This window comes from Variovorax sp. YR566 (assembly GCF_051992195.1).
Lineage (GTDB): Bacteria > Pseudomonadota > Gammaproteobacteria > Burkholderiales > Burkholderiaceae_C > Variovorax.
Genome location: NZ_CP197092.1, coordinates 4,236,060 through 4,680,606, shown reverse-complemented (window position 1 = coordinate 4,680,606; position 444,547 = coordinate 4,236,060). Strand labels below are relative to the sequence as shown.

At 65.7% G+C, this 444,547-nt stretch carries 416 protein-coding genes, 6 tRNA genes, 5 pseudogenes and 3 riboswitches (2 of these 430 only partly in view); of the genes and pseudogenes, 220 read left to right on the top strand and 207 right to left on the bottom strand.

The features are described from left to right. Both ACTG4X_RS22025 and ACTG4X_RS22020 read left to right on the top strand, forming a co-directional pair. Nucleotides 1-388, top strand: partial view of an MFS transporter gene (locus ACTG4X_RS22025; protein WP_440531925.1) — the end only. The gene continues 809 nt to the left of window position 1, outside the view; the window shows 388 of its 1,197 coding nt (coding positions 810-1,197); the start codon falls outside the window, past its left edge; it ends in the stop codon at nt 386-388. Nucleotides 389-481: 93 nt separating this feature from the next. After that, the gene (locus tag ACTG4X_RS22020) at nt 482-2,656 is read left to right on the top strand and encodes a LamG-like jellyroll fold domain-containing protein (RefSeq protein ID WP_440531924.1); all 2,175 of its coding nucleotides are present in this window, start codon (nt 482-484) and stop codon (nt 2,654-2,656) included. Nucleotides 2,657-2,681: 25 nt separating this feature from the next. Here the strand turns inward: ACTG4X_RS22020 and ACTG4X_RS22015 are convergent, their stop codons facing one another. The 3 genes from ACTG4X_RS22015 to aspT (ACTG4X_RS22005) are packed head-to-tail and all read right to left on the bottom strand — an operon-like array spanning nt 2,682 to nt 7,741. Then, nucleotides 2,682-4,319 (bottom strand): bifunctional aspartate transaminase/aspartate 4-decarboxylase, encoded by a 1,638-nt coding sequence (locus tag ACTG4X_RS22015; protein ID WP_440531923.1) that lies wholly within the window; start codon nt 4,317-4,319, stop codon nt 2,682-2,684. Between the two features lie 57 nt (nt 4,320-4,376). Next, on the bottom strand, nt 4,377-6,065 hold the full coding sequence (gene aspT / locus ACTG4X_RS22010) for an aspartate-alanine antiporter (protein ID WP_440531922.1): 1,689 nt from the start codon (nt 6,063-6,065) through the stop codon (nt 4,377-4,379). Between the two features lie 38 nt (nt 6,066-6,103). Continuing rightward, entirely contained in the window at nt 6,104-7,741 is a 1,638-nt protein-coding gene (gene aspT, locus ACTG4X_RS22005) for an aspartate-alanine antiporter (protein ID WP_440531921.1), read from the bottom strand. Between the two features lie 334 nt (nt 7,742-8,075). Here aspT (ACTG4X_RS22005) and ACTG4X_RS22000 point away from each other — a divergent pair, with 334 nt between their 5' ends. The 19 genes from ACTG4X_RS22000 (at nt 8,076) to ACTG4X_RS21910 (ending at nt 31,434) form a co-directional block, all read left to right on the top strand. Beyond that, nucleotides 8,076-11,072: a type VI secretion system Vgr family protein gene (locus tag ACTG4X_RS22000; RefSeq protein WP_440531920.1), complete on the top strand. Its 2,997-nt coding sequence runs from the start codon at nt 8,076-8,078 to the stop codon at nt 11,070-11,072. A gap of 61 nt (nt 11,073-11,133) precedes the next feature. Next, nucleotides 11,134-15,966: an RHS repeat-associated core domain-containing protein gene (locus tag ACTG4X_RS21995; RefSeq protein ID WP_440531919.1), complete on the top strand. Its 4,833-nt coding sequence runs from the start codon at nt 11,134-11,136 to the stop codon at nt 15,964-15,966. A 28-nt stretch (nt 15,967-15,994) separates the two neighbouring features. Beyond that, nucleotides 15,995-16,327, top strand: a complete 333-nt coding sequence (locus ACTG4X_RS21990) for a hypothetical protein (RefSeq protein ID WP_440531918.1) — start codon at nt 15,995-15,997, stop codon at nt 16,325-16,327. A gap of 87 nt (nt 16,328-16,414) precedes the next feature. Continuing rightward, nucleotides 16,415-16,669: a hypothetical protein gene (locus tag ACTG4X_RS21985; protein ID WP_440531917.1), complete on the top strand. Its 255-nt coding sequence runs from the start codon at nt 16,415-16,417 to the stop codon at nt 16,667-16,669. Nucleotides 16,670-16,696: 27 nt separating this feature from the next. Then, nucleotides 16,697-17,191: a pentapeptide repeat-containing protein gene (locus ACTG4X_RS21980; protein WP_440531916.1), complete on the top strand. Its 495-nt coding sequence runs from the start codon at nt 16,697-16,699 to the stop codon at nt 17,189-17,191. Nucleotides 17,192-17,232: 41 nt separating this feature from the next. Continuing rightward, nucleotides 17,233-17,628: a hypothetical protein gene (locus ACTG4X_RS21975; protein WP_143042546.1), complete on the top strand. Its 396-nt coding sequence runs from the start codon at nt 17,233-17,235 to the stop codon at nt 17,626-17,628. Nucleotides 17,629-17,679: 51 nt separating this feature from the next. Continuing rightward, nucleotides 17,680-22,347, top strand: coding sequence for an RHS repeat-associated core domain-containing protein (locus ACTG4X_RS21970; RefSeq protein ID WP_440531915.1), 4,668 nt, complete (start codon nt 17,680-17,682; stop codon nt 22,345-22,347). Next, complete coding sequence (locus tag ACTG4X_RS21965; protein WP_093081525.1) at nt 22,344-22,622, top strand: DUF7710 domain-containing protein; 279 nt, start codon at nt 22,344-22,346, stop codon at nt 22,620-22,622. The genes ACTG4X_RS21970 and ACTG4X_RS21965 overlap by 4 nt, the downstream gene beginning before the upstream one ends. A 218-nt stretch (nt 22,623-22,840) precedes the next feature. Next, a complete protein-coding gene (locus tag ACTG4X_RS21960) occupies nt 22,841-23,152 on the top strand; it encodes a hypothetical protein (RefSeq protein WP_440531914.1) in 312 nt (103 codons plus the stop codon). Nucleotides 23,153-23,266: 114 nt separating this feature from the next. Further along, on the top strand, nt 23,267-24,346 hold the full coding sequence (locus tag ACTG4X_RS21955; RefSeq protein WP_440531913.1) for an RHS domain-containing protein: 1,080 nt from the start codon (nt 23,267-23,269) through the stop codon (nt 24,344-24,346). Further along, nucleotides 24,241-24,789, top strand: coding sequence for an RHS repeat-associated core domain-containing protein (locus ACTG4X_RS21950; protein WP_440534414.1), 549 nt, complete (start codon nt 24,241-24,243; stop codon nt 24,787-24,789). Before ACTG4X_RS21955 ends, ACTG4X_RS21950 begins: the two co-directional genes overlap by 106 nt. Beyond that, nucleotides 24,777-25,256 (top strand): hypothetical protein, encoded by a 480-nt coding sequence (locus ACTG4X_RS21945; protein ID WP_440531912.1) that lies wholly within the window; start codon nt 24,777-24,779, stop codon nt 25,254-25,256. The genes ACTG4X_RS21950 and ACTG4X_RS21945 overlap by 13 nt, the downstream gene beginning before the upstream one ends. A gap of 15 nt (nt 25,257-25,271) precedes the next feature. Beyond that, nucleotides 25,272-26,018, top strand: a complete 747-nt coding sequence (locus tag ACTG4X_RS21940) for an RHS repeat protein (protein ID WP_440531911.1) — start codon at nt 25,272-25,274, stop codon at nt 26,016-26,018. Between the two features lie 81 nt (nt 26,019-26,099). Continuing rightward, entirely contained in the window at nt 26,100-26,717 is a 618-nt protein-coding gene (locus ACTG4X_RS21935) for a hypothetical protein (protein WP_440531910.1), read from the top strand. Between the two features lie 6 nt (nt 26,718-26,723). Continuing rightward, nucleotides 26,724-27,131, top strand: coding sequence for a hypothetical protein (locus ACTG4X_RS21930; RefSeq protein ID WP_440531909.1), 408 nt, complete (start codon nt 26,724-26,726; stop codon nt 27,129-27,131). 281 nt (nt 27,132-27,412) lie between these two features. Then, nucleotides 27,413-28,432, top strand: coding sequence for a sugar ABC transporter substrate-binding protein (locus ACTG4X_RS21925; protein WP_258354131.1), 1,020 nt, complete (start codon nt 27,413-27,415; stop codon nt 28,430-28,432). 29 nt (nt 28,433-28,461) lie between these two features. Continuing rightward, nucleotides 28,462-29,421: an ABC transporter permease gene (locus ACTG4X_RS21920; RefSeq protein ID WP_093050562.1), complete on the top strand. Its 960-nt coding sequence runs from the start codon at nt 28,462-28,464 to the stop codon at nt 29,419-29,421. Further along, nucleotides 29,421-30,218, top strand: coding sequence for an ATP-binding cassette domain-containing protein (locus tag ACTG4X_RS21915; protein ID WP_093050559.1), 798 nt, complete (start codon nt 29,421-29,423; stop codon nt 30,216-30,218). The genes ACTG4X_RS21920 and ACTG4X_RS21915 overlap by 1 nt, the downstream gene beginning before the upstream one ends. After that, entirely contained in the window at nt 30,211-31,434 is a 1,224-nt protein-coding gene (locus tag ACTG4X_RS21910; protein ID WP_440531908.1) for an ROK family protein, read from the top strand. The genes ACTG4X_RS21915 and ACTG4X_RS21910 overlap by 8 nt, the downstream gene beginning before the upstream one ends. Here ACTG4X_RS21910 and ACTG4X_RS21905 read toward each other — a convergent pair. The 7 genes from ACTG4X_RS21905 to ACTG4X_RS21875 all read right to left on the bottom strand — a co-directional run bounded on the left by ACTG4X_RS21905 (nt 31,431) and on the right by ACTG4X_RS21875 (nt 37,534). Beyond that, a complete protein-coding gene (locus tag ACTG4X_RS21905; protein ID WP_440531907.1) occupies nt 31,431-31,853 on the bottom strand; it encodes a DUF6194 family protein in 423 nt (140 codons plus the stop codon). The genes ACTG4X_RS21910 and ACTG4X_RS21905 overlap by 4 nt on opposite strands. Then, nucleotides 31,853-32,866, bottom strand: coding sequence for a Bug family tripartite tricarboxylate transporter substrate binding protein (locus ACTG4X_RS21900; RefSeq protein WP_440531906.1), 1,014 nt, complete (start codon nt 32,864-32,866; stop codon nt 31,853-31,855). The genes ACTG4X_RS21905 and ACTG4X_RS21900 overlap by 1 nt, the downstream gene beginning before the upstream one ends. A 13-nt stretch (nt 32,867-32,879) precedes the next feature. Then, the gene (locus ACTG4X_RS21895) at nt 32,880-34,289 is read right to left on the bottom strand and encodes a sensor histidine kinase (RefSeq protein ID WP_440531905.1); all 1,410 of its coding nucleotides are present in this window, start codon (nt 34,287-34,289) and stop codon (nt 32,880-32,882) included. After that, nucleotides 34,290-34,955 (bottom strand): response regulator, encoded by a 666-nt coding sequence (locus ACTG4X_RS21890; RefSeq protein WP_093050550.1) that lies wholly within the window; start codon nt 34,953-34,955, stop codon nt 34,290-34,292. Between the two features lie 26 nt (nt 34,956-34,981). Beyond that, a complete protein-coding gene (locus ACTG4X_RS21885) occupies nt 34,982-35,995 on the bottom strand; it encodes a Bug family tripartite tricarboxylate transporter substrate binding protein (RefSeq protein ID WP_440531904.1) in 1,014 nt (337 codons plus the stop codon). Between the two features lie 70 nt (nt 35,996-36,065). Next, the gene (locus ACTG4X_RS21880) at nt 36,066-36,731 is read right to left on the bottom strand and encodes a hypothetical protein (protein WP_143042544.1); all 666 of its coding nucleotides are present in this window, start codon (nt 36,729-36,731) and stop codon (nt 36,066-36,068) included. A gap of 8 nt (nt 36,732-36,739) precedes the next feature. Then, nucleotides 36,740-37,534, bottom strand: coding sequence for an IclR family transcriptional regulator domain-containing protein (locus ACTG4X_RS21875; protein WP_440531903.1), 795 nt, complete (start codon nt 37,532-37,534; stop codon nt 36,740-36,742). A gap of 199 nt (nt 37,535-37,733) precedes the next feature. Between ACTG4X_RS21875 and ACTG4X_RS21870 the strand changes: the two genes are divergently transcribed. The 12 genes from ACTG4X_RS21870 (at nt 37,734) to ACTG4X_RS21815 (ending at nt 50,767) form a co-directional block, all read left to right on the top strand. After that, nucleotides 37,734-38,657, top strand: coding sequence for a shikimate dehydrogenase family protein (locus ACTG4X_RS21870; protein WP_440531902.1), 924 nt, complete (start codon nt 37,734-37,736; stop codon nt 38,655-38,657). Between the two features lie 28 nt (nt 38,658-38,685). Next, nucleotides 38,686-39,519 carry a shikimate dehydrogenase family protein gene (locus tag ACTG4X_RS21865; protein ID WP_440531901.1) on the top strand — a complete coding sequence of 278 codons (834 nt, stop codon included), beginning with the start codon at nt 38,686-38,688 and terminating at the stop codon, nt 39,517-39,519. A gap of 16 nt (nt 39,520-39,535) precedes the next feature. Beyond that, nucleotides 39,536-40,747, top strand: coding sequence for a 3-carboxy-cis,cis-muconate cycloisomerase (pcaB, locus tag ACTG4X_RS21860; RefSeq protein ID WP_440531900.1), 1,212 nt, complete (start codon nt 39,536-39,538; stop codon nt 40,745-40,747). After that, nucleotides 40,744-41,166 carry a carboxymuconolactone decarboxylase family protein gene (locus tag ACTG4X_RS21855; RefSeq protein ID WP_093050534.1) on the top strand — a complete coding sequence of 141 codons (423 nt, stop codon included), beginning with the start codon at nt 40,744-40,746 and terminating at the stop codon, nt 41,164-41,166. The genes pcaB and ACTG4X_RS21855 overlap by 4 nt, the downstream gene beginning before the upstream one ends. Beyond that, the gene (locus ACTG4X_RS21850) at nt 41,163-42,389 is read left to right on the top strand and encodes a multidrug effflux MFS transporter (RefSeq protein WP_440531899.1); all 1,227 of its coding nucleotides are present in this window, start codon (nt 41,163-41,165) and stop codon (nt 42,387-42,389) included. Before ACTG4X_RS21855 ends, ACTG4X_RS21850 begins: the two co-directional genes overlap by 4 nt. Beyond that, a complete protein-coding gene (locus ACTG4X_RS21845; protein WP_440531898.1) occupies nt 42,386-43,150 on the top strand; it encodes an alpha/beta fold hydrolase in 765 nt (254 codons plus the stop codon). Before ACTG4X_RS21850 ends, ACTG4X_RS21845 begins: the two co-directional genes overlap by 4 nt. 134 nt (nt 43,151-43,284) lie before the next feature. Then, a complete protein-coding gene (locus tag ACTG4X_RS21840) occupies nt 43,285-45,153 on the top strand; it encodes a bifunctional sugar phosphate isomerase/epimerase/4-hydroxyphenylpyruvate dioxygenase family protein (RefSeq protein WP_440531897.1) in 1,869 nt (622 codons plus the stop codon). 45 nt (nt 45,154-45,198) lie between these two features. Beyond that, on the top strand, nt 45,199-46,608 hold the full coding sequence (locus ACTG4X_RS21835; RefSeq protein WP_093050522.1) for an MFS transporter: 1,410 nt from the start codon (nt 45,199-45,201) through the stop codon (nt 46,606-46,608). Between the two features lie 46 nt (nt 46,609-46,654). Further along, nucleotides 46,655-47,341: a DsbA family oxidoreductase gene (locus tag ACTG4X_RS21830; RefSeq protein ID WP_440531896.1), complete on the top strand. Its 687-nt coding sequence runs from the start codon at nt 46,655-46,657 to the stop codon at nt 47,339-47,341. Nucleotides 47,342-47,464: 123 nt separating this feature from the next. Continuing rightward, the gene (locus tag ACTG4X_RS21825; RefSeq protein ID WP_097198862.1) at nt 47,465-47,935 is read left to right on the top strand and encodes a hypothetical protein; all 471 of its coding nucleotides are present in this window, start codon (nt 47,465-47,467) and stop codon (nt 47,933-47,935) included. Next, entirely contained in the window at nt 47,935-49,533 is a 1,599-nt protein-coding gene (locus ACTG4X_RS21820; protein WP_440531895.1) for a DUF1800 domain-containing protein, read from the top strand. The genes ACTG4X_RS21825 and ACTG4X_RS21820 overlap by 1 nt, the downstream gene beginning before the upstream one ends. Nucleotides 49,534-49,555: 22 nt before the next feature. Then, nucleotides 49,556-50,767 carry a DUF1501 domain-containing protein gene (locus tag ACTG4X_RS21815; protein ID WP_093179482.1) on the top strand — a complete coding sequence of 404 codons (1,212 nt, stop codon included), beginning with the start codon at nt 49,556-49,558 and terminating at the stop codon, nt 50,765-50,767. 30 nt (nt 50,768-50,797) lie between these two features. Here the strand turns inward: ACTG4X_RS21815 and ACTG4X_RS21810 are convergent, their stop codons facing one another. Beyond that, entirely contained in the window at nt 50,798-51,625 is an 828-nt protein-coding gene (locus ACTG4X_RS21810) for an HDOD domain-containing protein (protein ID WP_093179481.1), read from the bottom strand. Nucleotides 51,626-51,746: 121 nt separating this feature from the next. Between ACTG4X_RS21810 and ACTG4X_RS21805 the strand changes: the two genes are divergently transcribed. From ACTG4X_RS21805 to ACTG4X_RS21795, 3 genes are all read left to right on the top strand, one after another. Beyond that, nucleotides 51,747-52,490, top strand: a complete 744-nt coding sequence (locus ACTG4X_RS21805) for a tRNA-uridine aminocarboxypropyltransferase (RefSeq protein WP_440531894.1) — start codon at nt 51,747-51,749, stop codon at nt 52,488-52,490. A 185-nt stretch (nt 52,491-52,675) separates the two neighbouring features. After that, entirely contained in the window at nt 52,676-54,061 is a 1,386-nt protein-coding gene (locus ACTG4X_RS21800) for an NHL repeat-containing protein (protein ID WP_440531893.1), read from the top strand. A 51-nt stretch (nt 54,062-54,112) separates the two neighbouring features. Further along, nucleotides 54,113-55,324 (top strand): hypothetical protein, encoded by a 1,212-nt coding sequence (locus ACTG4X_RS21795; RefSeq protein ID WP_435458627.1) that lies wholly within the window; start codon nt 54,113-54,115, stop codon nt 55,322-55,324. A gap of 41 nt (nt 55,325-55,365) precedes the next feature. Here ACTG4X_RS21795 and ACTG4X_RS21790 read toward each other — a convergent pair whose 3' ends face one another. After that, complete coding sequence (locus tag ACTG4X_RS21790) at nt 55,366-56,298, bottom strand: LysR substrate-binding domain-containing protein (RefSeq protein WP_440531892.1); 933 nt, start codon at nt 56,296-56,298, stop codon at nt 55,366-55,368. Between the two features lie 133 nt (nt 56,299-56,431). On the opposite strand from ACTG4X_RS21790, the gene ACTG4X_RS21785 reads away from it, so the two are divergent. The 4 genes and pseudogenes from ACTG4X_RS21785 to ACTG4X_RS21770 all read left to right on the top strand — a co-directional run. Beyond that, nucleotides 56,432-56,836 carry a RidA family protein gene (locus ACTG4X_RS21785; RefSeq protein ID WP_440531891.1) on the top strand — a complete coding sequence of 135 codons (405 nt, stop codon included), beginning with the start codon at nt 56,432-56,434 and terminating at the stop codon, nt 56,834-56,836. A 65-nt stretch (nt 56,837-56,901) separates the two neighbouring features. Further along, a complete protein-coding gene (locus ACTG4X_RS21780) occupies nt 56,902-57,204 on the top strand; it encodes a hypothetical protein (protein WP_440531890.1) in 303 nt (100 codons plus the stop codon). Nucleotides 57,205-57,230: 26 nt separating this feature from the next. Further along, nucleotides 57,231-59,345 (top strand): hypothetical protein, encoded by a 2,115-nt coding sequence (locus ACTG4X_RS21775; protein ID WP_440531889.1) that lies wholly within the window; start codon nt 57,231-57,233, stop codon nt 59,343-59,345. A gap of 122 nt (nt 59,346-59,467) precedes the next feature. Beyond that, nucleotides 59,468-59,563, top strand: a pseudogene (locus ACTG4X_RS21770) (RidA family protein); the annotation flags it as partial. A gap of 13 nt (nt 59,564-59,576) precedes the next feature. Here the strand turns inward: ACTG4X_RS21770 and ACTG4X_RS21765 are convergent. Genes ACTG4X_RS21765 through ACTG4X_RS21755 form a run of 3 tightly spaced genes read right to left on the bottom strand, consistent with a single transcriptional unit; the run spans nt 59,577 to nt 63,462 of the window. Then, a complete protein-coding gene (locus tag ACTG4X_RS21765; RefSeq protein WP_440531888.1) occupies nt 59,577-61,031 on the bottom strand; it encodes an MFS transporter in 1,455 nt (484 codons plus the stop codon). Then, nucleotides 61,024-61,992, bottom strand: coding sequence for a tripartite tricarboxylate transporter substrate-binding protein (locus ACTG4X_RS21760; RefSeq protein WP_093050489.1), 969 nt, complete (start codon nt 61,990-61,992; stop codon nt 61,024-61,026). Before ACTG4X_RS21760 ends, ACTG4X_RS21765 begins: the two co-directional genes overlap by 8 nt. Before the next feature lie 60 nt (nt 61,993-62,052). Then, nucleotides 62,053-63,462: an amidase gene (locus ACTG4X_RS21755; protein WP_440531887.1), complete on the bottom strand. Its 1,410-nt coding sequence runs from the start codon at nt 63,460-63,462 to the stop codon at nt 62,053-62,055. Nucleotides 63,463-63,505: 43 nt separating this feature from the next. On the opposite strand from ACTG4X_RS21755, the gene ACTG4X_RS21750 reads away from it, so the two are divergent. Continuing rightward, nucleotides 63,506-64,477, top strand: a complete 972-nt coding sequence (locus tag ACTG4X_RS21750) for a LysR family transcriptional regulator (RefSeq protein ID WP_440531886.1) — start codon at nt 63,506-63,508, stop codon at nt 64,475-64,477. A 161-nt stretch (nt 64,478-64,638) separates the two neighbouring features. Here ACTG4X_RS21750 and ACTG4X_RS21745 read toward each other — a convergent pair whose 3' ends face one another. Beyond that, nucleotides 64,639-66,204, bottom strand: a complete 1,566-nt coding sequence (locus tag ACTG4X_RS21745) for a hypothetical protein (protein WP_440531885.1) — start codon at nt 66,202-66,204, stop codon at nt 64,639-64,641. A 415-nt stretch (nt 66,205-66,619) separates the two neighbouring features. On the opposite strand from ACTG4X_RS21745, the gene ACTG4X_RS21740 reads away from it, so the two are divergent. Beyond that, a complete protein-coding gene (locus ACTG4X_RS21740) occupies nt 66,620-66,973 on the top strand; it encodes a hypothetical protein (protein ID WP_440531884.1) in 354 nt (117 codons plus the stop codon). A 15-nt stretch (nt 66,974-66,988) separates the two neighbouring features. Here ACTG4X_RS21740 and ACTG4X_RS21735 read toward each other — a convergent pair whose 3' ends face one another. Next, on the bottom strand, nt 66,989-68,410 hold the full coding sequence (locus tag ACTG4X_RS21735) for an aldehyde dehydrogenase family protein (RefSeq protein WP_440531883.1): 1,422 nt from the start codon (nt 68,408-68,410) through the stop codon (nt 66,989-66,991). 121 nt (nt 68,411-68,531) lie between these two features. Here ACTG4X_RS21735 and ACTG4X_RS21730 point away from each other — a divergent pair, with 121 nt between their 5' ends. From ACTG4X_RS21730 to ACTG4X_RS21720, 3 genes are read left to right on the top strand one after another with little or no spacing between them, the layout of a single operon-like run. After that, on the top strand, nt 68,532-69,437 hold the full coding sequence (locus ACTG4X_RS21730) for a LysR family transcriptional regulator (protein WP_440531882.1): 906 nt from the start codon (nt 68,532-68,534) through the stop codon (nt 69,435-69,437). Nucleotides 69,438-69,497: 60 nt separating this feature from the next. After that, nucleotides 69,498-69,770: a helix-turn-helix domain-containing protein gene (locus ACTG4X_RS21725; protein ID WP_256216607.1), complete on the top strand. Its 273-nt coding sequence runs from the start codon at nt 69,498-69,500 to the stop codon at nt 69,768-69,770. Continuing rightward, nucleotides 69,760-70,980 (top strand): type II toxin-antitoxin system HipA family toxin, encoded by a 1,221-nt coding sequence (locus tag ACTG4X_RS21720; protein WP_093055531.1) that lies wholly within the window; start codon nt 69,760-69,762, stop codon nt 70,978-70,980. Before ACTG4X_RS21725 ends, ACTG4X_RS21720 begins: the two co-directional genes overlap by 11 nt. A 28-nt stretch (nt 70,981-71,008) precedes the next feature. Here ACTG4X_RS21720 and ACTG4X_RS21715 read toward each other — a convergent pair whose 3' ends face one another. Then, nucleotides 71,009-71,422, bottom strand: a complete 414-nt coding sequence (locus tag ACTG4X_RS21715) for a GFA family protein (RefSeq protein ID WP_093073234.1) — start codon at nt 71,420-71,422, stop codon at nt 71,009-71,011. 118 nt (nt 71,423-71,540) lie between these two features. Continuing rightward, nucleotides 71,541-72,407 carry an AraC family transcriptional regulator gene (locus ACTG4X_RS21710; protein WP_440531881.1) on the bottom strand — a complete coding sequence of 289 codons (867 nt, stop codon included), beginning with the start codon at nt 72,405-72,407 and terminating at the stop codon, nt 71,541-71,543. Between the two features lie 235 nt (nt 72,408-72,642). On the opposite strand from ACTG4X_RS21710, the gene ACTG4X_RS21705 reads away from it, so the two are divergent. Further along, nucleotides 72,643-73,944: a UDP-N-acetylglucosamine 1-carboxyvinyltransferase gene (locus tag ACTG4X_RS21705; protein ID WP_440531880.1), complete on the top strand. Its 1,302-nt coding sequence runs from the start codon at nt 72,643-72,645 to the stop codon at nt 73,942-73,944. A 31-nt stretch (nt 73,945-73,975) separates the two neighbouring features. Here the strand turns inward: ACTG4X_RS21705 and ACTG4X_RS21700 are convergent, their stop codons facing one another. Next, nucleotides 73,976-75,010 carry a hypothetical protein gene (locus ACTG4X_RS21700; protein ID WP_440531879.1) on the bottom strand — a complete coding sequence of 345 codons (1,035 nt, stop codon included), beginning with the start codon at nt 75,008-75,010 and terminating at the stop codon, nt 73,976-73,978. 113 nt (nt 75,011-75,123) lie between these two features. Here ACTG4X_RS21700 and ACTG4X_RS21695 point away from each other — a divergent pair, with 113 nt between their 5' ends. Together ACTG4X_RS21695 and ACTG4X_RS21690 are read left to right on the top strand one after the other, a co-directional pair. Next, on the top strand, nt 75,124-76,167 hold the full coding sequence (locus tag ACTG4X_RS21695) for an NAD(P)H-dependent flavin oxidoreductase (RefSeq protein ID WP_440531878.1): 1,044 nt from the start codon (nt 75,124-75,126) through the stop codon (nt 76,165-76,167). A 10-nt stretch (nt 76,168-76,177) separates the two neighbouring features. Beyond that, nucleotides 76,178-76,852: an alpha/beta hydrolase gene (locus tag ACTG4X_RS21690; protein WP_440531877.1), complete on the top strand. Its 675-nt coding sequence runs from the start codon at nt 76,178-76,180 to the stop codon at nt 76,850-76,852. Here the strand turns inward: ACTG4X_RS21690 and ACTG4X_RS21685 are convergent. Then, a complete protein-coding gene (locus ACTG4X_RS21685) occupies nt 76,830-77,459 on the bottom strand; it encodes a TetR/AcrR family transcriptional regulator (RefSeq protein ID WP_440531876.1) in 630 nt (209 codons plus the stop codon). The genes ACTG4X_RS21690 and ACTG4X_RS21685 overlap by 23 nt on opposite strands. A 49-nt stretch (nt 77,460-77,508) precedes the next feature. Between ACTG4X_RS21685 and ACTG4X_RS21680 the strand changes: the two genes are divergently transcribed. The 3 genes from ACTG4X_RS21680 to ACTG4X_RS21670 all read left to right on the top strand — a co-directional run bounded on the left by ACTG4X_RS21680 (nt 77,509) and on the right by ACTG4X_RS21670 (nt 80,056). Further along, nucleotides 77,509-78,624, top strand: coding sequence for a DUF2855 family protein (locus ACTG4X_RS21680; protein ID WP_440531875.1), 1,116 nt, complete (start codon nt 77,509-77,511; stop codon nt 78,622-78,624). Nucleotides 78,625-78,749: 125 nt separating this feature from the next. Beyond that, nucleotides 78,750-79,667 carry a DUF3014 domain-containing protein gene (locus ACTG4X_RS21675; protein ID WP_307615423.1) on the top strand — a complete coding sequence of 306 codons (918 nt, stop codon included), beginning with the start codon at nt 78,750-78,752 and terminating at the stop codon, nt 79,665-79,667. Between the two features lie 134 nt (nt 79,668-79,801). Then, the gene (locus ACTG4X_RS21670; RefSeq protein WP_093055551.1) at nt 79,802-80,056 is read left to right on the top strand and encodes a hypothetical protein; all 255 of its coding nucleotides are present in this window, start codon (nt 79,802-79,804) and stop codon (nt 80,054-80,056) included. Nucleotides 80,057-80,094: 38 nt separating this feature from the next. Here the strand turns inward: ACTG4X_RS21670 and gcvP are convergent. From gcvP to ACTG4X_RS21615, 11 genes and pseudogenes are all read right to left on the bottom strand, one after another. Next, nucleotides 80,095-83,005: pseudogene (gene gcvP / locus ACTG4X_RS21665) on the bottom strand (aminomethyl-transferring glycine dehydrogenase). A 51-nt stretch (nt 83,006-83,056) separates the two neighbouring features. Continuing rightward, on the bottom strand, nt 83,057-83,428 hold the full coding sequence (gcvH, locus tag ACTG4X_RS21660; protein WP_093055555.1) for a glycine cleavage system protein GcvH: 372 nt from the start codon (nt 83,426-83,428) through the stop codon (nt 83,057-83,059). Nucleotides 83,429-83,487: 59 nt separating this feature from the next. Next, complete coding sequence (gene gcvT, locus ACTG4X_RS21655) at nt 83,488-84,660, bottom strand: glycine cleavage system aminomethyltransferase GcvT (protein ID WP_307615425.1); 1,173 nt, start codon at nt 84,658-84,660, stop codon at nt 83,488-83,490. A 45-nt stretch (nt 84,661-84,705) separates the two neighbouring features. Then, nucleotides 84,706-84,818: riboswitch (glycine riboswitch) on the bottom strand. A gap of 12 nt (nt 84,819-84,830) precedes the next feature. Further along, a riboswitch (glycine riboswitch) is annotated at nt 84,831-84,921 on the bottom strand. A gap of 33 nt (nt 84,922-84,954) precedes the next feature. Then, nucleotides 84,955-85,515, bottom strand: coding sequence for a hypothetical protein (locus ACTG4X_RS21650; RefSeq protein WP_093073254.1), 561 nt, complete (start codon nt 85,513-85,515; stop codon nt 84,955-84,957). A 98-nt stretch (nt 85,516-85,613) separates the two neighbouring features. Then, on the bottom strand, nt 85,614-86,078 hold the full coding sequence (locus ACTG4X_RS21645; protein WP_440531874.1) for a L,D-transpeptidase Cds6 family protein: 465 nt from the start codon (nt 86,076-86,078) through the stop codon (nt 85,614-85,616). A 106-nt stretch (nt 86,079-86,184) separates the two neighbouring features. After that, nucleotides 86,185-87,477, bottom strand: coding sequence for a TRAP transporter large permease (locus ACTG4X_RS21640; RefSeq protein ID WP_093055563.1), 1,293 nt, complete (start codon nt 87,475-87,477; stop codon nt 86,185-86,187). Between the two features lie 11 nt (nt 87,478-87,488). Next, entirely contained in the window at nt 87,489-88,001 is a 513-nt protein-coding gene (locus tag ACTG4X_RS21635; RefSeq protein WP_093055565.1) for a TRAP transporter small permease, read from the bottom strand. 97 nt (nt 88,002-88,098) lie between these two features. Further along, nucleotides 88,099-89,073: a TRAP transporter substrate-binding protein gene (locus ACTG4X_RS21630; protein ID WP_093055567.1), complete on the bottom strand. Its 975-nt coding sequence runs from the start codon at nt 89,071-89,073 to the stop codon at nt 88,099-88,101. 45 nt (nt 89,074-89,118) lie between these two features. Continuing rightward, the gene (gene denD / locus ACTG4X_RS21625; protein ID WP_440531873.1) at nt 89,119-90,138 is read right to left on the bottom strand and encodes a D-erythronate dehydrogenase; all 1,020 of its coding nucleotides are present in this window, start codon (nt 90,136-90,138) and stop codon (nt 89,119-89,121) included. Between the two features lie 38 nt (nt 90,139-90,176). Then, a complete protein-coding gene (locus ACTG4X_RS21620; protein ID WP_440531872.1) occupies nt 90,177-90,920 on the bottom strand; it encodes an anti-sigma factor in 744 nt (247 codons plus the stop codon). Next, nucleotides 90,917-91,639, bottom strand: coding sequence for an RNA polymerase sigma factor (locus ACTG4X_RS21615; RefSeq protein WP_440531871.1), 723 nt, complete (start codon nt 91,637-91,639; stop codon nt 90,917-90,919). Before ACTG4X_RS21615 ends, ACTG4X_RS21620 begins: the two co-directional genes overlap by 4 nt. Between ACTG4X_RS21615 and ACTG4X_RS21610 the strand changes: the two genes are divergently transcribed. Continuing rightward, complete coding sequence (locus ACTG4X_RS21610; RefSeq protein ID WP_440531870.1) at nt 91,638-92,174, top strand: DUF3455 domain-containing protein; 537 nt, start codon at nt 91,638-91,640, stop codon at nt 92,172-92,174. The genes ACTG4X_RS21615 and ACTG4X_RS21610 overlap by 2 nt on opposite strands. Nucleotides 92,175-92,202: 28 nt before the next feature. Here the strand turns inward: ACTG4X_RS21610 and ACTG4X_RS21605 are convergent, their stop codons facing one another. After that, the gene (locus ACTG4X_RS21605) at nt 92,203-92,694 is read right to left on the bottom strand and encodes a tetratricopeptide repeat protein (RefSeq protein ID WP_440531869.1); all 492 of its coding nucleotides are present in this window, start codon (nt 92,692-92,694) and stop codon (nt 92,203-92,205) included. Nucleotides 92,695-92,884: 190 nt separating this feature from the next. Here ACTG4X_RS21605 and ACTG4X_RS21600 point away from each other — a divergent pair, with 190 nt between their 5' ends. Continuing rightward, a complete protein-coding gene (locus ACTG4X_RS21600) occupies nt 92,885-93,472 on the top strand; it encodes a hypothetical protein (RefSeq protein WP_143062536.1) in 588 nt (195 codons plus the stop codon). A 195-nt stretch (nt 93,473-93,667) separates the two neighbouring features. Here the strand turns inward: ACTG4X_RS21600 and ACTG4X_RS21595 are convergent, their stop codons facing one another. Continuing rightward, nucleotides 93,668-95,365 (bottom strand): electron transfer flavoprotein-ubiquinone oxidoreductase, encoded by a 1,698-nt coding sequence (locus ACTG4X_RS21595; RefSeq protein ID WP_093055579.1) that lies wholly within the window; start codon nt 95,363-95,365, stop codon nt 93,668-93,670. Nucleotides 95,366-95,506: 141 nt separating this feature from the next. Between ACTG4X_RS21595 and ACTG4X_RS21590 the strand changes: the two genes are divergently transcribed. The 4 genes from ACTG4X_RS21590 to ACTG4X_RS21575 all read left to right on the top strand — a co-directional run bounded on the left by ACTG4X_RS21590 (nt 95,507) and on the right by ACTG4X_RS21575 (nt 98,326). After that, nucleotides 95,507-96,289: an SDR family oxidoreductase gene (locus tag ACTG4X_RS21590; RefSeq protein WP_093055581.1), complete on the top strand. Its 783-nt coding sequence runs from the start codon at nt 95,507-95,509 to the stop codon at nt 96,287-96,289. A 77-nt stretch (nt 96,290-96,366) separates the two neighbouring features. Further along, complete coding sequence (locus ACTG4X_RS21585) at nt 96,367-97,197, top strand: DMT family transporter (protein WP_440534413.1); 831 nt, start codon at nt 96,367-96,369, stop codon at nt 97,195-97,197. Beyond that, nucleotides 97,194-97,616 (top strand): acyl-CoA thioesterase, encoded by a 423-nt coding sequence (locus ACTG4X_RS21580; protein ID WP_093073272.1) that lies wholly within the window; start codon nt 97,194-97,196, stop codon nt 97,614-97,616. Before ACTG4X_RS21585 ends, ACTG4X_RS21580 begins: the two co-directional genes overlap by 4 nt. Before the next feature lie 11 nt (nt 97,617-97,627). Continuing rightward, nucleotides 97,628-98,326 (top strand): M949_RS01915 family surface polysaccharide biosynthesis protein, encoded by a 699-nt coding sequence (locus tag ACTG4X_RS21575; protein ID WP_440531868.1) that lies wholly within the window; start codon nt 97,628-97,630, stop codon nt 98,324-98,326. Between the two features lie 6 nt (nt 98,327-98,332). Here the strand turns inward: ACTG4X_RS21575 and ACTG4X_RS21570 are convergent, their stop codons facing one another. Then, nucleotides 98,333-99,688, bottom strand: coding sequence for a sensor histidine kinase (locus tag ACTG4X_RS21570; RefSeq protein ID WP_440531867.1), 1,356 nt, complete (start codon nt 99,686-99,688; stop codon nt 98,333-98,335). Continuing rightward, the gene (locus tag ACTG4X_RS21565; protein WP_093073278.1) at nt 99,685-100,359 is read right to left on the bottom strand and encodes a response regulator transcription factor; all 675 of its coding nucleotides are present in this window, start codon (nt 100,357-100,359) and stop codon (nt 99,685-99,687) included. Before ACTG4X_RS21565 ends, ACTG4X_RS21570 begins: the two co-directional genes overlap by 4 nt. A 141-nt stretch (nt 100,360-100,500) precedes the next feature. On the opposite strand from ACTG4X_RS21565, the gene ACTG4X_RS21560 reads away from it, so the two are divergent. From ACTG4X_RS21560 to ACTG4X_RS21550, 3 genes are read left to right on the top strand one after another with little or no spacing between them, the layout of a single operon-like run. Beyond that, nucleotides 100,501-101,205: a phosphatase PAP2 family protein gene (locus ACTG4X_RS21560; protein ID WP_440531866.1), complete on the top strand. Its 705-nt coding sequence runs from the start codon at nt 100,501-100,503 to the stop codon at nt 101,203-101,205. Then, nucleotides 101,192-101,794, top strand: coding sequence for a phosphatase PAP2 family protein (locus tag ACTG4X_RS21555; RefSeq protein WP_440531865.1), 603 nt, complete (start codon nt 101,192-101,194; stop codon nt 101,792-101,794). Before ACTG4X_RS21560 ends, ACTG4X_RS21555 begins: the two co-directional genes overlap by 14 nt. Before the next feature lie 46 nt (nt 101,795-101,840). After that, nucleotides 101,841-103,592: a phosphoethanolamine transferase gene (locus ACTG4X_RS21550; RefSeq protein ID WP_093055595.1), complete on the top strand. Its 1,752-nt coding sequence runs from the start codon at nt 101,841-101,843 to the stop codon at nt 103,590-103,592. Nucleotides 103,593-103,602: 10 nt separating this feature from the next. Here ACTG4X_RS21550 and ACTG4X_RS21545 read toward each other — a convergent pair whose 3' ends face one another. The 5 genes from ACTG4X_RS21545 to eat form a co-directional block, all read right to left on the bottom strand. Further along, nucleotides 103,603-104,184: a peroxidase-related enzyme gene (locus tag ACTG4X_RS21545; protein WP_093055598.1), complete on the bottom strand. Its 582-nt coding sequence runs from the start codon at nt 104,182-104,184 to the stop codon at nt 103,603-103,605. A 57-nt stretch (nt 104,185-104,241) separates the two neighbouring features. Then, nucleotides 104,242-105,510, bottom strand: coding sequence for a haloacid dehalogenase-like hydrolase (locus ACTG4X_RS21540; RefSeq protein ID WP_440531864.1), 1,269 nt, complete (start codon nt 105,508-105,510; stop codon nt 104,242-104,244). 101 nt (nt 105,511-105,611) lie between these two features. After that, nucleotides 105,612-106,394: an ethanolamine ammonia-lyase subunit EutC gene (eutC, locus tag ACTG4X_RS21535; RefSeq protein ID WP_093055602.1), complete on the bottom strand. Its 783-nt coding sequence runs from the start codon at nt 106,392-106,394 to the stop codon at nt 105,612-105,614. Further along, on the bottom strand, nt 106,391-107,785 hold the full coding sequence (locus ACTG4X_RS21530) for an ethanolamine ammonia-lyase subunit EutB (RefSeq protein ID WP_440531863.1): 1,395 nt from the start codon (nt 107,783-107,785) through the stop codon (nt 106,391-106,393). Before ACTG4X_RS21530 ends, eutC begins: the two co-directional genes overlap by 4 nt. 13 nt (nt 107,786-107,798) lie before the next feature. Beyond that, nucleotides 107,799-109,226, bottom strand: a complete 1,428-nt coding sequence (gene eat / locus ACTG4X_RS21525) for an ethanolamine permease (protein ID WP_093055605.1) — start codon at nt 109,224-109,226, stop codon at nt 107,799-107,801. Between the two features lie 170 nt (nt 109,227-109,396). On the opposite strand from eat, the gene ACTG4X_RS21520 reads away from it, so the two are divergent. Further along, nucleotides 109,397-109,765 carry an FKBP-type peptidyl-prolyl cis-trans isomerase gene (locus ACTG4X_RS21520; RefSeq protein ID WP_176928807.1) on the top strand — a complete coding sequence of 123 codons (369 nt, stop codon included), beginning with the start codon at nt 109,397-109,399 and terminating at the stop codon, nt 109,763-109,765. 3 nt (nt 109,766-109,768) lie between these two features. On the opposite strand, the gene ACTG4X_RS21515 is transcribed toward ACTG4X_RS21520, so the two are convergent. Continuing rightward, nucleotides 109,769-110,521 (bottom strand): glucose 1-dehydrogenase, encoded by a 753-nt coding sequence (locus tag ACTG4X_RS21515; RefSeq protein WP_093073290.1) that lies wholly within the window; start codon nt 110,519-110,521, stop codon nt 109,769-109,771. A 124-nt stretch (nt 110,522-110,645) separates the two neighbouring features. Between ACTG4X_RS21515 and ACTG4X_RS21510 the strand changes: the two genes are divergently transcribed. Continuing rightward, nucleotides 110,646-111,563: a LysR family transcriptional regulator gene (locus ACTG4X_RS21510; protein WP_093055611.1), complete on the top strand. Its 918-nt coding sequence runs from the start codon at nt 110,646-110,648 to the stop codon at nt 111,561-111,563. 13 nt (nt 111,564-111,576) lie between these two features. Here the strand turns inward: ACTG4X_RS21510 and ACTG4X_RS21505 are convergent, their stop codons facing one another. From ACTG4X_RS21505 to ACTG4X_RS21495, 3 genes are all read right to left on the bottom strand, one after another. Continuing rightward, a complete protein-coding gene (locus tag ACTG4X_RS21505) occupies nt 111,577-113,175 on the bottom strand; it encodes a glucan biosynthesis protein (RefSeq protein WP_093073292.1) in 1,599 nt (532 codons plus the stop codon). Between the two features lie 174 nt (nt 113,176-113,349). Beyond that, on the bottom strand, nt 113,350-114,192 hold the full coding sequence (locus tag ACTG4X_RS21500; RefSeq protein ID WP_093055615.1) for a class I SAM-dependent methyltransferase: 843 nt from the start codon (nt 114,190-114,192) through the stop codon (nt 113,350-113,352). A 132-nt stretch (nt 114,193-114,324) separates the two neighbouring features. Further along, complete coding sequence (locus tag ACTG4X_RS21495) at nt 114,325-116,208, bottom strand: sigma-54-dependent Fis family transcriptional regulator (protein ID WP_440531862.1); 1,884 nt, start codon at nt 116,206-116,208, stop codon at nt 114,325-114,327. Nucleotides 116,209-116,423: 215 nt separating this feature from the next. Between ACTG4X_RS21495 and adh the strand changes: the two genes are divergently transcribed. The 3 genes from adh (at nt 116,424) to ACTG4X_RS21480 (ending at nt 119,105) form a co-directional block, all read left to right on the top strand. Further along, complete coding sequence (gene adh, locus ACTG4X_RS21490; protein ID WP_440531861.1) at nt 116,424-117,944, top strand: aldehyde dehydrogenase; 1,521 nt, start codon at nt 116,424-116,426, stop codon at nt 117,942-117,944. Beyond that, nucleotides 117,944-118,321, top strand: a complete 378-nt coding sequence (locus tag ACTG4X_RS21485) for a DUF779 domain-containing protein (protein ID WP_093055621.1) — start codon at nt 117,944-117,946, stop codon at nt 118,319-118,321. The genes adh and ACTG4X_RS21485 overlap by 1 nt, the downstream gene beginning before the upstream one ends. Nucleotides 118,322-118,538: 217 nt before the next feature. Further along, nucleotides 118,539-119,105, top strand: coding sequence for an NADPH-dependent FMN reductase (locus ACTG4X_RS21480; RefSeq protein WP_093055623.1), 567 nt, complete (start codon nt 118,539-118,541; stop codon nt 119,103-119,105). Between the two features lie 11 nt (nt 119,106-119,116). Here ACTG4X_RS21480 and ACTG4X_RS21475 read toward each other — a convergent pair whose 3' ends face one another. Further along, on the bottom strand, nt 119,117-120,034 hold the full coding sequence (locus ACTG4X_RS21475) for a LysR substrate-binding domain-containing protein (protein ID WP_093055624.1): 918 nt from the start codon (nt 120,032-120,034) through the stop codon (nt 119,117-119,119). Nucleotides 120,035-120,162: 128 nt separating this feature from the next. Here ACTG4X_RS21475 and ACTG4X_RS21470 point away from each other — a divergent pair, with 128 nt between their 5' ends. Genes ACTG4X_RS21470 through ACTG4X_RS21455 form a run of 4 tightly spaced genes read left to right on the top strand, consistent with a single transcriptional unit; the run spans nt 120,163 to nt 123,712 of the window. Next, complete coding sequence (locus ACTG4X_RS21470) at nt 120,163-121,338, top strand: CaiB/BaiF CoA transferase family protein (RefSeq protein WP_354338246.1); 1,176 nt, start codon at nt 120,163-120,165, stop codon at nt 121,336-121,338. After that, entirely contained in the window at nt 121,335-122,318 is a 984-nt protein-coding gene (locus ACTG4X_RS21465) for a hydroxymethylglutaryl-CoA lyase (RefSeq protein WP_440531860.1), read from the top strand. The genes ACTG4X_RS21470 and ACTG4X_RS21465 overlap by 4 nt, the downstream gene beginning before the upstream one ends. Continuing rightward, on the top strand, nt 122,315-122,695 hold the full coding sequence (locus ACTG4X_RS21460) for a VOC family protein (protein ID WP_093055629.1): 381 nt from the start codon (nt 122,315-122,317) through the stop codon (nt 122,693-122,695). Before ACTG4X_RS21465 ends, ACTG4X_RS21460 begins: the two co-directional genes overlap by 4 nt. 51 nt (nt 122,696-122,746) lie before the next feature. Next, the gene (locus ACTG4X_RS21455) at nt 122,747-123,712 is read left to right on the top strand and encodes a Bug family tripartite tricarboxylate transporter substrate binding protein (protein WP_435458578.1); all 966 of its coding nucleotides are present in this window, start codon (nt 122,747-122,749) and stop codon (nt 123,710-123,712) included. Nucleotides 123,713-123,726: 14 nt separating this feature from the next. Here the strand turns inward: ACTG4X_RS21455 and ACTG4X_RS21450 are convergent, their stop codons facing one another. From ACTG4X_RS21450 to ACTG4X_RS21440, 3 genes are all read right to left on the bottom strand, one after another. Next, nucleotides 123,727-124,197, bottom strand: coding sequence for an ASCH domain-containing protein (locus tag ACTG4X_RS21450; protein WP_440531859.1), 471 nt, complete (start codon nt 124,195-124,197; stop codon nt 123,727-123,729). Nucleotides 124,198-124,244: 47 nt separating this feature from the next. Next, nucleotides 124,245-124,391 (bottom strand): hypothetical protein, encoded by a 147-nt coding sequence (locus tag ACTG4X_RS21445; RefSeq protein ID WP_176928800.1) that lies wholly within the window; start codon nt 124,389-124,391, stop codon nt 124,245-124,247. Between the two features lie 164 nt (nt 124,392-124,555). Further along, nucleotides 124,556-125,122, bottom strand: a complete 567-nt coding sequence (locus tag ACTG4X_RS21440; RefSeq protein WP_093055635.1) for a LuxR C-terminal-related transcriptional regulator — start codon at nt 125,120-125,122, stop codon at nt 124,556-124,558. Between the two features lie 94 nt (nt 125,123-125,216). Between ACTG4X_RS21440 and ACTG4X_RS21435 the strand changes: the two genes are divergently transcribed. From ACTG4X_RS21435 to ACTG4X_RS21420, 4 genes are all read left to right on the top strand, one after another. After that, nucleotides 125,217-126,023, top strand: a complete 807-nt coding sequence (locus ACTG4X_RS21435) for a CoA transferase subunit A (RefSeq protein ID WP_307615446.1) — start codon at nt 125,217-125,219, stop codon at nt 126,021-126,023. A 1-nt stretch (nt 126,024) separates the two neighbouring features. Beyond that, on the top strand, nt 126,025-126,663 hold the full coding sequence (locus tag ACTG4X_RS21430; RefSeq protein ID WP_093055639.1) for a 3-oxoacid CoA-transferase subunit B: 639 nt from the start codon (nt 126,025-126,027) through the stop codon (nt 126,661-126,663). Between the two features lie 77 nt (nt 126,664-126,740). Further along, nucleotides 126,741-128,135, top strand: a complete 1,395-nt coding sequence (locus ACTG4X_RS21425) for a CoA transferase (protein WP_440531858.1) — start codon at nt 126,741-126,743, stop codon at nt 128,133-128,135. Nucleotides 128,136-128,147: 12 nt separating this feature from the next. Beyond that, a complete protein-coding gene (locus ACTG4X_RS21420; RefSeq protein ID WP_440531857.1) occupies nt 128,148-129,203 on the top strand; it encodes a DUF4241 domain-containing protein in 1,056 nt (351 codons plus the stop codon). 15 nt (nt 129,204-129,218) lie between these two features. Here ACTG4X_RS21420 and ACTG4X_RS21415 read toward each other — a convergent pair whose 3' ends face one another. Then, the gene (locus ACTG4X_RS21415) at nt 129,219-130,388 is read right to left on the bottom strand and encodes a pyridoxal phosphate-dependent aminotransferase (RefSeq protein ID WP_440531856.1); all 1,170 of its coding nucleotides are present in this window, start codon (nt 130,386-130,388) and stop codon (nt 129,219-129,221) included. Nucleotides 130,389-130,419: 31 nt separating this feature from the next. After that, a complete protein-coding gene (locus ACTG4X_RS21410) occupies nt 130,420-131,379 on the bottom strand; it encodes a LysR family transcriptional regulator (protein ID WP_440531855.1) in 960 nt (319 codons plus the stop codon). 153 nt (nt 131,380-131,532) lie between these two features. On the opposite strand from ACTG4X_RS21410, the gene ACTG4X_RS21405 reads away from it, so the two are divergent. From ACTG4X_RS21405 to mmsB, 4 genes are read left to right on the top strand one after another with little or no spacing between them, the layout of a single operon-like run. Next, the gene (locus ACTG4X_RS21405; RefSeq protein WP_093073314.1) at nt 131,533-133,056 is read left to right on the top strand and encodes a CoA-acylating methylmalonate-semialdehyde dehydrogenase; all 1,524 of its coding nucleotides are present in this window, start codon (nt 131,533-131,535) and stop codon (nt 133,054-133,056) included. A gap of 12 nt (nt 133,057-133,068) precedes the next feature. Then, entirely contained in the window at nt 133,069-134,223 is a 1,155-nt protein-coding gene (locus ACTG4X_RS21400) for an acyl-CoA dehydrogenase family protein (RefSeq protein ID WP_093055649.1), read from the top strand. Between the two features lie 28 nt (nt 134,224-134,251). After that, the gene (locus tag ACTG4X_RS21395; RefSeq protein WP_440531854.1) at nt 134,252-135,367 is read left to right on the top strand and encodes an enoyl-CoA hydratase/isomerase family protein; all 1,116 of its coding nucleotides are present in this window, start codon (nt 134,252-134,254) and stop codon (nt 135,365-135,367) included. Between the two features lie 40 nt (nt 135,368-135,407). Then, nucleotides 135,408-136,304: a 3-hydroxyisobutyrate dehydrogenase gene (gene mmsB, locus ACTG4X_RS21390; protein WP_440531853.1), complete on the top strand. Its 897-nt coding sequence runs from the start codon at nt 135,408-135,410 to the stop codon at nt 136,302-136,304. Between the two features lie 18 nt (nt 136,305-136,322). Here mmsB and ACTG4X_RS21385 read toward each other — a convergent pair whose 3' ends face one another. Continuing rightward, nucleotides 136,323-136,484, bottom strand: a complete 162-nt coding sequence (locus ACTG4X_RS21385) for a hypothetical protein (protein WP_177192697.1) — start codon at nt 136,482-136,484, stop codon at nt 136,323-136,325. Then, nucleotides 136,456-137,766, bottom strand: a complete 1,311-nt coding sequence (locus ACTG4X_RS21380; protein WP_440531852.1) for an MFS transporter — start codon at nt 137,764-137,766, stop codon at nt 136,456-136,458. The genes ACTG4X_RS21385 and ACTG4X_RS21380 overlap by 29 nt, the downstream gene beginning before the upstream one ends. A gap of 118 nt (nt 137,767-137,884) precedes the next feature. Here ACTG4X_RS21380 and gcvA point away from each other — a divergent pair, with 118 nt between their 5' ends. Genes gcvA through ACTG4X_RS21365 form a run of 3 tightly spaced genes read left to right on the top strand, consistent with a single transcriptional unit; the run spans nt 137,885 to nt 140,276 of the window. Then, entirely contained in the window at nt 137,885-138,865 is a 981-nt protein-coding gene (gene gcvA / locus ACTG4X_RS21375; protein ID WP_440531851.1) for a transcriptional regulator GcvA, read from the top strand. Between the two features lie 32 nt (nt 138,866-138,897). Then, nucleotides 138,898-139,536 carry a DUF1345 domain-containing protein gene (locus tag ACTG4X_RS21370; RefSeq protein ID WP_093176211.1) on the top strand — a complete coding sequence of 213 codons (639 nt, stop codon included), beginning with the start codon at nt 138,898-138,900 and terminating at the stop codon, nt 139,534-139,536. After that, complete coding sequence (locus ACTG4X_RS21365) at nt 139,533-140,276, top strand: hypothetical protein (protein ID WP_440531850.1); 744 nt, start codon at nt 139,533-139,535, stop codon at nt 140,274-140,276. Before ACTG4X_RS21370 ends, ACTG4X_RS21365 begins: the two co-directional genes overlap by 4 nt. Nucleotides 140,277-140,289: 13 nt before the next feature. On the opposite strand, the gene ACTG4X_RS21360 is transcribed toward ACTG4X_RS21365, so the two are convergent. Next, complete coding sequence (locus tag ACTG4X_RS21360) at nt 140,290-141,216, bottom strand: LysR family transcriptional regulator (RefSeq protein WP_440531849.1); 927 nt, start codon at nt 141,214-141,216, stop codon at nt 140,290-140,292. A 183-nt stretch (nt 141,217-141,399) separates the two neighbouring features. Between ACTG4X_RS21360 and ACTG4X_RS21355 the strand changes: the two genes are divergently transcribed. After that, entirely contained in the window at nt 141,400-142,254 is an 855-nt protein-coding gene (locus tag ACTG4X_RS21355) for a hypothetical protein (RefSeq protein ID WP_093176204.1), read from the top strand. Here the strand turns inward: ACTG4X_RS21355 and ACTG4X_RS21350 are convergent. After that, the gene (locus ACTG4X_RS21350) at nt 142,196-143,698 is read right to left on the bottom strand and encodes a short-chain fatty acyl-CoA regulator family protein (protein WP_440531848.1); all 1,503 of its coding nucleotides are present in this window, start codon (nt 143,696-143,698) and stop codon (nt 142,196-142,198) included. The two genes, ACTG4X_RS21355 and ACTG4X_RS21350, sit on opposite strands and share 59 nt — an antisense overlap. Before the next feature lie 406 nt (nt 143,699-144,104). Between ACTG4X_RS21350 and ACTG4X_RS21345 the strand changes: the two genes are divergently transcribed. Continuing rightward, entirely contained in the window at nt 144,105-144,458 is a 354-nt protein-coding gene (locus ACTG4X_RS21345) for an alpha/beta hydrolase (RefSeq protein WP_093073331.1), read from the top strand. A 73-nt stretch (nt 144,459-144,531) separates the two neighbouring features. Here the strand turns inward: ACTG4X_RS21345 and ACTG4X_RS21340 are convergent, their stop codons facing one another. Further along, a complete protein-coding gene (locus tag ACTG4X_RS21340) occupies nt 144,532-145,116 on the bottom strand; it encodes a DNA-3-methyladenine glycosylase I (RefSeq protein WP_307615457.1) in 585 nt (194 codons plus the stop codon). 64 nt (nt 145,117-145,180) lie between these two features. Here ACTG4X_RS21340 and ACTG4X_RS21335 point away from each other — a divergent pair, with 64 nt between their 5' ends. Continuing rightward, the gene (locus ACTG4X_RS21335; protein ID WP_440531847.1) at nt 145,181-146,920 is read left to right on the top strand and encodes a dipeptidase; all 1,740 of its coding nucleotides are present in this window, start codon (nt 145,181-145,183) and stop codon (nt 146,918-146,920) included. 137 nt (nt 146,921-147,057) lie between these two features. Beyond that, the gene (locus ACTG4X_RS21330; protein ID WP_440531846.1) at nt 147,058-148,797 is read left to right on the top strand and encodes a dipeptidase; all 1,740 of its coding nucleotides are present in this window, start codon (nt 147,058-147,060) and stop codon (nt 148,795-148,797) included. A gap of 1 nt (nt 148,798) precedes the next feature. On the opposite strand, the gene ACTG4X_RS21325 is transcribed toward ACTG4X_RS21330, so the two are convergent. The 7 genes from ACTG4X_RS21325 to ACTG4X_RS21295 all read right to left on the bottom strand — a co-directional run bounded on the left by ACTG4X_RS21325 (nt 148,799) and on the right by ACTG4X_RS21295 (nt 155,357). Further along, nucleotides 148,799-149,116 (bottom strand): chaperone modulator CbpM, encoded by a 318-nt coding sequence (locus ACTG4X_RS21325; RefSeq protein WP_093055675.1) that lies wholly within the window; start codon nt 149,114-149,116, stop codon nt 148,799-148,801. A 2-nt stretch (nt 149,117-149,118) separates the two neighbouring features. Further along, entirely contained in the window at nt 149,119-150,081 is a 963-nt protein-coding gene (locus ACTG4X_RS21320) for a DnaJ C-terminal domain-containing protein (protein ID WP_093055677.1), read from the bottom strand. Between the two features lie 55 nt (nt 150,082-150,136). After that, a complete protein-coding gene (locus tag ACTG4X_RS21315) occupies nt 150,137-150,781 on the bottom strand; it encodes a histidine phosphatase family protein (protein ID WP_440531845.1) in 645 nt (214 codons plus the stop codon). Nucleotides 150,782-150,793: 12 nt separating this feature from the next. After that, the gene (locus ACTG4X_RS21310) at nt 150,794-153,196 is read right to left on the bottom strand and encodes a penicillin acylase family protein (protein ID WP_440531844.1); all 2,403 of its coding nucleotides are present in this window, start codon (nt 153,194-153,196) and stop codon (nt 150,794-150,796) included. Between the two features lie 93 nt (nt 153,197-153,289). Then, nucleotides 153,290-153,871 (bottom strand): glutathione S-transferase family protein, encoded by a 582-nt coding sequence (locus tag ACTG4X_RS21305; protein WP_440531843.1) that lies wholly within the window; start codon nt 153,869-153,871, stop codon nt 153,290-153,292. Nucleotides 153,872-153,901: 30 nt separating this feature from the next. Next, entirely contained in the window at nt 153,902-154,540 is a 639-nt protein-coding gene (locus ACTG4X_RS21300; RefSeq protein ID WP_093055684.1) for a CDP-alcohol phosphatidyltransferase family protein, read from the bottom strand. A 76-nt stretch (nt 154,541-154,616) separates the two neighbouring features. Beyond that, entirely contained in the window at nt 154,617-155,357 is a 741-nt protein-coding gene (locus tag ACTG4X_RS21295) for a glutamine amidotransferase (RefSeq protein ID WP_440531842.1), read from the bottom strand. Nucleotides 155,358-155,467: 110 nt separating this feature from the next. Here ACTG4X_RS21295 and ACTG4X_RS21290 point away from each other — a divergent pair, with 110 nt between their 5' ends. Genes ACTG4X_RS21290 through ACTG4X_RS21280 form a run of 3 tightly spaced genes read left to right on the top strand, consistent with a single transcriptional unit; the run spans nt 155,468 to nt 156,682 of the window. Then, a complete protein-coding gene (locus ACTG4X_RS21290; protein ID WP_093055685.1) occupies nt 155,468-155,929 on the top strand; it encodes a hypothetical protein in 462 nt (153 codons plus the stop codon). After that, nucleotides 155,930-156,394, top strand: coding sequence for a ribonuclease HI family protein (locus ACTG4X_RS21285; protein ID WP_426389073.1), 465 nt, complete (start codon nt 155,930-155,932; stop codon nt 156,392-156,394). Nucleotides 156,395-156,427: 33 nt separating this feature from the next. Continuing rightward, complete coding sequence (locus ACTG4X_RS21280) at nt 156,428-156,682, top strand: DUF3297 family protein (RefSeq protein ID WP_093055689.1); 255 nt, start codon at nt 156,428-156,430, stop codon at nt 156,680-156,682. 6 nt (nt 156,683-156,688) lie between these two features. On the opposite strand, the gene ACTG4X_RS21275 is transcribed toward ACTG4X_RS21280, so the two are convergent. The 8 genes from ACTG4X_RS21275 to ACTG4X_RS21240 form a co-directional block, all read right to left on the bottom strand. Then, a complete protein-coding gene (locus tag ACTG4X_RS21275; RefSeq protein ID WP_440531841.1) occupies nt 156,689-157,330 on the bottom strand; it encodes a DUF2272 domain-containing protein in 642 nt (213 codons plus the stop codon). Then, nucleotides 157,260-157,589 carry a hypothetical protein gene (locus ACTG4X_RS21270; protein WP_440531840.1) on the bottom strand — a complete coding sequence of 110 codons (330 nt, stop codon included), beginning with the start codon at nt 157,587-157,589 and terminating at the stop codon, nt 157,260-157,262. The genes ACTG4X_RS21275 and ACTG4X_RS21270 overlap by 71 nt, the downstream gene beginning before the upstream one ends. Nucleotides 157,590-157,722: 133 nt before the next feature. After that, complete coding sequence (locus tag ACTG4X_RS21265) at nt 157,723-158,499, bottom strand: DeoR/GlpR family DNA-binding transcription regulator (RefSeq protein ID WP_093055693.1); 777 nt, start codon at nt 158,497-158,499, stop codon at nt 157,723-157,725. Nucleotides 158,500-158,632: 133 nt separating this feature from the next. Continuing rightward, on the bottom strand, nt 158,633-160,822 hold the full coding sequence (locus ACTG4X_RS21260) for a phosphocholine-specific phospholipase C (RefSeq protein WP_440531839.1): 2,190 nt from the start codon (nt 160,820-160,822) through the stop codon (nt 158,633-158,635). A 37-nt stretch (nt 160,823-160,859) separates the two neighbouring features. After that, nucleotides 160,860-161,039, bottom strand: a complete 180-nt coding sequence (locus ACTG4X_RS21255; protein WP_093055695.1) for a hypothetical protein — start codon at nt 161,037-161,039, stop codon at nt 160,860-160,862. Nucleotides 161,040-161,090: 51 nt separating this feature from the next. Then, the gene (locus ACTG4X_RS21250; protein WP_440531838.1) at nt 161,091-163,127 is read right to left on the bottom strand and encodes a LamG-like jellyroll fold domain-containing protein; all 2,037 of its coding nucleotides are present in this window, start codon (nt 163,125-163,127) and stop codon (nt 161,091-161,093) included. 285 nt (nt 163,128-163,412) lie between these two features. Then, entirely contained in the window at nt 163,413-163,946 is a 534-nt protein-coding gene (locus tag ACTG4X_RS21245) for an SRPBCC family protein (RefSeq protein WP_097198925.1), read from the bottom strand. 35 nt (nt 163,947-163,981) lie between these two features. Then, nucleotides 163,982-164,329, bottom strand: coding sequence for an ArsR/SmtB family transcription factor (locus tag ACTG4X_RS21240; RefSeq protein ID WP_440531837.1), 348 nt, complete (start codon nt 164,327-164,329; stop codon nt 163,982-163,984). Between the two features lie 174 nt (nt 164,330-164,503). On the opposite strand from ACTG4X_RS21240, the gene bla reads away from it, so the two are divergent. After that, nucleotides 164,504-165,391, top strand: a complete 888-nt coding sequence (gene bla / locus ACTG4X_RS21235) for a class A beta-lactamase (protein WP_440531836.1) — start codon at nt 164,504-164,506, stop codon at nt 165,389-165,391. Here the strand turns inward: bla and ACTG4X_RS21230 are convergent, their stop codons facing one another. The 6 genes from ACTG4X_RS21230 to ACTG4X_RS21205 form a co-directional block, all read right to left on the bottom strand. Next, the gene (locus ACTG4X_RS21230) at nt 165,392-166,288 is read right to left on the bottom strand and encodes an amidohydrolase family protein (protein WP_440531835.1); all 897 of its coding nucleotides are present in this window, start codon (nt 166,286-166,288) and stop codon (nt 165,392-165,394) included. It abuts the gene before it with no gap. 18 nt (nt 166,289-166,306) lie between these two features. Next, nucleotides 166,307-166,741: a DUF3806 domain-containing protein gene (locus ACTG4X_RS21225; RefSeq protein WP_256216612.1), complete on the bottom strand. Its 435-nt coding sequence runs from the start codon at nt 166,739-166,741 to the stop codon at nt 166,307-166,309. A 17-nt stretch (nt 166,742-166,758) separates the two neighbouring features. Next, entirely contained in the window at nt 166,759-167,673 is a 915-nt protein-coding gene (locus ACTG4X_RS21220; protein WP_440531834.1) for a bestrophin family protein, read from the bottom strand. A gap of 39 nt (nt 167,674-167,712) precedes the next feature. Continuing rightward, nucleotides 167,713-168,336: a PAQR family membrane homeostasis protein TrhA gene (gene trhA / locus ACTG4X_RS21215; protein ID WP_440531833.1), complete on the bottom strand. Its 624-nt coding sequence runs from the start codon at nt 168,334-168,336 to the stop codon at nt 167,713-167,715. Between the two features lie 28 nt (nt 168,337-168,364). After that, complete coding sequence (locus ACTG4X_RS21210) at nt 168,365-169,798, bottom strand: glycerophosphodiester phosphodiesterase family protein (protein WP_440531832.1); 1,434 nt, start codon at nt 169,796-169,798, stop codon at nt 168,365-168,367. Between the two features lie 106 nt (nt 169,799-169,904). Continuing rightward, entirely contained in the window at nt 169,905-170,852 is a 948-nt protein-coding gene (locus ACTG4X_RS21205) for an AraC family transcriptional regulator (RefSeq protein ID WP_440531831.1), read from the bottom strand. Between the two features lie 76 nt (nt 170,853-170,928). On the opposite strand from ACTG4X_RS21205, the gene ACTG4X_RS21200 reads away from it, so the two are divergent. Beyond that, nucleotides 170,929-171,747, top strand: coding sequence for an SDR family oxidoreductase (locus ACTG4X_RS21200; protein ID WP_440531830.1), 819 nt, complete (start codon nt 170,929-170,931; stop codon nt 171,745-171,747). Between the two features lie 10 nt (nt 171,748-171,757). On the opposite strand, the gene ACTG4X_RS21195 is transcribed toward ACTG4X_RS21200, so the two are convergent. The 3 genes from ACTG4X_RS21195 to ACTG4X_RS21185 form a co-directional block, all read right to left on the bottom strand. Then, nucleotides 171,758-172,528, bottom strand: coding sequence for a class I SAM-dependent methyltransferase (locus tag ACTG4X_RS21195; RefSeq protein ID WP_440531829.1), 771 nt, complete (start codon nt 172,526-172,528; stop codon nt 171,758-171,760). A gap of 5 nt (nt 172,529-172,533) precedes the next feature. Next, nucleotides 172,534-174,288 carry an IlvD/Edd family dehydratase gene (locus ACTG4X_RS21190; RefSeq protein WP_440531828.1) on the bottom strand — a complete coding sequence of 585 codons (1,755 nt, stop codon included), beginning with the start codon at nt 174,286-174,288 and terminating at the stop codon, nt 172,534-172,536. Between the two features lie 66 nt (nt 174,289-174,354). After that, nucleotides 174,355-174,873 carry an O-acetyl-ADP-ribose deacetylase gene (locus ACTG4X_RS21185; protein WP_440531827.1) on the bottom strand — a complete coding sequence of 173 codons (519 nt, stop codon included), beginning with the start codon at nt 174,871-174,873 and terminating at the stop codon, nt 174,355-174,357. Nucleotides 174,874-175,053: 180 nt separating this feature from the next. Between ACTG4X_RS21185 and ACTG4X_RS21180 the strand changes: the two genes are divergently transcribed. Continuing rightward, entirely contained in the window at nt 175,054-176,043 is a 990-nt protein-coding gene (locus ACTG4X_RS21180; protein ID WP_440531826.1) for a sialic acid TRAP transporter substrate-binding protein SiaP, read from the top strand. Here ACTG4X_RS21180 and ACTG4X_RS21175 read toward each other — a convergent pair. The 3 genes from ACTG4X_RS21175 to ACTG4X_RS21165 form a co-directional block, all read right to left on the bottom strand. Continuing rightward, on the bottom strand, nt 176,040-177,452 hold the full coding sequence (locus ACTG4X_RS21175) for a GTPase/DUF3482 domain-containing protein (RefSeq protein ID WP_093073379.1): 1,413 nt from the start codon (nt 177,450-177,452) through the stop codon (nt 176,040-176,042). The genes ACTG4X_RS21180 and ACTG4X_RS21175 overlap by 4 nt on opposite strands. After that, complete coding sequence (locus ACTG4X_RS21170; protein WP_440531825.1) at nt 177,449-178,846, bottom strand: DUF2868 domain-containing protein; 1,398 nt, start codon at nt 178,844-178,846, stop codon at nt 177,449-177,451. Before ACTG4X_RS21170 ends, ACTG4X_RS21175 begins: the two co-directional genes overlap by 4 nt. 350 nt (nt 178,847-179,196) lie before the next feature. Next, a complete protein-coding gene (locus tag ACTG4X_RS21165) occupies nt 179,197-179,799 on the bottom strand; it encodes a TetR/AcrR family transcriptional regulator (protein ID WP_440531824.1) in 603 nt (200 codons plus the stop codon). A gap of 71 nt (nt 179,800-179,870) precedes the next feature. Here ACTG4X_RS21165 and ACTG4X_RS21160 point away from each other — a divergent pair, with 71 nt between their 5' ends. After that, nucleotides 179,871-180,299, top strand: a complete 429-nt coding sequence (locus ACTG4X_RS21160; RefSeq protein WP_440531823.1) for a VOC family protein — start codon at nt 179,871-179,873, stop codon at nt 180,297-180,299. 6 nt (nt 180,300-180,305) lie between these two features. Here the strand turns inward: ACTG4X_RS21160 and ACTG4X_RS21155 are convergent, their stop codons facing one another. From ACTG4X_RS21155 to ACTG4X_RS21145, 3 genes and pseudogenes are all read right to left on the bottom strand, one after another. Further along, nucleotides 180,306-182,162: an ABC transporter ATP-binding protein gene (locus ACTG4X_RS21155; RefSeq protein WP_093055732.1), complete on the bottom strand. Its 1,857-nt coding sequence runs from the start codon at nt 182,160-182,162 to the stop codon at nt 180,306-180,308. A gap of 158 nt (nt 182,163-182,320) precedes the next feature. Continuing rightward, nucleotides 182,321-182,524: pseudogene (locus tag ACTG4X_RS21150) on the bottom strand (LysR substrate-binding domain-containing protein); the annotation flags it as partial. Nucleotides 182,525-182,633: 109 nt separating this feature from the next. Then, nucleotides 182,634-182,729 (bottom strand): annotated as a pseudogene (locus ACTG4X_RS21145) (helix-turn-helix domain-containing protein); the annotation flags it as partial. Between the two features lie 120 nt (nt 182,730-182,849). Between ACTG4X_RS21145 and ACTG4X_RS21140 the strand changes: the two are divergent. Further along, nucleotides 182,850-183,683: a DODA-type extradiol aromatic ring-opening family dioxygenase gene (locus ACTG4X_RS21140; protein ID WP_093055736.1), complete on the top strand. Its 834-nt coding sequence runs from the start codon at nt 182,850-182,852 to the stop codon at nt 183,681-183,683. A gap of 2 nt (nt 183,684-183,685) precedes the next feature. Here the strand turns inward: ACTG4X_RS21140 and ACTG4X_RS21135 are convergent, their stop codons facing one another. Next, nucleotides 183,686-185,143, bottom strand: coding sequence for a glycosyltransferase family 2 protein (locus tag ACTG4X_RS21135; RefSeq protein WP_440531822.1), 1,458 nt, complete (start codon nt 185,141-185,143; stop codon nt 183,686-183,688). 143 nt (nt 185,144-185,286) lie between these two features. Between ACTG4X_RS21135 and ACTG4X_RS21130 the strand changes: the two genes are divergently transcribed. Then, entirely contained in the window at nt 185,287-185,847 is a 561-nt protein-coding gene (locus ACTG4X_RS21130) for a cytochrome b (RefSeq protein WP_093073394.1), read from the top strand. Beyond that, complete coding sequence (locus ACTG4X_RS21125; RefSeq protein ID WP_093073396.1) at nt 185,844-186,704, top strand: alpha/beta fold hydrolase; 861 nt, start codon at nt 185,844-185,846, stop codon at nt 186,702-186,704. The genes ACTG4X_RS21130 and ACTG4X_RS21125 overlap by 4 nt, the downstream gene beginning before the upstream one ends. Nucleotides 186,705-186,707: 3 nt before the next feature. On the opposite strand, the gene ACTG4X_RS21120 is transcribed toward ACTG4X_RS21125, so the two are convergent. Next, nucleotides 186,708-187,715, bottom strand: coding sequence for a Bug family tripartite tricarboxylate transporter substrate binding protein (locus ACTG4X_RS21120; RefSeq protein ID WP_440531821.1), 1,008 nt, complete (start codon nt 187,713-187,715; stop codon nt 186,708-186,710). After that, nucleotides 187,712-188,707, bottom strand: a complete 996-nt coding sequence (locus tag ACTG4X_RS21115; protein ID WP_093073400.1) for a Bug family tripartite tricarboxylate transporter substrate binding protein — start codon at nt 188,705-188,707, stop codon at nt 187,712-187,714. The genes ACTG4X_RS21120 and ACTG4X_RS21115 overlap by 4 nt, the downstream gene beginning before the upstream one ends. 155 nt (nt 188,708-188,862) lie before the next feature. Here ACTG4X_RS21115 and ACTG4X_RS21110 point away from each other — a divergent pair, with 155 nt between their 5' ends. From ACTG4X_RS21110 to ACTG4X_RS21080, 7 genes are all read left to right on the top strand, one after another. Next, nucleotides 188,863-190,323 carry an FAD-dependent oxidoreductase gene (locus tag ACTG4X_RS21110; protein WP_440531820.1) on the top strand — a complete coding sequence of 487 codons (1,461 nt, stop codon included), beginning with the start codon at nt 188,863-188,865 and terminating at the stop codon, nt 190,321-190,323. 85 nt (nt 190,324-190,408) lie between these two features. Further along, nucleotides 190,409-191,251, top strand: coding sequence for an IclR family transcriptional regulator (locus tag ACTG4X_RS21105; RefSeq protein WP_093073402.1), 843 nt, complete (start codon nt 190,409-190,411; stop codon nt 191,249-191,251). 52 nt (nt 191,252-191,303) lie between these two features. Beyond that, entirely contained in the window at nt 191,304-192,599 is a 1,296-nt protein-coding gene (locus tag ACTG4X_RS21100; RefSeq protein WP_440531819.1) for an aconitase X, read from the top strand. Next, nucleotides 192,596-193,054, top strand: coding sequence for an aconitase X swivel domain-containing protein (locus tag ACTG4X_RS21095; protein WP_093176124.1), 459 nt, complete (start codon nt 192,596-192,598; stop codon nt 193,052-193,054). The genes ACTG4X_RS21100 and ACTG4X_RS21095 overlap by 4 nt, the downstream gene beginning before the upstream one ends. Further along, nucleotides 193,051-194,751: a dihydroxy-acid dehydratase gene (gene ilvD, locus ACTG4X_RS21090; protein ID WP_093055757.1), complete on the top strand. Its 1,701-nt coding sequence runs from the start codon at nt 193,051-193,053 to the stop codon at nt 194,749-194,751. The genes ACTG4X_RS21095 and ilvD (ACTG4X_RS21090) overlap by 4 nt, the downstream gene beginning before the upstream one ends. 119 nt (nt 194,752-194,870) lie before the next feature. Further along, nucleotides 194,871-195,998, top strand: coding sequence for a porin (locus ACTG4X_RS21085; RefSeq protein ID WP_097198947.1), 1,128 nt, complete (start codon nt 194,871-194,873; stop codon nt 195,996-195,998). Nucleotides 195,999-196,013: 15 nt separating this feature from the next. Continuing rightward, nucleotides 196,014-196,985, top strand: coding sequence for a Bug family tripartite tricarboxylate transporter substrate binding protein (locus ACTG4X_RS21080; RefSeq protein WP_097198948.1), 972 nt, complete (start codon nt 196,014-196,016; stop codon nt 196,983-196,985). Here ACTG4X_RS21080 and ACTG4X_RS21075 read toward each other — a convergent pair. Then, nucleotides 196,972-197,907, bottom strand: a complete 936-nt coding sequence (locus ACTG4X_RS21075; protein WP_307615494.1) for an aldo/keto reductase — start codon at nt 197,905-197,907, stop codon at nt 196,972-196,974. The two genes, ACTG4X_RS21080 and ACTG4X_RS21075, sit on opposite strands and share 14 nt — an antisense overlap. A 98-nt stretch (nt 197,908-198,005) precedes the next feature. Between ACTG4X_RS21075 and imuA the strand changes: the two genes are divergently transcribed. The 4 genes from imuA (at nt 198,006) to ACTG4X_RS21055 (ending at nt 204,489) form a co-directional block, all read left to right on the top strand. Beyond that, nucleotides 198,006-198,812 carry a translesion DNA synthesis-associated protein ImuA gene (gene imuA, locus ACTG4X_RS21070; protein WP_440531818.1) on the top strand — a complete coding sequence of 269 codons (807 nt, stop codon included), beginning with the start codon at nt 198,006-198,008 and terminating at the stop codon, nt 198,810-198,812. Continuing rightward, complete coding sequence (locus tag ACTG4X_RS21065; RefSeq protein ID WP_440531817.1) at nt 198,781-200,145, top strand: Y-family DNA polymerase; 1,365 nt, start codon at nt 198,781-198,783, stop codon at nt 200,143-200,145. Before imuA ends, ACTG4X_RS21065 begins: the two co-directional genes overlap by 32 nt. Then, on the top strand, nt 200,138-203,491 hold the full coding sequence (locus ACTG4X_RS21060; RefSeq protein WP_440531816.1) for an error-prone DNA polymerase: 3,354 nt from the start codon (nt 200,138-200,140) through the stop codon (nt 203,489-203,491). Before ACTG4X_RS21065 ends, ACTG4X_RS21060 begins: the two co-directional genes overlap by 8 nt. 80 nt (nt 203,492-203,571) lie before the next feature. Beyond that, nucleotides 203,572-204,489 (top strand): hypothetical protein, encoded by a 918-nt coding sequence (locus ACTG4X_RS21055; protein WP_440531815.1) that lies wholly within the window; start codon nt 203,572-203,574, stop codon nt 204,487-204,489. A gap of 15 nt (nt 204,490-204,504) precedes the next feature. Here ACTG4X_RS21055 and ACTG4X_RS21050 read toward each other — a convergent pair whose 3' ends face one another. From ACTG4X_RS21050 to ACTG4X_RS21035, 4 genes are all read right to left on the bottom strand, one after another. Next, nucleotides 204,505-205,518, bottom strand: a complete 1,014-nt coding sequence (locus tag ACTG4X_RS21050) for a phosphotransferase enzyme family protein (protein ID WP_440531814.1) — start codon at nt 205,516-205,518, stop codon at nt 204,505-204,507. A 33-nt stretch (nt 205,519-205,551) separates the two neighbouring features. Further along, complete coding sequence (locus tag ACTG4X_RS21045) at nt 205,552-206,103, bottom strand: 2'-5' RNA ligase family protein (RefSeq protein ID WP_440531813.1); 552 nt, start codon at nt 206,101-206,103, stop codon at nt 205,552-205,554. Next, nucleotides 206,085-206,282, bottom strand: a complete 198-nt coding sequence (locus ACTG4X_RS21040; RefSeq protein ID WP_093055774.1) for a hypothetical protein — start codon at nt 206,280-206,282, stop codon at nt 206,085-206,087. The genes ACTG4X_RS21045 and ACTG4X_RS21040 overlap by 19 nt, the downstream gene beginning before the upstream one ends. A 70-nt stretch (nt 206,283-206,352) precedes the next feature. Further along, nucleotides 206,353-207,627, bottom strand: coding sequence for an SGNH/GDSL hydrolase family protein (locus ACTG4X_RS21035; protein ID WP_440531812.1), 1,275 nt, complete (start codon nt 207,625-207,627; stop codon nt 206,353-206,355). Between the two features lie 111 nt (nt 207,628-207,738). On the opposite strand from ACTG4X_RS21035, the gene ACTG4X_RS21030 reads away from it, so the two are divergent. Continuing rightward, a complete protein-coding gene (locus ACTG4X_RS21030) occupies nt 207,739-208,647 on the top strand; it encodes a LysR family transcriptional regulator (RefSeq protein ID WP_093055778.1) in 909 nt (302 codons plus the stop codon). On the opposite strand, the gene ACTG4X_RS21025 is transcribed toward ACTG4X_RS21030, so the two are convergent. Next, nucleotides 208,644-210,890, bottom strand: a complete 2,247-nt coding sequence (locus ACTG4X_RS21025; protein ID WP_440531811.1) for a DUF6351 family protein — start codon at nt 210,888-210,890, stop codon at nt 208,644-208,646. The two genes, ACTG4X_RS21030 and ACTG4X_RS21025, sit on opposite strands and share 4 nt — an antisense overlap. A 72-nt stretch (nt 210,891-210,962) precedes the next feature. Here ACTG4X_RS21025 and ACTG4X_RS21020 point away from each other — a divergent pair, with 72 nt between their 5' ends. After that, on the top strand, nt 210,963-211,739 hold the full coding sequence (locus ACTG4X_RS21020) for a Crp/Fnr family transcriptional regulator (RefSeq protein WP_440531810.1): 777 nt from the start codon (nt 210,963-210,965) through the stop codon (nt 211,737-211,739). On the opposite strand, the gene ACTG4X_RS21015 is transcribed toward ACTG4X_RS21020, so the two are convergent. Next, nucleotides 211,725-212,345, bottom strand: a complete 621-nt coding sequence (locus ACTG4X_RS21015) for a hypothetical protein (RefSeq protein WP_093055784.1) — start codon at nt 212,343-212,345, stop codon at nt 211,725-211,727. The genes ACTG4X_RS21020 and ACTG4X_RS21015 overlap by 15 nt on opposite strands. Nucleotides 212,346-212,382: 37 nt before the next feature. Beyond that, the gene (locus ACTG4X_RS21010) at nt 212,383-212,667 is read right to left on the bottom strand and encodes a hypothetical protein (RefSeq protein ID WP_093055786.1); all 285 of its coding nucleotides are present in this window, start codon (nt 212,665-212,667) and stop codon (nt 212,383-212,385) included. A gap of 391 nt (nt 212,668-213,058) precedes the next feature. Here ACTG4X_RS21010 and ACTG4X_RS21005 point away from each other — a divergent pair, with 391 nt between their 5' ends. The 3 genes from ACTG4X_RS21005 to ACTG4X_RS20995 all read left to right on the top strand — a co-directional run bounded on the left by ACTG4X_RS21005 (nt 213,059) and on the right by ACTG4X_RS20995 (nt 215,196). Next, on the top strand, nt 213,059-213,637 hold the full coding sequence (locus tag ACTG4X_RS21005) for a hypothetical protein (RefSeq protein ID WP_440531809.1): 579 nt from the start codon (nt 213,059-213,061) through the stop codon (nt 213,635-213,637). 9 nt (nt 213,638-213,646) lie between these two features. Beyond that, a complete protein-coding gene (locus ACTG4X_RS21000; RefSeq protein ID WP_440531808.1) occupies nt 213,647-214,408 on the top strand; it encodes a hypothetical protein in 762 nt (253 codons plus the stop codon). A 179-nt stretch (nt 214,409-214,587) separates the two neighbouring features. Continuing rightward, entirely contained in the window at nt 214,588-215,196 is a 609-nt protein-coding gene (locus tag ACTG4X_RS20995; protein WP_440531807.1) for a hypothetical protein, read from the top strand. 35 nt (nt 215,197-215,231) lie between these two features. On the opposite strand, the gene ACTG4X_RS20990 is transcribed toward ACTG4X_RS20995, so the two are convergent. Together ACTG4X_RS20990 and ACTG4X_RS20985 are read right to left on the bottom strand one after the other, a co-directional pair. Beyond that, the gene (locus ACTG4X_RS20990) at nt 215,232-215,831 is read right to left on the bottom strand and encodes a hypothetical protein (protein ID WP_440531806.1); all 600 of its coding nucleotides are present in this window, start codon (nt 215,829-215,831) and stop codon (nt 215,232-215,234) included. Nucleotides 215,832-216,076: 245 nt separating this feature from the next. Next, on the bottom strand, nt 216,077-216,661 hold the full coding sequence (locus tag ACTG4X_RS20985) for a recombinase family protein (protein ID WP_440531805.1): 585 nt from the start codon (nt 216,659-216,661) through the stop codon (nt 216,077-216,079). A 161-nt stretch (nt 216,662-216,822) separates the two neighbouring features. Here ACTG4X_RS20985 and ACTG4X_RS20980 point away from each other — a divergent pair, with 161 nt between their 5' ends. Further along, entirely contained in the window at nt 216,823-217,005 is a 183-nt protein-coding gene (locus tag ACTG4X_RS20980; RefSeq protein ID WP_440531804.1) for a hypothetical protein, read from the top strand. Nucleotides 217,006-217,181: 176 nt separating this feature from the next. On the opposite strand, the gene ACTG4X_RS20975 is transcribed toward ACTG4X_RS20980, so the two are convergent. The 9 genes and pseudogenes from ACTG4X_RS20975 to ACTG4X_RS20935 form a co-directional block, all read right to left on the bottom strand. Beyond that, the gene (locus tag ACTG4X_RS20975; RefSeq protein WP_440531803.1) at nt 217,182-217,622 is read right to left on the bottom strand and encodes a hypothetical protein; all 441 of its coding nucleotides are present in this window, start codon (nt 217,620-217,622) and stop codon (nt 217,182-217,184) included. Nucleotides 217,623-217,758: 136 nt separating this feature from the next. Continuing rightward, nucleotides 217,759-218,139, bottom strand: a complete 381-nt coding sequence (locus tag ACTG4X_RS20970) for a hypothetical protein (protein ID WP_440531802.1) — start codon at nt 218,137-218,139, stop codon at nt 217,759-217,761. Nucleotides 218,140-218,231: 92 nt separating this feature from the next. Continuing rightward, a complete protein-coding gene (locus ACTG4X_RS20965) occupies nt 218,232-218,609 on the bottom strand; it encodes a hypothetical protein (protein ID WP_440531801.1) in 378 nt (125 codons plus the stop codon). Between the two features lie 22 nt (nt 218,610-218,631). Next, the gene (locus ACTG4X_RS20960) at nt 218,632-221,592 is read right to left on the bottom strand and encodes an RHS repeat-associated core domain-containing protein (RefSeq protein WP_440534412.1); all 2,961 of its coding nucleotides are present in this window, start codon (nt 221,590-221,592) and stop codon (nt 218,632-218,634) included. Nucleotides 221,593-222,471: 879 nt separating this feature from the next. Beyond that, nucleotides 222,472-223,173: pseudogene (locus tag ACTG4X_RS20955) on the bottom strand (DUF6531 domain-containing protein); the annotation flags it as partial. A 628-nt stretch (nt 223,174-223,801) separates the two neighbouring features. Next, complete coding sequence (locus ACTG4X_RS20950; RefSeq protein WP_440531800.1) at nt 223,802-224,965, bottom strand: hypothetical protein; 1,164 nt, start codon at nt 224,963-224,965, stop codon at nt 223,802-223,804. Nucleotides 224,966-225,769: 804 nt separating this feature from the next. Further along, on the bottom strand, nt 225,770-226,348 hold the full coding sequence (locus tag ACTG4X_RS20945; protein WP_440531799.1) for a virion core protein, T7 gp14 family: 579 nt from the start codon (nt 226,346-226,348) through the stop codon (nt 225,770-225,772). Between the two features lie 9 nt (nt 226,349-226,357). Continuing rightward, the gene (locus tag ACTG4X_RS20940; RefSeq protein WP_440531798.1) at nt 226,358-226,657 is read right to left on the bottom strand and encodes a hypothetical protein; all 300 of its coding nucleotides are present in this window, start codon (nt 226,655-226,657) and stop codon (nt 226,358-226,360) included. Next, the gene (locus ACTG4X_RS20935) at nt 226,654-229,257 is read right to left on the bottom strand and encodes a hypothetical protein (protein ID WP_440531797.1); all 2,604 of its coding nucleotides are present in this window, start codon (nt 229,255-229,257) and stop codon (nt 226,654-226,656) included. The genes ACTG4X_RS20940 and ACTG4X_RS20935 overlap by 4 nt, the downstream gene beginning before the upstream one ends. Nucleotides 229,258-229,979: 722 nt before the next feature. Here ACTG4X_RS20935 and ACTG4X_RS20930 point away from each other — a divergent pair. Both ACTG4X_RS20930 and ACTG4X_RS20925 read left to right on the top strand, forming a co-directional pair. After that, nucleotides 229,980-230,225, top strand: coding sequence for a hypothetical protein (locus ACTG4X_RS20930; protein WP_440531796.1), 246 nt, complete (start codon nt 229,980-229,982; stop codon nt 230,223-230,225). Then, the gene (locus ACTG4X_RS20925; RefSeq protein WP_440531795.1) at nt 230,222-230,434 is read left to right on the top strand and encodes a hypothetical protein; all 213 of its coding nucleotides are present in this window, start codon (nt 230,222-230,224) and stop codon (nt 230,432-230,434) included. Before ACTG4X_RS20930 ends, ACTG4X_RS20925 begins: the two co-directional genes overlap by 4 nt. A gap of 26 nt (nt 230,435-230,460) precedes the next feature. Here ACTG4X_RS20925 and ACTG4X_RS20920 read toward each other — a convergent pair whose 3' ends face one another. The 5 genes from ACTG4X_RS20920 to ACTG4X_RS20900 all read right to left on the bottom strand — a co-directional run bounded on the left by ACTG4X_RS20920 (nt 230,461) and on the right by ACTG4X_RS20900 (nt 235,188). Beyond that, nucleotides 230,461-231,363, bottom strand: a complete 903-nt coding sequence (locus ACTG4X_RS20920; RefSeq protein ID WP_440531794.1) for a hypothetical protein — start codon at nt 231,361-231,363, stop codon at nt 230,461-230,463. Nucleotides 231,364-231,585: 222 nt separating this feature from the next. Beyond that, nucleotides 231,586-231,933 carry a hypothetical protein gene (locus ACTG4X_RS20915; RefSeq protein WP_440531793.1) on the bottom strand — a complete coding sequence of 116 codons (348 nt, stop codon included), beginning with the start codon at nt 231,931-231,933 and terminating at the stop codon, nt 231,586-231,588. A 401-nt stretch (nt 231,934-232,334) separates the two neighbouring features. Continuing rightward, the gene (locus tag ACTG4X_RS20910; RefSeq protein WP_440531792.1) at nt 232,335-233,240 is read right to left on the bottom strand and encodes a DUF2971 domain-containing protein; all 906 of its coding nucleotides are present in this window, start codon (nt 233,238-233,240) and stop codon (nt 232,335-232,337) included. 89 nt (nt 233,241-233,329) lie between these two features. Beyond that, the gene (locus ACTG4X_RS20905) at nt 233,330-235,039 is read right to left on the bottom strand and encodes a DUF6538 domain-containing protein (RefSeq protein ID WP_440531791.1); all 1,710 of its coding nucleotides are present in this window, start codon (nt 235,037-235,039) and stop codon (nt 233,330-233,332) included. A 75-nt stretch (nt 235,040-235,114) separates the two neighbouring features. Then, nucleotides 235,115-235,188: transfer RNA gene (locus tag ACTG4X_RS20900), tRNA-Gly, on the bottom strand. An 88-nt stretch (nt 235,189-235,276) separates the two neighbouring features. Here ACTG4X_RS20900 and ACTG4X_RS20895 point away from each other — a divergent pair. After that, nucleotides 235,277-235,714: a hypothetical protein gene (locus ACTG4X_RS20895; protein WP_440531790.1), complete on the top strand. Its 438-nt coding sequence runs from the start codon at nt 235,277-235,279 to the stop codon at nt 235,712-235,714. Nucleotides 235,715-235,988: 274 nt separating this feature from the next. After that, nucleotides 235,989-236,504 carry a hypothetical protein gene (locus tag ACTG4X_RS20890; RefSeq protein WP_440531789.1) on the top strand — a complete coding sequence of 172 codons (516 nt, stop codon included), beginning with the start codon at nt 235,989-235,991 and terminating at the stop codon, nt 236,502-236,504. A 239-nt stretch (nt 236,505-236,743) separates the two neighbouring features. Here the strand turns inward: ACTG4X_RS20890 and ACTG4X_RS20885 are convergent, their stop codons facing one another. Continuing rightward, nucleotides 236,744-237,568, bottom strand: a complete 825-nt coding sequence (locus ACTG4X_RS20885) for a ferritin-like domain-containing protein (protein WP_093073549.1) — start codon at nt 237,566-237,568, stop codon at nt 236,744-236,746. A 262-nt stretch (nt 237,569-237,830) separates the two neighbouring features. On the opposite strand from ACTG4X_RS20885, the gene alaS reads away from it, so the two are divergent. From alaS to ACTG4X_RS20775, 22 genes are all read left to right on the top strand, one after another. Then, nucleotides 237,831-240,455: an alanine--tRNA ligase gene (gene alaS, locus ACTG4X_RS20880; RefSeq protein WP_440531788.1), complete on the top strand. Its 2,625-nt coding sequence runs from the start codon at nt 237,831-237,833 to the stop codon at nt 240,453-240,455. A 27-nt stretch (nt 240,456-240,482) separates the two neighbouring features. Beyond that, nucleotides 240,483-241,499, top strand: coding sequence for a 2-dehydropantoate 2-reductase (locus ACTG4X_RS20875; RefSeq protein ID WP_097198963.1), 1,017 nt, complete (start codon nt 240,483-240,485; stop codon nt 241,497-241,499). 53 nt (nt 241,500-241,552) lie between these two features. Continuing rightward, nucleotides 241,553-242,812, top strand: coding sequence for a D-amino acid dehydrogenase (locus ACTG4X_RS20870; protein ID WP_440531787.1), 1,260 nt, complete (start codon nt 241,553-241,555; stop codon nt 242,810-242,812). A 177-nt stretch (nt 242,813-242,989) separates the two neighbouring features. Next, nucleotides 242,990-243,973 (top strand): Bug family tripartite tricarboxylate transporter substrate binding protein, encoded by a 984-nt coding sequence (locus ACTG4X_RS20865; RefSeq protein ID WP_093073557.1) that lies wholly within the window; start codon nt 242,990-242,992, stop codon nt 243,971-243,973. A 22-nt stretch (nt 243,974-243,995) separates the two neighbouring features. Beyond that, nucleotides 243,996-244,811, top strand: coding sequence for an SDR family oxidoreductase (locus ACTG4X_RS20860; RefSeq protein WP_093073559.1), 816 nt, complete (start codon nt 243,996-243,998; stop codon nt 244,809-244,811). A gap of 25 nt (nt 244,812-244,836) precedes the next feature. After that, a complete protein-coding gene (locus ACTG4X_RS20855; RefSeq protein WP_093073561.1) occupies nt 244,837-245,385 on the top strand; it encodes a cupin domain-containing protein in 549 nt (182 codons plus the stop codon). 11 nt (nt 245,386-245,396) lie between these two features. Then, complete coding sequence (locus ACTG4X_RS20850; RefSeq protein WP_440531786.1) at nt 245,397-246,257, top strand: alpha/beta fold hydrolase; 861 nt, start codon at nt 245,397-245,399, stop codon at nt 246,255-246,257. Nucleotides 246,258-246,299: 42 nt separating this feature from the next. Next, the gene (locus tag ACTG4X_RS20845) at nt 246,300-247,136 is read left to right on the top strand and encodes an IclR family transcriptional regulator (RefSeq protein WP_093055816.1); all 837 of its coding nucleotides are present in this window, start codon (nt 246,300-246,302) and stop codon (nt 247,134-247,136) included. Nucleotides 247,137-247,141: 5 nt separating this feature from the next. Further along, nucleotides 247,142-247,975 (top strand): SDR family oxidoreductase, encoded by an 834-nt coding sequence (locus tag ACTG4X_RS20840; RefSeq protein WP_440531785.1) that lies wholly within the window; start codon nt 247,142-247,144, stop codon nt 247,973-247,975. After that, entirely contained in the window at nt 247,968-249,686 is a 1,719-nt protein-coding gene (locus ACTG4X_RS20835) for a thiamine pyrophosphate-binding protein (protein ID WP_440531784.1), read from the top strand. The genes ACTG4X_RS20840 and ACTG4X_RS20835 overlap by 8 nt, the downstream gene beginning before the upstream one ends. Nucleotides 249,687-249,700: 14 nt before the next feature. After that, nucleotides 249,701-250,495: an aspartate dehydrogenase gene (locus ACTG4X_RS20830; protein WP_093075107.1), complete on the top strand. Its 795-nt coding sequence runs from the start codon at nt 249,701-249,703 to the stop codon at nt 250,493-250,495. An 8-nt stretch (nt 250,496-250,503) separates the two neighbouring features. After that, entirely contained in the window at nt 250,504-251,979 is a 1,476-nt protein-coding gene (locus tag ACTG4X_RS20825; RefSeq protein ID WP_440531783.1) for an aldehyde dehydrogenase, read from the top strand. Nucleotides 251,980-251,992: 13 nt separating this feature from the next. Then, nucleotides 251,993-252,964: a VOC family protein gene (locus ACTG4X_RS20820; protein ID WP_440531782.1), complete on the top strand. Its 972-nt coding sequence runs from the start codon at nt 251,993-251,995 to the stop codon at nt 252,962-252,964. Between the two features lie 23 nt (nt 252,965-252,987). Continuing rightward, nucleotides 252,988-253,983, top strand: coding sequence for a Bug family tripartite tricarboxylate transporter substrate binding protein (locus ACTG4X_RS20815; RefSeq protein WP_093055992.1), 996 nt, complete (start codon nt 252,988-252,990; stop codon nt 253,981-253,983). 26 nt (nt 253,984-254,009) lie between these two features. Continuing rightward, nucleotides 254,010-255,167 carry an FAD-dependent monooxygenase gene (locus ACTG4X_RS20810; protein WP_093073573.1) on the top strand — a complete coding sequence of 386 codons (1,158 nt, stop codon included), beginning with the start codon at nt 254,010-254,012 and terminating at the stop codon, nt 255,165-255,167. Between the two features lie 35 nt (nt 255,168-255,202). Then, the gene (locus ACTG4X_RS20805) at nt 255,203-255,427 is read left to right on the top strand and encodes a recombinase-like helix-turn-helix domain-containing protein (protein WP_093055826.1); all 225 of its coding nucleotides are present in this window, start codon (nt 255,203-255,205) and stop codon (nt 255,425-255,427) included. A 12-nt stretch (nt 255,428-255,439) separates the two neighbouring features. Next, nucleotides 255,440-256,477: an aromatic ring-hydroxylating oxygenase subunit alpha gene (locus tag ACTG4X_RS20800; protein ID WP_093176068.1), complete on the top strand. Its 1,038-nt coding sequence runs from the start codon at nt 255,440-255,442 to the stop codon at nt 256,475-256,477. Between the two features lie 19 nt (nt 256,478-256,496). After that, entirely contained in the window at nt 256,497-257,465 is a 969-nt protein-coding gene (locus ACTG4X_RS20795) for a PDR/VanB family oxidoreductase (RefSeq protein WP_440531781.1), read from the top strand. 37 nt (nt 257,466-257,502) lie between these two features. Further along, nucleotides 257,503-258,609: a porin gene (locus ACTG4X_RS20790; RefSeq protein ID WP_440531780.1), complete on the top strand. Its 1,107-nt coding sequence runs from the start codon at nt 257,503-257,505 to the stop codon at nt 258,607-258,609. A 42-nt stretch (nt 258,610-258,651) separates the two neighbouring features. Then, complete coding sequence (locus ACTG4X_RS20785; protein ID WP_440531779.1) at nt 258,652-259,986, top strand: MFS transporter; 1,335 nt, start codon at nt 258,652-258,654, stop codon at nt 259,984-259,986. 653 nt (nt 259,987-260,639) lie between these two features. Then, complete coding sequence (locus ACTG4X_RS20780) at nt 260,640-262,877, top strand: M1 family metallopeptidase (RefSeq protein ID WP_093055834.1); 2,238 nt, start codon at nt 260,640-260,642, stop codon at nt 262,875-262,877. 69 nt (nt 262,878-262,946) lie between these two features. Further along, nucleotides 262,947-263,360: a hypothetical protein gene (locus tag ACTG4X_RS20775; protein WP_093055835.1), complete on the top strand. Its 414-nt coding sequence runs from the start codon at nt 262,947-262,949 to the stop codon at nt 263,358-263,360. A 19-nt stretch (nt 263,361-263,379) separates the two neighbouring features. On the opposite strand, the gene ACTG4X_RS20770 is transcribed toward ACTG4X_RS20775, so the two are convergent. The 4 genes from ACTG4X_RS20770 to ACTG4X_RS20755 all read right to left on the bottom strand — a co-directional run bounded on the left by ACTG4X_RS20770 (nt 263,380) and on the right by ACTG4X_RS20755 (nt 266,202). Then, nucleotides 263,380-264,114: a transporter substrate-binding domain-containing protein gene (locus ACTG4X_RS20770; RefSeq protein ID WP_440531778.1), complete on the bottom strand. Its 735-nt coding sequence runs from the start codon at nt 264,112-264,114 to the stop codon at nt 263,380-263,382. A 39-nt stretch (nt 264,115-264,153) separates the two neighbouring features. Further along, the gene (locus ACTG4X_RS20765) at nt 264,154-264,981 is read right to left on the bottom strand and encodes a substrate-binding domain-containing protein (protein ID WP_440531777.1); all 828 of its coding nucleotides are present in this window, start codon (nt 264,979-264,981) and stop codon (nt 264,154-264,156) included. A gap of 99 nt (nt 264,982-265,080) precedes the next feature. Beyond that, a complete protein-coding gene (locus tag ACTG4X_RS20760) occupies nt 265,081-265,281 on the bottom strand; it encodes a hypothetical protein (RefSeq protein WP_093073590.1) in 201 nt (66 codons plus the stop codon). A 24-nt stretch (nt 265,282-265,305) separates the two neighbouring features. Beyond that, the gene (locus ACTG4X_RS20755) at nt 265,306-266,202 is read right to left on the bottom strand and encodes an SPFH domain-containing protein (RefSeq protein ID WP_093055841.1); all 897 of its coding nucleotides are present in this window, start codon (nt 266,200-266,202) and stop codon (nt 265,306-265,308) included. A 206-nt stretch (nt 266,203-266,408) separates the two neighbouring features. On the opposite strand from ACTG4X_RS20755, the gene ACTG4X_RS20750 reads away from it, so the two are divergent. Then, complete coding sequence (locus ACTG4X_RS20750; protein ID WP_179830431.1) at nt 266,409-266,891, top strand: Spy/CpxP family protein refolding chaperone; 483 nt, start codon at nt 266,409-266,411, stop codon at nt 266,889-266,891. A gap of 24 nt (nt 266,892-266,915) precedes the next feature. Here ACTG4X_RS20750 and ACTG4X_RS20745 read toward each other — a convergent pair whose 3' ends face one another. From ACTG4X_RS20745 to ACTG4X_RS20735, 3 genes are all read right to left on the bottom strand, one after another. Beyond that, the gene (locus ACTG4X_RS20745) at nt 266,916-267,686 is read right to left on the bottom strand and encodes a TIGR04325 family methyltransferase (RefSeq protein ID WP_440531776.1); all 771 of its coding nucleotides are present in this window, start codon (nt 267,684-267,686) and stop codon (nt 266,916-266,918) included. 90 nt (nt 267,687-267,776) lie between these two features. After that, nucleotides 267,777-268,676 (bottom strand): response regulator transcription factor, encoded by a 900-nt coding sequence (locus tag ACTG4X_RS20740; RefSeq protein ID WP_093055847.1) that lies wholly within the window; start codon nt 268,674-268,676, stop codon nt 267,777-267,779. Next, entirely contained in the window at nt 268,654-272,049 is a 3,396-nt protein-coding gene (locus ACTG4X_RS20735; protein WP_256329119.1) for a hybrid sensor histidine kinase/response regulator, read from the bottom strand. Before ACTG4X_RS20735 ends, ACTG4X_RS20740 begins: the two co-directional genes overlap by 23 nt. A gap of 257 nt (nt 272,050-272,306) precedes the next feature. Here ACTG4X_RS20735 and urtA point away from each other — a divergent pair, with 257 nt between their 5' ends. The 9 genes from urtA (at nt 272,307) to ACTG4X_RS20690 (ending at nt 281,030) form a co-directional block, all read left to right on the top strand. Further along, nucleotides 272,307-273,572: an urea ABC transporter substrate-binding protein gene (gene urtA / locus ACTG4X_RS20730; RefSeq protein WP_093055851.1), complete on the top strand. Its 1,266-nt coding sequence runs from the start codon at nt 272,307-272,309 to the stop codon at nt 273,570-273,572. A gap of 85 nt (nt 273,573-273,657) precedes the next feature. Then, nucleotides 273,658-274,572 carry an urea ABC transporter permease subunit UrtB gene (gene urtB / locus ACTG4X_RS20725; protein WP_093055853.1) on the top strand — a complete coding sequence of 305 codons (915 nt, stop codon included), beginning with the start codon at nt 273,658-273,660 and terminating at the stop codon, nt 274,570-274,572. A 32-nt stretch (nt 274,573-274,604) separates the two neighbouring features. Beyond that, nucleotides 274,605-275,804 carry an urea ABC transporter permease subunit UrtC gene (gene urtC, locus ACTG4X_RS20720; RefSeq protein ID WP_093176050.1) on the top strand — a complete coding sequence of 400 codons (1,200 nt, stop codon included), beginning with the start codon at nt 274,605-274,607 and terminating at the stop codon, nt 275,802-275,804. 25 nt (nt 275,805-275,829) lie between these two features. Then, complete coding sequence (gene urtD / locus ACTG4X_RS20715; RefSeq protein ID WP_093055857.1) at nt 275,830-276,573, top strand: urea ABC transporter ATP-binding protein UrtD; 744 nt, start codon at nt 275,830-275,832, stop codon at nt 276,571-276,573. A gap of 212 nt (nt 276,574-276,785) precedes the next feature. Then, nucleotides 276,786-277,475 carry an urea ABC transporter ATP-binding subunit UrtE gene (gene urtE, locus ACTG4X_RS20710; RefSeq protein WP_093075114.1) on the top strand — a complete coding sequence of 230 codons (690 nt, stop codon included), beginning with the start codon at nt 276,786-276,788 and terminating at the stop codon, nt 277,473-277,475. 38 nt (nt 277,476-277,513) lie between these two features. After that, a complete protein-coding gene (gene fmdA, locus ACTG4X_RS20705) occupies nt 277,514-278,746 on the top strand; it encodes a formamidase (protein ID WP_093055859.1) in 1,233 nt (410 codons plus the stop codon). Between the two features lie 14 nt (nt 278,747-278,760). Continuing rightward, nucleotides 278,761-279,102, top strand: a complete 342-nt coding sequence (locus ACTG4X_RS20700; protein WP_440531775.1) for a zinc ribbon domain-containing protein — start codon at nt 278,761-278,763, stop codon at nt 279,100-279,102. A 157-nt stretch (nt 279,103-279,259) separates the two neighbouring features. Beyond that, nucleotides 279,260-279,610, top strand: a complete 351-nt coding sequence (locus ACTG4X_RS20695; protein WP_093055861.1) for an alpha/beta hydrolase — start codon at nt 279,260-279,262, stop codon at nt 279,608-279,610. Between the two features lie 124 nt (nt 279,611-279,734). Continuing rightward, the gene (locus ACTG4X_RS20690) at nt 279,735-281,030 is read left to right on the top strand and encodes an aspartate carbamoyltransferase (protein ID WP_093073604.1); all 1,296 of its coding nucleotides are present in this window, start codon (nt 279,735-279,737) and stop codon (nt 281,028-281,030) included. A 22-nt stretch (nt 281,031-281,052) separates the two neighbouring features. Here ACTG4X_RS20690 and ACTG4X_RS20685 read toward each other — a convergent pair whose 3' ends face one another. From ACTG4X_RS20685 to ACTG4X_RS20670, 4 genes are read right to left on the bottom strand one after another with little or no spacing between them, the layout of a single operon-like run. Next, nucleotides 281,053-281,403, bottom strand: coding sequence for a VOC family protein (locus ACTG4X_RS20685; RefSeq protein WP_440531774.1), 351 nt, complete (start codon nt 281,401-281,403; stop codon nt 281,053-281,055). Beyond that, on the bottom strand, nt 281,400-281,702 hold the full coding sequence (locus tag ACTG4X_RS20680) for a hypothetical protein (RefSeq protein ID WP_440531773.1): 303 nt from the start codon (nt 281,700-281,702) through the stop codon (nt 281,400-281,402). The genes ACTG4X_RS20685 and ACTG4X_RS20680 overlap by 4 nt, the downstream gene beginning before the upstream one ends. Then, nucleotides 281,699-282,175, bottom strand: a complete 477-nt coding sequence (locus ACTG4X_RS20675) for a GNAT family N-acetyltransferase (RefSeq protein ID WP_440531772.1) — start codon at nt 282,173-282,175, stop codon at nt 281,699-281,701. Before ACTG4X_RS20675 ends, ACTG4X_RS20680 begins: the two co-directional genes overlap by 4 nt. Before the next feature lie 40 nt (nt 282,176-282,215). Next, the gene (locus ACTG4X_RS20670; protein WP_440531771.1) at nt 282,216-282,899 is read right to left on the bottom strand and encodes a class I SAM-dependent methyltransferase; all 684 of its coding nucleotides are present in this window, start codon (nt 282,897-282,899) and stop codon (nt 282,216-282,218) included. A gap of 187 nt (nt 282,900-283,086) precedes the next feature. On the opposite strand from ACTG4X_RS20670, the gene ACTG4X_RS20665 reads away from it, so the two are divergent. Next, nucleotides 283,087-283,464 (top strand): hypothetical protein, encoded by a 378-nt coding sequence (locus tag ACTG4X_RS20665; protein WP_440531770.1) that lies wholly within the window; start codon nt 283,087-283,089, stop codon nt 283,462-283,464. A 28-nt stretch (nt 283,465-283,492) separates the two neighbouring features. On the opposite strand, the gene ACTG4X_RS20660 is transcribed toward ACTG4X_RS20665, so the two are convergent. The 11 genes from ACTG4X_RS20660 to ACTG4X_RS20610 form a co-directional block, all read right to left on the bottom strand. Further along, nucleotides 283,493-285,778, bottom strand: a complete 2,286-nt coding sequence (locus ACTG4X_RS20660; RefSeq protein WP_440531769.1) for a glycoside hydrolase family 3 N-terminal domain-containing protein — start codon at nt 285,776-285,778, stop codon at nt 283,493-283,495. Between the two features lie 88 nt (nt 285,779-285,866). Then, nucleotides 285,867-286,856, bottom strand: coding sequence for a tripartite tricarboxylate transporter substrate binding protein (locus ACTG4X_RS20655; RefSeq protein ID WP_426388971.1), 990 nt, complete (start codon nt 286,854-286,856; stop codon nt 285,867-285,869). A gap of 52 nt (nt 286,857-286,908) precedes the next feature. After that, nucleotides 286,909-287,886, bottom strand: a complete 978-nt coding sequence (locus tag ACTG4X_RS20650; RefSeq protein WP_440531768.1) for a D-2-hydroxyacid dehydrogenase — start codon at nt 287,884-287,886, stop codon at nt 286,909-286,911. Next, nucleotides 287,883-288,866, bottom strand: a complete 984-nt coding sequence (locus tag ACTG4X_RS20645) for a Bug family tripartite tricarboxylate transporter substrate binding protein (RefSeq protein WP_440531767.1) — start codon at nt 288,864-288,866, stop codon at nt 287,883-287,885. Before ACTG4X_RS20645 ends, ACTG4X_RS20650 begins: the two co-directional genes overlap by 4 nt. Before the next feature lie 32 nt (nt 288,867-288,898). Beyond that, a complete protein-coding gene (locus ACTG4X_RS20640) occupies nt 288,899-289,687 on the bottom strand; it encodes a class II aldolase/adducin family protein (RefSeq protein WP_093055881.1) in 789 nt (262 codons plus the stop codon). Between the two features lie 29 nt (nt 289,688-289,716). After that, nucleotides 289,717-290,946: a tricarballylate utilization 4Fe-4S protein TcuB gene (gene tcuB, locus ACTG4X_RS20635; protein WP_440531766.1), complete on the bottom strand. Its 1,230-nt coding sequence runs from the start codon at nt 290,944-290,946 to the stop codon at nt 289,717-289,719. Next, nucleotides 290,930-292,357 (bottom strand): FAD-dependent tricarballylate dehydrogenase TcuA, encoded by a 1,428-nt coding sequence (tcuA, locus tag ACTG4X_RS20630; protein WP_440531765.1) that lies wholly within the window; start codon nt 292,355-292,357, stop codon nt 290,930-290,932. Before tcuA ends, tcuB begins: the two co-directional genes overlap by 17 nt. Before the next feature lie 77 nt (nt 292,358-292,434). Further along, entirely contained in the window at nt 292,435-293,361 is a 927-nt protein-coding gene (locus tag ACTG4X_RS20625) for a LysR family transcriptional regulator (protein ID WP_093055887.1), read from the bottom strand. 7 nt (nt 293,362-293,368) lie between these two features. Further along, on the bottom strand, nt 293,369-294,247 hold the full coding sequence (locus ACTG4X_RS20620) for a bile acid:sodium symporter family protein (protein WP_440531764.1): 879 nt from the start codon (nt 294,245-294,247) through the stop codon (nt 293,369-293,371). Between the two features lie 107 nt (nt 294,248-294,354). After that, nucleotides 294,355-295,122: a class II aldolase/adducin family protein gene (locus ACTG4X_RS20615; protein ID WP_440531763.1), complete on the bottom strand. Its 768-nt coding sequence runs from the start codon at nt 295,120-295,122 to the stop codon at nt 294,355-294,357. A gap of 18 nt (nt 295,123-295,140) precedes the next feature. Further along, on the bottom strand, nt 295,141-295,731 hold the full coding sequence (locus ACTG4X_RS20610; RefSeq protein ID WP_093176018.1) for an HD domain-containing protein: 591 nt from the start codon (nt 295,729-295,731) through the stop codon (nt 295,141-295,143). A 119-nt stretch (nt 295,732-295,850) separates the two neighbouring features. Here ACTG4X_RS20610 and ACTG4X_RS20605 point away from each other — a divergent pair, with 119 nt between their 5' ends. Continuing rightward, nucleotides 295,851-296,573: a Crp/Fnr family transcriptional regulator gene (locus ACTG4X_RS20605; protein WP_097198991.1), complete on the top strand. Its 723-nt coding sequence runs from the start codon at nt 295,851-295,853 to the stop codon at nt 296,571-296,573. Nucleotides 296,574-296,588: 15 nt separating this feature from the next. Here ACTG4X_RS20605 and ACTG4X_RS20600 read toward each other — a convergent pair whose 3' ends face one another. From ACTG4X_RS20600 to ACTG4X_RS20580, 5 genes are all read right to left on the bottom strand, one after another. Further along, a complete protein-coding gene (locus ACTG4X_RS20600; RefSeq protein WP_093055897.1) occupies nt 296,589-297,755 on the bottom strand; it encodes an ABC transporter substrate-binding protein in 1,167 nt (388 codons plus the stop codon). A 113-nt stretch (nt 297,756-297,868) separates the two neighbouring features. Further along, nucleotides 297,869-298,639 (bottom strand): tRNA (guanosine(46)-N7)-methyltransferase TrmB, encoded by a 771-nt coding sequence (gene trmB / locus ACTG4X_RS20595; RefSeq protein ID WP_440531762.1) that lies wholly within the window; start codon nt 298,637-298,639, stop codon nt 297,869-297,871. Beyond that, entirely contained in the window at nt 298,636-299,598 is a 963-nt protein-coding gene (gene gluQRS / locus ACTG4X_RS20590) for a tRNA glutamyl-Q(34) synthetase GluQRS (protein ID WP_440531761.1), read from the bottom strand. Before gluQRS ends, trmB begins: the two co-directional genes overlap by 4 nt. A gap of 7 nt (nt 299,599-299,605) precedes the next feature. Continuing rightward, entirely contained in the window at nt 299,606-300,709 is a 1,104-nt protein-coding gene (locus ACTG4X_RS20585; RefSeq protein ID WP_093073629.1) for an NAD(P)/FAD-dependent oxidoreductase, read from the bottom strand. A gap of 130 nt (nt 300,710-300,839) precedes the next feature. Further along, a complete protein-coding gene (locus tag ACTG4X_RS20580; protein WP_093073631.1) occupies nt 300,840-301,793 on the bottom strand; it encodes a LysR family transcriptional regulator in 954 nt (317 codons plus the stop codon). Between the two features lie 160 nt (nt 301,794-301,953). On the opposite strand from ACTG4X_RS20580, the gene ACTG4X_RS20575 reads away from it, so the two are divergent. The 4 genes from ACTG4X_RS20575 (at nt 301,954) to ACTG4X_RS20560 (ending at nt 304,699) form a co-directional block, all read left to right on the top strand. Further along, the gene (locus tag ACTG4X_RS20575; RefSeq protein ID WP_093055906.1) at nt 301,954-302,655 is read left to right on the top strand and encodes a pirin family protein; all 702 of its coding nucleotides are present in this window, start codon (nt 301,954-301,956) and stop codon (nt 302,653-302,655) included. 84 nt (nt 302,656-302,739) lie between these two features. Further along, nucleotides 302,740-303,159, top strand: a complete 420-nt coding sequence (locus ACTG4X_RS20570; protein WP_093055908.1) for a DoxX family protein — start codon at nt 302,740-302,742, stop codon at nt 303,157-303,159. A 34-nt stretch (nt 303,160-303,193) separates the two neighbouring features. Continuing rightward, nucleotides 303,194-303,745, top strand: a complete 552-nt coding sequence (locus ACTG4X_RS20565; RefSeq protein ID WP_093055910.1) for a flavodoxin family protein — start codon at nt 303,194-303,196, stop codon at nt 303,743-303,745. A gap of 30 nt (nt 303,746-303,775) precedes the next feature. After that, nucleotides 303,776-304,699 (top strand): pirin family protein, encoded by a 924-nt coding sequence (locus tag ACTG4X_RS20560; protein ID WP_093055912.1) that lies wholly within the window; start codon nt 303,776-303,778, stop codon nt 304,697-304,699. 62 nt (nt 304,700-304,761) lie between these two features. On the opposite strand, the gene ACTG4X_RS20555 is transcribed toward ACTG4X_RS20560, so the two are convergent. The 5 genes from ACTG4X_RS20555 to ACTG4X_RS20535 form a co-directional block, all read right to left on the bottom strand. Further along, nucleotides 304,762-306,330 (bottom strand): tripartite tricarboxylate transporter permease, encoded by a 1,569-nt coding sequence (locus tag ACTG4X_RS20555; protein WP_093055914.1) that lies wholly within the window; start codon nt 306,328-306,330, stop codon nt 304,762-304,764. A 4-nt stretch (nt 306,331-306,334) separates the two neighbouring features. Next, on the bottom strand, nt 306,335-306,865 hold the full coding sequence (locus ACTG4X_RS20550) for a tripartite tricarboxylate transporter TctB family protein (protein ID WP_176928806.1): 531 nt from the start codon (nt 306,863-306,865) through the stop codon (nt 306,335-306,337). Nucleotides 306,866-307,010: 145 nt separating this feature from the next. Next, nucleotides 307,011-308,618, bottom strand: a complete 1,608-nt coding sequence (locus tag ACTG4X_RS20545; RefSeq protein ID WP_097198996.1) for a sensor histidine kinase — start codon at nt 308,616-308,618, stop codon at nt 307,011-307,013. Continuing rightward, on the bottom strand, nt 308,569-309,285 hold the full coding sequence (locus ACTG4X_RS20540) for a response regulator (RefSeq protein ID WP_093073641.1): 717 nt from the start codon (nt 309,283-309,285) through the stop codon (nt 308,569-308,571). Before ACTG4X_RS20540 ends, ACTG4X_RS20545 begins: the two co-directional genes overlap by 50 nt. Nucleotides 309,286-309,316: 31 nt before the next feature. Beyond that, complete coding sequence (locus ACTG4X_RS20535) at nt 309,317-310,102, bottom strand: sulfurtransferase (RefSeq protein WP_440531760.1); 786 nt, start codon at nt 310,100-310,102, stop codon at nt 309,317-309,319. A gap of 61 nt (nt 310,103-310,163) precedes the next feature. On the opposite strand from ACTG4X_RS20535, the gene dnaE reads away from it, so the two are divergent. Next, nucleotides 310,164-313,682, top strand: coding sequence for a DNA polymerase III subunit alpha (gene dnaE / locus ACTG4X_RS20530; protein ID WP_093055922.1), 3,519 nt, complete (start codon nt 310,164-310,166; stop codon nt 313,680-313,682). Between the two features lie 113 nt (nt 313,683-313,795). Next, nucleotides 313,796-314,149, top strand: coding sequence for a YgiW/YdeI family stress tolerance OB fold protein (locus tag ACTG4X_RS20525; RefSeq protein WP_093055924.1), 354 nt, complete (start codon nt 313,796-313,798; stop codon nt 314,147-314,149). A 15-nt stretch (nt 314,150-314,164) separates the two neighbouring features. On the opposite strand, the gene ACTG4X_RS20520 is transcribed toward ACTG4X_RS20525, so the two are convergent. The 11 genes from ACTG4X_RS20520 to ribD all read right to left on the bottom strand — a co-directional run bounded on the left by ACTG4X_RS20520 (nt 314,165) and on the right by ribD (nt 323,746). Then, entirely contained in the window at nt 314,165-315,895 is a 1,731-nt protein-coding gene (locus tag ACTG4X_RS20520; protein ID WP_093055926.1) for a peptidoglycan D,D-transpeptidase FtsI family protein, read from the bottom strand. A 118-nt stretch (nt 315,896-316,013) separates the two neighbouring features. Further along, nucleotides 316,014-316,931, bottom strand: coding sequence for a cell envelope integrity protein TolA (gene tolA, locus ACTG4X_RS20515; protein ID WP_440531759.1), 918 nt, complete (start codon nt 316,929-316,931; stop codon nt 316,014-316,016). A 3-nt stretch (nt 316,932-316,934) separates the two neighbouring features. Next, nucleotides 316,935-317,372 carry an ExbD/TolR family protein gene (locus ACTG4X_RS20510; RefSeq protein ID WP_093055930.1) on the bottom strand — a complete coding sequence of 146 codons (438 nt, stop codon included), beginning with the start codon at nt 317,370-317,372 and terminating at the stop codon, nt 316,935-316,937. Nucleotides 317,373-317,387: 15 nt separating this feature from the next. Beyond that, entirely contained in the window at nt 317,388-318,110 is a 723-nt protein-coding gene (gene tolQ, locus ACTG4X_RS20505; protein WP_093055932.1) for a protein TolQ, read from the bottom strand. Continuing rightward, a complete protein-coding gene (ybgC, locus tag ACTG4X_RS20500; RefSeq protein WP_440531758.1) occupies nt 318,107-318,565 on the bottom strand; it encodes a tol-pal system-associated acyl-CoA thioesterase in 459 nt (152 codons plus the stop codon). The genes tolQ and ybgC overlap by 4 nt, the downstream gene beginning before the upstream one ends. Beyond that, on the bottom strand, nt 318,562-319,758 hold the full coding sequence (locus ACTG4X_RS20495) for a pyridoxal phosphate-dependent aminotransferase (RefSeq protein ID WP_440531757.1): 1,197 nt from the start codon (nt 319,756-319,758) through the stop codon (nt 318,562-318,564). Before ACTG4X_RS20495 ends, ybgC begins: the two co-directional genes overlap by 4 nt. Then, nucleotides 319,755-320,300: a transcription antitermination factor NusB gene (gene nusB, locus ACTG4X_RS20490; protein WP_007837974.1), complete on the bottom strand. Its 546-nt coding sequence runs from the start codon at nt 320,298-320,300 to the stop codon at nt 319,755-319,757. The genes ACTG4X_RS20495 and nusB overlap by 4 nt, the downstream gene beginning before the upstream one ends. Continuing rightward, a complete protein-coding gene (gene ribH / locus ACTG4X_RS20485) occupies nt 320,297-320,758 on the bottom strand; it encodes a 6,7-dimethyl-8-ribityllumazine synthase (protein WP_093055938.1) in 462 nt (153 codons plus the stop codon). The genes nusB and ribH overlap by 4 nt, the downstream gene beginning before the upstream one ends. A gap of 6 nt (nt 320,759-320,764) precedes the next feature. After that, a complete protein-coding gene (ribBA, locus tag ACTG4X_RS20480; RefSeq protein ID WP_093073649.1) occupies nt 320,765-321,919 on the bottom strand; it encodes a bifunctional 3,4-dihydroxy-2-butanone-4-phosphate synthase/GTP cyclohydrolase II in 1,155 nt (384 codons plus the stop codon). Further along, a complete protein-coding gene (locus ACTG4X_RS20475; RefSeq protein ID WP_093073651.1) occupies nt 321,916-322,581 on the bottom strand; it encodes a riboflavin synthase in 666 nt (221 codons plus the stop codon). The genes ribBA and ACTG4X_RS20475 overlap by 4 nt, the downstream gene beginning before the upstream one ends. A gap of 43 nt (nt 322,582-322,624) precedes the next feature. Further along, on the bottom strand, nt 322,625-323,746 hold the full coding sequence (ribD, locus tag ACTG4X_RS20470; RefSeq protein ID WP_440531756.1) for a bifunctional diaminohydroxyphosphoribosylaminopyrimidine deaminase/5-amino-6-(5-phosphoribosylamino)uracil reductase RibD: 1,122 nt from the start codon (nt 323,744-323,746) through the stop codon (nt 322,625-322,627). 207 nt (nt 323,747-323,953) lie between these two features. Between ribD and ACTG4X_RS20465 the strand changes: the two genes are divergently transcribed. The 6 genes from ACTG4X_RS20465 to ACTG4X_RS20440 are packed head-to-tail and all read left to right on the top strand — an operon-like array spanning nt 323,954 to nt 330,179. Further along, nucleotides 323,954-324,454, top strand: a complete 501-nt coding sequence (locus ACTG4X_RS20465) for a GspH/FimT family pseudopilin (protein WP_440531755.1) — start codon at nt 323,954-323,956, stop codon at nt 324,452-324,454. Continuing rightward, nucleotides 324,454-324,996, top strand: coding sequence for a type IV pilus modification protein PilV (gene pilV / locus ACTG4X_RS20460; protein ID WP_440531754.1), 543 nt, complete (start codon nt 324,454-324,456; stop codon nt 324,994-324,996). The genes ACTG4X_RS20465 and pilV overlap by 1 nt, the downstream gene beginning before the upstream one ends. Beyond that, complete coding sequence (locus tag ACTG4X_RS20455; protein WP_440531753.1) at nt 324,993-325,802, top strand: PilW family protein; 810 nt, start codon at nt 324,993-324,995, stop codon at nt 325,800-325,802. The genes pilV and ACTG4X_RS20455 overlap by 4 nt, the downstream gene beginning before the upstream one ends. Continuing rightward, the gene (locus ACTG4X_RS20450; RefSeq protein ID WP_093055950.1) at nt 325,799-326,506 is read left to right on the top strand and encodes a pilus assembly PilX family protein; all 708 of its coding nucleotides are present in this window, start codon (nt 325,799-325,801) and stop codon (nt 326,504-326,506) included. Before ACTG4X_RS20455 ends, ACTG4X_RS20450 begins: the two co-directional genes overlap by 4 nt. Nucleotides 326,507-326,524: 18 nt before the next feature. After that, on the top strand, nt 326,525-329,704 hold the full coding sequence (locus ACTG4X_RS20445) for a PilC/PilY family type IV pilus protein (RefSeq protein WP_440531752.1): 3,180 nt from the start codon (nt 326,525-326,527) through the stop codon (nt 329,702-329,704). Between the two features lie 13 nt (nt 329,705-329,717). After that, a complete protein-coding gene (locus tag ACTG4X_RS20440; RefSeq protein WP_093175970.1) occupies nt 329,718-330,179 on the top strand; it encodes a type IV pilin protein in 462 nt (153 codons plus the stop codon). A gap of 35 nt (nt 330,180-330,214) precedes the next feature. On the opposite strand, the gene nrdR is transcribed toward ACTG4X_RS20440, so the two are convergent. The 3 genes from nrdR to ACTG4X_RS20425 all read right to left on the bottom strand — a co-directional run bounded on the left by nrdR (nt 330,215) and on the right by ACTG4X_RS20425 (nt 332,964). After that, a complete protein-coding gene (gene nrdR / locus ACTG4X_RS20435) occupies nt 330,215-330,658 on the bottom strand; it encodes a transcriptional regulator NrdR (protein WP_093175968.1) in 444 nt (147 codons plus the stop codon). A gap of 24 nt (nt 330,659-330,682) precedes the next feature. Next, the gene (glyA, locus tag ACTG4X_RS20430) at nt 330,683-331,927 is read right to left on the bottom strand and encodes a serine hydroxymethyltransferase (RefSeq protein ID WP_093073667.1); all 1,245 of its coding nucleotides are present in this window, start codon (nt 331,925-331,927) and stop codon (nt 330,683-330,685) included. 41 nt (nt 331,928-331,968) lie between these two features. Continuing rightward, nucleotides 331,969-332,094: riboswitch (ZMP/ZTP riboswitch) on the bottom strand. A 30-nt stretch (nt 332,095-332,124) separates the two neighbouring features. Further along, a complete protein-coding gene (locus tag ACTG4X_RS20425) occupies nt 332,125-332,964 on the bottom strand; it encodes a lytic transglycosylase domain-containing protein (protein WP_093055958.1) in 840 nt (279 codons plus the stop codon). A 736-nt stretch (nt 332,965-333,700) separates the two neighbouring features. Here ACTG4X_RS20425 and ACTG4X_RS20420 point away from each other — a divergent pair. Next, entirely contained in the window at nt 333,701-337,516 is a 3,816-nt protein-coding gene (locus ACTG4X_RS20420; RefSeq protein WP_440531751.1) for a DUF748 domain-containing protein, read from the top strand. Nucleotides 337,517-337,730: 214 nt separating this feature from the next. After that, nucleotides 337,731-340,601, top strand: coding sequence for a DUF349 domain-containing protein (locus tag ACTG4X_RS20415; protein WP_440531750.1), 2,871 nt, complete (start codon nt 337,731-337,733; stop codon nt 340,599-340,601). A gap of 113 nt (nt 340,602-340,714) precedes the next feature. Here ACTG4X_RS20415 and ACTG4X_RS20410 read toward each other — a convergent pair whose 3' ends face one another. The 5 genes from ACTG4X_RS20410 to ACTG4X_RS20390 all read right to left on the bottom strand — a co-directional run bounded on the left by ACTG4X_RS20410 (nt 340,715) and on the right by ACTG4X_RS20390 (nt 344,125). Further along, nucleotides 340,715-341,506 carry a zinc-dependent peptidase gene (locus ACTG4X_RS20410; RefSeq protein WP_093056401.1) on the bottom strand — a complete coding sequence of 264 codons (792 nt, stop codon included), beginning with the start codon at nt 341,504-341,506 and terminating at the stop codon, nt 340,715-340,717. Nucleotides 341,507-341,523: 17 nt separating this feature from the next. Then, nucleotides 341,524-342,300 carry a UDP-2,3-diacylglucosamine diphosphatase gene (locus ACTG4X_RS20405; protein ID WP_426388940.1) on the bottom strand — a complete coding sequence of 259 codons (777 nt, stop codon included), beginning with the start codon at nt 342,298-342,300 and terminating at the stop codon, nt 341,524-341,526. Nucleotides 342,301-342,319: 19 nt separating this feature from the next. Further along, nucleotides 342,320-342,832, bottom strand: coding sequence for a peptidylprolyl isomerase (locus tag ACTG4X_RS20400; RefSeq protein WP_093056403.1), 513 nt, complete (start codon nt 342,830-342,832; stop codon nt 342,320-342,322). 32 nt (nt 342,833-342,864) lie between these two features. Next, on the bottom strand, nt 342,865-343,473 hold the full coding sequence (locus ACTG4X_RS20395) for a peptidylprolyl isomerase (protein WP_440531749.1): 609 nt from the start codon (nt 343,471-343,473) through the stop codon (nt 342,865-342,867). 61 nt (nt 343,474-343,534) lie between these two features. Continuing rightward, nucleotides 343,535-344,125 carry a tetratricopeptide repeat protein gene (locus tag ACTG4X_RS20390; protein WP_093056405.1) on the bottom strand — a complete coding sequence of 197 codons (591 nt, stop codon included), beginning with the start codon at nt 344,123-344,125 and terminating at the stop codon, nt 343,535-343,537. A 204-nt stretch (nt 344,126-344,329) separates the two neighbouring features. On the opposite strand from ACTG4X_RS20390, the gene cysS reads away from it, so the two are divergent. From cysS to ACTG4X_RS20360, 6 genes are all read left to right on the top strand, one after another. Further along, nucleotides 344,330-345,706: a cysteine--tRNA ligase gene (gene cysS, locus ACTG4X_RS20385; RefSeq protein ID WP_440531748.1), complete on the top strand. Its 1,377-nt coding sequence runs from the start codon at nt 344,330-344,332 to the stop codon at nt 345,704-345,706. A gap of 17 nt (nt 345,707-345,723) precedes the next feature. Then, the gene (locus ACTG4X_RS20380; protein WP_093056579.1) at nt 345,724-346,374 is read left to right on the top strand and encodes a DNA-3-methyladenine glycosylase family protein; all 651 of its coding nucleotides are present in this window, start codon (nt 345,724-345,726) and stop codon (nt 346,372-346,374) included. 16 nt (nt 346,375-346,390) lie between these two features. Next, entirely contained in the window at nt 346,391-347,371 is a 981-nt protein-coding gene (locus ACTG4X_RS20375; RefSeq protein WP_093056407.1) for an acetyl-CoA carboxylase carboxyltransferase subunit alpha, read from the top strand. A gap of 15 nt (nt 347,372-347,386) precedes the next feature. Further along, entirely contained in the window at nt 347,387-348,364 is a 978-nt protein-coding gene (gene tilS / locus ACTG4X_RS20370; protein WP_440531747.1) for a tRNA lysidine(34) synthetase TilS, read from the top strand. A gap of 55 nt (nt 348,365-348,419) precedes the next feature. Next, entirely contained in the window at nt 348,420-349,688 is a 1,269-nt protein-coding gene (locus ACTG4X_RS20365; RefSeq protein ID WP_093056409.1) for an aspartate kinase, read from the top strand. Between the two features lie 27 nt (nt 349,689-349,715). Continuing rightward, nucleotides 349,716-349,808 (top strand) — tRNA-Ser (locus ACTG4X_RS20360). Here the strand turns inward: ACTG4X_RS20360 and ACTG4X_RS20355 are convergent. Beyond that, complete coding sequence (locus tag ACTG4X_RS20355) at nt 349,776-350,156, bottom strand: hypothetical protein (protein WP_440531746.1); 381 nt, start codon at nt 350,154-350,156, stop codon at nt 349,776-349,778. The genes ACTG4X_RS20360 and ACTG4X_RS20355 overlap by 33 nt on opposite strands. A gap of 65 nt (nt 350,157-350,221) precedes the next feature. On the opposite strand from ACTG4X_RS20355, the gene ACTG4X_RS20350 reads away from it, so the two are divergent. The 10 genes from ACTG4X_RS20350 to ACTG4X_RS20305 all read left to right on the top strand — a co-directional run bounded on the left by ACTG4X_RS20350 (nt 350,222) and on the right by ACTG4X_RS20305 (nt 357,253). Further along, nucleotides 350,222-350,560, top strand: a complete 339-nt coding sequence (locus ACTG4X_RS20350; RefSeq protein WP_440531745.1) for a hypothetical protein — start codon at nt 350,222-350,224, stop codon at nt 350,558-350,560. Between the two features lie 153 nt (nt 350,561-350,713). Then, nucleotides 350,714-351,034, top strand: coding sequence for a hypothetical protein (locus ACTG4X_RS20345; protein WP_440531744.1), 321 nt, complete (start codon nt 350,714-350,716; stop codon nt 351,032-351,034). Continuing rightward, nucleotides 351,034-351,222 (top strand): hypothetical protein, encoded by a 189-nt coding sequence (locus ACTG4X_RS20340; protein WP_440531743.1) that lies wholly within the window; start codon nt 351,034-351,036, stop codon nt 351,220-351,222. The genes ACTG4X_RS20345 and ACTG4X_RS20340 overlap by 1 nt, the downstream gene beginning before the upstream one ends. Before the next feature lie 200 nt (nt 351,223-351,422). Continuing rightward, a complete protein-coding gene (locus ACTG4X_RS20335) occupies nt 351,423-351,623 on the top strand; it encodes a major capsid protein (RefSeq protein ID WP_440531742.1) in 201 nt (66 codons plus the stop codon). Nucleotides 351,624-351,678: 55 nt separating this feature from the next. Further along, nucleotides 351,679-352,026: a hypothetical protein gene (locus ACTG4X_RS20330; protein ID WP_440531741.1), complete on the top strand. Its 348-nt coding sequence runs from the start codon at nt 351,679-351,681 to the stop codon at nt 352,024-352,026. Nucleotides 352,027-352,062: 36 nt separating this feature from the next. Then, the gene (locus ACTG4X_RS20325; protein WP_440531740.1) at nt 352,063-353,388 is read left to right on the top strand and encodes a virulence factor TspB C-terminal domain-related protein; all 1,326 of its coding nucleotides are present in this window, start codon (nt 352,063-352,065) and stop codon (nt 353,386-353,388) included. 82 nt (nt 353,389-353,470) lie between these two features. After that, complete coding sequence (locus tag ACTG4X_RS20320) at nt 353,471-353,755, top strand: DUF2523 domain-containing protein (protein WP_440531739.1); 285 nt, start codon at nt 353,471-353,473, stop codon at nt 353,753-353,755. Beyond that, a complete protein-coding gene (locus tag ACTG4X_RS20315; protein WP_440531738.1) occupies nt 353,752-354,849 on the top strand; it encodes a zonular occludens toxin domain-containing protein in 1,098 nt (365 codons plus the stop codon). Before ACTG4X_RS20320 ends, ACTG4X_RS20315 begins: the two co-directional genes overlap by 4 nt. A 598-nt stretch (nt 354,850-355,447) precedes the next feature. Continuing rightward, nucleotides 355,448-356,323: a rolling circle replication-associated protein gene (locus ACTG4X_RS20310; protein ID WP_440531737.1), complete on the top strand. Its 876-nt coding sequence runs from the start codon at nt 355,448-355,450 to the stop codon at nt 356,321-356,323. A gap of 339 nt (nt 356,324-356,662) precedes the next feature. Next, a complete protein-coding gene (locus tag ACTG4X_RS20305; protein ID WP_440531736.1) occupies nt 356,663-357,253 on the top strand; it encodes a recombinase family protein in 591 nt (196 codons plus the stop codon). A gap of 100 nt (nt 357,254-357,353) precedes the next feature. Here ACTG4X_RS20305 and ACTG4X_RS20300 read toward each other — a convergent pair whose 3' ends face one another. From ACTG4X_RS20300 to ACTG4X_RS20255, 10 genes are all read right to left on the bottom strand, one after another. Beyond that, nucleotides 357,354-358,685 (bottom strand): MFS transporter, encoded by a 1,332-nt coding sequence (locus ACTG4X_RS20300; protein WP_440531735.1) that lies wholly within the window; start codon nt 358,683-358,685, stop codon nt 357,354-357,356. Beyond that, entirely contained in the window at nt 358,682-359,821 is a 1,140-nt protein-coding gene (gene argE / locus ACTG4X_RS20295; protein WP_440531734.1) for an acetylornithine deacetylase, read from the bottom strand. Before argE ends, ACTG4X_RS20300 begins: the two co-directional genes overlap by 4 nt. Beyond that, complete coding sequence (locus ACTG4X_RS20290) at nt 359,818-360,921, bottom strand: Leu/Phe/Val dehydrogenase (protein WP_440531733.1); 1,104 nt, start codon at nt 360,919-360,921, stop codon at nt 359,818-359,820. The genes argE and ACTG4X_RS20290 overlap by 4 nt, the downstream gene beginning before the upstream one ends. 280 nt (nt 360,922-361,201) lie before the next feature. Continuing rightward, nucleotides 361,202-361,879 (bottom strand): Rieske 2Fe-2S domain-containing protein, encoded by a 678-nt coding sequence (locus tag ACTG4X_RS20285; protein WP_440531732.1) that lies wholly within the window; start codon nt 361,877-361,879, stop codon nt 361,202-361,204. A gap of 12 nt (nt 361,880-361,891) precedes the next feature. Continuing rightward, nucleotides 361,892-362,617 carry an alanyl-tRNA editing protein gene (locus tag ACTG4X_RS20280; RefSeq protein ID WP_093073687.1) on the bottom strand — a complete coding sequence of 242 codons (726 nt, stop codon included), beginning with the start codon at nt 362,615-362,617 and terminating at the stop codon, nt 361,892-361,894. A gap of 23 nt (nt 362,618-362,640) precedes the next feature. Next, nucleotides 362,641-363,555: a DMT family transporter gene (locus tag ACTG4X_RS20275; RefSeq protein WP_093073689.1), complete on the bottom strand. Its 915-nt coding sequence runs from the start codon at nt 363,553-363,555 to the stop codon at nt 362,641-362,643. An 88-nt stretch (nt 363,556-363,643) separates the two neighbouring features. Continuing rightward, nucleotides 363,644-363,937 (bottom strand): DUF1330 domain-containing protein, encoded by a 294-nt coding sequence (locus ACTG4X_RS20270; protein WP_093056416.1) that lies wholly within the window; start codon nt 363,935-363,937, stop codon nt 363,644-363,646. A gap of 25 nt (nt 363,938-363,962) precedes the next feature. Then, nucleotides 363,963-364,781 carry a hypothetical protein gene (locus ACTG4X_RS20265; protein WP_093056417.1) on the bottom strand — a complete coding sequence of 273 codons (819 nt, stop codon included), beginning with the start codon at nt 364,779-364,781 and terminating at the stop codon, nt 363,963-363,965. A 47-nt stretch (nt 364,782-364,828) separates the two neighbouring features. Next, nucleotides 364,829-365,821, bottom strand: a complete 993-nt coding sequence (locus tag ACTG4X_RS20260; RefSeq protein WP_093175927.1) for a class I SAM-dependent methyltransferase — start codon at nt 365,819-365,821, stop codon at nt 364,829-364,831. Between the two features lie 229 nt (nt 365,822-366,050). After that, complete coding sequence (locus ACTG4X_RS20255; protein WP_093073695.1) at nt 366,051-366,890, bottom strand: AraC family transcriptional regulator; 840 nt, start codon at nt 366,888-366,890, stop codon at nt 366,051-366,053. Between the two features lie 279 nt (nt 366,891-367,169). Between ACTG4X_RS20255 and ACTG4X_RS20250 the strand changes: the two genes are divergently transcribed. Further along, nucleotides 367,170-368,882 carry an acyl-CoA dehydrogenase family protein gene (locus tag ACTG4X_RS20250; RefSeq protein WP_440534411.1) on the top strand — a complete coding sequence of 571 codons (1,713 nt, stop codon included), beginning with the start codon at nt 367,170-367,172 and terminating at the stop codon, nt 368,880-368,882. A 9-nt stretch (nt 368,883-368,891) separates the two neighbouring features. Here the strand turns inward: ACTG4X_RS20250 and ACTG4X_RS20245 are convergent, their stop codons facing one another. Continuing rightward, nucleotides 368,892-370,835 (bottom strand): sensor histidine kinase, encoded by a 1,944-nt coding sequence (locus ACTG4X_RS20245; protein ID WP_177192709.1) that lies wholly within the window; start codon nt 370,833-370,835, stop codon nt 368,892-368,894. Nucleotides 370,836-371,055: 220 nt separating this feature from the next. On the opposite strand from ACTG4X_RS20245, the gene ACTG4X_RS20240 reads away from it, so the two are divergent. Further along, nucleotides 371,056-371,724, top strand: a complete 669-nt coding sequence (locus tag ACTG4X_RS20240) for a hypothetical protein (RefSeq protein WP_093073697.1) — start codon at nt 371,056-371,058, stop codon at nt 371,722-371,724. A gap of 44 nt (nt 371,725-371,768) precedes the next feature. On the opposite strand, the gene ACTG4X_RS20235 is transcribed toward ACTG4X_RS20240, so the two are convergent. The 4 genes from ACTG4X_RS20235 to ACTG4X_RS20220 all read right to left on the bottom strand — a co-directional run bounded on the left by ACTG4X_RS20235 (nt 371,769) and on the right by ACTG4X_RS20220 (nt 375,222). Then, complete coding sequence (locus ACTG4X_RS20235) at nt 371,769-372,575, bottom strand: PPK2 family polyphosphate kinase (protein ID WP_440531731.1); 807 nt, start codon at nt 372,573-372,575, stop codon at nt 371,769-371,771. Between the two features lie 64 nt (nt 372,576-372,639). Next, nucleotides 372,640-373,077, bottom strand: a complete 438-nt coding sequence (locus ACTG4X_RS20230; protein WP_093056422.1) for an RNA-binding S4 domain-containing protein — start codon at nt 373,075-373,077, stop codon at nt 372,640-372,642. A gap of 19 nt (nt 373,078-373,096) precedes the next feature. After that, complete coding sequence (locus ACTG4X_RS20225) at nt 373,097-374,542, bottom strand: sensor histidine kinase (protein ID WP_440531730.1); 1,446 nt, start codon at nt 374,540-374,542, stop codon at nt 373,097-373,099. Then, nucleotides 374,539-375,222: a response regulator transcription factor gene (locus ACTG4X_RS20220; RefSeq protein ID WP_093056424.1), complete on the bottom strand. Its 684-nt coding sequence runs from the start codon at nt 375,220-375,222 to the stop codon at nt 374,539-374,541. The genes ACTG4X_RS20225 and ACTG4X_RS20220 overlap by 4 nt, the downstream gene beginning before the upstream one ends. 136 nt (nt 375,223-375,358) lie before the next feature. On the opposite strand from ACTG4X_RS20220, the gene ACTG4X_RS20215 reads away from it, so the two are divergent. The 3 genes from ACTG4X_RS20215 to ACTG4X_RS20205 all read left to right on the top strand — a co-directional run bounded on the left by ACTG4X_RS20215 (nt 375,359) and on the right by ACTG4X_RS20205 (nt 378,519). Then, nucleotides 375,359-376,318, top strand: coding sequence for a tripartite tricarboxylate transporter substrate binding protein (locus ACTG4X_RS20215; RefSeq protein ID WP_093073703.1), 960 nt, complete (start codon nt 375,359-375,361; stop codon nt 376,316-376,318). Nucleotides 376,319-376,457: 139 nt separating this feature from the next. Further along, nucleotides 376,458-376,994: a tripartite tricarboxylate transporter TctB family protein gene (locus ACTG4X_RS20210; RefSeq protein ID WP_440531729.1), complete on the top strand. Its 537-nt coding sequence runs from the start codon at nt 376,458-376,460 to the stop codon at nt 376,992-376,994. A 1-nt stretch (nt 376,995) separates the two neighbouring features. Then, nucleotides 376,996-378,519, top strand: a complete 1,524-nt coding sequence (locus ACTG4X_RS20205; RefSeq protein WP_093056426.1) for a tripartite tricarboxylate transporter permease — start codon at nt 376,996-376,998, stop codon at nt 378,517-378,519. 74 nt (nt 378,520-378,593) lie between these two features. Here ACTG4X_RS20205 and ACTG4X_RS20200 read toward each other — a convergent pair whose 3' ends face one another. The 4 genes from ACTG4X_RS20200 to ACTG4X_RS20185 are packed head-to-tail and all read right to left on the bottom strand — an operon-like array spanning nt 378,594 to nt 385,131. Further along, on the bottom strand, nt 378,594-381,710 hold the full coding sequence (locus ACTG4X_RS20200) for an efflux RND transporter permease subunit (RefSeq protein WP_440531728.1): 3,117 nt from the start codon (nt 381,708-381,710) through the stop codon (nt 378,594-378,596). A gap of 21 nt (nt 381,711-381,731) precedes the next feature. Next, nucleotides 381,732-382,934: an efflux RND transporter periplasmic adaptor subunit gene (locus tag ACTG4X_RS20195; RefSeq protein ID WP_440531727.1), complete on the bottom strand. Its 1,203-nt coding sequence runs from the start codon at nt 382,932-382,934 to the stop codon at nt 381,732-381,734. Beyond that, nucleotides 382,931-384,427, bottom strand: coding sequence for an efflux transporter outer membrane subunit (locus tag ACTG4X_RS20190; RefSeq protein WP_440534410.1), 1,497 nt, complete (start codon nt 384,425-384,427; stop codon nt 382,931-382,933). Before ACTG4X_RS20190 ends, ACTG4X_RS20195 begins: the two co-directional genes overlap by 4 nt. Further along, nucleotides 384,427-385,131: a TetR/AcrR family transcriptional regulator gene (locus ACTG4X_RS20185; protein WP_093175908.1), complete on the bottom strand. Its 705-nt coding sequence runs from the start codon at nt 385,129-385,131 to the stop codon at nt 384,427-384,429. Before ACTG4X_RS20185 ends, ACTG4X_RS20190 begins: the two co-directional genes overlap by 1 nt. Nucleotides 385,132-385,269: 138 nt before the next feature. Here ACTG4X_RS20185 and ACTG4X_RS20180 point away from each other — a divergent pair, with 138 nt between their 5' ends. The 12 genes from ACTG4X_RS20180 to ACTG4X_RS20125 all read left to right on the top strand — a co-directional run bounded on the left by ACTG4X_RS20180 (nt 385,270) and on the right by ACTG4X_RS20125 (nt 396,903). Then, complete coding sequence (locus ACTG4X_RS20180; protein ID WP_440531726.1) at nt 385,270-386,796, top strand: sigma-54 interaction domain-containing protein; 1,527 nt, start codon at nt 385,270-385,272, stop codon at nt 386,794-386,796. Between the two features lie 118 nt (nt 386,797-386,914). Continuing rightward, complete coding sequence (locus ACTG4X_RS20175; protein ID WP_440531725.1) at nt 386,915-387,859, top strand: dioxygenase family protein; 945 nt, start codon at nt 386,915-386,917, stop codon at nt 387,857-387,859. Nucleotides 387,860-387,975: 116 nt separating this feature from the next. After that, a complete protein-coding gene (locus ACTG4X_RS20170) occupies nt 387,976-388,179 on the top strand; it encodes a hypothetical protein (protein ID WP_256330778.1) in 204 nt (67 codons plus the stop codon). A 156-nt stretch (nt 388,180-388,335) separates the two neighbouring features. After that, nucleotides 388,336-389,523 (top strand): substrate-binding domain-containing protein, encoded by a 1,188-nt coding sequence (locus ACTG4X_RS20165; protein ID WP_440531724.1) that lies wholly within the window; start codon nt 388,336-388,338, stop codon nt 389,521-389,523. A gap of 179 nt (nt 389,524-389,702) precedes the next feature. Beyond that, the gene (locus ACTG4X_RS20160) at nt 389,703-391,154 is read left to right on the top strand and encodes an extracellular catalytic domain type 2 short-chain-length polyhydroxyalkanoate depolymerase (RefSeq protein ID WP_440531723.1); all 1,452 of its coding nucleotides are present in this window, start codon (nt 389,703-389,705) and stop codon (nt 391,152-391,154) included. 48 nt (nt 391,155-391,202) lie between these two features. Next, nucleotides 391,203-391,967 carry an ABC transporter ATP-binding protein gene (locus ACTG4X_RS20155; RefSeq protein ID WP_093056434.1) on the top strand — a complete coding sequence of 255 codons (765 nt, stop codon included), beginning with the start codon at nt 391,203-391,205 and terminating at the stop codon, nt 391,965-391,967. Continuing rightward, entirely contained in the window at nt 391,964-392,692 is a 729-nt protein-coding gene (locus tag ACTG4X_RS20150; protein ID WP_097199026.1) for an ABC transporter ATP-binding protein, read from the top strand. Before ACTG4X_RS20155 ends, ACTG4X_RS20150 begins: the two co-directional genes overlap by 4 nt. Continuing rightward, a complete protein-coding gene (locus ACTG4X_RS20145) occupies nt 392,689-393,672 on the top strand; it encodes a branched-chain amino acid ABC transporter permease (RefSeq protein ID WP_093056436.1) in 984 nt (327 codons plus the stop codon). The genes ACTG4X_RS20150 and ACTG4X_RS20145 overlap by 4 nt, the downstream gene beginning before the upstream one ends. Nucleotides 393,673-393,685: 13 nt before the next feature. After that, nucleotides 393,686-394,753 (top strand): branched-chain amino acid ABC transporter permease, encoded by a 1,068-nt coding sequence (locus ACTG4X_RS20140; RefSeq protein WP_093056437.1) that lies wholly within the window; start codon nt 393,686-393,688, stop codon nt 394,751-394,753. After that, on the top strand, nt 394,750-395,634 hold the full coding sequence (locus ACTG4X_RS20135; protein ID WP_093175891.1) for an alpha/beta fold hydrolase: 885 nt from the start codon (nt 394,750-394,752) through the stop codon (nt 395,632-395,634). The genes ACTG4X_RS20140 and ACTG4X_RS20135 overlap by 4 nt, the downstream gene beginning before the upstream one ends. Nucleotides 395,635-395,691: 57 nt before the next feature. Further along, complete coding sequence (locus ACTG4X_RS20130; protein WP_093056584.1) at nt 395,692-396,198, top strand: DUF1993 domain-containing protein; 507 nt, start codon at nt 395,692-395,694, stop codon at nt 396,196-396,198. A gap of 141 nt (nt 396,199-396,339) precedes the next feature. After that, nucleotides 396,340-396,903, top strand: coding sequence for a thioredoxin family protein (locus tag ACTG4X_RS20125; RefSeq protein WP_426393182.1), 564 nt, complete (start codon nt 396,340-396,342; stop codon nt 396,901-396,903). 15 nt (nt 396,904-396,918) lie between these two features. On the opposite strand, the gene ACTG4X_RS20120 is transcribed toward ACTG4X_RS20125, so the two are convergent. The 3 genes from ACTG4X_RS20120 to hemH are packed head-to-tail and all read right to left on the bottom strand — an operon-like array spanning nt 396,919 to nt 399,907. Beyond that, nucleotides 396,919-398,019, bottom strand: coding sequence for a hypothetical protein (locus ACTG4X_RS20120; protein ID WP_440531722.1), 1,101 nt, complete (start codon nt 398,017-398,019; stop codon nt 396,919-396,921). Further along, nucleotides 398,016-398,864, bottom strand: coding sequence for a class I SAM-dependent methyltransferase (locus tag ACTG4X_RS20115; RefSeq protein ID WP_093056440.1), 849 nt, complete (start codon nt 398,862-398,864; stop codon nt 398,016-398,018). The genes ACTG4X_RS20120 and ACTG4X_RS20115 overlap by 4 nt, the downstream gene beginning before the upstream one ends. Then, nucleotides 398,861-399,907: a ferrochelatase gene (hemH, locus tag ACTG4X_RS20110; RefSeq protein ID WP_440531721.1), complete on the bottom strand. Its 1,047-nt coding sequence runs from the start codon at nt 399,905-399,907 to the stop codon at nt 398,861-398,863. The genes ACTG4X_RS20115 and hemH overlap by 4 nt, the downstream gene beginning before the upstream one ends. A 15-nt stretch (nt 399,908-399,922) precedes the next feature. Here hemH and ACTG4X_RS20105 point away from each other — a divergent pair, with 15 nt between their 5' ends. Further along, a complete protein-coding gene (locus ACTG4X_RS20105; protein ID WP_440531720.1) occupies nt 399,923-400,654 on the top strand; it encodes an HAD family hydrolase in 732 nt (243 codons plus the stop codon). 4 nt (nt 400,655-400,658) lie between these two features. On the opposite strand, the gene ACTG4X_RS20100 is transcribed toward ACTG4X_RS20105, so the two are convergent. After that, the gene (locus ACTG4X_RS20100) at nt 400,659-400,964 is read right to left on the bottom strand and encodes an NIPSNAP family protein (protein ID WP_093056443.1); all 306 of its coding nucleotides are present in this window, start codon (nt 400,962-400,964) and stop codon (nt 400,659-400,661) included. Between the two features lie 128 nt (nt 400,965-401,092). Here ACTG4X_RS20100 and ACTG4X_RS20095 point away from each other — a divergent pair, with 128 nt between their 5' ends. Continuing rightward, entirely contained in the window at nt 401,093-401,734 is a 642-nt protein-coding gene (locus ACTG4X_RS20095) for a LysE family translocator (RefSeq protein ID WP_093175879.1), read from the top strand. 15 nt (nt 401,735-401,749) lie between these two features. Here the strand turns inward: ACTG4X_RS20095 and ACTG4X_RS20090 are convergent, their stop codons facing one another. Genes ACTG4X_RS20090 through hpnC form a run of 5 tightly spaced genes read right to left on the bottom strand, consistent with a single transcriptional unit; the run spans nt 401,750 to nt 405,891 of the window. After that, nucleotides 401,750-402,058, bottom strand: coding sequence for a hypothetical protein (locus tag ACTG4X_RS20090; RefSeq protein WP_258354395.1), 309 nt, complete (start codon nt 402,056-402,058; stop codon nt 401,750-401,752). Continuing rightward, a complete protein-coding gene (gene hpnE / locus ACTG4X_RS20085) occupies nt 402,055-403,317 on the bottom strand; it encodes a hydroxysqualene dehydroxylase HpnE (protein WP_440531719.1) in 1,263 nt (420 codons plus the stop codon). The genes ACTG4X_RS20090 and hpnE overlap by 4 nt, the downstream gene beginning before the upstream one ends. Beyond that, nucleotides 403,314-404,129: a hypothetical protein gene (locus tag ACTG4X_RS20080; RefSeq protein WP_426388901.1), complete on the bottom strand. Its 816-nt coding sequence runs from the start codon at nt 404,127-404,129 to the stop codon at nt 403,314-403,316. Before ACTG4X_RS20080 ends, hpnE begins: the two co-directional genes overlap by 4 nt. Nucleotides 404,130-404,140: 11 nt before the next feature. After that, the gene (hpnD, locus tag ACTG4X_RS20075; protein WP_440531718.1) at nt 404,141-404,980 is read right to left on the bottom strand and encodes a presqualene diphosphate synthase HpnD; all 840 of its coding nucleotides are present in this window, start codon (nt 404,978-404,980) and stop codon (nt 404,141-404,143) included. Beyond that, a complete protein-coding gene (hpnC, locus tag ACTG4X_RS20070; RefSeq protein WP_440531717.1) occupies nt 404,977-405,891 on the bottom strand; it encodes a squalene synthase HpnC in 915 nt (304 codons plus the stop codon). The genes hpnD and hpnC overlap by 4 nt, the downstream gene beginning before the upstream one ends. A gap of 150 nt (nt 405,892-406,041) precedes the next feature. On the opposite strand from hpnC, the gene ACTG4X_RS20065 reads away from it, so the two are divergent. The 4 genes from ACTG4X_RS20065 (at nt 406,042) to ACTG4X_RS20050 (ending at nt 412,522) form a co-directional block, all read left to right on the top strand. Next, a complete protein-coding gene (locus ACTG4X_RS20065; RefSeq protein ID WP_093073747.1) occupies nt 406,042-407,886 on the top strand; it encodes a potassium transporter Kup in 1,845 nt (614 codons plus the stop codon). A 93-nt stretch (nt 407,887-407,979) separates the two neighbouring features. Further along, on the top strand, nt 407,980-409,179 hold the full coding sequence (locus ACTG4X_RS20060) for an efflux RND transporter periplasmic adaptor subunit (RefSeq protein WP_093073749.1): 1,200 nt from the start codon (nt 407,980-407,982) through the stop codon (nt 409,177-409,179). Then, nucleotides 409,176-412,334: an efflux RND transporter permease subunit gene (locus ACTG4X_RS20055; RefSeq protein ID WP_093073751.1), complete on the top strand. Its 3,159-nt coding sequence runs from the start codon at nt 409,176-409,178 to the stop codon at nt 412,332-412,334. Before ACTG4X_RS20060 ends, ACTG4X_RS20055 begins: the two co-directional genes overlap by 4 nt. A gap of 101 nt (nt 412,335-412,435) precedes the next feature. Beyond that, nucleotides 412,436-412,522: transfer RNA gene (locus tag ACTG4X_RS20050), tRNA-Leu, on the top strand. Nucleotides 412,523-412,600: 78 nt separating this feature from the next. Here ACTG4X_RS20050 and ACTG4X_RS20045 read toward each other — a convergent pair. Next, on the bottom strand, nt 412,601-413,620 hold the full coding sequence (locus ACTG4X_RS20045) for a tetratricopeptide repeat protein (RefSeq protein WP_440531716.1): 1,020 nt from the start codon (nt 413,618-413,620) through the stop codon (nt 412,601-412,603). 245 nt (nt 413,621-413,865) lie between these two features. On the opposite strand from ACTG4X_RS20045, the gene tig reads away from it, so the two are divergent. The 9 genes from tig (at nt 413,866) to ACTG4X_RS20000 (ending at nt 422,206) form a co-directional block, all read left to right on the top strand. Further along, a complete protein-coding gene (tig, locus tag ACTG4X_RS20040; RefSeq protein WP_093056453.1) occupies nt 413,866-415,182 on the top strand; it encodes a trigger factor in 1,317 nt (438 codons plus the stop codon). A 116-nt stretch (nt 415,183-415,298) separates the two neighbouring features. Then, nucleotides 415,299-415,907: an ATP-dependent Clp endopeptidase proteolytic subunit ClpP gene (gene clpP / locus ACTG4X_RS20035; RefSeq protein ID WP_093056454.1), complete on the top strand. Its 609-nt coding sequence runs from the start codon at nt 415,299-415,301 to the stop codon at nt 415,905-415,907. 110 nt (nt 415,908-416,017) lie between these two features. Next, a complete protein-coding gene (clpX, locus tag ACTG4X_RS20030; protein WP_007829783.1) occupies nt 416,018-417,283 on the top strand; it encodes an ATP-dependent Clp protease ATP-binding subunit ClpX in 1,266 nt (421 codons plus the stop codon). Between the two features lie 23 nt (nt 417,284-417,306). Continuing rightward, nucleotides 417,307-419,748, top strand: a complete 2,442-nt coding sequence (gene lon, locus ACTG4X_RS20025) for an endopeptidase La (RefSeq protein WP_093056455.1) — start codon at nt 417,307-417,309, stop codon at nt 419,746-419,748. Nucleotides 419,749-419,809: 61 nt separating this feature from the next. Continuing rightward, a tRNA-Gly gene (locus ACTG4X_RS20020) sits at nt 419,810-419,885 on the top strand. 63 nt (nt 419,886-419,948) lie between these two features. Beyond that, nucleotides 419,949-420,022 (top strand) — tRNA-Cys (locus ACTG4X_RS20015). A gap of 100 nt (nt 420,023-420,122) precedes the next feature. Beyond that, nucleotides 420,123-420,214 (top strand) — tRNA-Leu (locus ACTG4X_RS20010). 20 nt (nt 420,215-420,234) lie between these two features. Further along, complete coding sequence (locus ACTG4X_RS20005) at nt 420,235-420,876, top strand: DUF6806 family protein (RefSeq protein WP_093056456.1); 642 nt, start codon at nt 420,235-420,237, stop codon at nt 420,874-420,876. 28 nt (nt 420,877-420,904) lie between these two features. Then, nucleotides 420,905-422,206, top strand: coding sequence for an MFS transporter (locus ACTG4X_RS20000; protein WP_440531715.1), 1,302 nt, complete (start codon nt 420,905-420,907; stop codon nt 422,204-422,206). Between the two features lie 7 nt (nt 422,207-422,213). Here ACTG4X_RS20000 and ACTG4X_RS19995 read toward each other — a convergent pair whose 3' ends face one another. From ACTG4X_RS19995 to proV, 7 genes are all read right to left on the bottom strand, one after another. Continuing rightward, nucleotides 422,214-424,409: an Ig-like domain-containing protein gene (locus ACTG4X_RS19995; protein WP_440531714.1), complete on the bottom strand. Its 2,196-nt coding sequence runs from the start codon at nt 424,407-424,409 to the stop codon at nt 422,214-422,216. An 89-nt stretch (nt 424,410-424,498) separates the two neighbouring features. After that, nucleotides 424,499-425,278 carry a hypothetical protein gene (locus ACTG4X_RS19990; RefSeq protein WP_093056459.1) on the bottom strand — a complete coding sequence of 260 codons (780 nt, stop codon included), beginning with the start codon at nt 425,276-425,278 and terminating at the stop codon, nt 424,499-424,501. Nucleotides 425,279-425,291: 13 nt separating this feature from the next. Then, the gene (murI, locus tag ACTG4X_RS19985) at nt 425,292-426,083 is read right to left on the bottom strand and encodes a glutamate racemase (RefSeq protein WP_093073760.1); all 792 of its coding nucleotides are present in this window, start codon (nt 426,081-426,083) and stop codon (nt 425,292-425,294) included. Further along, on the bottom strand, nt 426,080-427,633 hold the full coding sequence (locus tag ACTG4X_RS19980; protein ID WP_093056461.1) for a fumarate hydratase: 1,554 nt from the start codon (nt 427,631-427,633) through the stop codon (nt 426,080-426,082). The genes murI and ACTG4X_RS19980 overlap by 4 nt, the downstream gene beginning before the upstream one ends. A 57-nt stretch (nt 427,634-427,690) precedes the next feature. Beyond that, nucleotides 427,691-428,707: a glycine betaine/L-proline ABC transporter substrate-binding protein ProX gene (gene proX, locus ACTG4X_RS19975; RefSeq protein WP_440531713.1), complete on the bottom strand. Its 1,017-nt coding sequence runs from the start codon at nt 428,705-428,707 to the stop codon at nt 427,691-427,693. 22 nt (nt 428,708-428,729) lie between these two features. Further along, a complete protein-coding gene (gene proW, locus ACTG4X_RS19970) occupies nt 428,730-429,875 on the bottom strand; it encodes a glycine betaine/L-proline ABC transporter permease ProW (RefSeq protein ID WP_440531712.1) in 1,146 nt (381 codons plus the stop codon). 20 nt (nt 429,876-429,895) lie between these two features. Continuing rightward, nucleotides 429,896-431,149, bottom strand: coding sequence for a glycine betaine/L-proline ABC transporter ATP-binding protein ProV (gene proV / locus ACTG4X_RS19965; protein ID WP_093073766.1), 1,254 nt, complete (start codon nt 431,147-431,149; stop codon nt 429,896-429,898). Between the two features lie 524 nt (nt 431,150-431,673). Here proV and fumC point away from each other — a divergent pair. Then, nucleotides 431,674-433,071, top strand: a complete 1,398-nt coding sequence (fumC, locus tag ACTG4X_RS19960; RefSeq protein ID WP_093056465.1) for a class II fumarate hydratase — start codon at nt 431,674-431,676, stop codon at nt 433,069-433,071. Between the two features lie 47 nt (nt 433,072-433,118). Here the strand turns inward: fumC and ACTG4X_RS19955 are convergent, their stop codons facing one another. Continuing rightward, nucleotides 433,119-433,736: an NAD(P)-dependent oxidoreductase gene (locus tag ACTG4X_RS19955; RefSeq protein WP_440531711.1), complete on the bottom strand. Its 618-nt coding sequence runs from the start codon at nt 433,734-433,736 to the stop codon at nt 433,119-433,121. Between the two features lie 105 nt (nt 433,737-433,841). Here ACTG4X_RS19955 and ACTG4X_RS19950 point away from each other — a divergent pair, with 105 nt between their 5' ends. Further along, nucleotides 433,842-434,759 carry a LysR family transcriptional regulator gene (locus tag ACTG4X_RS19950; RefSeq protein ID WP_093056467.1) on the top strand — a complete coding sequence of 306 codons (918 nt, stop codon included), beginning with the start codon at nt 433,842-433,844 and terminating at the stop codon, nt 434,757-434,759. Between the two features lie 10 nt (nt 434,760-434,769). Here ACTG4X_RS19950 and ACTG4X_RS19945 read toward each other — a convergent pair whose 3' ends face one another. Beyond that, nucleotides 434,770-435,405, bottom strand: coding sequence for a YqhA family protein (locus ACTG4X_RS19945; RefSeq protein ID WP_093056468.1), 636 nt, complete (start codon nt 435,403-435,405; stop codon nt 434,770-434,772). 157 nt (nt 435,406-435,562) lie between these two features. Here ACTG4X_RS19945 and acs point away from each other — a divergent pair, with 157 nt between their 5' ends. After that, nucleotides 435,563-437,560: an acetate--CoA ligase gene (acs, locus tag ACTG4X_RS19940; protein WP_440531710.1), complete on the top strand. Its 1,998-nt coding sequence runs from the start codon at nt 435,563-435,565 to the stop codon at nt 437,558-437,560. Between the two features lie 139 nt (nt 437,561-437,699). After that, entirely contained in the window at nt 437,700-438,200 is a 501-nt protein-coding gene (locus tag ACTG4X_RS19935; RefSeq protein WP_093073774.1) for a Signal transduction histidine kinase, read from the top strand. Between the two features lie 12 nt (nt 438,201-438,212). Here the strand turns inward: ACTG4X_RS19935 and ACTG4X_RS19930 are convergent, their stop codons facing one another. Beyond that, entirely contained in the window at nt 438,213-438,527 is a 315-nt protein-coding gene (locus ACTG4X_RS19930) for a c-type cytochrome (protein WP_093056471.1), read from the bottom strand. 108 nt (nt 438,528-438,635) lie between these two features. On the opposite strand from ACTG4X_RS19930, the gene ACTG4X_RS19925 reads away from it, so the two are divergent. Next, nucleotides 438,636-438,890 carry a TIGR04438 family Trp-rich protein gene (locus tag ACTG4X_RS19925; RefSeq protein WP_093056472.1) on the top strand — a complete coding sequence of 85 codons (255 nt, stop codon included), beginning with the start codon at nt 438,636-438,638 and terminating at the stop codon, nt 438,888-438,890. Nucleotides 438,891-438,942: 52 nt separating this feature from the next. Beyond that, the gene (locus ACTG4X_RS19920) at nt 438,943-439,776 is read left to right on the top strand and encodes a DUF3592 domain-containing protein (RefSeq protein ID WP_093056473.1); all 834 of its coding nucleotides are present in this window, start codon (nt 438,943-438,945) and stop codon (nt 439,774-439,776) included. A gap of 10 nt (nt 439,777-439,786) precedes the next feature. Here ACTG4X_RS19920 and ilvD (ACTG4X_RS19915) read toward each other — a convergent pair whose 3' ends face one another. Then, entirely contained in the window at nt 439,787-441,481 is a 1,695-nt protein-coding gene (ilvD, locus tag ACTG4X_RS19915) for a dihydroxy-acid dehydratase (RefSeq protein ID WP_093056474.1), read from the bottom strand. Nucleotides 441,482-441,582: 101 nt separating this feature from the next. On the opposite strand from ilvD (ACTG4X_RS19915), the gene ACTG4X_RS19910 reads away from it, so the two are divergent. Further along, the gene (locus ACTG4X_RS19910) at nt 441,583-442,527 is read left to right on the top strand and encodes a LysR family transcriptional regulator (protein WP_440531709.1); all 945 of its coding nucleotides are present in this window, start codon (nt 441,583-441,585) and stop codon (nt 442,525-442,527) included. 24 nt (nt 442,528-442,551) lie between these two features. Here the strand turns inward: ACTG4X_RS19910 and ACTG4X_RS19905 are convergent, their stop codons facing one another. Then, complete coding sequence (locus ACTG4X_RS19905; protein ID WP_097199098.1) at nt 442,552-443,496, bottom strand: LysR family transcriptional regulator; 945 nt, start codon at nt 443,494-443,496, stop codon at nt 442,552-442,554. Nucleotides 443,497-443,621: 125 nt separating this feature from the next. Between ACTG4X_RS19905 and ACTG4X_RS19900 the strand changes: the two genes are divergently transcribed. Together ACTG4X_RS19900 and ACTG4X_RS19895 are read left to right on the top strand one after the other, a co-directional pair. Next, nucleotides 443,622-444,395 (top strand): SDR family oxidoreductase, encoded by a 774-nt coding sequence (locus ACTG4X_RS19900; protein WP_093175827.1) that lies wholly within the window; start codon nt 443,622-443,624, stop codon nt 444,393-444,395. Nucleotides 444,396-444,427: 32 nt separating this feature from the next. Next, nucleotides 444,428-444,547, top strand: the 5' end (the start) of a protein-coding gene (locus tag ACTG4X_RS19895) for a hypothetical protein (protein WP_440531708.1). It continues 150 nt past the right edge of the window; only the first 120 of its 270 coding nucleotides appear in the window; the start codon lies at nt 444,428-444,430; its stop codon lies off the right edge, out of view.

Genomic DNA, 444,547 nt, shown 5'->3' with positions numbered 1-444,547 from the left:
GATGCCGATGCCGCGCTGGATGCTGGTGTGCGGCATCGCGGCCGTCGCGCGGCTGGGGCTGACCGCAGGGCTGGGCGGCTGGATTGCGGCGCTCATCGTGGCGCAGTGGTTGCATGCGCTGAGCTTCGCGGCGCATCACACGACCTGCATCGCGGTGGTGTCGCGCCGCTTCCCCGGCCACCTGCGCGGGCGAGGGCAGGCGCTGTTCACGGTGATCGGCTATGGCTTCGGCGGCGTGCTGGGCGTGTTGCTTGGCGGTGCGGTCGCGCAGGCTTTCGGCTATCGCACGATGTTCACGGCGGCGGCGCTGCTGGCTGTGCTTGGCAGCCTTTGTGCGTGGCGTGTGGTGAGGCTGGATCGGATGGAGCGCGCGGCCAGTAAGAAGTAGGGCCTGACGGGGAAACAATGTGTCATGGGCCTTGCATGCGCATGTCACCGCAGCTTTCTACGCTGCGAGCTTCGCAATTTCTCCTCCTTTTCCATGTCCGTTTCCGACGACCCGCGCGGCGCCCGCACGCCGCGCATTGCTTCGCCTGCCGAATCGAATGATTCCGAACAGAACAACAACACGCCGCCGCGCCGCCAGGTGCTCAAGCTCGGCGCATCGCTGCTGACCGTTGGCGGCAGCAGCGCCTTGCTCGCGGCCTGCGGCGGTGGTAGCGGCGGTTCACCCGCCTTGGGCCCGCTGCCGGCGCCTGCACCCGCCCCGGCATCGGCGCCGCCGCCCGCTCCTCCGGCCGTCGCAGCCAAGATCTCCAGCTTCGCGCTCGCCGTGATGCCCGACACGCAGTTCTATGCACGCTATGCCACTGCCGCCGAGAGCGACCAATATGACAAGCGCTTCGGCAGCGCACCCTTCGCTGCCCAGACGAAGTGGATCGCCGCCAATGCCAAGGCGCTGAACATTCCCTTCACCATCCACCTTGGCGACGTGGTCGACCAGGTCGGCAAGCCCGATCAGTGGAAGGTGGCCGATGCCGCGATGAAGGTGCTCGAAGACGCGAAGCTGCCCTACAGCGTGCTCGCCGGCAACCATGACGTGCTGAAAGACATCGACTACAGCATCGACCCCGTCGGCGGCACCGATGCCAGCCGTACTCCCGCCAACGAGCCCTACATCCAGTGGTTCGGCACTGAGCGCGCGAAGAAGCAGGCCACCTTCGGCGCGCGCGACCCCAGCGGCTTCCACGAGTACCACGTGTTCGAGGCGCAGGGCCAGAAGTTCATGGTGCTGTCGCTGTCATGGCGCATTTCTGACGCAGGCATCGCCTGGGCCCGCCAGGTGATTGCGAAGAACCCGACGTTGCCCGTCATCCTGGTGAACCACCAGTTGCTCAACATCGCGCCCGACGGCACCAGCCCGCTCGAGACCGACTACGGCAAGATGCTCTGGGAGAAGCTGATCCGCGACAACGACCAGATCTTCATGACGCTCAACGGCCATCACCATGGCGCCGCGCATCTCACGAAGACCAACGACTTCGGCCGCAAGGTCGAGGAGATGGTGGTCGACTACCAGATGGCCTACCAGGGCGGCAACGGCCTGATGCGCCTGTACGAGTTCGACCTGACCAACAAGAAGATCAAGGTGCTGTCGTTCTCGCCGTGGGTGCCGCAGAAGCCGGCCGCCACGCTAAACAGCTTCGACCAGGCCGTGCTCACCACGCCCAACGAGGCCTTTGTCATCGACATGGATTTCGCGCAGCGCTTTGCGGGCTTCAACAAGAGCTTCGGCACCGGCAGCGCCACCATCGAGAGCTCGCTGGTGGACAAGGCCCGCGCGATGATCCTGGCCAACTACAAGGACCCGGCCACGATCGAGCAGCGGCCTGCGGCGAACTCGGACGACTACCCCAAGGTCGCGAACACGCTGGCGCACTGGCGCTTCTTCGGCGGCGCGGTCAACCAGCCGGTGCTGCCGGGCACTGTGGTAGCTGACGTCACGGGCAACAACCCGCTGCACCGTGATGCGCTGAATCAGAGCGGCGTGGTAGGTGCTGCCGACGGCGACATCGTGTGGACGGATGACCGCCACTACCTTTCCGCCGCACCGGGCTCGGTGCGTTTCCTGAACACCAACAAGAACACGCCGCGCCTGAGCTACTTCCTCACCGACACGGCTGCGCCGATCAACGCGCAGACGCTGGAAAGCGGCTACACCATCGAGGCTTTCATCAAGATCGACAAGAGCTGGACCAGCGGCAACCAAGCGTGGATGAACATCATGACGCGCGACGACCGCCGCGGCGATCTGGCGGGCTATTCGGGCGGCGACCCGGAATCCCCACCCATGCTGTTCGCCATTTCGAGCCTGCGCGAAGTGCAGTGGGAAGTGGTGCCGAGCCCGGCTGGTACTCGCGAGCCCAAGGCCAACTGGTCGGGCGAGGTCATCGCCGATCGCTGGGTGCACGTCGCGATCGTGAACGACCCGGTGTCGCACGACACCACGATGTACGTCGAAGGCGCGCCTGTGCTGCGCAACGCGGCGGCCATCACTGGGTTGGCCACGCTCTCGGCCACGTCGCCCTGGGTGGTGGGCGGTGGCTCGTGGGACGGTGCGCGCGCTGACGGCTTCTTCGGCAACATCGGCGAGGTACGCGTGGTGGCGGCGGCATTGACGCCGGCGCAGTGGCTCACGGCACGCAAGCCGGCCTGAGCCCCTGTGGCGCGGAAAAGCCGGCCTACTTCTTCTTGCCGGCCTTTCCCGCCTTCGCTGCAGTCTTCACGGCGCCCTTGCCGTTCTCCTTCTCGAACACCGCAAAGTATTCCGAAGCCAGCTTGCGCAACGACCGCCCGATGTTCGCGTAGTCGTATTCGTTGAGGTTGGCCAGCGACACGCGCCCCGACGCGTGCTTGCCGCCGAAGCCGCGGCCTGGCAGCAGCACGATGCTGGTCTCCTCGGCGATTCGGAAGAGGGCTTCGTTCGGCTGCAGCTTCGTCACGATCCACTTTCCGAAGCGCTCGCCGTGCATCTGCGTGGCGATGTCCTGCAGGTCGAGCAGGTGGTAGTAGCTCACCGAGTTCGGGTCTGCCTGCAGCGGCAAGCCCAGTTCGCGGTACAGGGCCTCCTTGCGGCGCGAGACGATGTGCTTCATCGATTTCTTGTACACCTCGGGCTCGTCCATCAGGCAGAACAGCGAGAACATCACCATCTGCGCCTGCACGGGCGTCGAGAGGCCGGCCGTGTGGTTCAGCGCCACGGTGCGGCTGTCGGCCACCAGGCGGTCGATGAACTTCAGCTTGCGCGGCTCGGTGGTGATGGAGCTGTAGCGCGCGTCGAGCTCTTTCAGCTTCGCCTCGGGCAGTTGAGCGATCTTGCGGTCGAGGATGTTGTCTTCGTGCGTGGCCACCACGCCCATGCGCCAGCCGGTCGCGCCGAAATACTTGGAGAACGAATACACCAGGATCGTGTTGCGCGGGCAGATCGCAAACAGCGAGCGGAAGTTGTCCGCGAAGGTGCCGTACACGTCGTCCGTGAGGATGATGAGGTCGGGCCGCTGCTTCACGATGTCGGCGATGTAGCCCAGCACCTCGTCGCTCATCTTCACCGACGGCGGGTTGCTGGGGTTGCAAAGGAAGAAGGCCTTGACCTTCGGATCGAGCAGCTTCTGCAGCTCCTTCTTCGTGAACTGCCAGTTGTTCTCGGACGGTGCATCGATCAGCGCCTCGATCAGCTGGTAGTCGTTGAGGTGAGGAATCTCGATGTAGGGCGTGAAGATCGGCATGCCCAGCGCGATGGTGTCGCCGGGCGACAGCACGTGGTTTTCGCGCAGGCTGTTGAAGAGGTAGGTCATGGCGGCAGTGCCGCCTTCCACCGCGTACATGTCGAAGGTGCCCACGAAGGGGTGCGTGCCGATCATCTCCTTGTGGATGTACTTGCCCACGATGATCTCGCTCAGCCGCAGCATGCGGTCGGGCACGGGGTAGTTGCAGCCGAGGATGGCCTCGCACATCTCGTAGATGAAGTCGCCCGCCGACAGGCCCAGCTGGTCGCGCACGTACGACACGGCTGCCTCGATGAAGCGCACGCCGGGTTCGCCCGCATGGGCCTTGGCAAAGATTTCGAAGCGCGCCTCGATGCCTTCGCGCTGCGGGAAGCCGCCCACGTGGTCCATGTAGATGTAGGAGCGCTCGCTCTCGGTCATCGCGAACAGGCCGAACTGGAAGAAGCCGTGCCGCGGCGTGGTGGCCAGGAAGTTCGGGTTGCCGCGCCCCGCGTTCAGCATGAGGCGGTCGCTCTGCTTGGCGACCTGGATCAGCGCATCCTTGAGTTCGAAGGGGCTCAGGCCGGCCAGTTTTTTCACGTCTCCTAGATCCATTGGATGCTCCTTGGTTGAGAGAAAAAAGAAAAGAAGAGAGAAGGAAGAAACCTGTGCTCAGACGAGCGCGACGATCAGCGGGCCGAGCAGCGTGAGGAACACGTTCGCCAGCGCATAGGTGATGGCGAAGGGCACGGTGGGAATGGAGTTCTCGGCCTTCGTGAGTACTTCGCCGAAAGCCGGATTGGCGCTGCGCGAACCGCTCAGTGCACCCGCGAAGACGGCCGTGTTGCCGTAGCGCAGCACGTAGCGGCCGAACAGCATCGTCAGCAGCATCGGCACGATGGTGACGACCACGCCCACGCCGAAGATGGTCAGGCCGAGCTGCTTGATGGTCTGCACCGCCTGCAGGCCCGACGACAGCCCCACCACCACCACGAAGCCCGCCAGGCCCAGGTCTTTGAGCAGCTGCACCGCGCTCGGCGGCAACGCGCCGAAGGTCTGGCGCTTGGCTCGGTACCAGCCGAAGAGCAGGCCCGAGAGCAGCGCGCCGCCGCCGGAGCCGAGCGTCAGCGGGATGTTGCCGAGCTTCACGCTCAACAGGCCCACCAGCAGCCCGACCACGAGGCCGGCGCCCAGGTAGACGAAGTCGGTCTTCGCGCTCGGCACGATCACGTCGCCGATGATGGTCGCCACGCGCTTCACGTCTTGTTCGGCACCGAAGATCGACACCAGGTCGCCGGTCTGCACCACGGTGTCGGGCTTCATCGGCAGCACCTTGCCCATGCGGCTCAGCTGCACCACGAAGATGCCGTGGCGCACGCCACCGGCCGTGAGCTTGCGGATCTCGTCCACCGTCTTGCAGTCGAACTCCTTGTTGGTGAGCACGATCTCGCGCTTTTGCATGGTGAGCTCCATGCCGTCGACCCCGTAGACCTCCTTGCCCAGCAGCGGCGCGCTGGCCACCACCGCGTCGCGCCGGCCGACGGCCAGAACGATGTCGCCCTGGCGCAGCACGAGCTCGGGGCTCACCTCGACGAACTTGCCGTCGCGCTTCACGCGCTCGATGGTGATGGTGGTGGCTGGGTTCGCGTTCTCGATGTCGGCAACGGTGCGCTTCGGGTCGGCCACGAATTCGTAGATGCGGCCGACCAGCGAAGGCGCCGCTTCTTCCTGGTCGGGGCCGAGCACTTTCACGCCGGCCTGCATGGCGGTCTCGGCCGCGATGGCGTCGTCACGGATGGTGCGGCCCATGAACTTGGGCAGGATGTTGACGCACACGATGATCGCGCCGAAGGAACCGAACACGTAGGTCACCGCATAGCCGATGGCCACGTTGGCCTGCAGCCGCGCAGTTTCGGCTGCCTCGAGGCCGAGCTTGCCGATGGCATCGCCCGCCGTGCCGATGATGGCCGACTGAGTGAGGCCGCCCGCCGCCACACCTGCGGCCAGGCCTTTGTCGAGCCCGCACAGCTTGGCCATGACCACCACCGTCGCGAGGCCGGTGGCCGCCATCACCGCGGCCAGGATGATTTCCTTCACCGACTGCTTGCCGAGCGAGCTGAAGAACTGCGGCCCGCTCTCGAAGCCCACTGCGTAGATGAAGAGGGCGAACAGCACCGCCTTCACGCCGGCGTCGACCTGCACGCCCACCTGGCTCACGATCACCGCCACCAGCAGCGAGCCGGCCACGCCACCGAGCTGGAACTTGCCGAACTTGATCTTGCCGATCCAGTAGCCGACCGCCAGCGAGAGAAAAAGCGCCATCTCCGGCGACTTCTTGAAGAGTTCGTGCAGCCATTCCATGGGTCAGGGTCCTTTCGGTTTGCCGATGTCGTTGGAACTCATTTCGCCGCGTGCGCGACCAGTCCGGCCAGTGCCACGATGAGCGGGCCCATCAGTGGCAGCACCACGTTCGAAATTGCGTAGGTGATCGTGTAGCCCAGCAGCGGCGTGGCATTGCCCGCGGCGTTCTGTACCGCGCTGAGCGCGGGCGTGCTGCATTGCTGGCCCGCGATGGCGCCGAGCAGCACAGGCGCTTCGAGCTTGAGCAGCCGATGGCCGATGAAGAGCGAAATGCTGGCCGGCACCACCGCGACGGCCACGCCGACCAATGGCAGCGCAATGCCGAACTTCTTGACCAGCGCCAGAGCCTGCGGCCCCGAGGCGAGGCCGACGCAGGCGATGAAGGTGGCCAAGCCCAGGTCTTTCATCAGCGCCAGCGCTTCGGGCGGCACGCTCAGGCGGTGCGGGTTTTTCGACTGGTACCAGCCGAAGACCAAGCCCGTGAGCAGAGCGCCGCCGCCCGTGCCCAGCGAGAACGGAATGCCACCGAGCTTGACGCTGAAGCCGCCGATGAACACGCCCAGCAGGATGCCCATGGCCGCATAGCTGATGTTGCTGTGCGTGGATTCGACGACGCGGTCGCCGATCAGCGGCAGCGCCCGCGCCACGTCGAGCACCGGCCCGTAGAGCTTGAGCACATCGCCGCGCTGCAGCTTCACGTCGTGCAGCAGCGGCATGGCGTTGCCGTCGCGTGTCAGGCCGACGATCTGCACGCCGGGCGGAAGCGGCGCATCTTGCAGCTCGTGCAGCTCGCGGTCGAACCATTCGCGCCGGTTGACCACGACCTCGGTGGTTTCCACGACGGTGTCGAAGGCCGTGGTGTTGGCGAACTCGCGGCCCAGCAGTTCGGCCACGTTCACCAGCACGCTGCGCCGTCCGATGGCCAGCACCTGGTCGAAGGCCTGCAGCCGCAGCATGGGTTCCACGGCCAGGCTCTGCCCACGCCGCATGACCCGCTCGATGCTGGCGTGGCCGCCGAAGATCGCCGTCAACTCGCCGACGGTGCGCCCGCGGCCCACGGTGACCAGGAACACGCGGCCGATCATCTCGGGCGTGGCGCTGGTCGCGTCTGGTTCGTCGCTGCCGCCGCCCATCGTCTTCCAGAGCCGGTCGGCCTCCGCGCGCAGGTCGACGCGCAGCAGCAGCGGAAAGATCTGGCTCGTGGCCACCACGATCGCGATCAGCCCGAAGACGTAGGTGATGGAGTAGGCCGTGACCACGTTGGCCTGCAGTTGCCGGATGTCCGCCAGTGGCAGCGCGAGCTTGGAGATTGCGTTGGTAGCCGTGCCCACCACGGCCGATTCGGTGGCCGCGCCGGCCATCAACCCCGCGGCCGTGCCTTGGTCGAGCGACAGGAAGAGGGTGGCGCCCAGCACCAGCGCCAGCACCACCACTACTTCAACCAGGCACAGCAGCCCGAGCCGAAGGCCCTTGGCATCGAGATTGGCAAAGAACTGCGGCCCGCCCGCATAGCCGAGCGCGAAGATGAAAAGCATGAAGAAAACGTTCTTCACGCTGTCGTCGAGATGGATGCCGAGCTGGCCGACGACGAGGGCGGCAATCAATGTGCCGCAGATGCCGCCAAGCTGGATAGGACCGAAGGGGATCTGGCCCACCGCATAGCCAATGGCGAGCACCAGGAATAGTGCAATTTCGGGTTGGCTTCTCAGTATTCCTGCCAACTCACCCATCACGGCCCGATCCTCTTTCTGGCGCGGTAATTGATTCGGTCGTAATTCACGTAGCTCCCCTCCACGTGACTTTCTGCACTGGCGGCAGCAGAGGGGCGAACTTTATGCTGATTTAATTGGCCATCTATTTTTCGCATCGCTTCTTACGATAAATCAACATTTAAAATAATTGTCAAAATGTGCAGCGGGAGGTGGGCATGAAGCTCATTGCTAAAACAATATTCTTATTGGTTAAGTCTTTATTAATTAATTGGGGCTACAGGACTGGCGGGGCGTTGCAATGACGCGCCGAGTAACTATCCAGACGCCGGCAGGCGAAGCGTTGCAGTTCCGCCAACTGGTAGGCCGCGAAGCGCTGAGCCAGCTGTACGCCTTCGACATCGAGTTGCTGGGCAACAGCAACAACATCGACCCCAAGACCCTGCTGGGCAAGGCCACCACCGTGTCGGTGGAAACCGAAGGCGGCGTGCGCTACCTCAGCGGCATTGCCACCCGCTTCGGACTGGAGCAGGAAGATGCGCGGCACTCCTTCTACCGGATGCGCCTGCGCCCCTGGCTGTGGCTGGCCACGCGGCGCAGCGACTTCCGCATCTTCCAGGGCAAGAGCGTGCCCGACATCGTGATGGAAGTGCTCGGCAGCTACGGCTACCCCATCGAGAAGAAGCTCACGCGCGGCGACTACCGGCAGTGGGACTACTGCGTGCAGTACCACGAGAGCGACTTCGACTTCATCTCGCGCCTGTGCGAGCTCGAAGGCATCTACTACCACTTCAGGCACGAAGCGTCGCAGCACGTGCTCGTGTTCGCCGACGACATCGCCCACTCGCACAGCCCGCTGCCCGGCGGGGAAGAAGTGCGCTACCACCCGCTGGAGAAGTCCGGCATGGGCCAGCGCGAGCGCATCTATGCGTGGGAGATCGCGGAAGAAGTGCGCTCGGGCCACCACTACAACGACGACTACGACTTCCAGAAGCCCAAGGCCGAGCTGTCGCACCTGCGCCAGATGCCGCCCGGGCACGACCACGACGCCTACGAACAGTACGAATGGCCCGGCGGCTTCGTGCAGCACGGCGACGGCGAGACCTACGCGCGCATCCGCAACGAAGAACAGCTGAGCCAGCGCAGCCGCGTCACCGGCCGCGCCAACCTGCGTGAATTGGCGACCGGCCACACCCTGCGCCTGACCGGCCACCCCAAGGCCGACCAGAACCAGCAGTACCTGCTCGTGGGCGTGAGCTACCACCTGCAGGAGAACCTGCAGGCCAGCGAGGGTGCAGAAGGCACAGACGGCTCCGTGCAGCGCTTCGCCTTCGACGCGCAGCCCACCAGCTACGCCTGGCGCCCGCAGCGCACCACAGCCAAGCCGCGCACCCGTGGCCCGCAAACGGCCATGGTGGTGGGCCCGCAGGGCGAGCAGATCTGGACCGACCAGTACGGCCGCATCAAGGTGCAGTTCCAGTGGGACCGCATCGGGCAGGAGAACGAACACTCCAGCTGCTGGGTGCGTGTGTCCACCGCATGGGCAGGCGCCACCTTCGGCATGACCTCCGTGCCGCGCATCGGCATGGAGGTGATCGTCGACTTTCTGAACGGCGACCCCGACTACCCGATCGTCACCGGCTGCGTGCACAACGCCGACACCATGCCGGCGTGGCAGCTGCCCGAGCAGAAGCACCTGTCGGGCATCAGGAGCCGCGAGTTGGGCGGCGGGCGCAGCAACCACATCGTGCTGGACGACACGCAGGGCAAGATCCAGGCGCAGTTGCGCAGTGACCACCAGGCCAGCCAACTGAGCGTGGGGCACATCGGGCGCATCGAGGACACGGCGGGGCGCAAGGATGCCCGGGGGCAGGGCTTCGAGTTGCGTACCGACGGGCATGGGGTGATGCGTGCGGGCAAGGGGCTGCTGGTCACCACCGAAGCGCGCGCGAACGCGCAGGCGCACATCACCGACATGAGCGAGACGGTGGGCCGTCTCACTCAGGCGCGCGATCTGCATGAAGGCCTGAGCGAAGTGGCGCAAGGTGCGCAGGCCCACGAGGCCGGCGACCAGGACGAGGTCACCACGAGCCTCAAGGAGCAGAACGATGCCATCAAGGGACAGGGCGGCAATCGCGAGCAGGGCGACTTTCCCGAGTTCCAGGAATCGCACCTGACATTGGCCAGCGCCAAGGGCCTGCAAACCGTGGCGCAGGGCTCGACCCACATCGTGAGCAACGAGCACAGCGCGCTCACCAGCGGTGGCCATACGAGCGTGAGCGCGGGCAAGAGCCTGCTGGTGAGCGTGCAGAGCGCGATCCGCATGTTCGCCTCCAAGGCCGGCATGCGGCTCGTGGCGGCCGGTGCCGACATCGACATCAAGGCGCTGAAGGACAGCGTCAACGTGCTGGCCAAGCTCAACATCACGCAGACCGCCAACAAGATCACCATCCACGCAAAGGAAGAGGTGGTGATCAACGGCGGCTCGAGCTACAGCCGCTGGAGTTCGGGCGGGATCGAGCACGGCACTTCCGGCATCTGGCGCGAGCATGCATCGGTACACAGCCTCGTCGGGCCCGCCAACGAGGGCAAGCCTGCGCTGCCCAATCCGCCGCAGGTGCCGAAGGGGCAGCTCGACCTGTACCACCAGTACATCAAGCCGACTGGCGAAAAGCGCCAGGGCGTGGCGCAGGGCGACTTCACCGTGGTCGATTCGGAAGGCGGCACGCACGCCGGCAACTTCGACCGCAACGGGTTCGCGACCGTCTCGGGCCTGCCCATCGGCACCGCCAAGGTCACATTCGGCAAGGACCCCCGCGACCCGTGGGAGGAGGGGAGCTACTTCGGCACGCCCAAGGACTGGAAGGCAAAGGGTGCGACGGGCGCAGGCGCCGAGGGGGCTGGCGGCGCTGTATCGGGGCTTTCGGGCTTGACCAGCGGCTTTGCGGGCATGACCGGTTCGACAGGCGGTGCTGCGGGCGCGCTCGCTGGTGTCGCAGGCATGGGCAGCAAGGCCGCGAGCACGCTGGGCCAGGTAACCCAGGCGGCCGGTGTCGCGCAGCAGGCTGTGGGTGCAGCGCAGGCCATCCAGCAAGGGGGCGCCAAGGCGCTACTCGGCCAGGCGAGCCAGGCAGCAACCGGCATGGCGATCCAGGCGGCCGGCGCCAAGCTGGGGCCGATGGGTGCGCCGATCACCGGTGTGATGAGCGGCATGGCTTCGGGTGGCATGAAGCCGGGCATTGCAACAGCTGCCGCCAACCCCGCACTGGCAGGTCGAACACCCGGCTTCATGGGCTGACCCGCCGCGGCGCGCCGCACTCCACCAACCCAACGCACAAGCTCGAAGAGAACAAGAAAAAATGGCAGGACCGGAAGCAGCGCCGACGCCGCAGGCGACGGAGCGCGAACCCCAGACGGCGGTTGCGCCACTGAACACCATCGTTACGGAAGACATCGCCGCCGCGAGCAAGGCGGTGGACGACTGGCTGCGTTCGTTCAGCGGTGGCTACGTCACGCTGGAGCGGTTGACGATGGTGCTGGGGAGCATCCCGATCGTCGGCAACATCATGGCGTTGGTGGATGTGTTCCTGGACATCATCAACATCGTCGAGAAGAAGGCCAAGGACGGGATCGACGCATTCCTGAACTGGGTCAGCTTGGGCATCAACCTGATCGGGTTGATCCCGTTGCCGATGAACATGGCGGCCGCGCGCATGAGCCTGCGCCCCACGCTGCATCTGGTGAGGCAGGAGCTGAAGGCAGCCGCCTCGAACCTGGGCGAAGCCATCGTCACCACGCTGGTAGGACACCTGAACGCGACCATCGTCGGCGAGCTGGAGGTCTTCATCGATGGCGCCATCGCCAAGCTTGGAGACATGTTGCAAGGCTGCGCAAAGCTGGGCGACAGCATCGTGGACAACCTGGTCGACATCCTGCAGCGGGTGCTGGGCCAGAAGGACATGTTCACGGTCAGTACGCCCGTCGTGGCGGAAACCAGCGTGCACGACCCGAAGACCCAGAGCACGTGGAACCGGTTGTGGGGCAGCGCTGTCAAGTACACGAAGCAGTCGGCCAACTACGCCGCCAAGGTTGCTGCCAACCGCTTGCCCGAGAGCGTGGCGGTACAGGTCAACGGCGTGATCGGGAGCCTGCTGGACTTCAAGAAGAACTTTAGAAACCAGCTCGTGCGCCTGGCCGACAAGGAGGCGCAGGCCAGCATCATGTGGCTGCTGCACAAGCTGCTGGCTGCCATCCAGCGCAAGAAGGGACAGCGCGGCGCGATTGTTTCGCCGAATGCCGGCGCGGTGGCCCAGAAGGACAAGCCGGGCGACCAGCTCGGGCACATCGGCAAGCAGGCGGATGGCCAGAAAGACGCAGGCTGCAAGAATTGCCCGGCGCCTGTCGCGCTTGGCAAATCGATCAGTCTGGTCACCGGCTGCGAGAGCTTCACCCACACAGACTTCGTGCTCGCTGCGCCGTTGCCGATCGAATGGGCACGCACCTACCGCAGCCAGCTCGATGCCTACGACCGCGGCATCCTGGGCGCGCGCTGGCTCACGCCCTACAGCACGCGCGTGGACCTGATGACACCAGTCAGGGGCGAGCGCAAGGGTCAACCGAGTCTGGTCTATCACGCAGCCGATGGCCGCAGCCACGCCTACCCTTTGCTGGCAGTGGGCCAGGTCTATCGGGATTCCATCGAGGAGGTGACCGTCTCGCGTCTGAGCGAGTCGTTGCTGACGCTGGACTTCGGCAAGCCACTGCCTTTGGGCGAGCAGGGTAACTGGCGTGAGATCTACGAGCTTGTGGAAGGCCGGTCGCACTGTCGGCTTGTGACGCTGCAAGCCAGGGACGGCGCCTCCATCGGCCTGCGCTATGACCATGTGATCTCGGACACGAGCGAGCAGGTGCTGAGCGACATCATCAGCAGGCAAGGCGAAGTCATCATGGCGCACGTGGGCACGCAGCCCGATGCGCGCACGGGCCTGATCAAGTCGCTGTGGGAGTTGAAGGACGGCCAGGTCGTGCGCCAGCTTGCCGCCTATACGCACGATGCAGAACGCGATCTCGTGTCCGCGAAGGACGAGAACGGCGCCAGCTGGAGCTACAGCTACAGCCATCACCTCGTGACCCGCTACACCGATCGCACCGGCCGCGGCATGAACCTCGAATACAACGGCACCGGCGCCGATGCCAAGGCGGTGCGCGAGTGGTCCGACGATGGCAGCTTTGCACTGAAGTTCGAGTGGGACAAGAACATCCGCCTGACCTACGTGACCGATGCCCTGGGCGGCGAGACATGGTTCTACTACGACATCCTGGGCTACACCTATCGCATCATCCATCCCGACAAGCTGCAGGAATGGTTCTTCCGCGATGACGCCAAGAACGTCACCCGTCATGTACACACAGATGGCAGCACAGACGACTACGCCTACGACGTCGCCGGCAACCTGCAAATGCACACGCGGGCCGATGGCAGCCGTGTTCATTTCGAATACGACCGGCTGAATCGCCTGACGGGCTTGCGTGATGCCGAAGGCAGCATCTGGAAGCGTGACTACGACGCGCAGGGTCATCTCACCGAAGAGATCGACCCGTTGGGTCACAAGACCGAGTACGCCTACGACAAGGCCGGCCGGCCTGCGTGCATCACCGATGCCAAGGGCGGTTCGAAACAGCTGACGTACACACCTGCTGGCCAGTTAGCCAGCTACACCGACTGCTCGGGAAAGACCAGCCGGTGGGAGTACGACAGTCGCGGGCGGCTGACCAAGGCCATCGATGCGGCAGGGCAGGCCACCCGATATCGCTACACCCCGGAAGGCGAAGCTGCTTCAAGGAGCGATGGCAATCATCCGGGGCAACTCGAAGAAGTCTCCCTGCCCGACCAGACCCGCGAGCACTTCACGCATGACGCCGAAGGTCGCTTGCTCGCTCACACCGATGCGTTGGGTCGTCGTACCCGCTATAGCTACAACCGCGCCGGTCTCGTGGCCGGACGCACCGATGCCGCGGGCCAGACGCTGCAATACCACTGGGATCTGCAGGGGCGCCTGACCGAACTGCGCAACGAAAACGGCAGCCGCTACAACTTCAGCTACGACCCGGCGGGGAGACTGCTGGAGGAAACCGGCTTCGACAGGCAACGCAGGCAGTACCTCTACGAGGAATCCACCGGCGCGCTGGTGCAAGTCGTCGAGGCAGAGGCGCACACGACAGGGTTTCGTTTCGATCCGATGGGGCGCCTCGTCGAGCGCAATGCGGGCGAGGGGCAGGTCGAGACCTTTGCCTTCGATCTCAACGGCATGTTGATCGAAGCGGCCAATCCCGACGCAAGGTTGCAGTGGTTCTACGATCCCGCCGGGAACCTGACGCGCGAGCACCAGCACCATCTGGCCAGTGCGCAGACGGCAGTCTGGCAGCACCGCTACGACGAGCTCAACCAGCGCATTGCGACCATTCGCCCCGACGGCCATGTCACGCAATGGCTGACCTACGGTTCGGGCCACGTGCATGGCTTGCTTGTCGATGGACAGGACATCCTGGGATTCGAACGCGACGATCTTCATCGGGAGATCGGCCGAACGCAGGGCAATGGCCTGAGCCAGCGCCTGCGGTACGACCCTGCCGGCAGGCTGCTGGAGCAGCAGATATCGCATGCGAACCCGGACACCGTTGGCACACTGAGCCTTCGCCGGAACTATGGCTACGACAAGGCCGGTCAGCTGACCGCCATCGGGGACAGCCGGCGCGGCAACCTGAACTACAGGTATGACCCTGTGGGCCGCCTGCTCGAAGCCAGCAGTCGCCTGGGCCGCGAGACCTTTGCATTCGACCCGGCCGGCAACATCGCCGACGCCGCACGCGGCGATGCGCCGCAAGGCCTGCGCGCAGTCAGCAAGCTGTTGGACAACCTGCTGAAGGAATACGCGGGCACCACCTACCGCTACGACAAGCGCGGCAACCTGATCGAGCGTGTCAGGAACGGGAAGAAAACGGTCTTCGAGTGGAACGGCTTCAACCGCATGACCGCGGCCACAAGCGAAGAGGGCTCCACCACCTTCAGCTATGACCCTGTGGGGCGACGCATCGCCAAGCGCTCACGCGAAGCCATGACGCTGTTCGGCTGGGACGGCGACACGCTGGCCTTCGAAAGCACGCAGAGCATGGCCGGCGAGAGCGAGCGGCAGGGCCGGGGCTGGAGCGTCCACTACATCCACGAGCCGGATTCGTTCGTGCCGCTGGTGCAGATCAGGCAAGCGCGAGCCGTCGCGCTGAGCTCGACCACGGACGTGAAAACGCTGATGGATGCCAATGGCGGGGAGTACGACATCGAGCAGGACCCGTTGTGGAACGGTGAGCAGCTGCCGAGGCCGGGGGCCTTCGCAAAGGAGGAGATTGCTTTCTACCAGTGCGATCACCTCGGCACGCCCCAGGAACTGACGGATCATGAAGGCCAGATTGCCTGGTCGGCGCAGTACAAGGCATGGGGCGAGGCAAGAGAGGTCATCAGCGAAGCAGGAAGACGGGCCGGCTTTGCCAACCCGATCCGTTTCCAGGGGCAGTATCTGGACGATGAGACCGGGCTGCACTACAACAGGCATCGTTACTACGATCCGCAGGCTGGCAGATTCATCAGCAGCGATCCGTTGGGCTTGGGCGGCGGTCTTAACACCCATGCATACGTGCCAAATCCCGTGGCGTGGGTCGACCCGTTGGGCTTGCAAGCTGCGCCTGTCAAATGCAAGACAGCCAAGGGAGGTCGTTTCGCCACGGCGGACGGCGCGGCCAAGGCGGCGATGATGCGTTACAACGACAAGTCCATTCGAGACAACGTGGAGTACGGCGGCCTGGTCTACAAGACGCCGGATGGCAAATACGACTTCACCAAGGCGACCAGGGGCGAGAAGGACACCGTCAACCCCTGGGGCCCTACGGCCAAGAGCATTCCGAAGTGCGCCCAGGAAGTGGGCTACTGGCACACCCATGGGGATCACTCGGATCAATACGGGAATCGCACAACGCGGGCCAAGGACTACTACGGAAGCAACAACTTCTCTCCCGAAGACAAGGACGCCGCCAAAGCAGGAATGCAACATGATCATCCGGACTACCGAGGCTACGTCGGCACGCCAAGTGACGGCTACAAGGGCTACAACCCGAAGGCGAATCAAACCTACAGGCTTTAAGGGCCTGATCATTGCGTTGGGAATTTTCATGAACTTCAATGCCTCTGCCGCACCGATCTTCGAAGTCGAGTCGCCGGATCAGCTGCTGCTCAATACACCTGTGGTCGTTGCGTTGGGCAACGCGTACAAGCTGTTCGAGAAGACCGGGCAGGACCTGAACAATTTCAACGTTCACATCGCCGAGAGGAAAAAGGAAAACGGCGAAGACGAGAACGGAGTCAACACCATCGGCATTGCATTCACGGCCAAGCTGCCTCCGGGGCAGAAGGGGCTCGGCAACGCCAGCAAGCTGGGGCGGTCGACCACGTACATCGCCTCCAAGACCACGGGCGAAATACTCCGGGAGCAAGGAAGCCGGTAGTGACGCCCGGCACCGGGTCTGGCTCGAAAGACGTTGCGCCTGCCTGGACTCGGTGCTTTCAATTTTGCAGAGGGAGGAAGAATGAGAATGAACAAAACCATCGAAGTTGATGGTCTGGCGGCGCAGGCGATTGCGGCAGCCTGTGAAGATGCAAGGTCTTCAGGCCTGCAGCTCGCAAATTACAAACTCGTCCTGGCCGAAGAATCCGACGACTACAGCGCGTCGTGGGTGGCGAAGGGCAAGCCGCAAGGCCATCGGGGCGCCTTGCCGGGCCTGCCCGAACCCAGCCTGCTGATCGAGAAGCGCGCTGGCCGGATCCTCCGGAAGCAGCTCTCGCGTTGAGTCGACGGCGTCATCCAAGGATTCGACATGTCTTCTCAAGTCATCATCCTCGCCCACGACATGTGGCGCAAAGGCGCGGGCGGTGCGCCCGCCGGGCTCGTGGGCCAGGCCGACAGCTTCGCTTATGCAGGGCTCGACCTGGGGCTCGCCCAGTTCGCCGCAACGACCTTCACCGGCACCAGTTTCACCGCCACCAGCTTCAAGCAGGCGGGCTGGAGCGCCTGCCAGTTCACGGGCTGCAGCTTCACGCAGTGCGACTTCGGCGGCATCTCGATCACTGGGTGCACTTTCATCAACTGCAGCTTCACGCGCGCCAACTTCGATGGAAGCAGCATCAGTACCAGCACCTTCACGCAGTGCCAGTGGGACGACATCAGCTTCGCGGGCGGCCACTGGAACGACGTCGGGGTGCTGAACTGCGGCGGCACCGTGGTGCATGCGCAGGGGCTGCAGGGGCGCAGCGTGGACTTCACGGGCAGCACCTTCGAGCAACTCGAGTTTCAGGGTGCGAACATCAATTGAGCCCTGGCGGGCAACGTCATCACTTCATCGATTCCATGTTCATGAAAAACATCAAGACCGTCTTTATCGCCACTGCCCTCCTGGGCGCCGTCTCTCTGTGCTTGGCGCAAACGGAAACGAAAACCACGCTGACCAAGCTGCACCAGAGTTACGAGAAGCAGGGCCGTCGCGCGCTCGGCATGCCGGAGTACGGCAAGCGTGTGCAGTTCCCGGCGGTGGTTGTCGAAGCGTCTGATTCCTTCGGCGGCACGTCGATGATCCGCGCCGCCGATGTGCGCGGCAATCAGGAACTGGCGCGCTTGACCCCGGCGGACGACGCACAGAACCAGAAGATGGGCGAGATGCGCAGCGGTGCGAAGTTCACTGCGAGCTGCGAGGTTGGCTTTGCGATGGGCTCGGCGTTTCTCACGATGAAGGACTGCGTGATTCGGCCCTGAAGCCCGCATCCGCAGCAAAGGCAACGTACCAGTTCGAGGCAGGGAGGGAAGATGGCAGGAAACGAAGGCCCGCAACAACAAGGCCAGAAACCAACTGAGAGAGAACCCCAGACGGCGGTAGCGCCGCTGAACACCATCGTCAAGGAAGACATCGCCGCCGCAAGCAAGGCGGTGGATGACTGGCTGCGCTCGTTCAGTGGCGGTTACGTCACGCTGGAGCGCCTCACGATGGTGCTTGGCAGCATTCCGATCATCGGCAACATCATGGCGCTGGTGGATGTGTTCCTGGACATCATCAACATCGTCGAGAAGAAGGCCAAGGACGGGGTCGAGGCATTCCTGACCTGGGTCAGCCTGGGCATCAACCTGATCGGGCTGATCCCGTTGCCGCCGAGCATGGCTGCAGCGCGCATGAGCCTGCGGCCCACGCTGCATCTGGTGAAGCAGGAGCTGAAGGCAGCTGCCTCGAACCTGGGCGAAGCCATCGTCACGACGCTGGTGGGGCACCTGAACGCCACCATCATGGGCGAACTCGACAAGTTCATCGATGGTGCCATCGACAAGCTCGACGGCATTCTCAAGAGCTGCGCCGACCTTGCCGACAAGATCATCGACAACCTGGTGGACATCCTGCGGCGCGTGCTGGGCCAGAAGGATTTGTTCGACGTCGCGAAGCCCGGCGCGACGGAAACGCGCGTGCACGATCCGAAGACGCAGAGTACCTGGAGCCGCATGTGGGGCACGGCCGTGCGCTACACCAAGCAGTCGGCAAACTATGTCGCCAAGACAGCCGCCAGCCAGCTGCCCGCGGGCGTTGCCGGCAAGGTCAACGGCGTGATCACGCAGATGATGGACTTCAAGCGCCTGCTTCGCAGCCAGCTGTCGGCGCTGGCCAACAAGGAGGCGCAGGCCAGCATCATGTGGCTGCTGCACAAGCTGCGGGATGCACTGCTGCGCAAGAAGGGGAAGCGCGCGGCCATCGTGCCGCCGCAGGCGGGCGCCAAGGCAGAGAAGGACAACCCGGGCACGCCGCTTGGACACATCAGCAAGCAGGCACCGGCGCAGGGAACTTCGGGCTGCAAGAACTGCCCCGCGCCGGCACGCAAGGGCGCTTCCATCAGCCTTGCCACCGGCAACGAGAGCTTCACGCACACCGATTTCGTGCTCGCCGCGCCGCTGGCGATCGAGTGGGCGCGCACCTATGCCAGCGACCTCGAGGCCTTCGACCGCGGCAGCCTGGGGGCCCGGTGGATCACGCCTTACAGCATGCGGGTGGACGTTGCCACGCCAGTGCGCGGCGCACGCCAGGGACAGGCGAGCTTGGTGTATCACGCGGCCGACGGGCGCAGCCATGCCTACCCGCTGCTGGAGGTGGGGCAGACGCATTTCGATGCCATCGAAGAGGTCAGCATCTCGCGGCTGAACGAGAGCCTGTTGGCACTTGACTTCGGCAAGCCGTTGCCCGCAGGCGAGCAGAGCGAGTGGCGGGAGATCTACGAGTACGTCGACAGCAAGCAGCCGCACTTCCGGCTCGTCGCGCAGCAGGCGAAGGACGGCATGTCCGTCGGCCTTCGCTACGACCACGTGATCGCCTCGACCGGTGAACGCGTGCTGAGCGACATCATCAGCAAGCAGGGCGAAGCCGTCATGGCGCACGTGGGCACGCAGCCGGATGCGCAGACCGGCCTGATCAAGTCGTTGTGGGAGCTGAAGGACGGCCAGGTCATTCGTCAACTGGCCGCCTACACGCACGACGCAGAAGGTGACCTCGTCGCCGCGCAGGATGAAGACGGCGCGAACTGGAGCTATACCTACGCGCAACATCTCGTGACCCGCTACACCGACCGCACCGGCCGAGGCATGAACCTCGAATACGACGGCACCGGCGCAGACGCCAAGGCCGTGCGCGAGTGGTCGGACGACGGCAGCTTCGCGCTGAAGCTGGAGTGGGACAAGAACATCCGCCTGACCTACGTGACCGACGCGCTGGGCGGCGAAACCTGGCACTACTACGACATCCAGGGCTACACCTACCGCATCATCCACCCCGACAAGCTGCAGGAATGGTTCTTCCGCGACGACGCGAAGAACATCACGCGCCACGTGCACACCGACGGCAGCACCGACGACTACACGTACGACGAAGACGGCAACCTGCAGACGCACACGCGCGCCGACGGCAGCCGCGTGTATTTCGAGTACGACAGTCTGCATCGCCTTACGGGAATCCTCGATGCCGAAGGCGGCGTGTGGAAGCGCGACTACGACGCGCAGGGCCATCTCACGGAAGAGATCGACCCGCTCGGCCACAAGACCGAGTACGCCTACGACAAGGCCGGCAGGCCCGTGCGGATCATCGATGCGAAGGGCGGCGTGAAGGTGCTCGCCTATTCCCCATCGGGGCAACTGCTCAGCTACACCGACTGCTCTGCCAAGACCAGCCGCTGGGAGTACGACGAAAGGGGGCGTCTTGCCAAGGCGACCGACGCTGCCGGCAACACCACCGGCTATCGCTACACAGCCGGCCAGCTCGAACAGATCGTGCAGCCCGACGAGACGAGCGAGCATTTCGAGCACGATGCCGAAGGCCGCTTGCTGACGCACACCGATGCGCTCGGACGAGCCACGCGCTACAGCTACACGCGCGCCGGGCTGATCGCCGGTCGCACCGACGCGGCGGGCCGCTCGCTCAAGTACTACTGGGACCTGCTGGGCCGCCTGACCGAGTTGCACAACGAGAACGGCAGTCGCTACGACTTCCGCTATGACCCGGTGGGCCGCCTGCTCGAGGAAACCGGCTTCGACCGCAAGACCACGCAGTACATCCATGAGGAGACCAGCGGTGTCCTCGCCGGGGTGATCGAAGCGGGGCACCGCACCGAACTCGAGTTCGATCCGCTCGGCCGTTTGAGCGAACGCCGAGCCGGCGATCAGTCGGAGCGCTTTGCCTACGACCGCAACGGCCGCCTGCTCGAGGCGACCAACAGCGACGCACGCCTGCAGTGGTTCTACGACCCGGCCGGCAACCTGACGCGCGAACACCACCACTACCTGGAGCGCAAGCGCACGGCAGTCTGGCAGCACCGCTACGACGAACTCAACCAGCGCATCGCCACCGTGCGGCCCGACGGCCACGTGACCCAGTGGCTGACATACGGCTCCGGCCATGTGCACGGGCTGATGCTCGACGGCCAGGACATCCTCGGCTTCGAGCGCGATGACCTGCATCGCGAGGTTGCGCGGGAGCAAGGCAATGGACTGAGCCAGCGGCAGAAGTACGACCCGGCTGGGCGGCTGCTCGAACAGCAGATCTCGCGCACCAGACCCGGCGCCATCGAGTCGAGCGCTGGCATCCAGCGCAGCTACAGCTACGACAAGGTTGGCCAACTAGTCGCCATCGGCGACAGCCGGCGCGGCAACCTCAGCTACCGCTACGACCCGGTGGGCCGCCTGCTCGAAGCCAACAGCCGCGTCGGACGTGAGATCTTCGCCTTCGATCCTGCTGGCAACATCGTCGACGCTCCACCGAGCGGCGACCCGCTCAGGCATCCAGCCAACAAGCTGTTGGACAACCTGCTGAAGAGCTACGCCGGCACCAGCTACCGCTATGACGAGCGCGGCAACATGACCGAGCGGTTGCGCAACGGCTGGCGAACCGTCTTCGCTTGGGATGGCTTCAACCGGATGACGGCAGCGACGGATCAAAGCGGCATCACCACCACCTTCAGCTACGACGCGCTGGGGCGTCGACTGTCGAAGAGTTCGGGTGAGGCCACGACCCTGTTCGGCTGGGATGGCGACGTGCTCGCGTTCGAGAGCACGCAGAGCAAGTCAGCGACCGAAGAGGGCGGCGAGCACGGCTGGAGCGTGCACTACATCCATGAGGCGAACTCGTTCGTGCCGCTGGTGCAGGTGCGCCGGGCAACAGCGATGACACTGAGTGAGACGACGGATGCGAAGGCGCTGATGCAGGCCAATGGCGGCGTCTACGACATCGAGCAGGATCCTTTGTGGAACGGCGAGCAGAGACATGTGCCGCGTGCGTTCGACAGGAAGGAGATGGTGTTCTACCAGTGTGACCACCTGGGCACGCCGCAAGAGTTGACGGACCATGAAGGAAGCGTTGCTTGGTCGGCGCAGTACAAGGCGTGGGGAGAGGCGCGGGAGGCGATCAGCGAGGCGGGGCGCCGTGCAGGCATCGCAAATCCGATTCGATTTCAAGGTCAATATTTCGACGCTGAAACCGGGTTGCACTACAACCGTCACCGCTACTACGAGCCCTTGAGTGGAAGGTACGTAAGTCGAGATCCAATTGGTTTGGATGGCGGAAATAATATTTACCAATATGCTCCAAATCCCAGTCAATGGGTGGATCCACTTGGCTTGGCTAAGAAAGATCAAAAAAGCCAAAAACCGTGCCAAAGCAAGAAAAATTCTACAGAACCTAAATTGCCTGAAAAAATTATTGCGCAAGATGGCGGGCTACGCTTGGAGCACTATGTCCGAAGCGGTGATCATGCGCCTGCGCATTTCCATTTGAGAGGTGAAGGTGGTTTGAATATTCAGATTGGGCAAAATGGAAAGCCGATTAATGGGTCTGAGGAATTAACTGCCACTCAACGGGATTTTATTGAAAATAACAAGGCAAAGTTAAGATCGTCTGTCGATAGAATTCAGCGATGGCATCGTTATAGTAACTTACCCGAGGAGTGTGAATGACTGAGATTAAGGAAGTTTGGGTTTTCAATGGGGTAAATGCGAAATTCCCTTCGGCGGTTTTCCTGGTCAAAGAGGATGCGTTCGGTTGGATAAAAAAGCATGCATTGACTGGGGTCTTGACTAAATATCCAGTGGGTATTTCGGTTTATGAGTGGGCAATTGAAAGTGGTAATTTCAAAGTGAAATCAGAAAAAGATTCAACGCCGGAGTTTATAGGTAAATTTTCGAGCGCCGCGCAAGAGCATATGCATTTTGAAAATGGAATTTTTGATTAATTGGTTTTGATGGGTCAGAGATCGGCGGAATTCAACATGCACCTCGTTATGCCGAAGAGAAGTATCAGACTGGACAAGGCTGTGGGCGCGACTATGTTGAGTTTGATGTGCTAGCGTCAAGGCTTGAATGGGCTGGGAACCCTCGGTATCACAGGCAGAAGCTAACGATTAAAGGTGACGCTCCAGCATGCAGCCTGAAAGTTTTTAGGAGAGCTTAGGTGATCGAAAAGAACAAGGAATTGCGGATCGACGGAGAGAAGCTATTGCATGTCCTGCGAGACATCGAATACGTGCTCATTTCTCTGCACAAGATTGGCTCCTACTACGCGCTCGATTTTCCCGGGAAGAAATCGGAGTACTACGCGGAAACGACAAAATTCATTGATGACGGGGAAGTGACCAGACGGCTCGCCAAGATTCGATCCATCTTGTCCGGGGCTTTCGACGAAACGCGGGGAGTCGATGACTTGACAGACATCGAGCGCGCTTTGGAGGGGCTTGAATTCTGGAAACCAGGAAGTGCGAGTTAGTTTGACTGGCTCAAGCCGTTTACGCCACACCAGACTGCAACCTGTATCGGTACTACGACCTAAAGCAGGACATTCCCGATTCCAAGTGAATATGGTGACTTACGCTTTGAGGTTGTGCGGGAGCAGGGTAACGGCCTGAGCCAGTGGCAGAAATACGACCCGGCGGGGCGGCTGTTTGAACAGCAAATATCGCGTCCAAAGGCCGGGGCCATCGAGTCGGGTGTCGGCATTCAGCATCGCTACAGCTACGACAAGGTGGGCCATCTGGTGGACATCGGCGACAGCCGGCGCAGCAACCTCAGTTACCGCTACGACCCGGTGGGCCGCCTGCTCGAAGCCAACAGCCGCGTCGGACGCGAGATCTTCGCCTTCGATCCCGCAGGCAATATCGTCGACGCTTTGCCGACCAGCGACCCGCTCAGGCATCCAGCCAACAAACTGCTGGACAACCTGCTGAAGAGCTACGCGGGCACCAGCTACCGCTACGACGAACGCGGCAACATGACCGAGCGCGTGCGCAACGGCTGGCGGACCGTCTTCGCGTGGGACGGCTTCAACCGCATGACGGCTGCGACGGACCACAGCGGCATCACCACCACCTTCAGCTACGACGCGCTGGGGCGCCGGCTGTCAAAGAGTTCGGGTGAGGCTACGACCCTGTTCGGCTGGGATGGCGACGTGCTTGCGTTCGAGAGCACGCAGAGCAAGTCAGCGACCGAAGAGGGCGGCGAGCACGGCTGGAGCGTGCACTACCTCCACGAGGCGAACTCGTTCGTGCCGCTGGTGCAGGTGCGCCGGGCAACAGCGATGACGCTGAGTGAGACGACGGATGCGAAGGCGCTGATGCAGGCCAATGGCGGCGTCTACGACATCGAGCAGGATCCTTTGTGGAACGGCGAGCAGAGGCATGTGCCGCGTGCGTTCGACAGGAAGGAGATGGCGTTCTATCAGTGCGATCACCTGGGCACGCCGCAGGAGCTGACAGACCATGAGGGAAGCGTTGCGTGGTCGGCGCAGCACAAGGCGTGGGGCGCGAGGCGCGGGAGGCGATCAGCGAGGCTGGCAGGAGGGCGGGGTTCAGGAATCCGATTCGGTTCCAGGGGCAGTATTTCGATGAGGAAACGGGGCTGCACTACAACCGGTATCGGTACTACGATCCTCACAGCGGGAGATTCGTTTCAAGCGATCCTATAAAGCTACTGGGCGGAACGAATCTCCACCAATATGCACCGAATCCGACAGAGTGGGTCGACCCCTTTGGACTGAACGGAAACTCGAAGCAGCGACGGCAAGCAAAGCGTGCTGCTCAACGCGATTGTGAGAGAGCTGAAGCAGAACGCGATGACTTGATGAATAGTCGAAAAAGAAAGCATGCGACTTATGTTGGCGGTACAAAAAACGGCAAATCTGTTGGAGAGTGTTCGACAAATCCAACTGGATGTGCGGAAGATGATGTTGCCCGTCAGCTTGGCTCTGACGCTACTTTTACAAAAGCGTTTGGTTGGCGCCGGAATCGCGAGACAAATGAGCTTGAGAGAACGGAAATTCCTGTTTGCTGTAGATGTCAATTGAAATATAGTCCTTCGCAATTTCCTCCGGATGTTAAGGCTGACCTAGGTGGAGCATGGGAAAAATGATTGATTTTGCGTCGATTGAGTGTTCTAGAATTGATTGGCAGAGGTATGAGGAGATTCAAGGGCGCGCGGATTCTATTCCTTCTGCCTTGCAATCTTTGTTAAATGCTTCCATGGAGGATGCGGAAAAATATTATTGGGGGATGGAGAATCATGTGGTTGTTCAAGGGCAATTGTTTAGTGCTGCTGAGCCAGCACTGCAAGTGCTTATTGCCTCGCTTTTGAATGTTCGTCCTAGGCATACAAAAATCGATGTGCTTGAGCTTATATTTCAGATAGTTGCCGCTGCTACTTTGGAGGCGACAAGTGATGAATATAGAGAGCTGCAGTGCCGAATTCGACTTCGTGCGTTAGAAGGTATGTGGGTTTTTTATGGAGAGTTAAATGGAGAGCATTTTGAAGCTGCGAGCGAGATATTGAATTTGATTGATCAACCTCGTTTGAAATGCTTTATTGATGGGGCTGGGTGATGTCATACTGATCGCTTGGCGCGAGATCTTCGCCTTCGATCCTGCGGGCAATATCGTCAATTCGCTCCGACCAGCGACCCGCTCAGGCATCCAGCCAACAAGCTGCTGGACAACCTGCTGAAGAGCTACGCGGGCACCAGCTACCGCTACGACGAACGCGGCAACATGACCGAGCGCGTGCGCAACGGCTGGCGGACCGTTTTCGCGTGGAATGGCTTCAACCGCATGACGGCCGCAACGGACCACAGCGGCATCACCACCACCTTCAGGTACGACGCGCTGGGGCGTCGACTGTCGAAGAGTTCGGGCGAGGCCACGACGCTGTTCGGCTGGGATGGCGACGTGCTCGCGTTCGAGAGCACGCAGAGCAAGTCAGCGATCGAAGAGGGCGGTGGGCACGGCTGGAGCGTGCACTACGTCCACGAGGCGAACTCGTTCGTGCCGCTGGTGCAGGTGCGCCGGGCAAGTGCGATGGTGCTGAGCGAGACGACGGATGCGAAGGCACTGATGGAGGCCAACGGCGGTGTCTACGACATTGAGCAGGATCCTTTGTGGAACGGCGAGCAGAGAAATGTGCCGCGTGCGTTCGACAGGAAGGAGATGGCGTTCTATCAGTGCGACCACCTGGGTACGCCGCAAGAGCTGACGGATGATGAAGGAAGCGTTGCCTGGTCTGCGCAGTACAAGGCGTGGGGCGAAGCGAAGGAGGCGATCAGCGAGGCGGGGCGAAGGGCGGGGTTCAGGAATCCGATCAGGTTCTAGGAGCAGCAGTATCGGGATGAAGAGACGGGCCGCACAAGAGTTTGCAGGATACATTGAGTATTCCAATGAAAACGACATGAAATGAAAGATGAAAATGGTTTTTTGATCTTGGCCTCGTCGATTGGTGTTTCCATTGAAGAATTGATCAATCGAGACGAGGGTGCAGGGCCTTTTATATGGGTGAGGCCGCAAGATGTATCTGGTGTAGATGCGGCGGAGATGCTGGCTAGAAATTTGAAGGCCAAGGAAAAATTGAATTCAAGCTTTGAAGATGAAGATATTTTTCCCGAAGCCTTTGTCTGCAGCTATCTCGAGTCTTGCGTCAGACATAGATCAGCCCAAGCAAAGATTGACGTGGAAGACGTAATTGGTGCGTGCGTCTATATCATGGTGAAATGGGGTAGCTCTATTCCGGCTCACGGCTTCTATGGGGATTTGGACTTGCTTTCCCTTGATAATGCTTCGAAGATCTTGAAAATTATTCGATCGGTTTATCAGGGGTTAAGTAATGAAGTTTTGCGGAAAAATATTCGTTATTTTGTGAGCGAGCATTATCGAGCTAGTGGCGTTTGGGCGTTGAGTGATGCCTCAAGATTTTTTGGGGCACTGGATTCCGAGGACCTGGAGTTTGTATCGAAGCTAAATTTTGATGAAATGAATTCAATTTTGAATTCTTCGAATGGCAATGCCAGTATGTGAGGTCGCTTGATAGTCTTTCATTTTGGACCGCTGAGCAAGAGTGAGTTAACAATCGATTTCGATGAGGAAGGTGCCGTATCATTTTTCCAGAAAATTTCTGCGCTGCTGGATGGAATGGATGGCGCCGAGCATGTTGCCTGTTTTCATTCTTTTCGAGGGAACCTTGAAGAAGCAACGATTGAGTTGCGCTTGGGTTCCCTGGATTGTCTCGAGCTGAAAAAGCATTCATTGATTCTGGAAATGAATCGAGATGCTTCGGAGTATGCTTTGAGTCAATTGAGTGAATTTCTGGGGGCGGGTTATTTCTCTCCTGCGGAATTCTGGAGTTTTTCTAGAGCAGGTCGAAAATACGATACGCAGGTCTTTTTCGGAAAGCTCTCTTTGACGGTGGTGACTCCCTTGCCTCCCGCCTGACAGGACAGGCCGGGTGCTGCGCCTATCGACCTCTCAGAATTGCGCACACGACAGAGATCCCGTGAGTAGAACGCCCAACTCATCTGACGACATCGCATAGCCAGGTGGGCGTCGGAACCTCCTCATCTCTTGTCTCCGGGTTTTCGATAACTAAATCATCTTGATTTAGTCGCTCCGCTGCCCGATAGTCCCCTTGCGCCCGGACGCCCACCTGCAAGGCCAGCGATCCGGATCCAAAACCGCAGGGCGCATCACCCAGCGTCCGCCCAAGGAGACAAACCATGCCCCGCAGCAGCTCCCGCACCATCCTGGCCATTGCGGCCATGTCCCTCGCCGCAGTGACCGCATCCACCGCCGCCTTCGCCGCCGACCAACCCATCATCGGCCTCGTCACCAAGACCGAAACCAACCCCTTCTTCGTCAAGATGAAGGAAGGCGCGCAGGAAGAAGCCAAGAAGCAGGGCGCCAAGCTGCTTTCCGGCGCGGGCAAGGCCGACGGCGACAACGCGGGCCAGATCACCGCGATGGAAAACATGATCGCGGCTGGTGCCAAGACCATCCTCATCACGCCGAGCGACGCGAAGGCCATCGTGCCGGCGATCAAGAAGGCGCGCGACAAGGGCGTGATGGTGATCGCGCTCGACAGCCCGGCCGATCCGCCGGACGCGACCGACGCGCTGTTCGCCACCAACAACTACACGGCCGGCGTGCTGATCGGCGAATACGCCAAGGCCGCGATGGCCGGCAAGCCCGCGAAGATCATCGCGCTCGACCTGCTGCCGGGCCACCCGGTGGGTGCGCAGCGCCACAACGGCTTCATGAAGGGCTTCGGGCTGCCGGCCAACGAGGCGAAGTCGAACGAGTTGTCGAAGGCGCCCGAAATCGTCTGCATGGCGGACAGCTATGGCGATCAGGCCAAGGCACAGACGGCGATGGAAAACTGCCTGCAGAAGGCGCCTGACGTGAACCTGGTCTACACGATCAACGAGCCCGCCGCGGCCGGTGCCTACAACGCGCTGAAGCGCGCAGGCAAGGAGAAGGGCGTGCTGATCGTCTCGGTCGACGGCGGCTGCCAGGGCATCAAGGACACCAACGCCGGCATCATTGCCGCGACCTCGCAGCAGTACCCGCTGAAGATGGCCGCGATGGGCGTGGCCGCGGGCGTCGAATTCGCCAAGACAGGCAAGAAGGCCTCGGGCTATGTCGACACAGGCGTGACGCTGATCGCGGGCAAGAGCGTGGCGGGCGTCGACAGCAAGGACACCAAAACTGGCGCCGAGCTGTGCTGGGGCAAGAAGTAAATAGCTGACAGCCCCCAGGGAGCATCTCGATGGCGAAATCTGCGACGCACCACATTCCGTGGGGCGCCTTGGGGCCGTGGCTGGCCCTTCTTGGCGCGTGCATCTTCTTTGCAACCCAGTCCGACCGTTTTCTCACGGGCGGCAATCTCTCGCTGATCCTGCAGCAGGTGATGGTGGTCGGCGTGATCGCCATCGGCCAGACGCTGGTGATTCTCACGGCGGGCATCGACCTGTCGTGCGGCATGGTGATGGCGCTGGGCAGCATCATCATGAGCAAGTTCGCCACCGAACTCGGGCTGCCCGTGCCGGTGGCCATTCTGTGCGGCATCGGCGTGACGACGCTGTTCGGCCTGCTCAACGGGCTGCTGGTCACGCGCATCAAGCTGCCGCCCTTCATCGTGACGCTGGGCACGTTGAACATCGCCTTCGCGATCACGCAGCTGTACTCGTCCTCGCAGACCATCACCGACCTGCCCGGCGGCCTCACGGGCCTGGGCACCACCTTCACCATCGGCAATGCCGAGGTGGCGTGGGGTTCGGTGCTGATGGTGGTGCTCTATGCGCTCACCTGGTTCGTGCTGCGCGAGACGGCGGCGGGCCGGCACATCTATGCGGTGGGCAACAACGCGGAGGCCACGCGGCTGGTCGGCATTCCGACGCAGCGTGTGTTGCTGGGCGTGTACGTGGCGGCGGGCGTGCTGTACGGCATCGCCTCGCTGCTGTCGGTGGCGCGCACCGGCGTGGGCGACCCGAACGCGGGGCAGACCGAGAACCTCGACGCCATCACGGCGGTGGTGCTCGGCGGCACCAGCCTGTTCGGCGGGCGCGGCATCGTGCTGGGTTCGCTGATTGGCGTGCTCATCGTCGGCGTGTTCCGCAACGGGCTCACGCTGATGGGCGTGTCGTCGATCTACCAGGTGCTGGTGACTGGCGTGCTCGTGATTCTTGCGGTGGCGGCCGACCAGCTCTCGCGCCGGGGAGCCCGCTGATGAACACGGTCACCAACCCCAAGATCGTCATGCAGGCCAAGGGCCTGGTGAAGCGCTATGGCCAGGTCACTGCGCTCGACGGCGTCGACTTCGAACTGCGCGAAGGAGAGATCCTCGCGGTGATCGGCGACAACGGCGCGGGCAAGTCGTCGCTCATCAAGGCGCTGTCGGGCGCGGTGGTGCCCGACGAAGGCCAGATCCTGCTCGACGGCCAGCCGGTGCACTTTCGCAATCCGCTGGATGCGCGCCGCGCGGGCATCGAGACGGTCTATCAAGACCTGGCCGTGGCCCCGGCCATGACCATCTACGAGAACCTGTTCCTCGGCCGCGAGTTGCGCCGCCCCGGCTTCCTGGGCAGCGTGCTGCGCATGCTCGACAAGAAGCAGATGCTGCTCGAAAGCACGGCCCGCATGGCAGACCTGAAGGTCGGCATCCAGTCGATGACGCAGGCGGTCGAAACGCTCTCAGGCGGCCAGCGCCAGTGCGTGGCGGTGGCGCGCAGCGCGGCCTTCGCGCGGCATGTGGTCATCATGGACGAGCCCACCGCCGCGCTGGGCGTGAAGGAGGGCAACATGGTGCTGGAGCTGATCCGCCGCGTGCGCGACCGCGGCCTGCCCGTGGTGCTCATCAGCCACAACATGCCGCACGTGTTCGAGGTGGCCGACCGCATCCACGTGGCGCGTCTCGGCAAGCGCGCGGCGGTGCTCGACCCGAAGAAGATCAGCATGAGCGACACGGTCGCCGTGATGACCGGCGCCATGACGGCCGACCAGTTGCCCGCGGAGGCGCATGCCTGATGCGGACACTTCTGCGCGCACGCCCGACCTGTTGCGGCCCCGTGGCTCCAACCAGGTCGGCATGCGCCAGTTCAACGAACGCACGGTGCTGCAGGCATTGCGCGTTCACACCAGCCTGCCAAAGGCCGACCTCGCTCGGCTGACCGGGCTCAGCGCGCAGACCATCGGGCTCATCACCGCGCGGCTGGAAGAAGACGGACTCATCGTCAAGCAAAGCCGCGTGCGCGGGCGCATCGGGCAGCCTTCGGTGCCGCTGGCGCTGAACCCGGACGGCGCCTTTGCCATCGGTATCAAGGTGGGTCGGCGCGGCGCCGAATGGCTGCTGATCGACTTCACCACGCAGGTGCGCGAGCGCCATGCCATCAGCTACGACTTTCCCGATGTGGACGAGCTGCTGCCCGCCATCGCGCAGCACATCCACCGGCTGCGCGACGGGCTGGGGCCGCTGGCGGCGCGCAACGTTGGGGCCGGGCTGGCCGCACCGTTCCAGCTCGGCGGCTGGCACCGCACGCTGGGCCTGTCGAAAGCGCAGTCCGACCTGTGGAACCAGATGGACCTGGCCGCCGAGGTGCGCGCGCGCACCGACGTGCCGGTGAGCTTCGCGCGCGACACAGTGGCCGCCTGCGTGGCCGAGCTGGTGGGCGGGCGGGGGCACGACCTCAAGAGCTTCCTGTACATCTTCGTAGACACCTTCGTGGGGGGCGGGCTGGTCATCAACTCGCATCTGCACACCGGTGCGCACGGCAATGCGGGCGCGCTCGCTTCATTGCCGATGCAGCCGCCGGGCAGTCGCGGTGCATTGCCGCCCCAGCTGGTTGCACAGGCGTCGCTCTGGGAGCTGGAGCAGCGCCTGATCGACGAAGGCCTCGACGCCATGGCCGCGTATGACGACCGCGCCTTGCAGCCGCCCTATGCCGCGATGACGCAAGCGTGGCTGGAAAGCGCATCGCAGGCGCTGGCGCATGCCATCGTGAGCGGCACGGCCATGCTCGATCTGCCGGATGTGGTGGTGGATGGTTCGATGTCGCGCCCGCTACTGCAGGCGCTGCTCGACCAGACCCGCGCCGCGCTGGACCGCTGCAACTGGGAAGGCCTGTGGCAGCCGCGGCTGCATGGCGGCAAGGCGGGGGCGCAGGCCTGTGCGCTGGGCGGCGCGATGCTGCCGCTACACGCGAACTTTGCGCCGGACCACGATGTGTTTTTGAAGGCGGCCTAACCTGCTTTACGCGAGCGCGCGAGGCTCAATGCCTCGGCGATCAGCGGCTTCACCGTCTCGAAGGTCTTCGCACTCGGATTGATCACGCTGACCCAGTACATCTTCGCATACACCGGGTGCGGCATCAGCGTGTCGAGCGCGGCGTGGTCGGCGGTAGCGGGCACTTCGCCGAACAGTGCGCGAAAGGTCTCTTTGCCCACGCCTATGTTCAGGCGAAACACGCCCGGGCGGTTCAGCTGCGAGGCGCTGTCGAAGTCGTTGTCCTTCGTCACGATCGTGGCGAAAGGAAACTTGTTGTCCCCGTCGTGAAAGAAGAAGGTGTTGTCGTCGGCGATCTGAAAGTGGCCGCCGGCCAGCATGTCGATGATGTGTTGGGTGACGGCGTCTTCGGTCATGAGCGCGATCTTGCCTGCGTTCATCAGGAGGGCCAGCGCCGCAATCCCAGTTCGTCCGCCAGCCGGCGGTAGGCCTTGATCTGCGCCTGCACGTAGTCGTCTAACGCTGCGCCGGTGAGCGCGAAGGGGTACAGGCCGTGCTGCTCGCGCAACGCGGCGTAGCCGGGCGCGGCACTCGCTTCGCCGAAGGCCGCGACCCATGCGCGTACCGCGGCTTCAGGCACGTCAGCGCTCAGGTACAGGCCGCGCACGGTCGGCCACACCAGGTCGATGCCTTGCTCGCGCGCGGTCGGCACGCCGGTGAGCGCGCCGCCAAGCCGGTTCTCCGACAGCACCGCGAGCAGTCGCACCGCCGCGCCGCCCGCAATGGCCTGCAGGGCTTCGGCTGCATCGCCGGGGAACACGTCGACGTGCTTGCCCTGCATCGCACCCAGCGCATCCCCGCCACCCTCGAACGACACGAAGCGCATGGCCTTGTGATCGCGCCCCGCCGCGCGCACCAGCAGCGCGGCCTTCACCCAGTCCTGGCTGCCCACAGTGCCGCCCGCGCCAAAGGCGATGCGCGACGGGTCTTGCCTTAGCGCGGCGACCAGGTCTTGCAAGCGCTTGTAGGGCGAGTCGCGATGCACGGCGATCACGCCGTAGTCGGTGCCCAGCGTGGCGATCCAGCGCACAGCCGAGGGCGAATGCGGACCGAAGCGGCCTTGCGCGAGGTTGAGCAGCGAGCCGCTGGAAAACGCCACCAGCGTGCCCGGGCCGCCGAGCTTGCCTGTGGCGACACGGTCGAAGGCTACGGCGCCGATGCCGCCCGGCAGGTAGCGCTGGGTGAGCGGTGGGCGCGCGGGTCGCACGGCCTGAAGCGCATCGCGCGCCAGTGCGCAGGTCAGCGCGAAGCCGCCGCCGGCCTTGGCGGGGATCACGCAGTCGGCGGCATTTTCGGAGGGGTCGTTCGCGGCGGCCATTGCGCGCACGCTGAAAGGCATAAGCAACGCGCACAACGCGCGAAGTGCATGGCGGCGGGTGGGGGGCGTGGACATGGAAATGGGCCCGTCAGGTGGCGGCCGGGCGAGGCCACCAGATGATCGCATGCAGCCCCGGGCCGGCCTCGCGCGCCTCAAGTCGCAGTTCGCCCCGGTGCCGCTGCGCAATGGAGCGCGCAATGGCCAGCCCGAGCCCGAAGCCGCCCTTGCCGGCGCGCGCGCCGCGCCGGAAGCGCTGGCCCAACGCGGCGCGCTCTTCGTCGCTGAGACCGGGCCCGTTGTCCTCGACGTTGAGGCTCCAGCCCGCCGCGTCGCCCGCGGCAAAGAGCGTGATCGTGCCTTCGGCCGGCGTGTAGGTGATCGCGTTGCTCACCAGGTTGCCCAGCGCCTCGCGCATCAGCCCCCGGTCTGCCACGGCAAGGAACTCCGGCGTGGGCGAATGAATGCCCAGGTCGATGCGCTTGGCGCGTGCCAGCGGCAGCAGGTCGACCGCCACTTCGCGCAGCAGCGCCGCAAGGTCGAACTCGGCGGGTTCCACCGACACCGTGTCGCTGCGGCCCAGCGCCAGCAGCTGCTGTGCGCTGCGCGTCGCGCGGCCGATCTCGGTGCCCAGCGCGTCGAGCGCCACCTGTACTTGCGCCGGGTCTTGTTCGCGCCGTGCGTAGTCGGCCTGCATCTGCAGCGTGGTGAGGTGGGTGCGCAGCTGGTGCGAGGCGTCGTCCAGAAACTGCCGCTGCTGCGTCACGAGGTCTTGCGTGCGCGACATCTGCTGGTTGACCGCGGCCACCAGCGGGCGCACCTCGGCGGGCAGGTCGGTCTCGGCGATGCGCGTGAGGTCGTCGGGCGTGCGCGAGCCCACCTCGCGCGCCAGTCGCGAGAGCGGCCGCAGCGCCGCTGCGAGTGCCAGGGCGGTGCCGCACAACAGCATTGCCAGCACCAGCCCGTCCCGCAACGCCGCGCTGCGCACGAAGCGCGCGCTGAACTCCTGCCGCGAGCGCGTGCTTTCTCCAATCTGGATCAGCACGCTGCGCCCGGTGCTGCCGGCCGGCGCGCGGTCGAGGTCGCGGCGGTAGGCCGCGAGCCGCACTGCTTCGCCGAAGTAGGTGGCGTCGTAGAAGGCTGGCACGCCCATCGCCAGTTCGGTGGGCGGCGCGGGCAGGTCGGCGCTGCCGAGCTCCACCAGCCCGTCAGACGTGGACACACGAAAGAACACCTGGCCGCTCGCCGTCAGCTCGAAGAACTCGAACATCGTGTACGGCAGCTCGACCGACAGGCCGCCCGAGGCGGTCGAGATGTTGGCGTCGATGGACTTGAGCGCGCCAAGCAGCGAGCGGTCGTAGGCCGCGTTGGCGGCGGCCAGCGCGTCGTGCCGCGTCATCCACAGTTCCAGGCCGGTCACGACCAGCAGGGCGGGGAACAGCAGCAGCGCGAGCCGTTGCCACAGGCTGGCACGGCGCAGGCGTTCACGCAGGCCGCTCACTCAGTCTGCTTCCAGCACGTACCCAAGGCCGCGCAGCGTGACGATGCGAACCCCGGTGCCGTCGAGCCGCTTGCGCAGCCGGTATACGAAGACTTCGACCGCCTCGGGGTGCACCTCTTCGTCGTCGGAGAACACGCGCTCGAGGATCTGCTGCTTCGACAGCGGCTCGCCGCTGCGCTGCACCAGCACGCGCAGCACCGCCAGTTCGCGCGGCGAGAGCGCCAGCGCCTCGCCGTTCAGCGTGAAGTGCCGGCGCGCGCCGTCGTACACCAGCGGGCCGCAGGCCAGCCGCGGATGCTCCACGCCACGCGCGCGCCGCACCAGCGCGTGCAGGCGCGCTTCGAGTTCGGCCAGCGCGAAGGGCTTGGCGAGGAAGTCGTCGGCGCCTGCATTGAGCGAAGCCACGCGCTCGTTCAGCGAGTCGCGCGCCGTGAGGATCAGCGCCGGCAAGCGCTGGTCACGCTCGCGCAGCCGTTGCAGCACCGTGTGCCCGTCAAGCCCGGGCAGGCCCAGGTCGAGCACCAGCGCATCGTGGTCGCGCTGCTGCAGCGCCCGGTCGGCCAGGCGCCCGTCGTCCACCCATTCGACCTGGATGCCCGCATGCTCCAGCGCCTTGCAGAGCCAGGTGCCCAGGGTGTGTTCGTCTTCCGCCAGCAGGATGCGCATGGCGCCGATGCTAGGGCCTGCCGGGATCAATCAGGCTTGATGTTTGCCCTTGCGATGACCTTTTGCCAGCGGGTTTGCTCGGCAGTGATGAACTGCGCGAACTGCTCTGGCGTGCCGCCGATGGCCTCGGCCGCATCGGCGGTCAGGCGCTGCATGGAGTCGGGCGACTTCACTGCCTTCATCGTCTCGGCCAAGAGCTTGGACAGGTTGGCGGGCGTGATGTTGGCGGGCGCGAGCATGCCGTACCACTGCGTCATCTCGAAGCCCGGGAAGCCCTGTTCGGCCACGGTCGGCACGTCGGGCAGCTGGGGCAGGCGCTTGGCCGATCCGGTCGCGATGCAGCGCACCTTGCCCGCCTTGATGAACGGAATGATCGCCGCCGCGCCGATGGCCGAGGCGTCGAGCCGGCCCGAGAGCAGGTCGGTCACCATCGGGCCGGTGCCGCGGTAGGGCACGTGCAGCATGAACACGTCGGCCGTCATCTTCAGGTACTCGAAAGCCAGGTGGCCCGCGCTGCCATTGCCCGCCGAACCGTAGCTGAGCTTGCCCGGCTTCGACTTGGCGTATGCGATGAACTCCTTGAGGTTCTTCGCCGGCACGTCGGGGTGCACCACGTAGAGGCTGGGCACCTTGGCCAGCAGGCTCACGGGCTTGAAGTCCTTGTTCGCGTCGTAGGGCAGCTTGGCGAAGATGTACGGATTGACCGCCAGCGTGCCGATGTGGCCGAGGATGATCGTGTGCTGGTCGGTGCTGCGCGCTACTTCGCTCATCGCGATGTTGCCGGCCGCACCGGGCTTGTTGTCGACGAAAACGCTCTGGCCCAGCGTGCGCGAGAGCTCGGCGGCGGTCGAGCGCGCGACGATCTCGGAGCTGCCGCCAGGGGCGAAGGGCACGACGAAGCGGATCGACTTGCTTGGCCAGGCGTCCTGGGCCGAGGCCAGCGAAGGCAGCAGGCCGCCGAGGGTGAGGGCGCCGCCGGCTTGCAGCCAGTGGCGGCGGCTCAGGCTGTGGGCATCGTTCGGGGAGAAGAGGTCGGACATGGTGCTTGTGTCTCCAGCGCTTTTGGATTGAAAGCGCGCATCGTGCCCGGCGGATGCTGTCGGAAAGCTGTCAGTTGCGGTTCGTCCAGTAATCCCGACCGAATTCGCCCGCGAGCCGGGCAATCAAGGTTTCCACGCGCGCCAGCACGATTTCGACCTGCGCGCGCACTGGAGCGTATGCGAAGCGCAGGTTGTGGAAGGTCTTGCCTTCGTCGGGGTCGTCATCGCGCAGGTACAGCGTGCCGTCGTGCAGCCGCAGGTCGAGGAACCAGCCCTGCTCGTAATCGGAGAAGACTTCGCCGGGTGTGCCTCTGGTCAGCGATTCGATGAAGGCTCGGCCCTCGCTGAAGCGGTCGTGCCATGGGAAGCTCAGGAGGAAGCGGCCGGGCGCATGGACTACCGGCCTGTTCCAGAAGTAGGGGCCTTCGGCCGGGTCCTTGCCGTGGCGCGCGGCCTTGGCCAGCAGGTCGCGGTAGTGACTGCCGAGCTCGTCCTCGTGGCCGACGCAGTCGGCCGACAGCACGAAGCCTTGTGCCGCGCCCGGAATTGCCGGCTGGTACAGCGGTTCGCACAGGTTCGCCCATTGTTCAGGCGAGATGCGCGACGACGGGCCGTAGTAGAACGAGTGCTCGACGATGAATGCAATGTCGATGTGCACGTCTTCCAGGGGCTCCGACTGCGCCGCCCAGTCGGGCAATGTCGTCTGGCTCGAAGAACCCGAGGCGTTTACGGTCATGGCGCTTCTCAGATCAGATTGCGCATCGCCTGCGCCGTCTCACGCAGCACCGGCAGCACTCGCGCCACCGCATCTTCCGAGCTCTCGTGCCCCATCGGCATCGTGATGTTCAGCGCCCCCACCAGCGTGCCGTGCCGGTCGCGCAGCGGCACCGCGATGCCGCGAGAGTTCAGGTCGAGCTGTTGTTCGGAAAGGGCCCAGCCCTGCGCCCGGATGCGGGCGAGTTCGAGCTTCATGCGCTCCATGCTTGCGATGGTGTGCGAGGTGAAAACCGTCAGCTGCCGTGTCGTCAGCCATTCATTCAGCTCGGCGTCGCTGCGCAGCGCCAGCATCAGCATGCCCGAGGCCGTGACCTGCGCCGGCACGCGCGCGCCGAGCACGTAGCCGGTGCTCATGCTGCGGTTGGGGCCGTTGCGCGCGATGTAGACCACCTCGTCGCCGTCCATCACGCTGAGGTAGGCGATCTCGTTGGTGCCCGCTGCCACCCGCTGCAGAAAGGGCTGCACCACGCGCGGCAGCCGGGCCGATTCCAGGTACGACTGGCCCAGCCGCAGCACGCGCGGCGTGAGCCAGAACAGCTTGCCGTCGCTCGCCACATAGCCCATGTGCTGCAAGGTCAGCAGATAGCGCCGCGCGGCTGTGCGGGTCATGTTCGTGCGCTGGCCGGCCTGGCTGGCAGTCAGGCGCGGGTTGGCGTCGTCGAAGGCCTCGATGATGCTCACGCCACGCTCCAGGCCGGCGATCCAGTCGCGCTTGTCCAGGCCGGACGGCGGCGCCGGGTCGTCCTTGCTGTCCTTGCTCATGGGCGGAAGTGTGCCTGCGTGGATGGGTTCGGAGTTTGCATTTGATGACAGTGAAAACCCTTGAATTGAACGATCAATGATTTTTTCAGTTCGATAATCGCACGATTCAAGGTGCCAAAGGCTGCGTGATTCAGGCGAAGCGACTATAAAGCTCGGCATCCGCCCTCGAAAAGAGCGATTGACGAACGGAAGCACGCACATGAGCCATTCCATCCGCGGCAGCACCCAGGCTTACCTGATCCCCGGCGACCCGGTTCGCAATGTGCGGCTGCCCCGCATGTTCAACGTCGCCTTCGAGCGCTTCGGCATCGACGCTGTGCTGCTGCCCATGCAGGTGCCGGTGCGCGACTTCGCGGTGTTCTTCAAATCGGCCTTTCTCGCGCGCAACGTGCGCGGCATGGTGATCGCGCCGCCGCACAAGCCGCTGGTGGTCGACCTGCTCGATGGCTGCGGCCTCTTCGGCCGCGTGGCCGGCTCGGTCAACGTGGTGCGCCGCACCGAGGGCGACCAGCTCGAAGGCGACCTGTTCGACGGCGAAGGCCTGATCGGCGCGCTCGACCACTACAACATTCCCTTCCGCGGCAAGCGCGTGCTGATCCTCGGCGCGGGCGTGAGTGCGGCGGCCATCGGCGTTGCGCTGGCCGAAGGCGGCACGGTGAACGGCGCGGAGTACATCGCGTTCTACGACAGCGCCGCAGGCAAGGCGGCCGGTGTGGCGGCCAAGCTCAACGCCTTCTTCGACGCGACTGTGGTCTCGGCCGACAGCAACGCGCCCGAGGGCTACGACCTCGTCATCAACGCCACGCAGCTGGGGCTGGTCGAAGGCGATGCGTTGCCCCTCGACGTGTCGCGCATGGACGGCCATGCGGCACTGTTCGACATTCTTCTGCGCAACCAGCCCACGCCGCTGGTGCAGGCAGCGCGAGCGCGCGGACTCAACGCACAGGCGGGCTTCGAGATGCTCATCCAGCAGATGCCGCACTACTTCCGCTACTTCGGCCATCTCGATGCGGCTGCCGCGATGCAGGCCGACGCCGACTTCCTGCGCGAAATCATCTACCCACCGGCAATGCACGCCGAAATTGCGCAGCCCTTGCGCTACCACTCGCCCAGCGTCGCCTGAGCCCCGATTTTTCAAAGAAACAACCGACATGATTTCCGGCAAGACCACGCTCATCGCCCACATCGGCTATCCCACCGAGGCCTTCAAGGCCCCGATGATCTACAACCCCTGGTTCGACAAGCACGGCATCGACGCCGTGGTGGTTCCGATGGGCGTGAAGCCCGAGGACTACGCGGCCTCGCTGCCGCAGATCTTCAGGTTCAGCAACCTGCGCGGCGCGCTGGTGACCATGCCGCACAAGGTCACGACCATGTCGCTGGTCGACGAGGTGACGCCCACTGCGCGCGTGGCCGGCGCCTGCAACGCCATCCTCAAGCGGCCCGACGGCACGCTGTTGGGCGACCAGTTCGACGGCGCGGGCTTCGTGCGTGGCGTGGAGCGCAAGGGGCGCCTGTTCAAGGGCACGCGCGTGCTGGTGTCGGGCACGGGTGGCGTTGGCTCGGCCATTGCCGCATCGATTGCTGCCGCCGGAGCCGCCGAGCTGATGCTGTTCGACATGAGCGAGGCCTCGGCCGGCGCATTGGCCGCGCGGCTGCGCGAGCACTATCCGCAGATGAAGGTGAGCACGGGCTCGAAAGACCCGGCCGGCTACGACGTGGTCGTCAACGCCACGCCGCTCGGCATGAAGGAGGGCGACCCGCTGCCCTTCGATGTGGACCGCATCGACCCCGGCACTTTCGTCGGCGAGGTGGTCATGAAGACCGAATACACGCCGCTGCTGCAGGCCGCCAAGGCCAAGGGCTGCCAGGTGCAGGTCGGCACCGACATGCTGTTCGAGATGATCCCTGCCTACCTCGAGTTCTTCGGATTCGGCACAGCCTCCCCGGAGGAATTGCGTGCCGTGGCCCAATTGAAATACTGAAAGGCCAGGTCATCGCATGAGTATTTTTGAAGGCTTCCTCTCCACATCCGAAACGCTCGGCGCCTTCAGCGACCGCGCCTTCGTCGATGCCATGCTGCGCTTCGAAGCGGCACTCGCGCGCGCACAGGTTGCCGAAGGACTGATCCCCGAGAGCGCTGCGCATTCGATCGTCAGCAGCTGCAAGGTCGAGCTGTTCGACGTTGCCAAGATCGTGCGCGAGAGCGGCCGCGCGGGCAGCGTCGCGATTCCGCTGGTGAAGGCGCTGCGCGAAGCCGTCGGCCTTTTCAATGCCGACGCCGCGCCCTTCGTGCACTTCGGCAGCACCAGCCAGGACGTGATCGACAGCGCAATGGCGCTGGTCACGCGCGAAGCGGTCGCGCTCATCGAGACCGATCTCGCCAAGGCCGCGGACGCGCTGCTGCGCCTGGCCGTCACGCATGCCGAAACACCGATGCTCGCGCGCACGCTGATGCAGCCGGCCTCGGTCACCAGCTTCGGCTTCAAGTGCGCGGGCTGGGCCGCGCCGCTGGTGCGCAGCCGCATCCGCCTGCGCGACGCCGCGAAGCACGCGCTGCAATTGCAGCTGGGCGGCGCCGTCGGCACGCTGGCGCAGATGAAGGGGCAGGGCGCAGCCGTGCGCAAGCGCATGGCCAAGGAGCTCGGCCTGGGCGACCCCGGCGCAACGTGGCACACACAGCGCGACGAATGGGTTGCGCTCGGCTGCGAGCTGGGCCTCATCACCGGCAGCCTCGGAAAGATCGCGGTCGACATCGCGCTGCTCGGGCAGTACGAAGTGGCCGAAGTCGCGGAGCCCAGTGAGCCGGGCCGCGGTGGTTCGTCGGCAATGCCGCACAAGCGCAACCCGGTGGCTTCGATGGTCGCCATCGCCGCCGCGCACCGTGCGCCGCAGCGCGTGGCCGCATTGCTCGGCGCCATGCCGCAACAGCACGAACGCGCGCTCGGCGCCTGGCAGGCCGAGCTGGCCGAATGGCCGCAGCTGCTGATGTCGGCGCACGGCAGCGTGCGCGCAATGGCAGGCGCATTGCCCGGCCTGCAGGTCGACGCCGCGCGCATGCGCGCCAACATCGACCGGCTGCGCGCCGAACTCCCGCGCGATGCGGCCGACGAATGGTTCGACCCCGCGCTCGCTCACAACGCCGGACAGACAGCCCTCGCCGAGGTGAAGGCGCTGCAGGCCCGGCTCACAGACAAGGAACTTACCCAATGACCGCCCCCGAAACCCCGGCCAACGACTACGAAGCCGGCCTCGTCAACCGCCGCCGCGTGCTCGGCGATGCCTGGGTCGACAAGTCGCTCGCCAACCGCAACGGCTTCAACGCCGAGTTCCAGGAACTCATCACACGCCACGCGTGGAACGACATCTGGGGCCGCCCCGCACTGGGCGACAAGACGCGCCGCTACATGGTGCTGTCGATGATGCTGGGCATCCATGCGTATGAAGAGTTCGCCATGCACGTGCGTGCCGCGCTCGACGGTCCGCCCGAGTCGCGCCTCACGCCGGACGACATCAAGGAAGTGATCATGATGGCCGCCATCTACTGCGGCGTGCCGGTGGCCAACCACGCCTTCGGCATCGCGACCGGCATCCTGCGCGAAAAAGGCCTGCTGCCTGCGTTGCCCCAGTGACCGCGCCGGTCGCCCGCAAGAAGGGCCGGTTCGACGTCTCTTTCACCTTGCTGCTGCCGCTGCTGCTGGCGGCGCAGCCGGTGGCCACCGACAGTTATTTGCCCGCGCTTCCCGCCATTGCGAAGGAGCTCGGTTCGGCCAGCACCAGCCTCACGCTGTTCGTGCTGGCCTTCGGCTTTGCGCAGTTGCTGTGCGGCCCGCTGGCCGATCGCTTCGGCCGCAGGCCGGTGCTGCTGGCGGGGCTCGGCTGCTACGCCATTGCCGCGCTGGGCGGCGCGTTCGCAGGCAGCGTGGCGCTGCTCGCGGGCTGGCGCACGCTGCAGGGCTTTTCGATGGCGGCGATTCTCGTGTGCTCGCGCGCGGCGGTACGCGACCTGTACCCCGCGCACGAAGGCCCGCACGTCATGGCGCGCGGCCTCACCGGGCTGGGCGTGGTCGGCCTGATGGCGCCGCTGCTCGGCGCGTGGCTGGTGCAGGGCGCGGGCTGGCGCTGGGTGATGGTCGCGATGGCGGTCTATGCCTCGCTGCTGTTCGCGCTGTGCTTGCGCTCGTTCGGCGAAACGCGCAAGCCGATGCTGGGCGAGGGTGAGTCGTCCGCGCCGCGCGGCAGCACGCGCGCGGTGTTCGCGAGCCGGTCTTTCCGCGCCTGGGCCTCGGTGGCAGCGACGACCTACGGCGGGCTGTTCTGCTTTCTGCTGCTGTCGCCGATGGTCTACATCGGCTATCTGGGCTGGTCGCCCGCGTGGTACGGCTGGATCCCGGCTGGCGGCTCGCTGGTCTACATCTTCAGCACCACCATGTGCCGCACGCTGTTGCGGCGTTACGGGCCGGTGCGCACCGTGCGGCTCGGCGCTTCGCTGAGCCTGACCGGCGCCGTCATCCAGGCGCTCGGCTGCTGGCTGATGCCGCTGAGCGCCGTGCCGCTGCTGTTCGGCCACGCCGTGTACTGCCTCGGCCATGGCATCCACCAGCCCTGCGGGCAGGCGGGCGCGGTGGGCGACCTGCCGCATCTGGCGGGCCGGGCCGTGTCCTGGTCGGGCTTCGGCATGATGATGGTCGCGTTCTGCGTGGGGCAACTGGCAGCGCGATTTGTCGATGCCGATTTTTCCAATGGCGCCTGGCCGATGGTCGTGCCGATGCTGCTGGCCGGCTGCGTGCTGATGGCCATCGCGTTCCTCTGGCTGCCGCGTCTTCAACACCCAAAAAAGGAAACCACACCATGACCCGTTTGAATGTCGTTCGCGAGGGCGAAGGCCCGATCGTCGTGCTCAGCCATGCGCTCGGTTGCGACCTGAGCATGTGGGACGGCGTGGCCGCGCAGCTCTCGCGCGCCCACACGGTGCTGCGCTACGACCACCGCAATCACGGCGCGTCGGAGGTGGTGCCCGGCGCGCTGCGCGTCGAGACGCTGGCACAGGACGTGGCCGAACTCATCCAGCGCGAGGCGGACGGCGAGCCCGTGCATTTCGTCGGCCTGTCGATGGGCGGCATGACCGCGCAGGCACTGGCGGTGCGGCACCCCGAGCTGCTGAAGACGATGGTGATCGCCAATTCGGCCGCTCACTACCCCGACCAGGCCCCCTGGCGTGCACGCGCCGAGACGGTGGCTGCCAAGGGTGTGGCCGCCATCGCCCCGGGCGCAGTGGCGCGCTGGCTCACACCGGCCTTCGTGGGCACGCCCGAAGGCGCAGTCGCCGCGAAGACGCTGCATGACGTGCTGGTGCGCACCGATGCGCAGGGCTACATCGAGAGCTGCAATGCCGTCGCAGCCATCGATTTCCGCGAGAGCAACCATCGCATTGCAGTGCCCACGCTGGTGATCGGCGGGCTGCAGGACGAGGCCACGCCAATGGCCATGTCGCAGGCCATGGTGGGTGCCATTCCAGGCGCGCGCCTGGCCACCATCGACGCTGCGCACCTGAGCGCGGTCGAACGGCCGGTGGAGTTCACACAGCTGCTGATCGATTTCTGGCGCAGCCTTTGAGGGTTGCTGGCCGGGCAGCCGGCCTAGGTGTATCCCGTATTTCGTGCGAATAATGCACGTATGTGATCGATGATCGATCAAAAGCTCGCTGAATAGATTGTGGCGGGGCCCGGGTGTTCCTAAAGTCCACCCCCATGCATCGCTCCATCGCCACCGTCTCGCTCAGCGGCACGCTCCGCCAGAAGCTCGAAGCCGTCGCCGCCGCCGGTTTCGATGGCATCGAGCTGTTCGAGGCCGACTTCATCAACTTCAAGGGCACGGCCACCGAACTGCGCCGCATCACGGCGGACCTGGGCCTGACCATCGACCTGTACCAGCCGTTCCGTGATTTCGAAGGCATGCCCGAGCCGCAGTTCCGCCGCAGCCTGGAGCGCGCCGAGCGCAAGTTCGACCTGATGGAGGCCATGGGCGCGCCGATGGTGCTGTGCTGCTCCAACACTTCGCCGCTGTCGGTGAACGATCCGGCTCTGGCCGCCGCGCAACTGCACGAACTGGCCGAGCGCGCCGCGCGCCGCAACCTGCGCGTGGGCTTCGAGGCACTCGCCTGGGGCCGCCACACCTCGCTGTACGGCCAGGCCTGGGAGATCGTGAAGCAGGCGAACCACGCGCACCTGGGCCTGATCCTCGACAGCTTCCACACGCTGTCGCTGAAGGACGATCCGGCCGGCATCGCCAGCATTCCGGGCGACAAGATCTTCTTTCTGCAGATGGCCGATGCGCCGCTGCTGTCGATGGACGTGCTGCAGTGGGCGCGCCACCACCGCTCGTTTCCGGGGCAGGGCGATTTCGACGTGGTCGGCTTCTTCGAACAGGTGCTGCGCGCGGGCTACACCGGGCCGCTGTCGCTGGAGATCTTCAACGACATTTTTCGCGAGACGCCGAACCGCCGTACCGCGGTGGATGCGATGCGCTCGCTGCTGTACCTTGAAAGCGAAGCGCGCCAGCGGCTGGACGACGTCGAGCCCGTGCAGCTGTTCAGCCCGCCGCCGGTGCCGGCGCTCTCCGGCCTGTCGTTCATCGAGTTCGCGGCCGACGAGGCATCTGCAGCAACGCTGTCCACGCTGGTGAAGCAACTCGGCTTCCGCCGCATCGGCAAGCACCGCTCGAAGGCCGTGACGCTGTACCGCCAGGGCGAGATCAACCTGATCGTCAACGCGCAGCCCGATTCGTTTGCGCGCGGCCGCTTCGAGGCGCACGGCACCTCGGTGTGCGCGCTGGGCGTGCGCTGTGACGATCCCCTCGCGGCCGTGGGCCGAGCCACCGCCATGCGTTCGCAGCGGCACGACAGCCCGGTCGGCCCCAACGAACTGCGCGTGCCGGCCATCGTTGCGCCGGGCGGCAACCTGATTCATTTCGTGCCCGAAGCGCTGGGCGCCAACGGCTTGTACGAAGCCGACTTCATTCTCGAAGACGACGGTGCCGGCGCGAACGACGCAGGCCTGCAGCGCATCGACCACGTGGCTCTTGGCCTGGCGCTAGACCAGCTCGACACCTGGGTACTGTTCACGCGCGCCGTGCTCGGCCTGGAACCCGGCGAGAGCCTGGAGCTTGCCGACCCCTTCGGCCTGATCCGCAGCCGCGGCGTTGCCAACACCGACTGCAGCCTGCGCCTGGTGCTCAACGTGTCGCTGAGCCAGCGCACCCGCACCGCGCGCACGCTGAGCGTGACTGGCGGTGGCGCGGTGCATCACATTGCGCTGAGCTGTGCCGACATCTTCGAGACGGCCGCCAAGCTGCGCGCCAACGGCACGCGCTTCGTGCCCATCTCCGACAACTACTACGACGACCTGGCCACGCGCATCGACATCGCGCCCGAACTGCTGGCGCGCATGCGCGAAGCGGGCGTGCTGTTCGACCGCTCGCCAGCCGGCGACTACCTGCACATCTATACCGAGAGTTTCGAGGGCGGACTGTTTTTCGAGGTCGCACAGCGCGTGAGCAACTACGACGCCTACGGTGCCCTCAACGCACCGGCGCGCATGGCTTCGCAGGCGCAGGATTGATTTGATTTCTTGATCTGATTTTTTCGTCAACACTGGAGACAACACATGGCAACCAACACAGCCCATGAGCCGCAAGGCAGGCACCAGTCGAAGAAGGCCGCCGCAAGCGGCTGGATCGGCTCGGCGCTGGAGTACTACGACTTCTTCATCTACGCCACCGCGGCGGCGCTGATCTTTCCGCAGATCTTCTTCCCGAAGGGCGACCCGACGACGGCCATCGTCGCCTCGCTCGCGACCTACGGCGTGGGTTATGTCGCGCGTCCCATCGGCGCCTTCGTGCTCGGCCACTGGGGCGACACGCACGGGCGCAAGCAGGTGCTGGTGCTTTGCATGTTCCTGATGGGCTTTTCGACCGTGGCCGTCGGCCTGCTGCCGACCTATGACCAGGTCGGCCTGCTGGCTCCGGTGCTGCTGGTTCTGCTGCGCCTCATCCAGGGCTTTGCAGTGGCCGGCGAGATCTCGGGCGCGAGCTCGATGATTCTCGAGCACGCACCGTTCGGGCGTCGCGGCTTTTTCGCGAGCTTCACGCTGCAGGGTGTGCAGGCCGGCCAGATTCTGGCGGCTGCCGTGTTCCTGCCGCTGGCGCACTACATGCCCGAGGAGGCCTTCAACTCGTGGGGCTGGCGCATTCCCTTCCTGCTGAGCTTCCTGGTCATCGTGGCGGGCTACATCATCCGCCGCGAGGTCGACGAGACGCCGGCTTTTGCTGAAGTGGACAAGAAGGGCGAAGTGGCCAAGGCACCGATCATCCAGGCCTTCACCGACAGCTGGGCCGACATGCTGCGCGTGGTCTGCATGGCGCTGATGAACGTCATTCCGGTGGTGGCCACAGTGTTTGGCGCGGCCTATGCCGTGCAGGCGGCCTACGGCATCGGATTCCAGAAAGACGTGTACCTGTGGATTCCGGTGCTCGGCAACATCCTGGCCGTGATCGTGATCCCGTTCGTGGGCAACCTCTCGGATCGCATCGGCCGCCGCCCGCCGATCATCGTCGGTGCGCTGCTCTCGGGGCTGCTGTCCTTCGTGTACCTGTATGCCATCAGCATCCGCAACGTGCAGCTGGCCATCGTCATGTCGCTGCTGATGTGGGGCATCGTGTACCAGGGCTACAACGCGACCTTCCCGAGCTTCTATCCGGAGCTGTTCCGCACCCGCAACCGCGTCTCGGCCATGGCCATCTCGCAGAACATCGGCACCACCTTCACCGCACTGCTGCCCGCTCTGTTCGCCGCCGTGGCGCCTCCCGGCTCGACCAACGTGTGGTTCACCGTGGGTGCCATCACCTTCGCTGTGACGGTGCTGGCGGCACTGGCCGCACTGAGTGCACGGGAAACCTACCGCATCCGGATGAACGACCTGGGCAAGCCCGATGCGGTGCCGGTCGACAAGCAGGAGTACGACCGCATGCGCGAGAAGACGCTGCAGGACGCGCGCCTGGCCAAGGCCGCGGCCTGAAAACCTTTCGTGCACCAAGGGTTGTGGCGCCGTGAAGAATGGCGCCATGACTACCTCTACCTCTTCCCACCTCAAGATCGACTTCGTCTCCGATGTGTCCTGTCCCTGGTGCGCCATCGGCCTGAGTTCGCTCGAGGCGGCGCTCAGGAAGGTGGCCCCCGAGGTCACCGCGGAGCTGCACTTCCAGCCCTTCGAGCTGAACCCGCAGATGCCGCCCGAAGGGCAGGACACTTTCGAGCACCTGAACCAGAAGTACGGCTCCACGCGCGAGCAGCAGGCGCAGTCGCGCGAAATGATCCGCCAGCGCGGCGCGGCTGTCGGCTTCGAGTTCAGCCCCGGAGGCCGTCCGCGTGTCTACAACACCTTCAACGCACACCGCCTGCTGCACTGGGCCGAGCTGGAAAGCCCGGCCAAGCAGGCGGCGCTGAAGAAGCTGCTGCTGAAGGCCTACTTCACCGACAGCCAGAACCCCTCGGACTCTGAAGTGCTGGTGCGCGCAGCCATCGAGGCCGGGCTCGATGCAGCCCGTGCCCGCGAGATCCTGAACAGCGACGAGTTCGCACAGGAAACCCGCGAACGCGAGCGCATGTACACCGACGCCGGCATCCACTCGGTGCCCGCGATCATCATCAACGACCAGCACCTCATTTCGGGTGGCCAGCCCGTCGAGGTGTTCGAGCGCGCCCTGCGGCAGATTGCCGGTGCTGCGCCGTCCAGCCTGTCTGCAGCCTGACTTAGCTGGCGCTTAGGCGCTGCCTTTGCGCGGCGTTACGAGGGTAAAGAGCGTCAACGCGGAGCGGGTCCGGATGGTTGAGGAGGCGTCCTTGACTCACCATCACTCCCAGGAGCTCCGAAGATGAAGAAGAAAAGCCTAATCGCCGCACTCGCCCTCATGGCTGCGGCCTCGTTGCCCGCATTGGCCGACGAATACGGCAGGCACCCGTTCTACCTCCACGCCTTGTCCGACCTGCAAACGGCCGCCTGGAAGGTGGAGCACCGCCGCCCCGAAGACGGGCAGATCTCGCGCGACGAGCAGGTGGTGGTCGACGAGATCCATGCTGCCATCGGCGATCTGCAACGCGCGGCATGGCTCGACGGCAAGCCCCTCGAATGGCGCGAGCCCACCGATGCGTGGCTGCCGCGCGAAGGCCGCCTGCATGCCGCGGTCGACCTGCTGCGCAAGGTGCGCTCCGATGTGGCGCGCGAAGAAGACGACCCGCGCTCGCGGCCGTTCCAGCAGCGCGGCCTGGCGCACGTCGACGTCGCGCTCAACACCGCGCAGCACGCCATCGGCGACGTGCGCCATCACGACATGCGCAGGGAGTGATGGCGGTGCCGGCCGCCGCCTCGTTGTTCTCCATGCGTCGCGCCTCGATGGCGCTCGGTGCATGTGCGCTGGCCTTGCTCGCGGCCTGCGCAAGTGCACCGGGCGACCAGCGGCCGGTGGTGTCGGTGTCGTTGCCTTCCGCACCGCTCAATGACGCCGCCCGCCTGCGCTGGCTCGACCGCGTGAGCTGGGGTGCCAACGCGAGCAGCGACGCGCAGCTCGCAAAGCGCGGCCTGTCGCTGTGGATGCGCGACCAGCTCAATCCACGGCCCGTGCCGCTGCCGCCTGCGGCGCAGGCGCAGATCGATGCGATGAGCATTTCGCGCACGCCGCTCGACCAGCTCGTCACCGAACTCGACGCACAGCGCAAGGCGGCCGATGCGCTACCCGACGAAGACCAGAAGAAAGCCGCGCGACAGGCCTACCAGCAGCGGCTCAACGACCTGGCACGCGAAGCGCAACAACGCTTCGTGCTGCGCGCCCTGTATTCGCCCAACCAGCTGCAGGAGCAGATGACGTGGTTCTGGATGAACCACTTCAACGTCAACCTGCGCAAGGACAACATCCGCGCGATGGTGGGCGACTACGAAGAGAACGCGATTCGCCCGCACGCGCTCGGCAAGTTCCGCGACCTGCTCGGCGCAACGCTGCACCACCCGGCGATGCTGCGCTACCTAGACAACGCGCAGAACGCCGCCAACCGCATCAACGAGAACTACGCACGCGAGCTGATGGAGCTGCACACGCTGGGCGTGGGCGGCGGCTATTCGCAGGCCGACGTGCAGGAGCTGGCGCGCGTGCTCACCGGCGTTGGCGTGAGCAACCAGCCGCTCGATGCGCCGCCGCCGAACGTGCGGCCGGCCGTACGCGCCGACTACGTGCGCAAGGGCCTGTTCGAGTTCAACCCCAACCGGCACGACTACGGGCCGAAGACGCTGCTGGGCCAGCCCATCAAGAGCAGCGGTCTGGCCGAGGCCGACGAAGCGCTCGACCGCCTGGCGCGCGCGCCGGCCACCGCGCGCTTCATCTCGCGCAAGCTTGCCGTGTACTTCGTCTCCGACGACCCTCCGCAGGCATTGATCGACCGCATGGCTGCTGCCTTCACCCGCAGCGACGGCGACATCGCCATCACGCTGAAGGCGCTGTTCGAGTCGCCCGAGTTCGCCGCCTCGCTGGGCCGCAAGTTCCGCGACCCGGTGCACTACGTGATGGCCGGCGTGCGGCTCGCCTACGACGACCGCGTGGTGTCGAACGTGAACCCGATGCTCAACTGGATCAACCGCATGGGCGAACAGCTGTACGGCCACGAGACGCCCGACGGCTATCCGCTCAACGAGGCAGCCTGGGCCAGTGCAGGGCAGATGAACACGCGCTTCGAGATCGCGCGTGCCATCGGTGCGAACGGCGCCGTGCTGTTCCGCACGGATGACAAGGCGCCGCTGGAAAAGCCCGCGTTCCCGCAGCTGGCTGATTCGCACGCGGTGCGCGCGATGCAGGTCGGCATGAGTGCGGACACGCGCGAGGCGCTGGCGCAGGCGAAGAACCCGCAGGAGTGGAACACCTTCCTGCTGGCGTCGCCGGAGTTGATGCGTCGTTGATCAAGAAGAAGGACACACCGTCATGCAACGTCGAGAACTCTTGAAGCTCATGGCCGCCGCCCCGTTCGCGGGCGCCGCCGGCCAACTGATGGCCGCGCCCGCGGCCGAAGGCGCCAAGCTGCTGGTCGTGTTCCTGCGCGGCGCGTACGACTGCAGCAACCTGCTCGTGCCCACGAGCAGCGACTTCTACTACGCCGCGCGCCCCAACATCGCCATTGCACGCCCCGGCACACCCAACGGCGCGCTGCCGCTCGACGGCAATTGGGGCTTGCACCCGGCGCTGGCACAGAGCGTGATGCCGATGTTCCAGCAGAAGCAGGCATCGTTCATCGCCTTCGCGGGCACCGACGACCTCACGCGCAGTCACTTCGAAACGCAGGACTCCATCGAGCTCGGCCAGGCGCTCGACAAGCGGCGCGACTACCGCTCGGGCTTTCTCAACCGGCTGGCCGGCGTACTCGGCGCGGGGCCCGTTACCGACGTGTCGCCCATCGCCTTCACCGACCAGTTGCCCATCTCGATGCGCGGCAGCGCCAAGGCCGCCAACATGGCGATCGCGGGCAATGCACGTTCGGGCATCGACGCGCGGCAGAGCCAGATCATCACGAGCATGTACCGCAACACCGCGCTGGCCCAGCCGGTGGCCGAGGGCTTCCAGGTGCGCGACGAGGTAACGCGGGCGGTGCAGGCCGAGATGGACGCTGCCAGCCGCAACGCCATGACCGCCAAGGGCTTCGAGCTGGTGGCACGCCGCATGGCCTTGCTGATGCGCGACCGCTTCGACCTCGGCTTTGTCGACGTCGGCGGCTGGGACACGCACGTGGGGCAGGGCGGCGCCACCGGCTACCTCGCCAACCGTTTCGAAGAACTGGGCCGCGGCGTAGCCGGCTTCGCACAGGAGATGGGCGACGACGCATGGCACCAGACCGTGGTGGTCGTCATCAGCGAGTTCGGCCGCACCTTCCGCGAGAACGGCAACCGCGGCACCGACCACGGGCACGGCACCGTCTACTGGGTGCTCGGCGGCGGCCTCTCGGCGCAGGCCGGCGGGCGCGTCGTGGGCGAGCAGCAGGCGCTGACGCAGGCCACGCTGTTCCAGAACCGCGACTACCCGGTGCTCAATGAATACCGGGCGGTGTTCGGGGGGCTGTTCAAGCGGATGTATGGCCTTTCGCCAGCACAGCTCGCGCGGGTGTTCGACGGGGTGGCGCCGAAAGACCTGCAGTTGGTCTAGCGCGCGAAGAAGGTCGAGACCGGAGTACGGTCAGGCGATCATCGACTCGAGGTCCGCCGCGAGTTCACGCGGCGCCGGCATTTCCTGGACCATGTCCTCGGTGATACCGACGGCCAGCGCCGACTGGCTCGGCCAGAAGCCACCGATATTGCTCAGGTCCACGCCCTGGCGCTCCAGTGCCACGCGCCACACGGCCAGATGAAGAACGCCGCCGAGCGCATCGGCATGTTCCGACTTTGCCGGGCTCACGAAGCTCGAAAGCCCACCGACGAGGTCGGGAGCGAAGCCCCAGCGCTGCGCCAGGGATGCACTCACATCGCCGTAGTGATACCCGAATTCGACAAGCTCGAGTTGCGCGCGCCCCAGTGCGTCCAAGGGGTGGACGGCATTCAGCGCGGCCATGCGATCGGGCATTGCCTGCGCCATGATCAGGTGGCCGATGGCATGCATGCTGCCCGCGGTGAACGCCAGGTTGGGGTCGACGTGCCGGGTCTTCGAAGCCAGATACCTCGAGACCGACGCCACGCGCAGGCTGTGGGCCCAGAAGGCCGGAAGGTTGACTCCGTCCACCTTCCGGAAGGCGCCTGACAAACCCGAACTCACCACGAATGACCGGATGGCGGAGAGCCCGAGCATCAGGATCGCGCCCTGAATCGAGGAAATCTTTCGCCGGAGCCCGAAGAACGGCGAGTTGACCATCTGCAGCACCCTGGCCGCGAGCACCTGGTCAAGCTCGATCCGATGCGCAATGGCCGCGAAAGGCACGTCGTCGTCGCGCAGCATCTCAATCAGGTCGGACACCACCTTAGGCACGGTGGGGAGCGACTCGTCATTGGCAAAGAGTTCGTCGAGTGTCATGGCGTTATGGGCGTATTGCCTTTGTATGCAATGGATTTTCCTCCAGCGCAGGGCCTGCCAGAGCCTCTATCGGCGCGAATGTGTAATTTCTACGGATTCCGGTGGGACCGAGAATCGGCGCATGCCCCACGCCGTCTCCCTCCTTCGCGCCGCCCGCCTGGCGCGAAGCGCCAAGCCCTTTCTCGCCCGTGGTGGCTTCAAGCGCGAGCGCTGCGCGGGCTGCCGCCTGGTGCCCAGCCATTGCATGTGCGCCGTGCGCCCTTCGGTGGCAACGCGCGCGGGGGTGTGCCTGCTCATGGCCGACATCGAGCCGCTCAAGCCCACCAACACCGGTTGGCTGGTCGCCGACGTGGTGGCCGATACCTTCGCCTTCGGCTGGGCTCGTACCGAAACCGATCCCGCGCTGCTGGCACTGCTGAACGACCCGCAATGGCAACCCTACGTGGTGTTCCCGGGGCAGTACGCGGCGCCCGAGCGCGTGGTTCTGACCGTTCCGTCGCCTAAGGCGACCAGCAGCGGCACCGCGAAACGCCCGCTCTTCATCCTGTTCGATGCGACATGGGCCGAGGCACGCAAGATGTTTCGCAGGAGCCCCTACCTCGACCGGCTGCCGGTGTTGAGCCTGCAGCCGGAGCAGATCACGCAGTACAAGCTGCGCAACTCCGGCCGCGACGACCATTTCTGCACCAGCGAGGTGGCCGCGATGTGCATGAACCTGGCAGGCGAGCATGCCGCCGAACAGACGCTGGATGCCTACCTGGTGGTGTTCACGCACCACTATCTGAGCGCGAAGAACCAGCAGCCCGTGGCGTGGGATGGTGCAGCGCATCAGCGCCTGCGCGAAGTGTCCGCCTCGCGGCCCTGAAGACTCTGCCCGCCGCGGCGCCGCGCGGGCGGGCGCAGCCGTGCCTCGCTCCGCCATCTACCTAGTTCCGGTGATGGCGAAGAAACAAATAGTTAACAAAAATCAACGATCTGAAACCGCCGGTAGCACTTCGACCGGAGCGCGGGTTTCTCTTCGTGAATCGACAAAACCAAAGAGGGCAGTGGATGTTTTCCAATCGAGTGAGTTTTTACGGGCGCTGCGGTGCCGTGGCCAGTGCGATCGTGTTGCTGGCTTCCTGCGGCGGTGGGGGTGGCGGCGGCTCGGGCTTCGTGCCGATCGTCGCGCCGGCGCAACCCCAGACCCCCGTCGTCGTGACGCATACGGTCGGCGGCACCGTCACCGGCCTCACCGGCAGCCTGGTGCTCCAGAACAATGCGGGCGACGACCTGAAACTCACGGCCGACGGCAAGTTCACCTTTGCCGCCGCGCTCACCGAAGGTTCGGCCTACGAGGTCAGCGTGCGCACCCAGCCCCTGTGGCAGTTCTGCACCGTGACCAAGGGCAGCGGCAAAGCCTCGGCCGACATCGGCGACGTGGCGGTCGCCTGCTCGGCGGCGGTGGCGCAGGTGTCCACGCTCGCTGGGTCCGGCACTCCCGGCTCGGTCAATGGCAACGGTACCGCCGCATCGTTCTATCTCCCGTACAGCGTGGTCGTCGACAAGAGCGGCAACCTGCTCGTGTCGGATACGGCAACGAACCTTGTGCGAAAGATCTCGCCCGCTGGCGATGTCACGACATTTGCGGGCGGTGGCGGCAGCGGTACTTCGCAAAACGGCAACGGCACTGCAGCCTCGTTCTCGGGCCTGTCCGGTCTTGCGCTGGACTCCACGGGCAATGCCTATGCTGCGGAATTCGGCGGCAACCGCATCCGCAAGATCACGCCCGCGGCCGACGTGATCACGATCGCGGGCAGTGGGGCCATCGGGTCGCTCGATGGCCACGGCACCTCTGCCACGTTCAATACCCCTTCGTCGGTGGCCACGGACGCCGACGGCAACATCTATGTGCTCGAATTCATCGGCGCCGTTGTCCGCAAGATCACGCCTGCCGAGGACGTCACCACGCTGGCCGGCTCGGGCACTGCAGGCTTCGCCGACGGCACGGGGACTGCGGCATCTTTCGGGCAGGCCTACGGCATAGCGACTGACGCGGCCGGCAACATTTACGTTGCCGACAGCGGCAACAACCGGATCCGCAAGATCACGCCCGGCGGCGTGGTCATGCCGCTGGCCGGTTCGGGCCAGATCGGCGCGACCGACGGGGCCGGCAGCTCGGCATCTTTCAGCAGGCCCGGCGGCCTGACGGTGGACAGCGACGGCAATGTCTACGTGGCCGACACAGGCAACAGCCTGCTGCGCAAGATCACGCCGGCAGGCGTGGTCTCCACGCTCGCCGGCCAGCCCGGTGTGCTGGGCGCGCAGAACGGCATCGGCGCGGCTGCCACGTTCAAGCAGCCTTACGGGGTGACGGTGGATGCTGCCGGCAATCTGTACGTGGCCGACACCTTCGGCAACCTGATCCGCAAGGTCACGCCGGTTCGCGCACCCTGAAGGCCCGGCTTCCCGCTAACCGCACGCGCTTCGCCAAAGGGAATTCTTCGCATGCCAATTTCAGTGGTCAGCGCACACCTGCTTCTTCGATCGCTCGGCGTCCATGTGCTGATGACCGATGCGCGCCTGGGCAACCTCTGTGCCAACTACCGCGCCACCACAGTCACTGCCGTGAATGGGGACGTGGCCCGGGTGAACGCGGTCGTTTCCATCCTCTGTCCTGGGGCTGTGGCGCCGGGTGTTTTCTCGCAGCCGCGGTTCAATGCGGCCAAGAGGTTTCTTGACCATATCAATGCGGGAGCCTCGGTGCCTGCGGTGAGAGCGCTCATCGACGAGGCCGAGGTCGTCCTGGATTGGCTGGGCCTGTCCTTTGCCGCCTTGACGGCGAACAACGTGCCGTCGACCGCCTTGCTGCGCCAGCACTGGGGGAACGTGCTACCGGCGCAGCAGGAGGGCATTTGGCTGTTCGCGCAATTGCGAACCCCCCTCACCGTGGTGCAGACCTTGATCAACCTTGCGAACGTGCCCGGCGCACCTGCTTTGACCAACCTGTCCACGCTAGGGCAGCTTGCACAGGCCGTGAATGCTTGCCGCGGCCTTGCAGACAGGAACCGCTTCTCGGGCATCACAGACGTGGCCTTCCCGAACCTTCGCACGCTCTACGGCCTGCACGGGCCCAACTCCGCTTTCGCGGGATTCGTGCGCTGGGGACCGGGTGACCACGGCTCACCCGAACTGAATCTGAAGTACCACTTCCTCAAGCATGTCTGCTATGCCGGGGTGGAGTCGGAGTTTCCCAGGGAGTCCGCTTGGTGGTGGGGTGTTTTGGACATCAGGCTGACCTTGGATCAGATGAACGGTTTTTTCGCCGGCAGCGTTGCGGAGCACGAAAGAAATGTGGTGCGGGCGATGTTCAATGATGACGAGGACCTGATCCCGGCAAAGAGGTTGCAATTTCTGCTTCTGGGCGTCGTTTCGCAGAACCCGAAATTGCTGAGCTATCTCGTAGACAACTATCAGAACGCCTATCGAGACCAAGCGCTGCACCCGCACGTGGCCATGACGGACAAGATCGTGCAGAGCAATGGCGAGAAGGTGTTCATCAGCGGTGCTGTGCGTATTGCGGGGGGCACGAGGGGTGTCTTCATCATCGGGCGCCTTGACGACGCCGGTCTATTGGGTGTCTCGGCCTGTTACATGTGCGAAAAAATCCAGGACAAATTGACGCCCGCAGCCAAAAACAAGGTCTGGGATCTGGCTTGAAGGCAGTGGCACGACGTCCGGGCGGCTGACCTGCGAGTGCGTCAGCCCGAGGAATCGCGCCGGCCGGCAACAGGCGCATGCCGCGCCATCAGCTCGACCACCCAATCGATGAACACGCGCAGCTTGGCGCTGACATGCCGGTTCGGCGGAAACGCCACGTACAAAGGCATCGGATCGAGTTGCCAGCCCTCGAACAGGGGCACCAGCTCGCCGCTCGGCAGATGTGGTTCGGCCATGTAGTCCGGCAGCCAAAGCACTCCCATGCCCGCCAGACCAGCCGCGAGATAGGCGTTGCCATCATCGACCGACAGCACGTAGCGGCCCTGCACCTCAATGCTCTCGTCGCCGAGGTGCATGGCGTACGGAAAGGTCTTGCCGCTGCGCGACCACAGGAAGCCCACGATGCGATGGTACGTGTCTTCCAGCTCCCGCGGGTGTGAAGGCATGCCCGCGCGTTCCAGATAACTCGGCGCCGCGTAAACCCCCAATTGCAGATCGCCCACGCGACGCGCCATCAGCGACTGGTCGGTGAGCTCGCCGCCGCGCACCACGCAATCGACGTTCCCGCCGATCACGTCCACCATGCGATCGCTCACGCCCATGTCGAGCTGGATGTCGGGGTAGCGGGCGTGGAACGCCGGCATTGCCGGCACCAGGATCATGCGGGCCAGCGGGCTGGGCACATCCACCCGCAGGCGGCCCCGGGGCAACGCCGAGGCGCTCGACAGGCTGGTTTCCGCATCGTCCATGTCGGCCAGCAGGCGCACCACGCGCTCGTAGTAGGCCGCTCCGTCGGCCGTGACGTTCACCTTGCGCGTCGTGCGGTTGAGCAGCTTCACCCGCAGCCTTGCCTCCAGCTGCTGCACCAGCTGCGTCACGCTGGTCTTGCTCATATGCAGCGTTTCGGCCGCCTTGGTGAAGCTGCCGGCTTCCACCACGCGGGCGAATGCCTGCATCGCATCGAAACGGTCCATGTCTGCTGTTCCTGCTGCTGATTCGAAGATTGTTTGGGTTCTGCAAACAGTGATTGTTGGCTTTGCCCGTTTATCGGGGAAGCACGGCTGCCTAAAGTCCCTTCATCGTCATCAAAGAAGGAAGAAGCAACTCATGGCCAAACGCGACGTCGTTTTCCCGCCCGGGCGCCAGGCGCTCTATGAAAAGAACCGCTACTCGCCGGCAGTCCGCTCCAACGGCTTCCTGTTCGTTTCGGGGCAGGTCGGTAGCCGCGAAGACGGCTCGCCCGAGCCCGACCTCGAGGCGCAGGTACGGCTCGCATTCGAAAACCTAAACGGAATCCTGGGGGCTGCAGGCTGCACCTTCGACGATGTGGTCGACGTCACCGTCTTCATCGTCGACCCGGAGTCGAACTTCGACACGGTCTGGAAGGTGCTGCCGGACTATTGGGGCGGCGCACCGCACCCAACGCTAACCGGCATCGGCGTGACGTGGCTCTATGGCTTCAAGTTCGAGATCAAGGTGATTGCGAAGCTGCCGGAGAACGGCGAAGACTGAGTCGATCGGCGATGCCGAAGGCTTGGGCTACAGTCGGCCATTGCAGTCATCACTTCATCAAGGCCGTGAACGAAGAGATCGAAATCGACTGTCCGCAACATGGGCGAGTGGCACTGGCTACAGTTTGCGGGCATCTAGTTAGAAACCACGGTGTTCCGCTGGGCTTCATCGAGAACAGTGACGAACCTGACGATAAGCAGGGCTGGTGCTATGCCTGTGAGTTCGTGTATTTGCAGGAGGAGGACAAGACTGACCGCTTCATCGCGTTCACCGACTACGCCGTGGTATGCGTGCATTGCTATGACCAGATCAAAGCACATCACCAATTCGATGGACCTATGACCAGCGCTGGTGAATCGGAGGGGTGAAGACCCGATGACTCGGAGACGTCACGATGAAAGAACACAGCACTTTCGCCGATCTTCCCCGGCAAATTGCGGATTCAGCAGGCTCAGGCTATCTCAACCGTGCCCACCAACGCAGCTTCTCGCTCAATGTGTTCCAAATGAATGCAGTGGAGCTAGTGGAGGCGGCGCAGAGGATCAAGGATCCCGATCAGGGCATGGCCTTGATGATGGAGAAGAATCGCGAAGCTGGACTCCAGGCTCATCGTGAGCTTAATCGTCACGTTCACAACTTCGTTTCATCCGCTTTGACCCTTGTTGAGCACACGCGGGTCTTCATGAGGAGGCATTACGCGGATACCGATCTCATGACGATCTACGAAAAGCAAGTGACGGCGACTTTTGCGCAATCGCCGGTAGCGCAGTTCGTCCAAGGTCTTCGAAATTACATGTTGCACAAAGGTCTGCCCAACTCCAGCATGTTCATGAATTTCACGGCCAATCCAGGTGCAAAAGATGGTTCCGGCACGATGAAAACCGGCGTGAGCTATAGCACCGTGTCGCTTCTGGAGTGGAAAGAGTGGAAGCCTCCAGCACGCGCGTACCTAGAACAGGCGGGGGAGCACCTAGACCTTCATGAGTTTGCTCAAGAATACCTGACGTTCGTCAATCAATTCCATGGATGGCTGGATGCTGCTCTCGCGACGCATCATCAATTGGACCTCCAAGAACTCGACCATCTTCAGGCAAAGTTCCAAGCGATTGACTCGGCCGAACGGCCAGCCTTCGCTGCATCTGTCGAAACGCCCGATTCCGCCACTATCGAGACCTTTCAATTCACTTTGATACAGCTCGCTGAGCTCGATCAAATCTCCTCTGACCTTCTGGGCAAAATTCGTGAGCTTCATTTTCAGCAGGCCACCAAAGGATTTCCGACCGAAAGACCATTCACTACGATCACGAATGAGGAACTGACGGGGCCAGTCACTTTCTGGGGAAAAGAGACGAGCGGAGAGGCCGCCTTCATGTTTATCGTCCAGGAAGGTAAATCGTATGGCCTGCTTGAGAGTGACTATGAAGCCCTCGACGATCTGATTGATGCCGTCATGAAATCCGCGTGGGCTCGCGGCAACCTAAGCCGTGGGTTCGTCAAAGACGTCTTCTGCAATTGGGCTAGGCAACGATTTGGTACGGATGCTCAATCCTTCCCCCAAACCCTGTGTACAGCGGCTCAAGAGCACGTAACGGCAATTGAAGTCTGGGCTCCGATCGCCCACATGGAGGTCGAGGAGGGGTTTGATTTTGGCCCCGTCCGCATCGAATCAATTACCGCTGTCGCGATGGAGAACCTGCGTAGCAAGATACCCTCAGCTCGACCAGAGCAGGAGCAGCAAGTTGGCCAATTGCTTGCGAAATTAAAAACCGAGATTCAGGGCTATGCTGCCGTGGTGGTCACCATGGACGCCGAGCCCGCAATGGCGCAGGAGCGCGCGCTACTGATTGCTCAAGATGCTGTGGACTTGCTGCGTTTTTTCTCGCCGGCAGCGTGTAGGTCATTCCTGTTCAGTCCTATCGCACTCGTAGGTGCGGAGTACATTCCAACTTCAAAGTTGATCGTACTGCGCGAAGGCGGCTTCATCTTGAATCAAGATACCCTGCCGAAACATGTGGGGTACTGGCGTCTATCTAGCCAGAAGATTTCGGAGCTCAAGTCCGGCTTCTTGGACGCCGCGGCTTTGCTTGTGGTGTCCGAAGGTCTGAGCGAGTTCGCATTGGCCGTGCGAGCAAGTCTCCTGACCTACAGCAAAGGCACCACCTTGGCGGCCCCATTGGATCGGCTGCGAAACTGTCTAGCTGCGCTCGAGGGTGTTCTTCTGAGACACGAGATGGAGCCGCGGGCGCACAGCATCGCGAACCGGATGAGCTTCCTTCTCGCTCATGATGTGGCTGATCGCGAGTTTGTTAAACAGACCGTCCGGCAAATCTACTGGTTGCAGGGGCAGCCACAACTGACGGCGCAAAGTCGCCGAGAGGACGAGTTGATCATGGTCTTCACGTCCTACGCTTACGATGTTCTTCGCATAGCACTTGGCAACGCTTCGACGTTTAGTTCAAAGGCTCAGTTTGTGACCGAAGTCGATAGGAGTGGCCTGTCTCTCCAATAGTTGATCCGTGCTGACGGCGCTGTTTCCTTCACGCTCGGATCGAAGTCCAGTGCGAGGCACTGACGGGGTAGCGCCTCCGTGTCTAGCTCGGGCCATCTCCCTCAAGTTCAGGACGCCTTTATGCGCCGCATCCGACGCGGACCGGCATTTGCGTGACGTGGCTCCATGGCTTTCAATTCGAGATCAAGGTGATCGCGAAGCTGTCGCAGGCCAGTGAAGCTGCCGCTTGTTTCAGGCCGGTTCTCGTGCCCGTGACGTGCGGTGGTTCTTCGCAATCAGCGCCGCACCCGCAAGGCAAAGACAAGCAAGCATCGCGAAAGCATTTCTCGCCCCGTGAGTGAATGCAGCGACATCGACGCCCGAGAGCCCTGAACCGCCATTCCCGAGAATCATGAGCTGCGAGCTGTAGGGCAGACCGGCCATCGCCACGCTCAACGCCAAGGCCGTTCCCATCATGATTCCGGTGTTCTGCAGCGTCGAGCGCACGCCGTTCGCAATGCCCCGGCGCTGCGGCACCACGCTTTGCAGAATCGACGCGTTGTTGGGCGTCACGAAGCTTCCGATGCCCAGGCCCAGCATCCACAGGCATGCGGCCAGTTGCCCGGCGCCGATGGCCGGCTGCAGCATTGCCGCCAACAGCGCCAGCGCGCCTGCGGCAAGCAGCATGCCCGCCACGCAGATGGCTTGGGGCGAGAAGCGCCGCATCAGGCTGCCGGCAGTAGGAGCGGCCATCAGCATCCCCAGCGCGACCGGCGCGATGCGCATGCCCGCCTCCGATGGCGCCAGCCCCGCGCAAGCCTGGAGATACAGGGCCACGAGCAGCAGTGGCGCAGCCTGCGACATCGACAGGAGCAGGATGCCTGCGTACGCCGTGCGACGCCCCGAGTCCCTGAACAGCACTGGGTCGACCAAGGGGCTCGCCGTGCGCTGCTGCACCTTGGCGAACAAGAGGAGGGCGCAGACGCCTGAGAGCATGAAGGCCCACACCGGTGTGCTCGCCCAGCCGCGTGTTCCCACCATCGAGAGCGCATAGATCACGCCTCCGATGCCGACGAACGACAGCAGGGCACCGGCCAGGTCGAAGCGCTCGGCCTTGGCCGCTGCCGCGCTCTTCGGCAGAACCCGCCATGACCAAGCCAGCACGCAAAGCCCGACAGGCACGTTCAGCACAAAGAGAACGCGCCAGCCCCACCACGACACGACAAAGCCGCCAGCCAGCGGCCCCACGACCTGCGCAAGCGCGGCCACCATGGCGAGTACGCCGAGCGCCAGGCCCACCTTCCTGCGGCCGAAGGCATCGCCTACCAATGCGCTGGAGTTGGCCATGACGCCAGCCGCACCCACGGCCTGGCAGATGCGAAAGAACAGCATGGCGCCGAAGCTCGTTGCGGCCGCACAGGCCGCACACGCAATCAGAAAAAGCCCCAGCCCCGCAAGAAAGAGCCGCCGCCGCCCCCACAGATCGGCCAGCCTCCCGAAGCTGAGGATGCACACCGTGCTGACCAGCATGTAAGACAGCAGGATCCAGCTCGCCTGCGACGGCGAAGCGTTCAGGCCGCGCGCCACCGAAGGCAGCGCCACGTTGAGCGCGCTGAGGTTCAGGAAGCAGAGAAACGCACCCAGGCTTGCAACAACGAGCACCGCCCACGCGGCCCTTTCCTCGTCTTCCGCCGCCGCTTCACTCATCGCTCTTGAAGCCCGAAGCCTTGACGATGGGCCGCCAGTACTCGCGGTCTTCGTTCATGAGGCGCGTCACTTCGGCGCCGGGCAGCCCGGTTGCGTCGAGCCCCATGCGGTCGAGCTGGCCGCGCACCTGCTGGCTGCGCATTGCGGCCAGGAAGGCTTTTTCAAGCTTCGCGACAACGTCCTTCGGCGTGCCCGCCGGCACGAAGGCGGCATAGGACGCGTTGGCACGGTCGAAGGCGTCGTAGCCCGCTTCCTTGAGGGTCGGAACATCGGGCAGCCAGCTAAGCCGCTTCGTGCCCGCCACGCCAAGGATGCGCAGCTTGCCTGAGCGGTGCAGCTCCAGCTGCGTGGCCAGCGCGTCGGCGCCCAGCGGCACGTGGTCGCCGATGATGTCCGTCGCCAGCGGAGCGCCGCCCCGGTAAGAGACGGCCGTGAGCGGCACGCCGATGGCCTTCGACAGCTGCCACACGCTGAAGTGCAGGCCGCCGCCGAGGTTTGTTATGCCCACACTGCCCTGAGCGGGGTTCTTCTTGATCCACGCGATGTATTCGGGAATCGTCTTGTACGGCTGGTCTGCGCCGGTGGAAACGACACTGGGCACGTTGGCCAGATGCGCGACGGGAATGAAGTCTTTGTCGACGTCGTAGTTCAGCCGCGCATAGGTCATCGGAAACAGCACGAAGGGCGGTGTTGCACCGATGAGGATCGTGCGGCCATCGGGTCGAGCGGCCTTCACCGCCTCGATGGAAATGCGCGTGGACGCACCGGGGCGGCTCTCCACCAGAACGGGCTCCTTGAGCGAGCCGCGCAATTCTTCGGCGATGGAGCGTGCCAGGTTGTCGAGCGCTCCACCCGGCGGAACGCCGATGATGAGGCGCACGGGCGCGTTGTCGGCGTGCGCGGTGATGCCGGCCAGGGCAATCGACGCGCCGAGCACGAGTGTCTTCAGGAACGAGGTCATGGTGGCTACCTGCTGGTTGAAAAATCGGAAGAGAGAAAAGGGCAAAAAGGGGTGGTGGCTTCAGAAAGCCACGACCGGCAGCGGATTCGCCGGCCAGTGCTCCGCTTCGAACGAGGCAGCGGCCTGCAGCAACTGCGCGTCTTCACGAAAGCGCCCGACCAGCTGCATGCCGATGGGCAGGCCCTCGCGGTCTGCGCCGCAGGGCAGGCTGATCGCGGGGTGACCCGTGAGGTTGAACGGCATCGTCCAGGGGAACCAGTTCGCGCGCACCTCGGCGTATTCCTTGCCGTCGATCTCGATGCTGCCGAACAGGTCCTGGTCGATGGGCAGGGCCGTGCGCGAGAGCGTGGGCGTGAAGATGAAGTCGTGCGTTTCCAGCCGCGCCTGCACCTCGCGGAACAACGCTGTCCGCGCGAACATGGCCTGCTGGAACGCAACGCCATCCACATGCTCCGCCAGTGCAAGCTGCTTCAGCAGCGACGGGCTCATCTGGTCGCCATGCGCCGCGGCCATGGGCGCGAAGCGGCCGCGCCAGCTGGTGTGGTTGATCACGCGCCACACAGGCTCCACGTCGAAGCCTTCGCCCGACATCGGCTCCAGCACGGCACCCATCGACTCCAGCGTTGCAAGAGCGGCCTCGAAGGCAGACGCAACGTCCGCCGCAATCGGCCGCCCCACCGGCGCGGCGCAGAAAAGAATGCGCTTGCCGCGAAGGTCGCCGCCGGCTTGCAGGTCGTCGAAGTAGCGCTGGGCCGGCACGCCCAGCGACCACGGGTCGGACCCGTGCGCGCCGGTCATGGCCTGCAGCATCAGTGCCGTGTCGGCCACGTTGCGCGTGGTGGGCGTCACGTAGGTGTAGTTGCCGAACGCGTCCTGCACCTGGCTGTGGGGCACCACGCCCAGGCTCTGCTTCAGGCCGACCACGCCATTGCACGCGGCGGGAATGCGCGTGGAGCCGCCGCCGTCGGTGGCAATGGCGAGTGGTGCGAGGCCCGCTGCCATCGACGCTGCTGCGCCACCGCTGGAGCCGCCGCTGGTGCGCGACGCATTCCACGCGTTGCGGGTGCTTCCGAACAGCGGCGCATCGGTCAGGCACTTCGCGCCGAATTCCGAAGAGGTGGTCTTGCCGATGAGGATGGCGCCGGCCTCGCGCATCCGCGCCACGGCCACCGCATCTTTCGTGGGCACATGGTCGCGGTGCAGCAAAGAGCCGTAAGTGGTGCGCACGTTCGCCGTGTCGACGATGTCCTTCACCGTGAAGGGCAGGCCATGCAGCAGGCCCGAAGCCTCGCCGCGCATCTGCGCCTGTTCGGCCTCCCTGGCCTGCTGCAGCGCCTGTTCATGGCACAGCGTGATGAAGCAGTTCAGGTGCGGCTGCAGCGCATCGGCCCGGCGCAGCACCTCTTCGACGATCTCCACCGGCGAGAGCTCGCGCTGCGCGACCAGCCTGCGCATGGTTGTTGCTGGCATCTCGCAGATCTCGGACTTTGGAAGAAGGACGGGAAAGTTTTTCATGGCGCAAATGATTGATGCGCCGCAACAAGTCGTCCAATACTGTTTTCCAGAAAAGGCATATGCACAGCGTATGGCTACCCCAGACCTTCGAACCCTCCGCTATTTCGTGGCCGTTGCCGAGGAGCGCAGCGTCGGCAAGGCCGCGCGCCGGCTCAACATGGCGCAGCCGCCGCTGTCCGTTCACATCAAGAACCTCGAGGCGGCGGTGGGCACGCCGCTCTTTCGCAGGGCAGCGCACGGCATGGAAATAACCGATGCAGGAAATGCACTGTTTCGGCGCGCGAAAGAGGCACTGCTGCTGGCCAACGAAGGCTTCGACGCCGCGCGCGCCGTCGGCTCGGGCAGCCGGGGCCGGCTCACCATCGGCACCATGGTCGTGCTGTCTTACCTGGTGCTGCCGCGGCTGGAAAACGAATTGCGGCGCAGGCTGCCCGAGGTGGAGATCCAGTATGCGGAGCTGAACGCCGTCAACAACGTATCGGCCCTCACCAACTCCGACGTGTCGGTGGCCATCTGCATTCCTCCCATTGCGCAGGCGGGCATTGCGGCAGAGCGCATCGGCAGCCAGCCGCTGATGCTAGCGGTGCGCTCCGATTCACCGCTCGCGCGACTGCCCAGCATTCCGCTGACGCGCCTCTCGGGCCTGCCGCTCATCGGGCTGCCCATGCCCGAGGGCGACGTAGACAAATCGGTCGTCGCGTCGCTGCTGCGACGGCACGACGTGAGCATGCCGATTGCGCAGCGGGTCGAGACGATGGTGTCGGCACTGGCGCTGGTGCTGGCGGGGAAGGGCGTGGCGATATTGCCCGCCTGCGCGCAGATCGGGCGGCCGCCCGGGGTGGTGTTCAGGGCTTTGCGCAATGTCGATGCGCGGATGGAGATTGCGGCTTGCTGGCGGAGCGATTGGGATAGTCCGTTGATTGAGCCGTTTTTGGTTTGTGCGCGGGCGGCGGTGCGGGAGTTGGCGTAGATAAATCACGAAGCCCACTAGGCGATTCGGAGCTGAATCCGAAAGGACTTTCTTCGGGGTGCACAGCGGCGCTATTTTGGGTCAAAGCATTCAGCCGCTTCGTTGTCCTGCGGCTAATCCCAAGCAGGCAAGGCAAGCCGGAAAATGTCTGTCTGCCCGACCTAGGAGGGTGAGGGCGCGACCGCCCCCGGTGCCTGCGGCCACATGTTTTCATCGATCCACGCCAGAGCGTCGAACGCCTTTCTCACGGCGGCGACGGACACGCGACCCGTACGTGTGCCGTGGAATAAGTCATTGCGCTCGCCAGAAACGTCGCGGTACTTTCGGAGGAGTTCCTCTAGGGAGGTTCTCATGGCGACTCGGCGATAGAGCACTTTCAGCTTTCCGAAGACGCTGACGTGGATGGGGGCAGAAGGCCATTTCACTTTGTCGGCCATGTCGGGGAACTGCTTGCTCAATATCTGCTCCGCCTGATCCCAGAACTCTTTGGGGCTGCCCAAAGCCTCTGCGAGGCCTGTTTCACCCGTCGCTTGCTCAATCTCCTTGAAGCGACCAGCGACCAGCGACTCCACAGACACGTTGAGCCAGAACAGGGCCTCATTTGTGTCGCCCAATTCCAAGTACATGCTGGCTCTCGTGCGACATTCCTGAGGCCATGGCAGCGAATCGAGTGCTTTGAGTTCAATGGCAAGTACCTCGTCACTGGGTTCGAAAATCTCAATTAAAGCCGCCGGCGAACCCTTTGCAATGAACGCGAGGCTTTCGCGTTCCGATGTCTTGATCGAGTATTCCAAGGCAGACAGATCGCGAGGCGCGGGAATCCAGTCCTGGTGCCCGCCATGGTCGGCCTTCAATCGCCATGTCATGTCACTAAAAATCAGGAAGGCCCAGGTAAACGATTTTGGCCAGCCTTCGATTGTTGGGTCTTGGTCAACGAACGCCTGAAGACTTTCCGTGTAGGCACTGCCATCCAACAGCGCTGCCATCTGGATGGTGACGTGCGATGTCCCCGTTTGCCACCGTGATGCGCCTACCGAGAGCGCCGCGCCCTCCGCCGCGCCAAAGAACGTCTCCTCGAGAGGACGGAAGCGAGGAGTGATGAAGATTTGCATCGGGATCTCGCGCCATACAAAGCTCAGATTGAGCTTCTGCTTGTGGAGCAAATAGGGAATGTCGAACGTGAGGATCGTCTGCAAGCTGCCGTCGCCGATGCCGCGAAGGAGCATCGAAATCTCATCCTTTTGCTGTGAGAACTCCGCCTGTTTGGTAGAGCTCTCGGGCGATGCAACCCGCTCCAGCTTTTCACGGAATTGCCTCAGTACCTGTTCTGGAATGTCGCTGTGAGCGATGCCATCTAGTCGATGGAAGATTTCGTCCTTGATCGCGTGCAGTTGAAACACGGGGCTGTTTAATGGGTGATCGCGTTCCGCGCGCGAGAGTGCCGCAGCAAACTTGGAGAACTTCTCGGCGTTGGATGGGGGAACCACGAAGGGAGTCGGCGGAAACCACCGATCAAAGCGACAGGCTCCGGCATAGAGAAAACGTTCAAGTGCCTCGTGCTGTGCAGGCTTCCGAAGCGGAATCAATTCACGGACCGCGTCGAGCATCGCTTCGAGTTCATCGTCCGAAAGCGGTTTGGCTGCAGTCGCGGGATCGTTTGCGAGCGCAAAGATCCTCAGCATCCGTTCTTTTGCCTTCATGCGATTGAGGGGGCTTGTGATGGTCATGCGTATTTGTTGGGGAGGCCGGTGATAGTGCTGCCCTTTCGAATGCGTTGCAATCTCTCGCGAGGCGCGGTCATCGAAGCCTGCTCGGAGACTGAAAAGTCTCAATGTTGTATGCACGAGGGCCTCGGCCTCCCAAACTTGACGGGGTCCATCAACACCGCTTACATTGCCCCCGCCCCGCGATAAGCGAGGTCGGGTTTGACAGCCCGCTGACATCCTGCGACGAAAGCCGCAGCTACCGCACTTGGTCTGCGGCTTTTTCGTTTGCGCCTATTTTTTTAGGCGGCTCGAACGGGAGGGCTCGCGCCCTGCCGGTTTCCGCAAGGATGTCCCGGTCTGTCAACCCGTTCGAGCTGCCGCCCTCGTTTGACAGCGGGTGCGTCGGTTTCTGCAAATCGACATCCTTGGGAGGCCCATGGCCAATGCTTCTTCAAACGACGCAAGCACCAACGCCCGTTGTGCTTGCGCGCTCTATCGTCCCACCGCCCAGTTCAAACCCTTCGAATGGGTTCAAGGCGACCGGCTCAATCCTTCTCAACAAAGCCAGGCCGCATTCCTGAACGACGCACGCGACGTAGTGCAGGGCGCGCAAACACTGATCCAGTTGCTAGGCTGGGACGAAGACCGGCGCGATGCCGCTTCGTCCGACGCAGACCCCGCGCCGCTATTCGATGCATGCCAGCGTGCCTCGCTGCAGCGGCTTCTCTCGGCAACGCTGGGCCTGCTTCACGCCCGTATCGAAGTCCAGTGCGAGGCACTGACGGGGTAGGGAAGGCCTTCGAGTTCAGGCCGCCCGTATCACCGACTTGGGCTCCAGATACGCCTCCAGCCCGAAGGTGCCGAACTCGCGGCCGATGCCCGATTGCTTGAAGCCGCCGAAGGGCGCCAGGGGCTCGTGGTGCAGGCCGTTGATCAGCACCCGGCCCGCTTGCAGGCGGGAGCCCACGGCGAGGGCGTGTTCGTCGCTGCCCGACAGCACCACCGCCTGCAGGCCGTAGACCGTGTCGTTGGCGATTGCGATGGCGTCTTCCTCGTCGCGGTAGGTAATGAGGCAGAGCACGGGCCCGAAGATTTCTTCACGCGCGATGACCATGTCGTTGCGTACTCCGGCGAACAGGGTGGGGCGCACGTAGAAGCCGGCGGCGAGGCCTGCCGGGCGGCCCTCGCCACCGGCAATGAGTCGCGCGCCTTCTTCCGTTCCCTTGCGGATATAGCCCTGCACCCGCTCCCACTGCTTGCGGCTGACCATGGGGCCGATCTCGGTCGCGGCATCGCGCGGGTCGCCGACCTTCGCGGCCTCGACTGCCGCCCGGGCCAGCGCGATGGCCTCGTCCAGCCGGTGTTCGGGCACCAGGATGCGGGTGCCGGCCAGGCAGGCCTGGCCGCTGTTCTGGAAGCCGGCCGTCACCGCCAGGGGAATGGCGGTGGCGAAGTCGGCGTCGTCCAGCACCACGGTGGGCGACTTGCCGCCCAGCTCCAGCGTCACGCGCTTCAGGGTGTCTGCCCCGGCGCGCTGGATGGCCTTGCCCACGGCGGTGCTGCCGGTGAAAGAAATCTTGGCGATGTCGTGGTGACTGCTCAGCTCCGCGCCCACCACGTCGCCCCGGCCGTTGACGATGTTGAAGAGCCCCGGCGGCAGGCCCGCGGCGTGCAGTGCCTCGGTGACCACCTGGGTCTGGATGGCGCTCATCTCGCTGGGCTTGATGACCACGGTGCAGCCGGCGGCCAGCGCGGTCGCTAGCTTGTTGCAGATGAAGCCGGCGTTGGAATTCCAGGGCGTGATGAGGCCGGCCACGCCGACCGGCTCCATCACGACCTGTGCGCTGCCGATCTGGCGGGTGAGGGGGTATTGCTCCAGCGTCTTCGCCGCGAGCAGGAAGGCCTCTGCCGCATACCGTGCAACCCAGCTGGCGCGGGACACGGGGCCGCCGTACTCCTCGGTGGTAGCGGCATTGATATCGTCGGCGCGGGCGAGCACCGCGGCATGCAGGCGGTGAAGCAGCGCGATGCGCTCGGCCTTGGTGGTGCGCGCGTAGGCGGGCCAGGCGCGCTTGGCGGCGGCAATGGCCCGCAGCGTGTCTTCGCGGTCACCCAGGGTGACGTGGCCGATGACGGCCTCGGTGGATGGGTTGATGAGCTCGGCCTGTTCGCGCCCGTGGGGGGTGACGAAGGCGCCGTCGATGTAGATCTGGTCGATGTTGCGCATGGTGTGTTCCTTGGATTCGCCGGAGCGGAAAACCGGCTTGAATCAAATCTAGGGCGCGAGCATTGACTTGAGAAGCCGGCCAAATCACCATGCGTCATTCAGATAATCAGGACAATCCACCATGCACAGCAGCGGATTGATAGAGCTGGAGGCGGTGCTGGCGGTGGCCCGGCACGGCGGTTTCAGGGCGGCGGCGGTCGACATGGGCATGTCGCGCTCGGCCCTCAGCGCCACGGTGGCGGGGCTGGAGGCGCGGCTGGGCGTGCGCCTGTTCAACCGCACCACGCGCAGCGTGTCTACCACCGAGGCGGGCGAGCAGTTCATCGCGCGCATCGCACCGGCGCTGGCCGACATCCGCGGCGCCATGGAGGCGACCAACGAGCTGCGCGACACGCCCACCGGCACCCTGCGGCTCAACAGTTCGGTCGGCGCGGCGCAGATGATCTTCGCGCCGGTGGTGCTGGAGTACCTGCGCCGCTACCCCGACATGAAGGTAGACATCGTGACCGAGCGCCGGATGATCGACATCGTGGCCGAGGGCTTCGACGCCGGCATTTGCCTGGCCGAGGCCGTGCCGCGCGACATGGTGGCCGTGCCCATGAGCGGCGAGCAGCGCATGGTGGTGGTCGCGTCGCCGCAATATCTGCAGAAGCACCCCGCGCCCCAGGTGCCCGACGACCTGATGGCGCACCGCTGCGTGCGCTGGCGGTTTTCGAGCGGCATCGTTTACCGCTGGGAGTTCGCGCGCCACGGCGAGGCGATGACGCTCGACGTGCCCGGCCCCATCACGCTCGACGAGCCCCTGCTGATGCTGGAGGCGGCGCGCGCAGGCGTGGGCATTGCCTACATGGGGATGTTCCACGTCGCAGAAGACCTGGCCAGCGGCCGGCTGGTGCCGCTGCTGGAAGAGTGGTCGCCAAGCTACCCGGGCATCTGCCTGTATTACCCGAGCCGGCGCAACGTGCCGGCGGGGCTGAGGGCCTTCATCGACCTGGTGCGCGAGGTGATCGAGTTGCCGGGCCGGTAGCGGAGCTAGGAATGTCCTGTTTAATGGACATTAAGCCTATATACATTAATAATGTGTCGTATGAAGGACAAAATAAGACTGCCCATCGAACTGGGCCAGGCAATCCAACGTGCGCGAAAAGATGGCCGCCTGAAGGCGACCGACATCGCCGCGCGCTCGGGCCGCGCGCGCAATGTTCTCTATCGACTGGAGCGGGGGGAAGACATCACGCTTGCCTCGCTTTTTGACATCCTGCGTGCCATGGATCTCACGATCAGCCTGGAGCGCCTGGGCATGCCGACGCTGGAAGAAGTTACGGAACGCTTTGGACAGGATGACGACGATGCTTCCTGAAAAGATCAGGCAGCTCGACGTTGGGATCGCCGGCGAGCCGGCCGGCCAGTTGCTCAAACACTCGGTCTACGAGTTCCGGTATCTCGACGGCCGTGTGGAGCAGCCCGCCGTCGCGTTGCTCATGCCGCCGACCCGGCCGACTTACCAGGACGGCGACCTCTTCGCTGTGATGGATCAGAACCTGCCCGAGGGTGACCTGTACCTGCGTCTGCGAGCGATGTTTCCCAAGCAACAGCTCACTCAGATGCACATGCTCGCGGTGGTGGGATCCAACGGTATCGGTCGGTTGGGCTTTCGGTTGCCGGGGGCGCAGCCGCTTGCGATGCCTCGGGTCATCGACCGCAAGACCTTGCTCGGAACCCGCTACACGCCAGAGGTGTTCGACGAACTGGTGCGCGCATACCTGAGCACGGGCGCCGGCATTGCCGGCATGCAGCCGAAGATCATGGTGCCGGATCGGGTCAGCGTTCCAGTGCCCACGATCATCGTGAAGGCTGCGGCACCGTCCTACCCGGGCCTGTCGGCCAACGAGTTCATGTGCCTGACGGCTGCTGGCCACGCAGGCATCGAGACACCCACGTTCGACCTCTCGGACGACGGGCATCTGCTGCTGGTCGACCGATTCGACATCGCGTCGGATGGGTCCCGGATCGGTTTCGAGGACATTGCGGCGCTGATGAATCTTCGGGTGCGCGACATCCAATCCGACCGCAAGTACCACGGAAGCTACCAGCGCATCGCCGAACTGATGCAGTACCTTCAACTGCCCAGCGAGAACCTCGAGCGGTTTTTCGAGCAAGTGGCGTTCAGCATCATGGTGCGCAACGGCGATGGCCACCTCAAGAACTACGGCTTGCTCTATACCTCGACCGCTGACTGCCGCCTTGCGCCGATGTTCGATGTGGTGACAACCGCGCTCTATCGGTACACGCGCTATGAAGGCGGCCCCGAGCTCGAGGACCGCACACTGGCGCTCAAGCTCTTCGCCGGCAAGGGCCACACGAAGGCCTACCCGACGACCGAGGAACTGCTGCTGTTCGGCCGCAAGGTCTGCGGGGTCGCAAAGCCAGAACTCGTTCTCGCGCGAATCGCGCAGGGGATGCAGAAGACGCTGGGCCTGATGGCCAGTGACCAGCGAATCCCGAAGAGCCTGTTGGAGAGCATGCGAGACATCTGGACCGATGGGATGGGCTATGCCAAGGTGCCGTAGATCTCAGTTGAGCCAACGGGCAGGGCCATCACATCGGCGGCATCTTGTCGAACTTGGGCAGTGCCGGGTCCAGAAAGTCCCATCCATGCCCACGCACGGTGTACGTAACCGCCTGCGGCTTGTACCGGCCAGGATCGTCGAGGCTTGCGGCGTGCACGGTGAAGACGTCGGGCATCGCCGCAAAGGTCAGGTACACGGGCGAGCCGCAGTTCGGGCAGAACCCCCGGGTCTTGACGTTGCCGCTGTCGCCGACCATGTCCCACAGCGTGGCATTGCCGCTGTGCTTTACGCCGGCGCGCGGAAAGGTGAGGTACGAGCCGTGGCCGGTGCCGCTCTTGCGTTGGCAGTCGCGGCACTGGCAGTCGTTCTGGAAGATCGGCTCGGCCGAGATCTCGTAGCGGATTGCGCCGCACGCGCAGCCGCCGGTGTAGGCGTGGCTCATTTGTGTTGTCCTTTCGAGGTTGTTTTCCAGCGGGGCTGGCTGGGTGCAACCAATTTAGGCGAGCGAGGGCGCGGCGGGGGAGTAACAAGTTCGTCGTGAGTGGGCACCGCCCGGGAGCTCAGGCTTCCACGGGCACGTAGAAGTCGATCACGGCCCCTGGCTGGTCGGGCGCGAAATGACCGTGGTACATCTCGAAGTCGGGGCTGTCGACGACCCGCAAGCCGGAGGCGGGAATCAACTCGCCCCAGATGATCGCCATGGCGCTCTTGACTTGCGGGTGCAGCGCGGACCCGTTCAGGGCGATGCGAAAAACGACGTAGGTTGCCGCCGGAATCTCCTTCACTTCGAAGCCCTTGGGGAGATCGCCGTGGGTTTCCACGCCCACGCCCGCCATGTACATGAAGCTCCCGGCCTCCTGGTCCACGCTCCAGACCACGCCGTACGTCGCCCAGCTTGGGGTCTGGGCCTTCAGCGGCAAGGCACCGACAAGCGCAGACCACAGTTGGGGAATGTCGGACTTCGTCGCGTCGTCGAAGCGCCGGGATGGGCCCGCGACGCGGAACGCCTCGAGCCCGGTCAATTCGGGCAATCGGGCCACTGCCGTGGGGGTACTGCTGGGGGAGTTCATTGGAAACTGTCCTTCGATAGGGGTAGGAGAGAAGCCGGTACGAAAGCGGCCGGGTGACGCGCCGAAGAGGCGCTTGAATGCGCGCGTGAAAGCCTCCTGCGATTCGAAGCCGCAATCCAGGGCCAGATCGATGAGCTTCACGCCGGGCTCGCTGCAGAGCCTGCGGGCGCTGCGCACGAGTCGACGCCCGCGCACATGCGCCATGACGCTGCGGCCCATGCGGGCGGTGAACATCCGGGAGAAGTGGTACGCCGAAAAGCCCGCGCGTTGCGCGATCAGTTCGAGCGTGAGGTGGTCGTCGAGCCGCTCCTCGATCCAGGCCATGAGGGGGACGAATATGTCGGGCTCGCGGGGCATCGGGTTGTCCATGCGGCGATCATGAAGTACCGCAAACCGGCTGTCCTGACCGAACTTGCTGGCGCGCAGTAATGCGAAAGAATTGCCAACTCAGTGGCTTCTGCTTTGAAGTTCTTACAACTTCGGCCCCGTACATGCGGGTTTCAGACGGTAAAGTGCCCGTCTCCGGTTTCGGACTGTTTCCGACCCTTTTCCCGCCGCCTCCCGCTCCCCCCGTTTCTGTTTCTTCTTCTTCATGTCCAACCTCATCGTGCACGGCGGTACGCCGCTGCGTGGCCGCATCACCCCCTCCGCCAACAAGAACGCCGTGCTTCCGGTGCTCTGTGCCACTTTGCTCACCTGGGAGCCGCTGCGCCTGCATGGCGTGCCCGACATCACCGACGTGCGCAAGATCCTCGACATCTTCCGCACCCTCGGCAGCGACGTGCACATGGACCACGAGACCGGCACGCTCGAGCTGCATCACCGCGAGACCACTTTCGACGCATCGCTGCACCGGCTGCCCGAAGAGATGCGCTCGTCGATCATGCTGGTGCCGCCGCTGCTGGCGCGCTTCGGCGTTGCGCGGCTTGAAGACAACGTGAAGGGCTGCACGCTGGGCGTGCGCGAGATCGATCCGCACGTGGAGGTGTTCCAGCGCTTCGGCGGCGAGGTCGAGCGCACCGAGGGCTCGCTGCTGGTGCGCAGCAAAGGCCGGCTTACGCCGACCGATCACTGGCTCGACTACGCCTCGGTCACGACCACCGAGAACTTCGTGCTGTGCGCAGCCGCCACGGGCGGCACCTCGACGCTGACCAATGCCGCGTCGGAGCCGCACGTGCAGGAGTTCTGCCGCTTCATGGCCATGATTGGCGTGCGCATCGAGGGCATGGGCACCTCGCGGCTCACGGTGCATGGCAACGGCGCGCTCAAGGGCGGCGAGTTTCGCTTCGACGAAGACTTCCACGAGATCACGACCTTCCTGGCGCTGGGCGCCATCACCGGCGGCGACGTGGTCGTGCGCAACAGCGCCCCTGAAAACTTTCCGCTGCTGGACCGCACCTTCGCCAAGTTCGGCGTGCAGATCGAGCATGCGGACGGCTGGTCGCGCGCCATCCGCACTGGTCCGCTGAAGGTGCAGACACCTTTCACGAGCAACGTGCTCACCAAGGTCGAGGCGGCGCCGTGGCCGTACTTTCCGGTGGACCTGCTGCCGATCTTCATCGCGCTGGGCGTGCGCGCCCAGGGCAATGCGATGTTCTGGAACAAGGTGTACGACGGGGCGCTGGGCTGGACGGGCGAGCTCTCGAAGTTCGGCGCGCACGTGTTCTCGTCTGACCCGCACCGGCTCATTACCTTCGGCGGCAATCCACTGACGCCCGCGGTGGTCGAGAGCCCCTACATCATTCGCGTGGCGATTGCGCTGTTCATGGTGGCGGCGAGCATCGAGGGCAAGTCGGAGATCCGCAACGCCGCGCCTATCCGACGGGCGCATCCGCGCTTCGTGGAGAACCTGCGCAGCCTGGGCGTGCAGGTTGAGTGGACGAGCGAGGAATAACCGGCGGGGTTGGTGCCGCAGCGCGCGCCCGTCAGAACGACGGAACGGGGTTGCGCCCTTCGGTCAGCACATAGGTGCCGTTGCGCCAGGCATAGACCAGCGTGCTGTCGATGGTGAGCACGCGGCGGTTTTTGGTGCCGCTCGTTCGTTCGCCCTTGAACGCGATGCGCATCTCGCCCGGCGCTTCGTCGGTGCCCAGCGTAAAGCTCGGCGTGCCGCTGACGTCGAAGCACGCGCCACGTGGCGGCTCTTCCGACTTGCCGGGCCTGGGCGCTTTCTCGCAGGACTCGTCGGCGCTTTCATTGGTGGCCGACAGCGCAATGCCCCTTGCCAGCACGCGCACCTTGCCCGCTTCGAGCCCATACACCGACAGCCACTGCCCGCAGTAGCCCTGCCAGCAACTGCCGTGGGCAATGGTCAGCGCAAAGCGCTGGGGCGCGATGCGCTCGACCTTGGTGGTGCCGAGGTTGCCCATGAAGCCGAGGTAGTCGACAGCGTCGCTGCGGCTCGCGAGCTTCCAGCCCTCGGCGCTCTGCTCGAAGAAGTAGGCGCCGAGCCATGCGCCGTTCACGTGGCCGTTCATCGGCTCGCCCCGGTCGTCGAGCGGCACAGTTTCGGTCAGCATGACGGCGTGCGTATCGTCCAGCCGCACCACTTCGCGCGGCGACACCTGAGCCTGTTGATCGGCCTCGCTGCCGGGCACTGTCTTGCCCTCGTTGGCCCTCTCGGGCAGCGAGACGGTGTCGGGCTGTCGGGGCGAGGCGCCCGGGTCCTGGGAGTCGGGGAACACCAGCGCCATGAGTTCGGCTCGCTTGAGCGTGGCCGATGCGGTGGGGTGAGGCACTGGTGGTGCCGGTGATGCTGGCGGTGCCGCGGGGGCAACGGCCTCGGCGGTTGCCACGGCCACTGCGGCTTTGTCCGGCTGCGCGTCGGCGGTGGTAGCGGGGGCTTCTTCTTTCTGCGGGCAGCCGCCGAGCATGACGAGGCTGGCAGTGGCAATGGCAGCAGCAATGCTGCGCTGCAGCGGCCGGGAGTGAGCGGGCCGCGTCGGGTTCAGGATGGGCATGCGCGCGATTGTGCCGAAGCCATTTGGCGATGATGACCCCGCCGCCGCCGCAACCTCCGGCTTGGCGGGAGAATGGCCGGCACCCGGCGACACACGAACAAGGAGCGCTCCAAATGACCACGCTGCAACAACTCATCGGAACGGACCTTCCGCTCATTCAGGCTCCTATGGCCGGCGTGCAGGGTAGCGCGCTGGCCATTGCTGTCAGCAATGCCGGCGGCCTGGGCTCGCTGCCAGGTGCCATGCTGAGCCCCGACGTCATGCGCAGCGAGCTCGCTGCCATCCGCGCGGGCACCAGCAAGCCCTACAACGTCAATTTCTTCTGCCACACCCCGCCGGTGCCGAGCGCCGAGCGCGAAGCGACCTGGCGTGCCGCGCTGGCGCCGTATTACGCCGAGTTCGGCATCGACGCGGCGAACATTCCCACCGGCCCGGGGCGCAACCCCTTCAGCGCCGAAGTGGCGGACCTGCTGGCCGAGTTCAAGCCGCCGGTGGTGAGCTTTCATTTCGGGCTGCCGTCAGAAGCGCTGATGGCGCAGGTGCACGGTTGGGGCGCGAAGGTGCTGGCTTCGGCCACCACGGTCGAAGAGGCGCAGTGGCTCGAAGCGCGCGGCGTGGATGCGGTCATTGCGCAGGGGCTGGAAGCCGGCGGGCATCGCGGGCATTTCCTGTCGCATGACCTGACGCGGCAACTCGGCACTTTCGCGCTGCTGCCGCAGCTGGTGCACGCCGTGAAGGTGCCGGTGATCGCGGCCGGTGGCATTGCCGATGCAGCCGGCGTGGCCGCGGCCATGGCGATGGGCGCGGCGGGCGTGCAGATTGGCACGGCCTACCTGCTGACGCCCGAGGCGACCACCAGCGCGCTCCATCGCGAGGCGCTCAAGAGCAGGGCCGCGCGGCATACGGCGCTGACCAATCTCTTTACCGGCCGGCCGGCGCGCGGCATCGTGAACCGCGTGATGCGCGAGCTGGGGCCCATCGGCGCAGCCGCGCCGGAGTTTCCGCTGGCCACTTCAGGCATCGCACCCTTGCGTGCCAAGGCCGAGGCGCAGGGCAACGGCGACTTCTCTCCGCTGTGGTCGGGGCAGAACGCCACCGGCTGCCGCGAGCTGCCTGCGGCCGAGGTCACGCGTGAGCTGGCACAAGGATTTCATTGAGCTTCAAACCATGACCCAACTGCATCTGCCCCTGAAGTTTCTCGCGCATGGCGCGCAACCCGATGTTCGCGAACCCTGGCTGCTGGTGCTGATGCACGGCGTGGGCAGCAACGAGCAAGACCTGTTCGGCCTGGCGCGCATGATGCCGCCGCAGTTCAACGTGCTGAGCCTGCGCGCGCCCTATGTGCTGTCGCCCGACGCCTACGCGTGGTTCGAGTTCCAGGTGCTGCCCGGCGGTGAACGCCGGATCGACGAAGAGCAGGAGCGCGAGAGCCGCTTCCTGGTCGGCGAGATGATCGCCTCGGCTGGCAAGCAACTCGGCGTGCCGCCAGAACGCGTGGTGGTTGGCGGCTTCAGCCAGGGCGGCATCATGGCGCTGTCGCTGCTGCTGACCAAGCCTGAGAGCGTGCGCGCCGCGATGGTGTGGCACAGCCGGCTGCTGTCGCAGGTGCTGCCGCACGTCGCGGCGCCGGAGGCCTTCGAGGGCAAGGCGTTGTGGGTGAGCCATGGCAGCGCCGACAACGTAATTCCGCCGAGCGCTGCGCAGGCCACGCGCGAGTTCGCACGTACGTTGCCGGTGGCGCTGTCGGGGGCGGACTTTCCGGGTGCGCACGAGATCCGTCCGGCCGAGTTGCAGGCCACGCTGGCGTGGCTGCAATCGCTCAGCGCGCCAACGAACGCGTAGACAGGCGCGCCATGACCATCGCTTCCATCTCGGCCACCCACTCGTCGTTGTCCGCTTCGGGCTGCACCAGCAGGCGATAGCGTCGGCCGCCCCATGCGGCGGTCAGCAGCGCGTGGATGGTGGTGGGCGAGGGCGGCGGTTGCAGGTCTGTGCAGACGGCAAAGGCCTTGAGCCATCTGTCAGCCAGTTCGTCGTACACGCGGCGGTGGTGCTTGGGCTCCGCCACGCGGTGTTCGAGCATCAGCATCTCGTGGTCGAAGGCCGGCAGCCCTTCGAGCCGCGTGTCGCAGGTGATGCGCACGAGGCGCTGCACGCGCGTTGGCCAGTCGATATCCGAAGGCGCGATCACTTCCGCATCGAGCCGCGCAAGCAGCGCCTCGATGCAGTGGCGCACATAGCCCGAGAGCAGGGCTTCCTTGTCGGGGAAGTAGTCGTAGAGCGTGCCGACCGCGATGCCGGTTTCCAGTGCCACTGCGCGCGTGGTCACGCCCTCCCAGCCGTGCGCGGACCAAATCCGAACAAAGGCGTCGTAGATCGCCTGCACGGTGAACTTGCTGCGTGCCTGCGTGGGGCGTTTCAGGGGCTTGGAGCGGGGTGCGTCCGGCATCGACGGTTTTCCGAACCCGCCGGGAGACGGGCCGCCATACAGTTTGCGAATGAACAACGCATTCACTTTAACCCGCCTCGAAACGCGCAAGAACGCCCTCGGCACCACCCGTGTCGTGACCACGCAGGACACCGGCGAGCTGCAGCCCGGCGAGGTGCTGCTGAAGATCGGCCGCTTCTCGTTGACCACCAACAACATCACCTACGCGGCCTTCGGCGACGCAGTCATGAAGTATTGGCAGTTCTTTCCGACTGGCGACGCTGATTGGGGCCACATGCCGGCCTGGGGCTTTGCCGATGTGGTCGCCTCGAATGTGGAGGGCGTGGCGGTGGGCGAGCGCTTCTACGGCTACTTTCCCATAGCGAGCCACCTGCGCATGCAGCCGGTGCGCGTAACGCCGCGCGGCTTCTACGACGGCGCGCCGCACCGCAGCGAGCTGGTGTCGGCCTACAACCAGTACATGCGCTGCAGCAACGACGCGGGCTACGTCGCCGCGCTGGAGGACTACCAGATGCTGGTGCGCCCGCTGTTCATCACCTCGTTCATGCTGGCCGACTTCCTGGAAGACAACGCCTTCTTCGGCGCGAAGCAGGTCGTGGTGTCGAGCGCGTCGAGCAAGACCGCGTTCGGCACGGCCTTTTGCCTGCGACAGCGCGAAGGGCTGGCGCTGATTGCGGCCACGTCCAACGCCAATCGCGCTTTCGTGGAGAGCCTGGGTTGCTACGACCGCACGCTGAGCTATGAAGAAGTGACGGCGCTGCCGGCTGATGTGCCCACGCTGTACGTCGACTTCTCGGGCAACGACGACCTGCGCGCGACCATTCATCACCATTTCGGCGAAGCGCTGGTGTACGACTGCTATGCGGGCTCCGCGCAGAAGACGGAATTTCTCGGTGACACAACCTCGCTGCCCGGCCCGACGCCCAAGCTCTACTTCGCCCCCGTGCAGATCCGCAAGCGCAATGCCGACTGGGGCCCGCAGGAGGTCAACCGGCGCTTCAACGAGGCGCAAGGCAGCTTCATTGCCGAGCTGAGCAGGCCCGGCAATCGATGGATGACGCTGGCGCAAGGCGAGGGCTTCGCGCATGCGCAAGCCGTGATCGCCGACCTGCACGCGGGCAAGGTAGATCCGCGGCAGGCGCATGTGGTGCGGCTCGCGGGCTGAGCGTGTGAACTTCCGCGCGGCGGGCGCGTCACAGGGCGTTACGACGACGAGGCTGGTGCGCAGCCCGAATTGGTGCACCATAGTCGTTCGCTTCCCCGACATTCCCGCACAAGGAAACCCACCTCATGCCCGAGCCCGACAGCGACACGCGCGACGCCCCTGAGTTCAGACCCCGCCGCGAAATGCCCATAGGCGCCATCGTCGCCTTCGTGCTGGTGCTGCTCGGGACTGCCTACCTTGGCTGGCGCTGGTATCAGCAGCAGATGCTGGCAGAACCCGTGCCAGTGGCCGCGGCGCCCAATGACGCGCCCGCACCACCGCCACCACCGGCGCCGCCCTCGGCAGCGTCCGCCGAGCCGCAGAACCCCATGGATGCACTGGCCCCGCCCGATGCGGCATTGCCCAAGCTGCCTGATTCCGATGCGCGCGTGACGAAGGCGCTGATCGAACTGTTCGGCGGCAAGAACGTTGCAGCGTACATGCACCCCGACGGCATCGTGCGCCGCTTCGTCACCACCGTCGACAACCTCGCGCGCGAGCAGGCGCCAGCCAGCGCATGGCCGGTGCTGCCCACGGGCCAGCGCTTCATCACCGACGGGCAGCAGGGGCAGGTACAGACGATTGCCGCGAACAACGCCGCGCGCTACAACGCCATCGTGCTGCTGGCCGAGTCGGTCGACCCGGCCAAGGCGGCGGCCGTGTACGCAAAGCTCTATCCGCTGTTCCAGCAGGCGTACGAAGAGCTGGGCTATCCGGGCCGCTACTTCAACGACCGGCTCATTGCCGTGATCGACCATCTGCTGCAGGCGCCCGAGCCCAAGGGGCCGGTGGAGGTGCGGCTGGTCGAGGTGAAGGGTGACGTGCCCTCGACCCGGCCGTGGGTGCGCTATGAATACGCTGACCCCAAGCTGGAGTCGCTGTCTTCCGGCCAGAAGATCATGGTGCGCATGGGGCCGGAGAACGAGCGCAAGGTGAAGACCAGCCTGCGCGGCCTGCGCCAGCAGATCGCCACTGGCGACGTGGCGAAGAAGAAGCAACCCTGACGCCGCATGGCGCCCGACGTACACGGGCGCCCGTGAGCATTCCTCCGGCGCGCTGTGTAGGCGCGGACCGATTGCGTGCTGCACGGATGTCGCTGAGGCTTTGTTCTCAAGATCAAAACCTCGAGGACACCCGTATGAACCTGATGAGCGTCGACCTCTACCAGAGTGCAACCGATTCGGAGAAATTCCTCGCGCTTCCAGCGGGCACCGATCCTGCCGAACTCATGGGTCCGATGACCTTCGACCAGGACTATGCGCAGGTCAAGCGATACCAGGAGGCATTCCAGTTCGATCCGTCCGAGGCCTATGCGGGCGTCAATGCCGCCAAGATCGCTGCAGACATCCTGACCGTGAAGTGGGCGACCTATCGTCGCGAATCCCCGCCGTAGAAGGGCCGCTGGGTTGCCGCCCACCTTCTCGGATTTCGTCAGGCCTCTTCGGTTTCCTTGTAGTCGCCCACGGGCACGCAGTCTGCAGAACAGATTGCGGTCGCCGTACACGTTGTCGACGCGGCCGATGGGCGGCCAGTACTTCGCGTTCTTGAGTTCGGCCAGCGGAAACGCGCCGAGTTCGCGCGAGTACGGGTGGCTCCACTCGGTGCCGAGCAGGCTCGCAGCCGTGTGCGGCGCGTGCTTGAGCGGGTTGTCTTCCTTCGGCCACACGCCTTCTTCGATGCGGCGGATTTCGCCGCGGATGGCGATCATCGCGTCAATGAAGCGGTCGAGCTCGGCCAGCGGCTCGCTCTCGGTCGGCTCGACCATCAGCGTGCCGGGCACGGGGAAGCTCAGCGTGGGCGCGTGAAAGCCGTAGTCGATCAGGCGCTTGGCCACGTCTTCGGCGGTGACGCCGCTGGTGTCCTTCAGCGGGCGCAGGTCGAGGATGCACTCGTGCGCGACGTGCCCGTTGGGGCTCGCGTACAGCGTGGGGTAGTGGTCCTTCAGGCGCGCGCTGATGTAGTTGGCGCTGAGAATGGCCGTTTCGGTCGCAGCCTGCAGGCCCTTGGCGCCCATCATGCGGCAGTACATCCAGCTGATCGGCAGCACGGCCGCATTGCCCAGCGGCGCGGCCGACACGGCGCCCACGCCGTTCGACGGCACGCCGGCCGTCGCGTGGCCAGGCAGGTACGGCACGAGGTCTTCGACCACGCACACCGGGCCCACGCCGGGGCCGCCGCCGCCGTGCGGAATGCAGAAGGTCTTGTGCAGGTTCAGGTGGCTCACGTCGCCGCCGAACTCGCCCGGCGCGGCCACGCCGACCAGCGCGTTCATGTTGGCGCCGTCGACATACACGCGGCCGCCGTGTTCATGCACCAGCTCGCACAGTTCCTTCACGCGGGTTTCGAACACTCCGTGCGTGCTGGGGTAGGTGATCATCACTGCGGCCAGCTTGTCGCTGTGCTTTTCGCAGGCGCGCTTCAGGTCGTCCATGTCGACGTTGCCCTGCGCGTCGCAGGCCGTCACCACCACCTGCAGGCCCACCATCTGCGCGCTCGCGGGGTTGGTGCCGTGTGCGGAAGACGGAATCAGGCAGATGTTGCGGTGGCCCTGGCCCTTGGCTTCATGGAACGAGCGGATGGCCAGCAGGCCTGCGTACTCGCCTTGCGAGCCGGCGTTGGGCTGCAGGCTGATGCCCGCGTAGCCGGTGGCTTCGCACAGCCAGGCGCGCAGCTGAGCGTCGAGCTGGGCATAGCCCTGCTGCTGCTCGGCGGGCGCGAAAGGGTGGATGTTGGCGAACTCGGGCCAGGTGATGGGGATCATCTCGCTCGTCGCGTTGAGCTTCATCGTGCAACTGCCCAGCGGAATCATGCTGCGGTCGAGCGCCAGGTCTTTGTCCGACAGGCTGCGGATGTAGCGCAGCATCGCGGTTTCGCTCTTGTGGGTGTTGAACACCGGGTGCGTGAGAAAGGCGCTGCTGCGGCGAAGGTCTTCGGGGATCAGCGGCGTGATGCTGCCCGACAGGTCATCGAAGCGCGGCGCCTGCGTGCCGGCGGGCGCGAACAGGCTCCACAGGGTTTCGACGTCGGCGCGCGTGCTGGTCTCGTCGAGCGAGATGCCCAGGTGCTGCTGCAGGCGCTGGCGCAGGTTGACGCCGGCCGCCTGCGCGCGCTCGATGATTGCCGGCGTGTCTTCGCCGGTGCGGATGGTCAGTGAGTCGAAAGCGGTGGTGTTGACCGGCTCGCGGCCCATCTGCGTGAGGCCCTTGGCGAGGATTGCCGTGAGCGCTGCCACTCGCTGCGCAATGCGCGTGAGGCCATCGGGCCCGTGGTAAACGGCGTACATGCTGGCCACCACGGCCGGCAGCACTTGCGCGGTGCAGATGTTCGACGTGGCCTTCTCGCGGCGGATGTGCTGCTCGCGCGTCTGCAGTGCGAGGCGGTATGCGGGCTGGCCATGCGTGTCGACGCTCACGCCGACCAGTCGGCCCGGCAGCGAGCGCTTGAATTCGTCGCGGCAGGCCAGGTAGGCGGCGTGCGGGCCGCCGTTGCACAGCGGCATGCCGAAGCGCTGCGTGGTGCCGCAGACGATGTCGGCATCGAATTCGCCGGGCGCGACGAGCAACGTGAGCGCCAGCAGGTCGGCCGCGACGATGAGGGCGGCGTCGCACTGATGCGCGTGGCCCGCGAGCGGACGCAGGTCGTGCACGTGGCCGGTGGTGGCGGGGTACTGTGCGAGCGCGGCGAAGAACTCGCCGCTCACCATCAGGTGCGGCAGCGTTTCCGACACGGTGCTCACCTTCACTTCGATGCCCAGCGGCGCGGCGCGCGTCTTGATGACTTCGATGGTCTGGGGATGGCAGTCGCCAGACACCAGGAACACGTTGCTCTTGCTCTTCACGCTGCGCTTGGCCAGCGTCATGGCCTCGGCTGCGGCCGTGGCCTCGTCGAGCATCGAGGCGTTGGCGATGGCCATGCCCGTGAGGTCGCACACCATCGTCTGGAAGTTGAGCAGGGCTTCCATGCGGCCCTGCGAGATTTCGGCCTGGTAGGGCGTGTAGGCGGTGTACCAGGCGGGGTTCTCGAGCACGTTGCGCAAGATGACGCCCGGCGTGTGCGTGCCGTAGTAGCCCTGGCCGATGAAGTTCTTGAACACCTTGTTCTTCGACGCCATCACCTTCAGCTCGGCCAGCGCATCGGCTTCGGTTGCCGGTGCGGGCAGGCGCATCGGCTTTGCGCGGCGGATGGCCGCGGGCACGATGCCGTCGATGAACTCCGCGCGCGTTTCCGAGCCGATCACCGGCAGCATGCGCGCCTCGTCCGCCGCATCGATGCCGATGTGGCGGGCGAGGAATTCTTCGGCGTTCTCTAGTTCTTGCAAAGAGGGAAGGGCGGGCGTCGGCATGGCGGTGAGGGCTCGGGGAGAAGAAGGAAGGTGGCTGAGGAACTCAGCGGATCAGGATTCGGCGGCGAACTTGTCGTAGGAGGCCGCGTCCAGCAGGGCGTCGAGCTGCGCGGGTTCGCTCAGCTTGACCTTGAAGAACCAGCCGGCGGCCAGCGGATCGCTGTTGGCGAGCGACGGGTCGGCGCGCAGCGCCTCGTTCACTTCGGTGATCTCGCCCGACACGGGCATGAACACGTCGGCCGCGGCCTTGACCGATTCGACGACGCCGGCAACTTCGCCTTGCGCAAAGGTCTTGCCGACTTCGGGCAGGTCGACGAACACCACGTCGCCCAGCGCGTCCTGCGCATGCACGGTGATGCCGACGGTGGCTGCGTCGCCTTCGGCCGACACCCATTCGTGGTCCTTGGTGTACTTGATGCTCATGGAAAAACTCCTCATGGAAAAAATGAATCGGGGTGCAGAGCCTAGCCTGTCGACCAGGCTCAGCCGCGGTAGTAGCGGGTGGGCACGAAAGGCATCGTCGAGACTTCCATCGGCACCGGCTTGCCGCGCACGATGGCCTGCACGCGCGTGCCCGGCTCGGCGAAGGCGGTGGCCACGTAGCCCATGGCGATGCAGCGGTCGGCCGTCGGGCCGAGCAGGCCGCTGGTGACGATGCCGATGTCATGGCCTTCGAAAGATTGCAGCACCGTGCCGTCGCGCACCGGAATGCGTTCGAGGGCGACGAGGCCCACGCGCTTGCGCTTCAGCGTGTCGTGGTCGGTGTGGCCGGCAGCGCCTGCGGCAGCGACGGCGAGCTGCGCGAGGATCTTTGCCGCGCCAGGAAAGCCGCCTTCGCGCGCGCCGCCCGTGCGGCGCACCTTCTGCATCGCCCAGTTGAGCGAGGCCTCGACAGGCGTGGTGGTGGTGTCGATGTCGTTGCCGTAGAGGCAAAGCCCGGCTTCGAGTCGCAGCGAATTGCGCGCGCCCAGGCCGATGGGCTTGACCTCGGGCTGGGCCAGCAGCAGGCGGGCCAGCGCCTCGGCGTCCTTGGCGGCCACCGAGATCTCGAAGCCGTCTTCGCCGGTGTAGCCGCTGCGGGTGACGAAGGCGGCAATGCCGCCGATCTGCACCGCACCGCCCGTCATGAACACGAAGCGCTCGATGCCGGGCGACAGCCGCGCCAGCGTGGCCGCGGCCTGCGGGCCCTGCAGCGCGAGCAGGGCGTGGTCGGGTAGGGGCTGCACTTGGCAGCGGCTGCCGATCTTCTGCTGGATGTGGGCGATGTCGGCCACCTTGCAGGCGCCGTTGACGATCACGAAGATCGAGCCGTTGCCTTCATTGAAGAACATCAGGTCGTCGAGGATGCCGCCTTCGTCGTTCAGCAGCAGGCCGTAGCGCTGCTTGCCGGCGGGCAGGTCGACCACGTCGACTGGCATCAGGGTTTCGAAGGCGGCCGCTGCATCGGGCCCGACTAGCCGGAGCTGGCCCATGTGCGAGATGTCGAACAGGCCGGCCGCATCGCGCGTGTGCTTGTGCTCGGCCATCAGGCCGGCGGGGTACTGCACCGGCATCGAATAGCCGGCAAAGGGCACCATGCGGGCACCGAGCTCCACGTGGAGGTCGTGCAGCGGCGTCTTGAGAAGTTCGGTAGCGGGGGCGGAAGAAGCAGCCACGGGGCACTCCAAAGGGGCAGACGAAATCCATGACGCAAGCCATGGGCCACCCCTGCTGTCCGCTTTACCTGAGAGATTCGCCCCACGATCGGGGTTTGCTCCTTCGGTGGGCCGATGGGCAGTTTTCACTGCAACGGCCTCTCTCCAGCAAGGAAACGCCGGAGTTCACCGGCGCCTTGTCAGTCCTTTTGCCTGAGCGTTCGGGAAACCCCTGCGCCTTCGGCGGCCCCGGCATGCGGGGCTCTCTCCTGACCTTGGCGAGTGTAGTGGATCGCGCGGGGCCGGGGTTTTGCGTCAGTGGATGATTTCGGCCGGCGGCAGCAGCTTGTCGATGCGCTCGCGCAGCGATTCGGCCCGCTCCACCCCGGCGGTTTTCTCGATCTCGGTGAGCATCAGCGCGGCGATGGTCAGCATCGCCTCGCGGTCGCGGGCCTCGCGCAGGGCGTCGCGCATCTGCAGCGCGAACTTCGGGTCGCGCCGCACGAACATGCGCTCGCAGATGTCGAACAGGAACATGCGCGTGGTGGCCAGCGAGCGCTTGCCGTCGAAGGTGTCGGCCGAGGTGGTGGCGACCTGGATCGGCTCGGCGGCGGCGATAGGCGCGGGCCGGGCGGGGGCTGCTACCGGTGCGGGCGCCGGTGCCGCAGCAGCAGCCTGCGGGGCCTGCAGGTAACCCCGCTGCACCAGCGCCTGGATCGCCTGTTCGGCTTCGACCCGGTTGGAGAACAGCGGACTGAAGTCGGTCAGCGAGCGCCGGCCATCGGCCATCAGCAGCAGGGCGCGCTCACGCTGGCTGAGCGTGCGCTGTCCGCCCTGGAGTTCGTCGCGCGCCTTGTCGGTCTTGGTGGGAAACATGGCAGCCACAGCTTTCGGGAATCGAGGGCTGCAGCATCGTTGCAAGTGGTGACATCTTCATGAACCGTTTGCCTTACAGGGGCAATCGCGGCTGGCCTTCAGCCCGCGCTTTCCTTGCGTATGAGCCACTGGTTGCCCACGCGCTGCAATTCCAGCGTCTTGCGGCTCTTCTCGCGCAGCTTGTCGGCGCTGTAGGTCTGTTGAAAGCTTGCGCTGGCCGCCTGCCCCTGGACGCTGATGACCAGGCTGTCGATGCTCACGCTGATGGTCGTCTTGTCGGTAATGCGCGCGCGGCGGTCCGCCTCCCAGGCCTTGCGGTCCTGGCCTCGGGGCGGCGTGAAGTCGGGTGCATAGGCGGCCAGGTAGCGCACCACGTCCCGGGCTGACCAGGCCGCGGCCCAGGCGCGCACGGCGGCTTCGACTTCGCGGATGCTGGAGGCGGGATCGGCCGGCGCTGCTGCCGATACGGGGGCTGGTGCCGCGGCGGGCGTTGCGGGCGGGGCGCTGAAGGCAGCCGGAGCCAGCAAGGCACCGCCCAGCAGGCAGCTCAGGAATCGATTCATGGCGCAGTCCCCTCCTTGTCGGTTGTCGGCCCTTGGCCCGTCGCCCGATTCTGGCAGTGAACATCCGCCGATTCACCGGGCCGATCAGGCCCCGGAGCCCGGGCCGCTACTTGAACCCGAGCACGTGCGGCAGCCACGTGCTCAGCGCGGGCACGAAGGTCAGGATGACCAGCACCGCCCCATGGGCCCAAAGGAACGGCACCAGCTCCTTCACCAGCGCCGACATCGGCACCTTCGACACGTTGCAGGTCACGAACAGCAGCCCGCCCACCGGCGGCGTGATCATGCCCAGCGTGAGGTTGAAGATCACGATCATCGCGAAGTGCACCGGGTCCACACCCAGCTTGATGGCCACCGGCGCGAGGATCGGCGCCAGCACCATCACGCCCGGCAGCGGCTCGATGAAGATGCCGAACAGCAGCAGGAACACGTTGACGATGATCAGGAACATCCACGGCGAGAGGTTCATGCTGATGAGCCATTCGGCCATCTGCTGCGGAATGCCCTCGATGGTCAGCACCCACGCGAACGAGGCCGACAGCCCGATGATGATCAGCACCGAAGCCGACAGCAGGGCAGAGCGCGAGAGGATGTCGGGCAGCATCTTCCACTCGAGCGTGCGGTAGACGAACTTGCCGCACACCAGCGCATAGAACACCGCCACTACCGAGGCCTCGGTCGGCGTGAACCAGCCGGCGCGCATGCCGCCCAGGATCACCACCGGCAGCAGGATCGCAGGAATCGCCTTCCAGGTCGTGACCAGGATCTCGCGCAGCGGAGGCGTTTGCCCATCGCCCTTGTAGTTGCGCTTTTTCGAGACGTAGAAGTTCACGACGCACATCGCCACCGCGATCAGGATGCCCGGCATGATGCCGGCCGCGAACAGCGTGCCGACCGATACGCTCTCGTCCTGCAGCGCGTAGATGATCATGATGATCGAGGGCGGGATGATCGGCCCCACGATGGCGGTCGAGGCCGTGAGCGCCGCCGCGTACGAGCGGTCGTAGCCGGCCTTGTCCATCATCTTGATGAGCATCGACCCCGGCCCCGCCGCGTCGGCCAGCGCCGAGCCCGAGATGCCCGAAAAGAAGGTCAGCGACACCACGTTGGTGTAGCCCAGCCCGCCGCGTCGGTGGCCCACGAACTGGCCTGCGAAGCGCAGCAGCACCTCGGTGAGCGAGCCGCCGCTCATGAGTTCGGCCGCAAGAATGAAGAAGGGCACCGCCATCAGCGGAAAGCTGTCGATGCCGGTGAAGGTTTCCTTCAGCAGCACCATCAGCGGGTAGTTCTCCGCAAGGATCAGCGTGGTAACGGTGGAAAGGCCCAGCGCAAAGGCCACCGGCACGCCGATGGCCAGGAAAATGCAGGCGGAAACGATCAGAACAATGCTGGCATCCATGGTCGTTCTCCTTACAGCGACGCCGAGGCGTTGGCGTCGAAGTGCGCGTCGGACGCGAACTCCCTGCGCAGCACGTAGCCACGCACCACCAGCAGCCAGTGCACGATCAACAAGATGCCGCCGAACAGCATCGCGCTGTAGATGTAGGCGAATGGAATCTGAGTCACGGCAGTGAGCTGGAACATCGTGCGTTCCATGTACAGCCAGCCGTACCAGACCATGAAGCCGAAGAATGCGAAGAGCAGCCCGGCGACGACGATGCGCACCGCGACGGCCGCGCTGCGGGGCAAGGCGTCCTGCAGGTTCTCGACCGCGATGTGCCCGCCGTAGCGCAGCACCGGCCCGGCGCCCAGGAAGGTGAGCCAGATCATCATGTGGCGCGACACCTCCTCGGCCCATTCGAGCGACTGGCTCGTGGTGTAGCGCAGCACGACGTTGGTGAAGATGATGACCGACATGGCGGCCAGCAGAAGAATCAGCGCCCAGCGGTTGGCGGCGAGAAAGTAGCGCTCGAAGGCTTGCACTTTGTGTTGTTCTCTGTTCTGTCTGAAAAACGAAGCGCCCGGCGCACGCATGCGTGCCGGGCGCGTTGCCGGAGGGTCGGCCGTTGCGGCTCAGGGCTTACTTGACGTCCGTGATCTTCTTGATGTTGTCCGCGCCGAATTCCTTGGCGTAGCTCACGTAGGCGGGCTTCAGCGCCTCGCGGAAGGCGGCGCCGTCGACGGTGCGCGTGACCTTCATGCCGTCTTTCTCGAGCTGGGCAATGCCGTTGTTCTCGTCGTCGTTGACCTTCTTGCGCTGGGCAATGGCGGCCTTCTTCGCGGCCTCGGTGAACACCTTCTTGTCGGCGTCAGACAGCTTGTTCCACACCTTCGGCGACAGCAGAAGCAGCGCCGGCGAGTACACGTGGCCCGTGAGCGAGAGGTGCTTTTGCACCTGCGAGAACTTCGACGACAGGATCACCGGAATCGGGTTCTCCTGCCCGTCGACCGTGCCTTGCTGCAGCGCGCCGAACAGTTCAGGGAAAGCCATGGGCGTGGGCAGGATGCCGAAGGTGCGGTAGCCGTCCATGTGCACCTTGTTTTCCATGGTGCGCATCTTCAGGCCGGCCGCGTCGCTGGGCTTGACGATGTCGCGCTTGCTGTTCGTCATGTGGCGAAAGCCGTTCTCCGTCCAGGCCAGCGCGATGATGCCCTTGCTCGGGAACTTGGTCAGGATGTCCTGCCCGATGGGGCCGTCCATGACTTTGCGCGCATGGTCGTAGTCGCGGAACAGGAACGGAATGTCGACGATCTTGACCTCGGGCACGAAGTTGCCCACCGGGCCGGTCGAGGTATTCACCAGGTCCTGCGTGCCGAGCTGGATGGCCTCGATCTGCTCGCGCTCGCCGCCGAGTGCCGAGTTGGCGAAGTGCTGGCACTTGTAGCGGCCTTGGGTGCCTTTCTCGATTTCTTCGCAGAACACCGTGGAGCCCACGCCGTAGTGCGACTCCTTGGAAGTCGCGTAGCCGATCTTCAGAACGGTCGGTTGCTGCGCGAAGGCGGAAGTGCCCAGGGCAAGCGAAAGGCAGGCGGCGGCGATGTGGCCGAGTTTCATGATGTCTCCGGGGGTTGGGGTCAGGTGCGCGTCAGGCGCACCGGACTATGCAACACCCGGGAGCTTTACCGCGTCGGGATTTTCACGGACGTACGCGCGAATGACGGCCTCGAAGTTTTCGTCGGGCGTGAGCCCCAGCGCCCTCGCGCGCACGGTATCGATGTGGCCCGGCCAGGTCTTCACGATGCGCTGGATCGTCGGGTCGGGTGTGCGGTCCAGCAGGGCGGTGGCGGCCTTGCCGGCCACGCGCTCCAGCGCCGCGGCCATTTCGCCGACCGTGGTGGCGAGAGAGGGCAGGTTGAGCGCGGTGCGCGGGCCCCACTGCGCATCGCTGGCCTCGGCGGCGCGGATGATGCCTTCGATGGTGCGCGCCGGTGACGCAATGGCGACAGGCGTTGCGTCGGGCACGGGGCAGGCGGCGGGCAACCCGGCCAGCGGCTCGCGGATCATGCCGCTGAAGAAGCCCGAGGCCGCGCCGTTGGGCTTGCCCGGGCGCACGCTCACTGTCATGAGCCGCACGCTGCGCCCGCGCACGAAGCCCTTGCGCGTGAAATCGGCCACCAGCTGTTCACCAATGAATTTCTGGATGCCGTAGCTGGTCTGCGGCGTGGGCAGCGTGTGGTCTTCGATCACCTTCGGCAGCGGCTGCTCGGGTGAATCGCCGAACACTGCGAGCGAACTGGCGAACACCAGCACGGGTTTCGTGCCGAGCGTGCGTACTTTTTCGAGCAAGGCATGCGTGGCCGCGAAGTTGCTGCGCATGCCGAGGTCGAAGTCGGCTTCGCATTCACCGCTCACCGCGGCGGCCAGGTGAAAGATGGCATCGGCTTCGCGCCAGACGGTGGCATCTGCGTCAGCGGCGAGCTGTGCGTTCAGGTCGCCCGTCACGGTGGTGATGCGCGCATCGGCCGCGAGGTCGGCGGGAGCGCCCGCGCGGTCGACCAGCGTGATGCGTTCGATGGGCTGGGCCGGTGCGCCGGCCAGCGAAAGCTTGCCTTGCTTCAACAGCGTGCGTGCGAGGCGCGCGCCCAGAAAACCGGCGCCGCCGGTGATGACGATCTGCATGGGTTTTGTCTCCTGTGAGCCGCAAGAATAAGCGAGGCTCACCAGAGCTTGGCGCAGGCGCCGCTCAACACCACGTCGGCGCTGGGGGCCGCGGGCGAGGCGCTGCGCTCGCGCGTCACGACGAGGCGCGAGACCTTCGACAGAAGTTTCTCGGAGGTGTCGGGCAGCGTCAGCGTGCCAGCGCCGCTTGCGGGCACCGCGCCGATGGCGAAGGGCGCTGCATCGGCGGGCAAGGCCCACAGCACGAGCCGTTCATCGCCCGAAACGGGCAGCGCTGTCGCACCCAGCACCTTCAGCGTGACCGTGCGGCCATGCCGCAGCGAGCTGACCAGCAATCGCCCCCGGCCCTCGGTGTCGGTGAGCACGCCCACATAGCTTTGCGGCAGCCGCTCGCCCGTACGCATCGCGAGCTGGTCGCTCGTGATGAAGGCGCCGGGCACGGCAAGGAACAGCGCGCTTGCGGCGATGACGCCCGCCACGAGCCCGCCGAAGCTGAAGCCTGCGGGCCGCAGCCAGCTGGTCCAGCGAGAAGGCCGTGCCTGTCGTGCTTGGGCGGGTTGGGTGCGTGCGGCGATCGCGCGCCAGAGATCGGCCGAAGGCTTGCGCTGCGGCACCGACAGGGCCAACTGCCCGAGCCGCTGCTCCCATTGCGCGACCACGTCGCGCACGTCCGCGCGATCGCGCATCAGCCGCTCGAAGCGCCGCCGTGCGCCGCCCTCGAGCGTGCCCAGTGCGTAGGCCGATGCCAGTGCATCGAGCAGGCGGGTGTCGGTGTATCTCATGGCGCCACCCCCTGCGCGCTCAGGCAGGCGCGCAGCTTGTCGAGCCCGCGCCGGATCCAGGCCTTGACCGTGCCGAGCGGCGCATTCATCTGCGCGGCCACCTCGGTGTGCGACAGGCCCTGGTAGTAGGCAAGCGCCAGGCTCTGGCGGAAGCTGCCGTCGAGCGCAGACATGCAGCCATCGATGCGAAGCGCATGCATGGCCTGGTCGAACAGCTGCGCTGCGCCGGGGGCCGGGTCGGCTGCCGTATCGGCCTCGGTTTCTGCCTCGCCGTCCGGACCCGTGGCCAGCGGTTGTTCGTGGGTTTTGCGCCGCTTGCGCGCGCGCAGCGCGTCCAGCGCCTTGTTGCGCACGATCGCGATCAGCCAGGTGATGGGCTGGATCTCTTGCCCGTCGGCGCTGGAGCGATAGCCGCCCGCGTTTTTCCAGATGCTCACATAGGCCTCTTGCAGCACGTCTTCGGCCGCCTGTTCATTGCCCAACATACGAACCGCGACGCCGAACAGATGCAGGTGCGTGCGTTCGTAGATCTGGGCAAAGCACGCGTGGTCGCCACGGGCCGCGCCGGCGATCAGGTCTTGCAGGCTCATCAGAATATTTCTATTCATGCGGGCGAGTATTGCATCCGTTCCTGCGTGCGTGTCGTTTCTGGAGAAGGGCCGGATGATCCGGTCCGCACTCGTTCGTTTATCTTTTCTTCCTGAACCGGGAAATGCCATGACATTGAAATCGACGCGAATTCTTCCCTCGTGCACCGCCCTGCTGGGCGCCGCCTTGCTTGCCGCTTGCGCATCACCAGCCACCGAGCTGCCGGCCGCCATCAAGGCATCCGATGGCGAACGCACCGCCTTCACCTGGCACGCAGTGGGCGTGCAGATCTACGAATGCAAGGCCGGCGACAAGGGCGCGCTGGCCTGGCAGTTCGTGGCGCCCGAGGCGGAGCTTTACGGCCCCGGCGGCGCCAAGGCCGGCACGCACGGCGCGGGGCCCAACTGGACCGCACTGGACGGCAGCAAGACGCTGGGCACGGTGAAGGCCCGCGCCAACGGTCAGCGCGAGGCCGACATTCCGTGGCTGCTGCTGTCCGCCAAGTCGGCCGGCGGTCCCGGAAAACTGGCCGATGTCACCGGCGTGCAGCGCATCAACACCCTCGGCGGCAATGCGCCGGCAAAGGGGTGCGAGGCGCAGGCCGATGCGGGCAAGCGCATCCGGCAGGACTACAGCGCGGACTACGTCTTCCTGGTCGCCAGGTAGCCGCATGAAGCGGGCCGGCCGGCTCGCCTCATGCTCTGCTCTTCTTGGCGCCACCGGCCTTGAAGTTCTCGACGGAAGCCTTCAGGTCCTTGTACTCGGGGCAGGCCATGTTGCAGGCCTGGCCCAGCGCGGCAAGGCGCTGCTCGGCCTTGGGCAGGTCACCCATCGAGATGTACAGCTCGCCCGAATATTCGAGCGCACCGACGTGCTTCGGATCGATCTTCAGCGCGGCGTCGTAGTACTTCTCCGAGGCGGCCCACTTGCCGGCGCCGGACTTGCGCAGGGTGTAGCCCATGAGGTTGTTCCAGTCGGCGTTGCCGGTGTCGTTGACGCGTTCGAGTTCGCTGATGGCTGCAGTCCACTTGCTGTCGGCGATCAGCGCGCGGGCGGCGGACAACTTGTTGGCAGGCGCGGCCTTGGCGGCCGGTGCGGGGGCGGGGGCTGGGTCAGCGGCGAGCGCGTGGCCGGCGGTGACGGTCAGAGCGGCGGCGATGGCGATGCGGTGGAGCAGGGTGTTCATGGCGAAAGATCCTCTTCGATAGGTTGAATGGGTTGGCGGATGGCGATGTGCATCGCCGTCCTGATTCCATTTACGCCACGGGTTTCCGAACGGACGCATCGCCGCGAAAAAAACGGACGAGAGGTTCCTGTCGTGCTCCTGCCTCGTAAAAGTTCGCGCTTAAAGTACCCGCTGGAGCGGAGGACCAACCATGAACAGCAGATTTGAAGTGCCAGATGTGGGGCCCGGTGCGCACCAAGCCAATCCTTACGCGCCGCCCGAGGCCCCAGTGGATCGGGCACCGCCACAGCGGCCTGCAGCAAGGAAGCCGATCGCGGCCTGGCTTCTGCAACTTCTTGCGGTGGTTGTCGGTGGGCTGTCGGCGCTCGGTATCTGGCGTCTCATGGCCTACCTGGTGCAGAACCCGCAGATTGAAGCGGGCGGCATGCTGTTGTTCTTCGACTTCGCATGGCGCTTGGGACTCGTCGCGAGCGCCGTTGGCGCACTGATCGGCACGCAACGGCGCACCGCCTATGGACGGTGGCTGGGCTTGCTGTTGCTCGCTGCGGCGGTCGTGTTGCTTGCATATCTGAAGCTCGGCCTGCCTTTCATGTCGACGCGCAACTCGTATTGGCGCCTCGCTCCTTCGAGCACAAGCGTGGACAACTCGGCGGAGGCAGCGGGCATCGTGCTGCTGTTCGGCCTCATGGCGTGGTGGGTGTACGCCTTCGGCTTCTCGGCCAAGGCCCGCAAGTTCTTCAGGGTCACGCCTCGCGTGGAGTCCACTGGTCCCCGCTAAAGGTCGGGGCCAGCAGTACTCATCGTGCGAAGGGCACCGGGTGCTCCCCGCAGCGAAATAAAGGAGGAGGCCGAAGGCCGGGGGACATTCGCGGAGGGGAGCACCCGGTGGCCTTCGCACGCCCCCCCGAACGCAAACAGCACCGAAGCGAAAAAGCCCTCCGAAGAGGGCTTTGCCACACAAGCGCAGAGCGCCTTACATCCCCACGTAGTTCGGCCCGCCACCGCCCTCAGGCGTAACCCACACGATGTTCTGCGTCGGATCCTTGATGTCGCAGGTCTTGCAGTGCACGCAGTTCTGCGCGTTGATCTGCAGGCGCTGCTTGCCGTCTTCCGTGCCGACGAACTCGTACACGCCGGCCGGGCAGTAGCGGCTCTCAGGGCCAGCGAACTTGGCGAGGTTGATGTTGACCGGCACCGTCGCGTCCTTCAGCGTCAGGTGGGCCGGCTGCTGCTCTTCATGGTTCGTGTTGCTGATGAACACGCTGGAGAGACGATCGAAGGTGAGCTTGCCGTCCGGCTTCGGATAGACGATGGGCTTGCACTCCGCCGCGGGCTTCAGGTACTGGTGGTCGGGCTTGTTGCGGTGCAGCGTCCACGGAATGTGGCCCTTGAGCAGCCATTGCTCGATGCCGTTCATGAAAGTTGCAATGCCCAGGCCCTTCTTGAACCAGGCCTTGAAGTTGCGCGCCTTGTTCAGCTCGGCGTGCAGCCAGCTCTTCTCGAAGGCGGCCGGGTAGGCCGTGAGCTCGTCGTGCTGGCGGCCGGCTGTGACCGCGTCGAAGGCGGCCTCGGCGCACAGCATGCCGGTCTTGATGGCGGCGTGGCTGCCCTTGATGCGGCTCACGTTGAGGTAGCCGGCCTCGCAGCCGACCAGTGCGCCGCCCGGGAACACCGTCTTGGGCAGCGACATCAGGCCGCCGGCCGTGATGGCGCGCGCGCCGTAGCCGATGCGCTTGGCCGGCTTGATGCCCTTGGCCTCGTCGCCTTCGAGGTACCAGCGGATGTTGGGGTGCAGCTTCCAGCGCTGCATTTCCTCGAACGGGCTCAGGTAGGGGTTGCTGTAGTCCAGGCCCGTGATGAAGCCCATGGTGACCTTGTTGTCCTCCATGTGATAGAGGAAGGCGCCGCCGTAGGTGTTGTTGTCCATCGGCCAGCCGGCGGTGTGCAGCACGAAGCCGGGCTGGTGGCGCTTGGGGTCGATTTCCCAGACTTCCTTCACGCCGAGGCCGTAGGTCTGCGGGTCTTTGCCCGCGTCGAGCTTGTACTTTGCAATCAGCTGGCGGCCCAGGTGGCCGCGCGCGCCTTCGGCGAACACGGTGTACTTGCCCAGCAGCTCCATGCCGAGCTGGAAGTTCTCGGTCGGTTCGCCGTCCTTGCCGACACCCATGTTGCCGGTGGCCACGCCGCGCACCGAACCGTCTTCGTTGTAGAGCACTTCAGCGGCCGGAAAGCCCGGGAAGATCTCGACGCCGAGGTTCTCGGCCTGCTGCGCCAGCCACTTGGTGAAGGCGCCCAGACTGATGATGTAGTTGCCGTGGTTCTGGAAGCAGGCCGGCAGGAAGAGGTTGGGAGTGCGCAGGCTCGACTTCTCGCCCAGGAACACCATCGCGTCGTCTGTCACCGGCTGGTTCAGCGGGGCGCCGAGTTCCTTCCAGTCGGGCAGCAGTTCGTTGAGCGCACGCGGGTCCATGATGGCGCCCGAGAGGATGTGCGCGCCGGGCTCCGAGCCCTTTTCGAGCACCACGACCGAGATCTCTTTTTCGTGCTGCGCGGCGAGTTGCTTGAGCCGGATCGCGGTCGAGAGGCCGGCCGGGCCGCCACCGACCACGACCACGTCGTATTCCATGGCTTCGCGAGGGCCGAACTGGGCGAGGATTTCGTCGTGGGTCATGTGGGTTGGGTCGATAATGATTTTTCGAGGCGCGGGGCTTCCCGGGTTGCGGGGCATTTTATGCGGCGTCCACGGGCGGTCCGTGTCACTCGTGGGCGGGGCGCTTGGGCGTCACCTGCGCGACTCCACAGGATTCAGTTCATGGCTTACAGCATCGATCTTTCCGGCCGCGTGGCCTTCGTCACCGGCGCCTCCAGCGGGCTCGGCGCCCAGTTCGCGAAAACCCTGGCTCGTGCGGGCGCCGCGGTGGTGCTGGCCAGCCGCCGCGTCGAGAAGCTCAAGGAGCTGCGCGCACGCATCGAAGGCGAGGGCGGCGACGCCCACGTGGTCGAGCTCGACGTGACCGACATCGGCAGCATCAAGGCGGCGGTCGCGCGCGCCGAGACCGAGGTGGGCGCCATCGACATCCTGGTCAACAACTCGGGCGTGAGCACCACACAGCGCCTGCAGGACGTGACTCCCGACGACTACGACTACATCTTCGACACCAACGTGAAGGGCTCCTTCTTCGTGGCGCAAGAGGTCGGCAAGCGCATGCTGGCGCGCGCCCAGGGCACGGCGCCTGGCACCTACATCGGTGGGCGCATCATCAACATTGCGTCGGCGGCGGCGCTCAAGGTCATGCCGCAGATCGGCACGTACTGCATGAGCAAGATCGCCGTGGTGCAGATGACCAAGGCCATGGCGCTCGAATGGGGTCGCTTCGGCATCAACGTGAACGCGCTGTGCCCGGGCTACATCACGACCGAGCTCAACGAGGAACACTGGAGCACCGAAGGCGGCGCCAAGCTGGTCAACATGCTGCCGCGCAAGCGCGTGGGCAAGCCCGAAGACCTGGACGGCCTGATCGTGCTGCTGGCCAGCGGCCAGAGCCACTTCGTGAACGGCGCCGTCATCGCGGCCGACGACGGGTTCTCGCTCTGAGTCCGCGGGCTTGGGTCGGCATTGCGGCCGGACTGGCCGCGGGTGCGCTCTGGGGCTTGACCTTCGTGGCACCGCGCATGGTGGGCCATTTCGGCATGGTGGACATCACGGCCTCGCGCTTCGCGGTGTTCGGAGCGGTCTCGGCGCTTGCCGTGTTTGCGCGGCCTGCCGCCGTGCGCTGGCCGAACGGGCGGCAGGCGCTCGCGGCTCTGGGGCTCAGCGTGCTGGGCTTTACCGGCTACTACCTGCTGCTGGCCTTCGGCATCGAGGCGGCGGGCACCGAGGTACCCAGCCTCATCATCGGCACGATCCCTGTCTGGATGATGCTGCTGGGCCGGCCCGTCGGCCTGCGGATGCGCGCGCTGCTGCCGGGGCTGCTGCTCACGGGCGCGGGCATCGCGCTGATGATCTACGGCGCATGGTCCGCGCAGCACGGCGCAGGCAGTGGCGGTGCCCGCTTCGGCTGGGGCATCGCGCTGGCGCTGGCCGCAATGGCAAGCTGGACGGTGTACGGCCTGCTCAACGCCGCCTGGCTGCAACGCCACACCGAGCTCAACGCAACCGACTGGGCCAACTGGCTCGGCGTGGCGACCGGCCTGGGCGCCTTGCTGCTGTGGGGCGTTGCGGGTAGCGACGTGGCGACGCTGCAGGCGCAGCCCGACGGCATGCTGTTCGTGTGGATCGCGCTGGCGAGCGGCTTCGGTTCGTCGTGGCTGGCGACGATCCTCTGGAACGTCGCCAGCCAGCGTCTGTCCGCCAGCCTGTGTGGCCAGCTGATCGTCAGCGAGACGCTGTTCGCGCTGTTCTATTCCTTCGTCTGGGACGGCCGCTGGCCGCAGGCCGCCGAGTGGGCGGCGGCGCTGCTGTTCGTGCTGGGCATCCTCGCATCCATCAAGGCGCACCGATGAGAATCGAAATCCCCGAAAAGAAAAAGCTCGTGTATGAAACGTCGATCCCGATCCGATGGGGCGACATGGATGCAATGGGCCATCTGAACAACGGCACCTACTTTCGCTACCTCGAAACCGCGCGCATCGACTGGATGCACTCCATCGGCTTCGAGCCCGAGCCTGGCGGCGAGGGCATGGTGATCGTCAACGCCTTCTGCAATTTCTACCGCCAGATCGAATACCCGGGCAACGTGCTGCTCAAGATGTACGTGAGCGACCCCGGCCGCACCACCTTCGAGAGCTGGGGCACCATGGCCCGCGAGGAAGAGCCCGACGTGATCTGCGCGGCTGGCGGCGCGACCACCATCTGGGTCGACTTTCCGAAGCAGAAGGCGCTGGCGCTGCCCGATTGGCTGCGCGCGCTGGTGAGCGAGTGAACGGCGGTCCGATGAAGCGGAAGCTCCTGGCGTTAACGCTCCTGGCATTGCTTGTCACCGGCAGCCACGCCCAGATAGGCCTACCCGGCAAGAACGAATGCGCAGCCAATGCGCCGTACGTGAGCGCCGAGGCGCTGAAGAAGGCTGGGCTTGAACTCCCCGCATTCAAGCGCTATTGCTACCCCGACAAGTCGGGCAGCTACGTCTTGCTGCTCGGCGAAAAGCAGGACGAGCCATACGACGGGGAACTGCTGTCCTCGGCCATCCAGGCCTCGCTCTACAAGGTGGGCGGCGACAACACTTTGACCCGTGAATGGTCGATCCGCGACTTCGCCAACAAGGACGAGGCCGGCGTCAACTTTCGCTCGAAGCTCATCGAACTCGCGGACATCGACGGCGACGGGCTGGTCGACCCGATCCTCGTGTATCGCTTCTTCAACCCCGTTGACGCCGATCACATCGACAACGACGACTACGTGGGGCGCATCAAGATCGTCGCTTTCCATCTGGGCCGCAAGGCGACGATCCACGCCATCACCGGTCATCTGGACGGCGATCGCAAGACCACCGCCAATGACAACTACTTTGCGTTGCCCAAGCCGGTGCAGCGGCATCTCGTGAAGAAGATGAAGGCGATGTACGACGCCGGGCAGTTCGGCTTCGACAACTCCTATGGCTTTGTGCCGAAGAAGGAAGCTGCCCGGCGCTGAAGAGGCTCAGGCCGGTCGCAGCACGATGCGCGCCTCGAAGCCGTGCGCCGCGCTCACGGGCGGTGACGAGAGTTCGAGCTTCGCGCCGTGCTTCTCGACGATGGTGCCCACGATCGAGATGCCCAGGCCATAGCCCGCGCGGTCGGAGCTGTGGCGCACGTGGCGCTCGCGCAGGGTTTCGAGCTGCGCGGGGGTAACGCCGTGGCCGGTGTCGCGCACGGCCAGGGTGCAAGGCGACATCACCTCGATGACGACGCGGCCGCCGCCGTAGCGCAGCGCGTTCTCCACCAGGTTGCGCAGGGCAATTGCGAGAGCATCGACGTCGCCGAGGGCCAGTGGCACGACGCTGTCGGGCACCTTGAGCATGAGCCGCTCGGCATTCTGCGGGTCTTGCCAGAACTCCTGCGCCACGGTGCCGGCAAGCTGTACCAGGTCGACCTGCGTGCGCGCGAGCGAGGCGCCCGATTCCGCGCGCGACAGCTGCAGCAGCTTTTCGGCGCGATGGCTGAGGGTGCGTAGCGCATCGAGCGCGGCCTGCACGTCGTTGCGCTGCAGGTCGTGCTCCAGAGCGGTCTGCAGCCGCAGGCGGGCGGCGGCGAGCGGCGTGCGCAGCTCGTGCGCGGCATTGGCCGCCAGGGCGCGCTCCACGTCGAGCGAGTGAGACAGCCGCTCCAGCAGCCTGTTGACGTGATCGCCGACGGTGCGCAGCTCCTTGGGCAACCCGCCGGGCAGGGCGATCGGGCTAAGGTCGGCGCCGCTGCGCTTCTCGATCTCGCCGGCCAGATCCTGCAGCACCCGCAGCTCGGTGCGCGCCACGTTGCGCAACACCAGCGCGAGCAGCGGCAGCACTGCGCCGAGCGGAATGATCAGGCCGAAGAGCGTGCGGTTGAGGGCGTGGCGGCGTTCGTCGAGCGGGTCCGCCACCTGGAAGAACAGGCCCAGCGTCGGGTGTCGCACGGTGTAGATGCGCCAAGTCGGGTTGTTCGCGAAGCCGGCGGCCAGCGGCACGTCGAAGGTGTCCGCGGGCGCCTCGGCGGAGCGCAGCATCACATGCTCGTGCAGATCGACGATCTGGTAGATCACCGCATCTTCCGAGAACAGCTGCTTGGGCGCGATCAGCGGTTCGCGCGGCGGCTCCTGGCCCGGGTGCTGCAGCTTTTCCAGTTCCTGCACCGCCATTGCGAACATGCGGTGCGAGACCTCGACCAGTTCGTTGTCGAAGTTGTGGTTGATCTCGCGGTCCACATACCAGACCACGGCGAACACGCACAGCAGCCACACGCCGCCGACCCAGACGATCAGCGTGCGGGTCAGCCGGCCGGCGAGCGAGTCGCGGCCGGCCGCGAAGCTGGAGGCACTCATTCGTCGTCGTCCGCGGAGAACGACAGCCGGTAGCCGAGGCCGCGCAGTGTCTGGATGTGGCTGCGTCCGAGCTTGCGCCGCAGGCGGCTGATGAAGACCTCTAGCGTGTTGCTGTCGGCCTCGTCGCCGAAGCCGTACAGCGCATCGGCGAGGTTCTCGCGCGTGTGGATGCGCTCGGGCCGCGTGGCCATGACGCGCAGCAGCGCCCATTCCTTCTGCGTCAGCGTGATCGGCGAGCCGTCCTTGCGCACCATGTCGTGCGCCAGGTCGATCTCGAGCGTGCCGAGGTGCAGCACCGGCGAGCTGCTGGAGCTGCGGCGCCGCTCGACCGCGCGCAGGCGCGCAAGCAGTTCGGCAGGGTCGTAGGGCTTGATGAGGTAGTCGTCGGCGCCGGCGTCCAGGCCGCGGATGCGGTCTGTTACCTGGTCGCGGGCCGTCAGCACGATGACGATGGGGCGCTCGGGCAGGGCGCGGATCTGCGGCAGCAGCGAGAGGCCGTCTCCGTCGCCCAGGTGCAGGTCGAGCAGCACGGCTGCGTACTGCACCGAGAGCAGGGCGCCGCGCGCGTCGGCCAGGCTGGGCGCCACGTCGACCACGAAAGCCTTGGCCAACAGATAGCTGCAGACGGCATCTGCCAATGCACTGTCATCTTCGACCAGCAATATGCGCACGCATGTCTTTCCAAGAAAAATTGCAGTCTAGCGTCACCGAGTTGCACCGGGCCTTTCAGTCAGGTTCGGTTCATCTTGCTTCAGGCTCGGTTCATTCCGCAAACGTAGGCTCGCGACTGTTTTTCAGTCCTGCCTTCGTCCATGACTCGCTTTCCCAATTTTCGTCTGGGGGTTCTGACCCTTATCGCACTGGTTGCACTGATGGCGTGGGACGCGACGGGCGGGGATCTGATGCTGGCGCGCATGGCGGGTTCCCATATGGGTTTTCCCCTGCGCGAAAACCCTTTCATGGTTCATGTCATGCATGAAGGCGCCCGCAATCTGAGCTGGGTGCTCGTGATCACGCTGTTCGCCGCGATCCGCTGGCCCTTCGGCCTGCTGCGCCGCCTGAGCACCGGTAGCCGCGTGCAGTTGGCCCTGACCGTGCTGCTCTCGGTGATTGCGGTCAGCCTGCTCAAGCATGCCAGCCACACCAGCTGCCCCTGGGACCTGCAAGAGTTCGGCGGTATGGCGCGCTACGTGTCGCACTGGTCGTGGGGCGTCGACGACGGCGGGCCCGGCGGGTGCTTCCCGGCCGGCCACGCGTCGGCTGCTTTCGCCTACGTAGGCGGGTATTTCGTGCTGCGCCGGGTGTCGTCCCGCGCTGCAGCAATCTGGTTGGGGGTTGCGTTGGTTGCAGGGCTCGTGCTGGGTGTGTCGCAGCAGCTGCGCGGCGCCCATTACATGAGCCACACGCTCTGGACGGCCTGGGTCTGCTGGGTTGTGGGCTTCGCCATCGAGGTGGCGGTAACGCGCTTCGGCTCGCGCGCAGTGAGGCCGGCGGTGCCCGCACATGCAGGATCTTGATTTCGCGCTGTTCAGGCTGATCAACGCGGGCATGTCGGTGCCGGCGTGGAGCCTGGGCTTCGCCGAGTTTTCCTCCGACCTGCTGCCGGCTCTGTTGACGCTCGGCATCGGGGTCTGCGCATTGTTCAGCCGGCGCTGGCGCTATGCGCTGTTCACGGTGCTGATGAGCGTGCTGGCCGTGTGGCTGATCGTGAACATGATCCGTGCGGTGGCGCCGATTCCCCGGCCTGCGTTCTATGGCCTGGGCATCCAGTGGGTGCCGCAGGGCGTGCGGCCCGGTTTCCCGAGCCTGCATGCGGCCGGCACCTTTGCCGCGGCCTTTGCGCTCTGGTGCCTGCCTTCTCGCTGGCCCATGCTGGCGGCGCTGCTGGTGGCCGCCGTGGTGGCGTGGAGCCGGGTGTACCTGGGCCTGCATTTCCCCTCCGACATCGTGGCGGCGGCGATGCTGGGTGCGCTGGTGTCGATCGTGGTGGAACGCGGCGTGAGCCGGCCGCTGAGCCTGGCCGTTTCCAGCGGTGCTTTCGTGACGCGGCAGCGGGCGAGGATGAGGATGCTGAGGATGCGCAGGGCCAGCCTGAACACTGACTGAATAGTCAGTTCAGGCTCCCTTCAGGCGGGTTCGTTACATTCGCCGCATGTCTGTTTCGCGAATCGCTCCCGCCCCATTGCAGCGGGTGGGTACTTCTGACTCCAAAACGCCACACTCGCCTGCCTCCGGCAGCCCGTGGGTGCGCTTCAATCTCTGGCTGGAGCGGCCGCGTTCGGCCGCCGTGGTCGTCCTGTGGCTCAGCCTCTACCTCGTCCTGACCACCAACTGGCCGCTGTGGAACGAGTTGGCCCGCATCGGTGGTGCGCCGAGCACCTACATGTCGACCATCGTGGTCATGAGCCTGCTCACGCTGTGCGGCTCGGCGGCCATGCTGTCGCTCACAGCCTGGTCACGCTGGATGAAGCCGCTGTGGCTCGCCGTGGTCGTGCTGGCCGCGGTGGTGCAGCACTACATGCTCGAGTACCGCGTGGTGATGGACCCGACCATGATCGCCAACGCGCTGCAGACCGACCCGAACGAGGCGCGCGACCTGCTGAGCTGGCGCATGGCCTTCAACGTGGGCGTGGTGGTGCTGCCTGCGGCCTGGTTGCTGTGGCGGGTGCGCGTCGCGCCGATGGGCATCCTGTCGAAGCTATGGCGCAACGTGGCGCTGCTGCTGCTGTCGGTGGTCGTGGCGCTCGGCGCGGCGGTGTCCATGAACCGCGAGCTGGCGCCGCTGATGCGCAACAACGTTCATCTGCGCTACATGATGAACCCCATCGCAACCCTCTATTCCACGGGTTCGCTGCTCATCAAGCCGCTGTTCAAGCGTAGCGGCAAGCTGATTCCGATCACCGCCGGCACGGCGCTGGGGGCGAGCTATGCGGCCCAGACCAAGCCGCCGCTGTTCGTGGTGGTGGTGGGCGAGACGGCCCGCGCCGACCACTTCGCCCTCAACGGCTATGCGCGCGACACCACGCCCGAGCTGGCCAAGCGCGGCGTGCTGAGCTACCGCGACGTGCATTCCTGCGGCACCAATACGCTGGCCTCGGTACCGTGCATGTTCTCGCCGCTGGGCAAGCAGGGCTACGAATCGCGCAAGGACGACTACGAGAACCTGGTCGACGTGCTGCAGGCCGCCGGGCTGGCCGTGTTCTGGCTCGACAACCAGGCTGGCTGCAAGGACGTCTGCACCCGCATTCCGAACGCCTCGGCCTTCGACGGCCTCGATGCCGCCACGAAGAAGGCTCTGTGCGACGGCGACGAATGCCTCGACGACGTGATGCTCAAGGGCCTGGACGAGCGCATCGCCGCATTGCCGGCCGAGCGCCGCGCCAAGGGCATCGTGCTGGTGATGCACCAGATGGGCAGCCACGGCCCGGCCTACTACAAGCGCTCGGCGGCCGATGTGAAGCGCTTCCTGCCCGAGTGCAAGACCAATGCGCTGGCCGAGTGCGGCCACGCCGAGTTGATGAACGTGTACGACAACTCGATCGTGCAGACCGACCGCTTCCTCGGCCAGACCATCGACTGGCTCAAGGCGCAATCGAAGCAGTACGACCCGGCCATGCTGTACGTGAGCGACCACGGCGAGTCGCTCGGCGAGTACGGCCTGTTCCTGCACGGTGTGCCCTACAGCTTCGCGCCTGAGGCGCAGAAGCACGTGCCCATGGTCACGTGGTTCAGCGAAGGCATGAGCGAGCGGCGCAAGCTCTCGCGCTCGTGCATGGAGGCGGGGCTCGATGCGCCGCTCACGCACGATAACCTGTATCACACGGTGCTTGGCGTGATGGACGTGACCACGCCCACCTACAAGCCGGCACTGGACGCCCTCGCATCCTGCCGCGCGAAGGCCTGAGCGGGCCCGGCTACTTCTTCTCGCGGGGCAACCGCCCCATGAGGAAGAACTCGTTGTTCGGCTGCATGCCGCTGAAGCTGGCCAGGCGGTTGCTCAGGCCGAAGAAGGCGGTGATGGCCGCGATGTCCCAGATGTCCTCGTCGTCGAAGCCGTGGGCGTGCAGCGGCGGAAAGTCGCTGTCGTCGATCTCGTGCGAGCGGTCGCAGACCTTCATCGCAAAATCGAGCATCGCGCGCTGGCGCGGCGTGATGTCGGCCTTGCGGTAGTTCACCGCCACCTGGTCGGCCACCAGCGGCTTCTTCTCGTAGATGCGCAGCAGCGCGCCGTGCGCCACCACGCAGTACAGGCACTGGTTGGCCGCGCTGGTGGTAGTGACGATCATCTCGCGGTCGCCCTTGGTGAGCGAGCCTTCTTCCTTGAGCATGAGCGCGTCGTGATACGCGAAGAACGCGCGCCACTCGGCGGGGCGGCGCGCGAGGCCGAGGAACACGTTCGGCACGAAGCCGGCTTTTTCCTGCACGGCGAGGATCGCGGTGCGGATGTCCTCGGGCAGGTCTTTCAGTTCGGCAAGGGGGTAGCGGGCCGTTGTCATGTTGTCTCCTGGTGTTCGATGCCAGGATCATAGGCAACCGCCCGCGGTGCGCCGCGTTTACTTCAGCGCCTTGCCCTGTGCTGCACCCAGCGGCGTGTGCAGCTGCGAGGGTACCCAGGAGCCCGTGTTGTCGTCGCGCCCCTGCAGCAGGTAGCGCGTGTCGGCCTTGCCGTAGTTCTGCACTGCCATGGCCGAGAACTTGCCGATGTCGGTCTTCGGGTCGCGCAGGCGATTGACGATCAGCACCTTCTTCGTGTCTGCAAAGTCGGCCATCATGTTCTGGTCGCCTTCGCTGTCGCCGGCCACGAAGCTCGGGCCGTAGCCGTACTTGCTGACCAGGAAGCGCTGGATGTTCTTCGTCTTGCCCGGGCCCTGCGTCTGGTCGTAGCCGCGGCGGAACTCGGGCTGGATCACGCCGCTGGCATCGCGCTCCAGCTCCATCGCGAGCACGCGCTCGGGCGGATTGTTGTAGCCGAAGGCGGGGTTCGACGAGATCTCCTTGATCACATCGACGAACGATGCCGAGCACACCCACACGTCGAAGCCCGCGTTGCGGAAGGCGGCGTACAGCTCCTGCATTTCGGGCTGCAGGCGCAGGCCGTTCTTCCAGCTCACCGAGACCACGCCCGCGCGGCCCGGCAGCGCGGTGGGCGAAGTCCACTTGACCTTGGCGACCGGCTCCTTCAGCTGCCATGCCACCGTGTCGGCCGTGAGCTTGCGCACCTGCGCCTCGGTCATGCCGGCAAAGAGGTACGTGACCCACGGGTAGGCCGTGTCGTGGTCGAAGGTGTCGCCGATGGCTTCGTACAGGTAGCGCACCTTGGTGGTGAATGCGCCGTAGTGCGGGCTCAGTGCCACCACGGCCAGCGACTGGTCGCCTTTCAGGCCCCTGTAGTTCTGGTAGAGCCAGGTGTAGCTCGCGACGATGTCGGGCACCACGCGGTCGATGTTCACCGGTTGGCCGGCCGCGTTGTTGTACGCGGGCAGGAAGTCTTTCTTCGGGATGTTCTTGCGCAGCGCCACTTCGAGCTGCGCGGGCGTGGCACCGAAGACGAGGTTCTCGAGCTGGTAGATGAGCGAAGCCTCTTCGATGTCGAGGAAGACGCTGGTGTTGTCCCAGTCGAACACCACGTACGGCCGCTTCGCGGCGTTGTAACCCGGGCTGCCCTTGCCGAGGCTGGCGATCAGGCTCTCGATCTGCGCACGATTGAAGGCGTCCCAGTGGCCGGGCGAAAGGGCCGGCCCCGCGGAGGACGACAGGCTGGCACAGCCGGCCGCAGCCATCGCAGCGGCAATTGGCGAGAGAAGAAGGAGGCGACGTTGCATTGCTTTTTTCCTGTTTGAGTGCATGCGTTGGACAAAAAAAGACGATGACGAGCGTACGAAGCGCTCGTGACAGTTCTGGCGTTGCCGCTTGTGGGTTGTGCTCAGCGCGCGAGCGATGGCGCCTGGCGCTGTTCAAGCACCGCGAGATCGCTCTCGTCCTTGAGCCCGATGCCGGTCAGCCCCCTGCGCAGGGACTCTCGCATCAGCCATGCCAGCTTGAACGCGGCCACTTCGTAGGGCAGGCCTTCGGGGCGCACGTTCGAGATGCAGTTGCGCTCGGCGTCGTGCCGGCCGCGCTTTGGCGAATGGGTCAGGTAGATGCCGAGGCTGTCGGGCGAGCTGAGGCCCGGGCGCTCGCCGATCAGCATGACCGAGAGCGCCGCGCCGAACAGTTCGCCCACTTCGTCGGCCAGCGCCACGCGCGCCTGCGTGGCGATGACCACGGGGGCAAAGCTTGTGTCGGGCGGCAGGTGCGATCGCAATGCCGCGAGCAGCGGCACCGTATGACGCGCCGCCGCGAGCGAGGAGAGCCCGTCGCCGACCACCACGCAGACATCGCAGCCATAGCGCCGGTCGCCGAGCAGGCGCGTGGCGGCGTCTTCATCGAGCTGGCGCCCGAGGTCGGGCCTGCGCAGGTATTCGGTACGGTCCGCGGCGCGGCTGCGTGCGCGTGCGACCTCCCAGCGCTGCGCGGTCAAGGCGGCTTCAAGCGCATCGACGTCGAGCGCGGCGTGGATCGCGTCGCGGGCCATCGCATGCGCCCATCCGAAGCGCAGTGTCTCGTCGGTCGGCATGCCGGCGCCGGCGCGGCCCAGTGCCAGCCGCGCGGGCGTGGCCGAGCGCCATTGCGCCCATGGGTTGGGGGTGACCGGTGAATCGCTCATGACGCGAGTGCGGACAGCCCGCTCATGTCGGCCAGCAGCCGGTTGGAAGAGGGCGGTGCCAGCTGGCCGGCCGCATTGGTGATCTGCATGCGCTGCAGCCACGCTTCGAACTCCGGCGCACGCTTCAGGCCCAGTGTTTCGCGCAGGAACAGTGCGTCGTGGAAGGAGGTGCTCTGGTAGTTGAGCATCACGTCGTCCGCGCCCGGGATGCCCATGATGAAGTTGATGCCCGCCGTGCCCAGCAGCACGAGAAGCGTGTCCATGTCGTCCTGGTCGGCCTCGGCGTGATTGGTGTAGCAGATGTCGCAGCCGATGGGCAGGCCCAGCAGCTTGCCGCAGAAGTGGTCCTCGAGCCCGGCGCGGATGATCTGCTTGCCGTCGTACAGATACTCCGGCCCGATGAAGCCGACGACAGTGTTGATGAGAAAGGGCTTGTAGCGCTGCGCCAGCGCATAAGCGCGCGCCTCGCAGGTCTGCTGGTCGACGCCGAAGTTGGCGTTGGCCGAGAGCGCGCTGCCCTGGCCGGTCTCGAAGTACATGACGTTGTCACCGATGGTGCCGCGCTTGAGCGACAGCGCCGCCGCGTAGGCCTCGTCGAGCAGCTCCGGCGTTACGCCAAACGAGAGGTTCGCCTTCTCGGTGCCCGCGATCGACTGGAACACCAGGTCCACCGGTGCGCCGGCTTCGGCCAGCTTGAGCGTGTTGGTCACGTGCGTGAGCACGCAGCTCTGCGTGGGAATCTCGAAGCGCTGGATCACCTCGTCGAGCATGCGCAGCAACTGGCCAAGCACCGGCATGCTGTCCGAGGCCGGGTTGAGGCCGATCACCGCATCGCCCGCGCCGTAGAGCAGGCCGTCGAGCGTGGAGGCCGCCACGCCGCGCAGGTCGTCGGTCGGGTGGTTGGGCTGCAGGCGCACGGCCAGATGGCCGGGCAGGCCGATGGTGTCGCGAAAGCGCGTGACCACGCTGCACTTCTTCGCGACAGACACCAGGTCCTGGTTGCGCATGATCTTGGACACGGCCGCCACCATCTCGGGCGTGAGGCCCGGCGCAAGCGCGGTGAGCGTGGCGGTGGTGGCAGCCTCGGACAGCAGCCAGTTGCGGAAGTCGCCGACCGTGAGGTGCGACACCGGCGCGAAGGCTTGCGCGTCGTGGCTGTCGATGATGAGGCGCGTGATGTTGTCGCTCTCGTACGGAATCAGCGCTTCGGTGAGGAACTGCTTGAGCGGCGTGTCGGCCAGCACGTGGCGCGCGGCCATGCGCTGCTGCGCGGTGGCCGCGCCGATGCCCGCGAGGTAGTCGCCCGAGCGCGCGGGGCTTGCGAAGGCCATGACCTGCCGCAGGTCTTCGAAGGCGAAGACCTGGTCGGCGATGGTGGTGCGATACAGCATCTTTCTTCAGGTGTCAGGCGGAGGTCGTCGAAGAAGACAGCATCTCGTCGGGCGCGGCCGCTTTGCGCTGCGCCGATGTCAGCAGGAAGTAGCCGTACGCCGCGGCCATCAGCACGATGAACAGCAGCGTGAGCATGCCGTTGAACCACACCATCGCACCCAGGCACACCACGCCGAGCCCGAGCGCGATGGCCGGGAACACCGGGTAGAAGGGCGCGCGGTAGGTGCGCAGCAGGTTCGGCTCGGTGCGGCGCAGCTTGAACAGCGCGGCCATCGAGATCAGGTACATCACGATGGCGCCGAGCACCGCCATGGTCACGATGTTGGCAGTGAGCGTCTGGCCGCCGAACTGCACCCATTCATCGCTGAAGATGGCAATGACGCCGATCACGCCGCCGGCCAGCAGTGCGCGGTGCGGCGTGTCGAAGCGCGGGCTCAGGCCGGCGAAGTAGCGCGGCAGGTAACCGGCGCGCGCCAGCGCGAAGATCTGGCGCGAGTAGCCCATGATGATTCCGTGGAACGAAGCGATCAGCCCGAAGAGGCCGATCCACACCAGCATGTGCAGCCAGCCACTGTTGTCGCCCACCACCGCCTTCATGGCCTGTGGCAGCGGGTCGTTGATGTTGGCGAGCTTGCGCCAGTCGCCCACGCCGCCCGCGAAGATCATCACGCCGAAGGCCAGCACCACCAGCGTGACGATGCCCGTGGTGTAGGCGATGGGAATGGTGCGGTGCGGGTCGCGCGCCTCTTCGGCGGCCATGGCCGCGCCCTCGATGGCGAGGAAGAACCAGATCGCGAACGGTATGGAGGCGAAGATGCCCGAGATGGCCGCGCCGTTCAGCACGCTGCCGCCGGCCCAGCCGTTGGCCACGAAGTTGGCCATGGTCCAGCCCGGCGTGACCACGCCCATGAACACCAGCAGCTCGACGATGGCCAGCACCGTCACGAACAACTCGAAGGCCGCCGCTATGCCCACGCCGACCCAGTTGAGCGCGATGAAGATCACGTACGCGCCCAGGGCGAACCACTTCGGGTTGATGCCCGGGAACTGCACGTTGAGGTACGCGCCGATGGCCAGCGCGATGGCCGGCGGCGCGAAGACGAATTCGATCAGCGTCGCAAAGCCCGCGACAAAACCGCCGTTGGGTCCGAAGGCGCGCCGCGCATAAGCAAAAGGACCACCCGCATGCGGAATGGCTGTGGAGAGCTCGGTGAAGCTGAAGATGAAGGTGGTGTACATCGTGGCCACCAGCACCGTGGCAACCAGGAAGCCGAGCGTGCCGGCCGTGTTCCAGCCGTAGCTCCAACCAAAGTACTCACCCGAGATGACGAGGCCCACCGCAATGCCCCAGAGTTGCACGGGGCCGAGCACTTTCTTGAGATGGCCGGTGCCTGTGTGGGCCGGCGCTGCTGCGCCAGTGCTGGCTTCGGTGGAGTTCATGCGGCTTCCTCTCTGCGTGAATGTTGACAGTGCACATTCAGCAAAGCAAGGGCCGTTCCAACGAGGCCGGCATGGGCCGATATGGGCCGCTGGCCATAATCGGGGCCTCTCAACCTTCGAGGTGTTTTGTGAAGTCTCTTTTCTGTGCCGCTCTCGTGTCCGTCTTTGCAATGCCCGCCGCGTTCGCGCAATCTGCGCCCGTGACCACGCCAAGCGGCCTGATCTACCAGTCGATCAAGGAAGGCACCGGCGCTTCGCCTGCGGCCACCGACGTGGTCAAGGTTCACTACCGCGGCACCTTCCCCGACACGGGCAAGGAATTCGACAGCTCCTACAAGCGCGGCGAACCCACCGAGTTCCCGCTCAACGGCGTGATCCCGTGCTGGACCGAAGGCGTGCAGAAGATGAAGCCCGGCGGCAAGGCCAAGCTGACCTGCCCACCGTCGATTGCCTACGGTTCGCGCGGCGCCGGCGGCGTGATTCCGCCGAACGCCACGCTGAATTTCGAAGTGGAGCTGGTGTCCGTCACCAAGCGCTGATCGTCAGATCTGCGCCATGCCGCCGTCGACGAACAACTCGACGCCGTTGACGAAGCTGCTGTCGTCGGAGGCCAGGAACACCACGGCCTTGGCGATTTCGTCAGGCGTGCCGACCCGGCCCAGCGGGATGTTCTGGGTTTGTCCCTCGACGAAGCCCTGCACCTGCTCCGCCGTGAGGCCCAGCAGGTCGTAGGCGGGGGTCGGCACCACGCCCGGGCTCACGGCGTTCACGCGGATGCCGGCGTCCTTCAGGTCCACCGTCCAGCTGCGCGCAAAGCTGCGCACCGCCGCCTTGGTCGCGCTGTAGACGCTGAAGGCCGGGTTGCCCTTGATGCTGGTGATCGATGCGTTGAGCACGATCGATGCCCCCTTGGGCATCAGCGGCAGCGCCTTCTGCACCGTGAAGAGCAGGCCGCGCACATTGGTGCCGAAGATCTTGTCGAAGTGTTCCTCGGTGATCTGCCCCAGCGGCAGCAGGCTGCCGCCGCCCGCGTTGGCGAACAGCACGTCGAGGCGGCCTTTCTCCTGCTTGATGGTGGCGTAGAGCCGGTCGAGGTCTTCGAGCTTCGACACGTCGCCGAGCACGCCGGTCACGTTGCGCCCGATGGCCTTCACGGCCGCGTCGAGTTCGGCCTTGCGGCGGCCGGTGATGAACACGTGCGCGCCTTCGGCCACGAAGCGTTGCGCGGTGGCCAGGCCGATGCCGCTGGTGCCGCCGGTGACGAGGGCGATCTTGTCGTCGAGCTTGAGGGTCATGGTTTCTTCCTTGGTGGTTGCTGCAATGCAGCGTTGTCGATGGAAGGAAGTTTGGGCGCGACCCCCACGCGGACCAAGACGGCGCGCGGGATTTGTTTATTTCCGGATCACTAATAATCCGGCGATGGACCAGATCACCGCCATGCGCGTGTTTGCCCGCGTGGTCGAGGCCGGCACCTTCACGCGCGCCGCCGACTCGCTGCAGATGCCCAAGCCCACCGTGACGAAGATGGTGCAGCAGCTCGAAACGCACCTGCGCGTGAAGCTGTTGCAGCGCACCACGCGGCGCGTGACGGTCACGCCCGAGGGCGCGGCCTACTACGAGCGCACCGCGCGCGTGCTGGCCGAACTGGAAGACATCGAGTCCGACCTCACCAACGCACAGGCCAATCCGCGCGGTCGGCTGAGGGTGGACGTCGGCTCCTCGCTGGCCAACATGATCCTGATTCCGCAACTGCCGACGTTCCATGCGCGCTATCCCGAGATCGAACTCGAGATCGGCGTGAGCGACCGGCCGGTGAACCTGATCGGCGATGCGGTCGACTGCGTGATCCGTGCGGGCGAGCTGACCGACCAGTCGCTCGTGGCGCGCCGCATCGCGACCTTGCCCTTCGTGACCTGCGCCACGCCGGCCTATCTGGAGCGCCACGGCGTGCCGAAGACGCCTGCGGACCTCGGTGACGGCACGCACCGCGTGGTGGGCTATTTCTCGTCGCTGAGCAACCGGCCGATTCCGCTGCGCTATGGGCGCGGCGAGGAGCGCATCGAGATCCACGGCCACACAGTGGTGGGCGTGAACGAGAGCACGGCGCACCTGAGCGCGATGCTCACCGGCATGGGCGTGGCGCAGACCTTCGATGTGATGGCCGCGCCCTACCTGGCCAGCGGCGCGCTGGTCGAGGTGCTGCAGGGCTGGGCGCCCGAGCCGTATCCCCTGCACGTGGTGTACCCGACCAACCGGCACCTGAGCGCCAAGCTGCGCGTGTTCGTGGACTGGGCGGTGGAACTCTTCGCGCCCTACAACAAGGCCGGCAAGCGCTGAAGCGCCCGCGGTTTCAGCCCGGCTGGTACTGGTATAGCCAGGTCTCGGTCAACGTCTGGTCACCGTTCTTCATGTACATGCGCATGTCGATCGGCTCGTTGCCTTCGGGCGTGAAGTCGAACTGTGCGCGCCAGTGGCCCGGCACGCCGTTGGGCACGGCCTCGGCGAAGACGTACGAGAACTTGCCGCGCGCCGCCGTCAGCATCACCTCGGGCTTCACGCCGAAGGGCACGGCCTGCAGCGGCTGTCCGATGAACTCGACCATGAACTTGCGCACGCCCTGCGGACGCGGCTGGCCCGGCTGCCCGCCGCGCCCGATGCGCGTGGCCACGCAGCGCGCAAGCGGCGACGGAAAGGGTTCCTGGTCGGTCCAGTGCAACCGGTATTGCAGGCTGTAGCTGGCCCCGGCCTTCGCATCGGCCTTGGGCACCCAGAAGGCGACGATGTTGTCGTGGATCTCGTCGTCGGTCGGAATCTCGATGAGCTGCACCGAACCCTCGCCCCAGTCGCCCAGCGGCTCGATCCACAGGCTCGGGCGCTTCTCGTAGTTCACGCCGTCCTGGTAGTGGTCGAAGGCGCGATCGCGCTGCAGCAGGCCGAAGCCGCGCGGCTTGGTGTCGGCGAAGGCCGAGGCGCGCGTCTGCGTGGGGTTGTTGAGCGGGCGCCAGATGCGCTCGCCCGCGCCGTTCCAGATTGCGAGGCCGTCGGAGTCGTGCACCTCGGGGCGCCAGTCGATGGCCGTGGGCTTGATGGTTTCCGAGTACCAGTACATCGACGTGAGCGGCACCAGGCCCAGGCGCGACACGTCGCGGCGCAGGAACATGCGCGCGTCGATGTCCATGATGACGGCCTTGCCGCGCTGCATGATGAACTTGAACACGCCCGTGACGCTCGGCCCTTCGAGCAGCGCGTAGACCGTCATCGACGTGGTGTTGTTGGCGGCCGGCGTCTCGAAGTAGAAGCGCGTGAAGGTCGGAAACTCCTCGGGCTTGTCGGGCACTGCCACGTCGAGCGCGATGCCGCGCGCCGACAGGCCGTACTGGTAGAGCTCGCCGATAGCGCGAAAGTACGAGGCGCCGAGGAACGCGACCCAGTCGTTCTTCTGCCAGTCGAGCTTGCTCTGGTCGCCCAGGCGGCTTTCCTGCAGGCGAAAGCCCGCAAAGCCCGCGCCCGGCGGCAGCGCGCGCGCGGGGCTGTCGGGCGGCATCGAGAAGTAGGTGGGGCTGTAGAGCACCTCGCGGGAAAATGCGTCGCCGTCGGTGTTCTCGAGCACGTGCATGCGCACGGGCGTCTGGAAGAAGCGCCCGAGGTGGAAGAAGGTAACGGGGAAGGCGCCGGGCCCGTCGCGGAAGAGGGCGTTGGCGGGGTCGAACTTGATCTTGCCGTGCGCGTCGTAGTCGATGCGGTCGAGCACCTCGGGCGCCAGTGGCGCGGCCGCCGCATAGGGCTTGGCGGCGAGCGACTTCGCCTGTGCGATCAACGCGTCGAAGGAAAAGGGCGTGGGCTGGCTCAGTTGCAGCCCGTTGGCGGCCAGTGCCTCCTGGGGCAGTCCGAGGGCGGCGAGTGCGGCAGCGGCACCACCGGCGGCAAGGAAGGATCGGCGATCAAGCATGTGGTTCTTGAGGGTTGCGAATCTTGAGGGGGAAGAAAGAAAAGCAGCGAAGACGATAGAGCATTCTCCGCGACCGGGAACAGCTGGTAGCTTGACCTGGCCCGGGGCCGCACCGCGTCAGTCATTCCGCGCAGCGCGGGCCGGACAAAGCCGGCACTTCACAAAATTGTGCGTTTATGTATCGGCGACGTCTGTCGCCTTCAGCGCGTAGAGCGCATACAGCGGCACCCCGAGAAACAGCATGACCATCGGCGCGAACAAGGTGTAGGGCAGGCCGATGCCTTCCAGCACGCGGTAAGTGTCGGTCAGCTGCAGGCGCGGATGGGGCTGCGTCAGTTCGGTAGAGCGACGGATGCCCCAGAGGAACTCTGCACCGGTCGTGCGCACCGACGGATGCTGCCTTCCGCGCCCCACCGCAAGCCAGCACATGGCGTCGAAGGCCAGCATCGAGCCTGCGGGCGCGCGTTCGCCGAAGGTGGCGAGCACCGCCTGCACCTGTTCGGGCTTCAGGTACATCAGCACGCCTTCGGTGAACAGGAACACCGGCGCAGCGTTGCGCTTGCGCGGCAGGCCCAGCTGTTCCCACCAGTCGGGCGCGGTCAGGTCGAGCTCGCGCAGGTCGTGGCGTTCATTCGTCTCGGGGATCAGCTCGCGGCGCATTTCGAGCACCTCGGGCAGGTCGGCGTCGGTCATGTGGGACTTGCCGTCGTCCAGCCACTGGAAGTAATGACTAAGGCCGCAACCCATGTTCACCACGCGGCCGCCGGGGTGCTGCTTGAGGAAGTCCTGGGCCAGGCTGCGGAAGCGGCGGGTGCGCGAGAGGATGCTATAGATGGTTGCCCGGTCTTCCGGCAGCGCTTGGCCGTCGTCGCGGATCTGCTCCAGGATGCCCGCGGCGTATGCGTCCCGCACGGCCACTTGCGGAAACATCGCGTCGCCCGAAGCCCGGGCGGCCAGGGGAATCCGCAAGGTCGAAGGAACGGCCGACAGGCGCCGTGCACGTCTGCCGGTGGTCATGGATGCGGAAGAGAGGCCATGCACAAAGTCTGGCCGCTCCGGCATTGCGGGGCAAGTCAGTCTTTGGTTATGCCGGCGGGTGAGAAGCGCATGTCTGCGCAGGCCCGCGCCTTCAGCCTGCGGGCTGTCCAGTCAATGTGCCTCGGGCTTGCCGCGCTGGCGCGCAAGATGGCGATAGATGGTGCTGCGGTGAACATCCAGCCGGCGGGCGGCCTTCGCCACGTCGTGATCGCAGGCTTTGAGTGCCTCGTCGATGGCGTGGCGTGTGATGCTCATCAGCGGTTCGGTGTGTGGCAGGGCATGGGGCGTCGCGTCGTCGGGCGGCGAAGTCCACGCGCCGACCAGATGCGCGGGAAGCATGGCGGTCGTCACCGAATCGCCCACATCGGCCAACGCCACGACCGCACGCAGCGTGCTGCGCAGCTCCCGCACATTGCCCGGCCAGCGGTAGGCGGCCAGCGCTTCGAGCGCATCGCTCTCCAGCCGCAGGTGCTTGGCCGCGCCGCCCGCTTCGAGGAACAGCCGTGAGATCAGCGCGTGCCGGTCGCCGCGCTGGTGCAGCGGCGGCAGGGCGACTGTGAACCCTGCCACGCGATACATCAGGTCGGCACGAAAGCGCCCGGCCTCCACCAGTGCCGGCAGGTGGCCGTGCGTGGCGCAGACCAGGTCGAAGTCCACCGCCACGCCCTGGCCGCCGCCCAGCGGCGTGACCACGCGCTCTTCGAGCACGCGCAGCAGGCGCGTCTGCAGGGGCAGCGGTATCTCCGCGATCTCGTCGAGAAACAGCACCCCGCCGTGGGCCTCGCGGATGCGGCCCGCCATGCCCTTTCGCTTTGCACCGGTGAAGGCGCCTTCCTCGTAGCCGAACAGCTCGGACTCGATCAGCGTCTCGGGCAGCGAGGCGCAGTCCACCGCCACGAAGGGCCCTGCGCTGCGCCGGCTCGCGGCATGCAGCCGGCGCGAGAACACTTCCTTGCCGCTGCCGGTCTCGCCGTTGACCAGCACGGAGACGCCTTCGTTCAGCACCCGCACAGCCTTGTGCAGCAGCGGTTGTATGTCGTCGGCTTCAGTGGTCATGCCCGGGGACGACGTGGCGTGCCGAGTGGTGGTACGCGCTGTATCCTGCGTGTTCGAACGCTCCATCACCATCGCGATCTGCCGCCCGCCCGGCAGCGTCAGCAGGTTGCGCCGGTGCTCCATGCGCGGCCAGTTCGCGCCGAGAAAAGCTTCGGCGTCCAGGTCGAGCAGGCCGTCCCACGAGCGGCTGAACAGTTCGAGCGCTACACGGTTGGCTGCGACGATGCGCCCGCCCTCGATCACCATCAGCCCCTCGCGCGCGGTGCCGATCAGTGCCGGCCGCGCGTGGAAGCGCAGCACGTGGCCGCCGGCCTCGGCCAGCATCATGCGATGCTCGACCTGCTGCGCCGCCATGCGCACCAGCCCCAGAGCATGCGTGTTCACGCGCACCGTCTCGCCCGAGATGTCGAGCGCGCCCGCCAGTTCGCCGCGCCCGGTGAAGATGGGCGCCGCCGCACAGCCGAGCGCGCCGTTCTGCGCCAGGTAGTGCTCGCCGCCCAGCACCATCAGCGCTTCTCGCTCTGCCAGCGCGGTGCCGATGGCGTTGGTGCCCCGGTTGTGCTCCGACCATTCCACGCCGGGCTGCAGCGCAATGCGCTCGGCCTTGGGCAGAAAGTCGGCACTGCCGACCTCTTCGAGGATCAGCCCGCTGGCGTCCGACAGGATCACCACGCAGCCATTGCCGACCGCATGCTCGGCAAGGCCGTCGAGCTCGGGCTGCGCGCAGTTCAGCAGCCGCATGGCCTGCTCGCGCCGTTCGCTCAGCAATGCCAGCGCCATCGGCTCGGGGTCGATCACGTGGTGGTCGACCGGGCGGCTGCGCTGCCAGGAACGCGAGATGTGCGGTGCGATCCACGGCGTAGGGTCGCGGCCCTGCGCGAAGAACAGCTCGCGGGCCTGATCCACTCCGATCGATGGCAAATGCGCTTCACCACTCATGCGTGTCTCCGATAGGTTTTCGCCTTGTGCGACATCCTAGTCGCCATATTCGCGCGAACATGTCGCAGATTGCGAATGAAAACCCGCTCCGGCATCGGTTTGCAGTGCGCAGGTGCCTAGGGAATGTCCCGATCCGGCCGGGTATGTGGCTTGCGGTAGTCCATGCGGGCCGCCGCATGTCGTGGCGCCACTACCTTGCATATGGAGACAAAGTCATGGACATGCTCGAACCGGGCAAATTCGGTACCGCGGTGCCGTTCAAGAAGCGCTACGGCAACTACATCGGCGGCGAATGGGTCGCGCCGGTGGACAACCAGTACTTCGAGAACATCACACCCGTCACCGGCAAGGTCTTCTGCGAGGTGCCGCGCTCCACGGCGGCCGACATCGACCGCGCGCTCGACGCCGCGCACAAGGCCAAGGGCGCCTGGGGCCGCACCTCGACCACCGAGCGCGCCAACATCCTGAACAGGATCGCCGACCGAATGCAGGAAAACCTGGCGGTTCTGGCGGCCGCCGAAACCTGGGACAACGGCAAACCCATCCGTGAAACCACGGCGGCCGACCTGCCGCTGGCCATCGATCACTTCCGCTACTTCGCCTCGTGCATCCGCTCGCAGGAAGGCGGCATCAGCGAGATCGACCATGAAACCTTCGCGTACCACTTCCACGAGCCCATCGGCGTGGTCGGCCAGATCATTCCCTGGAACTTCCCGATCCTGATGGCCGTGTGGAAGCTGGCGCCCGCGCTGGCGGCCGGCAACTGCGTGGTGCTGAAGCCGGCCGAGCAGACGCCGGTGTCGATCCTGATGCTGATGGAAATCATCGGCGACCTGCTGCCGCCGGGCGTGCTGAACGTCGTCAACGGCTTCGGCGTGGAGGCCGGCAAGCCGCTGGCGTCGAGCAACCGCATCGGCAAGATCGCCTTCACCGGCGAGACCACCACCGGCCGGCTGATCTCGCAGTACGCGAGCCAGAACCTGATTCCGGTCACGCTGGAGCTGGGCGGCAAGTCGCCCAACATCTTCTTCGCCGACGTGATGGACAAGGACGACGGCTTCTTCGACAAGGCGCTCGAAGGCTTCACCATGTTCGCGCTGAACCAGGGCGAGGTGTGCACCTGTCCGTCGCGCGCGCTGATACAGGAGTCGATCTACGACCGCTTCATGGAACGCGCGCTGAAGCGCGTGGCCGCCATCAAGCAGGGCAGCCCGCTCGACATGGCAACGATGATCGGCGCGCAGGCTTCCAGCGAGCAACTCGAGAAGATCCTGTCGTATCTCGACATCGGCAAGCAGGAGGGTGCGAAGGTGCTGATCGGCGGCGAGCGCCAGAAGCTCGAAGGCGACCTGGCCGACGGCTACTACGTGAAGCCGACCGTGTTCAGGGGCCACAACAAGATGCGCATCTTCCAGGAGGAAATCTTCGGCCCCGTGGTGTCCGTCACCACCTTCAAGGACGAGGAAGAAGCGCTCGCCATCGCCAACGACACGCTCTACGGGCTGGGCGCCGGCGTGTGGAGCCGCGACATGAACCGCGCCTTCCGCATGGGCAAGGGCATCCAGGCCGGCCGCGTGTGGACCAACTGCTATCACCACTATCCGGCGCATGCGGCCTTCGGTGGCTACAAGCAGTCGGGCATCGGTCGCGAAAACCACAAGATGATGCTCGACCACTACCAGCAGACCAAGAACCTGCTGGTGAGCTACAGCGAGAACAAGCTGGGCTTCTTCTGATGACCGGCGAAGTCCTGCGCGTCACCGCGACCGATGCCGCGCTCGCGTTGATCGACAGGCTCGCCGCAAAGCACGGCCCGCTGATGTTCCATCAGTCGGGCGGCTGCTGCGACGGCAGTGCGCCCATGTGCTACGGGCGTGACGAGTTCATCGTGGGCGACTACGACCGGCTGCTCGGCCACATCGGCGGCATGCCGTTCTACATCAGCGGGCCGCAGTTCGAGTACTGGCAGCACACGCAGCTGATCATCGACGTGGTGCCGGGGCGCGGCGGCATGTTCTCGCTGGAGGGGCCGGAAGGCTTGCGCTTCCTGACGCGCTCGCGGCTCTTCACCGACGAGGAGTGGGCGGTGCTGGAGGCCGAAGAGGCGAAGTAGCAGGGGAAGGCGGGAGGGCGTTGCGCAGATAGACTGGGGGCGTTTTTCGATCAATCTCCAAGGAGCACCCCGTGAAGATCAGCGCGCCCCGAGTCCGGCTGCGCGCCGGACTTTTCCGTTTGAAGGAAATGTGGTTTCCGCGAAAACCACTTTCCCGGTGACCTGGCCGACGCCATAGTTGCCGACCACCAACCCCAGCACAAGAACAGGAAACCGAATGAGCACCCTCGACATCGTCGGCCTCTGCGGCAGTCTTCGCACCGGCTCCATCAACCGGGCCGCCCTGAACCTCGCAGGCTCGCTGATGCCCGAGCCGATGGCCATGGAGGTCGTCGAATGGCGCGAGGTGCCGGTGTTCGACGCAGACGTGTTCGCCAAGGGCTACCCGGCATCGGTGCAGGCGCTGCGCGACCGCATCCGCCGCGCCGACGGCGTGGTGATTGCCACGCCCGAATACAACTTCTCGATTCCGGGCGGGTTCAAGAACATGATCGACTGGCTCAGCCGCGGCGAAGACCAGCCCTTCGCGCACAAGCCGGTGGCCATCCTGTCGGCATCGCCGGGGCCGGTTGGCGGCGCGCGCGTTCAGTACGACCTGCGCCGCGTGCTGTTGTTCGTGAACGCGATGGTGCTGGCGAAGCCCGAGGTCTTCATCGGCGGCGCGGGCGGCAAGTTCGACGCGGACGGCAACTGCACCGATGAGACGACGCGCAAGTTCGTCGGCGACCAGATGAAGGCGTTCGAGAAGTGGATCGCGGCGGTCAAGCGGATGGCGGCTGGCTGAGTCTTCGCCCGCTAGGTCGATGAGGCGAGTAGCTGACGCACCAACAGTTGTGCAGCGGGCGAGAGCGTGGCCCCCATCTTCGTCGCCATCAGTAACCGCCGCGTGGCCCACGCATCCTTCAGCCGCACGACCTTCAGATCGAGCGCCGCAACCTGCGCCTTGCACGCGGCCAGCGGCACCACGCCGATGCCGAGATTGGCTGCGATCATGTGGCACATCGCATCGAAGCTGCGCACCTGCACGCGCAGGCGCATCGGAATGCCGGCCTGCTCCGCCGCGCGCGACGTGAGCTCCAGCAGCGAACTGCTGCGGTTCAGGCCGACGAATTCGTGCGCGAGGCAGGTCTTGAAGTCGACCTGCTTCACTCGGCTGCGCGCCAGCGGATGCTGCTTTGCGCACAGCACCACGAGCTCGTCGGTCTGGAAGGGCGCGACGTCGAGCCCATAGGCGGGCGTGTTCTCCGCGAACACGCCGACGTCGGCGAGCCCGTCGACCAGTGCGCGCACGATGTCGCCGCTCAATTGCTCTTCGACCTCCACTCGGATGTCGGGATGCTGCGCGAGAAAAGTCGCGAGCGTCGTGGGCAGGAACTCGGTCAGTGCCGACATGTTTGCCCACAGCCGCACGTGGCCGCGCACGCCGCTTGAGTAGTCGTTGATCTCGTTGCTGAACTGCTCGAAGCCCTGGAACAACCGCATCGCATGCTGCATCGCCACATGGCCGGCGGGCGTGAGCGCGATGCCTTGCGCGCTGCGTTCGAGCAGCTTCGATCCCGTTGCTGCCTCGAAGTCCGAAAGCCGCCGGCTTGCCGCCGACAGCGCGAGGTGGCACGCCTCCGCGCCCTTGGTGATGCTGCCCGACTGCGCGACCGCGCAGAACAGGCGCAGCGTCACGAAGTCGACGCGGGCGGGGTTGATCGGGCTGGGCATCGGCGGATTCTAGAGAGGCGGGGCCACCCCTTCGCGTTTTGCGAAGAGGTACTGCCATCACAGCAATTCCGCTCCTCGCGATCTGTTCCTAGAGTTGAGGCCAACCCAACAAGGAGACGGACGCGGACATGAATGCACTCGAAGGCCTGAAAGTGCTGGAGCTTGGCCAGCTCATTGCCGGCCCCTTCGCCGGCAAGACGCTGGCGGAGTTCGGCGCCGATGTGATCAAGGTCGAGCCGGCCGGCGTCGGCGACCCGCTGCGCAAGTGGCGGCTGCTGCGCGATGGCACTTCGGCATGGTGGGAGGTGCAGTCGCGCAACAAGCGTTCGGTGTGTCTCGACCTGCGCAGCGCCGAAGGCCAGGAGGCAGCGCGCGCGCTGGCGCTCGAGGCTGACGTGCTCATCGAGAACTTCAAGCCCGGCACGCTCGAAGGCTGGGGCCTGGGGTGGGAGCAGCTGCACGCGTTGAACCCGCGGCTGATCATGCTGCGCATCTCGGGCTACGGGCAGACCGGGCCTTATCGCGACAAGCCCGGCTTCGGCGTGCTCGGCGAATCGATGGGCGGGCTGCGTTATCTGAGCGGCGAGCCGGGTCGGGTGCCGGTGCGCGTGGGGGTGTCGCTGGGCGACACGCTGGCGGCGCTGCATGGCGTGATCGGCGTGCTGACCGCGCTGCACCATCGTATGGCTCATGGCGGGGAAGGGCAGTTCATCGACGTGGCGCTGTACGAGTCGGTGTTCAACGTGATGGAAAGCCTGCTGCCCGAGTACGACGCCTTCGGCGCGGTGCGCGAGCGCGCCGGCAGCGCGTTGCCCGGCATTGCGCCGACCAACGCCTACCGGTGCAACGACGGACACTACGTGCTGGTGGCCGGCAACGGCGACAGCATCTTCCGCCGGCTGATGCGAGCCATCGGGCGCGCGGACCTGGAGAACGACGCGGAGCTCGTGCACAACGATGGGCGCGTGCGGCGCGTGGCGGAGATCGACGCCGCCATCGAGGCATGGACGCTGCAGCGCAGCCGCGATGAAGTGCTGGCCGCACTCGACGCTGCTGGCGTGCCGGTCGGGCGCATCTACACCGTGGCCGACATCGCGAGCGACCCGCAGTACCTGGCGCGCGAGATGATCGTTGAGGCGCCCACATCGGACGGCGCCACGCTGAAGGTGCCCGGCGTGGTACCCAAGCTCAGCGCCACGCCGGGACGCATCGCGCACCCGGCGCCACGCCTTGGCGAGCACACCGGCGATCTGCAAAGCGCCGGCTGGCCAGCGCGCCGCGCGGAAAGCGGGCTTCTCGTATGAAGACGGGCAACGGCACGCGGCTGCTCATCAACGAGGTCGCCACCCGCGACGGCTTCCAGATGGAGAGCCGCTTCATTCCCACCGACGACAAGGTGGCGCTGATCGACCAGCTCAGCGGGCTGGGCTACGCCAAGATCGAAGTCACGTCGTTCACTTCGGCAAAAGCGATTCCGGCATTGCGCGACGGCGAGGAGGTGATGCACCGCATCGCCCGGCGCCCCGGCGTGGTCTACACCGCGCTGGTGCCGAACGTGCGTGGTGCCGAGCGCGCGCTGGAAAGCCGCATCGACGAATTCAACATCGTCATGTCGGTGAGCGAGACGCACAACCTCGCCAATTTGCGCATGACGCGCGAGCAGTCGTTCGCGCAGCTGGCCGGGGTCGTTGCGCTGGCGAAGCAGGCCGGGGTGCCGGTCAACGTGTCGCTCTCGTGCGTGTTCGGCTGCCCGATGGAAGGCGAGGTGCCGCTGGCAGCGGTAAGAGGCTGGATCGACCGCTTCGCTGCGCTGGAGGCGCAGGGCATCACGCTGTGCGATACGACGGGCATGGCGTACCCCACGCAGGTGCAGGCCCTCTGCGAGAACGTCATCACGGTTCATCCCCAGATGGACTGGACGGCCCACTTCCACAACACACGCGGCATGGGCCTTGCAAACACAGTGGCCGCCGTCGAGGCCGGCATCCACCGGCTCGACATGTCGCTCGGCGGCATCGGCGGTTGCCCCTATGCCCCGGGCGCGACCGGCAATGTGGCGACCGAAGACGTAGTGCACATGCTGCAGTGCATGGGCTACGACACCGGCATGGACCTGGGCGGCCTGATCGCCGCCGCGGCCGAGCTGGAATCGCTCGTACAGCATGAGCTGTCGAGCCAGGTCTCGCGCGCAGGCCATCGGCTGACGCGGCATGCACCGCCCGCGGATTTCAACGACATCGTTGCCCGTGCCAAGGAGCGCGGACAGAAGGAGCTTCACCCATGATCGACCACTTGGACCATCTCGTGCTGACGACTGCGCACGAAGAAGCCTGCACCCGTTTCTACGTCGATGTGATGGGCATGGCGCTCGAAAGCTTCGGCGCCGGCCGCAAGGCTTTTCGCTTCGGCAACCAGAAGATCAACCTGCACATCAAGGACCACGAGTTCGAGCCCAAGGCGCAGCTGCCGACGCCGGGGTCGCTCGACCTGTGCTTCATTGCCAGCGTGCCGCTCGAAGAAGTCATCGCGCGGCTGAAGGAGCACGACGTGCCGATCCTCGAAGGCCCCGTGATGCGTACGGGCGCTACATCGCGCATCCGCTCGGTCTATGTGCGCGACCCCGACCTGAACCTGATCGAGATATCGGAGCTGGCACCCTGACGGCGCGGCCCCGAAGACAGCAAGCCAATACAAAACCACCGGAGACAAACCATGAAACCCATCCACCGCCTTCTCGCGGTCGGCCTTGCGCTGGCTGCCTCGGCTGCAAACGCCGACACCTGGCCCTCGAAGCCGATCACCATGATCGTGCCCACGTCGCCGGCCGGCTCCACCGACATCATGGCGCGCATGGTCGGCGATCCGCTGCAGCGCGCGCTGGGCCAGCCCGTGGTCATCGACAACAAGCCTGGCGCCAGCGGCAACATCGGCACCGAGTTCGTGGCGCGCGCCGCGCCGGACGGCTACACACTGCTGATGCAGTACTCGGGCTTCCACGTCGGCAACCCCTCGCTCTACCCGAACATCAGGTGGAGCCCGACGAAAGACTTCGTGCCGGTGGCGATGGTGATGCGCGCGCCGCACGTCGTCGCGGTGAGCGGCAAGCTCCCGGTGAACTCGATGAAGGAACTCATCGAATACGGCAAGAAGAAGGAGGGCGGCTTGTTCTACGCCTCGTCGGGCAACGGCTCGATCCAGCACATTGCGGGCGAGTTGCTGTCGCGGCAGTCGAAGCAGGCGATGACGCATGTGCCCTACAAGGGCTCGGGCCCGGCCATCAACGACCTGATCTCGGGCAACGTCGACATGTTCATCACCACGCCGCCCTCGGTCATCGGCCACTTCGCGGGCGGGCGCATCAAGGCGCTGGCTTATACGGGCACAAAGCGGCATCCGTCGATGCCCAATGTGCCGACATCGGCCGAGGCGGGCCTGCCGGGCTACGAGGTCGAGTCGTGGTTCGCGGTGTTCGCGCCGGCGAAGACGCCGCCCGAGGTCGTCGCCAGGCTCGGCGCGGAGCTGAAGAAAATCGTGGAGAGCGAAGCCTTCCGCAAGAAGGTCGACGAGCAGGGCGCCTTCGCGACCTACATGGACTCGCCGACGCTCGCGAAGTTTGTCGACCAGGAGCTGGCGACCTGGTCGAAGGTGATCAAGTCGGCGGACATCAAGCCGGATTGAAAGGGGCGGGGCCCTCAGTCTTCCTGGTAGACGACCTTGAAGGTCTCGCACAGCACCGGCATGCGCAGGTCGGGCTTCCTGCCGAGACGCTCGCATTCACCGCTGAAGTACTTCCAGTGGCCTTCGCGCCAGTAGCGCAGCGAGCAATCGCCTTCGGCCTCGACGGCCACGAAGTCTTCACCGACCTCATCGAAGGGCATGACCACCACGCTGAGGGTTTCGATCACGCATAGGGGCTTGCCATGCCAGTCGGTCACCACGCTCAGGTCACCGGGCTTGGGCCGTGGCCTGCCGGTCGATTCGAAGGACCATTCGAGGCTCGCGGTGCCGCGCTTGCGCCCGTCCAGGACGAGCTTTGCCAGTTCGGTGGCGCCGGCCTCGTTGTCGTCGAAGTAGAAGGCCTCGCCAAAGCGGGCGGACACGTCGGCGCCGACGGTGGCCTGGAATCGCTCCCAGAAGGGAAGAGTGCTGGATGGAATGGTCATGTCGGGCGGCCTGGAGTCGAGCCCCAAGCCTGCCACAGCATGAACGGCTACAGCTTGACGTTGATGATCGACAGGATGATTGCCGAGAGCGTCAGCGCGACGGGCACCTTCTGCACAGCGAGCGCGTGGGCCCGTGCGAACGAGGCCTGCGTTTGCAGCAAGAGGCTGGTTTCGGAATGGATACGTGTGGACATTTCAGACTCCTGAGTGGTTGCGGGCTTCCTGCCCTGCATGGCCTCAACGATAGGCCTCGCTGCGCGCAACGGAGCAGGCGTTTCGACGACACGGCGTTTCCGTTTTCGCAACGATCAGGTGGCTTGTGGCCGGAACTTCCGGCGGGCCCCTGCAATCGTCGGGCTCAACCCGCGATCAGCTTCTGCACCAGCTCGGCCGTGGTCGCAGCCGCGTACTTGCGCATCAACCGCGCCCGGTGCAGCTCCACCGTGCGGTGGCTGATGCCCAGCGCCTTGCCGATTTCCTTGGAGGTCAGCCCGCGCATCACCTGCGCCGCCACCTCGCGCTCGCGTGGCGTGAGTTCGGCCTTTACTGCGCGGCGCGAGCCCAGGTCTTCGAAAGTCCAGATGCCGGCCTCGTGCGGGGCGGCGCGATTCATCGCATGGCCCGTGACGTGGCACCAGAAGGTTTCGCCTGCAATGGCGCCGTGCAGGCCACCCAGGCGCCTCATCATGCGGTTGTCGGCGTAGTGCCCGCTGGCGTTCAGAAAGGGCTCCATGCGCTTGCCGATGCGCTCGAACTCGGCCACGCTGGGGTACAGGATGCTGAACGAATGCCCGACCAGCGCGGAGGGCGTTGCGCCAAAAATCTCGCACACGCGCACGTTGCAGGCCACGATGGTGCGGTTGCTCGAAACCACCATGCCGACGGGTGCATGCTCAAAAGCCAGCCGGTAATCGATCTCGGGCATCGGGGGTCACCATTACGAAATACTACGTATGCGAGTAGGTAGTATCGTTCAGGGCTTTCCCACCCACTCTCCATTCATCCATCAAGGAGCCCGAGTGAACAAGATTTATCCCTCCGCAGACGCGGCACTCAAGGGGGTCGTGGCCGACGGGCAGATGCTCGCGGTCGGCGGCTTCGGCCTGTGCGGTATTCCCGAAGCGCTGATCGAAGCGCTCAAGGATTCCGGCGTGCAGAACCTCACAGTTGTCTCGAACAACGCGGGCGTCGACGGCTTCGGCCTCGGCAAGCTGCTGGAAACGCGCCAGATCAAGAAGATGGTCGCCTCCTACGTGGGCGAAAACAAGGAGTTCGAGCGCCAGTACCTGGCCGGCGAACTCGAGCTCGAATTCACGCCCCAGGGCACGCTGGCCGAGAAGCTGCGCGCCGGCGGCGCGGGTATTCCGGCCTTCTTCACCAAGACCGGCGTGGGCACGCAAGTGGCCGAAGGCAAGGAACTGCGCGAATTCGACGGCGAAACCTACGTGATGGAACGTTCGCTCGTGCCCGACGTGGCACTGGTCAAGGCCGACGTGGCCGACAAGTCGGGCAACCTGCGCTTTCGCCTGACGGCGCGCAACTTCAACCCGGCCGCTGCCATGGCCGGCAAGATCTGCATCGTCGAGGTCGAGAAGATCGTCGAAGTGGGCGAGCTGGCCCCCGACGACATCCACCTGCCGGGCATCTACGTGCACCGCATCGTGCTCAATGCAAACCCCGAGAAGCGCATCGAGAAGCGCACCGTGAGCGCCTCGGTCGATGCCGCCGCCGCCAAGGTCGAGGCCCAGACCGCCATCGCCCAGGCCGCCGCCACCAGCGAAGTGCCCGTGCCCACCGTGCCCGCCAACAAGAAAGAAGGAGCCTGAGATGCCCTGGACCCAAGACCAGATGGCGGCCCGTGCCGCGCAAGAACTCGAAGACGGCTTCTACGTCAACCTCGGCATCGGCATTCCGACGCTGGTGGCCAACCACACCGGCACGAAAGAAGTTTGGCTGCAGAGCGAGAACGGCATGCTCGGCATTGGCCCCTTCCCGACCGAAGACCAGGTCGACGCCGACCTGATCAACGCCGGCAAGCAGACCGTGACCACGCTGCCCGGCTCGGCCATCTTCGGCAGCCATGACAGCTTCGCGATGATTCGCGGCGGCAAGATCAACCTGTCGATCCTGGGCGCGATGCAGGTCAGCACCAAGGGCGACCTCGCCAACTGGATGATCCCCGGCAAGATGGTCAAGGGCATGGGCGGTGCGATGGACCTGGTGGCTGGCGTGAAGCGCGTGATCGTGCTGATGGAACACGTGGCCAAGAAGAAGGACGGCACCGAGGACCTGAAGATCCTCGAGAAGTGCACCCTGCCGCTGACGGGCGTGGGCGTGGTCGACCGCATCATCACCGACCTGGCCGTGATGGACGTGGTGCCCGAGGGCCTGAAGGTCGTCGAGCTGGCGCCGGGCGTCAGCTTCGACACGCTGCAGTCCAAGACCGGCGCCAAGCTGATCCAGTAACAGGGCAGCGAACGCAACGACAACGAAGGGCAGGGCCGCGAGAGCGGGCCCTGCCTTTTTCTTTGGAGCACGCAGGAATGAATGCAAGCGAAGTTCTGGGCGGCATCTGGCGGCAGGCAGGCTTGCCCGCAGAAGCCTTGCCGTTTGTACGGCCTACGGGCGCCGACCCGGTGCTGCCGTCGTCTTTCGCGGTCGGCGTGGCGGCACAGAGCACCATCGCTGCGGCGGCACTGGCTGCCTGCGAGCTCGGGCACCTGCGAGGTTCGGCGCGCCAGCAGGTCGGCGTCGACATGCAGCATGCGGCGCTCGACTGCACCGGCTGGTTCAGCCTCGACGGGCGCGTGCCCGATCCGTGGGACACCTTCTCGGGGCTGTACCGCTGCGCCGATGGCTGGGTGCGCATTCACGCGAACTTTGCGCATCACCGCGATGGGGCGTTGAAGCTCATGAAGCTGGATCCGGCCACTGCCACGCGCGCCGAAGCCGAGGCGGTGATGGCGACTTGGCGCGCGCATGAATTCGAGGATGCCGCTGCTGCGCAAGGGTTGGTGGCAACCGCGCTGCGCCGTTTCGACGAGTGGGACGCCACGCCGCAAGGCCAGGCCATTGCGGCGCAACCGCTGTTCACCATCGAACGGATCGGCGACGCACCGCCGCTCGCGCTGACGCCGCTGCGCGAAGATCAACGGCCACTCACCGGCGTGCGCGTGCTGGATCTGACGCGGATCCTCGCGGGTCCGGTCGGTGGCCGCGCGCTGGCGGCGTATGGCGCCGACGTGATGCTCGTCAATTCGCCGAACCTGCCGAACATCGAATCCATTGCCGACACCAGCCGCGGCAAGCTCTCGACGCATGTGGACCTGCGCACCGACGAGGGCCGGGCCGTGCTGCAGCATCTCGCCACGCAGGCGCATGTCTTCGTGCAGGGCTACCGGCCCGGCGGCGTCGCATCGCTGGGTTTCGGGCCGTCGGAGCTGGCGCGGTTGCGGCCGGGCATCGTGTGCGTGTCGCTGACGGCCTACGGCACCCAAGGTCCGTGGGCCAATCGCCGCGGTTTCGATTCGCTCGTGCAGACCGCAATGGGCTTCAACCACGCCGAAGGCGAGGCCGCTGGTGACGGCAAGCCGAAACCGCTGCCGATGCAGATCCTCGACGAAGCCACCGGCTACCTGATCGCATTCGGTGCCGCCGCTGCGCTGTGGCGACAGCAGCAGGAGGGCGGCAGCTGGCACGTGCAGGTGTCGCTGGCGCAGACGGGGCATTGGCTGCGCAGCCTCGGTCGCGTACCCGGCGGCTTGTCGATTGCAAGGCCCGACCTCAAGCCGTACGTCGAGACCTCGGCCTCCGGCTTCGGCGAACTGGCCGCGTTGCGCCACAGCGCGCAGCTGTCGCGAACGCCCGCCGCGTGGCCGCGCCCTTCGATGCCACCGGGCAGCCATCCGCCGGTGTGGCCGGCCGACACAGCGAAGTGAGAAACTGGGCCGATGCCCTACCTCGACATCGACAACCTCCAGGCCGTTTTCCTCGACGACGATGCGCTCCGCGCGCGGCACCTGGCGCGGCTGCCCTGCGGCCCGGTGCAGATCACGAGCGGGCGCGTTGTGGCCTGCGACCCGCTGGTGCAGCCCGAGCGGCAACCCTTTGCGCGCGAGCTGCAGGCGCGCGGCGCCTTCCCCGTCGAAGTGCTGCACGACAAGGGGCGGCATGCGCTGGCGGTGCTGTGGCTGCGTGACCGCGGCAGCCTGCGCGCCGCCGATCTGAACTGGCAGATGGCGCTGATGGAAGGGGAGTCGCTCGAAGCGTTGGGCGACGGCGAGTTCTACGGCTACCCGGTCGACGCAGGCGTCGGCTGCTTCATGGACCCCGACGCCGCAGCCGCCATGGCCGAGCGCGACAAGCGCGAATCCGCCGACCCCGATTTCATCAGCTACTACGACGACGTGCTCGCGGGCGAGATGGGCGACGCCAACGTCGTCGACCACTACCCGCTCGGGCCGGGCTCGGCGAGCAACATGGTGATCTTCCGCTCGGGCTGGGGCGACGGCAGCTACCCCAGCTTCTGGGCGCTCGACGCGGCAGGCGAACCCGTGGCGCTGGTGACCGACTTCATGATCATGGAAGGCGGCGACGCACGCGACGAGGACGACAAGCGCAGCGATGCCTACAAGGCCAGTCTCTCGCCCGAAAAGTCGGCGGCGCTCGATGCATTGGGCGCGGCGGCTGTCGAAGGCGATGTGGCGGCAATCAAGGCCCTGCTCGGTGCGGGCCTCGCACAGCCCAACGAGATCATTCCGTCGTTCGGCGAGTCCGCGATCACGAGCGCCATCCGCATGAACCAGCTCGACGCGCTGCGCGTGTTGCTGGGCGCGGTGCAAGGCCTGCCGATGCCGCCGCGGCTCTACAGGATGGACAAGGAAGAGAGCTACATCGACTATGCGCGCCGGCTCAAGAAGCCGCGCGTGGAAGGGCTGATCGAACTGCTGGAGAAGGCTGCAGCGCCCGCGGCAAAGCCTGGATTTCTGAAGCGCCTTTTTTCCTGAGCTTGTCCTGAGCGCTCAGGCGCCCAGCGCAGCCCGCACCTTGTCTCCCAACCCGCGCAGCCGCTCGACCGGCTCGTTGGAAAACACGAAGCGCAGATACTGCGCGCCATGCGTCTCGCCCCAGCCTTGCATTGCCGTGGCGCAGACGCGATGCGACAGCAGGCGCTGCGACAGCGTCTGCCCATCGATGCCGAAGTCGCTCGTGCGCAGCAGCAGCGACCAGCCACCGCCCGGCACACCGACAGGCAGGCCGCGAAGTTCGTCCAGCACCGTGTCACGCCGCCGCTCCAGCTCGCCCACGTACGGCGCGAGCGTGCGCACCGATTGTTCCAGCGCCGTTGCCACTGCATCCTGCGCGATGCCCACCGGCACCACCACATTGGCCAGCGACACGGCCACGAGATCAGGCATGTAGCTCTCGGGCGCCACGGTCCAGCCGACGCGCCAGCCGATCATGCGCAGCTCCTTGGCCGACGAGCCCACGGTGATCGTGCGCTCGGCCATGCCGGGCAATCCTGCCGGGTGGATCACTTGCCGGCCGTCGAACAGCAGGCGTTCCATGGCGCTGTCGAGGATCAGCGTCAGGTCGTGCTGCACGCACAGTGCGGCGATGGCACGCCAGTCGTCTTCATCGAAGCAGCCGCCCGTGGGCATCGAGGGCGACATCAGCAGCATCACGCGCACGCGGGGGCTGATGGCGGTGTGCAGTGCGGCGCGATCGAGCTTCCATTCGCCGCCGGGGTTGAACTGGAACGGCACGTACTTCGGCGTACCGCCGGCGAGGCGGATGCGGTTGAGCAGCCCCGCGTAGGTCGGATCGGTCACCAGCACTTCGTCGCCCACCTCGACGGTCGCGAGCAGCGCATTGAGGATGCCCGAGAGCCCGCCTGCCGAGATCACGCAGTTGCGCGCACCGTTGTACGCCACGCCCGACAGCGCCGACACATGCCGCGCCGCCACGTCGCGCAATCGCGACTGGCCGACGAAGGGCAAATAGCTGTTGTCCGAGTCTTCCGAGGCCGCACGCACGGTGCGCGCGATGGCTTCGGGGTCGGGCGGGATGTCGACGTCGAGGTTCTCGAGCCGTAGAAACGGCGGGCCATCGGCATCGTCGGCAATGGCACCCATGCGGTCGACGCCGATGCCTGCGATGTGTTCAAGACGTGCGGGGCGGTGGCGTGGCATGGGGCGGGTCTCCGTGTTTGGGGGAGGCTGGCTACGGGGCTGGCCTGCGCGGGCGGGCCGGGCGTTGCTGCTGCTGTGACGCGTCATTCTCATCGCCGGGCGGGGCCAGAAGCAACAGCGCCTGCCGCGCCTGTACCGTCTCGCGCAGGAAGTTCCACACCGTCTGCATGCGCCCGAGATGCTTGGTCTCTGCCGGCATCGACATCCAGAACGTGCGCGTGAAGTTCGCCTGCCCCGGCAGCACGGGACGCAGCGCGCTGTCGTTCTCCGCGATGAAGGCCGGCAGCACCGCGATGCCCGCGCCGGCCACCACCGCGCTGTGCTGCGCGAGCACGCTGGTGCTGCGCAGCGCGAAGGCGTCGGGGCGGTGCAGCTCGTCGAGGTACTGCAGTTCCTTGCTGAAGAGCAGGTCGTCGACGTAGCTGATGAAGGTGTGGCCGCGCAGGTCTTCGCGCGTCTTGATGGGCTTGTGTGCGGCCAGGTACTTTTTCGACGCATAGAGCCGCAGCGTGTAGTCGGTGAGCTTGGTGACCACCACCGGCCCGCGCGCCGGGCGCTCGAGCGAGATCACGATGTCGGCCTCGCGCCGCGACAGATGCACGAGGCGCGGCATCGCGAGCAGGTCGATGGTGAGCTTCGGATGCTGCACCGCGAACAGCGCCAGCTGCGGCGCCAGCACCACCGTGCCGAAGCCCTCGGTCGCGCCGATGCGCACCAGCCCCGACAGGCCTTCCTGCGAGGCCGGCGCTGCGCTTTCCACGGTGCGGAAGGCGCTCTCCATTGCCTCGACCTGCGGTTGCAGCCGCCGGCCCGCCTCGGTGAGCCGGTGGCCGCCCGATTCGCGCGAGAAGAGCGGGGCGCCGACTTCCTTTTCCAGTGCCTGGATGCGGCGCGCGACGGTGGTGTGGTCGACCTCGAGCCGGCGGGCCGCGCTCATCAGCGTGCCCGAGCGGGCGAGTTCGAGGAAGTAGCGAAGGTTGTCCCAGTCCATGTGCCCTCGTGTTTTTGGTTTGAGGCTCTGCATTTTTGCAAAGCGGCCGCGCATATTTGTCTATTGTCATGGCAAATCTGCAAAGCTAGGATGCGTGACCGAACCGGCCAGACCGGCACCCGAATTTCACCGGATTCACAGGAGACAAACCCCATGGACGCCACCACCACGCCCTCGACCCAGGTCGCCACCGTCAAATTGCTGATCGGCGGCAAGCTGGTCGAATCGAAGACCACCGAATGGCGCGACGTCGTCAATCCGGCCACGCAGCAGGTGTTGGCCCGCGTGCCCTTCGCGACGCCGGCCGAGCTGGATGCCGCCGTGGCCTCTGCCAAGGAAGCCTTCAAGACCTGGCGCAAGACACCCATCGGTGCGCGCGCCCGCATCTTCCTGAAGCTGCAGCAACTCATTCGCGAACACATGGGCGAGCTCGCCGCGATCCTCACGGCCGAGCAGGGCAAGACGCTGCCCGACGCGGAAGGCGATGTGTTCCGCGGCCTCGAGGTGGTCGAGCACGCATCGAACATCGGCAACCTGCAGCTCGGCGAGCTGGCCAACAACGTGGCCAATGGCGTCGATACCTACACGCTGCTGCAGCCGCTGGGCGTGTGCGCCGGCATCACGCCGTTCAACTTCCCGGCCATGATTCCGCTGTGGATGTTCCCGATGGCCATCGTCACCGGCAACACCTTCGTGCTGAAGCCCTCCGAGCAAGACCCGATGGTCACCATGCGCCTGTGCGAACTGGCGCTCGAAGCCGGCATTCCGCCCGGTGTGCTGAACGTGGTGCATGGCGGCGAAGCCATCGTCAACGGCATCTGCGATCACAAGGACATCAAGGCGATCAGCTTCGTGGGTTCGACCAAGGTCGGCACACACGTCTACAACCGCGCCACGCTGAACGGCAAGCGCGCGCAATGCATGATGGGCGCGAAGAACCACGCCATCGTGATGCCCGACGCCAACAAGGAGCAGACGCTCAATGCGCTGGCCGGCGCGAGCTTCGGTGCCGCTGGCCAACGCTGCATGGCCGTGTCGGTCGCGGTGCTGGTGGGCGAGGCGCGCAACTGGGTGCCCGAACTCATCGAGAAGGCGAAGACGCTGAAGATCGGCGCCGGCACCGAGAAGGGCGTGGACGTGGGCCCGCTGGTTTCGTGCGCAGCGTACGACCGCGTCAACAGCCTCATCGAACGTGGCGAAGCTGACGGTGCTCAACTGGTGCTCGACGGCCGCAAGCCCACCGTACCCGGCTACGAGAAGGGCAATTTCGTCGGCCCGACGATCTTCACCGGCGTGAAGCCCGGCATGACGATCTATGACCAGGAAATCTTCGGCCCGGTGCTTTGCATTGCCGATGCAGAGAACATCGACGAAGCCATCGAGCTGATCAACAGCAACCCGAACGGCAACGGCACGGCGATCTTCACGCAGTCGGGCGCTGCGGCGCGCCGCTTCCAGGAAGACATCGACGTGGGCCAGGTCGGCATCAACGTGCCGATTCCGGTGCCGGTTCCGATGTTCTCGTTCACCGGCTCGCGTGCGTCGAAGCTGGGCGACCTGGGCCCGTACGGCAAGCAGGTCATCATGTTCTACACGCAGACCAAGACGGTGACGGCACGCTGGTTCGACGACAGCACCGTCTCGCACGGCGTGAACACGACGATCAGCCTCAAGTAAGAAGTCCGCCGGATGGACTTCGAACTTTCCGAAGAGCAGCGCGCCTTCGCACAGACTGCGCGCGACTTTGCTCAGGCCGAGTTCGCGCCCCACGCGGCGCAGTGGGATGCCGAGGCCATCTTCCCGAAGGAGGCCATCGCAAAGGCCGGCGAACTGGGCTTCTGCGGCCTCTACGCGCCCGAGCGCGTCGGCGGCCTCGGCCTGCCGCGACTCGACGCAGCGCTGGTGTTCGAGGAGATGGCCGCGGTCGACCCCTCGACCACGGCCTTCATCACGATCCACAACATGGCGACGTGGATGCTCGGCACCTGGGCGACCGATGCAGTGGCGCAGCAGTGGGGCGAAGAACTGACGAGCGGGCGCAAGCTCGCCTCGTACTGCCTGACCGAGCCCGGCGCCGGTTCGGATGCTGGCTCGCTCAAGACGCGCGCCGAGCTGCAGGGCGCCGATTACGTCATCAACGGCGGCAAGGCCTTCATCTCGGGCGCGGGCTCAACCGACGTGCTGGTGCTGATGGCGCGCACGGGCGGCGCGGGCGCGAGCGGCATCTCGGCCTTTGCGGTGCCGGCCGACGCGCCGGGCATCAGCTACGGCAAGAAGGAGCACAAGATGGGCTGGAACAGCCAGCCCACGCGCACCATCAATTTCGACAACGTGCGCATCCCCGCGCAGAACCTGCTGGGCAAGGAAGGCGAGGGCTTTCGCATCGCCATGAAAGGGCTGGACGGCGGGCGCATCAACATCGCGACCTGCTCGGTGGGTGCTGCGCAGGGCGCGCTGGATGCAGCGCGCCGCTACCTGCACGAGCGCCAGCAGTTCGGCAAGCCGCTGGCGAGCTTCCAGGCGCTGCAGTTCAAGCTGGCCGACATGGCGACCGAACTGGTTGCTGCGCGGCAGATGGTGCGGCTCGCGGCATCGAAGCTCGATGCCGGCCATGCCGATGCGAGCACCTATTGCGCGATGGCCAAGCGCTTTGCGACCGATGCGGGCTTCAACGTCTGCAACGACGCGCTGCAGCTGCACGGGGGCTATGGCTACCTGAGCGAGTTCCCGCTGGAGCGGCTGGTTCGCGATGCGCGGGTTCACCAGATCCTCGAAGGCACCAACGAGATCATGCGCGTGATCGTTGCGCGAAAATTGCTGGAAGGGGACAGCGATATCCGCTGAAGCCCCGCATCCAGAACCCCTCAAGACAATGACCGACTCCGTAGTTCTCTTCGACGAAATCAAGACCGCCGGTGGCCAGCGCTTTGCCGTGGCCACGCTCAACGCACCGGCTTCGCTCAACGCGCTGTCCGTGGACATGGTGCGCCTGCTCACGCCAAAGCTGCGCGAGTGGGCGCAAGACGCCGGCATCGTCGGCGTGCTGCTGCAGGCGGCAGGCGAGAAGGCCTTCTGCGCCGGCGGCGACCTGCGCCAGCTCTACCAGACGCTGCTCGACTGCGGTCCCGCGCGCAACACCTACGCCGAAGACTTCTTCCGCGAAGAGTACGAGCTCGACTACCTGATCCACACCTTCCCCAAGCCCTTCCTGTGCTGGGGCCACGGCATCGTGATGGGCGGCGGCGTGGGCCTGCTGGCCGGCGCATCGCACCGCGTGATGACGCTGCAAAGCCGCATCGCGATGCCCGAGATCAACATCGGCCTGTACCCGGACGTGGGCGGCAGCTGGTTCCTGCGCCGCACGCCGGGCCGCACGGGGCTGTTTCTCGCGCTCACGGCCGCCAACGTCAACGCCGCCGACACCATCTTCTGCGGACTGGCCGACGTGCTGGTGCCGCAGGAGCGCAAGGGCGAAGTGCTCGAAGCTATCGGCGCCACGCAGTGGGCAGGCGAGCAGAAGGCCGACCGCGCCACGCTGTCGCGCATCCTCGCCAAGGCGGGCGAGGGCGCGGAGATGCCGGCCTCGAAGGTGCGAGAGCACTACGACACCATCAACGCCCTGATGGCTGGCGACGACCTGCTCGACATCGCGAAGCGCCTGCATGACCTGCAAAGCGACGACGCGTGGCTGCAGACGGCGGCCAAGACCTTAGCCAAGGGCGCGCCGAGCTCGGCCGCGCTGAGCTTCGAGCTGTGGCAGCGCGTGCTGCGCATGTCGCTGGCCGAAGTGTTCCGCCTCGAATACTGGGCTTCGCTGGGCTTCTGCGCGCACAAGGACTTTGCCGAAGGCATCCGCGCCGTGCTGGTCGACAAGGACCGCAACCCGCGCTGGAGCCCGGCCACGCTCGACGAGATCACGCCCGCCTTCATCGAAGACCACCTGCGCCCGCGCGGCGAAATGCCTGCCGAGCTGGCGTCGCTGGTCTGAGTTTCATCATTTCCCGCACAGAACAACGGAGACAAGACAAATGAAGATCGCATTCATCGGCCTCGGCAACATGGGCGGCCCGATGGCCATGAACCTGCTCAAGGCCGGCCACACGCTCAGCGCCTTCGACCTCTCGGTCGAGGCCTGCAAGAAGTTCGGCGGCGACGGCCTGCCCATTGCCGCTTCGGCTGCAGAAGCGGTGGTCGACGCCGAAGTCGTCATCAGCATGCTGCCGGCCAGCGCGCATGTCGAGGGCCTGTTCCTCGGTGGCGCTGGCAAGCCCGGCCTGCTCGACAGCATTCGCGCCGGCACGCTGGTGATCGACAGCAGCACCATCGCCGCGGCCACGTCGCGCAAGGTGGCTGAAGCGGCCGCCGTCAAGGGCATCGCGATGATCGATGCGCCCGTGTCGGGCGGCACTGGCGGCGCGATTGCCGGTACGCTGACTTTCATGGTCGGCGGCGAAGTGCAAGACCTGGAGCGCGCGCGTCCGGTGCTCGAAAAGATGGGAGCCAACATCTTCCACGCTGGCGCTGCCGGTGCGGGGCAGACAGCGAAGATCTGCAACAACATGCTGCTCGGCATTTTGATGATCGGCACTTCGGAGGCGCTGGCGCTGGGCGTGGCCAACGGGCTCGATCCGAAGGTGCTGTCGGAGATCATGCGCCGCAGCTCGGGCGGCAATTGGGCGCTCGAAAAGTACAACCCGATGCCGGGCGTGATGGAAACTTCGCCCGCCTCGAAGAACTATGCCGGCGGCTTCGGCACCGACCTGATGCTCAAGGACCTGGGGCTCGCGCAGGAAAACGCGACCGCCGTGCGCGCGGCAACGCCGCTGGGTGGGTTGGCGCGCAGCCTCTATGCGGCACACAGCCTCGCGGGCCATGGCGCGCTCGATTTTTCGAGCGTGCTGAAGCTGGTACAGAAGGCGTCCTGAGCCGGACGCTGGCGGTGGTCAGCCGTAGTGGGAGTGCAGGGCCCAAAGCAGGCCGATCACCACCACGAACAACACGGTGAAGAGCACCCAGGCGCGCATGATCGCCTGGTTTTCCGTGATTTCGGCAGGTGCAGCCGATGCGGGAGGCGGGCTAGGAGCGGCGGGCGGTGCTTGGGTCATGCCCGACTGTACCCCGCGGCGAGGCCGTGCTGGCCAGCTTTGCAGAAGCGTCCATCCGCGACATCGCCCACATGATGCCGGCCGCCACGAGGTTGGCCCCCACGCTGAAAAGAATCGGCAGCAGATAGCTGCGGCTCACGTCGAAGGCAAAGCCCGCAGCGGCCGGGCCGACCAGCGTGCCGAAGGCCACGCTGGTGTAGAGCACGCCGATGATCGCGCCGATGTTGCGTCCGCCGAAGTAGTCCATCACCAGCGCCGGCAACAGCGCGACAAAGCCACCGTAGAACGCGCCGTAGAAAAACGCGAACACCGCCAGCCCCCAGAAGCCGCTGGACGCTGCCCACACGAGCAGCGACAGCGCCATGCCGGCCGACATCAGCAGCATGGTCTGCGCGCGTCCCATGCGGTCGGCCAGCCCGCCCAGAAAGAAGCGCCCGGCCGTGCTGCCGACGCCGATGGCGCCCAGCAGCAGCACCGCGTGCGCATTGGGCACGCCATGGTCCAGCGCGTAAGGCACCAGATGCACGAAGGGCACGAACAGGCCGAAGGAACTGATGAGGCAGGCCACGTACAGGCCGGCGAAGCGCCGCGAGCGCACGGCATCGCGCACCGTGAAGCCCTCGGCCTGGGCGGACGTGGCCAGAGGCTGTGGCGGATCGCCGTCGGGGCCGAGCCCGCGGTCGCGCGGGTCGTTCTCGATCAGCAGCGCCATGCCCACGCCCACCACCACCGCCAGCGCGCCTAGCGCCAGGTAGGCGTTCCGCCAGCCGAGCGTCTCGATGAAGAGCGAGGCCAGCGGCGGCATCACCAGCGTGCCCACGCCGATGCCGCTCACGGCCAGCCCCGAGGCAAAGCCGCGCCGCCTGACGAACCAGCGCTGCACAGCGCCCAGTACCGGCACGTACGACGCACCGACCCCGAGGCCGACGCCCAGCCCGTAGGCGAGATAGATCTGCGTCAGGCTCCGCGCCTGCCCCGCAAGCGCCAGCCCCAGCCCGACCAGCACCATGCCGGCGACGGCCAGCCGCCGCGAACCCCAGCGGTCGGCCAGCGGGCCGCTGAGCACCCCGAGGCCGAAGTAGAGAAAGCCCGCCAGCGAGAACACCAGCGAGACCGAGCCGCGCGAGGCGCCGAAGTCTTTCTGCAGCGATTCGAGAAAGGCGCTGAAGGTGTAGGCGCTGCCGAAGCCGACGAAGGTCACGGCAAAGGCGCCTGCGACCACCAGCCAGCCGCGGAAGAGGCCACCGGCTTGCGATGAGGTTGGCGTGTGGCTCAAGGGCATAGACCTTTAAAGATCAGAATATCTGAATTGATTGATTTCGGGTGTGCGAATATTCCCGCTTATCAATCTGAGCCGCAAACCAGAATTTCTGCTGTTGCTGAATCAGAATTTCTAAATAATGGAACACCAGCTCCCACCCCTCAACGCACTCCGTGCCTTCGAAGCCACGGCGCGCCATCTCTCGGTGAAGAACGCGGCGGACGAGCTGTGCGTGACCCCCGGCGCCGTGAGCCAGCTCGTCAAGACGCTGGAGCTGCATCTCGGCGTGCAGCTGTTCCGCCGCGTCAATCGCGGCGTCTTCCTGACCGACGCGGGCCAGGCCTATCTGCCGCCCGTGCGCAATGCTTTCAGGCAAATCAGCGATGCCACGCAGAAGGTGGCCGCGCCTGCGGAGACCGGCCTGCTCACCGTGAGCGCCACGCCGTTCTTTGCTTTCGCCTGGCTCGTGCCGCGCCTGAAGTCCTTCCAGGACGCGCATCCCGACATCGACCTGCAGGTGCTGACCAGCAATGCGCTGGCCGATTTCTCGCGCGACGGCGTAGACGTGGCCATCCGTCACGGCATGGGCCAGTACCCCGGGCTCGCCAGCCAGCGCGTGCTCACGGTCGAGATGGTTCCCGTCGCCGCTCCCGCGCTGATCGTCGAATACGGCAAGCCGAAGAAGCCGGCCGACCTGCTGCGGTGGCCGCGCGTGAACGATGCCGATCGCAAGGGCTGGCGCCTGTGGTTCGAGGCGCAGGGCATCGAAGATGCCGGCCCGGCGCGCGGGCCTTCTTTCGACGACGCCGGCCTGTTGCTGCAGGCGGTGCTCGCGGGGCAGGGCGCGGCGCTGCTGCCCGCGGCCATGATGGTTCCCGAGATCGAGCAAGGCCGCCTCGTGCAGCTCTCGAAAGCGACGTGGCTCGAAGACTTCGCGTACTACCTCGTGTGCCCCGAAGGCAGCCGCGACCGGCCGAAAGTCGCGGCTTTTCGTGACTGGCTGCTCGGTGCGGTGCGCCAGAAAAGCGCTTCGTCAGGTAGCCGCAAGAGAGCATCGTCGACAGTCGCAGGTCAGGCCGTAGCGCCGCCACCCCGGCGGCGTGCCGTGCCCAAGCCTTGATGAAACTCCAGCGACACAGATTCCTCCGCCAGATGGCCGCCCGGCCGCGACTCTTCATTGCCACGGCCATCGCCATTGCGACCGGCGTGCTCATACCCTCGGCTGTCGAAGCCCACCTGGTCACGCGCCTGCTGATAGCGTGGAACACGGGGGCCTGCCTGTACGTGCTGCTGGCCGCAGTCATGATGACCCGGTCGTCGCAGCAGCACATGCGCTATCGCGCGCAGATGCAGGACGATGGGCAGATCGTCATCCTCGTGCTGGTGGTGGTGTCCGCCATTGCGAGCCTGGCGGCCATCGGCGGCGAACTCGCGGTGGTGAAGGACATGCACGGCCTGGAGAAGATCGCGCACATCACGCTGGCAGGGCTCACGGTGATGTCGTCGTGGGCCTTCACGCAGATCATGTTCACGCTGCACTACGCGCATGACTACTACGCCGGGGCGGGCCAGGGGCGAAAACCCGGCCTTCAGTTTCCGGACGACGAACCGCCGACCTACGGCGACTTCTTCTACTTCTCCGCGGTGATCGGCACCTCGGGGCAGACAGCGGATGTGTCCTTCGTGTCCAAGCCTCTGCGGCGTATCGGCTCGGTGCATTGCATCCTGGCCTACCTCTTCAACACGACTGTGCTCGCGTTGCTCATCAACATCGGTGCGAGCATGTTTTGAGCACGCCGGCACGCCATCGAAGATTCGTCGCCGCCACGGCCCTGCTGTGCCTCGCGCCGGCCGCGCGGGCCGACGATGAACCGGCCGAACTGCCATTCAAGCTCACCGTGGGCGCCTACCGGGTTTCCGGCGGCGGCCTGCCCGCGGGGCCGGGGCTGGACATGAACCTGCGCTACACCTACGGAGACGGCAATGTCTGGATCGGCTGGTTCCGCTCGCCGGTACTCGACTTCGCGCAGCCGCGCGTGGGGTGGGACCACACCTTCACGCTGGGGCCGGTGCGGGTGCTGCCGTCGTTGCAGGCCGCCTCGGGTGGGTTCGTGGGCAGCAGCCTGGCGGTGGAAACTGGCGACAGCTGGTTCGTCGGCACGGGGCTGGGCCGCACCAACCTTCGCAACTACGCGAACCTGAACTTCGACCCGAACGATTCGTACACGGTGTATGGCGGCTACAAGTGGACGGACGGCACGGCGCTGTCACTCTCGCTGATCCGCGACAACCGGCTGAACCCCGACCAGCAGGACGTGCATCTGATCTACCGCGTGCCGTTGCCCGAGCGGCAACGCCTGACTGTCGACCTGCTGGCCAAGCAGGGCACTGTCGATGGCCGGTTCATTCGCCGCGCGGGCCTGACAGTCACCTACGACTGGCCGCGCTGGTTCGTTCGCGCGGCCTACGACCCGAAGGTGAACTTCACCGCGCAAGACATGGTGCGGCTGTCGGTGGGCACGCGGTTCTGAAGAGAAAAAACACTCAGAGCAGTTCGATTCCCGGCAGGCTCCTGAAGCAGTTCTCTCGCGTGATGCGCACGAAGTCCGCCAGCCACGGCTGCTCCGACGTGCCCGGCGTGCACGCCATGTAGAGCCGTCCCGTCAGCCCCTTGCTGCCCACGCGCCGGGCCGTGACGTAGCCGCGGTCCAGGTAGTTCTGCACCGCCCACAGCGGCAGTGTTGCCACGCCGCGCCCGCTCGCCACCAGCTGCAGCATTGCCACCGTGAACTCGGTCGTGCGCCGGTGCGCAGGCTCCGCGCCCGCAGGCGCCAGCACCTGCCGCACGACGTCGATCACTTCATCGGGCACGGGGTAGGTGATGAGCGTCTGGTCGGTGAAGTGGCGCGCCGTGAGGTAGGCCTTGGCCGTCAGTGGATGGTCGTTGGCCAGCAGGGCCATGATTTCGAAGCGGAACAGCGCGTGATAGTCCACCGCTTCGTCGGAGCCTTCTCTGGACACGACCGCCACTTCGGCGCGGTTCTGCGTCACCAGCGCGATCGGGTCGGAGTGAAAGCCCGAGACGATGTCGAGCTCGATCTCGGGCCAGCGCTGGCGGAACGCATCCATTGCCGGCATCAACCAGTCGAAGCAGGCGTGGCACTCGACCACGATGCGCAGCTGGCCACTGCGCCCCAGCGCGAGCCGCGCCACGTCGCGCTCGGCTTCTTCGATGAGCGGCAGCGCCGTGTCGGCCAACTGCAGCAGACGCAGGCCGGTGGTGCTGAACTGCGGCGGCACCGACTTGCGCTCGAACAGCTGTGCGTCGTAGCGGTCTTCGAGCAGCTTGATCTGGTGCGACAGCGCCGATTGCGTGAGGTTGAGCAATTGCGCCGCGCGCACTAGGCTGCCGGTGTCGCGAAGCGCGATGAGTGTGCGCAGATGACGTATTTCGAGGATCGACTGGAGCATGAAAAATATTCAATCGAATTTGCGAAATATCTCGGTTGAATCATATGCCTCGCGGCCGGTCACATCCAGTTGCTTGGCTGCAAGCCGGCACGTTTCGATTCCATGGCGACGAGCCTGAACTTTTGCGTTACTTCACAAGATGGCGCGACGTGGGGAGCGGGCAGGTGTGCCAATAATGGCACCATGCTCTCTCCGAACCGTCTTTCGCCGTTCCGTTTCTCCCTGTTGCTTTTGCTGTTTCTGGCCCCGTTGATGGGCTGGGCGCAGAACCGTGCGGAAGCACTCCTGCAGTTCGAAGGCGTGCAGGCGCGCTACCAGGCGTCTTATGCACCCGGTGCCGTCGCGCGCGGAGCGAAGGAGCTGCTTGACCCCGATGACCAGGCCATCGCCGACAAGGCGCTCAAGGCGCTGGATACGGCTGCCACGCGCGCGTTCAACACCGCTGCCTCGGTGTCCGCCATCCAGCAGGAAGTGGCATCGGCAGGCAACGGCGGTGCCGCACTCAGCCCGCAAGTGCAGGCCGCCGTGGCCCGCTTCGTGAAGCTGCGCACCGACTACACCGCCATGAGCGAGGCCGGCAGGGCCGAGTTCTTCAACCGCGAGCGCGCCAAGCCGGCCGACCCCGTGCGCACCGAACTGCTCGAACGCATGGCCGTGGCCGATGTTCGCGAGATCGATTTTTCGAGCCAGCTGCTGATGAGCGCGGTGGTCAAGCAACTGGCGCGCGGCAACGGCGGACAACTCAGCTCGCTGCCGGACCGCACGCTCGACATGGCTCTCGACACGCTGTGGTCGCGTGGTGTGACGTCGACGCGCCCGCGCAACCTGATGCTGGTAGCGCGCGAGTTCGAAAAGCAGATAACGCAGGCACTGCTCGCCGCGCTGCCCGATGCCGATGTGGCCGCCTTGCTGGCTTGGCGCAACGACCCGCAGGCCGCGGCCGAGCGCGAGGCGCTGGTGGGCACCTACCGTGCCGAGGTCAAGGGGAGCGGCGGGGTCGCGCTGCGGACCCTGGTGCGCGCCTGGCCGCGCTCCTGACGATCGCGTTGTTGCCGGACGGTGCCGCCGCGTAAGGCATGAACCGGCTCTGGTTCTCGTCCACGTCGAGCGGCCGGCCAACGAACGGAAACGCGCGCTGCGGGCAGGCCTCGCGCTCGCACACCTTGCAGCCCGCGCCGATGGGCGTGGGCACGTCGGGATCGCGCAAGTCCATGCCCTTTGAATAGACCAGCCGCGTGGCGTGGCTGATGTCGCAGCCCAGCCCGATCGAGAAGGTCTTGTTGGGCGAACCGTAGCCGCGATAGCCGTGCGACACGGTGCGTGCAATCCAGAGGTAGGCGCGTCCGTCTGGCATGCGAGCGAGCTGCGTGAGCACGCGGCCGGGCTGCGCGAAGGCCTCGTACACGTTCCACAACGGGCAGGTGCCGCCGGTCTTCGAGAAGTGGAAGTGCGTGGCCGATTGCCGCTTCGAGATGTTGCCCGCGCGATCGACGCGGATCAGGAAGAAAGGCACGCCTCGTGCCTCGGGCCGCTGCAGCGAACTCAGGCGGTGGCAGATGGTCTCGAAGCCCACGCCGAAGCGGCGCGCCAGCTGGTCGATGTCGTAGCGAAACTGCTCGGCAGTTTCGAGGAACTCGCCGTAGGGCAGCAGCAGCGCGGCGGCGAAGTAGTTGGCCAGGCCGATGCGCGCGAGCGAGCGAGCGGTGTCGCTCGACAGCGGCGCGGCGGCCACCAGCTCGTCGAGCATGTCGCCCACTTCGAAGAAGGCGAGCTGCGTGGCGAGCTGGAATGCATGCTGCCCGGGCTCCAGGTAGGGCGAGAGCCTCAGCACGCGCGAGCCCGGGTCGTAGCGCCGCTGCGCGCCGGCCTCGCCGTCTTCGGCGGGCACAACCCGCACGCCATGCGTATCGAGCAACTGGCGCGCGAGGCGGTCGCCGGGGCTGCCTTCGCGCAGGCGCCATTGCGCGGCGAGGGCTTCGGCTGCTTCGTCGAGCGGCGCGATGTGGTTTTGATGTGCGAAGAAGAAGTCGCGCACTTCCTCGAAGGGCATGGGCCGCGCCTGCGGCATCCGCGCGAGATCGCCGCGTCCGTCGCCGAGTTCGCCTGCCAGTGCTTCGAGCCGCTCCATCGCATCGCGATGGCGCTGGTGCAGCGCGACCAATGCGCGGCCCACGGCGGGCATCTGGGTGGCGACTTCGCGCAGCTCGGCCAGCGCGACGGCATCGCCGCCGGGGTTGTCGGCCAGTGCCTCGCGCAGGCTGGCGATGAGGCGCGCTTCTTCGTCTTCGGAGAAGGCCTGGATGTCGACGCCCAGCGTGGCATGCAGGCGCAGAAGCACCGGCACCGTGAGCGGCCGCTGGTTCTGCTCGATCTGGTTCAGGTAGCTGGGCGACAGGCCCAACTGCTGCGCGAGCGCGAGTTGGCTCAGGCCGCGCTCTTCGCGCAGGCTGCGCAGCCGCACGCCCATGAAAGTCTTCTTCATCGCTTGATCCGGTTATTTGCAAGATTCGCAAATACGGCGAGGCTCATTCGCAACCATTTGCCCAATCAAGCCTTCATTATGAGCACGATCTTTTGTGAATTGCGAATTGTGCAAAGCTCACGGACCGGGCCCATTGGGGAGACAGAGAGCTTGGAGGGTGCAGTAGCTGGCATGCAACGTGCTTGGATTTGCTTGCGCGATGGCCGTCGCTTGACGGGCTAGAAGAAAAGTACACAAACTAACCGCATTTCCGGCGACCGAAAGGACAGTTGAGTTAGCCTCGACCGAAAGTTCCTCGTTATTGTTTCAATTTCATGAACACTGCGATTCGATTGAGCGGGGGTTTACCCTAGCAATCGCGGTGCACACTTGGGGCACCCAAAAGCCCAATGAAGAAGGAATTGAAATGAAGACCTCGAACATCCTCGCCGCCGCCGCTCTGTCCCTGCTCGCCGCCGCTGGCGCCCATGCAGAAACCTACGAAGGCGTTCAGCCCCTGACCTCCGGCTACAGCCGCGCCGAAGTGGCGCCCCAAGCCGTGGCAGCTGCCCGTGCCGGCAACGCTTATGGCGACAACGAAGGCGCTGCGTCGACCGCAACGCCCGCCCTGGCCGCTTCGGTCGACCGCGCCACTGTTCGCAGCGAGGCTGTTGCCGCTGCGCACGCACCTGGCCAGAACCTGCGCCCCGAAACCTTCGCTGGCAGCGTGATCCCCTCGCAAGCGAAGGGCCTGACCTTCACGCGTCAAGCCGGCCTGTAATTGAAGGCGGCGCAAGCCGCCTCAGTCACACGTCAATAAAAAACCGGACCTGCGAAAGCAGCGTCCGGTTTTTTCATTGGGGCTTGGGGTTGTGTTTGGCGCCGTGCCGGTGGCAGTCGTGCGCGTGGTCGTCCACGATGCCTGTGGCCTGCATCCACGCGTAGACGATGACGGGGCCCACGAACTTGAAGCCGCGCTTCTTGAGCGCTGCGGAAATATCCTCCGACAGCGGCGTCTTCACCGGAACGCTACCGGTGCGGTTGACGATGGGCTTGCCGCCCGCCATGCCCCAGATGAATTCGGAGAAATCTTCACCCGCCGCCTGCATCGCGAGGTAGGCGCGTGCATTGCCGATGGTGGCCTCGATCTTCGAGCGCGAGCGCACGATGCCGGCGTCCTGCATCAGCCGCTCGACATCGGCCTCGGTGAATTTGACGATCTTCTCCGGCACGAAGCCTTTGAAGGCCTTGCGGAACGCGTCGCGCTTGCGCAGGATGGTGAGCCACGAGAGGCCAGCCTGGAAGCCGTCGAGCATGAGCTTTTCCCACAGCGCGCGGCTGTCGCGCTCGGGCACACCCCATTCGGCGTCGTGATAGGCGGCCAGCAGCGGGTCGGTCTGGGCCCAGGCGCAGCGGATCTTGTCGGTGCTGTTGCTCATTGTTCGTTCGATTCTTTGCTCGGCTATCGTCGGGGAGTTTTTTCAGAATGAGGGGGAGACCCTGATGCAGCATTTTCGATTTTCATTGTCGGCGCTTTCCTTGGGCGTCGCGCTCGCCCTTGGTGCGCAGGCGCACGCCGAAACCATCAAGAAGCCCCAACTCGATCAGCTCGCCGCCGCGTGGCAGGCCGGCAAGCCGGCCGCCGACTTCAACGCCTTCCTTGCGCAGGTCGCAAAGAGCCAGCCCGCGTTGCGGGGCAGCGTGAATGCCTACCGCAGCAAGAAGGCCTCGCTGGCCGGCGACGACCTCGTCAACATTGCGCGCCTGCTCGGCCTCTACAACCGCTTGAAGAACCAGCAGGCTGTGATTGCGAGCATCGGCACCATGGTCGCGATTCCGACGGTGCGCAACGTGCAGGTGCCGCCCCATGAAAGCGCGCCGATCATCGAGTTCGGCCAGCTGGTGCAGAAGATGGCGACCGACTTCGGGCTTGCCTACCGCAACGTCGACAACCGCATCTTCGAAGTCAGCCTCAGGGGCAAGGGCAGCGAGGAGTTCGGCATCCTCACGCATTCCGACGTGGTGCCTGCGGTGCTGTCCGAATGGGTGCTCGACGATGGCACGCGGCTCGACCCCTTCAAGATGACCCGAGTGGGCGACTTTCTCTACGGCCGCGGCACCATCGACGACAAGGGCTCGATCGCCGCAGTGCTCTACGCGATGAAGGCCGTGAAGGAAAGCGGCCTGCCCATCGAGCGCAGCATTCGCCTGATGATCGAGACCACCGAGGAAACCGGTGGCGACGCGATGCAGTACTACCGCACCAAAACGCAGCTGCCGGCCTACAACATCGTGCTCGACAGCAAGTACCCGGCCGTGGTTGCAGAGAAGGGCTCGGGCGCGCTGAAGGTGTTGTTCCCGGCGGAGCAGGCGGATGGCGCATCGACAGCCATCACGGCCATGAGCGGCGCCGCATCGGCCAACGCGATTTCGCAGACGGCGATGGCCACGCTCAAGGGCGGCGATCTTGCGGCCGCGCTCGCAAAGCTCGAAGCAGCAAAGCCGGCCTTCCTGCAGAAATACGAAGGGCAGGGCGGCAAGTTCGCCATCGACATTGCGCGTGGCGCCGACAGCATCGAGCTGAAAGTGACAGGCGTTTCGGCCCATGGTTCGCGGCCGGAGGAAGGCGTGAACCCGCTGCCGCGCCTCGCGCTGTTCCTGCAGGAGTCCGGCGTGTCACTGGCCGCCAACCACTACCTGAAGGCCGTGAAGTACATCGACGCGCTCTACGGTACCGGCTACCTCGGCGAGAAGATGGGCCTGGGCTACGCCGACGACTTCATGGGCCCGCTGACCTTCTCGCCCAACCTCGTGCGCATGGGCAGCGACGGCAGGCTCGAAGTCACGGTCAACGCGCGCATGCCGCGCGGGCGCACACCCGACGAGCTGAAGGCGCAGGTCACGTCGAAGATCGATGCGTGGGCGAGCGCGAACAACGTGAAGCTCGAGGTTGCCTACGACCAGGGCAACTGGATGGCGCGCGACCCGAAGGGCGCGTGGCTCTCGACCCTCCTGAACATCTACGGCGACACCACCGGCCTCGAGGCCAAGCCGGTGCCCACGGCTGGCAGCACCACCGCGAAGCTGATGCCCAACGCCATCAACTTCGGCCCCGCGATGCCCGGCAAGAAGTACACGGCGCACAACGCCAAGGAGTACAAGGAAGTGCCCGACCTCGACGCCGACATGCAGATGTTCACCGAGATGCTGGTGCGCATCGGCAACCTGCAGCAGATGCAGTAACGCACGCGGTTGGCGAACTTAAAGCCGCGCTTTCTCCCTCGTGCGCAACGTTTCTTCGTAGTGCGCAGAGACCTGTCGCAGCGCGTGGCTCGGGTATCGTCGAAGGCTTCCATTTTTGTGAAAAGGGAGTCACGCACATGCTGCAATTTCGCTTCTCGTTGCCAGCCCTCACCATGGGCTTGATGGCAGTTGGCCTCACCGCACCGGCCTTCTCGGAGACGCTCAAGAAACCCGCGCTCGACCAGTTGGCCGCGGCCTGGCAAGGCGGCAAGCCCGCCTCCAGCTTCAACGCTTTCCTGGCCCAGGCCGAGAAGGCCAACCCCGAACTGAAGCCCGCCGTGGCCGCCTATCGCAAGAAGGCACCGCTGGCCGGCGACGACCTCACCAACATCGCGCGTCTGCTCGGCCTGTACAACCGCCTGCACAACCAGAAGGGCGTGATCGCGAGCCTCGGTGCCATGGTGGCGCTGCCGACTGCGCGCAACGTGCAGATCCCGCCGCACGAGAACCCGACGATCATCGACTTCGGCAAGCTGGTCGAGAAGATGGCGCGAGACTTCGGGCTTGCTTACCGCAACGTCGACAACCGCATCTTCGAAGTCAGCCTCAAGGGCAAGGGCACTGAAGAGTTCGGCATCCTCACGCATTCCGACGTGGTGCCCGCGGTGCTGTCCGAGTGGGTGCTCGACGACGGTACGCGGCTCGATCCGTTCACCATGGTGCGCGTGGGCGATCGCCTCTACGGCCGCGGCACCATCGACGACAAGGGCTCCATCGCGGCCGTGCTCTACGCAATGAAGACGGTGAAGGAAAGCGGCCTGCCGATCCAGCGCACCATGCGCCTGATGATCGAGACCACCGAGGAAACCGGTGGCGACGCCATGGAGTACTACCGCGGCAAGGTGCCGCTGCCGGCCTACAACATCGTGCTCGACAGCGGCTACCCCGCAGTCGTGGCCGAGAAGGGCGCGGGCTCGCTAAGTGTGTTCTTCCCTGCGGAGAAAACCGATGGTGCAGTCACCGCGATCACGGACATGGGCGCAGCCGCCGCGGTCAACGCGATTTCGCAGACCGCCACCGCCACGCTCAAGGGCGGTGACCTCGCTGCGGTGCTCGCAAAGCTCGAAGCCGCGAAGCCGGCCTTCCTGCAGAAGTACGAACCGCAGGGCGGCAAGTTTGCGATTGCCATCACGCGTGACGGGGACAGCATCGCCATCAAGGTCACCGGCACCTCGGCCCATGGCTCGGAGCCCCAGAACGGCGTGAATCCGCTGCCGCGGCTGGGCCTGTTCCTGCTGGAGTCCGGCGTCGCGCTGGCCGACAACCAGTTCCTCAAGGCGGTGAAGTACGTCGATGCGCTCTACGGCACCGGCTACCTCGGCGAGAAGATCGGTCTGGGTTACAGGGACGACTTCATGGGGCCACTGACTTTCTCTCCCAACCTGATCCGCACCGGTGCCGACGGCCGCGTGGTAGTGGCGGTCAACACGCGCATGCCGCGCGGCCGCACGCCCGAAGAACTCAAGACCCAAGTCACCGCGAAGATCAATGACTGGGCTGCGGCGAACAAGGCCACAGTCGAGATCAAGTACGACCAGGGCAACTGGATGGCGCGCGACCCTTCTGGCCAGTGGCTGACGACGCTGCTCAACATCTACGGCGACACCACCGGCCTCGAGGCCAAGCCAGTATCCGCGGCCGGCGCCACCACGGCCAAGCAGATGCCCAACGCGATCAGCTTCGGCCCCGGCATGCCCGGCAAGAAGTACACCGGGCACAACGCCAAGGAATACAAGGAAGTGCCCGACCTCGACGCCGACCTGCAGATGTTCACCGAGATGCTGGTGCGCATCGGCAACCTGCAGCAGATGCAGTAGCTCAGCGCAGGCCGCGCGCCTGCAGCACCGCCTTGAGCCGGCGCACCTCGTGCTGCAGGTCGAGGATCAGCGCGGCAGCGTCGAGCCCCACGCCGAAGTCGCGCTCCAGCCGGCGCGCTTCGAGCGCGTGCTGCAGGTCGGCGCTGGAGAACTGCCAGCGCTCGGGTTGGGTCTCGGTCGTTTCGATCCGCAGGATGCCGACCTCGACCAGTTGCACGACCCAGGCGGTGTCGGCGCCAACGGCGTGCGCCAGTTCACTCGCCGCGAGCGGCTGCGAGGCACTGACGGCGGTGGCGGTTGTGACAGTGAAATTCACCATGCTCAGACTCCCAGATGCTGGCGTGGGTGGAACGATGCCGTGGCTTGCGCCAGCTGTTCGTAGGCTTTGCGCGCATCGTCGCTGTCGGCGGGCGGCAGCGCAATGTCGAGCAGCAGGTACAGGTCGCCGGGCGTCTTGCCTGCGAAGCCACGGCCCTTGAGCCGCAGCTTCAGGCCGTTGCGCGCGTTGCGCGGCACGGTCACTTCGACCACGCCGCCGGTGGGCGTTGGCACCTGCACCTGCGCACCTAGCGCGGCTTCGGTGGGCGTGATGGGCAGCGTCATGTACAGGTCGCGCTCTTCCACGCGGTACAGCTTGTGCGGCGCGATGCGCACCTCGAGGTACAGGTCCCCGGGCGGCTCGCCGCCGTGGCCGGGCATGCCTTGCCCCGCGAGGCGGATGAACTGGCCCGGGTGCACGCCCGGCGGGATCTTCACGCTGAGCGTGCGGTTCTCCCACTGCGGGTGGCCCTGTGCGTCGACGGTCTGCGCGCGCAGCGTGATCTCGCGCTCGGCGCCGTTGAGCGCGTCTTCGAGCGTGATCTCGATGGCCGCATGATGGTCTTCGCCGCGCGCGCGGAAGTTCTGCCGCGCGGCGCCGCGGCGTTCGGCCTCGCCGAACAGCGACGAGAAGAATTCGCTGAAGTCAGCGTGGTCGGCCGGGCCCTGGCGCGGGCCGCGGTGAAACTCGAAGCCTTCGTCCCAGCCCGGCGGCGGCTGGAAGTCGCCCTCGGGATGGCCTCCGCGCGCGACACGATCGGCCAGCGCGTCGTAGGCAGCGCGCTTTTCCTTGTCGCCAAGCACGTCCTTGGCCTCGTTGATGTCGCGCATGCGCTTCTCGGCGTCGGGCTCGGTGCTGACGTCGGGGTGGTACTTGCGGGCGAGCTTGCGGTAGGCCTTGCGCACTTCGTCGTCGGACGCGGTGCGGTCGATGCCCAGTGCGCTGTAGTAGTCCTTGAATTCCATGGTGTGTGGCGGTTCGTTGGGTGGACGGCAACAAGGCCCGAGGAGTGGGGGGAGGCTAGGCCAGGGCTGCGTCGCCGTCGGCTTGCCGCAGCAGCGGCGTCACGGCCCATGTGGGGCCGCGGCGCTCGAAACGCAAGGGCTGCGCATTGCCGAGCAGGCCGACGTCGACCGGCACGCCCAGCAGGGCGGCCAGCGCGTAGAGCGTGCCGCCATGTGCCACCACCAGCACCGGGGCGGGCAGCCGCAGGGCCGTGTCGAGCGCGTCGCGCGTGCGTGCGACGAACTGCGTGAGCGTTTCGCCGCCCTCCGGCTCGCAGGCCCAGTCGATGTTGACGGACGAGGTGCCGATCAGCGCGCCGAAGTTGCGCTCGCGCAGCGCGGCCTGTGCGGCCGGCACGAGCTTCAGCGTCGTGGCCACGGTGTACGCGGTGTCGTGCGCGCGCCGCGCGTCGCTGCACACGACGGTGCTGATCGGCTCGCCGGCCAGCAGCCCGGCGGCGCGCGCGGCCTGCTGCAGACCAAGCTCGCTCAGGGGCTCGTCCACCGCCTGGAAGATGCGCAGCGCATTGCGGCCGGTCTGCCCGTGGCGCAGGAAGTAGAAGTGATCGCAGGCTGGCGACAGCGGCTGCGCCTCGGCGATGCGGATCAGTTCGTCGAGCCCGCTCGGGGCGGTGTGGGAAGGGGCGGTTTGCTGTGACATGGATGGGCGGTGTCAGTACGCGAGCTGCAGCGGTGTGCCTTCGCGCTGTGCCCGCACGTCGGCGGGGTGGAACGGCAGCGGGTGCCACTGCTTGGCCGCGAACAGCGGCAACTGGTCGTAGGCGCGCGGCGAAGCCGGGTCGCTGCTCTGGCCGTAGGTCAACAGGCCTTGAGCGACCGGGCCGTTGGCGTCGAAGGTCACGACCTGCATGTAGCTGCTGCCGTAGTTGACGTTGTAGCCCTTCGGGTCTATCAGCGACTGGCCCTGCGACTCCAGCTTGTTGAGCACGCCCTCGAACTCGTCGCCGCCGTGCAGCGCGATCTTCTGGCCGCGCACCAGGCGCGACTGCGGCACGCCCAGCGGCACGTCGGCCGCGAAGCCGGCGGTGCGTAGGATGCCGACCGCGTCGCCCAGCGCCTTGAACACGGCTTCGCGCGTGGCCGGCGTGGCCATGTCGAGCCCGGCGGGCGTCGCCACTGGCTGCGCGGGGTCGAACGGCACGCGCCAGACCTTGGGCACGTCCTTCGTCTTGCGCCAGAACTCGCGGAACAGCGGTGCGCCCTTCGATTCGGCATTGCTGGTACGGTCCCAGGCGGTGAGCACGCGGCAGCCCAATGCCTGATCGGTGGTGAGCGTGTTACCGGCGGCGCTGCAGGCGGCCTGCAGGTCGGCCATCACCAGCATGCCTGCGAGATTCCTGTCGCGGAAGATCACGCTGCGCAGCTCGGCCGCGCCCATGCGGTTTCCGGGCAGGCCGTCGCCGCCCGAGAGCCGGCCGCGGATTTCCATGATCGCGCTGCGCGTGCGCAGCCGTTGCGGCACGCCGATCGGGCCCACCAACGGCGACACGCCCGCCATCGGCGCGGTTTCGGGGTTGCTGAGCCAGAAGCTGTCGTTGCTGTTCTGCACGTATTCCGGTGTGATGAGCACCGGCATGCGCGCCGGCGCGATGATGCCGGGCGCTGCGGCCGCGCTGTCGCGGTTCCATGCGCAGGCGCTGCGCGAGCCGTCGAGCACCGGCAGCCCGGCCGCGTTGAGCAGCGCGGCGGCGGCGGGCGAGGGCGCGCAACTCTTCAGCATGTCGGCCGATACGTCGGGCACCACCGACAGGTCGGCGTACATCGCGTTGCCGTCGCGGTCGGCCGCGATGGTGTTGATCCACGGCATGCCCTGGTTGCCCATGGCGGCGCGCAGTTCGGTCACGTTGCGGGCCAGCGCCATCTTCATCCAGCTCTCGGCCGAGCGCACGTTGAGCGTGTTGGCGTCGCGGATGGCGTAGGCCTTCTGCGCGGTCCAGCCCAGGCCGGCGCGCGGCAGCGAGATCACGGAGCCCCAGTCGGTCGAATAGAAGGTGTGCTGCACCGGCGGCGTGCCGCCGCCCGTTGCCGCGGTGGGCAGTGCCACGGTGCGCGCGACCATCTTCTTCGGCTGGCCGTCGACCAGGTACACGGTCGGGTCATTGGGGTCGAGCTTCAGCTCGTATAGGGTGAAGCGCTTGCCGGTCGACACGGTGTGCGTCCAGGCCACGTCCTTGTTGAAGCCGATGGCCACCACCGGGCTCAGGCCGCCGGTGGCGCCCATCACGTCGAGCTTGCCGGGGATGGTGAGGTGCATTTCCCAGAAGCGGTTGGTGCCGGTCCACGGAAAGTGCGGGTTGCCCAGCAGCAGGCCCTTGCCGTCCGGCGTGGCGTTGCGCCCGAAGGCCCAGCCGTTGGAACCGAGCTCGCCGCCCTCGGGGTTGGCGTTGAAGCTGTGGCGGCCGATTTCGGCCACGGCTTCCTTCAGGTCCACCGGCGCGGCGCTTGTTTTGGCGCCGGGGGCGGGCGGCACCGCGGCCAGCACTGCGCCGGCCAGCGCGCCCAGGCCGCCCTGGATCATCGACATCTCGGTGGCGCGCGACAGGTCGCCAGCCGTCATCGGCCGCACCCAGGGCTTGCCGCGGCAGGCTTCGGGCAACCCGTTGGGGCCGGCGTCTTGCAGGTAGCGGTTGTAGCCGGCCACGTAGCCGCGCAGCGCGGCCTGCACGTCGGGGCTCGTGGTAGCGCCTGCACGCGCCAGCGCGGCGTCGTCCATGTGATAGCGGATGAACAGGTCGATCTGCGCATTCGGCGCGCGGCCCAGGCCCAGGTCGCCGGTGTTCTGCGCGCCCAGGAACTGCGAGCGCTCGCCGCGCAGTGTGAGCAGGTGCTCGGCCGTCTGGCAGACGTTGTCCTGCGCATGCGCATAGGCGCTGCCGTACGCCAGGCCCTCGTAGTCCGGCGCGGTGATGTGCGGGATGCCGAAGGTAGTGCGCTCGATGGTCACGCTGCGCCCGCCGGGCGGCGGCGTGCTCGCGCAGGCGGCGAGCAGGGCGACCAGGCCCACGGAAAGGGCCGTGAGCGAAAACCGGGAAGGCGTGGCGTTCTTCGATGTCATGCGGGCGTCTCTCTTATTGGAAGGAACAAGGAAGCCGATTAAAGGACGTACCTTTGCCGCGCGTTGTCACCAGCACGGCATGCCGCGCAGAGTTCAGCCGAACTTCATGCCCTTGGGCCGGGCCTGCAGCCGGTCGATGTAGGCGTCGAGCGTAGGCCGGTTCAGGACGCCGCCGAAGGCGCGGTGCCAGATGAGCATCGAGCCGATCATCACGTCGGCCGCGGTGAATTGCGCGCCGAACAGGTAGGGCCCGTAGCGCAGTTCGCGCTCGACCGCGTCCTTGGCCGCTTCGAAATTGGTCCAGCCGCGCGCGCTGTTGTTGCTGCGGATCTTCAGGATGGCGTCGCCCATTGCGGGCTCCAGCTGCGCGGTCGAATAGACCATCAGCGACAGGTAGCGGCCCCGGTCCGGTGTGCCGACGGGGGGAGCGAGCCGCTTGCCGGGAAACCTCTCGGCCACGTACATGCAGATGGCGGCGTTCTCGAAGACGCGCGCCTGGCCGTCGACCAGCGCCGGCAGCTTGCCCGCCGGGTTGATCTTCAGGAACTCAGGCTTCTTGTGCGCCTTGTCCTTGAGCAGGGTGGTCACGATCTCGTAGTCGGCGCCGGCTTCGTCGAGCATCCACTTGGCGATGTGCGAGCGGCTGTGCGGGTCGAAATACAGCTTCATGGTCATCGGCGTGTCTCCTTCGTCTTGAGTGAGCGGTCAGAACTTCGGGATTCGCAGCGTCTTGCTGATCATGAGCGTGCCCGACAGGGCGAACAGCAGCGTCAGCGGATGCAACTGCCACGGCCCGATGACCCAGGCGCCGCCCCACAAGGCGCTGCCGATGTGGCCCTGCCAGGCCGCGTATGCCAGCACGCCCACCAGCACCACGCTGGTCGGGATGGGGGTGCCCTCGAAGTACTTCACCTTGTCGGAGCCGGCCGACAGTGCCTCGGCCGTCACGTTGAAGCGCGCAAGCCGGCTCACGCCGCAGCCCACGAAATAGATCAGGATCACGCAGTCCCAGCCGCCGTTCAGTCCGGCGGCGAAGCCGAGCGCGGCGGGCGCCATGCCGAAGGAGATGATGTCGGCCAGCGAGTCGAGCTCGCGACCGAGGGCGGATTGCGTCTGGCGCCAGCGCGCGATCCGGCCATCGAGCACGTCGAAGATGAAAGCGGCCGGTGCGAGCGCGGCCGACCACAGGAACTGCGCGAGCGACTGGCTCGCCATGAAGGCCATTGCGAGGAACACCGCGCCCACCCCGCAGGCTGCATTGCCGAGCGTGAAGGCGTCGGCCAGGTGGAATTCCCGGAGCATCGAAAAATGCTTGCGGGTCGGCGCGGGGGAGGGAGTGGTCATGAAAGATGGGTTGGGCAAACGGCGAATGGACCGCACCTTAACCGAAGCGAAACGCGCTTTTTGTCAGCGCATGGCGTCAGACGCCGTGATGCGCTTCGACGATCCGTGCGAAGCGCCCGAGCAGGCCGGCCGCTGCATCGGTCGGGACCACGTGCTCGCGCAGTGCGGCCGGGTCGGTGCCGGCGCGAGCCAGGTCGCCGGCCAGCTGGTCGATGTAGCCGCGCATGACGTCGGCGTCGAACTCGGGATGGAACTGCACGCCCCAGGCATGCGCGCCCGCGCGGAACGCGTGCACCGGCTCGTGGTCGTTGCCGGCCAGCCGCACCGCGCCTTCGGGCAGGCGCAGAGCGCTCTGCCAGTGCACCACGTGGGCCGGGAACTGCGCGGGCAGGCCGCGCAGCAACTGGTCGGTAGCGGCGGCATCGTCGAGCGTGACGGTCACGGTGCCGACCTCCGCGCCCTGCGGGTGGTCGCCGGCCTCGCCGCCGAGCGCATGCGCGAGCAACTGGTGGCCGTAGCAGATGCCGAGCACCGGCGTGTCGCGCGCCACGAGCTGCGCGAGCCAGGCGGCCGTGGTCTCGCTCCAGGGTTCGCGGTGCGACACCATCGCGTGCGAACCCGTGACGACCGCGCCTGACACTTCGGCCGGGTCGGGCAGGGCGTCGCCGCGGCGCGGATCGACCACCAGCAGGGGCAGCGCGTGCGTGTCGAGCCCGTCGGCGATCCAGTGCTCGAAGTCGCCGCGCTGCGCGCGCAGGGCCTCGAAGGTGTCTCCAAGCTTGACGATGACGAGCGGGTGCGGGCGGTGGTTTTCCATGCCCGCGATCATGCCGCAGGTGCACAACGCGCTCGCAACGGCTACAGTGGATGACCCGGGGCGGTCCCCGGGTGTTTGACCTGACTGCAACCCTGCCGAAAAATCGACTGATGCGCACCTTGGCTGCCTCCCTCATGATCTTCGCTGCGGCGCTGGGCGCACATGCGGCGGAGGTGGTGCGCTGCACGGACGCCAGCGGGGCCATCTCCTACACCAACGTGGCTTGCCCGGCGGGCAGCAAGCAGTCGCGGCAGGTGCCGATCCTTGAGTCGCCGCCCGCCGAGGCGCGCCGGCCGGACTACACACCGGCGCCGACCCCGACAGCACCGATTGCACCGCCCAACCAGGTGGCGAGCAATCCGCCTTCGGGCCCGGCCATCATCCCGCGCTATCCCGCCGACACGCAGCCCGCGGCGGCCGATCCCCCGGCCGTCGTCATCCTGAGCCCTGACCCGTACTACGACGGCGTGCGCCCCATTCGCCGGCCGCCGCCGCATGTGCACGACCCTGGGCCGCCGCCCGGCCAGCGGCCCTGCCAGAACCTCGCAGGCATCAAGCGCGGCAACTGCTGAATGAGTGCAGGAGAAGCCAGGCCCGACAGCCTTCCGTGGACCGTCTACTGCGACGGCAGCGCCATGCCCAACCCGGGGCGCATGGGCATCGGCGCCGTCATCACCGCGCCTGACGGCAAGCGCCACACGCTGTCGCAAGCCACGCATGCCACAGGCTGCAACAACGAGGCCGAACTGCGGGCGCTGACGCTCGCGCTGCAAGACCTGCGCGAGCGGGGTGCGACGGCGGTGCGGGCCTACAGCGACAACAGCATCCTGGTCGAGCAGCTCGGCCCGGCCGGGGCGAAACCGATCGAGCGCCTGGCCGGCCTGTTCGACGATGCGCGCGCCTTGCTCGGCAGCTTCGACGACGTGCGCGTGCAGTGGATTCCGCGCCACCGCAACGGCGAGGCCGACGCACTGGCGCGGGGCGCCTTGGGCTTCGCGCCCAAGCCGCCTGCAAGGCCCGCGAAGAAGCGGCGATAGGGTCGGGCCCGGGAGCCCCTATCATCACGCGCCATGACAGAAGCCACTCCCCGCCCACCCCTTCCCGACCACCTCTCCATCGATCCGCGCAGCCCGCACCACGTGGCCGCCGCGTTCGAGCACGATATCGGCATCCGTTTCAACGGCAAGGACCGCCTCGACGTCGAGGAATACTGCATCAGCGAAGGCTGGATCAAGGTGCCCGCCGGCAAGACCCTCGATCGCAAGGGCAAGCCGCTGCTGCTCAAGCTCAAGGGCACAGTCGAGGCGTACTACAAGGAAGCGTAAGCGCGCTCAGCGCCACTGCAGCAGCAGCGACCAGGGCTGGCGGCTCATGTGGCGATCAATGCACCCCGGAGCGCCCGGCGTGCATCCCTCGGGCAGGTAGCTCGGGTCCAGCCAGCGCGTGCCCGGCGCAAAGTCGAGCCGGCGCCGCGTGACCGACTGCAGCACGTTGCCGCCCACGGTGTCGAAGCCCGTGGCATCCACAGCCACCACCACGTCGCAATGCATGGGCAGCGGTTCGCCGCCGGTGTCCCGCGCGGCTAGCACTTCACCGATCTTGTCGAAGGTGTCGAATCCGGCGCCCGCGCCGCGTGCCTGGCAGACCAGGTCGCCGACGCGCGGCGGCGTGCGTGTCAGATCGCAGGCGCGCAGGGCGTAGCGCGTGGGGCGGCCCGCAGCCTCCTCGACGCCGGCTTGCCACGCAGCGCCCGCATAGTCGACATGTGCCTCGGAGAACACGAACTCGTCGTCTGCCAACCCCGCCTGCCGCGCCAGCCAGCTGATGAAGGCCGCGGACCAGGGCGTGTCGATCACCGCGACCCGGCTCAGTGCGGCCTGAATGGCGCGCAGCTCCACTGAATCAAGCCCCTCGTCGGGGCCGACGCCCATGCCCTGCAGGCGCCCGGCCGTCGCCTCGTTCAACGCCTGCATCAGCAGGTGCCGGTCGGCGCCCCGCAGTGCGCCGAAGCGAACGAGCGACGGGGGACTGCGGATCGACGGCCTGCCAGTAGCCCAGCACCCGCTGCCATGGCGCGAGGCCCGGCACCGTGCGGCGCGTGTCCTCGGCTTCGGAGTCGCCGGCTTCGGTCATGCGGCCTTCGGCATCCATGGACTGGCCGCCGAAGGCCTCGTGCTCCTGCAGTGCGAAGCTCGCCATCGCGAGTGCGCGCGACGGCGAAGGGGCTTGCATGGCCGTTTCGAGGCAGCCCGATGCAGCGGAAGCCAGGCCCGGCGCGGATGCGAGCAAGAAGGCTGCGGCACCCAGGGCCGCCATCGCCCATCGTGAGGCAGGGGGCGCGTCCGGTCGCAGCATGCGATGCGCCTCAGGCCACTATCACCCGCTCGCACGCCTTGCGCAGTGCCGACAGCCCCGGCAGTTCGCGCGCCTTGGCATCGGTGACCACCACGTCGATGTCCGTCGTCCGCGCATAGGTCACGCGGCTGGCCTGGCCGATCTTGGCGTGGTCGGCCAACAGCACCAGTTGCTGCGCCTGCTCGGCCATGGCGCGCGCCACGGTGGCCTCGTGGTGCTCGAAGCTCATCGCGCCGTGCTTGGCGTGCAGCCCCACCGGCGACAGCAGCGCCACGTCGGCGCGGTAGCGGCGGATGGCCTCGACCGTGGTGTCGCCGCAGGTGGCCTGCGCCTTCACGTCGATCTGGCCGCCCAGCAGGATGGTCTGGTTGCCGGTGAGCCGGCCTTCGCCCGCGCCCGCGAACTTGAGCGCGATGTTCAGCGAGTTGGTGATGACCGTCATGCCGCTCAGCGTGCCGATCTCTTCCGCGCAGATCGACATGGTGCTGCCCGCGTCCATGAAGATGGTCTGCCCCGGCCGCAGTAGTGCGACGGCGGCCTTGGCAATGGCGCGCTTTTCGCGCTGGCGCGCCACCAGCCGCACCGCGAGCGGCGGCTCGGGCTCCGCCTTGATGGCAACGGCACCGCCATGCACGCGGCGCAGTTCGCCCAGGCCTTCGAGTTCGAGCAGGTCGCGGCGCACCGTTTCGCGCGACACCGTGAGGTCCTGCATGACGCGCTCGACGCTGAGTCGCGAGAAGGTGGCGAGCAGGCTGCGGATGCGCAGGAATCGTTCTTCTTGGAGCATGGAATGCCGGCGTAAAAAAGAAAAAGGGGCGGCGTCAGTGTGACAGCCGCCCCGGTTGCACGTGAACAGGCACAGGGGCCGTGCAATTGTGCCGGCCAATATCCCGATGCAGGTGCGTTGGCCCCGTCCGTTGTCAGAGATCGGCGAGGCCCATGGCCGGATCGCTCACCGAGTGCTTGCCGGTTTCGACGCGGCCGGCAAAGCGGCGATAGAAGGCCGGATCGGCATCGCAGGTAACGGCGAAGTCGTACCACTGGCCGCTGCTGGCCAGCACCCACAGTTGCTCGGCCTTGCCGCCGCCGCTCACCGTGGCGTTCCACGGGCCGTCGTCGCGGTAGGCCTTGGCGCGCACTGTGAACTTGCAGGCGCCACCACCGCCGTTGAGCATTTCCAGGTACACGTTGCCGTTTGCAATGTCGTAGCACACCTGTACTTCGGGGTTGGGTGCGCCACCGGCGCGAAGCCGGTTGAGGTCGCCCTTGAAGTGGCGGTGATAGCCGCTTGGCCCGAGCACCCAGAGGTCGTAGAAGCCGCTGTTGTCGGTCGTGGGGTTCCACGTGTCGTCGAGCGTCTTGCCGGGCTCGACCATGTAACGGCGCGGCAGGCGGTCGAGGTTGAGCTTGTCGTACACATGGAACACGGCCGCGGCCTTGCCGCTGTTCTTGAAGATCAGCCGCATCTGGCCCTTGATGACATCGGCGCGCGCGCTCGTGTGCAGCTCGTATGGCAGGGCGCGCGAGGGGCGTGTGCCGGTGGCCTGGCGCGGCAGTTGCGGGTCGAGCGGCAACGCCACTTGCGCCAGGGCCTGCTGGTCGGCACGCAGCTTGTCGGCGTCAGCCTTGGTCGTGCGTCCCGTCAGCGTGGGCAGCGCTTCCGTGTTGGGCGTGGCGAAGTTGAATGCACTGGTGAGGTCGCCGCACACTGCGCGGCGGAACGGCGAGATGTTGGGCTCCTTCACGCCGAAGCGTGCCTCGATGAAGCGGATCACCGAGGTGTGGTCGAAGGCCTGCGAATTGACCCAACCGCCGCGGCTCCACGGCGAGACGACATACATCGGCACGCGCACGCCGGGGCCGTACACACGGCCATCAGGTGCGGGCTGGCCGCTGGTGCCCGGCGGCTTCGGGTGCGTGAAGCGCTCCACGGCGAGGTCGGCCTCGGGCAGCGTGGTCTTGCCGGCCATCGAGCCGTCGGGGTTGAGCGAGGGCGCGGCCGGCGAGGGGTAGTGGTCGAAGTAGCCGTCGTTCTCGTCGAAGTTGATGAGCAGCACGGTCTTGCTCCACACGTCCGGCACGGCGGTGAGCGCGTCCAGCGTTTCCTGGATGTACCAGCCGCCCTGCACCGGGCTCGAGGGGCCGGGGTGCTCGGAGTAGGCCGCGGGCGCAACGATCCACGACACCTTCGGCAGCTTGCCGTTCTTGATGTCCTGGCGGAACTGCTCGAGGAAGCCGCCGTCGGGCATGGTGTTGGCAATGCCCTTGTAGAGCGGGTTGCCGGCGTCGTCGCTGGCCGGGTCGTAGGCGGGCGACGGGCCGTCGTTGCTCACCGGCTTGCCCGAATCCTCGTTGGCCTTGCGGTACTGCTTGAAGCCGGCCAACGGGTTGTCGGTGAAGTTGTCCGGCAGGCTCTGGTAGATGATCCAGCTGACCTTGGCTTCCTGCAGCCGCTCGGGGTAGGTCTTCCACTCGTAGCCGGTGGTGGACGGGCCGATGTCGTCCCATTCGTTGTTGACGGTGGCCACGTTGGCGCCCGTGGGGCCGTTGGTGCCGGTCCAGTGGAACATGCGGTTCGAGTTGGTGCCCGTATGCATGCTGCAGTGGTAGTCGTCACACAGCGTGAAGGCATTGGCCAGCGCGAACTGGAACGTTACCTCGGCCTCCTTGAAGTAGCCCATCGACGCATTGGTCTTGTAGCGCGGCCATTGGTATGCGCGCCCGCCGTCCCAGGCGTTCTGGCCGTCGCTCCAGGAGTGGGGGGTGCCGCTCACGCGTTGCGCGTTGCCTTTGCGGCTGTCGAGGTGGTAGGGCAGGATAGGTTTGCCGCTGGCATCGCTTTGCTGCCACACGTTCAAGCCCTTTGGCAACGGAATGGTGAAGCGGTCGCCGAAGCCGCGCACGCCCATCAGCGTGCCGAAGTATTGGTCGAACGAACGGTTCTCCTGCATCAGGATCACGATGTGCTCGACGTCCTGGATGGTGCCGGTCTTGTTGTTGGCCGGAATGGCGAGCGCGCGGCGGATGCTCGGCGGAAAGGCCGAGAGCGCAAGGGCGGCGGCGCCGGTCGTGGCCGTGCCGGTGAGGAATTTGCGACGTGAGTTCGTCATGGGCTTGTTGTTTTGGTTGGACATGGTTCGGCGGGGCTCAGGGTGCGCAGCTCTTCACGGGGGCAACGCCGGTGTCGGGTTGCGTGGGCGTGGTGGGGGGCGTCGGTGTGCCGCCGACGAAGCCGCCGCCACCTCCGCTGCCGCCGCAGGCGGAAAGGGCGCAGGCCAGAACGAGCGCGGGCACGAGACGCGCGCAAAGAAGGGTTTGAACTTGCATGGTTTGATCCTCTGGAATCGTTGTTGTCTTGGGGCTCGGGGGTGATTGGGGTCAGGGCAGCGTCGACAGCGGCGTGCCCGACTTGAAGATGCTGGTCAGCTCGTCGTTCGTGAGCGAGCGGTTCCAGATCGCGAAGTCGTCGAAGTCCATGGCGCCGCGCGGCGAAGAGGTTTCGCGCTGGTAGTAGAGGCCGGTGCCGTCCTCGTTCAGGCCCAGGCCGTTGCCCAGGCCGCCGAGCTTGTCGACCAGCGCGCTGGTGATGGCGGTGCTGTTGGTCTGGATGCCCCTGACGGGGTCCATCACATAGCCCTTCATCGTGAGCGCGGCCTTGTCGATCACCACCGCCACGTAGGCCCACTGGCCAGCGCTCAGGCTGTAGCCGTTGCTGTCGGCGCGTGCGCTGCCCGTGCCTACGTTGAAGCGGATCTCGCAGCTGCCGAACAGCCCGATGGCCAGGCCCGCGTTGCCGCCGGTGGTGTAGTTCTTGTTGCCGATCACCGTGCCGCCGTTGCTCACGCCCTGGCTGCAGGTGTTGTCGGTGCGCAGCCAGAAGCCGATGGTGAAGGCCGTGACCGCCGGGTTGGTGGTTACGTCGCTGTTCTGCACGAGGCGATAGCCGGCCATGCCGCTGGCGTTCTTCACGGTGCTGTCGACGCGCAGTGCCTTGGCTTTGTTAGGTGCCGGGAAGCCGTCGTCGACCAGCGTGCCGCCGTTGGCGTCGGCAGCCCAAGGGGCGAGCGTGGAGGCACTCTTCGCATCGACTGCAGGCAGGGCGTTGAGCGGGTAGTAGTTGACCAGCCCGTTCACCAGCGTGGGAGCGAGCGTCACCGGCGGTTCCGGCGGTACCGGCTTGACGTAGGCGATCTGCGCAGAAAGCGCCACGCTGGCTTCGCCGGCGACGACCGTGTACAGGTAGGCATAGACCCCGTCGCTCTCGGCGACGATGGGGTCGACGTAGGCAGTCGAGCCGGCGGGCAGCGTAGCCACCAGCTTGCCGTCGCGCAGCACCTGCACTGGCGCGGTCGTGGTGCCGGCGAGCGTCCACGACAGCTCGATGCTGCGCTTGTCCGCACCCGTCTTCGCGGAGAGGCCGCGCAGCGACGTGGCCGCCTGCAGGGCCTGGCCGTTGAAGCGGTAGTCGGCGGCCGCGGGCAGCGCGCCGAGGTGACGCAACACGGTCGGCGCGATGTCGGTGGCGGCTGAAAGCGCGAGCAGGCTTGCGTCAGCAGGAGCGGCCGTGCCGACGCCGGCTTGCGCCGCGAGCGTTTTGTTGCTCGCGATGAAGATGGTCTTGTTGTCGTTGTCCTGCAGGCCGGTTGCACCGCCGAAGGTGTCGAGGCCGTGGCTGGTCGTGAGGATCACGAGCCAGTCTTCCTTCGGATCGTTGGTGGTGCGCTGCGCGATGCGCGCCAGCAACTGGCCCACGCCGGCGGCGGTGTCGGCGATCGCGCGCTGGTACGCGTCGCTCTTCAGTCCGCTGCTTGCCGCCGCGCCCGGTGCGCCGTACTGCGCGACCAGCAGGTCGTAGCCCGTGTCGATGAGTTGCGCGGTGCGGTCGGTGACGCAGGTGTCGGCGCCGGCGCAGTCGATTGCGCTGTCGAGCGTGCCGGTTTCGTTCGACAGCAGCAGTGGATAGAGCGCGCTTGCGGTGACGGAAGCTGTCTTGTAGGCGGCCGTCTTGTTCTGCCTGGCGAGCGCGAAGACCGAGGGCGCGAGCTTGACGTCGATGCGCTGGTCGTTCGTGTCCCAGCGCACGCCGTGGCGCTGCGCCCATGTGCCGGTCAGCAGCGTGGCCCAGCCCGGGCCGTCGGTGGTGCGCTGTTCGCTCAGCGTGCCGTTGGCACCGCCGGTCCATGCCGGTGCAACGCGCAGCGACTGCAATGCCGGCACCTTGTTCTGCGCCATGGCGTCGCGAAGCGCCGCATGCGTGAGGCCATCGATCTCGACGACGAGTGCCTTGGGCCCGCTCTTGCCCTGGTTGACTGTCGGCGCCGGGTTGCTTCCGCTACCAGGCGACAGTGTGCCGATGGGTGAGAAGCCGTTGCCGCTACCTCCACCGCAAGCGGTAAGAAGCAGCAGGGCGCACATGCTTGTTCCTGCCCATGCGCGGCGCGTGTTCATTCCTCTGATCATGTTTTCCCTCGAAGTTCTGAGACGCATATCCCGCGGCTGCGCCGAAGGAACGTGGGTGTCTTTCTGTTCTTGTGCAAATTAAGTTACTTACAACAAAACACACAAATACTCTTAATGCCTCAGATGCTGCGGTTCTCAGGTGACAACGGTTTGACAATCCCCGCGAACGCCAACGCCCAAAAGAAACGGGGCCCGAAGGCCCCGCGTGAGAGAAATGAAAGGAGGAACGTGCTGCTTCAGTCAGCGAATCTGCGCTTCGTAGTCCTTCTCGAGCGCCGCGTGGTTCGTCCAGAAGCCCTGTGGCTTGCGCCCCGCCAGCACCTCGATGAGCACATCGACGTGCGCATGCCACCCGCCCGCCACGCTGACCATGTCCTTGCGGCTTGCCAGCCGGCGATGCGTGAGTACGAGCTGCGTGGTGTTGCCCTGTGGCGTGAGCTCGAAGGTGACTTCCGACGGCGCCGGGCCTTCGTCCCAGCTGATCGTCAGCAGCGTCGGCGCTTCCATGCGCACCAGCCGCGACTTCTGCACGATGGGCTGGCGGCAATCGGCGTAGCGGTCGGGAGCCACTTCGCCAGTGAGTTCGGTGTGGTTGAAGCGCAGGTCGAACATTTCGCCCGGTTTCTGCGCCATGGTGCCGCCGGCCAGCCAGGTGGCGCGCTTGTCGGGATCGGTCAGGTAGGCCCACACGCGCTCGATGGGGGCGGGCAGGGTGCGCTCCATGCGCAGGGTGCCGGGGTCGACCTTCTGGCCGAGGCTGTGCTTGATCGTCATGGGTATGTGCTCCTTGTAAATGAGGAAAGGGGAGATCACTTGCGCGATTTCTCTTCGCGCCGCAGTTTCTGCTCCAGCGCGTCGAGACGGTTGTTCCAGAAGCCTTCGTAGTAGCGCAGCCAGGCATCTGCCGTGGCCAGTGCTGCGGGCTCCAGCCGGCAGACATGCGCGCGGCCCTGCACGGTGCGTGACACCAGGCCCGCGCGCTCCAGCGTCTTCACGTGCTTGGACGCCCCCGCGAAGGACATGCGAAACGGCGCACCGAGTTCGCCCACGCTGCATTCGCCATGAGACAGCAACTGCAGCATGGTGCGGCGCGTGCTGTCGGCCAGGGCGTGGAATACGGCGTCGAGCCGTTCGTCTGCGAGTTCTAGTTCAACCATGAGGTTGAATATAGGCATTTCCAGATCGGCATTCAACTATATGGTTGAATAAACATTGCCGTTACAGCGGATACACCCGGGACGCACAACGCCGTCGGGAGGCTGGATCGACGAGGGTGCCGCTCCTAGGATTCGCTTCGTACCATCCACTCGACCAAAGAAAGAGAAAACGAAATGAACCCTCTAGTCCAGCGCCGAAGCCTGCTGCTTGCCGCCTCCGTCATGCCGCTCGCCAGCGCATGCACTGCGTGGTCTGGTACGGCATCGCAGTCTTCGGCCGAAGCGCAGCTCGCCGCGCTCGAAAGTGCCTCGGGCGGCCGCCTGGGCGTGGTCGGCTTCCACACCGGCAGCGGCGCGCGCATCCAACACCGCCCGCACGAACGCTTTCCGCTGTGCAGCACCTTCAAGCTGATGCTGGCCGCGGCCGTGCTCGAACGCAGCACCAAGGACAGCGGCCTGCTGTCGAGGAACATCAGCTACGGCAAGGCGGATCTGGTCGCCTATTCGCCGATCACCGAGAAGCACGTTGCCACCGGCATGACCGTGGCCGCGATGTGCGCCGCCACCGTCCAGTACAGCGACAACGCGGCCGCCAACCTGCTGCTGAAGGTGCTGGGTGGCCCGCCCGCCGTTACCGCCTTTGCGCGCGGCATCGGCGACCAGGCCTTCAGGCTCGACCGTACCGAGCCCGAGTTCAACACCAGCATTCCCGGCGACCCACGCGACACCACCACGCCCGCGGCCATGGCCGACAGCGTGCAGCGGCTGGCGTTGGGCGATGCGCTGGGCACTGTGCAGCGCGACCAGCTGCAGACCTGGCTGCTGGGCAACACCACGAGCACAGAGCGCTTTCTGGCGGGCGTGCCGGCCGGCTGGAAGGTGGGGGACAAGACCGGATCGGGCTCGTATGGCTCCACGAACGATGTCGGCGTGCTGTGGCCGCCGGCCGGTGCACCGATCGTGCTGTCGGTCTACCTGACCTTTCCGCAGAAGGACGCGAAGGGGCGCAACGATGTCATTGCGTCGGCGACGCGCATTGCGGTGGCCGCGCTGGCAGGCTGATCAGCGAAGGTCGAACAGCGCGGCCGCGTTGCCCCAGGCGATGCGTTGCGCTACGTCGGCCGGCAGATCGCCGAGCCAGGTGCGATAGCCGCGCATCGTTTCGTCATAGGCGCTCCAGCGCTGGTTGACCCAGGTGTCGGAGCCGACCATGAAGCGCCCCGGGTACTTGAGGATCAGCGCACGCCATTCGGGGCACAGCCTGCCGCCTTCGCAGGTCAGCCCCGGGCGGTAAGAGAGTTCGCCCATCAGCAGCGGATAGCGCTCCAGCAGCGCCTGCACCCGTTCGACCGGTGGGCCGCCGATGCCGGTGTGGGCCCAGATCAAGCGCAGGGCCTGCCCCTTCGAAGGCGCGTTTGCCATCAGCAGGTCGATCGCCACGTCGTCGACGTGCGCAAGCACTGCGAGCTTGCGCTGCTCAGCCAGCGCTATCAGCTTCTTCGCCACGGGGCCGTTGGCATCGGCGCTGTCGTACAGGTGGAATTCCCCGAGCCCGCGATAGGGTCCGCTCGCGGTGCCGCGCGCAAGCTCGGTCTGCACCATCTCGTAGATGGTCTCGTCGCGGAACCAGTTGGTGTAGTCGTCGCGATTGCGGTACAGGCGCACGAAGGGCACGACCGCCACGCCCGCGTCACGTGTCTCGCGCGCTGCGGCCAGGGTCTGCGTGCCAGCGTTGGGGCGCGAATTGGCAATGATCGCCTTGACGTTGTTGCGCTGTATGCGCGCGAGCGCCTCGGCGGGCGGGTAAGGGCCGGTGTTGCCGTCCCAGGCTTCCTGGTTGTAGTGCAGGTGCGTGTCGAACAGCGGGCCTGCGTAAGCCGGGGCCTGTCCGTAGGCGCTGGGCGCGATGGTCGTGCAGGCGGCCACAAGCACGGCGGCGATTGGCGCGATGGTTTTCATGCGCTGCTTCGAGCCAGATCAGGCATCCGGGTAGTGCTCGGCCAGCACCTCGCGAACGGTTTCCTGCAGCCCCTCGAACATCTCCGTGACGTTGACTGCCTTGCCGTCCTCGATCCGCTTGGAGATCATGGTCTTGGGAAACAGCAGGAGCGAGGTCTGCTTGTACCGGAGCGCGGGGTCCCGTCCGTACTCGTCCTCGACCATCCACCAGTCGAAATCGGTACGAGTGCTGATGAACACTTTGCCGAATGCGAGGCCCAGCGCCTGAAGGGAGTAGGTGGCTTCAGGCTCGACGAGCTTCGAGTCGATGACTTTCTGCAGTGCGGCGAGGTCTGTCCTTGTACCGGTCAACTCGTGACCGCTGGCTTCGGACACCAGCTCCGACGCGTGCATGAGCTGGGTGGCAATAGCCCGAAGGTCCGACTTAGCAGGGGAAACGATCTTTTGTTCCATGGCGCGAGTATTCCCTCTCAGGTTTGCATGTACTTGTCGGATCTTGACTCTGCCGGCATCGGCTGCGGCTCGCCGATCATCTCGCGCAAGGTCGATTCGATCGTGCGGGACATGGCGTCCAGCGCAAGGTCGTTCGGCGAGGTGCCGAAGGGGTCTTCGATCTCGGCCCCGAGTGCTTCGAGCGCGAAGAAGGTGTAGGCGATGAACGCGACCACCACCGGCGTCATGGGGCCGATGGCGTCCACCAGGCCGAAGGGCAGCAGCACGCAGTACAGGTAGATCGTGCGGTGGATGATGACCGAGTAGGTGAATGGAATCGGCGTGCCCGCGATGCGCTCGCACCCGCCCAGCGCTTCGGTCAGGCGGCCCAGCGGAATTTCCATGGTCTGCGCGAGCGTCGGGTCGAGCTGGCCACCCTTGCGTTTGTCCTGCAGCCATTCGCCGACCATCAGCAGGAGAACGGCCGGCTTGAAGCGCGCGGCCTGCAGGCGGGCGCAGTCTTCGGGCGGCAGCAGCCGCGCGAGTTCGGCCGAGGGATCGGTGCCGCGCAACTGGTGGCGCAGGGCATGCACGAAGGCGATGAGGCGAAGCGTCGGCTTGCCTGCCTCGGCGGGCGCATCGGCCAGCGTCAGCACCTGCCGCACCAGCGAGCGGGTTTCGTTGAGCAGCGTGCCCCACAGGGTGCGCGCCTCCCAGTAGCGCGAATAGCTCGTGCCGTTGCGAAAGCCAAGGAAGATGGCCAGCGTCAGGCCGATGAGCGAGAAGGGCACGAAATTGAGCGGCACCTTCCACTGGAACAGCCGGCCGTGGAGCACCGTCACCAGCACCGCGAAGGCGGTGGTCCACAGGAGCTGCGGCGCTATGTCCAGCAGGACCGAGCCGCGCCACACGAAGAGCATGCGCAGCCAATGAGGGCGGGGTCGGACGATCATCGGTCGGCGATTATCCCCGCACGACCGGCTCGCAGGCCCCTACAGCACGAACCAGCCCACCGCCACGTAGTGGCTCGCAGTGCCTGCCAGCACGAACAGGTGCCACGCACCGTGCGCGTGCCGGAAGCCTTGCCTGTTGCGATAGAACACGGTACCCGCCGTGTAGAGCACGCCGCCGATCAGCAGCCATGCGAGCCCCGCGCCGTCGAGCCGCGCGGCCAGCGGCACGGCGGCCAGCACGCCGAGCCATCCCATTCCGATGTACAGCGCCAGCGAGGGCTTCTTCGCCCCGCCGCCCTTGGCCGGCATCAGCTCGCGCCAGATGCCGAAGAGCGCCGCGCCCCAGATCGTCGCCAGCAGCAGCCAGCCCCATGGGCCTTGCAGCGTGACCAGCGCGAAGGGCGTGTAGGTGCCGGCGATCAGCAGGTAGATCGCGCAGTGGTCGGCACGCTCCCACATGCGCTTGAGCCGCCCGCGCGTGCTGTGGAAGAGGGTGGAGGCCGCATACAGGGCCACGGCCGAGAGCGAGAACACCACCGCCCCCGCAATGCGCGCGGGGTCGCCGGTGGGCACGGTCTTGGCGAGCAGCAGCGCCGTTGCAGGCAGCGCGAGCAGCAGGCCCAACAGGTGGCTGTATCCGTTGAGTCGTTCTCCGGGGTACATCGTGCTGGCTGCCTTTCGCCGTTCTGCCTCAGCGGCCCGTTTCCTTCAGGTAGGTCTTGCGCGCCGCGAACGCCGTGTTCGCGAAGTCCGAGAACACGCCGTCGATGCCGGCGCGGAAGTACGCCAGGTACTCGGCTGTCGGGTCGCCCTTGTAGATGCCGGCCAGGTACTTCGCCTCGTTGCGGAAGGTGTAGCTGTGCACGAACAGGCCGGCCTTGTGTGCATCGGCGATCAGGCTGGTGGGCTTGATGGTGTTCACGTCGGCCAGGCCCTTGTTGGGCGTGACGAAGGGCACGATGGTGTGGGCCATGACCTGCGGCTTCCACGGGCCGATGCCGTCGGCATAGGTCTTCACGTCGGCCAGGCCCGCGGGCGTGAGCATCTCGCCGAACCACTTGGGGTTGCCGGCCAGCGTCCAGCTGTAGGGGCGGCCGTCGACGAAGGTGTAGACGTCCTTGGTGACGTAGATCATCTCGCCAGTCTGGTAGTTGACGTCGTTGCCGTCCACCAGTTGCACGGCGCGGGCCTTCATGCCGGCCGAGCGCAGGTACTTCAGGCTCTCGGGCTCGAAGCTCTGCACGAAGATCGGCGCGTCTTTCCGGTTGAGATCGTTGAAATTCATGATCTTCAGCAGCGCGTCTTCCAGCGGATGGCTGCCCGCAGGGCCGCAGCCGTTGGCAATGGCCTGCGCGTTGTTCCAGATCGGGTTCTTGGTTTCCGGGTACACGGTGAGCGTGCGGCCGGTGGAGGCGCTCTTGGCCTTGGCGATGTCGATCACTTCCTGGAAGCTCAGGATCGGCAGCTTGCCGTTGAGGTCGGTTGGGCGCTGGTCCTTGGCGTCGTAGGTGGTGCCGCGAATCCACTGGCGCAGCTCGTCCATCGTGAAGTCGGTGATGGACCAGTCGTTGGTGTGGTCCTCGCCGTCGACGATGAGCGACTTGAGCACAGACTTCGGATCGCTCGGGTCGGTCAGGTCGCTCAGGTACTGGGCCGGGCCGTTGGCCTCGATGGCCGGGTACTTCACGTCGACCAGCACGCCGGGCACGGTGCGCTTGCGGCCCGCAACGGTGGTGTTGGTCGCGGCGACGTCGGCGATGTTGGTGTTGTCGCTGAGCCAGGGGTTGTGACGTGCGACGAGCACGCAGTCCTTGGTGAGGTGCAGGTCGGTCTCGAGCGAATCGGCACCGGCATCGGCCGCGGCTTCGTAGGCGACCTTGGTTTCTTCGGGGTACAGCCCCGGCAGGCCGCGATGTCCGATGACCAGCGGGACCGAGCCGTCGAGCGTGCCCAGCGGTGCGGGGGCAGGGGGAGCCGGGGCGGGTGCGGGCGCCGGTGCAGGCGGGAGGACCGGGAACGAGACGCCCCCATCGCTGCCGCCGCCACATGCGGCTATCACGAGGCAGCCACCGATGGCCGCGATGGCGGCGCGAACCGGGCGGGGCGCGGGAACGTTCTTTTTCATGTGAAGTTTTCGAATGTTTGTTGAAAGAGAAACGAAAGCCGCCGGATGCTAGGTTTGCCCCGTGACGGGACAGTGACCAGCGAGTGCCCGCTGACGAGCCCCGAGATCACGCAGGCGCGTAGGTGCGACCAGTGCGTGCGAACGTGCTTGGCGACAGCCCCACCGAGCGGCTGAAGGCAGTGCTGAACGCGCTTGCCGACTGATAGCCGATTGCATGCGCGACCTCTCCAAGCGAAAGACCGTCATGCCACAGCATGTCCTTGGCCAGAGCCATCCGCCATCGCAGCACGTACTCCATCGGGGGCACACCAAGAATCTGTGTGAAGCGGGCGGCAAATGCGGCACGCGACATTCCGACCTTCTTCGCGAGAACCTCGATGGTCCAGCGCCGTGCCACGTCCTCGTGAATAAGCCGCAGCGCATCCGCCATTCGCGCATTTGCCAGGCCCGCCAGGAGCCCGGAAATCGGCGCGTCGTCTTGTGTCGGCCGCCAGCGCAGGGCCTCGATCAGCATGATCTCGACAAGGCGCGTCAGGATGGCGTCGCCACCGGGTCTTGGCGTCGTGTTCTCTTCATCGATGGCGCGCGCAATCCACGTCAAGCGCGCCGCTCCGCTGTCAGCGGCCTTGATGTGGACCACTGTCGGCAGGAGCCCCACCAGCAGCGGGGCACTCGTCGGGTCGAACAGGAAGTAGCCGCCAAGCATCCTGACTGCCGCCTCGTCCCCCTGGGTGCCATGGCGGATCTCTCCCGCCGGGCTTGCATCTGCGATGCGCATGGTGGGGCGATCCATGGCCTCGAGGTCGCTGCCCATCCGGAAGCCGGGCGTTGCCGGCAGCAAGACGTAGTCCCCGGGTTCCATCAGGAAGGGCTCTGCCGAGTCCAGGCTCAGCCAGCACGAGCCTTTCAGCATCAGGCAGAAGCTGGGCTGTCCGTAGTTCGGGTATTGCACTGCCCAGCTACCCGCGCCGCTGACGAACTTCGACAGAACGGTTCGTGGACGGAGCAAAGCCACGATGGAAGCCAGTGGGTCAGCGTTTAGACGATCGCGCATGAAATCGAGATTAGGCGGGATGGATCGTCTTGGTCAAGAACCCTAGCATCGGACCGATCTTCAAAGGACATCGAACATGAAAACTGTACTTATCACTGGCTGCTCTTCGGGTTACGGCAAAACCACGGCAGGGCATTTCCTCAAGCAAGGCTGGAACGTCGTCGCGACGATGCGCAAACCGGATCCGGCGTTTCTGGGTGAGCCTTCGCAGCGCTTGCGCGTGGTCCAGCTCGACGTGACGAACAACGACAGCATCGTGCAAGCCATCGGCCAAGGCATCGCCGCCTTCGGCAAGATCGACGTGCTGGTAAACAACGCGGGAATCGGCTTGTTCTCGGCCTTCGAGGTGACGCCAATGGAAACCGTGCGCGAGGTGTTCGAGACCAACACCTTCGGCGTCATGGCAATGACCCAGGCCATGATTCCGCTCATGCGCGAGCGCGGGGAAGGGGCCATCGTCAACGTGACGTCCAGCGTCTGCTTTGCCGGCATGCCGATGGTTGCGCCCTATGCGGCGAGCAAGTTCGCCATCGAAGGGTTCACCGAGGCCCTGTTCTTCGAACTCGAATCCGTCGGCGTGCGCGTCAGGCTTGTGGAGCCCGGCTATGGTCCCGGGACAGCCTTCACGGCAAATGGCATGGACCGCATGAACGGCTTGATCTCGCCGCCGTACCAGGCGTATGCAGGGCAGCTCATGGCGCAGTTCGGGACTGCCGGCGCGGTGACGACTCCGGATCAGGTCGCGGCTGCCGTCTTCGCTGCTGCTACGGAAGAGTCCGAAACGCTGCGCTTCCCGGCCGGACCGGACAGTGCCCACTTGGCCAATGCACGGTGGAACAGCACCGACGAGCAATTCCTGACAGGAATGCGGTCGATGCTGCGCATGAAGAGGTGAGTCGAGGCGCTCACGGCCGCGTACCCACCAGCACCGGCTGGAAGAACGCGCCGTCGATGCGCCGAACGTCCTTCAGCCCCGCGTCTTGCATGAGCTTGCACAGCCGCATCGTCGATATGGCGTAGTAGCGCGATCGCATCACGCGCGTGCTCACTGCATGCGTGGCGAGGTCTTCCGTGACGAAGAAGAAGCCAAGGTCGTAGTGCTCGCCCGTGCCTCGGTCATCGAAATCCCAGACCTGGAACAGCACATGGCGTTGGCCGTTCTCCACGCGTGCGCCGTAGTGCTTCACGATGTTGCTGCCGCGCTCTTCCTTCGCGTAGTCGCGCACGCTGACGACGCAGCCGCCGCCCGGGCGCAGGCAGGCGGTCATCTGGCGCAGGGCGGTCAGCAGGTCGGAGTCGGTCTGCAGATGCGGCATCGAGTTGTCGCACGACATCACGATGTCGAAGCCGCCGCCGTGGTGCGTGTGCGCCTCGCGCATGTCGCATACCGAGAAAGCGATGTCGAGGCCGCGCAGTTTTGCTTCATGCCGCGCGCGTTCGATCTCGTTGGCCGAAAGGTCGGAGGCCGTCACCATGTGGTCGAGGGCCGCGAGCCCGAGCGTTTGCGTGCCGATGCCGCACGACACGTCGAGCACTTTGCGATGCGCGCCACCACCGGGCCATTCGGCCTCGATGAGCTGCGAGAGCTTGTCGCCCTGCAGGCGGATGCTCTCGCTCCAGTCCGGATAGATCAGGTGATAGAGCGGTGCGAGCTCGTCGTAGAAATCGTCGGTCATACGCTTTATCGTGGCACCTTGCCCACGGTGTTCGGCGCCCGGAGAAAGTCGAAGTCCACGCCCTTGTCGGCCTGCATCACGGTCTGCAGGAACAGCTTCTTGTAGCCGCGCTCGGCGGAGGGCTCGACCACCGTCGTTTCCGTCGCGCGGCGTGCCAGTTCTTCGTCCGTCACCAGCAGTGAGATCTCGCGCTTGGCCACGCTGAGCCGAATGCGGTCGCCGCTGCGAACATAAGCCAGCGGCCCGCCGATGGCCGACTCGGGCGTCACGTGCAGCACGATGGTGCCGAATGCGGTGCCGCTCATGCGACCGTCGGAGATGCGCACGATGTCTTTCACGCCGGCGCGCGCGAGCTTGCGTGGAATGGGGATGTAGCCCGCCTCGGGCATGCCAGGCGCCCCCTTGGGGCCGATGTTCTTGAGCACCAGCACGTCTTGCGGCGTGACGTCGAGCTCGTCGCTGTCGATGCGTTGCACCAGGTCTTCGGCGTTCTCGAAGACCACCGCACGGCCCTCGTGCTCCATCAGCGCCGGGTCGGCGGCCGATTGCTTGATGATCGCGCCGCCCGGCGCCAGGTTGCCCCACAGCACTGCGATGCCGCCCTGCGGATAGATCGGCTGGCTGGCGGGCCGCACCACGTCCTGCCTGAAGCCTGGCCCTGCACGCTCGATTTCCTCGCCCAGTGTGCGGCCCGTGACCGTGAGTGCATCGAGGTGCAGCAGTGGCTTGAGTTCGCGCAGCAGCGTGGCCATGCCGCCTGCGGCGTGGAAGTCTTCCATGTAGTGCTGGCCCGAGGGCTTCAGGTCGAGCAGCACCGGCGTTTCGCGGCCCATGCGGTCGAGCGCGAGCAGGTCGATGTCCAGGCCCATGCGGCCGGCAATGGCCGCGAGGTGCACGATGCCGTTGGTCGAACCGCCGATGGCCAGCAGCACGCGCATCGCGTTCTCGAAGGCGGCGGGGGTCAGCACCTTGTCGATGGTGAGGTGGTCGCGCGCGATCTGCACGGCCTGCGCGCCGGTCTGCTCGGCAATGCGGATGCGGTCTGCCGTTACGGCCGGTGGCGAGGCACCACCCGGCATCGTCATGCCCAGCGCCTCGGCAATGCAGGCCATGGTGCTGGCCGTGCCCATCACCGAGCAGGTGCCCACGCTCGCGACCAGCTGGTTGTTGACGTCGGCGGTTTCCTCGGCGTCGATCTCGCCCGCGCGATACCTGCCCCAGTAGCGCCGGCAGTCGGTGCAGGCGCCCACGCGTTCGCCGCGGTGGCTGCCCGTGAGCATCGAGCCGGTGATGAGCTGGATCGACGGCAGGCCGGCGGAGGCCGCGCCCATGAGCTGCGCCGGCACGGTCTTGTCGCAGCCGCCGATGAGCACTACGGCGTCCATGGGCTGCGCGCGCACCATCTCCTCGGTGTCCATCGACATCAGGTTGCGCAGGTACATGCTGGTCGGCGCGGCGAAGCTCTCGTGCACCGAGATGGTCGGAAAGTCCATCGGCAGGCCGCCCGCGAGCATCACGCCGCGCTTGACGGCCTCAATGAGTTGAGGCGCATTGCCATGGCAGGGGTTGTAGGCGCTGCCGGTGTTGGCGATGCCGACCACGGGGCGATCGAGCGCCGCATCGGTGTAGCCCGCGCCCTTGATGAAGGCCTTGCGCAGGAAGAGCGAGAAGCCGCGGTCGCCATAGCTGGTCAGGCCCTTGCGCATGCCCGCGTTGCTGTTGTCGGTGTTGTCGTCGGGCTCGAAGAGAGATTCGGACATGGGACGTGGGTTTGTTGTTCGTCGGAACTGGTATTTGACTCGCTGACAGCTTTTCCGGCTTTTCTTTCAGCGCGCGCCTTCGGCCAGTGCAGCCTCGTAGACAGCAAGGTCGCCCGGCGAGAAGCAGCAGAAGACGACTTCCTCCACTGACGTGAAGACCGCCAGCGCTTCGCGCACGGTGCTCACCGCGACCTTTACCGCCAGCTCGACGGGATAGCCATAGATGCCCGTGCTGATGCTCGGAAACGCGATGCTGCCCACCCCTTGCCCGGCGGCGAGCGCCATCGAGCGCCGGTAGCACGACGCGAGCAGTTCGGGCTCGCCCGCCTCGCCACCACGCCACACAGGGCCGACCGTGTGGATGATGAAGCGGGCAGGCAGGCGGTAGCCCTTCGTGAGCTTGGCATCGCCCGTCTTGCAGCCGCCCAGCAGCCGGCATTCGTGCACCAGCTCCGGCCCGGCCGCGCGATGGATGGCGCCGTCCACTCCGCCGCCGCCGAGCAGCGATGAGTTGGCGGCGTTGACGATGGCGTCGAGCTGCAGCGTGGTGATGTCGGCGCGGATGGCGCGAAGGGTGGTCGTCATGGTGCGGTGGCTCGGGGGCTGGCATCGTAGGCGCGCGGGCCGGAGTCGGGCAAACCCGCTTTCGATGTTTGTTGCAAATATTTACGATTCCCGGGTCGGGCGCATTTGCCCGGCGTCCGCCCGCTGCCATGGCGTCGATCTTGCATACGGCCGGACTGTTCTCAACCCGAGGGAGAGTCGATGAAAAGCTTGTTGCCATGGCGCCGCGCCGGTGTTCTTTGCATGGCGCTCGCAGGGGCGGTAGCCGCCCATGCGCAGGTGCTGCAGTTCAAGTGGGGCCATGTCTACGAGCCCACGAGCATCTTCCACCAGCAGGCAGAGCTTGCGGCGCGCAAGATCGCCGAGCAGTCCGACGGCAAGATCAAGATCGAGGTGGTGCCGTCTTCCAAGCTGGGGCAGGAGGCCGACTTTCCGCTGATGCTGGCGAACGACTCGGTGCAGATCGCCTACGTCGGGCAGGCCACGCTGGCCGAGGGCTATCCGCCGCTGAGCCTGGGGAGCTATCCCTTCGCTTTCAAGGACCTCGACCACATGCGCAAATACCTGGCGAGCCCGTTGCTGGCCGACCTGATGAAGGGCTACAACGAGCGGAGCGGCAACCGCATGGTGGCCGCCGTGTACTACGGCGCGCGCCAGGTCACGTCGGCCAAGCCGCTGTCGAAGCCTGAAGACTTCCGCGACCTGCGCCTTTACGTGCCCGCCGCCGCGGCCTACCAGCTGTTTGCTACCGCGCTCGACGCCAAGCCGGTGACGCTGCCTTTCATGAGCCTCTACAGCGCGCTCAAGAAGAACGAAGTGGAGGCGCAGGAAAACCCGCTGGACATCGTCAAGTCGAAGAAGCTCTACGAAGTGCAGAAGTACGTGCTGCTGACGGCGCACGTCTACGACACGCTGGGCATCGTCATCGGCAAGGCCGCATGGGCCAGGCTCGCGCCGGCGCAGCAGGCGATGGTCGAGAAGGTACTGGTGGAAACCGCGAAGTGGACCAACGTCGGCGTGATCGCCGGCGAGCTTGAGGACGAGAAATTCCTGCGCGACAAGGGCATGACCGTGGCGCCGGTCAACCGGCAGCTGTTCCTGGAGCGGATCGTCAAGCGCTCGACGCCCGAGCAGGTAGGGGCGCGGCCGGGCGACTACGCAAAGCTGCAGGCGCTGGCAGGGGCGAACTAAGGCGCTTCGAAAGCGCGAAGCAACGTCTGTGACAGCTCGGCCACGAGCGCTTCGCGCTGGGGCGAGGGGCGCCAGAAACTGCGCGTTGCAATGCCTGTCGATTCCCACTCGGGATGGTTGCGTGCCGGCTGCGCGCCGCGCACCGCGGCCGCGGCGGCTCGCGTGGGGGAATCGCCGTCCTGGGGCGATTCGGCGGCGATGCGCTGCGTGGCCGCATGGCCGCGCTGCTCCAGCGCCTGCGTGAGCTTCAGCTGCCACGCGACCAGCGTGAACAGCACGCCGTCTTCCACGGTGAGTTCGTGCACGTCGCGCAGCTTGTTGGCCAGCTTGCGGCCGAGCGGCCCCCAGCCCTGCGACACCGCACCGCCGATGGCGCCACCCAGCGCAGCGCCCGCGCCGAGCGAGATGCCGGCCACGGCCAGGTCGGCCACCACGCCCACCGCCGCGCCGATGACCGCGCCCTTGCCGAGGCGCAGGCCCGCGTCCTTCATGGCCTCGGGGCTGAAGAAGTCGAGCGTCCAGCGGCCTTCGATCATCGGCAGCGGGGCCTCATCGGCGTCGCCCTGGCGAAAGCCGTAGAGCGCGAGCAGGTCGTCGGTGCAGCGCTGGGCCTTGTCGAACACGGCCTTCTGTAGTGCTGCGACGAGGGCCTGCCGTCGCGCGGCGTCGGCAAATTCGGTGGAGGACACCGTGCGGCGCACCGCAGCGGCATCGACCAGCAGGGCGGCGATGCGCGTGCAGGCAGACTGGCGGCGTTGTACCGCTTCGTCGGCCAGTGCATCGACAACGCCGTGCAGCAGGTCGCGGCGCTCGCGCAGCAGCGTGGCCAGGTCGTTGTACAAGTCCTGCTCGGCGCCGACGAACGGGGCAGCCGCGTCGAAGCGCACCTGCACGTGCAGGCCGTAGGCCGAGAGCAGTTCTTTCCACGCCGGCTCGCGGCTGGCCGCATCGCGCACGAAATTCAGCACCGGCAGAACAGGGCGCGCGCAGGAGTTGAGCAACTCGATCTCGTCGCGGAACTTGGGCAGCACCGGTTCGCGCACATCGATGACGAGAAAGGCCGCGTCGATGTCGAGCATGGTGCGCAGCACCTTGGCCTCCTGCTCGAACACGCCGTGGGCTTCGGGGCCCTGCAAGAACTGGCGGATGCGGTCGGGGGGCGTCGCTTGCGCATCGAAGCCGGCGAGGTGCTCGCGCAGCGCGACGGCGTCTTCGAGGCCCGGCGTGTCGAAGAAGCGCACGGCGGCTTCGCCGTTCACGTCGAGGTCGACCGATTCGACATGGCGCGTGGTGCCGGGGCGCTGCGACACCTCGCCGAAGCCGATGCGCCGCGTGAGCGTGCGCAGCAGCGAAGTCTTGCCGGCGTTGGTGTGGCCGACGACGGCGATGCGGATGGGCTGTTGCGTCATGGGGCGATCGCGCTTTCCGGCAAGGCGATGTCCAGGCGATCGCTGGCGGTGATGCGCTCCAGGCCAGTGTCGCGCAGCCAGTCGAGCCATCGCTGCGTGGCGCTCGCACCGGGCGCGTCGGCCAGCCACAGGCGGCACTCGCCGCAATGCGCCAGCACTTCGCGCAGGAAGCGTTCGGTGCCGCGGTCGGGGCTCGATGCGGCGTGGCACACCAGCAGTACCGTGCGCGGATGGGTATGGGCCAACTGGTCGAGCAGGGCGCGGCGCGCGGGCGCACTGCCGTCGATGCGCTGCGCCTGCGTCGCGACGCCGGCGGGCAGGGCGGCTGGAGGCCACGGCATGTCGGGCGGCAGTTCGAAGCCGACGACGAAGAGGGCGTCATGCAGTTCCGAGGCCGGCAGGCCCGTGGGCACGGCGCCGCGCGTGCGGCCCGGATCGGCATCGACGATGGCCGCCGGCGCCAACGCGGCAAAGCGGGCCAGCAGCTTGCGGTAGTAGGGCTCGCGCCAGTCGGGCTGCAGCGCCTTGCGGCGGCGCTTCCAGACAAAGGCGCTCAGCAGCACGAGCACGACGCGCGGCAGCAGCCCGTAGACGACGATGCAGCCGGTCAGCCACAGTGCCCAGGTGCGCTGGCCTGCAGCGCCGGGAGTTGCGGCCAGCACGGTGGCGGCATCGGGCACCGGAAAGCCAAGCTTTGCTGGCGCCCAGCCCAGCACCTGCACCACGCGCACGAAGAAATCCGGGTCAAGAATCGTCGTCTCCCAGCTCAACGTGTAGCTGCGAAACGCGAGCGCGAACAGCATCGCGGCCAGCACCACGGCAAACGACAGCGACCAGATGCCGTGGCTCACCAGCCCGAAGGCCCACGGCAACAGCTTTGCGCGGGACAGCAGCCCCGTGGTCGCACGCACCAGCACCGGCGCCTGTCCACGCTTGCCGCCCGCCACCCGCGCGGTGAGCGACAGCCAGATCCAGCCGAGCGATGCGGTATTGAACGAGCCGAGCGGCATCCACAGGCCCGCGAGCCACAGCAGCAGCGTGAGCGCGTGCAGGCCCAGCAGGCTCACGAGCGCGACGATCACGTTGATGTGGCGCTCGCCGCCTCCGACCACGCTGCCCGCCAGCCCGAGACCGGCCATGACGATCAGCGCCACCAGCGCGAGCAGCACCCACGGCGCCCACTGCCGGGCACGTGCGAGTTCAGGCTGCAGGCCGATGCGCTCGCCGAGCTGGAGCGCGCGTTCGGTGACTTGCCCGTGGGCATCGGCTGTGCGCGAGGCGGCGATGCGAAGGGCTTGCGCGTCGTCGAGCGGGCCGCTCTGTTCGGTCCATCGGATCGCCTCGGTGATCACCGCATCCGGAAAAGCAGATTCGCGCAGCGCGGTGTTGGTCAACAGGGTCCCTTCGCAGCCAATCGGTCAATGAGGCCCCGCACGGCGCCGGGGCGCGCAAATTATGCCCGGCGAGCTTCGGGCGGCCACGACGAGAAACGGGGCCGCAAGCGGCCCCGTTGTGCATGGCGCGGGAGTCGGTGGCGCTGCCCGGTCTCAGCGAAGGCCGAAGAACGAAAGCACAGCTACGACAACCACGACCAGACCGACGATGTAGATGATGGAATTCACGCGAAGACTCCTCTGGGTTGAAGATGAGTCCAGCATTGCGCCGCGTTCGCGGCATCACTGTCGGCAGGGGGCGGCGTGCGATGTAGGCGCGTGCGAAGCATCGGCCCACGACATGTCCCGCATCAGCGCTTCCTGACCGGGCCGAGCGCCCGCTCGAGCAGCCACAGCATCGCCGTACGGGTTTCCTCTACGTCTGCGCCTGCGTCGATGGCCAGCGCGGCCCGGTCGAAGGCCGCCGCGAGCAGCGGGGTCAGGGCGTCGAGCGACGCCTCGCCCTTGCCCAGGCCGGCGCGCTCCAGCCCTTGTCGCAGCGACTTCGCCGAGGTCGCGTCGTCCATCGCCATGACTTCGGCCATGCCCAGCACCGCCGGCCCGTCGATCAGCAGCAACCGCGTGCGGCCCGGCGCCGTCATCGCGTTCAGATAGGCCTTGCTGCCTTCGAGCAGCGCCTCGCGCGGCGATAGTTGCTCGGGCGTGGCCGCCTCGATGTCGGCGGCCACGGTTTCGCCTTCGCGCAGCAGCACCTGACGGAACAGGTCGCGCTTGTCCGCGAAGTGGTGGTACAGCGCGCCGCGGGTGATGCCGGCGGCCGTTGCTATCTCCGGCGTCGAGGTGTCGCCGTAGCCCTTGCCGACGAAGAGCGCACGCGCCGCCTCGATCAGCGCAAGGCGGGTGGTTTCCGTACGTTCACGATTGGTTCGGACTGGGGTGGGTGAATCGGCCATTTACATACAGTCTGTCTGTAAGTTATATTCAAATTTACATGCAGCCTGTATGTTAAATGAAAGGATCCATCGTGAAAGTGACGAGCTACTACCCTGTTCTCATGACCAACGACGTGGCGGGAACGGCGAACTTCTACCAGGCGCACTTCGGCTTCACGCCGCTGTTCACGAGCGACTGGTATGTGCATCTGCAACTGGCGGACGAGCCCTCGGTGAATCTCGCCGTGCTCGACGGCCGGCACGAAACCATTCCGGCGGCCGCGCGCGGGCAGGTGGCTGGCGGCACGCTGTTGAATTTCGAGGTGGACGACCCTGACGCGGTGCACGACCAGCTGAAGGCCGCAGGCCTGCCGATCCTCCTGCCGCTGCGCGACGAGGCCTTCGGCCAGCGCCACTTCATCACGCGCGACCCGAACGGCGTGTTGATCGACATCATCAAGCCGATCCCGCCGAGCGGGGAGTTCGCTGCGCAATACGAGGCCGGCGCGTTGCCGACCTGACAACGATCAGGCGCGCAGTGCTTCGTCTTCCTCGAGGCTGTCGCCGAGGAACCCGCCGCTCTGGTGCGCCCAAAGTCGCGCATACAGGCCGCCCTGCGCCATCAGCGTGCGGTGGTCGCCTTCTTCCACCACGCGGCCTTCGTCGAGCACGATGAGCCGGTCCATCGCCGCGATGGTCGACAGCCGGTGCGCGATCGCGATCACGGTCTTGCCTTCCATCAGCGTGTAGAGGCTCTGCTGGATGGCGGCTTCGACTTCCGAGTCGAGCGCGCTGGTGGCTTCGTCGAGCAGCAGGATCGGTGCGTCCTTCAGCATCACGCGCGCAATGGCCACGCGCTGGCGCTGGCCGCCTGAGAGCTTCACGCCGCGCTCGCCCACATGCGCCTCGTAGCCGCGACGCCCGCTCGCGTCGCCCAGCGTCTGGATGAAGTCGTGCGCTTCCGCACGCCCGGCCGCCGCCTCGATCTGCTCGTGCGTGGCGTCGGGCCGGCCGTAGGCGATGTTGTCGGCCACCGAGCGGTGCATCAGCGAGGTGTCTTGCGTGACCATGCCGATGTGGCTGCGCAGCGAGTCCTGCGTGACATGCGCGATATCTTGTCCGTCGATCAGGATGCGGCCGCTTTCCAGGTCGTGAAAGCGCAGCAGCAGGTTCACCAGCGTCGACTTGCCCGCGCCCGAGCGGCCGACCAGGCCGATCTTCTCGCCGGGCTTCACCGTCAGGTTCAGGTCGTCGATCACGCGGCGGCCTGCATCGGCATAGCGGAAGCTCGCATGCTCGAAGCGCACCTCGCCGCGCGGCACGTCGAGCACCGTGGCATTGGCCGCGTCGAGCACGGTGCGCGGGCGCGACAGCGTCTTCATGCCGTCCTGCACGGTGCCGATGTTTTCGAACAGGCTGGTCATTTCCCACATGATCCAGTGCGACATGCCCTGCAGCCGCAGCGCCATTGCCGTGGCCGCGGCCACCGCACCCACGCCGACCGTGCCGTGCGACCACAGCCACAGTGCCACACCCGCCATGCCGGCCGTTAGGCCCATGCTCAGCGTGTGGTTGACGATTTCGAAGGCGCTCACCAGGCGCATCTGGCCGTAGCCGGTCTTCATGAACTCGCGCATCGCGTCGCGCGCGAAGCCGGCCTCGCGCTGCGTGTGCGAGAACAGCTTGACGGTCGCGATGTTGGTGTAGGCATCGGTCACGCGGCCGGTCATCATCGCGCGGGCGTCGGCCTGCGCCTTGCCGACCTTGCCCAGGCGCGGCACGAAGTACACCAGCGAGCCGATGTACAGCGCCAGCCAGATGATGAAGGGCCACACCAGCTGCGCGTCGAGCACGCCCACCAGGATGATCATGGTGGCCACGTACACGCCCATGGCCACCAGCACGTCGGCCAGTACGAACACGGTGTCGCGCACCGCGAGCGCGGTCTGCATCACCTTGGCCGTGATGCGGCCAGCGAACTCGTCCTGGTAGAAGGCCATGCTCTGGCCCAGCATCAGCCGGTGAAAGTTCCAGCGCAGGCGCATCGGCAGGTTCACCGCGAGCGTCTGGTGCTTCACGATGGTCTGCAGCGCGACCACGCCGATGCTGATCACCAGGAACGCGGCCAGCCACATGAGCGTGGTGCCGCGGTCTGCCCACAGGCGCGCAGGCACCTGTGGGCCGAGCCAGTCGACGATGCGCCCGAGGATCGCGAACAGCGCCGCCTCGAAGATCGACATGACGGCGGTGAGCGCCGCCATCGCCGCGATCTTGCCGCGCACGCCGTGCGTGCAGGCCCAGAGAAAAGCGAGGAAGCCCTGCGGCGGCAAAGCGGGTTCGGCGGCGGGGTACGGATGGAGGAGTTTTTCGAAGAAGCGGAACAAGGACTGAGTCTCCCGGAGAGCTCAGGACTGTAGCCGCGCCTGCATGACCTTGCCCCGAAAAGGTGCGTTCGGTGGCGCATCCAGGCCCAGCCGCCCAGCTTCGCGAGGTCGGCCGGCACTTCGGGTGCGCCGCCCATGCGCTTCAGGTAGGCCGGCGTGCCTGCCAGGAAGAAGGGCACGCGGCACAGCGGCCTGGCGATCAAGGCGGGCGAGGGCTCCTGCGTGGCACGCAAGGCCAGGTCGTAGCCGTCGGCCGCAAGATCGACCTTGCGGTTTTCCAGGTGCATGTCGACCAGCACCTCCGGGTACTTCTCGCGGTAGTCGGCCAGCACCCGCGCGAAACGCGGCGTGGCGCACCACACGGGCGCGCTCACCTTGAGCTGGCCGCGTGGCGTGTCGTGCGTCTGGCCGATGGCGGCTGGAGCGGTGCAGCAGCCGCGCACCGAGCGACTTCTCAAGCTGCGCCACGTGCTTGCTGGCCATTGGCGGCGACATGTTCAGCCGCTCGGCCGCAGCCACGAAACTGCCCGCCTCCACGACTTCGCGGAACACCCGCAGGCTGGTCATCCGGTCCATGTGAGCATCCTTCAAGCTTTCCTGTGAGGAACTGATTCGATGCATCGTAGCCTGTCGATTTCCCTGCAGGAAATGTCTACAGTCGATGCAACGCTTTCAAGGAGCATCGGCTTGACCCACGACAACACCACCGCGAACAACGCTTCGCGCCTGCCCACGTACTTCATCTCGCACGGCGGCGGCCCCTGGCCCTGGATGAAGAAGGAAATGGGCCCGACCTACGACCAGCTCGCCGCCTCGCTGGCCGACATGCCACGCCAGATCGGCCGCACGCCCAGCGCCATCCTCATGGTGTCGGCGCATTGGGAGGCGCCTGCCTTCACGGTGCAGGGCAGCCCCAAGCCGCCGATGATCTACGACTACGGCGGCTTCCCGGCCCATACCTACGAGGTGCACTACGACTCGCCCGGCTCGCCCGAACTCGCGCAGCGCGTGCAGTCGCTGATCGCTGCTGCCGGCCTGCCGGTGCAGATCGATCCCGAGCGCGGCTACGACCACGGCATGTTCGCGCCGATGGCCGCGATGTACCCGAAGGCCGACGTGCCGGTGGTGCAGCTGTCGCTTCGGCGCGGGCTCGACCCGGCCGAGCACCTGGCGCTGGGCCGCGCACTCGCACCGCTGCGCGATGAGAACGTGCTGATCGTCGGCAGCGGGCTGAGCTATCACAACCTGCGCAACTTCGGCCCGCAGGCGCATGGGGTGTCGAAGGCTTTCGACGACTGGCTCGATGAGGCGGTGGTGAAGAGCTCCGCTGGCGAGCGCAGCGCGCAGTTGCTCGACTGGGATTCAGCCCCGGCGGCGCGCATGGCGCATCCGCGTGAAGAGCATCTGATTCCGTTGATGGTGGCCGTCGGCGCGGCCGAGGCGGAGGCTGGCGAGCGCGTGTATCACGAAGACGCCTTCATGGGCGGTCTGGTGGTGTCGAGCTTCCGCTTCGGCGCGTAGAGCTAACTGCGCCGCGCGCCGTCGGCATCGACCAGCCCGACGCGCGTCTGCCGCCCCCACGTACCGCGCCCCGTCAGGAAAGTCCACCAACCCCAGGCTGCACCCGTGTGGCGCAGGATCTGAAAGGTGAATGGCTCGATCAGCGCAGCCATGAAGGCCTGCGCCATGTTCGCCTCGCTGCTGTGGCCGATCCAGCGCCGGTACAGGTACACCGACCACAGGTGAAACGCGAGGTCGAGCACGATCTTCGCGCCGATCACGCCGGCCACCGGCGCCAGCACGCCGAAGTTGCCGCGCACCAGATACATCAGCAGCAGCCCGAAGGCGGCCAGCCCGTAGAGCGGCTGCAGCGTGTCGATGGCCTTCACCGGCAGCATCGCGACGCCGAGCCAGCCGTAGCGCCGGTCACCAACCATCGCTCGATACCAGAACTGCGTCTGCAGGAAGCCACCGAACCAGCGGCGGCGCTGGCGCAGGAAGGCGCCGGTGCTGCTCGGGGCATCGGTGTGTGCCTGTGCGTCGCCCAGCACGCGCACTGTCCATGGCAGGCCGTGCGCCTGCGCATGGCGGTGCAGGCGATGGATGAGTTCGTAGTCTTCCACCAGGCAGTCGGTGTCGAAGCCGCCCACGGCGCGCACCGCGTCGGTCCTGAAGCCGGCGAAGGCGCCGGAGATCAGCAGCAGGCCGTTGACGCGCATCCATGCATAGCGCGAGAGGAAGTTGCGGATGTACTCATAAGTCTGGAACCACTGGAAGCAGCGGCCGGCCAGCGAGCGGCTGCACACCGGGGTGATGACGCCGGTGGCGGCGACGAGGTTCGGCTCTTCGGAGAAGGCTCGGCGGACGGCGCCGATGGCATGGCTGTCGAGCAGCGTGTCGCCATCGACCGTGAGCACGGTGTCGGTGTCGATGCACAGGACGGCCGCGTTCAGTGCAACCGCCTTGCCGCCGTGCGGCAGGCGCAGCCAGTAAAGAGAGGGGTGTGTTGCACTGGTAGCGCTCAGCGAACCAAGTTCGGGCGCGACCAGCCCGTAGCGCGTGGTCAGCAGCTCCGCCGTGCCATCGGTCGAGCCGTCGTCCGCGATCACGATGCGGTCGGGTGCGTCGGTCTGGCCGAGCAGGGCGGCCAGCGTCACGGGCAGCACGGCCGCCTCGTTGTGCGAGGCGACGATCACGCCCAGGGTGTTGCGCCTCACCGCGGCCGCAGGGGAAGGAGAGGGCCGGGGCCGCAATATCGGTAGCGTCATCCAGGCGACGAACAGCAGCAGCACGGTGTCGTACAGCACGTAGGCCACCCCCACCGACCAGGCTCCGACATTGCCGACCTTGAAGGCCATGGCGAAGAGCAATGCCCACAGCACGAGCACGCTCCCGTGAATGAGCCAGCTTCGCAGCGGGGTGCTGGGTGGAGACAGGCGCGGCGATGCGGCCACGAAGGCGCTTTGGAAAGGATCGTTCAAGGGAAGGTGCCCGGGCGGCTATCGGTCGGTGGTTCGTTGTCGATACGCAAAAACTCGGCCTGCGGTTTCGAAAGTCCCAAGGCAAAGCCGGGACAATCGCACGCGTCATCGACTGAGTCGCCCCACGCCCGAAAATTCCCCGCATGCTCGCACAAACCCGCTACACCCGAACCGCGATCGCGCTGCACTGGCTGATAGCCGTGCTCATGGCCGTCAACATCGCCCTTATCCTGCTGGTCGACCACTACCCCGACGACTGGGTGCGCCCGGCCGTCGACACCCACAAGTCGATCGGCATCACGGTGCTGGGCCTGGTGATTTTGCGGCTCCTGTGGCGCGCCACGCACAAGCCGCCGGCCATGCCGGGCTCGTACGGTGCGCTCGAACGGTTCGCGGCGCATGCGGCCCACGGCGCCTTGTATCTGCTGATGATCCTGCTGCCGCTGTCGGGCTGGATGCACGACTCGGCCTGGAAAGACGCCGCCACCCACCCGATGCAGCTTTTCGGCCTGTTCGAATGGCCGCGCATCGGCTGGATCATGGCCATCGAGCCCACCATGAAGGAAACCTGGCACACCGTGCTGGGCGGCGTGCACGTCTGGGCGGGCTATGTGCTTTACGTGCTCTTTGCGCTGCACGTGCTGGGCGCGCTCAAGCACCAATTCTTCGACGGCGAGGCCGAACTCCAGCGGATGCTGCCATGACCACACAAGAAGAAACCGAGGCCCGCGAGGCCATCGCCCGCATCGACGCGCTGTCGACCCACTACGACCCGGTGCACGAGGGCGTGCGCGTGCGCTGGCGCCGCTTCGGCACCGACACCGCCCGGCCCCCGCTGGTGCTGCTGCACGGCGGCCATGGCAGCTGGATGCACTGGCTGCGCAACGCCGAGGCGCTGTCGGCCGACCGCACGCTGTGGCTGCCCGATATGCCGGGTTTCAACGAATCCGATGCGCCACCGCGCGTGGCACCGGGCGAAGACTCGCTGCCACCGCTGCTTGATGCGCTCGGCGGCACGCTCGATCAGCTCATCGGCGCGGGCACGCCCATCGACCTCGGCGGCTTCTCCTTCGGCGGCTTGACGGCTGCACGGTTCGCAGTGCGACGCGGAGCCATCCGCCGCTTCGCGCTCGTGGGCAGCGGCGGCCACGGCACGCTGCGGCGCATGACGGCTCAGATGATCAACTGGCGCGCCGCCCCAGACCGAGAGGCGGAACGCGCCGCATTGCTGAACAACCTGGCCGCGCTGATGCTGCACGACCCAGCAGCCATCGACGCGCTGGCCTTCGAGATCCATGACATCTCGTGCCATGGCACGCGCTTTCGCAGCAAGGAGGTGTCGCAGTCGGGCGGGCTGCAGCAGGCGCTCGGTACGCTGGGCGTGCCTACGCTGCTGCTGTGGGGCGAGTACGACGTCACCGCCGACCCGCGCCCGCTGGTGGCGCGGCTGGTGGCCGAAGGCCCGGGGCGCGAAGGCGTGGTGATCGACGGCGCCGGGCACTGGGCGCAGTACGAGCGCGCCGACGAAGTCAATGCGCGGCTGCTGGAGTTCTTTCGCTGAACCCTATTGCTGCTGCTTCACCAGCCCCAGCTTGCGGATGATGTCGCCCCACTGCTCGTAGGTCGCGCGCGTCAGCGCGGCCAGCTCCGCGGGGCTCGACGACTCGGCCTCGTACGCGCCCTGGCGGAAGAAGTCGCGCGTGGCCGGCATCGCCAGCACCTGCGCCAGCGCGGCATGCAGTTTCTCGACCACCGGAGCCGGCATGCGCGCCGGCCCATAGAAACCCAGCCAGCTCGGCATGTCCACCCCGCTCACGCCCTGTTCGCCCATGGTGGGCACGTCGGGCAGCATCGGGCTGCGCTTGGGCGCCGCTACGGCCAGCATGCGCACCTTGCCGGTGGCCGTGTTCTGTATGGCGTTGGGCGCGGCATCGAAGTAGTACTGCACGCGGCCTGCGAGAAAGTCTTTTGCGGCGTCGGCGCCGCCCTTGTAGGGCACGTGCACCACGTCCAACCCCGCCTGCCGCGCGAAGGCCTCGCCGTAGATGTGCGACGAGGTGCCGGTGCCGAAGGAGGCGTAGCTCATCTTCCCCGGGTTGGCCTTGATGTGCGCCACCAGTTCCTGCACCGTGCGCGCCGGCACGCTCGCATGCACGGTCAGCACCAGCGGCCCGCGCGCGCCTAGCGAGATCGGCGTCAGGTCCTTGAACGGGTCGTAGCGCACCTGCGCCAGCGTCTGCGGGTTCTGCGCCACGACGGAGGAGGGCGCGTACATGAAGGTGTAGCCGTCGGGCGCGGCGCGGATCACCTCTTCAGTCGCAAGGATGAAGCTCGCGCCCGGCCGGTTCTCGACGATCACCGGCGTCTGCAGCACCTCGGCGAGCTTGTTGGCGACGAAGCGCGCCTGCGAGTCCGACGCGCCGCCTGCCGCCAGGCCCAGCACGATGCGGATGGTGCGGCCCTTGTCCGGAAAAGGTGCGGCGGCATGGGCTGCCAGCAGCGGCATGGCCGCGCCGAGCGCAAGCCAGGCGGCAAAGCGGCGGCGATCAAGAAGGGAGCGCATGCCGCTCATTGCTTGGCCAACCCGACCTGCTGCACCATCGCGCCCCAGCTGTCGTAGGTCGAGCGCGTGATGCCGGCAAATTCCTCCGGCGTGGTGCCCCCGGCCTCGTAGCCGCCGCTGCGATAGAAATCGCGCACCTGCGGCATCGCCAGCACCTTCGCGAGCGCCGTGTTGAGCTTTTCGACCACCGGCGCCGGCATGCGCGCCGGCCCGTAGAAGCCCAGCCAGCTCGGCAGGTCGAGCCCTGCGTAGCCTTGCTCGGCGAAGGTGGGTACGTCGGGCAGCGCGGCAATGCGCGCGTTGGCGGCCACCGCGAGGATCTTCACCTTGCCCGTGGCCGAGGTGATGATGGCCGACGAGGCCGAGTCGAACATGTACTGCACGCGTCCGCCGATCAGGTCTTTCGCCGCGTCGGAGCCGCCCTTGTACGGGATGTGCACCGCGTCGATGCCGGTCTTCTTCACGAAGGCCTCGCCGTAGATGTGCGACGAGGTGCCCGCGCCGAACGAGGCATAGCTCACCTTGCCCGGGTGCGCCTTCACGTAGGCCACCAGTTCCTTCACGTTGTTCACCGGCACGCTGGTACTCAGCGACAGCACCAGCGGCCCGCGCCCGCCCATCGAGATGGCGGTGAAGTCCTTGAACGGGTCGTAGGGCACCTGGGCGAATGTGTGCGGGTTCTGCGCCATGGTGGACGAGGGCGCGTACAGCAGCGTATAGCCGTCGGGCAGGGCGCGCGATACCTCGTTGGCCGCCAGCATGGTGCTGGCCCCGGGCTTGTTGTCGACGATCACGCTGGTGCCCAGCACCTCGCCGAGCTTCTGCGCCACGATGCGCGCCTGCGCATCGGTGCCGCCGCCGGCGGTGAAGCCCACGACGATGCGGATGGGCTTGCCGCGCGCCGGAAAGTCCTGTGCCACGGCCAGTGATGCAAGGCCCAGGAAGGCTGCGGCGCCGAGGGCCGAGCCGAAGGCACGGCGGGTGCCGTGAAGTTTCTTCATCGATGTCTCCGTTGGATTTCTCTTTCTATATTGATCTTGAAAACCATAAAAATCCATATTTACTAGGGAATACCCCAGAGATTTGGCTTTTGAGTTTGACAAAATGGAAAGTGAAATCAAAATACGACGAAACAAGCCAAGCCGAGAACGCACTCATGAAAACTGTCGTCCGTACCGACGAGCGCATCCTGTCTTCCGACATCTTCGACCGCGACAGCCGCGTCAAGCGGCCTGACCACGGCAGCTGGGCCGAGCCCGGCAAGAGCATCCCGGTCTATCACCGCTGCGGCGTGCTGGTGGTGGGCGGCGGCCCGTCGGGCACGGCGGCCGCGGCAGCAGCGGCCCGCGCGGGCGCCGACGTGGCGCTGCTGGAGCGCTACAACCACCTGGGAGGCCTGTCGACCGGCGGCCTCGTCATCTGGATCGACCGCATGACCGACTGGGAAGGCAAGCTGGTGATCCGCGGCTTCGCCGAAGAGCTGTTCGACCGACTGCCGGCCGACGCCATCGCCGGCCCCTCGCCTGCAGACTGGGGCTCGCAGGACACGGCCAAGGCCGCACACTGGTCGCAGCGCACTGCCGCCTATCACGGCGTCGTCACCTGGTCGCCCACCATCGACCCCGAGCGGCTGAAGCTGCTCTCGCAAGAGATCGTGCTGGAGCGCAAGGTCAAGCTCATCTACCACTCGTGGGCCGCCATTCCCATCGTGCAGGACGGCGCCGTCAAGGGCGTGGTGTTCGAGAGCAAGGAAGGCCGCATGGCCATCATGGCCGACGTGGTGGTCGACGCCACCGGCGACGGCGACCTGTTCGCCCGCGCCGGCGCCGACTACGTGAACGACATCGAAGAGGCCGACGTGCACCACTGCATGAACACCTCGTGGCTCTTCGGCGGCGTGGACATGAACCGCTGGATCGAGTTCAAGGCCGGCCAGCCCGAGGCCTTCACCGCCTTCATGGCGGGCGGCCGCGAGCAATGCGGCCTGTTCGAGCGGCCTTTCGTCTCGTGGCGCAACGACGTGGCTCTGTTCATGGGGCCGCGCCAGTCGGGCTACTCGGCGCTCGACGTGGACGACCTCACTGCCGTGGAAGTGCGCTCGCACCGCGCCATGGCCGCGCACCTGGACTACTTCCGCGCCCATGCACCGGGCTTCGAGAATGCCTACCTGATGCTGAGCGCGCCGCAGATCGGCGTGCGCCATGCGCGTCGCCTGAGCGGCGTGGGCTCGGTGCTGCGCAGCCAGTGGCCCGACGGCGTGCCGCTGGCCGACGAGATCGGCGTGTCGCCCGCGGTGTCGCCGAAGTTTCCGAACATCTCCATTCCCTACGGCGCGTTGGTGCCGCAGAAGCTCGACGGCCTGCTGGCCTGCGGGCGCCACATTTCGTGCGACCGCAACTCGCACGGCTTCATGCGCGAGATTCCGCAGTGCTGGATAACCGGCCAGGCCGCGGGCGTGGCTGCGGCGCTGGCATCGCGCGGCGGCATTGCGCCGCGCTTCATCGACGTGGGGTCGCTGCAGTCCGAACTGCTGGCCCAGGGCGTGTACCTGCGAGCCGGGGCACCCGGAATTGGGCAGGGCGCGGTGTCATCTGCAACGGCCGAAGCCGGCGCCTGAGCCATCGGCCATGACCCCGGACGCGCTCTCTTCGCAAGCCCCTACATTGGAGAGTCCTGAGAAGAGTCTTGCAAAGGGTCCCTCCATGTCCACTGAAAAAAACGACACCTCCTTTTCCGCGGCCGAACCGGTGGAAGTGCGCGGCGAGCGCTCCGACACCGTGAGCGCGCTGGAGCGCGGCATCTCGGTGCTGCGCTGCTTCAGCGAAGAACGCCCGGTGCTGGGCCATGCCGACATTGCGCGCATCACCGGTATTCCGCGCCCCACCGTCAACCGGCTGGTCGCCACGCTGCTCTCGCTGGGCATGCTCAAGCCCGCGCAGGCGGCCGACCGCTTCATGCTCGGGCCGGGCGTGGTGTCGCTGTCGCGCGTGTTCCTCGGCAGCCTCGACGTGCGCGCCGCAGCTCGGCCCAGCATGCAGGCGATGGCGGAGGAGGTGGGTGCCTCGGTCTACCTCGCGATCCGCGACGGCATGGAGATGGTGCTCATCGAAGCCTGCCGCCCGCGCTCGTCGATGCTCTCGGCGCGGCTCGACGTGGGCTCGCGCGCGCCGCTGGCCAACTCTGCCCTCGGCCGCTCGTACCTCTCGGCATTGCCCGAGGTGCAGCGCAACCAGCTGATCGATTCGATGCGCCTGCTGCGTGGCCCTGAGTGGGACAGCATCGCGCCGAACATGAATCGCGCCATCGGCGAATCGAAGCGGCTGGGCTATTGCCTGTCGCTCGGCGAATTCCACCGCGAGATCAACTCCGTGTCGGTGCCCCTCATCGGGCCTGACGGCGAAGTGATGGCGCTCAACGGCGGCGGCGCTGCCTTCGTCTTCACCGAGGAGCGCCTGCGCAACGAACTCGCACCGCGCCTGCACGACATCGCACTGAGCATTGCGCGCGACATCGGCGGCCACGTACCGACACCCTCGCCGGGCTAGCAGGCCCGGCCGGGGTTCACCCCCACGACACAGAAGAACGGAGACACAGGCCATGCACCTGAGCGATGAAGAAAAAGCCATGTACGACGGGCGCGACGGCCCAGCCGTGCAGAAGGCGATGGACCTGCTGATGCGCTACGGAGAGGCATTGGGCGCCGAGCGGCTGGTCGAGACGCGCAACGTCTGCGCCACCATCACATCGACCACGCCCTTCCAGCGCGACTTCGCGCTCGCCAAGGGCGGCGGCATGGATGCGGTGTTCTCCGAATTCAGCCTCGACAGCCAGGAAACCGTCGAGATCCCGAAGTTCAAGGTCTTCACCAGCCACCTGCAGCTGGGCTTCGACCCCGGCCAGCCCGAGCGCATGGGCGTGAGCGAGGAGATCGTCCAGTTCTACAACAAGAGCGAGCGGCACGCTGCCGGCTTAGGCGCGCAGATCATGAACACCTGCACGCCGTACCAGGTCGGCAACATCCCGACGCGCGGCGAGCACTGCGCGTGGATGGAGTCGTCGGCGGTCGTGTATTGCAATTCGGTGCTGGGCGCGCGCACCAACACCGAAGGCCGCGAGAGCACGGGTGCCGCCATGCTCACCGGCCGTATTCCGTATTGGGGCTACCACCTCGACGAGAACCGCCGCGCCACGCACGTGGTCGAGCTAGACATCGAGGTCGAGTCTGTGCAGGACTGGGGCCTGCTCGGCTACTACATAGGCGAGCACGTGCAGGAGCGCGTGCCGGTGGTGCACAGCAAGCGCGGCATTGGCCGCGTGCCGAACCTGCCGCGGCTCAAGCACTTTGGCGCCGCGGCATCTTCATCGGGCGGCGTGGAGATGTATCACATTGCCGGCATCACGCCCGAGGCGCTGACGCTCGAGCAGGCGCTCGGCGGCCGTGCGCCGGTCGAGGTGCTGCGCTACGGCGAGGCCGAGCGCCGCGCCACCTACGAGAAGATCAACGTCACGGGCAAGGACTCGGAAATCCAGTACGTGATGCTGGGCTGCCCGCACTACACCATCGAGCAGATCTGGGAGGCCGCGCAGCTCATCGAGGGCCGCAAGGTGCATCCGAGCTGCGAGCTGTGGATTTTCACGCCGCGCGCCATCAAGTCACTGGCCGATCGCAACGGATACACGAAGATCATCGAGGACGCGGGCGGAATCATCATGAGCGACAGCTGCTCCGCCATGAGCCGCGCCGTGCCCAAGGGCACGAAGACCGTGGCGCTCGATTCGGCCAAGCAGGCCCACTACCTGCCCGCCATCCTCGGTGTGCAGGCCTGGTTCGGCAGCACGGCCGAATGCATCGACGCCGCCTGCACCGGCCGCTGGAACGGAGGCTATGCATGAGCGACGCAGTCATGAGCGAACAAACCATCGTCATCCGTGGCCGCAAGGTGGTGGGCGGCGTGGCCGAGGGCGAGGCGCTGGTCACGCGCGACCGCATCTCGGGCTGGGGCGGCATCGATCCGCGCACCGGCACCGTCATCGAGACGCGGCACGAACTGCGCGGCCAGAGCTTCGCGGGCAAGGTGCTGGTGTTTCCGGGGGCCAAGGGCTCGTCGGGCTGGTCGGCGATGTTCCATATGACGCGGCTCATGAACTCGGCGCCGGCAGCATTCCTCTTCAACGAGATGACGACCAAGATGGCGCTGGGCGCCGTGGTCACGCATTCGCCATCGATGACCGACTTCGAGCGCGACCCGCTCGAGTGCATCGCAACCGGCGACTGGGTGCGCGTGGACGCCGACCGTGGCGTGATCGAGATCACCAAGAAGAACAACACATCCGGAGACCGCTCATGACCCGCCCCCTGCGCAGCAACTTTCCGCGCGGCTCCTACCTGTGGTCGGTGCGCAATGCGCACTGGCGCGCGCTCGGAATTCCGGAAGAGGATTGCGAGAAGCCCAAGATCGCCGTCGTCAACAGTTCGTCGGAACTGGCCGCCTGCTTCAGCCATCTCGACCGCGTGGCGGGGGAGATAAAGGCCGCGATCCGCGCCGCGGGCGGCATTCCCTTCGAGATCCGCACGGCAGCGCCCAGCGACTTCATCACCGGCGCCGGCGCGCGCGGCGCCTACATGCTGGGCGCGCGCGATCTGGTCACCAACGACATCGAGGTGGCAGTCGAAGGCGCACAGCTCGACGGCATGGTGTGCCTCACCTCCTGCGACAAGACGGTGCCGGGCCAGCTCATGGCTGCCGCTCGGCTCAACATTCCGACGCTGCTGGTGCCCTGCGGCTACCAGCCCAGCGGCGAGTACCGCGGCAGGCACATGGACATCGAGGAAGTGTTCATCGGCGCGATGCACGCTGTCACCGGCAACCTGCCGGTTGAAGAACTCGTGGGCATGAGCCGCGAAGCGATCCGCGGCCCGGGCGTGTGCTCGGGCTTGGGCACGGCCAACTCGATGCACATCGTCTGCGAAGCGCTCGGCATGGCCTTGCCTGGCAGCGCGCCGGTGGCCGCGCTGAGCGAGAAGATGATGGCCGACGTGCGCGCAGCCGGCACCCGCATCGTGCAGATGGTGTGGGACGACCTGAAGCCGCGCGACATCCTCTCGCCCGGCGCTTTCGCCAACGCGGTGCGCGCGGTGCTTTCAGTCGGCGGCTCGCTCAACACCGCGAAGCACCTGCAGGCGATAGCGACCGAGGGGGAGTGCGGCGTCGACGTGTACGGCCTCTTCGAAAGCCTCGGCCCCACGACGCCGGTGCTGGCCGGCGTGCGGCCCATCGGCGAGCATTCCATCGAGGCCTTCGAGGCGGCGGGCGGTTGCCGCGCGCTGATGAAGCAGCTCGAACCCTTGCTCGACACCAGCGCGCTGACGGTCACCGGCGGCACGGTGGCAGAGAACCTGCGCAACGCCGAAGTGGCCGACGCCGAAGTGATCCGCCCCATCGACCGCCCGGTCGCACCGCTGCCGGCCATCGTGCTGCTGCGCGGCAACCTCGCGCCCGAATCGGGCCTCATCAAGACCGGCATCGCAGAGCGCAAGGTGCGACGCTTCACCGGGCCGGCCGTGTGCTTCTGGACATCTGACGCAGCCATCGCCGCGCTGAAGAAGGGCGAGATCGTGCCCGGCCAGGTGGTCGTGATGCGCGGCGCTGGCGCCTGCGGCGGTCCGGCCATGGGTGGCGGGGCATCGCGCGTGGTCTTCGCTGTCGATGGCGCGGGCCTCGGGGACCAGGTCGCACTGCTCACCGACGGGCACCTTTCGGGCCTGGTCTGCAAGGGGCTCGTGGTGGCCGAGGTGTCGCCCGAAGCCGCGCTGGGCGGCCCGCTCGGGCTGGTGCGCGACGGCGACGTGATCACCATCGACCTCGACGCGCGCCGCCTCGACATCGCGCTGACCGACGCCGAACTCCAGGCCCGTCGCGCCGACTGGCAGGCGCCGCCGCCGGCCTTCGACACCGGCTGGCTGCAGCAGTACCGGCGCAACGTGAGTCCGCTCTCCAAGGGCGCAGTGCTCGTGCGCACCGAACGCCCCGAGCCCTCGAGCTAGACCTTTTTCACCCCGGCCTTCGCCAACCGGCGCGAACCCCCGTTCGCACCCGGTGGCGCAGCCCTGCGCGCGATTCCAGAGTTTTTCAACCGAAGAGAAGAAGCAGGAGACAAAAAACCATGAAGAGATTTTTGATGTGGTCGGCGCTGGGGCTGGCAAGCAGCGGCGCGGCGCATGCGCAATCCAGCGTCACCGTGTTCGGCGTGGTGGACCTCGGCATCCAGTACACGAGCGGCGCCGGCAGCGGCTCGGTCAAGGCGCTGTCGAACGGCGGGCTCTCGACCAGCCGGCTCGGATTTCGCGGCACCGAAGACCTGGGCGGCGGACTGCGCGCGGGCTTCTGGCTCGAAGGCAGCCTGAACCCCGACAACGGCACCGGCCGGCCGAGCAACAGCAACAACCAGACGAGCGGCGCGGGCGCGGCAGGGCCCATAACCTTCGACCGCATGTCCTTCGTGAGCCTCTCGTCGGACACGCTGGGCGAAGTGCGGCTGGGCCACGACTTCATTCCCACGCACTACAACAGCATCTACTTCGACCCCTTCAACGCCAACGGCGTGGCGCGCGCGGGCAACCTCACCTTCGCGGGCGCGGGCACCGGGCCGCTGCCCACGGCCATCACCGGCAGCAACACGGTGAGCTACTGGCTGCCGCCCAACATCGGCGGCTTCTACGGCATGGCGATGGTCGGCACCGGCGAGAACGACTCGACTGTCGCGAACCGCGACGACGGCAACTTCGCCGGCGCGCGCTTCGGCTTCGCCTCGGGCGCGTTCGACATCGCTGCGGCCGTCACGCGCTCGCACTTCGACGCCACCACCACCATCGGCAACTACACGCACGCCAACATCGGCGGCTCGTGGGATGCGGGCTTCGCGAAGTTCTTCGCGCTCTACAACAAGGTGACGGTGAAGCTCGCAGGCGGCACGGTGCGCAAGAACACCACGGAGATCGGCGCGCACATTCCGGCTTTCGAGGTCGGACGCATCCGCATCAGCTATGCCTACCTCGACGACCGCAGCGACGAGAGCCTGCGCAACGCCAACGGCATGCCGCGCAACCGCGACGACGCGCGGCAGTTCGGCATTGGCTACGTGCACAACCTCTCCAAGCGCACCGCGCTCTACGGCACCTATGCGCGGTTGATGAACGGCGGACAGGCGCGCTATGTGGTCAGCGGCGGCGTTGCACCGGGGGCCGGGCAGCGCTCGTCGGGGTGGGAATTCGGTGTGCGGCATCTCTTCTGAACCAAGGAGCCTTTCATGCGACGCAGAACCCTGACCATGGCGGCGCTCCCGGCTCTTGCGGCCGCGATGCTGCCCGGCGCGGCGGCCTGGAGCGCCGATGCATATCCGAACAAGCCGCTGCGGCTGATCGTGGGCTTCGCGCCCGGCGGCGGCGCCGACGTGCTCACGCGCATCATCGCGGAGGGGCTGTCGAAGCAGTTCGGCCAGCAGGTGATCGTGGAGAACCGGCCCGGCGCTGACGGCGTGCTCGCGGCGCAGGCCACCTCGTCGGCCAGGCCTGACGGCTACACGCTGCTGATGGGCACCAACACCGCGATGGTGGCGGCGCCCACGCTGCGGCCGACGCCGCCCTACGACCCGTTCAAGGCCTTCACGCCGATCAGCTCGGCCGGGCAGTTCTCGATGTTCCTCGTGGTGCCGACGAGCCTGCCGGTGAAGAGCGTGAACGAACTGCTGGCAATGGTCTCGGCCAAGCCGGGCGCCTACAACTCGGCATCGAGCAACAGCGCTTCGGAGCTTGCGATGCTGCAGCTGCTGGGCGACCGCAAGGTGGTCAACGCGCGCTACAAGGGCGACATGCAGGCCATGACCGACCTGCTGGGCGGCCAGATCCAGATGATGTTCACCACCGGCACGCTGGCACCGGGCTTCGTGAAGGAAGGGCGCATCCGCGCGCTGGTAACGCTGCTGCCGCAGCGCAGCGGCCTGCTGCCCGACGTGCCGACCGGCGGCGAACTGGGGCTGGGCAAGCTCACCATCACGCCATGGGCCGGCTTCTTCGGGCCGCCGGGGCTGCCGCAGGCGATTACCGACAAGCTCTCGCTGGAGCTGCAGAACACGCTCAAGCGGCCCGACGTGCATGCCCAACTGGTGCAGCAGGGCTTCGAGGGCTACGGCATGAGCCCCGCGAAGTTCGCCGAGTTCTTCCGCACGCAGTACGACGCCTTCGGCGCCACCGTGCGGGAGCACAACGTCAAGTTCGAATAGCGGCGGCCTCGCGGCGCCAGAAGGCCGCATCGGGGAAGGTGCCCGCGCCGGCCGCGGCGTTGTCCGCCATGTGCTCGCCGCGGCTGGTGCCGGGAATCGTGCAGGTCACCGCCGGGTGGCTCAGCACGAACTTCAGCAGCACCTGCGCCCAGCTCGTGCAGCCGATCTCGCCGGCCCACGCGGGCAGCGGCTTGTCGCGAAGCCGGCGCAACAGGCCACCGCCGCCGAAGGGCATGTTGACGATCACCGCCACGCCGCGCTCGGCCGCCAGCGGCAGCAGGCGCTGCTCGGCCTCGCGCGCGTCGAGTGAATAGTTGATCTGCAGAAAGTCGAGCTTCTCGGCGCGCAGCACGGCCTCGACCTCGTCGTAGGCCGAGGCCGTGTAGTGCGTGATGCCGATGTAGCGCACGCGGCCTTTCTCCTTCCAGCCGCGCAATGTGGCGAGGTGCGTGCGCCAGTCGACGAGGTTGTGCACCTGCATCAGGTCCATGCGCTGCGTACGCAGCCGCGCGAACGATTGCTCCATCTGCGCAATGCCGGCCTCGCGGCCCGAGGTCCAGACCTTGGTGGCAAGAAAGGCTTTGTCGCGCGGCTTCGCTGCGGCCAGCAGTTCGCCGGTGGTTTCCTCGGAGCGGCCGTACATCGGCGAGCTGTCGATCATCGTGCCGCCGGCCGCGAACAGGGCGTCGAGCACGCCGGGAAGGCGTTTGTATTCCTCGCTGCCGGGACGCTGGTCGAAGCCGATCCAGGTGCCGCAGCCGATCACGGGCAGGGCTTCCTGGGTGGAGGGGATGGGGCGGGTGTTCATGGCGGACTTGCTCTGCGGTTGTGCGGAAGCGGGGAGCGCGGCGCTTGCGCACAGCGCGGCGCCCAGGCGCAGCAGTTCGGCGCGGGTGAGAGGGAAATCCTTCGAGGGCGGCATCGGCGGCCAGTATCCGACGATGGGGCAAAAAGAGAAAAGCAGCTTTCTTGTTGTGAGTCATGGAATACTGTATAAAAATACAGTTAACAGTCTTCACCATGGGCCTTCCTTTCCTCGATTCCTTTTCCGCTGCCACAGGCCGTGGCGTCTGGCATGCCGACGAGCTCGGCCTGGCCGACGCACAGGTCGTCGCCACCGGCCACACTGCGCTCGACGCGCAGTTGCCGGGCGGCGGCTGGCCGGTCGGGGCGATGACGGAGCTGCTGCAGGCCGCGCCCGAGGCCCATGTCTGGCGGCTGCTGCTGCCCGCGCTGGCGCAGGCGGTGCAGGCGCGGGGCGGGCCGGTGGTGCTGGTCGGTGCGCCTTATGAGCCTTGCGGACCGTCGCTCGCGGCGCAGGGGCTGCCGGTGGAGGCCCTGATGTGGGTCAGGAGCGAGGCCCCGGCCGCGCGGCTGTGGGCCTGCGAGCAGGCACTGCGCTGCGCGGACATCGCAGCCGTCGTGGCCTGGCTGCCGCAGGCGCGGGTGGGTGAGCTGCGGCGGCTGCAGCTGGCGGCTGCGCAGCACGAGGTGCTGCTGTTCGTGTGCCGGCCCGAATCGGTCGCGCTGTCGGCCTCGCCGGCGCGGCTGCGCATTCGCGCCGGGCGCTGCGAGGCTGATGCATCGCAGATCGAACTGCACATCCTCAAGCGTCGCGGCCCGCCGCTGGCCGCGCCGGTGATGCTCCCGGCGCGCAACGAACGCATGACCGCATTGCTGGCCGCCGCCCGGCTGCGCCGCAAGCTGCGTCTGCAGCAACTGGGCACGGTGCCGGCCGGCGAGTCGGCAACCTCGGCGACCGTGGTGCGCATCGACGCGTGGAAAGGAGGCCCGGATGCACTGGATCGCCTTGCGGTGGTCGCTTGACGCCGACACGCCCGATGCTCCTGTCTTGCCCACGCCCGAAGCGCTGGGCTGGTGGGCGCTGCAGTACACGCCCCACGTGGTTTGGCAAGACGAGGCACTGATGCTCGAAGTCTCCGCCTGCGAGCGCCTGTGGGGCGGGCGGTTGCAGCTGATGCGCCAGTTGCTTGCCGACAACCCCGCGCCCGACGTTCGCATGCAGGGTGCGCAGGGCGCCACGAGCCTGATCGCGCTGGCCCGGCTGCGCCTGTTCGTGCGACAGGAAAAGCGGCCGCAGGAGGTGCCGGCCGGACTGCCTCTCGACACTCTGAGCGCCGCGCGCGAACACCTCGACCTGCTTGCGCGCCTGGGTTGCCGCACTTGGGGCGAGGTGGCGGCGCTTCCGCGCGGCGGCCTCACGCGGCGCTTCGGCGCAGGGCTGCGCGAGGCGCTCGACGCCGCATGGGGCCTGCGCCCCGAAAGCCATGCCTGGCTCACGCTGCCCGACGTGTTCGAGCAGAAGCTGGAGCTGCCCGCACTGGCCGAGACCGCGCCCGAACTCATGTGGTCGGCCAACCGGCTGCTGTCGGCCCTGCAGATCTGGCTGCGTGCCCGCCAGCGTGGTGCGCGCGCGCTCGAACTGGAGTGGACGCTCGATCTCAAGCGCTTCAATGGCGTGAACCTGCCGCCGCACCAGCAGGTCACCGTGCGCACGGCCGAGCCCACGCAGGACATGGCGCACCTGCGCCGCCTGCTGTCCGAAAAACTGGCCCTCACCACGCTGGCCGCGCCCGCGAGCTGGCTCAGGCTGCGCACGCTCGAAACCGATCCGTGGGCTGGCGCCAGCACCAGCTTTCTGCCGGAAGACAACCGCAAGGGCGACAGGCTGCACGAGATGGTCGAGCGGCTCAGCGTGCGGCTCGGAGCGCAGCAGGTGGTGGTGCCGTCGGCGCAGGCCGACCACCGGCCCGAACGCAAGCAGGCATGGCGGCCCGCGCTGCAGAAAGAAAAGGAGAAGGAGCCCGGCGACAAGGTCCGCAAGGAGGCAAAGGCCGCAAGGGCCGCGGCTTCGCAGCCCGATGCCATCTACCCGCCGTGGCTGCTGCCCGAGCCGCTGCTGCTCGAAATGGACGGCGAGCGCCCGTGCTACCGCGGCCCGTTGAGCAGGCTGATCGGGCCGCAGCGCGTCGAGACGGGCTGGTGGGGCGACAAGGAAGACGGCGGCCAGCCCGCGATGCGCGACTACTACGTCGCGGAAAGCCCCGAAGCCGGGCTGGTGTGGATCTTTCGCGAGCGGCCCGCCGCGCGCTTTTCTTCCGGCGAGGTGCGCTGGTATCTGCAGGGCTTCTATGCCTGACCTGAGCGGCAAGCAACTGCGCGGGCGCAACTCGGCCAAGGTGCATGCGCTGCCGTTGCCGCTGCGCAAAAAAGCCGTGCCGACGCTGCCGGACTATGCCGAGCTCCATTGCCTGACCAACTTCAGCTTCCAGCGGGGCGCTTCGACGCCGGAGCAGATGGTGGAGCGGGCCTACCAGCTCGGCTATATCGCGCTTGCCATTACCGACGAATGCTCGGTGGCGGGCATCGTGCGGGCCCATGTGGCCCTGCGCGACCTTCCGGCGAAGCTGGCCGAGCACGAGCGCGAGCATCCCGACGAGCCGGAGATCCCGCGTAACTCCGCTTTCCGCCTGCTGTTCGGCAGCGAGTTCCAGTTCGAGCGCTTCAAGCTCGTGGTGATCGCGAACGACACCGAGGGCTGGGGCAACCTGTGCGAGTTCATCACCGCCGCGCGCAACACCGAATTGCCCAAAGGCGAGTACCGCGTGAGCTGGGAAGACAGCGACGTGGCCTCGCTGCAGCACTGCCAGATTCTTTTCGTGCCGCAGCGCAACCCCGGCGGTGCGATGGATGTTGCGACGCTGCACGAAGACCTGATGGCCGCCAAGGCGCTGTACGGCGAAAACCTCTGGCTGGCCGTGGAGCTGTTCAACGAACTCGACGACGACCTCTGGTTCGTCACGCTGATGCAGGCGGGCGAGGAAACAGGCGTGCCGCTCGTGGCCGCCGGTGACGTGCGCATGGACGTGCGCTCGCAGAAGCCGTTGCACGACGTGCTGACGGCGGTGCGCGAAGGCAAGACGGTGGCCGAATGCGGCTTTGCGCTGCAGTCGAATGCCGAGCGGCATCTGCGGCCGCGCATGCGGCTGGCGGAACTTTATTTTCAGGAGATGCTGACGAACACGCTGGTGGTGGCCGGGCGGTGCAGCTTCGATCCGGAAGTGATCCGCGAGAACTACAAGTACCCGCTTGAGAGCGTGGGAAACCACGAGACGCCGGCGCAGACGCTGGTGCGCAAGACGTGGGAAGGGGCGCAGGTTCGCTATCCACAGGGCGTGCCTGACGTGGTGCGAGCGCAGGTCCAGAAAGAGCTCGACATCATCATCGATCTCAAATACGAGATGTTCTTCCTCACGGTGGAAGACATCGTGCGTTTCGCTCGCTCGGAGAGCATCCTTTGCCAGGGGCGCGGGTCGTCGGCCAACTCGGCAGTCTGTTTCTGCCTCGGCATCACTGCCATCAATCCAGACAAGGGCACGCTCCTGTTCGAGCGCTTCCTGAGCCGCGAACGCCGCGAGCCGCCCGACATCGACGTCGACTTCGAGCACCAGCGGCGCGAGGAAGTCATCCAGTACATCTACGAAAAATATGGCCGCGACCGTGCCGCCATCGCTGCCGTCGTCATCTGCTATCGCGCACGCAGCGCATTGCGCGATGTGGGCAAGGCCATCGGCATCGACGAGCGGTTGATTGACGAGTTCGCGAAAGACCACTACTGGTTTGACGAGACAGTGCTCGGCGAGCAACTGCGCCAGGCTTCGGCGCGCGTCGGTGTCGAGGAGGACGAACTCAAGCTGATGCACTGGATCGAGATGACGCAGCGGCTCAAGGGCTTCCCGCGCCACCTGAGCCAGCACGTGGGCGGCTTCGTGCTCACGCACACGAAGCTCACGCGGCTGGTGCCGGTCGAGAAGGCGTCGATGAAAGGCCGCTCCGTCATCCAGTGGGAAAAGGACGATCTCGAAGCGATGGGCATGCTCAAGGTCGATGTGCTCGCGCTCGGCATGCTCAGCGCGATCCGCCGGGGGCTCGCTCACATGAATCGCTGGCGAGGCTCGATGCTGGAGATGCACCAGATACCGAGCGACGACCAGAAGGTGTTCGACATGATCTGCGACGCCGACACCATCGGCGTGTTCCAGATCGAGAGCAGGGCGCAGATGTCGATGCTGCCGCGCCTGAAGCCGCGAACGTACGAAGACCTGGTGATCGAGGTTGCCATCGTGCGGCCCGGGCCCATACAAGGCGGCATGGTGCATCCGTATCTCAAGCAGCGGGAGCGCAAGCGCAACAACCTGCCTATCCACTATGAGAAGGAAGAGCTGCGCCCTGCGTTGGAGCGAACGCTGGGCATTCCGATCTTCCAGGAGCAGGTGATGCAGATCGCCATGATCGCGGCCAAGTTCACGGCCGACGAGGCCGATCAACTGCGGCGTGCCATGGCGGCGTGGAAGCGCAAGGGCGGCCTCGACAAATTCCACGAAAAGCTCGTGAATGGCATGGTCAAAAACGGATACCCCAGGGCATTCGCCGAAGCCATCTTCAAGCAGGTCATGGGCTTCGGCGACTACGGCTTCCCCGAAAGCCACGCCGCCAGCTTTGCGCTGCTGGTAACGGTGAGCAGCTGGCTCAAGAACTACGAGCCGGCCTGCTTCCTCGCCGCGCTGCTCGATTCGCAGCCGATGGGCTTCTACAGCCCGTCGCAGCTCGTTCAGGACGCACGTCGCCATGGCGTCGAGGTGCGCCCGGTCGACGTCACACGCAGCGAACTCGACACCACGCTCGAAGCTCGCGACCCCGATGCGCTGCGTTCTCCAGGCATCGATCCACGCTACATCGACCGCCTCGGCAACGAGAACCAGCCTGCGGTGCGGCTGGGCCTGAACCGCATATCGAGCCTCAGCAAGGGTGGCGCCGAGCGCCTGCTCAAAGCACGCGACCAATCGCCCTTCACGAGCACCGAAGACCTTGCCCTGCGCGCCGAACTCGACGGCAAGGACATGGCCGCGCTGGCCGCCGCCGATGCGCTGATGTCGCTCTCGGGCCATCGGCGCCAGCAGGTGTGGGACGCCACCGCGCAGCACCGGTCGCAGGCTCTGCTGCGGGGCGTGCCGATCAACGAGCAGGCGCTGCTGCTGCCGGCCGCGCCCGAGGGGGAGGAGATCGTCGGTGACTACGCGGCGCTCGGCCTCACGCTGCGCCGCCATCCGCTCGCGCTGCTGCGCCCGCGCCTTGCGCGCATGAAGCTCATGAGCGCGGCCGAACTGCGTTCGCTGCCCAGCGGGCAGACCGCGCGCGCCTGCGGCATCGTCAAGGGACGGCAGCGCCCACAGACCGCCAACGGCACCATTTTCGTCACGCTGGAGGACGAGACGGGCAATGTCAACGTCATCGTCTGGAGCCATGTCATCGAGGCCTGGCGCGAGCCGCTGCTCAAGTCGCACCTGCTCGCAGTGCAGGGCACATGGCAGCGCGACGACGACAGCGGAGGCAAGGTGCAGCACCTGATCGCCACCGGCTTCAGGGACCTGACGCCGCTCATGGGCCGGCTCGCGCAGAGCAACACGAGCCGCGACTTTCATTGACGCGGGAAGGGAGCGACCGAATGCAACTGATCGTTCCATGCCTCGCGCCTTCCTCCGCTTTTCGCTAACCTGTTTCCGCCATGTCCGCACTTGCCGCTCTCGACCCCATCGTCGCCACGCCCATCGGCCCGCCGCCTCCTGCGCCCGACGTGCCCGTGCCACCACCGCCGCCGCCCATGCCACCGCCGGAGGGCGATCCGCCACCAGTTGTGCCGCCTGTGACAGATCCCGGGTTTCCGCCGCCGGTGGTGGAGCCTCCACCTATGCAGAAGGCCGAGACGGCGGTTCCGTTCGGCAAGCCGCACGCGCGGCGCCTGCGCGAGATCTATCGCTCGGCCGGCTGGCCGTGCTGCGACACCGTCGAAGTCGAACTGCTCGCTGGCGGCTATCTGGAGCGCGTGCGCACGGTGCACGGCCACGAGACGCTGCGCGTGACCGACTCCGGCATTGCGCGCATCGCCACCACGCTCACCATCAACCGCGCTGCGCTGTCGCCGCACGAAGCCCTGGTGGAGCGCGTGGCGCGCGAAATGACGCGCGGCGGCCGCATCGCATGGCGCGGCCTGGGCCTGCGCGCCCGACTGCCGCCGCTGGAAGAGGGTGGCAAGCCGCGCTGGTGCGTTGCGCGGCCCGATGTGTTCTCGATCCGCAATACCAGCGTGGAGGCTTACGCGCACCCCATCGTGCACGAGGTAAAGGTGAGCCGCGCCGACCTGCTGGGCGACCTGCGCAAGCCCGACAAGCGCGCGGCGTACCTCGACCTGGGCGGCGAGTGCTGGTACGTGCTGGGCAACGACGCGAAGGGCCGCTGCATCGCCAAACCAGAAGAAGTGCCGGCCGAATGCGGCGTGATGGTGTTGGAGGGCGAACGCCTCGTGGTCGCGCGTGCAGCCGTGCATCGCGCGTTCGATCGCATTCCGTTTGCGGTGTGGCTCGCGTTGGCCAAGGCGCAGCCGATTGCCGGATTCGAGGACGACGTGCAGGACATGCTGATCTGACGACCTCGGGCCGGGTCAGGTGATGTCGTCGTAGCTCCGGTGCGCGATGGCGACGACGTCGCCGGGCAGGAACTGGCTCTGCATCTGGCGCAGGCCTTCTTCGCGGTCTTCAGCACTGGCCGTGGCATCGAACATCTGGTCGCAGAACTCGAGCACGTCTTTTGCGATGCGTTCGTAGCGGTAGTAGGCGAGGGCGACCAGGTCGATGTCTTTAAGTCCGTAGCCTTCGTAGAACAGCGCTTCTTCCTGCGGCTGGTTCCACACGTGGCCGACGCCACCGCCGATGAACATCAGGTCGCGCTCTTTCGGGGCGAAGATGAGCGTGTCCCAGTCGACGATGGAAATGCGGTCGTTGTCGCCGACGAGGACATTGCCCGCGTGGAGATCGGAGTGGCACAGCACCAGCTGCGGCGGGCGTTCGAGCAGGATGGAGGCGAGCTGTTCGCTGCGATAGACGACGGTGTCGATCTCTTCCGCATGCTCCTCCCAGAAGGCGAGGAAGCGCTTGACGATGTCGTCGCCCTTCACGCCGTTGATGAACCGGCGCTGGTAGCGGCGGACGCCTTCACGCCAGTGGTGGGCGTAGTGCTCTTTGGGAAGACCGGCCGACAGCGCTTCGGGTAGTTCGGTGCGATGGATCGCGCCCAATGCGGTGCCGAGCGCGGTCCATTGGCGGTTCGTCAATGTGCGTTCGAAACCGTTCTTGCCGTCGAAGAAGGGATAGAGCGCCCAGTCGAAGCCGTGGTCTTGCGCGCTGAGTTGCCGGCTCATTGTGGGCAACGGTGCCATCACTGCTTCGATGCCTTGCTCGTGGTGAAGGAAGGCAGGGACTGAGACGACCGGCTGGTCGAAATCGCCTCTGCGCAGCTTGAGGAAGTACGCGGCGCCGTCACTCGCATTGATGCGAAAGACGGCGGAGTTCACATCCGCGCCGAGGGGCAGGAATTCGATGCGGGCGTCGTGCAGGCCGTAGGCATCGGCGAGGTATTGCGCGACGGTTTCGCGCGACAGGTCGGGGGGCGTCAGCATGCGGCCACTGTAGCGCCGGACGAATGCCGCACCTCAGTGCAGAGGATAGGAGCCGAGGGGTTCGTGGCGAAACGGATACGTGAAGTGCGAGCGGACCAGTTGGAACTCTGTTGCCGTCCAGCGGATGGGCTTCAGGGAAGTGGGCCTTGCTGCGCGTTCGGCGTCCCGTGCGATCGTGACGTGCGGCGTCCATCCACGGACATGGACATCGAGGGAAAAGCCGGCTCGCACCAGCGCACGGCTGATGTCGTACTGAAGGCGCCGCAAATCTTCATGCTCCGACGGTTGCACTACCGAGGCGTCGTTCGACCATGTGCAGGAGCGGTCGAGCGTGAGTTGCAGTGGCTGCATCGACACTTCGGCAAGCGCGGCGCGCAGACGTTGCTCGGCGTTGCCCTGCTGATCGGGGAGGTACTGGAGCGTCAGGTGCAGGCGGTCTACGGGCGGAAAGGAGCAGCCTCTGGGCCACCACCAGTTCTTGCGGTGCGCCTCTATTTCAGCTTGCACTTCCCTGGCGGGAAAGAGTCCGACGAGAAGCTTATTGGACTCGGCCATCGGGCGCTTCTTCAGGATCCAGGCGGCCACCAGCTCTCGGCCGTCGTGCGGATGACGCGCGCTGCCTGCACGCGAATGTCTCCCTTGTCACGGGTCACTTTGAAAGGCCAGGTCGAGATCCGGCCTGTGTGGGAGCGGGGCTGCAACTGGTGCAACCTGGAGAAAAAAAGAACCTGCGCAGTGGGCGCAGGCGGATTGGCGGTGGTCATCGGCGTCGCCTCGAAGTTGTTCTTGGAGACGACGAATTTTAGAGAAATACTGTATTTATGTACAGTATTTTCAGGGTCGAGCAGGCGTGCCCAGCAGAGCATCCAGGTCGACAGCCGCTGCCATCGCCCTGTAACCCGCATCGCCCGGATGCAAGTGGTCGCCCGAGTCCATCGCCGCCTTCAGCCGCGAGGGCCGGGCCGGGTCGCGCAACACCGCGTCGAAGTCGACCACGGCGTCGAACGCGCCGCCTTCGCGGATCCAGCGGTTCACGGCCTGGCGCACCTTGTCCTTCTCAGGCGAGTAGTGGCCTTCGAGCGGTGTGCCCTCCAGAGCGCGTTCGGTCGGCGCGATGGTGCCGGCCATGATGCGCACGTTGTGGGCATGGGCCATCTCCGCCAGCTGCCGCAGGCCCTGGATGACGGCTTCCGCGCGCACGGCGGGTTCGTTCGGTGCGAACGGGCCGCCGGGCCAGCCGATGTCGTTGGTGCCCAGCAGCACGATCATGGCGCGCACGCCCGGCTGGGCGAACACATCGCGGCCCGCGCGCTCCAGGCCGGCGCGGCCCATGCCATCCTTCAGCAGGCGGCCGCCGGAGATACCGGCGTTGAGCACCGCGACATTGCGTCCCACCAGCCGCTCGGCCAGCGCGTCGGGCCAGCGGGTGTTGGCGCCGGGCGTGGAGCCGTTGCCATCGGTCAGCGAATCGCCGAGGGTGACGACGGTGGTTGGTGGCTGGGGTGTCTCGACGATCAGGCCGCTGACGTAGACACGGGTGCTCCATTGCGTTGCCGCTGCTGGCAGGCGCTCGGCGTTGGTCAGGTCGCCATCGGCCACGTAGGCGATCTGCCGCGCATCGAAGTGAAAGCCCGCGGGCTGGCTCGGCCGCGGCAGATAAAGCGACACCGCAACCTCGCCGAGAGCGGGCATGGCGATGTCCACCGGGTCGCTGACCAGCCGCGCGCCGGGCGGGATGGTGACGTCGGCCTGCCCGCCGAAGCGCAGCGGCCGGTCGCTGCCCTCGACCACCGCGGAGCCTTCGGCATGCCGGGCCACGCGCGCTGCGCCGATGTACAGCGGCGCCACCCCGCCTTCGTTGCTGATCACCACGCGCAGCCGCGACCCGCCGATGCTCAGCCGGGCCACCTGGCGCACGGTCTGCCGGTTGAACTGGAAGGGCAGGCCGGTGGGCAGCACGAAGTCGCCGTTCCAGATGGGTTGCGTGCTGGCCATCCAGCTGGGGCTCCAGTAGGCCGCCGGTTCTGCTGTTGAAGTTGCGGCTGTGGCGGCCAGGGTGAGCGCGAGGGCGCCGTGGCGCAGGATCGATGCGAGTGTCGATGTGGTCATGAGAAGGGGTCCTTGGATGAAAGCTGAAGCAAGGCCCCGACTTTCTTTCATGCGTATCCGGATGGGTAGACGGCAGAATGGCATCCAGACCATTCCAAATACGAATACACCATGGACACCCTGCGCGCCCTCGAAGCCTTCGTGCACAGCGTGGAGCTGGGCAGCCTGTCGGGCGCGGCCCGCGCGCTCGACACCACGCAGCCCACCGTCAGCAAGCTGGTCGCGGGGCTGGAGCGTTCGCTCGGTGTGCGCCTGCTGCGGCGCACCGCAGCAGGCCTGAGCCTGACCGAGGAAGGCCAGCGCTTTCACGAGCGCGCGCGGCGCATGCTGGAGGACTACGGCGACGCGGTGTCCGACGTGCGCGAAGGCATCCAGCAGCCGCGCGGCCTGCTGCGCATGAGTGCGCCGGTGACCATGGGCCAGCGGCATCTCAACGCGATGGCGGTGGAGTTCCTGGGCCTGTACCCGGACATCGAGCTGGAGCTGGTGCTCGACGACCGCTTCGTCGATCCGCTGGAGGAGCGCATCGACGTCTCTCTGCGCGTCGGCGGCGCCTTGCCGCCCGACTTGGTCGCGCGCCACCTGGGCACGTGGCCGCGCGTGCTGGTCGCTTCACCGGACTACATCGCGGCACGCGGCAAGCCGCGCAAGCCTCAGGACCTGCTGGCGCACGACTACCTGCGCTATGCGGCGGGCGACGACGGCGTGTTGCTTCAAGGCCCCGATGGCCCCGTCACCGTGCCGGTGCGCAGCCGTTATCGGGTGAACAACGCGGTGGCTCTGCTCGACAGCGTGCTCGGCGGCGCCGGCATCTCGTTGCAGCCCACCTGGATGGTGGCCGACCTGCTCGAACAAGGCCGACTGGTGCGCCTGCTCGGCCGCCACACCGGCCCGGCGCAGGAGGTGCACCTGCTGTATGCCCCGCGCCGCCACCAGCCGCTGCGCGTGCGCGTGCTGGTGGACTTCCTGGCCGAGCGGGTGGCGAAGCTGCCGGGCGCCTCCCGCCCGGTTACGCGCTAGTCCAGCGGCAGCCGCAAGAAGGTGCCCCGCAGCGCCTCCTGGCCCGCGCCCGGCTTGCTCCAGTCGCACACGCCGCTCGGGAAGATGGTCTGCAGGCGCGTCAGGTCGGCGCCCGCAATGGTCACCGAGTAGTCAGCCGCATTCACCGGCTTCAGCTGGCACTTGAGCACGTCGTTCACCAGCGGCGTTCCGGCAACGAGGCGCGGCGTGCTGAAGCGCGGGTACACCACGTTGCAGCTGGCCGCCGGATTGGTCGACGCGGCTTCGTCGATGCGCGTGCCGCTCGCGTCCCAGCAGGCATCGTTCGCGCCAACGGGCTTGTTGCGCACCACCTTGTCGATGGACGGTGCAGCCGTGTCGGCGGCCATGTTGTCCAGCCACTTGTTGATGAGGTCGAGCGAGGCCGACATGTAGTCGACGGGCGACTTCGATCCCAGCGTCCAGATGATCTGGTTGTCGCTGCGGCCGTTGGCGCGCTGCAGGCGGGCCCGGATGATCAGGTCCTGCATCGTGTCGTGGATGTCGCCCACCGCATCGGCATTGCCGCGCTGCGTGATGATCGGAATGTTCGCAAGGCCCGGCCCCTTGAAACTGTTCTTGAAGCCGCCCGCGTAGGTGAGCTTCAGCGCATCGGGGTCTGCCACGGAGCGCGCGGCCTGCGTGTTGCCGTCGCCGTCGTAGCCTCCGACCTTCTCGTTCAGATCGAGGAACTCCGTCACCGAGATCGCGCCGCTGTTCAGCGCGGCCAGGCCGTACTGCACGCCGACGTTGTCGATGGGGCGCCGCGCCTCCTGCGTGCCGGCGCGCTTGCCGAGCAGGTTCACGTTGGTCTGGAACAGGTCGCAGCGGATGCCGTTGGGGTTGGTCGTGCGGTTGAACACGTTCGACACGTTGGCCGGTTCGAGAAAGCCGCAGCCCACGGCGTTGTCGGACTTGATGATGCTCGCGAAGGACAGGTCCCAGCTCGTGCAGGTGTTGGTGTTGAAGCCGTTCACCGCGTTCTGCTTGGCCGTGGTCCAGGTGGTGGTGTCGAGCTTGTAGACGTTGTTGAGCAGCCGGCACTCCATTACCTCGGGCATGAGCGTCTCGGGGAAGGACACGATGGGCTGAATGCCGTCGAGCAGGCCCGGGTAGAGCTGCGCGATCAGGTACTGCTGGATGGCGCCGCCCGAGCCGCCGAAGCCGACCGTCCACTTGGGCACGGCGCCGAATTCTTCGATGACGTGCTCCTTCAGCATCATCAGCGTCTCGCCCTGCAGGTGTGGGTTGGCGTGCTGGTTGTTCCAGAGCTCGGTCGAGTTCATGAAGGCGAAGCCGCGCGACAGCTGGATGTGGCCCACATCGCCGAGGATCGTCTCGATGGGATGCACGCCCTGGTTGTACTGGGCGGAGCCGCAGCAGTCGAAGTACACGACGAGCTTCTTGTTCCAGCCCGCGCCGGGCTTCCAGGTGGCGGGTGCGTCCTTGGTCGGGTTGTCGAGCACCGCGAGCCGGTACACGCCGCGGTTGATGGTGCCCGACTCCACACGCACGATGTAGGGCACGGTGTTGCCGTCGTTGGTGGTGGTGGTCGCGAGGTCAGCGGGGCGCGTGCCCGTGGGGTCTGAAAGCGGTTTGAAAGTATTGGAGGTGCTGCGGTAGTACCAGACCACCTGCGTCGCGGCCGAGCAGTCGGCGTCGAGCGGCGAACCCAGGCCGTTCTGCACCGTGCGGCATTCATAAGGCGAGATGTGCGGGCCCGAAAGAATGGGCCCGGTGATGGGGTAGTTGACCAGCTTCGTCTCGGTGCGCTGCGCGGTGTTGTCGGCGTTGCTGACCACCAGCGTGTTGCTGCTGCCCGTGGTGCTGGAAGCGCCCGTCGTGAGCCCGGTGACGAGGCCGCGCAGCACGCGGGCCGTGCTGTCGGCCACCGGCACCTGCGAACTCACGTCCTTGCCGTTCAGGCTCACGCGAACCTTGTCGAGCGCCACGCCAACTGGCGCGGTGATTTCGATCGGCGAGTCGCCGCCGCTGACCATGTCGGGCGACGACGAGAGCGTCTTCACCTGGAACGCGGCCGGCGTCTGCGTCGCGGGCGGTGGGCTGGCGCCGGGAATGAACGAAAACCCCGATCCGCCGTCGGAGCCTCCGCCGCATCCCGCGACGAGCAGAGCTCCTGCCATGGCGAGACCCGCGGCAAGGGCGCGGGGCCGGCGCGGCCACGGAAAAACCCGCTTGTGCGGGCGACGGGGTGTAGCGAACATGGACGTCTCCTGTGTTGTATGTCTTGAAAGAATACGAATGGACGTTCCGGGGCGCGGTCGTTGCGACGACACATGACGCGCGAATTGCTACAGGTAATCCCTGATTCACCCAGCGAGCCTTTTTCTTCTTCCTCCGCTGCGCAGGTGCTGGAAGAGACGGTGCGGCGCTCCAAATGGGCGTCGGCCCTGTCGCCGGTTGACCTCGAACACGTGCTCGGCAGCATGCAGGAACGGCAGTTCGCGCGCGGCGGCTGCATTGCGCGCGCCGGCGAGCCGGTCGAGCACTGGATGGCGCTGATCGATGGCTTCGCAAAGATGTCGGTCGCATCCGAAGACGGACGCGTTTCGACGCTCACGGGCGTGTCGGCCGGCCTGTGGTTCGGCGAAGGTTCGTTGTTCAAGCACGAGGCGCGCCGCTACGACGTGTTCGCGCTGCGACCCACGCGCGTGGCGCTGATGCCCCGGCGCACCTTCGAATGGCTGCGCGGCACCAGCGTGCCGTTCAACCACTATCTGCAGGAACTGCTCAACGCGCGGCTCAGTCTCTTCATCGGCGCGCTGGAGCATGAGCGCCTGCTCGACACCGACGCCCGCGTTGCGAACTGCCTGGCGAGCCTGTTCAATCCCGATCTGTATCCCGATGCGCCGCGCTTCCTGGAAGTGGGGCAGACAGAGATCGGATTGCTCGCGAACGTATCGAGGCAGCGCGTGAATGTTGCGCTGCAGCGCCTTCAGGCGCTGGGACTCATCCGCCTCGAAAAGCGCGGGCTGACGGTGCTCGATCTTGGCGGCTTGCGCGGCTACAAGGCAGAAGGCGTCTTGCCGCTGCGCCCGTCAGGTGCTGCGTAGCTGGCGCGTGCCGACTGGCGTGTCGGGGCCGGTGCGCACATTGCGCTCGATGAACTCGCGCGCAATGGCTTCCACGTTGGCCGGCGCCGGCGCGTTGAAGGACATGCGGTACTTCAGCAGCTTGCCGTTGCGCACCGCGAGGTATGTGAACGAGTCGTAGGCCTTGGCGTCCTTTGCATGCACGAGGCGGAACGAGACCGTGCGGAAGGTCAGCCCTTCGATGCGCACGTCGCGCGTGGGGCCGATCCTGGCGCTTGCGTACATGCCCTGGGCGGTGGCTCGCTGCACCTCGGCGATGGTGCTCTTGAAGTGCTCGTCGAATTGCGGGTCGTCCACGCCTGGTTGCCAGGCGCGCTTCATGTCGTACACGTAGACATCGATCCAGCCGACGCTGCTCTCGAAGCGGTGACTGTTGCCGAGGCCCGCATTCAGTGCCTCGTAAGACTTGGAGTTGATGTAGCGCCACTGCACGCCCGTGGGCGGGGCCGGTGCCGACTCGGCGGCGGGCGGCGTTGCGGCCGTTGTTCCTGCGGCCGGCGCCGTGTTCGGTGCGCTCGCGCAGGCGCAGAGCAGGGCGCAGAGAAGCAGGGCGAACAGCAGTTTCATGGGCTGGTCCTGGAGTCGAGGGGAAAGAACGGGCAGGTCAGTCGAGGCGGATCTCGAAGTAGGCCTCGTCGGCTTCGCCGAGTGCGCGAAAGCCGGCAGTCTTGGCGGTTTCGTAGGCCTTGGCCCAGGTGGCGGCCAGCGCAAGTTCGTCCTTGCTGAGTTCGTCGGCGCTGGACTCGCTGGCGTTCTCGAATGCCTTCAGCGCGGCTTCGACGCTCTCGCCCAGCAGCTTGTCGAGTTCGCGGCGGAAGCGCGACTCCGCAGTGGCGATGACGTCGGCCGGAGCGTCGGGAAAGTCGACCAGTTTCACGGTGTAGCTCATGGGCCGGATGCTACGTGATCGCAAAGGCCGTATGGAGGCACCTTTGCCACAGCGCCCCGACCGTTTCGACACGGTCTTGCTGGTGCCGGGCGCAGTACGGCAGGTGCCTGAAGGAAGACACGCAGGAATTCGCGGGAGCTGTTGGAGCGGGTGAAGGGAATCGAACCCATCGGCCTACTCACGCTTCATTGGGGAAATGAAGACATCGTCGTGTGCGGTACACCGGGCTGGTACACACGGGCGAACCTCGAATGTAGCACCCGGATGGCGGGCCACGCGAGTATGGAGGAGGAGGCGCGGCCTAGAAGCCGGCTGGCGTGGAAGTGTCGGCGGGATGTCAGGTTACGCCGTGAAGGCGAAGAAACGCAAAAGTCACGGCTAACATAAGCGGATGTTGCAGATCGTAAGGCTCGTTAGCGCCATCCTCGCAGTAGTCTTCTACGGCCTGTGGTCGTATGGTGTGCCGGGCCGATTCGACGCCTTCGCGGGCTTTGCCGGGGCTGTCTTTGTGCTGACAACGGTGGTCGAGTTCCGGAAGCCGACACTTACGCCACACGATCACCGGCTCTTCGCCGAGTTCAAATCGCTGTTCGCCGATAGCTCGCTGATACCCGTGTTCCGGTCACACGACTTCCTCCTGCCGTTTCGTAAGGCCGGAGTCGATCCGCTGTACACCGTAGATGCCATCTGGGGCGATGCTGCACATTCTTTCAACGACAAGGCCCTTGAAGGAAAGCGGGTTGCCTTCGTCCGGGCTGCATCCGAACTTGCCCAAGAGATCGCACGCGGAACAATCCCAAAGGGCGCGTACGTGACGGTGATACCGCGTGAAATGGACCCTGAGAACCTGGCTGATTGGGTCAAGCAAGATGCTCAGGCAATCAATGCCAAAGTGCCCGCGTTCATCCAATCGCATGAAGAGCTTCTGCGGATTGGGACGCAGCGCGGCGCGGGCGGCGAACTGTCATAGGTGGACAACATGGTGCCCGAAGATTGCTCGAATCGCGCGATCCTCAGATCGCTTGAATCTTCGCTCGACCGACTGGAGGAGGCTGCGTGGTTCATACGGATGATGGAGGACCACTATCATCAAGCAGACCGCTTCCGTTGGTCGTTGAATTCATTTCTCAGAGCGCTGAAGGAGGTAGTCCAGCTCGTGACCATGGAGGTTCAGCAGCGCCCTGATGTGTCGGCGTGGCTTAAAGCGGAAAAGCTTGCGCTTTCGCAGGAACCCCTGATCTCGCTACTGTTCAAGCAGCGTGACGTAGTGGTCCACAAGTCGATGCTCAAGCCGGCCAGCAAGGGCTCAGTCGGATACACGCGGGGGCGCGGACTGAAGATTGGTCTAGGTTTGCCGATCGATCCCTTGGCAGACAGCGAAGCGGCGATCCTCAGGTACATCCATCACGTTGCGAAGGACATGGATTTCCTTGGAATCCTTTACACCGAAGAAGATGGGGGTGGCGAGTACACGTGTGTCCAGCGCGAGTGGCGGCTCGAACAAGTACCCGATCAAGAGCTTACGCAACTCGCGGCGCAAGCCTGGGAACGAGTTGCTAAGTTGACGCTTGACGCCGCCACCAAGCTAGGCGCACACGTCATCGAACCTAAGTTTGAACTGCGAGACCCGAATCAAGTGCAGTTCGAGGTATACGCACCTTCTTGGGTGAAGGAGCAACTCGCGCTAGCGAAGGAGCACGTCGCAAAGCGTGGGGGCTTATCCACAACAGGGGCCTCTTGATCTTGATGCTTTTAGGGGGCTTCCAAGTACGGGGAACTGTAGCATCGGCCTCACCGGCCGCGATGTAGGCGACTAGGACTGCGCCGAACACTCTGGGGCGACATGAAGCGCAGTGCGTCGTACCGCTCACGGCGCGAAGCCGAACGCGCACGCACGTGGAACCCGTCTATGCTGCGAACATGACCGCCTCCGACAAAATTAACCTACTAATAGCCATCATTTCTGGCCTAGGCATGCTGGTGTCCTTGGCCGTGTGCATTGCGACTTTTCTCATCCTAAGGGCGACCCGCGAGACGCTGGCGGCCAATAAAGAACAGATGTTCGCGGCCCGCCGACCCTATTTGGACATAGCGGCTACCCCTGGCACAGAGCAACCGATCCTTACTCTGATTATTCGCAACACTGGGTCAAGTGCAGCACAGCGGGTGAGGCTAACGATGGACCGAGACTTTCTATTCAATGGCGAGGCAGGCGGGCGGAACATTCGTGAGCTTCCTGTTTTTACTGGGCAGACCGACTCGATAGCCCCTCATGTGGAGATCAAGCTTCTGCTTGGGGTTGGTTGGAGCGTCTTCGAGAACCCTGAGCGAAGCCCGCCTCGATTCAGTGTGACAGCGCGGTATACCTTCGAAGGCCAAGAGTTCACTGAGACCTCCTTGATTGACTTGGAGTCCTTCAAAGGGCACTCAGTTGCTGAGAGTCCCCAACTCGCTGCGTTGAAAAAGATGACCGTGGCGGCGGAAGCCATTGCAAAGCGGATTGGACAGCTAGCCGATTCGAAGCAGTGACCGCACGGTAGCTGGCGATCCCGTCTAGACCGGCGCTAAGCGGAGCCTCGTTCGCTGTCGCGCTGTGCCAGTTCGGCCCGATGTCGTGCCCGAATGGACTCTAGATCGGAGTTTGCCTGCACAGGCCTGCGGAATTCCTTGGGTTCCTCGGAGCTGCGCCACCTTCGCTCGGCATACATGCGGCTTCGCTCAGCGATCATCAGTTTGATCCCGTCAGGACGCGGCCCGTACTTGCGCCGTAGACCGCGCCTTAAGGCTGCCAATTGCTCTTTGCGGGTACGAGCGGCGGCCAGCTTCTGCACGAGGGCAGCTTGCTGGGCTGCGTATGCCTCAGGACCCCCAGCGGCCTTGATGGCGCTGCGCTTGGCCTTCTGCGACTTAGAAGACAGGGCGCTGTACTTGGCTTTGTCGGCTAGCCTGCGAGCCTTGGCGGCCTCCAGGATGCAGTCCTTGCAACGAGTGTCGAAGCTGGAGAGCTGCCACGGATGCGAACTGCGGCAGGGATAGAAGTAGTCGGTCGTCAGAGGCTTGATTTGTCGGCATGTTGCGCACCTACGATGACTCGGGAGGACATCGGGATGCTTACGGTGAAGCCGGGTGTCGGCTTCGAGGTGTATGGGGGCGAAGCGGGCCATGGAATGATGAGTTGATAAGACCCGGGTAAAACCCAGTGGTCCGAAGATGCATGCGAGGGTGCATGCAAGCGGAAAAGGGGATAGGCCGCGCAGGCCCGCATAGGCCCATGGAGGCCGCTCCGTGACTGCGGATGGCCCCACGGCACAACGTAGCCCCAGAGGTCCTCTGAAGCCGATTGCGGGCTCCGTTCAGGCCAATAAAAGGGACCCGAAGGTCCCTTGGTTTTCTGGCGATGTGCGGAGACTCAGGCGGCGGCTGCATCCCTGACACGCATGATGGTTTGGCGGCTGGTGCCTAGCTCACGTGCCAGCGCCGCAACGGTTGTCTTGCCATCAGCCAAGCGGGCGCGGATGCTTTCGGCCTGGGCGTCTGCAAAGGTCGTAGGGCGACCCAGAGAAACCCCAGCGGCTTTGGCACGCTCCAGGCCCGCTTGAGTCCGCTCAACGATCAAGTCCCGCTCAAACTCCGCCACAGCGGCGATGACACCCATGGTCATGCGGCCAGCAGGGGAGGTCAGGTCTACGCCACCCAGTGCGAGGCAATGCACCTTGATGCCAGCGGCTGCGAGTGTGTCCACCGTTGAGCGAACGTCCATGGCATTCCGCCCTAGGCGGTCCAGCTTCGTCACCACCAGAACGTCCCCCGGTTCCATGCGTTCCAGCAGCTTCGTGAATCCTGGGCGCTCCATGGCGGCCTGTGCCCCGCTGACCGTCTCACAGATGGTACGTAATGGCGTGACGGCGAAGCCAGCGGCAGCGACCTCGCGGACTTGGTTGTCCGTGGTCTGGTCGGCGGTTGAGACGCGGGCATAAAGGAAGACGCGAGACATCAGGACTCCATGTACGAATAGGTGTCCGAATCATCTTGCATGTCCGAATGTCCGTCAAGCCTGTTTACGGACTATCTGCGCGTAGGGCGCTCAATGTGTCCGTATCTGTTCGATTTCGGACACCCTCGGCAAATGGCGGCGAGCCCACTACGATGCGGCCTATGACACACGAAGAACTGCATCAGGTTGATGTGAGCATCCAACGCGTCCTTGCCGAGACCATGCGCATCGGCCTAGATGTTGAACGTGACCGTCCCTCGGTGATCGATGCGCCGTGGTTCCCTTGGGTGGCAATGCCGTGCGCTGTGGCGCTGGGAGTTGCATTGGCTTTGGTTGCGCGGTAGGTCTCGGCCGGTCGGCTGGAGGTCTCGATGAGTCCTTGGGACGACCCCGGGGGGCTATGGGGGAATTTGCTTCGTGCGGCGGACGTAGGAGGTGTCGCGAATTTTCGGGAAGTTTTTGAGCTGATTAGGTGAATTTCACAGGGGTGGTAAACGTGCGTGCTCACCGACTCCTGTGGTCACTCAAAGTAGGCAAGGTACACGAGATAGACCGGCCAGAAGAAATCTCGAATTTCTTTCCCATCAACGGTGAAGTGCGTAATGCCCAGTGAATCACCAACCCTTCCATGTCCAGCCCTCAGGTTCTGCACCACATCGGTCCGTGCACTAAGGGTCGGGGAACTGAAGTGCTTTGCGCTGTTGCAGAGCTCTCGGATGACCTCGTACTCGGGCATCACGTGTAGTTGCGCATGAAGACGTTCTTCTTTTGAGCGGTCAGCTTCAAGTTTGTTCTTGTATGAACTGTAGCCGCCTGGGCAGATCCATTCCCGTAGGTGATACAGCGGAAAAATGACCTCAAAAATCCCGTCCTCGGATGGCGATCTGCAGAACGCCTCGAAGCTGCGCACCAGCTTTTCAAACAAGCGCTGAGGTGTGTTCAGCGAGTAGATTCCGGCCATTTGATTTCAGATTATCTAGCTACTGTGGCTAGGATACGCCACCGCTTTACGACTGAGGGACCATCGATTGCCCGGGCGGCGAGAGACGAAGGCCTGTCCAGTTGGGCCGAAGAGGGCTGATTTTCTGCGCGATCTCTTACGGGGTCTTCATGTACCCTGCATTTTTCCAAAGCAGCTCGGACGAAGTGATGCTTAGGGCGGCCGAAATTTGCTCAAGTCGATCCTCCCAGTCACTTAGCTGTGAGGGGAAAAACAAGTCCACCGTGTTCTCGGGAACGCTCTTGTACTTGCAAAGATAGAAGCGAAATCCGTCATCCAACTTCAGGTATGCAACGTCGTACTCTTGAAGGTCATCAAGTTCATTCGTAACGCTGAAGTTGAACCTCTTCGCAAGAGTCGACAGGCTCGATGGAATAGTTGCGACGTGAGCGACATTGAAACTGAACGAGTCGGCGTCAATCTGCGAAATCGAGGAGGGTGGCATGGAGCGGTCCTTGTAATCGTTGCGGGCACGCATGCTAGACCCTCAACCGAGATCACACCCGGCGAGTCGAGCGCGGGGCCGATCGACACCGGCACTTGATTGACAGCATTGACTGTTCTAGTTGTTCACGGTGGCGACGAAGCTATAGCTTCTTGAGCCCCGGCAAAAGCGATTAGCCAGAACACTCCACCACCGACACAGCCCGCCAGAAAAACCACACCAACGACAGCAAGTGTCTGGCTCGTGAGCGCGCTCCCTGCAGAAAAAAGAGAGAGGAAACTCAGTAGCACCAGGGGGGCTGCTGCTGCGACGCCTCCGCCAATCAGGCAGTGGCGCAGGCTTCTCTTCTTCAAGAGCATCGCGGCAATGGGAACACCAAGTACCAAGAAAAAAAGATACCCAAAAACGAGCAGGATCGGAAACCACGCCTTGCTCCCAGTATTGAGCCAGTAGACAGTCGCCAGCGAGAGAATTGGAAGTGCTGGTGCGACGACCAAGGCCATCAGTAACCGAAGCACTTTGACTCTATTGGCATCCACAACCGTTTCCCGTGTTCTTTACTGGATTCTGGCCGCCCCAAACGATGGGAGCCATGATCGTATTCAAATTCAACGGATTGAAGCCAGTTCCGCCACCCTCATTCTCGATCCAAGTGGCACTTCCATCGTAGACAACGTCTCGCCGAACCCAACCAGGATGCAGAAGGTGTCCCGGCATTGTTAGATTCCACGTAGTGTTGGTGGTATCGCTCACTGCGGTTGTGATTTGACCAAGCTCAAACGGGCCAAAGCCAACCATGTTTACATCGCCCGTTTTTGTCGGGCTGCTCGGATACACGCCAGGCGCTGGGTTGCAACGCAACTCCCGCATTGTCTGGGCTCGACAGTCCCCCATGCACCTGAAGACCTTCCAAGAATAGTGATGGCTGGGGTCCGGAGTGTAGGGACGACGCATCCATCTCGTCGCTGCTGAGTTGGCCAGTCCAAACGGATCGGTGCCTCTCAGTGGATTGGCATCGACATACCCAAAGCGATTCCAGCCTCCATCGAGAGCGATGGGATCACCCTGCGTGTATCGACCATCGATGGCCCGATAGCTCCTGAAGTAGTTGTAGAACAACCCCGACTCCTCATCCGCATACTGACCCGGATACCGCAGGTTGAACTTCACCTCCGAGATGCTGGTTGTGCCCAGATTCGGCGTTGTGTCGAGGTTGGCAAAGCGGTTCTTTGCTGTCGTGGGCTTGTCCTCCCCGAACGCGCTGTAGCCCCACTGCCAGACGGCTTGCCCGTCTGCGTTGCTCAGCTTCCTCGGGGTGTTCAGGTGGTCGCTGTGGATGGCGTATATCGTTCCGTCGATCACCGCCGCAACCGGCATCGGCCCATTGCCCGTCGGCAGGTAGATGTACTGGCTCTGCCCCGCACTGTTCGTGCCCCCGCTGCCCACCTCCGCGATCAGCGTGCCCTGCTCGTCGTAGATGTAGGCGTAGCCCAGTTGCTCCGCCTGTGTCGTGCTTGGGCTCCACAGCTTCGTGAAGAACGCGATCAGGCTCTGCATGAAGCCCGGGTCGGCCTCGTCGCCCTGGCTGGGCGGATACAGCGGCTCGGTCTTGAACACTCGCTGCCCCAGCGCGTTGTGCGCATAGCGCGTGGTCGGGCTGACATCGGTCGCTCCCGTCGTCGCAGCCGCAAGCCGCCCTTCGGCGTCGTAGGTGTAGCTGCGCAGGCCGTCGCTCACCATGTCTCCGTTGGCGTTGTAGCCGTAGGTGACGCTCGTGCTGCTCGCGCCGTTGATGGTCTGGCTGAAGCCCGTGAGCTGGTTGCTTGTCGATCCCACCGTGTAGGTGCGGCTGGTGCTCGTGCCATCGACAGCGCGGGTGCTGCTGCTGCGGTTGCCGTTGGCGTCGTAGCCGAAGCCTGCGGTGTTGCCCGTGGCGTTGAAGCTCACGATGCGCCCCACGGCGCTGTAGCCCACGCTCCAGGTGACGTTGGCATTGGCGATGGTGCTGTGGGTGGGATCGGCATCGCCGGGCTGCCAGAGGTTCTGGGTGAGGCTCGTGATGCGCCCGGCTGCGTCGTAGGTGTAGCCGCTGAACTCGGTGGCGGTCAGCCGGCCTGCGGTGTCGTAAGTGCGGCTGGCTGCGATGGAGGGACTGGCGAACGCCCAGCTCCACGCCGTGGGCTGGCCCAGCGGATTCCAGGCGATGCCGGTGACCAGCGGGTTGCCGTTCAGGCTCAGGCCTGTCAGGCGGCCGGTGCTGTCGTAGGTGTGCGCGAGCGAGCCGCCCCCGTTGGGGTAGCCGATGCTGGCCAGCGTGCCGTTGGGGTTGTAGGCGTAGCTGACCTGCTGGACGCTGCCGTTGGCCAGAGTCTGCTTCTTGAGGGTCACACGGCCGAAGGTGTCGCGGGTGTACTCGGTGGTGCCGCTGCGGTCGACGATCTCCGACAGGTACCCCTTGCTGTTGGCCGTGAGGTCGTAGCGCAGGGTGGTGGTCTTGCCATCGGCAAAGACAAGACCGGTCGGGCGGCCCAGGGCATCGCGGGTGATCGTTGTCGCCTGGCCGAGGGCGTCGGTGATCTGGCTGGGCAGGCCGAGGTTGTCGTACTGGGTGCTGGCTCCACCCGTATCAGCGCTGCTCTCGGCCGTCGCGTTGCCTTGGGCGTCGCGGGTGTAGGCGGTGGTCACGCCCTTGAAGTCCTTGGCTTCGGTGACGGCATCGAGGGCGTTGTACTTGAGGGTGGCGCTGGCGCTGGCCGCGTCGGTCACAGTCTTGACGCGGCGCAGGCTGTCCAGGCCGTACTGGGTGCTCTGGTTCAGGCCGTTGGTGGAACTAGTCAGTTCTCCGTTGGCGTCGTAGCCGAAGGTGTTGGACTGGTTCGGGCCTTCGGTCTTGCCGGAGAGGCGGTTGATGTTGTTGACTGTGCGGGCCACGTTCCAGGCGACGTTGCCGGCGCTGTCCTTGATCTGCTCGGCAGTGCGGTTGCCCATGCCGTCGAGGGTGTAGGTGCCGCTCTCGCCTCGGTTGTTGCTCCAGCCCATTAAGCGGTGGGCTGCGTCGTAGGTGTAGGTCAGGACGAGGCCGGTGGGCAGCGTGACTGTCTCTACGGTGCCGAAGGGCTTGTAGGTGAGAACCGTGGTCTGGCCGCCGACGGTCTGGGTCAGCAGGCGGTCGCGGGCGTCGTAGGTGTAGGTGGTGGTCAAGCCGTTGGGCTCGGTGCTGCTGACCACGCGGTTGGCGGTGTCGTAGGCGTAGCTGGAGACGTGGCCTAGCGCATTGGTGCTGGTGAGGACGTTGCCAAGGAGGTCATAGGTGTAGCTGGTGACTGCGCCGTTGGGCTCAGTGGCAGTATCAACTAGCTTCGACGTGTTGTAGGTCCATTGCCAGAGCTGAGCTTTGTTGGTGGCCGTATCCGTGACGGTCTTTGAGAGCGCATTGCCCAGCGTGTCGTAGGTGTAAACAGTGGTGCGACCAGACTCGGTGATCAATGCAGGCAAGCTGAAGGTGGAGTGCCATTGGGTGGTGACGGTCTGTGCCTCTGGCGTGCCAACGGCGCGGGCAACCGTGGTGGGTAAGCGGCGAGCTACATCCCAGGTCGTGTTCTTTCCTATCCCTTTGAAATCCCATTCGCCCGTTATCAATCCGTCCGGAGTCTGCGACGCGTTCACAACATCGGAGCCGTCAGTTCCATCAACTAAGGATTTGTAAATAACGGAAATCTTCCCCCTGGCGACGCCGTAGCTGTACGTGCGACTGGTCCCAAGTGGGTCCACAATCGTTGCTCCGTTCTGATACGGATAACTGACTTGATAGCGATTGGTGCCTCCACTATGTTCCGTACTGATGGCTCGGCCTAAGTTGTCGTATGCAAAAGTCGCGAAGCGCGAACCCGTCTCATCTATAACTCCCGTTAATGCTTGTGGGAACGACGCGTTTTCATACAGATAGCTCCGACTCTTTCCATCTGGATAGATCACAGATGCCAAGCGTCCTGACGTGTCATAGGTATAGCCAATTGGCCGTCCGTCTGGAGTTGTGATGGTGGCGAGCTGCCCTACGCTGTTGTAGGTAAACGCGATGGTTCGGCCGAGAGCATTGCTGATCGATGAGAGTTGCCCTGCGCCGTTGTATGTGTATGCAGTGATCCAACCGCCCCGCGAAACGACTGTTTGTAAGGCACCTGCTGCATCAAAGCTCAATGTACTGTCGTCGTCCGCACGGTAATAGATCCACGAACCTGCGGCAGTCTGGGTGAGCGTGTCGGCACTATCAGATGCAACGGCAGTAGGGCTACTTATCGCTTGCATGAAGGTGCGCACGTTGCCATCCGCATGGGTGACAGTAATCAAATTTCCCTCAGTCACGGCAGGTGTCAGCGTGACAATGACTCGAATGCTTTCGAGCTTCGCGCCGTGGTTGTGCATCCAAGCAACACCCATCGCTCCGCGGCTACGCATAGTGTCTTGTCCCCAGGTGCTCCGGTAGGTTCGCTCAAACCGCAATGCCGCAGCACCGTGATCGACGAAGTCCACCTCGCTCTGCAGCTTTTCTGCTGTGGCGGGAAGAATTGGATTGCCAGCAAGCGCTCGGCAAGACTGCGGTTCAGCGGGAACCTGGGAAGAACTCGCTGCGCAAGGCTCTACGTTCTTAAGAGCAACGTTGTACAGATTTGTACTGGGCGGTGGATTATTGCCATACCGTAGGTAGCACGCAGCCCCAGTGCCGTTTGAAGTCGACTCATAGTGGTCGTAGACATAGCCTGGGGGATTCCACCCGTGCTTTTCAAGGTACCCTTTGCAGGCGGCTTCTGCACTGGAGTAGTACTCTGCGGTCTGATTTGCTGCGTACCATCTATAGCAGGAAGCACCAGTTGCGGAGAATGAAATCAAAGAGAGTGAAATCAAAATCGGCCACAACTTGAGGTCCAGTATCTCTTGCAACCCCTTCGCATCTCTTGCCAGTGAGATGCACGACGAACCTGAAAAGCGATCAGGAAATTTCGCCGTTTTCCTAGCCGGTAATGTCAAGTTGAGCAAAAAAAGGCATTGCAATTCCCTCAAGAACCTCATCACGCTCTCCCTCATTCTTTCTCGTTTGCGTGTCTGAACATCTACGAATCCCCGCAGGTCGCGACGGTCAGCATTTTGAACGGGCGATCACCCCCTCAGGCGACGTGCACTGCCACGCAGCGCACTCCGTACAGGTTGTTTCAGATTAGCCGAAAGGCCGCATGCGAACAACGACAGATCAACGGCACGAGGGGTTTACTTGATGCGCTGAATGAAAAAGTACGCGACACATCCGGGCACTGTTGTCGATGAGCGACTACACGCGGGCCTGAGGCCACGCCAGCCAAACTCGTGTCGCGTGGTCATGGCGACCGGCGCCGATGCTTCAAGGGGCGCTGACATAGCGGCGCGAGGCGCCATGCATCCCAAGGTGATGAGACCGCTTCCACTTTTTGGTCTAGCCCAAGGTCGTCTGCGCCAGCAGGGCGAAGGAGCGCAGCGACTGAGGTACAGCAGAGATAGACCTCGATGATGAATCTCAAAGAGGCATCACCCAAGGAATGCATGCCATTCGGGCCGGATGCTCGTGACCCTGGGCTTCTCGGCCCGAATCGGCATGTAGATCACTGCCTCAGTTAACGGGGGCTATCTATTAAAGAGAACCAGCAGACCGACGACCCCCGTTAAGTCATGCCCGTGCCCAGCCTCTTGCGGTCGCCTTCCAGTCAGGGGCGAGGGCGAGAATCAGTGGCTTCGCGTCCTTCTTCACATCCTCCGAATACTCCAGGTCTGCCCAGAGCCTCCGGGAGGACACGGCGATCTCCTTGGACAACCTAAGCCTCTCGGCCGCCGCTTGCGCTGCCTGGGTCTTCCTGGCAGGTCCCGGCGTCCCTTCCGGGTGCCAGTCCTCCCAGCGCATCCCAGGGGTCACCTTGTCCAGATGCGTGCGGAAATTGGACCTGGCATCCATGGACAACCAGGCCGTCATCGCAGGGGCTTCGCGCTCGTTCACGATGAGCCGCATCCTCCCTCGTGCCAGTGCCTGGAAGATGTCGCCAGCACAGACGCTCGCCAGCGCATCCAGCATCTCCGTGTGCTTCAGCGTGTAGGTCACATCGCCGGCCTGCGCCGCCGCCATCGCCCTGAGGTCTCGCTCGGCCAGATGCTGGACGCCTAGTAGCACCACGTTCGTGCAGTGCACGTAGTGGTTCACGGCCTTGTGCCGGCCCCAGGTAATCACCTCAACACGCGGGCGCGTGACGGTCGAGCCGTCTGGTTGCCGGATGGACAGAGGCTCGTTTGGACGCAGCCCAGCGGCTTCCAAGGCCTCCCGGAACTCCTTGGGAAAGTCGATGGCATTCGCGGCGTCCTTGCGCTTGTGGCACACGATCAACGAATGCTCGTTCATGTGGGCTCGTATGGCCTCCACAGCCATCGCCGCGTAGCGCCTAGGACCCCGAGGACCCATGTCGTCCTTCAGGGTCTTGTGGCCGCTGCCGAGCTTCGCCAACTTCGTCGTGACACGGCTGTAGTCCTTCAGGTCCTCGGGGATGCCCAGGGGCTGTATGCCCTTGTCGAGCAGGGACAGCGCAGACACCGTGGCGGACCCATCGAAGACCACAAGTCGCTTCAGGTACGGCGGCACGTCCAGCGTGTAGCTGATGATGGCCTGGGCAGTTCCTTCTCCCTTGCCGTGGAACAGGATGCGGATGTCGTTCGCCGCCATCGCCAGGAAGTTCTTCAGCGTCTCGACGTGACCGGTGATGTCTTTGCGCAGAGTCGTTCGCGCATGAGCGGCCAGGGCATCCAGATCGGCGCCGACGGCTTCCAGATCGTGGCCCGTCAGAACCACGGCCGTCGGGGACGCACCCGTCTCTTGCGCCTGCAGACTCCTCCTTCAGCCGTACTAGGGCGAAGTCCAGGAAGTGCAGGGCAGGGCCGCTCGGTGCAACGTCTTGCAGCAGCTCGTGGATGCCACCCCGGGCCTCTGTGAAGTCGTACCACGGCACGACAGCGGCGCTGGACACGATGCATGCCTCGTCCCATAGAACCAGGTCGCGCTCGAATCCCATGTACGTCAGGAAGTCGTCTCGATGCTTCCCCCGCAGGCGCTGCTGGGTCATCAGGATCACGGGACGTTCGGCGGCCTTCGGTTCGTTCGGCATGCTTGCGTGTCCCGGCAACTGCGCAAGTGGGTCCAGGTTCTCGGGGTCGTGCTTCAGTGAGTGCGAGAGGCCTATGAGGTTCGAGGGGACCCCGGCGTTCTCTAGGTTCCGGTGGACATCGGCCAAGCCTTCGACGCTCGCACAGCACACGGCGACGGACACACTGCCCAGCAGGTTCAAGCGATGCAGCATGGAGACGATGGCGGTGATGCTGGTCGTCTTGCCCGCACCGCAAGGCAGGTTCACGGAGACGCGGCCGACTGGGTGAGCACCACGCATCACTTCTGCGCTGGCGCGGATGGCGTCGCGATGCGCTTGCAGCAGTTCGTCTGACAAGCTATTTCCCTTGCGAGTCAACAGTTGCTGGAGGATGACGTGGGCGCCAGTGACGAACACGGCGCGGGTGTCGGGATTGGACAGGGGGTGCTCGGCTATCTCGTTGTGCATAGATGACGCATCCCTGCGGAAGCTCTGCTCACGTTGTTCTGCCATTACCAATCCTTCTCGAAGTTGGCCTCAAGAGGCTTGTTGCGCTTGAGGTCGTAGTCGGCCGCGTAGTTCTGGGCCGTCTTCTTCTGTGAAGCTCGGTTGGACGAGGTCACGTAGGCGGTCGCCGCAGCGTTACCAACATCGGAGAAGAACTTAATCTGGTTGCCCTTGAGGGCGGTGTTTGCACTCAGAACGGCATCTTGATTTCCAGCGTGGAGCGCGGCCACCTGATCCCGCACCGTGGACTTCTGATTGCTCAGGCCCGCATCGACACGCGAGAAGTCCTCGTCCGCTGCGGCTGAGATGTTGATGGCGTTTGCGGCCAGGGAGCCTCCGCCTTGCGCGGCGACCACGCGGGCCATGGAGAGCTGGCGGGACGTTTGGCGCATGCGGTCGGTCTGCTGCTCGAATGCTTGAGCAGCGGCGTTGCGGTCCTGCTGTTGGGCTACGCGATAGTCTTCGGCCGTGTTGCGGTTCGCGACCTCGGCCTGATTCATGACAGCGGCGTTGGAAGTCTGGTTCTGCGCCACGGCTCCGGCAACTGCCATGCCGAGCATGACGATGGTGCTGGGTTCACACATGGCGGTACGTCATGAGGCTGCGTTGCCCACGGTGTAGGCCGCCGCAATGGATGCTTCAATCTTGCGCAGACCCTCTCGGGTCTCATCTACGGCGGTGAAGTATTCGCGTGACGCGACGTCATACGCGTCTACCGCGCGTGGGCAGAGCGGCTCGCGCCGCGCATGTCGTTCGGGTAGCGCGAGGGCCGTTCTTGCGCAGTCCAGCCTCTTTCTCAACGCAACGATGTGAGGCAGGTCAGTGATGTCGAAAAAGTTCATGTCAGGAATTTCAATAGAGTTGATGGGCACGAAATTACGCGCTGCTTTCATTTCTTCTCCAGTGCCTTCCAGCGCTCACGGCGGATAGGGGCGGGCTCAAACTGCACGGGGCGCGTTGGGCTCTCGATGTTTGCCTTGGCGTCTGCTCGGGCGTTGCTCAGGTCTTGCAAGATGGATTCCTCGGTGTTGCGCAGGCGGTAGCCGTACTGCACACGGAAGTAACCTCCAGCACCTTCGAGTGGGAAGAAGCCCTTGGGCAGACGTTGCGCCAGGAAGACCGAAGCCTCCTTGCGATCTGTGGGGATCGTCAGGGTCTCGGCCTTCCCATCGGCGTTGCGGAACGTCGCCTGCTGGCCGAGCTGGAACATCAGAGGTTCGCCCCCCGGCTTCATGACGGGGTGCAGGCCGCTCTTGGCATCCGGGGGGAGCAGGTAGATGGACTCAGCGGACCCGGGGTCCGTGTCGGGGCCGAGAGTACCAAGGAGCGTGAATCGCTCCCAGTTCTGAGGTGCGTGTTTACCCCCAAGGAACGTGGGTAGCGCCTCGTGAAGCGCCTTGCGGTCGATCTTCATGAAGGTCTCCAGCGGGTCCTCCTCCTTGCCCCCGACGTTCATGCGGGCACCGGAGTACACCTTGACGCCGTTGTAGCTTGCGATCTCTTGATCCGGGGAGCGACCACGGCCACCGTACGGGTCCTTGACCAGCGACATCGTGTTGCCCTGGACGGGCAGGGGCACGAAGGACTGAAAGGTCTTCTTGGTGGCCCAGTCGATGGCGGCGTTCAGGTCAGGCTTCGATCCGCCCTTCAGGGTTCGGGCCTGTTCACGTAGGTGATCCGCAATGCTCATGTTCAGCGACTTCAAGGCCGCGCCCGAGATGTTCACGTTCAGCTCGCCGAACCAGTCGTCGCGGCCAATGCGTTCCTTCAGGCGTTCACCGGCACGCAACTGGATGTCGTTGTCGATGTCGGTCTCCTTGCGCTCAGGGTCTCGCAGGAGCTTGGAGAACTTGATGACCCCCGACTCCTGCTCGCTCGCCATCTCTTTCTCCACGTCCTTGTCGGACACAGTGGCCCGGACGGCGGTCTCAATGTCCCGAGTCCCGCCAGCGGTCATGCGGCGGATCACGTCGAACCGGGCCTGTTCCTTGTCGCCGATCAAGCCTTTGAGCATCAGGTCTGCGTTGGGGCCGTTGGCGACCTCGTTGAGCAGCGTCACGGCCTTGATGGTCTCGTTCACGTCGGAGCCCATGAGGCCCGACGAGATGATGCCCTTGGTCGTGTCGTCTACGCTGTACGCGAACGCGCTCTGCTCCTTAGGGGACGAAAGCATCCGGCCGTATTCCCGAGCGGACTCCACGTCAGCCAGGGGCTGAGGGAGGCCACGAGAGGTCATGGTCCGGTTGAGGTTGGGAAAGCGGTTGGGGTTCTGAGAGATCCATTGGGCCGATGCGGGCACATAGTTCTTCTTGATCTCCGTGCCGATCTCGGCACCGGTTTCGTTCACAGACTGACGCAGGTCTCCGGTGGACTGAAGACCGTTCAGGGTGTTCAGAATCGTGTTGACCTCGGCCTGCTTCTTGATGTTCTCGCGGAAGGCCCCAGAGGTCATCCATGGGAATGCGCCTTGGCCGACGCCATGGTTGCTGTCGATGATCTTGGCGCGGTTCACGAACTCCAGGAACGTCTGGGTCGGCATGATGAGGCCGGCGTTGTGGTACTCCGCAGCGGTGGCGGTGTACTGGCCGTTCAGGGACTGGACTTCTTCGCCTGCCTTGAACGACTTGATCTTGTTGGTCTGATGGAACGCCTTCTCGCTCAGGCGCAGGTAGCTGTCCGGGTTTCGCTGGGCGTAGCCCGACTCCCGCAGGGCCGCCAGGGCCGACATTGCGTGTCCGTCGTTCTGGATGGCGCTACCCAGGGCGTTCTCGAACTTCTTGTCGGCGGCCTGGATGTTGCCTTTGGTGAGCGCCAGGAACTGGCCGTGCCAAGCATCGGTCTGCCCAGTGGTCACACCCTTCTGCAAAAGCATCTTGCCGGTCACGTCGTTCGTGATCGTCTGCGCGATGTTGGACTCGACCGTCTGGGCGATCTGCTCGGCCTTCTGCGCCACCATGACGTCGGCCTTCTGCTTCGCAGCCCAGACCATGCGCCCGTCGATGGCGGGGTCACCCGTGCCAGGACCGATCTCGGACTTCAGGAACTCCGTCGCGGCTGCGCGAGGGTCCACGCTCCCGTCATTCGGCAGGTCCCGCAGCTTCACCGCGAGGTCCTGGGTCAGCTTGTTGGCCGTGGAGTCGGCCACAGCCGTGTCGTACGCACCCTTGTAGGCTTGGAACTTGTTCAGTTCTGGGTCGCGCTCACGCTCCATGGCCTTGTCAGCGAGGGCCTGGTCCGCGCGGGCCTTGTTCTGGCGGTCGATCTCCACAAGCTGCTCACGATGCTCGATCTCGCCGATCTCCCGCGCGGTTTTCGCGGCGGTTCCGAAGAACCCCGAGAGGGCCGAGCCCATGGCACCGAGGGCTGAGCCTTGTCCTTGGACCTGTGCTGCGATTGCGTCGGTCTGGTTGGTCCGTACGGTGGCAGCGGCGCTCACTTCGGGCTGACCGAATCTTTGGGTGTTGGTGAACTGGCGTGCTTGTTGTCCGCTCATGGGTTCTTTCGGGGTTAGCGGGTCCGCGAGGAGGCCGCGACTGGTGGGGGCGTGAAAAAGCCCGCGCCGAATTCCGGGCGGGCCAACAGTAATGAACGAGAAAAAGCGCCCGGAGGCGCAGGGGTCACGCGGGGCGCGTGGAGGCCTTCGAGAGGCTTGGCAGGGCCTTGCGGCGCTGGCGCTGCTCTTGGCGACGCATGTGGGCCGCAGCATTCAGCAGCTTCCAGCAGGCTTTGCAGATGGGCCGATAGGTAGGCTCTGCTGCGCCACGACGGTAGAACGATGAGGCGGGAAGGACCCCACCGCATGAGCCCCTGCATTGCTTGGCAGCGGGGGACTGGTCAATGTGTTGGGACATGAGATGTGCCAGCCGGGGGCCAGCTTTGTAATGAACAAAAAGGGAAGCACACAATGGGCCGTTGCTTCGCACGCGCGGGGCTCAGCCCTCGGTGATGTCTGCTTGCTTGACCAATGGTCCTGAGGACCAGCCACGCAGCCGCCAAGGAACTCCGGAGACTCCAAGGTGAGCGCCCTTGTCGGCTTCGGGCGCAGAAATTCAACAGCTTGCTAGGGTCTCACTCTCAGTCGATTTACTCGCGAGAGGGTCAAGGGCCTATCCGTCGTTGAGTTCATGGTGGCCGTCTGCAAACTAGCCAAGTGGCGTCGCGGTCGTCACCTTGTGTCGGTTTATTCGGGCACCCAAACCCGCTACCATTTCGCCCATGGACACTCAGACCGCTCGCCGCGTTGACGCGGAAATTGCCAAGCTGATGATGGAAGCCGAGAAGTACGGCGATGAACGTCGCAAGCTCCAAGCCGAGGCAGACAAGCTGAATGCTGAGGGCAACAAGCTGCGAGCGGAAGCTGTAAAGGTGACACGGGAGATTCTGTATCCCCTGTTTATTGGCACCGGCCTCATGGGTGCCGGGGCCGCCTTGTTCAGCGCACTAGGCAAGCTGTTCCCATGAGCGAAACGGTCCCACCTGTTTCTGACGCGACAGAGCAGGCGCGGGCCGTCTGGGTCACGGTCTGGATGGAAGCTCGCCGGCTTGGGGTCAAAGGCGAGGACTGCTGGCAACTTGCGAATGTGGCGATGGCGGAAGCCGTCAAGAGCTACGAGACTGCGCCTGCCGATCCTGAGGTTAGCAATCGGGTCGCAGCAGGTCAGAACACCTGATGCCTCTCACAGCATCTCTAAGCCTCCTAGGCGACGTTAGATACCTGAAGAGAACCCCGTACCCCTTCCTCCACAGACCCAGCCATCTCTCTGTGCACGTTTGTTCGACTGCGCAGCGTGACCGGATGCCAAACCCCTGGCGAGAGGTGCTCAGTCGTGTCCCAGTTCTGTGCAAGCCACATGGCGGCCTCGCGCGTTCGTTTGTCCAGATCAAAGCCCGCCACTCGGCACCACTCATTGAAGGCTCGATCAGTCGGCCGTGGAGCACGGCCTTGAAGAAGTGCAACGCCAACGTCCCGCCATAGCTCGCGGCGTTCCGCAGGAGTTCGCCTGCTACCACGTGGCCTTGCAAGCTCCGCCAGTTTCTTCAGTGAACGGCGCCCCTTGATGACCAATTCCAGCGATGACAGCGGGACGCTCTCGACGGGCTTGGGGAGTAGCAGAGGCGCGTGGGCCACCAGTACCCTAACCAATGAGATTTCGCGCTCTATAGTGCCCTTGCTCGCGCCTTCGCCGTTCCGCGCTGCGGCAAGGTCGGCCATGAGGTTCGGGGTCACGTCGCGGACTTGTGTGTCGCGGCTCAGACCATAGCGCTGGCTATCCACTTCCGCCCAGGTCTCGCCGATCAAGTGCATCTCGCGCCCGAACAGTTTCCGCACACGGCCAAGGTTTCCCTTGTGATCTTGCAACCGCGATTCTGAATCCGTGAGCCAGTGCTGAGCTACGTCCCACAGACGCAGGGCCTGTACCGCGTCCTTCGCTTTTGCCGCTTCCTGTTTGGCATCCTGTGTGATTTTGTCCCGTTGCCCGGCTTCGTAGGCCTGCGCTACCGCCTTGTCAGTGGTCCGCGTGCTTCCACGGTAGCGCCGACCAGCAATGCGGAATTCGTAGTACCAGAGGCTTGACTCCGGGCGCATGTAAAGGGCCATGGATTTGGGGTTTCGTGACAAGGCAGCCAGTGTCTGGGCGCGCCGTTGAAAGGCCAAATCCGGAATCCGATGGTTGCTACGCCGCTTTCCCGAGCGCAGAGGGGCGTTTGACGCATCGGACCTGTGTCCCCACAGTGCAGTGCAAATACAACAAAGCCCCGGTGATCCATGGGACCTCCGAGGGCTCTGTGGTAACCGTGGCCGTCGCGGGCCGTACGTGGCTCAGTGCCTGCGCAAAGCGCCGCACGCCTTTTCGCGGTACGCGCGGACGCCCGCAAACGTGGCCGCCTTGGCAGCCTCTTGCATGCTCACGCCGTTGGCGATGGTGCTGAAGTCTGCTGCCACCACTGCGGCCTCGCCATCGATCCCCGCGCCTGCCAGGATGGAGACCAGCATTCCAGGCTGCCCCCAGCTTCCGTACGGTAGCGTTTCGACGCCTAGAGCGGCCCAGAGGCCGCCGTGGTCGTCTTCGCCGAAATCGAGGGTCACGGTGCGCTGGATGCGGCGAGCGATAGCGGCTCGAAGAGCTTCAATCTGGCTTTGCTGGTCGGGGGTGAAGGCGTTCAGCATCGACTAGTCCAATCATTCAATGAGGGTTTCTGGAGTTGATAGTGTATGTGCGAAATCAACCCGTTTGCAAGTGTTTTTGCAGATGCAAAATCAACATTTATTCCTCTGTATTCTTTAGAATGATGCGATGAACTCAAGACCTCCTAATGACCGTGGACAGGGCCGCAAGCCCATTGATGCAGCCGGTGAACTGATGAAGTCGCGTCCCATTCGGATGACCGATGCGGAGTGGGAGAAGTGCAAGCGGCTTGGGGGAGCCGCATGGGTCCGCGAGAGGATTAAGCGGGCTGCGGAGCCGCAAGAGTAGGCCCGGTAATCCTCCTGAGCGCCAGAGTGCGGCGGATGGGTCTCGGGGGACTTGTGAGGAGGCAGTGCTGCTTTGTTGATCAATGTGGCCGCGCTTACCAAGTTCGGTACGGTATGTCGGCGCTCCATACTTCTCTCGTGTCTTCAACCTGCGAACTTAGAAAGTTCGTCATGGAATTGATTGCGAGATTGGGGTGCGGCGTTGGCCCAACGAACACCTGTGGAAGCTGTAGCTTTCCATTCGTCGCCGTGGGAAGCCGAAATTCCACGTAGGGGATCAGCATCGACGCGCCGGGTCTATAGCCGATTTCAGGGAGGTCTGTACGCGTCACTACGTTAGACACGACCCTCCATTCCTGTTCCTCGAAAAACGCACCGTGCTTTAGTGCTGCAGCCACCTTCAGCAGATCGAATTCCAGCGCCTCGAAGGCTGGATAGAAGCGATTATCTGGGTGGCGCTCTGACGCCCCGGCCTCCCCAAAAGCCCGTGTGTATGCAACTACCGCTATGACAACTTCCCTGAGGAGCTTCACCTGCTCATCACGGTCATAGATACATTTCACGAGCGAAAAGCCCTGATACTCAGCGGCCTCAGCCAGTGCCTTCGGCTCGAATCCGAGGCTATACCCGTTGCCTGTTGGGCAGTAGCCTCTCCATTGGCTCAGTAGATTGCCCCGTTCGCTGAAGCACGCGGCAAATAGTGCGTGGCCGTTCGTGAGTCGGTCGCCGACCCACACTGCAAACTGATGCAGCACCTCCGTATCATGAACAAGACCAGCGTGTACGAGGTTTGCAGACACGCCCTGAATGAGTTTGGCCGTACTTCCAAGTTCGGATGCGTCGGACATGTAGCGGATGTCGCTGGCCCACAGTGCTTTTCCCGTGATGATGTTCTTGACATTGGCAAGGGTCGCATAGTGAAAAAGCCGCGTAGTCGGCTGCGTTCCATAAATGCGATCTACGATTGGCGCCAGTGGGGTACTTGCTTGTGAAGCGCTCATGTGATGGGTCCCATACTGACCGGTGGTGGATGCGTGCTTTTACCATTGCAAACGAGTAGTTGCCGATGTTCAGCAACGTGTAGAGCGCCCTACGGCGACGCTGGATAGACGCGCGGCAGCGAAAGGACGGAAGGGAAGTCGAGATGGGCGATAACGCGCCTCAGAGTCTTGGGGGCTGGCCGGTGATAGTTCGCTGCCCCGACGTTGCCCGCTTCGTGTCCCATGGTGGCCGTTATCAGGGCCTCTCCGAGCGGCGGATCAACGGCCCGTAGCGCTGTCCCTACGGTCGTGCGGAGTGCGTGAAAGTCGCGGTATCGTTGATACAGGCCGAGCGCAGTGCATCGGGTGCGGAACCAATCAGACACGTAGACGGAGGCGGCGCGGCTTTCGGATGTCAGGATGCCTGGAAAAACAAGCGACTCGCCAGCTTGACGCATGCGGTCAACATGCTCAACGAAGCCGAGGTCAATAAGCTTTTGGTGCACGGCGACCCATCGTTCTCCCGCTGCGCTCTTGACGCTTTTTCCCTCGTCGTTCTCGTTGATGTCGAGTAGCCAAACACCGTCCCTCCGAATCACATCCGCGACGCGTAGTTGACAAAGTTCAGCCTGTCGGGCGCCGCTCATGAGCGCCAGCAGCGGGAGCCAGTATTGCGCTGCTACATCAACACGGCGGTCATGTGTAAGGGGGGCTGTGAGGAGGATCTCCAGTGCGTCGTTGTCCCAGGTCTCGCGCTTCTGGGCGCGGCCTTTGGGAATGGCAGTCCCAGCCCAAGGGTTGGCCTCAATCCAGCCCTTTTCCTTGACGGCATAGTTCAGCAGTGCCTGCACGCTCGCCAGCACATCCGAACGCGTCTTGCCGCTGGTGCCCGTCATGGCTGTGTTGATGTGGTCGCGGAAGGTAAGGCCATCTTGCCGCGTCAGGTCGCGGAGGTTCCCAGTAACGCCTGAAGCCTCCACCAGGGCCACGGCTCGCTTGGTCTTACCAACCGCATCCGGCTTCTTGCCTGTTTTCCAAGCATCGAACACTTCCTGAAGCGTCTTTCCTTTGGGGGCTTTCTGAAGTGAGGGAGCCTTCAGAGGCGATTCGGGCGCGGGGGGCGTCTCGGTCGGGTTGCCGTCATTGCGCCCAGCCACGCCAAGCCAAGAGGTCAGCATCTCCCGCAACACGGACACCAGGGTTGGCCGCGCCACTGGCGTATTCCAGTCCACGACTACGCCGAGGGACGCACACGCGTTCTCGGCGAACTTCTTGGCGGGGTCAAGCCGTCCGATGGAGACCGAGCGGCCAAGGTCCTCGATACTTAGCTGCGCGATGGTTCGGAGTCGTTGAACCTGAGCAGGTGTAAGGTAGCCGTCCTCGCTTGGCATCATGTATTCGGGCTCGGGCAGCGGTCCGTCCCCAGGGCTTGTCAGGAATCGGATCGGATGCGGCTCAACCGCCCGCAGCCATTCCGAAAGGACGCCCGGAGAGAAACGCAGAGCGTCATCAAATAAAGGAGCCTCACGCTTTGCTTCGGCAATGACATACGCCGAGATTGCGGGCGTCAACGGGACGACTTCGCGGGGCTTTAGGCGGGCCTCTGCGGTCGCAAAGGCGGCAGTCGCCTCTGCCCAGTGCCTGTGGGCAAGGGCGGCAGCGGTTGACTTGTCGCCGGTCCCAAGCGAGGTGCGGATCCAGAAGTCGCGTTTGATGACTGGCTTGAGCCGGGTCGGAACCTTGATCTGGAGGTGATAGTTCGAGCCGCGCTTGGCGACTCCGGTAGGTAGTGACACGTTTTTTTCCACGGTTCGAATCATGAACGTGGTACGCATCCGGTACACAGCAATAGTCCACAGCCTTGCTGGGAAATTGCGTTTTCACTCGACAGATGTTGGAGCGGGTGAAGGGAATCGAACCCTCGTATGAAGCTTGGGAAGCTGCCGTTCTACCATTGAACTACACCCGCATCTGGCAAGTCGCCGACTGCATGTCTGCGAGCGACGACAGGCGGGAGTATAGATGCATGTCCTTCGACCCAGGAGCCTCAACCGAGCATGAAACTCAAGCCCACTCACCTCGCCCTTCATTTGTTCTTCGCCGCGGCAGCAAGCTCGGCCGCAGCCGGAACGATCGCATGCGTGCCAGCTCACAACAGCGCAGGGCCGGCGCCCTGGATCCGCAGGATCTCGATCGACGAGCACTCTCGTACCGTCAACATGGACATCGTGCGCCAGAGGACCAAAGACGCGGACACCATGGGCAAGATGCGGGCCGAGTTGCTGAGCATGGACGAGACCCAGGGCGGCGAGCCGGTCTACGTCTTCAATGCCATTCCCGCGGCAGGCGATGAAGTCACGAACCTCTTCAAGCTGTTCAAGGCGGGGGAGTGGCGTCTGATAAGTGCCGGGGTGACGTTCGTGGGCAAGGTGCCGGTGCTGCGGGCGGTCGATCCGGGCACGGTCTTCAATTGCAAGCGGTCGGATATGGGGTAGTCCGGCAGCAGTCGGCGGCGCTCAGAAATTTTTTTCGGGCACTGCCTCTTTCGCAGGCATCGCGTTGCAGGCCACGCCAGGCAAGGCTTTCGAGCGATGCGCACACAGTTTCCACAACGTTGTCCCCGTCAAGAAGGAACAACGTGTCATGGCCGTGTGGTATGGGCAAGTCAAGGGAAAAATGGGTAGCCCGAGGGTAGGCGCGCGCCGACAGACTTGAAGGCGGGCGCGGAGGAACATGATTCCACCGCACCCTTGCGGAAAGGAGCGTGAAATGACGTTCGACTTCTTGTTTCGCCCGAATCACACCGCGTACCTCCGGCGCGCGGCGGCACTTCTTGAAGAGGCGCAAATGGCGCGCATCGAGCATCAGGCGGCGGCAGAGCATCACAGCGCCCTGGCCCGGATGTATGCCGAACGCGTCAGGCGCCTCGAGAACGAGCTCTATCGCCAGCCGCAGGCGGTGGCGCATGGGCTTGTGGCGGAAGGCACAGCGGAAGACCGGCCGCAGCTTGTATTCGCTGGACGGAACCCGCAAGCCGGGGCTGACCTCGGCGAACTGAAAGCAGCGGGGGGCCGGGCGTGGGTTCGGTCTGTGCGGCGTCGCGCCAAAAAAATACCCGCCGAAGCGGGTTCGAGTGACCCTGGTGGGCCGGCTCTAAGCACTGACAGAGAGCTCTTCTTTTATGCGGCCCTGTTGCGTGACAGCATCGGTATGGTCTGTGGTCGCCCCGGACGCCGGTGTCAGCCGGAAACAGGCAGTCGCCGTAGGACACTTATTAAAACGTGAACTATTTGGCAGTTTTGTGCGGTTGGCAGACCGCTGGCGCTCACCTGATCAGATCCATCGATCTGAAGTGTCGGTCCTGTCCGACAAGGCGCCGGGGCATGAGGCCCTAGATTTTGCGGACTCGCTTCGAAGTGCGAGTTCTCTGTGCGTGACAGCACTCAAGAGGTTCAACCCAGCCCTGTGCTGGGTTTTTTTTGTGCGGCGCCGGCAACCCGCACATCTATCTATCCAGCCTTCCCTCAGCGCAGGAACACGTGCTGCATGAACTGCCTGATCGGGTACTGGATCACCGCCTGCACCTTCGCCGGGAGCTCCAGCGGCCGCATCAGCATCTTGAGCGTGTTGCCGGGGCTCAGGTTCGTGCGGATGGTGCTGTTCATGTCCGCGCTCAGCCGCTCCACGTAGGCCGTGTCGCTGGCGCGGCCGGGCGAGCGCGCCTTCACCACATGTCGGATCGCGCAGTCGGCGTCCTCGCTCTTGAGTTCGAGCGTGCGGCGGCCGATGGTGCCCATCACGCGAAAGCGGCTCAGCTTTTCCTGCTCGCGATAGCGGCGGAAGAAGCGGTAGAAATGCTTGTAGTGGTTGACCTCGTCGGTCGCGATGCGGGTGGCCAGGTCTTGCAGCACGGGCTCGTTGGTGCTGCGGGCCATGGCGCGGTAGTAGGTGGCGGTGCCGGTCTCGACCACGCAGCGGGCGGTCATTTCGAGGGCGCGGGTCGGCGCCAGCAGCTCTACCTTGCAGTAGGTCGCGTATTCCTCAAGGAAGCCCTGGTAGGCGGTGTCCCATTCGAACTCGGGCCACACATGGCGAACGTAGGCGCGCAGGGCCTTGCCGTGCTGCAGTTCTTCCTGCTCCCAGTGGTTCGACAGCCAGTCGGTGACTTCGTCGTCGCCCCGGAAGAAGTCGACCAGGTTCTGCGTGTAGAGGTCGGAGCCGCTCTCTATGAAGGAGGCGGACGTCACCAGGTAGAAGAGGTTCTCGTCCGGGCGTACCTTGTCGAGCGCGATGCGCGAGAAATCCAGGTCTTCGATCTGCCAGTGTTGTTCCGCCTCTTGGCTTGCCATGCGAACTCCTTGATCTTTTGTCCGTACAAGTACGGATGGCGCAGACCGTATTTGGTTCTCGTTTTTTGCGCCAAGTCACATATTAGCCGCGGAGTCCGGATCGTGCAGTTTTCCCGGTGCGGCCCGATCCGGGCGCGGGCGCCATGGCCAAACCTATAATCGTTTGTTCAAGCAAATCAAGCAGTTAGGCCGGTTCGCCGCAGTGGGTTCGACAAGAGGGTCGCCATCGCCGCGCCGCCCTCGACAGAAGACGAATCCAAAGATGAGCCAGCCCACATTCACGGTCGCGGACATCCGCAAGACCTTTCTCGATTTCTTCGCCTCCAAGGGCCACACCGTCGTGGCCTCGAGTTCGCTGGTGCCGGGCAACGACCCGACGCTCATGTTCACCAACTCGGGCATGGTCCAGTTCAAGGACGTGTTCCTCGGCGAAGACAAGCGCAACTACGTGCGTGCAGCCTCGGTCCAGGCCTGCCTGCGCGCCGGCGGCAAGCACAACGACCTCGAGAACGTGGGCTACACCGCGCGCCACCACACCTTCTTCGAGATGCTGGGCAACTGGAGCTTCGGCGACTACTTCAAGCGCGAATCGCTCACCTGGGCCTTCGAGCTGCTGACCAAGGTCTACAAGCTGCCGGCTGAGAAGCTCTGGGCCACGGTCTACATCGAGGACGACGAGGCCTACGACATCTGGACCAAGGAAATCGGCCTGCCGCCCGAACGCGTCGTGCGCATCGGCGACAACAAGGGCGGACGCTACATGTCCGACAACTTCTGGATGATGGCCGACACGGGCCCCTGCGGCCCGTGCTCCGAAATCTTCTACGACCACGGCCCCGAGATTCCCGGCGGCCCGCCCGGCAGCCCCGACGAAGACGGCGACCGCTACATCGAGATCTGGAACAACGTGTTCATGCAGTTCGACATGCAGCCCGACGGCTCGGTCAAGAAACTGCCCGCACCCTGCGTCGACACCGGCATGGGCCTGGAGCGCCTGGCCGCGATCCTGCAGCACGTGCACAGCAACTACGAAATCGACATCTTCGACGCGCTCATCAAGGCCGCTGGCCGCGAAACCGGCACGCAAGACCTGGCCAACAACTCGCTCAAGGTGATCGCCGACCACATCCGCGCCACCTCGTTCCTGGTGGCCGATGGCGTGATCCCGTCGAACGAAGGCCGCGGCTATGTGCAGCGCCGCATCATCCGTCGCGCCATTCGCCACGGCTACAAGCTGGGCCAGAAGAAGCCCTTCTTCCATAAGCTCGTGCCCGACCTCGTGAAGCTCATGGGCGACGCCTATCCGAAGCTCGTGGCCGACGAAAAGCGCATCACCGACACGCTGAAGGCCGAGGAAGAACGCTTCTTCGAAACGCTGGCCAACGGCATGGAAATCCTCGATGCGGCACTGGCCGGCGACGCCAAGGTGCTGCCGGGCGAAGTGGCCTTCAAGCTGCACGACACCTACGGCTTTCCGCTCGACCTGTCGGCCGACGTATGCCGCGAGCGCGGCGTGAGCGTCGACGAGGCGGGCTTCAACGCCGCCATGGAAAAGCAGAAGGCCGCGGGCCGTGCTGCCGGCAAGTTCAAGATGGACCGCAATGTCGAATACGCCGGCGCGGGCAACACCTTCACCGGCTACGACCACCTGGAGGAAAGCGCCAAGGTCGTCGCGCTGTACTTCGAAGGCGCGGCTGTTCAAGAGCTGAAGGAGGGCCAGCCCGGCATCGTCGTGCTCGACACCACGCCTTTCTATTCGGAGAGCGGCGGCCAGGTCGGCGACCAGGGCGTGCTCGTTGCCGAAGGCGTGCAGTTCGGCGTGGAAGACACACAGAAGATCAAGGCCGACGTGTTCGGCCATCACGGCACGCAGACGCAGGGCACGCTCAAGGTCGGCGACACGGTCAAGGCCGCGGTCGACACCGTCCGCCGCGCCGCCACCATGCGCAACCACTCGGTCACCCACCTGATGCACAAGGCCCTGCGCGAAGTGCTGGGCGATCACGTGCAGCAGAAGGGCTCGCTGGTCGACGCCGACAAGACGCGCTTCGACTTCGCGCACAACGCACCCGTCACGCACGCGCAGATCCTCGAGATCGAGAAGCGCGTCAACGCCGAGATCCTCGCCAACTCCGAGACGCACGCCCGCGTGATGGACATGGAGTCGGCCCAGAAGACCGGCGCGATGATGCTGTTCGGCGAGAAGTACGGCGAGACTGTGCGCGTGCTCGACATCGGCACCAGCCGCGAACTGTGTGGCGGCACCCACGTGGGCCGCACGGGCGACATCGGCCTCTTCAAGATCGTCAGCGAAGGCGGCGTGGCCGCTGGTGTGCGCCGTATCGAAGCCGTCACGGGCGCCAATGCGCTGTCGTACCTGCAGGACCTCGAATCGACCGTGCACAGCGTGGCCGCCACGCTCAAGTCGCCGGCCGCCGAGCTGCAGGGCCGGCTCACGCAGGTGCTGGAACAGGTGAGGGCGCTCGAGCGCGAAGTGGGGGCGCTCAAGGGCAAGCTCGCATCGTCCAAGGGCGACGAACTCGTGTCGCAGGCCGTGGACGTCAAGGGCATCAAGGTGCTGGCCGCCAAGCTCGACGGCGCCGACGCCAAGACGCTGCGCGACACCATGGACAAACTGAAGGACAAGCTCAAGACCGCCGCCATCGTGCTGGCCGCAGTCGACGGCGACAAGGTGCAGATCGCAGCCGGCGTCACGGCCGACAGCGTGGGCAAGGTCAAGGCCGGCGAGCTGGTCAACTTCGTGGCCCAGCAGGTCGGCGGCAAGGGCGGCGGCAAGGCCGACATGGCCATGGCCGGCGGCACCAATGCGGCGGGCCTTCCGGCCGCGCTGCAATCGGTGCAGGCCTGGGTCGCGGAACGCGCCTGACAGACACGCATCAGGAACAAGCACTTCATGCCCGACGCTACCCCCGGTGAAGTGCTTGTGATGGGGGCGGGCACCATCGGGTGCTTCATAGGCGGCAGCCTCGCGGCGGCCGGTGTGCCCGTTACTTTCGTCGGCCGTCCGCGCGTGCTCGAAAAGCTCGCCAAGCACGGCCTGACGCTCACCGACATGGACGGCGCAACGCGCAAGCTGTCCGCTGAAAAGCTGCGATTGAGCGAGCAGGTCCCCGCCGGTGCACGGCCTTCGCTGGTGCTCCTGTGCGTGAAGAGCGGCGCCACGGCTGCGGCGGCGGGCGAGTTGGCTTTCGCGTTGCCCGCGGGCACCACGGTGGTCTCGCTGCAGAACGGTATTTCCAATTGCGCGGCCGCATCGCAGACCGGCCCTTCGCTCAATGTGCGCGCCGGCATGGTGCCCTACAACGTGGCCGAGATCGGCCCTGGCGCCTTCCATCGCGGCACTCCCGGCCGGCTGGCCGCGGAAGACGACGCGGCGCTGCGCCCGTGGCTGCCCGTGTTCGAGCGCGCCGGCGTGCCGCTCGACCTGCATGCCGACCTGCTGCCCGTGCAGTGGGGTAAGCTGATGCTCAACCTCAACAACCCCGTCAACGCGCTCTCGGGCCTGCCCCTGCGCGAAGAGCTGATGCTGCGCGGCTACCGCCGCTGCTTCGCGTCGCTGATCGAGGAAGCGCTGGGCATCCTCAACGTTGCGGGCATTGCGCCGGCGCAGGTGGCTGCCGTTCCGGCGCATCGGCTGGTCAGCCTGCTGCGCCTGCCCGACTGGCTGTTCCGCATCATCGCGGGACGCATGCTGCGCATCGATGCCAAGGCGCGCTCCAGCATGGCCGACGACCTCGCGCTCGGCCGCCGCACCGAGATCGATTCGCTCAGCGGCGAGGTCGTGCGCCTCGCGCAGGAGCACGGCCTGAGCGCACCGCGCAACGCGCGCATGGTCGCGCTGCTCGATGCCTGGCCGCAACAGCCCAAGCGCTGGACGGCACGGCAATTGCAGGATGCTCTCGGCCTGTAGCGCTTAGCCTGTACCCTCGGCTGCGTTGCAGCAGCTTTCAAAGGGTTGTTCTCATGCAGGTCTTGATTCTCGGCAGCGGTGTCATCGGCACCTCGGTGGCGTATTACCTGGCGCGCGCCGGGCACGAGGTGACGGTGCTGGAGCGCCAGCCGGCGCCAGCGCTCGAAACCAGCTTCGGCAACGCGGGCGAAGTCTCGCCCGGCTACTCGGCGCCGTGGGCCGGGCCCGGCGTGCCGGTCAAGGCCATCAAGTGGATGCTCATGCAGCACAGCCCGCTGGTCATCAAGCCCATGCTCGATCCGGCCATGTGGCGCTGGGGCCTGTCGATGCTGCGCAACTGCACGCAGGCGCGCTACGAGATCAACAAGGGCCGCATGGTGCGGCTCGCCGAATACAGCCGCGACTGCCTGAAGGCACTGCGCGCCGACACCGGCATCGCCTACGACGAACGCATGCAGGGCACGCTGCAGCTTTTTCGCACGCAGCAGCAGCTCGACGGCACCTCGAAGGATGTCGAAGTGCTCAAGGCTTCCGGCGTGCCGTACCAGGTGCTCGACCGCGAAGGCTGCGTGCAGTACGAGCCCGCGCTCGCGGCCGTGAAAGACAAATTCGTCGGTGGCCTGCGCCTGCCCGGTGACGAGACTGGCGACTGCTTCAAGTTCACGCAGGCGCTGGCCAAGCTGGCGGAAGCCGGGGGCGTCAAGTTCAGGTTCGGCATCAACATCCAGGCCATCGAACACGATGCAGCCAAGGGAGTGACGGCTGTGCGCACCGATGCCGGCAGCTTCACCGCAGAGCGCTACGTGGTTGCGCTGGGCAGCTATTCGCCCGCGCTGGTCAAGCCGCTGGGCATTCGGCTGCCGGTGTATCCGGTCAAGGGCTTCTCGATCACCGTGCCCATCACCGACGCTGGCGGCGCACCCGAATCGACCGTGATGGACGAGACCTTCAAGGTGGCGGTCACGCGTCTCGGCGATCGCATCCGCGTGGGTGGCACCGCCCAGCTCTCGGGCTTCGACCTGCAGCTCAACAAGCGCCGTCGCGACACGCTCGAGCACGTCGTGACCGATCTGTTCCCCAAGGGCGGCGACGTGCGCGACGCCTCCTTCTGGACCGGCCTGCGCCCGATGACGCCCGACGGCACGCCCGTGATCGGCGCCACCCGCATTCCCAACCTGATGCTCAGCACCGGCCACGGCACCCTCGGCTGGACCATGGCGGCAGGCACCGGCCGCGTGATGGCCGACCTGATTGCGGGCAAGGCGCCCGAGATCGACATGGAAGGCCTCACCGTGGCGCGCTACGGCGGCTGAAGAGCCCGACGCTCCCACCCCCGCAGGGCGGCCCGAAAAGGCCGCCCTGTTTTCGTTGAGTCACAAAAATCAGGGTTTCTACTTAGTCACGAAGTTGTCTTCCTCGGTATTCTCACGGCGTTCCATTAATAAATCGTTGTTTCTTTAGTGAAACAAAACCACGATCACACGGACCCGATGAAACAGACACGCCGCCATGCCATCGCCGCTGCCATTTCCCTGGCCGCCGCTTGCGCCACCGGACTCGCCTGGGCAGACAGCTACCCGAGCAAGCCGATCACGTTGGTCGTTGCCTATCCGGCCGGTGGCGACACCGACGCGCTGGCGCGGCTCTTCGCCGAAAAGCTCTCGACGCGCGTCGGCCAGCCCGTGGTGGTCGACAACCGCCCCGGCGCCAGCGGCATCATCGGCAGCGCCTACGTGTCGAAGGCCGCGCCCGACGGCTACACGCTGCTGCTCGCGCCCAGCACCTTCTCCATCGCGCAGCTGGTGCTGAAGACGAATGGCTCGTCGGGCTACGACGTGTTGAACGGCTTCACGCCCATCGTGCAGACGGGCAGCCAGCCGCTGTTCCTCGTGGCCAGCGGCGGCAGCGGCTTCGCCGGGCTGAAGGACGCCGTGACCGCAGCAAAGGGCGGCAAGTCGCTGAGCTATGCGAGCCCGGGCAGCGGCTCGCCGATGCACATCCTCGGCGAGATGTTCGCCCGCGCCTCGGGCACGAGCCTCGCGCACGTGCCGTACAAGGGCGTGGCGCCTGCCGTCAACGACGTGCTCGGCGGCCATGTGCCCGTCACCTTCATCACGCTCGGCCCGGTGTCGCCGTACTTCGCCAACGGCAAGCTGCGCCCGCTGGCCGTGGCCTCGGCCCAGCGCTCGCCGCTCGCGCCCAACGTGCCGACGCTGGCCGAGCAGGGCTACAAGGACGTCGAAGTGACGGCCTGGAACGGCCTCTGGGGCCCGCGCAACCTGCCGCCCGAAATCGTGAAGACGCTCAACGGCCACTTCAACGAAATCCTGAAGATGCCCGAGATCGTTGCGCGCATGGCGGTGCTCGGCACCACGCCCGTGGGCGGCGACGCCGACGTGCTCGGCAAGACCAACGCCGCCGACTACACGCGCTTCGGCAAGGTCATCAAGGAGCTCGGCATCCAGGCCGACTGAACCGACTGAAGCCCGCATCCCCATGACCGAACTCAAAGCCATTCCCGATCCATCGAGCCTGCAGGCACTGCTGGCCGAACTGCCGGCCAACCTGCTGGCCGGCCGCCGCGTCCTCGTGACCGGCGGCGCGCGCGGCCTGGGCCTTGCCTTCGCGCAGTGCATTGCCGCGGCAGGTGCGAGCGTGGTGCTGGCAGACATCCTGGGCGAACTGGCCGAGACCGAGGCGAAGGCGCTGCGCGAAGCGGGCCACACAGCCCACGCATTGCCGGTCGACCTGTCGAACCCCGGCTCCATCGTGGCCTGCGCCGACGAAGCCATCCGCCTGCTCGGTGGACTCGACGGCCTCGTCAACAACGCCGCCATTACCAATTCGGGCGGCCGCGACGCGCACCAGCTCGAAATCGACATGTGGGACCGCGTGATGAACGTCAACGTGCGCGGCAGCTGGCTCATGGGCCGCGCCTGCCGCAGCGCGCTGGCCGAAAGCGGCCGCGGCGCCATCGTCAACCTCGCGTCCGACACGGCGCTGTGGGGCGCGCCCAACCTGCTGGCCTACGCATCGAGCAAGGGCGCCGTCATTTCCATGACGCGCTCGCTGGCGCGCGAGTGGGGCGGCGACAACATCACCGTCAACGCCGTCGCGCCCGGCCTCACGCTGGTCGAGGCCACCGAATACGTGCCGATGGCGCGCCACCAGAAGTACCTCGAAGGCCGCGCCATTCCCCGCGAGCAGCAAGCCGCCGACGTGTGCGGCGCGACCCTGTTCCTGCTTTCCGGCCTCGCACGCTTCGTGACGGGCCAGTTGCTGGCCGTCAACGGCGGCTTCGCGATGCACTGATTTTTCCGACCAAGGAGTACACCCGATGAGCGATCTGTCCGAACAGCAGAAGATCAACGAAGCCGGCACCAACAGCCTGGCACAGCCCGAAGGCAGCAGCCTCGCGGAGTGGATGAACACCCGCATCGCGCGCTACGAAACCCGCAAGTACGACTGGGACGCGCTGAAGTTCCAGTCCGACTTCGACCCCAAGTTCCGCCGCGCGCAGATGCGCTACGTGGGCACTGGTGGCACCGGCGTCGCTAAGGACGTCAACACCGTGCCCGCCGAGCACTTCACCTTCTCGACCATGGTCATCCCGGCCGGCCACGAAGGCCCGCCGCACCTGCACACCGACGTGGAAGAAGTGTTCTTCCTGATCCGCGGCAAGCTCAAGGTGGTGATCGAGAAAGACGGCGAGCGCTTCGAAACCATCATGACCGACCGCGACCTGATCTCGGTGCCGCCCGGCGTGTACCGCGAAGAGATCAACATCGGCGACGAAGACGCGCTGATGTGCGTGATGCTCGGCGCGAAGAAGCCCGTAACGCCGACGTATCCGGCCGATCACCCCCTCGCAAAGATCAAGCGCTGAGCGAACAATCCATGAACGACGCCATCGCCACCGACGCGCTGATGCTGCCGGCCTCCGAGCTGGCGCGGCTCGACGCACGCTTTCCGGCCCGCAATGTCGCGGTCGCCGGTGGGGCCGTGGTGTCGGTGCGCGAATGCGGCCAGGGCCCGGCCATCGTGTGCCTGCACGGCATCGGCTCGGGTGCGGCGTCGTGGATCGACACTGCCGCGCTGCTTGCGCCGCAGGCCCGCGTGATTGCGTGGGACGCACCGGGCTACGGCGAATCGACGCCGCTCGAAGCCGCCGCACCGACCGCAGCCGACTACGCGGCACGCCTGAGCGCGCTGCTCGATGCACTCGGCATCGAGTCGTGCGTGCTGGTTGGCCATTCGCTCGGCGCGATCACCGCTGTGTCGGCCGCACGCACCGATTCGCGCATCCGCCGACTCGTGCTCGTCAGTCCGGCCATCGGCTACGGCGCTCAGTCTCGCGAAGAAGCTCGCGCCAAGGTGCGCACCGAACGCCTCGCCACGCTCGACGAACTCGGCATCGTCGGCATGGCCGCGAAGCGCGCGGGCCGGCTCGTCTCCGACAAGGCCAGCGGCCACGCCCGCCAATGGGTGCGCTGGAACATGGCCCGGCTGAACGACCGCGGCTACCGCCAGGCCGTCGAGCTGCTGTGCAACGCCGACCTGCTGGCCGACCTGCCGCCGCCCATGCCCGTACGCGTGGCCTGCGGCGCGCTCGACGTGGTCACGCCTCCGGCCGCCTGCGAAGAAGTCGCGCGCCAGTGCGGCGTGCCGCTTGAATTGGTGGACGATGCGGGCCACGCCGGCTATGTGGAACAACCGCAGGCCGTCGCCGCACTGCTGCGCGAATCGCTCGCCGGCTGACCGCAACACAAACACAAGACATCCAAGGAAGGAAAAAGAGGCATGGCCAACAACGACAACGAGACGATGGAAGAGGGCGCCGACCGCTACAACGTGCCCGCGCTGGAGCGCGGCCTGCGCGTGTTGTGCGAGTTCAGCCGCGAAAGCCGCACGCTCTCCGCCCCCGAACTGGCCCGCCGCTTCGACCTGCCGCGCTCCACCGTTTTCCGCCTGCTCACCACGCTTGAGAACATGGGTTTCCTCGAGCGCGCCGAGGGTGGGCGCGACTACCGCTTGGGCCTGGCCGTGCTGCGCCTGGGCTTCGAATACCTCGCCTCGCTGGAACTCACGCAGCTCGGCACACCGCTGCTCAACCGCCTGTGCGACGAACTGCGCACGCCCTGCAACCTGGTGGTGCGCGATGGCCGCTCCATCGTCTACGTTGCCAAGGTCGCACCGCCCACGCCCTTTGCCAGCTCGGTCACCGTCGGCACGCGTCTGCCGGCCCATGCCACCGTGCTCGGCCGCATCCTGCTCGAAGACCTCACGCTGCCGCAGCTGCGCGCGCTCTACCCCGAGGACAAGCTCGAAACCTTCTCGCCGAGCACGCCCAAGACCGTGAACGAACTCTTCGACATGGTGCAGGCCGACCGCCAGCGCGGCTATGTGCTGGGCGAGGGCTTCTTCGAGTCGAACATCTCCAGCATCGCTGCGCCGGTGCGTGACCACAGCGGCCACATCGTGGCGGCGCTGGGCGCCACCATCACCTCGGACCACATCGAAGAAAGCCGCATGGACGAGATGGTGCTGCGCGTGCGCGGCACGGCTGACGAGATCTCGGGGCTGCTCAACTACTCCCCAGCGCGCGCCGCCAAGGTGGTGCCGCTTCGCAGCGCATGACAGTCATGGCACAGCAGACTTCCTCCTTCTTTGCAGCCAAGGCGCTGGCCGGCCGCGTGGCCGTGGTCACGGGCGGTTCGTCGGGCATCGGCCTGGCCACCGTCGAGCTGCTGCTCGGCTGCGGCGCATCCGTCGCGCTGTGCAGCCGCAACGCAGAGCGGCTCGACGACGCCGTGACCGACCTGCACGCGCGGTACCCGAACGCCAAGCTCTTCGCCCAGCCATGCGACGTGCTCGACGGTGCCTCGGTCCGCTCCTTCGCCGCCGCCAGCGAAGCCGCGCTCGGCCCGGCATCGATGCTGGTCAACAACGCAGGGCAGGGCCGCGTCTCCACCTTCGCCGACACCGACGATGCGGCCTGGACCGAAGAGCTCAACCTGAAGTTCTTCTCCGTCATCAACCCCACGCGCGCCTTCCTGCCGCAGCTCGCGGCGCAGCGCGCGGTGCTGGGCGATGCTTCCATCGTCTGCGCCAACTCGCTGCTGGCGCGCCAGCCCGAGCCGCACATGGTTGCCACCTCGGCCGCGCGCGCCGGCCTGCTGAACCTCGTGCGCTCCATGGCCACTGAATTCGCTCCGCAGGGCGTGCGCGTCAACGGCATCCTGATCGGCCTGGTCGAGTCGGGCCAATGGCGCCGCCGCTTCGAGGCGCGCGAAGACAAGTCGCAAGACTGGGCCGCCTGGAGCGGCCAGCTCGCGAAGAACAAACACATCCCGCTGGGTCGCCTGGGGCTTCCGACCGAAGCCGCGCGCGCGATTCTTTTTCTTGCTTCCCCGCTCGCGTCGTACACGACGGGCAGCCATATCGACATTTCCGGAGGCCTTTCGCGCCATGCATAACCCCACGAACAACAACACGGTCACCGTCGGCGCAGTCGTCGCCGCCTTTCTCGAACAGTGCGGCGTCAAGGCGGCCTTCGGCGTGATCTCTATCCACAACATGCCGATCCTCGACGCCTTCGCGCAGCGCGGTGCGATCCGCTTCGTGCCGGCGCGCGGCGAGGCCGGAGCCGGCAACATGGCCGATGCGTATGCGCGCTCCACGGCCAGCCTCGGCGTGTGCCTCACCAGCACCGGCCCGGCCGCCGGCAACATCGCGGGCAGCATGGTCGAGGCGCTGACCGCCGGCGCGCCGCTGCTGCACATCACGGGGCAGATCGAGACGCCGTACCTCGACAAGGGCATGTCGTACATCCACGAGGCGCCCGACCAGCTCACCATGCTCAAGGCCGTGTCGAAGGCGGCCCTGCGCGTGCGCAGTGTCGAGACGGTGCTCGGCACGCTCAAGCGCGCGGTGCAGCTTGCAATGACGGCGCCGACCGGCCCGGTGAGCGTGGAGATTCCGATCGACATCCAGTCCGCGCTGACGACCATGCCGGCCGACCTGTCGCCGTTGCCCATCGAACGGCCGGTGCCTTCTGCTGCTTCGCTCGACGCACTGGCTGCGCGCCTTGCTGCAGCCAAGCGCCCGATGCTGTGGGTCGGTGGCGGCGCACGCCATGCCCGAGCCGCCATCCAACGCCTGCAGAAGCTCGGCTTCGGCGTGGTCACCACCACGCAGGGCCGTGGCACGGTGCCCGAAGACGATGCCGGTTCGCTCGGCTCGTACAACATCCACAAGCCGGTCGAGGCGCTGTACCAGCGCTGCGACGCGATGCTGGTCGTCGGCTCGCGCCTGCGCGGCAACGAAACGCTCAAGTACGAACTGAAGCTGCCGCGCCCGCTGCTGCGCATCGATGCCGATGCTGCCGCCGAAGGCCGTGGCTACGCCACCGACCTGTTCGTCTGCGGCGACTCCGCTCTGGCCCTCGAAGGCCTGGCCGACCGCCTCGAAGCAGCGACGTACAAGGCCGACCCCGAACTGCTCGCCGACCTGCGCGCCGCGCACGAGCAGGCCGTGGCCTCGCTCACCGACGGCCTCGGCCCGTATGCCGAGCTTGTAAAGGCGCTGCAGTCCGCCGCCGGCCGCAACTTCAACTGGGTGCGCGACGTGACCGTGTCGAACAGCACCTGGGGCAATCGCGAGCTGCGCATCTTCGAACCCAGCGCCGGTGTGCACGCCACGGGCGGCGGCATCGGGCAGGGCATGCCCATGGCCATTGGCGCTGCCATCGGCGCGGCCGAAACGGCCTCGGGCCGCAAGACCTTCTGCCTGGCCGGCGACGGCGGCTTCATCCTGAACCTTGGCGAACTCGCGACCGCCGTGCAGGAGCAGGCCGACATGGTCATCGTGCTCATGAACGACAAGGGCTACGGCGTCATCAAGAACATCCAGGACGCGCAGTACGGCGGCCGCCGCTGCTATGCCGACCTGCACACGCCCGACTACGCGCTGCTGTGCAAGTCGCTGTCACTGCCGCATGCCCGCGTGCAGCGCATGGACGAGTTGAAGGCGAAGCTGGGCGAGGCGCTGGCGAAGAAGGGCCCGTTCCTGCTGGAGATCGACATGCTCTCCATTGGCGATTTCAAGAGCGCCTTCGCAGGCCCGCCGACCAACACCGTCACCCAGATTCCGGCGCTCGGCAAGGCTGCCGCCGCTTCGGTGGAGTGACGGACGTGAGCGCATTGCCCGCATTGCGTATTGCCCTCGTAGGCTGCGGTGCCATCGGCACCTCGGTGCTCGAACTGCTCAAGGGCGATGCTGCCCTGGAGGTGGTTGCCATCGTCGTGCCCGCCGAGGGCGTGGCCGCGGCGCAGAAGGTTGCGCCCGGCGTGCAGGTTGGCAGTAGCGTGCCTGCCGATGGCATCGACCTCGTGGTCGAGACGGCTGGCCATGCGGCCATCGAAGAGCATGTGCTGCCCGCTCTGGCTCGCGGCACGCCCTGCGTGGTCGCTTCGGTTGGCGCGCTGTCGGCCGCCGGCTTCGCCGAAAAGCTCGAAGCCGCCGCCATCGCAGGCAAGACGCAGGTGCAGCTGATTCCCGGCGCCATCGGTGCAATCGATGCACTCGCCGCGGCCCGCATCGGCGGCCTCGACAGCGTGCGCTACACCGGCCGCAAACCGCCGCAGGCATGGAAGGGCACGCCGGCCGAACAGGGCCGCGACCTCGATGCGCTGGTGCAGCCCACCGTGATCTTCGAAGGCAGCGCGCGCGAAGCGGCCTTGCTCTATCCGAAGAACGCCAACGTCGCCGCCACCGTCTCGCTCGCGGGGCTCGGGCTCGACAGGACACAGGTGCGCCTGATTGCCGACCCCGCCACCACCGAGAACGTGCACACCGTCGAAGCCGAAGGCGCCTTCGGCAGCTTCGAGCTGACCATGCGCAACAAGCCGCTCGCGGCCAACCCCAAGACATCCGCGCTCACCGTGTACAGCGCCGTGCGCGCGCTACGCAACCGCGTCGCCGCGCTCGCCATCTGAGTCACTCCATGATTTCTTCCGAACTCCTTCCGATCTGCATTGCCGGCGAATGGCGCCTGGGCGGCGGCGACGTCTACGAAAGCCTGTACCCCGCTACCGGCGAGCCCATCGCGCGCCTGAAGGCCGCGAGCCTCGCCGATGTCGAGGAGGCCATCACTCGCGCCGACCAGGCCTTCCGCACCAGCGGCTGGGCCCAGCGCCTGCCGCACGAGCGCGCCGCCGTGCTGCACCGTGTGGCGCAACTGATCCGAGAAGAGAGCGAATCGCTCGCGCAGAAGCAGCGCCTGGACAACGGCAAGCCGATCACCGAAACGCGCAATCTCGTGGCCAGCGCTGCGGGCACCTTCCAGTTCTTCGCCGCCGCGCTGGAGACGCTGGAAGAAACCATCACGCCGTCTCGCGGCGCCTTCGTCACGATGAGCGTGCACGAGCCCATGGGCGTGGTCGCGGCCATCACGCCGTGGAACTCGCCCATTGCCAGCGAGGCGCAGAAGCTGGCGCCTGCGCTGGCTGCCGGCAACGCGGTGGTCGTGAAGCCCGCCGAGGTGACGCCGCTGATGGCGCTGGAACTGGCCCGCATCTGCGAGCAGGCCGGCGTGCCGAAGGGCATCGTCAGCGTGCTGCCGGGCAAGGGCTCGGTGATTGGCGATGCGATCACCAAGCATCCGCTGGTCAAGCGCGTGTCGTTCACCGGCGGCACCACCACCGGCAAGCACATCGCGCACATTGCGGCCGACAAGATGATGCCGGTGTCGCTGGAGCTCGGCGGCAAGTCGCCGACCATGGTGCTCGACGACGCGGACCTCGACCACGCGGTGAACGGCGTGCTGTACGGCATCTTCAGTTCGTCGGGCGAGTCGTGCATCGCGGGCTCGCGCCTCTTCGTGGCGCGCGGCATCTACGACGAGTTCCTGACGCGCCTCGCGGAAGGCGCCAATGCGCTGCGCGTGGGCGACCCGGCTTCGGAGCGCACGCAGATGGGGCCGCTCATCACGGCGAAGCACCGCGAAGGCATCGAGCGCTATGTGGACCTCGGCGTGTCCGAAGGCGGCAGGATTCGCACGGGCGGCGTACGCCCGCATGGTGATGGCTATGACCGGGGCTATTTCTACAAGCCGACCATCATCGAAGGCCTGGGCAACAGCGCCCGCATCAGCCAGGAAGAAATCTTCGGCCCGGTGCTCGTCGCGATGCCTTTCGACAACGAGGAAGAGCTGATCGCGCAGGCCAACGACAGCGTCTACGCGCTGGCTGCCGGCGTGTGGAGCCGCGACTTCAAGCGCGCCTGGAAGCTCGGCCGCGCGGTGCAGGCCGGCACGGTCTGGGTCAACACCTACAAGCAGTTCTCCGTGTCCACTCCGTTCGGCGGCTGGCGCGACAGCGGCCTGGGCCGCGAGAAGGGCCGCGAAGGCATCTTCCAGTACATGGAGCAGAAGAGCATGTACTGGGGCACGAACGAACAACCGCTCCCATGGGCGAACTGAAGAGGACCGCACCATGAGCGTACTTGGCATCGATCAGATCACCTACGGCGCGGACGACCTGCCCGCATGCCGCCAGTTCTTCGAGGACTGGGGCCTCACGCTGAAGTCGGAAGCCGCCGACGAACTCGTCTTCGAATGCCTCAACGGCTGCAAGGTGGTCGTCGCGGCGTTGGACAAGCCGGGCCTGCCGCCCGCGATGGAAGAGGGCCCGACGCTGCGCGAAGTGGTGTGGGGCGTCGAGAGCGATGCGGACCTCGACCGCTACGCCGCCGCCATCGTGCAAGACCCGGCCTTCTTCGACAGCACGGTCGAAGGCGCACGCCGTATCGGCTGCATCGACCCCAACGGCCTGGCCGTGCGCCTGCAGGTCAGCCGCAAGCGGGCGGTGGAAGTCGATTGCGCCGCCATGAACACCTGGAACGCCAAGCCGCGCATCAACCAGGCCGCGCCGATCTACGAGCGCGCGACACCCATCGAAGTCGGCCACGTCGTGTTCTTCGTGAGCGACGTGAAGGCCACCAGCGCGTTCTACGCGCAGCGCTTCGGCTTCGTGGCGTCAGACAGCTACCCGAACCGCGGCGCCTTCATGCGCTGCGCGGCAGAGGGCGGCCACCACGACCTGTTCCTGCTGCAGATTCCCTCGGGCAAGCGCGGGCTGAACCACGTGGCCTTCACCGTGCGCGACATCCACGAAGTGTTCGGCGGCGGCCTGCACTTCTCGCGCCGTGGCTGGGAGACGCAACTGGGCCCGGGCCGCCACCCGGTGTCGTCCGCGTACTTCTGGTACTTCAAGAACCCGGCGGGCGGGCTCATCGAGTACTACGCCGACGAAGACCAGCTCACCGCCGAATGGCAGCCGCGCGAGTTCGAGCCGGGCCCGACGGTGTTCGCCGAATGGGCGGTGGACGGCGGCCTCGACGGCAACACGCGCCGCCAGAAGAACGCGGAAGGCCCGAAGGGCGCTTTCCTCACCGAAAAGAAATGAACCCCTCGAATCCCTCGACTCTCATGCAACGACGTTTCTCCTTCTCCGTCCTGTTCGCCGCACTGGCGGCCTTCACGCTCGCCGCACCCGTGCACGCGCAGCAGAGCGAGGCCCAGAAGCAGCTTGCCAGCGAGCGCTTCACCATCATCTCGCCGTTCCCGCCCGGTGGCCCGGTCGACACGCTGGCCCGCGTGCTTTCCGATGGCCTTGCCAAGCGCTATGGCCAGGCGGCCGTGGTCGACAACCAGGTCGGCGCGGCCGGCAACATCGGCATGGAAAAGGTCAAGCGCGCCAAGGGCGACGGCCACACGCTGCTGGTGATTCCCGCGGGCAACGTCACCATCAACCCGACGCTGATGCCCAACTTCCCGTTCGACATGGCGAAGGACTTCGTGCCGATCACCATGCTGGCCAAGGCGCCCAATGTGCTGGTGGCGTCGCCCGCATCGGGCATCAAGAATGCGAAGGAGCTGGTGGCGCAGGCCAAGGCCAAGCCCGGCACGCTGTCGTATGCCTCGCCCGGCGTGGGCAGTGGCCTGCACCTGGCGGGCGAGCTGTTCAAGCAGCAGGCCGGCATCGACATGCTGCATGTGCCCTACAAGGGCACGCCGCCCGCGCTCAACGACGTGCTCGGCGGCTCGGTGCCGCTGATGTTCAGCAACCTGCCCGCGACGCTGCCTTTCCTGAAGCAGGGCAAGCTGGTCGCCATCGGCATCACGGAGGCCAGGCGCAGCCCCGCCGCACCCGACATTCCCACGCTGGCGGAGCAGGGCATCCAGGGCGTGACCGTGACCTCGTGGTACGGCCTGATGGCGCCCAAGGGCACGCCGCCCGCCGTGGTCGAACAGCTCGCGAAGGACGCCGCCGAGATGCTGTCGCAGCCCGAGGTGCGCGAGCGCCTGAAGCTGCAGGGCATGACCGACGCGGCCATGAAGCCCGCCGAGTTCGCCGCCTACATCCGCGATGAGACGGCCACATGGGCCAGGATCATCAAGGCCCGCAACATCGTTGCCGAATAAGCCGGCCGCACGCGAAAGAAGCTCTCATGAAGACAAGCGAATCAACCATCGGCATCGTCGGCGCCGGCATCGGCGGCCTCGTGGCTGCCATTGCGCTGCGGCGCGCGGGCCACGACGTGATCGTGTTCGAGCAGGCCAAGCAGTTCGCCCGCGTCGGCGCGGACATCAACCTCACGCCCAATGCCGTGCGCGCGCTCGACGGCCTCGGCGTGGGCGAGGCGGCCCGCGTGACGGCAGCACGCCCGTCGCACCGCATCAGCCGCACCTACGACACCGGCGAAGAAACCTCGCGCCTGGAGATGGCCGATTCGGCGGAGCAGCGCTATGGCGCGCCGCAGCTCACCATCCACCGCGCCGACCTGCTGGCCGCGCTGGCCGACATGTTCCCGGCGGAGCAGGTCGCGCTCGGCAAGCGCGCCGAGACCATCGCCGCCGATGAAGCCGGCGTGACCATCGCCTTCACCGACGGCACCAGCGCCCGCGTCGGCGCGCTGATCGGTGCCGACGGCATCCACTCCTGCGTGCGCACCGCGATGTTCGGCGCAGAGAGCCCGCGCTTCACCGGCATCGTCGCGTACCGCGCCGTGGTGCCCGCAGAGCGCGTGGCCGGCGTGCCCAACCTGGGAGCCTTCACCAAGTGGTGGGGCCCCAATCCGCAGAGCCAGATCGTCACGTTCCCGCTCAACCGCGGCAAGGACATCTTCATCTTCGCCACCACGCCGCAGGACACCTGGCACCTCGAGTCGTGGACCGCGCCGGGCAGTGTCGACGAGCTGCGCGAGCAGTACGTGGCCTACCACCCCGAGGCGCGTGCCCTGCTCGACGCCTGCGACACGGTGCTGAAGACCGCGCTGTACGAGCGCGATCCGATGCCCGCCTGGGCGCAGGGCCGCATGGCGCTGCTGGGCGACGCCGCGCACCCGATGCTGCCCTTCATGGCGCAGGGCGCGGGCATGGCCATCGAAGACGCGGTGGTGCTCTCACGCCACCTCGAAGGCGTGGCCATGGCCGACGTTCCGGCCGCACTGCAGGGCTTCGAGAAGGCGCGCATCGAACGCGCCAGCCAGGTGCAGCTCGGCTCGCGCGGCAACAACTGGCTGCGCGAAGGTGGCAATGCCGACTGGGTCTATGGCTACGACGCCTGGACCGCGCCGCTCGCAACCCCGGCCATGGCCGCCGCCTGATTCACTTCACCTCGCTCGCCCCACGGAGGCTCACGATGCAACCCCAAGACCGCTACCTGCAACCGCACCAGGCGCGCCAGCGCCCCGCGACCACTTACGAAGACCTGCTGGGCGACGTGATCGAGCGCGCCTTCGGCGATGGCATCCACGACCTGCCAGGGCTCGTGCAGCGGCTCAACGACAGCGGCCTCGCCACGCCGGGCGGCCAGCCCTGGACCGAGGCGCTGTACCGCAAGGAAATGGCCGCGCTGGCCGCCTGAGGAGTACCCACCATGACCATCGCCATCCAACCCGTTCCCGCCGATCCTGTCGATCATCTTCTCGAGATCGGCCTGAAGGACCTCTGGTATCCGATCTGCCCCTCGCACTTCATCAAGGAGAACCCCATCTCCCTGCGCCGTCTCGGCCGCAAGATCGCCCTGTGGCGCGACGGCGAAGGCGTGCTGCATGCGCTGGAAGACCGCTGCCCGCACCGCGGTGCGCCGCTGTCGCAGGGCGTGGTACTGGGCGACCGCCTCTCGTGCCCGTATCACGGCGTCGAGGTGCGGCATGACGGTGTCGTCACGCGCGTGCCCGGCAGCCCCGGCTGCAAGCTCGAAGGCTCGAAGGCGACTCGGCACTTCCATGTGCAGGAGCGCGCGGGTGCGGTGTTTCTCTATAACTCGAAGGAGCCGGTCGACATTCCGCCGCCGCTGGTGCTGCCCGAGCAACTGACCGACGACGCCGGGTATTCGAGCTTCCTTTGCTACACCGAGTGGAAGGGCGACTACCGCTACGTGCTCGACAACGTGATGGACCCGATGCACGGCACGTACCTGCACAAGCAGTCGCATTCGATGGCCGAGGGCGACTCGAGTGCGAAGTTCGGCATTCGCCCGACCGACATCGGCTTCGTGTTCGAGAAGGAAGGCCAGCGCAACGTCAACTTCGACTGGACCGAGTGGGCCGACACCGGCATCCACTGGATGCGCCTGGAAATTCCGTACCCCAAGACCGGCGGCCCTGGCGGCAACTTCATCATCATTGGAGCCTTCTCGCCGATCGTGAAGGGCATGACGGCTACCTTCTTCTGGCGCGTGCGCAAGCTGGAGCCGGGCTGGCAGCGCGACACCTGGCGCTTCCTCTACAAGAACCGTCTCGAAGCGCGCCACTGGCATGTGCTGGAGCAGGACCGCGTGATGCTCGAGGAGATGGAGCCCGACGCCAACCAGCACGAGAACCTGTACCAGCACGACCTGGGCATCGTTCGCCTGCGCCGCCACATGCGCAACCTGGCGCAGGCCCAGCTGGCGGAAGCCGCAACAGCCTGAGCGGGAAGCGAGCATCGCCATGTCTTCTCCCACGCTCAACGCCCTCGTGCACACCATGCGCTACGAGGCCGACGGCATCGTGAGCGTCGAGTTCCGGCCGGCCACGCCTGCCGTGGACTTTCCTGCCTTCGAGGCCGGCTCCCACATCGACCTGCACCTGCCCAACGGGCTTGTGCGCAGCTACTCGCTGTGCAACCCATCGAGCGACCGCCAGCGCTACGTGGTGGGCGTGCTCAACGACCGCAAGAGCCGCGGCGGCTCGCGCTACGTGCACCAGCAGCTGCGCGTGGGCATGACGCTGCCCATCTCGGCGCCCCGCAACAACTTCAAGCTGGAGGAGGGCGCGGAACGCTCGGTGCTCGTGGCCGGCGGCATCGGCGTGACGCCCATCTGGTGCATGCTGCAGCGGCTGGTGGCCATCGGCAAGCCAGTTGAAATCCTGTACTGCGCACGCACCCGCAAGGAGGCTGCCTTCTGCGATGCCATCGAAGCGCTGGCGAAAGAAAAGTCGGTGCAGCTGACCTGGCACTTCGACGACGAGAAGGGCGCGCCGCCCAACCTGGCCGAGCTGATGTCAGGCAAGGGCGCGGCCAGCCACTACTACTGCTGCGGCCCCACGCCGATGCTCGATGCCTTCGAGAAGGGCTGCGAGCAACTGGGCTACACCAACGCGCACATCGAACGCTTCGCCGCCGTGCATGTGGAGGCGCCAAGCGCCACGCAGAGCTACGTGGTGCAGTGCGCGAAGAGCGGCAAGAGCGTCGAGGTGCCGGCGGGCAAGTCGATTCTCGACAGCCTGATCGACGCCGGCCTCAACCCCGACCACAGCTGCAAGGAAGGCGTCTGCGGCGCCTGCGAAACGGCTGTGCTCGAAGGCGAGGTCGACCATCACGACGGCATCCTCACCAAGATCGAACGTGCGTCCAACAAGACCATGATGATCTGCGTCTCTCGCTGCAAGGGCGAGAGGCTGGTGCTCGACATCTGAGGCCCGCGGCCAGAGAAAAACCACTCCCGAAAATCCAATGAAAAACTACTTGATCGCGCTGGCTGCGGCCAGCACGGCTGGCGGAGCGCTGGCCCAATCTTCCCTCACGCTCTTCGGAGTGGTCGACGCAGCCGTCACCTACACCAAGGGCAGCGGCAACGGTTCGGCCCACAAGACGCAGCTGACCAACAGCGGCAACATGTTCAGCCGCCTCGGTTTTCGAGGCACGGAAGACCTGGGCGGTGGCTACTCGGCCAACTTCTGGCTGGAGATGGGTCTGCAGAACGACAGCGGCACGGGCTTTCCGTCGAACTCCAACAACCAGGCCAGCGGCAACGGCACGGCGGGCGTGCTGAGCTTCAACCGCCGCTCCACCGTGAGCCTCGCAGGGCCCTTCGGCGAACTGCGGCTGGGGCGCGACTATGTGCCGGCGTTCTGGAACACCGCCATCTTCGACCCCTTTGGCACGGGCGGCGGCATCGGCGCGAACCAGATCTACTTTTCGGGCCTGGGCGGCCTCGTCGCGCCCACGGGCACGCGTGCCTCGAACAGCATCGGCTACCTGCTGCCGGCCAGCCTCGGCGGCTTCTACGGGCAGGTGATGTACGCGATGGGCGAGAACGATTCCAACTCGGTGCTGCCTGGCACGCGGGTGTCGAACGAGCATGACGGCGACCACACGGGCGCGCGCTTCGGCTACCAGAGCGGCGGGCTCAACATCGCGCTGGCCACCGGCCGCACGCGCTATGCGAGCGGCGACCTGCGCGTGACGAACCTCGGCGCGTCCTATACCTTCGATGCGTCGCTCATGAACCTCAAGCTCACGAGCGAGCTGTACAAGGAGTCGAAGGGCACGACCGATGCCAAGGGCGTACTCATCGGCTTGCAGCTGCCCATCGGGCCCGGCGAGATCAAGGCCTCGTATGCGCGCTACCGGCTGGAGCCTGTCGGTGCAGCGCTGAAGCCAACCTCGTCGAAGCTGGCGATCGGCTATGTGCACAACCTGTCGAAGCGCACTGCGCTGTACGCGACCATCGCGCGCATCAGCAACAGCAATGGTGCGTCGCAAGCCCTCTCGGGCGCTATCACCGCGCCGAACCGCGCCTCCAGCGGCACCGAGTTCGGCATGCGCCACATGTTCTAGGCGCAAGGGCGCGTCACCACTCCCACATCGGCAGGACAGGTCATGCAGAGCAACAGCATCGGCAGTAGCAAGAACTTTCGTTGGTACGGTGTCATCACGCTGTTCGTGATCGTCGCGATCTCCTACGTGGACCGCATCAACATCGCGGTGCTGATCACCGATGCCGCGTTCCTGAACCATGTGGGCATCGCGGCCACCGACCGCGTGAGCCAGGGCTTCCTGGCGACGGCCTTCATGCTGGGCTACGGCGTGTCGGCTTTCGTGCTCACGCCGTTCTGCTCGGCGCTGTTCGGTGTGCGGCGCAGCCTGGTGTACGGCCTGATCCTCTGGGGCGTGGTGACGTGGGCCTCGCCGATGTTCCATAGCTACGGCATGTTGCTGGCCTCGCGCATCCTGCTGGGCGTGTCCGAGGGGCCGCTGTTCTCGCTGGCCTCTGCGTACATCAAGGCACATTTCCGCAGCGACGAGAACGGCAAGCCGAATGCCTTCGTGAACATGGGCACGGGGCTGGGGCTGGCCATTGGCTATCCGCTGGTTGGCTATCTGCTCACGCAGTTCGCGTGGGACACATCGTTCCACGTGCTCGGCGTGTTGAACATCGTGCTCGGCATTCCGCTGGTGCTGGCCTTCGTGCGCATGCCGACGACTCAAGCCGATGGCGTGAAGCCTTCGTTGTTCGGCGAGGCGATGGCGCGCGTGAGCGGCATCGTGAAGGGCGCGCTGCACACGCGGCACCTGTTCCTCATCACGCTGCTGACCTCGGCCGCGCTGGCCTACCTCTGGGGCAGCAGCAACTGGCTGCCGACGTATCTGCGCGAAGCGCGAGGCTTTTCGATGCGCGAGATGGGCTGGCTGGCCTCGCTGCCGCAATACGCCACGGTGCTCGCGGTGTTCGTGGGCGGCGTGCTCATCGACAAGGTCGGGCGCGAGCGCGTGCCCTTCATCTTCATGGGCGCGAGCTTGGGTGTGGCGCTGTCGGTGCTGATGGCCATCAACGCACGCGATCCATACGCGGCGGCAAGCTGCCTGGTGGCGGCCAACTTCTTCTGGGGCCTCCAGAGTCCGGCCATTCCGAGCACGGTGCAGTACTGCTCGCGGCCCGAGCACACGGCCAGTGCGTTCGGCGTGACCAATGGCGCGGGCAGCCTTGTGGCGGGCTTCATGCCGGCGCTGATGGGCGGCGTGATCGGCGCGGTGTCGCATGTCTCGGGCACCGCGAGCACGGCCGCTGCATCGGCGGCATCGGCCTCCGGTTTCTTCGCGGGCTTTGCGCTGCTGATCGGCACGCAGGTCGTGGTGTTCGCATGCGGCCTCTTGCTGTGGCTGCGCGACCGCACGCACGGCGCTGCAGCAGTCTCAGGTTCACAGCTTTCCTGAGCTTTTCGAAGGCTTGTACCTTCGTACTGTGGCCACGCAGTCACAGTGCATGCGGCCGATTTCTGTCATCTGCGTGAGCAGGTGTTTCGGCGCTAGAACCATCTACATAGCGCACGGCATGCGCTGCATGTCATGACGCCATTCGGCCTATGGCGCGCGAACATTTTGAGAGAGAAAAGTTCCGCGATTCGTTGAGCTGACTTGTTCGTTCAGCTAAAACTGGCGCACATCAATGGACGAGGGAATGCGCGTGAAATCAACGACAAGAGCCGCAGAAAGTCTTGCCATAACCGACATGGCTCGTGCCGCTTCCGCTTCGCGGAAACGCACCGCGCAGATGCGCCGGCACTGAGCGCGAGCCTTCGCACTACAGCCCCGCGCTTGCATCCCATCACCCCGCGTCTGACGGGAATGGAACCTCTTACGCCTCGCATCCTGGGACCACCGCCTCGCACGCGGTGTGACCTTGCATGACTGTGTGGTCCTGACGAACGAAAGCGTTCGCCGGGAGGGCAGTGTGTTGCCCATTTTTCTTCCCAGATAACCCCGTTGTTCATCTCATCACCGCGCGCGTTACGCGCATCGCCGGCTATCCGCCGGGCGCATGCGGGACGGCGCATGTTTCTTCTTACCAAGAGTACTCAGAGGCGATCATGAAAAAATTCAGTACCCCGGTGGTCAATCATCTTGCCATCACCGCAGTGACCCTTGCCGTTCTGACGGCATGCGGCGGCGGCGGAGACAGTGGCGGCGCTTCGCTCGGCGGTGCCGGCACCGGCCTCAGCGCACCCTCGGACTCCGTTGTTTCGGCACCCGTGTCCGACCCCACCTCGAAGACGCCCGACGACGGCGTGCCCAATGCGGCGAATGCCGCCGTTGCAGCGGTCGATCGCTCGGCCAAGCCGATGGAGCTGCCCGACACCGTCTGGCCCAGCAACTACAAGCTGTGGTTCCGTCCCGATGCGGCGCTCAAGACTTTCGTGGGCCGTGGCGATGTGGAGATCGAAGTGCTCAAGCCGGTCGACGCCATCGTCGTTGCCGCGCACAACCTGAACTTTGCAAAGGGCCGCACCACGCTGCGCAAGGTGTCGAGCCCTGGTGAAGCGATTCCGCTGATTCCCACGCCGCAGACGCTGGGCGACTTCGTGCAGCTGCGCCTGAACGACGGCCAGATCGCAAAGGGCAAGTACCTGCTGCACATGGAGTGGGACGGCAAGATCCAGTTCTCCGACGCCGAGTACTGCCCGCCCGCGGAGGTGGCGCGCAACCCGTTCTGCTCGGCCGCCACAGGCATCTTCAAGGTGGGGCTCTCAACGCCCGAGGGCGTAAGCAGCGATGCCATCGTGACGCAGGGCGAAACCAACTACGCGCGGCAGTGGTTCCCGGGCTGGGACGAGCCGGCCTTCCGCCACACCTTCGAGATCTCGGCCGAGGTGCCGGGCGACTGGAAGACGGTGTCGAACGGCGCACAGACCGAGGCAACGAAGCTGCCCGACGGCTACCAGCGCGTGGCCTTCGAGAAGACGCCTTCGATGCCGATGTACCTGACCTTCTTCGGCGGCGGCAAGTTCGACATATTGGCCGACAACTTCAAGAACCCGCTCGACGGCAGCGACATGCCGCTGCGCTGGTTCACGCCGCCGGGCCGCGCCGACTGGGCCAAGTTCGCGATGGAGTGGACCAAGGTGTCGATGGACTACTACTACAAGTACACCGGCATCCCGCTGCCCTTCAAGAAGTTCGACACCGTCGCGGCCAACGACAGCTACAACAACAAGCCCAACACCGGCTTCGGCGGCATGGAGAACTGGGGCTCGATCTTCGAGTTTGCCGACTCGGTGCTCACCAAGCCGGGCGACACGCCCACGCTGTACTCGGTGACGGTGGTCACGCACGAGGTGGCGCACCAGTGGTTCGGCGACCTGGTCACGCTCGACTGGTGGGACAACGTGTGGCTCAACGAGTCGTTCGCGCGCTGGTTCGAAAGGCGCACCACGATCAAGTTCCACCCCGAGTACTACAGCTTCTCCGACTACGTGCTGGACAAGCACAACGTGATCGTGGCCGACCTGAAGAACACGGCGGTGCCGGTGCAGCGCAACCTCAACGACGCGGGTTCGTTCGGCTTCATCAGCCCGTCGATCTTCGTCTACAACAAGGGCAGCCACGTGCTGGAGACCATCCAGAACTACATCGGCGAAGAGGCGATGCAGAAGGGCCTGCAGATCTACCTGAAGGACTACGCGTACGGCAACGTCACGCCTTCGCGGCTGTGGAGTTCGCTGGAGAAGGCCACCGACAAGAAGGTGAGCGACATCGGCGACAGCCTCATCCGCCAGACCGGCATTCCGCTGCTCACGGTCGACGCGCAGTGCGCGGGCAACAGCACCTACGTGAACATCACGCAGGAGTCGTTCCCCAACCAGAACGTGTACCCGGCCTCGACCTGGACCGTTCCCGTCACGCTGGCATATGGCGACGCGATGGAAAAGCGCCAGACCTTCGTGATGTCGAACAACAGCACGCAGATCGAGCTGCCCGGCTGCACGGCCGTGCTGGCCGGGCCGACCGGGCAGGACTACTACGTGAGCAACTACAGCGCGCAGTCGTGGAGCGCACTGCTGGCCAAGGCGCAGAGCTTTGCGAGCAACAAGCCGCTGCTTCTGAATATCGAGCGCGATGCGTTCCGGCTGCTGAGCGTGGGGCGCATCACGCAGGCGCAGTACGACCAGATCAAGGGCGTGGTCAACCTGCCGGCGACCCTGCTGGCCAAGACGCAGGTGAGCCAGCAGAAGATGGCGGCGGTCGATGCCGGGGTCGAGAAGGAAGAGTACCCGCACGCGCTGCGCTTCCAGGGCAGCCTGAAGCTGCGCGAGAACGACAAGCGCTGAGCGTTGTTTGAACCGGCGCGCGCCGCCCGGCATATCGGTCGGTGCGCGCCTCATCGCACGAGGATCAACATGAACACAGCATTGAAATGGCTGGCCGCCGGGGCGTCGGCATTGCTGCTTGCCGCATGCGGCGCAAGCAGCAGCAGCGGACCCGAGGCCGAACTGGTCGGCACCTACGCCGTCAAGCAGAACGGCGCGCTCAAGGAACTGATCAAGATAGAGAAGCAGGGCGACCGCTACGTGATGCGCGACAAGGTGCGTACGCCCGAGTGGAGCGAACCGAAGATGCAGATGAAGCCGGTCACGCGCGAGCAATGGGCTCGCATCACCACCGACAAGGAGAGCACCGCCTTCGTCGGCATGGCGAGCGAGCAGCTAGGCATCTTCAAAGTGCCGGCGGGCTGGAAGAAGAACGGCTTCCAGACTTCGACGGGCTATTTTCTCTTCTACTCGCGGGGGCCGGTGGAGGCGTACAAGCTCTGACGGCTGAAGTGCCGATGGATCAGGCCGCGGGCGCCACGCTCGCGCCCTCGATGCGATGGCGCTTCAGCGCATCGGCCACGAAGCCGCTGGCCTTCATCTCTTCGACGAAGGCGGCGAGCAGCGCTTGTGCCGCGGCGCCGCGGCTGGCCGGCGTGCCCATGGCCTGCTGGATCACCATGAAGCGGCCCGGGAGCACGCGCACGCCCGGTGCGCGCTGCGCTTCGCCTTCGAGCATCTGGCGGATGCCGGCCGCCACTTCGACTTCGCCTGAACGCAGTGCTGCAAGCGCCGGGCCCGCGCCCTGCAGCCGCACGATCTCGGCCGCCTTGATCTCGCGCGTGAGGAACAGGTCGTAGGCACTGCCCGAGCCGACCGAGATGCGGTGCCCCTTCGCATCGACCTGCGCGTTGTCGGCGAGCGCCGAAGCTTCGGGCACGAGGTAGCTACCCTCGATCAGCACATAGGGCGCGGTGAACAGCAGCCCTTCGCTGCGTGCGGGGTCGATGGCGAAGAAGCCGATGTCGGCCTTTTCATTTTTGACAGCATCGACCGAAGCTGCCGCCTTCTCGAACACCACCAGCTCGACGCCCACGCCGAGCCGCCGTGCGAACTCTCGCGCCAGATCGATCGAGACGCCTACCGGCTCGCCGCTGGTCGCGTCCTTGTTGGCGAGGATCGGGTTGCCGAGGTTGATCGAGGCGCGAAGCGTGCCGCCGGGCGCGAAAGCGGAAACGAGGGCGGGGGAGATCGTCATGGCGTGGTTCGTCGATGAGAGCTGGGGATGCGCGCCAGTTTACGGTGCCGTCAGCGGCTCCAGCCCCGTCTTGGCGATGGTGGGCGCGGCAGCGGGCGAGTTGAGATAGCGGATCAGTTGCCGTGCCGCATCGGGTTGTTTCGATGCGGTGGCCACGCCGGCAGAGAACACCGTCACCTGCTGCACTTCTGCCGGCAGCGGGCCGATGTAGTCGATGCCCGCGATGGGCAACAGCTCGCTCACCTGCTGCAGGCCGAGCGCCGCGTCGCCGCGCGCTACCACTGTGCCGACGCGCTCGCTCAGGATGCGCCTGCTCTTGGGCTTGACCTGGTCTTCGATGCCGAGCTTCTTGAGCAGCTCGGTCTCGTAGTAGGTGCCGCTTGCGCTGGCCGAGTAGGCGATGGACGGGGCCGCGAGCAGCGTGCGCTTCAGCGCATCGACGGAACTGATGTCGGGCTTGGGCGCGCCCTTGCGCACCGCGAAGCCGATGGCCGAGCGCACCAGGTCGACCTGGCTGCCGGGCACGACCTTGCCCTGTGCGACGAGTGCATCGAGCGCGGGGCGAGCGAGGATCACAACGTCGGCCGGCTCGTTGCGCGCGAGGCGGCTGGGGATCGAGTCGTCGGCATTGCCCATCGAGGCGCCGTATGCCGTCTTCACGGTGCGGCCGCTGCTGCGCTCGAACTCGGGGCGCAGGTCGTTGTAGGCGGCGGTGAAGCCGCCCGAGGTCATGACGTGGATGTCGCCACCGGCGGGCTTGCTGCCGCCGAGGCTGCCGCAGCCGGCGAGCGCGAGGGCCGCAATCAGCGGGAGGGCTGCGCGGCGGGTGAGGGTGCGAAAGGAAGAAAAAAGAATGGGCTTTGTCACGATGTCTCCAGGAGGAAGGAAGCGGCGGCGTGGGCGCCGCCTGCTACTGCCATCGTAGAAGCCGGGGCTGTCATTCGGCCTTCAGCGGATTCGGGGTTATCACTGAGGGGACGACGCAGGCTCGTCGGGCTTGCCCGCGTCCGCGGCGGGCAGCCTTCCTCGCCTGGCCAGCCCTTCGCGCAGCAGGAACTCGACCTGCGCGTTCGCGCTTCGCAGCTCCTGCGCCGCCAGGCGTTCGATCTCGGCCCACAGGGCCGGATCGATGCGCAGGGGGTAGGATTTTTTTCCGGGACTGGCCATCGGGTGCGGGTAGAGAGACGGGCTTCAGGTGTACAGCGTACCGGTGTTGACCACGGGCTGCGTCTCCCGGTCGGAGCACAGCACCACCAGCAGGTTCGACACCATCGAGGCCTTGCGCTCGTCGTCCAGCACCACGAGATTGCGCTCCGACAGGCCCTTGAGCGCTGCCTCGACCATGCCGACCGCGCCCGCCACGATCTGGTGCCGCGCACTGACGATGGCCACCGCCTGCTGGCGGCGCAGCATTACCTGAGCGATCTCGGGGGCGTAGGCGAGGTGGGTGAGCTTGGCGTCGAGCACTTCGACGCCCGCGCTGGCAAAGCGCTGGTTCAGCTCGTCCTTGAGTGCATCGGCTACCGTGTCGAGCCCGGCGCGCAGCGTGGTTTCTTCGCTCTGCAGGTCGTCGCCGCTGTCGTAGGCATAGAGAGTGGCAAGGTGGCGGATGGCCGCTTCGGCCTGGATGGCGACGAACTTGTTGTAGTCGTCGATCTCGAATACGGCCTGCGCCGTGTCGTAGACCCTCCATACCACCGCCGCGCCGATCTCCACCGGGTTGCCGCGCTTGTCGTTCACCTTCAGCGGCGGCGTGTTGAGGTTGCGTGCGCGCAGCGAGATCTTCTGGCCGCTTTGCAGCGGATTGGTCCAGCGCAGGCCCTCGGTGCGGTCGGTGCCCTGGTACTCGCCGAACAGCGTGAGGATGATGCCCTCGTTAGGTTGCAGCATGTAGAGGCCAGGGATCAGCACGAGGCCGATCACGATCAGCAGAATGCTCATGGGCAGCGGCATCAGGCGCTGCACCAGCGCCCATATGCCGACAGCGATCAGCAGCAGCACCACGGCCGACACGCCGTAGCCGTTGATCGACCGGTAGGGGCGCTCCTTGCGGACCTTGCGCGGTGTTGTGGGGGTCTTCTCTTGCATGTAGCCTCCGTTAAAAGTGATATCACTTTAATATCTTTTTGAAGGCCGTCAAGATGTTTTCGACGCCGATGAAGCGCTGCCTCGATCCAGAAGTAAAGACGGCCTGCTTTACCCCGGGTTTACGGGCTCGCAACGCCCGGGACAGCTGCCGCGCCTGAAATGCGCGGTGGTCCTTCGAGGGCCTGGCACCGAAGGAACCCGCAATGATGATGAATCGACCCCTGCAGCGCTTCGCGCTTGCCGCTGCCCTTGTCACCGTGAGCGGCCATTGCTTTGCGCAGTTCGGCGGTGGTGGTGGCATGGGCGGAGGCCGGCGCGGCACGCGGCCCGACAGCACGACGAGCCCGCGCACAGGCGATGGCCTGTCCACGCCGGCAACCGCTGCGGGCAAGATCCGCGACAAGCTCTACGACTTGCGCGTGCAACTCATGATCACGCCCGAGCAGTCACAGCTGTGGGACCGCTTCTCCGATGCGGTGTGGGACATGGCCAGCCGCGCCGGCATGACTGCCGCGGCGCCACCAGACGACCTGACCGCCGTGCAGTTCGCGCAGCAGCGCGCCATGCAGGCACAAGACCGTGCCCGGCGCACGCAGGCGGTAAGCGATGCGTTGTCGAAGCTCTACGACGCAATGACGCCCGAGCAGCGCCACACGGCCGACCAGAACCTGCCGGCCGTCATTCCCTGACCGGGCCGATGCATCGGCGGGCGATCAGGTGATGAGGTCGAAGCAGCAGCCCGCGTAGTACGGCTTGTCCCCGCCGTCGACGAAGGGCACCTCGATAGGCTTGCCCTCGTTGCGCCACACATCGCGCTTCCTGTAGCCGGAGCGCGCGAGGTCGGCCAGGAGTTCGTCGTGGTGCTGGATGCGGTACGGGCACACGGCCACGCCGATGCTGTTGAGCGTGTAGATCGTGCGCTCGGGGTGCACGGCCGTGGTGTTCATGACGATGCGCCTGGGCTTCACGGCCAGTGCGGAAAGAATCGCGTCCATGCGGGTCGGCAGGTACTGCAGGCTGCCCGACACATACAGCACGTCGCAGCCGCTCGCATCGCGGTAGTCGATGGTGAAGCCGAGTTGCTCGGTCGCTTCGCGCTTGACGGCCATCGCTCGGCCGCTCTCGACCACGCCAGGCACGTCGCACACCGTCCAGCGCAGGGTGTCGGGGTAGCTCAGCACGCGGCGGAAGGCGTAGTACTTGATGCCGACGTGCCCGCCCAGGTCGAACACGCGCGTCAGGCCTGCATCGATGGAGCGGCCCAGCCAGAAGAGGCCGGGATAGTCGTAGAAATAGATCTGCGGGCTGTAGAGCTCGCCCGCGTCGGCATTGGCGTAGCCAACGGCCTTGCTGGGCGGTGCGCCAGCCTCGGCCGCCGCGAAGCTCTCGAACGAACCCATGAACAGGTTCTCGTCCGTGTTGTTCAGGAACTTGCGCCTGTACGCACTTTCGCGGGGAGGAAACTGCAGAAGGCTTGAAAGCATCTATTTCTCCGGTGGCGTGCCCATTCTGGGTGCAACCGGAGCATTCGAGGGCTATAGCCCAGTGCCGTTGGGGCGGTTACCCCATGGGGGTTACATACCGCTCGCCAGCGCCGCCGCAGCCGCCCGCGTTTCCACCCCCAGCTTCTCGAAGATGTGTTCCAGGTGCTTGTTCACCGTGCGCGGGCTGGTGCCCAGGATCTCGCCGATGTCGCGATTGGTCTTGCCCTTGGCGAGCCATGACAGCACCTCGGTCTCGCGCGGCGTGAGTGCGGCGTCGGCCAGGCGGGCGGCCGGCCCTTCGCGCTGGATGGCGAAGAGCAGCATCGTCTCGCCGAGTGCCGCCGCGCCGAGGTTGCGCACCGACAGCCGCATGCCCGTGGCGGTGCCTATGGCAATGGCCGCGCCCGGTGCGAGAGCCGGTTCCAGCGAAGCGGGCAGCAGGCCCGGCGCCACCGGGTCTTCCAGCGCATGCAGCCACAGCGCGGCCTGCGGCGAGCGCCACGCGATGCGCCCGCGCGTGTCGATGAACACCACGCCCATGCCGGCCACGTCGACAGCGTCTCGCGCCATGCGCGTGATGCGCGCGTTGCGCGCATGCGTGTGCAGCCGCGCCAGCACCTCCTGCGCGCGGATCGGCTTCACCACGTAGTCGACGCCGCCGCACTCGAAGCCCTCGACCACGTGCGAGGTTTCAGAAAGCCCCGTCATGAACAGCACCGGAATGTGCGCCCATGCCGGGTTGGCCTTGATGCGCCTGCAGGTCTCGAAGCCTGAGAGGCCGGGCATCAGGCCGTCGAGCAAGATTGCGTCGGGCACCACCAGTTCGAGCCGCTGCAGCGCGGCCTCGCCGTCGGCCGCCACCAGCACGGTGTAGCCGCTGGCCTCCAGCGTGTCGCACAGCATGCCGAGGCTGCTGGGTGCGTCGTCCACCACCAGCACCACGGGGCGTTCGGATGACGATGGCGATTCAGGGGGCGAGGGTGTCTGCATCTTCGGCCAGTGCGTTGCGGAGGTTGTCGAGTTCGAAGCGCGTGACCATGCCGCGCAGCCAGGTGCAGGTCGATGCCGCTGCGGGCGAGGCGGCCGCCAGCCGGTCGAGCGCCGTGTGCAGGCCGCGCACGTGGCCCATCTGCACGAGGCGCATGAGCTCGGCGCGGTCGTCTTCCGACAGGGCAAGCTGGCGCGGGCGCTGCGGCGCGTCTTCTGCAGCGGCGGGCGGCAACGCATCGCTGCCCGACAGCCATTCGAGGCCGAGGTGCCGCTCCAGCGTGGCGATCAGCGCCGACTCGATCACCGGCTTGCCCACAAAGGCCTGGCAGTCCGCCGCGCGCAGCCGCTCGCTCTGGTTCTCGAACATGTTGGCCGAGACAATGATGATCGGGATGTCGCGAAAGCCCGAGGCGCGCACCGACGCGGCGGTCTGCCAGCCGTCCATGTCGTCCATCGTCAGGTCGAGCAGGATGGCCGAGGGCAGCTCCTCGCGCAGGCTGTCGAGGCATTCGGTGCCGCTCGCAGCCTCGCGCACCTCGAAGCCCAGCGGCGCGAGCATGCCGGCGAGCATCTGGCGCTGCACGGGCTGGTCGTCCACCACCAGCAGCGTGCGGCGCGCGCCGATATAGCCCGACACGGGTTGCCGCAGCGCGCCGGCCTTGCTGGCCTGCGGGCCGGGGTCGGCCACTTCGCGCAGGTACACGCGCACGCTGAAGGTGCTGCCTTGCGAAGAGGTCGAGGCCAGCTTGAGCTCGCCGCCCATCAGCGAAGTGAGCAGCCCCGTGATCGTGAGGCCCAGCCCCGTGCCGGGCTCGCCGCGGCGGCGGCCCGCCGCACCGCGCTCGAAGGGCAGGAAGATGCGCTGGTGGTCCTGCGCCGCCACGCCGATGCCGGTGTCGACCACGTCGAAGCGCAGCACCTCGCGCCGCGCATCCACATGCAGCGTGACGGTGCCGCTGTCGGTGAAGCGCACCGCATTCGTCAGCAGGTTGATGAGAATCTGCCGCAGCCACTTCGCATCGGCATGCACCCATGGCGGCAACTGCCCGGCGTGCGTGAAGACGAAGGCCAGGCCCTTGTTCTCTGCCTGCGGCCGCACCATGTGCACGAGCTGGTCGAGAAAGGCCGGCAGCGCGAGCGGCGCGGGCTCCAGCTGCAGCCGGCCGGCCTCGATGCGCGCCAGGTCGAGCAGGCCGTCGATCAGGCCCAGCATGTGCTCGCCGCTGCGGTGAATGGTCTGCACCGCCTCGCGCGGCGGCGTCACCGCGTCGCCCTTCAGCAGGATCTGCGAGTAGCCCAGGATGCTGTTGAGCGGCGTGCGCAACTCGTGCGTCATGCCGGCCACATAGCGCGTCTTGGCCTGGTTCGCGGCCTCGGCGGCTTCCTTGGCGGTCTGCAGCGCGGCATCGGTGCGGCGGTGCGCCTCGATTTCGAGGGCCAGCAGATTGTTGTGGCGGTTCGATTCTTCCTGCGCCATCTGCCGGCTTTCGCTGCCCAGCACCACCCACCACGCGGCCACAGCGGCCACGACCGAGAGCAGCGCGAACACTTTCAGGAAGGCCGTCGCCATGACCGAATCGCTGGTGCCCGCCAGCGCCTCCTGCGCGTAGACCACGCCCACCACTGTGGCCAGCAATGCGATCAACGAAGCCGCGATCAGCAGGTAGTGCGCCACGCGGAAGTTCAGCCGCGCCGACAGCGCCGGCGGCAGCAGCGCCTGCAGCCAGCCGCTCATCTGCTCGGCCGCGCGCGAGTTGGTCTTGCAGCGGTCGTGGCAGCGCGATTCGAGCGTGCAGCACAGCGAGCAGATCGGCGCGCTGTAGGCCGGGCAGTGCGCCATGTCTTCAGACTCGAAGCTGTTGTCGCACACCGAGCACTTCACGCTCTGGCCCGGCTTCCAGCGGTCGATGTCTGTGCGCGCGAGGTAGTAGCGCCCGCGCGTGCGCCAGGCGAGCAGAGGCGACACGGCCATGGCCGTCACCAGCGCGATGAAGGGCGAGAAGGCGCGGGCCCAATGCCCCAGCACGCCGGAGTAGGCCAGCATGGCCAGCGCAGCCGCCACCAGCATCGCCATCAGCCCCACCGGGTTGATGTCGTACAGGTGCGCGCGCTTGAACTCGATGGTCTTCGGGCTCCAGCCCAGCGGCTTGTTGATGACCAGGTCGGCCACCAGCGCGCCGACCCAGGCGATGGCGATGTTGCTGTAGAAGCCCAGCACGTGCTCCAGTGCCGCGAACACGCCCAGCGCCATCAGCAATATCGCGATGACCACGTTGAACACCAGCCACACCACGCGCCCCGGGTGGCTGTGCGTGAGCCGCGCGAAGAAGTTCGACCAAGCGAGCGAACCTGCGTAGGCGTTCGTCAGGTTGATCTTCATCTGCGAGATCACCACGAACAGCACCGTGATGCCCAGCACCCAGGCCGGGTCGCGCAGCACGTACGAAAAGCCCGTGAGGTACATCTGCGTGGGCTCGATCGCGTGGTTGGCCGGTATCTCGTGCTGCAGGGCCAGGAAGGCGAGGAACGCGCCGCCCATCATCTTCAGCATGCCCGGCACGATCCAGCCCGGCCCGGCGATGAGCACCGCGGTCCACCAGCGGCCACTGTTGGCGGCGGTCTTCTCGGGCAGGAAGCGCAGGTAGTCGACCTGCTCGCCGATCTGCACCACCAGCGAGAAGGCCACCGTGGCGGCGGCACCGAACATCAGCGGATCGAAGCCGCTGCTGTCCGAGGTGCGTCCGACCAGGCTGGTGAAGTCGGCGTACAGCTCGGGCTTTTTCACCAGTACCGCGATGAACGGGCAGACGAACAGCACGATCCAGATCGGCTGCGTCCACAGTTGCAGCCCCGATATGAGCGTGATGCCCCGCGCCACCAGCGGAATGATGACGATCGACGACACCATGTACAGCAGCCATAGCGGCCAGTCGAGGTACATCTGCAGCGCCAGCGCGAGGATGGCCGCCTCCAGCGCGAAGAAGATGAAGGTGAAGCTTGCGTAGATCAGCGATGTGAGCGTGGAGCCAAGGTAGCCGAAGCCCGCGCCGCGCGTGAGCAGGTCCATGTCCACGCCGTGCCGTGCCGCGTAGTACGAGATCGGCAGGCCCGTGAGGAAGGTGATGAGCCCCACCACCAGGATGGCCCACAGCGCATTCGAGAAGCCGTAGCTCAGCGCGATGGCCCCGCCGATGGCCTCCAGCGCCAGGAACGAGGTGGCGCCGAAGGCCGCGTTGGCCACGCGGAACTCCGACCACTTGCGAAAGCTGCGCGGCGTGTAGCGCAGTGCGTAGTCCTCCAGCGTTTCGTTCGCGACCCAGGCGTTGTAGTCGCGGCGGATGCGAAAGATCTTCTGTCCGGAGACGGATTGCATGGCTGGTTCTCGCGGCGGCGGTGGCATGGGGCAGGTACAGCAAGAAGCGCTCCCTGTGCTTCTTTCCCCTCGATGTTTTCCACCGATGTCTGGCTCGCGAGTCTGCGGGCAGGGTGGGTTCTTGCCGCTACGTTGAATGACGTATTCGCGCAAACCCGGGTGATTTCTAAAGTACCAGCCATGGTGCTCGAGGCACCGTCCGATGCACTGCGATGGTGCGCGGCTCTACTTTCCAACAACCTGCCTGGAGTTTCCTGATGTCGCGTGATTCAGATCTTTCTCTCGATGCCCTGGCATTGCGCCGCCGCCGTCTGCTGCAGGGCGCCGCCGCGCTGCCCGTGATGGGCCTGAGCGGCCTGAGCTTCGGCCAGGGGCAATTCCCCACGGCCAAGGTCAACACCACCAAGCTCGCCGTGACCGACACCGAGGTAACGGTGGGCCAGCTGCATTCGTCCACCGGCACCATGGCCATCTCGGAAACCGGCTCGATCCAGGCCGAGCAGCTGGCCATCGACCAGATCAACGCCATGGGCGGCGTGCTGGGCCGCAAGATCAAGGTCATCAAGGAAGACGGTGCCTCCGACTGGCCGACCTTCGCCGAGAAGTCGAAGAAGCTGCTGGTCAACGATCACTGCGCGGCCGTGTTCGGCTGCTGGACCAGCGCCTCGCGCAAGGCAGTGCTGCCTGTGTTCGAGAAAGAGAACGGCCTCCTGTACTACCCGACCTTCTACGAAGGCCTGGAGCAGAGCAAGAACGTGATCTACACCGGCCAGGAAGCCACGCAGCAGATCATCTGGGGCCTGGACTGGGGCGCGAAGGAGAAAAAGGCCAAGACCTTCTTCCTGGTGGGCTCCGACTACATCTGGCCGCGCACCTCGATGAAGATCGCGCGCAAGCACATCGAGAACTTCCAGAAGGGTTCGGTCAAGGGCGAGGAGTACTACCCGCTGGGCCACACCAACTTCAACTCGCTGATCAACAAGATCAAGGTGGCCAAGCCCGACTGCATCTTCGCAGCCGTGGTGGGCGGCTCGAACGTGGCCTTCTACAAGCAGCTCAAGGCCGCGGGCATCACGGGCGACAAGCAATTCCTGCTGACGCTGGCCGTGACGGAAGACGAAATGACCGGCGTGGGCGGCGAGAACTTCGCGGGCTTCTACTCGTCGATGAAGTACTTCCAGACGCTGGACAACGCGAACAACAAGAAGTTCGTGGAGGCCTTCAAGGCGAAGTACGGCAAGGACGCGGTGATCGGCGACGTGACGCAGGCGGGCTACCTCGGTCCGTGGCTGTGGAAGGCGGCGGTGGAGAAGGCCGGCAGCTTCGACGTGGACAAGGTAGTCGCGGGTTCGCCGGGCATCGAGCTGAAGACGGCGCCAGAAGGCTACGTGAAGCTGGATGCGAACCACCACTTGTGGAGCAAGGCGCGTATCGGGCAGGGGCAGCTCGATGGCACGTTCAAGGTGGTGGCGGAGTCGGCTGAGCTGATCAAGCCGGATCCGTTCCCGAAGGGCTACCAGTAAGCCAGCAAGCAGGCCGTCGGCCCTCACCCCAACCCTCTCCCGCTAGCGGGAGAGGGGGCAACTCCAACATTCCGGACTTCCCGCCATGACTCTGTCGGACATGATGAACATCGGCCTCATGCAGGGCTTCGCGGGGCTGAGCCTCTTCGCGGTGCTGCTGCTGATGGGGCTGGGCCTGGCGATCATCTTCGGCCAGATGGGCGTGATCAACATGGCGCATGGCGAGTTCATGACCATCGGCGCCTATTCGATCTACCTGGCTGCACGCATCACCGAAAGCCTGGCGCCGGCGTTCATGCCGTACTACTTCCCGATCGCCATCGGGCTGGCCTTCGTCTTCGCCTTCATCACCGGATGGATCGTGGAGTGGGTGCTGATTCGCCACCTGTACAAGCGACCGCTCGACACGCTGCTCGCCACCTGGGGCGTGAGCCTGGGCCTGCAGCAGATCTTTCGCACCTTCATCGGCCCGAAGGAAGTGAGCCCCACGCTGCCCGAGTGGCTCATGGGCTCGTGGACGCCGCATGAAGGCCTCGACATTCCGATCAACGGCCTGTTCGTGCTGGCGCTCACAGCGCTGGTCACGGGCGGCGTGCTCATCGCTCTGCACAAGAGTCGATGGGGCCTGCGGGTGCGCGCCACCGTGGCCAACCGTACGATGGCCAACGCCACCGGCATCGACACGAAGAAGACCGACCGCCTGACCTTCGCCATCGGCTGCGGCATTGCCGGCATGGCGGGCGCGGCCTTCACCACCATCGGCTCGACCGGGCCGACCTCGGGTTCGCTCTACATCGTCGACGCCTTCCTGGTCGTCACCTTCGGCGGCGCGGCCAGCCTGTTCGGCACGGTGGTCTCGGCCTTCGGCATTGCACAGACGCAGTCGATCTCCGAGTTCTTCATGACCGGCTCGATGGCCAAGGTGCTGACGCTGTCGCTGATCGTGCTGATCTTGATGATGCGCCCCCAAGGCCTGTTCGCCGTCAAGGTCCGCCGCTGATGAACCCGATTCCCTTGCAGGAGAACGTTCCGATGAATTTCATCAAGGCCTCGATCCAGCGCTACCAGCTCGGCAGCCTGCTGCTCCTGGTGCTGCTGCTCGCGGTGGTGCTGCCGCTGTCGCTCGACATCTTCCGCCTCAACCTCGTGGGCAAGTACCTCACCTACGCCTTCGTGGCCGTGGGGCTCGTCATGGTGTGGGGCTACGGCGGCGTGCTGAGCCTGGGGCAGGGCGTGTTCTTCGGCATCGGCGGGTATGCGATGGCGATGTTCCTCAAGCTCGAAGCCTCCGATCCCATCACGACCAAGATCCAGTCGACGCCCGGCATCCCGGACTTCATGGACTGGAACCAGATCACCGAGCTGCCCACGCTGTGGCTGCCATTCAAGAGCCTGCCGCTGAGCCTTGCGCTGGTAGTGCTGGCGCCGATGGCACTGGCCTGGCTCGTGAGCTTTGCGATGTTCAAGCGGCGCGTGGGCGGCGTGTACTTCGCGATCATCACGCAGGCGGTTGCGCTCATTTGCACCGTGCTCATCATCGGCCAGCAGGGCTACACGGGCGGCGTGAACGGCATGACCGACCTGAAGACGATGCTGGGCTGGGACACACGCACCGACAGCGCCAAGTACGTGCTGTACTACGTCTGCGTCGGCTTGCTGGTGGCGAGCATCCTGCTGTGCCGCTGGGTGCAGACCAGCAAGCTGGGCACGCTGCTGCTGGCCATGCGTGACAAGGAAGACCGCGTGCGCTTCTCGGGCTACGACGTGTCGAATTTCAAGGTCTTCATCTTCTGCCTGGCGGCCGGGCTCTCGGGCATCGGTGGCGCAATGTTCGCGCTGCAGGTGGGCTTCATGTCGCCGAGCTTCGTGGGCATCGTGCCCTCGATCGAGATGGTGATCTTCTGCGCGGTAGGCGGGCGCATGAGCCTGGTGGGCGCGGTGTACGGCGCGCTGCTGGTGAATGCGGGCAAGACGCTGTTCTCCGAGAGCTTTCCGGACCTGTGGCTGTTCCTGATGGCTGGTCTCTTCATCGGCGTGACCATGGCCTTCCCGATGGGGCTTGCCGGAGTGTGGGAAGAAAAGATCCGGCCTTGGTGGAAGTCGCGTCGCCAGGCGCTGCGCGATGCAGCTGTCAAGCCGCCGGTCTCTGCTGTTGCACCTGCACCCGTGGCACCAGTCGCGGCACAACCCGAACCCACGCTGCCCGAAGGCGTCGGCAGCCAGCGCGCCTGACGACTGAACCCGGAGCCACACCCTCATGAGCAACACCGACTTCGCGCTCGCCGTGGAAGATCTCACCGTCTCCTTCGACGGCTTCAAGGCCATCGACGACCTCACGCTGTACATCGATCGCAACGAGCTGCGCGTGATCATCGGCCCCAACGGGGCAGGCAAGACCACGCTGCTCGACCTGATCTGCGGCAAGACGCGCGCAAGCGCCGGCAGCATCAAGTTCAAGAACACCGAGCTCACGAAGATGGCCGAGCACAAGCGCGTGCGGCTGGGCATCGGCCGCAAGTTCCAGACACCATCCATCTACGAGAACCTGAGCGTGTTCCAGAACCTGGAGGTGTCGTTCCCGAAGGGCCGCTCGGTGTTCGGCGCGCTGGCTTTCAAGTGCGACGACGAGGTCAAGGCCAAGGTGCAGGCGATTGCGGAAGAGATCGGGCTGGCCGACCGCCTCGACACAGAGGCCGGCCTGCTGAGCCACGGTCAGAAGCAGTGGCTGGAGATCGGCATGCTGCTGATGCAGGAACCCGAGTTGCTGATGCTCGACGAGCCCATCGCCGGCATGAGCGCACGCGAACGCGAGCTCACGGCCGACCTGCTCAAGCGCATCTGCCAGAACCGCGCGGTGATCGTCATCGAGCACGACATGGCCTTCGTCAAGCAGATCGCGCACAAGGTCACCGTGATGCACCAGGGGAGGATCCTTGCCGAGGGGCCCATGGAGAAGGTGCAGGCGGATCCCAAGGTCATCGATGTCTATCTGGGGCACTAGATGAAGGGCCGTCGTTCAGGGTGCGATCACGCCGACGGGGTACCTTGCTCCGCGAATGTCCCCCGCCCTTCGGGCCCCTCCTTTATTTCGCTGCGCAAGGCACCCCATCGACGTGATCGTTGGACAGAGCAGTCGTTGATCAGTCGTGCACCAGCGGCCTGTGCACGCACCCCGAACACAACCCGAGAGAGTCCAAAGATATGAGCAACCTCATGCTGAAGGTGGAAGACCTGCACGTAGCCTACGGCCAGAGCGAGGCCCTGCACGGCATCTCCTTCGAGGGCCATGCCAACGAAACCATCGCCATCATGGGTCGCAACGGCATGGGCAAGACCACGCTGTTCAAGAGCCTCATGGGCGTGCTGCCATTGAAGAGTGGGCGCATCGAAGTGGCGGGCCAGGACGTGTCGCGCGACGAGAGCTTCCGCCGCGTGGCAAAAGGCATCGCCTACGTGCCGCAGGGCCGGATGATCTTTCCGACGCTGACGGTGGAAGAGAACATCCAGACCGGCCTCGAGAACTCGAAGACCCGCCGCATTCCCGAAGAAATTTACGCGCTGTTCCCCGTGCTGTGGGACATGAAGAGCCGCAAGGGCGGCAACCTCTCGGGCGGCCAGCAACAGCAGCTTGCGATTGCACGTGCCCTCGTCACCGACCCCAAGGTGCTGCTGCTCGACGAGCCCACCGAAGGTATCCAGCCTTCGATCATCAAGGACATCGCCAAGGCGCTCAACGAGATCCGCAAGCTGCGCGGCATCACCATCGTCGTGTCCGAGCAGGTGCTCAGCTTTGCGATGGACGTGGCCGATCGGCTCTTCGTCATCGAAGGCGGCCGCCTCGTGCACGAGACCGCGCGTGACAAGACCGACGTGGACCACATCAAGGCCTACCTCTCCGTTTGATTTCCGTTCAACCACAACCCAACCAGGAGCCACTGCAAATGACGGACACGCTGATCAAGGTCGATCTGACCAAGTCGCCCACCGAGAACGAGTTGATTCACAACCGCTGGCACCCGGACATTCCGATGGCCTGCTGGGTCAACCCGGGCGACGACTTCATCCTCGAGACCTTCGACTGGACCGGCGGCTTCATCAAGAACAACGACAGCGCCGACGACGTACGCGACATCGACCTGAGCACCGTGCACTATCTCTCGGGCCCCGTGGGCGTGAAGGGTGCAGAGCCCGGCGACCTGCTGGTGGTGGACCTGCTCGACATCGGCGCCAAGCAGGACAGCCTCTGGGGCTTCAACGGTTTCTTCTCGAAGAAGAACGGCGGCGGCTTTCTCACCGACCACTTTCCCGAAGCGCAGAAATCGATCTGGGACTTCAAGGGCATGTTCACCAGTTCGCGCCACATTCCGGGCGTGAACTTCGCGGGCCTCATCCACCCCGGCCTGATCGGTTGCCTGCCCGACAAGCCCATGCTCGACATGTGGAACGAGCGCGAGAAGGCGCTCATTGCCACCGACCCCGATCGCGTGCCCGGCCTTGCCAATCCGCCGTTCGCCGGCACCGCCCACATGGGCAAGATGACCGGCGAGGCGAGGGCGAAGGCCGCCGCCGAGGGTGCGCGCACCGTGCCGCCGCGCGAGCATGGTGGCAACTGCGACATCAAGGATCTGTCGCGCGGCTCCAAAGTGTTCTTCCCCGTGTACGTCGACGGCGCAGGCCTCAGCGTGGGCGACCTGCACTTCAGCCAGGGCGACGGCGAAATCACCTTCTGCGGCGCCATCGAAATGGCCGGCTGGGTGCACATGAAGGTCACGCTCATCAAGGGCGGCATGGCCAAGTACGGCATCAAGAACCCGATCTTCAAGCCCAGCCCGATCACGCCGCAGTACAACGACTACCTGATCTTCGAAGGCATCTCGGTCGATGAGAGCGGCAAGCAGCACTACCTCGACGTGAACGTGGCCTACCGCCAAGCCTGCCTGAACGCCATCGAGTACCTGAAGAAGTTCGGCTACTCGGGTGCGCAGGCCTATTCGATTCTTGGCACGGCGCCGGTGCAGGGCCACATCAGCGGCGTGGTCGACGTACCCAACTCGTGCGCCACGCTGTGGCTGCCCACGGGCATCTTCGACTTCGACATCAACCCGAACGCCTCGGGCCCGGTGAAGATGATCGACGGCAGCATCAGCATGCCGCTGTCGCACGACCTGCGTTGAAAGACAGCCACGCCATGCCCACTTACGACTACGCCTGCGGGCAATGCGGCGGCTTCGAGGCGCTGCGGCCTTCGGGCCTGCGCGACGAGCCCGCCGCATGCCCCGATTGCGGATGCGCCGCGCCGCGTGTACTTTCGGCCGCACCGCGGCTCGCGCTGATGGCCTCGGGCACGCGCCGCGCCATGGAGACCAACGAGCGCGCACGGTACGAGCCCGGCAGTTCGCGCGACTACGCGCGCTTCAAGCATCCGGCGGGCTGCGGTTGCTGCAGTTCAGGCAAGCGGGGTGCGACGGTGACGGCGCCCAACGGGGTCAAGTCCGCGCCTTCGAGGCGGCCGTGGATGATCAGCCACTGAGGCTGGCGTTTCATGGGGCAACCCCTATTGACCGGCTTCTTTTCAAGGTCCTGATTGTTTCAATCCTGTGAACGCCGTGGTTCATTTCGACGGCGTTTTTCAGGGCTCTTCAGGATCAAACTTCTCCTCACCAACCCATCACTTGAAGGAGATTGAAATGAATGCCTCGAAGATCCTCGCCGCTGCTGCCCTCTCGCTCCTGGCTGCTGCCGGAGCCCACGCAGAAACCTACGACGGCGTGCACGTCGTGAACTCTTCTGTGACCCGCGCTGAAGTCGCACCGCAAGCCGTTGCCGCCGCTCGTGCTGGCAACGAATACAGCGATGCCTCGGGCGCTGGCGCACAAGCCTTCACGTCGACCGCCAACCGCGCGACCGTGCAAGCCGAAGCTGTTGCCAAGGCACACGACCCGTTCGCCAGCCTCGACCGCCGCGCGTTCTACCGCGACGAAGTGCCGGCTGCGTACAAGAAGCCCAGCGTGTCGTTCACGCGCCAAGCTGGCCTGTAAGCAACCGACCACGACACCTTCGGGTGTTGCAAGAGAAAGAACGGGCCCTTGGGCCCGTTTTTTCATGGCCGATTGCTTTGTGGTCGTTGCCAAAATATACGCATTGAGTATATATTTGTGGCCCATGAACATGCCGCAACAGGTGCTCCTTCGCGACGCGATGCGTCAACTCAACATGACGCGTGATGCTTTCGCAGAGCGCATCGGCAGCCGCAGAAGGGCGCTCGACGCTTGGCTCCTGCCCGACGAATCCAATGAATTCAGGGCCATGCCCGAAGTCGCACGGCGCTTCGTGAGCGAAATCCTGGCTTCAGACGGGCGGCGCAGTGAATATACGCAAAGCGCACATGAAGGCGCTCTGCGACAGGCGCTGGCCACTGAAGGCTCGCACCACCTGCTGTCGGTCAGCCAGTTCAACCGCGACGCCATCGACGAACTGTTCCAGTTGGCCGACGTGATGCAGCCCATCGCGCGCCGACGCAAGGTCAGCCGCGTGCTCGAAGGGGCCGTGCTGGCCAATCTGTTCTTCGAAGCCAGCACGCGCACCCGCGTGAGCTTCGGCGCGGCGTTCTGCCGGCTGGGCGGCTCGGTGTGCGACACCACGGGCTTCACTTTCTCGTCGATGGCCAAGGGCGAATCGATCTACGACACCAGCCGCGTCATCAGCGGCTATGCCGATGCGATCGTGGTGCGGCATCCGGAGCAGGGCTCGGTCGCTGAATTCGCGCGCGCCACCAACGTGCCGGTCATCAACGGCGGCGACGGCCCGGGCGAGCATCCCAGCCAGGCGCTGCTCGACCTGTACACCATCCAGCGCGAGTTCTCGCGCCTGGGCAAGCTGGTAGACGGCGCGCACATCGCGATGGTCGGCGACCTGAAGTACGGGCGCACCGTGCATTCGCTCATCAAGCTGCTTGCGTTGTACCGGGGCCTGAAGTTCACGCTGGTCTCGCCGCCGTCGCTCGCAATGCCCGCGGAAATCGTGGAGGCCGTGAGCCGCAACGGCCACGTGGTCGAAACTGCCGCCACGCCCGCGCAGGCGCTGGCCGGCGCGGACATCATCTACGCCACGCGCATCCAGAAAGAGCGCTTCGCGAACGACGAAGTGCTGGAAGGCTTTGACAACGCGTTCGAGATCAACCGCGCGCTCATCGAATCAGCCTGCAAGCCCGAGGTGGTGGTGATGCACCCGCTGCCGCGCGATGGCCGCCCCGGCTCGCACGACCTGAGCGTCGACCTGAACAACGACCCGCGCCTGGCCATCTTCCGCCAGACCGACAACGGCATCCCGGTGCGCATGGCGATCTTCGCCACGCTGCTGGGCGTGGAAAAGCTCGTCAGCCGCTCGATGCGCGATGCTGCCTGGACGCCGCCCTCGCACATCGGGCCGGACGACAGCGTGTTTCACGGGCTCGATTGAGGCTCGCGAGAGCGCGTGGCCGTCAGGCGTGCGCGAGGATGTTGACCAGCTTGCCGAACGGATCGCGCACGTAGAAGCGGCGCACGCCCCAGGGTTCGTCCGCCGGGCCGTATTCGATGGCGAAGCCCGCGGCCTTCATGCGTTCGAAGGCCATGTCGACGTCGTCGACCTCGATGGACAGATCGGGCACTGGCGTACCCGAGCCGCCTTCCGATGCGAAGCTGACCTGCAACGTCATCTCGGCCTGCGAGCCGTAGGTCTGGATCCAGCCGTGGTCCATGAGCAGATCGAGGCCGAGGATGTCCTTGTAGAAGACAGCCGCACGCGCGGGCTCGGGCGTTGCGAAGTTGGCGACCAGTCGTTTGACTTTCATGGGGCAGGTTTTCTGATCCTGAAGGTTTGGGGTTGGCCGTCGCGCTCGACGTGCAGCAGGCCGCCTTCGACGCGGATGCCGGTCCAGCGTTCGATGCGCCCGTCCGAATGGATGATCTCGATGCTGTCGTCGGATATCAAGCGGTAGTTGAACAGCGGCCCGGCCAGAGGGCCGTTCTTCTTGCCGATCGTCGCGGTCACTCGGCCCGTCGATCGAAAGCAGTAGCTGTTGACCATCGTGTCGGACACGAGGTCGAGGAAGTGGTCGATGGGCAGGGCGTGGTTGGGCGTGATCGTCATGGTGTTCGGATGCCCGCATCGTCGCGCTGGAAGTCTCTGCGGTACTTGACGAAGCCTTTCTTCTTCGAGCCTGCAAAGCCGCAGTGCTCGAAGAACCGGTGCGCTTCGCCGCGCTCGACCGAACTGAGCAGCATGATCTTGGAGCAGTCGCGCGCAACGCATTCGTCTTCGATGTGCCGCAGGAGTGCCGCTCCCGAGCCTTGGCCGCGAAACGCCTCGCCGACAACGATGTTCTCGACCACGGCGAAGGGCTGGGCCCTGTACATCACATCGGTGCAGAAGTTCAGCAAGGCCGTGGCGCGCAGCACGCCCTCATGCTCCAGAACAAGCAGCGCCGTTCGAGAGTCGTTCGCCAGTTCGGCGATGTGCTCCGGCAGGACGCACACGCGCGTGTCGCCGATCAGCTCGCAGTACAGCGCCTCGATGCCCTTGGCATCGTCCGGTCTGGCGCGTCGGATGTTCGTTGTCTCCACAAGGCAGCCTTCCGATTCAGAAGCGGCCGAATATAGAGCCTCAAGCAGCCGCACGCCGATACGTCAGCAACCGCCCCCTGTATGCCGCCCGGCTCACGGTTGCGATCTGGTCCAGCCGCTCCTCGCACATGCCGAAGCCTTCGTCCGCCATTTGCCTGTTGAATGCCGACCGGTTGCCCCTGTCCGGGTCGACGATCCACACCTCGGCGGCGGGGCTGGTGTGGCGGGCGATGAAGGCGGCGAGCAGGCCTTCCGCATCGCGCTCGTACAGCAGGTCGCTGCCGATCACGAGGTCGAACAGGCCGTGCACGTCGCCGTCGGCGCCGGTCTCGTGCATGCCCCAGTGGCCGCGCCTGTATTTCATGGGCGGCAGTGCGTTCAGCCGAAGGTTCTCCAGCAGGAAGCCGGCGGCGAGCGGGTGGCAGTCGCTCGCTGTCATGTCGTTGCCGCGCCGATGGCCGACCAGGCTTGCTAGCGCGAGGCCGCAGCCGATCTCGAGCACGCGCGCGCCCAGCACCACGGGGTGCAATGCCATGCGCGCGGCCAGTTGCGCGCCCGAGGGCCACAGCAGCCCGAACATTGGCCACGAGGCAGAAGAGATTCCCTGCGCGGCAGCCGTGCCCAAAGGGTCTGAGAACTGTTGCCGATCGAGCAACGATTGAATGACGAGGTCGTCGGCACCCGCGATGGCGATGCGCTCCAGCTTGAGTAGATAGCCCGGCATCGAAGGGAGCAGGGTCTCGCGTGCGAGGCCCCGGTGCAGCAAAGGTGGGCCAGTATGCGCCCTTGCCGGTTGCGTGCCTTCTCACGCTCATCTAAGCAAACTCTCACTGCTGTGTAAGCGGCCTCTCACGGCCTGGTAAGTACCGCGTCCTAGAGTGAATTCATCGTCATCACTCAAGGAGACAACCATGAGATTTCGTATCGCAACCCTCTGCATCGCCGCCGTTCCGGCGCTGGTGCTGACATCGCTCGCGCACGCAGGCGGGCTGGCCGATCCCGACTATCCGCAGGTCTCGCATTCGACACAGTCGCGCGATGCGGTGGCCGAGGACGCCATGCGCGCCAACAACGGCATTCACGCAACAGAGGTTCTGGAATCGCAGGTGCAGGCGCCTGTGTCGGGCGCCGACCGTGCGCAGGTGCAGGCCGAGGCGATTCGCGCGAACACCGGCATCCATCCGACGGAAGTTCTGGAATCACAGGTGCAGCCGCCGGTGGCTTCTGCGAACCAGCCGGATGCGGCGATGACACACGCCACCAACACAACTGGCGCGACCACCTACTGAGCTGCAGCGGCGCCTTGCACGCCCGGCGTCAATCGCGCGTGAGCACGAAGCGCCTGCGGATGCCGCTCGCGGCCGAAGGCGCCACCCACAGGTCGAACTCGCCGGGTTCGACGGTCGGCTTCATGTCGCGGCCGATGAAGGCGAGGTCGTCGGCCGTGAGCGTGAACTCGACGACCGCTGAAGCTCCCGGCGCGATGCCGATCTTGCGAAAGCTCTTCAGCTCGCGCACCGGCCGCGTCACGCTTGCCGCGCGCTGGCCGATGTAGAGCTGAACCACTTCTTCCGCGTCGCGCTGGCCGGTGTTGGTGACGGTGGCGCGCACGCGCAGCGTTTCCGACATTGGCAGCCGCTCTGTACTCAGTTCGACGTTGTCGTAGCGCACCGGCGAATAGCCGATGCCGAAGCCGAAGGGGTAGAGCGCTTCGTTCGTCGCGTCCAGGTAGCGCGTCTTGAATGACGTGCCTGGCGCGTTCTCGGGCGACGGCCTGCCGGTGCGCTTGTGGGCGTAGTAGTAGGGCACCTGGCCGGCCGTTTGCGGAAAGCTCACGGGCAGGCGGCCCGAGGGGTTGAAGTCGCCGAACACGACGTCGGCGATCGCGTTGCCGGTCTGCACGCCGAGGAACCACGTGACGAGGATGGCGCGCGCATTGCGCACCGCGCCCTTGAGCGCCATCGCTCGGCCGTTGCTCAACAGCACGATCACGGGCTTGCCAGTGGCGGCCACGGCCTCGGCCAGGTCTTGCTGCGCCTGCGGCAACCCGATGTCGCTGCGCGAGCGCGCCTCGCCCGACATCTTCTCGCTCTCGCCGATGGCGAGCACCACCACGTCGGCATCGCGCGCGGCCGCCACCGCGGCGTCGATGCCGCCGGGCAGCGTCGACTCGATGCCCGAGCCGCGCACCACGTTCACCGACGAATTGGGGCCCAGCGCCGCGCGCAGGCCCTGGTCGATGCCCACCGGTGCCGACTGTCCGGGGAACAGGCTCCACGCGCCCATCAGGTCGACGGTGCCCTCGGCGAAGGGCCCGATCAGCGCGATCTTCGTGCCGGCCTTGGGCAGCGGCAGCAGCATGCGCTCGTTCTTCAGCATCACGATGGAGCGGCGCGCGCTCTCGCGGGCCAGTGAGATGAATTCGGGGTTCTCGGGGCGCTGCGAGGCGGGTGGGCCGTCGAGGCCGTGCATCGGGTCGTCGAACAGGCCCAGCTTCTGCTTGACGCGCAGCACGCGGCGCACGGCCTCGTCGAGCCGCTCCATGGGCACCTCGCCCGAGGCCACGAGGTCGGGCAGGTAGCGCATGTACAGGCCGCTCTGCATGCTCACGTCGGTGCCGGCCATGAAGGCCTGCTTGGCGGCCTCGCGCGGGTTGGCGGCGTAGCCGTGCTCCACCAGTTCTTCGTCGGCCGTGTAGTCGGAGACCACGAAGCCCTGGAACTTCCATTCGTCGCGCAGCACGCCCGTGAGCAGCGAGTGGTTGGCGGTGGAGGGCACGCCGCCGATTTCGTTGAAGGCGCTCATCACCGAGAGCGCGCCGGCATCCAGTGCCGCGCGGAACGGCGGCAGGTACACCTCGCGCAGCGTCTGCTGCGAGATGTCGCTCACGTTGTAGTCGAGCCCGCCTTCGCCCGCACCGTAGGCCGCGAAGTGCTTGGGCGTGGCCAGCATCGCGTCGGGCCGCGAAAGGTCGGGGCCCTGGAAGCCGCGCACGCGCGCGGCGGCGAACTGCCGCGAGAGGTACACGTCTTCGCCCGCGCCTTCGAGGCCGCGGCCCCAGCGCGCATCGCGCGCGATGTCGACCATGGGCGCGAAGGTCCAGCGGAAGCCGTCGGCCGTGGCCTCGACCGCCGCGGCGCGCGCGGTGCGTTCGGCCAGGTCCGGCTCCCAGCTGGAGGCCTCGGCCAGCGGCATCGGGAACATGGTGCGAAAGCCGTGGATCACGTCCGCGCCGAAGAGCAGCGGAATGCCCAGGCGCGACTCGTTCACCGCAATCTGCTGCAGCCGCCGCTTGCCTTCGAGGCCGGCGTTGTTGAACAGGCCTGTGAGCCGGCCGGCGCGCACGTCGGCAGTCTCCTGCTGTGCATTGCGCCAGCCGGCCTGGGGGTTGTTGGGGGTGTCGATGTCGGCGGGGCCGTACAGGGTGAGCTGGCCGGCCTTCTCCTGCACCGTCATGCGGGCGATGAGGGCCTCGATGCGGGCTTCGGGCGTCAGCGCTGCATCTGCCGCGGCAGGGGCAGCGGATGCAGGGGGAAGCAGGAGCGCGAGGGAGAGAAGGGCGGAGGCGGGAGCGAGAAAGGAAGCCGGGGTTCTGATGCGCATGGCCTCCTATTCTCCAGATAACGCCGCCATGCCCTCTCGGCGGGTTTCCGCGCTGGCCGTAGGCCTTCTCCGATAGCCAGGGCCGTGCTTACTCTGCGGTGGCGCCCGAATCCTTCGCCACCTTCACCCATTTCGTCGTCTCGCTGCCGATGAAGGTTGCGAGCTCGGCCGGCTTCATGCTGCCGGCCGTCACGCCCTGTTCCTCGAAGCGCTTGACCACGTCGGGCTGCTGCAGCACGCGCGACACCTCGGTGTTCAGGCGCTGCACCAGCTCGGGCGGCGTGCCGTGCGGCGCCATGAGCGCGAACCAGGTGGTCATGTCGTAGCCCTTGAGGCCGGCCTCGTCGAGCGTGGGTACGCCGGGGTAGGCGGGCGAGCGCGTCTTCGTGGTCACGGCCAGCGCCTGCACCTTGCCGGCGCGGATGTGCGGTGCGGCCGAGGGGCTGGTCTCGATGGCCATCTGGATCTGCCCGCCCATCAGGTCGGCCATCATCGGCGCGCCGCCCTTGTAGGGCACGTGCACGATGTCGGTCTTCGTCATTGAACGAAACAGCTCGCCCGAGATGTGCTCCGTGCTGCCGTTGCCCGCCGAGCCGTAGTTGACCTTGCCCGGGTTGGCCTTGATGTAGGCGACGAGTTCGGCCACCGATTTCACGGGCACCTTCTCGTTCACGATCAGCACGTTGGGCGTGGACGCCACCAGTGCCACCGGATCGAAGTCGCGCTGGAAGTCGTAGGGCAGGCGCTTGTAGAGGCCCGGCGCGATCGAATGTGCGATGGTGGCCATGAACAGCGTGTAGCCATCGGCCGGCGCCTTCGACGCGATGGCCGCGCCTACGGTGCCGCCCGCACCGCCGCGGTTGTCGATGATGACCGGCTGCTTGAGCGCTTCCGACAGCTTCTGGCCCACGGTGCGCGCGACGATGTCGGTAGTGCCGCCCGCCACGAAGGGCACGACGAGGGTGATGGGCTTGGCGGGCCAATCGGCCGCGCTGGAAGACGCCGCGGCGGTGGCCAGCAGCAGGGCGGCCATGCAGGTGCGCAGAAAAGTCGAGGGGTGCGGGAGGGAGGATTTCATGGTCTGGATGTCGTGGGGTCGTTGTTATTGGGTATTGAAAAAAGCGCGCGATTCACGCCACGCGGTTCAGCAGCGGCTGGTTGCGTACCCAGCGCTGCAGGTTGCCGAGAAAGATCGCTGCCACGCGCGCTTCGTTGCCGTCCGAATGGCCGGCGCTGTGGGGCGTGACGATCACGTTCGGCAGGCTCCACAGCGGCGAGTCGGCCGGCAGGGGCTCGTGCGCGAACACGTCGAGATACGCGCCGGCCAGCGCGCCGCTGCGCAATGCATCGATGAGCGCCGGCTCGTCGATCACTTCGCCGCGAGAGACGTTCACGAGCCGCGCACCGGCGGGCATGCGCGCCAGCGCCGCCGAATCGATGAGGCCGCGCGTGCGATCGCTCAGCGGGCAGGCCAGCAGCAGCCAGTCCGCCTTCGGCAGCACTGTGTGCAGCTGTTCGTAGCTCACGCTCTCGTGGGCCGGCACGGCGGCCGGGGCCTCGCTCCCGCGCACGGACACGACACGAAGCCCGAGCGCCGCGAGCAGCGCACCGAGGCCTTGCCCGATCGGCCCCCAGCCGACGACCACTGCCGTCTGCCCCGCAAGATCGCGCGGCAGGCCACTGCCCATGAGCGGCGACCAAGTGCGTGCGCGTTGCGCGGCCAGCAGCTGTGGAAACTGCCGTGCCAGCATCAGCACGCCTGCCAGCGCGGTCTGCACGACCACACCGGCGTTGGCGCCCGACGAGGTCGTGACCTCCACGCCGCGCGCCCGCAGCTCGCCGTACACCGGCCGGTCGGCGCCCGCGGAATGCGCGTGCACCCAACGCAGCGAGGGCGCGTGGCGCATTGCGTCGTGAAAGGCCTGCGTGTGCGGCAGCACCTCGTGCTTGGTCGACAGGCCGGTGACGTCGCGCGAGACAAAAGCCACGTCGGCGTCGTCGCCCGGGTTCACCAGCACGTGGGTACGTTCGCCGAGCGCTGCGGGCAGGCCGAGCGTCGTCTGCGCCGCTGCTTGCGGCGTCATCAGGATGCGCAGCGGCGAGCTCATTCGGCCGTCGCACCCGATTCGCGCACGATCGCCTTCCACTTCTCGTACTCCTGGCGCGTGAACTTGCCGAACTGCTCGGGCGTGCCGCCCACCGGGTCGGCGCCCTCGCGGATCATCTGCGCCTCGAGCGAGGGCAGCGCCTCGTTCACCGACTTGTTGAGCAGCGCGATCACCGGGGCTGGCGTGCCCTTGGGCGCGAAGAAGCCGAACCACGAGCCGGCGGAGAAATCGGGGAAGCCCTTCTCGGCCACGGTCGGCACGTCGGGCAGCGAGCGCGAGCGTTTCTGGCTGCTCACCGCAATGGCCCTGAGCTTGCCCGCCTTGATGTGCGCGATGACCGATGGAATGGTCGCGAACATGAATTGCACGCGGCCCGCGAGCAGGTCGTTGAGCGCGTTCGCGCCCTTGTAGGGCACGTGCAGCGTCTCGGCCCCGATGCGCTTGCTGAGCATGTAGCTCGACAGGTGCGACGAGGTGCCGACGCCGGTGGAGCCGTAGTTCAGCTTGTTGGGGTTGGCCTTGGCGTAGGCGATGAATTCCTCCAGCGTCTTCGCGGGCACCTCGGGGTTGACCACCAGCACGTTGGGCACGTCGGCGATCTGCACCACCGGCACAAGGTCGGTGAGCGGGTCGTAGGGCAGGTTCTTGTAGAGCGTCTGGTTGACGGCCATGGGGCCGACTGAATTGACGATCAGCGTGTAGCCGTCGGCCGGTGCGCGCACCACGAACTCGGTGCCGATGTTGCCGCCGCCACCGGGCTTGTTGTCGATGATGAAGGACTGCTTGAGCCTTTCCGACATGTGCTGCGTGACGGCGCGCGCGAGGATGTCGGTGGTGCCGCCGGCTGTGAAGGCGACGACCACGCGCACGGGCTTGCTCGGGTAGGCCGTCTGTGCAGTGGCGTTGAGGCCGGCGGCCAGCAGTGCCGTGGCGCAGAAGAGCTTTTGCAAGAAGCGGGAAGAAGGCTTGTCTCGTGTCATTGTTGTGTTCTCGTGGGTAGTCGGTCTGGTGTTCAGTCGCGAAAGCCCGGGTCCATCCGGTCGAGCTTGCGCAGCAGCGCAGGCCATTCCATGAGGCCGTAGGGCCGGCGCGTGCCGGGCTGGTAGTTGTTCCAGGTTTCTTCCAGCACCTGCTGCGGCACGGCCCGCAGCAGCGTGTTGCAAGACATCGCACCGATCTGCGCGCGGCAGGCCAGCTCGAGCCGGTGCATCCAGTTGAAGGCTTCGCCCACGCTGCGGCCCACCACCAGCGCGCCGTGGTTGCGGAAGATCACGGCCTCGCGGTCGCCCAGGTCGGCCAGCAGCGAGGCCTGCTCCTCGGTGTTCAGCACCACGCCCTGGTAGTCGTGGTAGCCGATCTTCAGGAATCGCATGGCGGTTTGCGTGAGCGGCAGCAGGCCGCATTCGAGCGACGACACCGCCATCGACGCCCAGCTGTGCGTGTGGATCACGCAGGCCACGTCGGGCCGTGCCGCGTGCACGGCGCTGTGGATCACGTAGCCGGCCTTGTTGATGCCGTAGTCCAGCTCGCCGAAGTCGGGCTTCGAGAGGATGTTGCCGTCCTGGTCGACCTTGATGAGGCTGGAGGCGGTGATCTCCTCGTACATCATTCCGTAGGGGTTGATGAGGAAGGCGCCTTTCTCGCCCGGCACGTGCGAGGAGATGTGGTTGGCCATCATGTCGGACATGCCGTAGAGGTCCACCAGCCGGTAGCAGGCCGCGAGGTCGATGCGGGCCTGCCATTCGGCATCGGAGCATCGGCCCTTCATGGAGGGAATCTGGAGTACGCCGGGTTGGGTCATGGGGTTTCCTTCGGATGCATGGGGTTCATTCAGTCGGCGCCAAGCTGCAGGCGGTTGGGCAGGCGCTTCTCGATGGCGAACTTCAGCAAGGCGGCCGAGCGGAAGATGCCGTGCGCGAACTTGCCGTAGGGCAGGGTGAGAAAGAGCGCCATCACCACGCCCAGGTGCACCGCCAGCAGCAATGCCATGAAGGGCGTGTCGCGCCACGCCAGCAGCGCAAGGCCGGTGAGGCTGGTGAGCAGCAGCAGGGCGATGAAGCCGCGGTCCATGGGGCGCTGCGCCACGTCGCCGTGCGCCGGGTCGCGCCGCAGGTTTAGCCACAGCAGGCCTACCGGGCCCACCACCAGACCGATGCCGCCCGCGGTGCCCAGCAGCACGGGCAGGCTGGTGAGCGCATAGGGCGCATGCAGGCTGAACAGGTAGTGATACAGCGTGGCCACGCAGGTCGACGCGAAGCACAGCATGAAGCCGTAGAAGGTGAAGTGGTGGAAGCGCCGGCGCCACAGGGTGAAGCGGTCGTCTTCGTTGTTGCAGCCTTCGCCATGTCCGCCGCCCAGGTACTTCAGGCGCAGTGCGTCTTGCGCGGCCTCGGCGCTGGCTGCGTTGCGTACGCCGGTCACTTCGGCAGGCACGTTGTCGCGCGACGGCGATACCTCGCGCCAGAAGCGCCGCACGCCCATGGCCAGCGCGAACATCACGAAGAGAAACACCGCGCCGAACACCAGCGCGAGAAAGTTGTGCGGAAAGATCGCGTAGAAATTGCCCGCGAGCGGCTCGTGCAGCAGCGAGCCCGACATCGCCACGGCAAGCACCAGGAAGAGCGCGAGCCCTCCGGCCAGCGCGAGCGCGACGGTGAGGCCCGCGCGCTGGTACAGCGCACCCATCGCCGGTGGCCAGGCGTAGTCGTGATACGTCTGCATGCGCACCTGCGCCATCGCCTGCGGTACGTTCACCGCGAACTCGTGCGGCGGCGCGTATTGGCAGGCGTGCAGGCAGGCGCCGCAGTTGTGGCACAGGTTGGCGAGGTAGTGCGTGTCGGCCTTGCCGAATTCGAGCCGGCGCGTCATGGCCGGGAACACGGCGCAGAAGCCTTCGCAGTAGCGGCAGGCGTTGCAGATCTGCAGGATGCGGGCGACTTCGCCTTCGCTCGCTGTCAACGGAAGGGCGGGCTGTATCGGGATCACGCGCGACGTGGCACCGCCACCGATGCCGTCGGCATCCGCACGGGCGCGTGCGACGAGATCAGTGAGCTGCTGCAAGGGCGGTCTCCGGGGATTTCTTCGAAAGGTTCTTTGCCGCGTTCGCGGCCTGCGTGCCGGCGATGCGCCCGAAGGCCGTGCCGATGCTCATACCGACGCCCGCCGTGTAGCCTTTGCCGAGCACGTTGCCGGCCATCATTTCGCCGGCAACGAACAGGTTGGGGCTGGCCCGGCCGCCGAAGCGCACGGCTGCTGTTTCGTCCACCTTCAGGCCGAGGTAGGTGAAGGTGATGCCGGGGCGCACGGGGTAGGCGTAGAAGGGCGCGGTGTCGATGGGGCGTGCCCAGTGCGTCTTGGCGGGCGCCAGACCCTCGGTGTGGCAGTCGTCGAGCGCGGTGTGGTCGAAGCGGCCCACATGGCAGGCGGCGTTGTAGTCCTCCACCGTGCGCACGAAGGTGGCTTCGTCGAGGCCGATCTTGCGCGCCAGCTCGTCGAGCGTGTTCGCCTGCGTGCCGGGGAACACCGGCGGCATGAAGCGTCCGACCGCTTTCTGGTCGATGACCGACCAGGCAATCTGCCCCGGCTGCTGCGCGACGAGCCGGCCCCAGATGGCGTATCGCTTGGGCCAGAAGTCTTCGCCCTCGTCGTAGAAGCGCTTCGCCTCGCGGTTGACGACCACGCCGAGTGACACGCAGTCGATGCGCGTGCAGATGCCGCCGTCGTACAGCGGCGCGCGTGCGTCGATGGCCACCATGTGGCCCTGCGACGGATCGCCGATGCTGTCTGCGCCCGCGGCGATCATGTGCTTCAGCAGCACGCCCTGGTTGAAGCGCGTACCGCGGATCAGGAAGTTGTCGGCCGGCCATTCGCCGCGCTCGTTCTGGCCCCAGGCCTCGCGCAGCCATTCGCGGTTCGACTCGAAGCCGCCTGCGGCCAGCACGCAGCTTTTCGCTTCGATGCGCTCGCCGGCCTCGGTGCGTGCGGCCACGAAGCGGTCGCCGTCGAGCTCGACCGAGGCCACGGGCGTGTCGTAGCGGATCTGCACGCCCAGCCGTTCGGCGCTGCGGAAATAAGCGTTCACCAGCGCCTTGCCGCCACCCATGAAGAAGGCGTTGGTGCGCGCCACGTGCAGCGCGCCCGACAGCGGCGGCTGAAAGTGCACGCCGTGGCTGCGCATCCAGTCGCGGCAATTCGATGAGGCGCGAATCACCAGGCGCGCCAGGTGTTCGTCGGTGAGGCCGCCGGTCACCTTCAGCAGGTCTTGCCAGTATTCCTCTTCAGGGTAGGCCTCGATCAGAACGTCCTGCGGGGCGTCGTGCATGCAGCGCAGGTTGCGCGTGTGCTGCGAGTTGCCGCCGCGCCATGCCTTGGGCGAGGCTTCGAGCAGCAGCACCGAGGCGCCGGCCTCGCGTGCCATCAGGGCGGCGCACAGCGCGGCATTGCCGCCACCGACAACCAGAACATCTATCACTCGTGGGTCTCCTTGGAATACGGGAGACTCTAGGCACGCCGGCCTTCAGGCGAAAGGCCGATCCGGGCAACGGGTGTTCAGTTTTCGAGAAGACTTGCTCCTGTCCAACTGCCATCGCGCACCAGGGCGCGCGCCGTGTCGGCCATCACCACGCGGGTGGCCAGCGCGGCGGGAGAGAGCTCGTCGTCCGACAGGCTCACGAGCAGGTTGCGGCGGCCCACGTGCGCGTCGGCGATCTGCGTGAGCTGCAAGTCGTCGCGGTCGTGCCGTGCGGTAGCGGCGCCGGGCTGGATGGTGGCGCCGTGTCCCGCGCGCACCGCATCCATCAGCAGCGCGAGGCCGTCGACCTCGGCCACGATGCGCGGCGCGATGCGTGCCCGGGCGAAGGCCGCCATCAGCGTGGCGCGCAGGCCATGGCTGCCGCTGGGCAGTATCAGCGGCAGTTCGGCCAGTTGCGACAGGCGCACGCGAGCGCCGGTGGGGCGCTGCGGCAGCGTGGGGGATGCAATGACGAAGAGCTTCTCGGCCAGCAGCGGGGTCACGCTCCAGCGCCGCGGCGTGTCGGTCTGGAACAGAACGGCCAGGTCGAGCTGCCGCGCCTGCAGCATGGTCGTGAGGTGGCCGGACAGCGCTTCGACCATGTGCAGCCGCACTTCGGGGTAGCGCTCGCGCATGGCGCGCATCAGCGGCACGCCGAGCACCGTGGCGGTGGTGGGTGCCAGGCCCACGCTCACGTGGCCCGAGAGCCGCGCCTGCTGCGCGGCGCGCACCGCGTCGTCGGCATGGCGCAGCGTGAGCTGGGCCTGGTGGAGAAAGGCCACGCCTGCATCGGTGGGCGCAACGCCGGTCGAGCTGCGCTGCAGCAGCCGGGTGGAAAGCTCGCTTTCGAGCCGGCTGATCTGCTGGCTCAGCGCCGAGGTAACGACGCCCAGCTCGACCGCCGCGCGGCCCATGCTGCGAAGCTCGCAGACCTTGACGAAGTAGCGCAGTTGCCGGAGTTCCATCGCCCGATCATCGCGCAGGCACGGCGGCCGGTGCGGGCCGGCGCAACAGCAGCCAGCCGAACAGCGGTGCGGTGATGTACATCACCACCGAGTAGATGGCCGCCGGCAGCGCGAGCTGGAAGCTGCCGAGCACGCTCACCGCGATGAAGATCGCGAGCGTGGAGTTGTGGATGCCGATCTCGTAGCTGATGGCGGTGGCCAGCGGCTTGTCGAGCCCGGCGGCGCGGCTCAGGTAGTAGCCCGCGAGCAGGCTTATGAGGTTGAACAGCAGCACGGGCATGCCGATCTCGGCGAAGGTGGCCGCCATGGTCTTCCACTCGTTGGCGATGGCGAGCACCGTCACCACCGCGAGCACCACGCCGCTGAAGATCTTGGTCGGCTTTTCCATGCGCGCCGCGAAGCCGGGGCTGCGCGAGGCCACGAACATGCCGATGGCCACCGGCACCAGCACGATGGCGATCACCTCCACCAGCTTGCGTGTCTGCAGCGGCACCACCTGGCCGCCCTGAGCGAAGTGCCCGATGGCCCAGTTCGCGATGAGCGGCAGCGTGACGATGGACAGCAGCGTGTTCACGGCCGTGAGCGAGATGTTCATCGCCACGTTGCCGCCGAACAGGTGCGAGAACAGGTTGGCCGAGATGCCGCCGGGCGAGGCCGCGAGCAGCATCAGCCCGACCGCGAACACGGGCGACAGCCCGAAGCCCACGATGATCGCGTAGCAAGCCAGCGGCAGGCCGATGACCTGCAGCACCAGCGCGATGGTCACGGCCTTCGGGTGCTTGAAGAGGCGCCTGAAGTCGGCGAGCGAAAGCGAAAGCCCGAGCCCGAACATCACGAGCGCGAGCGCGCCGAACAGGAAGCGGGTGACGATGACGGTGGCGTCCATGGATTTGTCTCCTCGGTGGTTCTTGTAGTTTTGGGGCGGTAAAAAAATAGCCGCCAGCACCTGTCGTGCAGGCGCTGGCAGCCGTGGAAACCGGGGTCGACGCTGTCTTATTGTTTGTAGCTGTCGTCGATGCGGTCGAGCTTGCGGATCAGCGAAGGCCAGACGAACTGGCCGCCCAGGCCACCGGTCTGCACCTTCATGGCCTGGCCCACGCCTTCCACGATGCGCGGGTCTACCTGCGTGAGTTCGCTGCCGCCCGATTGCGCCGCAATCTGAATCTGGCAGGTGTTCTCGAAGGTGTACATCGAAAGAAAGGCGTCGGCAATGGTCTTGCCGCAGGTCAGCAGGCCGTGGTTGCGCAGCATGAGGAAGTTGGCGCTGCCCATGTCGGCCTGCAGGCGCGGCTTTTCGTCGTCGCGGAAGGCTACGCCTTCGTAGTCGTGATAGGCCAGCGAGGCCAGCACGAAGGTCGATTGCTGGCTGATGGGCAGCACGCCGTTCTTCTGCGCGCTGACGGCGATGCCGGCCTTGGTGTGGGTGTGCAGCACGCACTGGATGTCTTCGCGCGCGGCATGCACCGCGCTGTGAATGACGAAGCCCGCCGGGTTCACGGGGTAGGGCGAGTCGATGATCTTGTTGCATTGCTGGTCGACCTTGACCAGGCTCGACGCGGTGATCTCGTCGAACATCAGGCCGTAGGGGTTGATCAGGAAGTGGTGCTCGGGGCCGGGAATGCGCGCGCTGATGTGCGTGAACACGAGGTCGCTCCAGCCGTAGAGCGCCACCAGGCGGTAGCAGGCGGCGAGGTCGACGCGAAGCTGCCACTCCTCGGCGGAGACGAGCTTCTGGATTTCGGGTTGGGAGAAGGCGTTCATGGTTTCCTCTTGTCGATGTCAGGCGGCCGCGGGTTCGGTCAGCGCGGCCTTGTAGATGCTCTGCTTCGGCTGCGCCATCACGCGGCGCAGCATGGGCTCGAACTCGCTGATGGGCAGCGTCTCGGCCTTGGGGTCGAAGGCGGGGTTGTCGTAGAGCGCGCAGAACTCGGCCGTGCGCTCGTAGTGCGGGTGGCCCTTGAAGTTGTCGCGCATGTCGCGGTCCAGGCCGATGTGGTGAAAGAAGTAGTGGCCCTGGAAGATGCCGTGGTTCTGCACCATCCAGTGGTTGGCTTCGCTCACGAAGGGCTTGAGGATGGCGGCGGCGATGTCGGGGTGGTTGAAGCTGCCCAGCGTGTCGCCGATGTCGTGCAGCAGCGCGCACACGACGTACTCCTCGTCGCGGCCGTCGCGCAGGGCGCGGGTGGCGGTCTGCAGCGAGTGGGTGTAGCGGTCGACCGGAAAGCCGCCGTAGTCGCCTTCGAGAATCTGCAGGTGCTTGATCACGCGCGCCGGCAGGCCGGTCGTGAACTGCATGAATTCGCCGCCGATCAATTGCCAGTCTTCGCGCGTGCTTTCCTGCATGCTCTTGAAACTTGCGCGTGCGTTCATCGCTGGGGTCTCCGTTCTTGTGGGGTGCCGGCCACTGTATGCCTGCACTTGACCTTGAACTGTCAAGAATTTGACAATGTGGGGTTCTGGTAAACCCCGCCTTGCAGCGGTTCACGCCCATGGCTGCCTCCCCTAGACCGCGTCTTTCCGCTGCGCACCGCGCCGCACTGGAGGGCAATCCGTGGTTCATGAGCATGCCGCGCGCCCAGCGCGAGGCGCTGCTGGGCGCGGCCGAACTCCACCACGTGCGGCGCGGCGCAATGGTGTTCCGCCAGGGCGATCCCATTCACGCGGCGGGCGGCGGCTTCTACGGGCTGGTGGCGGGCACCATCAAGATTTCATCGCTGCGCCAGGATGGGCGCGAGGCCATCCTCGCTGTGCTGGAGCCCGGCAACTGGTTCGGCGAGATCACGCTGATCGACGGCTCGCCGCGCACACACGATGCCACGGCGCTGGAGGCGCTCGACCTGCTGATGGTGCCGCCCGAGGCCTTCGTGCAGCTGATGCGTGACGTGGTCTTTTCCAACGCCATTGCCGCGATGCTCGCGGCGCGCGTGCGCATGCTCTACGGGCTGGCCGAAGATGCCACTCTGCGCAGCCTGCGCGCCCGCGTGGCGCATCGGCTGCTGGTGCTGGCGCGCGGCGATGCCACGCAGTCGGTGCACCTGCGGCACGAGCTGCAGTTGCCCCAGGAGGCGCTGGCGATGATGCTGGGCGTGACGCGGCAGACGCTGTCGAAGGAGCTCAATGCGTTGGCGGGTGAGGGCGTGGTCGCGCTGGGCTACGGGCGCATCGAGCTGCTGTCGCTCGATGCGCTGCAGAAGCTGGTGAGTACGGGCTAGGCCCGTGTGCTGCCGTCAGCGCAAGACCCGGCCGTCGGCGGAAATGCTGATCAGGTCGATGTTGCGCACGCTGTCGCGCAGGCCCGGGCGCAGGTTGATGCGGAAGCCGCCCACGTCGTAGTCGGTCATGCCTGACATCACGCGCTGCAGGCTCGCGGTGTTGAAGCCGCGGCCGGCGCGGCGCACTGCTTCGCCGGCTGCCTTGGCGGCGATGAAGCCCTCGAGGCCCTCGTATGACGCGGTCTGGTCGGAGTTATCCACGGCCGCGAGGTATTCCTTGACGATGGGAATGGCCGAGGGCCGCGGCGACGGCACCACCTGCGAGATCACGATGCCGCCGATGTCCTTGCCCAGCGTGGCGTAGAGCGGGTCGATGCCGACGATGGAAAAAGCCATGAAGCTGCCCGAGTAACCGCTCTTGCGCAGCGCGCGGATGGCGTTGGCCGTGGTGCCCGAGAGCGACACCAGCACGATGGCCTGGGGCGATTGCTGCTGCACCGTCTTCAGGGCTGCATCGAGCTTGTTGCCGGTGGGTGGCACCAGCGCGCTCGCGACCAGCGGCGTGAGCCTGAGCTCGGTGATGGCCTGCTCGACGGCCGCCAGGCCGGCGCGGCCCATGGCGTCGTCGTCGCCCACCAGCGCGATGCGGGTCTGCCCCACGGTGGCGCACTGCTTCACGATCTTCAGGGCCTCGTCGATCATGCCGGGCCGCACATGGAACACGTTGGGGTGTTCGGCGCCGCGCAGCGTGTCGGAGGCCGCGAAGGGCGCGAACAGCAGGCTGCCCTGCTGCGTGGCGACGTTCGCGCCGGCCTCGCTGCTGGCCGTGCCGACGAAGCCGAAGAGCATGTCGGCCTTGTTGGTGGTGAGCAGGGTGCGCGCGTTGGCGGCGGCGCGGGCTGCGTCGTAGCCGTCGTCGAGCTGAAGCAGCTTCAGCTGCAGGCCGGTGGCGGCGTTCTTGTCGTTGAAGTCGCTCACCGCGAGGCGGCTGCCGGCGGCGAAGGCGGTGCCTATTTCGTAGGCACTGCCGGTGAGAGGCACCGATTGCCCGAGCAGCACGACACGCGGTGTGCCGCCCGCCGCGCGCGTGGACTGGGCCATGACGGGGTGGGCGATGCCGCTTCCCAGCGCCAGTGCGCCCCACGCCGCCTTGCTCAACCATTCCCTGCGAGATGGGTTCATTGGACACCTTCTTTCACATTAGTAAAAAAGTGTAGCAATAACGGGGCCAGGGGGGAAGTCGGGTGCCGGGGCGGAATTCCCTGATGAGAGGGCCCGGGAAGGGCCGAGGCCGTTCAGGCGGCGCGTTCGAACACCAGGTCCCACACCCCATGCCCCAGCTTGATGCCGCGGTTCTCGAACTTGGTGAGGGGGCGGTATTCGGGCTTGGGTGCGTAGGCCTCGGCGGTGTTGCGCAGCAGCGGCTCGGCCGCAAGCACTTCGAGCATCTGCTCGGCGTAGGGCTGCCAGTCGGTGGCGCAGTGGATGTAACCGCCGGGGCGCAAGTGCTGCGCGAGCTTGGTCACGAACTCGGGCTGGATCAGGCGGCGCTTGTTGTGGCGCTTCTTGTGCCACGGGTCGGGAAAGAACACATGCACGCCGGCCAGCGTGCCGGGCTGCAGCATGTGGTCGAGCACGTCGACCGCGTCGTGCGCGCAGATGCGGATGTTCGACAGCGACTGCTCGCCGATGCGCTTGAGCAGTGCGCCCACGCCGGGCTCGTGCACTTCGCAGCAGAAGAAATTGGTTTCGGGCAGCACGGTCGCGATGTGCGCCGTGGCCTCGCCCATGCCGAAGCCGATTTCCAGCACGGTCGGGCCGGCGCGGCCGCCGAAGGCCGCAGTCAGGTCGAGCGGTTCGGGCTTGTAGGGCACGAGAAACAGCGGGCCCAGTTCGGAGAAGGCGCGTGCCTGGCCTTCGGTGGTGCGGCCGGCGCGCTTGACGAAGCTCTTGAGGCGGCGGTGCAGCGGGTGCGGCTTGGCCGCTTCTTCTTCGTCGCTGGCGTCTGGAGTGGGCGCATCTTCGCTGCGCGGGATGTCGTTGGGCACGGTGTCGGGAAAGTTCATGGAGGCCGCGAATTGTAGAGAGCGCGCCATTCGGGCACCCAGCCGGCCAGGGCGTCCGCGCAGTTGGCGCCCGTGGTGCGCCGCAATCCGAGCACGCGCGCGGCGCTGTCGAGCGCGGCCAGCGCGGCGGCGGGGGAGCTTGTGTCGATGGATGTTGCGCCGTTCTGCTTCGACAGCTTGTCGCCGTCGGCGCCGCGCACCAGCGGCGTATGCAGGTAGCTGGGCGTGGAAAAGCCCAGCGCGCGCTGCAGCAGGATCTGGCGGGCGGTGTTGTCGGTGAGGTCTTCGCCGCGGACCACGTCGGTCACGCCCTGTTCGGCATCGTCGACCACCACGGCGAGCTGGTAGGCCCAGGGGCCGTCGGCGCGGCGCAGCACGAAATCGCCGACCTCACGGCTCACGTTCTGGCACTGGCGGCCGAGGCGGCGGTCGGTCCAGCAGAGTTCGCTGCCCGTGCCGGAATCGGCCGTTTCATCCCAGGGCACGCCCGGCGTGGGCGGCCGGTCGGCCTCGAACTTTTCGGTGGCAAAGCGCCAGGCCCGCGCGGGCTTGCCGTGCAGCCCATCGCGGCAGGTGCCGGGGTAGACGCGCTCGCCGTGGCGCTCGTGCCGCTGGCCGAGTCGCGCGAGGGCTTCGTTGATGTCCTTGCGCGAACAGCCGCATGGGTAGGCGAGGCCGCGCGCCTGCAGCCGGGCCAGCGCGGCTTCGTAGCGCGCGGTGCGCTGCGTCTGCCACACCGGGGCTTCGTCGGGCAGCAGGCCGCAGTCGGCCAGTTGCTGGAGGATGTGCTCGCCCATGCCGGGCAGGCAGCGCTCGGTGTCGGCGTCTTCGATGCGGATCAGCCAGCGCGCCTGCGGACCGCGGGCGCGCACGTCGAGCCAGCTCGCGAGCGCAGCCACCAGCGAGCCCGCATGCAACGGGCCGGTGGGCGAGGGCGCGAAGCGGCCGGTCTCCCTCATCTCCCGATCAGATGACGTCGAGCGCGAGCGACAGGCCCGAGAGGAAAGCGTCTTCGACGCGGTGGCCGGTGCACCAGTCGCCGGCCACGCCGATGCGGGCCTTGCTGTCCCAGAGGTGCGTCGTGCCCACGGGCACCTGCGTCTGCGCTTCGTTCCAGCACAGGGCCTGGGCGTGCGCGGGCGTGGCGTGGATGCCGGTGATCTCGGCGAAGGCGCGCAGCAGCTTGGCTTCAACGCGCGCGGGCGTGTCGCGCAGATGCTCTTGCGACCACGTGGCGCTGGCCTGCAGCGTCCAGCGCTCGATGGGCTCGCGGCCGGGCTTGGACGATTCGCGCGCCAGCCACGCCACGCGGTGGTGGGTGCTGCGCGCCGCATTCCACTGCGGGCCGAGGTGCGACATGGTGGGCTGGTTGGCCTGGGGGTAGGCGACCATCAGCGTCCAGCAGGGCGCGATGCGCACGGGCTCGATCTTGCGGCTGAGCGTGGCCGAGAGCTTGCCGTCGCCCAGCAGCGCGCGGGTGCGTGCGGGCGGCACGGCGAGCAGCACGGCGTCGAAGCCGGAATACACGTGTTGCGAATCGTCGGCGCCCGCGGTGCGCAGTTGCCAGCGCTTCGCATCGAGCGCATCGGGCTCGATCTGCGTGACTTGCGTGCCGGTAATGAGGCTGTCGCCCAGCGGCTTGGCCCAGTGGGCGGCCAGCGCGTCCATGCCGGGCTGCGCCACCCAGTGGGGCTCGAGCGAGGGCAGGGCCGCCTCGGCCACGCGGCCATGGGCGTCGAGCACGCGCACGAGGTTGGCGCTCCAGCGCTTGCACAGGCCGGGCGTGCTTTCGAGCGCCAGCGCAAAGCGCGGGTCGCGCACGGTGAAGTACTGCGCGCCGCTGTCGAAGCGGCCGAAGGCGGTGTCGATGCTCGCCATGCGCCCGCCGGCCGTGGCCTCGCGTTCGAACAGCGTGACCTTGTGGCCGGCCTGCACCAGCGTTCGTGCACAAGCCACCCCGGCGATGCCGGCGCCGATGACGGCGAAATTGCGCGGCGCGCGCGGGGTGGCTGGGGTTCGGTGACGGTCGGCGGCCTTGGCCGGCTTCTTTGCAGTTGCGCGAGTGCTCATGACGAACTCTTTTCTTCTGGATGGAATGCGGTTGGATGTGTCTGCACTCTACATCGGTCCGAGAGCCGCTTCGCCTGAGGACACACCCTTAGCGGCGCTGCGCGAATCCTCGGCAATACTCGTCAACCCCTCATCGACCCCGATGCCGCTCGAGCAGCGCACGCCGCGTGCCTTCATGCTCGAACTGCGCCAGCCACCATTCGAGCGCCCGCCCCGGCTTGCCCGCGCTGCGCACGCGCCATGCGCAATGCATCGTTCCCATTGGCGGCATGCGCTCGGTCTTCAGCTCGACCAGATGCCCGGCCTCGATGTACGGCCGCGCCATCGGCTCAGGCAGAAAGCCGCCACCCAGCCCGTGCAATTGCGCCGCGATCTTGGCCTGCATGCTCGGCACGGTGAGCACGTCCTGCCCGCCCATGAGGTTCACCGTCATGCTCGGCCCGTGCCGCGCCGAATCGGCCGCGGCCACCGCGCGGTGCTGCCGCATCACTGCGTCGCTCAGCGGCTGGGCCAGGCGCGCCAGCGGATGGTGCGGCGCCACCGCATAGACGAAGCGCAACTCGCCGATCGGCCGGGTACGGATGCCCGTGGCGGTGAGTGCCAGGCTCGCGGCATCGAGCACCGCGCCGATGGCCAGGTCGGCCTCGCCGCTGGTCAGCGCCTCGATGGTGCCCAGCAGCGTTTCGTCGCGCAGCTTGAGCCGCGTGGGCGGCTCCAGCGCGAAGAAGGCTGTGGCCAGGTCGAGCAGCGGGTCGCGCGCGATCACGCTGTCGACCGCGATGGTCAGCATCGGCTCCCAGCCGGTGGCCACGCGCTTGACGCGGTTGGCCACTGCGTCGATCTCGTTGAGCAGCCGGTCGGCCTCGCGCAGCAGCTCGGCGCCGGCCTCGGTCAGCCGCGCCTGGCGGGCGCTGCGGTCGAACAGCAGCACGTCGAGCGCGTCCTCGATCTGGCGCACCCGGTAGCTCAGCGCGCTGGGCACCAGGTCGAGGGCGCGGGCGGCGGCGGCAAAGCTGCCGGTGCTGGCCACGGTCTGGAGCATGGAGAGGGCGTCGGGGGTCAGCACGTCACGGGGGCTGGGCATGGCGGCTCCATTGATCAAATTATTTGAATGGTGCCATCAAACTGCGGCGTCTTTCCGAATGGGGTGCGGACCTAAAGTTCTTTACATCCGCTGCGCATCCGGCGCGGCATACGAAAAAGGCCCGCACACCCCCACAGGGCAGGGCCGAAGGAGTTCGACGATGTTGCAAGTCCGTAAATCACAGGAACGCGGTTATGCCGACCATGGCTGGCTGCGCTCGTTCCACAGCTTTTCTTTCGCCAACTATTACGACCCGGAGCACATGGGCTTCGGCAACCTGCGGGTGATCAACGAAGACCGCGTGGCGGCGGGCGCCGGTTTCGGCACCCACGGCCACAAGGACATGGAGATCATCAGCTACGTGCTTTCGGGCGAGCTGGCGCACAAGGACAGCATGGGCAACGTGGAAAGCATTCCACCCGGCGACGTGCAGCGCATGAGCGCGGGCCGCGGCGTGATGCACAGCGAGTTCAACCACAAGGCCGACGAGACCACGCACTTCCTGCAGATCTGGATCCAGCCGAACGTGCGCGGCATCGAGCCCGGCTACGAGCAGAAGAAGTTCAGCGACGCCGAGAAGCGCGGCAAGCTGCGCCTCGTGGCCTCGCCCGACGGCACCGATGGCTCGGTGACGGTACATGCCGATGCGCGCCTGTTCGCCGGCCTACTCGATGGCGAAGAAAAAGCCAGCCTGGCTCTCGACCCGAAGCGCAAGAGCTACGTGCACCTGGTGCGCGGTGAGCTCGAAGTGAACGGCCAGAAGCTCGTGGGCGGCGACGCCGCGATGCTGGAAGGCGAATCGCAACTGACGCTGGGCGCCGGCAAAGATGCCGAAGTGCTGGTGTTCGATCTGGCCGCCTGATCCCCCTTGCTGGGCGCTTGCCGCCCGGTTTTTTTCTTTTTTCTTTTCCCTTTTCAATTTCAACAACCGAGGAGTTTTTCAATCATGGCAACTACAACCACTGCACCCAATTCGGCACAAGACACGCTGGCCCTGATCGGCCGCATCCTGATCGCCTACCTGTTCATTCCCGCCGGCATCGGCAAGCTCATGGGCTTCGGCGGCACCGTTGGCTACATCACGTCCGTCGGCCTGCCGCTGCCCGAAGTGGGTGCGGCCATTGCGATCATCGTCGAGCTGGGTCTCGGCATCGCGCTGCTGCTGGGTTTCAAGACGCGCTGGACCGCGATCGTGATGGCAATCTTCACCGTGGCGACCGCGCTGTTCTTCCACAAGTACTGGTCCGCACCCGACGCCATGAAAATGATGCAGCAGATCAACTTCAACAAGAACATCGCCATTGCAGGCGGCCTGCTTGCCCTCGCAGGCTTCGGTGCCGGCCGCTTCAGCATCGACAAGCGCTGATCGCAACACCTCACCCACTCAGGAGCACCCAAACATGGCAAACATCGTCGTCGTCTTCCATTCCGGCTACGGCCACACCCAGCGCGTGGCGCAAACCGTAGCGGACGGCGCGGGCGCCCAGCTGCTCGCCATCGACGCGGACGGCAACCTGCCCGAAGGCGGCTGGGAGCTGCTGGCCGCGGCCGACGCCATCGTCTTCGGCTCGCCGACCTACATGGGCGGCGTGAGCTGGCAGTTCAAGAAGTTCGCCGATGCGTCGTCGAAGGTCTGGTACACGCAGGGCTGGAAAGACAAGCTCTTCGCCGGCTTCACCAACAGCGCCACCATGAACGGCGACAAGGTCACGACCATGACCTACCTGTGGACGCTCGCGATGCAGCACAGCGGCATCTGGGTCAGCATGGGCATCCTGCCGAGCAACAGCAAGGCCGCCACGCGCGACTCGATGAACTACGTGGGCGGCTACGGCGGCCTGCTGACGCAATCGCCGTCCGATGCGAGCCCGGCCGAAATGCTGAAAGGCGACTTCGACACCGCCCGGGCATTCGGCGAGCGCATTGCCACAGTGGCAAGATCGCGCGAATAACCGGCAACCCGCCACCCCACGGAGAACACGATGACCGACACCGCCCCCGAGACCCAACTGCTCAAGCCGCACGACAAGGACCTCGGCGGTGGCTTCAAGGTGCGGCGCCTGCTGCCCGCGGCGCAGCGCCGCTCGGTCGGCCCCTTCGTGTTCTTCGACCATTTCGGCCCGGCCACCGAGCAGCCGGGCAGCGAGCACGACGTGCGGCCGCATCCGCACATCGGCCTCTCGACGGTCACGTATCTTTTCAAGGGCGCGATGATGCATCGCGACAGCCTGGGCAGCGTGCAGGAGATTCTTCCCGGCGCCATCAACTGGATGACCGCCGGCAAGGGCATCGTGCACTCCGAGCGCAAGCCCGATCGCCTCAAGGCCGACACCTACGTGAACCACGGCCTGCAGCTGTGGGCCGCGCTGCCGCAGGCGCATGAAGAAACCGAACCCAGCTTCGAGCACACGCCGGCCGATGCGATTCCTGAGCTAGTGGAGCAGGGCGTGGCGGTGCGCGTGCTGGTGGGCGAAGCCTTCGGCGCCCGCTCGCCGGTCAAGACGCTTTCGCAGACCGTGTACCTCGACATCGCCTTGCCTGCAGGCGGGCGCTTCGAATTGCCTGCGCTCGCATCCGAGCTGGCCATCTACGCAGTCGATGCCGATGTCAGCGTGAATGGCGAGCCGGTCGAAGCGCACACCATGGCCGTGCTGCCCGACGGGCAAGGCGCGGTGCTCACGGCGAGCGCCGCCGCACGCCTGATGGTGATCGGCGGCGAGCCGCTCGACGGCCCGCGCTACATCACCTGGAACTTCGTATCGAGCCGGCGCGAGCGCATCCTCGAGGCCGGCTCCGATTGGGCCGCCCAGCGCATGGGCCACGTGCCCGGCGAGACCGAATTCATTCCGCTGCCCGGCAAGCCCTTTGGTGTGCGCGAGCCCGATACGGGCACCACGCCGGTCTGAAGCTGAAACTCGAGCGCCAATGAAAAAGGGCCCGACGTATCGGGCCCTTTTTGTTTCTGCGGTTACTCGTTGCCGATCGCCACAGTTTCCGACGGCGATGCACCCGGCGGTGCCTTCGGAAGCTCGACCATGCCCTTGCGACCGCCACGACCGCGCCAGGCCGAGTAGCCCACGCCCAGCAGCAGCAGCACGCACAGCCCGATGAAGGTGCCGCTGATCGGCCGCGTCACGAACACCGACATGTCGCCGCGCGAGAGCAGCAGCGCGCGGCGGAAGTTCTCTTCCACCATCGGCCCGAGCACGAAGCCCAGCAAGATCGGTGCGACCGAGAATTCCAGCGACATCAGCAGGGCGCCAACGATGCCGAACACCAGCACTTCCCAGATCTGGAACAGGCTGTTCTGCGTGCTGTACACACCCGTCGCAATGAAGAACATCGCGGCCGGGAACAGGTACTTGTAGGGCACCTTCAGCAGTTTCACCCACACGCCGATCAGCGGCACGTTCAGGATCACGAGGATCACGTTGCCGATCCAGAACGAAGCGATCAGGCCCCAGAAGATGTCCGGATGCTCGGTAATGAGCTGCGGGCCGGGCTGGATGCCCTGGATCAGCAGCGCACCCAGGATCAGCGCCATCACCGCGTCGCCCGGAATGCCCAGGCTCATCGTCGGGATGAAGTCGACCTGCGTCTTCGAGTGGGCCGAGGCCTCGGGGCCGGCCACGCCTTCGATCATGCCGGTGCCGAACTTGTTCGGCGTCTTCGATACTTTGCGCTCCAGCGCGTAGGCAATGAAGGTGGTGATGGTCGGGCCCGTGCCGGGCATTGCGCCGAACACCGTGCCGACGATGGTGCCGCGGATCATCGCGGGGAAGGCGCGCTTGAGCTCTTCCTTGCTCGGGCGCATGTCGCTGAGCTTGAGCGTGCCGGTGTCGCCGATGGTCTTCATGCGGTTCACGTTGAGCAGGAAGTCGGCCACGCCGAACAGGCCCATCGAGATCGCCACCAGTTCGAGGCCGTCGCTCAGCTCGGGCAGGCCGAAGGCGAAGCGGAAGCTGCCGCTGTTCACGTCGGTGCCGACCACGCCGCACAGCAGGCCGAACAGCGTCATGGCCACGCCCTTGAGCGGTGAGCCGCGCGACATGGTGGAGCCGGCGAGCAGGCCCAGCAGCATGATCGAGAAGATCTCGGTCGGGCCGAACTTGAACGCGATCTGCACCAGCAGGGGCGAGGCGAAGATCATCACGATGATGCCGACGGACGCCGCGAAGAACGAGGCAATCATCGTCACCCCTAGCGCGACCCCCCCTTTGCCCTGCTTGGTCATCGGGTACCCGTCCAGACAGGTCACCGCATGCGGCGGGTGCGACGGCATGTTCATCAGGATGGCGCCGATGGCGCCGCCGTACTGCGAGCCGTAGAAGATACCGGCCAGCATCAGGATGGCGGGCACCGGATGCATCACGTAGGTGAGCGGCAGCAGGATCGAGATGGCCTGCAGTGCGCCCATGCCCGGCAGCACGCCGATCAGGTTGCCCACCAGCACGCCGAAGAAGGACCACATCAGGTTCGAGCCCTGGAAGGCCACGCCGAAGCCGAACCAGAGGTCGTGGAGCGATTGACCGATCATGGTGTCAGCCTCCCCACTGGAACAGGGGCAGCTGCAGCTTGAGCGCCCACCAGAAGATCACCACCGCGATGAAGCACATCGCCAGCGACAGCAGCAGCGCCTCGGTCAGCGTGTTGTCGCGGTCGCCGAGCGCCGAGATGAACACGATGGCGAAGGTGGCCGGCAGCAGGCCGCCGTACTCGCCGAACAGCAGGAACGCGAGGATGCCCAGGATGATGCAGATGCCGCCGCGAATGTCGGGCATGCCGCCCGGATGGCCGTGCGACGCGGCTTCCTCGCTCGCGCCTTCAGCTTGCTTGTCACCGCGCGCGGAGACAGCGATCAGCAGCCCCGTGAGTGCCAGCAGCGCGCCGAGCGCAACCGGGAAGAAGCCCGGTCCCATGTGCGCGAGCTCGCCGACGCGGTAGCCGATGCCGGCATAGACGGCGGCCAGTCCGATGACGATCAGCAGGGCGCCGCCGTAGTAATCTTTTTTGAATTTTGAAGCGGGCCGAAGCGCGTGCGAGGCCGGATCTTCACCGAGCTGGTGCTGCATTGAGTCTCCTTCGATTGGAAGGAGCGCAGTCTAGGAATCGAGGCTTTCAATCGCCTTTCGGAGCAGGCGCAAACGGCCCGGCGACCCGCAAAATACGTGTAATCACGTACCGGTGTATCGGGTGAAACCCTTGCAAAAAAGGGCCTCAGAAGGCGCGCAGAGGCAGCCTGAGGATCGCGCGCAGTCCGCCGCCGTTGGGGCTCTCGGGCGTGTCGGCGTTACCCAGTTCGATCTCGCCGCCGTTGCGCCGCGCATAGCTGCGAGCAATGGTGAGGCCGAGGCCCGCGCCCTGTGTTGCAACGGCAGCCACGGATGGGTCGCGATGGAAGCGCTCGAACACGCTGTCGCGCCTTTCGGGTGCGATGCCCGGTCCGCTGTCGCACACCTCGGCCAGCGCATATGAGGCCTCGCGCCGCACGGTCACCGTGATGTTGCCGCCGCGCGGCGTGTACTTGATGGCGTTGTGCACAAGGTTGGCAAGCACCTCGTGCAGTTCGGCGGCGTTGGCCGCCACGGGCAGCACGGGTGAGTCGTCTTCATCGCCGGCTTCGTCGGTGCCGTCCGTGTCTTCTCCGTCGTCGCCTGCGGTGGCGATGCGTTCGGCGGCGCTGTCGCCGCGCGCATCGACCCAGCCCAGGTCCTGGTCGTTCTCGCGCGCCAGCGGCAGGTATTGCAGCACCACCTCGCGCGCGATGGCGTTGAGGTCGACCACCGTGGGCTCGGCAGGGGCGACTTCGTCTTCGGTGGTGGCATGGGCCAGTGCCAGCAGTTGTTCGCTGAGGCGGCGCGTTCGCGCGAGCTGCCCGACGATGGCATGCAGCGACTCGCGCATGCGCGCCGGATCGGTCTCGCGCACCGCGTAGCCGGCCTGTATCGACAGGATGCTCAGCGGCGTGCGCAGCTGATGCGAGGCATCGGCCAGGAACTGCGATTGCTCGGCCACCATGCGCCGATGGCCCGCGATGTGGTGGTTCACCGCGTCCACCAGCGGCGCGACTTCCTGCGGCACGCCGCTGGCGTCGAGCGGCGTCAGGTCGTCGCGCGATCGCTCGCGCAGCGAGCTGCGCAGGCGCTCCAGCGGGCGCAGCGTCCACGCCACGCCGAGCCACACCAGCAGCGCCATCACCAGCACCATGCGCGTGTCGCGCAGCAGCTCCTGGCGCAGCGACTCGGCCTGGGCCTCGGTGCGCGGGCCGGTGCCCTCGGCCGCCTGGATCAGCACGCTGTAGGCCGCGCCGGGGTGGACGTTGTCGTACACCGTCTGGCGCAGCGCGGCCACGCGCACCGGGTGCTGCTCGTGCACCGCGTCGTAGAACACCGGCGTGCCGTCGGGTGGTTGCTGTGCCGGGCGGGGCAGGCCGGGCACGCCCATGAGCGTGGTCTCGGGCGAATTCACGTCGAGTGTTTCGCCCTTGGGAATGCGCTGCACGCCGACGTGCAGGTACTTGTAGCGCAGGTGCGTGGACTCGAACATTGCCTGGATCGAGAACGGCTCCTGCACGCGCACGCTGCCGTCGCTCGCCACCACGATGCCGTTGGCCAGAGCCTGCACGGGTTCGAGCAGGCTCTGGTCGTAGGCGACCACGAGCGAATCGGTCAGGGCCTTGTAGTCGTTCCAGCTGTCGAGCGCCAGCAGCGCGACGATGCCGGGCAGCAGCAGCGCGAGCAGCCGCGCGCGGATGCCGAAGCGCTGGGGCTGCGGCTCAGTCGTCTTCGCCGGGGAGTTCGGGTTGGGCTGGGGCTGAGGATCCATCGGCAATGCTCTCCAGCATGTAGCCCAGGCCGCGCACGGTGACGATGCGCACGTCGCTGTCCGCGAGCTTGCGCCGCAGCCGGTGCAGCACCACCTCGATGGCGTCGGGGCCGGCCGTGCTGTCGTTGGTGAACACCTTGGCGAAAAGCTGCGACTTGCCGACCGGCGCGCCGCTGCGCATCAGCAAGGCGGTGAGCGCGGCCTGCTCGCGCGGCGTGAGCGACAGCAGCGTGCCGCGCAGCGTGAAGGCGTGGCTCTGGCTGTCGTACGAGAGCGAGGCGCACTGCAGGCGCGGGTGCTGCTTGCCGCGGCTGCGGCGCACCAGGGCCGACAGGCGGGCTTCGAGTTCGACCAGTTCGAAAGGCTTGGTGAGGAAATCGTCGGCGCCGAGGTTCAGGCCGCGTACGCGGTCTTGCAGGGCGCCTTGCGCCGTGAGGATCAGCACCGGCGTGCGGTCGTCGGCATTGCGCATGTCGGCCAGCACGCTCAGGCCGTGCTTGTCGGGCAGGCGCAGGTCGAGCACGATGGCGTCGTATTCGGTGCCGGCCATGAAGGCTTCGGCGGTGCGCGCGTCGGGCGCGTGGTCGGCCACGAAGCCGCTTTGCGTGAGCGCGCGGATCAGCCACGAGGCCATGTCCAGTTCGTCTTCCACCAGGAGGATGCGCATGGGAGGCCTGTCGACGTCTTGGTTGTTGCCGTTACTGCTTGATGGCGAGGTCGGGGTCTTCCGAGGCGCGGGCGCTGGCGCGTGCCGAGCGTGCGCTCAGGTCGGGTGCCAGGGCCTCGCGGCCGTCGAACACGAAGCAGTCGCCCTTGTAGTGCGCGCCGCCGACCTGCTCGAAATACTTGAGGATGCCGCCTTCGAGCTGGAGCACGTGCTCCACGCCTTCTTCGCGCATCAGGATCGCCGCCTTCTCGCAGCGGATGCCGCCGGTGCAGAAGCTCACGACCGTCTTGCCCTTGAACTCGTCGCGGTGCGCTTTCAGGGCGGGTGGGAATTCGGTGAACTTGCCGATGCGCCAGTCGATGGCGCCTTCGAAACTGCCGTGATCGACCTCGAAGGCATTGCGTGTGTCGAGCAGGGCGATTTCGCGGCCCTCGTCGTCATGGCCCTGATCGAGCCAGCGCTTGAGCGTGGGGGCGTCCACGCCGGGCGCCCGGCCCGCGGCAGGCTGGATGGCCGGGTGGTCCATGCGGATGATCTCGCGCTTGAGCTTTACCAGCATGCGGCGGAAGGGCTGAGCGGCGGACCAGCTTTCCTTGGCCTCGAGGTCGGCAAAGCGCGCATCGGCACGCAAATGGGCCAGAAAGGTCCGCACCCCGTCGGCGCTGCCGGCCAGGAACAGGTTGATGCCCTCGGGCGCCAGCAGGATGGTGCCCATGAGCCCCTGGGCCTGCGTGCGGGCGCGCAGGTCTTCGCGCAGCACGGGGCTGTCGTCTATGGCCACGAACTTGTAGGCCGCGATATTCAGAATCTCTTGCACGGGGCGCGATTGTAGGGATTGCCAACCCACATCGTGGAGTGGCAGTTTCTACAATGGCCGGATGTTTGTTCACCTGCGCCTGCACACCGAATTTTCCGTCGTCGACGGCACCAACCGGATCGACGAAGTCATCAAGGCCGCCGCTGCCGACAAGCAGCCCGCGCTGGCCATCACCGACCTGAACAACCTGTTCGGGGCGGTCAAGTTCTACAAGCAGGGCCGCGGCAAGGGCGTCAAGCCCATCATCGGTGCGGAAGTCTTCGTGGAAGGGCTGGGCAAGGAGCCCGGCGTGCTCACCCGCATCGTGCTGCTGGTGCAGAACATTGAAGGCTATCTGCACCTGTCCGAACTGCTGGCGCGGGCGTGGACGCAGAACGTGGGCCGGGGCCAGTCGCAGGCGGCCTGCAAGCTGGAATGGCTCGAAGAGCTCGCGGGCGGGCTGATTGCGCTCTCGGGCGCGCAGGCCGGGCCGTTGGGGCAGCCGTTGCTGCAGGGGCAGGGCGAGCGCGCGGCCGAGCTGGCATTGCGGCTGGCGGGGATTTTTCCGCACCGCTTCTACATCGAGCTGCAGCGCGCAGGCCGGCCCGAGGATGAGCCGCACGTCATCGCCGCTGTGCAGCTGGCGGCCCGGCTGCACCTGCCGGTGGTCGCCACGCATCCCGTGCAGTTCGCCGCCCGCGAAGACTACGAAGCGCACGAGGCGCGCGTGTGCATTTCCGAAGGCGAAATTCTCGGCAACCCGCGCCGGGTGCGCCGGTTCACCGAAGAGCAGTATTTCAAGTCGACCGCCGAAATGCAGGCGCTGTTCGCCGACGTGCCGAGCGCGCTGGCCAACACGGTCGAGATCGCCAAGCGTTGCAACCTGACGCTGGTGCTGGGCAAGCCGCAGCTGCCCGACTTTCCGACGCCCTTCGTCAGCGAAGGCGTGCGCATGCCGATCGACGACTTCTTCCGCCAGGAGTCGTTCGAAGGCCTGGAGGTGCGCCTGAAGCACCTCTACCCCGACGAGGCCAAGCGCGAGGCCGAGCGCCCGCGCTACGTGGAGCGGCTGGAGTTCGAGATCAACACGATCCTGAACATGGGGTTCCCCGGCTACTTCCTGATCGTGGGTGACTTCATCCAGTGGGCCAAGGCCAACGGCTGCCCGGTGGGCCCGGGCCGGGGCTCGGGCGCGGGCTCGCTGGTGGCCTATGCGCTGAAGATCACCGACCTGGACCCACTCGAATACAAGCTGCTGTTCGAGCGTTTCCTGAACCCCGAGCGCGTCTCGATGCCCGACTTCGACATCGACTTCTGCCAGGGCAACCGCGACCGCGTGATCGACTACGTGAAGGACAAGTACGGCCGCAACGCCGTGAGCCAGATCGCCACCTTCGGCACCATGGCCGCGCGCGCGGCCATCCGCGACGTGGGTCGCGTACTCGACATGAGCTACATGTTCTGCGACGGCATCAGCAAGCTGATTCCGAACAAGCCCGGCATGTCGGTCACGCTGCAATACCCGCCCGAGAAGAAGATCGAAGGCGACAAGAACAACTACGCCATCGAGATGGAGCCGCAACTGGCGGAGCGCATCGAGAAGGAAGAAGAAGTCCGCATGCTGGTCGAGCTCGCGCAAAAGCTCGAAGGCATGACCCGAAACATCGGCATGCACGCCGGTGGTGTGCTCATCGCGCCGGGCAAGCTCACCGACTTCTGCCCGCTCTACCAGCAGCCCGGCAGCGAATCGGCCGTGAGCCAGTACGACAAGGACGACGTCGAAGCCATCGGCCTCGTGAAGTTCGACTTCTTGGGCCTCGCCACGCTCACCATCCTGGAGATTGCGCGCGAGTTCATCATGAAGCGCCACAAGGGCCAGGAGAACTTCGCGTTCGAGAACATCCCGCTGAACGACGCGGCTACATACCGGCTGTTCTCCGACGGCAAGACGGAAGCGGTGTTCCAGTTTGAATCGCGCGGCATGCAGGGCATGCTGAAAGATGCGCGCCCGACGCGCCTGGAAGACCTGATTGCGCTGAACGCGCTGTATCGCCCGGGCCCGATGGACCTGATTCCCAGCTTCGTGGCGCGCAAGCACGGCCGCGAGACGGTGGAGTACCCACACCCGGCCGTGGCCGAGATGCTCTCCGAGACCTACGGGATCATGGTCTACCAGGAGCAGGTGATGCAGACCGCGCAGATCCTGGGCGGCTACTCGCTCGGCGGCGCCGACTTGCTGCGCCGCGCAATGGGCAAGAAGAAGCTCGAGGAGATGGCCGAGCACCGCGAGAAATTCCGCGCGGGCGCCCTTGCAACGCACGGCATCGTCCAGGACAAAGCCGACGAAATCTTCGACTTGATGGAGAAGTTCGCGGGCTACGGCTTCAACAAGTCGCACGCTGCTGCCTACTCGCTGCTGGCGTACCACACGGGCTGGCTCAAGGTTCACTACACGGCCGAGTTCTTCTGCGCCAATATGACCGTGGAAATGGACGACACGGACAAGCTCAAGCTGCTGTTCGAAGACGCCCAGAAGAACTTCGGCATCACCTTCGAGCCGCCGGACGTGAACCGCGGCAACTACCGCTTCGAGCCTGTCACCAACAAGATCATTCGCTACGGCCTGGGCGCCGTGAAGGGCACGGGCCAGCTCGCGGTCGAGGCCGTGGTGCGGGCGCGCGAAGAGGGCGGGCCGTTCAAGAGCCTGTTCGACTTCTGCGTGCGCATCGACCGCCAGCGCATCAACAAGCGCACGGTCGAAGCGCTGATCAAGGCCGGCGCCTTCGACGCCATTCAGCAGAACCGCGCGTCGCTGATCGCCTCGCTCGACCGTGCCTTCGAATTTGCGAATGCCACCGCGGCCAATGCATCGCAGGTCGACATCTTCGGCGACGCCGAGCACGGCTCGGCCACCGCCGAGCCCGACCTCGTCGACGCCACGCCCTGGGGCGTGAAGGAGCGGCTGACGCTCGAGAAAACAGCCGTCGGCTTCTACCTCTCGGGCCACCTGTTCGACGAGGTTTCGCACGAAGTGCGGCGCTTCTGCAAGCGCGAGATCGGCGACCTGCTCGACAGCCGCGACCAGCAGGTCATTGCCGGCATCGTGAGCGACTTCCGCGTGATCAACGGCCAGCGCGGCCGGCTGGCGATCTTCAAGCTCGACGACAAGTCGGACTCGATCGACGCCACCGCCGACGAGGCGACCATCAACGCCAACCGCAACACGCTGAAAGACGACGAACTGGTCATCGTCAGCGGCCGGCTACAGCCCGCGCGCGGCGGCTTCGAGGCGCGCTTCCAGGTGCAGCAGGTGTGGGACCTTGCCACGGCGCGCTGCCGCTTCGGCAAGTTCCTGCGCGTGGCGGTGAACGGCAAGGCGCCCGACATCGCACGCCTGCTGAAAGACTTTCCGCCGCGCACCGAGCAGACCGAGGTCGGCGACCTGATCCAGGGCCTGCCGGTGCGTCTGTCGATGGCGCGTGGCGGCGCGCAGGTCGAGCTGCAACTGGGCGAGCGCGCCAAGTTCTTCCCGACCGATGCGGCGCTGGCCAGCTGGACCGCGCAGGCGGAAGCGGGCAAGGCGCTGATCGTCTACGACTGATCTGATCGCGCGCTGCAAGAGCGCGACAAGTGCTTGGGTGGCGTGGGCCCTTTGACGGGCCCGCTACGATCCTTTCTGCTTTTTCCAATCAGCAGTTCAAGGAGGAACTCGCCATGAAGAAATCATCCCTCGTCCTCGCATTGGCCCTGGCGTTGCCCTTTGCCGCATCCGCCCAGTACGCCGGCCCCAGCACCGTGCCGACGATGAGCGTCAAGCAACTGCTCGACACCGGCAAGGATGATCAGCACGCCACGCTGCGCGGCTTCATCGTGTCGCATGACGGCGGCGAGCACTACACCTTTGCCGACGACACCGGCCGCATGAAAGTGGAGATCGACGCCAAGCATTTCCCGGCCGGCGTGAAGATCGACGACAAGGTGCGCGTCGAGATATCCGGGGAGTTCGACAAGGACCTGGTCGGCAACAAGGCCGAGCTCGACGTGAAGCGGCTCAGCGTAGTGCGCTGAACCGGGTTCGCGGGCTCAGTGCGCCATTGGCGCCACGGCGAGGTCGGGCACCACGTTCATGATGCGCAGCGTCTGCTGCACAACCTGGCTGAACACAGGTGCCGCCACCAGCCCGCCGAAGTACTTGCCGGCGCTGGGTTCGTCGACCATCACCGCGACGATGATGCGCGGCTTGTCGATGGGCGACATGCCGGTGTACCAGGCGCGGTACTTGTTGCTGGCGTAGCCCTTGCCGACCTGCTTGTGCGCGGTGCCGGTCTTGCCGCCCACCGAATAGCCCACGGTCTGCGCCAGCGGCGCGGTGCCGCCGGGCGCGGCCGCCATGTGCATCATCTGGCGCACCTCGCTTGCGACCAGCGGCGAAAACACCTGCACGCCGGCCGGCTCCTCGCCCATGTTCTTCAGCAGACTCACCGGGATCACCTCGCCGTTGTGCGCGAAGGCGGTGTACGCATGCGCGATCTGGAACAGCGAGGCCGAGAGGCCGTAGCCGTACGACATGGTGGCCTGCTCGATGGGGCGCCATGACTTCCACGGCCGCAGCCGGCCCGTTACCGCGCCGGGGAAGGGCGTCTGCGGCTTCTGCCCGAGGCCCACGGCCGTGAGCGAATTCCACATCTCCTGCGCAGTCATGCGCTGCGAGATCTTGGTGGCGCCCACGTTGCTCGACTTCTGGATCACACCCTCGACCGTCAGCACGCCGAAGTTCTCGTCGTCGTGGATGGTCGCGCCCGACACGGTGATGCGCCCGGGGTTGGTGTCGATGATGGTCTTGGGGGTGACTCGGCCCAGCTGCAGCGCGGTGGCGATGGTGATCGGCTTCATCGTCGAGCCCGGCTCGAACACGTCGGTCATCGCGCGGTTGCGCAGCTGCTCGCCGGTAAGGTTGCGGCGGTCGTTGGGGTCGTAGCTCGGGTAGTTGGCCATGGCCAGCAGTTCGCCCGTCTGCGCATCGACCACCACCACGCTGCCGGCACGCGCCTTGTTGGCGACGACGGCGTCGCGGATCTTCTCGTAGGCCACGAACTGCACGCGGTCGTCGATGCTCAGCTGGATGTCGTGGCCTTCGGTCGGCGGCACCTGGTCCTCGGTGTCCTCGACGATGTGGCCCAGCCGGTCCTTGAGGACGTGGCGCGAGCCGGACTTGCCAGCCAGCTCCTGGTTGAAGGCCAGCTCCACGCCTTCCTGCCCGATGTCTTCCACGTTGGTGAAGCCGGCCAGGTGCGCCGCCGCCTCGCCCTCGGGATACTGGCGACGGTAGTCGCGGCGCAGGTAGATGCCCTTGATGTTGAGCGCCGCAACCTCCTTGGCAACCGGCTGGTCGACCTGGCGCTTGAGCCATACGAAGGTCTTGTCCTCGTCCTCCAGCTTCTTGTCGAAGTCCTTCTGCGGCATGCCGAGCAGCTTGGCGGCCTGCTTGAGCTTGGCCTGTACCTCGGGGTCGTCGCGCTCGATGTCCTCGGGAATGGCCCAGATGCTGGGCGCCGGAATGTCGGAGGCCAGGATCAGCCCGTTGCGGTCGAGGATGCGGCCCCGGTTGGCCGGCAGCTCCAGTGTGCGCTGGTAGCGCACCTCGCCCTGATGCTGGAAGAAGTCGTTGTTGAAGATCTGGACATAGGCGGCCCGACCTGCCAGCAGCACGAAGCCGAAGGCGATGCTGGCCACGATGAATTTGCTGCGCCACACGGGGGTGGGGCTGGCGAGCAGCGGACTGCTGCCGTAGCGGATGCGGCCGTTGGGATTCATCTTGTGCGGGCGTGGCGCCCGGCTGTTGTTGTCCGCGTGTAGACAGCGCGGCATCGAACGAGTTCCGGGCGGTTGTTCATTGCCGCCCGGAATCGATGCTCGAATCGACGTTGTGCCGTCAGCGCTTGGGCCGCAGCGACACGATCAGCGAGGGGAAGATGCGCCCGTCGGTGTCGCGCGGCAGCTTCTCGGTCTTGCGCAGGCCGCGTTCGGCGGCCTCGTCCCAGCCCTGCAGGCCGCTCGACTTGCTGAGCTTGACGCCGACGATGGTGCCGTCGGGCGCCAGGTTGACTTCGAACTCCGCGGCCGGGTTGCCGTTCACCATGTCGGCATCGGGGAAGGTGATGTTCGGACGCACGGCCGCGGCGATGCGGCCGGCGTAGCCGCTCGAAGGGCCCGACGAACGCTGGGCTGTGCCCTTCGAATCGTCGGCACCGCTGGCGCCCGCAAGACCCTGCATGCGCTTGAGCGCGGCGGCACGGTCGGCGGCTGCCTGCTTCGCAGCGGCATCGGCCTTCTTGGCTTCAGCCTGCTTGGCCTCGGCTTCCTGTTGCTTCTTCTGGTCGGCGAGCTTCTGCTGCTGCTCTTTCTTGCGCTGGGCCTCGTCTTCGGCGCGCTGCTTGGCTTCGAGCTCTTTCTTCTTCTGCTGCTGTTGCTGCTCGAGTTCGCGCTCTTTCTGTTCCTTCTGCTCCTTGAGCTTCTTCTCGCGCTCCAGGGCAATGTCGGGCGCCTTCGGCACGGGTGCGGGCTCGGGCGCCTTCGCCACCGGTGGGGGCGGCGGTGCGGGTGCGGGCGGCGGCGGCGCGGGGGCAGGTGTGGGGGCTTGCGGTGCCTGCAGGCGGGGCGCCGCCTGCTGCACCGTGGACGACCACAGCTCCGCGTCGACCGCGCCTTCGTCGGGGTCGCTGCGCCAGCGCACGCCCCATGTCAGCGCGGCAATCAGCAACGCATGCGCAATGAGGGCCAGCACGACGGCACGCGGCGTGCCGCGCTGTGGCGGCGGCGCGAACTCGGGGCGATCCAGTGCGAGCGACATGCCTTATTTGCCGCCCGTGGTCGTGACCGACAGGCCCACGCGCTCGATGCCGCTGCGCTTGAGCTGGTTCATCGCCTTCACGACGGTTTCGTACTTCACCGACTTGTCGGCGCTGATGACCACCGGGCGCTGGTCGTCGCCGCCCTGGGCCTGCTTGGCCGCGGAGCCGATCTGGGTCATGGGGATCGAGGTGCCGCCCGAGCCGGTGGACGGATCTTTCTTTATCTGTACTTCGTCTTCGCTCTTGATGACGATCTCGATGGGCTTGTCGGGCTGCTTGTTGGCGCGGTCGACCGAGGGCAGGTTGATCACGCTCGGCGTGATGAGCGGTGCCGTGACCATGAAGATGATCAGCAGCACCAGCATCACGTCGATGAACGGGACCATGTTGATCTCGTTGATCGTCCGGCGGCCGCGGCCCCGGGATGAAACGGCGGGCATGCGCTGCGCCTCCGTTCAGCGGTTGGCCGGAGCCACCGACGATGCGGCGCCGCCGGCCGTCGGATTGGCCGACAGGTTGCGCTGCAGGATGTTGGAGAACTCCTCGATGTAGGTTTCGAGGGCAATGGCGATCTTGTCGATCTCGCGGGCGAAGCGGTTGTAGCCGACAACGGCAGGAATGGCAGCGAACAGGCCGATGGCCGTGGCCACCAGCGCCTCGGCGATGCCGGGCGCCACAGTGGCCAGCGTCACCTGCGCCAGCGCAGCCAGGCCGGTGAAGGCGTGCATGATGCCCCAGACCGTGCCGAACAGGCCGACGTACGGAGACACCGAGCCCACGGTGGCCAGGAACGAGAGGTTCTGCTCGGCCGCGTCCAGCTCGCGCTGGAAGCTGGCGCGCATCGCGCGGCGGGCGCCGTCGAGCAGCGTGGGAGCATCGGTCACGTGGCGTTCGCGCAGCTTTTGATATTCGCGCATGCCCGAAGCGAAGATGCGCTCCATGGGGCCGGCGAACTTGGCGTTCTGCGCGGCCGAGGCGAACAGCTCATTGAGGCTGGTGCCCGACCAGAACTCGCGTTCGAAGTCGTCGTTGAGGGCACGCATGCGCCGCAGTGCGAAGTACTTGCGGATGATCGCGGCCCAACTGGCGATCGAGACGATCACCAGCAGCAGCACGACCAGTTGAACCACGAAGCTCGCATGGAGCAGGAGATTGATGATGGAGAGGTCTTGGTTCATGGCTTGAAAGGTTGTGTCATGGAGCCGCTGTAGCGCTCGAGGGTTCCCGTCACTTGCTTCGGAATGCGTGCGGGACGCAATGTGGCGGCGTCCACCCAGCCGATGCGGATCGTGCCTTCGCACAGCAAGACGGGTGCCGAGGCTCCCGTTTGCTCTTGCTCTGTTTTTGATAGCACTCGCTGACCGATTATCAACGACGCAGTGCCCAATTGTTGAAGATCGGCTGTAACGAGCAGTTCGTCGTCCAGCCGCGAGGGCCGATGGTATTTGAGCTGCGTTTCGCTCACCACGAACTGGCCGCCCGTTTCCTCGCGCAGCTTGCGCTGTTCGACGCCCAGGGAGCGCAGCCATTCGGTGCGACCGCGCTCCATGAACTTCAGGTAGTTGGCGTAGAACACGATGCCGCCGGCGTCGGTGTCTTCCCAGTAGACGCGGATCGGAAACGCGTAGCTCATTGCGCCTGGTTCTCTGCCATGGCCCGCAGGCGTTCGATGGATTCCTGCAAGTGCGCCATCGAACTGGCAGTGGAGAAGCGCACGAACTTGGCCGTCTCGGCTGTGCCGAAGTCGCGACCGGGCGTGACGGCGACGTGGGCGCGCTTCATGGTCTCGAAGGCGAAGTCCCAGCTGCCCGAGATGCCGAGCTTTTCGGCGAAGCTCGTGCAGTCGGCCCAGGCGTAGAAGGCGCCGTCGGGCACCACGGGCACGTTCAGGCCCAACGCGTTGAGCTGCGGAATGAACCAGTCGCGGCGCGCCTTGAATTCGGCGCGGCGGCGTTCGTACTCGGCAATGCTCTCGTCCTCGAAGCAGGCCAGCGCCGCGTACTGCGACACCGTGCTCGCGCAGATGAAGAGGTTTTGCGCGAGGCGCTCGACCACCGGGACCAGCACTTCGGGCACCACCAGCCAGCCAAGGCGCCAGCCGGTCATGTTGAAGTACTTGCTGAAGCTGTTGATGCTGATGACGTTGTCGTCGATGGCCAGCGCCGTCTGTCCGAAGGCATCGTCGTACGAGAGGCCGAGGTAGATCTCGTCGATCAGCGTGATGCCGCCGCGCTGCGACACCACCTCGTGGATGCGGCGCAGTTCATCGGGCGCGATCGAAGTGCCGGTCGGGTTCGACGGCGACGCGAGCAGCACCCCGCGCGTCTTGTCGGTCCATGCGGCCTCGACCTTGGCCGCCGTGAGCTGGAAGCGCTCTTCGGCGGTGGTCGGCACCAGCACGGCCTTGCCGTCCGCCGCGCTCACGAAGTGGCGGTTGCACGGGTAGCTCGGGTCGGGCATCAGGATCTCGTCGCCGGATTCGATCAGCGCGAGGCAGGCAAGCTGCAGGGCGGCCGAGGCTCCGGCAGTGACGACGATGCGGCGGGCCGGCACGTCGACGTTGAAGCGCTGGCGGTACCAGGCGCTGATGCGTTCGCGCAGGTGGTCGAGGCCGGTTGCCTGCGTGTACTGCGTGGCGCCGGCGCGCACGGCGCGGGCTGCGGCTTCCTGCACCAGAGGCGGGGCGGTGAAGTCGGGCTCGCCGATGTTCAGGAAGATCATCGGCCGGTCGGTGTGGGCGACCTGGCGTGCCAGAGCACTTGCGGCCTTCGCCACTTCCATCACATAGAAGGGCTCGATGCGCTGCGCGCGCGCCGAAATCCTCATGCCTTTGCTTTCCCCGAAGCGCGGTCTGCTTCCACTTCAAGTGGACGCAACTGCGGCGCCAGTCCGTTGAGCACGGCGTTCACGTACTTGTGTCCGTCGGTGCCGCCGAATTCCTTGGCGAGTTCGATGCACTCGTTGAGCACCACGCGCCACGGCACGTCGGGGCAGTTCTGGAACTCGTACACGCCGATCCACATCACGGCGTGCTCGATGGGCGAGATCTCTTCGAACTTGCGGTCGAGCAGGGGGCGGATCAGTGCGTCGAGCTGCTCGGCGCCTTCGATCGAACCGTGCAGCAGCGCGTCGTAGTGCAGCGCATCGGCCTTGTGGAAGCCTGCGAGGTCGCGCGTGAAGTGGTCGATGTCGGTCGGGTCGTTGCGGCCCACCAGGTGCTGGTAGAGCGCCTGCAGCGCGAACTCGCGCGCGCGGCTGCGGTTCGACTTGGCCGAAGCCTTGCGCGCGCCCGTGCTGGTGAGGCCGACGCGCGACTGGCGCGGCTTGGCGCCAGCGGGCTTGAGGGGCTTGGAGGTGTCTTCGGTCATGAAAGGGTGGCCAGCAGTTGCGCCATCTCGACCGCCACGCGGGCTGCATCGCGGCCCTTGTCGGTCTGGCGGGCGATGGCCTGCTCGAGGTTTTCGGTGGTGAGGATCGCGTTGGCGATGGGCAGGCGGTAGTCGAGCGCAATGCGGCTCACGCTCGCGCCCGATTCGTTGGCCACGAGTTCGAAGTGATAGGTTTCGCCGCGGATGATGCAGCCCAGCGCCACCAGCGCGTGGTAGCCGCCGCGTTCGGCGAGCGCCTGCAGCGCCACGGGCACTTCGAGCGCACCGGGAACCTGCAGGTGATGGATGTCGCTGGCGGCCACGCCCAGCGCCTCGAGCTCCGAGAGGCAGGCCGAAGCCAGCGCATCGGTGATGTCGGCGTTGAAGCGCGCCTGCACGATGCCGATGCGCAGGCCTTTGCCGTTGAGCGTTGTCTCGCCCTTGTTTGAACCTTGCATGGTCGTTCAGTCTTTCGTGAGGTAGCCGGCGATTTCGAGCCCGTAGCCCGCCGCCATGCTTGGCATGCGACGCGGCGTGCCCAGCAGATTCATCTTGTGCACGCCGCATTCGCGCAGGATCTGCGCGCCGATGCCGTAGCTGCGCAGGTCCATGCGGCCGCGCTCGGGTGCCTGCGCGGGGCGCGCGGTGCCGTCGAACTGGGCGAGCAGCTCACCGGCGGTTTCGCCGCAGTTCAGCAGCACGGCCACGCCCTTGCCCTCGTTCGCGATGTGCGAAAGGCTGGCGTCGAGGCTCCACGAGTGCAAGGAGCGGTTGATTTCGAGCGCGTCGAGCACCGACAGCGGCTCGTGCACGCGCACCGACACCGTGTCTTCGGGGGCCCACTTGCCGCGTACCAGCGCAAGGTGCACGCCGTGGCTGGGCTTGTCGCGGAAAGCGTGGGCGGTGAAGGCGCCCCAGTTGGTCTGGATCTCGCGGCAGCCGACTTTTTCGACCAGCGACTCGACGCGGCTGCGGTGCTCGATGAGCGCGGCGATGGTGCCGATCTTGAGGCCATGTTCAGCCGCAAAGATCTGCAGGTCGGGCAGGCGGGCCATGGTGCCGTCTTCGTTCATCACCTCGCAGATCACCGAGGCCGGCGAGCAGCCGGCCATGGCGGCGAGGTCGCAGCCGGCTTCGGTATGGCCGGCGCGCATCAGCACGCCGCCGTCCACTGCCTGCAGCGGGAAGATGTGGCCGGGCTGCACCAGATCGGCAGCTACGGCGTTGGGTGCCACGGCGGCCTGCACGGTGCGGGCGCGGTCGGCGGCGGAGATGCCGGTGGTCACGCCTTCGGCCGCTTCGATGGAAACGGTGAACGCGGTCGAATGCTTGGCGCCGTTGCGCTGCACCATCGGCGGCAGCTGCAGCCGCTCGCACATCTCGCGCGAGAGCGTGAGGCAGATCAGGCCGCGGGCGTGGCGCGCCATGAAGTTGATGGCCTCGGGCGTGATGTGGTCGGCCGCGACGACGATGTCGCCTTCGTTCTCGCGATCTTCCTCGTCGACCAGGATCACCATGCGGCCGGCGGCAAGCTCGGCCACGATTTCCTCGACCGACGAGATCGGGGCTGGGGCGCGCGCGGCGCGGGGAGCGCCGATCGGCGTGACGGAGGCGTTCATTCGGCTGTGTCCTTGGAATACGTGGAAGAGGGGGGCACCAGCACACCCGCCTGAAGCATGCGCTCCACGTAGCGCGCCACGGTATCGATTTCGAGGTTGACCTTCGAGCCGGCCTTCAGGCCGCCGAGGGAAGTGTTTTCGACGGTGTGCGGGATCAGGTTGATGCTGATCTCGGCGCCGCCTTCGATGTCGTTCACCTTGTTGACGGTGAGGCTCACGCCGTTGACGGTGATCGAGCCCTTGTAGGCGAGGAAGCGGGCCAGCGCGGGCGGTGCCACCACCCGCAGTTCCCAGCTTTCGCCGATGGGCTCGAAGAAGCTCACGGTGCCGATGCCGTCCACATGGCCCGACACGATGTGGCCGCCGAGACGGTCGCTGGCGCGCAGGGCCTTTTCGAGGTTGATGCGGCTGCCCTCGTCGGTCAGGCCCGCGGTCTTGTCGAGGGACTCGGCGGAAATGTCGATAGTGAACTGCTGTCGCTCGGGAGCGAGCGTGGTGACGGTCATGCAGGCGCCGTTGAGCGCGATGCTGTCGCCAAGGCCCACGTCATCGAGATACCCGTCGGGCACCGCAATGCTGAGTCTTTTGCCAAAGGAGGAGGAGGTGCCGAGGTCGTGGATGGCGGCGATGCGCCCCACGCCGGTGATGATTCCGGTGAACATCTCGGCATTTTCGCAGAGAACGAGAGGGGCTTCGGGCTAAACGTCAGAAGGTGTCCCTTCCGGCGACTCGGGCCACGATGCGCAGGTCGGGCCCGATCTGCTCGAAGCCGCGGAATTCGAGGGGAAGAGCGCCCGTCAATTCGGTCAATGCGCCGCCGACGTGGATGCCCGAGGCGATATCCAGCCCGTCGCCGATCAGCTTGGGTGCCAGGTAAATCAACAACTCGTCGACCAGCCCTTCGCGCAGCAGCGAGCCATTGAGCTTGTGCCCGGCCTCGACATGCAATTCGTTGACTTCGCGGCGGGCGAGATCCTTCAGCATCGCAGCGAGGTCGACCTTGCCCTGCGCATTCGGCAAGTAGGTAACGGTTGCACCGCGCGCCTCCAGCGCGGCGGCCTTCTGTTCGTCCTGCCTGGCGGCGTAGATCCAGACCGCGCGGCCGGGCATGAAGAGCTTCGCAGCCGGGGGCGTCTGCAGCTGGCTGTCGATCACCACGACGCGCGGCTGACGCGTGGTCTGCACCAGCCGCACGTCGAGGCGCGGGTCGTCTTCCAGCACCGTGCCCACGCCGGTCAGCACTGCGCTGGCGCGAGCCCGCCAGGCATGGCCGTCGGCGCGTGCCGGCTCGGAAGTGATCCACTGGCTCACGCCGTTGCGCAGGCCGGTCTTGCCGTCGAGCGAGGCCGCCGCCTTGAGCCGCACCCACGGCGTCTTGCGCACCATCCGGCTGAAAAAGCCGAGGTTGAGCTCCCGAGCCTCATCGGCTCCAGGCCCGACCTCGACCGCCACGCCCGCGGCACGCAGCCGCTCGAAGCCCTGGCCCGAAACCAGCGGGTTGGGATCGGCCATCGCCGCCACGACCCGGCCGATGCCGGCCGCGACCAGGGCATCGCAGCACGGGCCTGTACGGCCGTGATGCGAACAGGGCTCCAGCGTGACCCAGGCCGTCGCGCCGGCGACCGAATTGCCGCGCGCCGTCGCATCGCGCAGCGCCATCACCTCCGCATGCGGACCGCCGACCTGCTGGGTGTGGCCCCTCCCGATCACCGTGCCGTCGGGCGCAGCCAGCACGCAGCCGACGCGGGGGTTCGGATCGGTCTCCGGGCCGGCCTGGCGCGCGAGATCCAGGGCCTGAATCATGAAATCCGGATTTTCTTTTGTCATTCTTTTGTTAAATCAATTACCTTGCAAATGTCAATTTTGAAATCCATTGAAAACAATTCGCCGCCAATCCATTTGTTTTGACCGTCTGTCGCGCAATTGGCGTTATTGGCCGGCCAATGGGAAATCGGAAAAATAGAATTCGCACCCATCGAAATCAGGGAGGAGCGCCCGTCCGGCACACAGGTGCAAGGCGGCGGGCGGCACGACATGGACAACAACGGATTCTGCGCGTCCGAACGAGGCTTCACGCTCATCGAGATGATGGTCGTGATCGTACTGATGGCCGTGATGCTGGGATTGGCGTTGCCGAGTTTCAGCGGCCTCGTCGAACGGTATCGGGTCGAAGCCATGGCCAAGGCGCTGATGGCGAGCGTGAGCGATGCCCGCGCCGAGGCGGCTCGCCGAGGGGTGAAGGTGACCATGCAGCAGCGACCGGGGTGCCAGGGCCGGGATTGGAGCTGCGGCTGGGAGACGCTGGTCGGAAGCGGCGACGCCGCCGAAATCCTCAAGCGCCAGGACCCCGACGGCCGTGTCTCCATCGAGAAGAGTCCGGCTGGCACCATGTCGTTCGACCCCATGGGCCACTCGACCGGCGCGGGCCGTTTTCGCCTTCGTCCGGCCGACAGCGCCGATTCATCCAACATCGTTGCGGTATGCCTCGCGCTCGGCGGGCGCGTACGGCTGGGGAAGGCAGACGGCTCGTGCTGATGCAGCGTCTTTGCGTTCGCCGGCTGCATCGGGTGCAGTCGGGCTTCTCGATGATCGAAGCGCTGGTCGCGCTGCTCGTGCTCTCGCTGGGCCTGCTGGCGCTGGCCGGTTTCCAGGTTCGCGTGCTGGTCGACAGCGTCGGCGCAAGCAACCAGAACTTCGCAATGCAGCTGGCCGGCGACATGGCCGATCGCATCCGTGCCAATCCCGCAGCAGCGGCGGCGAAGCCCAGCCGGTACGTGTCAGACTGGTCGGCTGCAGCAGCCGACCGGCCCAGCCTTTCTTGCGAGGGGGCCAGGGCCGCCTGCAATGCCGCCGAACTTGCGGCGCACGATCTGTGGAGCTGGAAGCGTGCGATAGCTGCCGCCTTGCCCGGCGGGATGGCCGACGTGAAGGCCAGCGCGACGGCGGGCGGCATGCTGTTCATACACGTTGCCTGGGACGAGCCGGCGGTGATCGACCCGATCGCGCCCGACCCGAACTGGCAGTGCCCCACGGGAAAGGCCTGCCTCGAAGTCGCCGTCGCGGTGCCGCAGCCATGAAGCGCCGAACGCCATCCGGCTTCACGCTGGTCGAGTTCCTCGTCGCGCTGGTCGTCGGCATGCTGATCGTGCTGGCCGCGATCGCGGCCATGCTCGGCACGCGCAGCGCCGCTATGACCGGCGACGACGTCAACACGCTCAACCAGTCCTCGGCGCTGGCCTTCAGGATGCTGGGCCAGCAGATACGGCAGGCCGGCTACATCCCCATCGATCCCACTGAGCCGCTCTACTACTTCAACGTCAGTGCCGACCGGGGCACCAACCTGAACGACGAGCGGGCTTTCTTCGCGATCAAGGGCGTGGAGTCTGCGGGAGGCTCCGCCAATGACAAGCTGAAGCTGGGCTATGCGCCGAACCCCGACTATTTCAAGGACTGCCTGGGTCAGGAGCCAGGGCGGTCTTCGGGCGGCGAATACGACCGTACCGCCCCCGAAGCGCAGGGCAACGCGCGGCTCATCACCAGCGAGTTCTCCGTGTCGGACGGCGCGCTCAGGTGCCGGGGCAGCGGCAATACGACCCCGCAGCCGGTCATCGACGGTGTGGAGCGTTTCGACGTCATGTATGGGGTCAGCGCCACATCCGGAAGCCGGCAGGTGGTGCGCTACGTGACGGCCGACGACGTCGATGAGGGCTTCCGCGACGTCCGCACGGTTCGCATCTGCCTGCAGCTCGCAGGCACTTCCAGGAGCAACCCTGCAGGCAGCCATGTCGACTGCGACGGGGTCTCGAAGACGAGCGGCGACGGCAGGCTGCGGCGCGTCTACACGGCAGTGTTCTCGCTGCGAAACGACCTGGGGGCGTTGTGAGCACGGCGAAGGCGACAGGTCCCGCCCGCAGGCTGGCCGGCGAACTGCCGGCGCAGCATGGCTTCACGCTGTTCATCGTGATGATCATGCTGCTGCTTTCGGCCCTGCTGCTGATCGGTGGCGCGCGCACCGCGGTGCTTCTCGAGTCGATGGCGGGCAACCAGCGCGAATACCAGCGCGCCTTCGAGGCCGCCGAGGCAGCGCTGCTGGATGCGGAGCGCGACATCCGGCAGCTGGCCTTCGATTCCGCGAGCAAGACCTACGTGGCGTGTTCGGCACTTGCCGCGGCGCGCTGCCGCAAGGCGGAAGACGTCCGCGTCTTTCCCGACCGGGATACGGGCTGGGTCACCGCCTACATGAACGCCGGCCCCAACAGCTGCGAGCGGGGCATCTGCTATTTCTCCGAACCCGATTCGGTCGCCGCCGCCGCCGGCAGCGAGGCCTACCGCTTCTGGCGCGGCGATGCCTACAAGGCCGAGTACGCCAGGTACGGCGAGTTCACCGGAGCGCCCAGTGCCGGCAGTCCGGCGCTGCGCGGCGCCAGGTACTGGATCGAGGTGATCGATCGAAGGAACAGCAAATACCCGCTGTATCGCATCACGGCGACTGCCACGGGAGCGCGCAGCGGCACCGGCAAAGGGGATGCGACGAAGGTCGAGCTGCAGGTGTCCTTCGATCCGGACCCGGTCTCCGGGGTGAACTGAATATAGGGAGAGAAAGAGATGAGGATCAGGAAGCTGCCGGGACGCGCCGTCGTGTCCGGCCTGGTGCTGGCACAGACCGTCGTGCACGCCGCGCAGTATCCGCTGGCGCAGGTGCCGCGAAATGCCGCGGTCGCGGAGCCGGCGCCGAACGTGATCGTTTCCGTCGACAACTCCGGAAGCATGTACGGCAGCGGCATGGCTGCCCTGCAGGCTGCTCTCAGGGAGAACTTCTCCGAGGCCAACATTCCCGATCTCCGCATCCGCCTCGCCTGGCAGGCGCTGAACGACGATCGCAGTGATCGCAACTGCGCTGCATTCAGAAGCGCCGCGCTTCCTTGCAGGATCGGCGGACGTGTCAACGCGAACCTGATGCGTTCGCTGGACCGGACGCACCGCGCCAATTTCATGGCCTGGGTCAATGCCGTTCAGGCGACGGGGGGCACGCCTCTTCACGAAATGATGACCCGTGCCGGCGAGTACATGCAGATCACCGGCCAGCACAGCCCCTTCTCGGATGATCCGGGTGTGGCCGGAGCCCCGCAGTCGGGCTGCCGCAGGTCGTTCCACATCTTCATGACAGATGGCGACTACTGGCCTCCCTCGGGGTTCGAGAGCTTCATGCCCATCGTCGCCAACGAAGACGGCACGCACCGCTGGCTCCCGGACGGCACCCTCTACGCGCCGTACGCACCCTATGCCGACAACTTCGGGAGGATGAAGCGTCCGACGCTCGCTGACTTGACCTTCGAGTACTGGGCCCGCGATCTGCAACCAGGCGTGCCGAACAACCTGAAGAAGATCATTGCCGAACCGGGCGACGTGACAGTGGGGCGTGCCAAGGTTCCCGAGTACTGGAATCCCAAGAATGATCCGGCCACCTGGCAGCACCTGACGACCTACTTCATCGGGTTCGGTGCTGCGGGTGACTGGTGGTCGCGACCGAAAATCTCGACGACTGCATTGCACCCCACCTACAGCGGAGACTATGCCGGCGTGGTCGACGGCTCGATCCAATGGCTGGATCCGTTCAGTGGCAATGCACGCATGGACCTCTGGCATGCCGCCCTGAACAGCCGTGGCACGTTCACGCCGGCTTCCAATGCCAAAGCCCTGAGCAGCGCCTTCAAATCCATCCTTGGACAGGTCCTGGTCAACACCGGCACCCCGCTGACCTCCATTTCCGCCAGCGCTTCCCGAGTCTCGACAGGCACTTCCGTCTATCAGGCCGGCTACGACACGGCCGACTGGTCCGGCAGACTCAGCGCCACGAAGTTCGGCACCGACGGCAGGCCTGCTGCCAAAGCCGACTGGTCGGCGCGCGACCTGCTCGATACCCGCATGGCAAGCACTGGCGCACACGACCGGGACCGCGTTGTACTCAGCTTCTCCGGCACCACGGCTGCGTCGGCAGGCCGCGCAGCGACCACCGGCGCGGGCGTGCCGTTCAGGTGGGCCCACTTGGGCGACGCGCAGAGGGCCGCGCTCAAGGCCAGCACCGACACCGACGCCGAGAGCACCGCCCTCGGCCGGGCCGTGCTCGACTTCCTGCGCGGCGACCGCAGCAACGAGGGCGCCGGCCGCCAGTTCCGCAAGCGCGGCCATGTGCTCGGCGACATCGTGGGCTCCAGCGTCTGGTACGCGGGACAGCCGAAGAGCGGCTTCACCGGCAACGCCTATGCGGCGTTCGCGGCCATCCCCCGCGCGCCGATGGTCTATGTCGGCGCCAACGACGGCATGTTGCATGCTTTCAACGCGAGCACCGGCAAGGAGGCGTTCGCCTACGTGCCCGAAGGCCTCTACGGCACGGCGGCGGCGCCGAATCTCAAGCGGCTCAGCGAGGGCGGCTACACCCACCGGTACTACGTCGACGGCAGTGCCTTCGTCGCCGACATCTACATGGGGCCGACATCCTCGGCCAAGACGACCGACGAGCAGAAGGCGGCGAACTGGAAGTCTTTGCTCGTGGGCACGCTGGGCGCGGGTGGCAAAGGCTATTTCGTGCTCGACGCCACCAGGCCCGAGAGCGTCGACGAGGGCAAGGCCGCCAGCGTCGCGCTGATCGACACGACCGCGCTTGCGGACGACGACCTGGGCCATCAGTTCCAGCAGCCTGCGCTCGATTCCTTCTCGGGGCGGGCGCTGCAGGTCGCCCGGTTGAGCAACGACCGAAAGGCCCTGATCCTGGGCAACGGCTACAACAGCAAGAGCGAGAAGGCGGTGCTGTGGATCCAGTATCTCGATGGCGACAAGGCGGTGCTCAAGATTCCGGCGCCGGTCACGCAGGAGAAGGACACGGGCAACGGCCTGTCCGCGCCACGTCCGGTGGACCTCAATGGCGACGGCAAGGTCGACCTTGTCTACGCCGGAGACCTGCTCGGCAATCTCTGGAAGTTCGACCTCGGCGGCACCGACAGCCGTCAGTGGAAAGCCACGATGGGGCCTCTCAGCTCGGATCGTCCGGCCGCAACCGGGGCCGCGACCCCGTCCGGCCTCGACAACAAGCCGCTGTTCGCGGCCGGCGCCAGCCAGCCGATCACGACGGCGCCGGTGGTTGTGGGGCATCCGCGCGGTGGCTACATGGTGGTGTTCGGCACCGGTCGGCTGTTCGCCTCCGGCGACGAGCGCTCGACCGCCGACCAGTACCTGTACGGCATCTGGGACCCGGTCAACGGAAGCTCGGGCACCGCGACGAGGAGCGACCTCGTGGCGCAGACCATCGGCGCCACACCGGTCGAGGAGGGCGATGCCGAGTTGCGCACCGTCTCCCACAACGCCGTGAGCTACACCGGCTCGGAGGCCAAGCGCGGCTGGCACCTGAAGCTGCCTGCGTCGGGAGAGCGTGTCGTCTATCCGGGTGATGTGCTGACCAGCGGCATCGGGCTGTTCTCGAGCACCATTCCCGGCTCAGGCAGCAATTCGGTCACCTGCACCGCCGGAACGGGCGACGACGGCTGGTCGCTGGTAATCGACTTCTTCAGCGGCTCGGCGCCCGAGGGCATTGCGTATTCCACTTCCGGCGCGGTGGGGGCCTATGCCGGCTTCCGGAATCGCTCCGGCAAGGACGACATGGTTCTTCAGCCGAAGAACAAGGAAAAGGGCAAGGACGTGATCTGCAATGCCGCCGGAGAGTGCAAGACGTTGACACGGCCCGACGTCGTGCGCCGCTTCGGCTGGCGCAGCCTGATGTCGACCGACTGAAGGGAGGAGAACCATGAAAAAGCAATCCAGGACACAGACTGGTAGACGGGGCCGCTCGCGCGGCTTCACGCTGATCGAACTCATGATCGTGACGACGGTGATCGGCATCCTCGCCGCCATCGCCTACCCGAGCTACACGCGCTACGTGCTGCGGGCCAAGCGCGCCGATGCCAAACAACAGTTGTTGCAGGCGGCGCAGTGGACCGAGCGCTACATGACCGCCAACGGACGCTATCCGCCGGCGACCGTCGCGCTGCCGGCCGGACTGGGGCAGTCGCCGTCGTCCGGCACGGCGAACTATTCCATCAGCTATGTCGCAAGAAACGAGACCAGCTACACCTTGCAAGCCGTTCCAGCGGGGGCTTCGCGCAATGACGAGTGCGGAACCCTCACGGTCAACCAGCTGGGCGTCAAGCTGGCGGGCAGCAGCACCGACGCTTCGAGTGCGCTGGTGCAGCTTTGCTGGAACCGTTGAGGTGCCTGTGAGAGTACGTCGGTTGCCGACGCGGCTCAGATATCGCGCAGCAACTGCCTGAACTCGTCCACGTCCTCGAAGCTGCGGTACACCGAGGCAAAGCGCACGTAGGCGACCTTGTCGAGCTTCTTGAGTTCGCGCATCACGAGCTCGCCGACCTTGGTCGAGTCGATTTCGCGCAGGCCGCTGGCCAGCAGCTTCTGCTCGATGCGCAGCAGGGCGTTGTCGATCTGCTCGATGCTCACCGGGCGCTTGCGCAGCGCCAGCATCATGGAGGCGCGCACCTTGGTCGATTCGAAGTCGGCGCGGCTGCCGTCCTTCTTCACGACGACGGGAAAATTGACGTCCGGCCGCTCGTAGGTGGTGAAGCGCTTGTCGCAGGCGCTGCACTGGCGGCGCCTGCGGACAAAGTCGGCGTCTTCCGAAACGCGGGTCTCGACGACCTGCGTTTCAAGATGACCGCAAAAAGGGCATTTCATGCGGTCAGGTCTTCTTGCTCGGAATCAGCGGTAGACAGGGAAGCGGCTCGTCAGCGCGTGAACCTTGGCGCGCACGGCATCGATGTTCGCCGCGTCGCGCGGGTTCTCGAGCACGTCGGCGATAAGGTTTGCAGTGATTCGGGCCTCTTCGTCCTTGAAGCCGCGGGTGGTCATGGCGGGGGTGCCAATGCGCACGCCGCTGGTGACCATCGGCTTTTCCGGGTCGTTGGGGATCGCGTTCTTGTTGATCGTCATGTGGGCGCTGCCCAGCACGGCTTCGGCTTCCTTGCCGGTGATGCCCTTGGCGCGCAGGTCGACCAGCATCACGTGGCTTTCGGTGCGTCCGCTCACGATGCGCAGGCCGCGCTGGGTGAGGGTGTCGGCCACGATCTGGGCGTTCTTGACCACCTGTTGCTGGTAGGCCTTGAACTCGGGCGCCATGGCTTCCTTGAAAGCGACGGCCTTGGCGGCGATCACATGCATCAGCGGGCCGCCTTGCAGGCCGGGGAAGATGGCGCTGTTGATGGCCTTCTCGTGCTGCGACTTCATCAGGATGATGCCGCCGCGCGGGCCGCGCAGGCTCTTGTGGGTGGTGGAGGTGACCACGTCGGCATGCGGCACCGGGTTGGGGTACACGCCCGCGGCCACGAGGCCTGCGTAGTGGGCGATGTCGACCATGAAGATCGCGCCGACGTCCTTGGCCACCTTGGCGAAGCGCTCGAAATCGATGCGCAGCGAATACGCCGAGGCGCCCGCGATGATGAGCTTGGGCATGTGCTCGTGCGCCTTGCGTTCCATCGCGTCGTAGTCGATGGCTTCGTTGGCGTCCAGGCCGTAGCTCACGACGTTGAACCACTTGCCGCTCATATTGAGAGGCATGCCGTGGGTCAGGTGGCCGCCTTCGGCCAGGCTCATGCCCATGATGGTGTCGCCGGGCTTCAGGAAGGCGAGCATCACGGCTTCGTTGGCCGAGGCGCCGCAATGCGGCTGCACGTTGGCGGCGTCGGCGCCGAAGATCTGCTTGACGCGGTCGATGGCCAGCTGCTCGGCCACGTCGACGTGCTCGCAGCCGCCGTAGTAGCGCTTGCCCGGATAGCCTTCGGCGTACTTATTAGTGAGCTGCGAGCCCTGGGCAGCCATGACGGCCGGCGAGGCGTAGTTCTCGCTGGCGATCAGCTCGATGTGATGTTCCTGGCGCGCGTTTTCGGCTTGAATCGCGGCCCAGATTTCGGGATCGGTCTGTTCGACCAGGATGTTGCGTTGGTACATGGCAGTCCTTTGAAGACGAGGTCCTTGTTCTTCAACCAAACAAGGGCTGCCCAGGCGAACGGCTGAACGCCTGTTGTGGTCAGGCGGTACGCTTCCCAGTGGTATTCCACGTCAGCGCGTGGCACCGTGTTCGGGTGCTGCGCCTATCGCCAGTCGCGTACCCGCCGAGTGTAGCTCACACCCGGCCCGAAACCTCTTCAGGAAACGGAGGAGAGCAGGGCCACCTTGGCCGGCTCAGTGCGTTCTTCGGCAGGCTTGGGCGGTGTTGCCACAGGGATCGGCTGCGGACGCACGGTTGGCGGCGTGACCGTCGACGGCGCGCGGCCGTTGGCCACCTGCAGCAGGCGTTCGTGCTCGGCCATCACCTTGGCGGCGTAGCCGCCGTCGTCCTCGAGGTTGGCCGCGCCCACGTAGTAGCGCAGGCCGCCTTCGAGGGAGCCGGCGCGCGAGATGCATTCCTGCAGCACCTTGACACCGACGCGCATGTTGGTCACCGGGTCGAAGGCGGTGAGCGTGCCGCCCGCGCTTTCGTACTTGTCGCCGTGCACGCGGGTCATGACCTGCATGAGGCCTTGCGCGCCGACCTGGCTCTGGGCGAACGGGTTGAAGCTGGACTCGACGGCCATGATCGCGAGGATCAAGGTCGGGTCGATCTTCGTGCGCTTGCCAATGCCATAGGCCTCGGCCACGAGCACGCTCAGCGGTTCGGCGGCCACGCGGTACTTCTTGCTCAGCCAGTAAGCCACGGCGGCCTGCTGCTTGGGCAGGTCGGCGGGGCTCGCGGCCGTGGTGCGCTCGATGGCGGTGGGCTCGAGATCGGTGACTTCAGGCGCAGGCTTGCGCGACTGCAGCCAGCCCATCAGTTGCTCCTCACCGGTCTTGCGCAGGTCGGGCCGCGCCACGAGGGCGAGGGCCGCGAACACAATGGCCAGGCCGACCAGTGCAAACCCGTTGTGGGTAATTTCAAAAAAGCCGTCTGCCACATCGGACACGAAGGTCCTTAGCCCGCGGGCCGTGACATCAAACGCCTTGTTCATCGCTCTTCCTTTCTGTGCGGCACCCGAGTCGCAACGCCACGGAAGGCGAGGGATGAAGGCAGCGGCGCTTGGATTGGTACGAATCAGGCTCCGCGCATGGAGTGAAGGGGGTTAGGGGCGCGGCGACCTGATCAAGCCGGGGGAGTTCGGCAGCGGATTCAGGGTGGCTCTGCCGCGTCGGGCGGTCAGAGCAGGGCGGATTCTAGCGTGGCTAAATACCCGGTCAAGCATAAGGATTTGCTTCGTTATGCTAATAGTTGTTTAAAAAAGTTGCCGTTTCGAGGCGTTTCGGCTTAGGGGAAATCCCTTTGTAAAACGCGTTTGCAATCCGAGGGTGCGACGCCTAATCTGGACGGGCCTGAGCTTTTCAGGTGTTTTTCCGAGGTCCGGCAGCCCGAGGTGCAAGTCAAGGGTTCAGCGTCCGAGGATCCACGGTGGCAATCTCTTGCTGCCAGCACGGCAGGAACCATTGACTTCCGGTCGCGCGAATCGATGGCATGGGTTTTGTGCCCGCCATCAAGCCCGGTGACTAGACACTCCGTCGAATCACCGGGCTTTCTTTTGGCTCGCCCCCAGGCTGCGCGCACTTCGTGTCGCTTCTCCTACCCCCTGCCGGGGGCAACGCCTGAGGCCCGGCAAAGCCGGTTCCTCGGTGTTTCTTGCATTTCTTCCGGAGGTGGGCTTGCGTCCTTTTTGCGTACCTCGCGTTGCCGCTTGTTTGCGGCACACTCTGGCGATGGACGTAGCTTCGATCAAACAAAACAAATGGGTGCGACGTGGGATCGTCGCGGTGCTGGTTCTGTTGGCCTTCTGGGTCATTGCCTGGCTGGCGGTGCCGCCGATTGCCAAGAGCCAGCTTCAGAAGATCGCAAGCGAGAAGCTGGGGCGGCAGGTAACAGTCGGCAAGATCGATTTCAAGCCCTGGACACTCGAACTCACGCTGAACGACCTGCGCATTGCCACCGCGGATGGCAGCAAGTCGCAGGTGGCCGTCAGCCGCATCTACGCCGACGCCGAACTGCAGTCGATCTTCCGGCTCGCACCAGTGATCGACGCGGTCACGGTCGACGGGCCTGCAATCCTGCTCACGCACCAGGCCGACGGCAAATACGACATCGACGACATCCTTGCCAAGCTCTCGGCCGGCCCGCCGCCCGACCCGAACGCCAAGCCGGCGCGCTTTGCCATCTACAACATCGCAATCAATGGTGGTTCCGTCGACTTCGACGACCAGACCGTCAAGCGCAAGCACGAGCTGCGCGACTTCGTGCTCAAGGTGCCCTTCCTGAGCAACCTCGATTCCAAGCGCGACATCAACACCGAGCCCAAGCTCGCCTTCGCGCTCAACGGCAGCAAATTCGACTCGGCGGCTTTCACCACACCCTTCTCCGACAACCGCAAGACCGACGCCCACGTGCAGTTCAAGGGGCTGGACCTCGTGCCGTACCTTGGCTACATCCCGGGCGGCCTGCCGGTGAAACTCCAGGCGGGCAGCCTCGATGCCGACCTGAAGATCGGCTTCGAGCAAGCCGCGACCACCGGCCTGAAGATCACCGGCACGGTCGAGGCGCACGCCACCAAGGTGGCTGATGCGCGTGGCCGCGACCTGCTGGCCTTCGATTCGCTCAAGCTGGCATTGGCCGACGTGCGCCCGTTGGAGTCGGTGTTCCATCTGAGCGAAGTCGCGCTGGTCAAGCCGCAACTGGCGGTGGCGCGCGACGCGGCCGGAAAGCTCAATCTGCTGGCCACCGACCCGGCCACCGGCGCGACCGAGAAGGTCGCGTCACCACCCGCCGCGGCAGCGAGCGCACCGGCCGGCAAGCCGGCACCAAAGCCCGTTCTGAAGGTGCAGGTCGACAAGGTGGCCCTGAACGGCGGGCGCATCGGCTGGCGAGACGAAACCGTCAATCCCGCTGCCGCCGTCGACCTGACCGACCTCGGCATCGACGTCACCGGCGTCACCTGGCCGATGGAAAAGCCGGCAGAGTTCAATGGCAGCACGGCCATTGCCGGCGCCTCGCTCAAGTTCAAGGGCAGCGCTACAGACAAGGTGGCCGACGTGCAGACCGAGGTCGACGCGCTGCCGCTGTCACTGGCCGCACCTTATCTGGCGCAGAGCCTGGAGCCCACGCTGGACGGCAAGCTCAGCGGGCAGATCGACATCGCCTGGGCCCAGCCCGATCTCAAGTTCAAGGCGCGCCGCCTCGCCGCCGACGGGCTCGCGCTGACGCAGGCCAAGACCGCGCTGGCCAGCGTCGGCCGCTTCGAACTTGTCGACGCCGAGGTCGACATGACGAAGCACACATTGAATGTGGCCTCGTTCACTGCGACCAACCCCAAGGTGCGCGTGGAGCGCGACAGCGAGAAACGCTGGATGTTCGAGCGCTGGCTCAAGACGCCGGCCGGCGGCGGCACCAAGGAAGCCGAAGCGAAGGTCGCTGCCCCCAAGCCTGCGGCCGCCGAAATGCCGCAGCCCGGCGCCAACACCAGGCCCTGGGCGCTGACCATCGGCACGCTGGCGGTCGACAACGGCGCGCTCTCCTATGCGGACAAGGCCGGCGCGAACCCGGTGACCGTGGAAGTCACTGCCTTCAAGCTCCACGCCCAGAAGATCGCGCCCGACACCAATACGACGTCGCCGCTCGAAGTTTCCGGCCGCATCGGTTCAGGGCGCTCCGACCCAGGGCGCTTCGACTACAAGGGCAATGTCGTGCTCAAGCCGCTCGCGGCCGAGGGCCGGCTGGAGGTGGTGTCGTTCCCTGCCCATACCTTCAAGGCCTACTACGCGGATGCGCTCAACGTCGACATCCGCCGCGCCTTCGCGAGCTATCGCGGCACGGTGCGCTATGCGACGTTGCCGGCGGGCATGAGCATCAAGCTGTCGGGCGACACCGCACTCGACGACTTCCGCGCCAACAGCGTCTCGCTCACCCAGTCGCCCGGCTTCGACCGCAACACCAACCAGCTGCTGAGCTGGAAGACCCTGAGCCTGCGCGGCCTGCAGGTCAGCATGGCGCCCAACGCGCCGCCGAACGTGGACGTGCGCGAGACCACGCTGACCGACTTCTTTGCCCGCGTGATCATCGACCCCACCGGCCGGCTCAACCTGCTGAACCTGACCAAGAAGGGCGAGGCGCAAGCCAACGCCGTTGCTGCGGCAGCTGGCGAAGCCTCCACCCGCAAGGGCCCGGGCGGCACGACCACCACGACACGAGCCGTGCCGGCGAGGCCTTCGGGCGGCGCACCGGTGTCGGCCGAAAACATGGTCGGGGGAGCGCCCGAGCCGGCCAAGCCGGCGGCAGCCGCCGCGCCAGTCGCTAGCGCGCAGGCGGACAGCGGCCCCGCGCCCGTCATCAACTTCGGCCCGATGAGCCTGGTCAACGGCAAGATCGACTTCACCGACCTGTTCGTCAAGCCCAACTACTCGGCCGACCTCAGCGAGCTGACCGGCAAGCTCAGCTCGTTCTCGTCGAACCCGCCGAAGGGCGAGAGCGGCCGGCCCGCGCTGGCCGACCTCGAACTGCGCGGCAAGGCGCAGCAGACAGCCGCGCTGGAAATCACCGGCAAGCTCAACCCGCTGGCCAAACCGCTCGAACTCGACATCACCGCCAAGATGCGCGACCTCGACCTGGCCCCGCTGTCGCCGTACTCGGTGCGCTACGCCGGCCACGGCATCGAGCGCGGCAAGATGAGCATGGACGTCAACTACAAGGTCGCCCCCGATGGCCAGCTGACGGCCACCAACAAGCTGGTGCTCAATCAGCTGCAATTCGGCGACGAAGTTGCGGGCGCGCCTGCCAGCCTCCCGGTGAAGCTGGCCGTGGCCCTGCTGGCCGACCGCAACGGCGTGATCGACGTCGACCTGCCGCTCAGCGGCTCGCTCAACGATCCACAGTTCAGCGTCGGCCCGCTGATCTGGAAGGCCGTGGTCAACCTGATCGTCAAGGCCGTGACGGCACCGTTCAGCCTGCTTACCGGCGGCTTGGGCGGCGGCAGCGGTGAATCGAGTGCCATCACCTTCGAGCCCGGCAGTTCCGAGCTGAGCACCGCCGCGAAAGAAGGCCTGGACAAGGTCGCGAAGGCGCTGACCGACCGGACCACGCTGCAGATGACGGTGATCGGCACTTCCAGCCTCGAGAAGGAGCGCGACGCCTACCAGCGCCAGCGCGTGCGCCAGCTCGCCTACGCCGAGAAGCGCCGCGTTGCGGTGCGCGGCGGCCAGACCGGCACCGACGTGCCACCCGTCACCGACGCCGAATACCCGGAGCTGCTGACCGCCGTGTACAAGCGCGCAGACATCACCAAGCCGCGCAACCTCGTCGGCCTGGCCAAAGACCTGCCGGTGCCGGACATGGAAAAACTGCTGTTCGCCAGCGTGCCGGTCGACGAGGAGTCGATGCGCCAGCTTGCGGTCGAGCGCGGCGCGGCCGTGCGCGACTACCTGCTCGCGAAGAAGCTGCCGAGCGAGCGCCTCTTTCTGGGAGCCGTGCGCACAAGTGCCAGCGGCAGCGACTGGAAACCGGGCGCCGAGCTCAGCCTGACCATGAAGTGAGATGCGACGACCCGATCAGGATCCGGTCCGCGGACTTGGTTTTTTTCTCCAGCTTGCTATATATGTAGTCCGTTAACCTCCACGCCCACAACCCCGCGTACGCCACCGTTTCTGGACGGAATTCAATGGCTAGCCGCAAGTGGGTGAAAATGTCGATGTGCGCCGGCCTTTGCCGGCGCCTTCGCTTTCTCTACCAAGACAACGATTTCGCGCAGTGACCTCTACTTCTTCCAAGCCACACGACCTTCAGGCCCTCGACACGCTCACCGGCGGCGCCTTCACCGCGCCGACTTCCGGCGAGCGCGCCGCGCGCATCCGCGACTGGCTCGCGGGCACTCCCACTGCCGAGCAGATGCAGGAGGTCTTCAAGGAGCTGAGCGGTCGTGACAAGGGCGCCGCGCGCCTGCTGCGCGAAAAGCTCGACGAACTCAAGCGCGCCAAGGGGCAGGAGGCAATTGCCGCCGAATGGGCGCAAAAGGCCGAGGCCCTGCTGGGGCAGTCCAAGCTCAACATCGCCGATGCACTGGCCTGGCAGCGCGACGCCGCCAAGGCCGGCGCGCCGCTGTCGCGCGAGCCGCTGGCCGGCCTGAAGCTCAAGCTGGCCGAACGCGTCAAGGGCATCGAAGACCTGCAGCACCGCGCCCAGGTGCACCGTGAAGCCGCCGTGCTGCTGGCGCAGCGCTTCGAAGTGCTGTCCACCAAGGGCTGGCAGGACGCCCAGGCCGCCGAAGAATCGCTGCGCGCCGACGTGACCCACTGGCAGCAGCAGGCGGCCGAAATCACGACCGACGCCAACTGGACCAGCCTCGACGCCAAGTTCGCGCCGCAGCTCGAATCGTCCAAGTCGCAACTGCTGGTGGTGTCCGATGCGTTCCACAGCGCATTGGCCCAGGCCCTTGCTGCTGCCGCCGATGCTGCTGCGCCGCTGCCGCCCGTGCCCGTGTGGGCCGACGAACTGCGCGCCGCGCGCGGTGAGGTCGTGGCACCTAAGCCCGCCGCGCCTGCTCGCCCCGCCGCACCCAAGGTCGATCCGGCCGTGCGCGCCGCCGCGCAAGACGCCGTGCAGGCCGCGCTCGCCAAGCTCGAACAGGAAACCGCCGAAGGCCATGGCAAGGCCAGCGCCGGCGCGGCTGCCGCGCTGCGCGCCGTGCTCAAGGAGCACGGCAAGCTGGTCGAAGCGCCGCTCGAAGCCCGCGTGCATGCCGCGCTGGTGGCAGCCGGCGAACTCGAAGGCTGGCAGCGCTGGAGCGCCGACAAGGTGCGCGAAGACCTCGTCGCCAAGGCCGAAGGCCTGCTCAAGCGCCCCGAAGGCCAGGCCCTTGGCGGCCGCAAGATGCAGGAAACGCTGCGCGCCCTGCGCGACCAGTGGAAGCAGGCCGACCAAGGCGGCGTGCCGAACCACGCGCTCTGGAAGCGCTTCGACGAAGCCTGCAACGAAGCCCACAAGGTGGTCGAGGCCTGGCTCGAAAAGGTTCGCGCCGATGCGGCCGAGCATCGCGCGCTCCGCGTCGCGCTGATCGAGGAAGTCAAGGCCTGGGCCGCCGAGCATGCCGGCGCCACCGACCTGAAGGCGCACAACCGCGCGCTGCACCAGTTCGCCGACCGCTGGCGCGATGCCGGTCACGTGGGCGAAAAGGTGTTCGCAGAGCTGCAGCCGCTGTGGAACGAAGCCTTCGGCGCGGCTCGCGCTCCGTTCGAGACGGCGCAGAAGGCCAGCGTCGAACGCCGCCAGGCCATGATCGCCGAGGCGGCTGAACTCGGCGCCCAGCCGATGCTGCGCATCGACGCCGTCAAGGCGTTGCAGCAGCGCTGGCAGGCCGAGGCGCAGAGCGTGCCGCTTGACCGCCGCCACGAACAGAAGCTGTGGGACGCGTTCCGCGCGCCTATCGACGAAGCCTTCAATCGCAAGACGGCAGAGCGCGAAAAGGCGTCGGCCGCGATGAGCGAGCACGACCGCTATGTGCTCGAAGCGTCCAAGGCGCTCGACGCAGCCAATGCCGGCGGCGACGTGCAGAAGATCCGCGCCGCCATTGCCCGCCTGGAAGGCGCGCTGCGCGGTGAAGCGCCGCCGCCCGCGCCGAAGGCCGAGCAAGCCGCTGTCGCGACCGACGGCCCATCGGTCGGCGCGACCGAGGTCGTGGCCCCGGGGCAGGCGGCTGCCGAATTCGGCGAAAGCGCCGAGCAGGCACCGAGCCCGAGCGATGCGGAAGCCTCGCCCGGCACGACCGCCGATGCAGCGCCCGCCGCTTCGGCCGATCTCGTGGCGCCCGCCGACGGCGCCGATGCTTCGGCACGCACCGATGGCGAGGCGCATGACGCCGGCGAAGCCGACGCTGCGGAAGCGCCAGCCGCGGCGCCGAAGCCCGCACCGAAGCCAGTCGTGGCCATGCGTGGCGACGACCGCCCGAGCAGCAAGAAAGCCGAAGCAGCGCCTGCAGCCCGCGGTGCCGGTGGCCGTTTCGGTGACCGTCGCGATGGTGGACGTTCCGGTGCCGGTGGCTCGGGTCGCCCTGGTGATCGCGGCGACCGTGGGGCGCCCCGTGGCGACGCGCGTGGAGATCGCGGTGCACCAGCCGGCCGCTTCGGCGATCGTCCGCCGCGCTTCGAAGATCGCGGCCCGCGCCTGGGCGACGCAGCCTTCCGTGCGCAGCGCGAAGCGCTCGAACGCGCCGACATGGCGCTGCGCAAGCTCGCAGCACAAGCGCATGGCGAAGCCCTGACGCAGGTGCTGGGCGCATGGGAACAGCGCGACGCCAGCCGCTTGCCGAGCATCCAGGAACTGGGCCGCGCGGTCACGCCCGCGGTGCGCACTGGATGGTCGCAGGCCATCGGCTCTGCGCCGACGGCCGCCGCTAACGATGCCGCCGAAGCGCTGCTGCGTCTCGAAATGGCCGCCGAAGTGCCGACACCTGCCGAGCAACTCGACGCGCGCCGTGCACTGCAACTCAAGCTGCTGACGAAGCGTGGCGATCCGGCCCCGGCCCAGACCTGGGGCCAGGATGCCGGCAAGGTGCTGGCCGCGGCGCACGATGCTTCCAGTGCGCGCCGTCTGCAGAATGCGCTGAAGGCATTGCTGCGCAAGTAAGAGCCAACCTCCAAAGCCTCCGGCCAGATATCGATGGCCATGAAAAAGGCGCCCTGCGGGGCGCCTTTTTCTTTGGGGCAGTTGCTGCAAATCGACTGCCCCCTGTTCAGGTGTCAGGGCCTTCTGGGCAGAAAGAATTCATCGAAGAGCGCGAGCACGCCGGGGAAGTCGCGAGCGAAGTTGGGACGGCTCACGAAGTAGGCCTCACAGGCTACCGCGAAGAATTCGCTGATCGACGTGGCGCCATAGGCGTCGAGCCACGGCGGCTCGGTGCCGAAGCGCTCCGCCTTGATGGTCTGCTCGCGGAAGTCGTCGTAGGCGGACTGCAGCACGGCGAGCCAGGCTTTGCGGGCCGCGCGCGCGTTGCGCTGGCCCGCAAAGCCGGGCGGCAGCGGCGGGCAGCCGTTGGCGTCGCCGCTGCGCATGTCGATCTTGTGGGCGAACTCGTGGATCACGACGTTGTAGCCGCGCTCGCTGGTGACGCTGCTCGCCAGCACGTCGTCCCAGCTCAGCATGACGGGGCCACGCTCCATCGCTTCGCCAGCCACGACTTCGCCGTACTCGTGCACCACCTGGGCCTCGTCGACCACCTTGCGTCGCGCCACCACCTCGGAGCGGTGCACGACGATGCCGACGAAATCGTCGTACCAGTTCAGTCCGCCCTTGAGGTGCAGTACCGGCAGCACGGCCTGGGCCGCGATGGCCAGCGCCACTTCGTTGGTGATGGTGAAGCCCTTGGCGCCGTGGAATTCCTTGTCGCGCAGGAACTCGGCCGTCAGCGTGCGAAGGCGTTGCCGGTCGGCGTCCGGCAGTGCGCCCAGGAAGGCGTAGCGCCTGAGTGCGGCCTGCCAGGCGGCTTCAGGAATCGGGGGCAGGGCGCGCAGGCGGCGCAGCCACTTGAACATTGCTGGCGGCGGCGCGGCTAGCGCAGATCGACGCGCTGCGCGCCGGCAGTGGAGAGGCACAGCAGCTGCGCGCGCGGCGGATGCGCGGCGGCATCCCAGTCGCTCAGCACGACGCGGCGCAGGCCGTTGCCCATGTCGTGATCGGCGGGGCGATGCGTGTGGCCGTGCACCAGCGTGCTGGCGTTTGCCTGTTGCAGCCACTCGCGTGCGGCGGCGGTGTCGACATCGGCCCAGACGGTCGACGGATTGCGCTTGCGGTCTTCGCTCTGCACGCGCATGGAGCGCGCGAGCGCACGGCGCTCTTCCAGCGGCCTTGCGAGGAACGCGGCCTGCCACTCGGGCGTGCGAACCTGCGCGCGGAACTTGAGGTACTCGGTGTCTTCCAGGCAGAGGATGTCGCCGTGGCTCAGCAGCCAGCGCTGACCGTGCAGCACGAGCACCGTCGGGTCGTCGAGCAGCGTGAGGCCGCACTGCGTCGCAAACGCCGGGCCGACGAGGAAGTCACGGTTGCCGTGCATGAAGAACACCGGCAACCGCTGCGCGGTGCGGCGCAGCAAGTCGGCACACTGCGCCTCGAAGCCGGGGAGGGTGGCCGAATCGTCGCCGACCCACACCTCGAACAAATCGCCGAGGATGATCAGCGCGTCGGCAGGCGTGGTCTGCAGATAGCCCTGCCAGGCTTCGAAGGTGGCGGGCTCGCCGGCCTGCAGGTGCAGGTCGGAAATCAGGTCGACGGTGCGCCACGCGGGCGGCGCCACCAGCTCGGTAAAAGCCGGGTTCGCCACAGTCGTCATGCCGCGTCGCGCCTGTTCGTCATTCAGCGGTGACAACGGCCTTTTCGATCACCACGTCTTCGAGCGGCACGTCGTCATGGAAACCCTTGCGGCCCGTCTTCACGGCCTTGATCTTGTCGACCACGTCGGTGCCGTTGATGACCTTGCCGAACACGGCATAGCCCCAGCCCTGGGCCGAAGGTGCGGTGTGGTTCAGGAAGCCGTTGTCGGACACGTTGATGAAGAACTGCGCGGTGGCCGAGTGGGGCGCGCTGGTGCGGGCCATCGCCACGGTGTAGTTGTCGTTCTTCAGGCCGTTGTTGGCTTCGTTCTGGATTTCGGCGTCGGTGGGCTTTTGCTTCATGCCAGGCTCGAAACCGCCGCCTTGCACCATGAAGCCGGGGATCACGCGGTGGAACACCGTGTTGTCGTAGTGACCCTTCTTCACGTACGAGACGAAGTTCTCGACCGACTTCGGCGCCTTGGCGGCGTCGAGTTCGAGCGTGATCACGCCGTAGTTCTTGATATGCAGTTCGACTTGGGGGTTGCTCATGAGGGCTCCTGCTTGAGAAAGGGGGAAAGGGATTACTTCGCCAGCAGCGTGGCGGACTTGATGGTGACGGCTTCGAGCGGCACGTTCTGCATGCCGCCCTTGTTGCCGGTGGCCACCGCGCGGATCTTGTCGACCACGTCGGCGCCGGCAACGACCTTGCCGAACACGGTGTAGCCGTAGCCGTCGGGGTTGGGCGCGTTGAGCGAGTCGTTGTTCTTCACGTTGATGAAGAACTGCGAGGTCGCGGAATTCGGATTGCCGGTGCGGGCCATGGCGATCGTGTACTTGTCGTTCTTCAGGCCGTTGCTCGCTTCCAGAGGAATGGGCGCGCGCGTGGGCTTTTGCTGCAGGTCGGCCGTGAAGCCGCCGCCCTGGATCATGAAGCCGTCGATCACGCGGTGGAACACCGTGCCGTCGTAGTGCTTGTCCTTGACGTACTGCAGGAAGTTCTCGACCGACTTGGGCGCCTTGGCTGCATCGAGCTCGACCACGATGTCGCCGGCCGAGGTGGCGAGCTTGACGCGCGGTGCCGCGGCCGTTTGTGCATAGCCCGTGGCGGCGAACGTGAGTGCGGCGGCCAGAACGAGGGCGCTGCGGCGGCTGAAACGGGAGAGGGTGTGAGTCGTCAAACGGGGCTCCATGTGCGGATGAAGGGACGGGGCTGCGCGGCTGGCACCTTGGCGGCGCCCATGCAGGCGGCGATTACTTGCTGGTGCGGCCGACCGGCTTGCGGATGACCACCGGCGGCGCGGGCAGGGCGGCCGCTTCGGCTTCGGCCTTTGAGCTGAAGATCTGGCGGATCAGCGCGAGCTTGGGCGCGACGCTGGCGTTGGTGCTGGCGAACTGCTGCGCGCGCACGTATTCCTGTGCCGCGAGGCGGGCGTACACGTCGCCGAGGTTCTCGTGCGCCGTGGCGTAGTTCGGGTTGAGCTTGAGGGCTTGCTCGAGGGCGTTGCGCGCCTGGTCGAACTTGCTTTGCGAAGCGTACAGCGCGGCCAGGTTGTTGTAGGGCTCGGAGAGCTCGGGGAAATCTTGCGTGAGCTGCGTGAAGGCGGTGATGGCCTCGGCCTGCTTGTTCTGCTCGGTGAGGATCACGCCGCGCAGGAAGCGCATCTGCGGGTCGCGCGGCTTGCCGGCGATGTAGGTGTCGGCCTTGGCGAGCGCTTCGTTCGACTTGCCCTGGCGCAGCAGCGCGTTCACGTCGTCGTATTCGTTGGCGTGCACGGCGGAGCCCCACAGGCTGAACAGCAGTGCGAAGGCAATGGAGAGTCTGGAGAATGCGGCGTGCTTCATGAAGCCTCGGCGGAAATGGGGGGAGATGCAGGCTTGCGGGCTTGGGGAACACCCGAACGCTGCGCGGTGGCAGCCGTTTATACTTGGTTTCATTGTAGCCGAGGGGCCATGTCCAACCCCTCGCGACCACAGTCCCCGTCACCCCTGAAAAACACCGTCGTTCGCCCGTGCCGTACGTGCGCGAAGCGACGCTTTCCGAATCTCATGAGTCTGCGCATCTACAACACGCTGTCGCGTGAATTGGAGGAATTCTCCCCATTGCAACCGGGACAGGTGCGCATGTACGTTTGCGGCATGACGGTCTACGATTTCTGCCACATCGGCCACGCCCGCATGATGATGGCGTTCGATGTGGTGCAGCGCTGGCTGCGCGCCAGCGACTACGCCGTGACCTACGTGCGCAACATCACCGACATCGACGACAAGATCATCGCCCGCTCCGTGCAGCGCGGCATCACCATCCGCCAGCTGACCGACGAGGTGATCGCGGCCATGCACGAGGACATCGGCGCGCTCGGCATCGAGCCACCCACCATCGAGCCGCGCGCCACCGAATACGTGCCGCAGATGCTCGGCATCATCGAGAAGCTGGAGCAAAAAGGTCTGGCCTACCGCTCGGACAACGGCGACGTCAACTACGCGGTGCGCAAGTTCCCGGGCTACGGCAAACTGTCGGGCAAGTCGCTCGACGAGCTGCATGCGGGCGAGCGCGTTGCCGTGCTCGACGGCAAGCAGGATCCGCTCGACTTCGTGCTCTGGAAGGCCGCAAAGCCGACCGAACCCGCCGACGCCAAGTGGGAAAGTGCCTACGGCACAGGCCGGCCGGGCTGGCACATCGAGTGCTCGGCCATGAGCTGCGCCACCCTGGGCGAGACCTTCGACATCCACGGCGGCGGGGCGGACCTCCAGTTCCCGCACCACGAGAACGAAATCGCCCAGAGCGAAGGCGCCAACGGCAAGCCGCTGTCGCGCTTCTGGGTGCACAACGGCTTCGTGCGCGTGGACAACGAGAAGATGTCCAAGAGCCTGGGCAACTTCTTCACCATCCGCGAAGTGCTGCAGAAGTACGACGCCGAGAGCCTGCGCTTCTTCCTGGTGCGCACGCATTACCGCAGCGCGCTCAACTACAGCGACGCGCACCTCGACGACGCGCGCAATTCGCTCAAGCGCCTGTACACCGCGCTCGACCTGGTGGCCCCGGCCGACGTGGCCATCGACTGGGCCGATCCCCATGCGGCGCGCTTCAAGGCCGCCATGGACGAGGACTTCGGCACGCCCGAAGCCATCGCCGTGCTGTTCGAGCTGGCTGGCGAGGTCAACCGCACCAAGTCCGCCGAGATCGCCGGCTTGCTGAAGGCGCTGGCCGGCTCGCTGGGTCTGCTGCAGGGCGACCCGCGGGCCTTCCTGCAGGCCGGCAGCACGCTGGACGACGCGGCCATCCAGGCCCGTATCGCGGAGCGCGCCGCCGCCAAGGCCGCGAAGAACTTCGCCGAAGCCGATCGCATTCGCCAGGAACTCCTCGAGCAGGGCATCGTGCTCAAGGATTCGCCCACGGGCACGACCTGGGCGGCTGCGCAGTGAACGGAACGACGAACCCCATGCCCGCCAGCAAGAAGACCAGCGTTCAGATCTACACGCCGGACTATTGGGAAGAGGCATGCAAGCACCTCTCGCGGAAAGACCGCGTCATGAAGCGGCTGATTCCGAAGTTCGGCGACGCGTGTCTCGAATCGCGCGGTGATGCGTTCACCACGCTCGCTCGCAGCGTCGTGGGCCAGCAGATCTCGGTGAAGGCCGCGCAGTCGGTCTGGGACAAGTTTGCCGCGCTGCCGCGCAAGCTGACGCCGGCCAACGTGCTCAAGCTCAAGGTCGACGACATGCGCGGGGCAGGGCTGTCGGCGCGCAAGATCGAGTACCTGGTCGACCTGGCCCTGCATTTCGATTCGGGCATGGTCCACGTCGATGCGTGGAAGGACATGTCGGACGAGCTCATCATCGAAGAACTCGTGGCCATTCGCGGCATCGGCCGCTGGACGGCCGAGATGTTCCTCATCTTTCACCTGATGCGTCCGAACGTGCTGCCTGTAGACGACCTGGGGCTGCTCAACGGCATCAGCGTCAATTATTTTTCGGGCGATCCGGTCAGCCGAAGCGATGCCCGCGACGTCGCCGTGGCCTGGGCACCATATTGCAGCGTGGCGACTTGGTATATTTGGCGATCGCTGGACCCGGTTCCAGTCGCGTACTGAACAACAGGAGAAGACGTTGGCGAAACGAACCTTCCTCGACTTCGAGCAGCCCATTGCTGAACTCGAAACAAAGATCGAAGAATTGCGCTATGTGCAGACTGAATCCGCGGTCGACATCTCTGAAGAAATCGATCAGCTCGGCAAGAAAAGCCAGCAGCTCACCAAGGACATTTACAGCGACCTGACGCCCTGGCAGATCACCAAGATCGCACGGCATCCGGAGCGCCCCTACACGCTCGACTACGTCAACGAAATCTTCACCGATTTCGTCGAACTGCACGGCGACCGGCATTTCTCGGACGACCTGTCGATCGTGGGCGGCCTCGCGCGCTTCAACGGCGTGCCCTGCATGGTGCTCGGCCACCAGAAGGGCCGCGACACGAAGGAGCGCACCGCGCGCAACTTCGGCATGAGCAAGCCCGAGGGCTACCGCAAGGCCTTGCGCCTGATGAAGACGGCCGAGAAATTCAAGCTGCCGGTGTTCACCTTCGTGGACACCCCCGGCGCGTACCCCGGCATCGACGCTGAAGAGCGTGGCCAGTCGGAAGCCATCGGCCGCAACATCTTCGAGATGGCGCAGCTCGAAGTGCCGATCATCGTCACCATCATCGGCGAAGGTGGCTCCGGCGGCGCGCTGGCCATCTCGGTCGGCGACCAGCTGCTGATGCTGCAGTACTCGATCTACTCGGTGATCAGCCCCGAAGGCTGCGCTTCCATCCTGTGGAAGACCAGCGAAAAGGCGCAGGAAGCTGCCGATGCGCTGGGCATTACCGCGCACCGCCTCAAGGCGCTGGGTTTGGTCGACAAGATCGTGAACGAGCCCGTTGGCGGCGCGCATCGCGACCATCGTCAGATGGCTGCGTTTCTCAAGCGCGCGCTCAATGATGCCTTCCGCCAGGTCAGCGACCTGAAGCCGAAGGAACTGCTGGAGCGCCGCTACGAGCGCCTGCAGAGCTACGGCCGCTTCAACGACACCAAGGCCGACACCGGCAGATAACGCGCAGGCGCTGTCATGAACTCCGCTTTCGAACGCGCCGTTGCCGCGTTCGAGCCGGCGCATTGGCCGCTGGCGGTGGGGTTCAGCGGCGGTGCCGATTCAACCGCCTTGCTGGCCGCCTGCGCGGCGCGCTGGCCGGGGCAGGTGCTTGCCTTTCATGTGCATCACGGGCTGCAGGCTGCGGCCGACGGCTTCGAGCAGCATTGCCGTGTGGTGTGCGAGCGCATGGCCGTGCCGCTGGTTGTTCATCGCGTCGATGCCCGGCATGCGCCGGGCGATAGTCCTGAAGACGCGGCCCGCCGTGCTCGCTATGGGGCGTTTGCCGAGATGGCGCGCGCTAATGGGGCGAGGGCGGCTATCAAATCCATAGCGCTGGGGCACCATGCCGACGACCAGGTCGAAACCCTGCTGCTGGCGCTGTCTCGCGGCGCGGGGCTGCCGGGGCTGGCGGCCATGCCGGCGCATGCGCAACGCCACGGGCTCGACATCTACCGGCCGCTGCTTGCGGTTGCCGGCGCCGATATCCGTGAATGGCTGGCCGGCCGCGATCTGCCGTGGATCGAAGACCCGACCAACGGCGACGCGCGCTACACCCGCAACAAAATCCGCTCCGCGCTGCTGCCCGCGCTGGAGCAGGCATTTCCGCAGTTTCGCGCCACCTTTGCGCGAAGCGCCGGCCACGCCGCGCAGGCGCAGCTGCTACTGAGCGAACTGGCGGCGCAAGACCTGGACGCCGTGGGCGACCCGCCGCGCATTGCGACGCTGCAGACGCTGTCGCGTGCCCGCCAGGCCAACGTGCTGCGCCACTGGCTGATGCAATCGCATGGCTGCGCCCCCAGCGCTGCGCAGCTCGACCAGCTGCTGGACCAGGTCCGCGCCTGCACCACGCGGGGCCACCGCATCCACCTCAAGGTGGCCGCTGGTTTCGCCCAGCGGCAGGGCGATTTCCTGCATTGGTACAATGCCCCGCCCTCGCCAAAGACTTTGCTCTGACAGCTTGCAGGGCGCCGCCTTTCAAGCGGCCCTTTCCTTTTCTCTGATTTCACCCATGGCATTGATCGTTCACAAATACGGCGGTACGTCGATGGGCTCGACCGAGCGCATCAAGAATGTCGCCAAGCGCGTCGCCAAGTGGGCGCGCGCAGGCCACCAGATGATCGTGGTTCCGAGTGCCATGAGCGGCGAGACCAACCGCCTGCTCGGCCTGGCCAAGGAACTGGCGCCCAGCAAACCCGGCGTGGCCCACAACCGCGAGCTCGACATGCTGGCCTCGACCGGCGAGCAGGCGTCGTCGGCGCTGCTGGCCATTGCGCTGCAGGCCGAGGGCGTCGAGTCCGTGAGCTATGCGGGCTGGCAGGTGTCGGTTCGCACCGACAACTCGTACACCAAGGCCCGCATCGAAAGCATCGACGACGAGCGCGTGATGGCCGACCTGAACGCCGGCAAGGTGGTGGTCATTACCGGCTTCCAGGGCGTGGACGACGACGGCAACATCACCACGCTGGGCCGCGGCGGCAGCGACACCTCGGCCGTGGCCATCGCCGCGGCCATGAAGGCGCACGAATGCCTGATCTACACCGACGTCGACGGCGTCTACACGACCGACCCGCGCGTCGAGCCCGATGCGCGCCGCCTGACGACCGTGAGCTTCGAAGAAATGCTCGAAATGGCGAGCCTGGGCTCCAAGGTGCTGCAAATCCGCTCGGTGGAATTCGCCGGCAAGTACAAGGTGCCGCTGCGTGTGCTTTCGAGCTTCACGCCGTGGGACATCGACATCAATGAAGAGGCCAAGTCCGGCACGCTGATCACTTTCGAGGAAGACGAAAACATGGAACAAGCCGTCGTATCCGGCATCGCATTCAACCGCGACGAAGCCAAGATCTCGGTGCTCGGCGTGCCCGACAAGCCCGGCATCGCGTATCACATCCTCGGTGCTGTGGCAGACGCCAACATCGAAGTCGACGTGATCATCCAGAACCTCAGCAAGGACGGCAAGACCGACTTCAGCTTCACCGTGCATCGCAACGAGTACGCGAAGACGATCGACCTGCTGCAGTCGAAGGTGATGCCCTCGCTGGGCGCGACCGAAATCGTCGGCGACACGAAGATCTGCAAGGTCAGCATCGTCGGCATCGGCATGCGCAGCCACGTGGGCGTGGCGAGCAAGATGTTCCGCGTGCTGAGCGAAGAGGGCATCAACATCCAGATGATCTCGACCAGCGAAATCAAGACCTCGGTCGTGATCGATGAAAAATATATGGAACTGGCCGTGCGAGCGTTGCATAAAGCGTTCGATCTTGACCAACCGAGCGCTTAAGTGATGGCATAATCTCGGCTTCTTTCAGGAACTGTGACCGAGTGGCCGAAGGTGCTCCCCTGCTAAGGGAGTATGGGGTGTAGAGCCTCATCGAGGGTTCGAATCCCTCCGGTTCCGCCAAGTTGATGAGGCCCCGTTGATCTTCGGATTGACGGGGCTTTTTTCATGCTCCGGCAATGCGTTCAGCATTAGTCGGAAGCTCGCAGCAGCTTGTTGCTCGTCTGCGTTGTCGGATAGTGCGAGGTCTTCTGCCATCGCTGCCATGAAGGCATGCGCAGGGTCCTCTCCGAGCACGGCTCTGAGCTTTCCTCTCACGCGCCAGTTACACGGGCGCTTCCCCTGTTTCATCTGTATCAGCGTCGGCGCGGTCGTGTCTAGAAGGGCGGCTAGCTTGACTTGGCTTCCAGCGACGACCGCTGCGGCTTCAATCAGCTCGGCGACAGTAAGGGGTGTTGCAAGTTGCGACATGGTTGTATATGCTCTAGGTGTTGCAGTTTGCTATAGGTTGCAGATTGCTCATTTTAGGAGCGGCCATGCTTTCACAGATTTCCTTCTCGCTGTTCGCCCAGATGGCGCAGCAGCGTCCCGAGTGCCCCCCTGCTGGTGCCTCGCAAGAGGTAAACGAGGCTGCGCCGAGCTTGGCCGCTCCCTCGGCCTCCGGCCAGCAGGCGGGCACACCCCGCTATGTCGCCTTGTGTCAGGACTGCGGCGCCCCGCATACGTTCGCGACTGCGGTCCTGCAAATGGCTGCGCATCGGGAGGAGCATTTCTGCGGCCTCGATGGCTGCAAGGGCCAGCTCTGTGCCTGTCCTGCCTGTGAGCGTGATGCGTGGGCGTTCTTGTACTGGCTTGAGCAAGGGGTGCCGCTGTGACTTCTGCTCAACGCTGGTCCTTGATCCGTCGCCGCGAGTTCTGGGTGCAAAGGCGTCTCTTCTGACTCGCTAGCTCGTAGCCCTCGTGCGAGGGCTTCCGGCTAGCACGTCGCTAGAGCCCGCCGCGACACGCGGCAATTTAGAGGAAACAACATGTCTCAGTTCAGTTCGATCATCGAAGTTCTCGCAGTCGAGAACGAGGAGCGCACCAGCAAGCGCACCGGCAACAAATACAACCACTTCGCGGCCCGTTGCGTCCTGCGCAACGATAAGAACGAGGTGGTCACTGTGGGCACCCTGCGCAGCGATCAAATCCTTCCCGATCTGCGCGATCAGGTGAAGGTCGGCCTGTTCTCCGCGACGTTCTCCCTGCGCGTCGCCGACTTCGGCGAGCAGAAGGGCGACATCGTTTCCATCCTTACCGGCTTCGTGCCCGCGCAGGGCCGTGTGCCTGCTGCGCCCAAGGCCTCGTGATGGTCTCCGCGCTGACCTTCCAGGAGCTGGTCTTCGTGATGCTCTGGATGACCATGCTGGTGTGCACAGCACTGGCTGTCGTCGTGCTCGTTGAGGCTTCTGCCCAACGTGGTCAGCGTGTCTACCGCGCCCGCCATCGCGATCACAGCAAGGTGCCTGCGATGCGCTGGAAGGATGGTGCCGAGTGACTGCCGCGCCTGCCGTTCACTGGCTCCTGGCATGTGTGGAGATGGCTGTGTGCATCTACGTCGTGCGCTGGCTTGCCATGGACGTGAGCAAGTTCCTGCGCGAGCTGGAGTGATGAAAGTGATTTCGACTGAATGCCTGCCAACGTCGAGAGACGCCGTGGGCATTCGGGCGCAATCCCGCGCTGTTTCAGGAGTTTCAAATGAAGAAGACCTTTTTCGCCAAGCTGGCGGCTGTTCAAGGTGCTGCGCTGATCGCAGCGGGCAACGTGTGGGCTGCGGTGCCTACCGAAGTGACCACGTCGCTCGGCGATGCGAAGTCGGATGGCGTCTCGGTCGCCACGTTGGTCCTCGTGGCCGTGATCGCGCTGTTCGCGTTCAAGTTCATGCGCAAGGGCCTGTGATGGCTAGCAGCGTCACCCCCGTTCTCCTGGCATGCCAATGCGCGGGGGTGGTGCTGTGAGCTATCAGGTCGGCTCGATCTGCTACGACACGGCGGCAGCTGCCGCAGCTGCTTCCGCGTCGTCGCAAATCGGCTCCTTCGTTCGTCAGGGCGAAGTGAGCTACGTCGTCAATGCGTCGTCGGTAGACGGTGCATCGATCACGTACAGCCTAGCGCCGGTCGGTGGCGGTTCTCCCGTCGTCGTCACGGCTTCGTACACCGCGCAACCGTGCGGGCTCATCACCGCAGGGGATGCGGTGAATCTCTCGTGGATGGTGGTTCTCGTGTGGGCTGCGACGTGGGCGGTGAAGTTCATCGCGACTGCTGTTCACGACTGGGGGAACCAACATGGCCATAACACCTGAGGCGGTCTTCGTCTGCCTCGCAATCTTGGGGGCAGCATGGATCGTTTTTCGCTGATTTTCGGTGGTGTGCTGCTGGCTTGTGCCAGTGCGTCGCATGCCTATGTCTCTCCGTCACCGCCTCCTGGTTTCGGTGGTGTTCCTGGCGCGTGGACGCATACCCCTCCTTCTGCTGCTGAGCAGCTTGGCGGCATCATGCGCGGTCCCGGTCCGCGTATCCCTGGTGGTCCTGTTGCCGGTGGTGCGTTTCGGCTCGGTGGTGGCGCTGCTCGCGGGCTTGCTGGTGCTGCGGCGCGCGGCTTAATTCCCGGTGTTGGTCTGGTGCTGACTGTCGCATGGCTCGCGTCGTATTGTTTCGAGAAGCAGGGCGGGCAGTGGGTTCGGACTTGCGGCGGAACGACGCCGCCGCAGAGCACCGGCATGGAGTACAGCAACGACACATATATCCCTGGGCAGTGGTATGTCAGTGCTGCTACAGCGTGTGCTGTCGTGAACCCTGCGCGTACCGCGCAATACAACGCCGCCAATCCCAACGCTATCCGGGTCGAGAAGGGCTATCAAGGTACATCGTGCCTTGGGGAGGTTCATCGTAAGAGCGATAACGCACTTTTGGGAGCGGACAACGTGGCGTTAAAGACGCGCGCCGATTCGTGCCCGGTGGGTTGGTACAAGACCGATGCGGGCTGCGTTATGACGCCGCCGCCCCAGGTTGTTACTCCCGAGCAGATCGAAGAGGAAATGGCCCCGAAGCCGTTGCCGCAGACATTGCCGCCAGGGTTTCCGTATCCGCTCGATCCAACGTCGCCCTTCATCTTTGAGCCGGACACTGCTAACCCGCCGAATGCACAGCCATTGCGTGTGCCTCAGGGCAACCCGGTCCCCATTCCGAATACGAACCCGCAGCAATACCGCCAGCCGGTTACTCGCTTCACGCCTGCGCCCACGGCAGAGGACCCTTTCCGTCTCGATGCAAGGCCAGAGGATTTGACCGGCACCAGTCCGACCGGCATCACTGGCCCGCAGACTGTCACCAACGGCACGCCCGATGGTGACAAGCCCGAGCAGTTTGACCTCTGCAAGGAGCATCCGGACATCCTTGCGTGTCAGGTCTTCAAGCCCGATGAGCTCGAAGCAAAGCCCGTCCCGAACGAAAACAAAAACCTGTCGATCACGCCCGACAGTGGTTGGGGCGCATCGTCCGCGAGTTGCCCCACCGACAAGCACGCCACGCTGAGCTTTGGCCCCATTGCCTTCAGCTACGAACCCCTGTGCTTGTTCGCTACTGGTATCCGCCCCATGGTGATCGCGCTCGCATGGTTCTCCGCTGCGCTCACGTTCTTCGGCTTCGCGAGGAAGGACGCATGAGCGATGCCGAACTGTTCATTCACGCCCTCGGCTGGGCGCTCGTTGTCATGCAGGCCTGGGAGGGCCGGAAGGAGTTGTTTTCATGGAAGGAATAGCCGCATGGATCGCCCGCATCAGTTGGCCTATCGTCACTCGCGTGCTCTCCGCGATGGGCGTTGGCACCGTCACCTACGTGGGTGCCAATAGCGCCCTGCAGCAGGGCCTGCAGGCCGCCAAAACTGCTTTCTCGGCCCTTGCCGGGGATGTGGCTCAACTGCTTGCGATGGCGGGCTTTTTCGACTTCATGTCCATCACCAGCGGCGGCATCATGTCGGGCCTTGCTTGGCTCGTGCTGAAGCGCTTCGCTATCCAGTCGGGCACGCAATGATCACGTTCATCAGCGGTGCGCCCGGCACCGGCAAGACTGCGGCTCTCGTGTCCATGCTGCGCGAGCTGTCCAAGGATCGGCAGATGTTCGTCTTCGGCATTCCCGAGCTGAAGATTCCGCACACCGAGCTGACCGATCCGAACAACTGGCATAACGACGTGCCGGACGGATCGGTGATCATCATTGATGAGGTGCAAAACGTTTGGCGTCCGCGTGGGCCCGGGAACAAGGTTCCCGACTCGGTGGCGAAGCTTGAGACGCATCGGCATCGTGGCTTGGATTTCTACATCATCAGTCAGGGTCCGAATCTCGTAGACAGCAACGTCCGCGCCCTCATCGGTCGCCATGTTCACCTGAGGGAACTGGGCGTACTTGGCCGCTGGTGGTACGAATGGCCCGAGTGCGCTGATAACTGCCGTACGGCGTGGAAAAACGCCCCGATCAAAAAACGCTACCGCCTTCCGAAGGCCATCTTCAAGGACTACAAGTCAAGTAGCCTCCACGTCAAGCCTGTGCGCTCGTTCCCGTGGATGCTGGTCGTCATGGTGGCTGCGCTCGTGGGTGTGGGCGTTATGTCGTGGCGCGTCTGGAACACCATCATGTCTAAGCCGGGTGCGGCTGCTGCGCTCGGTGTCAACGTGCCAGGCACAACACCTGCGTCTGCACCTACCGGCGTCGCGAAGGTCGGCGCTGCGCTCACTGGTAGCGGCTCGGCTGACAGCGGCCCGAAGCTCATCGATGATCGCGTCGACTGGATACCGCGCATGAGCGCTAGGCCTGAGACGGCCCCCGCCTTCGATCAGCTGCGCAAGGTCACGGTGATGCCTCGCATTGCAGCCGGCTACGTGATGGGCAAGACCGTGCGTTGCTACACCCAGCAGGGCACCGTCGCCAGCATCAGCGAGGCAGAGTGCCGGGAGTGGCTCGCCAACCCGCCATTCGACCCCTACGCCGAGGTCAAAGTGGCGCAGGCAGGGCCTACCCCTGCCTCGTTCGACAAACCCGCCACGGAGGCCGCGCCCGCGCCCTCGGCGGTCATCATCGATGCGCCCGGTCGTCGCGACCCCGTGGGCCTCAGGGACGCCAAGCGGTGATCCGGGCTTACGACGGCCGGCTCGGTGACGGCATGCGCCTTACGGGCCCCTGCGCCAGCGCTCGCGCTACTGCAAAGCAAAACGCCGGAGCCCTTGTGGCGCAGGCATCTGCTCTCTGGTGCTGCGTGGTTTACATGCCCCTGCCTTGTCTCTGGCCGGCCAGAGAAACGCCCGCGGCTGCGGGCCTCAGGCTTCAACGTGTTGCGGGGGCGATTGCAGCCGCGCGCGGGGGGCCGAAGGATAGGCGCGAAGCGCCAGCCGAGGCCGCGCGCAGCGCGGCCTAACTTGTTCTTAAAACACTTTGGAACACACCTCAATGGCGCGCTATTTCAAACGTGGTGAGTGGGTCCGTAGGTCCGTTGCGATGCCTGCCGAGTGGTGGGCTGCTGTCGAGCTTGCTGCCGAGAAAAACGGTCGTTCGATTGACGGTGAGGCTCGCCGGTTGATCTGGGAGGCGTTGGAGTCTCGGCCGGATGAATCAACGAGGCCGGCGCACGTGAATCAGTCGATCGCACGTCGAGTGCGATAGGCAAAAAAAAGACCCGGCGACGCGTCAACGTCCCGGGTCCGGATCGGCAGAGAGTCTTAGGAGGAAACCATGCCAATGGAGCGGTATGTTAACGGTCTGTGGTTCGAAGGGGTAGTAGTCCCCGACAAGTGGGTCATCCGCACCTGGGAGGCCAATGGCGTCATGGAGCGCAGTGCGGCGCCCTACGTCATGTGGCGCGAGGTCCACGACTTCGGGTTCAAACAGGATGGCTGGACGCCGATCCGCCCGGTCGATCCGGTCGAGGATGCCGAGCTGATCGAAGAAAGGCGCGAGAAGGCCCTGAAATCGGCTGCTGGCAGGGCCAAAACGACTTGCCGCAGAGTGATCATCACCGAGGGCTTCAACGAGCTGATGACGCTGACCTACCGCGACAACCAAGAGGACCGCGAACTGTGCAAGGCGCATTTCAAAGAATGGGTCCGCCGGATGAAGCGCGCCCTCGGCGGCCAGTTCCGTTACTGCGCTGCCTTCGAACGGCAGGACCGGGGCTCCATGCACGTCCACCTCGCCACGCATAAGCTGCCGCAGCACGTCAAGCTCAAGGGGACCAAGATCAAGGCTTTCGAGTTGGGCACTCGCATCTGGCGGTCCATCGTTGGCGACAACAACGGGCTGTGTTTCGTCGGTGGGAAGAAGCGCGGCAAATGGCACCGGAAGTGGACCCTCGCGAAGATGGCCGCCTACGTCTCGAAGTACATCACCAAGGACTACAAGGACGCGCCCAGCGAGTCCAACCGCTACAGCCGCAGCAATGGTGTCCAGGTCGGCGAAGTCCACACCATGGAAGTCGAGTGCAGCTATGCCGACTTGATCGGTCTGTGCTTCGAGCACCTGCCCGGCGACACCACGATTGCCCTTCGGGCGAACCACTTCAACGATAGGTTGTGGTTTTGTAAGGAGGCCGCGCCTCCGTTGCTTCATTAGCTTCCAGCTAGGCTACAGTCGCCGCCGTGGTCGGGCACGTATCGGAGGGGCTGTGGCTGGTGATCAAAGGGATTGGTATCGGGATTGGTGGCGGCGGAAGACGGGGTATGTTGAGCGGGCATCATTCCGCTTAGGGGAGGGTGAGCGCAAGCGAATTCGTCATGCTCAAGGCTGGCGGCGCAATTGGCTGTTTGTTGCTGCTGTGGTGTTGTGCTTCGTGCTGCTGAAGGTCGTGCTCACACTGTTGCGTTAGGGGCTGGTGTCTGTCAGCTCCGTTGGTGGCATTGTTGGAGGGCCAAATGCATTACGCCTTTGGGCGTCTTACATTTGGAGGATCAGATGCTCGTAGGCTATGCGCGCGTATCGACGCGCGAACAAGAAACACATCTTCAGTTTGACGCGCTCAATAAGGCAGGGTGCGACGTCATTTTTCACGAAAAGGCTAGTGGTGCTTCGCAGCGAGGTCGGCCGGAGTTGGCGCGATGTTTGTCGTCGCTGAAGCGCGGTGATGTATTGGTCGTCTACAAGATCGACCGGGTTGCTCGGAGTCTTTTCGATCTGCTCGATATCTTGCGTCGGCTGGAGCGCGTCGGGGCAACGATAAAGAGCGTTACTGAGCCTCTGGATACGACGAATAGCATGGGCGTGTTCGTCGTGCAGATACTGGGTGCTGTTGCTCAGCTTGAGCGGTCAATGATTCGGGAGCGATCGATGGCCGGCCAGTTGGCGGCGCGGGAGCGAGGTAGGGAGCCTGGGCGAGGTCGGAACCTGGAACCCGATGTTGAAGCTAAGGTGGTCGCGTTGTATCGAGCTGGTGGGGTGACGTATCGCGAGCTAGCCCATGCACATGGCGTATCGCCTTCCGTGGTGAAGCGGGCGGTCTATCGTGTGACCAAGGGTGCGGACTACTGGAAGAAGTCTGAGGACTAGGGTCGAAAACATCCGGTTCCGCCAAGACAAGAGCCCCTGTAGTTGTGAGACTACAGGGGCTTTTTTCTGTCCGAGCCCATGGCAGAAAAGAACTTTGGCACTAAGCCTTGCTGCGCAAAGCCGAACCTCCGACCAGGAGCGCCACCAGGCTGGCGGCCGCGGCGAACATCACATACCACGCAGGGGCGAGCGGGCTCCCGGTCCGGGCGATCAGTGCCGTGGCAATGAATGGCGCGAAGCCGCCGAAGATCGTGACAGCAAAGTTGTACGCAATCGAAAGCCCCGTGGACCTCACCTGCGGTGGATAGAGCTCGGCCATGGCGGCGGGAGCGGGGCCGGTGAACCCGGCGATCAGCACGGCAAAGACGACCAGCACAGCCGTCAAGGTCGCAGCACTCGGAAACGCCGTGAGCAGCCAGAGCGCCGGATAGGCCAGCACGAGGATCGCGGCAGCAAACCCGACCAGCAGCGGCCGGCGCCCGATCCGATCCGACAGCCCGCCGAAAACCGGCGCCAGCACGACCAGCACCAGGAGCCCGGCGCCATTTGCCCACAGCGATGCGCTCTGCGGCAACTTCAGCGTGCGCACGGCGTACGTCGGCATGTAGACCAGGAAGAAATACGTGCACACCGTCCACACGATGGTGACGCCGAACCCGGCGACGATTTCCTTGCGGTACGAGCCCATCACCTGCCTCAGCGGAGACGCCTGTTGGTTGGCGGCCTTGGCCCGCTCGAAGGTTGCGGGCTCCCGCGTCTTGGCGCGGATGTACCAGCCCACCGGGCCGATGACCAGGCCGAACAGGAATGGAATCCGCCAGCCCCACGCTTCCAGTTGCTGGGGGCTCAGAACCCCCGTCAGCGTCGCGCCAAAGAGCGAACCGAGCAGGAGTGCACCGGCTTGGCTGGCCTGCTGCCAGCTTGCGAAGTAGCCCTTGCGATCTTTCGGCGCGTGCTCGACGAGAAACGCCGTCGCCCCTCCGACCTCGCCGCCGGCGGAGAAGCCCTGGATCAGCCTCGCCAGCACGATCCACGCGGGCGCCCAGAGGCCCGCATCGGCGTACGTCGGCGCCAGGCCGATCATTGCCGTTCCAAGCGCCATCAGCAGGATCGTTGTCGACAACGCGGCTTTGCGCCCATGTGTGTCGCCGAGCGCGCCAAGAATCACTGCACCGATCGGTCGCATCACGAAGCCCACGCCGAAGGTCGCCACGGTCAGCAACAGCGAAGAGGTTTCGTCGCCCGTGGGGAAGAACAGTTTGGAAATAGTGATCGCGAAGAAACCGTAGACGGCAAAGTCGAACCACTCGAGCGTGTTGCCGATGACCGCCGCGGGAATCATCCGGCGCGTTGCATCGTGGGGCTCGTTGGAGGCAAGGGTGCCGAAGGCGCTGGTGGCATCAGCCGCCGTGGCTGCGTCGAGGTTTTTCATGCTGTCTTGAGAGAAGGGGCGGGTGAGATATCGGCTTCGGCGAGCGCCCATGCGCCGGCCGATTGCATGAAGCGATCGGCCGCCTGCAGCTGGGCTGCGGAGATCCATTCGTCCGGCTGATGGGCCTGCGCGATGGAGCCGGGGCCGCATACCACCGTTGAAATACCGACCTGCTGGAAGAAGCCCGCTTCGGTGCCGAACGGCAGGTCTGCCTCCGGCCAGAGCGCGCCGAGTTCGCGCGCGACCGAGACTGCCGCGTCGTTGTCGCGTGCCGACAGCGCCGGCACGCCCGCTACCTGCACCGCCTCGACCGTGACGCCAAGGGGAAGGTCCATCAGCGCATCCCGGACCGTATCGCGCACGAGTTCCGCCGCCGCTTCATCTTGCGGACGAAACTCCCACAAGACCTCGCAGCACCCCGGCACGATGTTGATGGCGGTGCCCCCGTCGATCCGGCCGATGTTGATGGTGGCCTCGCCACCCCGGCTGGCAAAGCTGCGCCGCAACCCGGCCAGGCAGGTGACCAGGTAGGCGGCGGGCTCGATCGCGCTGGCGCCGAGCGACGGGTCGCTCGAATGCGCGGGAAGCCCGCTGAAGAGCGCCCTGTGCCCGAAGAAACCCCGGTGCCTGACGCCGATCCGCATCTCGGTCGGCTCGCCGATGATGGCCAGCGCGGGGGCTTCCACTTGCGTCTTCAAGCGGTTCACGAGCTCCGGAACGCCGAGGCACCCGATCTCTTCGTCATAAGAGAAAGCAAGGTGGATCGGACGGCCCAAGGGGCGCCGCTGCCAGGCAGGCACGGCCGACAGGCAGGCGGCGATGAAGCCCTTCATGTCCGCCGCGCCGCGGCCGTGGAAGCGGCCGTCGCGTTCGACCAGCGTGAAGGGATTGGCGCTCCAGTTCTGGTCGGTCACGGGCACGACGTCGCTGTGCCCGGAGAGCACCATGCCGCCCGCCATGTCGGGGCCGATGCTGGCGAGCAGGTTCGCCTTCCGCTTGTCCTCGCTGTGCACCAGGTGCACTTTCACCCGGTGTCCCGCGAGGTAGTCGGCGATCCAGTGGATCAGGTCGAGGTTCGAGCGATGCGAGGTCGTATCGAATGCCACCAGGGTTCTGAGGATCTCGATGGTGGTCATGCGACACGCTCGGCCAGGGCATTGCTGGCGCTGTTGTTGCCGTTGTTCGCGCTTCTGCCGGAGTTGCCGCCGCCGAGCCGCTCCTGCACGAGCTGCATGGCCGCGGATTGGGTCGGTGTGCCGGTGCGCCCGGCGAGTTCGAAGATCCGGTGCAGGGTGGCGCCGATGGCTTTCACCTGCGAATCCACTTTTGTGGAATTGAAACCCTCGTGCTCCGACGCCACGCGGATCAGGCCGCCCGCGTTGATCACGAAGTCCGGCGCGTACAGAATTTCCTTATCGCGCAGTTGCCTGCCATGTTCGTCGCCGGCCAGCTGGTTGTTGGCGCCGCCGGCGATCACCCGGAACTTCATCTGCGGCAGGGTTCGATCGTTCACGACGGCGCCCATCGCGCAAGGAGAAAACACGTCGGCCTGAACGGCATAGATCTCGTCGGGCTCGACCGCCTGCGCATCGAACTCGGCGCAGGCCTTGCGCGCGAGCGCCGCATCGACGTCGGATACCGTGAGGCGCACCCCCGCGGCGACGAGCAACCGGCACAGGTTCCAGCCGACGTTGCCCAGGCCTTGCACCGCCACCGTCAGCCCACGCAGGTCGCGGTCCAGCCGATGCGCGACGCTGGCCACGATGCCGTGATAAACGCCCAGTGCCGTGGTCGGCGAAGGATCTCCGGTGCCGCCCAGTTCTTCCGGCAACCCGACCACGTGCCGGGTGTTCTGTCGCACCCAGGCGAAGTCGGCGACAGTGGTGCCCACGTCTTCGGCGGTGATGTAGCGGCCGCCCAGGCGGTTGACCGCCACGCCCATCGCCCGCAGCAGTTCGGGCGTCTTGCTCTTGCGCGGGTCGCCGAGGATCACCGACTTTCCTCCACCCAGGCCGAGTCCCGCGGCCGCGGCCTTGAAAGTCATTCCACGCGACAGGCGAAGCACGTCGCGCAGGGCGGAAGCTTCGTCGGCGTAGGGATACATGCGGCATCCGCCCAGGGCCGGCCCGAGCCGGGTGCTGTGAATGGCGATGATGGCCCGAAGCCCGACCCGATCGTCGGATACGAAGACCACCTGTTCATGGTCCGCAAAAGACTCGGTAGAGAAGACGGTCATTTATTTATCTGTTTTTTGAGTTTCGATGTGAACGAATGCGGACACGGCCTGCTCCAGGGCCGCTGCCGCATCAATGCCCGGGAGTGCAGGCTAGAAACAGCAGCAAGCGGTGTAGATATAGCGATAGCTCTACTGGAGGAACGTCGAGCACCGCATCGGTGAGCGACAGAACTTCAGGGCTTGCTTGGCGGAATGATTGCGTCATGTGATGGCCTCGCTGTTGGGCACAGCATGACATCGGGAGACGCGGTGATATTGGTGAAAATTTGGCGCCGCAAGATCAGGCGCGAGACGGCTGCAATGCGGGCGCTGTCGTGATCAATCCCATCTCGCTGAACAGCCTTCGGTACTCGTTCAGCGCGAGATCCTGCAGCGACTGGTGATGCTCGGAGTCGATTGTTATTGCGCCACCGGAAAATTCGAATTTGGCCGAACCCATCCAATCTTCATATTGAAGTTTGATTGGCGATGCCGGACGCTCCAGGTCGGAGGCTTCGATCGTCGAATGAATATCCGGTATTCCCGGCTCGCCTTGAGGGATCAGGCAAGTCCAGACAAGGCCATGGCGTTCAACAGCAGGAAACATCATGATCCTGAAGCACTCCACCGTCTTGAGTGCAAGCTTCTCCGGGGCCTTGCGGCATTGCCCATCGGACCCGTAGCGCAGGCCGTGGTAGGCGCAGACCAGTTCGTCTTCTTCGATGCGCCCCGTGCTCAATGGCAGTCCGCGATGCGGGCACATGTCCCGGCCGATGCGAATGCCATCCGGCATGCGATAGATGGCCAACCGCAGATTCAGCAAGATCACCTGCCTCGGCTTTGCCGGCACCTCGTCGACGCGTGAGACCGGAAACCATTGCCTGGCCAGAACCGGCCAGTCTTGCTCGGAGAACGTGCAGTTCGGAGGCAAAAAGCCCTCGGGCAGAGGGCGCGAGGGGGGCGGTTCAACGGGCGGCATGGCTCGCTCGTCTTATTTGACCAGGCCGATCCGGATCCTCCGGTTGTGCTGCCCCTTGTTCTCGATCTTCAGGATGCGCAACGGTGCCGATTGCGAAGTCTTCGAAAGATGCGTTCCACCGCAGGCTTGCCGGTCGAGTCCCACGATTTCGATGATGCGCGTGGTGCCGTCGTCCTGGCTCGGCGGTGCTACGGACCGGCTGCGTAGCACCCCAGGTTCGCGCGAGAGTCCGGCTGCGTCGAGGTACACCGCATTCACCTGCAGCCCGTCGGAGATGAGGGTGTTGAGTTCTGGCTCGAGCTTGCGCAACTCGTTGTTGTCGGCCGCGGGCAAGTCGAAGTCGATGCGGGCCGTGCCGTCGGCCGCCATTTGCACGCCCGTTACCAGCGAGCCCTCGAAGCGCTGATAGACGAGCGCATTGAGGATGTGCAGGCCCGTGTGCAATTGGCTCATCATGAAGCGGAAATCCTGATCCACTTTGGCGACGACCTTGTCGCCGGGAATGGAGGCGGTTTCAGCTTCGTCGAAGATGTGCCACGCATTGCGACCCTCCGTTTCGACCCGGCCGATCTTGATTTCGCCACCATTCCATTGCAGCGTGCCGCGATCCGCCAATTGCCCGCCACCGCCCGGATAGAAGAAAGACCGGTCGAGAAGAACCGCATTCGGGCGGCGCGCTATGACATTGGCTTCGAATTGAAAGCAATCGGGTTCGATATGGCAGAGATAAGGAGACATGAATTCCTCGGTTGGCGAAACACTTATGAAAATCGACGTGCGGTAACGATGCCGATCAGAATGATCACGGCCCCCGCAAACTCGGTGGCGCTCAGATATTCGTGGAACAGATAGGCGCCGAGCACGGTTGCAATGACAGGCTGTATCAGCAGGGTGATTGAAGAAAGCGCGGCCGGGAGCTTGGCCAGCGCATATGCAATGAGGCCCTGGCCTCCGACATGCGACACGACAGCCAAGGCCAGCAGCATCAGCATTCCGTTGATCGTGTGCGGAACAAGCGACTCGCCGCGCAGGATCGTGATGGGCAGGAGAATGATCAACGTACCGACGCTGCTCCACGCCATGACGGTCATCGTTCGATAGTTCGAGCGCACGAGGCTGACCGCCAGAAGATATGAGCCGTAAAAAACTGCGGTCAAAAGACCTAACAGATTTCCTGCCATGTAGGTCGAACCAAAATCCAGCCGATGTCCGATCAGGATGAATGCGCCGGCCAGCGCAAACAGCATTCCGAACAGAAAGCCAGGCTTGAATTTCTTCCCCAGAAACAGGTTGGACCCAAGCACCACGAAGATCGGGGCAAGGTTGGCAAGAAGATTGGAATTGGCCAGCGTGGTCAGCGTCATCGACCAGTGATAAAGCGCCAGATTTCCGGAAAAGATGAATCCGACAAGAATTAGCTTGATCGGAATGGCCGGCATTTTTTCAGCGGGTGAGCCGGTCGTGCGCACGGGCTCGGCTCTTGCCGCAAGCATGTCGAGCAGAAAGAAAATCGGAATTGCCAGCGCAACCCGATAGACCGCGCTCGCGGTTGGAGGCAATTCGCTGTGGCGCAGAAAAACGCCGCCCAGCGCCAGCGCCGCCGCGCCAAGCAGAAGCGCAACGAAAGAAAAGAAGTTTTTGCTTTTTGAAGCAACAGGTAGGGCAATAGTCGTCATATTTCGTTCCGGCACGACCGGGTCTCCATCGGTCGTGCCAGCCAGTTTGTTTTTTAAAGCATCAAAAGGGCAGGGCAAAAAGCTATCGCTATTCAAATCCCTCGATCACCATGAGCTGCATATCGGCTGCAGCATCCTTTCGCAATTCCTTTGCAAAGGTGTATTCCGGCGATTCGTAGAATTTTCTCGCCGCATCGGCAGATTTGAATTCGACAAGAACCACGCGCCGATCATCCAGAGCGCCTTCCAAATGCATGCGCTCGCCTCCCCGCGTCAGAAACCTGCCTCCGAACTTTTCTATGATCCCGGGCGTGAGTTGCTTATATTGGTTGTATTGATCCGGGTCCACAATGGACATCCGGCCAATCAGATAGGCGACCATATGACAACCAGGCTTGGCGCCGCCGTTATACGTAAGCCACTTTTCTTTGCTCCGCGGCGACGCCGGATTGCAGCAATGCCGCATCCAGAACGTCCCAGAGGCCGGTCAGCGAATCGAGAAAATCGTCCGCGCCTTCGATGACCAAGTGGGCGTACTCGGTTTTCAAGGCGAGTTCGACCGCGGTGCGGGCGTTTTGCTCGTGGTGCTGCTCGGCGCCGACTTCGCCCCAGTGCTCCAGCAGGTAGTGCATTTCAGGCACTTCGAGGTCGGCGTTGTAGATGCCGCTGTCCACCAGGCAATACTTTTCGCCCGGAATCAATTGCTGGTTGGAGATCATTTCCAGCGCCAGCGTGGTGCCGAGATTCCGGTAGGTGTTTTCGATGTCCGTCATCTTGCGGTGATCGAAGACGCCGATGGCCTTGCGGACTTGCGCGGTCAACCCGGTGTCCATGTCGTAGCCGGGCAGGGAGCCGAGCAACTGGTTGGAAAAGTCCTTGAGCTTCGCTTCGACCTTCTCCTGGTTGTAGAGGTCTGCAAACACGGGCTTTTCGGCCGACTGGTTGACGATGTATCCCGCCATCGTCGCCAGTTCAGGACCGTGGCCAGATTCGCTCTCGACGATTTCTTCCAGCAGCTCGCTCTGCCTGTGCAGCCCGTGCTCCTTGAGCGCATCCGGAAAACTCCATCCGGGACGCGTGGACGCGCAGAAGCTCTGGATCTGGTGGAAAAGGGCTCCCACAACAGGAGGCTCCGGTTCGATCTTGACCCAATTCTTGAAAATCGGGTGGGAATAGCAACGATGACTTTTAACTCTCTCAACCAGATCGGAAATGGTAACGCTCATTTCGTGCTCCTAATTACAGTTGGTTAAAAAATGCCGTGAAAATTCAATTATTTACTGGCCATCAACATTCGCCCTCCAGGGTGATCAAGTATTTCGACCCGCACATTGGAAAAGCCCGCGCGGAACAATTTTTCAGTCCATTCATCTTCACTGAGAAGCTTTCTGGACATGAAATGATTGTGCAGATGATTGAATGCCGCGGCGAACGGCTTTTCCCAGCTGGATTGAGCAACAGGAATCGCATCGACGATGATCAGCGTGCCCTTGATTGCATTGGCGCAGCAGGCGCGCAGCAACGAGTCGAGCGTTTCTTCTTCGGCGGGAAGAAGATCGTGCATGACAAATCCTGCGTGGATGATGTCCGCGTCCCTGATGAGAGAGGCATCTTCGGTGAGGATCTGGATGGGGGCAGTCACGAACTGAAGCCTGTCGCTCATTCCCGCTTCACTGGCTGCGCGAACGGCCTGTTCGGTGGCCGACGCGCTCAGATCAATTCCAACGCCTTTTGAGCCCGGAATTTTCCTGAGCATGCGGATCAGGAATCCTCCGGAGCCTGATCCAAGATCTACGATTTTCTTTGGTGCCATCGCTACGATGGCGTTTTCCGGCTGCGGATAGAAGGATTTTTCGCCCATCCATTTCGATGTGCGAGCGACCAAACCCCCGCTGCGCGGGTATTTGAGTTGCGCCTCTTCGTTGTTTTCCGAAAATTCTTTCGCGTTGTTGATCAATGGGGCACATGCACGGAGCGCCCACGAAAGATATCCGACTTCATTGATCAATTCGTCGAAATTGCTGCCGGCCTTGTAGGTGGCGGGTGCTTTTTCATCCAACACCTCGATGATTCCGGCCTTGCTCAGGGAGTCGAGGTAGGCGGAAATCACGGATTCCTTGATTCCGCAGGATCGGGACGCCGTTGCAGCGTCCACGACCGGCGATTTCTGGAGAAATTCAATGATTCCGTACTCTGCACCTATTTCCAGCAGGATTGCGGATCCTGCGAGGGAGGAACCAGTAATGCCGCGATCAACATTTTGCATGGGTCACCTGTGGGTTAAACACTATTGAAAACGAACTGATTACTTTGCGCTGGTCGAAACCATTTAGTTGCACGATAGTCAGCGCGGAGAAACCCGTATTGGTAAAAATTGCGGCCAGGAGCAATCGCGCCAAAAAGACGAATCCGAATTCCGCGCGAGCCGAGCGGAAACAAGAAGCGGAGGAAAGAAGGCCCTCAGCGCATGGCTCGAGGGCGGGGGGAGCGGCTTCTCAGCAGGTCCGGGCGCGGACGTACTGGAGAGGCGTCATGCCGAAGGTGCGCTTGAAGTGCCTGGTGAGCGCGCTCTGGTCGTAAAAGCCGCTCGCAACAGCGGCTTCGATCAGCGGCCGGCCGGCAGTGAGGTGACTGATGGCGGCCCTGAGCCGCAACTGCGTGAGGTACGTGTGGGGCGTCAATCCGATCGTGCGGTTGAATGCGCCGATCAGCTGGAAGGGCGTCAGGTCGGCGGCCGCCGCCATCTGCTCGAGGGTCAACCGCTCTGCAAAAGAGTCGCGCAGCAGTTCCAGCACCGGCGCGAGCACGTTGGCATCTGCCGGCACCGGGAGCACGCGTTGTCCCGGCTGTGCGTGGCTCTGGAAGAGCGTTCCGAAGCTATGAACGAACAACTCCTGCTGCCGCAGAGGGTCCCATTGATCGCTGTTTCCGTCGTAGGCCCGATGAAGCTCCAGAAAGCTGCCGATGAGCTCCTGGTCGCAGTAGATGTTCGACCCGAAGTACCGGGTCTGATCGATGCCCAGTGTCGTCATTAGATGCCTGATGCCCGGCTCGGCCAGATAGAGGGCGCGGTACCGCCATCGGGCACTGCCGCCCATGCGGCCCGAATGGGGTTCGGCCGGGTTGAAGACGAGGAGCGCCTGCTGATTGGCAATGCCCGTGCGGCCGCGGCTCTTGAATTCGGCGCCTCCAACCTCGGTGACCGCGATCACGAAGGAATGGTGCACGTGGGGCGCGTATTCATGCGTCGTGAAGTCCGCATGCAGCATGTCCATGCCAGGCATGCCGGGCACATGCCAGTAGCGCGATGTATTCAGAGGGTCCAGCTTGGCCAACGAAGCCTCCGTTTGGATCAGCGGTTGTAACGCTTTCAGCGTCCAACCGGTTGCATGGCACCTGAATGGTGAGCAAGGCTGTCTATTCCAGTGACTACGGCGCGATCTGGGGAGCAGGCGGGGCGGCGCCAGGTCGCTGTAGCTTGAGCACGCAAAGACTGTGCCATTTTGCGGTCCTGGTGTGTCGGGTGCCCGGCCCGGGAAAGAACGGATTCAGGTTCACGAATCGCGAAGAATGATTCACTATGCCTGCAGCGCGGCGAACTTCTGGAGACCTTCATGAACATGCCCCTCGAAAGTACGGCTCTGGCGTTTCAGTTTCCCCTGGCCGATGGCGTCGAGACGCACAGGGTATTCAACCAGGCCAGTGCTTGCACCGGCCACAACGCATTCACAGGCGATGTGGCTCTACGAGAGCTCGTGGAGCGTCATGCGGCCTGGAGCATTCCTGACGCAACGGCGGTCGGCGCATTGGCGGGCAATGAAGAGGTGCAGGACCTTGCACGATTGGCCAACGAGCACAGCCCGCAACTGCGCACGCATGATCGGTTCGGCAATCGTCTGGACTGGGTCGAGTTTCATCCCGCCTGGCATCAACTCATGGCCCTGGGTTTCGCGCATGGCGTACCGAGCCTTGCATGGACAACCAATGAGCCGTCGGGCCACCTCGCGCGTGCGGTGCTGAGCTACCTGTGGAACCAGGTCGAGAACGGCACCGGATGCCCCACTGGCATGGCATACGCTGCCTGCGCCGGTTTTGCGGGGCGGCCGGAGTTTGCAATGTGGCGGGAGAAGACGCTCTCCGGTCGCTACGACCCGCGCCGCCTGCCGCTCCCGCAGAAAACGGGCGCCGTGATCGGCTATGCCATGACCGAGAAGCAGGGCGGCTCCGACCTGCGCCAGACACAGACCACGGCCACCTTCGTCGGAACCGAGAACGGTGCTCGCATCTACAACGTGACGGGCCACAAGTGGTTCTTTTCGGTTCCGACTTCCGACGGCTTCTACACGCTGGCTCAAACCAATTCGGGCGTGAGCTGTCTCTTCGTTCCGCGCTTCCTGCCGGACGGCAGTGCCAACCGCGTTGCCGTGCAGCGCCTGAAGGACAAGTGCGGAAACCGCTCCAACGCATCGAGCGAGGTCGAGTTCAACAAGACCTGGGCGATGCTGGTCGGCGAAGAGGGGCGAGGCATCCGCGAGATCCTGTCGCATGCACACCTGACCCGCCTCGACTTCGCAGTGGGTTCTGCGGGCCTGATGCGCCAGGCGCTCACGCTGGCGATCAACCACGCATCGACACGCGACGGCTTCGGTCGCCGGATGGCCGACCTGCCCATGCAGACGAATGTGCTGGCGGATCTGGCGCTGGAAAGCGAAGCGGCCATGTTGTCGGCGATGCGTGTCGCACGCGCAACCGACAGCATGGAATCGAACGAACGTGAGCGGCTTCTTGCCCGCGTGGCAACGCCCGTGGTCAAGTACTGGAACTGCCAGCGTGCGACGTACTTCGTCTACGAGGCATTGCAGGTTCACGGCGGCAACGGCTTCATCATGGAGAACCCCATCGCGCGGCTGTACCGCGAGGCGCCGCTCAATTCGATCTGGGAAGGCACGACGAACATGATGTGCATGGACGTGGTGCGCGCGCTCGGCCGCGAGAAGGGCTCGCTCGAAGTCTTTCTCGATGAAGTCTCCCAGCCGGGAGTTGCCAACGCGGCGTATGCGAAGTTCATCGGCGGTCTGCGCGACGATCTTTCTGCGGGTGCAGTCGATGAGGGCAATTCGCGCGCCATCGTGACGCGCATGGCCCTTGCGCTCCAGGCGAGCGAGATGCTCAGGCACAGCGATGGCGCGGTGGCACAGCGCTTCGTCGAGTCGCGCCTGGGCGGTCAGCACGCCGGAGTGATGGGGACTCTGGCCACTGGGGCGGATCTGCGCGGAATCGTCTCTCGCGCCGATGTGTCTGAGGCGGCGCAGTCGGTATCCATCTGAAGGCTGGCCTCAAGCCGCCTGCTTCTCCCGCTGCAACGGCAGCCACAACACGAACCGCGTTCCCGTCGGTTTGGACTCCCACTGCACCACGCCTTTGATCGCCTGCGCTCGCCGCCGCTGGTTCTGCAGGCCTCGGCCCCCCGCGGACTGATTGCCCATCACCTTCTGGACGTCGAAGCCCTGGCCGTTGTCCTCGATCGTCACCTGCACGCCCGCGCCTTCAAGCGAGGTGCCCACGCGAATTTCCGTCGCGCGCGTGTGGCGCAGGATGTTCGAGATGCTTTCCTGCACGATGCGCAGTATGTGCAGCGCACTCGACGGGTCGAGCCAGTCGAGGGCCGGCAACTCCTGCACTTCCCACCGCAGCGAGACACCGGTGCCTTCGAGCCGCGGTTCCAGCCGGTAGCGCAGCGTGGCCAGCAGCAGCAGCAGGTCGGCCTCGATCGGCTCCAGCGAGTCGAGCGTGAGCTTCAGGTCGTCCAGACAGCTCTTGAGAATCTGCGAGACCTTGTCGTCGCTCATGCCGCCGCCTTCGACCGAGCGGATGGCGCTGATCAGCGAAGAGCCGAGGCCGTCGTGCATGTCCTGCATCAGGCGCTGGCGTTCGTCGCTGATGGTCTGCAGGCGCTCGACCTCGCGCAGCCGCCGGTGGCTGAGCTCGAGTTCGGCCTCGCGCTTCTGCAGGCGCTGCGCAAGGCTCGCATTGAGCTGCTCGACCTCGCCGATGGCGTGCATGTAGCGGCGGTACATCAGCGCGCCGAAAACGCTGAAGGTGACGGCGTTGGTGTACGCCCCCAGATACCAGCCTTCGGGGCTGATGAAGTTGTTCTGCAGCAGCCAGTCGGTCATGCCCAGCAGCACGCAGATGCCGATGCCGACCGCGACCAGCCGGCCTTCGGTGGAGCGGCGCCATGCGCTGACGCTACCCACCAGGCAGACCAGCGTGCCCATCAGCGCCGCGACAGCGTAGATCAGGGGCGTTACCTGCGGCGTGTTCTGCACGATGTTCAAGCCGGGCAGGGTGACGAGGCCGATGGTGGTGGTCGCCACGACCACGCCGACGGTCAGCCACTTGAGCTGCAGGCCGTGCAACTGGCGCAGGAAGAAGTGCACCACCATCACCAGCCAGAAGAGCGAGTTGACGGTCAGCCACGCGAACCAGTCATTGGCGACGGGCAGGCTCACGTAGAAGTGCAGTCCCCGCATGAAGGAAGTGGCCGCGAGGTTGAAGAACAGCAGGTAGCCCGTCTCGTCGCGGCGCCTGAACCACACGAACAGCGCGAACACGCCCACGGCCATGAATGCTGCGCCGAGCATCGCGGGCAGCTCCTGCTGCAGCCACTGGCGCATGCCATGGCGCCCCCTGAGTGCGTCGATGGGGCCGATCCACAGCGACGACAGCGCCACCTGGGCGTTGCGGGTGTGCTCCAGGCGCAGGAGGATCTCGCTGGGCGGCTTGCTGTCGGCACTGTTGTCCAGCTGGACCCACAGCGGAGTGCGGGTGCTGTTCCACAACGGACCCGACTGCTGCGCGCGATGGACCAGTTGCCCGTCGGCATAGACCGCGATGGTGCCGTCGGTCTTGATCCGGATGCCGTACAACGCCAGCGGCCCGGCGTCGGGCGGCAGGCCGCGCGTGGACAGCCTGATCCAGGTCGTGCGCGTCGTCCTGGTGGAGGAGGCCTCCGCCTGGCGCAGCAGCGCGATGGGAAGGGCCAGGGGCAGTTCGACCCGCTTCCAGGTGTCCGGCAGGGCGCCGCTGTCCTGCTTCAACGGCGGAGTGCTGAAGCCCGAGGCTTCGTCGACCTGCCAGTCGGCGCGCGTCAGGTGCAGCAGCGAGTCGGACTGTTGCAGGCCGGCCGTCCCGCCCAGGAAGGCACCGATGGCGCCCAGCAGTGCCATCGACAGGACGAGCACCACGTTGGCGAAGAAGGGTGCGGGACGGTAGTTCAAGGGGTGTTCGGATGAGTCGCGCCCAAAGCTGATGCGGCAGCGCTTATGTAACCTATTTTCTCATTCTGTAACCATGCGCGCGATGTTGCTCGCCCAGGGCTTCTCGGTATGGCCCCACTGATCCAGGTCGGCCGTAGTGCATTCACGACAAATGCGGTTCAAGAGTAACTATATGTATGGTTAAATCCCCGCAACTATCGCGAAGAAGACGAGGGATTGCATGAAGCTGCTGCTGAGCATTGCGTTCGCTGCCGTGGCCCTGGCCGGTTGCGCCAGCGCACCGACTACACCCACCGAGCCCGGAACGGGCAGGGGCACTTCCTATGTGCCCATGGTCGCCATGGAGGGCGTGGACAAGGTGCGCTACGACAACGACGTGGCCGAATGCCGCACGGCGTCGAACCGCATCACGGCGCGCAGCGAAACCGGCGACGCCATGTGGGGCGCGCTGGGCGTCGGCCTGATCACGGTGTACGGGCAGGGCATCGTCGCCGCGGCGTCGTACACCGGCATCACCGCCGCCGTCATCGACTGGAACGGCCGTCCCGACTCGGAGCTGATTGCCGAGCACCAGCAGATCGCCATCGTGCATTGCATGGCCAAGCGCGGCTATCGCAACCTCGACCCCAACGTGCGCGACTCGTTCTATGGCAACACCTTCGACCCCGGCGTCGTCATGAAACCGCGCCGCACCGGCGTCGATACCTACAACGTCGAAACGCTGGCCAAGGCCGGCCGCTGCAACCTTCAGCCGCGCGCCGAACTCACGGCCAAGGGCCCCGGCTACGAAACCTACAACGTGCCTTGTGACAACGGCGGAACCTGGGCGGTGCGCTGCGAGTTCGGCAAGTGCCGCGTGCTGGCGCAGGCGTTGATCCGCCGCTCCTGAGCTTTCGATGGGCCCGCGAGAGCCCCTGCCTGCTCAGCCGTCGCTCACTTGACGATCATTCCCTTGAGCGCCGGGTCCGGCGGCGGAGCCTTGAGCTTCATCTGACGCATCGTCTTCACCAGCAGCTGCGCGATCATCACGTTGCGGTGCCGCTTGCTGTTGGCGGGCACCACGTACCACGGCGCATGGTCGGTCGAGGTGGCGCCCAGCGCGCTCTGGTAGGCCTGCTGGTAGGCGCTCCACTTGGTGCGGACCTCCAGGTCGTCCATGCTGAACTTCCATTGCTTGCCGGGCGTGTCGATGCGGGCCTGCAGGCGTTCGCGCTGCTCGTCCTTGTCGATGTGGAGCATGCACTTGACCACCACCGTGCCGGTCTCGGTGAGCAGCCGCTCGAAGTCGTTGATCTGCGCGTAGCGGCGCTTCGCCTCGGCCTTGTCGATCCAGCCTTCGACCACGGGCACCAGCACGTCTTCGTAGTGGCTGCGGTTCCACACCATGATCTCCCCGGTGCGCGGCACGACGGCGTGGCAGCGCCAGAGGTAGTCGCGCGCGCGTTCGTCCACGGTCGGCGCCTTGAAGGCCGATACGCGCACGCCCAGCGGCGAGGTGCGCGAGAACACCCAGCGCACGGTGCCGTCCTTGCCGCTGGTGTCCATGCCCTGCAGCACCAGCAGCAGCTTGCGCCGTCCCTCCGCGTGCAGCAGGTCCTGCAGCTCGTCGAGCTCGACGGCCAGCGCATCGACTTCGGCGCGCTGGGAGGCTTCGTCGCCCTCGCAGAAGGGCGTGTCGCCGGGGTCGATGTGCGAGAGCTTGAACTTGCCGCCGACGCGGTATTTCTTGAAGCTGGCCATGAAGCAGGACTCCGTGAAGAACAACGAAGCCGACAGCGTAAGCGATCGACCCGACGGATGGTCGTCAGCGGTCGTCGTCTTCAGGGGGCAGCGAGGCGCTCCAGCGGTTGTCCCAATCGGCATGCTGGCGCACTGCGCCATCGAGATCGCGCCGGTCGCGCTTGGTGGGGCGGCCCTGTTCGATGGCCAGCGCCGGTTCGCTGCCCATGCGGCGCAGCTCCCGGAACGCGGCCTGCGCCGCCACGCTTTCGGCTGTTTCCTCGTAGAGCTGCTGCGCGACCGGTGCCGGTCCGCGCTGGCCGCTGAGGCCGAGCACTTTCACGGTTCGCGTCAGCGGGCCCATGCGCATGGCCACGGTGTCGCCCGCCTTGACCTCGCGCGAGGCCTTGGCGACGTCGCCGTTCACCTGCACGCGGTTCTTGCCGATTTCCTCCGCGGCCAGCGAGCGCGTCTTGAAGAAGCGGGCGGCCCAGAGCCATTTGTCGATGCGCAGACGGTCCATGGAGTGTCGGAAGTGGATTTCAGGAATTGTGCCGCGAGAGCGGCGCCGACGACAGCGGCAGGCGCACGACGGCGTCGAGCCCGATCACCCGTTCGGCGCCATCCTCCCCGGCCGGCGCACTGCGGTTGTCGAGGCTGATGCGCCCGCCGAGCGCCAGCACGATCTCGCGGCAGATCGCCAGCCCCAGCCCCGAGCCGCTCGACGTGCTGCCGGCGGAGAAGGGCGCGAACAGGCGCTGCCGCAGCTCGGGCGAGATGCCGGGGCCGCTGTCGCGCACCGTGAGCACCGCGTCCCCGCCTTCGGAGCGCACCGAGACCGACAGCGCGGCGCCCGCGGGGCTCTGCTTGATCGCGTTGTGCAGCAGGTTGCGCGTGAGCTCCTGAAGCATCCAGTGATGGGCCTGCACCGGCACGGGCTCGTCGATGGCGAGTTCGAAGTCGAGCGCCTTGTCGGCCACCAGCGGCGACAGGTCGAGCGCGATCTGCCGGGCCACCTCGCCGAAGTCGAGCGTCACCGACTCCGGCTGCTGGCGCAGTTGCTCCACCTTGGCGAGCGACAGCATCTGGTTGGCCAGCGTGGTCGCGCGCTCCACCGTGTGGCTGATCTCGCCCAGCGCCTGCTCGGGCGCCACGTCGCCGCGTTGCGCCGACTGCACCTGTGCCTTCAGCACAGCCAGCGGCGTGCGCAGCTGGTGGGCGCTGTCGCGCACGAAGCGCTTCTGGTGGTCGAGCAGCTGCTGCAGCCGGCCCATGACCTGCGTGGTGGCGTCGATCAGCGGCCGCAGCTCGCGCGGCGCGTCGGGCGCGTCGATGGGCGAGAGGTCGTCGGCCTGGCGCTTCTCGATGGCTTCGCCAAGCTCGCGCACCGACCGCGTGGCGCGCTGCACCACGAACACGGTGACCAGCGCGATCACGCCCATCAGCAGCAGCTGGCGCCACAGCGTGTCGATCAGCAGCTTGCGCACCAGTGTCTCGCGCAGCTCCAGCGTCTCGGCCACCTGCACCACGGCCATGCCACGGCCGGTTGCGCTTGCTACAGGCTGCAGCAGCACCGCGACGCGCACCGGCTGGTTGCGGAACTGCGCGTCGTAGAAGTCGACCAGCGCTGCGTACGCGCTGCGGTCCGGAATGCGGCCGCGCCAGAACGGCAGCTCGGCAAAGCCCGAGATCATTTCACCGTCGAGCGCCGAGACCCGGTAGAACAGCCGGCTGCGGTTGTCGGCCTCGAAGGCCTCGAGCGCGGAATAGGGCACGATGGCCCGCAGCTGCGCCAGGTCGTCGTAGCCCTCCACGTCGAGCTGTTCGCCGATGGTCTTGGCCGAGGCGAGCAGCGTGCGGTCGTAGGCCGTGGTGGCGGCTGCGAGGCTCTGGCGGTACAGGCTCACGCTGTTGATCACGATGAACACCGCAATCGGCGCGAGGATGCCGAGCAGCAGCCGCGCACGAAGCGAGGAGACGCGGGTCATGCCTCGGGGCGCAATAAATAGCCGAGGCCGCGCATGGTCATCAGCACCGCGCCGGTGCCCGCGAGCTTCTTGCGCAGGCGGTACACCACCACCTCGATAGCCTCGTACTGCACCTCGGTCTCGCCCGGAAACACCAGCTCGAACAGGCGCTCCTTGGTCACGGCGTGGCCCGGCTTCATCATCAGTGCCTTCAGCAGCGCCAGCTCGCGCGGCGTGAGTTCGAGCAGTTCGGCGCGGTTGTAGATGGCGCCGTTGTCGGGCTCGAAGCGCAGCCCGCCGATCTCCTGCGGGTTGAGCCCCGCGTCCGGTCCGGCAACGCCGTGGCTGCGCCGGCGCAGCGCGCGAATGCGGGCTTCGAGTTCGTCGAGGTCGAAGGGCTTGGGCAGGTAGTCGTCGGCACCGGCGTTCAGGCCGACGATGCGGTCGCCGACCGTACCGCGCGCCGTCAGCAGCAGCACCGGCGTGCGCAGGCCCTCGGCGCGTGCCTGGGCCAGCACCTGCAGGCCGTCGAGGTTGGGCAGGCTCAGGTCGAGGGCGACCACGTCGGGCTCGATGGCGCGCCACTGGGCGACGGCTTCGGCCCCGTCGCCGCAGACGCGCACGTCGATCCGGCGGCGCCCGAGGGTTCGCTGCAGGGTGATTTGCATCGAGGGGTCGTCTTCGACCAGCAGCAGCTTCATACGGTGGCGGCGGGCGTGTTTACTTTGGTGTTTTCCCCAGTCTGGCGGACAGCCAACTGACAGCGGGGCGGCGCATGATAGCGCTCAGCTAAAAGTCAGCTTCCTTTCAAGTTCCTTCCAATTCCAGGAGACACGCATGCGTCGCGACACCTTTCTGAAGTCTTTGGCCGCACTGGCCGCCGCCGGAGCGCTGCCGCTCTCGGCACGTGCTGCAGCCAACGTCAAGATGATGATCCCCGCCAACCCGGGCGGCGGCTGGGACACCACCGGCCGTGCGCTGGGCAAGGCGCTGAGCGATGCCAAGGTGGCCGACACCGTCACCTACGACAACAAGGGCGGCGCTGCCGGCGCACTGGGCCTGGCCCAGTTCGTGAACGGTTCCAAGGGCGACGCCAACGCGCTGATGGTCATGGGCTCGGTCATGCTGGGCGGCATCATCACCGGCAAGCCGCCGGTCAAGCTCGAGCAGGCCACGCCCATTGCGCGCCTGACCACCGAATACAACGTGTTCGTGCTGCCGGCCAATTCGCCGCTCAAGACCATGAAGGACGTGGTCGACCAGCTCAAGAAGGACCCGGGCAGCGTGAAGTGGGGCGGCGGTTCGCGCGGGTCCACCGAGCACATCGCCGCGGCCATGATCGCGCAGAAGGTGGGCGCCGATCCTTCCAAGATCAACTATGTGGCATTCCGTGGAGGCGGTGAAGCCACCGCCGCCATCCTGGGCGGCAACGTTACCGTCGGCGGCAGCGGCTACAGCGAATTCGCCGAATACATCGCCGCCGGCAAGATGAAGGCCATTGCCGTCACCTCCGCGCAGCGCCTGCCGGGCATCAACGTGCCCACGCTGAAGGAGCAGGGCATCGACGTCGAAATCGGCAACTGGCGCGGCGTGTACGGCGCCCCCGGTATCTCGGCCGAGCAGCGCAAGGCGCTGACCGACATGGTGCTGGCCGCCATGAAGAGCGCGTCGTGGGCCGAATCGCTCAAGAAGAACGACTGGACGCCGGCCGTGCTGTCGGGCGAAGCTTTTGCCAAGTTCGTCGACGACGACTTCGCCAGCCTGCGCGCCATCATGACGAAATCCGGCATGGTCTGAAATCGGCTCGCCCCCAGGCTGCACGCACTTCGTGTCGCGCGCGCCAACCCCCTACCGGGGGCAACACCTGCGGCCCGGCAAAGCCGGTTCCGCGGTGTTTCTGGAAGGGGCACCCGTACTCCCACCCCAGGACAAAAAAATGACAACTCCAGAATCCTCGGCCCCTACGCAACCCGCGGCCACGTGGCCGCAAACCCTGGTCGGCGTCGGCGTGCTGCTGACCGGCCTGGCGCTGGCCTTCGGCGCCATCGGCATTTCTTCCGAAGCCGGCTACGGCGGCGTCGGCCCCAACTTCCTGCCCTGGCTGGTGTCCGTGGTGCTCGTGCTGTGCGGCGGGTGGATCCTGTGGGAGGCACGCACCGGCGGCTTCCGCGAGCTCGATGCGCCCTCGGGCGCGGAGCATGCCTACTGGCCCGGCTTTGTCTGGGTGTCGGCGGGGCTGCTGCTCAACGCGGCGCTCATCACCACGCTCGGCTTCATCGTGAGCTGCACGCTGTGCTACCTGCTGGCCGTGCAGGGCCTGCGCCGCGCCAGCGGACAGGGCGGCGTCAACTCACCGCGCACCTGGCTCATCGACATCGTCACCGGCGCGCTGATCGCGGCTCCTGTGTTCTGGATGTTCACGCAATTCCTGGCCATCAACCTGCCTGGCCTCACTTCCACCGGGTGGTTCTGACATGGAAATCTTCAACGCACTCATGGCGGGTTTCGCCACGGCGATCACCCCGATCAATCTGCTCTGGTGCCTCGTCGGCTGCGCCCTGGGCACGGCCGTGGGCGTGCTGCCCGGCATCGGCCCGGCCGTGGCGGTGGCCATGCTGCTGCCCATCACCGGCAAGGTCGACATCACGGCCTCGATGATCTTCTTCTCGGGCATCTACTACGGCGCCATGTACGGCGGCTCGACCACCTCCATCCTGCTGAACACGCCCGGCGAAACCGCGAGCATGGTGACGGCGATGGAGGGCAACAAGATGGCCAAGAGCGGAAGGGCGGGCGCGGCGCTCGCAACGGCCGCCATCGGCTCTTTCGTGGCCGGCACCATTGCCACCGTCATCGTCACGCTGTTCGCGCCCTTTGTGGCCGAGTTTGCGGTCAAGCTCGGCCCGCCCGAGTACTTCCTGCTCATGCTGCTGGCCTTCACCACCGTGAGCGCGGTGCTCGGCAAGAGCACGCTGCGCGGCATGACGGCGCTGTTCGTCGGCCTGGCGGCCGGCTGCGTCGGGCTCGACCAGATTTCGGGCCAGGGCCGCTACACCGGCGGCGTGCCTGAGCTGCTCGACGGCATCGAGATCGTGCTGGTGGCCGTGGGCCTGTTCGCCGTGGCCGAAGTGCTGTACGCCGTGCTGTATGAAGGCAAGGTGGTCGAGGGCCAGAACAAGCTCAGCCGCGTGCACATGACCAAGCGCGACTGGAGGCGATCCATTCCCGCCTGGCTGCGCGGCACTGCCATCGGCACGCCCTTCGGCTGCATTCCGGCCGGCGGCACCGAGATTCCGACTTTCCTGAGCTATGCGATGGAAAAGAAGCTCGCCAAGGACAAGGACGCCAAGGCCGAGTTCGGCACCACCGGTGCCATCGAAGGCGTGGCCGGCCCCGAGGCCGCCAACAACGCCACCGTGACGGCCGCGTTGATCCCGCTGCTCACGCTCGGCATTCCGACCTCGAACACCACCGCCATCCTGCTGGGCGCGTTCCAGAACTACGGCATCCAGCCGGGCCCGCAGCTGTTCACCACCTCGGCCGCGCTGGTGTGGGCGCTGATCGCCTCGCTCTACATCGGCAACGTGATGCTGCTGGTGCTGAACCTGCCGATGGTCGGCCTCTGGGTCAAGCTGCTGAAGATTCCGAAGCCGCAGCTCTACGCCGGCATCCTGATCTTCGCGACGGTGGGTGCCTACGGCATGCGCCAGAGCGGGTTCGACCTGTTCCTGCTGTACGCCATCGGGCTGCTGGGCGTGGTGATGCGTCGCTTCGACTTTCCGACCGCACCCGTGGTGGTCGGCATGATCCTCGGCCCGCTCGCCGAAGCGCAGCTGCGCAACGCCATGTCGATCGGCGAAGGCAGCGCAGTGGTGTTCTTCCAGCGCCCGATGTCGATCGCGCTGGTCGTCATCGTGGTGGCCGTGCTGGTGCTTCCGCGCCTGGCCAAGCGCATGAGCGAACGCAAGCTGAAGCGGCTGGCACAGCTGGACGCCTGATCCGCTGAGCCGCCTTGGGGCACGGAAAAAAGCTGCGGCAATGCCGCAGCTTTTTTTATTTCCGCCGGGGCGCCTTACCGCCCCGCCGCAGGCGTCTCGACCAGGTCGTCGTCGATATGCGGATCCGCCGGCTGCCCGCGCAGCTTGCGCACGGTGCGACGAATCCAGTGCTCGATGTCGTCGATGTAGGTGAACACGGCAGGCACAACCAGCAGGCTCAGCACCGTCGAGGTGATCAGCCCCCCGATCACCGCCATCGCCATCGGCGAGCGGAAGCTCGAATCCGCCGCGCCGAAGCCGACCGCAATCGGCAGCATGCCCGCGCCCATGGCGAGCGTGGTCATGATGATGGGCCGCGCACGCTTGTGGCAGGCGTCGCGCAGCGCGTCCCAGCGGCTCATGCCGTGGTCGCGGCGCGCGACGATGGCGTACTCCACCAGAAGAATCGAGTTCTTGGTGGCAATGCCCATCAGCATGATGAGCCCGATCAGCGAGGGCATCGACAGCGCCTTCTGCCCGATCAGCAGCCCCACGAAGGCACCGCCCAGGGCCAGCGGCAGCGCGCACAAGATGGTGACCGGGTGCAGGAAGTCCTTGAACAGCAGCACCAGCACGATGTAGATGCACAGCACGCCCGTCAGCATCGCGAGGCCGAAGCTGGCGAACAGCTCGGTCATGACTTCCGCGTCGCCTATCTCGGCGATGCGCACGCCCGGTGGCAGGTTCACGATCGACGGCAGCTTCGTCACCGCGTCCTTGGCGTCGCCCAGGCCCACGCCCGACAGCTCGATCTCGAAGTTCACGTTGCGCGAGCGGTCGTAGCGGTCGATGACGGCCGGGCCGCCTTCCATCGTGAGCGAAGCCACCTGGTTCAGCATGACCGGCCCGCGCGTGCCTGGCACTGCCAGGCGTCCGAGCAGGTCGATGTCTTTTCGCGCCGAGTCTTCCAGCTTCACCACGATCGGCACCTGCCGCTGTGCGAGGTTGAGCTTGGCCAGCGACTGGTCGTAGTCGCCCAGCGTGGCCACGCGCAACGTTTCGGCGATGGCGGAACTGGTCACGCCCAGGTCGGCGGCGCGTGCGAAGTCGGGGCGCACCGCAATCTCGGGGCGGATCAGGCTCGCGGTGGAAGTGATGTTGCCCAGGCCAGGAATGGTGCGCAGGTCTTTCTCGACCGCGCTGGCGGCGCTGGCCAGCGCCACCGGGTCTTCGCCGGTCAGCGCCAGGATGTACTTCTCGCCCGAGCCTCCGAGGCCCACGGTGCTGCGCACGCCGGGCAGCGTTTCGAGCGCGGCGCGAATCTGGTTTTCGATCACCTGCTTGCGCGGCCGGTCGCCGCGCTCATCGAGCTTGATGGTGAGCGTGGCCTTGCGCGTCTCGGGCGTGCCGAAGTTCGCGAACGGGTCGCCGCCCGCACTGCCGCCGGCCACCGTGGTGTAGACGCTCTTCACGTGGTTGATCTGCATCACGCGGTTGCGGGTTTCCTCGGCGGCCGCGGTGGTTTGCGCCAGCGTGGAGCCGGGCGCGAGCGACAGGTAGATCTGCGTCTGCGAGTTGTCGTCCGGCGGAATGAAGCCGGTCTTGAGCAGCGGGATCATCGCCAGCGAGCCGAAGAAGAAGAGGGTGGCCAGCACCATCGTCTTGAAGCGGTTGTGCGTGCTCCAGGTCACCGCGCGCATGTACCAGCGCAGCCAGCCGGGTTCCTTCTCGGCGCCGACGACGGGCTTCAGGATGTAGGCCGCCATCATGGGCGTGAGCACCCGCGCGACCACCAGCGAGGCGAACACCGCGAGCGATGCCGTCCAGCCGAACTGCTTGAAGAACTTGCCAGCCACGCCGCTCATGAAGGCCGTGGGGAGGAACACCGCGATCAGCGTGAAGGTGGTGGCGATCACGGCCAGGCCGATTTCATCCGCCGCCTCCATGGCCGCCTGGTAGGGCGACTTGCCCATGCGCAGGTGGCGCACGATGTTCTCGACCTCCACGATCGCGTCGTCCACCAATATGCCGACCACCAGCGACAGCGCGAGCAGCGAGATCACGTTGACCGAGAAGCCCAGCAGGTGCATGCCGATGAACGCCGGAATCACCGACATCGGCAGCGCAATCGCCGAGACGAAGGTCGCGCGCCAGTCGCGCAGGAACAGCCAGACCACGATCACCGCGAGGATGGCGCCCTCGTACAGCAGGTGCAGCGAGCCGTTGTATTCCTCTTCCACCGGGTCGACGAAGTTGAAGGCCTCGGTCAGCTCGATGTCGGGGCGTTGCGCGCGCATGTCGGCCAGCGCCTTCTGCACCGCGTGGCCCACTTCCACTTCGCTGGCGCCGCGGCTGCGCGCCACTTCGAAGCCCACCACCGGGTTGCCGTTGAGCAGCGCGGCCGCGCGCGGCTCGGCGATGGTGTCGCTCACGCGCGCCACCTGGTCGAGGCGGATGCGCCGGCCGTCGGTCAGCACGATCTGCATGTCGGCGAGCTGGTCGGCCGACTTCACGGTGGCCATGGTGCGCACCGGCTGTTCGCTGCCGCCAAGGTCGAAACGGCCGCCCGCGCTTTCGGTCTGCACCTGGCGCAGCTGGCGCGAGATGTCGGCCGCCGAGGCGCCCAGCGCCTGCAGCTTGCTCGGGTCGAGGTCGATGTGCACCTGGCGCGTGACGCCGCCCACGCGGTTCACCGCGCCCACGCCGGGCAGCGCGAGCAGCTTCTTGGTGACGTCGTTGTCGACGAACCAGCTCAGTGCCTCGCTGTCCATGGCCGACGAGGCAATGGTGAAGGCCAGCACCGGCTGGGCCGCGAAGTCGAGCTTGGTGACGACCGGGTCGCGCACGTCGGCCGGCAGGTCGGCGCGCACGCGCTGCACCGCGGAGCGCACGTCGTCCACGGCTTCCTGCACCGGCTTCTCGAGGCGGAATTCGACGATCAGCGTGGCGGCGCCGTCCTGCACCTTGGTGGTGATGTGCTTCAGGCCCTGCACCGTGGCAATGGAGTTCTCGAGCTTGCGCGCGACGTCGGTCTCAAGCTGCGAAGGCGCGGCGCCGGGCAGCGACGCCGAGACCGTCACGGTCGGCAGGTCGATGTCCGGAAAGTTCTGCACCTTCATCGCGTTGAACGACAGCAACCCACCGAAGGTGAGCAGCACGAACAGCATCACCGCCGGAATCGGGTTGCGTATGGACCAGGCGGAAACGTTCATGGGCGTGTTCCTTTGAATTGCTTACTTGGCCGCGGCAGCGGAGGCCGCAGACCTGGCCGGCTGCGCCGCGGATGCGGATGCGGGCGCATCCACCACGCGCACCAGGTCGCCGTCGTTGAGGAAGCCCGCGCCTTGCACGATCACCTGGGCGCCGTCGGGCAGCGCGCTGGTGATCTCGATGCGGTCGTTCAGGCGCCGGCCGATCTGCACCTTCAGCTGGGTCACCTTGTTGTCGGGCTTCAGCAGAAAGACGTTGTTGAAGCCGTCGCGCGGCACGATGGAGGCCTGTGGCACCGTCGGCGCCGTGCTGCGGCCCAGCTCGAAGTCGCCGCGCGCGAACATGCCGGCCTTGATGCCGGTGTTCTGCTGCACGTTGGGCAGGTCGACGTACACCAGCGCTGCGCGCGTCTGCGGATCGACCGTGGGCGCGATGCTGCGAACCTTGCCGCGCACCGGTGCGCCGCTGGCACTCACCACGAAGGCGGTGGTGCCGACCGCGACGCGGCTGAGTTCGGCCGAGGTCACTTCGGCGCGCCATTCGAGCCGGCCCTGGCGGATCAGCCGGAACAGCTCGGTGCCGGCCGACACCACGCTGCCCACCGTGGCGGTGCGTGCCGAGATCACGCCGTCGTCGGGCGCCAGCACCTGCGTGTTGCGACCGCGTACCTGCTGCGCGGCCAGCACGGCCTCGGCTGCCTCGACGCGTGCCTTGGCGGTCTGCTCGGTGGTCTGGTACTGGTTGATCTGCTGCTGGCTCAGTGCGCCGGTGGCCTGCAGCGTGCGGGCGCGTGCGGCATTGCCTGCGGCGTCGGCAGCAGTGGCGCGGGCTTCGGCCAGGGAGGCGCGCGATTGCGCAATGTCGGCCTGCACCGTCTCGGGCGAGAACACCGCGAGCACCTGGCCCTTCTTGACCACGTCGCCCACGTTCACGCGCACTTCGGCCAGCTTCAGGCCGTTGGACTCGGAGCCGACCACGGCCTCCTGCCAGGCAGCCACGTTGCCGTTGGCTGCGAGCGTGAGCATCAGCTCGGTGGCTTCGGGCTTGGCGACGGTGACGGTCAGCGCGGGCTTGGGCGAGTGGGCGCCGTCCTTGGTCTTGGCTGCTGCGGCAGGATCGGCCGACTTATCCGACGGCTTGCCGCGCGTCATGAAGAAGATCGCCGCGATGACGACGACCAGCGCAATCAGCGCGATGACGAGGGTGGAACGCTTCATTGATTTCATGGCGACGTCGCGACCTTGGTGGCCGGGGTGGAGGTCAGTGAGGACGATTCGGAAGATGGGGCCGAGGCCGACTGGCGGTTCCAGCCGCCACCCATCGAGCGGTACAGCGCAACCCATGCCTCGGTGCGCTCGCGCTGCAGCGTGACGCGCGCGGTCTGCGCGGTGAACAGCGTGCGGCGCGAGTCTTCCAGCTCGAACAGGCTTGCGAGGCCGCTGCTGTAGCGGGCCTGCGTGGCGTCGAAGGAGGCCTGGTAGTTCTTCACCGCGGCGTCGGCATCGGTGGTGCGGGCGTCGGTGGCGTCGAGGTTGACCAGCGCTTCCTCGACTTCGCGCACGGCCTGTCGCACGTTGGAGCGGTAGAGCGACACGGCTTCGGCGTAGCGCGCCTTGGCGGCATCGATGTTCGCCTTGCGCGAGCCGCCGTCGAGCAGCGGCACGGTCAGCGAGATCGGGCCCACAGTCCAGGTCTCGAGCGACTGGCGCAGGCCATCGACGCGGTACTGCGTGCGACCGATGGAGCCCGACACCGTGAGCTTGGGGTAGCGCTCGGCCTCGGCCGAGCCCACGTCGGCGCTGGCCGAGGCCACGCCGAGTTCGGCCGAGTACACATCGGGCCGCTGCGAGATCGCCTCGGCCGGCACGCTGGCGATGCTGCCCACGACCGGCAGCGCGCGCTGCGCGGGCGAGGCGGCGAGCTTCTGTTCGAGCGTGGTTTCGTCGATGCCGCTGAGCGCCACCAGCGCCTTGCGCTGCACCGCGCATTGGGCGCGCTGCTGCGTGAGCCGGCCCGAGGCATCGGAGGCGCTGGCGCGTGCCAGCGCGGCATCGGCCGGCGCGGTGAAGCCGGCCTTCGCGGAGAGGTCGTTGAGCCGCGCGGTTTCCGAGCGCGAACGCGCGTCCGCTTCGGACACGCGCAGTTGCTGCTGGCAGGCGCGCTCTGAAAAATAGGCGTTGGCCGTCTCGGCCGCCACCGCCACGCGGGCGTCGTGCCACTTGGCGTTGGCGCTGTTCTGCTTGGCTTCGGCGGAGTCGCGGTCGGCGCGCAGGCGGCCGAACAGATCGACTTCCCACTTCGACTGCAGGCCGGCCTGAAGCGTGGTGATTGGCGTGCTGGCCGAGAGGCTGCTGCTCGAACTGCTGCTGGAAGAAAAGCCCGAGGTGCCGCGGCTGGCCGATGCCGTGCCGTCCAGGCTCGGCAGCAGCGCGGCGCCGGCCTGCACGCGCGTGGAGCGCGCTTCGGCCACGCGCGCCGCGGCGCTGGCGACGTTGGGGCTCGCAGCTTCGGCGGCGGCGATCAGCTCGACCAGCAGCGGATCGTCGAGCTGGCGCCACCAGTCGGCCAGCGACGCGAGCGAGCCGCCATGCGGCAGGGGAGCGTGCCATTGCGCGGGGACGGGCGCTTCCACCTGCGTCGGCGGGCGCGTCAACGAGCAACCTGCCAGGCCGATGCCCAGGCAGAGGGTGGCCATCAGTTTCAGTCGGAGTCTTCTCATCATTTCTTCAGCTTTCTCTCGGCGCGGCGGCGGGCCGCTTCGGCTTCCACCAGCGCCAGCGCATAGCCCGTGAGGCGGTCGGCCCAGGTGTCGATGGCGCGCGGCGTGCGCAGCAGCGAAGGGCGGATGGCCTCGATGAAATCCTGGCTCACGTAGAGCTGCATCGACAGTCCGGTGATCGCGAAGGTCAGGCGGTGGATGTCGTCGTCGGCCCGCTCCACCTTCAGGTGGCGGCACAGCAGGTCGGCAATGGCGCGGTGCGGGCCCTTGATGTCGCGCTCCAGCTCCTCGGCCCAGCGGCTGGTGGGCTCCAGCATCTCGCGCATGTGCAGCTGGATGCATTGCCGCACGATCTCGCCCTGCTTGAGCGGGTCGATCATGGACACCATGCACAGGCGCAGCGTGGTTTCGAGCGACTGGCCGGGCGCGTTGCAGGCGACGATCAGGTCGCTGGAGTCGCCGCCCATCGGCTCGCAGAAGGTGGCCGTGTACAGCCCTTCCTTGTCACCGAAGTAGTAGCTGATGGCCGAGATGTTGACTTCGGCCTCGCGGGCGATCTCACGCGTGGAGGTCTTGGAAAACCCCTTTTGCGCGAACAGCCGCAGCGCGGTGTGGAGCAGCCGGTGGCGTGCCTCGGCGCCATCGCTGCGCGGTGCGCGGCGTGGGGCCTGGGTAATCGGGTCTCTCGCGTTCATGCCCGGCATTACACCATGCATGAAATCAAACGATTGATTTACTTAAGGTTTGCTGAAGGGTTTTGTCCTGGGGCCGGATTCTGAGCATTTCCTGAAGGCATTTGCTGCCCGATTTGTTGCGGTTTGATGCGCGCTACGATTCGCGCCATGCCCGCCGCTCCCACCGCACCGCCCACATTGCCCCTCGATGCCGAAGGGATCCTCGCGCTGGCCGCGCGCTCGATGTTTCATTTGTTTTCAAGCATCAGCCAGGGCATGTTCCTGGTGGACAGCAGCGGGCGCATCGTGTGGGTGAATGAAGGCTACCGGCGCTTCCTGCCGGCGCTGGGCTTTTCTTCCATCGACCAGTTCATGGGGCACATGGTGGAAGACGTGATTCCCAACACGCAGATGCGGCGCGTGCTCGAGACCGGCGAGCCGATATTGATCGACCTGCTCACCAACAAGGCCGGCACCTTCGTGGTCAGCCGCATCCCGTTGCGCGAAGAACGCGGGGGCGGCGAAGGAGGAATGGGAGACGTGATCGGTGCCATCGGCATCGTGCTGTTCGACCAGCCCGAGACCACGCTGCAGCCGCTCATCAGCAAGTTCGCGCTGCTGCAGCGCGACCTCGACGATGCGCGGCGCGAACTCGCGAGCCAGCGCAACAACCCGCTGTACCAGCACGCGCCCGACGGTCAGCGCCGTTCCAAGTACACCTTTGCGAGCTTCATCGGCAGCAGCCCGGCGGCGGTGGAAGTGAAGCGGCACGCGCGACGCGCGGCGCAATCGGCCAGCCCGGTGCTGCTGCTGGGCGAAACCGGCACTGGCAAGGAGCTGCTGGCGCATGCGATTCATGCCTCGTCTGCGCGCGCGAGGGGGCAGTTTGTCAGCGTCAACATCGCGGCCGTGCCCGACACGCTGCTCGAAGCCGAGTTCTTCGGCTTCGCGCCCGGCGCCTTCACCGGCGCTGACCGCAAGGGCCGCGAAGGCAAGTTCAAGCTGGCCGACGGCGGCAGCCTTTTCCTCGACGAGATCGGCGACATGCCGCTCGGCCTGCAGGCCAAGCTGCTGCGCGCGCTGCAGGAAGGCGAGATCGAGCCGCTGGGCTCCAACAAGCTCGTGCCCTTCGACGCGCGTGTGATCGCCGCCACCTCGCGCGACCTGCCCGAGCTGGTGCGGCGCGGGCAGTTCCGCGAAGACCTCTACTACCGCCTCAATGTGCTGCCGCTGCGCGTGCCGCCATTGCGCGAGCGGCGCGCGGATATTCCCGCGCTGGTCGAAGCGCTGGGCGAAGACATGGCGCTGCGCAGCGGCGAGGCACCGCCCGAGCTCACGCCCGACGCGCTCGCTCTGCTCGCGGGCCAGCACTGGCGCGGCAACATCCGGGAGCTGCGCAACGTGCTGGAGCAGGTGACCATGCGCAGTGACTCGCAGCGTATCGACGCCGTTCAGCTCGAACGGATCCTGCGAGAAGCTGGGCTCGACCAGATTGCGCCGCCTGACGCCATGCAGCTGTCGGGCGACGAAGAGGGAGCGCTGCTGCGGCCGCTGGCCCAGCAGATTGCGGAGCTGGAGCACAAGGCCATTGCCGCCGCGCTCGCGAGCACGGGCGGCAACAAGCTCGCCACCTCGCGGCTGCTCGGCATTTCGCGCGCGACGCTGTACGAGCGCATGACGAACCCGGTTCGCTGAAGAGGAAGCGCCCGGGCCTGCGGGCCGGCCGCGTTCAGCAACAAAGCTGCAACACGGTGAAATTTGTGCGCAAAGCGGCTTGCGGAAGCTGCGGGTTTTAACCTGCAAGAAACCCCGCATGAAAACCTTCGGCGCCCACCCCGAATCGCAACACCACGGCCACAGCCTGGCAGAAGACCTTCCGCGCATGGAGGCGCAACTCCTGGAGCGTCGCCGAGCTTTGCTCTGGCTTTCTTCCTCGGCGCTGCTGGCCAGTTGCGGCGGAGGTGGCGGCAGCGATTCGAGCGGCGCCAGTGCGCTGACCGCTGCCGCCGTAAGCGCTGCGGCGTCGTCGGGCACCACGGCCGCCAGCACGAGTACGACCTCCAGCACGTCGACCAGCACCACTACGAGCTCCAGCAGCAGTGCCTGCCCCGCGTTGCCCGCTGAGACCTCCGGCCCCTATCCCGCGGACGGCACCAACACCGCCTCCGGCTCGACCTCCGACGTGCTCACCGCCAGCGGCATCGTGCGAAGCGACATCCGCAGCAGCTTCATCAGTTCGAGCACCGTGGCGCAGGGCGTGGCCCTGACGATCACGCTGACGCTGCAGAACACCAACGCCAGCTGCGCCGGGCTGGCGGGCTATGCGATCTACCTGTGGCACTGCGACCGCAGCGGCAACTATTCGTTGTACACGGCCTCGGCCGAAAGCTACCTGCGCGGCGTGCAGGTCACCGACAGCGCGGGGCAGATGAGCTTCACGACCATCTTTCCGGCCTGCTACTCGGGCCGTTGGCCGCACATGCATTTCGAGGTGTTCACCAGCCTGTCGGCCGCTACCACCGGCAAGAACTCCGTGCTCACCTCGCAGCTGGCCATGCCCAGCGACGTCTGCAATGCGATCTACCCGAACGTCACCGGCTACAGCGCGAGCGTGGCCAACCTGGCGGCGGTGTCGCTGTCCACCGACAACGTCTTCGGCGACAACACGGCCGCGCAGATTGCGGCGATGACGCCCACGATGTCGGGCAGCGCCAGCGCTGGCTACACCGCGCGTGCCGTCATCGGCCTCGCGGTGTAGGCGATCCGGGTGGTCCGAGAATGGGGGCATCGCATCACCCCCATTTCGTATCACCCATGAGCGTGCAAGCACTCAGATCGTCTTTCGGATCCAACTGTCACTGGTGCGGCTTGCCGATGGATTTCGAAGAACCGCGCGACAAGCCCGATTCGGCGACCATCGAGCATCTTTTCGACGCGACCCTGGGCGGCGTTCGAAAGCCGAAGTACCGGCGGCTCGCGCATGCCATCTGCAACCACACGCGCAACGAATTCAGGCTGCAGGCGCAGCGCCAGTTCGAGCAGTGGATCGCGCAGCGCCAAACCTCTGGCAAACCCTGACTGTAAAAAATACACTTGTCTGAAATTCAGGCAATACAAGTGTTTTGAATTCAGGCGAAAGGCACATCTTCCGAGTGAAGAAGCCTTTGTTATCAACGAGTTGGCGCGTGGCACGAACTGTGCAATATTCAGTCACCAATATCAGGAGACATGAATATGAATCGTCGCCACCTCGTCACGCTGGCTGCGCTCGCCACGTGTGCCGCTGCCGCCCCCGCATGGGCCCAATCCAACGAAATCCGCATTGCCCACATCTACAGCAAGACGGGTGCGCTGGAGGCCTACGGCAAGCAGACCCAGACCGGTTTCATGATGGGCCTGGACTACGCCACCGGCGGCACGATGACGGTCAACGGCAAGAAGATCGTGGTCATCGAGAAGGACGACCAGGGCAAGCCCGACCTGGGCAAGTCGCTGCTGGCGGCGGCCTATTCCGACGACAAGGCCGCGCTGGCCGTGGGTCCGACCGCTTCGGGCGTGGCGCTGGCGATGCTGCCAGTGGCCGAGGAATACAAGAAGATCCTGCTGGTCGAGCCCGCGGTGGCCGACTCGATTACCGGCGACAAGTGGAACAAGTACATCTTCCGCACCGGCCGCAATTCGAGTCAGGACGCGATCTCCAATGCTGTGGCCGTCGACAAGGCCGGCGTTACCGTCGCCACGCTGGCGCAGGACAACGCCTTCGGCCGCGACGGCGTGAAGGCCTTCGGCGCCGCGCTCAAGAAAGCCAAGCTGGTTCATGAGGAGTACCTGCCGCCCACCACCACCGACTTCACGGCCGGCGCGCAGCGCCTGATCGACAAGCTGAAGGACCAGCCGGGCCGCAAGATCATCTGGATCGTCTGGGCCGGCGCGGGCAACCCGTTCAAGATCGTCGACCTCGACCTGAAGCGCTACGGCATCGAGATCGCCACCGGCGGCAACATCCTGCCGGCCATGGCGGCCTACAAGTCGCTGCCGGGCATGGAAGGCGCGGCGTACTACTACTTCGGCATTCCGAAGAACCCGGTGAACGAGGCCATGGTGTCGGCGCACTACAAGCAGTTCAAGACGCCGCCGGACTTCTTCACCGCCGGCGGCTTCTCGGCCGCGATGGCGGTGGTGACGGCGCTGAAGAAGACCAACGGCGACACCAACACCAACAAGCTCATCAGCACCATGGAAGGCATGAGCTTCGACACGCCCAAGGGCAAGATGACCTTCCGCAAGGAAGACCACCAGGCGATGCAGTCGATGTACCACTTCAAGATCAAGGTCGACCCGGCGTTCGCCTGGGGCGTGCCGGAACTGGTGCACGAGATCAAGCCTGAGGAAATGGACATCCCGATCAAGAACAAGCACTGAACACGACAGCGCCGATCACCCCCTGACCCGCGCGGCGCTCGAGGAAGCGCTGCTCCCCTTTCGCCCCGGATGGCCGCCGGGCGAAGCGCCAGCCTGCGTCCGCGCAACCTGTCGCGACCTACGGCCGATTCGTCAGTCTGCAAGCAAGCGTTCGATACCCACAACACAAGGAGACAGCGATGCCAGCGATGAAATGGAACTGGAAGGGACTTGCCGCGGCTGCGGCAATGGCGGTGGCGGCGCATGCCGCGACGGCGGCGGTGCCGCTGCCGGCGCTCGGCGCCAACCCGGCGGAGGTGAGCGTGTCGGGCCTGTCGGCCGGCGGCTTCATGGCAGTGCAACTGCACGTGGCGTACTCGGCCACATTCAAGCGCGGCGCCGGCGTGGTGGCGGGCGGACCGTTCTATTGCGCCGAAGGCTCGGTGGTCAACGCCACCGGGCGCTGCATGACGCACAGCACCAGCATCCCGGTGTCGACGCTCGTGAGCACCACCAACAGCTGGGCGGCCAGCGGGGCGGTCGACCCGGTGTCGAACATGAGCGGCTCCAAGGTCTACCTGTTCTCGGGCACGTCCGACAACACCGTCAAGCAGGCGGTAATGGACGACCTGAAGACCTACTACCAGAGCTTCGTGCCTGCGGCCAACACGGTCTACAAGAACAACATCGGCGCGGGCCACGCGATGGTCACCGACGACTACGGCAGCGCCTGCAGCACCACTGCGGCGCCCTACATCAACAACTGCGGCTTCGATCTTGCGGGCGAGATCCTCACGCAGCTCTATGGGCCGCTGAACCCGCGCAACAACGGCACGCTGGGCGGCACCTTCAGCGAGTTCAACCAGTCGGAGTTCATTTCCGGCCATGGCATGGCCACCACCGGCTGGATCTACGTGCCGCAGGCCTGCACAACCACCTCGTGCCGCGTGCACCTGGTGCTGCATGGCTGCAAGCAGAACTACACCGACGTGAGCGACCAGTACGTGCGCAAGACTGGCTACAACCGTTGGGCCGACACCAACAACATCGTGCTGATCTACCCGCAGACCAGCACGGCAGCCACCAACAGCTGCTGGGACTGGTGGGGCTACGACAGTGCCAACTACGCGAAGAAGTCGGGCCCGCAGATGGCGGCGATGAAGGCCATGATCGACCGCGTCACCGGTTCGGCGGGCGGCGGCGGCCTGCCCGCGCCCGCTGGCGTGGGCACTTCGGGCGCGACCAGCAGCAGCATGGTGATCGGCTGGGCCGGCGTGACGGGTGCCAGCGGCTACAACGTGTACCGCGGCGGCAGCAAGGTCAACGCAGCGCCCGTTGCCGCCACCAGCTACACCGACACCGGCCTGGCAGCGTCCACCACCTACAGCTGGACCGTGGCCGCGCTGGACGCCAGCAACGTGGAGGGCGCGATGTCGACCGCGGCCACGGGCGCGACCACCGCGGGCTCTGGCGGCGGCGGAACGTGCTACACCGCGAGCAACTATTCGCACACCGTCGCCGGGCGTGCCTATGCACTGTGGGGCCTGACCTATGCCTACGGCTCGGGACAGTCGATGGGCCTGTGGAACATCTACGTCACGACCACGCTGAAGCAGACGGGCCCCAACTACTACGTGATCGGCACCTGTTGAGGCAGGCTGCTCTTCGTTTCTCTTTTCGATTCGCAATGACCAACAACGATGCTTGAGACCCGAGATCTGACCATCCGCTTCGGTGGGCACGTAGCCGTCAACAGTGTGAGCTGCGCTTTTGCGCCGGGCACGCTGACGGCCATCGTCGGCCCCAACGGCGCGGGCAAGACCACTTACTTCAACCTGATCTCGGGCCAGCTCAAGGCGAGCGCGGGCACGGTGTCGCTCGACGGGAAGTTGCTGTCGGGCCTGTCCCCGTCCGCGCGCACGCACGCGGGGCTGGGGCGGGCCTTCCAGCTCACCAACCTGTTCCCGAACCTCACGGTGCTGGAGAACGTGCGCCTCGCAGTGCAGGCCACGCGCGAGGGCGCGCACCGGCGCGGGCTCAACCTGTGGAGCATCTGGAGCGACCACAAGGCGCTGACTGAGCGCGCCGACCAGATCCTGGCCGACGTGGCGCTGAAATCGCGCGAGCACGCGACGGTGGCGAGCCTGCCGCACGGCGACCAGCGCAAGCTGGAAGTGGCGTTGCTGATGGCGCTCGAGCCCAAGGTCTTCATGTTCGACGAACCCACGGCTGGCATGAACGCGGCCGAGGCGCCCGTCATCCTCGACCTGATCCGCAAGCTCAAGCAGGACAAGAGCAAGACCATTCTGCTGGTCGAACACAAGATGGACGTGGTGCGCGAACTCGCGGACCGCATCATCGTGCTGCACAACGGCACGCTGGTGGCCGATGGCGAACCGGCGGAGGTGATTGCCTCGCCGGTGGTGCAAGAGGCCTACCTGGGCGTTGCGAAGGAGGCCGCATGAGCACACAGAATCTTTTGACGCTCGAAGGCGTGCACACGCACATCGGGGCGTATCACATCCTGCATGGCGTGGACCTCGCCGTGCCCAAGGGCCAGCTCACGATGCTGCTGGGCCGCAACGGCGCGGGCAAGACGACCACGCTGCGAACCATCATGGGCCTGTGGCATGCGTCGCAGGGCAGGGTGCGCTTCGGCGACAAGGAAATCACCGCGCAGCACACGCCGCAGATCGCCGGCCTGGGCATTGCCTACGTGCCCGAGAACATGGGCATCTTCTCCGACCTCACGGTGAAGGAGAACATGCTGCTCGCCGCGCGCGGTGCGAAGAATGCAGCGCAGATCGACGACACGCGCCTGAAGTGGATCTTCAAGCTCTTCCCCGCGGTCGAGAAGTTCTGGAACCACCCGGCGGGCAAGCTCTCGGGTGGGCAAAAACAGATGCTGGCCGTGTCGCGCGCCATCGTGGAGCCGCGCGAGCTGCTCATCATCGACGAGCCCAGCAAGGGCCTTGCGCCCGTGATGATCAACAACATGATCGACGCCTTCGCCGAGCTCAAGCGCAGCGGCGTGACCATCCTGCTGGTGGAGCAGAACATCAACTTCGCCCAACGCCTGGGCGACAACGTCGCGGTGATGGACAACGGCCGCGTGGTGCACAGCGGCTCCATGGCGGCGTTCTCGGCGGACGCGCAATTGCAGCAATCGCTGCTCGGACTGGCTCTATGAAGAAACTCGACTTCGACTGGAGGCCGCTGCTGCTGGCCCCGATCCTCGCGCTCGTCGCGCTGCCGCTCACCGGTTCGTTCTCGACCTGGCTCACGCTCACGGTCGCGGGGCTGGCGATGGGCATGATCATCTTCATCATCGCCTCGGGCCTCACGCTCGTATTCGGGCTGATGGACGTGCTGAACTTCGGCCACGGCGTGTTCATCGCGCTCGGCGCCTTCGTGGCGAGCAGCGTGCTCGGGCTGATGGGCGACTGGACCGGTTCGGGCGAACTGTGGCGCAACCTCGTGGCGGTGTTCCCGGCCATGCTGGTCGCGATGGCAGTCGCCGGGGCGGTGGGCCTGGCCTTCGAGCGCTTCATCGTGCGGCCCGTGTACGGCCAACACCTGAAGCAGATCCTCATCACGATGGGCGGCATGATCATTGGCGAAGAGCTCATCAAGGTGATCTGGGGGCCGGCGCAGATTCCGCTGCCTTTGCCCGAAGCGCTGCGCGGCTCGCTGCTGATCGGCGATGCGGCCATCAGCAAGTACCGGCTGCTCGCGGTGGCTGTGGGCGTGGTCGTGTTCGGTGTGCTGGCATGGACGCTGGGCCGCACCAAGATCGGCCTGCTCATTCGCGCCGGAGTGCAAGACCGCGAGATGGTCGAGTCGCTGGGCTATCGCATCGGCCGGCTGTTCGTAGGTGTGTTCGTGGTGGGCAGCGCACTGGCTGGCCTGGGAGGCGTGATGTGGGGGCTGTTCCAGCAGAACCTGGTGCCGCAGATGGGCGCGCAGGTCAACGTGCTGATCTTCATCGTCATCATCATCGGCGGGCTGGGCTCGACGGGTGGGGCGCTCATCGGCGCGCTGCTGGTGGGGCTCATGACCAACTACATCGGCTTCCTGCTGCCCACGCTCACGCAGTTCGCGAGCATCTTCCTGATGGTGGCCGTGCTGCTGTGGCGACCGCAGGGTGTGTACCCCGTGGCGAATCGTTGAGGAAGAAGACGACATGTTCCTGAAACGACTTCTCTCCAACGACATGCCGAAGAGCCGCCTGCTGGCGCTGCTGCTGGTGGCGCTGTTCATCGCCCTGGCGTTCGCGCCGTTCATCTTCCCGGGCGTGAAGGCGCTGAGCGTCGCGGCCAAGATCCTGGTGTTCGTGGTGCTGGTGGCCAGCTTCGACCTGCTGCTGGGCTACACCGGCATCGTGAGCTTTGCGCACACCATGTTCTTCGGCATCGGGGCCTACGGCATCGCGATTTCGGCAACGCGGCTCGGGCCCAGCTGGGGCGCGGTGCTGGTGGGGCTGGGCGCGTCTCTGGCGATTTCGCTGGTGCTCTCGTTCGCCATCGGCTTGTTCTCGCTGCGGGTGCGCGCGATTTTCTTCGCGATGATCACGCTGGCCGTGGCCTCGGCCTTTCAGACGCTGGCCTCGCAGCTGTCGGATTTCACCGGCGGCGAAGACGGCCTGACTTTCAAGCTGCCCGAGCTGATCTCGCCGAGCTTCGAGTTCTCGGAAGAGCCGTTTCTCGGCGTCTCGCTCGATGGGCGGCTGCTGTGCTACTACCTGCTGTTCGTGGCCGCGGTGGTGCTGGTGCTGGCGCTGCTGCGCATCGTGAACTCGCCCTTCGGCCGTGTGCTGCAGGCCATTCGCGAGAACGAGTTTCGCGCTGAAGCCATCGGCTATCGCGTGGTGGTGTACCGCACCACGGCCGCCGTGCTGTCGGCGCTGTTCGCCACGCTGGCCGGCGCGATGCTTGCGATCTGGCTGCGCTACAACGGGCCGGATACCTCGCTGAGCTTCGAGATCATGATCGACGTGCTGCTGATCGTGGTGATCGGCGGCATGGGCACGATCTATGGCGCGGCGATTGGCGCGGTGCTGTTCGTGGTGGCGCAGAGCTACCTGCAAGACCTGCTGCGCCTGGGCAGCGAGGCTGCGAGCGGGCTGCCGTGGCTGGCCGCGCTGCTGTCGCCTGACCGCTGGTTGTTGTGGCTGGGCGTGCTGTTCGTGCTGTCGGTCTACTACTTTCCGACCGGCATCGTGGGCAAGCTGCGGGCGAGGGCGGCGCGATGAGCGACAACAACATTCCGCTCTCCCGCTACGCCCAGCTCGCGGGCCGCGAAGTCCATTGGCTCGAATGGGGTGCACCCGAGGCGCCGGTGGTCATTGCCTGGCATGGCCTGGCGCGTACCTGCCGCGACATGGACGAACTGGCGCAGCACTTCGCGTCACGCGGCTTCCGCGTGATCTGCCCCGACACCATCGGCCGCGGCCTGAGCCAATGGAGCCCGCTGCCCGACGAGGAATACAAGCTGGCGTTCTACGCGCGCATCGCCAATGCGCTGTGCGACGAGCTGCGCCTGGGGCGCGTGCACTGGGTCGGCACCTCGATGGGCGGCGCCATCGGCACAGTCTGCGCGTCGGGCCTGTTCGAGCCGCGCATGAAGGCGCGCATCGCGAGCCTGGTGCTGAACGACAACGCGCCCGAACTGGCCCAGCCCGCCATCGAGCGCATCCGCGCCTATGCGGGCCAGCCGCCCGCGTTCGACACGGTGGCCGAGCTGGAGGCTTTCTTCCGCACCGTCTACAAGCCCTACGGCTGGCTCAGCGATGCGCAATGGCGCCGCCTGACCGAGAGCTCCACGCGCCGCCTGCCCGACGGCCGCGTCACGCCGCACTACGACCCGGCCATGGTCCGCCAGTTCAGCGCGCACGACAACGACTACCTGATCTGGCCGCACTACGACGCTATCGAAGCCCCGGTGCTGTGCCTGCGCGGCGCCGAGTCCGACCTGGTGCTGCCCGGCGTGATCGAGGAGATGGAGCGCCGGGGCCCCGGCGCGGCCGGCAGGCTGCAGGTCATTGAAGTGCCTGCCTGCGGTCACGCGCCCGCGCTGAACGTGCCCGGACAACTGGAGCCGATCGAAGGGTTTATTCGGGCGGCCGGTCGTTGAAGGAGCGGCGGCGTGACAATCGCCGCCGATTCCAACCACAACAAGGCCTCGAACACCATGACGCTCTCTCTGTACGACCTGTCAGTGCCCGTCTTTACCCGCGGACTCGGCCAACTCACCCACCTGCTCGACAAGAGCCTTGCGCATGCCAAGGCCAACGGCATCGACCCGGCCACGCTGGTCGAGGCGCGGCTGGCGCCCGACATGCTCACGCTGGCCGGCCAGATCCAGCGCGCGAGCGATGCTTGCAAGCTGGGCACGGCCCGCATCGCGGGCATCACCGCACCGAGCTTTCCCGACGAAGAAAAGACCTGGGACGACCTGCTGGCGCGCATCGTGAAGACGCAGGACTTCCTGAATAGCGTCGAGCGCGCGCAGATCGACGGCCAGGAAGAGCGCCCCGTGACCATCAAGGCGCGCGAAGGCGAAGCACATTTCACCGCTCAGCGCTACCTGCTGCAGTTCGCGCTGCCCAACTTCTTCTTCCACGTGACCACGGCCTACGACGTGCTGCGCCACAAGGGCATGCCCATCGGCAAGATGGACTATCTGGGCAAGTTCTGAGGCGTTGAGGGCCGGCGGCCTTCACACCGCCGGGACAAACTTCAAATTGCCGTGACACATGCGCACGCACGGCGTGCGCCGCAAACAATCGCGCCAGACCGCTGTCGGTCTGACACACGAACGAGGTTTGCGATCATGAAGATGTTGTCCAGAAGGGCGTTCTCGGGGCTCGCCATGGGGTCCTCTGCGCTTGTTGCGGCAGCGGGCGGCGGATGGCCGGTGCGCAGTGCGCTGGCTGCGTCGCCGGGCCTGCGGGACTACGGCAAGGCCCCCGAGTTCGCAGGCATCGACAAGTGGCTCAACTCGCAGCCGCTCACGATGCAGGGGCTGGCCGGCAAGGTGGTGCTGGTCGACTTCTGGACCTACTCCTGCATCAACTGCATTCGCACGCTGCCGCACGTGGTGCGCTGGTACGAGAAGTACAAGGACCGGGGCTTCGTGGTGGTCGGCGTGCATTCGCCCGAGTTCGCCTACGAGAAGTCGACGCGCAATGTGCAGGACGCGATCGAGCGCTTCAACATCCGCTATCCGGTGGCGCAGGACAACAGCTTCACCACCTGGAAGGCCTACAACAACCAGTACTGGCCGGCGTTCTACCTGGTCGACAGCAAGGGGCAGGTGATGCGGCAGCATTTCGGCGAAGGGGAATACGCCGAGATGGAGGCTGCGATCGAGGTGCTGCTGGCGCGCAGGCCGGCAGCCTGAGCCAAGGCTACGGGGCTAATTCGGCGATTCGACGATGCGTCGTACCGCCGCCTTGCCCGCGGGCGTGAGCACCGGGCCGAGGTCGGCGTAGGGCACTTCGATCTCGATCGCGCAGCCGTTGCCGAAGTCGGGCTGCGCGAAGCGCATGCCCTTGGCTTCCAGAGTCAGGTCGTAATAGGCGTCTTGCCTGTAGTTGAACTCGCAGTTCTCTTCGGCCTTCGACGGATCGATGCCGGCGTGGCGGAACAGGAAGCGGCGCAGTTTCGGCGTCATGGAGCCGCCGCTGGTGGCGATGGGGCCCGGCCCGGGAGCGTTCGGCGACGGCTGGCGAGAGGCGAACCATGTCCACAGGTCGACCTGCTTGCCCGTCTGCAGGTCCCAGGTGCGATAGAACCACGAGATGCCGGCACGGCCCGTGCCGGCCGTCCAGGTGTAGTTGCGGATGCTCAGCCACTGCGAGGTCCAGTAGGACGGATCGGCGGTGTTCTCGTCTTCCGCCGGCACGCCGACCCGTCCGAGGAACTCGCGGCGCTTGTCGAAGTATTCCTTGATCGTGTCTTTGCTGGTGTCGAAGTCGCGGCGCAGCTCGCGGTTGATGGCCGCCAGCGTGGGCTCGGGGCCGGAGAGTTCGATGGTTTCCTGCCCGGCGAAGCGCAGGCGGCGAAAGCTGCGGCCGGCCGCGAATTCCTCTTTCTTCCCGGTCTCGATCTTCGGCGGTGCTTCGAGCAGGCCTGCATAGCCGTCGCTCGCGCAGGCCTTGTCGCTGCCCGTGGCATCGGACAGGTTCAACTGGATGGGCAGCGTCACTGGCGTGCCCTTCACGTTCTTCCAGGTGCCGGTGAGCGTCGTGCCTTTGCCCGGGTCGAGCGCCCACAGGCCGGTCTCGCCGCCTTCGTGCCAGAAGCTGTCCTTCTCGGAGCGGCCCAGCGCGATGGCCTTTCTGTATTGCTTGTAGAAGTAGCTGCCGCTCGGATATTCGGCGTTGAAGCAGGCCACGATGGCCTTGGTGCCGAGCGTGCCTTCCCACACGCCCTTGGGCACTTCGACGGTTCCAGTCGCGCTGGCCAGGAAGGGCGCCAGCAGAAAAAGGCCACCGAGGGTGCGAAAGACTTTCATGGCTTGCGTGCGGAGATCGAATACATGAGCGGAATGCGCGGCATGCCCTCGGGCGGCGCCATGCGGCGCCCACCGATGTCGCGCATGCCTTCGAAGGGCTTCCAGCCGTTGGCGTACGGGTACTCGTCGAGCCGCTCGATGACGAGACCGGCCAGCGACAGCGCGGTCGTCACCTGGCCCACGCCCCATGTGAACTCGAAGCTCGGATGCGGGTTGCTGAAGTTCTCCACGCCGCGCTCGTAGCCCTCGCGCACGAGGCCGTCGCCGGACTCGGCCACGTAGTCGCCCACGCCTTCCTCGGGCACGGGAGCTTCGTTGAAGTAGTCGTAGTGGAACTTCCAGGCGGGGTCGAACACGAGTGCGAAAGGATGGAACTCGATGAAGACGAAGCGGCCACCGGGCTTGAGCAGCTGCGCCACGCCGCGCGCCCAGGCGCCGATGTCGGAGAGCCAGCACAGCGTGCCGTACGAGCAGAACACGATGTCGAAGCGCTCGCCGCGCGCCTGTGCATCGCGAAAGTAGTCGTAGACATCCGAGCGCACGAAGCGCGCCGCGATGCCCGATTGCTGCGACAGCCGCGTCGCGAAGTCGATGGCCTCGTCGGAGATGTCCACGCCCGTCACTTCGGCACCCAGGCGCGCGATGCTCAGGCTGTCCTGCCCGGCATTGCACTGCAGGTGCAGCACCGACAGGCCCGTCACGTCGCCGAGCAGGCCGGCTTCCTCGGGAAAGAGGGTGGAGCCGCCCTTGCGGAAGAAGGCGGCCTGGTCGCCCTTGTGGCTGTTGTGCGCGACAGTGGCCGCGTTCCACGAGAGCCGGTTGGCTTCGTGCAGGTCCGGCTTCATGGAGTGGTGCTTGTTCTTTGCGTAGGCCAGCCCGCCAGATTGCGTTCGGCGATGCCCGCGAGCGCGGTGATCCATGCCGGGCTGTCGTTGAGGCAGGGGATGTAGCTGAAGGCTTCACCGCCTGAGTGCAGGAAGGCTTCGCGGCCTTCCATGGAGATTTCTTCGAGCGTCTCGAGGCAGTCGGCCGGGAAGCCCGGGCAGACCACGTCCACGCGCTTCACGCCGGAGGCGCCGAGTTCGCGCAGCGTGGGCTCGGTGTAGGGCTCCAGCCACTTGGCGCGGCCGAAGCGCGACTGGAAGGTCACGCGGTACTGGGTGCTCGAAAGGCCCAGCCGTGCCGCGAGCAGGCGTGCGGTTTCGAGGCACTGCGCCTGGTACGGATCGCCCAGCGCGATGTTGCGCGCGGGAATGCCGTGGAAGCTCATCAGCAGCACCTCGCCGCGGCCGTCGGTCTTCCAGTGCTTCTCGATGCTCTGCGCCAGCGCCTCGATGTAGGCGGGGTCGTCGTGGTAGTCGTTGACGAAGCGGAATTCGGGTACTCGGCGCTGCCTGCTGCTCCAGGCGTTCACCGCGTCGATCACGCTCGCGGTGGTGGTGCCCGAGTACTGCGGGTAGGCCTGCAGCACCAGCACGCGCGTGGCGCCTTCGGCCTGCAGCGCGTCGAGCCGGGAGGCGATGGAGGGGCTGGCGTAGCGCATCGCGTCGCGCACCGCCACGCGATGGCCGCGCTCGCCGAGCCAGCCGGCCAGCAGCGTGGCCTGCTTCTGTGTCCACACCTTGAGCGGCGAGCCTTCGGGCATCCAGATGCTCGCGTACTTGGCTGCGGACTTGGCTGGCCGCGTGCGCAGGATGATGCCGTGCAGGATCAATGCCCAGATTGCCCTGGGGATCTCGACCACGCGCGGGTCGCCCAGGAAGTCGGCGAGATAGGGGCGAACGGCGGCGGCGGTGGGGGCGTCGGGTGAACCCAGGTTGCACCAGAGCACGGCGGTGCGCGGGGTGTGCGGGGTACTTGGAGGGGCGGTCTCATGGCTTGGAGGCATGCGATATTCTCGGGCATGACTTCCGCTCCCACGGCCTCCGCAAGCGCCGCGCCTCTCGATCTCAAGCGCATCTCGGCGATCTCTCTCGACCTCGACGACACCCTGTGGCCGATCTGGCCGACCATCGAACGCGCCGAGGCCGTGCTGCACGAATGGCTGTTGCGCGAAGCGCCGAAGACGGCCTCGCTGCTCATGACGCCGGGCATCCTGCGCGAACTGCGTGAAGCCACGGCCAAGGAGCGTTCAGACCTCGCGCACGACCTGAGCGCGCTGCGCCGCGAATCGATTCGCACCGCACTCACGCGAGCGGGAGAAGACCCAGCGCTTGCCGAGCCGGCCTTCGATGCCTTCTTCGCCGAGCGCCAGCGCGTGACGCTGTATGACGACGCGCTGCCCGCGCTCAAGTGGCTCAGCGAGCGCTATCCGTTGGTGGCGGTCTCCAACGGCAACGCCGACATCCACAAGACCGGCGTGGGCCGCTGGTTCCGCACCGCCTTCAACGCACGCGCCTTCGGCAGCGGCAAGCCGCACGCGCCCATCTTCCGCGCGGCCGCCGCGTCGGTCGGCCTGCTGCCCAAGGACGTGCTGCACGTGGGCGACGACGCCGAACTCGATGTGGTCGGTGCGCTCAACGCCGGCATGCAGGCCGCGTGGCTGGTGCGCGACGAGCGGCCGTGGGTGCATGGCGCACGGCCGCAGCTGATCGTGCCGAACTTGCACGCGCTGTGCATGGCGCTGGGCGCCTGAGGCACTATTTGAAGACGGGGCGGAAGAAGCTGCGCTCGTAGCTGAGGATGCAGCGGGTTTCTTCCGCGTACTTGAACGCGGCCTGGCACTCCGGGTCTTGCATCGAATCGGCGCGGTACTTTTCGTAGGCGGCCAGGCTGGGAAACGTGAACATTGCCAGCGCCACGTCGTTCGCGCCCTCCGACGGCAAAAAGTAGCCATGGTGTTGGCCGCCGAACTTCTCGACCAGCGGAATCCAGAGCTTGCCGTAGTGCTCGAATTCCTTGAGCTTGTAGGGATCGACGATGTAGCGCAGGTAGCAGGTGACCATGGGTGCTTGTTCCGTGAGGTGGGCTGATGAGGGGTATTGGCGCGGCGTCTGCAGCGATTCGCCGGGCTGACTATAGTTTCCCGTCTGTCTCAACGTCTTGCGGCCTCGCGCCGGGCAGGAACCCCAAAGTGCATTTCTCCAACTGGCTCATCTTCTGCGGCGTCACGCTGCTTGTCGCTTTCACACCTGGACCGGCGGTGCTGCTCGCGGTCTCGAATTCGATGAGCGTGGGCCCGCGACGCGCAATGATCAGTTCGCTTGGCAATGCAATGGGCCTGTTCATGGTGTCGGCCGCCGCTATGGCCGGGCTGGGCGTGGTGCTCTCGACCTCGGCTCATGCCTTCATGGTGCTGAAGCTGGCCGGCGCGGCCTACCTGATCTACCTGGGCATCAAGCAATGGCGCAGCCAGGGCAGCGTGTTCGCCGACCTGCAGGGCTCGTCGGCAGGGGCCTCGCCGCGTTCGAGCTGGCGCTTGTTCGGGCATGGCCTGACGGTGGCGCTGACCAATCCCAAGGGCATTCTTTTCTTCTCGGCGCTGTTCCCGCAGTTCCTCACGCAGGACGCGCCGCTCGCCATGCAGTTCGCGGTGCTGACGACCACCTTTGCGGCCGCCTCGGTGCTGTCGCATGCGTTCTACGTGCTGCTGGCGCGTCTGCTGCGCAAGCAGCTGTCGGACCCGCGCCGCACGCGGCTGTTCAACAAGCTGTCGGGTGGGGCGTTCGTGTTGCTGGGGCTGAGCCTGCTGCGCTTGCCCAACAAGACGGCCTGATTCTTTTCTTCTTGCTCAGTCGAGCGCGAACTGCTCGCGCAGTGCCGCGCAGAAATCGGCTGTGCCACTGAGCGAGAGGGTGTGCGTGACGAAGCGCGCGTCTTCTTCCTGCATCTGCTGCAGGTCGTAGTCCCACATTGCGCCTTCTTCGAGCGCGCCGCGGGCATTGGGGAAGGTGGCTTCGGCCCAGGCGAGCACTTGCGCGATTTCGGCCTGCACCTCGGGCGTCTTGTCGGGCGTGGTGGATGCCATCGCATCGAAGGTGCCGTGGCCTTCGGTGTCTTCGCTGTAGTCGAAATCGAGATAGCGCAGTTCGGTCGTCATGAGGTCGCCAATGCTTTCGCGGCTGCCAGCCCACTGAGCACCGCGCCTTCGAGCGTGGCGGGGTAGGGGCCTTCGGTGTAGTCGCCGCAGGCCTGCAGGCCGGGGGCGATGGCCGAAGCGGGTCTCGAAAGTGCGGGCGTGCAGGCGAAGGTGGCGCGCTTCTCGACCACTGTCTGCACGAGCTGCAGGTTTGTCTGGCCCAACTGTGCAGCCGCCTGAGCGACTACCTGTTCTTCCAGTACTTCGCGCGGTGTTTCATTGGCGCTCACGACCATCGCGAGCACGCCTTGCAGGCCGGTGAGCTGGCCGCGGTCGAACGCGAATTGCGCTGGTGCCGTGGCCGGGTTGCTGCGCAGCGCGAGCATCGGTTCTGCAAGTGGTGAGGCGCCGCGCACGTAGATGGTGGCGATGGCTTCGAAGCGCAGGGCTTCAGTGGTGTCGCACCAGGCATCCGCTTGCAGGCCGGACGCACGGACGAGCCGGGCGGCGTCCCACGGCGCGCAGGCCAGCACGACCTGGTCGAAGACTTCATCGTCGACGCGCCATTGCGCGGCCTCGGGCGTGATCGCGCGCACGCGGGCACCGATGCGCGTCGCGGCACCGTGCTGCGCCAGCCATCGGATCGCTGCGTCGGGAAGCAGTGCGCCCAGGTCAGCACGCGGCAGCAGAAGGTCGGCGCCGCCGCTGCCGCTGAAGAGGGCGTCTTTGAGCACGCGCAGGAACACTTCACCGCTCGACTGCGCCACGGGTGTGTTGAGGGCCGAGACGCACAGCGGCTCGATCAGCTCCTGCATCACGCGGGGCGTGAGGCCGGTGCACAGGTCGGCGACGGTGGTGCTTGCGGCGCAGCGAAAGCCCGCAAGCCGCCAACCGATTGCCGTGCGCAGCAGCGAAGACTTGTCACGCCAGGTCCAGCCGCGCGCCGTGAAGATGCCGGCCAGCAGGTCAAGCGGTGCGGGCAGGCGCGGCAGCTTGAGCCCGCCACCATCGGCGAAGCGCAGCGAGAGCGGCAGGCGCAGCAGCGCGCTGTCGACATCGACGCCAACGTCGCGCATGAGCTTCAGCGTGGCGGTGTACGCGCCGATCAGGATGTGCTGCCCGTTGTCGAGCGCCAGCCCGTGCATGTTGTCGACCCGCCGCGCGCGGCCGCCCGGCATGTGCGCCGCTTCGAACAGCGTGACGGCATGGCCGAGCCGCGTGGCCTCGACCGCGCAGGCGAGGCCGGCCCAGCCGGCGCCGATGACCGCAATTCTTTTCATTGAAAGTCGCGCGGGAGCAGGATGCGGTCGCTGTAGGGGTCCAGGTCGTTGTCCGGCTTCTCGCAACGGACGAAACACCCATGCGTGAGCAACTCGATGCGCTCGGCCCTTGTCAGCCCGTCTTCGCGCATTCGCAGGCCGCTGTCATTCAAGTCGTATTTGCCGTCTGCGTTGAATAGCAGCTTGTCGCCCAAGATGTAGTCGCGCCTGAACTGCGTGGCCCATTGCGAGTTGGAGCCCCATCCGTCCGCCAGATCCTCCCTGGGGCGGTATTTGCGCCGGTGAGCCCAATAGAGGGTCGACGACGTCGCGATTTCAGGTTGTAGTGCGCCAGACACGCAGGACACGGCGACACCTGCTCGCGAGAACATCATGGGACCGAGCATCAGTGCGGGCCAATCCACCCGTTCGAGATCGATGTAATCCTGGCGGGGGCTGGTTCCGTCTGCTTCGACGACTTCGACGATTTCATGAAAGAAGGGCGAGTAGGCCGGCTCGTCGACCACGCGAAAGCCCAGGCCAGTCATGAACGCGAGGTACTCCGGCATGGTCAAGGCCGGGCCTTCCCAGATGTCGTGTGTTCCCCGTTGAAATGCCATCAACAAGATCTGGTTGATGCGCGAAAGCGCATAGAGGCGCCATGAGTCATCGATTTCAATGGGCTCTGGCGACGTTTGCTGCTCGAACGCGGTCAACCATTCGCGCTCGCCTGCTATCCATGGACTGAGCAGCTCATGGAAAAGGTCAGCTTGGGGGTCTATGCTGAGGATCGCCCTGAACAGACCGACATGCGAAAGCTGGGAAGCATCCATGGAAACCGAAGCTAGATGCGCCCGAGCGCCTGGACCTTCCACGCCAGCCAGAACTTGCGCACCGGCGTCAGGCTCACCCGCTGGTTCAGCACCTGGAAGTCGTCGCGCTCGATCTCGCGCAGCAGCGTGCGATAGATGCTGGCCATCATCAGGCCCGGCTTCTGCGTGCGGCGGTCGGCGAGCGGGAGCAGGGCGAGCGCTTCGTCATACGCCACGTGGGCGCGCGCGGCCTGGAACTTCATCAGCGTGACGAAGCGCTCGGAGTGCACGCGGTTCAGGATCTCGTGCGCCTTCACGTCGAACTTCTGCAGTTCGTTCACCGGCAGGTAGATGCGCCCGCGCAGGGCGTCTTCGCCGACGTCGCGCAGGATGTTGGTGAGCTGCAGCGCCAGGCCCAGCTTGTGGGCGTAGGTGGTGGTTTTCGGATCGGTCTGGCCGAAGATGCGCGCCGCGACTTCGCCGACCACGCCGGCCACCAGGTGGCAGTAGCGCGCGAGGCCGGGAAAGTCGAGGTAGCGGGTCTGGTCCAGGTCCATCTGGCAGCCGTCGATCACTTCGTGGAGCTGGCGCGCCTCGATGCCGTAGGCCGCGGTGTGCGGCATCAGCGCCTGCATGACCGGATGGCGCGGCGTGCCCGCGAACGACTGGGCTACCTCGGTGCGCCACCAGGCGAGCTTGGTAGCGGCCACGCCGGGGTCGGTGACCTCGTCGACCACGTCGTCGACCTCGCGGCAAAAGGCATAGAAGGCCGTGATCGCGGCGCGGCGCGGCTTGGGAAGGAACAGGAAGGCGTAATAGAAACTGCTGCCCGAGGCGGCGGCCTTGTCTTGCACGTATTGCTCGGGATTCATCGGGGAGGCGCTGCTTTCATGGGCCGCCATTGTCTCCGCATCCGCATGGCCTTCCAGAGCAGCACGGGCGCGTCGGTCTTGCCGATGGTGGGGCGCTGCGAGAAGGTGTCGAAGCCCAGGTCCTCGATCTTGTCGAGGATGCGCAGGCCGCCCTGCACGACGAGGCGCAGCTCCCAGCCGGCGCGGCCGGGCAGGCGGTGCACGAGAGGGGCACCTTCGTGCATGAGTTCGCGGGCCCAGTGCGACACCACTGCTATCAGATTGATAGCTTCCTGCGGCGGCGGGGCGTTCGAGAGCGGCGCAAAGACCTTGAAGTTTTCGCGCGTCATCTTGCGGCGGGCACAGTCGGTCAGCGGAAAGTAGAAGCGGTCGCGCGGCAGGTCGACGCTCGGGTCCTGCCAGAAGTTGATGAGCTGCAGCGCGCTGCAGATGGCGTCGCTCTGCGCCAGCGCCTCGGAGTCGTGCACGCCGTAGAGATGCAGCAACAGGCGGCCGACGGGGTTGGCGGAGCGGCGGCAGTAGTCGAGCAGCTCGGCGCGGTCGGTGTAGGTGCCGCGGTCGCGGGTCTTCTCGATGTCCTGCATGAAGGCGCTCAGCAGGTCGGCGAGCAGGTCTTCGGGCAGGCCGTACTGGGCAATGCTGTGGGCCAGCGGGCCGAATACGTGGGGCCAGCGCGACGACGGGAGCACTTCGCCCCGCGCGGCGGCGGCGAGTTCTTCACGGTAGGCGTGCAGCTCGGCCAGGCGCTCGCCGGGCGAGGCGGTGCCTTCGTCGGCAATGTCGTCGGCCGTGCGCGCGAAGTGATAGATCGCAGCGATCGGCGGTCGCAGGTGTGGCGGGCACAGCCACGAGGCGACGGGGAAGTTTTCGTAGTGCGCAGGCGGCGCAGCGAGGTGGGGAGTGGCGGACACGCCACGATTGTCAGCGACGATGCAAAGCCCCGGCACTATGCTCGCAGCGTCGCCACTTTGAACTTCTGCTTCATGAAAGCATCCGCTTCGGCTTCCGGGCCCCAGGTTTCAGCGTACGGCGAGGCGGCGCATCCGAAGGGGCCCACGCTCATGATCGCGGCGCTGGGCGTTGTGTTCGGCGACATCGGCACCTCGCCCCTCTATGCCTTCAAGGAAACGATGAACCCCGAGCACGGCGTGCCGTTCTCGCCCGATTCGGTGCTGGGCCTGCTCTCGCTGATCTTCTGGGGGCTGATGTTCGTGGTCACGCTGAAGTACGTGGTGTTCGTGCTGCGCGCCGACCACGACGGCGAGGGCGGCATCCTGGCGCTGCAGGCGCTGGCGCGCAGCGCGGTTGCGGGGCCCAAGACCAAGCCGTGGGTGTGGAGCGTCATCGGCATGCTGGGCCTGGTGGGTGCGGCCATGTTCTACGGCGACAGCCTGATCACGCCGGCCATCTCGGTGCTGTCGGCGGTCGAGGGGCTGGAGGTGCAGGCGCCGGTGCTGCAGCGCGCGGTGATCCCGATCACGGTGGTGATCCTGGTTGCGCTCTTCATGGTGCAGAAGAAGGGCACGGGCGTGGTCGGCAAGATCTTCGGGCCGGTCATGCTGCTGTGGTTCGTTGTGCTGGCGGCAGCCGGCTTGTGGCAGGTGCTGCAGCAGCCGCAGGTGCTGGCGGCGCTGGACCCGCGTCGCGCCCTCGGCTTTCTCGTCGAGCATCGGGCGCAGTCGCTGGCGGTGCTGGGCGCGGTGTTCCTGGCGTTCACGGGCGGCGAGGCGCTGTATGCCGACATGGGGCATTTCGGCGCCAAGCCGATTCGCCTGGCGTGGATGTTCATCGCACTGCCGGGGCTGGTGCTGAACTACTTCGGGCAGGGTGCGCTGGTGCTGGCGAACCCGGCGGCCATCGACAACCCGTTCTTCCGGCTCTTTCCCGCGTGGGGCGTGCTGCCGATGGTGGTGCTGGCCGCGATGGCGACGGTGATCGCCTCGCAGGCGGTGATCTCGGGCGCCTTCTCGCTCACGGCGCATGCGATGCGCATGGGCTACCTGCCGCGCATGCGGGTGATACAGACTTCGGGCACGGCCATCGGGCAGATCTACGTGCCGGCCGTCAACTGGCTGCTGATGGTGGGCGTGCTGCTGCTGGTGCTGGGCTTCCGCAGCTCTGGTGCGCTGTCGGCTGCGTACGGCATCGCGGTGTCGATCACGATGGTGACGACCACGCTGCTGGCCGGCATCGTGGCCTGGGGTCTGTGGCGCTGGAACAAGGTGGCGGTGGTGGTCGGCGTGGCGGCCTTCGCGGTGGTCGACCTGACCTTCGTGATCGCCAACAGCCTGAAGGTGGCCGAGGGCGGCTGGCTCACGCTGGCGGTGGCGGCCGTGGTGATGGTGGTCTTCACCACCTGGGCCAAGGGCCGCCGGCTGGGGCTGGAGGCCGCTGCGGCCGAGAGCCTGCCGCTGCGGCCGTTCGTCGAATCGCTGGCGTTGCACATGCCGCACCGGGTGAGCGGCACGGCCGTGTTCCTGAACCCCGACGCCACTGCGGTGCCGCATGCGCTGCTGCACAACCTCAAGCACAACCAGGTGCTGCACGAGCAGGTGATCGTGCTGCGCGTGCTGCCCTGCGACACCCCGCGCGTCGATGCACGCATCCGCATCGAGGCCGAGCAGCTGATGGAAGGCATCTGGATGGTCACGGCGCGCCACGGCTTCATGGAGCGGCCCGACGTGCCCGAGTTCATCCGCATCCTGGCGTACCAGAAGACGTTGGCGATCGATTCGATGAAGACGTCCTACTTCGTCTCGCGCGCCTCGGTCGGCGAGGAAAACCTGCCGGGCATGAACCCGGTCCGGCGTGTGTTGTTCGGCTGGCTGCAGCGCAATGCGGGGCGGGCTTCGGACTACTTCGAGCTGCCTGACAACCGGCTTGTGGAGATGGGTCAACGCACCTAGTGACCGGCGGGTCATTGACAGTAGTTCACGTTTACCCTAAATTACTAACCAGTGGGTCAGTAATGATCCGGTTCGTCCTTTTCAGGGTGTTTCATGACCGCCTCCGCCGTCCTCTCGTCCCGTGTCCGCAGTGCCGCATGGTTGCTGCTTCCCGCCATTTTTCTGGCCGGCTGTTCGCCGAAGCCTGCGGCCGAGGACCCCGTTCGCGCGGTCAAGTTCGTGACCGTCGGGGCGAGCGAATTCGATGCCCAGCCCGAGTTTTCTGCCGAGGTGCGCGCGCGTGTCGAATCGCGCCTGGGCTTCCGCGTGGCGGGCAAGATCACCAAGCGCCAGGCCGAACTCGGCCAGCACGTGCAGGCCGGCCAGGTGCTGGCACAGCTCGATCCGCAGGACTACCGCCTCGCCGCTGAAGCCGCACGTGCCCAGCAGGCCGCCGCGCTGACCAATCGCGACCTCGCGGCCGCCGATCTCAAGCGCTACGCCGAGCTGCGTGCGCAGAATTTCATCAGCGGCGCCGAACTGGAGCGCCGCGAGACCACCTGGAAGGCCGCGCAGGCCCAGCTCGAGCAGGCTCAGGCGCAACTCGCCTCGCAGGGCAACCAGGCCAACTACACGACGCTGGTGGCCGACGTGGCCGGCATCATCACCGCCATCGAGGCAGAACCGGGTCAGGTGGTGCAGGCCGGCACGCCGGTCGTTCGCATTGCGCAGGACGGCGCACGCGACGTGGTGTTCGCGGTGCCTGAAGACCGCGCCACGCTGATCAAGGCCGGCTCGCCCGTCACGGTACGTGGCTGGTCGGGCGGCAACGAACTGGAGGGCCAGGTGCGCGAAGTGGCGGCCAGCGCCGACGCGGTGACGCGCACCTACTCGGTCAAGGTTGCCATCGACGCGGCCACCTCGCCGCCGCTCGGCGCCACGGTCTATGCGCGTCCGCAGGCGCTCGCGCATGGCACCACCACGGTGATGAAATTGCCGACCAGCGCGCTGCGCCAGGAAGGCAAGGGCTCGGCCGTATGGGTGCTCGACAAGTCGACCATGACGGTGCGCTCACAGACCGTGCAAGTAGCCACGGCCGACGGCAATGAGGCCGTGATCGCCGGCGGCATTGCGCCCGGCATGATGGTCGTGGCCGCTGGCGTGCACGTGCTGTCGCCGGGGCAGAAGGTCACCATCTACCAGTCCAAGGAGGCGGCCGCGGCCGCCGCCAATGCCGGTGCGAAGGAATCGGCGCAGCCCGTCGCGGCTGTCGCTGCGACGAACAAGGAGATCGCAGCGGGTGCCGGCAAATGAGCGGCGGCGCAGCGACTCCCACTGAAAAGCCCGCCGGCTTCAACCTCTCCAAATGGGCGCTGGACCACGCGCCCCTCACGCGCTACCTGATGGTGGTGCTGATGGTGCTGGGTGCCTTCGCGTACTTCCAGCTCGGCCAGGACGAAGATCCGCCCTTCACCTTCCGTGCGATGGTCGTGCGCACCTACTGGCCCGGCGCCACCGCGCAGCAGGTGGCCGAGCAGGTCACCGACAAGCTCGAGCGCACGCTGCAGGAAGCGCCGTACGCCGACAAGATCCGCAGCTACTCGAAGCCGGGTGAGTCGCAGATCATCTTCAACATCAAGGACTCGTCGAAGTCCACCGAGGTCGCGAACGTCTGGTACACGGTGCGCAAGAAGATCGGCGACATGCGCGCCACCTTGCCCGCCGGCGTGCAGGGCCCGTTCTTCAATGACGACTTCGGCGACGTCTACGGCGTGATCTACGCGCTGGAGAGCGAAGGCTTCAGCTACGCCGAGCTCAAGACGCTGGCCGACGACGTGCGCCAGCAGTTGCTGCGCGTGAAGGACGTGGCCAAGGTCGACCAGTTCGGCGTGCAGGACGAGAAGGTCTACATCGAGATCTCGCAGAAGCGCCTGGCGCAGCTGGGGCTCGACTTCAACGCGGTGCTGGCGCAGCTCGGTTCGCAGAACGCGATCGAGAGCGCGGGCACGATCCAGTCGCCGCAGGACGTGGTGCAGGTGCGCGTCGCGGGCCAGTTCACCAGCGTCGACCAGCTGCGCGAGATGCCCATTCGCGGCAGCTCGGGCAACCAGATCAAGCTCGGCGACATTGCGGACATCCACCGCGGCTACATCGATCCGCCGTCGGTCAAGATGCACCACCAGGGCAAGGAAGTGATCGGCCTGGGCGTGTCGATGGCCAAGGGCGGCGACATCATCGCGCTGGGCAAGGCGCTGAAGGCCACCACCGCCACCATCGACCAGCGCCTGCCGGCCGGCGTCAAGCTGGCGCAGGTGCAAGACCAGCCGGTATCGGTGGCGAGCTCGGTCAACGAATTCGTCGGCGTGCTGATCGAGGCCGTGGCCATCGTGCTGGCCGTGAGCATCATCTCGCTCGGCCTGCACAAGGGCGGGCGCTTCGGCTGGTACATCGACATGCGCCCGGGGCTGGTGGTGGCAATCACCATTCCGCTGGTGCTGGCCGTGACCTTCCTGGCGATGAACTACTTCGGCATCGGGCTGCACAAGATATCGCTGGGGTCGCTCATCATCGCGCTCGGCCTGCTGGTGGACGACGCGATCATCGCGGTCGAGATGATGGTGCGGAAGATGGAAGAGGGCTACGACAAGGTCCGCGCCGCCACCTTCGCCTACGACGTGACGGCCAAGCCGATGCTCACGGGCACGCTCATCACTGCGGCGGGTTTCCTGCCGATCGGCATCGCCAAGTCGGTGACGGGCGAATACACCTTCGCGATCTTCGCGGTGACGGTGATCGCGCTGGTGCTGTCGTGGATCGTCTCGGTGTACTTCGTGCCGTACCTCGGCACGCTGCTGCTGAAGGTGAAGCCGCACGACCCCGATGCACCGCCGCACGAGCTGTTCGACACACCGTTCTACAACGTCTTCCGCCGCACGGTGAACTGGTGCGTGCAGCACCGCTGGATGACCATCGGCGCCACGATTCTGATCTTTGCACTCGGCATTGTCGGCATGGGCAAGGTGCAGCAGCAGTTCTTCCCCGATTCGAGCCGGCCCGAGATTCTGGTCGACCTCTGGTTTCCTGAAGGCACCTCCTTCGCCGCCAACGAAGAAGTGGCCAAGCGCGTCGAGCAGCGCGTGATGCAGGAGGCCGGCGTGAAGACGGTCAGCACCTGGATCGGCTCCGGCGTGCCGCGCTTCTACCTGCCGCTGGACCAGGTGTTCCCGCAGACCAACGTGTCGCAGCTGATCGTGCTCGCCAAGGACCTGAAGGTGCGCGAGACGCTGCGCATCAAGCTGCCGCTGGTACTGGCGCAGGAGTTTCCCGAGGTGCGCGGCCGCGTCAAGCTGCTGCCCAACGGGCCGCCGGTGCCGTACCCGGTGCAGTTCCGCGTGATCGGCCCCGACCCGGCGCTGCTGCGCGGCCATGCCGACGAAGTGAAGGCCGTGCTGCGCGACAACGCCAACATGCGCGGCGTGAACGACAACTGGAACGAGTCGGTGAAGGTGATCCGCCTCGAGATCGACCAGGCCAAGGCGCGCGCGCTCGGCGTGACGAGCCAGGCCATCGCGCAGGCCTCCAAGACCATGTTCAGCGGCACCACCGTGGGCCAGTACCGCGAGAACGACCTGCTGATCGACATCGTGCTGCGCCAGGCGCCCGACGAGCGCCAGGCCATCTCGGACATCGGCAATGCCTACATCCCGACGACCTCGGGCCGTTCGATTCCGCTCACGCAGATTGCCAAGCCGGTGTTCACCTGGGAGCCGGGCGTGATGTGGCGCGAGAACCGCGACTACGCCATCACCGTGCAGGGCGACGTGGTCGAAGGCCTGCAGGGCGCGACCGTGACGGCGCAGTTGCTGCCGAAGCTGCGCGAGCTCGAAGCCGGCTGGGTGGCGGCCGGGCAGGGCGGCTACCGCATCGAGGTGGCGGGCGCGGTGGAGGAAAGCAGCAAGGGCTCGGCCTCGATCGTGGCCGGCGTGCCGATCATGCTGTTCCTGGTGTTCACGCTGCTGATGCTGCAGCTGCACAGCTTCAGCCGTTCGTTGCTGGTGTTCATCACCGGGCCTATGGGTATTGCCGGTGTGGCTGGCGCGCTGCTGGTGCTGAACCGGCCCTTCGGCTTCGTGGCGCTGCTGGGCGTGATCGCGCTGATGGGCATGATCCAGCGCAATGCGGTGATCCTGATCGACCAGATCGAGCTCGACCGCGCGGCGGGCGTGCCGGCGTGGGACGCGATTGTCGAGTCGGCGGTGCGGCGGCTGCGGCCGATCGTGCTGACGGCCGCGGCGGCGGTGCTGGCCATGATCCCGCTGTCGCGCAGCGTGTTCTGGGGGCCGATGGCGGTGGCCATCATGGGCGGCCTGATCGTCGCGACGGTGCTGACGCTGCTGGCCTTGCCGGCAATGTATGCAGCGGCATTTCGTGTGAAGCGGGAGCCGAAAGAGGCGCCGATTAGCGTTTAAAATCGAAAGTTGACCGATTTCAAGCGGATGGTCTTTGGCCCATGGGCTTCCATGGTGCAAAGGGACCGTCCGCTTTTGCATTCACCTGAAAGATTGGCACTGCGCGGGTGGCGAAATTGGTAGACGCACCAGGTTTAGGTCCTGACGTTCGCAAGAACGTGCCGGTTCGAGTCCGGCCCCGCGCACCAGCCCTGCTATGTAGCCCGTCTATCGAGCAGTGAAAAAGCCCCGTTTCGCAAGGAACGGGGCTTTTTCTTTTCTGCCTTCTACCAATCGCTGCTGCTACTGCTGTCGCTGCTTCCGCTGTCACTGCTGCTGTCGGAACTGGAACTGCTACTGCTGCTCGAGTCGTCCCACGAGCTCGTGTCCTTGATGCCGAAGTCGTTGTCCACGAAGCTGCGGTCGGGTTGCTGCTCGGGCTCCGGGTCGGACGAGGGCCAGAGGCTGCGGCCCATGCTGGCGTTGCCGTGGCTGTCGCGGTGGTTGTTGAAGATGTTGACGGTGCTGCCCCTGTGGTCGTCGGAGCGGTCGTTCAGCAGGTGGCGCAGCACTTCGCCCGCGACCACCGCGCCGACACCTGCCACGGCCCCGGCCGCCAGCGCACCGCCGATGCCCGGGCCCTGGCCGGCTGCTGCGGGAGCCGAGGCGGGGTACTCCCGGTCTTCGTCGGCCCTGCTATAGCCCATCGACGAATCGCTGGTGGGCCTGGAGAACCGTGGCGCGCCAGCGGCGGCAGGCGCATCGAAGGTGGTGGCGCGCCTGCGCCGCTGGAAGACGAGGTAGGCGACGATGAAAAGGGCCACGATGCCGATCGGTGTCCAGGGGATTGGTCCGGACGACGACGCCGTATCTGCCTTCTCGGGTGAAGCGGCTGGCGCGGCGACCGGGCTGGGCACGGGTGGCGGTGGCTCGGCCTTGATCTCGGCCGGCTTCTCGAGCTTGCGTTCGAGCTTGGCGATCGAGTCGGCCTTCGCGAACTTGAGGCCCGGTGACAGCTCCTTGGCCTGGGACAGTTCGTCCCTGGCGTCGTCGAGCTTGCCGTTCATCGCGAGGAGTTCGGCGTGAACGTAGTGGGCCTTCGCGCTGTTGGGATGGTTCTTCAGCACCTTCGCGATCATCGCGTCGGCTTCCGCCATCCTGCCGCCGTTCGCCGCTTCGTAGATCTGCTGGATGGTCGGCTCTTTCGTCGCCGGCGCGCCCGCGGTCTTGGCCAGCGCGGGCGAAGGCATGCCGAATGCGAGGATCAGGGTGAAGGCGAGGGCGGCGAACAGTCGCTGTAGGGGCATGGGCATTCCTGTGGGCAATGGCGAATCGCAGCCACTGTAAAGGCGATGGAGGCGAAATCTCCGCGTGCGGACCCCCGGCCTGGCCAAAAGGGGTGTCTCCAGCCGATTAGAATCGCGGGTTGCCCAGTTTTGCGCGCGGCACGCGTGTGCCTCCGCTTAAATCCCGCTAGCGCGTGTAAGTCCTTGATCTGTATTGATAAAAAGATGCAGGCCCCGCGCACCAGCCCCCTCACAAGGAAGACATCATGACCGTGAACGTTGAAACTCTCGAGAAGCTCGAACGCAAGATCACGCTGACCCTGCCGGTCGGCACCATCCAGTCCGAAGTCGATTCGCGCCTCAAGAAGCTCGCGCGCACCGTCAAGATGGACGGCTTCCGTCCCGGCAAGGTGCCGATGAACGTCGTGGCCCAGCGCTATGGCTACTCGGTGCACTACGAAGTCATGAACGACAAGGTCGGCGAGGCCTTCTCGCAAGCCGCCAACGAAGCCAAGCTGCGCGTTGCCGGCCAGCCCCGCATCACTGAAAAAGAAGACGCACCCGAAGGCGAACTGGCCTTCGACGCGGTCTTCGAAGTGTTCCCCGAAGTCAAGATCAACGACCTGTCCGGCGCCGAAGTCGAGAAGCTCTCGGCCGAAGTGGGCGACGACGCGATCGACAAGACGCTCGACATCCTGCGCAAGCAACGCCGCACCTTCGCCCAGCGCGCGCAAGACGCTGTTGCGCAAGACGACGACCGCGTGACTGTCGACTTCGAAGGCAAGATCGACGGTGAGCCCTTCCAGGGCGGCAAGGCCGAAGACTTCCAGTTCGTCGTCGGCGAAGGCCAGATGCTCAAGGAATTCGAAGACGCCGTGCGCGGCATGAAGGCTGGCGACAGTCGCACCTTCCCGCTGTCGTTCCCGGCCGACTACCACGGCAAGGACGTGGCCGGCAAGCAAGCCGACTTCATGGTCACCCTGAAGAAGATCGAAGCCTCGCACCTGCCCGAAGTCAACGAGCAGCTGGCCAAGTCGCTCGGCATCGCCGAAGCCACGGTCGAAGGCCTGCGCGCCGACATCAAGCGCAACCTCGAGCGCGAAGTGAAGTTCCGCCTGCTGGCCCGCAACAAGAACGCCGTGATGGACGCCCTGGTGGCCAATGCCGAGCTCGACCTGCCGAACGCCAGCGTGCAGTCGGAAGTCAATCGCATGGTCGAAGGCGCCCGCGCCGAGCTCAAGCAGCGCGGCATCAAGGACGCCGACAAGGCCCCGATCCCCGACGAAGTGTTCCGCCCGCAAGCCGAGCGCCGAGTGCGCCTGGGCCTCGTGGTGGCCGAGCTGGTGCGTGCCAACAACCTGCAGGCCAAGCCCGAGCAGATCAAGGCCCACATCGACGAACTGGCCGCCAGCTACGAAAAGCCGGCCGACGTGGTGCGCTGGTACTTCAGCGACAACAACCGCCTGGCCGAAGTCGAAGCCGTTGTCATCGAGAACAACGTGACCGATTTCGTCCTGGGCAAGGCCAAGGTCAACGAAAAGTCGGTGTCGTTCGACGAACTGATGGCGCAACAGCAAGGCTGATTTCCGCCGCCGCCCGCTACGCCAATGGGGCTTGTGCTTTGCGGCACGAGCCCCATTTCACTCTGGCGTACAGTGCAAACAGCAGTGAACGATCCCATCTTCCGGAGAGAAAATTCATGATCGCAAACGAAATTCAAGGCCTCGGCATGGTTCCGATGGTCATCGAGCAGTCGGGCCGCGGCGAGCGGTCTTATGACATCTATTCGCGTCTCCTCAAGGAACGCATCATTTTCCTGGTGGGCGAGGTCAACGACCAGACGGCCAATCTCGTGGTGGCCCAGCTGCTGTTCCTCGAGAGCGAAAACCCGGACAAGGACATCTCGTTCTACATCAACTCCCCAGGCGGCAGCGTGAGCGCCGGCATGGCGATCTACGACACCATGCAGTTCATCAAGCCTGACGTGTCGACCATGTGCCTCGGTTTTGCGGCCAGCATGGGCGCCTTCCTGCTGGCGGCCGGCGAGAAGGGAAAGCGTTTCTCGCTGCCCAACTCGAAGATCATGATCCACCAGGTGCTGGGCGGCGCACGCGGCCAGGCGACCGACATCGAGATCCATGCGCGCGACATCCTGCGCACCAAGGACCAGATGAATCGCATCCTGGCCGAGCGCACCGGCCAGCCGCTGGAAAAGGTCAAGGCCGACACCGAGCGCGACTATTTCCTCACGGCTGACGAGGCCAAGGAATACGGTCTGGTGGACCAGGTCGTCGCCAAGCGCGGTTAAAGCTGCGGGGCGCCGGTGGCGCCAAATGGCAAAAAACGGCGTTTTCCACACGGGAAACGCCGTTTTTGTTTAGTTATCATTGTGCATACCCTGTCACGAGGCAAAAGTCCATGGCCGATAAAAAAGGCTCTTCCAGCGAAAAAACGCTTTATTGCTCGTTCTGCGGCAAGAGCCAGCACGAGGTCAAGAAGCTGATCGCGGGCCCTTCGGTCTTCATCTGCGACGAGTGCATCGACCTTTGCAACGAGATCATCCGCGACGAGCTCCCCGCGGGCGAAGAAGCGCGTGAAGCACGCAGCGATCTGCCGACTCCGCTGGAGATCAAGACCAATCTCGACAACTACGTGATCGGCCAGGAGCCGGCCAAGCGCATGCTGTCGGTGGCGGTCTACAACCACTACAAGCGCCTGCGCCACAAGGAAAAGGCCAAGGGCGACGATGTCGAACTCAGCAAGAGCAACATCCTGCTGATCGGCCCCACGGGCTCGGGCAAGACGCTGCTGGCGCAAACGCTCGCGCGCATGCTCGACGTGCCTTTCGTGATGGCCGACGCCACCACGCTGACCGAAGCCGGTTACGTGGGCGAGGACGTCGAGAACATCATCCAGAAGCTGCTGCAGAGCTGCAACTACGAGGTCGAACGCGCCCAGCGCGGCATCGTCTACATCGACGAAATCGACAAGATCTCGCGCAAGTCCGACAACCCCTCGATCACCCGCGACGTGTCGGGCGAGGGCGTGCAGCAGGCCTTGCTGAAGCTCATCGAAGGCACGATGGCCAGCGTGCCGCCGCAAGGCGGGCGCAAGCACCCGAATCAAGACTTCCTGCAGATCGACACGACGAACATCCTGTTCATCTGCGGCGGTGCGTTCGCGGGCCTCGAGAAGGTCATCGAAAACCGCACCGAGGCCTCGGGCATTGGCTTCGGCGCCGCGGTCAAGAGCAAGGCCCAACGTAGCATCACCGAGGTGTTCCGCGAAGTCGAACCCGAAGACCTGATCAAGTTCGGCCTGATCCCCGAACTCGTGGGCCGCATGCCCGTGGTCGCATCGCTCGCGGAACTCAGCGAGGATGCGCTGGTCCAGATCCTGACCGAGCCCAAGAATGCCGTGGTGAAGCAGTTCACCAAGCTGCTGCAGATGGAAGGCGTGGACCTCGAGATTCGCCCTGCGGCGCTCAAGGCGATCGCTCGCAAGGCCCTGGCCCGCAAGACCGGTGCACGCGGTTTGCGCTCGATCCTTGAACAGTCGCTGATCGACACCATGTTCGAATTGCCGAACGCGACCAATGTCGACAAGGTGGTGGTCGAGGAATCGACCATCGACGAAAACAAGCCCCCGCTGCTCGTGTACCGCGAAGCGGCGAAAAAGGCCTAAAGCCAAAGACGCGAAGGATCTGCATGTCTGGCCATACCCCTCTGCCTCCCGAAGCCCTCGACCTGCCGCTGCTGCCGCTGCGCGACGTCGTGGTGTTTCCCCACATGGTGATCCCGCTCTTCGTGGGTCGCCCCAAGAGCATCAAGGCGCTCGAGCTGGCCATGGAGGCGGAGCGCCGCATCATGCTGGTGGCCCAGAAGGCCGCTGCCAAGGACGAGCCCTCGGTCGAGGACATGTTCGAGGTCGGCTGCGTCTCGACCATCCTGCAGATGCTCAAGCTGCCCGACGGCACGGTGAAGGTGCTGGTCGAAGGCCAGCAGCGCGCACGCGTGAACCGCATCGATGACGGCGAGACGCACTTCTCGGCCAACGTGACGCCCGTCGAGGCGCCCGAGGGCGGCGAGAAGGGTACCGAGGTCGAGGCGCTGCGCCGCGCGGTGATGCAGCAGTTCGACCAGTACGTCAAGCTGAACAAGAAGATTCCGCCCGAAATCCTGACCTCGATCTCGAGCATCGACGATCCGGGCCGCCTTGCGGACACCATCGCAGCGCACCTGCCGCTCAAGCTCGACAACAAGCAGGCCGTGCTCGACCTCGACGACGTCAAGGCGCGCCTGGAGAACCTGTTTGGCCAGCTCGAGCGCGAAGTCGACATCCTCAACGTCGACAAGAAGATCCGTGGCCGCGTGAAGCGCCAGATGGAAAAGAACCAGCGCGACTTCTACCTCAACGAGCAGGTCAAGGCCATCCAGAAGGAGCTCGGCGAAGGCGAAGAGGGCGCGGACATCGAGGAGATCGAGAAGAAGATCAAGCTCGCGAAGATGTCGAAGGAAGGCCTGAAGAAGGCCGAGGGCGAGCTCAAGAAGCTCAAACTGATGTCGCCCATGTCGGCCGAAGCCACGGTGGTGCGCAACTACATCGACGTGCTCATCGGCCTGCCGTGGAGCAAGAAGACCAAGATCAAGCACGATCTGGCCAATGCCGAGGCCGTGCTCAATGCCGACCACTACGGCCTCGAGAAGGTCAAGGACCGCATCCTCGAATATCTCGCGGTGCAGCAACGCGTCGACAAGGTCAAGGCGCCGATCCTGTGCCTCGTGGGACCTCCGGGCGTGGGCAAGACTTCGCTGGGGCAGTCGATCGCCAAGGCGACCGGCCGCAAGTACACGCGCATGGCGCTGGGTGGCATGCGCGACGAAGCCGAGATCCGCGGCCACCGTCGCACCTACATCGGCGCACTGCCGGGCAAGGTGCTGCAGGGCCTGAGCAAGATCGGCACGCGCAATCCGCTGTTCCTGCTCGACGAAATCGACAAGCTGGGCACGGACTTCCGCGGCGACCCTTCGAGCGCGTTGCTCGAAGTGCTCGACCCCGAGCAGAACCACACCTTCGGCGACCACTACGTGGAAGTCGACTTCGACCTGAGCGACGTGATGTTCGTCGCCACATCGAACTCGATGAACATTCCGCCGGCGCTGCTGGACCGCATGGAAGTCATCCGCCTCTCGGGCTACACCGAGGACGAGAAGACGCACATCGCGATCAAGTACCTGCTGCCGAAGCAGTTGAAGAACAACGGCGTCAAGGAAGAAGAACTCCTTGTCACCGAAGAGGCCGTGCGTGACATCGTGCGCTACTACACGCGTGAAGCGGGTGTGCGTTCGCTCGAGCGCGAACTGTCCAAGATCTGCCGCAAGGTGGTGAAGGGCCTGCTGCTCAAGCAGTTCACGCCCAAGGTCACGGTCGACGGCACGAATCTCAACGAGTTTCTTGGCGTGCGCAAGTACAGCTTCGGCCTCGCAGAGAAGCAGAACCAGGTCGGCCAGGTGGTTGGCCTCGCATGGACCGAAGTCGGCGGTGACCTGCTGACGATCGAAGCCGTGACCATGCCCGGCAAGGGCGTGATCAGCCGCACCGGTTCGCTGGGCGACGTGATGAAGGAATCGGTCGAGGCCGCGCGCACGGTGGTGCGCAGCCGCTCGCGCCGCCTGGGCATCAAGGACGAGGCGTTCGAGAAGCGCGACATCCACATCCACGTGCCCGATGGCGCTACGCCGAAGGATGGCCCGAGCGCGGGCGCGGCGATGACGACGGCCTTCGTGTCGGCACTTACGGGCATCCCCGTGCGCAGCGACGTCGCGATGACTGGCGAGATCACGCTGCGCGGCGAGGTGACGGCCATCGGCGGCCTGAAGGAAAAGCTGCTGGCCGCGCTGCGCGGCGGCATCAAGACCGTGCTGATTCCGGAAGAGAACGCCAAGGACCTGCAGGAGATTCCCGAGAACGTGAAGAACGGCCTCGAGATCGTGCCTGTGAAGTGGATCGACAAGGTGCTCGAGATCGCTCTCGAGAAAATGCCCGAACCGCTGTCCGACGAAGAAGTGGCTGCATCCGCGGCTGCAGTGGCAGAACTGGCCAAGCAGCGCGCAGGGGCGCCAGCTTCGGAAGGCTCGGTCAAGCACTGACCGGTTGATCGCAAAACTTGTGGAGCCTCGAAAAACTGGTATATAATTCGAGGCTCGAAACGCGGGAATAGCTCAGTTGGTAGAGCGCAACCTTGCCAAGGTTGAGGTCGAGAGTTCGAGACTCTTTTCCCGCTCCAGTTTTGAAAAAGGGAAGCAACAGCTTCCCTTTTTTTCGCTAGTTCGATTTCGTATTTCTGCGTGGCGCGATAGCAAAGCGGTTATGCAACGGATTGCAAATCCGTCTAGCCCGGTTCGACTCCGGGTCGCGCCTCCACTCTCTCGGTTCAACCAGATTCGACTCCGACTACCAAGCCCCGCCAACCCACGTTGCCGGGGCTTGTTTTGTTTGGGTTATCGTCGATGTTCAACCTGACGCCCGGATGGTGAAATTGGTAGACACATCGGACTTAAAATCCGCCGCTTCCTTAATCGGGGCATACGGGTTCGACCCCCGTTCCGGGTACCAAACTTACAAGGGAGCATTCGATGCCTCGCTACAACGCTCCATTTGAGATCCATGTGCACGGCGACGTGCCGCTGCGTTCGGACGTCACCTTCGACCAGATCCAGGAAGCGCTCAAGCCGCTCTGGAAGTACGCCGGCGCCAAGTCGCTGGCCGACGGTGCCACGAGCACCTACGAAGAAGAACCCGGCATCCGTTTCGAGCAGAAGGACCACACGCTGCAGATGTGCTGGACCGTGCCCGGCGACGAAGATTTCCGCCAGGCGCTCGACGAGATGTGCATGGGCCTGAACGAGCTCTCCGAACGCGGTGCGGCCATCGAGGTCACCTTCTACGACACCGACTTCGACGAGGAAGAGGGCGACCCCGAAGAAGAATCGCGCGACGACTTCCTGATGCTGTTCGTCGGCCCGAACCCGGCCGCGATCATGCAGGTGCAGCGCGACCTGCTGGTGGAGGACGTCGTCAACCTCATGGAACGCCACTTCGACGGCGCCGAGCTGGGTGGCGTGGTCTCCGAGATCGATCGCCTCTTCAGCGATCGCTTCGACGCGCTGGTGAACTCGCTCGAAATCGGCAAGCGCCCGCGCGGCACCGGTGGACCGGGCAGCGGCGGCAGCGGTGGTGGCCATGGCGGCGGTCGCCGTCCGCGTCACCTGCACTAAGCAACCCCACGCCCCGGTCCAAGGCCGCATGGCCCTGTTTCCCGCCTCCGCGCTGCGCCCGGGCGTTCGCAAGCGCGAGGTGTTCGGTTGGGCGATGTACGACTTCGCCAACTCGGGCTACACCACGGTCGTCATCACGGCCGTGTTCGCCGCCTACTTCGTGGGTGGCATTGCCAAGGGCGCGCCGTGGGCCGCCTTCGCGTGGACAGCGGCGCTCAGTACCTCCTACGCAATCGTGATGCTCACGATGCCCGCCATCGGCGCCTGGGCCGACTTGCGCGCGGCCAAGAAGCGGGTGCTCGTTTTCGCGACCGTCGGCTGCGTCTTCGCGACAGCGGCGCTTGCCATCACGCCGGGTTTTTCGGGTGCATCCGGTGTCGCGCTGGCGATGGCGCTGGTGATCGTCTCCAACGCCTTCTATTCCTACGGCGAGTCCCTCACGGGTGCCTTCTTGCCCGAACTGGCCACGGCAGAGGGCATGGGCAAGGTCAGCGGATGGGGCTGGGCCTTCGGCTACGTCGGCGGCATGCTGGCGTTGGGCATCTGCCTGGCCTATGTGCTGTGGTCGCAATCGAAAGGTTTGCCGGCAGCGCATTTCGTGCCGGTGACTATGCTGATCACGGCAGTCATCTACGGTGGGGCCGCCTGCGTCACTTTCGTGTTGCTGCCCGAGCGCGCAAAGCCCCAGGCGGCCCGCGCGGAGCAGGGCGGTGCATGGCAGCAACTGCGCGCCACATACCGGCAGGCCCGTGCCTATCGCGACTTCATGTGGCTGCTTGCCTGCACGGTCTGCTACCAGGGCGGCGTGGCCGTGGCCATCACGCTTGCGGCGATCTACGCGGAGCAGGTGATCGGCTTCGTCGCGAGCGAAACCATGGTGCTGATCTTCGTGCTCAACATCGCGGCTGCGCTTGGCGCTTTCAGTTTCGGCTACATCCAGGACCGCATCGGCCACAAGGTCTCGCTGGCCGGCACGCTGGTCGCGTGGATCGCGGTCTGCGTGATCGCCGCGCTGGTGACGACCAAGGGCGGCTTCTGGTGGGCCGCCGCCATCGCAGGGCTCTCGATGGGATCGAGTCAATCGGCCGGTCGCGCCATGACGGGCTATCTGGCGCCGCCGCAACAGCTCGCAGAGTTCTTCGGGCTCTGGACCTTCGCGACGCGGCTGGCGAGCATCGTCGGCCCGCTGAGCTTCGGCGCCATCACGTGGATGACCGGCGGCAACCAGCGCATCGCGATCTTGTCGACCGCGGTGCTGTTCGTGGCGGGGCTGTTGCTGCTGCTGCCAATCAACATGCAGCGCGGCTGGCAAGCCGCGCTGCGTGCCTAGCCAACAATCAGGGCAGCTTGTCGCCGAACAGGCTGTCGTTGGTCAGCGGATAGCCGACTTCCGGTGCGTAGCGCTTGATCCAGTTCGCCGGGTCCTTCACGCGGGCAGCAAAGGCTGCCAGGTCCGAGCGGTCGAGCGAGCCGTTGTAGATCGCGTTGGTCTGGTTGGCGGGCAGCACCGTGAAGCTGATGCCTGTGCCGGCCGTCGTGACCGCGTCGGGGATGGTGCCCGCAGCACCGCCCAGCGTGATGGTCGCGAGGTGGTTGCCGACAGCGGTGATCTGTCCCGCCTGGCCGTTGTCCAGTCCGGCGATGGTGCCGCCCGCGATGGCGTAGATGGTTTCCGATTTGCCGATGCCGCCCGGCGATCCGAGCGTGAAGCCCTTGTCCGCAATCGGATTGCCGGTGACGTCGGTCTGGATGGTCACGATCGTGCCGGCCGGCAGGTTCTGGTCCGCAGTCCAGAAGAATGCTGTTTCGTTGGTGATGCCGGCGAATTCGGTCGTGCCCGCCTTGCGGTCGCGGTCGGTGAACAGCACTTGCGTGCCACCGTTCACGGCCTTCAGCAGTACGAAGGCATAAGCGTCGGGCGCTTCGGCATTGGCTGCCATGAAGAGCAGGTCGCCGGCCACCAGCGGTGTGGCGCCGGCAGTGGTCGTGAAGCTCAGCTTCGTCGCATCGGAAATACCCGCGAAGGCGTTGCCAGCCGCGTCGGTGATGGCATTGGCATCCACCGTGATGTAGTAGCCGGTGCTCAGCTCGAGCGGGGCCGTCGGCACCAGCTTCAGCACGTTGAAGGCCACCTGCAGGCGCGCGGCGAGGCTGTTGGTGTGGAAGGTCTCGATCACGCTGCCGTCGGCCTTGTGCAGCACGATGCTGCCCGAGCCCAGGCGCACGGCCTCGTTGAACGACAGCGTGATCGACGTGTCGAGGTTGACGCCCACGCGACCGGCCGCCGGCATTGACTTCTGCAGCTTCGGCGCGGCGGTGTCGACCCACGGCTTGCCGAGGCGCACGACGAAGCCGTCGAATTTCTGGTCGACGGCGGGCAGGTCTTTCGAGGCCGTCTTGCCGTCCCACTTGGTGTCGCCGTTGTCGAGCAGCAGTTGCACCTGCGTGCCGGCCGTCACGGGGCCAGGCACTTCGACGGTGGATTCGAAACTGCCGCCGGTTTCCTTGCGCAGCGCATCGAGGTCGTTCGACAGTTCCACCGGCGCGCTGTTCGGGTTGCCGTCCCATGCGAACAGGGCGAAGTTGCGGTCCACCTCGGGTACGGCGGCGCCAGCCGGGCCAGCGACGATCAGGTACTTGCCGTCGGTGCCCTTGTCGATGGAGCGGATGCCGCGGCCGCCCAGCTCCAGCTCGATGGGTGCGCCGAAGGTGGCTTGCGTGGTGGTGCCCGCCATCAGCGCGGCGTAGTTCTGCAGCGGCACGATCAATGCCTTGGCGCGTACTTGAGTGCCCGTCTGCGGGGCGCGGAAGCCGAGCCACAGGGCGGTGTCGCCCGGTGCGCTGGTCATGCCCTCGATGGAGAAGCCGTCGACGCGCTCGGGCACGATGCCGGCCGCGGCAGACACGGCAAAACCGAAGCGGTTGGCGCCGAGCCCATGGAGGTTGCCCGTGTCCCAGGCGATCAGCTGCGCTTCGAGCAGCGAGAACTGGCCGACATAGTCGAAGGCGGTGGCGGCGCCCGTGCCGCTGACCTTGACTGCGAAGAGGTGCGAACGGTCGGCGGCTGCGTCGGCGCCGTCCTTCTTGTTGCTGTTGGAGCCGGTGAAGTACAGCGTGTCTCCGATGCGCGTGCCGGCCTCCAGGTCGAGCTCCTTGGCCAGCTTCGGGCCTTCGAGCTCGTAGCTCCATTCCTTCACCGCGGCACCGCCGCCGCGCGGGTAGACGCGCAGCACGTTGGCCTCATCGTCCGCCACGATCATGAAGTTGTCGGGCAGCGCGATGGCGGTCGATGCGTCGGACGATCCCTTGGTGGTGCCCGCATTGGGCGTGAACCGTGCCTTCGACACGAGCTGGTCGGGCTCCGGCTGCGCGGCGGGCGGCTGGGCCGGTGGCGGCGCAGTGCTGGTGGGCGGAATGAATCCGCTGAAACCGCCTGAATTGTTACCACCGCCGCAGGCGCCCAGCAGCAACGCGAGTGCGCTGGCGAGCAACAGGGGCTTGAAGGGGATGCGGGTCTGGGAGGGTGAAGTCATTGTGCGCGGTAGTTCTTTTGGCTAAACCGCGCATCCTGTTACCTTAGTGTGACGGCTCGGTGAAAAACCGGCCGTGGGTCAGGCGCCCGTCAGGGCGTCTGTTGTTGCAGCGACTTCGGCACCTTGAAGCGCTCGCCGTCATAGCGCAGCGTGACCGTGTCGAACTTCGCGGGCAGTGCCTTTTCCACGCAGCCCTGGTCTTCCTGCTCCTGCGCACGGCTCTGCAGCAGCGTGCGCGACAGCTGCAGATCGGCAAAGCCGTTGCTGCTGCCCTTGCCGACCGACAGCATGGTGCGCAGCTTCTCGAAGTGGCCGGTGCAAGTGGAGTCCCACCCGCCGTGGTCGTGATCGAGCTCGATCTCCTGCAGCACCTGGCGCAACTGCTTGCCATGGTGCACGTAGAGCCGCACGGTTTCGCTGGCCAGGGGGCTGCCGGGCGCGTTGCTGCCCCGGTAGCGCACGCGCAGGCCGAAGGCGCGGGCCTCGGGCGACAGCACGTAGCGCGAGGTGTCGATGCGGATGTCCTGGATCGACGTGGTGGCGTCTTCGTCGAGTGCCTCGGGCTGCACGAGCCGGCCGATGACGGTGTCGCGATCGGTGTTGCCGTTGTCGGGGCGCTGGATCAGCAGGATTTCCAGGTCGAAGACCTTGGCGCCCCGGTCGGTGGTTTCGCGCGGCATCGGCAGCACGACGATGCTGCGTCCGGGAAAGGCCGGCCAGACCTTGCAGGCCGCGAGCCGCTCGTCGAGCGGGCGGTTGGGATGCAGCTTGGCATGCATGCGCTCGGCCAGTCCACTCTCGCAGGCCGCGTGGCTCAGGCCGGCGGCCGAGAGGCACAGGAGGAGGGCGGCGTGGCGCAGGAGACGCATGACTCGGACCAGGTCAGGTCGTGGCCGCAGCAGAAGGGAGCCCGAGCCATCGCGCGGCTGCGGCTTCGAGCACGGCGACGTCGCCGCTGCTCTGCAGAAGCAGGCCGCCACTGCCGCTGTCCGCCAGCTGGCCCGCCGCTGTCAACAGGCGCCGCGTCTGCTGCGCGACCGGCACGCCCGTGTCGATGAACCGCAGCGTGGCCGGCGCATGCCGGCGCAACTCGTCCTTCACGAGCGGGTAGTGGGTGCAGCCAAGCACCACCGTGTCGACTTCGCCAGGCGCATCGCCGAAGGGGCCGGCTTCGGCCATGTAGCGTTCGCACAGTGCCGCGATGCCCGCCGAGTCGAAGCCTTCGATGGCCTTCACGAGCCCGTCGCAGGGCACGGGACGGACATCGGCCGACCCGGCGAATGAGGCGCGCAGCGTGGCGTACTTGGCGCTGGCCAGCGTGCCGCGCGTGGCCATCACCGAGATACGCCCCGTACGGCTCGCGGCCACGGCGGGCTTGAGACCAGGTTCCAGCCCGACGATCGGCAGGTCGGGATTCTCGGCGCGCATCAGATGGATGGCAGCCGTGGTCGCCGTGTTGCAGGCCACCACGAGCGCCTTGATGCCGTGCTCGCGCCGCAGGTGTTCGACCACTGTGCGCGAGCGCTCGATCACATAGGCGTCTCCGCGCTCGCCGTACGGCGCATAGGCCGTGTCGGCGAAGTACACGAAGCGTTCGTGCGGCAGTTCGGCCCGCAGCGCGGCCAGCACGCTGAGCCCGCCGACTCCGCTGTCGAAGACGCCTACAGCGCTCAAGCTTCTTCCATCATGATGGTCTTGAACTCGCCGCTGGCAATGCGCTTCTGCCACTCGGCCGGGCCGGTGATGTGCGCGCTGGTGCCGCCGGCATCGACCGCCACCGTCACGGGCATGTCGACCACGTCGAATTCATAGATCGCTTCCATGCCCAGGTCTTCGAAGCCCACGACCTTGGCGGTCTTGATGGCCTTGCTCACGAGGTAGGCGGCGCCGCCCACGGCCATGAGGTAGGCGCTCTTGTGCTTCTTGATGGCCTCGATGGCAACCGGGCCGCGCTCGGCCTTGCCGATCATCGCGATCAGGCCGGTCTGCGCCAGCATCATTTCGGTGAAGCCGTCCATGCGCGTGGCGGTGGTCGGGCCGGCGGGGCCCACGGCTTCGTCGCCGACCGGATCGACCGGGCCGACGTAGTAGATGACGCGGTTGGTGAAGTCCACCGGCAGCTTCTCGCCCTTGGCCAGCATGTCCTGGATGCGCTTGTGCGCGGCGTCGCGGCCGGTGAGCATCTTGCCGTTGAGCAGCAGCGTGTCGCCCGGCTTCCAGCTTGCCACTTCGGCGGGCGTGAGCTTGTCGAGGTCGACGCGCTTGCTCTTCTTCTCGTCAGGCGCCCAGTTGACGTCGGGCCACAGGTCGAGCGACGGCGGGTCGAGGTAGACAGGGCCGCTGCCGTCCATCGTGAAGTGCGCGTGGCGGGTGGCCGCGCAGTTGGGGATCATCGCAACGGGCTTGCTCGCCGCATGCGTCGGGTACATCTGGATCTTGACGTCGAGCACGGTGGCCAGGCCGCCCAGGCCCTGTGCGCCGATGCCCAGCGCGTTGACCTTCTCGTACAGCTCGATGCGCAGCGCCTCGACCTTGCTCAGCTCGGCGCCCGACTTCTTCTTGGCCTGCAGCTCGTGCATGTCGAGGTCGTCCATCAGGCTTTCCTTGGCCATCAGCGCGGCCTTCTCGGCCGTGCCGCCGATGCCGATGCCCAGCATGCCCGGCGGGCACCAGCCGGCGCCCATGGTGGGCACGGTCTTGAGCACCCAGTCGACCACGCTGTCGCCGGGGTTCAGCATGACCAGCTTGCTCTTGTTCTCGCTGCCGCCGCCCTTGGCCGCGACCGTCACTTCAACGGTGTTGCCGGGAACGATCTCGGTGAAGATCACCGCGGGCGTGTTGTCCTTGGTGTTCTTGCGGTCGAACTGCGGATCGGCCACGACCGAGGCGCGCAGTGTGTTGTCGGGGTGGTTGTAGCCGCGGCGCACGCCTTCGTTGATGGCGTCGTCGAGGCTGCCGGTGAAGCCGCCCCAGCGCACGTCCATGCCCACCTTGAGGAACACGTTGACGATGCCGGTGTCCTGGCAGATCGGGCGCTGGCCCGTGGCGCTCATCTTGCTGTTGGTCAGGATCTGCGCGATGGCGTCCTTGGCCGCGGGGCTCTGCTCGCGCTCGTAGGCGCGGGCCAGGTGGGCGATGTAGTCGGCGGGGTGGTAGTAGCTGATGTACTGCAGCGCGGCGCTGATCGATTCGATCAGGTCGGCCTGCTGGATCGTGGTCGTCATGGTGGGGGGAGTTTTTTTGGAGTGTGAAACGCCCCCCGATTATCTCAGCCGACGCGCCTACCGCGCTGCGGCTCGGGCTTGCTCTATCCAGCCGTCGAACAGAGGACGGTGCACCCGGATCCACCCGTCGGTGTGCCGCTCCACGTCCTGCTGCGTGTTGGCGCCCTGGCTCATGCGCAGGTTCTGGGCATTGATGTCGCCGATCGGCAGCTTCATCACCTCGAAGAGCTTGGCCGCGGCCGGGTTCTTCTCGGCGAAGGCCCGGTTGGCGACGATCTGCTCCTGGTTGGCCTGGAAGCCGTAGTTCTTGCCGTTGGGCAGTTGCGTGTCGACGTTGCCGCCCTGCGAGGAACCTTGCGAGGACGAGAAGGGCACCTGCAGCCACACAACGTCAGTACCCGGGCGCAGCACTGCGCTCACCCAGTACGGCGTCCACGTGTAGTACAGCACCGGCTTGTCCTGCTTGAAGCGGGCGATGGTGTCGGCCATCAGCGCGGCGTAGCTGCCCTGCTTGTGCGTGACGGTGTCGCGCAGCTGATAGGCCGTGAGGTGGTTCTCGATGGCCAGCTCGCAGCCCCAGCCCGGGTTGCAGCCCGTCAGGTCGGCCTTGCCGTCGCCGTCTGCGTCGAACAGCTTCGCGATGGCAGGGTCCTTCAGCTGTGCGATGTTCGTGATGCCGTACTGCTCTGCCGTCTTGCGGTCGATCAGGTAGCCCTGCACGGCGCCGTCCGAGTACACGCCCTTGCGCCACAGCTTGGCGTCGCCGCCGCTGTTCTTGTAGAAGTCGGCGTGCAGCAGGCTCCAGTGGTTGGCCATGAAGGTGGCGTCGCCGTTGGCAATGGCCAGATGCTCGGTGGCGGGCTCCAGGTCTTTCATGGGCTCGACGGTGTAGCCGAGCTTTTCGAGTGCGCGCATCACGAGCAGCGTCTGGAAGGCTTCTTCCGCGAGCGAGCTTTTCAGCGGCTGCACGGTAACGCCCTTGCCGGGCAGGTCGTTGGCAGCATGGGCGGCCATGCCCGAGGCCACGAAGGCGAGGGCCAGCAGACCGCGTGCGATGAAACTGGTTTTCTTCATGCGTTGTGTTCCTCCGTGCGGCTTATTGCGCTTGCGTGGACAGGGCGGGAGCCGGCTGGTTGCCCGGTTGCGAGGGCGAACCCACAAGGCGCTGCAGCACTCGCAGCGCGAAGCCCGCCGGCCCGGTGTGCCACCAGCGGCGACCAGCGCTGCGGCGCGACTTGCCCATGGCTTGCGTCAGCCGGTCCAGCGAGATAGCCAACAGCACGATGCCGAGCCCGCCAACGGTCGCCAGGCCCATGTCGAGCCGGCCGATGCCGCGCAACACCATCTGGCCCAGGCCGCCCACGGCGATCATCGAGGCGATGACGACCATCGACAGCGACAGCATCAGCGCCTGGTTGATGCCCGCCATGATCGACGGCATGGCCAGCGGCAACTGCACCTTCACCAGCATCTGCCAGGGCGAAGCGCCGTAGGCGCGTGCGGCCTCGATGAGGTCGGGGCGCACCTGGCGCAGGCCGAGGTTGGTCAGGCGCACCAGCGGCGCCAGCGCGAAGATGATCGTCACGATCACGCCCGGCACGTTGCCGATGCCGAACAGCATCACCACCGGCACGAGGTACACGAACGCCGGCGTGGTCTGCATCGCGTCGAGCACCGGCCGCATGATTCGCTGCGCCCGGTCGCTGCTTGCCAGCAGCACGCCCAGCGGCAGGCCGATAACCATGCAGAACACCAGAGAGGTCAGCACCAGCGACAGCGTCACCATCGCCTCGGGCCAGATGCCGAGCATGGCCACGAGCAGCAGCGCCACCGTGGTGCCGATGGCCAGCGCGCGGCCGGCGAACTGCCAGGCGAAGAGGCCGATGAGGGCGATCATCGCCAGCGTGGGCAGGCCGGTGAGCAGGCCCTGCACCCAGTTCAGCGTGCTGTCGATGGGCAGGCGCACGGTCTGGAAGAAGGGGCGGAAGTGCTCGACCACCCAGCCGAGGCCCTGGTTGATCCACGATTCGACGGGCAGGGAGCCGTCCCAGAGGCGGTGCAGCTGGAAGCCGCTGGTGGCGGCGTCGGCTTGTCCCGCAAGTTGGTGGGCGGCGTTCACCGGCGCGTCGAGCCAGGCGCTGGTGGCCGAGGTGTCGGGCGCGGCCGAGAGCGCTTCCCACGGATCGACGAAGGCAGGAGCCGCGGGCGTGCTCAGGTCGGAAGGAAGTGTGTTGTCATTCATCGTTCAGGTCCTTCGTGAATTCAGTGCGGCTCGGCGGCGAGAGCAGGGGCAGCGTTGGGCAAGACGGGCTCGATCGGCGGCGTGTCGCGGTCGAGGAATTTCAGCAGCGTCGTCTTGCTGATCGCACCGCAGAAGCGGCCGTCGCTCGCCACCACCGGCAACGCGCACGGCGCCTGCGCGAGCTGGCCGATCAGGCCTGCCACGGGGGCTTCGGCGTCGATGCGCGGCAGCTCGTTGAGAAACGCGTGCTGCAGCCCCAGCGGGCCTGAATGTCCATCGAGCGCGCCGCGCAGCGTGTCCGCCGACACCACGCCGAGGAAGCGCTTGTTGGGGCTCGTCACGTAGGCGAAGTCGCGGTCCTGGTCTTCCAGCAGCTTGAGCGCCGCGCGCGCACCGCGCTCGGGGTGCTCGCACACCACGGTGAGCGATTTGCGCGCGATGTCCGCCGCCTTGAACACGGCCGCCGCGTCCACGCCGCGCACGAAGCTGCGCACGTAGTCGTTGGCGGGGCTGCGCAAGATCTCGTCGGGCGTGCCGACCTGGATCACCTGGCCGTCCTTCATGATCGCGATGCGGTCGCCGATGCGCATGGCTTCGTCGAGGTCGTGCGAGATGAAGACGATGGTGCGGCGCTGCTCCTGCTGCAGCCGCAGCAGCTCCGACTGCATTTCGGTGCGGATGATCGGGTCGAGGGCCGAGAAGGCCTCGTCCATCAGCAGGATCGACGGGTCCGAGGCCAATGCTCGCGCCAGGCCCACGCGCTGCTGCATGCCGCCCGAGAGCTCGTCGGGATAGCTGTCGCCCCAGCCCGCCAGCCCCACCTGCGCGAGCGCGAGGTCGGCCTGCGCCAGTCGCTCTTTCTTGCCCGTGCCCGAGAGTTCGAGGCCGAAGGCGGTGTTCTCGCGCACCGTCATGTGCGGCATCAGCGCGAACGACTGGAACACCATGCTGATGTCCTTGCGGCGCAGCGCGCGCAGCTTGGTGTCGGAGTGTTCGTTGATGTCCGCGCCGTCGATCACGATGCGGCCCGCGGTCGGTTCGATCAGCCGGTTCAAGAGGCGCACCAGCGTCGACTTGCCCGAACCCGAGAGACCCATGATGACGAAGATTTCTCCGGCCTGGATTTCGAAGGTGGCGTCGAACACGCCGATCGACTGGCCGGTGCGCGCCAGGATCTCCTTCTTGGAAAAACCTTGCCGGACCAGCTCCAGGGCTTGTTCGGGCTCGTCGCCGAACACCTTGAAGACATGGTCGATGAGAATTCCTTTGGCCATACGTCGGGGCTCCTTTGGTGAGGGGTTGACAGATCGCCACCCCCGCAAGGGCGACGCGACCACGCCCCCAGCCCATTGGATGGGCTGCCGACAGGCACTGAAGACGACATGGCGACGAAGCCAGTGCCCGCCGGATGCTTCATTCGCAGGGCAACGGGCCTGGTCGAGGGGCGCCGCCTGGATGAGCGTGACGTGGCAATGGGGACGGAAAAGATCCGGCCGGTTTGCCGGGCTGGGCCCGGCGGGAGAACCTTGCACCGCGACGGGATTCGGAGATCCGCGAGTAGTGAAGGGGTGACCTGCAAGTTCAAGAGAGCGGGGAACCCGAACTCATCATGACTTGTTGGTCGTCAGAAGCCTTCGATCATAACTTTTCGACATGATGCGGTCAAGGCGGGAGGCGTATCGTGATGTCAGCGGCCAGCCAATGGCCCCGTCAGATGCGAGCTATTCCTATTGGCCGATACTCGGGCTCGCGCCCGCCGAGCGGCGCGACCTTTCATGATCCTGCGGAGCTTTTTCTCATGACGACTTCCCCCAAGACCCGTGCCGAGCGCGATACCTTCGGACCGATCGACGTGCCGGCCGACAAGCTGTGGGGCGCGCAAACGCAGCGCTCGCTGCAGAACTTCGACATCTCCGGCGAGCAGCAGCCGCGCGAGATCATCAAGGCGCTGGCGCAGGTCAAGCGCGCATCGGCCGTGGTCAACCACGCGCTGGGCCTGCAGGACGAAAAGAAGACCAAGGCCATCGTGGCGGCCGCCGACGAAGTCATCGCCGGCAAGCACCCGGGCGAGTTCCCGCTGGTGGTCTGGCAGACCGGCTCGGGCACGCAGACCAACATGAACGTCAACGAGGTGCTGGCCAACCGCGCCAGCGAAATCCTCGGCGGCGAGCGCGGCGAAGGCCGCCTCGTGCACCCCAACGACGATGTGAACCGCAGCCAGTCGAGCAACGACGTGTTCCCGACCGCCATGCACGTGGCCGCCGTCGAGGCCATCACGCACAAGCTGCTGCCGGCCATTGCCAAGCTGCGCGGCACGCTGGAGCAGAAGTCCAAGGACTTCGCCGACATCGTGAAGATCGGCCGCACTCACCTGCAGGACGCCACGCCGCTTACGCTGGGCCAGGAGTTCTCGGGCTACGTGGCGCAGCTCGCGCACGGCGAGGCGCATGTGCGCGCCGCGCTGCCGCACCTGAGCGAACTGGCGCTGGGCGGCACGGCCGTCGGCACCGGGCTGAACGCGCCCAAGGGCTATGCGGAGCAGGTGGCCGCCGAACTGGCGAAGCTCACGGGCCTGCCGTTCGTGACCGCGCCGAACAAGTTCGAAGCGATGGCCAGCGTCGACGCGCTGGTGCACGCCCACGGCGCGCTGAAGACGCTCGCCGCCAGCATGAACAAGATCGCCAACGACGTGCGCTGGCTCGCGAGCGGGCCGCGCAGCGGCATCGGCGAACTGAGTATTCCCGAGAACGAACCGGGCTCGTCGATCATGCCGGGCAAGGTCAATCCGACCCAGAGCGAGGCCGTCACGATGCTGGCCGCGCAGGTGTTCGGCAACGACGTGGCCATCAACATCGGTGGCGCCTCGGGCAACTTCGAGCTGAACGTGTTCCGTCCGATGGTGGCGCACAACTTCCTGCAGAGCGTCCGCCTGCTGGCCGACGGCATGGTGAGCTTCAACGACCACTGCGCGGTGGGCATCGAGCCGAACCGCGAACGCATCACGGAGCTGGTGCAGCGTTCGCTGATGCTGGTGACGGCGCTGAATACGCACATCGGCTACGACAAGTCGGCTTACATCGCCAAGAAGGCGCACAAGGAAGGCACGAGCCTGCGCGAAGCGGCGATTGCCTCGGGGCACCTCACGGCCGAACAGTTCGACCAGTGGGTGGTGCCGGAGAACATGACTGGCCGTTGATTCGGTCAGCCCATTGAAAAAGGACCCTCATCGGGTCCTTTTTTGTTTCAGTAGCCGATCGTGTATCGCTGACGGGAGTGCGCCGGCTTTTCAAGCTCGTCGATGAACGCGATTGCGTAGTCCTCGAACGTGATCCAGCTGCGGCCTTCGGCGCTTACCAGCAGGTCGTCCTTGCCCAGGCGGAACTTGCCGGAGCGCTCGCCTTCGACGAACTCGGCCGAGGGCGACAGGAAGGTCCAGTCGAGTTCTTTCTCGTTGCGCAGCGTGTCGAGGAACACCCCGCCGGCCGAGGCTTCGGCGCGGTAGGCATCGGGAAAGTTCGGCGTGTCGATCACCTTCAGGCCGGGCGCCGCGAACAGGCTGCCGGCGCCGCCGACCACCAGCAGGCGCTTCACGCCCGCGCGCTTGACCGGCTCGATGATGGCCGCGGGCGGCACGGTGGAGAAGTGCGCGGCACTGAACACGGCGTCGTGGCCGGCCAGCGCTTTTTCGAGCGCTGCGCCATCGAGCACGTCGAGGTCGACGGCCTTCACGTTGGCGCGGCCTGCCAGCTTGTCGGTGGCCTTGCGGGCGATGGCCGTGACGGTGTGGCCGCGGCGCAGGGCTTCTTCCAGAAGGCGGCCGCCGGCGCGTCCGGTGGCGCCGATGATGGCGATGTGGCTCATGAGTGACTCCTGTGAAAGATCGGATGGGATGAACCGCATCTTAGGTTTCTGGTTTCGAAAGAAATACCTCGATTTGCGCGCTTGTTTATTCCTAAAATCGTTCGAATGGACCGATTGAACGCCATGCGCGTGTTTGTGAACGTGGTCGATTCGGGCAGCCTTTCGGCCGCCGCCGACAAGCTCGACATGTCCCGCCCGGTAGTCACGCGCTACGTCGCCGAACTGGAGCAATGGACCGGCGCGCGCCTGCTGCACCGCACGACGCGCCGCCTTAGCCTCACTGCGGCCGGCGAAGAGCTGCTGCCGCGTTGCCGCCAGGTGCTGGAGCTCACGGGCGACATGCAGGCAGCGGTGCGGCATCCGGCCGAGGCGCCGCGCGGGCAATTGCGCATCACCACCGGAACCTCGTTTGCGCAGGCGCAACTGGCCGACGCGATTGCCGACTATGTGCGGCTCTATCCGGCCGTGATGGTCGACCTGGTGCTGTTGGATCGAACCGTCAACCTCGTGGACGAGCGCATCGACCTCGCGATTCGTACGGCGGCAGAGATCGACCCCAATCTGATCGCTCGCCGGCTCACCACGTGCCGATCGGTGGTTTGCGCTTCACCCGCCTATCTGAAGGAGCACGGAAAACCCCTGCGCGTGGAAGAACTGGCCCAGCGCAACTGCCTCACGCATTCCTACTTTGGACGCAGCCTCTGGAACTTCACGCGCAAGGACAACGGGGAGCCGGTGTCCGTGGCTGTGGATGGCAATGTCTCCGCCAACGACGCGGCGAGCCTGATGTACCTGGCAAGGGCAGGGGCCGGCATTGCGATGCTGCCGACCTATCTCACGTCGGAGCTGCTGCAGAAGGGAGAACTGGTGCGGCTCTTCGGCGATTTCGAGCCGCAGGTGGTGGGCATGTATGCCGTGTACGCCTCTCGCAAGCACATGCCGGCCACCTTGCGCACGATGCTCGACTTCCTGGCCGAGCGATTCACCGAAGTGCCTGCGTGGGACGCGCCGCACGCAGGCTAGGGGGCGAGGCTCAGTGGCCGTCGCCGGCGTGGGGCGCCGGGGCCATCAGCCGGTCGGTGTAGGCAATGGCCATTGCCGAGAACAGGAAGGCGATATGGATCACGGTCTGCGCGATCAGCACGCGGTCGGTGTAGTTGTCCGCGTTGATGAAAGTCTTCAGCAGGTGGATGGAGCTGATGCCGATGATGGCGGTGGCCAGCTTCACCTTGAGCACCGAGGCGTTCACGTGGCTCAGCCATTCGGGCTGGTCGCGATGGCCTTCGAGGTCCATGCGGCTCACGAAGGTCTCGTAGCCGCCCACGATCACCATGATGAGCAGATTCGAGATCATCACCACGTCGATCAGCGCCAGCACCACCAGCATGATCACCGTCTCGTTGAGTGTGCCGACCGGCGCCGTGGTCTTGTAGCCGATGCTGGTAATGAGCGCCTGCAGTGCTTCCTTGCTGCCGAACGCGGCCTCGACCAGGTGCAGCAGCTCGACCAGGAAGTGCACGACGTACACGGCCTGCGCCACGATCAGCCCCAGGTAGAGCGGCAGCTGCAGCCAGCGGCTCGCGAAGATCAGCTTGGGCAGGGGACGCAGCGGTGAAGCGCGGGCTGGTACGGGCGGGTTCCGGGGGTCGAAAGGTTCGGGAGCGGACATCGGCAAGGCGGTGGTTGGGGACCGGGGATTCTAGAGGTGCCCCCGTGACGCACTCGTGATAACCCCGAGAACTAACATCTGACCTTCGCAAGCCCGTCAGTGACCCGTAAGTGGACCCGTCGACATTACGGCCGCACCCATCCAGGAGACATAGAGCATGAGCAGCGCATCGAAGAACATTGAATCCGTCCTGGTCGAGAACCGCGTGTTCCCGCCCGACGCCCGCGCCACCGAAGGCGCCCGCATTTCCGGCATGGCCGCCTACGAGGCCCTGTGCAAGGAGGCCGAGCAGGATTTCGAAGGGTTCTGGACCCGCCTTGCCAAGGACAACCTGGACTGGACCAAGCCCTTCACCAAGACGCTCGACGAGTCGAAGGCGCCGTTCTACGAGTGGTTCGGCGACGGCGAGCTCAACGCGAGCGCCAACTGCCTCGACAGGCACATCGGCACCCCGGTCGAGAACAAGACGGCCATCGTCTTCGAAGCCGACGACGGCACCGTCACCAACGTCACCTACAAGGAACTGCTCGCCCGCGTGAGCCAGTTCGCCAACGCGCTGAAGGCGCAGGGCATCCAGAAGGGCGACCGCGTCGTCATCTATATGCCGATGACAGTCGAGGGCGTGATTGCCATGCAGGCCTGCGCGCGCATCGGCGCCACCCACAGCGTGGTGTTCGGCGGCTTCTCGGCCAAGGCGCTGCAGGAGCGCATCATCGACGCGGGTGCGGTGGCGGTCATCACGGCCAATTACCAGCTGCGCGGCGGCAAGGAACTGCCGCTCAAGGCCATCGTGGATGACGGCATCGCGCTCGGCGGCTGCGAGTCGATCAAGACGGTGTTCGTGTACGAGCGCACGCCTAGCGCGTGGAACCGCGTGGAAGGCCGCGACAAGACCTTTGCTGAAGCGCTGAAAGGCCAGAGCACCGATTGCCCGCCCGTGCCGGTGAACGCCGAGCACCCGCTCTTCATCCTCTACACCTCGGGCTCCACCGGCAAGCCCAAGGGCGTGCAGCACGCCACCGGCGGCTACCTGCTGTGGGCCAGGCTCACGATGGACTGGACCTTCGACATCCGCCCCGAAGACGTGTTCTGGTGCACGGCTGACATCGGCTGGATCACCGGCCACACCTACGTCGCCTACGGTCCGCTCGCGGCCGGCGCCACGCAGGTGGTGTTCGAGGGCATCCCGACCTTCCCGCACGCGGGCCGCTTCTGGCAGATGATCGAGAAGCACAAGGTCAGCGTGTTCTACACCGCTCCCACCGCCATCCGCTCGCTCATCAAGGCAGCCGAGAGCGACGAAAAGGTGCACCCGAAGAACTGGGACCTCACGAGCCTGCGCATCCTCGGCTCGGTCGGCGAGCCGATCAATCCTGAAGCGTGGATGTGGTACCACCGCAATATCGGCGGCGAGCGCTGCCCCATCGTCGATACCTTCTGGCAGACCGAGACCGGCGGCCACGTGATCACGCCGCTGCCGGGCGCCACGCCGCTGGTGCCGGGCTCGTGCACGCTGCCGCTGCCGGGCATCATGGCCGCGATCGTCGACGAGACCGGCAAGGACCTGCCCAACGGCGCGGGCGGCATGCTGGTCATCAAGCGGCCGTGGCCCTCGATGATCCGCACGATCTGGAACGACCCCGAGCGTTTCAAGAAGAGCTACTTCCCCGAGGAGATGGGCGGCACGATCTACCTCGCCGGCGACGGCGCTGTGCGCAGTGCCGACCGCGGCTACTTCCGCATCACCGGCCGCATCGACGACGTGCTGAACGTGTCGGGCCACCGCCTGGGCACGATGGAAATCGAATCGGCGCTGGTGTCCAAGACCGACCTCGTGGCCGAAGCCGCGGTGGTAGGGCGGCCCGACGACGTGACGGGCGAAGCGGTGTGCGCCTTCGTCGTGCTCAAGCGCGCGCGCCCGACAGGTGAAGAAGCCAAGCAGATCGCCAACGAGCTGCGCGCCTGGGTCGCGAAGGAAATCGGCCCTATCGCCAAGCCCAAGGACATCCGCTTCGGCGACAACCTGCCCAAGACCCGCAGCGGCAAGATCATGCGGCGACTGCTGCGCAGCATTGCCAAGGGCGAGGCGATCACGCAGGACACCTCGACGCTCGAAAATCCCGCGATCCTCGAACAGTTGTCACAGACCAACTGACCGGTGCTGTAGGACATGGCCGTCTATGCGGCCATCTGCGCCGAACGGAGCTCTTCGCTGAGGTAAAACCGTCGCAACCACCGTGCGCCTCGACGCGCACGGGTTTTCGACGTGTTCGATCTTTCCGAAGGAGGCCCCCATGGGCGTGAGATCCGCTTTTCTTTTTGTCATCGTGCTGCTCATCGCGGCGCTCGCCGCGCTGAACTGGGGCACGCTGTCTGCATCCACCGATGTGTGGCTGGGCTTCATGACCGTCTCGGCGCCGCTGGGCCTGATCATGCTGGGCCTGACGGTGGTGCTGGCCGCTTTCTTCCTCGTCTACGTGCTGTACCTGCACAGCTCGGTGCTGATCGACACCAAGCGCCACACCAAGGAAATGCAGGTCCAGCGCGACCTGGCGGACAAGGCCGAGGCCTCGCGCTTCACCGAGCTGCGCAATTTCCTGGAGGCGCAGGAGAACAAGCACATGGCGCAGAACGCCGACCGTCAGGCGGCGATGCTGGCTCGCCTGGAGCAGCTCGAAACCGCGATCCGCCTGCGCTCGGACCAGACCGACAACACCGTGGCCGCGCATATCGGCCAGCTCGAAGACCGCATCGAGCGCCGGCCGGTACCGGCGGACATCAACCCGCAGGCGTGATGCCCCCGGGGCCTACTTCGTAGACAGCACCCAGGCCGCGAGCTTCTTTGCATCGGCTTCGCTGACCTGGTTGTTCGCCGGCATCGGCACCGGTCCCCACACGCCGGAGCCGCCCTTCATGATCTTGCTGGCAAGGGTGTCGACGGCGCCCTTGTCGTCCTTGTACTTGGCGGCCACGTCCTTGAACGACGGGCCGAGCACCTTGCGCTCGACCGCGTGGCAGCTCATGCAGTTCTTCGAAGTCGCCAGGGCCAGGTCTGCGAAGGCGGGCGCGGCGAGCGTTACGAGGCCGAGGCCCAGAGCTGCCGACAACAAGACTCTTTTCATGGGGGATCTATTTGGTAAGGGCTGAGTTACATTCGACTCAACGCGATTGTAGGTAGCACCGTGCACGGCGTACGGATGCGTTGCCAGTACGACCCGGAGGGATTCGCAATGTGGTTTCTGGCATTGGGCCTGCTTGGACTGGCCCTCAAGTATCTCGAAGTAGGCATGGTCGCCGGCTGGAGCTGGTGGATCGTGCTGTCTCCGTTCGCGATGGCCGTCGCGTGGTGGGCCTGGGCCGATTCGTCGGGCTATACCAAGCGCAAGGTCATCGAGCGGGAAGAGCGGCGCAAGCAGGACCGCATCGACCGCCAGAAGACCAACATGGGCATGAAGACCAGCAACGGGCAGCGCCCGCGCCGCTGAGTCAGCGCCATCGGCCGAAGTCCCGGCACCGCATGCATCAAGCAGAAGTGCCATGGACGAAGAAGCCACCACCCACGCGCTGATCGTCTTCGGGCTGTCCCTGCTGCTCGGCCCGGCCCTCGGCGGGCTCGTGGGGTGGCTCAAGAGCTTTTTCTGGGGCGTGGGTGTCGGGGCGCTGGTGATCGGCTTCGCCGGCCTCTACGGTGCGGCCACCATCGGCTGGCACCGCTATCAGTCGATTGCCGGAACCACCAGCGTGCAGGGCAGCCTGGTCGAGTTCGTCGACGAACAAAGCAAGGACAGCAACGGCCGCACCACGGTTTCGCGCGCGCCCATCGTCGAATACACCGCTTCCGACGGGCAGAAGCGCCGCGTCAAGGGGCTGGGCGGCGGCCTGTCGGGCAAGGAGTGGGGCGACGCGGTGGAGGTGCGCTACAGCGTGGCCGATCCCTCTAAGGCGCTGGTGGCCGATTTCCAGAACATGTGGGGCGGGGTATGGGGGCTCGGCATCTTCGGTGCGTTTCCGAGCATGTTCGGCCTGTTCTTCATCGGCATGGCACTGAAGGAGGGGCGCAGCAGATACGGCTACGGCAGCAGGCCACCACCTGTGCGCGAGCCAACGCCGGTGCAGAAGCGCTGGCGCACGCGCGGCACTGTGCTCGCCAACATCGTCTTCCTGGCCGGCTTCGCGCTGGTGTTTCTCTATCCCGACCCGGAACCGATGAAGCAGTTCGGCGCGGGCTTCATGACCATCGGCGCCGGCGCCATGCTGCACTTTCTCGTGCAAAGCCTGCCGCCGGCACTGGAGTTCCAGGCTCGCAGCATCCTCGCGATCGTAGGCCTCGGGTTTCTGGCCTTCGGCTACGGCGCGTGGATGATGGCCTGATTGGTGGATTTCAGAACTTGTCGAGCACCGCGCCCGAGCTCGCGCTCGAGGCGTTGAACGCGAACTTCGCCTGCACGCCGCGCGTGTAGCGCGGAGCCGGTGCCTTCCAGCCTTCGCGGCGCTTGGCGATCTCGGCTTCTGGCACGTTCAGTTCGAGCTTGAGTTCGTGCGCGTCGATGGTGATCGAGTCACCCTCGTTCACGAAGGCGATGGTGCCGCCGGCTGCGGCTTCAGGCGCCACGTGGCCCACCACCATGCCCCAGGTACCGCCCGAGAAGCGGCCGTCGGTGATCAGGCCCACGCTTTCGCCGAGACCCGCGCCGATCAGCGCGCCGGTCGGCGCCAGCATTTCGGGCATGCCCGGGCCGCCCTTGGGGCCGAGGTAGCGCAGCACCATCACGTCGCCGGCCTTGATCTTGCCGTCGAGGATGGCCTTGAGCGCCGACTGCTCGTCGTCGAACACGCGCGCCGGGCCGGTGATGACCGGGTTCTTCAGGCCGGTGATCTTGGCGACCGCGCCTTCGGGCGACAGGTTGCCCTTCAGGATGGCGAGGTGGCCTTCCGCGTACATGGGCTTGTCGATGGGGCGGATCACGTCCTGGTCGGCGCGCGGCACGTCCGGCACGTCCTTCAGCACTTCGGCGATGGTCTGGCCGCTGATGGTGATGCAGTCGCCATGCAGCAGGCCGGCCTTCAGCAGCACCTTCATCACTTGCGGAATGCCGCCGGCCTGGTGCAGGTCGACCGCGAGGTACTTGCCCGAGGGCTTCAGGTCGCAGATCACCGGCACCTTCTTGCGCATGCGCTCGAAGTCGTCGATGGTCCATTCGACCTCTGCCGCATGCGCAATGGCCAGGAAGTGCAGCACCGCGTTGGTCGAGCCGCCTGTGGCCATGATGACCGCCACCGCGTTCTCGATGGCCTTCTTGGTCACGATGTCGCGCGGCTTCAGGTCTTTCTTGATCGCCTCGATCAGCACCTTGGCCGATTCCTTGGCCGAGTTGGCCTTCTCGTCGTGCGGGTTGGCCATGGTCGACGAGTAGGGCAGCGAGATGCCCAGCGCCTCGAATGCGCTGGACATGGTGTTGGCCGTGTACATGCCGCCGCAAGAGCCGGTGCCGGGAATGGCGCGCTTCTCGATCTCGTGCAGGTCTTCGTCGCTCATGTTGCCGGCGGCGTTCTGGCCCACGGCCTCGAACACGCTCACGATGTTCAGGTCTTGCCCCTTGTAGCGGCCCGGCAGGATGGTGCCGCCGTACACGTAGATGGCCGGTACGTTGGCGCGCAGCATGCCCATGAGGCCGCCGGGCATGTTCTTGTCGCAGCCGCCGACCACCAGCACGCCGTCCATCCACTGGCCGCCCACGCAGGTCTCGATGCAGTCGGAAATGACTTCGCGGCTGACCAGCGAGTACTTCATGCCCTCGGTGCCCATGGCCATGCCGTCGGAGATGGTGGGCGTGCCGAACACCTGCGCGTTGCCGCCGGCTTCCTCGATGCCGGCGATGGCCGCGTCGGCCAGCTTCTGCAGGCCCGAGTTGCAGGGTGTGATGGTGCTGTGGCCGTTGGCGACGCCGACCATCGGCTTCTTGAAGTCGCCTTCTTCGTAGCCCATGGCGTAGAACATCGAGCGGTTGGGCGCGCGGCTCTTGCCTTCGACGATGTTGGCGCTGCGGCGGTTGATCTGGATTGGCTTGGTGTCCATGGTGTCTCTTCTATCGTGGGGAGATCGGGGGAGCCCAAGTATCGGACTTCTGATTGATTGCTTCCAATCCATTTTCAAGCACAGATTGATATGCTTGGCATATGAATGAAGCCCTGATCGACCTGCGGGCCTGGCGCCAGTTCGTCGCCGTGGCCGAAGAGCTGCACTTCGGCCGCGCCGCGCTGCGGCTGCACATGACGCAGCCACCGGTCACGCAAGCCATTGCCCAGCTCGAGAAGACGCTGGGCGTGGTGCTGTTCGACCGTACCCGGCGGCGCGTGGCGCTCACGCCGGCCGGCGAGGCCTTGCTGCCAGATGTGCGCGAGCTGCTGGCTCGCGCGCAGGCGCTGCCCGCCCGGGCCCGCGCGGCGGCTGCGGGGCAGGTGGGCCGGGTGCGAATCGCCTTCGTCTCGACCGTCGGCTTCGAGCAACTGCCGGCCTGGGTACGTGAATTTCGCGTGCTGTGCCCAGAGGTGGCGCTCGAACTGGTCGAGGCCACCGGCGACGTGCAGCTCGAAGCCTTCGCGCGCGGCGAGATCGATGCGGGGCTGATGCTGCATTCGCCCGGTGCGGCGCCGCCTGGGCTGGCCCGGTTGCCGGTGGAGGAAGAGGCGCTGGTGCTGGCCCTGCCGGCGCAGCACCGGCTCGCCCGCACACGGCCCGTGCCGCTGGCGGAGGTGCTGGCCGAGCCGTTGGTGATCTTTCCGCGCCGCATCGTGCCCTCGCTGCACGACGCGGTCTTCGACCTCTATCACGCGGCCGGCCGCGTGCCGCAGGTGGCGCAGGAGGCCATCCAGATGCAGACCATCGTCAATCTGGTGTCGGGCGGCATCGGCGTTGCCTGGGTGCCGCACAGCGTGATGCAGTTCCGGCGCGCGGGTGTCGTCTACCGGCAGGTCGACGAGTTCAAGGGCGTGGGGCGGCGTCGCGTGGTGTTGCCGGCCTGCGAGACAAGCCTCGTGTGGCCCGCACAGGCCGCGCATCCGGCGCTGGCGCGCTTCGTGGCATTCGTGCGCGAGCGCACGGCGCGGGCCCAGGAGAAGTAGCGGGCAGGGCGCCTGCCTTTGCCTCTATCTGCGCGATGCCCGCGCGCCACCCGTCTTCGACACCGCTCGCGGGTCGAGCGAATCGGAGAGCAGGGTTTCGAGCCAGCCCGCGAAGGCCTGCACGCGCCGCGACAGGTTGCGCCGGTGCGGGTACACGAGCTGCACCGGCAGCGGCTCGGCACGTGCGTCTGGCAGCACCTCGACCAGCTCGCCGGCCGCGAGGTGCTCGCGCACGTCGTACGCCGGAATCTGGATCAGGCCCAGGCCGGCCAGCGCGCAGGCGATGTAGGTCTCGGCATTGTTCGCCGCCACCTGGCTGCGCATGCGCAAGCTCGCGGTTTCCCCGTCGCGCTGCCATTCCCAGGGAGCGGCGCGCCCGCTGGTCGGCGAGGCGTAGTTGACGGCCATGTGCTGCGGCAGGTCGGCGGGCGTGCGCGGCGTGCCGTGGCGCGTCAGGTAGGCCGGGCTCGCGCAGTTGATCAACGTGAAATGCCCGAGCGGCCGTGCCACCAGGCTGCTGCTGGCCAGCGGCCCCACGCGCAGCGCACAGTCGACGCCTTCGAGCACAAGATCCACCGCGCGGTCGCTGGAGCCCAGTTCGAGCTCGATGGCCGGATGGCGCTCGAAGAAGCCCGGGAGTGCTGGCGCGATCAGCCGCCGCGCGATGCGGCTCGGCACGTCGACCTTGAGCCGGCCGCTCACCTGGCCGTGCGCGGGCAGGAACTGCTGCTCCATGTCTTCCATGTCGGCCACCAGCGCGCGGGCGCGCTCCAGCATCACTTCTCCGTCGGGCGTGAGGCCCACCCGGCGCGTGGTCCGGTGCAGCAGGCGAGAGCCGAGGCGGGTTTCGAGCTGCTGCACGGCCGTCGAGATGGTCGCGCGCGGCAGGCCCAGGCGGTCGGCTGCGCGCGTGAAGCTGCCGGCCTCGGCCACGCGCACGAAGACCTGGAGGAGGTCGATGCGGTCCATGGGTAATCTGGATTGTTCGTGATTTATTGAACAGTCTAGCCTTGGCTGGGTGATTTATCTGCCGTGTACTGATCAATAGACTGAATGCTCCCGTCACGCATCACCCTCTACAAAGGAGTCCATTCATGTCCGCACGCACTCTCAAGAACAAGGTCGTCGTCATCGCCGGAGGTGGCAAGAATCTCGGCGCCCTCATTGGCCACCAGATGGTCGACGGCGGTGCCCGCGGCGTCGCCATTCACTACAACAGCGATGCCTCGCGCGCCGATGCCGAAAAAACCGCCGCCGCGCTCAAGGCCAAGGGCGCCGACACGCTGCTGGTGCAGGGCGATCTCTCGGTGGTCGACAACAGCGTGAAGCTGTTCGACCAGGCCGTGAAGCATTTCGGGCAGGTCGACATCGCCATCAACACTGCTGGCGTGGTCATCAAGAAGCCGATCCTCGACGTCACCGAGGCCGACTACGACAAGAGCTTCGACGCCAATGCCAAGGCTGCCTTCTTCTTCATCCAGCAGGCCGGCCGCACAATGGCCGACGGCGGCAGCATCGTCACGCTGGTGAGCTCGCTGCTGGCAGCCTACACGCCGTTCTATGCGATCTATCCGGGCTCGAAGGCGGCGGTGGAGCACTACACGCGCGCCGCGTCGAAGGAGTTCGGCGAGCGCGGCATCTCGGTCAACGCGATCGGCCCCGGCCCGATGGACACGCCGTTCTTCTACGGGCAGGAGAGCAAGGAGGCCGTCGAATACCACAGCAGCGCCGCCGCGCTCAGCAAGTTCTCGAAGAAGGGCCTCACCGACATCGAAGACATCGCACCCATCGTGCGCTTCCTCGTCACCGAAGGCTGGTGGATCACCGGGCAGACGATTTTTGCCAACGGCGGCTACACCACACGCTGATCCGGCAAGATGCCGCCTGGAGGACGAACGACATGCACACGATCATGGTGATGGGCGGCGGCTTCGTGCTGCTGGTGGTGTTCCTGCTGGCCGCGCGCTTCATGGGTGACGGCTCTTCGGCGGCGCTGGCCGTGGCGGCCAAATGGTTCATT

Bases quoted from the DNA above. Each gene is read 5' to 3' on its own strand.
- ACTG4X_RS22020 (WP_440531924.1), top strand. From the start codon at position 482: ATGTCCGTTTCCGACGACCCGCGCGGCGCCCGCACGCCGCGCATTGCT.
- ACTG4X_RS22015 (WP_440531923.1), bottom strand. From the start codon at position 4,319: ATGGATCTAGGAGACGTGAAAAAACTGGCCGGCCTGAGCCCCTTCGAA.
- aspT (WP_440531922.1), bottom strand. From the start codon at position 6,065: ATGGAATGGCTGCACGAACTCTTCAAGAAGTCGCCGGAGATGGCGCTT.
- ACTG4X_RS22000 (WP_440531920.1), top strand. From the start codon at position 8,076: ATGACGCGCCGAGTAACTATCCAGACGCCGGCAGGCGAAGCGTTGCAG.
- ACTG4X_RS21995 (WP_440531919.1), top strand. From the start codon at position 11,134: ATGGCAGGACCGGAAGCAGCGCCGACGCCGCAGGCGACGGAGCGCGAA.
- ACTG4X_RS21990 (WP_440531918.1), top strand. From the start codon at position 15,995: ATGAACTTCAATGCCTCTGCCGCACCGATCTTCGAAGTCGAGTCGCCG.
- ACTG4X_RS21985 (WP_440531917.1), top strand. From the start codon at position 16,415: ATGAACAAAACCATCGAAGTTGATGGTCTGGCGGCGCAGGCGATTGCG.
- ACTG4X_RS21980 (WP_440531916.1), top strand. From the start codon at position 16,697: ATGTCTTCTCAAGTCATCATCCTCGCCCACGACATGTGGCGCAAAGGC.
- ACTG4X_RS21975 (WP_143042546.1), top strand. From the start codon at position 17,233: ATGAAAAACATCAAGACCGTCTTTATCGCCACTGCCCTCCTGGGCGCC.
- ACTG4X_RS21970 (WP_440531915.1), top strand. From the start codon at position 17,680: ATGGCAGGAAACGAAGGCCCGCAACAACAAGGCCAGAAACCAACTGAG.
- ACTG4X_RS21965 (WP_093081525.1), top strand. From the start codon at position 22,344: ATGACTGAGATTAAGGAAGTTTGGGTTTTCAATGGGGTAAATGCGAAA.
- ACTG4X_RS21945 (WP_440531912.1), top strand. From the start codon at position 24,777: ATGGGAAAAATGATTGATTTTGCGTCGATTGAGTGTTCTAGAATTGAT.
- ACTG4X_RS21935 (WP_440531910.1), top strand. From the start codon at position 26,100: ATGAAAGATGAAAATGGTTTTTTGATCTTGGCCTCGTCGATTGGTGTT.
- ACTG4X_RS21925 (WP_258354131.1), top strand. From the start codon at position 27,413: ATGCCCCGCAGCAGCTCCCGCACCATCCTGGCCATTGCGGCCATGTCC.
- ACTG4X_RS21920 (WP_093050562.1), top strand. From the start codon at position 28,462: ATGGCGAAATCTGCGACGCACCACATTCCGTGGGGCGCCTTGGGGCCG.
- ACTG4X_RS21915 (WP_093050559.1), top strand. From the start codon at position 29,421: ATGAACACGGTCACCAACCCCAAGATCGTCATGCAGGCCAAGGGCCTG.
- ACTG4X_RS21910 (WP_440531908.1), top strand. From the start codon at position 30,211: ATGCCTGATGCGGACACTTCTGCGCGCACGCCCGACCTGTTGCGGCCC.
- ACTG4X_RS21905 (WP_440531907.1), bottom strand. From the start codon at position 31,853: ATGAACGCAGGCAAGATCGCGCTCATGACCGAAGACGCCGTCACCCAA.
- ACTG4X_RS21900 (WP_440531906.1), bottom strand. From the start codon at position 32,866: ATGTCCACGCCCCCCACCCGCCGCCATGCACTTCGCGCGTTGTGCGCG.
- ACTG4X_RS21890 (WP_093050550.1), bottom strand. From the start codon at position 34,955: ATGCGCATCCTGCTGGCGGAAGACGAACACACCCTGGGCACCTGGCTC.
- ACTG4X_RS21885 (WP_440531904.1), bottom strand. From the start codon at position 35,995: ATGTCCGACCTCTTCTCCCCGAACGATGCCCACAGCCTGAGCCGCCGC.
- ACTG4X_RS21880 (WP_143042544.1), bottom strand. From the start codon at position 36,731: ATGACCGTAAACGCCTCGGGTTCTTCGAGCCAGACGACATTGCCCGAC.
- ACTG4X_RS21875 (WP_440531903.1), bottom strand. From the start codon at position 37,534: ATGAGCAAGGACAGCAAGGACGACCCGGCGCCGCCGTCCGGCCTGGAC.
- ACTG4X_RS21870 (WP_440531902.1), top strand. From the start codon at position 37,734: ATGAGCCATTCCATCCGCGGCAGCACCCAGGCTTACCTGATCCCCGGC.
- ACTG4X_RS21865 (WP_440531901.1), top strand. From the start codon at position 38,686: ATGATTTCCGGCAAGACCACGCTCATCGCCCACATCGGCTATCCCACC.
- pcaB (WP_440531900.1), top strand. From the start codon at position 39,536: ATGAGTATTTTTGAAGGCTTCCTCTCCACATCCGAAACGCTCGGCGCC.
- ACTG4X_RS21855 (WP_093050534.1), top strand. From the start codon at position 40,744: ATGACCGCCCCCGAAACCCCGGCCAACGACTACGAAGCCGGCCTCGTC.
- ACTG4X_RS21845 (WP_440531898.1), top strand. From the start codon at position 42,386: ATGACCCGTTTGAATGTCGTTCGCGAGGGCGAAGGCCCGATCGTCGTG.
- ACTG4X_RS21840 (WP_440531897.1), top strand. From the start codon at position 43,285: ATGCATCGCTCCATCGCCACCGTCTCGCTCAGCGGCACGCTCCGCCAG.
- ACTG4X_RS21835 (WP_093050522.1), top strand. From the start codon at position 45,199: ATGGCAACCAACACAGCCCATGAGCCGCAAGGCAGGCACCAGTCGAAG.
- ACTG4X_RS21830 (WP_440531896.1), top strand. From the start codon at position 46,655: ATGACTACCTCTACCTCTTCCCACCTCAAGATCGACTTCGTCTCCGAT.
- ACTG4X_RS21825 (WP_097198862.1), top strand. From the start codon at position 47,465: ATGAAGAAGAAAAGCCTAATCGCCGCACTCGCCCTCATGGCTGCGGCC.
- ACTG4X_RS21820 (WP_440531895.1), top strand. From the start codon at position 47,935: ATGGCGGTGCCGGCCGCCGCCTCGTTGTTCTCCATGCGTCGCGCCTCG.
- ACTG4X_RS21815 (WP_093179482.1), top strand. From the start codon at position 49,556: ATGCAACGTCGAGAACTCTTGAAGCTCATGGCCGCCGCCCCGTTCGCG.
- ACTG4X_RS21810 (WP_093179481.1), bottom strand. From the start codon at position 51,625: ATGACACTCGACGAACTCTTTGCCAATGACGAGTCGCTCCCCACCGTG.
- ACTG4X_RS21805 (WP_440531894.1), top strand. From the start codon at position 51,747: ATGCCCCACGCCGTCTCCCTCCTTCGCGCCGCCCGCCTGGCGCGAAGC.
- ACTG4X_RS21800 (WP_440531893.1), top strand. From the start codon at position 52,676: ATGTTTTCCAATCGAGTGAGTTTTTACGGGCGCTGCGGTGCCGTGGCC.
- ACTG4X_RS21795 (WP_435458627.1), top strand. From the start codon at position 54,113: ATGCCAATTTCAGTGGTCAGCGCACACCTGCTTCTTCGATCGCTCGGC.
- ACTG4X_RS21790 (WP_440531892.1), bottom strand. From the start codon at position 56,298: ATGGACCGTTTCGATGCGATGCAGGCATTCGCCCGCGTGGTGGAAGCC.
- ACTG4X_RS21785 (WP_440531891.1), top strand. From the start codon at position 56,432: ATGGCCAAACGCGACGTCGTTTTCCCGCCCGGGCGCCAGGCGCTCTAT.
- ACTG4X_RS21775 (WP_440531889.1), top strand. From the start codon at position 57,231: ATGAAAGAACACAGCACTTTCGCCGATCTTCCCCGGCAAATTGCGGAT.
- ACTG4X_RS21765 (WP_440531888.1), bottom strand. From the start codon at position 61,031: ATGAGTGAAGCGGCGGCGGAAGACGAGGAAAGGGCCGCGTGGGCGGTG.
- ACTG4X_RS21760 (WP_093050489.1), bottom strand. From the start codon at position 61,992: ATGACCTCGTTCCTGAAGACACTCGTGCTCGGCGCGTCGATTGCCCTG.
- ACTG4X_RS21755 (WP_440531887.1), bottom strand. From the start codon at position 63,462: ATGCCAGCAACAACCATGCGCAGGCTGGTCGCGCAGCGCGAGCTCTCG.
- ACTG4X_RS21750 (WP_440531886.1), top strand. From the start codon at position 63,506: ATGGCGCAAATGATTGATGCGCCGCAACAAGTCGTCCAATACTGTTTT.
- ACTG4X_RS21745 (WP_440531885.1), bottom strand. From the start codon at position 66,204: ATGACCATCACAAGCCCCCTCAATCGCATGAAGGCAAAAGAACGGATG.
- ACTG4X_RS21740 (WP_440531884.1), top strand. From the start codon at position 66,620: ATGGCCAATGCTTCTTCAAACGACGCAAGCACCAACGCCCGTTGTGCT.
- ACTG4X_RS21735 (WP_440531883.1), bottom strand. From the start codon at position 68,410: ATGCGCAACATCGACCAGATCTACATCGACGGCGCCTTCGTCACCCCC.
- ACTG4X_RS21730 (WP_440531882.1), top strand. From the start codon at position 68,532: ATGCACAGCAGCGGATTGATAGAGCTGGAGGCGGTGCTGGCGGTGGCC.
- ACTG4X_RS21725 (WP_256216607.1), top strand. From the start codon at position 69,498: ATGAAGGACAAAATAAGACTGCCCATCGAACTGGGCCAGGCAATCCAA.
- ACTG4X_RS21720 (WP_093055531.1), top strand. From the start codon at position 69,760: ATGCTTCCTGAAAAGATCAGGCAGCTCGACGTTGGGATCGCCGGCGAG.
- ACTG4X_RS21715 (WP_093073234.1), bottom strand. From the start codon at position 71,422: ATGAGCCACGCCTACACCGGCGGCTGCGCGTGCGGCGCAATCCGCTAC.
- ACTG4X_RS21710 (WP_440531881.1), bottom strand. From the start codon at position 72,407: ATGCCCCGCGAGCCCGACATATTCGTCCCCCTCATGGCCTGGATCGAG.
- ACTG4X_RS21705 (WP_440531880.1), top strand. From the start codon at position 72,643: ATGTCCAACCTCATCGTGCACGGCGGTACGCCGCTGCGTGGCCGCATC.
- ACTG4X_RS21700 (WP_440531879.1), bottom strand. From the start codon at position 75,010: ATGCCCATCCTGAACCCGACGCGGCCCGCTCACTCCCGGCCGCTGCAG.
- ACTG4X_RS21695 (WP_440531878.1), top strand. From the start codon at position 75,124: ATGACCACGCTGCAACAACTCATCGGAACGGACCTTCCGCTCATTCAG.
- ACTG4X_RS21690 (WP_440531877.1), top strand. From the start codon at position 76,178: ATGACCCAACTGCATCTGCCCCTGAAGTTTCTCGCGCATGGCGCGCAA.
- ACTG4X_RS21685 (WP_440531876.1), bottom strand. From the start codon at position 77,459: ATGCCGGACGCACCCCGCTCCAAGCCCCTGAAACGCCCCACGCAGGCA.
- ACTG4X_RS21680 (WP_440531875.1), top strand. From the start codon at position 77,509: ATGAACAACGCATTCACTTTAACCCGCCTCGAAACGCGCAAGAACGCC.
- ACTG4X_RS21675 (WP_307615423.1), top strand. From the start codon at position 78,750: ATGCCCGAGCCCGACAGCGACACGCGCGACGCCCCTGAGTTCAGACCC.
- ACTG4X_RS21670 (WP_093055551.1), top strand. From the start codon at position 79,802: ATGAACCTGATGAGCGTCGACCTCTACCAGAGTGCAACCGATTCGGAG.
- gcvH (WP_093055555.1), bottom strand. From the start codon at position 83,428: ATGAGCATCAAGTACACCAAGGACCACGAATGGGTGTCGGCCGAAGGC.
- ACTG4X_RS21650 (WP_093073254.1), bottom strand. From the start codon at position 85,515: ATGTTTCCCACCAAGACCGACAAGGCGCGCGACGAACTCCAGGGCGGA.
- ACTG4X_RS21645 (WP_440531874.1), bottom strand. From the start codon at position 86,078: ATGAATCGATTCCTGAGCTGCCTGCTGGGCGGTGCCTTGCTGGCTCCG.
- ACTG4X_RS21640 (WP_093055563.1), bottom strand. From the start codon at position 87,477: ATGGATGCCAGCATTGTTCTGATCGTTTCCGCCTGCATTTTCCTGGCC.
- ACTG4X_RS21630 (WP_093055567.1), bottom strand. From the start codon at position 89,073: ATGAAACTCGGCCACATCGCCGCCGCCTGCCTTTCGCTTGCCCTGGGC.
- denD (WP_440531873.1), bottom strand. From the start codon at position 90,138: ATGCAGATCGTCATCACCGGCGGCGCCGGTTTTCTGGGCGCGCGCCTC.
- ACTG4X_RS21620 (WP_440531872.1), bottom strand. From the start codon at position 90,920: ATGAGATACACCGACACCCGCCTGCTCGATGCACTGGCATCGGCCTAC.
- ACTG4X_RS21610 (WP_440531870.1), top strand. From the start codon at position 91,638: ATGACATTGAAATCGACGCGAATTCTTCCCTCGTGCACCGCCCTGCTG.
- ACTG4X_RS21615 (WP_440531871.1), bottom strand. From the start codon at position 91,639: ATGGCATTTCCCGGTTCAGGAAGAAAAGATAAACGAACGAGTGCGGAC.
- ACTG4X_RS21605 (WP_440531869.1), bottom strand. From the start codon at position 92,694: ATGAACACCCTGCTCCACCGCATCGCCATCGCCGCCGCTCTGACCGTC.
- ACTG4X_RS21600 (WP_143062536.1), top strand. From the start codon at position 92,885: ATGAACAGCAGATTTGAAGTGCCAGATGTGGGGCCCGGTGCGCACCAA.
- ACTG4X_RS21595 (WP_093055579.1), bottom strand. From the start codon at position 95,365: ATGACCCACGACGAAATCCTCGCCCAGTTCGGCCCTCGCGAAGCCATG.
- ACTG4X_RS21590 (WP_093055581.1), top strand. From the start codon at position 95,507: ATGGCTTACAGCATCGATCTTTCCGGCCGCGTGGCCTTCGTCACCGGC.
- ACTG4X_RS21585 (WP_440534413.1), top strand. From the start codon at position 96,367: ATGGTGGGCCATTTCGGCATGGTGGACATCACGGCCTCGCGCTTCGCG.
- ACTG4X_RS21580 (WP_093073272.1), top strand. From the start codon at position 97,194: ATGAGAATCGAAATCCCCGAAAAGAAAAAGCTCGTGTATGAAACGTCG.
- ACTG4X_RS21575 (WP_440531868.1), top strand. From the start codon at position 97,628: ATGAAGCGGAAGCTCCTGGCGTTAACGCTCCTGGCATTGCTTGTCACC.
- ACTG4X_RS21570 (WP_440531867.1), bottom strand. From the start codon at position 99,688: ATGAGTGCCTCCAGCTTCGCGGCCGGCCGCGACTCGCTCGCCGGCCGG.
- ACTG4X_RS21560 (WP_440531866.1), top strand. From the start codon at position 100,501: ATGACTCGCTTTCCCAATTTTCGTCTGGGGGTTCTGACCCTTATCGCA.
- ACTG4X_RS21555 (WP_440531865.1), top strand. From the start codon at position 101,192: ATGCAGGATCTTGATTTCGCGCTGTTCAGGCTGATCAACGCGGGCATG.
- ACTG4X_RS21550 (WP_093055595.1), top strand. From the start codon at position 101,841: ATGTCTGTTTCGCGAATCGCTCCCGCCCCATTGCAGCGGGTGGGTACT.
- ACTG4X_RS21545 (WP_093055598.1), bottom strand. From the start codon at position 104,184: ATGACAACGGCCCGCTACCCCCTTGCCGAACTGAAAGACCTGCCCGAG.
- ACTG4X_RS21540 (WP_440531864.1), bottom strand. From the start codon at position 105,510: ATGCAACGTCGCCTCCTTCTTCTCTCGCCAATTGCCGCTGCGATGGCT.
- eutC (WP_093055602.1), bottom strand. From the start codon at position 106,394: ATGAGCGATTCACCGGTCACCCCCAACCCATGGGCGCAATGGCGCTCG.
- ACTG4X_RS21530 (WP_440531863.1), bottom strand. From the start codon at position 107,785: ATGCTGTATCGCACCACCATCGCCGACCAGGTCTTCGCCTTCGAAGAC.
- eat (WP_093055605.1), bottom strand. From the start codon at position 109,226: ATGAACTCCACCGAAGCCAGCACTGGCGCAGCAGCGCCGGCCCACACA.
- ACTG4X_RS21520 (WP_176928807.1), top strand. From the start codon at position 109,397: ATGCCCGCCGCGTTCGCGCAATCTGCGCCCGTGACCACGCCAAGCGGC.
- ACTG4X_RS21515 (WP_093073290.1), bottom strand. From the start codon at position 110,521: ATGACCCTCAAGCTCGACGACAAGATCGCCCTCGTCACCGGCGGCACC.
- ACTG4X_RS21510 (WP_093055611.1), top strand. From the start codon at position 110,646: ATGGACCAGATCACCGCCATGCGCGTGTTTGCCCGCGTGGTCGAGGCC.
- ACTG4X_RS21505 (WP_093073292.1), bottom strand. From the start codon at position 113,175: ATGCTTGATCGCCGATCCTTCCTTGCCGCCGGTGGTGCCGCTGCCGCA.
- ACTG4X_RS21500 (WP_093055615.1), bottom strand. From the start codon at position 114,192: ATGACCACCGGCAGACGTGCACGGCGCCTGTCGGCCGTTCCTTCGACC.
- ACTG4X_RS21495 (WP_440531862.1), bottom strand. From the start codon at position 116,208: ATGAGTGGTGAAGCGCATTTGCCATCGATCGGAGTGGATCAGGCCCGC.
- adh (WP_440531861.1), top strand. From the start codon at position 116,424: ATGGACATGCTCGAACCGGGCAAATTCGGTACCGCGGTGCCGTTCAAG.
- ACTG4X_RS21485 (WP_093055621.1), top strand. From the start codon at position 117,944: ATGACCGGCGAAGTCCTGCGCGTCACCGCGACCGATGCCGCGCTCGCG.
- ACTG4X_RS21480 (WP_093055623.1), top strand. From the start codon at position 118,539: ATGAGCACCCTCGACATCGTCGGCCTCTGCGGCAGTCTTCGCACCGGC.
- ACTG4X_RS21475 (WP_093055624.1), bottom strand. From the start codon at position 120,034: ATGCCCAGCCCGATCAACCCCGCCCGCGTCGACTTCGTGACGCTGCGC.
- ACTG4X_RS21470 (WP_354338246.1), top strand. From the start codon at position 120,163: ATGAATGCACTCGAAGGCCTGAAAGTGCTGGAGCTTGGCCAGCTCATT.
- ACTG4X_RS21465 (WP_440531860.1), top strand. From the start codon at position 121,335: ATGAAGACGGGCAACGGCACGCGGCTGCTCATCAACGAGGTCGCCACC.
- ACTG4X_RS21460 (WP_093055629.1), top strand. From the start codon at position 122,315: ATGATCGACCACTTGGACCATCTCGTGCTGACGACTGCGCACGAAGAA.
- ACTG4X_RS21455 (WP_435458578.1), top strand. From the start codon at position 122,747: ATGAAACCCATCCACCGCCTTCTCGCGGTCGGCCTTGCGCTGGCTGCC.
- ACTG4X_RS21450 (WP_440531859.1), bottom strand. From the start codon at position 124,197: ATGACCATTCCATCCAGCACTCTTCCCTTCTGGGAGCGATTCCAGGCC.
- ACTG4X_RS21445 (WP_176928800.1), bottom strand. From the start codon at position 124,391: ATGTCCACACGTATCCATTCCGAAACCAGCCTCTTGCTGCAAACGCAG.
- ACTG4X_RS21440 (WP_093055635.1), bottom strand. From the start codon at position 125,122: ATGCCCGAGATCGATTACCGGCTGGCTTTTGAGCATGCACCCGTCGGC.
- ACTG4X_RS21430 (WP_093055639.1), top strand. From the start codon at position 126,025: ATGCCCTGGACCCAAGACCAGATGGCGGCCCGTGCCGCGCAAGAACTC.
- ACTG4X_RS21425 (WP_440531858.1), top strand. From the start codon at position 126,741: ATGAATGCAAGCGAAGTTCTGGGCGGCATCTGGCGGCAGGCAGGCTTG.
- ACTG4X_RS21420 (WP_440531857.1), top strand. From the start codon at position 128,148: ATGCCCTACCTCGACATCGACAACCTCCAGGCCGTTTTCCTCGACGAC.
- ACTG4X_RS21415 (WP_440531856.1), bottom strand. From the start codon at position 130,388: ATGCCACGCCACCGCCCCGCACGTCTTGAACACATCGCAGGCATCGGC.
- ACTG4X_RS21410 (WP_440531855.1), bottom strand. From the start codon at position 131,379: ATGGACTGGGACAACCTTCGCTACTTCCTCGAACTCGCCCGCTCGGGC.
- ACTG4X_RS21405 (WP_093073314.1), top strand. From the start codon at position 131,533: ATGGACGCCACCACCACGCCCTCGACCCAGGTCGCCACCGTCAAATTG.
- ACTG4X_RS21400 (WP_093055649.1), top strand. From the start codon at position 133,069: ATGGACTTCGAACTTTCCGAAGAGCAGCGCGCCTTCGCACAGACTGCG.
- ACTG4X_RS21395 (WP_440531854.1), top strand. From the start codon at position 134,252: ATGACCGACTCCGTAGTTCTCTTCGACGAAATCAAGACCGCCGGTGGC.
- mmsB (WP_440531853.1), top strand. From the start codon at position 135,408: ATGAAGATCGCATTCATCGGCCTCGGCAACATGGGCGGCCCGATGGCC.
- ACTG4X_RS21385 (WP_177192697.1), bottom strand. From the start codon at position 136,484: ATGACCCAAGCACCGCCCGCCGCTCCTAGCCCGCCTCCCGCATCGGCT.
- ACTG4X_RS21380 (WP_440531852.1), bottom strand. From the start codon at position 137,766: ATGCCCTTGAGCCACACGCCAACCTCATCGCAAGCCGGTGGCCTCTTC.
- gcvA (WP_440531851.1), top strand. From the start codon at position 137,885: ATGGAACACCAGCTCCCACCCCTCAACGCACTCCGTGCCTTCGAAGCC.
- ACTG4X_RS21370 (WP_093176211.1), top strand. From the start codon at position 138,898: ATGGCCGCCCGGCCGCGACTCTTCATTGCCACGGCCATCGCCATTGCG.
- ACTG4X_RS21360 (WP_440531849.1), bottom strand. From the start codon at position 141,216: ATGCTCCAGTCGATCCTCGAAATACGTCATCTGCGCACACTCATCGCG.
- ACTG4X_RS21355 (WP_093176204.1), top strand. From the start codon at position 141,400: ATGCTCTCTCCGAACCGTCTTTCGCCGTTCCGTTTCTCCCTGTTGCTT.
- ACTG4X_RS21350 (WP_440531848.1), bottom strand. From the start codon at position 143,698: ATGAAGAAGACTTTCATGGGCGTGCGGCTGCGCAGCCTGCGCGAAGAG.
- ACTG4X_RS21345 (WP_093073331.1), top strand. From the start codon at position 144,105: ATGAAGACCTCGAACATCCTCGCCGCCGCCGCTCTGTCCCTGCTCGCC.
- ACTG4X_RS21340 (WP_307615457.1), bottom strand. From the start codon at position 145,116: ATGAGCAACAGCACCGACAAGATCCGCTGCGCCTGGGCCCAGACCGAC.
- ACTG4X_RS21335 (WP_440531847.1), top strand. From the start codon at position 145,181: ATGCAGCATTTTCGATTTTCATTGTCGGCGCTTTCCTTGGGCGTCGCG.
- ACTG4X_RS21330 (WP_440531846.1), top strand. From the start codon at position 147,058: ATGCTGCAATTTCGCTTCTCGTTGCCAGCCCTCACCATGGGCTTGATG.
- ACTG4X_RS21325 (WP_093055675.1), bottom strand. From the start codon at position 149,116: ATGGTGAATTTCACTGTCACAACCGCCACCGCCGTCAGTGCCTCGCAG.
- ACTG4X_RS21320 (WP_093055677.1), bottom strand. From the start codon at position 150,081: ATGGAATTCAAGGACTACTACAGCGCACTGGGCATCGACCGCACCGCG.
- ACTG4X_RS21315 (WP_440531845.1), bottom strand. From the start codon at position 150,781: ATGTCACAGCAAACCGCCCCTTCCCACACCGCCCCGAGCGGGCTCGAC.
- ACTG4X_RS21310 (WP_440531844.1), bottom strand. From the start codon at position 153,196: ATGACATCGAAGAACGCCACGCCTTCCCGGTTTTCGCTCACGGCCCTT.
- ACTG4X_RS21305 (WP_440531843.1), bottom strand. From the start codon at position 153,871: ATGACCATGAAGCTGTATTTCGACCCGCACAGCCGCTCGCACATCGCC.
- ACTG4X_RS21300 (WP_093055684.1), bottom strand. From the start codon at position 154,540: ATGACCACTCCCTCCCCCGCGCCGACCCGCAAGCATTTTTCGATGCTC.
- ACTG4X_RS21295 (WP_440531842.1), bottom strand. From the start codon at position 155,357: ATGGAAAACCACCGCCCGCACCCGCTCGTCATCGTCAAGCTTGGAGAC.
- ACTG4X_RS21290 (WP_093055685.1), top strand. From the start codon at position 155,468: ATGCGCACCTTGGCTGCCTCCCTCATGATCTTCGCTGCGGCGCTGGGC.
- ACTG4X_RS21285 (WP_426389073.1), top strand. From the start codon at position 155,930: ATGAGTGCAGGAGAAGCCAGGCCCGACAGCCTTCCGTGGACCGTCTAC.
- ACTG4X_RS21280 (WP_093055689.1), top strand. From the start codon at position 156,428: ATGACAGAAGCCACTCCCCGCCCACCCCTTCCCGACCACCTCTCCATC.
- ACTG4X_RS21275 (WP_440531841.1), bottom strand. From the start codon at position 157,330: ATGCAGGCGTTGAACGAGGCGACGGCCGGGCGCCTGCAGGGCATGGGC.
- ACTG4X_RS21270 (WP_440531840.1), bottom strand. From the start codon at position 157,589: ATGCAAGCCCCTTCGCCGTCGCGCGCACTCGCGATGGCGAGCTTCGCA.
- ACTG4X_RS21265 (WP_093055693.1), bottom strand. From the start codon at position 158,499: ATGCTCCAAGAAGAACGATTCCTGCGCATCCGCAGCCTGCTCGCCACC.
- ACTG4X_RS21260 (WP_440531839.1), bottom strand. From the start codon at position 160,822: ATGACGAACTCACGTCGCAAATTCCTCACCGGCACGGCCACGACCGGC.
- ACTG4X_RS21255 (WP_093055695.1), bottom strand. From the start codon at position 161,039: ATGCAAGTTCAAACCCTTCTTTGCGCGCGTCTCGTGCCCGCGCTCGTT.
- ACTG4X_RS21250 (WP_440531838.1), bottom strand. From the start codon at position 163,127: ATGTGCGCCCTGCTGCTTCTTACCGCTTGCGGTGGAGGTAGCGGCAAC.
- ACTG4X_RS21245 (WP_097198925.1), bottom strand. From the start codon at position 163,946: ATGACGATCAAGCACAGCCTCGGCCAGAAGGTCGACCCCGGCACCCTG.
- ACTG4X_RS21240 (WP_440531837.1), bottom strand. From the start codon at position 164,329: ATGGTTGAACTAGAACTCGCAGACGAACGGCTCGACGCCGTATTCCAC.
- bla (WP_440531836.1), top strand. From the start codon at position 164,504: ATGAACCCTCTAGTCCAGCGCCGAAGCCTGCTGCTTGCCGCCTCCGTC.
- ACTG4X_RS21230 (WP_440531835.1), bottom strand. From the start codon at position 166,288: ATGAAAACCATCGCGCCAATCGCCGCCGTGCTTGTGGCCGCCTGCACG.
- ACTG4X_RS21225 (WP_256216612.1), bottom strand. From the start codon at position 166,741: ATGGAACAAAAGATCGTTTCCCCTGCTAAGTCGGACCTTCGGGCTATT.
- ACTG4X_RS21220 (WP_440531834.1), bottom strand. From the start codon at position 167,673: ATGATCGTCCGACCCCGCCCTCATTGGCTGCGCATGCTCTTCGTGTGG.
- trhA (WP_440531833.1), bottom strand. From the start codon at position 168,336: ATGTACCCCGGAGAACGACTCAACGGATACAGCCACCTGTTGGGCCTG.
- ACTG4X_RS21210 (WP_440531832.1), bottom strand. From the start codon at position 169,798: ATGAAAAAGAACGTTCCCGCGCCCCGCCCGGTTCGCGCCGCCATCGCG.
- ACTG4X_RS21205 (WP_440531831.1), bottom strand. From the start codon at position 170,852: ATGCGCGATCGTCTAAACGCTGACCCACTGGCTTCCATCGTGGCTTTG.
- ACTG4X_RS21200 (WP_440531830.1), top strand. From the start codon at position 170,929: ATGAAAACTGTACTTATCACTGGCTGCTCTTCGGGTTACGGCAAAACC.
- ACTG4X_RS21195 (WP_440531829.1), bottom strand. From the start codon at position 172,528: ATGACCGACGATTTCTACGACGAGCTCGCACCGCTCTATCACCTGATC.
- ACTG4X_RS21190 (WP_440531828.1), bottom strand. From the start codon at position 174,288: ATGTCCGAATCTCTCTTCGAGCCCGACGACAACACCGACAACAGCAAC.
- ACTG4X_RS21185 (WP_440531827.1), bottom strand. From the start codon at position 174,873: ATGACGACCACCCTTCGCGCCATCCGCGCCGACATCACCACGCTGCAG.
- ACTG4X_RS21180 (WP_440531826.1), top strand. From the start codon at position 175,054: ATGAAAAGCTTGTTGCCATGGCGCCGCGCCGGTGTTCTTTGCATGGCG.
- ACTG4X_RS21175 (WP_093073379.1), bottom strand. From the start codon at position 177,452: ATGACGCAACAGCCCATCCGCATCGCCGTCGTCGGCCACACCAACGCC.
- ACTG4X_RS21165 (WP_440531824.1), bottom strand. From the start codon at position 179,799: ATGGCCGATTCACCCACCCCAGTCCGAACCAATCGTGAACGTACGGAA.
- ACTG4X_RS21130 (WP_093073394.1), top strand. From the start codon at position 185,287: ATGCTCGCACAAACCCGCTACACCCGAACCGCGATCGCGCTGCACTGG.
- ACTG4X_RS21125 (WP_093073396.1), top strand. From the start codon at position 185,844: ATGACCACACAAGAAGAAACCGAGGCCCGCGAGGCCATCGCCCGCATC.
- ACTG4X_RS21120 (WP_440531821.1), bottom strand. From the start codon at position 187,715: ATGAGCGGCATGCGCTCCCTTCTTGATCGCCGCCGCTTTGCCGCCTGG.
- ACTG4X_RS21115 (WP_093073400.1), bottom strand. From the start codon at position 188,707: ATGAAGAAACTTCACGGCACCCGCCGTGCCTTCGGCTCGGCCCTCGGC.
- ACTG4X_RS21110 (WP_440531820.1), top strand. From the start codon at position 188,863: ATGAAAACTGTCGTCCGTACCGACGAGCGCATCCTGTCTTCCGACATC.
- ACTG4X_RS21105 (WP_093073402.1), top strand. From the start codon at position 190,409: ATGTCCACTGAAAAAAACGACACCTCCTTTTCCGCGGCCGAACCGGTG.
- ACTG4X_RS21100 (WP_440531819.1), top strand. From the start codon at position 191,304: ATGCACCTGAGCGATGAAGAAAAAGCCATGTACGACGGGCGCGACGGC.
- ACTG4X_RS21095 (WP_093176124.1), top strand. From the start codon at position 192,596: ATGAGCGACGCAGTCATGAGCGAACAAACCATCGTCATCCGTGGCCGC.
- ilvD (WP_093055757.1), top strand. From the start codon at position 193,051: ATGACCCGCCCCCTGCGCAGCAACTTTCCGCGCGGCTCCTACCTGTGG.
- ACTG4X_RS21085 (WP_097198947.1), top strand. From the start codon at position 194,871: ATGAAGAGATTTTTGATGTGGTCGGCGCTGGGGCTGGCAAGCAGCGGC.
- ACTG4X_RS21080 (WP_097198948.1), top strand. From the start codon at position 196,014: ATGCGACGCAGAACCCTGACCATGGCGGCGCTCCCGGCTCTTGCGGCC.
- ACTG4X_RS21075 (WP_307615494.1), bottom strand. From the start codon at position 197,907: ATGCCGCCCTCGAAGGATTTCCCTCTCACCCGCGCCGAACTGCTGCGC.
- imuA (WP_440531818.1), top strand. From the start codon at position 198,006: ATGGGCCTTCCTTTCCTCGATTCCTTTTCCGCTGCCACAGGCCGTGGC.
- ACTG4X_RS21065 (WP_440531817.1), top strand. From the start codon at position 198,781: ATGCACTGGATCGCCTTGCGGTGGTCGCTTGACGCCGACACGCCCGAT.
- ACTG4X_RS21060 (WP_440531816.1), top strand. From the start codon at position 200,138: ATGCCTGACCTGAGCGGCAAGCAACTGCGCGGGCGCAACTCGGCCAAG.
- ACTG4X_RS21055 (WP_440531815.1), top strand. From the start codon at position 203,572: ATGTCCGCACTTGCCGCTCTCGACCCCATCGTCGCCACGCCCATCGGC.
- ACTG4X_RS21050 (WP_440531814.1), bottom strand. From the start codon at position 205,518: ATGCTGACGCCCCCCGACCTGTCGCGCGAAACCGTCGCGCAATACCTC.
- ACTG4X_RS21040 (WP_093055774.1), bottom strand. From the start codon at position 206,282: ATGACCACCGCCAATCCGCCTGCGCCCACTGCGCAGGTTCTTTTTTTC.
- ACTG4X_RS21035 (WP_440531812.1), bottom strand. From the start codon at position 207,627: ATGACCACATCGACACTCGCATCGATCCTGCGCCACGGCGCCCTCGCG.
- ACTG4X_RS21030 (WP_093055778.1), top strand. From the start codon at position 207,739: ATGGACACCCTGCGCGCCCTCGAAGCCTTCGTGCACAGCGTGGAGCTG.
- ACTG4X_RS21025 (WP_440531811.1), bottom strand. From the start codon at position 210,890: ATGTTCGCTACACCCCGTCGCCCGCACAAGCGGGTTTTTCCGTGGCCG.
- ACTG4X_RS21020 (WP_440531810.1), top strand. From the start codon at position 210,963: ATGACGCGCGAATTGCTACAGGTAATCCCTGATTCACCCAGCGAGCCT.
- ACTG4X_RS21015 (WP_093055784.1), bottom strand. From the start codon at position 212,345: ATGAAACTGCTGTTCGCCCTGCTTCTCTGCGCCCTGCTCTGCGCCTGC.
- ACTG4X_RS21010 (WP_093055786.1), bottom strand. From the start codon at position 212,667: ATGAGCTACACCGTGAAACTGGTCGACTTTCCCGACGCTCCGGCCGAC.
- ACTG4X_RS21005 (WP_440531809.1), top strand. From the start codon at position 213,059: ATGTTGCAGATCGTAAGGCTCGTTAGCGCCATCCTCGCAGTAGTCTTC.
- ACTG4X_RS21000 (WP_440531808.1), top strand. From the start codon at position 213,647: ATGGTGCCCGAAGATTGCTCGAATCGCGCGATCCTCAGATCGCTTGAA.
- ACTG4X_RS20995 (WP_440531807.1), top strand. From the start codon at position 214,588: ATGACCGCCTCCGACAAAATTAACCTACTAATAGCCATCATTTCTGGC.
- ACTG4X_RS20990 (WP_440531806.1), bottom strand. From the start codon at position 215,831: ATGGCCCGCTTCGCCCCCATACACCTCGAAGCCGACACCCGGCTTCAC.
- ACTG4X_RS20985 (WP_440531805.1), bottom strand. From the start codon at position 216,661: ATGTCTCGCGTCTTCCTTTATGCCCGCGTCTCAACCGCCGACCAGACC.
- ACTG4X_RS20980 (WP_440531804.1), top strand. From the start codon at position 216,823: ATGACACACGAAGAACTGCATCAGGTTGATGTGAGCATCCAACGCGTC.
- ACTG4X_RS20975 (WP_440531803.1), bottom strand. From the start codon at position 217,622: ATGGCCGGAATCTACTCGCTGAACACACCTCAGCGCTTGTTTGAAAAG.
- ACTG4X_RS20970 (WP_440531802.1), bottom strand. From the start codon at position 218,139: ATGCGTGCCCGCAACGATTACAAGGACCGCTCCATGCCACCCTCCTCG.
- ACTG4X_RS20965 (WP_440531801.1), bottom strand. From the start codon at position 218,609: ATGGCCTTGGTCGTCGCACCAGCACTTCCAATTCTCTCGCTGGCGACT.
- ACTG4X_RS20945 (WP_440531799.1), bottom strand. From the start codon at position 226,348: ATGTGTGAACCCAGCACCATCGTCATGCTCGGCATGGCAGTTGCCGGA.
- ACTG4X_RS20940 (WP_440531798.1), bottom strand. From the start codon at position 226,657: ATGAAAGCAGCGCGTAATTTCGTGCCCATCAACTCTATTGAAATTCCT.
- ACTG4X_RS20935 (WP_440531797.1), bottom strand. From the start codon at position 229,257: ATGAGCGGACAACAAGCACGCCAGTTCACCAACACCCAAAGATTCGGT.
- ACTG4X_RS20930 (WP_440531796.1), top strand. From the start codon at position 229,980: ATGGACACTCAGACCGCTCGCCGCGTTGACGCGGAAATTGCCAAGCTG.
- ACTG4X_RS20925 (WP_440531795.1), top strand. From the start codon at position 230,222: ATGAGCGAAACGGTCCCACCTGTTTCTGACGCGACAGAGCAGGCGCGG.
- ACTG4X_RS20920 (WP_440531794.1), bottom strand. From the start codon at position 231,363: ATGGCCCTTTACATGCGCCCGGAGTCAAGCCTCTGGTACTACGAATTC.
- ACTG4X_RS20915 (WP_440531793.1), bottom strand. From the start codon at position 231,933: ATGCTGAACGCCTTCACCCCCGACCAGCAAAGCCAGATTGAAGCTCTT.
- ACTG4X_RS20910 (WP_440531792.1), bottom strand. From the start codon at position 233,240: ATGAGCGCTTCACAAGCAAGTACCCCACTGGCGCCAATCGTAGATCGC.
- ACTG4X_RS20905 (WP_440531791.1), bottom strand. From the start codon at position 235,039: ATGATTCGAACCGTGGAAAAAAACGTGTCACTACCTACCGGAGTCGCC.
- ACTG4X_RS20895 (WP_440531790.1), top strand. From the start codon at position 235,277: ATGAAACTCAAGCCCACTCACCTCGCCCTTCATTTGTTCTTCGCCGCG.
- ACTG4X_RS20890 (WP_440531789.1), top strand. From the start codon at position 235,989: ATGACGTTCGACTTCTTGTTTCGCCCGAATCACACCGCGTACCTCCGG.
- ACTG4X_RS20885 (WP_093073549.1), bottom strand. From the start codon at position 237,568: ATGGCAAGCCAAGAGGCGGAACAACACTGGCAGATCGAAGACCTGGAT.
- alaS (WP_440531788.1), top strand. From the start codon at position 237,831: ATGAGCCAGCCCACATTCACGGTCGCGGACATCCGCAAGACCTTTCTC.
- ACTG4X_RS20875 (WP_097198963.1), top strand. From the start codon at position 240,483: ATGCCCGACGCTACCCCCGGTGAAGTGCTTGTGATGGGGGCGGGCACC.
- ACTG4X_RS20870 (WP_440531787.1), top strand. From the start codon at position 241,553: ATGCAGGTCTTGATTCTCGGCAGCGGTGTCATCGGCACCTCGGTGGCG.
- ACTG4X_RS20865 (WP_093073557.1), top strand. From the start codon at position 242,990: ATGAAACAGACACGCCGCCATGCCATCGCCGCTGCCATTTCCCTGGCC.
- ACTG4X_RS20860 (WP_093073559.1), top strand. From the start codon at position 243,996: ATGACCGAACTCAAAGCCATTCCCGATCCATCGAGCCTGCAGGCACTG.
- ACTG4X_RS20855 (WP_093073561.1), top strand. From the start codon at position 244,837: ATGAGCGATCTGTCCGAACAGCAGAAGATCAACGAAGCCGGCACCAAC.
- ACTG4X_RS20850 (WP_440531786.1), top strand. From the start codon at position 245,397: ATGAACGACGCCATCGCCACCGACGCGCTGATGCTGCCGGCCTCCGAG.
- ACTG4X_RS20845 (WP_093055816.1), top strand. From the start codon at position 246,300: ATGGCCAACAACGACAACGAGACGATGGAAGAGGGCGCCGACCGCTAC.
- ACTG4X_RS20840 (WP_440531785.1), top strand. From the start codon at position 247,142: ATGGCACAGCAGACTTCCTCCTTCTTTGCAGCCAAGGCGCTGGCCGGC.
- ACTG4X_RS20835 (WP_440531784.1), top strand. From the start codon at position 247,968: ATGCATAACCCCACGAACAACAACACGGTCACCGTCGGCGCAGTCGTC.
- ACTG4X_RS20825 (WP_440531783.1), top strand. From the start codon at position 250,504: ATGATTTCTTCCGAACTCCTTCCGATCTGCATTGCCGGCGAATGGCGC.
- ACTG4X_RS20820 (WP_440531782.1), top strand. From the start codon at position 251,993: ATGAGCGTACTTGGCATCGATCAGATCACCTACGGCGCGGACGACCTG.
- ACTG4X_RS20815 (WP_093055992.1), top strand. From the start codon at position 252,988: ATGCAACGACGTTTCTCCTTCTCCGTCCTGTTCGCCGCACTGGCGGCC.
- ACTG4X_RS20810 (WP_093073573.1), top strand. From the start codon at position 254,010: ATGAAGACAAGCGAATCAACCATCGGCATCGTCGGCGCCGGCATCGGC.
- ACTG4X_RS20805 (WP_093055826.1), top strand. From the start codon at position 255,203: ATGCAACCCCAAGACCGCTACCTGCAACCGCACCAGGCGCGCCAGCGC.
- ACTG4X_RS20800 (WP_093176068.1), top strand. From the start codon at position 255,440: ATGACCATCGCCATCCAACCCGTTCCCGCCGATCCTGTCGATCATCTT.
- ACTG4X_RS20795 (WP_440531781.1), top strand. From the start codon at position 256,497: ATGTCTTCTCCCACGCTCAACGCCCTCGTGCACACCATGCGCTACGAG.
- ACTG4X_RS20790 (WP_440531780.1), top strand. From the start codon at position 257,503: ATGAAAAACTACTTGATCGCGCTGGCTGCGGCCAGCACGGCTGGCGGA.
- ACTG4X_RS20785 (WP_440531779.1), top strand. From the start codon at position 258,652: ATGCAGAGCAACAGCATCGGCAGTAGCAAGAACTTTCGTTGGTACGGT.
- ACTG4X_RS20780 (WP_093055834.1), top strand. From the start codon at position 260,640: ATGAAAAAATTCAGTACCCCGGTGGTCAATCATCTTGCCATCACCGCA.
- ACTG4X_RS20775 (WP_093055835.1), top strand. From the start codon at position 262,947: ATGAACACAGCATTGAAATGGCTGGCCGCCGGGGCGTCGGCATTGCTG.
- ACTG4X_RS20770 (WP_440531778.1), bottom strand. From the start codon at position 264,114: ATGACGATCTCCCCCGCCCTCGTTTCCGCTTTCGCGCCCGGCGGCACG.
- ACTG4X_RS20760 (WP_093073590.1), bottom strand. From the start codon at position 265,281: ATGGCCAGTCCCGGAAAAAAATCCTACCCCCTGCGCATCGATCCGGCC.
- ACTG4X_RS20755 (WP_093055841.1), bottom strand. From the start codon at position 266,202: ATGCAAGAGAAGACCCCCACAACACCGCGCAAGGTCCGCAAGGAGCGC.
- ACTG4X_RS20750 (WP_179830431.1), top strand. From the start codon at position 266,409: ATGATGAATCGACCCCTGCAGCGCTTCGCGCTTGCCGCTGCCCTTGTC.
- ACTG4X_RS20745 (WP_440531776.1), bottom strand. From the start codon at position 267,686: ATGCTTTCAAGCCTTCTGCAGTTTCCTCCCCGCGAAAGTGCGTACAGG.
- ACTG4X_RS20740 (WP_093055847.1), bottom strand. From the start codon at position 268,676: ATGCAGACACCCTCGCCCCCTGAATCGCCATCGTCATCCGAACGCCCC.
- ACTG4X_RS20735 (WP_256329119.1), bottom strand. From the start codon at position 272,049: ATGCAATCCGTCTCCGGACAGAAGATCTTTCGCATCCGCCGCGACTAC.
- urtA (WP_093055851.1), top strand. From the start codon at position 272,307: ATGTCGCGTGATTCAGATCTTTCTCTCGATGCCCTGGCATTGCGCCGC.
- urtB (WP_093055853.1), top strand. From the start codon at position 273,658: ATGACTCTGTCGGACATGATGAACATCGGCCTCATGCAGGGCTTCGCG.
- urtC (WP_093176050.1), top strand. From the start codon at position 274,605: ATGAATTTCATCAAGGCCTCGATCCAGCGCTACCAGCTCGGCAGCCTG.
- urtD (WP_093055857.1), top strand. From the start codon at position 275,830: ATGAGCAACACCGACTTCGCGCTCGCCGTGGAAGATCTCACCGTCTCC.
- urtE (WP_093075114.1), top strand. From the start codon at position 276,786: ATGCTGAAGGTGGAAGACCTGCACGTAGCCTACGGCCAGAGCGAGGCC.
- fmdA (WP_093055859.1), top strand. From the start codon at position 277,514: ATGACGGACACGCTGATCAAGGTCGATCTGACCAAGTCGCCCACCGAG.
- ACTG4X_RS20700 (WP_440531775.1), top strand. From the start codon at position 278,761: ATGCCCACTTACGACTACGCCTGCGGGCAATGCGGCGGCTTCGAGGCG.
- ACTG4X_RS20695 (WP_093055861.1), top strand. From the start codon at position 279,260: ATGAATGCCTCGAAGATCCTCGCCGCTGCTGCCCTCTCGCTCCTGGCT.
- ACTG4X_RS20690 (WP_093073604.1), top strand. From the start codon at position 279,735: ATGAACATGCCGCAACAGGTGCTCCTTCGCGACGCGATGCGTCAACTC.
- ACTG4X_RS20685 (WP_440531774.1), bottom strand. From the start codon at position 281,403: ATGAAAGTCAAACGACTGGTCGCCAACTTCGCAACGCCCGAGCCCGCG.
- ACTG4X_RS20680 (WP_440531773.1), bottom strand. From the start codon at position 281,702: ATGACGATCACGCCCAACCACGCCCTGCCCATCGACCACTTCCTCGAC.
- ACTG4X_RS20670 (WP_440531771.1), bottom strand. From the start codon at position 282,899: ATGCCGGGCTATCTACTCAAGCTGGAGCGCATCGCCATCGCGGGTGCC.
- ACTG4X_RS20665 (WP_440531770.1), top strand. From the start codon at position 283,087: ATGAGATTTCGTATCGCAACCCTCTGCATCGCCGCCGTTCCGGCGCTG.
- ACTG4X_RS20660 (WP_440531769.1), bottom strand. From the start codon at position 285,778: ATGCGCATCAGAACCCCGGCTTCCTTTCTCGCTCCCGCCTCCGCCCTT.
- ACTG4X_RS20655 (WP_426388971.1), bottom strand. From the start codon at position 286,856: ATGAAATCCTCCCTCCCGCACCCCTCGACTTTTCTGCGCACCTGCATG.
- ACTG4X_RS20650 (WP_440531768.1), bottom strand. From the start codon at position 287,886: ATGAGCTCGCCGCTGCGCATCCTGATGACGCCGCAAGCAGCGGCGCAG.
- ACTG4X_RS20645 (WP_440531767.1), bottom strand. From the start codon at position 288,866: ATGACACGAGACAAGCCTTCTTCCCGCTTCTTGCAAAAGCTCTTCTGC.
- ACTG4X_RS20640 (WP_093055881.1), bottom strand. From the start codon at position 289,687: ATGACCCAACCCGGCGTACTCCAGATTCCCTCCATGAAGGGCCGATGC.
- ACTG4X_RS20625 (WP_093055887.1), bottom strand. From the start codon at position 293,361: ATGGAACTCCGGCAACTGCGCTACTTCGTCAAGGTCTGCGAGCTTCGC.
- ACTG4X_RS20620 (WP_440531764.1), bottom strand. From the start codon at position 294,247: ATGGACGCCACCGTCATCGTCACCCGCTTCCTGTTCGGCGCGCTCGCG.
- ACTG4X_RS20615 (WP_440531763.1), bottom strand. From the start codon at position 295,122: ATGAACGCCTTCTCCCAACCCGAAATCCAGAAGCTCGTCTCCGCCGAG.
- ACTG4X_RS20610 (WP_093176018.1), bottom strand. From the start codon at position 295,731: ATGAACGCACGCGCAAGTTTCAAGAGCATGCAGGAAAGCACGCGCGAA.
- ACTG4X_RS20605 (WP_097198991.1), top strand. From the start codon at position 295,851: ATGGCTGCCTCCCCTAGACCGCGTCTTTCCGCTGCGCACCGCGCCGCA.
- ACTG4X_RS20600 (WP_093055897.1), bottom strand. From the start codon at position 297,755: ATGAACCCATCTCGCAGGGAATGGTTGAGCAAGGCGGCGTGGGGCGCA.
- trmB (WP_440531762.1), bottom strand. From the start codon at position 298,639: ATGAACTTTCCCGACACCGTGCCCAACGACATCCCGCGCAGCGAAGAT.
- gluQRS (WP_440531761.1), bottom strand. From the start codon at position 299,598: ATGAGGGAGACCGGCCGCTTCGCGCCCTCGCCCACCGGCCCGTTGCAT.
- ACTG4X_RS20585 (WP_093073629.1), bottom strand. From the start codon at position 300,709: ATGAGCACTCGCGCAACTGCAAAGAAGCCGGCCAAGGCCGCCGACCGT.
- ACTG4X_RS20580 (WP_093073631.1), bottom strand. From the start codon at position 301,793: ATGCCCAGCCCCCGTGACGTGCTGACCCCCGACGCCCTCTCCATGCTC.
- ACTG4X_RS20575 (WP_093055906.1), top strand. From the start codon at position 301,954: ATGTTGCAAGTCCGTAAATCACAGGAACGCGGTTATGCCGACCATGGC.
- ACTG4X_RS20570 (WP_093055908.1), top strand. From the start codon at position 302,740: ATGGCAACTACAACCACTGCACCCAATTCGGCACAAGACACGCTGGCC.
- ACTG4X_RS20565 (WP_093055910.1), top strand. From the start codon at position 303,194: ATGGCAAACATCGTCGTCGTCTTCCATTCCGGCTACGGCCACACCCAG.
- ACTG4X_RS20560 (WP_093055912.1), top strand. From the start codon at position 303,776: ATGACCGACACCGCCCCCGAGACCCAACTGCTCAAGCCGCACGACAAG.
- ACTG4X_RS20555 (WP_093055914.1), bottom strand. From the start codon at position 306,330: ATGATCGGTCAATCGCTCCACGACCTCTGGTTCGGCTTCGGCGTGGCC.
- ACTG4X_RS20550 (WP_176928806.1), bottom strand. From the start codon at position 306,865: ATGCAGCACCAGCTCGGTGAAGATCCGGCCTCGCACGCGCTTCGGCCC.
- ACTG4X_RS20545 (WP_097198996.1), bottom strand. From the start codon at position 308,618: ATGGATCCTCAGCCCCAGCCCAACCCGAACTCCCCGGCGAAGACGACT.
- ACTG4X_RS20540 (WP_093073641.1), bottom strand. From the start codon at position 309,285: ATGCGCATCCTCCTGGTGGAAGACGAACTGGACATGGCCTCGTGGCTG.
- dnaE (WP_093055922.1), top strand. From the start codon at position 310,164: ATGTTTGTTCACCTGCGCCTGCACACCGAATTTTCCGTCGTCGACGGC.
- ACTG4X_RS20525 (WP_093055924.1), top strand. From the start codon at position 313,796: ATGAAGAAATCATCCCTCGTCCTCGCATTGGCCCTGGCGTTGCCCTTT.
- ACTG4X_RS20520 (WP_093055926.1), bottom strand. From the start codon at position 315,895: ATGAATCCCAACGGCCGCATCCGCTACGGCAGCAGTCCGCTGCTCGCC.
- tolA (WP_440531759.1), bottom strand. From the start codon at position 316,931: ATGTCGCTCGCACTGGATCGCCCCGAGTTCGCGCCGCCGCCACAGCGC.
- ACTG4X_RS20510 (WP_093055930.1), bottom strand. From the start codon at position 317,372: ATGCCCGCCGTTTCATCCCGGGGCCGCGGCCGCCGGACGATCAACGAG.
- tolQ (WP_093055932.1), bottom strand. From the start codon at position 318,110: ATGAACCAAGACCTCTCCATCATCAATCTCCTGCTCCATGCGAGCTTC.
- ybgC (WP_440531758.1), bottom strand. From the start codon at position 318,565: ATGAGCTACGCGTTTCCGATCCGCGTCTACTGGGAAGACACCGACGCC.
- ACTG4X_RS20495 (WP_440531757.1), bottom strand. From the start codon at position 319,758: ATGAGGATTTCGGCGCGCGCGCAGCGCATCGAGCCCTTCTATGTGATG.
- nusB (WP_007837974.1), bottom strand. From the start codon at position 320,300: ATGACCGAAGACACCTCCAAGCCCCTCAAGCCCGCTGGCGCCAAGCCG.
- ribH (WP_093055938.1), bottom strand. From the start codon at position 320,758: ATGCAAGGTTCAAACAAGGGCGAGACAACGCTCAACGGCAAAGGCCTG.
- ribBA (WP_093073649.1), bottom strand. From the start codon at position 321,919: ATGAACGCCTCCGTCACGCCGATCGGCGCTCCCCGCGCCGCGCGCGCC.
- ACTG4X_RS20475 (WP_093073651.1), bottom strand. From the start codon at position 322,581: ATGTTCACCGGAATCATCACCGGCGTGGGGCGCATCGCCGCCATCCAC.
- ribD (WP_440531756.1), bottom strand. From the start codon at position 323,746: ATGACAAAAGAAAATCCGGATTTCATGATTCAGGCCCTGGATCTCGCG.
- ACTG4X_RS20465 (WP_440531755.1), top strand. From the start codon at position 323,954: ATGGACAACAACGGATTCTGCGCGTCCGAACGAGGCTTCACGCTCATC.
- pilV (WP_440531754.1), top strand. From the start codon at position 324,454: ATGCAGCGTCTTTGCGTTCGCCGGCTGCATCGGGTGCAGTCGGGCTTC.
- ACTG4X_RS20455 (WP_440531753.1), top strand. From the start codon at position 324,993: ATGAAGCGCCGAACGCCATCCGGCTTCACGCTGGTCGAGTTCCTCGTC.
- ACTG4X_RS20445 (WP_440531752.1), top strand. From the start codon at position 326,525: ATGAGGATCAGGAAGCTGCCGGGACGCGCCGTCGTGTCCGGCCTGGTG.
- ACTG4X_RS20440 (WP_093175970.1), top strand. From the start codon at position 329,718: ATGAAAAAGCAATCCAGGACACAGACTGGTAGACGGGGCCGCTCGCGC.
- nrdR (WP_093175968.1), bottom strand. From the start codon at position 330,658: ATGAAATGCCCTTTTTGCGGTCATCTTGAAACGCAGGTCGTCGAGACC.
- glyA (WP_093073667.1), bottom strand. From the start codon at position 331,927: ATGTACCAACGCAACATCCTGGTCGAACAGACCGATCCCGAAATCTGG.
- ACTG4X_RS20425 (WP_093055958.1), bottom strand. From the start codon at position 332,964: ATGAACAAGGCGTTTGATGTCACGGCCCGCGGGCTAAGGACCTTCGTG.
- ACTG4X_RS20420 (WP_440531751.1), top strand. From the start codon at position 333,701: ATGGACGTAGCTTCGATCAAACAAAACAAATGGGTGCGACGTGGGATC.
- ACTG4X_RS20410 (WP_093056401.1), bottom strand. From the start codon at position 341,506: ATGTTCAAGTGGCTGCGCCGCCTGCGCGCCCTGCCCCCGATTCCTGAA.
- ACTG4X_RS20405 (WP_426388940.1), bottom strand. From the start codon at position 342,300: ATGACGACTGTGGCGAACCCGGCTTTTACCGAGCTGGTGGCGCCGCCC.
- ACTG4X_RS20400 (WP_093056403.1), bottom strand. From the start codon at position 342,832: ATGAGCAACCCCCAAGTCGAACTGCATATCAAGAACTACGGCGTGATC.
- ACTG4X_RS20395 (WP_440531749.1), bottom strand. From the start codon at position 343,473: ATGGAGCCCCGTTTGACGACTCACACCCTCTCCCGTTTCAGCCGCCGC.
- ACTG4X_RS20390 (WP_093056405.1), bottom strand. From the start codon at position 344,125: ATGAAGCACGCCGCATTCTCCAGACTCTCCATTGCCTTCGCACTGCTG.
- cysS (WP_440531748.1), top strand. From the start codon at position 344,330: ATGAGTCTGCGCATCTACAACACGCTGTCGCGTGAATTGGAGGAATTC.
- ACTG4X_RS20380 (WP_093056579.1), top strand. From the start codon at position 345,724: ATGCCCGCCAGCAAGAAGACCAGCGTTCAGATCTACACGCCGGACTAT.
- tilS (WP_440531747.1), top strand. From the start codon at position 347,387: ATGAACTCCGCTTTCGAACGCGCCGTTGCCGCGTTCGAGCCGGCGCAT.
- ACTG4X_RS20365 (WP_093056409.1), top strand. From the start codon at position 348,420: ATGGCATTGATCGTTCACAAATACGGCGGTACGTCGATGGGCTCGACC.
- ACTG4X_RS20355 (WP_440531746.1), bottom strand. From the start codon at position 350,156: ATGTCGCAACTTGCAACACCCCTTACTGTCGCCGAGCTGATTGAAGCC.
- ACTG4X_RS20350 (WP_440531745.1), top strand. From the start codon at position 350,222: ATGCTTTCACAGATTTCCTTCTCGCTGTTCGCCCAGATGGCGCAGCAG.
- ACTG4X_RS20345 (WP_440531744.1), top strand. From the start codon at position 350,714: ATGTCTCAGTTCAGTTCGATCATCGAAGTTCTCGCAGTCGAGAACGAG.
- ACTG4X_RS20340 (WP_440531743.1), top strand. From the start codon at position 351,034: ATGGTCTCCGCGCTGACCTTCCAGGAGCTGGTCTTCGTGATGCTCTGG.
- ACTG4X_RS20335 (WP_440531742.1), top strand. From the start codon at position 351,423: ATGAAGAAGACCTTTTTCGCCAAGCTGGCGGCTGTTCAAGGTGCTGCG.
- ACTG4X_RS20325 (WP_440531740.1), top strand. From the start codon at position 352,063: ATGGATCGTTTTTCGCTGATTTTCGGTGGTGTGCTGCTGGCTTGTGCC.
- ACTG4X_RS20320 (WP_440531739.1), top strand. From the start codon at position 353,471: ATGGAAGGAATAGCCGCATGGATCGCCCGCATCAGTTGGCCTATCGTC.
- ACTG4X_RS20315 (WP_440531738.1), top strand. From the start codon at position 353,752: ATGATCACGTTCATCAGCGGTGCGCCCGGCACCGGCAAGACTGCGGCT.
- ACTG4X_RS20310 (WP_440531737.1), top strand. From the start codon at position 355,448: ATGCCAATGGAGCGGTATGTTAACGGTCTGTGGTTCGAAGGGGTAGTA.
- ACTG4X_RS20305 (WP_440531736.1), top strand. From the start codon at position 356,663: ATGCTCGTAGGCTATGCGCGCGTATCGACGCGCGAACAAGAAACACAT.
- ACTG4X_RS20300 (WP_440531735.1), bottom strand. From the start codon at position 358,685: ATGAAAAACCTCGACGCAGCCACGGCGGCTGATGCCACCAGCGCCTTC.
- argE (WP_440531734.1), bottom strand. From the start codon at position 359,821: ATGACCACCATCGAGATCCTCAGAACCCTGGTGGCATTCGATACGACC.
- ACTG4X_RS20290 (WP_440531733.1), bottom strand. From the start codon at position 360,921: ATGACCGTCTTCTCTACCGAGTCTTTTGCGGACCATGAACAGGTGGTC.
- ACTG4X_RS20285 (WP_440531732.1), bottom strand. From the start codon at position 361,879: ATGCCGCCCGTTGAACCGCCCCCCTCGCGCCCTCTGCCCGAGGGCTTT.
- ACTG4X_RS20280 (WP_093073687.1), bottom strand. From the start codon at position 362,617: ATGTCTCCTTATCTCTGCCATATCGAACCCGATTGCTTTCAATTCGAA.
- ACTG4X_RS20275 (WP_093073689.1), bottom strand. From the start codon at position 363,555: ATGACGACTATTGCCCTACCTGTTGCTTCAAAAAGCAAAAACTTCTTT.
- ACTG4X_RS20270 (WP_093056416.1), bottom strand. From the start codon at position 363,937: ATGGTCGCCTATCTGATTGGCCGGATGTCCATTGTGGACCCGGATCAA.
- ACTG4X_RS20265 (WP_093056417.1), bottom strand. From the start codon at position 364,781: ATGAGCGTTACCATTTCCGATCTGGTTGAGAGAGTTAAAAGTCATCGT.
- ACTG4X_RS20260 (WP_093175927.1), bottom strand. From the start codon at position 365,821: ATGCAAAATGTTGATCGCGGCATTACTGGTTCCTCCCTCGCAGGATCC.
- ACTG4X_RS20250 (WP_440534411.1), top strand. From the start codon at position 367,170: ATGAACATGCCCCTCGAAAGTACGGCTCTGGCGTTTCAGTTTCCCCTG.
- ACTG4X_RS20240 (WP_093073697.1), top strand. From the start codon at position 371,056: ATGAAGCTGCTGCTGAGCATTGCGTTCGCTGCCGTGGCCCTGGCCGGT.
- ACTG4X_RS20235 (WP_440531731.1), bottom strand. From the start codon at position 372,575: ATGGCCAGCTTCAAGAAATACCGCGTCGGCGGCAAGTTCAAGCTCTCG.
- ACTG4X_RS20230 (WP_093056422.1), bottom strand. From the start codon at position 373,077: ATGGACCGTCTGCGCATCGACAAATGGCTCTGGGCCGCCCGCTTCTTC.
- ACTG4X_RS20225 (WP_440531730.1), bottom strand. From the start codon at position 374,542: ATGACCCGCGTCTCCTCGCTTCGTGCGCGGCTGCTGCTCGGCATCCTC.
- ACTG4X_RS20220 (WP_093056424.1), bottom strand. From the start codon at position 375,222: ATGAAGCTGCTGCTGGTCGAAGACGACCCCTCGATGCAAATCACCCTG.
- ACTG4X_RS20215 (WP_093073703.1), top strand. From the start codon at position 375,359: ATGCGTCGCGACACCTTTCTGAAGTCTTTGGCCGCACTGGCCGCCGCC.
- ACTG4X_RS20210 (WP_440531729.1), top strand. From the start codon at position 376,458: ATGACAACTCCAGAATCCTCGGCCCCTACGCAACCCGCGGCCACGTGG.
- ACTG4X_RS20205 (WP_093056426.1), top strand. From the start codon at position 376,996: ATGGAAATCTTCAACGCACTCATGGCGGGTTTCGCCACGGCGATCACC.
- ACTG4X_RS20200 (WP_440531728.1), bottom strand. From the start codon at position 381,710: ATGAACGTTTCCGCCTGGTCCATACGCAACCCGATTCCGGCGGTGATG.
- ACTG4X_RS20195 (WP_440531727.1), bottom strand. From the start codon at position 382,934: ATGAAATCAATGAAGCGTTCCACCCTCGTCATCGCGCTGATTGCGCTG.
- ACTG4X_RS20190 (WP_440534410.1), bottom strand. From the start codon at position 384,427: ATGAGAAGACTCCGACTGAAACTGATGGCCACCCTCTGCCTGGGCATC.
- ACTG4X_RS20185 (WP_093175908.1), bottom strand. From the start codon at position 385,131: ATGCCGGGCATGAACGCGAGAGACCCGATTACCCAGGCCCCACGCCGC.
- ACTG4X_RS20180 (WP_440531726.1), top strand. From the start codon at position 385,270: ATGCCCGCCGCTCCCACCGCACCGCCCACATTGCCCCTCGATGCCGAA.
- ACTG4X_RS20175 (WP_440531725.1), top strand. From the start codon at position 386,915: ATGAAAACCTTCGGCGCCCACCCCGAATCGCAACACCACGGCCACAGC.
- ACTG4X_RS20170 (WP_256330778.1), top strand. From the start codon at position 387,976: ATGGATTTCGAAGAACCGCGCGACAAGCCCGATTCGGCGACCATCGAG.
- ACTG4X_RS20165 (WP_440531724.1), top strand. From the start codon at position 388,336: ATGAATCGTCGCCACCTCGTCACGCTGGCTGCGCTCGCCACGTGTGCC.
- ACTG4X_RS20160 (WP_440531723.1), top strand. From the start codon at position 389,703: ATGCCAGCGATGAAATGGAACTGGAAGGGACTTGCCGCGGCTGCGGCA.
- ACTG4X_RS20155 (WP_093056434.1), top strand. From the start codon at position 391,203: ATGCTTGAGACCCGAGATCTGACCATCCGCTTCGGTGGGCACGTAGCC.
- ACTG4X_RS20150 (WP_097199026.1), top strand. From the start codon at position 391,964: ATGAGCACACAGAATCTTTTGACGCTCGAAGGCGTGCACACGCACATC.
- ACTG4X_RS20145 (WP_093056436.1), top strand. From the start codon at position 392,689: ATGAAGAAACTCGACTTCGACTGGAGGCCGCTGCTGCTGGCCCCGATC.
- ACTG4X_RS20140 (WP_093056437.1), top strand. From the start codon at position 393,686: ATGTTCCTGAAACGACTTCTCTCCAACGACATGCCGAAGAGCCGCCTG.
- ACTG4X_RS20135 (WP_093175891.1), top strand. From the start codon at position 394,750: ATGAGCGACAACAACATTCCGCTCTCCCGCTACGCCCAGCTCGCGGGC.
- ACTG4X_RS20130 (WP_093056584.1), top strand. From the start codon at position 395,692: ATGACGCTCTCTCTGTACGACCTGTCAGTGCCCGTCTTTACCCGCGGA.
- ACTG4X_RS20125 (WP_426393182.1), top strand. From the start codon at position 396,340: ATGTTGTCCAGAAGGGCGTTCTCGGGGCTCGCCATGGGGTCCTCTGCG.
- ACTG4X_RS20120 (WP_440531722.1), bottom strand. From the start codon at position 398,019: ATGAAAGTCTTTCGCACCCTCGGTGGCCTTTTTCTGCTGGCGCCCTTC.
- ACTG4X_RS20115 (WP_093056440.1), bottom strand. From the start codon at position 398,864: ATGAAGCCGGACCTGCACGAAGCCAACCGGCTCTCGTGGAACGCGGCC.
- hemH (WP_440531721.1), bottom strand. From the start codon at position 399,907: ATGCCTCCAAGCCATGAGACCGCCCCTCCAAGTACCCCGCACACCCCG.
- ACTG4X_RS20105 (WP_440531720.1), top strand. From the start codon at position 399,923: ATGACTTCCGCTCCCACGGCCTCCGCAAGCGCCGCGCCTCTCGATCTC.
- ACTG4X_RS20100 (WP_093056443.1), bottom strand. From the start codon at position 400,964: ATGGTCACCTGCTACCTGCGCTACATCGTCGATCCCTACAAGCTCAAG.
- ACTG4X_RS20090 (WP_258354395.1), bottom strand. From the start codon at position 402,058: ATGACGACCGAACTGCGCTATCTCGATTTCGACTACAGCGAAGACACC.
- hpnE (WP_440531719.1), bottom strand. From the start codon at position 403,317: ATGAAAAGAATTGCGGTCATCGGCGCCGGCTGGGCCGGCCTCGCCTGC.
- ACTG4X_RS20080 (WP_426388901.1), bottom strand. From the start codon at position 404,129: ATGGATGCTTCCCAGCTTTCGCATGTCGGTCTGTTCAGGGCGATCCTC.
- hpnD (WP_440531718.1), bottom strand. From the start codon at position 404,980: ATGAATCCCGAGCAATACGTGCAAGACAAGGCCGCCGCCTCGGGCAGC.
- ACTG4X_RS20065 (WP_093073747.1), top strand. From the start codon at position 406,042: ATGATCGCGGCGCTGGGCGTTGTGTTCGGCGACATCGGCACCTCGCCC.
- ACTG4X_RS20060 (WP_093073749.1), top strand. From the start codon at position 407,980: ATGACCGCCTCCGCCGTCCTCTCGTCCCGTGTCCGCAGTGCCGCATGG.
- ACTG4X_RS20055 (WP_093073751.1), top strand. From the start codon at position 409,176: ATGAGCGGCGGCGCAGCGACTCCCACTGAAAAGCCCGCCGGCTTCAAC.
- ACTG4X_RS20045 (WP_440531716.1), bottom strand. From the start codon at position 413,620: ATGCCCCTACAGCGACTGTTCGCCGCCCTCGCCTTCACCCTGATCCTC.
- tig (WP_093056453.1), top strand. From the start codon at position 413,866: ATGACCGTGAACGTTGAAACTCTCGAGAAGCTCGAACGCAAGATCACG.
- clpP (WP_093056454.1), top strand. From the start codon at position 415,299: ATGATCGCAAACGAAATTCAAGGCCTCGGCATGGTTCCGATGGTCATC.
- clpX (WP_007829783.1), top strand. From the start codon at position 416,018: ATGGCCGATAAAAAAGGCTCTTCCAGCGAAAAAACGCTTTATTGCTCG.
- lon (WP_093056455.1), top strand. From the start codon at position 417,307: ATGTCTGGCCATACCCCTCTGCCTCCCGAAGCCCTCGACCTGCCGCTG.
- ACTG4X_RS20005 (WP_093056456.1), top strand. From the start codon at position 420,235: ATGCCTCGCTACAACGCTCCATTTGAGATCCATGTGCACGGCGACGTG.
- ACTG4X_RS20000 (WP_440531715.1), top strand. From the start codon at position 420,905: ATGGCCCTGTTTCCCGCCTCCGCGCTGCGCCCGGGCGTTCGCAAGCGC.
- ACTG4X_RS19995 (WP_440531714.1), bottom strand. From the start codon at position 424,409: ATGACTTCACCCTCCCAGACCCGCATCCCCTTCAAGCCCCTGTTGCTC.
- ACTG4X_RS19990 (WP_093056459.1), bottom strand. From the start codon at position 425,278: ATGCGTCTCCTGCGCCACGCCGCCCTCCTCCTGTGCCTCTCGGCCGCC.
- ACTG4X_RS19980 (WP_093056461.1), bottom strand. From the start codon at position 427,633: ATGACGACCACGATCCAGCAGGCCGACCTGATCGAATCGATCAGCGCC.
- proX (WP_440531713.1), bottom strand. From the start codon at position 428,707: ATGAAGAAAACCAGTTTCATCGCACGCGGTCTGCTGGCCCTCGCCTTC.
- proW (WP_440531712.1), bottom strand. From the start codon at position 429,875: ATGAATGACAACACACTTCCTTCCGACCTGAGCACGCCCGCGGCTCCT.
- proV (WP_093073766.1), bottom strand. From the start codon at position 431,149: ATGGCCAAAGGAATTCTCATCGACCATGTCTTCAAGGTGTTCGGCGAC.
- fumC (WP_093056465.1), top strand. From the start codon at position 431,674: ATGACGACTTCCCCCAAGACCCGTGCCGAGCGCGATACCTTCGGACCG.
- ACTG4X_RS19955 (WP_440531711.1), bottom strand. From the start codon at position 433,736: ATGAGCCACATCGCCATCATCGGCGCCACCGGACGCGCCGGCGGCCGC.
- ACTG4X_RS19950 (WP_093056467.1), top strand. From the start codon at position 433,842: ATGGACCGATTGAACGCCATGCGCGTGTTTGTGAACGTGGTCGATTCG.
- ACTG4X_RS19945 (WP_093056468.1), bottom strand. From the start codon at position 435,405: ATGTCCGCTCCCGAACCTTTCGACCCCCGGAACCCGCCCGTACCAGCC.
- acs (WP_440531710.1), top strand. From the start codon at position 435,563: ATGAGCAGCGCATCGAAGAACATTGAATCCGTCCTGGTCGAGAACCGC.
- ACTG4X_RS19935 (WP_093073774.1), top strand. From the start codon at position 437,700: ATGGGCGTGAGATCCGCTTTTCTTTTTGTCATCGTGCTGCTCATCGCG.
- ACTG4X_RS19930 (WP_093056471.1), bottom strand. From the start codon at position 438,527: ATGAAAAGAGTCTTGTTGTCGGCAGCTCTGGGCCTCGGCCTCGTAACG.
- ACTG4X_RS19925 (WP_093056472.1), top strand. From the start codon at position 438,636: ATGTGGTTTCTGGCATTGGGCCTGCTTGGACTGGCCCTCAAGTATCTC.
- ACTG4X_RS19920 (WP_093056473.1), top strand. From the start codon at position 438,943: ATGGACGAAGAAGCCACCACCCACGCGCTGATCGTCTTCGGGCTGTCC.
- ilvD (WP_093056474.1), bottom strand. From the start codon at position 441,481: ATGGACACCAAGCCAATCCAGATCAACCGCCGCAGCGCCAACATCGTC.
- ACTG4X_RS19910 (WP_440531709.1), top strand. From the start codon at position 441,583: ATGAATGAAGCCCTGATCGACCTGCGGGCCTGGCGCCAGTTCGTCGCC.
- ACTG4X_RS19905 (WP_097199098.1), bottom strand. From the start codon at position 443,496: ATGGACCGCATCGACCTCCTCCAGGTCTTCGTGCGCGTGGCCGAGGCC.
- ACTG4X_RS19900 (WP_093175827.1), top strand. From the start codon at position 443,622: ATGTCCGCACGCACTCTCAAGAACAAGGTCGTCGTCATCGCCGGAGGT.